The sequence below is a fragment of the Clostridium estertheticum subsp. estertheticum genome, assembly GCF_001877035.1.
GTDB lineage: Bacteria > Bacillota > Clostridia > Clostridiales > Clostridiaceae > Clostridium_AD > Clostridium_AD estertheticum.
Map to the genome: position 1 here is coordinate 4,093,863 of NZ_CP015756.1, position 461,373 is coordinate 4,555,235.

Genomic DNA, 461,373 nt, shown 5'->3' on the forward strand with positions numbered 1-461,373 from the left:
TGATATCTTTATTATCTAATACTGTGAATGTTTGTGATTGAGAATCTACTGGTGAAGCTATATCTGCTGCAGTTCTCAAAGTAATACCATCAGATTTATATCTATCAGTGTTATACAACTCGAATGTAATTGTTGCTGATCCTGCTGCTCCTGCTTTAAGTGCAAGATATTTATTTCCTGTAGCTAATGAAGTAGCTGTTGTATCATTTTTGTCCTTATCTTGATAAGAAACGCCAACAACTGTTGGTGCAGAAGAAACTGCTTTAACATAGTATTGACTTATTGTATTACTACTATCAGCACCTGTAGTCATATCAATTACTCTATCATATTGATCTTTAACAGAAAGTCCTTCCTTATCCCATCCAAAATCAACACGTTGAATTGCTGCATCAGTACCTTGTACAGCTTGCATAATAGTCTGATATTTTGAAGTATCTAAAGATAATGTATCAGCCATAACTTTTTTCTGAACATTTACAGTTATAGTGCTATATTTACCTGTTGATGATGCTACTGAAGCTGTTATAGTTCTTTGTCCATCATTTGGATATCCAATGCCTCTACCTGTATCTCCAACTTGATCTCCAATTCTTAATACAGCATCTCCATTAGCATCTTTAGACCAGAATGCACCTGAAATTGAAACATCTTTTGTAACTACATCTGCATATTTTGTTAATACTTTTCCATTTTGATCTAATGCTACAAATGGAATTATTTTGTCTTCTCCAGTAGCTATATTATAAGAAGGAACTTGTAACTGTATTGAATCTACTTTTGCTTCTCTTTTCATTATTACGTTAAGTATTGATGATTTTCCTGTATAAGTCATAGCATTAATTACTATTGGCATATCTATAGAATTAGTATCTGTTGCACTCTTAACTTGAACTTGAATAGCTGCTTTCTTTGAATCAGTTGGATCATGTACAACTTTAGTTGTTATATAAGCATTAGTTCCAGTTAATTCATCAGTACCGTCAATTAATATTAGACCATTTTTTACTATATTATAATCCGTTGTAGGATTACCACTTACATCAGTTGCAGTATAAGTAAGATAGAATAAGCTTGAAGTATCTTGCGCAGTTAAAACTTTACCATCTTTATTTGTTATTGCTGAAATATTTATGTCACTTAATGTACCAACTTGTGAAGTTACAGCTAATGTAGCACTTTTGTTAACTCCAGTTGTTGTATCATAAGCACTTATTACAACTGTACTAAGCTGTAAAATATTCATATTTGCAGATGGTGTTACTGTAATTACGCCATCTTTTCCTGTTGCAGAACCTACTCCAGATTGGAATGTTAAACCGTTAGCAAGAGAAGTAGTTGTAATATCATTTCCATATTGATCTAATACTTTATAAGTTGCATATCCAACTCTATCAGCACTAGTACCACCCTTAGGTATGTTACCAAGTCCTAATTTAGTTGAAGTTATATCGATTTTAGCAATTTTTTGTGAAGAGATATTTATAGTTGATGTTCCGAAATCTTTTCCGTCGTTAACTACGTTAACTGTATAATCACCTGCTGGTAAATTTGATGCATTAGTTAATGTAGCTTCTGTTTTAGCAGTATTCCAGCCAGCTGTTATAGTTGAAACTACAGCTGATCCTTGTTTAACTACAAATACAACTTTTGATGTATCAGCTACTGTACCATTAAATGTTGCTTTGAAGCTTTTAGCGTTAACAGCTGCTGTTGTTACTGATGTAGCTGTTGTAACAGTTGCATCTCCAGCACCAATTTGAGTTGATCCTTTAGAATTTGTATAAGTTACTGCTGGTATAACGCTTGCATTTACTGATGCGCCTGTAACATTGTCTACCCAATTACCATTGAAGTCTTTAAAATAAACTGTTCCACCTGCAAGTATTGCAGCTGATATTTCTGTTGCATTAGTTGGGTCATTAGCATAATCTATGTCATAAGCTTTAGTTCCTATTACCACTGTACCGCTTGACATTGCTGCGAATGCTGAGAAAGATGTTGATCCTGCTATCATTAAGGCAGCAAGAGCTGTGCTTGTAATTTTCTTGTTCATATAAATATACCTCCGATTAAATTTAGTTTATTTTTTTATTGGTAACCCTTAATTAGTTTTAATTAAGGGTTAATTCCTTTTAAAAGTTATTATTTTGCTGCTGTTAAAACTACATCACTAGATCCAACTGCTGTTCCATTTGCATCAAATAATTTAATTGTAACAGTTTTTCCAACTTCTCTACCTGGGAATAATGTTGTAGCTGTTCCTAATGCTGCCATTTTTGTTAACATGTTTGCTCCATCAGATACTTGATATTGAGTTGCTCCTGCTTGACTTGAATTAGCAGTTACCACTGATCCAAAGTTTGCTGGTTTAACTGTAGCTGAAATTGTTGCTGTTCCTGGTGTTACTACTGGTGCAACATCAATTGTTCCAGATTGTCCTAATTTTACATCAATTGATTTAAGTAGATTATTACTTGAATCAAATAATTTAACTGTTACTGCATCTCCTGCAACTTTACCTGGGAAGATTGTAGTAGCTGTTCCTAATGCTGATACTTTTGTTAAGTTGCTTGTACCAGTAACTACTTGATATTGAGTAGCTTTTGGGAAAGCTTTAAGACCATCAGCTGTCATTGTTACGTTTCCAACTGCTCCAAAGTTTGCTGCTTTAATTGTAGTATCAAATATTGTTGTTGATGAATTTGTTACTTTTATCATTACAGTTTTGTATCCTTCAAATCCTTTTTTTGCCCAAGTTGTTGATTTTTGTGTATTAACATGTGCAATAAGCATATAAGTTCCTGGTGTTGCAAATGTCATTGAAGGTGTTGCAGAATAACCTGCTGGTCCGTTTGACCATACTCCTGTTGCTGTATTCATTGCGAATAATTGATAAAGGTATGGTCCAGTGATTCCACCTATTTGGTCTATTCCGTTGAATTTAGCTGTTAAGCCAGTAACTGCAACGTCTGCTTTTCCATTTGTATATACTCTGTTGTTATCATCTTTGCTTACGCAGTTAAGTGCTCCAACATAGAAACTATCAAAGTTACCAGTTGCATTTGATTTAACTCCTGTTTTTCCTGCTGCTTTAACCCATATTGAAACTTTATATTTTCCTAATGTTAATGCCTTTGATGCTGGTAACACATAAGGTGTTTTAGAACTTACTGCAGCTGTGTATCCAGTTGTTAGTTCAGTCCATTTACCAGCTTCGTTTCCAATAAATGCTCTGTATTGAACATCTCCTGAATATTTTGCAGAAGTTACTGTAAATGTTTCAGTATCCCCAACCACTAGTGGTGAATGTTCTATACCTGTATAGTTAATTACTGGTGTTGCTGCTGCTGTTGTTGTTGCTGCGTTTGCTGTAACATTTGTTAAAGATCCAACTGTTACAAATAATGCTACTAAAGACATACTTAGTATTTTTTTAATCTTTATCATGAATTTTGTCCCCTCCCATATTGTTATCTGTTTTTATATTTTTGAAAATAAAAACCTAATTATTATTGTAGTCTTTTTATAAAGAATACAATTTGTTCTTCTTTAACTACACCCCCTAGAGAGCTATTTTTTTTGTTACTATAAAACGAACTAAATTTGTTTTAAAGTAACATAGTAATTAAAGACTTTAATTTGTATGTAATCAGTTTCTTGAATTTTTAATTTCTTATCAAAACATTGAATATAGTACAATATTCTGATAATTTTAAACTATTCACACAAAATTTACGATATTTATATTATATAACACTTTTGGTTAAATCTCAATATGTTAATGAAATTTAACATTTTTACTTTAATCTTCACACATTTCATAAATTTTCATTAAATTTATTTTTTTTAATTTAATTCATGTATTTTCATTAGTTACACTTATATAACGTTTATGGTTATATTTTAGTTGCAATTTTTAAAAATTAATTATATTTAAATCTTATAACTAAATTAATCGTGAATAAACTTTTTATAAATAACTCACTTATAATTTACAATGTTTGATAACCTTTCATACTTTACATTCTTTTCACTTATATAACGCTTGTCCCTATACTTTAGTTGCACTTTTTAAAATTTTTTTTAATATTATATAAAACTTAAACATATAAACCTGAACATATATTCCATTTTAGTTTTTATTTACCTTTTCAAAATTAATTACCATATCATCATTCTTGTAGACTACAGCTGGTATAACACTCACATCGATAATTTCTCCTGTAACATTTTCTATCCAATTTCCATCATAATCTTTAACATAAACTTCTCCGCCTGCAACTATTGATTTTGAAATCTCTTCTTCATTGTTTACGTCACTTGCATAAGCTAAATCAAAAGCCTTGTTTCCTATTACAACTGTACCATTTGGCAATTTATCAACCGCCTCTAATGTTGTATCTTTCGCCATCATTAAATCAGTGTCAACTGAATTTGTAATTTTATTATTCATATAATTACCTCCATCCCTCTTAAACTTACTCACTCGTAAGTTTATTTACTCGTAAGTTTATACTTTGTCTCTGCCGTATTTTTAATCTTTCTACATTGTATAACGGTTGTCCCTGTAATATAGTTGCACTTTCTTAATTTTTTTTGTTAAAACATAAAGTAATGCTCACATATTATAGAACCAAATGAAATATTTCAGCTCCCAAGGAGATGATTTGACAATTTAGTAACCTTATATGATATTGCTTCATATATTAGTATAGTAAAAATGTTTGAAAGGAGCCGTTTATGTTTTATTGTCCAAAAAATTATAATGATCCGTATTCTTTATATAGGGATAACTCTATTTATAGGGTTGCTACCATGAATTCGTATATCAGAGTTCTTCATGCTTCCCCTAAATCCCCCGCTGTTGATGTATATATTAATGATATGTTAAAGTTCAAAAATCTTACGTATGGTACCTTTACAGATTATGTTGAGGTTATTAGCGGTGACTACAATATAAAATTGTATCCTGCTGGTACTAAACTCACGCCTGTACTTAATAAAAATATTTTTGTTCCGAAAGAAAAGATTTATACAGCCGCTGCAATTGGAATTTTGCCAAACATTGATTTGCTCTTAGTTTTAGAACCCAAAGTTAATAATCCTTCTAATAATGCTTATGTTAAATTTACTCACTTATCACCCAATGCAGGCGCTGTTGATATAACCCTCCCAGACGGTAAAATTCTTTTTAAGAACGTTAAATACAAAGAATCTACTGATTATATAGAAGTTGCACCTGGAACCTATACATTAGAAGCTAGACCTACAGGTACCAAAACTACTGCTTTATATGTGCCAAACGTAAGATTAAAATCTCAACGTTTTTATACCGTATATGCTATAGGTCTCGCAGAAGGCAACCCAGGCCTTCAAGCATTAATTCCACTAGACGGTAGTTCTTATTTAGATTTTAGAGAAGACTAATTAAAAATACCAAGCGAATAGTCGCTTGGTATTTTTTTTAACTATTTTATTATGATGCTAAAGATTTTACTCTTATTAAATCTGAATAAGGGCTATTTACTTTAACTCCTTTTACCATCTTATATGATCTTATACTATAGTAATAATTTTTATTTGAAGTAAGACCAGTACTATTAAACTTTGTAATCTTTGGTGCTGATATTAAGACGTATGGACCGGCACTTGATGTTGCTTTGTAAACCCCATACCCATTTGCCCCATTTACTTTACTCCAGCTAATACTAACACTATTTTTTGATGGTACTAGTTTTATTGCTGTTGGTACAGAACTAATATCAGTTGAAGCATCTTGCTTAACATTAGTCCTTGATATTTTCCAATTATTTGATAACGTAGGTGTTATCGTTCCTTTATCTTGAACATATTTGAACATAATGTTTCTGATTTGTCCATCATCTCCTAGAGCTTTTGCTGAATCATAAAAAGTCGCGTCTATTGTAGCTTTACTTCCAGGTGTAAATCCAGCAGCTGCCATAAAACCACCGCCACCATTATATCTATAATTGTTAACCGCTACTTTTAATACCTGAGTGTCATTAACTAGTATTCCATTAATTTTTAGATTCTTTATTCTACTTCCACTGATTACTTTTCCTTTTGAATCTACGGTGCAAGCTGGCTGCGTTAAGTCAATATCATACGTTGCACCATATAATTGGTCAAGATTATAATCTGCTATATTAAGTATTGTGTCTTTTACTATTGGATCAGTGGATTTTGTCACCTGGGCATAGTATCTTGCTGACCATTCAAGCCAATCTTTAAGCTGAGCTCCAGTCATTTTTAATCCAAATAAGTAGTTTTCAAAAACATATACTCCCATGATATCTTGCCTTTTAACATCTCCCTTTGGTACTTTTGCAGATAAACTTAATGGAGCTGCTATTGAAAGCGATGTACCTGCTGCATTTGCTTGCACTTTATTTACAAATTCCATTATTGTTGAAGGCTGGGTTAATTGTTTTTCTCCTTCATATAATTCTGTTGATTTTCCTATTACTGTATTTGTATATTTAAGTGTAGCATCTTGGTATGGCTTTGCGATTGCAAGTATTTTAGGATCAGCTACAGTAGCCTCCGGCATTGTAATATTCTTTGCATCTACCCCTACATAATTACCACTCGCGTCAATATTGAGATCTATCTGACTAAAGATTCCATCACCATTCTTTGGTTCAACTATAGGTATTACTTTTCCTTTTGGATTTGTATAAGAATAAGTTTTACCTGTATGTGTATGCCCACAAAGAATAGCATCAATTCCCGGAACCTTCGTTGCTACTTCATCTGTTTGATTCTCTGGAATTGTATCGCTAGCTCCCTTTATACCACTGTGAATTGATGCTATTACAACATCTGCCCCAGCTGCTTTTATTATTGGAACCCATTTTTGTGCTTCAAGTACTAAGTCATTAAAATGAAGACCTGCATAATGAGTTGGATCTTCCCAGTTTGCTATAGTTTTAGTAGTAAGTCCTAGTACTGCTACCTTTGTTGTTTTACCATTTATAGTGAATGACTTTATTATATAAGGTTTAACATAATTTGAATCATCTGATTTATAAGTGTTAGCTGATAATACTGCTATCTTTTCTTTACTGGCATCACCTATAATTCTGTTAAGAGTTGTTAATCCATAGTTAAATTCATGGTTACCAAGTGTCCATGTGTCATATCCCATAGCTCCCATTACCTTCATCATTGGATACTCAGATGTAGTATCTATCATGTCATAATAATATGATAGAGGTGTTCCTTGAATTGTATCTCCAGCATCTATTAACATTGTATTAGGGTTAGATGCCCGAACACTTTTAACATATGTTGAAACCTTTGCAAGTCCTACATTTGCCGCAAGTCCTGTATTATAATCTAGTGGGTATATTGCTCCATGTACATCTGATGTTCCTATTATTGATATTTTACCAATTACATTATCTATTCTATTGTTCATTACGGCTGTAATTTTGCCATTAGCACGAACATCATCATTTAAAGCATCTCGAACTGTGTAATGAGAATCTACTAAACTAGCTTTTATAGTAGGTTCTAAGAATCCAGTAAAGCTGTCTCCACCTGTTGCTACGAAATCAGGTGCATTCACTTTAATTATATCTGTATCTTTTACAATACTGCCGTCACTTTCCTTCACTATATTTTGCACCCTTTTTCCTAATACTTCTGGTGTAACTGTTCCATCAAGAGCCACTTTAGCTGGTACGTATGATTGTTTTGAAGAATCATAGGTGAATTTAACTCCAGAAATTTGTATACCTACTCCATCAGTTTTAACCGCTTGCTCAAATATATATTTAAGCTGTGCTCCGGTCATTGCCACCGTGCAAATAGTGTTATCAAAAGGCATAATATTAAATATTGTTCCAACAGTTACATTCCCCTGTGCAATTGGACTTAATCTTATACCTCCGTTATTTACTATTCCCACTTCTGCTTTCGATTTTGAGTAGTTTTTCACAACGTCTGCCATCCAATTCCCAAGTTGTGACTCGCCGCACGGTGAATCAACTTGATTTTTAGTTAAAGCAGTATCATCTTTTCCAATCACTTCATTAAATGTTGGTAATAATGCCGCACTTGCATCATCAACAATTTTCTTAGCTGTAGGATCTATTGCGGAAGTTTCCGTTACCGTAATTGGATTCCAATTTGTACCTTTTGGTGAGAAAGCTATGATTTTTTTATCATTCCCTACAGTGATTTTCAAATCAATATAACCTTTACCCACTGATGATGCTGTTAATGTAGGAACATCCTTATTATCAGCATCCTTGTTTACAACATCGCCAATAGTATGTGTATGTCCACCAAATACTGCATCTACTCCATGTAATTTATTAACTGTAGTGTTAAGTGATTCACCACCATCATGGACATCTAATAACACAACATCTGCCAAACCATTATCTTTTATATTTTTAGCTTCTTTATTTGTTTCTGTAGCTACATCCTTAAAATCATAAGGTGCTACTAACGATGGCATAATTATATTTGGAGCATCCTTAAGTATTGCTCCTATTACTGCTATTTTGACTCCATCTTTAGTAATTATCTTGTATGGTGCATAAGGTCTCTCACTTGTGCCTTTTTTGTACATATTAGCACAAACAATACTGTAACTTGCGCCAATCATTGTTTTATCTATAGCATCAAGTCCCCAATCAAATTCGTGGTTACCAAGGGCCGTAACTTCCATTCCCATGTTCGTTAACACCTTTTGAACAGGAAGTCCACGAAGCACATTAGATACTGGAGTTCCTTGGTACAAATCTCCTCCTCCAATGATGAGTGTTCTATCAGGATTCGTAGCTTTTACGTCTTTAACTATCTTTGATAGTGCTGCGCCTACTGGTTTTTTATTAGTTGAATCTAAAAGTTGTCCATGAAAATCTGAAATGTCTACTATATCAAATGTTTTATTTGTAGTTGCTGTTACAGTTGTTGATTTTGCTCCTGTTGTTGTTACCGTCTCAGCCGTTGATGTTATTATGGGATCTGCCTTTACATTTTGGGCTCCCAAAAGCCCATTAAAATTAAATAGGACTAATGTTAATGTTATTACTAAACTAAGTAATTTTTGATGATTCTTTTTATGCATTTAATTTTACCCCCCATTAAATTTTTTGGTTTTATATTAACCTTCAAAAAATAATATTTTGGTTTTCTTAAACCCCCTTTAAGTAAATTTTTGACATTCCACCCTGTATAATATTATACCATATGATGTAATGATTTACAGTTAAGCTTTTAGCATTATATATTATTTTTATTTAACATAAGTGCTAGGTGCTAAAAATACCAAGCGAATATTCGCTACCTTAATGGGAATGGCTCTAACCCTTGTTTTCTCAGAAATCATGAGAAAGAAAGGGCTTATAAAATTCGGTGACATGAAACTTAAACTATAGTTCCACTGCCACATGGCATTTTTATATATTGAGTAAAGCCCCAACAATATTCAAATGTATTGTTGGGGCTTTCCTTATGTTAATTCAAACTTTAAGCTTTCTTATATATATGATACTTTATAAAATGTATTTTGCTGTAACCTGCCAAGCGGGTGGCTACTCATGGTCATTTAATAATGACATATAATCTCTCTTTCCATGCAAAATTCGTTGAATTGATACTAAACTCTGCTCATAAATATAAAAAATAATATATTGACCAGAAATAATATATCGATACTTACTCTTAAGTCTTATTTTGTACATTAACATAACTCCCATCTCTGGATAATCTGCTAAGGTTTCAATCTTATCAATAATTTCTTTAACAGTTTTTATTCCTGCTTCAATACTATCTTCAGATATATATTTTTTTATTTCCTTCAAATCAGTTGTGGCTAAAGGGTTAATTCTAATGTTAACTACCATTTTTAAACCCCCACGCTATTTTTCAAATCATTTAATGTCTGCCATTCGTTTCCTGTTTTAATAACTTCTTCAGCTTCATTTAATTTTGTAAGCAGCTTCAGAATTGTTTGTTGTCTCTCATACTCTTCTATATCAACAACAACATACTTACCTCTTCCATTTTTAGTAAGGAACACTGGTTCACCATTTTGGCAATCCTTTAAAACCTCATTATAATTTCTTAGATCTGATATTGGCTTTATATTTGGCATAGAATCCACCTCCGTATAATGTTGTTATTATTGTATGCTAATTTTACTTAAAATACAACAGCAAATTAACACTTAGCATTTTATCTGCTATTACATTTATATCACTCACTATCTTTTATTTTCTTTCTTAATCATATTTTTTGTACTAAAAAGGTTGCAGATGAATCTATTATAATTCACCTACAACCTTTTATGTTTTAATGTTTTAATTATACAAATCACTATAAATTATTTTAAATACTTCTAAAGCCTCTTCAATCCTATCACGCAGCAAGTATTTTTTATTTTCTAATTCTAATCTACCTTGCTCTGTGATTTGGTAAATTCTTTGTGCTTTTTTAGATTCGTTCCACTCTCCAACTACCAATTTTTCTTTTTCTAGCTTTTTTAAAAGAGGATATATTCCGCCTGTACTAGGAATCCAATGACCATTTGTTCTTTCGCCTATCTTATGAGATATATCATTTCCATTAGTTTCTCCGAGGCTTAGAGTATATAACACATACAAAGGCAGTAACCCCTTTGTGAATACTTGACCCACTGCTTCTTTTTCCTTTCGAACTCTTCGAAGTTCAGAAAGTTTTTTCTTGTATTCAATATATAATCTCTTTTCCTCATCCTTAATGTCTATCTCATTTTCTTTACTTACTTCGTTAGTAGGCTTTTTATCTAAGGTTCCTCTATGCAAACCATTCCTACCAAACCTGGTCCACTATGAACACCTGATACAGGACTTATATATCCTACAAATTCTGTGGAAATAGCATTTGGATGTTTTCCTATTTTCTCCATTACTTGTTTTGTCTCATCCATTGCATCACCATGCAACATATAAACCCTACATTTCTTCTCATCCAAAATCTTATTTGTAAGTTCTATAAGTTTGTTAAGAGACTGCTTTCTACCTCGTACCTTTTCGACGGTACAATACTTACCATCCTCATCAAGTGAAATTATAGGTTTGATATTTAAAAGTTCAGCTATTGTACCTGCAACTTTCCCTATTCTTCCACCCTTTTTCAAGTATTCCAGAGTACCTACTAAGAAGTATAAATGGATTCTTTTTTTAATAGATGGAATAGCTTTAACTACTTCCTCGAAACTCTTACCTTCTTGTATAAGCTTTCCACACTCTGTAACTATTAATCCTTCACCAAGTGCTATGGATTGTGAATCACATACGTGAGTGATAATACTTGGGTGATTATCACTTGTAAGTTTCATCGCATTATATATACCAGATAACCCAGTAGATAAAGTTATCGCTATCGCATGAGTGTAACCCTCTTCTTCTAATTTTAAAAATAGTTCCTCCATATCCTTCATTGATGGCAATGAGGATGTAGGTACTTCTGTCTTCATATTATCATAAACATCCTGTGGTGTTATATCCACATTATCCAAATACTCTCTATCAGAATAGATAATCCTAAAGGGCAATACATTAATACTGTATTTCTCTATTAAGTCACTTCTCAAATCGCTTGTAGTGTCTGTTATAAGCGCTATCTTGTCCAAACTAACCCCTCCTACATTAAATATTATCATCATTATATCACTATAATTTATGTGTATCAATACTGATACATATGTATTCATTTATAGATTAGTTTGTCCAATAAATATAAATATATACAATCAATAAAATGTGGGGGACGGTTAACAACTAATTCTTGTTTAAAACACTAAAGGTGAGGGACAGTTAATAACTATCCCTTGTTTTTAACCCTTAAACATAGGGATGGTTAACAACTAATGCTTGTCTTACTTATAAACTGGAATATCAAATGTTAACTTAGCCTCGGGACATAAGTCAAAATATTGTTTAATAATTTTTGTTTGACTATTTGCCCAGCTAACATCTGTTGCATATTGCTGATCAACGTCCAAATTATTCCATCTCATTTTATAAATCGTATTTTGACCTTTATTTATATATTTTTTTGAAATAAATGCTGCTCCTCCATATATCGCAGAGTCTATATCTGTCCAGCCATTTTCGAATGCTTTGCTTGTCCCAGCTCCATTCGCATTACTATCAATTGCACCAATTCCAAACAAATTATATACAGGCATACCATAAGTGTACTCGCCAGTAGCTTTTTTTGTACCACCATTTGCCAAAAGTGAAGTACCATGTCCTGTTTCTAGTATTGAATGACCTGCTAAATATAAGGGATTTACATTAGATTTTTGTGCTGCATCAATAAATACTTGACCTTTGCCACTTAATGCATTATTTTCTCCAAACATTTTGTTCAATACGTCAGCACTTACACAATCAGAATAATTAAGTTCTAAAAACTGATAAATTTTAACTGGATCGTTTTCTAAATTTATTGGGTTTATATTGCTTGTAAGTTGATTTTTAATGCTATTGTAATTTGTTGGAGAACTTACCCATGTCTTGTTACCTTCTGATGTATACCCGAGTTTTCCATCTTTTGTTGCCGCATAAAGCCACTTGCCGCCAATACTAGCTGCTGGAGTATTTGCCATTTCCTTGCTAATAAAATCATCTAAAGAAATATTATAAGGTGTTAATTTAAATGTATTATTTCCCTTTGATACTATTTCATCTAATATATTAATGTTAGATATTCGCTCACTAAATTCTGCCTGCTTTGTAGCATTCTTAACTGATTGTATAAGTCCATTTGCTTTAGTAACATCGACATTCATTTTTGATTTCTCAGCAATGCTTACTGCTGTTTCTACCGCAGATTCTGCTATTTTTTCATCTGCATTTGCTTGAAGATCCGCTATTTTACCTTCTGCTGCTACTAGTGTACTAAGTTTTGTAACTAAAAGTTTTTGTGCGCTAGTTATTGATGCATAAGCATTTCTCACTGCTACTACGCCTGTTTTATTTGCTAATGTTAAAGCGCTTAATGCTGGCAATGCTATTATTTTAGTATCTACTGCTTTTGCAGAAGCTATATCAGCTGCATTAGGTTTTACTCCAACTACAACATTAACTTTTACAGCTGGTTTTGTTCCAGTTACGCCACTTGGAAGTGCATAAACACCAGTAAATATGTATGTTGCTGTTTTAGTTCCATCATAAGTAGAGCTTGTCCAAGTAACGCTTACGTCTTTAGTTGTATTATCACTTAATTTAAGTGTTACTGTTGTTGGTAGTCCAACATTTGTAGCATTTGCCCCGTATATTGCATTTTTATTAGCAATAGGACTAACAGATTGAACTGTTATTATAGCCATATGGTCTTTATCTCCAGCATCAAAATTAGATGTCCCATCATCATTTTTGTAAGTTACAGCTGGTATAATATTTGCATTAATTATTGATTCTGAAATATTATTTTTCCAATTTCCTTCAAAATCTTTAATATAAACTTCTCCACCAGCTGTTATTGCACTAGAAATCTCATTAGCATTTGCCTGATTATTAGCGTACGTTAAGTCGAAAGCTTTGTTACCTATAACTACACTGCCACTTCCCATTGCTGCAAATGTAGTAATGGATGTTGAACCTGCTATCATTAAAGCAGCAATAATTGAACTCGTAATTCTCTTATTCATTAATATATACCCCCATCTTCTATGCTCTAATTTTGTTATTCTTTACTTAATACCCCAATAAAACTTTAATATCAAAATCTTCTACATAAGTTAAAAATGATAAACTTTTTCAATTGTTTACACTCATATAACGCTTGCAATGGTAATTTAGTTGCATTTTTATATTGTTTTACATAAAATATGTAAAATAATATAAGATATTTATTCGCATACTAGAATAAACCACTATTCTTATTATCGAGATTATATAAAACAACTTAACCTATAATTTCACTCATTTATCGTCCTATCCTGAATAAAGTATATAAAAAAAATACGTATAGATTAAATACTTTTTAAGAGTATCTAATCTATACGTATAAGTTTATGTTAATCATATTTTGCCTATAAAAAGACCAAATTTTATTCAGTTACTTCCATCAAACCAGAAATATATTTTACAACTTCTATCTCACTATAAAATACTTTTGAATACTCCATAGGTTTTCTTCCAATTATAAATGCCATTATATTATTATCTATAGCAGCTTTTATTTTATCGTAAGTCCCACCTTGAATTCCGCTATCCTTCATAAGTATTGCTTTAGCCCTGTATTCATTAATAAAGCCACAATTCAGTTCATATCCTACTGGCCCTTTCATTGCCACTATATCCTCAACCCCAACCCCTAGATCTAAAATCTCTACTAATACTTTAACTGATGGTAAAACCCTATGTATTACTCTATTCTTTAAATTAAAGTCTAAAATTTTAACTATATTTCTGCTACCTGTGGTATTAAGGATAGTTCCATCTATCGTTTTAAGCTGCTCATAAAGACTCTCATAATCCTCCACCACAACAACATTTTTATTATCCTTAAACTTATTAAGAACTGGTGGCCTCTCATATCTAACATACTGTACCCCATAAACTCTACAGGCTTCAATTGCATTTTCTGTAATTTCTAGCGCATATGGATGGGATGCATCAATTAAAATTTTTATATTATTTTCCTTTATAACTTGCATAAGTCCAACTAAATCTAATGGTTTTTCATTAAAAACTTTATATTTATAATCCTTCAAAAGCTCTGCACCATATGCTGTAGCTGTTGATATGAAAATATCCTCTGTAAATTTATTTAACCCTGAAAGAATATTTTTCCCTTCTGAAGTACCTACAATTAAACCTATCATCATCATTCACTCCTGTCACCCTTAATAGTGTTCGTGGGAAAACAGGGATAAAATAGTGGGGACGGTTAACAACTAAGTAGTGTTTACGATGCCTAAAATCACGAATAAAAGCGGTGGTTAAAAGCGAAAAAAGCAGACAAAAGCGGGGACAGTTAATAACTTTCCCCTATTTATTGTTATGCTAAAAACTCATTAGTTGTTAACCGTCCCTCTAATCCATCCCTCACCTTCCTCTGTTATTCTAAACGTTATATCCTCTTGGTGTTATAAATTTGCCATCTTTTACGTAACTTTGACTATTACCAATTATAACAATTGATAACATATCAGCTATGTTATCGTCAAAAGTATCTAGTGTTGAGATACTTACTTCTTGTCCATCTCGAAGTGCATTTTTAACTACAGCTATTGGAGTAGTTCCATCTCTGTGCATTTTTATTATATTTATACATTCTCTTAAATAATGAGGTCTCCCTTTACTTTTAGGATTGTACAGTGATATAACAAAATCACCTTCTGCGGCTAGATTTACTCTATTTTGAATCAGTTCGTATGGGGTCATTAAGTCACTTAAACTTATATTACAGTTATCATGCATTAATGGTGCACCAAGTACCGATGCTGCTGCAGATGAGGCCGTAACCCCTGGGATAACTTCAATTTCTTCATCCATTCTTAGCTGAAGAATTAGCCCTGCCATCCCATAAATTCCAGAATCACCAGTACTTACCACGCTCACAATCTTATCATGGCTAAGTTCTAACGCTTTTTTGCATCTCTCTTCCTCACCCTTCATACCTGTTGAGAATATTTCTTTGCCAGCAAGTAGAGGTTTTATCATATCTATATATTTGTTATAACCTACAATTATATCACTTTCTTTTATGGCGTCCATTGCTCTTATTGTCATATGTGGAAACCCACCTGGACCTATTCCAATTACATATAATTTTCCCAATTTATCGTCTCCTTCACTCCCTATTTTTTCCCTTCACGAAACATATGCGTAAATGTCTTATCATACAAAAGGCTTTTCTCATATTCACAATCTATGAAATCACCTACAAGAATTTGAGCACATTTAGTTATTTTAGCTTCTTTTACTTTCTCTGCTATATCATCTAAAGTTCCAATAATAGCTCTTTCATCTGCCCATGTAGCCCTCTCAATAACGGCTATTGGTACATTTCTTCCGTAACCTGCCTTAAGTTTTGCAACTACTTTATCTATCATACTTATAGATAAAAAAATGGCCATTGACGCCCCAATTGAAGCAAGCTTTTCTAAATCCTCAGTTTCTGGCACTGGAGTTCTGCCCTCAACCCTTGTAAGAATAAGGGTTTGAGTTACACTTGGAAGCGTAAATTCTTTTTTGATAACAGATGCTGCAGCCGAGAAGGAGCTTACCCCTGGCACAATTGAATAATCTATATTTAATTTATCTAACTCATCCATTTGCTCTTTTATTGCTCCATATATAGCCGGGTCTCCGGTGTGAAGTCTTACTACGCTTTTATTCTCGCTATCCGCTTTTTTCATAACCTCGATAACGTCCTCAAGAGTCATGGAAGCTGAATTGTGAACTACAACATCTTTTTTGCAAAATGTGATATGCTCTGCACTAACAAGCGATCCTGCATAAATAACCACATCGGCAGTCGATAATATATTTCTTCCCTTAACTGTAATTAAATCCACATCACCTGGGCCTGCACCAATAAAATAAACCATTAAATTCACCTCTCCTTTTAGAATAGTTATTACCTGTCCCCGCCTATTGTTTTGAGGATTAGTTCTTAACTGTCCCTACCTTTATTCTTTCTTCGCAATTATTAAACTCATATATTCTTTATTTTTTAATATATCTTCGCGACATCGAAGGACTTCTTGTCCTTCTCTACCAGCTCTTTTAACATATACATATTTATAACCCTTCGCTTCTAGGCAATCTAAAACTTCTTCTTCGATTTTATAAACCTTCATAATTACTAGGAATTTTTCATCCTTTATAGTATCGAGCCTTGATGCTGGAAGTATTAAAAGCGGTTCGTTCCCAATTACTAAATATTCATTAGCAATGCTTGCGCAAGCACAAAATGAGGTTATACCAGGAATTGTTTCAACTTCGTATCCACTTTCCTTAATGTAATTTAATAAATATATATATGTGCTATATACAAATGGATCTCCTATAGTTAAGAAAGCTACATCTTTTCCAGCTTTTAATTTTTCTTCAATAGACTTAAAAGCTTCATAAATCTTCGCTTCCTGCTCTGCTCCACCCATAGGAAAATGTTTAACCAAAACTTCTGAGTCCTTGTTAATATACTCCTCTGCTATTTCATGGGCTATGCTTTTTCCACCATTCATAGCACTCGGAACTACTATAACATCACATTTTCCAATAGTTTTAATTGCCTTTATCGTAAGCAGTTCCTTGTCGCCAGGTCCTACCCCTACCCCATATAATTTTGCCATTTTAAGCCCTCCATCTCTAGTAAAATAGTCTCTAGCCATATATTATCATGTAGCTAATTAATTTATATTTTCTATGACAACCACACTAAGATCATCAAAAACTTTATCTTTAATTTCTTCAACTGTACCTTTTATTATTTTTTCATCCGCATAAGATAATTCTAGACCAACATAAATAGTAGCTGCGATATTATTATCAAAAAGTTTTCTACATAAAGCTTGTGGTGAATTACTTTTATCAGTAAGCCACACAGATATCTCATGACTTTTCACAATCTCTATAAAATCTTCTTGCCTACCATGCATACTACCTAGATGAGCATTTTGCCATGGTTTTTTGAGCTTACACATTAAATATTGAAAAGAACTTATACCTGGAACTATCTCTGTTTTACCTTTAAAGTTATTATTTATATAGTTTACTATACCATAAAAACACGGATCACCCGATGCTATTATTGCGATATTTTTATCAATATTTTCTGTTATATAATCCATAATATTCTTTAATGTTTTAACTATTATCTTTTGAACATTAGTTTTAGGTATACTCGCTACAGCTCTCTCGAAACCTATGATCACATCAACCTTTTCCATAGTCTCTACTGCCAAAGGAATAATATATTTAGGGTTTCCGGGCCCAATACCCACTATATAAACCATATTTTCTGCAACCTTTCACTATTTATTCATGCATTAGTTATTAACTGTCCCCGCTTATTTGTCCAAACATTATGTTCATTAGTTGTTAACCGTCCCTACTTATTTTCCCTAGTGTCACACAAAATTCCTTTATTCATAGAAAACATAATAACTTCTGCGGGTATAGTATCATATGTATACTGAAATAATCTTTTCTTTACTTTATTTGCAATGCTTTCATATATTTCATTATAATCATCCTCTAATAACTTTATTGCTCCTTCTGTAGTTTTTTCTTTATAAACTTTAGTTACAATATCAGTAGGAGCGCCTATTAAAGCTAATTCTAGTGCTATTACTTCTAACCTCACGTCGCATACCCTACTATGAGTTTGAAAACATCCAGCTGCTATCTTGCATGCTTTTCCGATGTGCCCTATAAGAAGAATGCTTTCTATATGTTTTTCCATGCAGCTATTTAAAGCAAATCCTATATAGTTTGAAACCATTACTATATTATCAGATTTAAACCCTATCTTTGTTGCCATATCTTCCCCCATGTTACCAAAAACCAAGGTGAGATTTTTATGACCGGCGGCTACCTTTTGGGATATTTCTATATTAATAGATTCTGTAAGCGCTTCCTGTGACATTGGTGTTACAATGCCCGTTGTTCCTAGTATCGATATGCCACCTTCAATTCCAAGCCTTGGATTAAATGTTTTCTTGGCCACCTCTTCCCCCTCGGGTACGAATACAGTTATTGTAATCCCGGCGTCTTTTGGCAACACTTCCCTTACTTCTTTTTCTATCATTTTTCTAGGAACTGGGTTAATCGCCCAGTCACCCTTAGGTACATATAATCCTTCTCCCCTAACTATTCCAACGCCTATTCCGCCTTTTAATGTATATCCTGATTCTGATTTTTCAGCCCTTGACCAGATTTCCATGCCGTGAGTTGCATCAGGATCATCTCCACCATCTTTTATAATGCAGCACTCAACAAAGGTTTCTCCTTTTACTACCTTATATATTGGAAGCAATAGTTCTATACCCTTTGGGGTGTCTATCTTTATCTCATCAATATCCGTATCATAAAACAATATTTGCGTAGCCGCTTTTGCGGCCGCAGCAGCGCAAGATCCAGTTGTATATCCACACCTAAGTTTTTTACCATTAAAATTAACATATAAATCAAGCATTATCATGTACCCCCTGTTAAGGTTGTCATTTATTTTAGGTTATCAACATAATCTTTTGCTTCCTTTAATCCAAATCCAGTAATCTCTCTACATTTTTTTATAGCCTTAATTTTCCCCTCTTTGTCTATGATACTTTTTAACTCATCATCTAAAGGGTCTTTTGGAACTCCTACCTGCCTTGCGATCTTAATCAAATTTGAATTCATGCGAGTTATATGTTTTTGCAATGAATCAATCTTATTTGTAAGTATTGAAATATAAAGTACAATTACAAAGAGTATTAGGTAATCCATATTATATCTCCTCTCCCCCATTATGATTATTAAAAAAGTTCTTAATCTACGTGCTAACTTCTGTCCACTATCATATACATTAATGCATTTAATATAGATGCAGCCACAGTGCTTCCACCTTTTCTTCCCCTAACAACAATCATTGGGATGTCCAATTTTTCAATTTCTATTTTAGATTCTGCAGCTCCCACAAAGCCTATCGGTGTTGCTATTATAAATTTGGCATTACATTTTCCTTCCTCAATTAATTCCTTTAATCTAAATAAAGCTGTAGGTGCATTACCAAAAATAAAGAACTCAACACCATCTTCTACTGCCTTCTCCACGGCTGCCATAGAACGTGTTATGTGACGTGCCTTAGCAATTTCAGCCACCTTTTCATCACTAACAAAACATAAGGCATTACAATTCAAATCTTTAAGAGCTTTTTTATTTATACCTGCTAGCGCCATTTTTGTATCAGTATATATTGTTACTCCTTTTTTAAGTAACTCTACAGCCGCATCTATTGCTCCATCTCGAATATATAATATATTTTTATAATCAAAATCTGCCGTAGTATGTATTACTCTTTTAATTATTGAAAGTTCTCTAGGGGAATATTCATGCTCTCCCATTTCTTGTCCAATAATTTCAAAACTTCTCTTTTCTATGTCCATAGGAATTTTTATGTAATCCATATTTCAATCTCCTTTTGTTTTAGAATCAGATGGGGACGGTTAACAACTAATTGACTTAATCCATCTATTTAAAAATTTTTTTAAACCATAATAAATTTCCAAAAAAGTGAACATGTCCGTACACCGCTATAGTGTTTTTTTTAATATATCCACATAACCAATTTTTTCGGCTTCCATCATAAACGTCTTTAGAAAGTTTAAATATTTTTTCTTCTTGTAAATCAACAAATGATTTATGAAACTCATGGCAGTTTATGCTCATATCTTTTGGCAAAATAGTATTTTCTACCTCTACCTTAATTTTCGCATATCCAAAATTCTGAAGTCTTGTTGTTAAGGAATAATATCCATCAAAAAAGCCAACAGCTTTATGTGTTATTTGTTCTTCATCTAGACTCTTTTCCCCTAAAGTAAGGTACATTAATCCTCCACATTCAGCGTAACAGGGTAGTCCACTATCAAGAGCTTTTTTAATACTATAAATCATAGATGTATTTTCAGATAACTCTTTTATAAATACCTCAGGGTACCCCCCACCTAAATAAAGAAAATCAATATTGCTCGGTAGTTCATTATCAATAAGTGGACTAAAGTATATAACTTCTCCGAGTTCCTCTAGAAGCTCTAAATTTTCTTTATAATAAAAACTAAAAGCTTTATCGTAGGCTACAGCTATTCTTTTGCCCTTATTTTCAACATGAAAATTATCTACATATTTTTTACTTTCATTAAATTGTTCTAATAATAGATCCATATCCAAATGTTTTTCTAATAATTTGGCGCAAACTTCAATTTTTTCCTCAAGGTCCTCTATTTCACTACTTTGAATTAACCCTAAATGCCTACTTTTCAAAGATAATCTCTCATCTTTAGGAAGATAACCTAAAACTTTTATTTTACAATTTTTATCAATTGCCGATTTAAGCAAATTATAGTAACTCTCTGTTATGTTATTTAATATTATGCCACGTATATTCGCATCTTTAAAATTAACTATTCCATTTATTTCTGCACAAAAGGTTGCTACCTGAGCTTTTGGAGACAGTACAAGTATAATAGGTAAATCTAAAACCTTAGACACATGATATGTAGAATATGATGTATATATTCCTTTGCCATCATATAATCCCATTACACCTTCAACTACCCCTAAATCACCATGGCCTCTAGAAAAGCTAGCCTTAACTCCGGCCTCTCCCATAAGATATAAATCCAGATTTCTTGAATCTTGTCCCGTTATCTTTGAATGAAAAGCCGAGTCTATATAATCAGGCCCTACTTTATAACCCTGCACCTTGAAGCCCCTATTTTTTAAGGCTTTCATAATCCCAAGGGTTACTGTGGTTTTACCACCACCACTTGCATTTGAAGCTATAAATATACTCTGCATTTACACTCACATCCTTTTATGGACTGGCCCTTAAAGTCAATTAGTTGTTAACTGTCCCTCAAGTTTTGACTCTCACTTAAGTTCAATTAGTTGTTAACCGTCCCTCAAGTTTTGGCCTAAAGTTCTAATTTTTTTAAACACCGAATCAACTTTTCATTTCTGACATTATCCTTAATAGCCAGCCTTATAAACTTTTTGTCTAGTCCCCTAAAATTATCTGCTTTCCTTACAACAAATCCTTGCTCTAAACACAGTTTATAAAACTCATCTGCATCTATACCCTTTAATTTACATAACACAAAATTACCATAAGTTAAAAAGACTTTATCTATAAATGAAATACTATTTAACGCCTTTAAGAAAATAGGTCTTTCATCTCTTATCCATTGTTTGCTTTTTTCAATATACTCGACATCCCTTAGCACATTAATTGCTGCAACTTCTGCAAAACAGTTTATATTCCAAGGGTTTTGTTTATCTTTAATTTTTTTTATTAATTTAGCATCACTACTAACTCCATAGCCAAATCTTATGCCTGGCATTGCGAAAAATTTTGTTAAGGCCCTTATTATGAATAAGCATTTATAAGTTTTAACACTCTGCGCAAAACTGTGCAAATTATCTCCCGTAAATTCTATAAAAGCCTCATCTATTATTATGATTTTATTATTACCCTCACAATAATCAAGAATTTTTTTAAACTTAGCTTTATCAATGATATTACCATTAGGATTATTAGGATTAGCTAGGATTACCCCCTCTACATTTCGTAATCTATTAAGGATATCCTCATAATCATAAGAGAGCTGAGCATACTTATGCTTTAGCAAAACAGTCCCATTAAAATTTTCTTTTAAGTGAGAATATTCTATATTACAAGCCCACTTTTTAGCGTCAATTTCATACTCTACAAAGGAAGGTACTACAATTAGTACACTTCTAAGGCAAGATATAACTAAATCAATTATTTCAGCTGCCCCATTTCCTAAAACAAAATACTCCTCTGGGCAACTAATGTATTTGCCGAGTGCCTTTAATACATTCCTATATTGAATATCTGGATATCTAGTTAATGCATCTAAAGCAAAACTAATATTGTCAGTAAAACTTTTAGGAACGCCAAGTGGATTTATATTAGAACTATAATCTAATAGTTCTCGTCCCTCAAGTAATCCATTAGTATAAATATCTCCACCATGTATCATAAATACCTTCCTTTCTTTGGGCTCCACCTGTACTTATAATTTCATCTTCAAGTAGCCACGAATACTTCTAAATACCCTTATGTGTTTTTCCTACATTTTTAAATTTTTCATTAATTACATCATTAATATGTTGTATATAAATATCTTGTACAGCAATATTTTCTCCTAATCCATGTAGGTATATCCTTACTTTAAATCCCTCTGCTTCTAAAACATTTTTCCATGACTCTTCCTTTTCACCAACCATATCATTCTTAACATGATCGCCTGCAACTAAAAGTAGCGGCATTAGAATAACTTCTTTAGTCCCCTGAGCTATAACGTTTGGTATTACTCTATCCAAAGTTGGATACCCCTCTACTGTTGCTACATGAACGTTTTTAAACCCTCTGTCCCTTAGAACACTTTCGAAGCAACAATATACTGCATTCGCAATATGGCTTGTACCATGACCCATTAAAATTACTGTGTCATCTTTTGGTAATTGATTTGATAAAGCATCAACCATTATTGTGTAATCATCCGGCACGCCATCCTCTTCTCCCTTAAAACATATAAGTGGTCTTCCTACCAAAATATTGTCAAATGCATTGCATTCCTTATATTTATTAACTACATTGTTTACATAATCATATTCTGCTCCTGGAATAACATGTAAGGGCTGAACAATTACCTCATTATAACCTTCATTTTTGAGTTTTTCCAAAGCTTCCTCTGGTGTATCTATATAAATATTATCTCTATTTTTAAGAACCTTAAGAATAACATGCGAAGTAAACGCTCTTCTTATGTCATAATCTACAAAGGTATTTTTTATTTTATTTTCTATTACATCAATAGTTACCTTTCTTGTGTCTTCATATGTTGTTCCAAAACTTACAACTAAAATTGCTTTCTTCATTGTTTGCTTCCACCTTATCATGTATTTTTCGGAATTTTGAACTCTATTTGCTCCTAATATCTTTTCAAAAAAACAAAAAGTAGTTCACCTGAGATAGCGACTACTTTTTAATTAATTTGTAATAAAATTAACTGCATTAAAAAGTCCTTTCCCTCCGAAAGCTTTGTTAACATCATTTAGGCAGGTCTCCTGGCTTTTGATTTCTCAATTACAGTAGCGGGGGCTGCTGCGGACTTAAACCACATTCCCTTTTCACCTAATACTCTAGGCACCTAAAATTATATTCTATTGTACTATTAGTTTATTATAATTAAGTGGCGGTGTCAATGTCATTGTAAAACTTAAGGGTTGGAGGGTTATCTTTAGTCCTAAGGGAGAAAGGTAAGGGACGGTTAACAACTAATTGCTGTTTTAGATAATATTTAAGACGGGGACGGTTAACAACTAATGAACATTAACCTAAAAAAATGAATAGCATTATACTCCATAGGAAACAATTAAAATAGTACTTTATGAGGAGAGGTGATTTTTGTGCCAAGAACGGCAAGAGTAAAAACAGATGAGTCGATATTTCATATCATGTGCAAAAGTATAAGTGAAGTAACTTTATTCAAGGATGACGAAGATAAGAAACGGTATTTATTACTTATAAAGAAGTATAAAACTCTCCATAATTTTAAGCTTTATGGGTACTGCCTTATGGATAACCACGCACATTTAATGATTGATGCTAATGGCTGTGATATATCAAAAATAATGCATGGTATAAATTTTTCTTATGCAATGTACTTTAATAGAAAATATAAAAGGGAAGGACACCTTTTTAAAGATAGATTTAAGAGCAAAATAGTTTATAACGATAGATATTTAAGGACCTTATCTCTTTATGTGCACAATAATCCTACAGACATAATCGAATATAAAGATTCTCCTGAAAAATTCACTTTTTCTAGTCTATCAATATTTTTAGGAAAAACAACTGATTCTTTTAACTTAGTTGATTATGTATTTGTTATGAGTCTTTTTGGTGATAACCTTAAAAGTGCAAGGAAAAATTACTATAACCTTCTCTTTAGGTGTAATGAAGAAAAATTAGAACAGGAAATGGAGTTTGAAGATGAAAAAACAGATTATAATAGTGAAAGGAACATACTGATACGCGATTTTAAACCAGATGACATATTGGAATTTATATCATTTAAGATGAATATATCAAAAATCCATTTTTATACGAAGTACAGTAGAAAATGTGTTAAAGCGAAAGCTTTAGCTGTTGTTTTAATGAGAAGCTTATGCAATTTTAAATCAAAAGACATATCTAACACGCTTGGAAATATTACTCAAGCTAGAATATCTAGATTAAGCACTATTTGTATAGGTTTAATCGGGACAGAAGAAAAATATAGAAATATTATTGATGATTTTATTAAATGTTACTCTTAATAAATACTAATTTTCATATTAAAGAAATTTATAAAAATTTCAGAATAATAATTAACTATATTTATTTGAGTGAACATTGGACAAGCTTGGGAAATGCATTATCTATTATAACAAAAAATAAAATGCTAGATTAATTAGTTAATTTAGTCATAAAAAGGTGCAAATTCTAAAAAAATTTGCACCTAAATAAAAGCTAATTAGTTGTTAACCGTCCCCACCTGAGGCTTACCTAAATTATTGCTATAAACAAAATCATTGTTAAAATCTCAACTAATTCATTATTAGCTCCCAAACTGTCACCTGTGAGTCCTGTAATTTTGCTCTCACAGAACTTATTAAATAAGAAACTTAAAAATAAAGCTGGAACTATTAATACAACACTATTTTTGATTCCTATTAATAAAGCTCCAAGTATAATAGTTATTACCCCTGCAATTACTAGTCTTTTAACATCAATATTGGCAATAAATATATTACCTGAACCTGTCTCTTTAGCATTTTTACCTATAAAAGATATAAATACCACAGTAAATCTTGCAATTATTGGAGCCGCAATTAATATAAGTGGTAAATCAATTTGTATGATAGTAGTCACCGCGGCATAACGTACTAACATATCAAATACTATAGCGATAGTCGCGAAAGTACCTACTGAGCTATCTTTCATAACTTCTATGATTTTGTATTTATCACCTTTTAACGAAAAGAAGCCATCACATGTATCTCCAAGTCCATCAACATGCAATCCTCCAGTAATAATTATTGGTATTATAACTACAAATACTGCTGTAATGTTTACTGGTAACACTTTTATTAACAAATAATATACTATCCATTGAACAATTCCTATAAATAATCCCACTATAGGAAAAAATATAGATCCTCTCTTAAAGTTTTCTTTCTCACAATTTAAACTTTTATTTATAGGTATTCGTGTGAAAAACTGAAAAAACAGTAAAAAATCATTTAAATATTCTCTCATTTCATTGCTTGCAACGAGCTGTCATTGCAAAGCTCACCTCTTTCCTATATTGTAATAATTATTTTAATTTTAAAGGTAACCCACAAGAAACTAGATATACCTCATCGCTTTGACTTGCTATGTATTGATTTACAAATCCTGCTATATCCCTAAATACTCTACTAAGCTTATTCTCCGGTACAAGTCCAGAACCTACTTCATTAGTTACCATAACTAAATTAATATTTGCTACCCTAGCCTTTAATATTAACTTTTCAAACTGAGTTTTTATATCATCTAATAACTCGTCTATTTTTCCCATAGATATTTTATCAAAATCTATTTTTTCCTTAAACATTAAGTTAGTTATCATAATTGTAACGCAATCAAGCAATATATTGCTTATATCGTATTTCTCTATAGCCTTATCCAAGTCATAAAAACCCTCATAGGTTGTCCATCTTGAGTTTCTCGAGTCTATATGCTTTTTTATCCGATCACCCATTTCCTCATCTGTAACTATTGCCGTTGCAATATATAAGACATCATCAGTATTTTTAAAGATTTTTTCAGCAAAACTACTTTTCCCACTTCGACTTCCACCAGTTACTAAAATTATTTTGTTCATATACACTCACCTCCTAGTTATGTATAATGGCATCAATATATAAATTACCATATTCATATTTAATAATGCTTATATCTCCATTTTTACATCCAAATTTCCAAAATAAATCAATATTTTCATCCATAATATAACAATATATAGCCCTTATGACCCCTGAATGAGCACATATTAAAATATTATCAAAATCTAACTTTTTAATATTGTCCATAAAACTCTTAACTCTCATGCACAATTCAACATAACTTTCACCCTTAGGTGGTACGAATTCTTTCCAATTATCCGTCCAGCATAAACATTCCTTAGGATAAAGCATCTTAATTTCTTCGTAAGTTTTACCTTCAAAGTCTCCAAAATTAGTCTCATTTATTCTGCTATCTTGTATAATTTCCATTTCCTTTAACCCTAAAGCTAATTTTGCCATTTCCAAAGTTCTTCTTTTATCACTAACATATACTCTATCTAATTTTATATCACTAAAGAAATGTTTTGCCTTATTTCCTTGAGCTACACCTATTTCATTTAGACATATATCCAAATTACCATAATAAGAACCTTTTCTATTTTCTTCAGTTTGACCATGTCTTAACAGATATATATTCATATTTTATCACACCCTACAATATTTCTAAGGGATTCTCCCTTATATCTATATACTTTTTGCTGTCAAGCTTCGCATCTTCGAACGTTCCCATATTATCCATTGTGTACAAAGCCGCCTCAATAATATTAAAAGCCAGAGGACAACCTGAACCCTCTCCTAGTCTCATGTTCAAATTTAGCATTGGTTTTAAGCCAATTTCTTTCATTACAAAATCCGCTCCAGGTTCCGCAGACAAGTGGGATGCAAAAATATACCCTATTACTAAAGGGTTTAATTTATAAGCACAAAGTGCTGCCGCGGATGCTATAAACCCATCAATAACAATAGGCACCCTGTTTTTAGCCGCAGCTAAGAAGCAACCACATAACCCTGCAATATCAAATCCACCAACTTTTGAGATAACATCTATAACATCATTTTTATCTGGCTTATTTACCTCAATAGATTTTTTAATAACCCTTTTTTTATTAATGAATTGCTCCTCTGTTATTCCCGAGCCTTTGCCTACTGACTCTTCAACTTCAAGTCCAGAGAAAACACTTAAAATTGCTGCACTTGTGGCAGTATTACCTACACCCATTTCGCCAGTTCCAAGCAAATCATAACCATCGAGAACTAAATTATCAACTGTTTCAATTCCAACTTCTATAGCCTTAATTGTCTGCTCCCTAGTCATTGCGGGACCCTTCATCATATTCATAGTACCATATGCTATCTTTTTATTTATAACTTTAGGATTGTTTAAATCAGCATCAATGCCTACATCTACAACAGTAATATCACTTCCAGAAAATTTCGATAACACATAAACGCCTGTTATCTTTTTAGTGAAATTATTAGTTACTGTAGCAGTTACACTTTTAGGGCAGTTAGATACATTTTCTTCCACAACTCCATTATCACTACACATTATAACAACATTCTTTTTATTGATTTTATTATGTATGTTTCCAGTAATTCCTGCCATCTTAGCTATGATATTTTCCAATTCACCAAGACTTCCTATAGGTTTTGATAAACTATCCAGTCTATCCCAAGCCTTTTTCACTGCTTCCTTATTTAGCGGTTCTATAAATTGTAATGTTTCTTTTAAAAGTCCCATTTGTTTATCCCCCTGCTCGTCTAAGTTTATTACACTAATAGTATTCCAAAGGAAAAACTTTTTCAAGCAAAACAGCTAATTAACATCAAGAATGTTCATTAGTTGTTAACCGTCCCCCACCTCTTATCCATTTAAGCCCCAAAAAACAGGAACACCAAAATGTCCCTGTTCCTTCTTTTCATTATTTTTTCTAGTATATATCATTATCATCTATAATTGGTAAACTTTCTAAGTTATTTGCTTTATTTTGATCAGGTAGACTTCTTAAGAATTCTTCACCTTTTTTAGAAGTTGAGACAGAAACTCCACTTATATTTCCTTGCTTGGCAAGTGAGACGGCTTGTTCTTTAGAAATTATTTCTCCATTTTCAAGTTCATATGCTGTTATTTCTCCTTGATTGTCTTTCGCCACTTTACTAATTACATGAGTTGAGCCTTCGCTTTTATTCATAATAACACTACCTCCTATTATATTAAATGCATAACAAAATGCATTTTTATTGATAGATACTAAAGCAATATTAGCTATTTTATAAAATAAAGTATCTTCATATACAGTTTTACCAATTATATAAATTTTATGATATGTATTATTTAAATTTTTTGGCAATAATATATATAGAGTTCTTGCAAGTTATTCGCATTTAGGTGTATAATGTCTGTTGCTACTATTATTTTAATCATATAATTTTTGTATAATTGTATGGTTAATTTTGTTATAACTAATAAGGAGGAAATTGATGATTAACATAAAGAATTTATGTTTTACATATACAAATTCAAAGCAATACATACTAGATAACATCAATGTTAAAATCGAGAAGGGCAGTTACGTTTCAATTTTAGGTGAAAATGGTAGTGCTAAAAGTACCTTACTTAAATTGATATTAAATTTATTGAAACCAAATAGTGGTCAAATTATTATAGATACATCAAGAATAGCATACGTTGCACAAAAAGTTGAAAATTTTAATGCGCAGTTCCCTATAACAGTTTATGAAATGCTAAATTGCCATAGGAGGGTACTAAAACTTAAAGATAAAAGTCTAATTTCAAAAAGTCTTAAGGCAGTGGGAATGGAGGACCATACCCATACTCTTATTGGAAATCTATCTGGTGGTCAGCAACAAAAGATTTTTATAGCTAGGAGTTTAATAGGAAATCCTGAGCTATTGATTTTAGATGAACCTTCTACTGGAATAGACATTCAAAGCATGGAAGATATATATGGAATTATTAAGGGGTTAAATACTAACCTAGGAATTACAGTTGTCTCTGTAGAACATAATTTAAAAGCTGCATTAGATAACTCAACAGATATTTTCGAAATGAGTAATAGAAATGGAATACTTTATACTATTAATGATTATAAATATAAAATAACCCAGGAAAGGGGCTAACTCTACTTTATGTTTGAATATGGTTTTATGCAAAATGCTTTAATTGCCTCAGTTCTAATTTCTATACTTTTTCCAATTGTAGGTGTTTTTCTTGTGTTAAAAAGGTATTCCATGATGGGAGATACAATGGCACATGCCTCCTTGGCCGGTGTCGCTATAGGACTTGTTTTTGGTTTCAATCCTATACTTGGCGCTTTTGCTTTTACAGCCCTATGTGGTTTATCTATTGAATTTTTAAGAGATTATTACAAAAAATATGCAGAATTAATTCTAGCAATTATACTTACCTTTAGTGTAGGTATAGCAATAACCTTAATAAGTACAGGTAAAGCCGGTGCTAATGTTAATTCTTATCTATTCGGAAGCCTATTAACTGTTACACAAAATGACTTGTACATAATGCTTGTACTTAGCATTGTTTCGATAATAACATTGTTTTCATTATATAATCAATTACTATATATTACTTTCGATGAAGAAGGAGCTAAGGTTTCTGGCGCAAAAGTTAAAGTAATTAACTACATCTTCGCTCTACTTGTGGGTGCCACTATTTCAGTATCATTAAGAATACTTGGAATACTTGTCATGTCATCCATGATAGCCTTACCTGTAGCAACAGCATTGCAGCTAAATAAAGGTTTTAAGAAAACTTTATTTTGCTCTATAATGTTTGGCTTCATTGACATAATTTTAGGGCTTGTTATATCCTACTATGTAAATTGTGCCCCAGGAGGCAGTATTGCTTTGACTTCTGTTTTTGTATTAATTATTGTAATAAGTAGTAAAAAAATATTATCAAGGGGTTAGATGTGACTTCAAATACTATAATCTTCTGAAATTCAGGAAGGTCATTTAGAGACCATAGGCTTCATTTACGAAAAAATAGTTCTTAAGCTAACCCAACTTGTTGGTTAGGTAATGCTATTAATCAGAGTTAAAAAAACTATGAAATCACCTTATACTTTTCATAGTTTTTTTAATAATTATATAATTTTTTAAATTTCTTCTAAAAGCATATTCTCATCATATTTTTGGCCACCCATTAGCCTAAAAATAATATCATCTCTTTTATATCCTATATCATTTTGATTAGCAATAATATCAGCTTTTCTAACCCCTTTGACCTTGAGTTTATAATCCTTAAAGAGTCTTTTTATCATTCCCTTGTTTATTTTAAGCAAGACTTCTAATTCTTCAATTGGATAAATTTCTTTTATTAAAATATTTTCAAGTTTTCTCTGCATATCAATTTTATATTCTAAATCTAATCGCCTATTCTTATGAGGGCCTGTTTCGCCCCTATGATGCAATGTACAAAGATATCTAAAGTTAAGTGGAAATTCAATTCCGCCTTGGCTTTTATAAACTATATGATGTTTATCCGCTGGATTTCCACAGACTTCACACGTAAGCAATATATTACCCCCTTAAAGTATTAAAAGACAAAACAATTATTAGTTGTTTTGTCTCATAATATTTAATTTAGACCTTTATGATATGGAACTTTTACTAGAATTTATAGTTTTTAAGTTTATCTCCTAATATATCTCCTAGTGTTAATCCACTTTCTTCTTCTTGCTTATAATCTGAAAAATCTTCATTTCCTCTTGCTGCTTCTCTAATGCTTAGGCTTATTCTTCTATCTTTTTCGTTTATTTCACCGATTTTAACTTTTACAACTTCTCCAACTTTTAATACGTCAGAAACTTTTGCAATACGTTCTTCTGATATTTCTGATAAATGAACTAGTCCTTCAACTCCTGATTCAAGTTGTACAAAAGCACCGAAATCCATTAATTTAACAACAGTTCCTTCAACTATAGCACCAGGCTTGTAGTTGCTTGTTATGTTGTTCCATGGGTTTCCTTGTTCACTCTTAAGTCCTAAAGATATTCTTCCTTTTTCTTTATCAAAATCTAAAACTGTAACTTCTACTTCCTGTCCAACAGCTACTACTTCTGATGGTTCTTGAACTCTTTTCCATGATAATTGTGAAACGTGAATAAGACCATCAATGCCACCTAAATCTACAAATGCGCCAAATTTAGCAAGTCTAGTTACAACGCCTTTTCTCTTTTCACCTTTTTTAAGTTCATTCCAAATTTGATCTCTTTTAACTGCATTTTCTTCTTTTTCAATTACTCTTCTAGATAGAACAATATTTTTATTTTCTTTATCAAGTTCTATTATTTTAACTACTAAAGTTTTACCTTTATAGTCTTCTAAATTTTCTATATATGAATCTGATATTTGTGATGCTGGTATAAATGCTCTAACGCCTTCTATGTAAGCTGTAGCTCCACCTTTTACTATGTCACTAACTGTTACTTCTAAAGTTTTGTTTGCATCTAAAATTTCTTGGAATTCATCCCATATTTTAAGACCATCTGCTCTTTTCTTAGATAAAAGCACATTTCCTTCTCCGTTATTAACTTTCATTATATATACAGAGATTTGATCTCCAACTTTTACAAGATCTGTAATGTTTGCTTCTTTATCGTTTGATAATTCTTCTTTTGTTATAACACCATCAGTCATATAACCAATGTTTACTAGAACTTCTTCTTCACTTACAGAAAGTACAGTTCCAAGTACAACGTCTCCACTATTAATAACCATAGTTTCTGCAGTATTTTCCATAGCATCTTTCATCGTAACTTCTTCCTTAATATCTGTTGTCATATAAATACACTCCTCTAATTTCATAATTGTTGTTAAATCTATTCTTAAATTATTTATAGTCTACTATTATATATTCTATAAATATTCATTGAAATCCTTTTTATTTTTAAAACTCACTAGATTACTCAGCATTTATCTAAAAACACCTTCTCTATTATATCATACTTCCCCTATGCATAAGGTCATACCATCTAATTTCATTTTAATTGTCATGATTTTTGCCCCACTAAGTTCAACGCAAGGTTCACAAACAGCTCTAACACCAATAGTTTTCTCAACAAAATCACTTCCGCTGAATTTATGTTGTACTTTCTTTATATCTTCTGTCGTAAATATTTTAAGCTGACATTTAAAATAATCTGCCAATGCCTTTATTGCTAATTCATCTTTTTTAACATTAACTGTCGCAATAGACTTTATAGCCCTAATATCTATATTGTACTGCTTAAGCACCCTTATTACTGTATGATTCATTTTATCCATCGAAAAGTTTTTTCTACATCCTATTCCAAGTACAATATTTTTTCTTATTAATTTAAGCGTTGGTACATTATATTCCTTTAACTTAGCATTAATAATATCTTTACTAGAAATATACATCAATCCAGAAATATTCTCTAAACTACTACTATATCCAGTTGGTGTTTGTATTATTCCTTTTTCATCAAGAAATCCAATTTTTTTTCCTTCTACTAAAAGCGCCGCTATGTCTTTTGCTTTTTTCAAATCTTCAATAACAAATCCATTATCTTTTGCTATCATATCAGGGGCATAAATGCCTAAATTATCCGTTGCTGTAGTTATTATAGGTTTTGCATCTAAAAGTTTACTAACCTTTAATGCAAATTCGTTCGCGCCTCCTAAATGGCCACTTAAAAGACTTATAACATAATTACAAGAATTATCTATAACTAATACTGCCGGATCCAGATCCTTACTTTTTATGTATGGTGCTATTGATCTAACTGCAATACCTGTAGAACTTATAAAAATTATACCTCTATAGTTCTCCATTACTTTTTTACTAACCTTTGCAAAATCAAAATTACTATGTTTTTTCTTTGAATATAAATCAATATTAAGACTTGTTGCTAAAATTTCCGCTATTTGATCTCCCTTTTGGGTAAACGTAACAACTGCATATTTCATTTTGTCACCATTCCTACTATACATCATACTATAGTTGCGCGCAAATTACAAAGCAATTGCTAAAACAAATGAATAAATCAAAAAAAGCGAAAAAAAGTGGGGACGGTTAACAACTAATCATTAAAACGTCAATTAATTGCTAACCGTCCCCAAACATTAATCACTAAAACATCAATTAGTTGTTAACCGTCCCTAACATTAATCACTAAAACATCAATTAATTGTTAACCGTCCCCCGGTTACCTTGCTTGTCCTTCACTCCCCCCTTAAATCAGATCACCTTTCCTCTCTAAAATAAGGAACTGAAAGTCCAGCAGGTGGTGAGTTTTTACCCGATTTTCTCATTGATACTATTACTAGAATAACTATTGTAACTACATAAGGTAACAAATCAATAAGATATTGTGATATCTCAAAACCCGGTAATCCCTGAAGTCTAAATCCTAATATATCAAGTCCACCGAAAAGGTATGCTCCAATTATTGCTTTTTGAGGTTTCCATGTTGCAAAAATTACAAGGGCAACAGCAATCCACCCTCTGCCTGCTGTTACATTTTCCTGCCATGCTGGTACATAAACAAGGGATAAGTATGCTCCACCAAGGCCGCAAAGAGCTCCTCCGATTAATGTGTTAACATATTTATAAAGAGTAACATTTATACTAGCTGCATCTGCAGCTGCTGGATTTTCTCCAACTGCCATTGTATTTAGTCCCTTAGCTGTTTTATATAAATATATAAATAAAAGGATAGTCATAATATACCCAAAATATACAAACATATCATGATTAAAAAATATGTCTCCAATAAAAGGTATATGTCCTATTATCGGAATTCTTATAGGTACAAAGAAATTTTTAATTGTATTCGGCGTAACTTGCCCTATCAAATTTTTACCTACCATGCTTGAAAAACCTGTTCCAAATATAGTTAATGTAAGACCACATACAACTTGATTCGCCCTGAGTGATATGGTTAAAAATGCATAAACAAGTGCACCAAAGCCACCAGCAATTGCTGCAGCTACCATTGCTATTATTGGATTCCCTGTACTTACTCCTGCCATAAACCCAATAACAGATCCCATAAGCATCATGCCTTCTACCCCTAAATTAAGATTACCTACTTTTTCAGTTAATAATTCTCCAAGCGTTGCAAAAAGTAGAGGAGTACCAGCTACTACTGCAGCGGCTAAAAATGTTGTTATACTATTCATTTTTATTTACCCCCTTTAGTTTTCCCTTAGATTTAAAATTTATTTTATACTTAGTAAAAAATTCACTACCTAATACAAAGAATAAAATAATTGCTTGTATTAATTGTGCGGCAGCTTCTGGTATTCCAAACGCTGTTTGAATAAATGATGCACCTTGAACAAGTGCAGCAAATAGTATAGATACTATTACTATAATAGGTGCAGAAAGTGATGATAACCATGCTATAATTATAGCTGTAAATCCTACCCCACCTGCAACATCTGCAGAAAGCGTTCTGCTAACAGCTGAAACTTGAATTACACCTGCAATTCCACATAAAGCACCACTTAAAAATATAGCTATAAACATAGTTTTTCTAATTTTTATACCTGCGTATATAGCTGTTTTTTCACTTTCCCCAAGGACCGAAATTTCATAACCCTTCTTAGTATATTTTATGAAAATATATACTAAGATTGTTAATATAATTGCTATAATCCATCCCATATTTATACCAAAAACATCTGGAAGTGTTGCATTTGCAGCAAAACTAGGAATTTTGGGAAAACCCATTGCGTTTTTATCTCTCCAAGGTCCATATTGAAGATAAGTTATAAATTTTATTGCAATATAATTTAACATTAAGGTTACGATAGTCTCATTAGTATTCCATTTTCCTTTAAGCAATGCTGCAATTAATGCCCATAATCCCCCACCGAGTATTCCTGCGCAAAACATTATTAAAAGCAATTGAAACTTAGGCATATTTGGAAATTTTAAAGCAAAATAAGTAGCGGCAAATGCTCCCATAAGTATTTGTCCTTCTCCTCCAATATTCCAAAATTGCATTCTAAATGCTATGGCTATTCCAAGAGAACTTATAATAAGTGGTATAGACTTAATAAATGTCTGCTGGATGCTATAAGTTGAACCAAAACTACCCTGCACAATCGCCGCGTACACATCTATTGGATTAAGGTTAATGATTATCAGAAATATAGCAAGTACTACAAGTGATAGGAGTATTGCAATACACCTAATTTTAAAATTATCTGTTTTGCTTATTTTAGATCTTTTAACAATCTGAATCATCTATACCACCTCCGTATCGTCAGTATTTCCAACCATCATCATACCGATTTTTTCTCTAGAAGACTCTTTTGCATCAACTATTCCAGTAATCTTGCCATCACAAATCACCATAATCCTATCACATAAATGAATTAATACGTCGAGATCCTCTCCTATAAATAAAACTGCAGTTTCTTTTTTCTTTTCCTCACTTATAAGGTCATATATCGTATAACATGTATTAATATCAAGTCCACGAACGGCATATGCCATAATAAGTATTTTAGGATGCATGCTTAATTCTCTTCCAACTAATATCTTTTGAATATTACCACCTGATAAATATTTTATAGGATGATATATATCCGGGGTTTTTATTTCAAATTTTTTCATCATTTCTTTTGCTTTTTTAATGACTGGTTTTCTATTTATGAATATTCCTTTTTGAGTGTGGTAATCCTTTAGCAAAAGATTATCCACCATACCCATAGATGCAACAAGTCCCATTCCTAATCTATCCTCTGGTATAAAACTCATACTTATACCTTTATTAATAATATCTCTCGGAGATTTCCCTACAAGGTCTTCCCCCTCTAGAACTATTTTCCCACTCGAAACCTTCTCGATACCTGCAATAGCTTCACATAATTCTCTTTGTCCACTACCCGCAATTCCAGCAATACCAAGAATTTCACCTTTTCTAAGAGCGAAACTAATATTTTTAAGAATCTCTGCTTTTTCATCATTTACAACTACTAAATCTGATACCTCAAGCATTACCGCGCCCGCCTCTTTATCTACCTTTTTTATAGATAAATCTGCTTTGCGACCCATCATTAGCTCTGTTAATTCCTTAGGACTGGTTTCTTCTTTCTTAAGTGTCTTTATAGCCTCACCTTTTCTTAATACAGTAATTTTATCGCATATCTCCATTACTTCATTCATTTTATGACTTATGAATATAATTGCTTTGCCTTTCTCTTTCATACTTCTCATTATTTTAAATAACTTTTCTGTCTCACTTTCTGTAAACACAGTAGTAGGCTCATCTAATACTAAAATATCAGCACCCCTATAAAGCACTTTAAGTATTTCAAGATTTTGCCTTTCACCTACTGGCATCTCTGAAACATATTTATTTAAATCCATTTCCAAATGAAATTTTTCGCATAAATCATTAATTTTTTTAATTTCTATCTTATTATTAAAGAAAATCCCACTTGTTTGACCAAGTAATATATTTTGTTTTGCAGTCATTTCCTCAACTAATTTAAAATGTTGATAAATCATTCCTACACCAGCTTTAATTGCATCTTTTGGACCATTAAAGTTAGTATTTTTTCCATGAATAAAAATAGAACCGCTATCAGGAGTATAAACTCCTGATAACATGTTCATAAGGGTACTTTTACCTGCCCCATTTTCACCTAGTAGTGCATGGATTTCTCCGCCATGCAAAGTTAAATTCATATTATTATTAGCTATTACTTTCCCGAAGGTTTTACTAATATTTTCTATAGATACATAAGGGGTTTTATCCATATTTATTTCCTACTTTCTAGCGTATTTATTAGATCATATTGCCCGCAAATCATCTCCTGCGGAGCTGTACATTAACGACTTCAGAAGGAGATTTACCCTCCTACTTAAGTTTTATTTCTACTTAGGTAGTTTAGTTTCATTTATAGAAGTAGGAGACTTTCCTTCTGAACTGTCGTTAAATTTAATAAATATAGCAACCATAATATCATGTTTGCTATATTCCTTAATTTTTAAAAGCCAAATTTATTTTATTTTGCTATTTTCCCTTCTACACCTTTAACAAACCAATTAAATGATAATAGTTCCTTATCTGTCATAACTATACCTTTTGCAACTTTAACAGCTCCACTTTGATCTATTATTGGTCCTACAAATACTTTGTTTTTACCTGATAGAATATCAGCTTTTGCTTTAGCAACAGCTTCTGCTGCTCCTTTTGGTGCATTTTTTGTAAGTGGTGCAAGAGCGACTACTCCAGATTCTAGACCTTTCCAATAACTCTCTGATTTCCAAGTCCCAGCTTTAATAGCTTTTATTTGATCAACATAATAAGGCGTCCAATTCCAAACTGGAGCTGTCATATATGCCTTAGGTGCTTTAGCAGTCATGTCTGTATTGTATCCAATAGCAGATATTCCTGCTTCTTCTGCTGCTTGAAGTGGACCTGCAGTATCTTGATGTTGAGTAATAACATCCACACCTTCTGCAATTAATGCTTTTCCTGCTTCTTTTTCTTTAGCTGGGTCATACCAAGTATTAGTCCATTTTACTTTTACTATAGCTTTAGGGTTAACAGATTGTACTCCTAGAGTAAATGCATTAATTCCTCTTACTACTTCTGGTATTGAGTATGCAGCTACATATCCTATTTTATTAGTTTTGCTTTTCATGCCTGCAACTATACCTGAAAGATATCTTGCTTGATATATACGTCCAAAATATGTAGACATATTTGTCGATGTTGTGTACCCAGATGCATGAAGATATTTAACATCAGGATGTTTTTTAGCTGATGCTGCCATTCCATCCATAAATCCAAAACTTGTTCCTATAATAACAGTTGCTCCTTTATTAATCATTTCCTCGCATACTTGCTCTACATCTGCTAAGTTTTCTTTTACTGATTCTTTATACAAAGTCTTTACACCTAATTGTTTTTCAAGCCCTTTTCTTCCCATATCATGAGAATAAGTATAACCTCCGTCACCTACAGGTCCTACATATATAAATCCTACCGTCATGTCCTTTTCCTTCGTAGCTTTTGTATTAGTTTTTGCACCGCCACATCCTACAAGTGCTAAAGATGTGAGTAATGTAAATGCTAGTAATAAACTTCCTAATTTTTTCTTCATTATTAATGCCCCCTCTAATTCTTTTACATCAAATAATTATTATTTAAAAACTACCTTGTTATCTATTAAAGATTTTATTATTGCTAGTGACTCTACTTTAATGCCCTCATTTTCTATGCATTCCCTACCATTTTGGAATGCTTTTTCAATCACAATTCCAACTCCAACAATACTAGCCTCCGCTTGACGTGTTATTTTTATAAGACCAAGCGCCGCATTTCCATTTGCTAAAAAGTCATCAATTATTAGGATTTTGTCCTCTTTATTTATATATTTTTTACTAGTTCTAACTTTATATTTTTTGTTTTTTGTAAAAGAAAACACCTCAGCTTCATATGCATTATTATCCATTGTTGTGGAATCATGTTTTTTTGCAAATACTACAGGGATGTTATTAAAGTATTGTGCCACAATACATGCTATTCCTATACCTGATGCTTCAACTGTTAATATTTTCGTTATTTCATTTTTTGCAAATCTTTTTTTAAACTCTTGTCCTATTTCATTTAAGAGTTTTATATCAATTTGATGATTTAAAAAACTATCAACCTTTAAAATCTCACTACCTATTACTGTTCCTTCATTTAATATCTTATTCTTTAGTGCTTCCATACATTTTCTCCTTCGTTAATAAATTTTTGCGCATATTATGTAATATAAAACAATAACCCCTTAGATAACGCGATAATACGTTAACTAAGGGGTTTATAATAAAATCTTCAATAAAAATAATTCATACCAAAATTATTATTACTTTATTTATCAAAACACCCATAGTCAAGTCTTTTACGGTTACTTGGTAGAAACGCTTAGACCATATTTCTAAGCTTATATGAGTTTGCGAATATAATTTTTTTTTTTCATTTCATCGTTCGTGTTTATACTTGTTATTACAATATTACAACATTTGTTTTATTAAATCAATATCTATTTTTAAAATTGATATTGTTCGACTTTTTTTTCTATAACTACAGGGAAGTCATCTGAACCCTTAAGTACTGTATTCTCACCCATAATTACATTTCTATCAATAATTACATTAGTGAGCTTACATCCCTTTTTAATTTCACAGTTTTCAAATATTATACAATTGTCAATTTCGACTTCCTCATGTACGGTCACACTTCTTGAGATTATACTATTTTGTATTTTACCCTTCAAAATACATCCATTTGAGATTAAAGCATTATTAACTTTTGCTCCATTAAAATATTTAGTAGAAGCCTCATTTTTATTCTTTGTATAAATTAACCCATTGCTAAAAAATAATTCTTTGGTTACCTTAGTATTTAACAGATCCATATTAGCAGTATAATAATTTTTCAAAGAATCTATACGCTTAATATATCCTTTAAATTCAAATGCATTTACGTTGAGTTTCATAATATGTTCATAGATAACTTCTTTTATTGAATTATGATATCCTGTTTGTTTACTTTTTTTTACAATATCTATAAGAGTGCTCTTTTTCATTATAAACATTTCCATTGATATATTTATTTTATCCGATGACCCTATATTTTTCCCAACACTTAAAATTTTATTTTCTTCACTAATATATAATGTACTACAGCTTAAATAATCACTCTTCCCAGTCTCTGTTTTTTTATATAATACTGTTACATCACTACCCGATTGCTCATGATAAATAGCAGCTTCATTGTAATCCATATTACATAACATGTATGAAGAAGATATTATTACATAATCCTGCTTTGATTTATAAATATATTCCATATTATCATTTAATACATCTATATCCCTTAACTCCGATCTTTCTGATGTATGATTAAATACATATAGTCCATTTATTTTTCTATCTAAATCCCACGGTTTCCCTGAACCTAGATGATCAACTAGTGACCTAGATTTTGTATTAGTAAATATACCTACATTATGAATACCTGAATTAACCATATTTGAAAGTACAAAATCAATAATTCTGTATCTTCCACCTATAGGAATGGCTGCTATAGGTCTTGACTTTGTAAGGCTTTTAATATTATCTTCTCTCTCGTTTAGCATTAATATTCCCATATAATTTCCAAGCATTTCATCACCTCGTTTATTTTATAATCTAGTTAATATCTTTGAATTAGAACAATTGCTTAAATAAAATTCTATACTTTCCTCCAAATGGGACTGCAGGTTTTGCTATCATTTCTTTTTTCATGATAGTATTCTCCTTTCCACATTTTTTAGATCCTTTATCACAAAAAGCTTGTCAAATTTTATTTCATTTTATCAAAATCATAGATTAATATGTACAATTTGTCAACAGCGATTATAAAAAAAATGCTATACTAGATAATTTTCTAGTATAGCATTCTATTTTAACTACAACTTAATATTAACAGGTGGCGTATCCCAAATTTCTTTTGCATATTTTTTTATAGTATTATCACTAGAGAATATACCAGATTTCGCGATGTTTATAATTGACATTTGTTGCCAAATAGCTTTTTGCCTAAATAACCTATCAATCTCATTGTGAGCATTAACATACGCATCAAAATCTTTTAGTACAAAATACTCATCATTATTAGTTAGCAAACTCTCGTATAAACCAGCAAATTCTGTTTTAGGTGTTTCCAAAAATCCATTTACCAATTGATTTAATATAGTATTTATTCTCAAATCATTATTATACATATAATAAGAGTTATAAGTTTTATTCCTATAATACTCTATTACCTCTTGTGATGTAAGACCAAATAATACAATATTTTCTTTTCCAACTGCATCAAATATCTCTACGTTTGCTCCGTCTAAAGTAGCTATTGTTATAGCACCATTCATCATAAATTTCATATTACCAGTCCCTGAGGCTTCCTTTGATGCAGTAGATATTTGTTCACTTACATCTGCGCAAGGAATGATTTTCTCGGCAAGTGACACTCCATAATTTTCAAGAAATAATATTTTTATTTTTCCACGAACTATTGGATCATTATTTATCTTACTTGCCAAAGTATTGATAAGCTTAATAGTCTGTTTTGCTATATAATAACTAGGTGACGCTTTTGCCCCAAATATAAAAGTTCTTGGAACCATATCAATATTTGGATTTGCGAGTATCTGGTTATATAAATACATTATATGAAGTACATTTAAAGTTTGTCTTTTATATGAATGCATTCTTTTTACATGAACATCAAATATTGAACTCGGGTCAATTGAAGCTCCATATTTTGATAATACATGATTCGAAAAATTTATTTTATTATTTGTTTTTATAATTTGTGTTTTCTCTTGAAAAGCTGAATCCTTTGCATATTTAATTAATTTATTAAGATCATTTGGAGTTTTTATCCAACTATCACCAATAGTTTCTGTTATAAGTTTTGCAAGCTCAACGTTGGAATTTAGTAACCATCTTCTATGAGTTATTCCATTAGTTTGGTTATTAAATTTTTCAGGGAAAAATTCATAAAAATCGGAAAGTTCTTGATGTTTTAATAATTCTGTATGAAGTTTTGCTACTCCATTAACAGAGTGTCCCCCTACAATTGCAAGATATGCCATTCGCACATATCCATCATAAATAATAGACATATTATTTACTTTGCTCCAATCACCATTATACCTATGATAAACTTCATTACAAAAACGCCTATTTATTTCTTCAACAATCATATAAATTCGTGGAAGTAATTTTTTAAATATATCCACAGGCCATTTTTCTAATGCTTCTGCCATAATTGTATGATTAGTATAAGCCGTAGTTCTTGTTGTAACGTACCATGCATCATCCCAGGATAAGTTCTCCGTGTCCATTAGGATTCTCATTAGCTCGGCCACTGCTACTGCAGGATGAGTATCGTTTATTTGCACTGCAACATGTTTATGAAAGTCAAGCAGAGATATTTTCTTCTTTTTATAATTTTTTATAATACTTTGAAGCCCGGCACTTACAAAAAAATACTCTTGCTTTAGTCTTAATAATTTCCCTTTTTCATAACTATCATCCGGATATAAAATTTGTGAGATAGCTTCTGCTGAATATTTATTTTCTCCAGCTTTTACATAGTTACCTTGACTAAAGGATGAAAAATCAAAATCCTCTTCCATAGTTTCGGCGCTCCAAAGCCTTAAAGTGTTTACAGTATTATTTTTATACCCTTTTATCGGAGTATCATAAGGTACTGCACGTACACATTCATAATTTTCATGAATAACTTTTGTTATCCCTTTATCATCCTCTAAATGCACACTTCCTCCAAATCTTACTTCAACAGCCTTATTTTCCTTTCTTATTTCCCACGCATTACCATTTTTTAACCAATTATCAGGAACTTCTACTTGATAACCATTTTCTATTTTTTGTTTAAACAATCCATATTTATACCTTATCCCACAACCATGACCTGGTACCTGCGTCGACGCCATAGAGTCTAAAAAACATGCTGCTAGTCTTCCAAGTCCACCATTACCAAGCCCAGCATCTGCTTCTATATCCTCTACCTCAATCAAATTAATTCCTAGTTCGTGAAGTGCCTGCTCACATATATCCTTGAGCCCTAGATTAACTAGATTGCTATTTAGCAATCTACCAACCAGAAATTCCATTGAAAAATAATATACTTGTTTTCCTTTGTTTTTTGCATATTCCTTGTTACTTTCTATCCAAGGCTTTGCACAATAATCTTTTATGAGTGCACCTAACGCATAATATTGATGCAAAGGCGAAGCATCAACTGCTTCTTCTGCAAACATTGTTTGTAGTTTTTCTATATAATCCATTTTAAACATATTTTTATCGATTACCACAACATTCACCACCTAAAATTTTAGATTCACTTATATGCAAAACATATTGAAAAATGCCAACCATTATTTTTTTAGATCACTATATAATTTCATATAATTTTTTGCAGAATTTTCCCAACTATTATTTGAACTCATAGCATTCTGAACTAATTTGTTCCATGAATTTTTATCTTTGTACAAATCGAGAGCCCTATTTATAGTCTCGAGTAATTCTTTACCAGAATAATTATTAAAAGAGAATCCATTACCCTTCCCAGTATATTTATTATAAGGAATAATTGTGTCTTTAAGTCCTCCAGTTTCACGTGTGATTGGGATACTTCCGTATTTCAGTGCTATAAGTTGCCCTATACCACAAGGTTCAAATAATGATGGCATCAAAAACATATCTGAAGCAGCATATATTTGTTGTGCTAGGGCTTCATCAAAAATGATGTTTGTCGATATTCTACTTGGGTAAATAGAAGCATAATACTGAAATATATCCTCATAATATTCATCACCATTACCAAGTAATACTATTTGAATAGGAAGGCTAAGGAGTTCTTGTAATTTCTCAACAATTAGATCTAAACCCTTTTGTTTTACAAGTCTTGTAACAATTCCTATCATTGGTATACCCTCAGTTACTGGAAAACCTAGTTTTGCCTGAAGCTTTAATTTATTTTTTACCTTTTGTTTTATATTTTTAATATCATAATTATATAATATCTTTTTATCAACTTTAGGACTATAGATTTCATAATCTATGCCATTTACTATTCCATATAAGTTACTTGACCTTGAAGATAATAATCCATCTAGTCTTTCTCCATAAAAAGGAGTTTGGATCTCTTTCGCATATGTCTTGCTTACTGTAGTTACAGCATCTGCGAATACAATTCCACCTTTCATGAAAGATACAGCGTCATAAAATTTCATTTCATTCTCATTAAAATACTTCCAATCTAAATTTAGTAGATCACTTAATACTTCTTTCGGAAATATTCCTTGATATTGCAAATTGTGTATAGTAAATACACTTTTTATTTTATTATATAGATCGTCCTCACTATACTTGTCTTTAAGGAGTATTGGTACAGGACCACATTGCCAATCATTACAATGAATTATATCTGGTTTAAAATCTCCCATGTATCTTATAGCTTCAAGCACTGCTTTGGAAAAATAAGCAAACCTCTCACCGTCATCATAATCTCCATAAATGTTAGGTCTTTTAAAATAGTACTCATTATCTACAAAATAATAAGGAACTCCATCGTACATTAAATGTTCTAATCCACAATACTTACTTCTCCAACCAACCTCAACATTAAAATAAGCTATGTTTTCCATACAACTTCTAAATGATAAAGGAATGTTACTATATTTAGGTATAATTACTCTTGCATCTATTCCGATTTTTCTTAAAGCCTTAGGTAACGCATATACCACATCCCCAAGACCTCCAGTTTTTATAAAAGGATAAGCTTCCGATGCCACAAATAATACTTTCATATAAACCCCCCGCTTTACAAACAAATAACATATTATTGTAGTTATTTGTTTATCTTTTAAATTTAATATTTTTACGTTCTAATATTTTTACGTTCTAATTTTTTTCTCTATAACAACTGGGAACTCTTCATCACCCTCAAGTACTGTATTCTCACTTATAACAGTGTTTTTATCAATTATGACATTAGTGAGTTTACATCCTTTTTTAATTTCACAATTCTGAAATATTATGCAATTCTTAATCACAGCCCCTGCCTCAACAGTAACCCTTCTTGAGATTACACTCTTTTCTATTTTCCCTTTCAAAATACACCCATTTGAAATCAAACAATTATTAACTTCTGACCCATTAAAGTATTTAGTAGGAGCCTCATCTTTACTTTTTGTATATATTAACCCATTGTTAAAAAATAATTCTTTGGTTATTTTAGCATTTAACATATCCATACTGGCTTTGTAATAATTCTGAATCGAATTTACACACCGAAGGTAACCCTTAAACTCATATGCATTTACGTTATATTTTGATACTTCATTGTATATAGCCATCTTTATTGAATTGTAACTTCCTGTTTGAATACACTTGTTTACAATATCTATAAGAGTCGTCTTTTTCATTATAAACATTTCCATTGATATATTTAATTTTTCCTCGGAACCTATGTTTTTGCCAATGCTCAAAACTTTATTATCTTCATTAATATATAATGTACTGCAATTTACATAATGTTTTTTCCCATTATTTGTCTTTTTATATATTAGAGTTATATCACTCTCTGACTGCTCATGGTACTTAGCTGCCTCATTATAATCCATGTTACATATCATATATGAAGAAGATATTATTACATACTCTTGCTTAGTTCTATATATATATTCCATATTGTTACTTAATACGTCTATATCCCTTAATTGTGACCTTTCTGATGTAAGATTAAATAAAAATAATCCATTTAATTTTCTATCTAAATCCCAAGGTTTCCCTGAACCTACGTGGTCAACTAAAGACCTAGATTTTGTGTTTGTAAATATACCTATATTATGAATACCTGAATTGACCATATTTGAAAGTACAAAATCAATGATTCTATACCTTCCACCTATTGGTATAGATGCTATAGGTCTTGATTTTGTAAGGCTTTTAATATTATCCTCTTGTTCATTTAACATTAACATCCCTATATAGTTTTTAAGCATTTTAACACCTCCTTAATTTTATAGTTTACTTACTACCTTTAAGTCAGCTTTAATTTCACGGCCCTTTTCTATAACGATAATATCTCGACCATTTCCAATATATGAGTTACGTCTTATAATAACGTCACTTCCTATAATCGCTTTATCTATAACCACATTATTTCCTATTTTAGTATTAGGCAAAATAACTGAATTAGATATCTTAGATCCTTTTCCAACATGTACATCTTGAAAAAGAACACAATTATTTACTTCACCGAGTACTGTACAGCCCTCATTAAGCAATGCATTATTTATAATTGCATCAGGCCCTATATATTGTGGTGGAAGCATTGGATTCACTGTATATATTCTCCATTTATCATCATGTATGTCAAGTTTATTATCATCAGATAATAAATCCATATTAGCCGACCAAAAACTTTCAATAGTACCAACATCTCTCCAATATCCTTTGAAATGATATGCAAACAACTTCTGTTCATTGTTTAGCATCTTTGTTATTATATTTTTTCCAAAGTCATGACTTGATATTTCATCCTGGCTATCCTCTTTTAATAGTTGTCTAAGTGCCGACCAACTAAAAATATAAACCCCCATAGAAGCTAAATTACTTTTTGGTTGTTCTGGTTTTTCTTCAAACTCATAAATGCTATCATCTTCACTAGTATTCATTATTCCAAATCTACTACATTCATTATCTGGAACTTTTATTACTGCAATAGTAACATCTGCGCCTTTTTCTTTGTGATAATCTAACATTTTTGAATAATCCATTTTATAAATATGGTCTCCTGATAAAATAAGAACATATTCTGGGTCAAAGCTATCAATATAATTTGTATTTTGGAATATCGCATCAGCTGTCCCCTTGTACCAATTACCACCATCTTCACTTTGGTAAGGTGGAAGAAGACTAACACCTCCATTTCTTCTATCTAAATCCCAAGGAGCGCCTATTCCTATATGAGAGTTCAGTGCCAATGGTTGGTATTGAGTGAGAACCCCTACTGTGTCAATATCAGAATTAGAACAATTACTTAAAGAAAAATCTATAATTCTATATTTCCCTCCAAATGGTACTGCAGGTTTTGCCGTTATTTTCGTTAATTGCTTTAGTCTTGATCCCTGACCTCCTGCGAGTATCATAGCTATCATCTCTTTCTTAACCATTCTAATCTTCCCCCTTTTATACTTAAGCTATCGTGCCCTAATATATAGTTGCTTTTAATAAAACATCCTGCTTTTCTTTTTTTATAAGAATTATAGATAATGCTGGCAGAGTAATATTTATACAATAATATCTATTATTCTATTCTTTAAAAATAGGTAATATAATTCCATTGTTTAACTTATTATTACCACCAAACATAGTGTTATCACTTAAAATATTTCGGCTCATTTACTAATTAAGGAATATATTTCTTAATAATCTAATGGATGATCCATCACAGGGAGCAAATCTATATGAGTGTATCCCATGTATACTACATAACTAAGAAGCTTGTCTTCAATTTCCATATGGAACAGCCTTTAAAAGTACTTTCCCATCGTTTGTTATTATTTTATATTTATATAAATCACCATCTTTGATCTCTTCGATAAAAATATTAAAGAAACATGATTTTTTTATATTATTTATAAAGTATTACATCCTTCCCAATTATTAACATCTCCCTCCCCTCAACACCTAAACAAATTATAATTTATACAAATGTGATTTGATTCCTATAATATTAAACACATCAATAAAGTATAAACGTCCTGTTGTTAAATTATTATCAAACTAAAATGCACTTTGTCTGCTTTTATTTCCTTAAAATACTTTTAATAACATATTTACAATATATTTAAAATTATAGCATATAAATTGGTAAATGTGTGGTAAAAATTGGAATTATTTTTATAAATAATTAAAGAATTGTTTATTTTTACTAATGTAAAAATTGAAATCGTTTAGATAATTTGGTAATTTTTATATTTAAGCACATTTAAATACCTAACAAAATCAATTAATTGCCATTTACTTAAATATGCCCTTTTATGTGTTTTCTATATATTTTTATATATTATTCCTACATATCTTTAATATAACATTAATATAACACTAATCATTAGAAATATCCATACCATAAAATATTTCTTTCATTTCTTTATCAAGTTTTGCAACAATACTCGCTTTTTCATCCTCATTTAAATCCTCTTGTTTAATCTCGAACAAATAATTATCAAGTTCAAAGTCATTTAATATCATTTTTGTATGAAATATATTTGATTGATATATATTCATATCCATTAAGGTATATCTATCAATTGTTTCTTTAGCAATATAATTTTGTATAGAATTAATTTCGTGATCTATAAAATGTTTTTTACCATCCATATCGCGAGTAAACCCACGAACTTTATAGTCAATAGTAATAATATCTGAATCAAAACTATCTATTAAATAATTTAGAGCTTTTAATGGTGAAATTTCACCACAAGTGGCTACATCTATATCAACTCTAAAAGTACTTATATCATTTTGAGGATGACTTTCAGGATAAGTATGAACTGTTACATGACTTTTATCTAAATGCCCTACAATATTCTCCCTTATTGGAGTTAGAATTCCCCTATTACAAGAAGGGTCTACCACATATAATGGAATTTCTTCTTCTGAAATAAGCAATGTTACACTTGCTCCTTGTGGATCATAATCCTGCTTTGCAATGTTTAATACACTGGCACCTATCATTTGCGTAACATCAGTGAGAATTTTTGTTAACCTCTCGGCATTATATTGTTCATCAATATACTCTATGTATTTCTTTCGATCCTCAATTGTTTTTGTATAACAAACATCATAAATATTAAAACTTAATGATTTTGTTAGATTGTTAAATCCATATAGTTTTATTTTGTTTTTGTCATTTTTAGCCAACTTTATTCCCCATTTCTTTTAGTCTTTTTTTGAAAAATCATATGACCCATTACTTCATTAAAAAATCATATATTTGTCATCCATACCATTCTATATAATAAATTGCTTGAAGTATATACTTTTTAACATTATAATCATTTATAATAGTAACATATAATATTTTTATCTTTGTTATTACTATTCCCAATATAACATGAATAAAAGTATATTCATGTACAATATTTATAATTTTACACATTTATACATCATTAGAATCGGAGGTATTAATACATGAAAAAATTAAAAGTCGGATTATTAGGTGGAACTGGATTTGTTGGTCAACGTCTTGTTACACTACTTGAAAATCACCCTTATTTTGAAATAGCTGTTATTGCTGCTAGTGAGAACTCTGTGGGTAAAACTTATTTTGACGCAGTAAATAAAAGATGGAAATTGGATGTTCCAATGCCTGAAAACGTCAAGAATATAGTAATAAAAAACATAAACGAAGTAGATTTAATAAGCAGCGAGGTAGATTTTGTCTTTTGCGCTGTTAATATGCCAGCAAATGAAATAAGAGCAATTGAAGAAAGTTATGCTAAAGCAGAAACTCCTGTAATTTCAAATAACTCTGCACATCGAAGTACTCCAGATGTTCCAATGGTTATTCCAGAAATAAATGCAGACCATTTTAAATTAATCGATATACAACGGAGGAGACTTGGAACTAAAAGAGGTTTTATTGCTGTAAAACCAAACTGCTCAATCCAAAGTTATGTCCCTGCTATAAGTGCTCTTCTAGAATATAAACCTACAAAAATATTAGTTTGCACATATCAAGCTATATCTGGATCAGGTAAAATTTTCTCAGACTGGCCAGAAATTATTGATAATGTTATCCCATATATAGGTGGAGAAGAAGAAAAGAGTGAACAGGAACCTCTAAAAATTTGGGGTCATATAGAAAATGATAAAGTAGTTAATGCAGAGACACCTATAATTTCAACTCAATGCATACGTGTCCCTGTGGCTGATGGTCACTTAGCCGCTGTGTTTGTTTCCTTTGAAAAGAAGCCATCAAAAGAAACTATTTTAGAAAAATGGGCTAGCTACAAAGGAAAACCTCAAGATTTGAAGCTTCCAAACGCTCCTGAAAAGTTTTTAACATACTTCGAGGAAAATGATAGACCTCAAACAAAACTTGATAGAAATATTGAAAAAGGTATGGGAATATCACTTGGTAGACTACGGACAGACAAAATATTTGATTATAAATTTGTTTGTTTATCCCACAATACTCTACGTGGTGCAGCCGGTGGTGCAGTGTTATCTGCTGAGCTTCTAATGAATGAAGGATATCTAACTTCAAAATAAAAAAGTTTGATCCAATGAACTTCCTCTTGCGTAACATTAAATAAGAGTTTGAAACATTAAATTCCTTTAAGAAATTCTAATCTTTTGTAAGTAAAAATTCTCTGATGCTCACACTCGCCGTCCTGGCTCGAGTTCGCTAGCCTTCCTTCCTGGAATGCTCACGAGAATTTTTCATTTACAAAAGAAGAATTTCTAAATGGGATTTCAATTGTTTCTGCTCTTCTTATTTAATGTTACTTCCAGAGGAAGTTCATTCTATTATGTATTGCTATATTTAGAAGAATGAGCTGTTCCGTTCCTTTGGAACGGAAATCGTATTGTAAAAAAACATGAAAAAGAAAATACTCTTTTTCCATAATCTCCACAAAAAATCTTTTAGCCGATAGGCTGCAGATATGGTACATATCCTTCGAATTTAATTTTTCAAACCAGAAATTTTCATATAAAATTCAGCTTAACTCTCAACTATAAAAAAGTTCCATTCAATGAGCTCTTCATTCCTTTGGAACGGAACTCATATTATAGAAAAACATGGAAAAGAGCCCTATTTAGGCTCTTTCTTTAGTTTATTCTTTATTTTGTTTTTGATTTCAGGATCGCTATAAGTTTCAGCACCTGCTTCTATATCATACTTTCCAAGAGCGGCCATTTTCAATTTAGTTGCAGTTAATTTACTACTCATTTAACACTCTCCTTTCTATACTATACTTTTCAATAATAACTATTTAATACATGAAAACATAATCATATTTTGATATGAATAATTTATTAATCAATTTGCTCATATTGTTTTACTCATTAGATATACATTACCATTATGTCAAACATTAAGAATGCTCCTAATTACTTCAATAAAGCTTTGGAAATCTCTTGTGTAATATCACGACCATTCTTATTATAGAATTTAATTTTGTTAGGGTCAGAATATACAGATTGTGTTCCATTTGGAACTGCACAATAGGCCATATAAAATTCTTGCGAAGGAATACTAATTTTATATTCCTTGTTATCCACTGTTTCTTTTACATATGAAATTTTTATATCAGGGTTTTTACCTTTCATAATAAGGTACTTTCCTTTATTGGTTTTATATATTTCCTCATAAAAGCAGCTATTTCCACCACCTGTACTTTCAATTTTATATTTATTATTAAGACCTTTGGTTAGTTCAGCATTTCCTAAAGTATTATTATTATCTATAAATATAATATATTTTTTATTATCAATATTTAATTCTTGTTTAATATCAATTTTTTTTACCGTTATTATAGGTCGATTAATAAATTGTATTATCTTGCTTTCTAATTGTCCCCTATCTTCTGTGATTGTATATATTCGTGAGTATAATATTAATGATATACAAACTATTGCTACGATGCTTAATAAGAAAAAAGTCTTTTTTTTCATAAGTCCCCCCTTTAATAAGTTCTACTCTTTTGCCATAAACATTTGATTACAAAGTTTTCGTCCTGAAACAGTTTTGAAAATTTTGTTACAAGTATTTTGTATAGTCTCTTTATCATTTTTATTTTCATATAAATTCACAAGGAAATCAGCCTCTACTAAAATCTGATAATCAATTCCATCTATATTTGAATAAGTATGATGGTTGGCTACTAAATAACTTACCCTATCAATTACCTCCTTCTTAAATTCAAGTCTATTTAACAATTCTTCTGCATAAATAGGTCCTTCCTGTTCCTGAAGTTTACCATTACTTTTCCCATATTTTTTCATTGAAATTTTAATTCCTATGTCATGAACAATAGCTGCCACCTCTAAAATCTCCATATTATCAGATGAAATTTTCTCCATGCTACCAATTAGCTTAGCAAACTCATATACCTTTATAAAATGTTGAATTAACTCTGGCTCGCCTTCATCAAACTTAAACATTTCCAAAATTAAATTATTTATTTTATTCATATTAATCCCCCCTATCAATAGATTTGGATTCATAGCAAAACTTCTTCAATTCATTACTTTATATATTCAGTAACTAAATCAGTAAAAAGAATGCCTTCTAAATGGTCTATTTCATGGCAAAAACATTTTGCTAAATCTCCTGTACCGGTCAATATAATCTCATCACCATTTTCATTCAATGCTTTTACCGTTACCTTTGCAGGTCTTTTTAACTTTCCAAATGTATTTGGAATGCTTAAACAACCCTCTATAACTTCCTGAATACCTTCATGCTTAATTATCCTTGGATTAACTAGTTTTATAAGTCCTTCACCCATATCTATTACAACTAATCGTTTTAATATGCCTACTTGTGGTCCTGCTAAGCCTCCTCCATTTTCTGTATTATACATAGTTTCTGCCATATCATTTAGTATTTGTCTTATTTTATCATCTACCAATTCAACTATTCTGCTCTTTTTTCTTAATATTTCATCATCAAAAAATCTAATTTGTCTTAATGCCATTTAAACTACACCCCCTACTTTGTTGTGCTCTTGATTTTCTTACACTTTCTTTAAAGAGAAAAATTTCCTCTATAGGACTATGGAATGTCTTACAAATATCATATGCTAACCATATAGATGGCTCAAATTTTTCTGTTTCAATAGAGTTAATTGCTTGTCTTGATACACCTACAAGTTCTCCTAATTGTTCTTGAGTTAATCCAAGTGATTCACGAAATTCTTTTACTCTATTTTTCATTAATCAACGCCTCCATAATGTTAACATTATATTGTAAAATATAACATTATTTTATTTTTATGTCAAGTTAACCTTACACAATATAGAATATCTTCGAATTTATCTACAATGATATATGCATCGCTCTTTTATGCTTTAGATAACCTTATACAAATAAAAACAACATGCTAATTAATTTTATAATTAGCATGTTATTTTTTATTGCTTCACTCTTATATTTTACAACATTTATGAATTTTTTATACGCCCCAAATGAGGGTTCCTACATACATAAGAATCATTGGCCAAAATAATAATATAACATTAATTGCTATTAAAAATACCCCTAATTTTGTTTTATGTTTAATTAATCCAATTATTGAAAGGATTCCACCAATAATTGCAAATATAGATGGTCCGAAATATAATAATAGTCCTTCTAAACGAGTAGAATGGGTCGGTATTAGTTGGATAAACTCATTTACTAATACTAAAATGGATACTATTAAAATGCCTAATGAACATTTTGTAAATATACTTTCTTTTTTCATAGGCTGTCTCCTTAAATTAAAAATATTTTCACTTTTTTGCAATTTAGTTTATCACTTTCTTTATATGGCATAACTCTTAGATTCATATTAGAATAAATACATAATAATAATACTTTCTCCAGAAGTGACTCCAATAAGAAGAGCAGAAACAATTGAAATTCTATTTAAAATTCTTCTCTTGCAAATATAAAATTCTCGTGAGACTGCTACAAGCAGTCTAGCGAACCGGCTGAAAGCCGAATGTGAGCACGTAACAATTAATAATTATTACGTGCCCCAGAGAGCGACCCAGAGGAAAGAGAATTTTCTATTTGCAAGAGATTAGAATTTCTTAAATGAATTTCATGTTTCAATCTCTTATTGGAGTCACGCATGTGAAAGTAATATGGATACACTTTTTAATGTTTTCTTCCGGTCACAATGAATATAGGATTATTAGCCATTAACATATAACTCTTTCCTTTTGTTTTACTTACCTGAATTTGTACACATTCCACTTCATAATTTAACTCTTTTAAAGCTTCCATAGCTTTGTATACATTGTTTATAGTTATAAAGTTTAAAACAATATTTTTGCCTTTTTTTAATTTATCTCCATACTTCTCAATAATATCAGCTATATTTCCACCACTTCCACCTACAAATATAGCGTCAAATTCTCCTATTATGTTTGCCTCTATCTCCATAGCCTCTAAATTTATTATCTCAAGGTTACTTGTCTTAAATTTTTCTTTGTTTTGTTTCAAAACCTCTAATGCCTCATTATCTTTTTCTATAGCTATAACTTCACCATTTTTACATATCTGCGCTATCTGAATACTTACAGACCCTGTTCCAGCTCCAATATCTATAACTCTATAATCATCTTCAAGTTCTAGCTTTACTACACTTAATATTCTTACCTCTTCCTTCGTCATTGGGCAATTGCCCCGTATAAATTCATCATCTTTAATAAACCTCATGTTTTTGGACCTCCTGATTTATTCCATTACAGTATATATTTCATTATACAACAGAAGCGTATACTTCAGAAATTTTCTTTTAACTTATACTGAAATTAATTTTTTACTTTTCACTATGATTTATAAACGCCGCTTCCTTAGCCTGTTTATCAGTAACTTGCTTTATTTCCCTAGATAATCTCCCACCACAGTTTCTACAAAAATTATCAGTTATATTGTTCACTTCACCACAGTTCCAGCAATACGTAATTTCTTTAACGTTGTTTTCTTGATGTGGCTTTTTTCTTTGTTTGTTTTGAATTATCCTTTGTTTGTTAAACAACTTGACAACCCTATTTTTAAAATTAACGACATTTTCTGATTTAAAAAAATATTTTAATGCTATAAATGAAATAAATCCTGTAATTACTGTATCAATTAATACAATAGGTAAATTATTAAAAGAAGAAGGTATCATTATTATCCTTATTATCATTACTAATTTCGAGATTGTAACAAATGAAAAAGCTATAGCAATGGCATTATATTTTTTCTTTGCAAAACATAAGATGCCTATAACTAGTAATAATGAAATATTACCATCTATTAGCCCACTTGCCATAAATAAAGGATATATAATTACTATGAAGCATGCAAAGTATAAAATATATTCAACAAATGGCATTATATATTTTAGAGTTTTAATGGAATATAATGCTCCCTCCATATCCTCCGATACTTCATCCAAGGTTAGTCCACTTGCTTTTTCCATAATAATTAAATTTTCTATTTCAATTTTATTTTTTTCCTTTGTAAAAAAATTGCAACTTGATTTCATTGATGAAACAATTAGCGTGTTATTTTGTGAGTTATCTTCATTTACATTACTAATTTTCTTATTTGTTGCAAATTGAACTACCATTCCAAATCCAGCAAACAAAATACCTATAATTATACTAGTTGCAAAGCTGCTTATGTCTAATACTTTAGCTAAACTTATTCCCGCAATTAATCCACCTGATAAACTTGTGGAAACAATTATTACTGGTCTTACAAAAAAAATACTTAATACTCCTAAAACCAATGCCATAATAATTCCTAATGTAACCACTTGTGTAAGTACATAACCTAATAAAAATCCCATAAACCCACAAAGTATAAAAATACCTACTTTATACAATTTAAATGTTATAAATGCACCTAGAAGTGCCGATAGTAAAACAATGAACATCGCCATCCCTGCATTGTCCGAACTAGTATTACTAACAACTCCACCCATTATTCCAAATGTAAAAAAGCCACAAACAGTAACCCAAAACTTAAACAGCTTATACCCTAAGAAACATTGTAGGAATGTCAATAAAAACGTTACGATTGCAATAATCCTTATACACTCGCTAGCAAAACCACTGATTCCAGTGGGATTTTCTACCATAAAGTTAAGCTGTTGTAAAACAGCCAAAAATCCAGATATTCGCATAAAACCACTCCTCTTATAATAATTTTGCATATGGTATATGAGATTATTTTTATACCACAATTTGTTTTCTCTTAATAGAGTATTCAACTTAATAAACATATATTTATAACTTTTGTGAAAATCAATAATTAAATAATCTTCTGGGTCACTGCAATATTAAATAACCTATGTTTATTAAAAAAGTGCTCAAGTGATTTAAAATTAATCACTTGAGCACTTTTTTTTAAAAAATAAATAGGGTTATTCTTAACTTCTTATAATTCAAAACTCCTAAATGCCTCTAAGAATGATTCAATATCCTCATCCGTATGTTTAGTACATAAGAATATTGCTTCAAATTGAGAAGGTGCAATATTTATCCCACTTTTTATCATATGTTCAAAATATTTTGCAAATAATTTTGCATCACAAGTTTTAGCATCCTCAAAATTTCTAACTTCCCTCTTCTTTGTAAAGAAAGCTGTAATCATTGAGCCACATCTGTTGACTACCATAGGTATACCTTTTTCTTTTGCAATTTCTAGTAATCCCTTTTGAAGTTTTTGTGATAGCTTTTCCATGTTTTCATAAACACTTGGATTATTATAAAGCTTAGTTAAGCTTGCATAACCTGCTGCCATTACAACTGGATTTCCAGACATTGTACCAGCTTGATATACAGGTCCCATAGGTGATAACATCTCCATTATTTCTTTTTTACCACCATAAGCACCACAAGGAAGTCCACCTCCCATGATTTTTGCATAAGTAATTAAATCAGGATAGATTCCATATATGCTTTGTGCACCTTTGTATGCTACTCTAAATCCACTCATTACTTCGTCAAAAATAAGTAGACTATTATATTTATCACATATTTTTCTAAGTTCTAATAAAAACTCTTTCTCTGCTGGAATAACTCCCATATTACCTGCTACTGGTTCAATAATTACGCAAGCGATATCATCGCTATATTTCTCAAACAAAACTTTTACACTTTGTATATCATTGTAATTTGCTATTAATGTATTTACAATGCTTTCTTTAGGAACCCCTGCGGAACCTGGTATTCCTTCAGTAAGCACTCCTGAACCTGCTTCGACTAAAAATCCACCAGCATGCCCGTGATAACATCCTGCAAATTTAATCATTTTATTCTTTTTTGTATAACCTCTTGCAAGTTTTACAACACTCATAGTAGCTTCTGTACCTGAATTAACCATTCGAATCATCTCTACACTGTCTACAGTTGAGCAAATATGTTTTGCAAGTTTTAATTCTATCTCTGTAGATGCACCAAAAGCAATCGACTCTGCTGCAGTATTTTGTATAGCTTTTACTACATCGTCATCACAATGTCCAAGTATCATAGGACCCCAAGCACATACAAAATCTATGTATTTGTTACCCTCTTCATCATAAATGTAAGCACCCTTACCTTTCTTAATAATCGGAGGAGTTACATCTACATCTTTATATGCTCTTACTGGGCTATTAACACCACCAGGCATATACTTCTTTGATTCATTAAATATATCTAAATTTCTCATAGTAATTTCCTCTTTTCTAAATATTTGATTTTAGTCCTTTGCCCTCAATAGATATTTAAGACTCTATTATCTATAATAAATTGTAAACCTTAAGTTCACGATTACTCCTTAAGCCACTTACATAAATCAATTGCATAATAAGTAATTATCATGTCTGCTCCTGCTCTTTTCATAGATAAATGCATTTCCATAGCTATAGCTTTTTCATCAATAAAGCCCATCTTTGCAGCAGCTTTTACCATAGCAAACTCCCCACTAACACTATAAGCGGCTACTGGCACATCATGTTTATCCCTAGCCCATCTCACTACATCTAAATATGATAACGCTGGTTTTACCATTATTATATCTGCGCCCTCGCAAATATCAGCATCTATTTCTCTCATGGCTTCTCTTATATTTGCTGGATCCATTTGATATGCTTTTCTATCTCCAAATTGTGGCGTTGAATTAGCCGCTTCTCTAAAGGGGCCATAAAACGCTGATGAATATTTTGCACTATAAGCCATTATTAATACATCTTTATATCCATTACTATCTAAAAGCTCTCTTATTGCAGCAACATGTCCATCCATCATATCAGATGGCGCTACCATATCAGCTCCAGCCTCAGCATGAGATAATGCTATTTCTGCTATATATTTTAAACTCTTATCATTATCAACCTTTGTTCCCTCTAGTATTCCACAATGTCCATGACTTGTATATTCACACATACATACATCTGTTATTATAACTAAATCTTTCGATACTTCTCGAACTTTTTTAACTCCCCTTTGAATTATTCCATTTTTATCGTAAGCGCCACACCCTACTTCATCTTTATGATCTGGTAATCCGAATAAAATTACTCCGCGCACACCTACTTCGATAACCTCTTCAATAATCTCATGGAGTCTATCTAAAGAAAAATGATAATTTCCTGGCATTGAAGATATCTCTTCTTTAATGTTTTCACCTTCCACTATAAATATAGGAAATATAAAGTCTGATGAAGTTAATACTGTTTCACGCACTAAGTCTCTTATGTTTTTTGTTTCTCTTAATCTTCTATTTCTTTTAAACAAAGTTATCCACTCCTAATTAAATATATTTTAATGTTATCCACAATTTATTATCATTTCGTGCAAATAAATCATTATTTCATTTCTAAAAGTTTATTTATAACACCTTCTACGCTATAAACATCACATATAGTTGGGTTCACTCCTACGTCCATTAGCGCTTTTGCAGTTATTGGTCCTATAGCAATTGCTTTTTTAGATTGTATAGTTTCAATCCCTACCATATTAATCATATTTTTAACTGTTGATGGTGAAGTAAAGACTATTACATCTACATCTTTAATTTCATTATCCGATTTTAATTTGCCACAAATCGTTTCATAAGTGAAAACTTCCTCAACAATGCATCCTGCATTTCTTAATGCTTCAACTAAATAAGGCCTTGCATCTTTTGACCTAGGTACTAACACCTTGTCATATTCTTTTACATAACCCCTCATTTTATCAAACAAACTTTCAGCAACAAAATGATCTGCCACAATATCTGGTATAATGCCTCTGTTTTCAATGGCCTTTGCAGTAGCTGGTCCTATTGCTGCAACTTTAGCTTTAAGTTTTCTAACATCAAATTTAATATCTCTTAAGTAATCAAAAAAGTAATTCACTCCATTTACACTTGTTAATGTTATGAAATCATAACCCGTAAGCCTTCCCTTGCATTTATCTAAGTTGATTGAAGTATCTTTAAATTCAATAGAATTTATCTCAAGCACCTCTGCTCCTAAATCTATCAATTCTTCCCTTAATTCTTTTGCTTGGGCTTTTGACCTAGTTATACAAATATTCTTACCAAATAGCGGTTTCTTCTCATACCAATTAAATTGATCATTAAATTTAATTACTTCTCCTACTACAATAATGCAAGGAGAAGATATTTCTGCTTCTTGAACCTTGCCTATAATGTCAATTAAAGTTCCTACTACCTTTTTTTGCTTAGATGTAGTTCCTCTCATTATTACTGCGCAAGGTGTGCTTTTATTTTTTCCATTGAATATAAGACTTTGTGCTATCTTTTCTAAGTTTTTAAATCCCATCATAAACACTAAAGTTCCACCAAGGCTTACAACTGCCTTCCAATCAATCTCTAGTTTTTCTGCACTCATCGCAGTGAATACATGAAAACTTTGAGCTATTCCTCTATGAGTTATAGGTATTCCAGCATAATTTAAGACTGCTATTGGTGAGGTTATTCCTGGTATAACTTCAAACTCAATATTTTCGTGAAGAAGAGCTAAGGCTTCCTCTCCACCTCTTCCAAATACAAATGGATCTCCGCCCTTAATTCTTCCAACAATGTTACCTTCTTTAGCTAGAGTTACTAACATGTCATTTATTTCATCCTGAGTTTTATAATGACACCCTGGCTCTTTTCCACAATAATATATTAAGCAATCCGATTTTAAATATTTAAGTATACTAGTGCTCGCTAGCCTATCATACATAACTGCTGTGCACTTTGAAAGCATTCTTATAGCTTTAAGAGTTATTAACTCCTCATCTCCTGGACCGACACCCATTAGATAAACCTTTCCCATTGTATCCACTCCTTATTTTTTCATAAGCTTATTTGTTTTCAAGTATCTTCTTAGCTAAATTCTCACCTAATTTTATATAACCATTTTTATCTCCTGATAATTGTTTTTTAACTATTTTCCCATTTACTCTATACACTCCAGTCATGTGCATAAGGTCATTATCAAGGTAAGCATATGCACCTATACAATCGTGACAATCTCCATTAAGCGTTGCCATAAAACTTCGCTCAGCATCTACACATATTCTAGCATCGTAAAAATCTAATTTTTTAATCATATTTATTTGCGGATGGTTTTTAACCATTTCTATTCCTAGTGCGCCTTGAGCTATTGCCGGTACTATCTCATCTATGCTAAAATAATTAGTAATTATATTTTCCATGCCTAGCCTTTTTAGACCTGCCGCTGCCAGTATTATTCCATCTAGATTTTCCTTTTCTATCTTCGCTATTCTAGTCTGCACATTACCCCTTATAGGTACAATTTCTATATCTGGTCTTAGAATTTTAATTTGTGTACCCCGTCTTATACTGCTGGTACCTATTCTTGCACCCTCGTGTAAATCATAGAAGCTGATATTGTCAAATGCAACAAATGCATCTCTAACATCTTCCCTTACTGGGATTGCAACTATTTCAAACTCTTTTGGCACATCATATGGAACATCTTTCATGCTATGTACTGCCATATCAGCTTTTTGCTCTAGCATTGCAAACTCTATTTCCTTTACAAAAAGTCCTTTACCGCCTATTTTATCCAAAGTAACATTTAGAATTTTATCTCCCTTTGTTTCAATTAGAACCTTCTTCGAATCAATATCGAACTTTTCCTTAATCATAGCCATAATTGTATTTGCTTGGACTTGTGCAAGTTCACTTCTTCTAGTCCCTATATTAATTTTCAAAATCTCGACCTCCTCAAATCCTTACCTACGCTCGTTAATTTTAAATATCAATTCCATAAAACATTTCTAAGATAATACTCTGGACATCCTTGGTATAGAAAAAAAAGAAATCCTCACTACATACAAAATTCATTATTTCTTTTTTTTGGGGTCTCATCTTAACTATATTTCTAATACTACAAGTATAATCTATAAAATTCGAATACTCATAAATTTTATCTTCTATAATTTTCGACATAAAAAGTGATGTTTTCGGACTACCGCCTTTAGTATGTAATGCAAACTTCATATTAGGTGTATCCCTTTGAACTGGTTTTACTACTAACCCCTGAGTAAAATCTTCACAATTTAAGTATAACTTATATTTTTCATCACAATAATTTTTTATAGATTCATTTACAATATTACTATTTGTTGCAATAATTACAATATGATTAATATCAACATAAGACTCTTTATATTCATCTTTTATTAATTTTATATTAGAAACACCTTTTAACTTATAAAAGTTCTTGTTAAATTCTTTTGAAACCACAGTAACATTACAGCCTTCCTTTGAAAACGTTATACATTTTATAAAAGCAGCCTCTCCACCACCAACGATAAGTATGTTAACCTTACTAGATAAGAGTGAAATCATGGTATAATTTATTGCTGAAATATCCTGCTTATTATATCCACGCATTCCTTAGACCTCCCCTTCAGATGTTCCTCCTTTAAAACCTGTATAGCCTTATTTACAAAGGCGTTTGAAGTGCTCTTTAATAAAATCTCTGCTAATTTTTCATTATCTTTTGTCTCTTTTTTATGCTTAAAAGTTGCAAGTCTTTCCTTATATATATCCTCACCATTGTGTTTTATCATTTTAATAAAAGGCGATAACTCTTCTATAGTTTTCCACTCTACAAATTCCCTTATGGCTTTATCCACAATATATCTATTATTTTTCATTGAATCCTTCCGTATTTTAAAGTTTGCATCATGAATATCCTTTATTTTATCTATATCATAAACTTCATATAAAGGATTCCCACTTACTATTTCCTCAATATCTCTTGGCACAGCTAAATCAAACAATAACAAGTGCTTGCTTGGTAACTCATTTAAACGAACTACCGTATGAGGAGCTGTGGTACAAGATATAACACAATCTACCTTTTCATAATGTTTTTGTATATCATTAAAGGGTATTATTTTCACTCGTGGGTCCTCTATATCAACATTTTGAGAATCTCTAACCGCAATATATAATGAATCTATTTTTGCTTCTAGTATATATTTTGTAGTTAATTGTCCAACCGTACCATAACCTAATATCATAAAATTTTTGTATCCCATATCTATTGCTTTTTTAACTACCATCGATGACGAAGAAACTGGTATTTCACCTGTTTTAGATTTAGTTCTAAAATTCTTACCACAAGCAATAGCATTTTCGAAAAGCCTCTGAAATTCCTTTTTAGTCGCCCCAGAATCTTTTGCTACCTCATACGCATCCCTAACTTGACCTAGTATTTGGTCTTCCCCAAGCAATAGTGAATCAAACCCACAAACTACCTCCATTAAGTGCTGTACTGCTTTTTCTTCCTTATAATTAAACACGCACTTTATTAAAGACTCATCCCAATTTAGTGCATTAAATATCTTCTTAACAATGTCTTCATCTTTTGACTTAAAATATATTTCTATCCGATTACAAGTACTTAAAATAACCGCCTCATCGCAAATATTAACAAGAGCCGCAAGGGACCTTTCTTGACGTTTGGGTATAATTGAAAGTTTTTCTCTAATTTCTATTTTAACATCATGTTTTACCCCTATAAGTTGTATCATTATATCATCTCCAAAAATACTTAACTATTGATAATGCGTCATATTTATTATTTATATATATCGGCATATTTCGTATATTACACATATTAATGTTATATAAAATAGTGACCCATACATTAATTTTATTGTATCCACGATATGTTCCCTACCTAAATCTTTTATTCTATTTCCTATAGTTGGTTTATACATCTTCTCTCCAAAATATACATTTGTTCCACCTAATTGGACTCTCATAGCCCCTGCCACTGCACCTTCAGGATAAGCACAATTAGGGCTTTTATGATTTTTTCTATCCCTTATCATAACTTTTATGCTATCTAAAATATTGCCCCTAACAATTGGAGCTGCAAGGCAGATCAAAAATCCAGTTAATCTTGCAGGCACATAGTTAAATACATCATCTGTCTTTGCTGGAAAGAATCCAATATATTTATATTTTTCATTCATATATCCAAGCATTGAGTCCATAGTATTTATACCCTTATACATCATAGCTAGTGGCGCTCCCCCTAGTATTGCATACAATATTGGAGCTATAACACCATCTGCCGTATTCTCCGCAATAGTCTCCACATCTGCCCTAATTATTTCATCAACGCAAAGATCTTTAGTATCTCTTCCTACAATATACGATAATTTAATTCTTGCGTCATCGATATCATCTTTAACCAAAGCATCATAAACCTTAATGCCCTCCGTGTGGAGACATCTTGTTGCTATTGTAGTCCAAAGCAAAATGATATTAAGAATATTATATACCCAAAATAACTCTTTGGATATTTTTAAAATTATAAATGGGACTAAAAAACTAGAAAATGCTACTATAACTACAATTACTCCTCCAAATATTTTAATTTGCTTATGAGTTTTACATAACTTTCTACCTAATTTATCTAAGACCCTAATAAGTTTGCCTATATAAATCACCGGATGCTTAAACCAATACGGATCTCCAATTAATAAATCTAACAAAATTGCTGCTATTAAATCCATTATATTCATTTGAAATAGTATTCCCATTATAATTCCTCACTATCTTATTTTTCTTAAACATTAATTAGTTCTTACCTGTCCCCGCCTTTTAGAAACATTAAACACTAATTAGTTGTTAACCGTCCCCACCTCGAAAGGCTTTTCTCTTTTTTCTATCCCAATGATCTTATAAATCATATCCATATCTATATTTTTTCTTACTATATCTGCAAGCTTGTCTATTTCTTTTTCTCTTAGACTCTCATAAGTCTTAGATCTTTTAGGTTTTATAGATTTTTTAACTCTTAATGAATTAATAATAAACTCTCTAAATTCCGTTCCATCAAATACCCCATGAATATACGTACCCATAACATTTCCATCTTCATTGACTGCTCCATCAAAGGATAAAGTATTGTCGCCATTTCTATCATATATTTCAAACAGAGGTTTTGCCTTTTGACCATAAATACATTTACCCATATGTATTTCATAACCATAAGTCTTAACATTACTAGTTTTCACGTTAATGCTACGAGCCTTTACTCTTGTAGTTATTTTCTCATCTTCAAATAATGTACCTATATCTAAAAGCCTCATTCCTTCTACTTTATCACAACTTCCTTCTACACCATTTGGATCAATTAAACTATTACCTAGCATTTGATATCCTCCACAAATGCCTAATATTGTTCCTTTGTCACTGTACTTCTTAACAGCATCCATAAGTCCTGAATCCCTTATAGTAATTAAATCGTCGATAGTATTTTTAGTTCCAGGGATTATAAGTAAGTCTGGATTTCCGAGTTCCGCTTTAGTTGTAATAAATCTAACTGATACATCTTCCTCTGACTTCAATGCATCTAAATCTGTAAAATTTGATATATGTGGAAGTTTTATTACCACTATGTCAATGGGTGCAGTGATTTTCTTATTAAACTCTACTGCGCCATCCTCATCTTCAAGATCTAATCTAAAGTAAGGAACTACCCCTGCACAAGGAATATGTATAATATCCTCAAGCATTGTAAGTCCTGGCTTTAAAATTTCTAAATCTCCTCTAAATTTATTTATAATAGTTGCTTTAACTCTTTTTTTCTCATCTGCCTTTAGTAAAAGCATAGTTCCTGCAAGTGATGCAAAAACACCACCCTTATCTATATCTCCAGCAAGTATTACGGGGGCATCTATAAGTTCTGCCATTCCCATATTTACTATATCTCTTTCCCTTAAATTGATTTCTGCAGGGCTACCTGCTCCCTCCATTACTATAATATCAAACTTCTTTTCTAGTTCTTCAAACTGCGATTTTAACATGTCTTTGAATCTTAGTTTCATATTATGATACTCCATAGCTGTACTATTCCCATAAACTTTTCCCTTAACTATAATTTGACATTTTTTATCTGAGGTAGGTTTTAATAATATTGGGTTCATAAATACTTCTGGCTCAAGACCTGCTGCATATGCTTGAAGCACCTGTGCACGTCCCATTTCTTTTCCATCCAATGTGATATAAGAATTTAATGACATGTTTTGTGACTTGAAAGGACATACGGAAAACCCATCTTGTTTTAAAATTCTACATAACGCTGTAACTAGTATGCTTTTCCCTACAGATGAAGCTGTTCCTTGAACCATTATTTTAGCCATTACTTTTTCTCCCTTCCCTCGTGTTTTTCTTTGCCTTGTATTTTAATCTATTAAAAAAAACAGCAAGCTATCACACCTGCTGTGGACTTACACCACCTGAAAATATTATATCATATAATAACAGCTGTATTTACCAATTCTTTATACAAATTAATGTCTTTAATGTATATGTTTAACCATTATTAATTTTATCCTTGGAATAAAAAAAGCCCTTTAACTGGAGCGTTAAAAGGAAACGATTTAAAATTATGTTTAACCATATAAATCAGTAAACAACTTTCTATTATAAAGCCCTCCCTATCACTCGTAGAGTTTATGGTGCAAAACATAGGCAGATATTCTGACTCAAGAATCATTATTTAAGTACGCCTTCCCCGTTTCCGAGTGGCATATTGTACTTAAATTCATCTATTACAGCTACGAGATAGTTCAGGATTTTAACCTGATTCCCTTTTAATTAATCAATTTTAATTAAACCTATATTTTATTATTTAATTTTAATAATAATTTAATATGAGTACTTACAACACAATAATAGCATTGTTAGTACAAGAAATCAACTACTGAAATGTCGTTAAATTGTCCACATTAATCCATAATTTTATGGAACTAATGTGGACAACTTTGTTAATAACTTTATTTATCTTTTATTAATACTTATTAATTCTCTTTATTTAATTTAGCTCGTAAAAACATAGCTTTCTTACCTATACTTGCAAATTTAGCTTCATATTCCGTAATTACATTTTCTTCAAAACCACTCTTATGAAGATCATATGTTAAAAATAATATTTCAAAACCACATTGTTTAAAATATTCTATAGAGTCTTCAAACAAGCCTGTATCATCTGTTTTGAACCAAACTTCAGATCCAACTTTTAAAAATTTCTTGTAATTAGTTAAGAATTTAGTATGAGTTAATCTTCTTTTATTATGTCGTTCCTTTGGCCAAGGGTTACAGAAATTTATATAAATTCTACTTATCTCATCTTTTGCAAATACATCATCAATAAACATAATGTTTAAAGGCATAAGACGTACATTTATATTTTGCTCTGCCTTAACCGCACGTACTTCTATAACTTTTCTAAGTGCAAACACTAGCACCTCATCTTTTAAATCTATTCCTACAAAATTAATGTTATCATTTTGCCTAGATTTTTCTGCAATAAAACTACCCTTTCCACATCCAAGCTCCAGATGTATATCATTTTTATTTTTAAATTCTTCACTCCAATTTCCTTTATGATCATATTGATCTGTTCTTACAATATGGCTAGCTTCTAGCTCCGGCCTAGCCCAATATTTTTTTCTTAAGCGCATATATTTTCTCCTTACGTTTATAATAATAACAATTTTTAACTTTACTTTTTTATTAGGTCATGACTCCTTATTGAAGCATTGTAGCGATGTTCATAAAAATATTATATACCCAATCAGCTGGCACTTGCACAATATAAGTGAAAACTGATTGATTACCAGGTAATATAGGTAATATTAAAACCAAAAATATCAAAAATTGATATCTAGTAAAAGTATCTGACATATTGTAAAAAAACTTTGGAAATAAATCCCTAACTATATGATATCCATCGAATCCTGGCACTGGAACTAAATTAAGAAAAAACAACATACAATTTATAGATACTGTCATCTTTAATATTTCTATAATAATGGTAAATACTGTACCCTGAACGGGTGATAATTTCCAGAATAGCACCGTGAAAATTGCAAATACAAACCCTATAATCAGATTTGCAAATGGACCCGCAAATGAAATTTTCAAATCATCCCTATAATAATTTTTATAGGAACTAGGATTTGTTTCAACGGGTTTCGCCCATCCGAATCCCGTTAGTAAAATCAGAATAAATCCTATTGGATCTATGTGCGCAATTGGGTTCAGTGTAAGTCTCCCTTGAAATCTAGGTGTTTTATCTCCTAACCTATCCGCTACAATAGCGTGTGCATACTCATGGAATGTAAATGCTATTAAAATTGCTGGTATCATTAAAATTTTATACAATATTTGCTGTGTATCCAAATTTACTCCCCCTCACATTCATTTTTTATTAAATCACTTAATATCTAGTATAAACTTTTAATTACAAATTTCCTAGTAAACAAAAGACTATGCCAAAGGCATAGTCTGGATCCACTTATTACTTAAAAAGCACAAAAGACATTTTGTTATTTTCAAGAGATACTACTCCCTTATTATATAATTGGACGAATTTACCTTTATAGCTAGTTTCAGTTCCAGAATTTATATCTTTTATGATCTTTTTTAGCGGATCATTTTGATATATTTTACCACTAGTTGATATAATTAAATTTTCTTTAGCACAAGGTGTTTGTAAATTAATGGTTTTCCATGTACTAGTATCTTGCGACGTTTTACCATAATAAACTTTGCTTATCAAATTATCTTTTAATTGTGCAAGATATATATTATCATCATTATCAGACCCAATTAATGTAAGTTTATCAACATCGCTCACACTTATAGCACTACTTTTACCAGTAACATATATTTTATTATAAACTGCGCCTTCATAGACCAATTTATCTTCATGGCGAATCAATGTAATATTGCCCACGAGCTTAGGTATTGTATCGACTTCTGACATTGTTCTATCTCTATCGATTCTATAAATGCTGCTTTTATTGGCATTGTTTGATACCTTCACGTAAGTAACGCCTGTTAATGGCGCTGTTTGAATATCTTCTACTTTAGTGTTAGTCCCACTCCACTCTAATTTTTTTGTTTTTACTTTTTCACCTTTTACTACATCGTAAGAATATAATATTAAATCACTAGATTCATCATCACTTTCTTTTTCTACGAAAACCATTCTATTTCTACCTGGAATCCATGAAGCAAAAGAAACATTACATCCATCTTCTGACTTTATATTTTTAGTTTTACCAGTCAAACAATTAACAATCACCAATTTTTTATCATCGTAATAAGATATATATTTGGCATCATAAGATACTAATATATTTTCTGCATTTGTTGGTATAGTAATATCAATATCTTTGGCTTTTGTACTTACCTCTTCGACAACTTTTTTCGATACTGCCTTCGAATCATTAGCTAAAAAATAATGATCAATGTAAAAGAGACCTAAACATTGCAAAGATAAAGATACTACTATCCATATGCTTATTCTTTTCGTCCAACTCATATTTTTTCTCCTTTAACTTCAAAATATCATATACTTATTTCCTACTCTCTATATACATAATTGAAGGTACTGTCCTTTCTCCCAAACTATCTGACGGGCTATTTATAACTTCATCATCATAAAATAATGTTGAAGAAGAACCTCCATCTAAATTACTAGCGTTAACAGCTCCATAATCATATAATACATCTTGTGCTTCCCTTAAAGTAGCGCCTACACTTCCTAACTGCCTTCCGTCAATCACTAAAAATATTATCGCTCCATCTTTTCTTTGAGCTACACATGTTCTAGGTGCAATACCCCAACCACCATCACCACTTTTTATAGTTTTTTCACCACCAACTATAAGTGCTGGTCCAAAAGATACTGCATCGGTTACTCCCTCCTTTCTCATCTCAGAAAGGCTATGAGGTCCAACTAATAAATTTCCTGAATTAGTCATTGCTACAACCTCTGTTTTTTTATCTACATCTGTTATATCATTACGTTCAATTTTTCCCCTGCCCATTATAATTCCAGTTGGATTTGCTCCTGTTCCTATTCCTGTGTTTTTTGTTCCACTATCTCCATCGTTAAATCCACCACCATTGATTGCCGCAATCGCATTGTTATCCTTTGCAATATCACTAGTTAGTTGCCCTTCCTTACCAAGCATACTACTACTACCAACTTTTAACCTAGTTGGGTCATTAATTATTAATATGTAACCTTTAAATTTATTTCCTTTTACATCATATCTTTCTATACTATTATCATTTTTATTTTCTACCTTTACACCATCCAAATTTTTTTGGACTAATGTATCCACTGTTTGATCGCTCATAATTTTTGCTATTGCTTCTTTAGACAAAAAAGTTGTTGCAAGCCATTGTAATGAATAAGTAGTCATTGCCGCACCTACCACTGTACTCTTCACATTTTTAAAGGGACCATAATAAAGCATAAATGGGCCAGTAACTGTTGTGAAAATCAATTCGAATACTACAAATAACAAAACAAGTGTACTTGTACGCTTTTTGGTTTTTCTACGTTTTTTTATTTTTCTCATACTTCCCATCCTTTTCTTTATTATGCACTTTCATTATTTACTTTCATTATGTACTTTTATTATGTACTTTTATATTGTACAGTATAATCAAATAATTTAATACACTATTTTTATGTTATTTATGTAAATTTAATTAATATATGATAATTTAATACAAAAGAGAATATAAAGAGAGTATAAATTTTTATACTCTCTTCTATAAATACACTTATTATAGTTTTTTCGATCCTTCAAATGCTAGAGGAGACCTCTCACATTCATCATATTTTAAAGTTACCTGATAACATAAGTCACTGCCCTTCATTTTTTCAGATGCATAACATAATCCATTTGATCTTTTATCTAGAAAAGGATGATCTATTTGTTCCGGATCCCCTATAAGAACTAATTTAGTTCCCTCTCCAGCCCTGGTTATTATTGCTTTTACTTGTTTTGGTGATAAGTTTTGAGCCTCATCTATTATTACCCAATTTTTAACTATTGACCTTCCTCTAAGGTAAGCAACCGCCTCTGTAGTTATAATTCTCCTATCAAACAAGTCTTTTATCTTATCTGACAATTGTTTTTCATTTTTATAACGCTCTTTTTCATCAGATTCCACAAGTATTTCTAAATTATCAAATATTGGCCTCATAAATGGTGAAATTTTTTCTTGCTCTGTACCAGGTAAAAAACCTATTTCTTCATCCATAGTAACATTTGGCCTGCAAATTAAAATTCTTCTGTATTCTTCACCACCAAGGTGTTGTTCACCACCATGGTGATGCTCACTGCTTTCTTGTAATATTTTCTGAAGCCCTACCGCTAATGAAAATAGTGTTTTAGCAGTTCCAGCTGGCCCTTTAATAATTACAAGTGGTGCTTTTATTGAATCAATGCTTAAAGCTTCTAACATAAATCTCTGCCCAACATTTCTTGGTATAACTCCTAAGGGTTTACTATCTTTATAATAAAGTGGTACTATATTTTTTCCATCATATCTAGCTAATGCAGTTTGTTTTGGGTTTTCCATTGAATGCATTATTAAAAATTGATTTGTATATAAAAATGGAGTAGTATACTCTTCTAAATCTTCATTATATTCAAGTAATACAGTAGCCTCTATACTTTTTTTACTGAAAAATTCCTGAAGCTTTTCTGGAGACACAAATACCTCTATCCTCCCTGTATACTGATTGTCATACTCTGGCACAAATTTTTCATAATAATCTTCTACATTAATATCTGCAGCATCCGCCTTTATACGCAAAAATATATCCTTTGTTATGAGCCAAACATCTTCCCCTTGCTCCTTAATACCTTTACATACTTGCAATATTCTATTATCAGCTTTCCCTTTACCCCAAGAAGCAGGAATTTCGGTATCATATTGATTCATTTCAACCCGCAATCTTCCCCCACTTTCTAAATCAATGCCCTCATTTAATTTTCCCTGTTTCCTGAGCTCATCAATAAGCCTTGCTGAATATCTAGCATTAGCTCCTAAATCACTTTTATCTTTCTTAAAACTATCTAATTCTTCCAATACTACTTCCGGTATTATTACATCATTATCTCCAAAGGACAATATAGCACTTGGTGAATACAAAACAACATTGGTATCTAGTACATATGTTTTTTTCAAAGTATTAGTTCCCCCTCTCTCTATTACTAATATATGTAATTAATTCTATAAATGAATTAAAAATAAAATAAAATTTTATTTTTTATTGATTTTTTATATAATAGTTTTGACAAGTAATAGTTTTTATTATATAATAAGTTTTATATTATATATAATAATATTATAGGATGGTGTATATGGAGAACATTACAACAGTTTTTAAAGAAAAAAAATTAAAGCTTACACCCCAGCGCATTGCTGTCTACAAATATTTGCAATCTACAAAAGAACATCCTTCAGCTGAATTAATTTACAAAGCTCTACAACCAACATATCCTACTATGAGTTTGGCTACAGTTTATAAAGCCTTAAAAACTCTTATAAGCGTTGAACTGATTATAGAACTTAATGTTGGTGAAGGTAATTTTAGATATGATTGTAATATGAAACCTCACCCTCACATACAATGCGTAAACTGTGGTAAAGTTGATGACATAGAAGGTATAAGTTTTTCAAATGTACTTGAAGATGTAAAACAATATACTAATTACGACGTAATAGCAACTAGACTTTACTTTTATGGTTTATGTGAAAATTGCAAAAAATAATTTATTAAATAAAGGGAAGTATGAATTAAAATTCATACTTCCCTTTATTTAATAATGTACTTTGAAACATATTTCTTTGTATATTAATATTATTTATAACTTTCCTTTAATATTTCTTCCCACTCTTTAGAACTATAATTTCCATCTATGATCCTTTTCAAGGTCAAAAGTACATTGGTTTTTATCTTTTTAGGTAAATTATATAATATAGGTATGTTATTGTCATTAGCCTTATACATATGTTGAACCATTGGTTTACCAATACCTGCTATTTTCTTATTTGCAACTTTATTTCCAGTTATAATTCCTTTTTGCACAAGCCTTGCTTGAGTTTCATCACTATATATATATTGAATAAAAGCATCGGCACTGTCCCTATTTTTTGCATTTACGGGGATACTTAATATAGAGTTAATTATAATAGGCATATTTGCCCCAAACTTTGAATCATTATCATAGTCTTTAATTACACCTATATTATTTCCATTAAGTTTAGGATTATAATATGAAGTACACATGAGTAGTGGTGAATCACCATTATTAAAATTACTAACACTTTGCTCATTACCTAATTCAAAAGAATCTTTTGTAATTCCATTATTTTTAATAAGCAAGTTAAATTCATCAAATACCCCTTGCATATTTTTAAGTTTCTTATAACCTTGCTCACCACCATCATAACTTTCCTCAACCTCATGAATATTTATGCCTGTGCTAGCTATTAATGAAAACAAAATACCACTCGCATCTATATCTTCGTTTAATACGACAGGTGTCTTCAATCCTTTACCATTAATTTGCTTTAACACATTTAACCACTCTTTTAAATTATTAGGATTAGCTATTTTTAGCTTTTCTAAATTTGCTTTATTATAAAATAACTCAATAGAATATGGCACAACCCCTATCCCATAATGTTTATCACCTATCCTTCCATAAGAACCTATAATATTAAAATATCTACCATTAATATCATTCTCCTCATATGTTCCATCTATATCACTTAGAACTCCATTTTTGCTAAGTTCAATAAAGTCATTTCTACTCGTGAACATCACATCTATTTCTGTACCCAAATTAATTGTATCCATGATATTACTTTTATCACCTATTATATCATTTAATTTTATTACAACATCTGGATTATTCTTTTTGTAATCATCAATTAAAGACTTATTTACTTTATAAGAATGTTCATCTGTTGTATCTAGAAATATATTTAATTTTTTTTGATCCTCACTCTTTTTATCACTGCCCCATTTGCAAGATGACAAACTAAATACCGTAATTAGAATTAAAAGAACTACACATATGTTTTTTAAAAATATATTTGATTTTCTCACAAGTTCACCTCATTATGTCATTAATGTTATTTTTTAAGATTTATTAAATATAAATTAATTAAATATACAGTTGTTACATATAATTTAATGGGGGGTGGAATAAATGAAGTTCCAGATAATATTTTTAAAAAAGAAATATGTTTATTATGTTTTGGCTATTATCATTTTTACCATAACACTTACGTTTTTATTTCTTTTCATAACAAATGCAATAAGTACATTTAATATCGTAAATGAATCAAAAATGATGCAAGCTGATTTAACAGGTGATGGTACTAAGGATATACTCTACATAAAAACAGATGTTGATAAATACTATATTCAAATAAATTCTGGAGACAAATGCTATTATTTAGAGCCTTCTAAAAAAATTAATACCGTTGGCAACTATTATTTGCAGTGGCCGATGAGACTAACATTAATGGACATATCCAGAAACAAGGTACCTGAAATATTTACTCAAGCATCTGTAAATAATAAGGCAGTGCAGCATGTTTTCTTTTGGACTGGCGAAAAATATGAAGATATATTTAGCAGCACAAACAATATTTTAGGTTTTGTAGACAGTAAAAATAATAAAACACCTAAAATGTTATCTGGGAATATCAATGATGGAAAATTAAATCTTATTAGTTATATTTTTATTCAAGGTAGTTTAAAATCTTTTGACTACAACTATGTTGATAATTATATGGGAAAAAGCACAGTACTAGGTTTCATAAATCTTATGGCAACCTTTCCATCTTCTGAATTAACTATACCAAAAGATCTTTTTACATCCGATTTAAATGGTAATGATATTTCACTCTTAAGTGATTTATCTGACAGAAAAGTAAATTTAACCTTTCAAGATGCTGTTTTTAAAGATTTTAATTGGGACAAAGATGGCAATACTAGCGATGTTTTATGGACATTAAATTTTAAAGGAACTAATACAAATGATCTATTAGACCCTAAGGTAAGCAATTTAAAAGAAACAAAAAATTATACTATAGAATTAATTTTAAAGCTTATCCCAAATACTAATAAAGCTCCTTCTTTTAAAATTAGCTCTATAAATATCAAATAAAAACATAAAACTATTACATTACGTATAAAATATTAATATCATTATAAACTTACAAAAGGGACCGTATTACCGGTCCCAAGGGGGGATGGGGGGTTATGCATAAAATGTTTTATTTTATGCAAATGGAGATTTAAACTCCGATTACATTTATAATATTAACCTTTTTGCTTAGTTTTATTCATTATAAATGATAAATTAAAATATTTTTATATAAAGATGCTTAACTACAAACTTATTATGTATATAGTTAATTTAAAATACAATATAAATTGGGGGAATCGTATATGTTTAATAATAAAGAAAAGGACGTAAATAGAATTGAAACTTTAATTGGCCAGCAATGTTCTATAATTGGTTCTTTGAATGGAAATGGTCTTATAAAAATAGATGGTTCTATTGATGGAAACATAATTTGTGAAGATGATGTAGCATTAGCTGAAACAGGAAGAATAAAAGGCGATATTACCTGTAATAATGCATATATAAACGGAATAGTAAATGGAAATGTTTCTTGCACAAGCACCTTAACTATAGAAAGCTGTGGTAAAGTCAGCGGTGATATTTCGGTGAAAAAATTAATGATCTCCGAGGGTGGAATTCTTGATGGCAAATGTACCATGACAAATTATGAACAATCTGATGACAACAGTGATAATTTATAAGAGTTTCAAACAAAAGTAACACATAAGTTTTAAATTTATGTGTTGCTCTTATCAATTTTTATCTATATAATCTTAATGTCTTAAATTGGAATTTTCCTCTACGATTCTATTGAGCATTCCAAGCTTTTGCTCATCTACTAAATGAGCTAATATATATATAAGTTGCCCCTTATCTTCATCTTCTAGGTCATCTAAAATACTATGTGTACTTTCTATAGGACTTGTATGTTTAAATTCAACATCGTTATTCTCAAAAGAATCATCATTTACAAAAGATTCATCATTTACAAAAGAATCATTATTTGATATGGAATTCACCATATCATTAAAATTAGAACTATTTAAATCTAAATTGTTTAAATCTATTCCAGATAACATATTTGAAATTTCACTTAAATCTATATTTCCCATACCTGAAAATATATTTGTAAATACATTGTCTTGATTATTTTTATCTGAACTTACTATATCATTATTTTCAGTATCATTATTTATATTAACATTATTGTTATTACTACTATTGTTTTTATTATTTTTTGCTACATTTGGTGTAGATTTTACATTACCTGAATTAGAACCATTATTTGAGTTTCCATTCATATTATTACTTTGACCACCTAAACTATCCATAAGGTTACCTAAAATATTATCTTGACCACCTAAACTACCAAGTAAATTACCTAAGAGGTTACCGTCCTGCCCACCTAACCCTTCTAGCAAATTACCTAACATGTTATTATTGTTACCTCCTAACCCAGAAAGTAAACTCTCAATCATATTTTCACCATTACCATTTCCAGTACCATTTCCTGAAAGAAAGCTAGATATTAATCCAACTAAAGGGTTTGCACCATTTCCATTAAGCATTTGTGCTAGTGGATTATTATTAACATTGTTATTCTGATTATTGTTATTATTGCTGCTACCATTATTACCATTTCCACTATTATTATTGTTACTTCCATTATTATACATGCTATTGTTATTATACATGTTATTGTTATTATCAATATTATTTCTGTCACGCTTATGATGTTTTGACATATTCATCACCTCATTTATAAGTGGGGGAGCATTTTAAGCTCCCCCTGATTTTTTAAATTAACATCCACAGCTTTTCACTGCATTTCCACCATATCCACCTCTACAGAAACAAAAACCTAGGAATAACAATATTAATAAGAAAGCATTTTTGTTTTCAAGTAGACATGTTCTTTGAAGTATAATCAATAATATTACTGCACAAATCGGATTTGTACATAAATTTGCAGCTGAATTTCCACCGCATCCTACTACTGGTCTACCTCCACAACATTTATTTTCACGACATCTTCTTTTTGACATTTAAAACTCCCCTTTCTGGGCCAAATTTTAATGTGTTACATTTTTCAGCTAAAGTTAAGAACATATAATTAATCTATTTATTTACTTAAAATCTATTTCTTCACTTGTTATTAATTTATTTAATTATTCATCGTCACAGCTGTCTAGGTTGATAATATTGTTTGTGCATCCTTTGTTTTGTCTTCCATTGCCACCACATGCGAATATAAGGATTAAGATTATTATCCAAATGCCACTACCGCCACCGCATCCGCCACCGAAGCCACCGAAGCCATTGAAACCACCAAATCCGCCATATCCATCATCTCCGCCGCCACATCTGCAATATTCTCTACAGTGTTTTGGTTTGCATCCGCATACAGTTCCACTTTGTCCTTGACCACCACAACCGCAGAATAAAATCAATAAAATGATTATCCAAACTATTGAGTTTCCGCCGCCGAATCCATTGCCATTGTTACATCCACCGCCATTGTTATTACAATTACAGCTTTTGTTGTTAGATCCATTCTTTTGGGATTCAGCTAATCCACTTAATAAGCCATTCATGTCCATATACTTATCCTCCTTTTTATTGCTTTTCTTAATTTACTTTTAAAATCTTTTTCTTTTGTTTCTAATATATACTATTCTCACAGAAATAAATTGATACAAAATGTTTATATAAATACATACTAAAAAGTATATATCACTATTAATGCATTATACGTAATATATACTTTTTTCTTCGCGAAAGACAATTATACTTATTCGATTATATCCAAAAAAAATAGACCTCATCACGATGTGCATTAGCTATTCGCTAACACACCGTAATGCAGGTCTATTTTATTTTTATTATAGTATTGGATTTCCATTAGAAGTTAGTGGTTCATCTTCTGAACCGTCGTCAAATCATCTCCTTCGGAGCTGAAAACATTAACGACTTCAGAAGTGGATTTATATATCTTCTAAATTTTTTTCTTATTATAGTATTGGATTTCCATTAGAAGTTAGTGGTTCATCTTCTGAACCGTCGTTAAACATATTTCCTAAAAGTTCTTTTACACCTATTTTTTTAAGTGATGAGATATTTATAATCGCCTCACTTGGCTCTAGTTGTAAAGTTTCCCTTATTAACTTATTATTCTTTACTAGTTCTGCTCTGTTTAGTTTATCTTTTTTGGTTGCAACTATTACAACTTCATATCCAAAATGTTTAATCCATCCGTACATTAGAAGGTCATCTTTAGTTGGCTTACGTCTACAGTCCACTAGTAATGCTACCTTTTGTAGTTGAGGCCTACGAACTAAATAGTCCTCCATCATTTTTCCCCATTTAGCTTGTTCAGTTTTGGATACTTTTGCATATCCGTAACCTGGCAAATCTACAAAATAAAAGCTATCATTTATTAAAAAGAAATTTATAAGTCTAGTTTTTCCAGGGGTTCCACTAACTTTTACTAATTTCCTTCTATTTGTTATAGTATTTATCAAAGATGACTTCCCTACATTTGATCTTCCAACAAAAGCATATTCTACTCTATTATCTGTTGGGTACTGAGCAGGTTTTACTGCTGATATTATAAATTCAGATTGTTTTATCTCCATTATTTATCTCTCCATTTAATGTATTTTCAAGTAATGCATGTTCAAGTACATTTTCTACTTTACTTGCAAATATAAATTTTAGTTTGTCCTTAATACTTTTAGGTATTTTTTCTGTATCTTTTTCATTCTCACAAGGAATTATAATTGTATCAACACCCGCTCTATATGCAGCTAATGATTTCTCTTTAAGCCCTCCAATAGGTAGAACTCTTCCTGTAAGCGTAATCTCACCAGTCATGGCTACATTATGTCTTACTTTTCTATTAGTCAATGCAGACACCATCGCAGTTATCATAGTTACACCAGCTGATGGCCCATCCTTAGGTACTGACCCCTCTGGAACATGAATATGAATATCCTTATTTTTATAAAAGTCTTTATCTATATTATACTTAAAAGCATTAGCTCTAACATAACTATATCCAGCTTTAGCGGATTCTTTCATAACATCCCCCAGTTGACCTGTAAGTTCTAGCTTACCTGTTCCCTCCATAGCACTCGCCTCAACTGGTAATGTAACCCCACCAACTTCAGTCCATGCTAGTCCAGTTACTACACCAACCTTATCTTCAGTTTCAGCTTTGTCATAAGTAAACATAACTGCACCTAAATATCTCTTAACATGAGATGCTGTAACATTAACACTCTTTTTGTTTTTCTCTACCATTTCTGTTATTGCCTTTCGAATTACAGACGCAATTTGTCTTTCAAGACTTCTAACCCCTGATTCTCTTGTATAGTTTTCAATTATACAAGTTATTGAATTGTCCGAAAAGGTTATTTTACTATCATCCATATTATGTTCTTTTAACATCTTTGGAATAATATGATTTTTAGCAATATGAAATTTTTCCTCTGATGTATATCCTGATACCTCAATGACTTCCATTCTATCTAATAAAGCTCTTGGAATAGTGTCCAATTTATTTGCAGTAGTTATGAATAGGACTTTCGATAAATCAAAATCTAATTCTAGGTAATGATCCCTAAAGCTCGCATTTTGCTCACTATCCAATACTTCTAAAAGAGCATCTGCAGGATCGCCTTTAATATCGCCACTCATCTTATCAATTTCATCTAATAAGAATAATGGATTCTTTGATCCAGCTTGTTTCATTGCATATATAATCCTACCAGGAATTGCTCCAACGTAAGTTTTTCTATGCCCCCTTATTTCAGCCTCATCTTTTACTCCACCAAGTGACATTCTAACGAAATTTCTATTTAATGCATTTGCAACAGACTTCGCTATAGATGTTTTACCAACTCCTGGTGGCCCTACCAAACAAAGTATAGGTCCCTTAAGCGTCTTGCTAATTTTTTTAACTGCTAAATATTCTATTATTCTTTCTTTAACATCCTCGAGTCCGTAATGCTCTTTATCAAAAACTTCTCTAGCCTTACTTATGTCAATGTTATCTTTAGTCGATTTATTCCAAGGTAAAGCTAATATCCAATCTAAATAGGACTTTGATACTCCACTCTCAGCAGAATAATTCCCTGAACTTTTTAATCTATTTAACTCATAATTTGCTTTTTCTTTTGGCTCTTTAGGCAGTTTTGCCTTTTTTATTTTAATTTCATACTCAATTATTTCTTTTTTATTTTCGTCATCTTCCCCTAGTTCCTCTTGTATAGCTTTCACTTGTTCTCTTAGATAATATTCCTTTTGAATTTTATCTATTTTGTCTTTAACCTTAGTTCCAATCTTTTTTTCTATTTTTAAAACTTCAAGCTCATTCTTTAATATAAGTAACAGTTTTTCAAGTCTCTTAGTAACATCTAATATTTCAAGCAATTCTTGCTTCGTTTGTGGCTTTAATATTAAATAGGAACTTACAATGTCACAATATCTTCCAGGCTCCTCTGTTTCTTCTAAACTGAATAACGCATCAGGAAAACTGTTAACCGATAAATTTATGTATTCTTCAAAAGCTTTATCTATAAGTCTAATATACGCCTTACATTTTTTGTCATCCGTGCTTTGTTCATCGTAAATAAGCTCTACTTCCACACTTACAAAAGGTTCCTTATCTTTATACTCTGAAATTTTACCTCGTTGCATTCCCTCAACCAGTACTCTAATTGAATCTCCCGGTAACTTTAATATTTGTTTAACGTTACAAATAGTACCAATTTCATATATATCCTTTTCTTCTGGCTCTTCGATTTTCGATACTTTCTGTGAAACCAGAAAAATTTCTTGATTATTTAGCATAGCATTTTCTAAGGCAAGTATAGATTTTTCTCTACCAACATCAAAGTGCAATACCATATATGGAAATATATTCATACCTCTTAACGGAATTAACGGAAGAAGTTTTGTTGTTTTATCCATTTTTCTCCCTCTTTTCTATATTATATTAATCGTCGTCTATAAATATAAAATCATTATTTTAATTTTATATAACCTCGATATCATAAACTATAAATACTTATTTATTTTATTTTTATAGTTACATAGCAACACTATATTTATATAGTGACACTACTATAGTATACCTATAATATAATTATTTTTCAATACTACAATCTTTAAAATAAAAAAGGTAATCCATTATATTTAAAAATGGAATACCTTTTTAAAGAAAATGACAGACTAAATTTTTAATGACTCTGCTGCTATAACATCTACCTCTGGCTCAAATGTAGTTTTAATATTTTTAGGTATCTCTAGAAGCAACGCCTCTTTTATTACCTCACTAATATTACTAACTGGTATGATTTTAATATTTTCTATGGTATTAAAACTATCTTGAAAGTTATCCCTTGGAATAATTACTTTTGTGGCTCCTGCTTTTTTAGCAGCTGCAATTTTAGCATTTACACCCCCTATTGGCAATACATTACCATGTATTGATATCTCTCCTGTCATAGCAACCATATTATCCACGGGTATTCCTTTTATCGCACTGTACATTGCAGTTGTTATACTTACTCCAGCAGATGGACCATCCACTGGTGATCCACCTGGGAAGTTAACATGAATATCATAATCGCCACAATCTATATTAAAATATTTTTCAAGTACTGTAACTACATTTTCTACTGATGATCTTGCTGTGCTTTTTCGTCGAAGTTTTTTATTGCTACTACTTATTTCCTCTTCTTCAATAATTCCTGTAATTTTAAGAATGCCTTTTCTAAGCTTTACCCTTTTGGCACTAGCTTCAATTTCCATTACAGCTCCTATATTAGCTCCATAAACCGCAAGTCCATTTACATAACCAATTTGTGGTTTATCAGATATCCTCGACTCAAGCCTAGGTGAATATTGACCATTCTCTATAACCCACTCAATATCTTCAATACTTACTTCATCTCTTTCATCGTTAATTGCCATTCCACAAGCTAGTTGAATTAAATTAACGGTATCACGTCCATTACTTGAGTATTTACCCACAAGTTCTAGTGCCTTATCGGAAATTTTAAGGTTCATTTTACTTGTTGAATTTTTGGCAATTTGTTGTAATTCTTCAGGTAATAATGCTCTAAAAAAGATCTCTATACACCTTGATCTTATAGCCGGCATTATTTCTTCTGGATTACGTGTAGTTGCACCAATTAACCTAAAATCAGCTGGCAGTCCTTCATCAAACACTTCCTTAATATAAAGAGGCATATTAGGATCCTCTTCATTATAATAAGCACTATCTAAAAAGACTTTTCTATCCTCTAATACTTTAAGAAGTTTATTCATTTCTATAGGATGCAGTTCCCCAATTTCATCAATAAATAGAATTCCACCATGTGCTTTTGTAACGGCGCCAGGCTTAGGTTGAGGTACTCCTGCTACTCCGAGTGGCCCTGCTCCTTGGTAGATGGGATCATGAACTGATCCTATAAGTGGGTCTGCTATACCCCTTTCATCAAACCTAACAGTAGTACCATCTATTTCAACAAACTTCGAACCTTCCTTAAACGGAGATCTTGCTCTTTTTTTAGCATCTGCAAGCACTAATCTAGCTGCTGCTGTTTTCCCTATTCCAGGCGGGCCATAAATTATGACATGTTGAGGATTAGGGCCACATATTGCTGCCTGTAATGCCTTTATACCCTCTTCTTGGCCTATAACCTCTTCAAATTTTGTCGGTCTGCTTTTTTCCGTAAGTGGCTCCGTAAGGCTTATGTTTTTCATTTTTCTTAGGTTTTCCATTTCTTTTCTATTTTCCTTACCAACAACCGACTTACCACTTTTTTGAGCCTTTAATGCATTAAAAAAATATAACCCAATAACTACTGTAAAAAAGAATTGTACTACCATGAGAATTTTAGTTGTCATATTAATTAAAGTTTAATGATGAAACTATTAAACTAATCCTCCCTTCGCATATTAAATTTGCATATTTTAGTAAATATTGCATTAGTTGATATTATGCTCAAGTAGGATTAAATGTATTCATTTTTTTCCATATAATATTATTAATCATATAACTTTTTGTCGTTAATATTATATTTTAATTCAACAAAACACAAAAGACGGATACAATATCCGTCTTTTGTGTTTTGCAAAGATTCATTTATGCTGATTCTGGTCCTTTTTTACTTTTAATCTGTTTTGTAATCTTTATTTTTTCTCTTTTTCCACCTTCAGCTAAAACTAGTTCTGGATTTCTAGTTTGAATAGTATCCGCATTAATTATAACTTTAGATACTTCTTCATTTGATGGAATATCAAACATAACTTCCTTCATCGTATCTTCTATAATAGATCTAAGTCCACGAGCCCCAGTTTCTCTTTTAATAGCCTCTTTTGCAATAGCTTTTAAGGCTTCTTCTTTAAACTCTAATTCCACATTATCCATCTCAAACAATTTTTTATATTGTTTAACTAATGCATTTTTAGGTTCACTAAGAATTTTAACTAATGCCTCTTCATCCAATGCTTCAAGTGTAACAACTATTGGAAGTCTACCTACAAATTCTGGAATTAGCCCAAACTTCAATAAATCTCCAGGCATTATAGACTTAAGTAACTCTCCTACATTTGCTTCATGTTTAGATCTTATTTCAGCTCCAAACCCAACTGACGTAGTTCTAGTCCTTTTTTCTATAATTTTATCAAGTCCATCAAATGCTCCTCCACAGATAAATAATATATTAGCAGTATTTATCTGAATAAACTCTTGGTGAGGATGTTTTCTTCCACCTTGTGGTGGAACTGATGCTGTAGTTCCTTCTAATATTTTAAGCAACGCCTGTTGAACTCCTTCTCCAGACACATCACGAGTAATAGACGGATTCTCAGATTTTCTTGCTATCTTATCTATTTCATCTATATAGATAATACCTTTTTCTGCTTTTTCTACATCATAATCAGCATTTTGTATTAATTTTAGAAGAATATTTTCAACATCTTCTCCTACATACCCTGCTTCAGTAAGTGTAGTTGCATCTGCTATAGCAAACGGTACATTTAAGAATTTTGCTAATGTTTGAGCTAGCAAAGTTTTACCACAGCCTGTAGGTCCAAGTAATAAAATATTACTTTTCTGAAGTTCAACATCACCCTCATTAACATTTGAATTTATTCTTTTATAATGATTATAAACGGCTACTGCCAATGATTTTTTAGCTGTATTTTGTCCAATTACGTAATCATCTATATAATTTTTTATTTCTGCTGGTTTTGGAAGTGCTCCTAAATCTAATTCAACATCACCCTGGAATTCGTCTACAATTATTTCAGAACACAATTCTATACATTCATCACAAATATATACTCCTGGTCCCGCAATTAATCTTCTAACTTGTTCTTGGGTTTTACCACAAAAAGAACATTTAAGTTGTTTTTTTTCATCAAACTTTGTCATATCTTCACCTCAACTAAGCTTATTTCTTTTTAGCTATAACTTCATCTATCAGACCATAATCCATAGCTTCTTGTGCACTCATAAAATAATCTCTTTCAACATCATGTTGAATTTTTTCTATTGGTTGTCCGGTTCTTTCACTGTATATTCTATTTAATGTATCTTTAGTTTTCATGATTCGTTTTGCATGAATATCAATATCAGTTGCCTGACCTTGAAATCCGCCTAAAGGCTGATGTATTAAAATCTCACTATTAGGCAATGCAAATCTTTTCCCTTTTTCTCCAGCATTTAATAAAAAAGATCCCATAGATGCTGCCATACCTATACAAATAGTTGAAACTTGTGGTTTGATATATTGCATCGTGTCATATATAGCCATTCCAGATGTAATTGATCCACCTGGACTATTTATATATAAATAAATATCCTTATCAGGGTCTTCAGATTCTAAGAACAATAACTGAGCAACAATTAAACTAGCAGTTACATCATTTACCTCTTCTCCTAGAAAAATTATTCTATCTTTTAATAATCTTGAATAGATATCATAAGATCTTTCTCCTCTATTCGTTTGTTCAACAACCATTGGTACTAAACTCATATAACTCGCCCCTTTGCTCTAATAATATTACTGCCTCAACAGGTAACCTTTTCCTTAATTATATCCTAAATATTAGCTTTTTAATCATTTAGTTTTATCCTATATTTAAAATTAATTGCCAGAGAAATATCTGGCAATTAATTTTAATCTATATTATGCTATCACTTTAGCATTTTCAACTAACATTTTTATTACTTTTTCATTCAAAACATCAATTTTTAGATATTGTTTTTGTGCTTTCATAATTAAATCTGCAGTTTTGTCTATATCTTTGTCTCCGTATTGTTTTGCAACTTCTTTAGCTTTTGCAAGCATTTCTTCATCACTTGCTTCAACTTTTTCTTTTTTCGCTATTTCGGTTATAACTAAATCAGTCTTAACTCTCTTTTCAGCTGATTCTTTCATAAACGCTCTAACTTTTTCTTCAGTATTGTTTGTATACTGATAATATGATTCAAGGTCTAATCCTTGTTGTTTTAATTTCATTTCTAAATCTTTAAGCATTACATCAGTTTCTCTTTTTACCATAATTTCTGGAATGTCCATTTCGACATTCGCGCAAGCTGCATCTATTACTGCTTCTTCAAATTCTTTCTTTTCTCTATCTTTACCTGATTTTTCAAGTGCATTTTTAATGTCATTTCTTAATTCTTCTAAAGTATCAAACTCAGATACATCTTTAGCAAATTCATCATCAATAGCTGGTAATTCTTTTGCTTTCATGCTTTTAACAGTTACATTAAAAGTTGCTTGTTTACCATTTAAATCTTCTCTTCCATATGCTTCTGGGAAGTTAACTTTAACTTCTTTAGTATCGCCAGCTTTTAAACCAACTAATTGTTCTTCAAAAGTGTCAATAAACGATCCTGAACCAATTTCTAGTTCAAAGTCTTTTCCTTCTCCACCTTCAAAAGCTGTTTCTTCAATAAATCCTTTGAAATCTATAATTGCTATATCGCCCATTGCAACTGTGCCATCTATCTTATCTTCTATTCTAGCATTTTTTTCTTGCATGCCTTTTAGTTGACTTTCAATTTCATCATCTGATACATTATATTCAACTTTTTTAGCCTCTAGTCCTTTATATTCTCCAAGTTTAACCTCAGGTGCTACTTCGACTGATGCTGTGTATATAAACTCTTTTCCTTCACCTATTTGAATAATATCAATTTTAGGATAATCCAACGGATTTATATCATGTTCTTTTAAAGCCTCTGGATATGTATCATCACAGCAAAAATTTATAGCATCTTCAAAGAAAACATTTTCGCCATACATTTTCTTTATTATATTCATTGGAGCTTTACCTTTTCTGAATCCTGGTATATTCATCGATTTTGAATTTTTCGCACTAGATTTCTTTAAAGATTTATTAAATCTTTCTGCTTCTACCGTTATTTCTAATTTAATAATATTTTTTTCTAATTTTTCCATTTTAATGTTCATTATATTACTCCTCCTAATCACTCACAAATGCTTATTTCTATATATATTATAACATAACTTTTAACGTATTTACAAATACTATTAAGCATATTTGCTCAAATAGTCTAATATTATGATTATACCCAAATTTTAAATAATTTACAAGATAATTTTATTTAATAATTGCTTTAAATGATATAAAACATTTATCATTTAAAGGTCTCCTGGGTCGCTGCAACATTGTTAAATCATCTCCTGGGTCGCTGCAATATTAACGACTTCAGAAGGAGATTTATATTCTCACCTGAATTTTCCATTTATTTGGGCATGTCATTCCTACTTATAAACATAGGAGACTTTCCTTCTGAAATGTCGTTAAACTTTCCCGAAACGAACTCCTTCACCTTTGTAAGTTCCTCGTAACTTGAAAAATTGTTACTATACACTTCTATAATTCCTTTTCCACTATAATTAACATCTTTAAGATTTCTCGCAATATTATCATAATCTAAATTTCCTTTTCCAGGCAAAAGACAAGGTGAATTATCATCTCGATCGTTAATATGAAGATTCACAATGTTACTTCCCATAACTTCAATATACTTTTCTATAGGAATATTAGCTTTGCATGCTTGTTTCAAATCTAAAGTAAAATATATTGGATATTTACTTTTCTGCGACAAAAGAGTTAGGAATTTTAAATCCGATGACATGCACCATGAGACATTTTCCTGTGCCAATTTAATTCCTGCCTCTAGAGATATATACGAAAGTTCATTATATATGTCTACAATAAATTCAGTATCAAGCCCACTCAAATCAGCATACCTCATACCATGAAATGTATAACAGTTTGCGCCTAAAGCCTTTGCTGCCTTAACAACTTCTTTAAATTGTTTTAACACATCTTTGCGTCTTCTGTCATATTTATCAAAAAGGTATGGTTCAAAAGAAGCTGAAAATGCATGAACTGAATTTACATTGAATTCATATAGTTCTTTTTTTGCCAGTAGTACCCTTATAAATTCCTCTTTATACTCACAATGCGTATTTAAAAATATTTCGCCAAAATTAAATCCTAACTCTTTCATCGTTTGTATACTATCTTCTGTATTCAATTTAGGATAAAAACATGCTGAAGATAATCCTATATCCATATTTAGCCTCTTTTCGCTATTTTGTTACTTCACCTAATGCAGTTACATAGACTACATCTCCATCGATATTCGCCTCTAGCCCCTTAGCTGTTGAATTTCCAAAAGTAATCTTCATGCCTGACGCTGGTTGTACCTGCATATGAACATTATCTTTTAAATTCAGCTTCCATATATACTGTACTTTTTTTTCATTCATCCAAGGTAACTCACTAACATATGCAATATTATCTTCATCAATAAATTTTGGTGTAATTGACCATATATAATTGGGACTATTTTTAAGTTGCTCTTCTTTTGAATAATCTTGATTATTACTAGATGTATATATTTTTCTTGTTATATCTTTACTAGTTTTATTTATATCAACATATATTATATCTTGATTTTTTGTACTTTGTATAACAATTAATTTCTTACTTGGACTTATATCATATGATACGTCCTTAGCATTTAATATTCCTTTTATAGTTTTATTTGCCGCTGCTCCACTATATTCAACAGTGACCTTTTGACCATTTGGCATTGTAGCTATAAAAGATGTCTTATCTGCACTTGCTTTTGCTTTTGCGGCAATTGCTGCTTGCGCTATCTTAGCCTTCTGAGCATTTGTCTGCTTTTGCGAAACTTCTTCTGATTTTTTCTGCACTTTATCACCTTTTGATAATGTACTTGTTGTACCTTTATTCACTAAACCTTTAAAATCTATTTTTAAAAATATGATTAGCCCTATTATAGGTATAATAATTAGTGATAATATTACCTTTTTTCGTTTTTTTATTTTTCTATCATAATCCTTACTAAATATACTAGGTTTCTTCATATGATTTACCTCCATTATAATTGATACGCTGTTATCACTCATATATTCTGCGTACATAGTTTTTAATCAATGACTATACACTTTTTATTATACCTCATTACAAATGAAAATAACATAATTTATTATTTTTTAAATAATTCAATATTTTTTCTGGGATAAAATCTCAATTTGCAGTTGTTTCACTTTAAAATATTCCTGTTACTATTTTTTTATTAATTATTTATAGCCATAAATCCTTTATATATCAATGCTTTTAAGATTGTTTGAATATTTTTAATATTAAAATATTTAAAAAACCACTTGAACTGTTTCACTTTTAATATTACAATATGTATATCAACAAGATTCATTTACACAAATAAATATTAAATGTTAAATTTATTATTTATCTTATGACTAAGTATTAACAAACATAACAAAGTATTGTATAATATATTCATCAACACTTATTGTTAAACAATATTAATTATTAATTGCATGATCATTTAATTACATAATAAAATGATCATTTATAGTAGCATTTTAAAAACAGTATATTATAGGGAGGAAAAACAATGACTAAACAATGGAATGGTTTCAAAGGAGATTCATGGAAAAATAAAATAGATGTGAAAGACTTTATTCAAAAAAACTATACCTTATATGAAGGTGATGATAGTTTTTTAGTAGGAAAAACTGATAAAACCAATAAAGTTTGGGACAAAGCTAATTCCCTTATATTAGAAGAAATCAAAAAAGGTATTATAGATGTTGAAACTAATGAAATTTCAGGTATAGATAACTTTAAACCTGGATATATTGATAAAGAAAATGAAGTAATTGTTGGATTACAAACAGATGCTCCATTAAAAAGAATAGTAAATCCATTTGGTGGCTTTAGAATGGTAGAACAATCACTTGAGGAATACGGCTACAAATTAAACAAGGATATAAAAGAATTTTTTCCAAAATACAGAAAAACTCATAATGAAGGGGTTTTTGATGCCTACACTGATGCTACTAAAGTTGCAAGGAATGTAGGGTTATTAACTGGACTTCCAGATGCATATGGCCGTGGAAGGGTAATTGGAGATTATAGAAGAATTGCTCTTTACGGATTGGATTTTCTAGTTTCGCTGAAGAAAAAGGACTTAAAAGAACTTACAGGTCATGCATCAGATGATTTAATAAGACATAGAGAAGAAGTAAGTATGCAAATAAGAGCACTTGGTCAAATAAAAAGCATGGCCCTAAAATACGGCGTTGATCTATCGGCACCATCTACTACAGCTCAAGACGCTGTTCAAGCAGTTTACCTTGGATATCTTGCAGGAATAAAAGAAAATAATGGTGCTGCAATGTCACTAGGAAGAACTACTACTTTCTTAGATATTTATTTTGAAAGAGATCTAAAAGCTGGATTAATAACAGAAGATGAGGCTCAAGAAATTATCGATCAATTTGTAATTAAACTTAGAATGGCAAGACATCTAAGAACTCCTGAGTATAATGATTTATTTGGTGGAGATCCTAATTGGGTAACCGAATCTATTGGCGGTGTTGCACTTAACGGCACTCCCATGGTAACAAAAAATTCTTTTAGATTCCTTCATACATTAACAAATCTAGGATCAGCACCAGAACCTAATATGACAGTACTTTGGTCAGAAAAATTACCAGAAACTTTCAAAAAATATTGTGCTAAAATGTCTATTGAAACTGATGCACTACAATATGAAAATGATGATGTAATGAGACCTATTTATGGAGATGATTACGGCATTGCTTGCTGCGTTTCTGCTATGGAAATAGGAAAGAGAATGCAGTTCTTTGGAGCAAGAGCTAACCTTGCAAAATCATTATTACTATCACTTAATGGTGGAGTTGATGAATTAAAAGGCAAACTTGTAGTACCTGGAATCGAAAAGACTACTGATGTAGTTCTTGATTACGAAAAAGTTAGAAAAATGTATTCAAAGGTTTTAGAATATGTTGCTAACATGTATGTAGATACAATGAACACAATACATTATATGCATGATAAATATGCTTATGAAGCTGGACAACTTGCTCTTCATGATACCGATCTTAAATACTTCATGGCATTTGGAGTAGCAGGACTTTCAATTGCAGCCGATTCATTAAGCGCTATAAAGTTTGCTAAGGTATCTCCAATAAGAAATGCTGATGGCATAACAATTGATTTTAAAACTGAAGGAGATTTCCCTAAATACGGTAATGATGATGATAGAGTTGATGATTTAGCTGTTGAACTTATCAAGGAATTCAGCAACGCTCTAAAAAAACATCCTGCATATAAGGGAGCAGAACATACCTTGTCAGCACTTACTATTACATCAAATGTAGTTTATGGTAAAAAGACAGGTACAACTCCTGATGGAAGAAAACAAGGTGTACCACTCGCTCCCGGAGCAAACCCAACACAAGGCAACGATGAAAACGGAGCACTTGCATCATTAAATTCAGTTGCTAAGATTCCTTATAGAACCTATTGCCAAGATGGAGTTTCAAATACATTTTCAATAGTACCAGCTGCACTTGGGATAGACGAATCTACAAGAATAAATAATCTAGTTTTCCTTTTAGATGGTTATTTCGCACAAGCTGCACATCATTTGAATGTAAATGTGTTGAATAGAGAAGTTTTAATAGATGCTATGGAGAATCCAGACAAATATCCAACATTAACAATAAGAGTTTCAGGATATGCTGTTCATTTCAACAGATTATCTAAAGAACAACAACTAGAAGTTATAAGCAGAACTTTCCATAAAAAAATCTAGTTAATTTTAAAACATTGTATAATTGAGAGGTACTTATTATAAGTACTTCTCAATTTATATAAAAAATAATTTCATTTTATATTAAAGCAAAAAGGCTTTCGGTCTTTGTTTTAATATGAAATGAATATAAAATTATTCATTCGAAGCTAAGGAGGAGTATATATGGTAAAAGGTAAAATTCATTCTATCGAAACTATGGGACTAGTTGATGGTCCAGGAATAAGAGTTGTAGTTTTCTTTCAAGGTTGTAAATTAAGATGTGCCTATTGCCATAATCCTGACACTTGGCAGTTGAGTGGTGGTACAGAAATGACTCCTGATGAAATTGTTAAAAAAATAATTCGTTTCAAACCATACTTTAACAGATCTGGTGGCGGAGTTACTTTCTCTGGTGGCGATCCACTGCTTCAAAGCGAATTTCTACTTGAATGTTTAAAATTATGTAAACAAAACGGAATTCACACCGCCCTAGATACAGCTGGTTTTGGTGATGGTAATTACGATGAAATTTTAAAATATACTGATTTAGTGCTACTCGATATAAAGCAAACAACTGGTAAAGGGTATGTCACTTTAACCGGAAAAGATACTACAGATGTTAATATATTTTTAGAATCACTTCGAAAATCAAAATCAAGGGTTTGGGTAAGACATGTTGTTGTACCCGGTATTACAGATTCAGAAGAACATATAACAAAACTTGCTAAGATTATTAATGAAGAAGTACCTAATTTAGATAAAGTAGAACTTCTTTCATATCATGTTTTAGGAGTTAGTAAATATGAAGAGTTATCTATACCTTATAAACTTAAAGGTGTGGAAGCAATGGATAAAGATAAAACTAAAAAACTCCAAACATTAATAGATAGTTTGCTTAATATCAAATAATAGGGTGCATCCATATGAAACTTCTCCTACGTGTCTTTCAAAAGAGCTCGAAACTGGAAATTCAATTAACAGATTCTAATCTTTCGCTCATATAAAATTCTCTAGCAGCTCACACTCGACGTCCTGTCTCGGTTTCGCTTAGCCTGACTTCCTGTCAGGCTCACGAGAATTTTATATTTGCGAAAGAAGAATCTTTAAATCAAATTTCAATTGTTTCATCGCCTCTTGTTGCAAGCCACTTTCGGAGAAACTTCATATTATATCATATTTACACTGATATATTTTTAAGATGAATCCCCTAAAAAGAAGAATTTCTAAATGAATTTTCAATTGTTTCTGCTCTTCTTATTTCAGGTCACTAACGGTTAAATTCCATACTTTATTACATTTACATTAAAATGTTTCTAAGATGAACGTCTTACAAAAGAAGAATATATATTAGGACAGGCCCTTTTTAGGTTTTAACTATACCCTTAATTACGGTGTACATTTTTATTCAAATTAACATTTCTACTTGTTTATCCAAATTTAAGTAATAAATAGTATTATTAAAAATACTTTGTACCATGCCCTTTTCATAGTTAACCTTTATTATTTTAGCCAATATGTTGGGTGAGTTAGTAATCTTGGTAACTTTGTATCTGAATCTCCCTTAGCTGTATTGATTTGGGATTGAGTTAGAAAAATACTGTCTGTAAGATTAGCTCCCCTGATATCGGTATCTCTTAAATCAGCCCCTATAAGGTCAGCTCCACTCAGATCAACCTCTCTAAGATTTGCTGCAATAAGGCATGCTCCTCTTAAGTTAGCACCTCTTAGATTAGTTTTTCTAAGGTCTGCAGCAATAAGATCTGCCCCTCGAGCCTTTGTTTTCTGATGCTTTGAAGGGTTCTTTTGTCCCCTACATACTTTAGCACGAACAAGTTCGCTAGTTTTAAGGAGTAGAACATTAACATTGTCCCTGTGTGATTCTACATCTAATTCTATAAGAGAATCTGGACTTAGATGAGTAAGACGTATAGTCTCATTTATTATAGAATTAAGCTTCTCTTTTTCAGAATGAGCCACTTGTAATGTGCTTGCCTCTGTCAGATACCATAACATTTCATGAAGTTGCCTCATTATTAGAAACACCTCAAACATTTGTTTTGCAGATTCTGGGACCAGCCTCCAATCGCGTCCACTATATGTAACTTGAGCTACCTTTTGACCTGCGCCAAAACAATCATACGCAGTGCAACCTTTAAGACCCTTATCCCTTAAATCTTTGTGAACAGAGCAATTAAAGTCCGATTGTAGGTTTATGCAAGGCCTACCAGCATCTTTGTCGATTGGAAAACCCTCAGACGCCGAAAAGTACAATGCAACGCAGCACAATCCAAAACAATTTTTACAGTCAACTCTCAGATTATCGATACACGTTTCAATAGAAGATACAAACTCTCTATTATTTTCAGATAATTCTTTATCATACTTATTTCCATGTGGATATATCATATTCATTCACCTCATATTTTCAAAACATAAATAATTTTTACTTATTAAGTATATCATAATAACTATAAAATTCACCCTTTTACCCAATTTAAGTCAAATATGTTATAATTAAAAATACTCTGCATCGCAATCTCTGTCAATCCAGTATTGATACTTATAAAAATTATGCACTATTATACTGTGGAGGTGATTAGATAAAAACATTACCAAATTGTGTATCGTTTAGCAGAATAATTTTTTCTCTAATTTTGATTTTTGTTAAGCCAACGCTAATAAATCCCTACATAATCCAATCATTAAATTGTGACATATAAATTAAAAGGAGTGATATACATGAATGAAAAAAGGCCTATATTAGTAACGTATATTACAGATTTGAATTTTTTAAATGTTTTTTTGTTGATAATGTCCTTATTTCCAAGATTTACTAAACAATTTGGAATTGTTACGGCAACACCTACTTTTTCTAATGTTACAATTAAAGCCTTCTTCCTTTTAATTCTATTAACAATTTTAATAAGGTAAGCCTCCACTTGAAGCTTACCTTCACATATTTTCTGAAAGATACTCTCCGCCTTTCAGTGAACTAATCACTTATTATTCGAAAGATGCTTTCTGCCCTTCCCAGGACTAATCATCTTTTTCTTAGCTATTGCTAACAAAAGTATATATTGCGCAAAATGCATTTGAGCAAGCTTAGTAATTCTTAATTTAATTTATTTCTAGCTGCATAAAGAAAAATGCATGTTTGAGCAAAGCGAGTTTGCATGTTTTAGCAGATATTAATAAATCAAATTTTAGAATTACTTAGCAAAGCGAAAGCATTTAAGCAATATATACTTCTCGTTATAGCATTAGCTAAGAAAATGGATCCCTTATTTTATGTTTCTACTTCCAGGTTTTATGTATGGTGATCCACTTTTACAAAGTGGGCATTCTGTTGGATCGTAACTTTCAATATCAAGTTTTATAGCGCTGTATATAGGATAATCAATAGTGCTACTTCCTCTATCTACTATACAACATATACCAACTACTTCTGCTCCAAGTCCTTTTAAGACTTCTATAGTTTCTAAAGAAGATTTACCAGTAGTCACTACATCTTCTGTAATTAAAACTTTCTGACCTTTAGTAATTTCAAATCCACGGCGTAATTCCATCTTTCCATCTACTCTTTCAGTAAATATAGCAGGTTTTCCAGTTTGTCTACCTACTTCATAAGCTACTATTATTCCACCCATCGCAGGTCCTACTACTATATCAAAAGGTATGTCTTTAATCTTTTGAGTTACTATGCTAAGTACTTTTGCAGATTTGTCTGGATATTGAAGAAGTTTTGCACATTGGCAATATCTATTACTGTGTCTTCCTGATGATAACAGAAAATGTCCCTCGAGTAGTGCTCCTGATTCTTTTAATATATCTAAAACATTTATATTCATATAATCTCCTCCTATTTTAAGTACATGGCTTCTAAGTTTTTCTAAATAATTCCTCTAATTTCACTTAAATCTTTAATACCTTCTTTTATCATGTACTTTTCAATTCCCTCTATTATATCTAAACAGATATCAGGTTTTATGAAGTTCGCAGTTCCAACTCCAACTGCCTGTGCCCCAACCATTATAAATTCTATAGCATCTTCGAATGTGGATATACCACCCATTCCTACAACTGGCACGTTTACGGCTTTGCATACTTCATGTACCATTCTAAGCGCCATAGGTTTTATTGATGGTCCCGATACCCCTGCATATATATTATTAAATATTGCTTTTCGACTATGTATATCTACTGCCATACCTTTAAAAGTATTCACTAAAGATAATGCATCTGCTCCAGCTTCGCAGCATTTATATGCCATATCTACTATATCCTCAGCATTTGGTGATAACTTAACCATAAGAGGTTTTTTGCATACACTTTTTACCTGGCGTACCACATCATATGCTACCTTTGATTTAATTCCAAAAGCCATACCTCCACATAATACATTAGGACAAGATATATTTAACTCAATTATGTCTACGGCCTCATTATTTAATCTTTCTATTGCAGCCATATATTCCTCAACGCTACTACCACCAACATTTGCAATTATAGCTGTATTATATTTTAGCATCAATGGAAGTTCTTTAATTATAAACTTTTCGATGCCTGGGTTTTGAAGCCCTACACTATTTAACATTCCACCACGTGATTCATAAATTCTTGTTCCATCATTACCTTGTTTACTATGTAGCGTAAGACCCTTGCCGGATATGCCACCAAGTCTTCCTACATCGTAATAATCTTTATATTCCTCACCAAATCCAAAAGTTCCAGATGCAGCTATAACAGGATTTTTTAAAGATACTCCACATAATTCTACTTTAGTCATTAAAAATCAAATCCTCTCCGTTAAATACTGGGCCATCCTTGCAAGTTCTCTTATTGCCACCCTTGGTTTTACAAGTGCAAACAAGACATGCACCTATTCCACAGGCCATATGATTTTCCATAGACACATATACTGGTACTTCTGAATCATTACACATAGTTATAACTTTTCTCATCATGATTTCTGGTCCACAACAAATAACCGTTCTATAATCTTTTGGATTTAGTATATCTGTTATGTAACCTTTATGACCAATTTTACCGCTTTCTGTGGATAAGTTTATTTTATTTACATATTTTTCCACAGAATCCACAGAATAGTCCACAGTTTTAAACCCGGAATACAAATCTATTTCACAATCAGTAAGCTTTTTGATCAAATAAACAAGTGGTGCTATACCAATTCCACCAGATACAACAGCAATTTTTCCTTTAATCTTATCTACCTCAAATCCATTTCCTAGTGGTCCCATTATCTGAAGTCCATCATTTTCTTTAAGGTTACTAAAATGTTTTGTTCCTTGCCCTACTATTTGATATAAAAAACTTATTTTTTCATCATCTACATCATATACACTTATAGGCCTTGGTAATAGTGGCTCAAGTTGACCCGTCTTTAACATAAAAAATTGTCCTGGTTTTACGTTAAATTTACCTTTTATAGAAAGCTTATACACACCCTCACTTATTAAAACATTCTCATATGTCTTCTCGACTGAGTATTTCAAATAAACCCCTCCAGTGCTTAATAAAAATTATATATTATTTATTAGCTGCTTTTCGTATTGCATCTCTCATTTTTATAGCTTCTGCCCTAGCACACTGCTCAAAATGACTTCCACCATTTTCAACTTTCTTATATGCAAGCAATATACTTCTAGAAGCATTCACAACTCCACCATTTCCATTTTTCAAATAAATAGCTACGTCATTTGCGGCTCCACCTTGTGCTCCATAACCAGGTATTAAGAAAAACATTTTTCCAAGATCTTTTCTCATCTTTAGTCCTTCATCTATATGAGTACATCCAACAACCCCGCCTACAGAGCTATAACCACATTCCCCCATAAATTCACTGCCGATCTTTAATAATTTTTCTCCAACTATATCATAAACTTTTTTATTTTCTTTATTCTCTATATATTCTATATCTTCTGCACCTTTATTTGATGTTCTTACTAGAGAAAATAATCCCTTTTCATTGTTTTTTACATAAGGGAGATATGGCTCAATGCTGTCCATTCCCATATATGGATTAACGGTTATAAAATCACTTTCAAAATCTCCTTCAAAATGGGCCTTAGCATACATTTGAGCAGTTTTAGCAATGTCTCCTCTTTTAATATCTGCAATTGCTAAACATCCTTTACTTTTTATGTAAGTTAAAGTGTCCTTATATACTTTTAGACCATTTAAGCCAAGTGCTTCATAATATGCTATTTGTACCTTATAACACGCGGCGATGTCATATGTAGCATCAATTATCATTTGATTAAATCTATATAATGCGTGTTCATCATGCATAAATTTATTTCTAAACTCTACTGGTAAATACTCCAAATCAGTGTCAAGACCTACACACACATTACCTTTTTTTTCTACGCTTTCAAATAATCTATCTATAATCAATCATTATTCCACCTTTGCTATCTTATTTGCTTATCCATTCTTCATTCTTGTCTGTTTTAGCTTTGTAAATTATTCTTCCTGCTTTAATAGTACACATAACTTTGCCTACTACACTTTTACCATCAAAAGGAGAATTATGGCCTTTTGATAAAAATTGTGAGCAATCTAAATTGTACTTAGATTTAATGTCTAAGAGAACCAAGTCTCCATCGAATCCAATTTTAATTTCACCCTTATTGAGCTTCATAATTTTAGCTGGGTTTTTGGACATCAACTCAGAAAGTTTATTTATAGTAATATGACCTTCTTCTACCAGTTTAGTGTAACATACCGGAAAGGAGGTTTCTAGCCCTGATATACCAGGTGCTCCATTTATTTTATCTTGGACACTGTGCGGTGCGTGATCCGTTGCTATAACATCCACAAAGTTATCTTGCATCGCCTTAATTATAAAGTTTACATCCTCCATTTTTCTCATAGGTGGATTTACCCTATAATTTGTTTCCTCTATTAATGCTATATGATGTGGTGTAACCTCGCAGGTAACTCGTGCCCCCTGCTTTTTACCATCTATAACATCCTTCATAGCTTCTTTCGTACTAACATGAGCTAAGTGAAGCTTGCAACCTGTGAATTTTGAAAGAGCAATATCTCTCCAAGTCATCATATTTTCTGCAAGTCTCGTATCAATATCTACTAACTCTTCATTTTCAGCATGAGATATTATTGTTAAATCCTTCTCTTTAGCGAAAACCATCGCCTCAAGCATTATACGACTATTAGAAACGCCCTTACCATCATCGGAAATAAATCTCACTTTCGGTGTTAGCTGATATAAATGATCTATAGATTTTCCAAGTAAATCCTCTGTAATTGATGCACATTGATGAATATCAACAAGATCGATTTCCCTCGCTTTTTCAAGCACCTTATCTATTACGTCCATTGAGCTACATACTGGTTTTGTATTTGCCATTAAATTTATTGCAGTATAACCACCACGAACTGCTGCCCTACTTCCTGATAACAAGTCTTCTTTATACGTATATCCAGGTTCTCTAAAATGACTGTGAAGATCTATAAAAGAGGGTGATAAAACATATCCCTCTCCATCTAGTACCTCACAGCCTTTTTGCAAATCTTTTCCTATTTCATATATTATCCCTTTATTTATATACACATCGAAAATAGAATCTTGTGATGAATCAACTACTCTTGCATTTTTTATTAATAATTCCATTAGTTTATCACCCTTTCACGCTTTATTAAAATTCAGCATACCTTTTAATTCAAATTACGTGTTTATTATGATATATTATTTGGGTTATTAATCTCATCGCAGTACATACATCTATATTCGCCTTTTTCTCTATTTGATAGATAAAAACTATGTTGAATTTCTTGCTCTGTAGATGTAATACATCTTGGGTTAATGCATTTTATTATATTTTCAACATTGTCAGGTAATTTTAATTTAATTTTACTTTCAATTTTTTCTCCAGTTATTATATCTATTGTTATGTTAGGATCTATAAATCCTAAAACAGTATAATCTATGTCAATCTCATTTTCTATTTTAATTATATCTTTTCTCCCAAGTTTACCACTAGGTGCATTCATAATGAGTGCCACAGTAAATTCGGCTTTATCTAAACCTAAGTAGTTGAATATCTTAAGTCCTACACCAGCTTTAATATGATCTATTACTATTCCTCTTTTTATACTATTTATACTTACCATTATTTATCATCCCCCAAAAGTTTAGCAATAAGTGCCATTCTTACATACATACCATACTTTGCTTGTCTAAAGTAACATGCCCTTGGATCAGTATCTAATTCCACAGCTATTTCATTAACTCTAGGAAGTGGGTGAAGTATTATCATATCTTTCTTAGCTTTTACCATTTTTTCTTTGTTTAATATATAAGTATCTTTAAGCCTTATATAATCTTCCTCATTAAAGAATCTTTCTTTTTGAACTCTAGTCATATACAATATATCAAGATCTCCGATTACCTCTTCTAATTTTTCAACCTCTTCAAATTCTATGTTATTTTTCTCAAGTACTTCTTCTTTAATATATTTAGGAATTTTTAATTCATTTGGAGCTATCAGTATAAACTTAACATTTTCGTATCTTGACATGGCTTTTATTAATGAATGAACTGTTCTACCAAACTTTAAATCACCACAAACTCCTATTGTTAAGTTTGATAATGTTCCTTTAATATTTCTTATGGTTAAAAGATCTGTTAATGTTTGAGTTGGATGTTGATGACCACCATCACCTGCATTTATTACTGGCATTTGAGAATTCATAGCTGCAACCTTAGCTGCTCCTTCTTTAGGATGTCTCATTGCTGCGATATCAGCATAACATTCTACAGTTCGTATAGTATCAGCTACACTTTCTCCCTTTGATGCTGAACTAGATTGTGCCTCCGAAAAGCCTAACACCTCGCCTCCAAGTCTTAACATTGCTGCTTCAAAACTTAGTCTTGTACGTGTGCTTGGTTCATAAAATAATGTTGCCAAAATCTTTCCATCACATATGTGAGCATAATCCTTAGGATTTTTAATTATTTCATCTGCATAATCAAAAATCTCCTCTAGTTCTAGTAACGATAAATCCATTGGGTCAATCAAATTTCTTCCTTTTAACATATTATATCCTCTCCTTCTCAGTCTCTCGGACTAAATTTAAAGGTACAGTAGCACTCTTAATATTGTGTTCATTTTATGATTTTTTTATAAACAAAAAACGCCATCTCTGTTATGAGAAGGCGTAGTAATAACACTTTAAATATCTACTTCCTTCTCGATCTCTCGGACCAAATTAAAGGTAATTTTTTATCTATGCTTTTGTCTTATATTACTATATAATTTAGTCTTTGTCAACATAATTTGCAATGAGGCTGTATTAACTTTTGTGTCTAGCATATAATTTATATTATTACATCTAGTCCCCAACTATTTAAACATAATGTTCTAAACCATACCATTCAAACATACAATCTAATTAAGAACAATTCAGATATAGACGAGCCAAAATAAATAAGCATAATTAAAAATATACTTTAACCGATTGAGCATGTTTTGAAACATTTATACAGTATAAATAATCTATAAATAGGGGGATATGACTATGGATACTGGGATCACTCAATCTATTGCAGAATTACAACAAGCTGAACAAAACTTTAAATATGCAGATCCTGAGTTTGTTGCCATTGCAATAATGCAGCTATTAGCTGCTAGAATGAAAGTTGATATCTTATTAAGACTAAAGAAACAAGACGGAGCCACTTCAATGGATCCATGAATCTAATCTATTTAGTGATAATGTCTTCATTATATAACTGCTTATCTTATAATATTTATGACATTTTATGAAGACATAATTTCTTAACTGCTTCTTCAATCTTGTGTAAACCTTTACCAGTATTGCTGTCTACAGCTATGGTAATTGCTCCTTCAACTAGTGCAACGTCTAAAACCTTCACATTTTTCTGCATTTCATCTGTTAATGATTCTCCAAAAATAGTATTTAATATTAAATTACTTGAAGTTGCACCTGCATCTTGATGACCAATACTTCTTTCGTAAAGATAACACTCCTGCTCCTCCATTAACTACTTTTATATAAATGAGTGAGCATTCCTCCAAATATTCAGGCTATTTATTCTCATTAATAATATTTTTTTACTATTTAATGTATTAAGTGATTAGAATCTGATAAATTGACCATAATCTAAATAGACCAACCTATTATTTGATTAAAAAACTTAATAAACTGATTAAAACAATACTGCATTGGGTTCCCCCTAAATGCAGTATTGTTTTTTTATTTTATGTAAATTGCAATCAATTTTATTTCTATATCCAATTTACAGAAAAACAGGTATTGCTCATTATTTGAAATATATATATTACTTAAAATTTGTTTTTACTATTGCATTACTTAGCCAATTTAGTTAACATATTTGCCAAGTCAATAAATTTATTTTGAAGGTATTTATGGTATCTAGGTTCAGATTGTTTCACTACTTCAACATGATCTATATTATTAATCTCACCCATGTAGTTCCAAACCCCTCTTTCAGTGGTAGCATTAGAGTCATAGCTAACTATTTTATCCTGAGAGCCTTCATGAGGGCCAATAGCAGATATTACACTTACTATACCATCATTTCTCCACCACTTCTTATCAACTTGTACTTCGCCATAGTTCGAGTTGGTATATTGTCCCATGAAAATGGAGGATTTTAAAAGTAGTGGGTTCATATTAATATTAGGTATTTGATACTGTGTAAGTAACCCCTTATGTGTATCTACACAGGCTATAGAGAAATAGTAAATGTCCTTTTGAACTTTAACCCAACTATTTAATTCCTTAGAACCCTCTTGGGATAAGTCCCAAATACTTAAATCTTTAGTTTCTTTCCAAATGTTACTATTAAAAACTCTTTTATAATAACTTTCATAGGATTCATCAGATTGTTTCTTTAGTCCCCATTGATCCATTTTGAAATCAAAGCAAGGATTATCTGAATTTAATATTCCGGCATTACTAGCCATTGCAGAAAAAAGGTCATGGGTAAAAGGCCCAAGGTTACTTTGTTTACTATCTTCTTGGCTTCCATCATGAGGTGTTGCTACAGTAAGAATACTGTCAATCCAATGTTTATTTCCTATAAATAAGGGGCTAGTACTATCTTTATTGCAATTTATTTCATCTTTATCTCCATTTTCTAACAATTGAGCTAAAACTCTAATAGTTTGACCACCCATGCTATGACCAATTAAATGAATCTTTTTAATATCACCTGCATCAGTAGTACCCCATTCAGGATAAACACCAGGATAAGTTCTACCAAACCGTTCGTGACCAGCTTTAATAGAATGAGCATAGCCATAATCTACAGTGCCGCCCTTTAAATAAGCATACAATTCACAAGCTCTATCCCAATTGCTAGATATAGAACCTATAGTTGGAGTGTAAACAGTATAACCTTTCTTAGTTAAAAGGTCTTTTAAACTTTCTTTTCCACCCCAATAGTTTACTCCAAAGAGTTCATCATTTCCCCAACCAAATAGACCGTGTACCATTACTATAGGATAGTTGTTACTTATTTTTGATAAAGAACTAGCTTGTACCATTGCTGATGTAGAATTGGTTGTAGCAAAAGTATTGCCAGAAAACGTAAAAGCCATTACTACAAATAATAATATACATGAAAGGATTTTTTTTAGTGATTTTTTCATTTTTCCACTCCTTATTTTTATTCATAATTCTAACTAATTATAGCATAAATAAAGAATAAAAGTAAATTAATGTAAATTCACTGCAGCTAATAAAATACTGGTTTTCTATAACTTTCATACTATCTCCTTTAAATCATACGTTCCCTTTATTATACATGGTTTTACTGAAATTTAGGGACTACTATAATCCAATGAATTTATTTTATTGCATATTATCAATATCAACCTTATATAGGTATTTAATCAATTTGTACCTCAATAATTTTAATATAACATTAGTGTAATCAAGAACCTTAATAAATTAACTAAATATTTTCTTAATTATGCAGTTGATGAAGGCTATTTAATTATAAATCCATGTAATGGTAACCAGGTGATTCTGTAACTGAGGAAATAGAAGTATTAACATTAAATGATGATGAAATTAAATCATTTAAGGTAGTATTAGATTCTCACAGGTTAAAAGCATTATTTCTATTAGACTTAGGCACCGGTTTAAGACAAGGTGAATTATTGGATCTTAAATGGTCAGATATAGATATGATTAACAGCGAACTACATGTAAAAAGAAGTTTAAAACAAGTAAGTATACTATCCGCGGATGGAACTAGAAAACGTAAAACTATTGATCAAATACCAAAAACAAAAGGATCATTAAGAACAGTTCCAATTCCTAACAAGTTAATAAATATATTAAAAGTCCATAGATCTATTCAAAAACAAGAAAGACTAAAGTTAAAGCCTTACAAACATAGTGTTTGTAAGGCTTTGATAATGCGCCCAGAGGGAGTCGAACCCACGACCTTCAGATTCGAAGTCTGCAACTCTATCCATCTGAGCTATGGGCGCATAATAAATTAATTTTTAAAAAGTCCTTAGTATAAATACTAAAGACTTTTTTTGGAGCGGGTAGAGGGAATCGAACCCTCATAATTAGCTTGGAAGGCTAACACTCTACCACTGAGTTATACCCGCATATTTTGGAGCGGAAGACGAGATTCGAACTCGCGACGTCCACCTTGGCAAGGTGGCACTCTACCACTGAGCTACTTCCGCATGTATAATTTCTAAATAATGACTTGCCTTATAAATAGTAATGGTGCAGGTGAAGGGAGTTGAACCCATACACCCGAAGGCGCTAGATCCTAAGTCTAGTGCGTCTGCCAATTCCGCCACACCTGCATATTATTACTATTTTGGTGGCTTACCGGAGAATCGAACTCCGGACACCATGATTAAAAGTCATGTGCTCTACCAACTGAGCTAGTAAACCATATTAATTTATAGCAAACATAAATTTGAAAATGGGGTGGACGATGGGACTCGAACCCACGACAACCAGTACCACAAACTGGCGCTCTACCAACTGAACTACGTCCACCATATGGTGCGTCTTAAGGGATTCGAACCCCCGGCCCACGCCTTAGAAGGGCGTTGCTCTATCCAACTGAGCTAAAGACGCATATTAAGTAAAAATGGAGCGGGTAGAGGGAATCGAACCCTCGTAATTAGCTTGGAAGGCTAACACTCTACCATTGAGTTATACCCGCTTGTTAATTTAAATGGTCGGGGTGACAGGGATTGAACCTGCGACCTCATGGTCCCAAACCACGCGCGCTCCCAGCTGCGCTACACCCCGTAAAAATTTAAATGGTGCGCCATCGGGGTCTTGAACCCCGGACACCCTGATTAAGAGTCAGGTGCTCTACCAACTGAGCTAATGACACATATTTTGGTGAACCTTAAAAAGTTTAATCCTTTATGCCTTAAAAGAACATTACTCTATCAAATATATCTGGAACTTTAATATATAATAACATACTTGGAGCGGGAGACGAGATTCGAACTCGCGACGTTCACCTTGGCAAGGTGACGCTCTACCACTGAGCCACCCCCGCTTGTATGATTTAAATATTAATTTAATTGAAATAGTAATGGTGCAGGTGAAGGGAGTTGAACCCATACACCCGAAGGCGCTAGATCCTAAGTCTAGTGCGTCTGCCAATTCCGCCACACCTGCATATTATTACTATTTTGGTGGCTTACCGGAGAATCGAACTCCGGACACCATGATTAAAAGTCATGTGCTCTACCAACTGAGCTAGTAAACCATAATGGCTGGGATAGCAGGATTTGAACCTACGAATGCCACAGTCAAAGTGTGGTGCCTTACCGCTTGGCGATATCCCAATTGTAAATGGGGTGGACGATGGGACTCGAACCCACGACAACCAGTACCACAAACTGGCGCTCTACCAACTGAACTACGTCCACCATATGGTGCGTCTTAAGGGATTCGAACCCCCGGCCCACGCCTTAGAAGGGCGTTGCTCTATCCAACTGAGCTAAAGACGCATATTAAGTAAAAATGGAGCGGGTAGAGGGAATCGAACCCTCGTAATTAGCTTGGAAGGCTAACACTCTACCATTGAGTTATACCCGCTTATTAATTTAAATGGTCGGGGTGACAGGGATTGAACCTGCGACCTCATGGTCCCAAACCACGCGCGCTCCCAGCTGCGCTACACCCCGATATTCATTAAATGTCCATAAAATCATTTAATGTTCTAAATTAACTTTCTCGTCTTATACATTTTATTTAATGAATTTTTCCGACGACATGGATTATTTTACACCATATATATTAATACGTCAATACCTTTTTTATATCTTTTATATATTTAAATAAGAAAGCAGTCTTATTATGCAAATAAATGTTACATTTCATACTAAGTTCACATGTAAATGCCCTTCTAAATTGTTAAATTAAAATCTTATCACCTTTGGTTCTATAGTTCCCTTACTAATACTTATAATAGCGTAACTCTTATCCCCATCTCTTGGAAGCGATGCACTACCAGGATTTATATACCATATTCCTTCTTCAAAATCTATTTTTGCAATATGTGTGTGTCCATATAAGACTATGTCGGCCCCTGTTTCTAAAGCTTTATATCTAAGTCCAGATAAATTTTCTTTTACACCATATCTATGTCCATGTGTTAAAAATATCTTTTTTCCAGCAATTTCTAAAAACCTATCACTTGGTACACTTGCAGAAAAATCACAATTTCCTTTTACATTTATTATTTCACCCTTATAATACTTTTTTATAGCAGCTATGTCATCTACATTATCGCCTAAGTGAATTAACACGTCTACTCCCTTTATCTCCTTCTCTAGCCTCTCTATGCTGCTAATAACCATATGCGTATCACTTATAACACCTATGTGCATTTTGAATCACCTCTTCACTAATAAATCGTAATTTTTACATATATTTTTTAGGTTGTCAATAATTATATTTACTATACTAAATCTTTAAGTTCAGTTTTTAATTTATTTAATGCTCTTCCCCTATGACTAATAGCATTTTTGACCTCAGCATTCATCTGAGCAAATGTTTTTTTGTATTCTTCCACATAAAATAATGGGTCGTACCCAAACCCTTCATCACCTATAAATTCAGATGTGATTACTCCATCCACTTCACCCTGCACTTTTATTATTTTATCTACATTAACTATAAGTACCATTGCGCAAATAAATTTAGCCTTCCGCTCATGCTCACTTGCACCCTCTAAAAGATATAATAATTTTTCATTATTTGCTTTGGTATCTCCATGAACACCTGCAAACCTGGCCGAAAAAACTCCTGGTGCTCCATTTAAAGATTCCACAGCTAAACCTGAATCATCCGCTAGAACCATATTTCCATCAGCTATCTTGTAAATTTCGCTAGCCTTTATGTATGCATTATCAATAAATGTACTTCCTGTTTCTTCTACATCGATATTAATATTAACTTCTTTTAGAGATAATATTTCAAAATCAAACTCTGATAAAATTTCCTTTATCTCTCCAATTTTATGATCATTATTACTGGCAATTATTATTTTCTTCATACTTATCCCCTTTATCTATATTACCTATAGTTCTCTTTTATTATTATCTATTATTTGTTCTAAATTATCCCAATTTAATTTTGAAGCCTTCATTCAAATTTCCCTTACTAATTTGATAAAACTAGCACATTTTTCTAAACGTAATCATATTATCTATATAAGGACTAATATATGGTGGTGATATAATGAATTTTCTAGGACCTTTTTTAAGAGTCAATACATTGAACAAAAATAACATAAGAAATCAATTTTTCTACTTATCGAAAGAATCATTAAAAGATATAGTTTTTGACTCCAAATGTGGGATATATATTCCAACGCGAGATTTAAGATCTAAATCTTTTTCTAAGATTGATATTAACACAATTAATTTAAATTCTCCACTTTTATGTGTTTACAAAAAAGCAGATGCTAAATTAAAAATGAAAGAAGGAACATTAAATTGGAATGAAAGCAAGGTTAAAAAAGAAATAACTATTAACAGCAATGCATTCATGACTTTATCATTATTAGAACTCGTAGAATATTATCGTAGCTTTAAGAAAATAGATGATACAAAATATGCATTAAGCTCACTTTACCTTAAGCTATGCAAAGAACAACTAGAATTCTATGCTTCTTATTTTCGAAATAAAGATGGTCTTTTTGTAGATAAAAAAGATATAACAGATCCTATGCAAGAAGAATTTACTTTTGAAGATAAAAACGCCAAATTCAAGTTTTCTGATCAAGCTTTTATGATGGCTTCTTACTACAAATACTATTCTTTTGTCAATGATGAACAAGAATATGAAAAATTTGCTTTAGACATCCTTGATATGTTCACTTTGTATAAAGAAGAAATTTACAATGTTTCATTTGAAGAACTCAACAAGATATGCTTAGCCCTAAACATTTTTTACAAGTACTCCGGCATTGAAAAATGCGAAAATTTACTAATAGATTTTCTTGATTTACTTATCGATCAATATAATACTAAACCCGCTTTAATTATTAATGCTAAATTAGATTACTCCTGTATGCTTTTTATAAATTGTACACTTATGTATAATAGTACTTACATTCATAAATTTAAAGCTACTAGTGATGATTTATATGAAAAGCTCACAAAATTATATGATAGTGAAAAGGGTCTATTACTAAAAGAAAGCTCCGAAAAAGAAGTAACTTTTACCTCCGATGAAATAATGCTCTACATTTATAGCTTAATGTTATATTCTGATTCTAATACTATAGATGATAACTCAAACATGCTTCAAGATATTTTTAAACACCAAATTTTGGACTCTGGCATAGTTTTAAGTTGGCCTGATTCTCCATCACTTGATGATTCAGAACATTACAGAAATTTCTCTCTTAAGTCTGAAGATCTGATTCAAGACGATAATTTCAGATCACCAGAGGCTCCAACACCTGAAAATAATGAATTAGCATCAATATTTATCAAAAATATAGTATACAACAGACGTAAAGAAAACTTTAAACAAAGTAAATCATCTTTTGATAGTAGCAAAAATATGTTTATATTTTTCCTAACCATATTCTTTCATAATCAATGATACTATAAGTAATTCTTCTTATATTGTGCTATAACAAAAGTATATATTGCTCGAATTGCTTTCTCTTCACCATGTAATTCTAAAATTTAATTTATTAATAGCTGCTAAAAACACAAACTACGCTCAGACATGTGTTTTCTTTACGCAACTACAAATAATTTAAATTAAGAATTACTAAGGTTTGTTCAAATGCATTCTACGCAATATATACTTTTATTAGCATAATATATAAAGAGAAAGTATAAAAGACTTCTAAAAACTCATTATTACATTTTATTTTGTTACAACATTGTCCTTATAAGCATAATCGAATTTTAGATTTCCACCTTTAGTTGTGTAGATATCTTTAATATTTGCTTTTTTACATATCACTGTATTTGCTATATATATAGGTACACATGGTAAATCTTTTGCGAGTATCTTTTGTGCCTGATTATAAATTGTTATTTTTTTATTATTATTGTTTTCCATCAATGCTTTGTCTATAATTTTATCATAATTTGCATTCTTATATCCATATATATTATCTTTTGAATTAGCTGTCCACTTAGAAAAGAACTTATAACTGTCTCCGTATTCTTCATCATTTCCTGTAAATACTATGTTGTAATTCCCAGAATTTATAACTTTTTTAAGATCATCTTTTTTATAACCAGTACAAACCACATCTATATTTAAATATTTTTTGATACTTTTAGCTATTTCACCACTTATTTTGGTATCAAAATTTTTATTCTCATACACCATAACTAATTTTTGTTCTTTATCATAAGTACTATTTTTCAAAAATTCTTGACCTTTACTTTTATTTCGAGATTCATCAAAAATTAATTTATCACTATTATCATTAATACTAGTATAGGTGGTATAATTCATTGTCGGAACCGCCAAGTCTCCTGATAAAGTTTCTATTATTAATTTTCTATTTATTATTTCATTTATTGCATTTCTAAAGTTTTGGTCTACTAGTCCTTTATTTTTTAAATTAAAATTTAGATAATACCTGCTTTGTGTAGGTTTAACTTCAGTTTTCTTTTCATCACTGAGAGTACTTATTTCACTTATTGGTGGGCTTACAAAGACATCAATTTTTGAGTTTGCACTATCTCCATTAGTTTCAAAGTCAGCAAGTGCTTTCTCATCTCCAATTACTGACGTAAACAACATTTCACTGCTAACAATTTCATTTGCCCTCCAATACTTTTGATTTTTTAGTAATGTTATTTCACCATCTTTATTTATGTTTTTTATAATAAATGGACCACTATACTCAATTTGCTTATAATTGTCTTTCCAATTTTTCATATTCGTACTATCATCTCTTAACGTAAAAATTGGATTACTAAGGATATTAATAAAGTTATCCTTTGGGCTATTTAACCTTATCTCTAGACTTAAATTATCCTTTGATGCTACTATCCCCACTCTATCAAACGCTACTTTCCCCATACTAAAATCTTTAGCTCCAAATATACAATATAGTTGCTCTGAAAAATTGTTTCCTTTTTCCAACAAAATATCATGAAAAAATCTTACAAAATCCGTAGCTTTTATATCTGTCCCATCACTGTAATGGAGATCCTTTCTTAATTTAAATGTATAACCTATTTTGTCTTTTGAAATATCATATTTTTCTGCCATTCCAGGCACTATTTTGCCATCTTTGTCTTCTCTTACTAGTCCTTCAAATAAAACTAATAACAAGTCTTTTTCCCGAATATTATCATTATCTACCATTAACAAATCTGATGGTAATTCTCCTAAGTTGTAAACTATATATTTCCTAGATATAGAAGTTGTCACTTTTTTTTGAACACATCCACTAGTAAACATTATCATAAAAATTAAAATTACACATAACATTTTTTTCATACTTACCCCCACCTTAGGTGCATCTAAACAAATAGCAAATCCATATCCTCGACTATTTTTATGCACCTTATTTAGAAGTATTAACTTTTAATATATGAATTATTCAAGTTTACTTATTTCTTTTATTTACAAAATAGTCATCATACACCATAAATTTCTTGTTAATACACTTAAAATCATTCGGGATTGCTTTTGTTGGAATAGATTCGACCTTACAAATTAGAATTTGCTTTATTCTTCTAAAACAACAAAAAATAACACCGACATTAAGCCGATGTTATTTTGAATATTTATCAGAAGATAAATAAAAGTTAATTATAATTTTATTTAGAAGTTACTATAATGAAATTTCAGTATCTAAATTAATTTCATTACTTTCTATTCTTTTCTTTAAGTCCTTAATTTTTTCTTCAATTTTCTTAGCTATTTTTATAAATTCGTCGTCAGATTTACCAGTAGGGTCGTCTAGTCCCCAATCTTCCTCATGTCTGTGTGCTACAATTGGACAAACTACATTACAACCCATTTTTATTACAATATCGGCCTCTGGTATATCATCAATTAATTTTGATGTATGAGTCTCATTCATATCTAAATTATATAAATTCTTTATTATTCTAACTGCATCTTGGTTAATTTGAGGTTTAGTCTCAGTTCCTGCAGAATACGATTCAAACACAGATGACCCAAACTTTTTTCCAAGAGCCTCTGCCATTTGAGATCTACAAGAATTGTGAACACAGATAAATGCTATCTTTGGTTTCATACCATCATTCTCCTTTATATAAATATATAGTAAATTATAATTTCCCTCACAGCTGTTACAGCGACCCAGGAGATAATTTAACTAGCCTAAGGGAATATAAATTCATTTGATTAATATACTAAAATTAAGCTTTCTCTTTTGGAAAATACTTCTTTTTCCAATGTAATGCTACATTAACTAGACCTATCATTACCGGCACCTCAACAAGTGGTCCAATAACTGCTGCAAAAGCTTCCTTGGATTGTATTCCAAATACGGCTACTGCAACTGCGATAGCAAGCTCAAAATTATTACTTGCAGCAGTAAATGCTAGTGTTACTGTTCTCTTATAATCCACTCCAGACTTATAACTAATATAGAATGATACTGAAAACATAATAACAAAGTAAATTAGGAGTGGAACCGCTACTTTAATAACGTCTAAAGGAAGTTGTACAATATATTGTCCTTTATAAATAAACATAACTATTATCGTAAATAATAATGCAATTAAAGCGAGTGGGCTAATCTTTGGTATAAACTTCTTTGTATACCACTCAGTTCCCATTTTAGGTTCTAGAACTGCTCTTGTGAGAAATCCCAGTGCAAATGGAATTCCTAAATAAATTGCAACTGATGAGGCTACTGCCCCCATTGAAATATTGACTTTATACCCAGTAAGTCCAAATAATGGTGGTAATACTGTTACAAAAACATATGCAAATACTGAATAGAATATTATTTGAAATATTGAATTAAAAGCTACTAATGCAGCAGCGTATTCACTATCTCCACCTGCTAAATGGTTCCAAACTATTACCATAGCAATACACCTTGCAACACCTATTAATATAAGTCCTGTCATCAAACCAGGATCTGACCTTAAGAAAACTATTGCAAGTATAAACATTAATATTGGTCCTATAATCCAGTTTTGAACTAATGACAAAGTTAAAATTTTTGGACTTTTAAATACCTTTCCGAGTTGTTTGTAATTAACCTTTGCAAGTGGTGGATATAACATTACTATTAGTCCAATTGCAATAGGTATTGATGTATTACCCACTGATAGTTTTGATAAAACACCTGCTGCTCCCGGCACTGCCCACCCTAATAAAATACCCACTGCCATTGCAAGGAATATCCATAAGGTTAAGAACCTATCAAGTAATGCTAGTCTTGGTTTTGTATCCATATTAATTCCCCCCTTTATTCTAACAATTCAGCTCCTTAGGAGATGATTTAACTTATCACCCTTAATCTCATCAGGGCTCCAAGGAATAACTGCAAATTTACCCTCTGCATGTGCATCAACTTTGTTAATCCATTCAATTTCATTACTTGCTTTTGCAGCTAGTAACTTATTGGTTGTACCTGTCTTGTATAAGGATGAATTAATAACCCACCATTTAGCCATAATCTTTGCACGTATTAAATCTTCTTCTAAACGTTTTGCTTCATATACTGGTGTAGCTTCAGCAAGTGTCACTATTATAACTTCAGTTTCATCTGCATTTCGAAGTCTTGGTAATAATTTTTTAACAGATCCAGGGATATCACCTTGTGAACGCTTAATTTCTTGGTTATAACTTTGAGTTGAATCAAGTAACAATAAAGTATGACCCGTTGGAGCCGTATCAATGACAACAATTTGATCCTCTGCTTTATCAACTATTTCGGCAAAAGCTCTAAACACTGCAATTTCCTGAGTACATGGAGATCTAAGATCCTCTTCAACATAGGCGATGTCTTCCTCAGCCATGGTTTCTCTAGCTTTTGAAAGTACTTCCTCTTGATATTTTTTTAGTTCAGCATGCTCATCAATGTGACTCATAGTAATGTTACTGTTTTCTTTAATAACATATTTAAGATGAGCTGCAGGATCAGTTGTAGTAAGGTGTACTTTTTTCCCTTTTGCTGATAATCCGAGTGCAATAGCTGCTGCAATTGTAGTTTTACCTACACCACCTTTACCCATAGTAAATATTACTTTTTTATTGCCTTTGCATAAATCTTCAATAACATCTTTTAGCGTTGGAATAGTTTTTGCATTTATTTTCTCACTACATGCAGTATAATTATCCTTGGTAAGAAGTGCCCTCACATTATCCATGCCTGTTATATTGTAAGCTCTTAGTTGTACCATATAGGTCTTAATTTTTTTTAGACCATCTGGCATTCCGAGGAGTGATTTTTGTTGTTTTTGATATAGACTTTCTGATACATTATCATCGAAAGAGCTCATTACACCATTTATTATCATGGTTTGATTATTAACGCCAATTTCAGATAATTCTTTCGATGCTCTTTCTGCTTCTTTAAGTGGTGTAATCTCCGGCCTTGAAATAAGCACAAGAGTTGTTAATTCTCCATTTGCTAAGGTTTCTACTGCCTTTTTATATACTTCTTTTTTACTCTCAAGTCCTGAAAGTTGCCCTAAACATGAGGCACCATGTGTACTTTCACTAATAAAGCTACTCCAAGCTGATGGTAATTGAAGCATTCTAAGTGTATGACCCGTTGGTGCAGTATCAAATATAATATGGTCATAATCCTTTTGGAGTTTTTCATCTGTTATAAATTTTGAAAATTCATTGAACGCTGCAATTTCAACAGTACATGAACCAGAAAGCTGTTCTTCCATATTTTTAAGAACAGCCTCGGGTAATTTGCCACGATAAGGTGCAATTACACTTTCCCTGTGCTCAGCAGCAGCTTTAATTGGATCAAGGTTAGCAACAATAAGATTTGGTACTTCCTTAATTGGAACACCCTTATTTGTAAGTTCTGTATTAAAAACATCCTGCAAATTTGATGCAGGGTCGGTACTTATAAGCAGCACTTTTTTCCCTCTATCAGCAAGGTTAACCGCAGTAGCACAAGCTGTTGAGGTTTTTCCTACACCACCTTTACCTGTATAAAATAAATATTTTGTAAGATTAATATTTTCTGGATTAAAAATTTCCATGTTATTAAACACCTCCCGTTTTATTTTTATTCTATTTCTGTATTTTATTTTGTAATGCGTTTTCTTTAAATGTAAGTATTAGCAACATCCACCATCACAACCACAGCCTTTTGATGTCTTTTTTATAGATGGTTTTTTTATAACTGATTTTAGTGAACTTACTGGCACATCTAATAAACTTGAAAACTCCTCGTCCGTTGGATATATCTTTGTTTTTACAACAACATCGTCCACCATTGTAACTGGAAGTATATCTACTCCGGATTCATTTAACATTTTATTTATTGTTTTATTATCAACGAACATCTGTGGGTTACTAGACAAGTTATATCTTTCAACTAAAATACCATTGTTTTTCAAATTATTTATTATCGAAGAAACCCTTAATAGTTGTCTATCAACTCCTGGTCCACAAACTCCTGTTGAGCAACACATAGCTGGTTCAAATATTATCATTTTTTTCATATAAAACACTCCTCTTAATATTTAGTGTAGCGTACGCTACACCTACTTATTTATTATTTGCATTCACACTTAGTCTTATCATTACATATACATTCATCTTTATCTGTAACAAGATTCATAAGAAATAATATAAGTTTGTTACAGTTATTATTGTTTAGTGAGTAGTAACTCCATAGTTTCTCTTTTCTGCATTTTACAATTTCATTGTCAACTAATACCTTCATATGATGAGATAGCGTTGGCTGTGTAAATTCAAAATGCTCCAGTATATCACAAGCACACTTTTCGCCACATGACAAAATATCAATTATTTTAAGTCTACTAGGATCTGAAAGTGCTTTAATAATTTTTGCATTATCATCATAATTGTTTTTCACTTCATCACTCCTTACATTCACGTTCATCTATATATAATATACATCTTTGTCTATATTGTGTCAATATACTAGTATATAATTAACTATATATTTGTTGTTATATTTACATTCTTCTATATACATTCTATTCATTCTCTCATTAAGTGTTCCCATATTTTTTTAAAATAACCTAGACATTCAAAAAAATTTAATACTATAATTATAAAAGGCAAATCATATTAGATAATATGGTTTGCCTTTTACCTCAGGTTATAAACAATTATTATGATTAGATTAATCTATTCCAATTACTGTACTTCTACGTTCCATAAAAACTACATCATGCCATTCACCATTTTTCATTTTAGCAACTTTTTCTCTTCTTCCAATTTCCCTAAACCCACATTTTTCATGCAATTTTATACTTGAAATGTTTTCTCTTATAATTCCGGACTGCAATGTCCAAAACCCATTTTCTTCTGATAATTCAATCAAACTTTTTAAAAGATTTCTCCCTATTTCTTTCCTCTATGATTTTGTCCAATATATATACTAACTTCTACTACTCTTTTACTTTTCTCAAATAAACCAAGATCCTTTTATTGCAGTAAAACAGAAAAAAGGAGCACATTATGCTCCTTTTTTCTGTTATTTATTGGTGATGATGTTCACCATGATGATTACAAACTACATCTTTATTTTCCAAAGTTCCATTAATGTATTCTTCAATTACCTTTGAATATTCTCCAGATGCTCCTTTTATTACCTCAAGACCATTTTGCTCTAATCCACTTATTGCTCCTCCACCAATTCCACCAGTAATAACCACTGTTGCTCCTTGATTTTTGAGTAAATCCGCTAATCCTTGATGCTCATGTTGAAGCTCAGCTGATGATATTTCTTGGGTACTTATAACTTTTTTATCTTCTATAGTAACAATAACAAAACTTTTGCTCATTCCAAAATGTTGATTCACCATACTACCATTATTAGGTATTGCTATTTTCATAAAATATTACCTCCACTTTTTATTTTTTTGTCTTTTTAATAATTTTATTAATAATATTTTCAGCTATTTCTGTTAATTCATCATTTAACTTGTATTCACCTTTGTTAGAAATATTAACTATTTCCCTACACATTGGAATTTCGCCAAGTAAATCTAAGTCATTTTTATTTAAGAATTCGTCTATGTTATCTGAATCAAACATTTTTATTTTCTCCGTGCATCCTGGACAAATAATATAACTCATGTTCTCTATTAATCCTATTATATCGATGTCTAGCTTGCGTGCCATATTTACTGCTTTCCCAACAATCATAGATACTAAGTCCTGTGGTGTTGAAATCATTACTATTCCTGTAACTGGTATTGATTGCATTACTGTTAGAGCAACATCACCTGTGCCAGGAGGCATATCTATAATTAAATAATCAAGCTCTCCCCATATTACCTCAGTCCAAAACTGCTTAACAACACCAGAAACTGCTGGTCCTCGCCAAATAACTGGGTCATCTTCATTTTCCACTAAAAAATTCATTGAAATAACATCAATACCCTCAGTAGTTTTAACCGGTATAATACCCGATTCATTCATAAAAGGTTTAACATCTTTAATACCTAATAGCCTTGGTATACTTGGGCCAGTAATATCTGAGTCCATAAGACCAACCTTATATCCTTTTTTATTAAGTTCCTGTGCAATAAGAACGGATATTGTTGATTTACCTACCCCACCTTTTCCACTCATAACACCGATAATATTTTTAACTTTATTTAATGGATTATTTTCTATACCACATGTTTCTTTATTATCACATTCACCATTTGACGGACAACTTTCACACTCAGCCATACATAATCGCCTCTTTCTTTTATTTGTCATATGCCATTTATATTGTAATACTATTATTCATTATTGTCAAATGCCAATAATGTTTTTAATAAAATCTCTTATAAAACTATTTATCAGATAATATTGTGTTTGTTACATTGCCTCTGACAAAAGCTACTTCGTTTATTGCAAGTCACTTGCTCAGATCCACATGCTGGGCAAATCTTCCTATCTTCTTCATATTTTATTTCGTAAGTATTCTCGCAAGATAAACATTTAAAATTGCATACATTTCTTGTGTAATTTCCACCACTTATATTTATTGCTTTACCCTCTATTAGAGCTATGGCAATCTTCTTCCTTGCACTATCAATTATATTCTGAAAAGTTTGTCTTGAAACGAGCATTTTCTTTGCACATTCTTCCTGATTTAAATCTTCAACGTCCTTAAGCCTCATGGCTTCAAACTCTTCAACCTTTATGAGTATTTCTTCAATTTCACATTTTCTTCTTCCTGCTGGTACAAAGTATGTATACTCGGGTAAATTCTCTACACGTCTATTTTTCACTGGTCTTGACATAAATATTATCCTCACTTTTCATATACTCTTTAGAATTCTTAAATGCTGTTTTCAGTGGCATATGCTATATAAAATTCTACAATTGATTAACATCAATGTCAAATAACAATATTTAAATCAAAATAATTTCTATGGAAAATCTTTTTTAATTACTCTGATCAAAATTTCGGTAATTACACCGGCTCCAATTCCTAGGCTGTATGCTAATAAGTCACTCCACAAAAATCCATATCCTAGTACCAATCCTCCAATTGTTGTATTTCTAATAGTATCTATCCAATTAGCATGATACAACTGGCTTGATTCAATAATGCAACAAAATAATATCCCAATTATTGCAACTGACTTTGTTTTCATCTCTCTAAAAATATATCCCAAAGCAAGAAAAATCATTAATGCCCACAGAGCATCCCCCAAATATGTATTCAATAAATCCGGAATAAATTTAGCCATCTTTCTTGAACCTAATCCTAAAATAATTACAACCATTGTCATCGCAGCATACAATAATCTATTACGTTTATATATCATAATTTATTTATTCCCTCTCATTGTAAATATGATATCAATAATTTAAAAAGGATAAACATATTCAATTTTTGATTTTTCTGTATTTTTTATACTTTCAACTATGATTATAGGTGTTTTTTCACCGTTATAGTTTAAAATTTTTATTTTTCCAGTAACCTTTATCCATGTATCTTGTTTTAGATCCTTAGCTTTATCATAATTAGCTAAAAGTCCGACAGGTACCAAATCTGCTGCGCAGCAAGTCATCATAAGCCTAGCCGGAACAAACTCATTATTTTTGAATCCATCAGCTTTAAACACGAACCCAATTAGTTCAATCTTCTTACCTTCATATTTCAGCATATTATTAGAAATCTCTTCTGTCCATTTTTCGAAATTATTATCACTTATGACTATAGTATTATCATGCATTTCCAGTTTTTCATCTACTTTACTAGAATTTGTTTTTGTAGTTGTGTTTCCTGTGATTTTATCCTTATTTATTATGCCCTTATCCATTATATTTTTCTGTTTTATATTATCGATTTGCGATACGCTTTTTGCACCTACAAGTGACATTGATTTTGAACTCGATGCTTCTGGCATCATGAAAGCCATAAGCAAAGGAATAATAAAAAATAAGTACGGTTTTATATTTACTTTTCTTTTGGGTTTAAATATATCACGTATTATGAATAATGAAAGTGAAATCATTGCAACAATGCCAAACTTTATATAAGGAATAATCCTAGGTGCAACATAAAGCAGCACTTTTTTACTTTTTATTATGTCATAAAAGAAAAATGCAAATCCAGTTAATATTACTAGTTTTAATAATACTTCTATATTTATTTTCTTGATTTTTATTAACCCCATAATCTACCCCTCCATTAGAATAGTGTTGCGAACACAATTAATATTTCAAATGAGATTAATAGCATTAAAAACACAAGTTTAATAACAAATCTTTTTTTAAAGTTTCCGAGTAGCATCAGTAAATTCTTTATATCAAGCATTGGCCCAAGCACTAAAAATCCCATTATTGAACCTATAGGAAATTGATTAACAAAAGTTCTTGCTATAAATGCATCGGAAGTAGCGCACACTGAAAGAATAAATGCAAATAACATCATTATTAAAAGTGAAATTATAGTTCCTCCACCTATGTTTCCAAACATTTCTTTTGGAATCAGAGTCTGCATTATGCTAGAAAGAAATGCTCCAATTATTATAAATTTTCCTATTTGAAAAAATTCTGCACCTGCATGATTAAATATTGCATCTACATTTCCTAAAATACCTTTTTTATTATTATAATTGTTGTTACAAAACCCACAATTACAATTTATTACATCAACACTTTCCAAAGGTAGAATATCTTTTTCAGGAACAAGCATAAATACCACCCCAACTAAAAATGCTACAGTAATGCCTAACCCTACCCTATATATCGCTATAGAAGGTTGACTAGGAAATGCAAACAATGTAGATGCAATAACAATAGGATTTACTATTGGTGCAGCAATCATAAATGTTACAGCTGCAGGCAGTGGGACCCCCTTTTTAATAAGTCTTGCGCCTACTGGTATAATGGCACAATCACATACAGGAAAGAAAAGTCCTGCAAATATAGCAACAATAAATTGTAAAGCCCTATTTTCAGGAAAAATATTTGTTATTTTTTCACTTGATACATTTACTTGTATTATAGCTGAAACAAATACACCGAATAACACAAATGGAAAAGCCTGAATTAAAATACTCAGAAATACTATATTAAATCTTTCTAGCCAAGGTAAAAATATTTTAGTAATGTCAAATCCCGTGGGTTTAAAAATAGAATACACTAAATATGCTATAACGAACCCTAATATAGCTATTAGAAGCAATATTTCATTATTGAATGCCTTTGGTTTAGCTAAAATAAAAATCCCTTTACTTATTTTAGCAGACTTATTTATTCTTTTTAAAGTTCGTTTAATTTTATTCAATTTTTCACCATGGAAATTACCTGTATTATTTAGAATAATAAAATCACTGTTTAAAATCTGATTAATAAGTATACTACCCATGTTATTCATAAAAATATCAAAGGTTGAAACATCAATGGTATGGACTATTTCATTTATGAAACATTTTCTGCTGATACTAAGATAATCAAATATTTCTATTAAATTATTAATTTTTTTCATACCATTAGCTTCTATAATAATTTTAGTTGGATGATATTTTTTAATAACATAGTTTATATATTCTTTATCTAAATCATTTTCCTTGTAAGCATCCTCAATGAATAGGTTTTTATTTTTAATAACGGGTTCTATATTTGTTTGTCCCTTTTCACATTGTATTATAACTGTAATATCTCTTTTAGAAACCTCATTTTCAAGTTTATTATTTATAAGTTTAGTCTTACCCGATCCTAAAAATCCAGTTACTATGTCTACTTTTATCTTCATAAATTATAACCTCATCTATACTGTTATATTAAACAAATTACAAAGTTTATTTTTATTTAAGTCCTTTCCTATTAAACATACCCTCCCTGTATAGTCAGGGGCTATGCTCTTAACCTCAATCTCTCCATGAACATAATCAAATTGCAACCATTTTTGGTTATCACTCTGAACAATCCCCTTGCCTCTTAGAATAAACCCATAAACCTTATCATTTTCAATCTTCTTCATAATTTTCTTTAATTCTTCTGCCTTATATGAATTAAGAGTTTCAACTCCCCAAACTTCAAAAATTTCATCAGCATTATGGTTATGAGTATTATTCTCTCCAGCTTTACTCACTTTTCCATAGGTTATTCCATTTATTAAGAAGTTCTTAGCACTTTTTATCTGTCTTTCTATTGATACTGAGTCACTTTGCTCTGCAACACCTATTATAGTATTAGCATTCATACTAACCAGCGGTGTTGTTACTATATTACATTTACTATTTAATTTACGTATTGATTTAACAACAGCCTCTATCTTATTCCTATCAGATTTTTCTGTTCTACTTAAAATAATGGTCTTTGCATGTTCTATCTGATTTTTATAAAACTCACCAAAGTTAGTTATGTATGTTTCATACTTTGATATGTCTACAATCGTTATAATCATATTAATCACTATTAGATTTTTCAATTTTGCTGCATCACATGCTTTAATAACATCTGAGAGTTTCCCAACTCCAGACGGTTCTATAATTATTCTGTCTGGTTTGTATTTTGTTATAACCTCTTCAATAGCTTTTCCAAATTCACCTTTAAGAGTACAACATATACATCCTGAATTAATTTCTTTTACTTTGGCATTTGATTTTTTAAACAAACTTCCATCAATACCAATCTCACCAAACTCATTTTCTATTATAACTAGATTTTCGCTATACAATTTCTCCTCAAGCAGCTTTTTTATTAAAGTTGTTTTACCAGCTCCTAAAAATCCTGAAATTATATCAACCTTTGTTTTCATTTTTTTATTCCTCCTAAAAGTAAAATCTTACTTATTATCTTAATAGATTAGAATGTGCTACAAAAATAGATGTATTTATTAAACATATCTATTTTTGCCATTCAATATAAATGCAAGCCATTTGCATTTATATTGTATTATATGTTAAAAAAATTCAATTTATTATCAATTTTATTTAAAAATATCTCTTGGCAATTTATTTTACAACGCTTTTTGATAATAATAAACCTACCTTTTTTATTAATATAACTAATGCAAGTAATGCAACTGAAATCAACGCAGTTATGCCTCCAGGCGCACAATTCATATAATAAGAAATAAATAGTGACAAGAGTATGTCTATAACACTAAAGAGTACTGAGTATAAAAGAGTCGATTTAAACCCTTTCCCTAGTTGCATTGCTGTAGCAACAGGCAAAGCAATCATTGAGCTTAAAACCAGTACCCCAACAATTCTCATAGAAACAGATATTGTCGCAGCAACTAATATAGCAAAAATGTAATTGATTAATTTAACATTTATTCTCCCAACTTTTGCTGCTTCTTCATCAAAAGCTATAATAACAAGTTTATTATATAATATTATTAAGGTTAGAATTGATACAAGACTTAATGCTAATACGGCATATAAATCATCTCTTGTTACAGTTAATACACTTCCAAATAGAAATGAATTTACATTTGCATGTAATTCCCCAGAACTCATGATAGTAATAGCTATTCCAACACTTAAAGACAGAACTACAACAAGTATTAGCTCAGCATATTTTTTAAAATAATCTCTTAAAAATTCAATTAAAAGTCCACAAAATGATGTAAATACGAATGAACTTATTATAGGATTTTTGTTAAATAGAAGCCCAATTGCAACCCCAGCAAGAGAAGCATGAGCTAAAGTATCACCAATCATTGAGTATCTTCTCAGTACTAAGAAAAACCCAATGCATGGACAAAGTATAGAAATTAATATAGAAATCATAAAAGCATTTTGCATAAAGCTATACTGAAACATTAAATTCCTCCTCTTTGTTTGCTTTTAAAAATTCTTTAATATAAATATCAGGCGTGCATAAATGACCCTTTCCTTTTGATAGATGATAAATAAGGGAAGAATTACTCATAGCAGCATTAAGATTATGCTCAATGGCGATAACGGTTATCTTATTATTTTTATTTAAGTCTCTAATTAAGCTATAAATCTCTTTTTGGCTAGTTACATCAATTCCTGTTGATGGCTCATCTAAAATTAATAAATCAGGATTTCCTAGCAATGCACGTACTATAAAAATCTTTTGACATTGACCCCCTGATAGTGTTCCTATTAGTGAATCCTTAAAATCGAGCATATTAATAGCCTCTAACCTCCTAGTTACTAAAGTCTTATCTTTTATTTTCAATACCTTTCTGTAGCAATTAAGCATCTCATATACAGTAATAGGAAACTGTGAGTTTAGAAAATCAGACTTTTGAGGAACATAACCAATATTCTTATCAGAATTTACTATAGAACCCTTAGTAGGAGACAAAAAATTTAATATTAATTTTACAAGGGTACTTTTACCTGAGCCGTTATCACCTAATATCGATAGGTACTCTCCGTTATTTATAGTTAAACTAATGTCATTAAGAATATAGGGCGCCCCGCTTGTATAAGAAAAAAATAAATTATTAATTTGAATCATAATTGTCCTCCAGTTTATATAGTTTTGTCACCTTATCAAAGCATTAATATACTAATTTGGAAAGAATTAAAGTTATTACTATTGACAAAGGTGCCATTTATACTTATATTATAAGTGATAATGCAAATGGTTTGCAAGCAGAAAATTTAAGGAGCGATAAAAATGTTTAAAAAAATGTCAATATTCATTTTACTTATTTGTACAATAGTAACCTTCACAGCTTGTGGTAGTAAGAAAACAGAAACTACTACTGTAAAGACTCAAAACAAAGTAAAAGTTGTAGTTTCATTTAATGCAATGAGAGAAATTGCTACTGCCATAGGAAAAAATAAGGTTGATATAGTAACCATGATCCCTAACGGTACCGAACCACATGATTTTGAGCCTAAGGCAAAGGATCTTGAAAGCTTAAGTACTGCTAAAATATTTGTGTATAATGGGTTTGGTATGGAATCTTGGGTGGATAAGGTTTTAAAATCTGTAGACAATAAAAATTTAATAACGGTTGAAGCATCAAAGGGTTCAACACCAATTGAAAATACAGACTCAGCTGAAAAAGAAGAACACGGTCAATATGACCCCCATGTATGGATTAGTTTGAAAGGCGCAGAAAATCAAGCTAAAAATGTAAGGGATGCTTTAATAAAAACAGATTCATCTAATAAAGCTTATTATGAAAAAAATTATAATGATTTCGCTCTAAAGCTTGATACTCTTTACAATGAATACAACAAAAAATTTAAAACCGTTAGTAACAAAAACTTTGTAACTGGCCATGCCGCTTTTGCATACCTTTGCAGAGACTTCGGACTAAAGCAAAACAGCGTAGAAAGCGTTTTTGCAGAAGGTGAACCCAGTGCTAAAAAGTTAAAAGAACTAACAGATTATTGTAAAAAGAATAAAATTAAGACTATATTTGTTGAGGATATGGTAAGCACGAAGGTTTCAGATGCTCTAGCTAAAGAAGTAGGTGCTAAAGTTGAAAAAATACACACCATAGAGAGTAAAGAAGATAATAAAGATTATCTAACGTGCATGAAAGAAAACTTAGATATGATATATAACAGTTTGAAATAAATAGGTGCCACCCATGTGTCAAGTGGCACCCAAATGTTTATTAATAGCCTATTGGATAAAACCTGTGGGCTATTTTTTATATTGATCATAGAATTTTTATACTAAAAAAGCATAATAAAAGTCTTTGCAGTTCTAGGATTCTTAGTTATATACACCTCTAATCCATAAACCTGCTTAAGTATATCTTTTGTTAATACTTCCTCTGGAATTCCCTCTTTGTAAACTCCACAATCATACATTAGTATCATATGATCGCAATATGCAGCCGCTATATTCAAATCATGTAATACTGCGATGATTGTAATTTTTTTATTTAAATTTAATTGTTTTAATTGATCCATTATTTCAATCTGGTGATGAATATCTAGGTGTGAAATGGGCTCATCTAAAAGTATTATCCCCGTTTCTTGCGCAATCGCTCTTGCAACTACCACTCGTTGTCGTTCTCCCCCACTTAATGTATTTATACTTTTATCTCTAAGTTCCCAGGTGTTTGTCGCTTTCATAGCCTTCATGGCAATTTCCATGTCTTTTTCGCTTTCTGAGGAAAATCTAGAAATATGAGGCATTCTTCCCATAAGAACTATATCTTGTACTGAGAAATCAAATTCTATCTCTGTACTTTGTAAAACCACAGCCATTTCCTTTGCTAACATCCTTGGTTTTATTTGAGTTAATTCCTTTTCATTAATAATAATCTTCCCTTTATCACTATGGAGTGATTTAGCTAGTAATCTCAAAAGTGTAGTCTTACCAGATCCATTTGGTCCTAGAATCGTATAAAATTTACCACTTTCAAATTTTATATTAATGTTCCTTAATACTTCTTGTTCAAAAGAAAAACTCATATTATTTATTTCTATCATCTAAATCGCCTTCTTCTTGGTTTTATATAATAAATACACAAAAAATGGGACTCCAAAAATTGAAGTAATAATTCCAACCGGTATTTCTGAAGGTGGCACTACAACCCTTGCGAGAGTATCACACATTATCAAAAATATAGCTCCACCAAGTGCAGAAAATGGTATGACTATCCTATTGTCAGATCCAAATATCATTCTAATAGCATGAGGCACTATAAGCCCTACAAAGCCAATTATCCCACTTACAGCTACAACTGCCGCCACCATTAATGTACTTATCACAAATATATATTTTTTAAACCCGTTTACATCTATACCAAGGCTTCTTGCACTATCTTCTCCAAGCATCATAACATTTAAATCTCTTGAAAATATTGATATAAATAGGATTGATGGGACTACTATAACAAATAGTAGAATCACCTCATCCCAATTAGCTGTAGAGAAGCTCCCCATAGTCCACATAACTATCTCTTCAATGTTTTCTCTGTTAAATGTCATCATTAATGAAATAACCGAGGATAATAAATAATTTAGAGCAACACCCGCAAGTAGCAGAGTGGTAACTGGGACCTTTGTACCAACTCTAGCAATATTGTATACCAAAAATGTAGTTATTATAGCACCAATAAACGCACTAAATGCTATCATGCTCATTCCAAAAATATGAATATTCTTAAGGAAAACCATAGTTATAGTGGCTCCAAGTGCCGCCCCAGATGAAACTCCGAGAACAAATGGGTCTGCCATTGGGTTTTTAAAAATGCCCTGAAAAGAAGTACCAACTACTGAAAGTGATGCTCCTACAAGGCATGATAAAAGTATTCTAGGAAGTCTTAAATTTAACATTATGATCACAGATGTAGACTTAATTCCATCTAACGCCACAAAATTTTTTAATATGGGAATTTTGCTTATTACAATAAATACTGCCTGCTTAAAAGAAATATCCGCCACTCCAACATTTGCCGAAGCAATTATTACAATTAGGAGCAAAAACAATCCCATTATAAAAACTCTTCTATAAAAATTCTTCTTTTCTATAAACGTCATGGCAAAGCAACTCCTTTTATTTGAAAAGTTCAGGATGAATTAATTTAGCAATTGCTTCTAGACCATCTGCAAGTCTTGGTCCCTGCCTAGTAATAATATTCTCATCAACCTCTAATAGTTTTCCACTTTTTACTGCTTTTAAATCTTTGTACCCATTTGTAGCTTCTATGCCTTTTTTCGAACCATACAACTTTGAGCATATTAGTACATCAGGATTTTTTTCTACCAGCTTTTCTACACTGTATTTCCAACCCACTACATCCTTCGCAGCATTTTCTCCACCAGCCATATCAATCATATTACCTATAAATGTATCTTTACCTGCTGTGAAATCACCACTTTTACCGAAACCCGCTACATAGTAAACTGTAGGTTTTTTAGCACCTTTTACCTTCTTAGTTACATCTGCAACCTTCTTTTGCATAGCTGATATTATTGACAACGCTTTATCACTTGCATTTACAATTTGGCCAAGTTTTGACATGGTATCATATACACCAGTAAAATTTTCTTCACCATAAAGCACTATAACCTTTATATTAAGCTCCTCTAATTTTTTAATAACATTCTTATCAAAATGAGTCGATGCTATTACTACATCAGGTTTTAACTCTACAATCTTTTCTATATTTGGTTTTAATAAATCACCAACAGATGTAACCTTATTGGCCTTAGCTGGATAATTATCATAATCACTTCTACCAACTAGACTTGTACCTTTACCAAGGGCGTATATTCCCTCTGTTATATTTGGCGCAATTGCAATAATCCTTTTAGGTTCTTTTTCAATAGTAATTGTTCTATTATATGAATCAACCACCTTTAGTGGATAAGTTACAGCACTTGTTGCTTTTTTAGTAGTATTTTGTCCATTATTAATAACTCCACTGTTGCCACATGCACTTAGAACAAAACAAAAAACAGCTAAAACTATAGTTATTATATTTTTTCTTTTAAACATAAAAAACCTCCATAATAATTAATTTTCTATAAAAATAAGCCACCTAATCATTTTAAATATAAAATTTAATACTCTTTTTTCATTTTAGGATTAGATTATGTTTTTTCATTTTATATTGAAGATCTTGTCTTGAAATGCCCAAGTTCCTTGAAGTTTTGCTAACATTATTTTCGTTTTTTTTAAGTGTTTTTTCAATGATTTGCTTCTCAATATTAGATATATAACTATTTAACTCAAACTTTTCATCTAAATTTATAACCATATATTATAAAACCTCCCCTATCTCTCGTAGAGTTAATTGTATATAATTACGGTAAGGTATTCTGACTTAAGATTCATTGCCCATGCTACCTTCCCAGTTTCCCAGTGGTTTTTGTGCATAGGCTCTTCTTTTACAGCGGCGGGACCGTGCAGGACTTTCACCTATCTTCCCTTTTTAAACGTAATTATATTTTAAATCATTCTTATAAACATAACTAATTATATGAATATCCGAAAAAAATTACTTAGTTTTATTATCCCGATTTTCTTTTTTAGTTCTCTCTACAAATCTTCCTAGAAAAAAGAAAAGAACACCAACTCCAATACCGGTCTGTAGACAAAAGAGTAAACTCTCAATTTCGCCTGGTAACTCTCCGCCAATCAAAGTTTCCATAATAGGCGTAGCCCAGGGCTTATAATCGGTACCTGTAATCTGCGAAACTACTTTGCTGCCTGCATCATCTGATCCACCGAACTCAGCACCCTTTAACATAAATAATGGTATAAGGGCAATTAATGCAGCAATAACTAATAAAATAATAACTTTTTTCTTCGTCTTTGTCATTAATTATCACTTCCTTTTAGGAATTCAAGAACTGTCAATTCCGATTTTGCATATGTTTCAAGACCTATAATAATAACAACGGTTAGAATACCTTCGATAATTGCAAGTGGTAGCTGTGTTGGTGCAAATACTGCAAGGAATTTGACTACTGATGAAGCAACGCCACCGTTTGCAGAAGGATATGCAAGTCCAAGCTCGACACTTGTTACACAATAGGTAAATATGTCACCAAATGATGCCGCAAGAAAAATGCCTACATGTTTATTGACTTTCAGTCTCTGGCATAATTTGTAGATTCCATAAGAAAGGATTGGACCTGCAATAGCCATAGAGAATGTATTAGCACCAAGAGTTGTTAGTCCTCCATGAGCAAGTAGAGTTGCCTGGAAAACCAATACAATAATCCCTAGAATACTGACTGCAGTAGGTCCAAATAAGATTGCTCCAAGTCCGGTACCAGTCATATGTGAACAACTTCCTGTTACTGACGGAATTTTTAAAGATGAAAGCACAAAAATGAACGCTCCTGCCATAGCAAGAATAGTGATAGATTTACGGTTTTTGGACAATGTTCTCTTAATTGAAAAGTATCCTGCTACTAAGAATGGCATGCATATAACTCCCCACAAAATACAGAATTTTGGTGGCAGATACCCTTCCATGATGTGCATTGCATTAGCTGCCGGAACTATTCCAAAAGTTACTCCAAAGAATGCAACAATAGCGACAATTTTCTTTTCCTTTTGATTCATTTTATTTTTCCCCCTTATTTGTTTCTAATTTATATTAATTCGGTAAAACACCTAGAATAAACAACTACTTTTTAAGCATTTCTTTAAATTCTTGTGTGCTTTTAGGATAAGCTTTTATATCCGCAAGCATGTGTTTCTCTACTAGTGATTCATAAACCTCTAGCATAATTGGCTGTTTTAGATTCGCCTGTTTTAAAACTTCAGTGTTTAGGAAAATTTCGAGTGGTGTCCCATCTGCGATAATTTTCCCCTGGCAGAATACAAGCACTCTTTGCGCCCATCTGTATGCAAAATCTACATCATGGGTGGAAATCAGCATCGTCTTACCCTCAGAACTAAGTTTGGCCAAAACCTCTTCTAACATCATTGTATTTAAAGGATCAAGTGATGCTGTCGGTTCATCATATATAATAATCTCAGATTTCATAGCAATAATTCCTGCAATAGTCACGCGTTTCTTTTCACCACCACTCAAATAGTGCGGTGGACGATCCTTAAAATCTGATATATTCATGTATGAAAGGGACTCCTCAACCCGCTTGATTACTTCCTCTTTTGGAAGCTTTAAATTCATCGGCCCGAATCCAACTTCTGCCCTAACTGTAGATGCAATTATTTGATTGTCTGCATCCTGAAATACAATTCCGATATTCTTTCGAAGATCTTTTAAATTTTTTTTATTTACGACATTACCCCGATAAATGATTTTTCCCTGCTGCGGTGTAAATACACCGTTTATATTCAAGAAAAATGTGGATTTGCCTGATCCATTAGAGCCAATGACAGCGATCTTCTCGCCTTCATAGATATCCACGCTTACACCGTCTAATGCGGCCTTTCCATTTCCGTAGACGTAATATAGATTTTCTACATTTAATATTGGTTTCCTCATAATATCTCCTTTCTATCTTGTAAAGCCCCAGATAATAAACAAAAAAACTACGAATACTACTGCATATGCGATCTGTATTGTCTCTACTTTTTTATCCTCCTCCAAAAATAGAAGATCTCCATCATAACATCTGGCCTCCATTGCATCATAATAAGTGTTTGCTTTTTTAAGCGAAACAACCAACATATTACTTGCAATGCTTCCAAAAGTATAACAGGAAGTTTTAAAATCACAGTAGCCCTGACGGGATTCTGCAGAATTTTTCATTTTAGTATAAGTATCCATTAAAATGAAAATATAACGGTAAATAAGGTTCATCAATTCTACAATAAGCTTTGGGACATGTGCCTTTCGAAGAACATATATTATCTCAGAGGACGGAGTAGACAGTGTCATCATTTGTAGCGAACTGATAGCTGCAAAAACCTTGAGAATTAAAAACAATACTTCCCTAATCTTTGCCTGAGAGGTAAACACATAACAGAAACCAAGATACAGATTATACTGACCAATTGGCTGCTTTGAAAAATCAATAGCAATTGTAACTGTGCCAAGTAGGATAAATATAATTGGAATCGCAAGTATTGATAAATACTCAAATACTGGAAGCCCTCCTTTTACAATGGTCAGATATGCCATAGCAATAATTACCACAACCGAAACATATGGGTTATCCAATACAATACAAAGAATAAGTATTAAAACAGAAAGAGATACTTTAAAAGTAGAATTCCAGTGTCTTATTTGGGAAATATAAGCGTAAAAATCTATTGAAAATCCTTCGCCATGTTTATGTCCGATTCTATGATGATGAGGTTTCCCATCCTTATTCATGTGCCACCTCCTTTTATTTTTTACCCAATGTCAATATGTAAAATAATTTACAACCAAAAAAAACCTTCTAACTAAAGCGTTAGAAGGAAACAATCAAAAATATGTTTAATAATATAAAATCAACAAATCTTCATATAAAGCTCCCTCTATCACTCGTAGAGTTACGGTGCAAAAATATAGGCAGATATTCTGACTTAAGAATCATTATCTAAGTACGCCTTCCCCATTTCAGAGTGACATATTGTACTTAAATTCATCTATTACAGCTACGAGATAGTTCAGGATTTTAACCTGATTCCCTTTTAATTAATTAAATTTAATTAAACCTATATTCTATTATTTAATTTGATTTTAGTTTACACCATGTTAACAATTTAATCAATGTTTTCTACTGAAATAACTTAATTTTTACTAACTGATATTATTAGTAGTATCTTTTCTTTTCTAAAGCAAACTTATAACACCAGTTATAAGCAATATTATTATACATTATATAAATAGATTTACATTTGAATCTTCAGTTTGACCTAGGTAATAACCAACTCCACCAATCTTCACACCATCGATAAGTTCTTCCTTTGTAATTCCCATAACATCCATGGACATTGAGCAAGCGACCACCTCCACTCCGCTATCAATTGCCGATTTTATTAAATCTTCAAGAGAACTTATATTTTTATTTTTCATTACTGATCGGATCATTTTAGCCCCGATACCCATCATATTCATTTGAGAAAGTTTAAGCTTTCTGCTGCCTCTTGGCATCATAAATCCAAACATTGAATCTATAAGCCCTTTCTTTACTGATACTTTTTCAGGTTTTCTTATAATGTTAAGACCCCAGAAGGTAAATAATATGGTAACTTTACTACCCATTGCAACTGCTCCATTTGCTATAATAAATGCCGCAATGGCTTTATCTAAATCACCGCTAAAAACTACCATAGTTTTATTGTTTTTTTCTCGTGTTTCTGATGGCAAAGATTTATTTACCTTAGTATCGTTATTGCCTTTTTTTTTAATAAAGGCATATACCATACCTTTTTCTTTTCTTAAATCTAATAATTCATTATTTGTTTTAGTACACCAAGCTCTAATATCCTCATAAAACCCAGGATCACTTGCTGTTACTTTTAATATTTGGTTTTCATTTAATTCATCAATACTAGCTTTAACTTGAATTAACGGACCTGGGCAACATAATCCACATGCATCGAGAAGTTTATCATACTTATCATCTTCTATAGCTACTTCATCCCTTATAACTTGAGTATCAGGGTCTATTTTCTGTCTTTTTATTTTATCACTCTCTCCAGTCTTATTGGGCTCAAATTCTGAACTTAAAACTGATTTATATCCTCCAGTTAAGTTTTTAACCTTAAAGTCTTTTTGAGCTAAAATTCTAGCTGCTACATATCCTCTGAGACCTACTTGACAATATTCAATAATTTCTTTGTTTTTGTCAAGTTCGCCAATTCTTCCCCTGAGATTATCTACTGGAATATTTATAGCTCCCTCAATATGTCCATTATCAAATTCTATTTCAGTACGAACATCTAATACTACAGCATTTTCTTTATCATAAGCACTAAACTCATCAGTTGTGAGTACTTCCATTCTTCCAGCTAGCACATTTTGTGCAACAAATCCTGCCAGATTTACAGGGTCTTTAGCAGATGAAAATGGTGGTGCATATGAAAGTTCTAATTCTGTTAAATCGTCAACTGTTCCACCGAGGCGTATAACAGTAGCAAGTACATCTATCCGCTTATCAACTCCATCATAACCAACACCTTGAGCTCCAAGTATTTTACCTTCACTATTAAAAATAAGTTTTAATGTCATAGGAAGTGCACCTGGATAGTAAGAAGCATGGCTAACTGGATGAACTAGTATAACTTTATAAGGAATATTAAGTCTAGTTAAAGTTCTTTCATTATTGCCAGTACTTGCTGCTGTAAGTCCAAAAACCTTTAAAATTGCAGTGCCTTGAGTTCCTTTATAGCTGGAATTTAGACCCGCTATATTATCAGCTGCAATTCTTCCTTGCTTATTTGCAGGTCCAGCTAGTGGAATCGCAGTATTAGTCTTATTTACAAAATCTACAACTTCTATAGCGTCACCTACTGCAAATACTCCCTCTGCACTAGTTTCCATTTTATCATTTACCATAATATGACCCTTGGCGCCTAATTTAATACCAGCTTCTTTTGCAAATTTAGTATCAGGAAATACACCTATTGCGAGTATTATCATATCAGCACTTAATTTTGCACCACTATCTAATGTTATTTCAACACCATTTTCAGTATCTTTAAATGCTTTCACTCCATCATTTAAAATTATTTCCACACCGTTATCCGAAATTTCTTTTTCAACATTTAAAACAATATCAGTATCAAAAGGAGCCAATATGTGAGGTGCTGCTTCTACTAAAGTAACCTTTAATCCTCTTTCTTTTAAGTTTTCAGCCATTTCAACCCCAACATATCCTCCACCAATAACTACAGCACTTTTAATCGTCAATGTGTCTACATATTTTTTTATATTATCAGTGTCTGGTATATTTCTTAATGTAAATATTCTTTTACTATTTATACCCTCTATATTAGGTTTAATTGCTTTTGCGCCTGGTGATAACACTAAATAATCATAACTTTCCTCGTAGGTACCAAGGATTTTACTATTAACTGTTACAACCTTTTTACTGGTGTCAATTGCAACTACTTCACTGTTATTTCTAACATCTACATTAAACCTTGCATTCATACTCTCAGGTGTTTGTACTAAAAGCTTATCTCTATCCTTTATTACTTCACCGATGTAATAAGGCAGTCCGCAATTTGCAAAAGAAATGTATTCATCTCTTTCAAACATAATTATTTCTGCACTTTCATCAAGCCGTCTAAGTCTGGCCGCTGTTGAAGCTCCACCAGCGACGCCACCTACGATTAATATCTTTTTCATCACAATTATTCCTCCTTATATTTTCTAGACTTTACCTAGCTAAACTGTATCTCCAAGAACTTATTTCTCTTTAGTTCTTACATCTATTATAATAAATTCTTTATCACCATTTATAAGTTTATATACCTCTTCTGCGCTTACATTTTTAACCTTTGAAGAATTAAACATAATTTATACCTCCGTCGAAACTTTAATTTATATTTATATTATTTTTTCCATTTACATTCTTATATCTCAATATTACGATATAATAATATAATAACACATATTAACTAAAAATCAATAGAAATTTAATTTATTTTAACTATTAAATAAAAAGTGATACACGATAGTTATTCGTGTACCACTATATTTATAGTGTTTAATTAATATTAAGAACTAATTGATATACTTATTAAACCTTATTTTTAAAAAGGAATTCAATTAGTTCACGAACTTCTTCATTACAAATACTATAATTGATCTCTAGCCCATTTCTTTTTCCTACAATTATTTTTGCCATTCTTAATTTTTGTAAATGTTGAGATAAAGTAGATTGTGGAATACCTAAACAATCTTGCATGTGACTTACATTACATGTCCCTTTTCCCAGTAATCCATTAATAATACAAAGCCTTACCGGATGAGCTAATATCTTAAGCATTTCTGCAATTTCATTATATTCCATATAATCCTTTTCCATAAGATTTACCTCTTTCTAATATATTTTCATACTAATATTGTTATATTCATATATTATGATACAAATAACAAATAATATCAACACTAATAAAAATAGCATGATAATTATATTATTAATTATCATGTTATTTCTTATGTTTTAAAAGCTCCATTTTTTAGTTAATTTATTCACTATTTTAACATATTTACCAATTCTTCTTCAGATATAACTTCAATTCCTAACTCTTGCGCTTTCGTAAGTTTACTTCCAGCATTCTCTCCTGCTAACACATAACTTGTTTTCTTAGAAACGGAGCCCGATACCTTTCCGCCATGACTCTCTATCATTTCCGTGGCCTCATTTCGGCCTATAGTAGTTAATGTTCCAGTTACAACGAAAGTTAATCCATCAAACTTATTATCCTCGCTTGTGACATCCCCTACAGCCATATTAACTCCATAATCTTTTAATCTACTTATTACTTCTCTATTTTTATTATCTTCAAAAAATTTCAATATACACAAGCCACTTATTTCACCTATATCCGAGACATCTTGCAATTCTTCTAAAGACGTATTTTGCAAGTCTTCAATAGATTTATAATGTTTCATTATACTTTTCGCTGCCACTTTTCCAATGTTCGGAATACCAAGGCCTGTAAGCAACATTTGTGCTTCATTTCCCTTTGACTTTTCTATAGCATCTAATAACTTATCTGTATTTTTTTCTTTTCCAATTATACCCTGATCGACAAGTTCCTCGCGATAATTAAATAAAGAATACACATCCGCAATATCTTTTATGTATTTCAAACGAATAAGTTCCTTAACATATGCGCTGCCAAAACCTTTTATGTCCATAGCAGTCCTGCCTACAAAATTAATTATACGTCTTTCTAATTGTGCCAAACAATTAGGGTTTATACATTTGATGTCAGCAGTATCTTTTTCCCGCACTGTTGGTGCTCCACAAACTGGGCAAATCTCTGGAATTTTAAATTCCTTTGATCCCTCAATACGTTTTTCTTTCACTACAGACTTGATTTTTGGGATTATCTCTCCTGACTTATAAACAACAATTATGTCCCCAATCCTTATATCTAAATCATCGATAAAATCTTGGTTATGAAGGATTGCTCTTGATACTGATGTTCCACATAAACGAATCGGCTCAAATATTGCTGTAGGAGTAATTCTACCGGTTCTCCCTACTGATACTTCAATATCAAGTAATTTCGTTTCTTTTTCTTCTGGAGGAAATTTATAGGCTATAGCCCATTTAGGAACTTTCGATGTGTTTCCAAGTTCTTTCCTATCTTCCAAATTATCAATTTTTATAACAACTCCGTCAATATCATATGCTAGGGTTCCTCTTTTCTCTCCAATATCTTGAATAACACTCCACACTTCATCAGCTGTTTTACATTTCACATAATTTTCAATGACCTTTATTCCCTGCTTTTTTAACCATTCATAACCCTCTGTATGTGTTTTAAATTCAATTCCTTTGATATCTTGGATATTAAAAATGAATAGAGATATTCCTCTTTCTTTTGTTATCTTACTATCTAACTGCCTTAATGTACCGGCAGCACAATTTCTTGGATTTGCAAATATCTTTTTACCTAATAACTCTTGTTGTTCATTAATTTTATCAAATGATGCATTTGACATATATACTTCTCCACGAATTTCAAGGTAGGGAACTTTATCTTTCAGTTTCTTTACAACATCCTTAATTACTTTAGCATTTTCAGTGACATCCTCGCCTTGAATGATTCCATCACCCCTGGTCACAGCCACTGTTAAGTTACCATCTACATAACGCAGAGACATTGACAAACCATCAATTTTAAATTCTACAACAAATGTTGGATCATCCAGTTCCTCAATCATTTTATTTACATAAGCATATACCTCTTCTTTTGCAAATACATCTTGCAAGCTAAGCATTGGAACATTATGTTTTACCAGGACCCCACCTTTCCTTTTAGCACTTCCACCTACTCTTTGAGTTGGAGAATCTAAGGTAATAAGTTCTGGGTGCTCTTTTTCTAGCTCTTTAAGTTCTAACATCATTTGATCATATTCATAATCTGATATTTCTGGATTATCCTGATTATAATATCTATCACTATGATAATTAATTATATTTTTAATTTCATTAATTCTATCTTCATCATTCATCATATTATTCTTCACCTATCCCTCTAGAAGCTGCTTTAATCAAATTTCACTCATATTCATAAAATACAACCTTTACGCAAAATAGCACACAACTTTTAGGCCTTTTGAATAAAATGACTAGCATTCTTACTAGCTATTTTGTCCAAAATGCCTCAGTTGCATACACTATGCACAAATTACATTTATGATGCGCAAGTTACATTCAAATAAATAACAATCAAAATACTAGTCTTATTTTAACAAACCTTATAACATTTCTAGTGGTGCCTTACCTAACATTAGCTTTTTTATTCCCATGTTATCAAAAGCTATTGAAATCAAAGTATCACCATCAGAACTCGACCTTGACACTATTGTTCCTATACCAAATTTAGTATGTCTAACTTTTCTACCTACTGTAGCTTCGCTACTTATGTTATTTAATCCGTTATTAATAACATTCTCACTATTAATACTTTGCTGACCTGAATTATCTCCATGTGCCGTAGCTGATACATAATCTTGTGGCGCAGTTTTACTTAACAGACCATGTGGATTATATCTTTGTGACTCCTTGGCATTTTTTCTCTTTAACACCTGCGTAGTCCTATTTTTAGCTCCACCTATAATTTCTTTTAAATCTGGAGAAATCTCACTAATAAAATCTGATGGTTGATATGAAACATTTCTACCAAATACCATTCTACTTTCTGCAGAAGTTATATATAATTTTTCTTCCGCCCTTGTTATTGCAACATAACATAGACGCCTTGATTCTTCCATTTCAGTAGGGTTATTAATGGAGGACATGCCTGGAAATATTCCATTTTCCATTCCTACCATAAATACTACTGGAAATTCTAACCCTTTAGCACTATGAACTGTCATCATTGCTGATGTGTCAATGGTTTCATCAGGATCATCAGTGGTTGAACCTAAACTTACCCCCTCTAAAAATGTTAAGAGTGATTTATCTTCTGAAGTTCTTTCGAATTCTACAGCATCTGATACTAATTCCTTTATATTTTCAACTCTACTCTCATCATCTGGTTCCTTAGAGTTTTCGAGTTGCTTTAAATATCCTGTATCTTCTATAATAGTCTTAATAAGCTTAGATACTGATACCTCTTCATTTTTAGCCATAAAATTATTCATAAGACTCACAAATTTACTTATAGATGATTTATTTCTAGTTGTAAGTGTAGGTATATACTCTACATCTAGAATAGCACTATATAAACATTGCTCTATTCCATTTGCAAATTCTTGAATCTTTTGAATAGTTGCATCCCCTATATTTCTTTTAGGTACATTTATAATTCTCTTTAAGGCAATATCGTCAAGCGGATTATTGATAAGCTTTAAATATGCCATTATATCCTTTATTTCTTTTCTGTCATAAAACTTTAATCCTCCCACTATCTTATATGGGATTAAATGTTTTCGAAAACTTTCCTCAAAAATACGTGATTGAGAATTCATCCTATATAAAATTGCAAAATCTTTATAACTTCTATTTCCCTCTGCCATAATTGTCTTGATTTGGTTAGATACAAAATTTGCTTCATCTCTATCTGTAAATGCTCTATACAGATTAATTTTCTCGCCACTTTCCTTTTCAGTTCTAAGAGCCTTATCTTTTCTTTGAGAATTATTTTTTATGACTTCATTAGCCGCCATAAGTATATTACCTTTTGATCTATAATTTTGCTCAAGTTTAACAACTTTCGCCTTTGGATAATCTTTTTCGAAGTCTAGGATATTGGTTACATCCGCACCTCTCCAAGCATAAATACATTGGTCATCATCTCCAACTACACATATATTCTCTGTCTTATCTACTAAAAGTTTTATAAGCTCATACTGTGCTTTATTTGTGTCCTGATACTCATCCACCATAATATACTTGAATTTTGAATGATAAAAGTCCAAAACATCCTTATTATTCTTTAAGAGTTCAACAGCTTTAAATATTAAATCATCAAAATCTAACGCATTATTACCCTTTAGCTTCTTTTGATAAAGAAGATATACATCAGCTACTTTATTTTTTCTAAAATCGCCCTCATTTTCTTTTTTAAATTTAGCAGCAGAAATAAGTTCATTTTTAGCACTTGATATTTTGTTTAAAATTTCTGAATCTGTTAGGTCTTTATCATTTATATCAATTTCCTTCATGCACTGTTTAATTAAACTTTTTTGATCATAGCTATCATATATAGTAAAATTTTTATTATATCCTATTTTATCTATTTCTCGTCTTAGAATTCTAACACAACTAGAATGAAATGTAGAAATCCACATATTATCTGCTATATTACCTACAAGTGATCTTACCCTATCCTTCATTTCACCAGCAGCTTTATTAGTAAATGTTATAGATAAGATTTGTGATGGATATATGTTTAAATCTTGAATCATATGTGCAATTCTATAAGTCAAAACTCTAGTTTTTCCAGAGCCTGCACCAGCAAGTATTAGCAATGGTCCGTCAACCGTTATTGCAGCCTCACATTGCTCTTTGTTTAACAAACTTTTCAAATCCATGAAACCACTCCTTATATTATATTAATACTAGTTACGTCTAGTGTTATTTTAGATCTATCTAATTTTTTTACCACTCCACTTTAAGGCATAAATGTACCTATAATTATATCACATTGCGCAAGAACTTAAACACAATAAAAAATATAGACGGTTAATTTATATCACTCTTTTGTCATTAGCTAAACCGAGTAAATATATATTAACCGTCACTTTTTATATGTAAATGCATATTTTTAAATTAGTTATACCTATTTTTTTAATTTCAAACGTTCTAATATAAGTTTATATCCATCGCTACCATAATTTAGTGATCTGTTGATTCTACTAATTGTGGCAGTACTTGCGCCTATAGCACCTGTGATATCTATATATGTTCTTTTATCTACAAGCATTGTTGCTATTTGAAATCTTTGTTCAAATGCCTTTATTTCATTTATAGTGCATATATCCTCAAAAAATCTATAACACTCTTCCTTTGTTTGAAGGCTTAAAATACCTTCAAAAAGAAAATCCATATCCTTACTTTCTAATTTTGAACTATATTCGCTCATCATCCTTCACCTCTAATAATCATAGACTGCTTTAACTAATGTTCATTCATATTACTTATATACTAGATATTTTTTTAATATAATACTTTTTTAAAATATAAAAAAATGCAGTTTATTAAAATTATTTAAATAAACTGCTCTAAAATATTTATTAATGTACCTAAACTATGATTAATTATTTTACTATATTTAGCATTGCTATACAAAAAGTAAAACAAAGTGCAGAAACTACTGTAACTCGCGCTAGCATTGATTCAGCTGTTTTGGTTTTGTTTTTTGCAAAAAAAGTTTCCGAAGTCCCTCCTATAAGGCCACTTAATCCATCTGTTTTACTAGGTTGCATCATAACTGAAACAATTATAGCAATTGACGATATAACCAATAAAACAATTATTAAACTACGCATATATACACCCCCTGTTTATTAAATTCTTGACTATTTTAATATATTATAAGGTATCTTACAATAAAATGTAATTTATCTGCTTACTACACTATTATTGTAAAAAAACATAAAAATATATTTTTATCATTATAATTTTATGTTAATTCTAACACAATTTCATTTAAAAATCCACCTTAGACTTAATAAAAAATAAGAGCATAGCCGTAAAGACTATACTCCTATTTTATTACTAACTATCTTTTTATATTATAGAATGCTTTTATTCCTCTATATTCAGCTGCTTCTTCTAATTCTTCTTCTATTCTTAGAAGCTGATTGTATTTAGAAACTCTTTCACTTCTAGCTGGAGCACCAGTTTTAATTTGTCCTGCATTCATAGCTACAACTAAATCAGCTATTGAAGTATCTTCAGTTTCTCCTGACCTATGAGAAACTACTGCAGTATATCCTGCACGCTCTGCCATTTCTATAGCATTTAAAGTTTCAGTTAGTGTTCCTATTTGATTTAATTTTATAAGAATTGAATTTGCAACTTTTTTATCAATTCCCATTTTCAATCTATCTGTATTAGTTACAAATAAGTCGTCACCAACTAATTGAGTTTTATCCCCTATTTTATCTGTTAAGTATTTCCAACCATCCCAATCTTCTTCAGCCATTCCATCTTCAATAGAGATTATTGGATACTTGTTAACAAGTTCTACATAATAATCAGCCATTTGTTCTGGCGTAAGTACTCTTCCCTCTGATGCTAAGTTGTACTTACCATCTTCAAAGAATTCAGATGCTGCTGGGTCAAGTGCTATAAATATATCTTTTCCTGGAACAAATCCAGCTTTTTCTATAGCTTCTATTATGATTTTTATAGCTTCCTCATTTGATGATAAATCTGGAGCAAATCCACCTTCATCACCAACACCAGTAGCGAGTCCCTTACTCTTTAATAATGCTTTTAGTGCATGATAGACTTCTGCACTCATTCTTAAAGCTTCTTTAAATGATGTTGCTCCTACTGGCATAACCATAAACTCTTGAAGGTCTACATTATTATCAGCATGGCTTCCACCATTTATAATATTCATCATTGGAACTGGTAAAACTTTAGCGTTTACTCCACCAATATATTGATATAATCCAAGTCCTAATGACTCAGCAGCAGCTCTTGCACATGCAAGTGATACTCCTAGAATCGCATTAGCACCAAGTTTTGCCTTATTAGGTGTTCCGTCAAGTGCTATCATTGCCTTATCAATAGCTACTTGATCATATACATTCATTCCAACTAGTTCGTCAGCTATTATATTATTTACATTGTTAACAGCTTTTAAAACTCCTTTACCATTATATAAATCTTTATCTCCATCTCTTAATTCTACTGCTTCAAATATACCAGTAGAAGCACCTGATGGTACTGACGCTCTTGCTATTGTTCCATCTTCGAGTGTTACCTCAACTTCAACTGTTGGAAATGCTCTTGAATCTAAAATTTGTCTTGCAAAAATATCAATGATCTCAATAAAGTTTTTCATATTATCTTACCTCCAAATTTTTTATCTATGTTATTATTACCTAAGTTTAATCAATATAATCCTAAGTTTAATAGAATTTAAACTAAACTCAGATAATATAATAGTTTGATTCAATTTTCATTTAAAATTTAATGATATTTCAGCGATCCAGTAGATTACTTAATTAAAGATTGCCCTGTCATTTCGCTAGGTACATCGAGCCCCATAACTTGTAGCATAGTAGGTGCAATGTCTGCAAGTATTCCACTCTCTCTTAAATCTTTAATGTGATTTGACACATATGTGAATGGAACTAAGTTTGTAGTATGTGCAGTCATTGGCTTACCAGACGCGTAATCAATCATTTGCTCAGAGTTTCCATGATCTGCAGTTATAAATACAGTTCCGTCTTTACCGAGTACTGACTCAACAACTTTTCCAAGACATTCATCAACTGTTTCTATAGCCTTTTTAGCAGCTTCAAAAACTCCTGTATGACCTACCATGTCCGGATTAGCATAATTTAATATTATCATGTCATATTCATCCGTATCTAATCTTTTAAGTAACTCTGCAGTAACCGCGCGGGCACTCATTTCTGGTTGCAAGTCATAAGTTGCGACTTTTGGAGATGGTATTAATGCTCTATCTTCATTATCATTTGGAGCCTCAACACCACCATTAAAGAAAAACGTAATATGAGCATATTTTTCAGTTTCAGCAATTCGGAGCTGTTTCTTACCCATTTTACTAACATATTCTCCAAGTGTATTAGTGTAACTTTCTGGTGTATATGCAACATCAACATTTTCTATAGATAGATCGTATTGAGTAGTACATACATAATTAAGATTTAATGACTCTCTTTTAAAACCATCAAATACCTTATCATTTATTGCTCGAGTTAATTCGCGAGCTCTGTCTGGTCTAAAGTTAAAGCATATTACAGTATCGTTATTACTAATAGCTGCAACTGGTTTATTATTTTCCATTATAACAGTTGGAAGAACAAATTCATCTGTCTTGTTATCATGCATAGCTTTTTTAACTGCCTCTATTGCTGATGTATCTTTCTCACCTTTAGATAGGACCATAGCATTATATGCAAGTTCCACTCTTTCCCATCTCTTATCTCTATCCATAGCATAATATCTACCACAAATAGTAGCCATTTTACCAAGACCTATTTCATTCATATATTCTTCTATTTCTGTTATGTATTTAAGTGCTGAACCTGGTTGCACATCTCTACCGTCTAAGAACGCATGAACATAAACTTTTTTAGCGCCTTTATCTTTAGCTAGCTTTATTAAAGCTTTCAAATGATCAATATGAGAGTGAACTCCTCCATCAGAAAGTAATCCTAAAAGATGAATTGAAGAATCTGCTTTTATTGCTTTATCTATTGCTTTGTTAAAAGCAACATTCTGAAAGAAGTCTCCTTCTTTGATTTCTTTTGTTATTTTTGTTAGTGCTTGATATATAATTCTACCAGCACCTATATTTAAATGACCAACTTCTGAATTTCCCATTTGGCCTTCTGGAAGTCCTACTTCTAGTCCACTTGCAACTAATTTTGTACTTGGGTATTTCTTTATTAACCTATCATAATTCGGTTTACTTGCTGCAGCTACTGCATTTCCATCTACGGTACTTGATAATCCAAATCCATCTAAAATCATTAACATTACCGGTTTTTTCGACATTTATTTCCCCCCACTAATTGTTTCTAAAAGCAATACACATTTCTATGTATTGCTATTTTTGTAATTTATTATAATTATAATTAACCAACCAATATGGCCATTTACTTTAGTAAATGAATCTACTTTAGTAGATGAATCTACTTTAGTAGTTTACTATTCCGGCGAAGTCTTGTGCCTTAAGGCTAGCTCCTCCGATTAAACCACCATCTATATCTGATTTAGCCATTTGTTCTTTTATAGTTGATGGTTTAACAGAACCACCATATTGAATTCTAACTTTTTCAGCTACTTCACTACCAAACATAGCTCCAACAGTTGCCCTTATAAATGCAATTGTCTCATTAGCTTGATCAGCAGTTGCAGTTTTACCTGTTCCTATAGCCCAAATTGGTTCATAAGCAATAACTAATTTTTCCACTTGCTCTTTTATAAGTCCTTCTAAATCTAATTTTACTTGACTTGCTAAAACTTTTTCTGTAATATTTCCTTCTCTATCACTAAGAGTTTCTCCTACGCAAAGTATAGGAATAATATTATGGCTATAAGCAGCTTTAAGCTTTTTGTTTACAGCTTCATCTGTCTCATTGAAATATTGTCTTCTTTCACTATGTCCAATTATAACATAATCAACGCCAATATCTTCTAACATTCCTGGAGAAATTTCGCCTGTAAAAGCACCACTTTCTTCATAAAACATATTTTGAGCTCCAACTTTTATATTTGTACCCTTAGTTGCTTTTATTACTGCATCTAAACATAAAAATGTAGGGCAAACAACAACATCACATTTTGCATCTTTAACTAATGGCTTCATTTCCTCAATTAAAGTTACAGCCTGTGCTACAGTTTTATTCATTTTCCAATTTCCTGCAATTATACCTTTTCTCATAAAAAAAACCTCCTAATATCTCTTTGTAATCGGTAAAACATATATATTTAAAACTTAAAAGTACCATAGTTTTATTTAACTATTTGTCTGTAAGAGCTTCAATTCCTGGTAATAATTTACCTTCTAAAAATTCAAGAGATGCTCCGCCGCCTGTAGATATATGAGTCATTTTATCTCCAAATCCTAATTGATTAACAGCTGCTGCACTATCTCCACCACCTATTACAGTAGTTCCATCAACTTTTGACATAGCCTCAGCTACAGCAATTGTTCCTTTTGCGAAGTTTTTAAATTCGAATACACCCATTGGTCCATTCCAAACAATAGTCTTAGCTGTGCTTATAGCACCTTTATATATTTCACAAGTCTTAGGTCCAATATCAAGTCCCATGTAACCATCTTTAATGTTTTGATCCAGTGTAACTACTGGCTCTGCATCAGCTGAAAATTTATCTGCAACTATATGATCAACTGGTATTAAGAATTTAATTCCTTTTGACTCAGCTTTTTGCATCATATCTTTAGCATATTCTACCTTATCTTCCTCAACTAGAGAACTTCCTACAGAATAACCACCGGCTTTTAAGAATGTATATGCCATTCCCCCACCAATTATTAGTGTATCTACTTTATCAAGTAAATTAGCAATAACAGCTATTTTATCAGATACTTTAGCTCCACCGAGTATTGCAACGAATGGTCTAACAGGACTATTTACTGCATCACCTAAGAACTTTAATTCTTTTTGAATTAAATATCCGCATACTGATGTCTTAACAAACTCAGTTACACCAACTGTAGAACAATGAGCTCTATGAGCTGTTCCAAATGCATCATTTACAAAAATATCTGCAAGAGATGCTAATTCTTTTGAAAAGTTTTCTTTGTTTTTAGTTTCTTCTTTTCTATATCTTGTATTTTCTAGTAATATAACGTCTCCATCTTTCATTTTAGATACGACAGATTTCACATTATCACTAACAACATTTGGATCTGCTGCAAAAATCACTTCTTTATTTAACATTTCGCTTAATCTTTTAGCTACTGGTGCTAAAGAAAGTTCTGGTTTTGCCTCGCCGTTTGGCTTGCCAAGATGTGAGCATAAAATTAATCTTGCTCCATTTTTAATTAAATATTCTATTGTTGGCATTGCACCTACTAATCTATTTACATCTGTAATTTCTCCATCTTTTAATGGCACATTGAAATCACATCTTACTAAAACCTTTTTGCCCTTAACCTCAATATCCTCAATTGTTTTCTTATTAAATTTCATACACATTCTCCTCTCACACTGTTTATATTATAAACTTTTTAACTATCAAATGTAGTATGTTCTGTGAACCATACTCATATACTGAAATAAGCAATAAAAAGGCCTGGTTCCATAGACTACCTATAAAACCAGACCCTAATACTATACTTACAGTTTTATAGTAAACTAAATTTTATAGTTTATCTGCAACAAATTTAGTTAAATCAGCTAATCTATTAGAATAACCTGCTTCATTATCATACCATGAAACTACTTTAACCATGTTTCCTTCAATAACCATTGTTGACATTGCATCAACGATAGAAGATCTTTCGTCTCCTTTGTAATCTATTGAAACTAATGGTTCTTCACAGTATCCAAGAATACCCTTCATTTCATTTTCAGAAGCTTTCTTAAATGCTGCATTTACTTCTTCTACAGTAACATCTCTTGAAACTTCACATACTAAATCTGTACATGAAACTGTTGGAGTTGGAACTCTTAATGAGAATCCGTTTAATTTTCCTTTTAATTGTGGTAAAACTAATGCTACTGCTTTAGCTGCACCTGTTGTAGTTGGAATCATTGATAATGTAGCAGCTCTTGCACGTCTCATATCATTATGAGGAGCGTCTAATAATCTTTGATCTCCAGTATATGAATGAATTGTAGTCATTAAACCTTTAACTATTGTAAATTCTTTGTCTAATATTTTAGCAAATGGTGCTAAACAATTAGTAGTACATGATGCATTAGATATTATGTTATGTTTTGATGAATCATATTTTTCTTCATTAACACCCATAACTATTGTTATATCTTCATTTTTAGCTGGTGCAGATATAAGAACTTTTTTAACACTAACTCCTAAATGAGCATTTGCTTTAGTAGCATCTGTAAAGAATCCAGTTGATTCAAGTACGATTTCTACTCCAAGTGAACTCCAATCAATGTTTTTAGGTTCTCTTTCAGCGAATATTTTAATTTCTTTTCCGTTAACAACTATAGAATTTTCTTTAGCTTCTACAGTTCCGTCAAATTTTCCGTAAAGTGAATCATATTTTAAAAGATGTGCTAGTGTAGCAGCATCTGTTAAATCATTGATTCCTACTACTTCTAACTCTGTTGAATAATTTTTTACTAATGCGTTAAATACGTTTCTTCCTATTCTTCCAAATCCATTAATTCCTACTTTTACCATTTTGGCAAAACCTCCTAAAATTTTAATTAAATAATTATATGTAAATATATAATTCTCTCTTTAATAAAATCATTATATAGTTTACTCTCTTTTTTCTAAAATATTTATAATTTTTTGTGCAGCCGCTTCATCAATTATCAAAACAGTACTAGAACGGTTGATTTCAGTGGCAATAATTGCTCTAGCTTTATTCTTTCCTGCTGCTACTGCAATTAGTATTTTTCCATGTTTAACATCTTCATTTTTTACCATAATAGTAGGTGTGGAATAAAGTATCTCACCTAATTCATTATAATATTGACCAAATGCTTCACCTACTGCACCCAATTCTTCAAGTTCTCTAATTTTTTTTTGTGGTATTCCCCTTTTAAGAGCCATATCTTTTGCGATACCTATACCATAAAGAAGAATATCAGCACTTCGAATTTTATCAATTATATTTTTTATTTCTTTTTCATTTAATATGGTTTCTAGTGCCGCGTTGCTTAAATTGTCAGGTACATGTAGTAATTCGTAATTTCCACCAATTCTATCTGCTAGCCTTGCAACCAAAGTATTAGCTTGCATTTCTACATTTCTCGCCATACCACCTCTAGCTGGAAGCACCAAGATGTTTTTGTATTTATTGTTTTTAGGAAAACTATCTACAACTTCTTTCACAGTAGTTCCACCGGTCAATGCAATTATACTATTATCTTCAATGACATCCATAGCATAATTTGCTGCTGCCTTCCCTAGTTCTTTAAGAACACTTTTATCTATTTCTACATCTCCAGGAACAATTATAACTTGCTTAAGCTTCAAGTGTTTTTCAATAGATTTCTCAATTTTAGATAATCCTTTGATTTCATGAATAAATTCCTTTAACTGATGTATAATTTCTTCTCCATCAGATGTTATAAACATACCCAATGCATTAACTTCAATTAAGTTCTGAGACTTCAGAAAATTTATTTCATTTCTTACTATTCTCTCGCTAATACACATATGATCTGATAAAATTCTACGTCCTATAGGTTGATTATAACATATCGTTCTTAATATATCATGCCGTTTTTCAAGAAGTTCTATCAATTCAGGCACTATTTTCTGTTCTAACTTTAAAATATTCTCCACTTGAACACCTTTCTGGACTGTTTAAGTCCCAGCATATATTTTCTGCTCCCACTTACATTATAGTTGAAATGCTAACATTTTTAAATTAGTATTTCCAAAAAAAATGTTAACATTCTGTTAACAGAGCTATTAAATAAACAAATTTTTAAAATCTTTTACGTTTATTTGAGCTTTTAATTTCAAGTTCTTCGCGATATTTTGCTACTGTTCTTCTAGAGATATTTACCCCTTCAGCATTTAACCGATTACAAATACTTTGATCAGACATTGGTTTTTTTGTATCCTCGCTCTCTACCAGTTCCTTAATGTTCTTTTTAATATTAATTGTAGATATATCCTCTCCGCCTATACCTGATGTTATTCCATTAGTAAAAAAATCTTTTATTTTAACGACTTTACCATCATTTATACTTACATATTTTTCTCTAATTGCACGGCTTATGGTAGATTCATGCATCTCTAAATTGTTAGCTATTATTTTAAGCGTCATTGGTTTTAGATATTCAACGCCTCTATCAAAATATTCCCTTTGAACTTCTAATATTTCTTCTAAAACTCTATACACAGTGTTTTTCCTTTGTTCAATACTTTTTATAAGAAACATCGCGCTATTAAGCTTATCTTTTACATATTCTACGGCTTCTGTATCTTTTTCATCTTTAATTATTTCTTTATACAAATTATTTATATTTAATTTAGGAAGTACATCTTCATTCATAGAAATAACATATTGATCATCAATTTTATTAATATAAGCATCCGGTACAACATATTTAACAGTCTCGCCCGTATAAAACCCTCTTGATGGTTTAGGTTCTAAATTTTTTATTATATCTCCATATTTTTGGACGTCACTTATGTTAATTTTTAATTTTTTTGCTATCTCACTATACTTATTTTCTGCGAGTAGTTCCAAATAATCATTTATTATTTTACAGATGTTTTCATCATCCATCCCTAGATTATACAATTGAATTATTAAACACTCTCTTAGATTTCTAGCTCCTATACCTTCAGGATCTAAAGATTGAAAAATTGAAAGAGCTATTTCTGCCTTTTTATTTGATATTCCAAGTTCTTTACATATGTCAGGTAGACTTGCTGATAAATAACCCTTATCATCTAAGTTTTCTGCCATGTATTTACATATACTTAAAATATCGCTTTTCTGGGTAAGTTCACCTATTTGCTGCTTAATATAATCTTTAAGAGATTTTTCCTCTGCAATATAGTAAAATGGAGAAACTTCATCACCATCATTCCTTGTTGCATTATTTTTTACTTTATATCCATCTTTATCAAGGTATTTAATTATTTCTTTATAATCATTAACATCATAGTCATTACTTTTGCTGTTTTGCAAATCTTTTTCCTCTAGCACTGGATTCTCTTGCATTTCCTTATTAACATACTGACCAAGCTCTTGTGCTGACATTTGAAGAAGTTTCACAGACATTTGCATTTCTTGCGTCATTATTAATTTTTGTTCTTGGACCAGGTTTAAGCCAAAATTAATATTCATTTTATCCATCACCTCATGTAAATCATCTTATAAATATTATAACATAGAGCGAATAGATTATACCTTAAGCTAGGTCTAAAAATAAAAAAATTCAGCATATTTTCCTATCACCATAATAAATGACAGGGCAAATATGCTGAGTTTCTTTTTTATGATTTGTTTTCAATGTAATGTTCAGCATGGGTAGCCGCTATTGCACCATCTGCGGAGGCTGTAATTACTTGTCTTAATAACTTCACTCTTATGTCACCTGCTGCATATACTCCCGGTATATTAGTTCTCATATTCTCATCAGTGATAACATCACCACGCTCATTCATAGTAATTTTCCCTTTATACAATTCAGATATTGGAAGATATCCTACGAACACAAAACATCCATCTGCTTTTAATTCACTAAGTTCACCAGTTTTAACATTTTTAAGTACTAAACTTTCTAACATTTCTTTACCTTTGGCTTCCTCAACTACGGTATCCCAAACAAACTTTATTTTCGGGTTTTTGAAAGCTTTTTCTTGAAGTGACTTAGCAGCCCTGAGCTCACTTCTTCTATGTATTACGGTAACAGTTTTCCCAAACTTAGAAAGGTATATAGCTTCAGATATAGCTGAATCTCCTCCTCCTAACACCGCAATGTCTAAATCTTCAAAAAAATCAGCATCACAAGTTGCACAATAAGAAACGCCCTTACCTCTCAGTTCTGTTTCATTCTTAAACCCACTAAGTCTAGGGAACGCTCCTGATGCTATTATAATAGTCTTAGTTTTATAAGTTTTATCCTTGCATTTGATTACTTTAATATCACCTTCAAGTTCAACTTCCAATACCTCTTCCATTGCAAATTGTGTTCCAAACTCTTCTGCTTGCTCTTTCATGCGTTTGCTGAGTGTTGCTCCTGTACAATTTTCAATGGATCCTGGGTAGTTATCAATTTCATTAGTTGTAGCTACCTGTCCACCAAACTCTGCTCTTTCTATTATTAAAGTATCCATTCTTGATCTTGATGCATATAGCCCAGCAGATAATCCTGCAGGTCCCCCACCAATAATTATAGTATCATAAATATGTTCCATGACTTAATCCTCCTATATTTTCACTTTATTTAAATCCATTTTGTGTTATGTAATATATACTTACAATATAAAAATAGTTTATCTTTTTACCTCATGCCTTTAAACCCTATCTGTCTAAGTGCCTCATATGCAACAATAGCTACTGTGTTTGAAAGATTAAGCGACCTAGTTGTACTGCTTATCATAGGTACTTTTATACATCTCTTAGGGTCGCTACCACGAACACTATCTGGAAGTCCTGACGACTCTCTTCCAAACACTATAAAATCTCCATCTTTATATTCTACGTCTGTGTAGAAATTCGATGCCTTTGTTGTAGAAAAATAAAAAGTTGAATTCTTATATTTTACGCGTAATTCTTCGTATGAATCGTGCAACTCTAAATCTAAATAAGGCCAATAATCTAATCCTGCTCTTTTAAGTTGTTTCTCCTCTAAACTAAATCCCAAAGGTTTTACAAGATGAAGTTTGCAATCTGTTAACACGCATGTCCTTCCTATATTACCAGTGTTTTGTGGAATTTCAGGTTGAAATAATACTATATTTAAATTCATAATTAATCCTCCTATTTTTCTATTGTCTCAGCTCTTTTATATGCTGCATCTGTTATTGCTTTTGGATAATGCATATATTCTAAAAGTTTAATTGCATTTCTTGTTTGTGAAACTCCCTTTTTAATCTTATAATCAAAGCTTAAACCCTTGTGGTTATCAACCTTTTCACTAAAGTAGTAAAACTCATAATTTTCTTTTAAAATATCAACTAATTCTCTATCATGTGTAGCTACAATTGAAATACTTTTTCCATTGTTTATATATGTTAATATGGCTGCTGACATAGAAATTTTTTCAATTGGGTTTGTACCCCTAAATATCTCATCAATAGGACAAAATACAGGTGCATCCTTTTCTAGAGCTTTAATTATACGTTGTATAGATTCTACCTCTGCCATAAAGAAACTCTTTCCCTTTGTTAAATCATCATTGGGGCTAATTGATGAAACTATGTTAAAGAAAGGTGCTTCATAATCTTTAGCCAATGCAAAATTAAAACTTTGAGCTAAAATTATATTTACTCCCATCATTCTTAAAAATGTGGATTTTCCAGCCATATTTGTACCTGTAAGCACAATTCCGCCTTTTTTTATGTTAATTGAGTTAGGAACAGCATTCTCTATAAGAGGATGTACCCCATCCTTTATATTCAAACTAATAGTCTTTGTAAACTTAGGTTTTGTGCATTGCTCCTTCAGATTATGTTCGTAACCTGAAATTGATATTAATGCTTCTAATTCCCCAACAATGTAGTAAAGATCCATTAACCTTTCTTTTTCTCTTTTTATTTTATGAGATATAGAATAATAGGTTGTTTCCTCTAAAAGAAAAATAACAGAAATGAATTCAAAAACACCCCCCCACATATTTATAATTCCTATTGTTTTTGTACTCAAATCTATGTCTTTCATACCTTTAAGAAGCGTTTTTATCTTATCTTTGTAATAAACAATTTCTTTATCATTTATACTTGCTATTTTTTTAGCTGCCTTAATATTCTTTTGCAAATAGAATATACCATTAGACTTAATTGCCCTTACTTCTGTAGAATTTATAATCATATTAATTGAACCTATAGCAAATAATAATATCATATATTTAGGACTTGCAAATATTGCAAGTAAAATCGCTATTGCTGGTATTACCTTACCTAGAATGCTGTACACATAATATTTAGTTTTATTTATGATAAGGTCAGTTTCAATCATATCTAAAAAACTATTTTTAGTATCACTATTTAATTCAAAAAAAATACACTGAAGAGTTTCTCGAAGCTTCGTGTTTTCTTTAATAGACTGAATCAATTTTCCTCTTTCTTTTAGCTTATCTTCCTTCATTAGCGGATTTCTAAGCATTGAGTATAAAGACGCTTCTCCAGGACTGCTATATGATCTATCCAGCTTTTCATACACCTTATTCATATCTAAATCATCCCAGGTCTGATCGTCTAATGTGTATTCACTCCTTTCACGCATGGTAAAAAACTTCTTAGCCTTATCAATGTTTCTTGTCTTATCCGCATCTTTATTATAATCTTTTCTTATTGATCCTAAATATTTGTTAATCATAGTACAATGCTCCTTTAGATTTTTTAATGTTCGCTTTAGTTTAATCAAACTGCTATTATCTCTTAGTTCCAACTTTCTTAACTTCATTTATAACGTGAAACGTATCTTGATTTATAATTTCAGTATTAACTAACTTTCCATTTTCATAAGTTTTTCTAGTCACTTTAACCTTAAAACCTGCATAACCTGTCTTTACAATCTCACTTTGACCTCGATACATTGTTGGGTCTTTTATAGTTTCTGTTTTAGGGTCAGTAGGTTCTGACACCTCATTTACTATTTCATAAGTTCTTTTAGTTAATGTAGAGTTAGAATATATATTGAAATGTATGTTTCCATTTGACAAAAGGCCTTCAATATATATTGGATACTCGAATGTATTTTTAAACTTATAATCAAGGTTTCCATAATCAACTGTAGCATCTTGTCCCTTCGGAATATAACCCGATGATATTGTATGATGAATTCTTTCTGCAGAAACAATCGAAGTTGAGAGCATTGCATTATACAAAGTAGATGAGACTTGACATATACCTCCGCCTAACCCCTGTTCCAATTTATCACCAATGATTACACCGGCTGCCTTGTACCCTCTTAAAGCAGTTCTCTCTCCTACAACATCATTAAAACTAAAAACATCTCCCGGCATAAGTAGTTTCCCATTTATACTCCCAGTTGCTAATGCTATATTTGTCGCTCTACCCTCTGATGAGCTACTAAAGTTAGTAGTATACCTTGATATCCTTGTATTTACTGTCTTTAATGCTGCCTCTGAAATTTTAGGTTTTATGTCCTTAACCGCAGCCTTTATATAATCATCATCCTTGGATACGCCAGCATCAATTTTGCTTTTAATATCGTTTTTTAATTTATCTACTTCTAACTGCTTTCCAATGACATCATTTGTAACAACAAATTGTTCACCCCTATCCTTAGTTATAGTTGCATTCTTTGCCTTTTTATCTATATCTTTAGCTATTCCCTTTAATATTTTGTCAACGGCCTTATCGTTATATTCAAAGGTTAGTTTTATTTGTTTACTCACAGGATGTGTTATGGCTTTGTATTTTTGAAACATATTCCTATCTTTCCCATAAGTCAATGCTTGTTCTACTGTTTGGTCAACATTGTACTTTGCCTCTAACATTTTATAGTCAATTATATATTTTTTTTCATCAGTTACTATAGTAATTTTTTTCTTCATGACCTCACTAGCATATTTGTCATTAATTATTGTTTGCGCTTCTTTCCTAGTTTTACCTGTTAAATCTTCATTTTCAATTTTAACTCCAGGTAAAATCAAAGAATCCCAATATTTCACTCTAATATAAGAGTAGCCACTAAATGTAAATGTACTAAATAAGATTAATACTCCTATTATTATAATTACTTTTTTTTTCATTATAATCTCCTTTTATACTCATAAATAGTATACTACAAAGAAGTCGATATTCCTATATGCTACTAACATGATGAAAAGTAAGTTTTTCTTTTTCTTATTTATCGCCTTTAAATCTATAATCTTGTATTAATTCATCATCTTCTATGGTAAAATTATACTTATGTTGATCTTATTTTGAAGGAGTGATAATTTGAATTATAATGAAGACAAAATTAAATATTATTTAAAGAATATCCTTTCAATTTCTAGTCCCTCAGGGTTTACAGAGAACATTATGAAGTACATAAAAAAAGAGCTAGACATCTTAAATGTTCCATATTTTGTTACTAATAAAGGTGCAGTTGTAGCAACACTAAAAGGTGAAAATAACGATTTCCAAAGAACACTTTCTGCACATGTTGATACACTTGGAGCAATGGTTAAAAAAATCAATCCAAGCGGTTCACTATCACTAGACCCTATTGGCGGATATATGATGAATTCTATAGAAGGTGAAAATTGTACTATAGAAACTATTGATGGCAAATCCTTCACAGGCACTATCCAAAGCATAAAGCCTTCAGTCCATATTAGTGGAGATGATGCTCGGGGACTTAAAAGAACTCCTGAGAATATGGAAATAATTATTGATGAAAAAATATCTACAAAAAAAGAAGTAGAAGATTTAGGAATAAGTGTTGGTGACTTTATTTGTTTTGATGCAAGAACCATTTTTACTGAAAAAGGATTTGTGAAATCTAGGCATCTAGATGATAAAGCTAGCGTTGCAATACTACTTTATGTTATCAAATATATAATGGATAACAACATAAAACTTCCATATACAACAAATATATTTATTAGCAATTATGAAGAAGTTGGACATGGTGCCTCTGCATCCATACCAGAAAAAACTAAAGAATTTGTTTCTGTAGATATGGGTTGCCCAGGCCTTGATCAAAATTCTTCTGAATACAGTGTATGTATTTGTGCTAAAGATTCATCAGGACCCTATGATCTAGAACTTAGAAAAAAATTAACGCAAATATGCAAAAAAGAGAAAATTGATTACAAGATTGATGTTTATCCACACTATGGTTCTGATGCCTCTGCAGCTTTAAGAGCTGGGTGGGACATAAAAACAGCTTTAATCGGTGCTGGGATCTTTGCTTCACATGGCTATGAAAGAACTCATATGGATTCAATATTAAACACACTAAATTTAATAATAAAATATTGTATTCAAGAATAAAGCATTTTTAAAAGGCTAGACAATTACAATTGTCTAGCCTTCTAAAATCACTTTATTTTATCTAATTTAAAATTACTAACAACCCTATCCCCTGTTTCATTATCAACTTTAATAACGTGCACTTCTTTATTATCTAAACTCCAAATACTCTCACAATAACTGTATTGACTAGTTGCATCTAATCCACTAGTATCCTCTATATTTCGTATAGCTCCTGACCAAGACTCAGTACTGCTATCTGCAATTGATCCATTATCTGTTATACCATAAGATTTATCTGCTAATATGTTATAAACGCATAAAGTAGAAATTGTTTTTTCGGTAGATGTTACCTTCGCAAAGCTCATCATTCTTGAAAAAGTAGCCATTTTTGCAAAACCTGCTGTTTTTACAGTACTTATATCTGGACTCGTTTCTATTCCTTCTTTTACATAACTAATTAAATTGTCATCATTAGAAAAAGCAGGATATTTACCATTAGCAACATAACTACTAGTATTATCTTTTAAATTTTGAATGAATATTTGACCTTTAGACTCGTACAGTAATTTTTTGCCATTTTTAGACACCATAGGATTTTTCCCATCCGCAATCTTAGTAGATACCTTTCCATTTTCACTAGATAAATAGATAGCACCATTTTCTAAAGCTACTTTATTTGCTTTGTAATAAATTATTTGGCCACTAGGTGTAAAATTGGGCTTATTAACTATTTGAGTCTTATCGCTATATGCTATTAACATCTTCTCATTTGAAGATTTTAAATCTTTTATATATATGCCGTCATCTTTAACACTAGCTAACTTCGTTGCGTCGATAGAATACCTTGGATCATATGTTGTTAATGCAACAAGAGGTACACTTGGCGCATCTGTCGTTGGTTTTATAACTGTTGCTGGTATAACTGTTTCCGGGATAATAGGTTTAACTTCAGTCCCTTGTCCTTGGTTTATTTTTGGATCACTATTATCATGATTTACAACTGCCGTGATAGCGTTATTAGAAATAACATTCTCTGCCAAAAGATTATTTATAGCCTTCTTAACGTTATTACCACTTAGGATATCACTCACGCTACCTGCGTTTCCTTTTATTACTGCTAATTGTTTATTTTTATAATTATTATTTATCATATCGTCTAAAATCTTTAATCCAGATGCTTGCTTACTACTATCTTCAAGCGATCCTTTTGGGCTTATAGCTGGAATAGCTGAATTAGTTATTCCTTTGGACCTTGTAAATATATTTTTATTTTGAATATCAATAGCCTTAAATATTGATCCACTAACAAACACGCAAATTACAAAACCTGAAGCTATTTTAAAATATCTATTTTTCATAAAGTTACTTTTATGTTTAGGCTGCTTTGTAATATTGTTATACTTATCTGCAAACATTATTTTATTTTTTAAATCTGATTTAAATTCCTCATCAATAACGATCTTTGCTGCATCATTACACAATGATTTCTCAATATTGTTTTCATTTATTTCCAATTACATCACCTCCTAAACTATGTTCATAACTCTTCTTAATTTTCTTTATAGCTCTAGAAATGGTTGATTTAACAGTACTTTCTGTTATATCTACTGTTTCCGCAATTTCCCTGAATTTTAGACCACCATAAAATCTCAAATAAAGCATTTTTTTTGTTTCTTCTGGTAATATATCAATTATTTTCTTTACACCTTCAAATTCATCTCTAATAGCTATATTTTCATATCCAAAATCCTCGTCGCCTCTATCCAAAAAGCTTTCTATAGGAATTACTTTACTGTTTTTTCTATAAAAATCTATAATAGTATTATGAGCTATTTTAAATATCCAATTCTTGCTTGCTTCTACCTCAGTAATTTTATCCTTGTTCTCATATATTTTAGTAAACACAGTAGCAATTATATCTTCCGCATTCCATTTGTTTTTTACAGAAACAAAAATGTATCTATAAACGCAATTGTAGTACATGTCATACAGCTGTTCGAACTTACTTGGCATTAAGCAGTACCCCCATCATAATTTGTTTTCATATAAATACAACTGGTTTAAAAAAACATTTCACATAATATACGTGAGACCTTATATTTAGTTGCATGCTTTACCAGTTTTTATGTAAAATATGTATGAAATATGTGTTAAATGTTTACACATACTTATTAATATTATACCATAATATTAATAATTCTATTGTATATGGAAATATAATTATATACTCCCATATTAACAATAACTTATAATAAAACATAAAGTTTTACAACCATTTATAAAAAAGCCACTTGGTAAACTTTATTTACCAGGTAACTTCTGTGAAATTTATGATGATGATTAATCATCTCCTTGGGAGCTGCAGTGCCAACGACTTCAGAAGGAGATTTAGAGATCCACTTAAGTTTTCATTTTGTTACAGTATATATCCTCACTTATAAAGGTAGGAGACTTTCCTTCTGAAATGTCGTTAAGTTAGCTGCAAAATCTATGTTTACCAATTACTTTTATAAGTGTACGTGACCATATCCACTTATTCGTACTTGTCGCAGGATTAAAATAGAATACAGCACCTCCAGAAGGATCCCACCCATTTAATGCATCTCTTGCGGCCCTTATAGAACTTTCTTCAATTTTTGCATTTATTTGTCCATCCACAATCGCCGTGAATGCACCTGGTTGATAAATTACTCCTGCTATTGTAGATGGAAATCTTGCATCCCTTGTTCTATTTAAAATTGTTGCTCCAACAGCCACCTGTCCCTCATAGGGTTCTCCTCTAGCCTCTCCATTTATAAGTTTAGCTACTAAATCCACATCCTTGTTATTCGTTACATTTTTGTTAGAAGGCGATCCAGAGGCCTGCGTACTAGACGGAAGACCTATAGCTGCGAGTGTTGTATTTCCTGCCATTCCGTCTACTTTTAATCCATTGCTTTCTTGAAAAGACTTAACGGAAAGATATGTATTGTAGCCATATATTCCATCAACACTTTCCTTATAATATCCCCACTTTTTTAATTTAGTTTGAATTTGTTTAACTTGTTCACCACGGGCGCCATATTTATAAACCTGTGCTATAGCTTGCGTGCTTTGAATATTAAAATAAACTTCACTTGAAAAATATGCTATTAAGATAATCATAACCACAGCGCTACATCTTTTGAGTAAATGTTTTTTAAGCCTCAAACCTATTCCTCCTTAAATAACAATATATAAATGTCATTAATGGTATTAGTTTGTGCTTAATTCCAAAAAAAATACACTGTGCTAATATAAGCCACAGTGTATTTTTTATATAATTTTTTTAAGTTTTCTTTTCCATCTTGGAGACAATAGTTCTTCAATAATATCGTTCATAATTACTATTCCACATAACTTTTCATCAATATCAACTACTGGTAAAGAAATCAAATCATATTTAAGTGCCAGTTCAACAGCTTCCTCGATATCTTGACTATCTTTTATTCTAATAACTTTATCGTCCATGATCTCTTTAAGTTTCCTCGCAGGAGCTGAAAGAACTAAATTTCTTAAAGAAATGACTCCTTGAAGTTTTTTATCTTCATCTACGATATATATATAATGTATTACCTCATCTTCAGGTTGAAGTTCCCTTAAAATTTCAATAGTTGCACTAGCAGTAATATTTACATTAAAAGATATAAAATCCTTATTCATTATGCTACCAACAACTTCTTCTTCATAATTCATAAGATTTCTAATTTCTTCTTCATCATCTTTATTAAAATTCAACAGAATCTTTTCTGCGTCGTCTTCCTTCATTTCATCTAAAATATCCGCAATCTCATCATTAGGCATTTCATCTAAGATTTCTTGTGCAAGCATATTATTAATAGTACTTAAAATATCTGCTTGAACCTCTGGCTGTAATTCTTCTAGAGTATGTGCTGCCAAATCCTTATCTAGACTTTCAAAAATTTTATTTCTAGCGGATGTATCGAGTCCCTCTAAAATATCTGCAAGATCTGCTGGATGAAGTTTAGTGAGTTTTGAATATGGCTGTGTTAGCTTTAAACTGTGATCTACCATCTCGAGCGATTGAACACTTTCCCAAGTTATACTATTATCTTGAGGTTTTCTTCCTAAAATATTATAAAAAAATTTTATTATGCCATCTAATTTATATTTTCTAGCCGCTGCAATAATACCTGATTCTACAGCTATAACTCTTATTTCTCCGCCAACTTTCGTCATGGTTAAATCATTAACTTTAACTACTTTTTTCCCATTAACATCTACTATTTGTTTGTTTAATAAATGCTTAGATAAAAGATATGAAAATTTTCTAGGAATTATCTCTTTAACCCCTCTTACCTGTACGGTTATTTTTTTGTCTTCTTTTCCTACTTCAATATTTCTAAATTCATAATTAAAAATTTCACTTTCCTTTTTAATTTTATATCCTATAACTCTTGGATATCCTTGCTCGGTAGTAACATAAATATCAAACAGCTTCCCAATATTATCCTCAAACTCATCATACACATTTTTATTTAAGATTGAACTTAAAAAAAACGCAGAAATTATTTCCATAGATATCCCTCCTCTTATGCAGAGAAACATCAAAATGGGATTTTAACTCATTGACTTATATTCCTACCTTATCTATGTCAACTTATACTTTAAGAAATTCTCTGCATAATATATTAAATTTTAAAATTAATTTTGACCTTCTACTTCGAGGGCCATTTTCCATTTTTTTTCACCACCTATAATTTTTTTCTTCTATATTAGTAGATTATATTATCTTTTCTTAATTGTAAAAAATATTCTCACTATATAATTATATTATATATACTTCAAAATGCAACTAAAAAAGTTAAATTCAATTATATTTATAAACTTTTCTAGTTCATATTTTTCTATAGATATGTTAATATTATTATATACAGTAAACACAAGAAAACGAACTTTACTTTAATTAATAATAATTAAACGAGCTAAAGATTCGACTAATCTCTCAGGAGGATTATATGATAGTAAACAAACAATTTTTACCCATTTGCATGAATGATTTAAAAGAAAGAAATATATCTCAATTAGATTTTATAATAATTACAGGGGATGCATATATAGATCATCCATCCTTTGGTAGCGCTATAATTGGAAGAACTCTAGAGCGAGAAGGCTTTACTGTAGGCATTATAGCCCAACCCGATTGGGAGGGTATTGAAGATTTTAGAAGCCTTGGTAAACCTAAATTCGCATTCATTATAAACTCTGGAAATATAGATTCTATGGTTAATCACTATACAGCAGCAAAGAAAAAGAGACATGATGATCTTTATTCTCCAGGTGGTGAATCAGGTCACAGACCAGATAGAGCTGTAATTGTATATTGTAACAGGGCCAGAGAAGCCTTTAAAAATGTTCCAATTGTAATTGGTGGTATAGAGGCAAGTCTTAGACGATTTGCCCACTATGATTACTGGTCCAATAAAGTAAGGCGAAGTTTATTAATCGATGCTAAAGCCGACTTGCTACTTTATGGTATGGGTGAAAAAACTGTAGTTGAAATGGCTAATCTTTTTAAATATGGTATGAGTATAGAAAAAATGACTTCTATTAGAGGCACCGTATATGCTACAAAAGATATTAGTGACCTTGAGGATTATGTAGAAGTTCCTTCTTTCGAAATTGTCTCTACTGATAAACTTGCTTATGCCGAGAGTTACAAATTACAATCATTAGAACAAGATGATATAAGAGGAAAGACTATTGTACAAAAGCATAATGACCGATATGTAGTTCAAAATGCTCCGCAGACATCTTTAACCCAAGCTGAAATGGATATAACTTATGGTCTGCCATACACCAGAACCTACCATCCTATATATGAAGCTAAAGGTGGTATTCCCGCAATAAAAGAAGTTGAATTTTCTATAACAAGCCATAGGGGCTGTTTTGGTAGTTGTTCATTTTGTGCATTAACGTTTCATCAAGGTCGAGTTATACAAAATAGAAGTCAGAAATCTATAATAGACGAAGCTACTCTTTTAACTACCTTAAAGAATTTCAAAGGATACATTCACGATATTGGTGGTCCTACTGCAAATTTTAGACACAGAGCTTGCAAGATTCAAGAAAAAGTAGGTGTATGTCGTGATAAACAATGCATGTTCCCAACTCCATGCAAAAATCTTATTATTGATCACACTGAATACTTAGATTTATTAAGAAAAGTTAGAGTAATCCCGAACATTAAAAAAGTTTTTATTCGTTCTGGAATAAGATACGATTATTTAATATATGATAAAAACACTAAATTTTTTGAAGAATTATGTGAACATCATATTAGCGGACAATTAAAAGTAGCCCCAGAACACATTAGTGACAAAGTACTAGACCAAATGGGAAAATCAAAACAAGAAGTGTTTGATAGGTTTGTCAAAAAATATAACGAAACTAATAAAGAACTAGATAAAGATCAATTTTTGGTTCCATACTTTATGTCAAGCCACCCAGGGTGTGACCTCACAGAATCAATTAAATTATCAGAATATATAAACGAAATGGGTTACACTCCAGAACAAGTTCAAGACTTTTACCCAACACCTGGCAGTTTATCTACTACTATATTTTATACTGGAGTAAATCCTTTCAGTGGCGCAAAAGTTTATGTTCCAACCGAACAAAAAGAAAAAAACATGCAAAGAGCTCTTATGCAATTTAAGAATCCAGAAAACTACAGCATTGTAAGAGATGCTTTAGTAAAAGCTCACAGAGAAGATTTGATTGGTTCTGATAAAAAATCATTAATACCATCAAGACCTACCAAAGCAAATAATCATCCAAAGTATCAAGGGAAGAAACATTCTAAGTTTAGGACACCAAATACAGAACCTGGACATGTTTCTGAGCCTGCTCCTAGAACCTTTACAAAACCTTCTTTAAAAACAACATCAAAACCAAATTTAAAGACTGCTCCGAAGCCGTCTAAAAAACGTACATCAAACCTTAGTCCTAGAAAACGACAAGGCTAAAAAACAAAAGACATATATAGCTGTAATTTTTATAGCTATATATGTCTTTTAACTTTATTCAAAGCATAATCCATTGTTAGAATCCAAGAAATATCTCCTAGCAATAGGAAATTGAAACTTGTATTTATCGTAGTTAGAAGGACTGATATTAATGTAATACTCGCTGATATAACTATTAATAATGATCCCAGTTTATTTGAATAGCGTGTATTAAATAGATTTATGCCCATAATTATAAGGATTGAATTTATTATAAGTGACGTATAATAAAAATAATTCTCTAATTGTAATTTTATAGTATATCCATAAAGATTTGATATAGCAGTATTTGCACTAGAATTATATATGACAATACAATAACCTAAACACAAAACTCCAGATATCAATATAATTTTTCTTAATTTAATCGTATTTTTTCTAACAAATATAAAAACTGAGATTATGCCGCATATTGGTATACACAAAAAGTTTGTGTATACTAAAGGTTTTAACATATATAAATGATTTTGATCCTTTACAATTAAAAGTATTATTAAGGTTATGTATCTAATTGTCATTAAAATTAAAGCTACAAAACTTATTATTTTGATTTTCCTAGGAACATAATATAGACTACAAATTATACCTTCATATAATAATAAAATCATTATAACCAGCAGTAAAAAATATATTTTCATTCTTACTCTCCCTAAAATTGCTACTGTTAATATTTATTAATTATCATATGAAATTATGCATAATTTATTGTATTTTAGATCCTATTATAGATATTCCGCCCTTTTCACAAGTAATAAGTAGAGGAAAATCTGGTCCTCTCTCACCATCTATGTCTGTAACGATATCCTCATGACATTCTATTTCAAGCTTACTAGTCTTAAAATAAACAATTCCCTCAACATTCTCAAGGTGCTCATTTCTTAACATTTTGATGAAAATATTTAAAATATTTTTCATATTTCCAGCCTTTATTATTATTACATCTAAAAGTCCATCGTCCACTTTAGCCTTGTATGCAAACCTCATACTTCCTGCGGTTTGTCCATTAAATACTAACATTAAGTACATATCACCATCAAATAAAACTTCATCTGAGGTGACTTTTATTTTTAGTTTTCTAAAATTGGGCAATTGTTCTATTCCCTTTACATAATATGCTAATTTGCCTATAGTATTTTTAAGATTCATATCCATTTTCTGAGATATATCTGTGAATAACCCCGTACTCGCTACGTTTACAAAATATTTATCATTTATCTTTCCTAAATCTATCTTTTTTACATCACTATTTAATATCTGATAACATGCATCATATACATCATGAGGCATTCCTATATAATTTGCAAAATCATTTGCAGTACCTACGGGAAGGATTGCTATAGGCAAATCTGTTTCCCTTTTTTTCATCTCATTTACTACACTATCTATTGTTCCATCTCCACCTGCTATTAAGACATATTTATAACCTTCATCTATGTCAAAAAAAGCATCCGATATAGGATATTCATTACATATTCTATATGGTACTATTGTATAATTATATTTTTGATGAATCATTATTATTTGGTCTAAATCTGATGCTATAGTGCTTTCTCCAGAATATGGGTTGTAAATAAACTTCACCTTATTCATTCCATTCTCTCCTATTTCCGCCTAATTTAACGATTTATTTATAAACATTATACCTCTTTAAAATTAAATCCACAAGATTCCATTTTCTTGTGGATGTTCATTAAATAATATTAGACTTAATTACAATTGGCTTTAAAAACAATGCGAACAAGGAATTGAAATTTCACCCAAGACGTCTGTAGTTTCCTGTTTTAAATTTGGTTCTAATGCTAAATCTCCGAGGGTTACGATCCCAATTAATTCATTATCTGAAGTAATTGGCAATCTTCTTATTTGCCTCTCACCCATAATCCTAGTAGCATCATTAACATTTATATTTTCATCTCCTACTACTGGGTTTGAAGTCATAATTTCTCTTATCTTTTGTACTTTGATGTCTTTACCTTCTGCTACACATCTTAAAATTATATCTCTATCAGTTATAATACCAACTAATCCTCTACCCTGCGTATTTACAGGAATTGATCCTATATTATACTCTTTCATAATTTGAGCTGCACGTTCAACTGTATCATCTACTGATAAACTTATAACCTCTTTAGTCATTATTTCCGAAATTTTCATTTTATAATCCTCCTCATTTCTCCTTACGTTAGATAACGATTATTATATTTTAACCATAATGAAAAATTTATATTAATGTTTTTTATTCTACTTATATTTTTTTTATAAAACATAAAATCATCTCCTGGATCGTTAAAACAAGATATAACCCTTGTATATTTTATTTTTATTATAAAATAATGTATAATTAAAAATATCTTTTATACAAATTATATGCTAACCTAGTGTTAAGTTTATAATGCAATTTTATTATTTAGGGAGTGGTGTTTAGTGGAAAAATCTTTTATACCAAATATTCTTACCTTTGGAAATTTAGTTTTTGGTTTGTTATCTTTGTTAATGACATTTCAAGCTAATTACAAGTTATCTGTAATTTTTATATTATTAGCTGCTCTAATGGACAGATATGACGGACAAGTAGCACGACTTTTAAAAGTATCTAGTGAACTTGGTAAAGAACTAGATTCATTAGCAGATCTAGTCTCTTTTGGAGTTGCACCTGCTGTATTAATATTTATTTTATATGATTTCATCTCACTTGGAAATTTAGGTTATATTTGTTTTTTAGTATACCCTGTAGCTGGTGCATATAGACTAGCAAGATATAATAACTCTACATTTAATAATGTTTATACAGGTATCCCCATTACTTTAGCCGGAATACTCGTAGCACTTTATGCTCTAGTTACTTTAAACTCACCGCATAACTTCCCGCTTACTATTATTATAATGTTTATACTCTCTTACCTTATGGTAAGTAAATTTCAAATAAAAAAAAGGTGACAAAGATTTGAATTATAATATAATATAAAAATCATTTTATGTCTCTGTTATTAATTCAATCATACAAAAAATACCTATTAGTTAAATGCATTTTTCATGCCTTTAACCAATAGGTACCAATTAATATTTCTAATATTTTTCTGATTCTAGTAAAATCAAATAAATGCTTTAATCTTTTAATTTTAAATCCTCATCAATTTCTGTTTCTATATACTCTATTTGAAGCTTGCTTTTCATAATTTCGGTTTTCATTTTGCAATAAGACATATAACTATAACTTGCATCATCTAACACCTTTATTGTCTCGTCTATAATATTTCCTACCCCATCCGCTCTTTTAAGTGCATCCTTAACGTCGCTTTTTTTAGATAATGCAATTCCATTTAATTCATTTGCTCCGCCTATTAACAAACGATATGAATTAACTAGTTTAGTTAAGACATCTGCCAGATTATTTATATCATTGTAATAATTCTGAACTACTCTTCTATGTGCCAAATAATCACCTTTTAGTTTAATTATATTATAAAATAAATTAAATTATGTTATATATTTTTTATTTTGATAAAATTTCTTTTGCAAGTTTTAGCCCTGTAGGTGTAGTTGCAAGCCCACCCATAGCAGTCTCTCTTAATTCGCAAGGCAATTGCTTGCCTACCTTATACATTGCAATTACTGTATCATCAAAAGGTATTCGACTTGTAACTCCACTCATAACAAGATCTGCAGTAGTCAAAGCACTTACTGCCCCAGCTATATTTCGTTTAGCGCAAGGTACCTCAACCAAACCTGCAACAGGGTCACATACTAGCCCTAGTATGTTTTTTATAACAATAGCAGCTGCATCCATTGCCATAGCAGGTGTTCCGCCCATCATTTCAACTACCGCAGCCGCGCACATTGCGGCAGCCGAACCGCATTCAGCCTGACATCCACCCTCAGCTCCTGATAGTGTAGCATTTTTAGCAATTATTATACCTATCCCAGCTGATGTAAATAGTGCATTAATTAGGTCATCTTCAGTTTTATTTAACTTTTCGCCCGCAGTAATAACTACAGCTGGAATAATCCCACAAGATCCCGCTGTAGGTGCTGCAACTATTTTACCCATAGTTGCATTTACTTCTGAGCAAGAAACAGCTCTTGCCATTGCTTTTATCATAAACTCACCTGTTAATGTGTTTTTAGCCTGTGCATACCTGTTTAGTTTAATTGCATCGCCTCCTATTAACCCACTTATTGACCTAGTTTCGTTTGTGAGCCCATATTCTGCTGCTTCTCTCATAGTATCTAAATTTTTTCTCATTTTTTCAACAATTTGGCTTCGCGAAAGCCCACTCTCATCAATCTCACACATTATAGTATATTCCCAAATTGGTATATTCTTTTCCTTACATATATTTAGAAGCTCTATCCCTTTGTTTACGAACACAATTTTTCCCCCTTGTAATATCTTTAGTTAATAATCTTACTCTTAATTATTCTCTAATATCTCTACTTTTATTACGACTCTACCAATGGTGCAATTTCTCTTATATTATATATATTGCCCATGCTCTTAATTCTGTTTAGAACATCTCTACCAACTATACTATCTGTTTCAAAAACCATAGTGGCATTTAATCCTCTACTATTTCTATATACATTCATAAATGCTATATTAACATTTTCCTCATACAATATAGTACTTACTTTTGAAATCATCCCTGGAATATCTTTATGCCTAACTATAATTGTTGGATAATTACCTGTAAACTTAACAGCTTCTCCATCAACACTAAATATTAAAATATTTCCCCCTCCAACAGAGGAGCCAATAATTTCTATTACTCTACCACTTTTTTTCGTTATAACAAACTTTACAGTATTCGGATGAACATCACCCAAATCTGCGAAAGCAAACTCAACGTTTAGTCCTTCCTCTTTAGCTATATTCATTGAGTCCTTAAGTCTATCATCCCAAGGATCCATCCCTAAGATCCCTGCAATTAATGCTTTGTCTGTCCCATGTCCTTTATATGTTTTAGCAAAAGACCCATGAAGCACAAATTGGACCGACATTATGTCCTTACCCGCAATAATAGAAGCAACCTTAGCAAGCCTCGCCGCACCAGCTGTATGAGAACTTGATGGTCCAATCATAATTGGACCTAATATATCAAAAGCACTATAATTTTTCATTTTGTCCTCCTTATCGTCCCTAAACATTTCTATTTCTTAAAATAATAACTAAGTCATGTATCAAAATTTCTCCTACGTGATTAGCAACCGAATTCAAAACAAGAAATTCAATTAAAAGCTTCTAATCTTTTGCATATATAAAATTCTCTATCGCTCACATTCGGCATCATGCCTCAGGTTCGCTAGCCTGCCTTCCTGGCAGTCTTACGAGAATTTTATATCAGCAAAAGAAGAATCTTTAAATTAAATTTCAATAGTTTTTTCATTTCTTGTTGCTAATCACTTCGGAGAAATATCATACTTTTCAACTTTAAATCTATTGTGTAAAATAAAATTTATAACTATGCTGATGAAAGCATGTAAAAGTATTACAAATAGTATATAGTAAGTTTTACAAATTCTTGGTTTACGAATAAATATTTGGCCTAATCATCCTAGGAAGCATAACAATTATTAATTGTTACTAACATATACTCCTCCCGGTTGTGCTAGCACTTCTTAATCATTCTACCTTATAGATACCGTTGAAACATTACTTAGAGTCTGCTAACGAACATTCGATGGGCATTTAAAATATACCATTGACAACAAGTATGAAGTTTCTCCAAGGTGACTTGAAATACGAAACGAAAAAACAATTGAAATTTCATTTAGTAATTCTTGTTTTGCGAATGTTAAATTTTCGTAGGCCTGACAGGAAGTCAGGCTAACGAACCCGAGACAGGACGTCGAGTGTGAGTGGTAGAAAATTTCACATAAGCAAAATATTAGAATTTCTTAATGTAATTTCACGTTTCGAGTTCGTTTGCAAGGTGCGTAGGAGAAATTCATACTTCATTCCATTAGTATTGATAAAAACAACTTCCACCAGTGAACTCTCTTATTATTGAATTATCTGGAACCAAGTCTTTGTCTACATCTTTAAAGAAGTTTAAAAAACTTCTTAATTTACTTGCTTCATAATATACTGGGCTATCTTCCCCCAATTTATTAAGCTCTTCTAATGCAAATTTTTTAAGTACACAAAGCTCATAAACTGAACTAGAGTTAAACATTACATCTGCCTGCTCTTGAAATACAAAAATATTTTTTTCTTCTCCACGTTTTATAGAAGGCCACATTTTAAGGGTATCTTCGGCGCCATATCCCCTAGATAAATAATCTCTAACTATTCTCCTAATCATTCTTACCTCTGTTGTGGAAATTCTATTGTGATCATCTACATTTAGTTGCGTTAAAGGACTTATATATATTTTAAACTTACTCTCTTTCGGTATCGATGAGGTCAATATTTCGTTTAATCCATGTATTCCTTCTACAATAACAATCCCATTTTTAGGCATTTTAATTTTATTATTAACCCATTCTCTCTTTCCTGTTTTAAAATTAAAACTTGGTATTTCGATTTCCGCACCAGAAAGTAGTAATTCTAAATCCTTGTTAAAAAGTTTCAAATCCAAAGCATATATAGATTCAAAATCATAATCGCCATTTTCATCTCTCGGGGTAATCTCCCTATCAAAAAAATAATCATCTAACGAAATAAATATTGGTATTAATCCATTTACAGTTAATTGAACACCTAGCCTCTTTGAAAAAGTGGTTTTCCCTGAAGACGATGGTCCTGCTATAAGCACTAGTTTAGCTAATCTCTTCTTATGAATCATATCCGCAATATATGCGATTTTCTTTTCATGAAGCGCCTCAGCCACCCTAATCAAATTAACAATGTCACCATTTACCACTTCATCATTTAGTGCACCGACACTTCCAACCCCTAGTATTTCTCCCCATTGCGCTGCTTCATAAAACACTTTAGCTAATTTTTCTTGTTTGTTAAACTTAGGAAGTCTGTCTGGGTCATCAATAGTCGGATATCTTAGTATAAAACCTGGCTCATAATACATCAAATCAAATATTTTCAATATCCCTGTTGAATAGGCCATAGGTCCATAAAAATAATCATATCTTCCATTTAATTCATAAAGTTTTATTTCCTTTGAGTTAACATATTTTAAAAGCTTTACTTTATCTTGCATATTATACTGCGTAAATATCTCCACTGCCCTCTCTTTAGAAAACGTTATTTTCCTTATAGGAGTATCTGCTTTTATTATTTCACTCATTCTATTTTTTATGTCATATATATCATCAATATCAAGTGCTTGCGTCTTATCGATTTCTCCGAACAATCCTTTACTTAGAGAATGTTCGATAGAAATATTAGCTCTTGGAAATAATTCTGAAATTGCTTTTATCAATACAAATTGAAGAGTCCTAACGTAGGTTGTCATTCCCATTCTGCTAGCAATATCAACAGTTTCAAAATTACCCCCATTCATAATAGTTCTTCCTAGCTCATAAATTTTATTATTAATTTTACCTAAAACTACTGGTAAATCATTTTTTAAATTATTTTCTTTAATAATATCATTTAACGTAGTTCCCTCTTTGGCTACTACGTTTCTACCATCCTTAAGCACTATATCGAAACTGCCCATTTGTCCATCCCCTATTTTTAGTTATTAGTACTATTATACTGTAATTTTAAAAAAATGTATCATTTACCCCTTATAATTTTCGTGATTTAACAAACCATATACATTATATAGTAAAGAGGTGATATTGTGCTTGTTTTAGTAATCAGAACTTTTTTCTTATACTTTTCAATAATATTTATTATGAGGATGATGGGTAAAAAACAAATAGGTCAGCTTGAACCCTTTGAACTAGTAATTGCTTTAATGATTTCCGATCTTGCAACCTTTCCAATGGAAGATATAAGAATACCACTTTTACATGCTATTATACCAATAATTACTTTGCTATTTCTACAAGTAGCCTCATCTTACATTGAGCTAAAAAGTGAAAAGGCTAGGAAACTTTTAACAGGTACCCCTAGCATATTAATAAGAGATGGGAAAATAGATATCAAAGAACTAAGATATCAAAGATTTAATATTAATGATTTGCTAGAAGAACTTAGATTAAAAGGATATTTTAATTTATCCGATATCCAATATGCTATTTTGGAGACTAGTGGTGCATTGTCTATATTACCAAAAACTGGTCAATCTACTGCTACAAAAGATGATTTAAATATAACCATAACTCAAGAGTCTTTACCTATACCTTTGATTATGGATGGCATCATTAATTATAAGAATTTAAAACTTATAGAAAAAGATGAAACTTGGCTAAAAAATATATTAAAAAGAAATAAAATTTCCTATGCCAGTGATCTCTTCATAGGCATACTTGACTCTAAAAATAAGTTTTATTATCAACTTAAAGAAGGGAAAGGTAATAAAAAATGAAAAATGTTTTGATAGCTTTTAGCTTGTTCGTTATAATGATGGTAGGAATATTTTTATCTGTAAATATTATAAACGTCAAATGTAGCAAGCTACAAGATTTAAATTGTACTCTTGAGAGCTATATAATTAAAGAAAAGTATCAAGATGCATACGAATTATCACTAACCTACATAGCTGAGTGGAGGAAAACTTCTAAACTTTTAACTATATATACACACCATGAAGACTTAGATAATATAGATAGCGAGATTTTAAAATTAACTCAATATATAAAAATTAAAGATAAATCAGAAGGATTAGCCACTGTTCATGTTATGAAATATCTTGTTGATCATATAATGTCCCATGAAAAGGTATCTATAAGCAATATTTTTTAATTTGTAGATATCATTTATAGTAAAAGGGTAGAAAATAGTCCATTTATAGCTTATAATTATAAGGAATTATAAAAAGTCCCGCAGGGACAATAAATGTCCCTACAAAATTTGAAAGGTGGAATTAATATGGCTTTAGTTACTACTACTAAAATGTTTGAAAAGGCAATAGAAGGAAATTACGCAATTGGTGCTTTTAACATCAATAACATGGAAATAATTCAAGGAGTTATCGACGCTTGTGCAATTCACAAGTCAGCTGTTATACTTCAAGTATCAGGTGGCGCTATGAAATATGCAAGACCAACTTACCTTAGAAAAATGGTAGAGGCTGCTATAGAAGACACTGGTCTTGATATAGCTCTTCACTTAGATCACGGTTCAGATTTGGCACAATGTAAACTTGCAATAGCTTCTGGATTTACTTCAGTAATGTATGATGGTTCTCATTTTGATTATGAAGAAAATGTAAGGACAACTAAAGAAGTAGTTGATTTTGCTCATTCTAAAGGTGTTGTAGTTGAAGCTGAGCTTGGTAAACTTGCTGGAGTTGAAGATGCTGTTAGTGTTTCAGCAGCAGATGCAACATATACTGATCCAGAACAAGCAGTAGATTATGTAACAAGAACTGGTATAGATTCTTTAGCTATTGCTATAGGAACAAGCCATGGTGCATATAAATTTAAAGGTGAACCTAAACTTGATTTTGAAAGATTAACTTTAATCACAAAAAAATTAGAAGAAGCTGGTCTTCATAATTTCCCAATAGTTCTTCATGGTGCATCTGCTGTAGATCAAGAATATGTTACTATGATCAATGAATTTGGTGGAGAAATGAAGGGTGCAAAAGGAATCCCACTAGAAATGCTTAGAAAAGCAGCTTCTATGTCTGTTTGTAAAATAAACATGGATACTGATTTAAGACTTGCAATGACTGGTTCAATAAGAAAAGTACTTACAAAAAACCTTGGCGAAATAGATCCTAGAAAATATTTAGGAGAAGCAAGAACTAACATAACTAAATTAGTTGAAGGTAAAATTACTAATGTTTTAGGATCTACTAACTCATCTAAGTAATTTAAATCAATATAAGACCCACAGTAGATTTCTACTGTGGGTCTTATTGTTTTTTATTTTTCAACGTAATTACTTACATGTTTGATAACCATATTAATTGTTCCATCACCATTTCTTTGTATTTCAAAGCGACTATCATCATGATATGTTTCTTCATTTACATATAAATCTATATCCTTATCAATCTTGAGCCTTACTCTTTTTAATTTTTTATCGATCCATTCTTTATCAAGACTAATATTTTCGCAAATTCCTTGCTGTGCTATAAACTCAACAAATTTTTCCTTATTTTCATTATTTTCAGGAAATATCTGCTGCGACAATTCTTTAACATCAATATTATCTTCTTCCCGAAGTTTTCTTTTTATAGCACTTCTAACAACTTCTGCTTCATCTGCATTTTCTGCGAAAGTATTTTGGGTAAATTTCTCAACTGCCTTTACAAAACTTTTAGTGATATCTCTTTCATTGTCAACAATCGTGCAGCCTAAATAATTATTAATAAAATAGTTTGAGTCATTCTCCTCATTTTCCTTGGTTTTGCTCCTTTTATCAATAACCATTAAATCAAAACTATTTTCAGCTCTAATTGGTTTTATAAAAGCGCATTTTTGTATTCTTTGAGAACTACCAGGTAGACCCGTAAACTGTGGCACTATATCAATCCCTAATTTTTCATCAACAAACTCAATAGTGTGAACATAGTTTTTTATATAATCCATTTTAAATATACCAAGTACTGGACCAAACTCTGTAGTAAAAGATACTACTATTAAATCGCAAGAAGAAATACTCCCCTTTGTTCTCATTAAAATAAACATTTGTTTTGCTAGTTCCTTTGAAACAGCGAGTATATTATTCTCACCATTTAAATATTCTTGAGATAAATCTTTTACTATATTTGACTCAGGAGAAAATACCCCATATTTTAAATCTTCATCTTTTAAGCATTTTTGAATATGTTTAAGTATAAAATTATATTTTTCTTCATCTAAATCTAATGCATATTCATTCAAGATAGGTTCATCTGCATTGTTATCTAAAACATGAATAATAGCCTCATTTATATTAACTTCTTTTATATACTCCAAAAAAACACCACCTTAATAATTATATAAGGCACATGAAAATAATTCGCAAGTTAAAACAGCTCTGCAAGAGATGAGTTAGCAGCTCTGAAAGAGATGAGTTTACTTATTTGAATGTGCTTAACTATTATACTATGTATTTATGATTATAACAAAGTCATATATTGCTATCAAAATTGATAATTTTAATGAATTATTAATGTTACTTTATTTAACTTATGATATAATCACAATTAATGGTTAATTAATTTATTGATCATTATATACCCTAAAGTATCAAGGAGGATTATTTTGAAAGAAATAGAGCTTAGAATTATAGACATCGATGTTAAGGAAATTCGCGAAAAATTATTAAGTCTAAATTGTTTAAAAGTAAAACAAGAGGATCAAATAAATAATATTTATGATTTCTCGGATAAAAGACTACTAATTGGTAAAGGCTATGCAAGAATACGTACAGTTAAAGATAATTTAAAAAATTCAACTATTCACTATATCACCACAAAAAAACTTATAAGCCAAGAAAAATATAAAATTATGAATGAGCATGAATCTGAAATTAAAGATGAAATTGCAGCGAAGGGAATATTTGAAGCCTTAGGCCTCAAGCTTATTCAGTCTATTAAAAAATATAGAGAAAGCTATAAATATAAAAATACTCTTATAGAAATCGACATAAATGAGAAGGATTTTTGTCCTTTTCCTTATATAGAAATTGAAAGTGCATCGGAAGCTGAGATTGAAGAAGTTGTAAGATTACTTGGTTACAGTTTAGCAGATACTACCTCTAAAAGTATTTATGAAATATTAGAATCAAAAAAATCAATGGAAAAGATATAATGTTTGGTTATGTAACTCCATGCAAAATGGAAATGAAGATAAAAGACTACGAGATATTCAAAGCTTATTATTGCGGTCTATGTAATTCCATAAAAAATGATTTTGGTAATCTTCCAAGACTAACTCTAAATTTTGACATGACATTTTTAGCAGTACTTTTGGATTCCTTATCAGAAAGTAAATATAATTTTGTTAAATTTAAATGTTTAATACACCCATTAAAAAAAAGACTTATGATAAATAATAATAAAGCTTTAGATTATGCTGCTTTTTGCAATGTTACATTAGCTTATTATAAGCTAATGGATGATGTCCAAGATAATAAAACAATGAAGAGCAAAATTTATTCAATATTTTTAAAAACCTATTTACCAAAGGCAGAATTATCATATACTGATGTAATGGAGTATACAAAAGACAAACTATTACTTCTAAACACTCTAGAGGCAAATCATAATGATGATATGGGTACTTATGAGCATCTATCAATAGATGAACAGCTATCTATAGATGGGTTATCACATGTCTTTGCTGATCTTACAGGTTTTATAATATCCTTTTATTATAAAGACTCCTCTTTTAAAGATGATTTATACTGGCTTGGGTATAATTTAGGCAAATGGATATATATTATAGATGCCTATGACGATTTAGAAAAGGATATAAAAAGTAATTCTTTTAATGCTATAAATTCATTACTTAATACAGATAATCTGGATTTCAAAAGTTTTTCTATATTGATTAAACCAAGAATTGATTTTATATTGGCCACTTGTGCCTCTTCGTGTTTAAAATATTTGAATAATTTACCTTTAATTAAAAATGAAGATATATTAAGTAATATACTAGAATTAGGACTCATGGAAAAGATGGATAAAGTATTTAATAAAGAAACTATTGATAATTTAAAAGGAGTGGAAGATAAAAATGGCAAATCCCTATGAAGTACTTGGTGTAAAAGAAGGAACATCTAAAGAAGATATTAAAAAAGCCTATAGAGAACTAGCAAAAAAATATCATCCTGATCAATATGGTGATAATCCATTAAAAGATCTGGCCGAAGTTAAAATGAGAGAATTAAATGAAGCTTATGATACACTTATGAAAGGCAATGGATCTTCTAATAATAACAGTTCATCAAACAATTATAGTTCTTCTAATAATGGTTCAAGTTCAAATAATGACTACAATAATAACAATATATATCAATCTATAAGAATGGATATAAATAGTGGTAACCTCCCCTCTGCTGAGCAAAAATTAGGCTCCATGAACACAAAAACCGCTGAATGGAATTTTTTAATGGGAACAGTTCACCTAAAAAAAGGTTGGCATGATAGTGCTTATACTTTTATTAATCGTGCCTGCACCCAAGAACCTAATAATGTTGAATACAGACAAAGTTTTAATCAACTAAATAATCAATCTTCAAATTATAGAAATAACTATTATGGTAGGACAAATAACAATTCCGGCGGTATGGGTAACATGTGCCTTAACCTCTGGTGTGCAGATACCATTTGTGAATGTTTCGGCGGAGATCTTATTTCGTGTTGCTAAGTCTATTAATTTAGGAGATGATTTTATGAAATCTAACCATATTGCTAAAGGTGGAATATTCGCAGCACTTAGTTTGATATTACTATATATATCTTCCGTTATACCTACAAACAGATTATCTGTACTATGTATAGCTTCTTGCATAATTCCTCTTTCCATTATGCTTACCGGAGTAAAGAATACTGTTGTAGTCTACGGTGCGGTTTCCTTACTTAGTTTATTTATTATACCATCAAAGCTTATAGGCTTAAGTTATATATTGATTTTTGGCTCCTATGGTTTTGTAAAATATTATGTAGAAAAGCTAAGAAATATTCCTATAGAAATTGTACTAAAGTTATTGTATTTTAATATAACCTCCGGTATAATCGTATTTATATATAAAATGTTGTTCCTAAAAATCCCAAATATAAATATAAATCTTTATTTGCTCCTTATTATTGTAGAAGTTGGCTTTGTAATCTATGATTATGCACTTACTGCCTTTATATCTTATGCTAATAAAAACCTTTTAAAGAAATTTAAATAAAAATACCATAAATCCTCATGAGCTTATTGTATTGACACAAAATTTTATTTAAATTATAATGGATAACAATCCAGTAATAAACAAACACTAATATAATAAATAGCTTTGATTAGGAGTATTAGTATTTATATCATTTTTTAGAGAGCTGCTGTTAGCTGCAAAGCAGTAATGATAAAATATGAACTTACCTATAGACTTACATCGTAAGTAAAAGCCTACTTGTAAAAACAAGTACGGTTAAAACCGTTATATTTGCAAGTGAGGTTTAAAACCTAACTAGAGTGGTACCGCGGAATATTACTTTCGTCTCTTTTTTGAGATGGAAGTTTTTTTATTTTTAGTCATACATATTTTTACATTTAATCACAAAAAATCTATATAGAAAAAATAATTAATCAAGCTTAAGATTAAAACATAACAAGGAGGAATATTAATGGCAAAATATAATACAGGCATCGATGAAAAATGGCAACAAAAATGGGAAGACACAGATCTATACAAATTTGATGAGAATAATACTGAAAGAAAATTATATGTACTTGAAATGTTCTCTTATCCATCTGGAAGCCAATTACATGCTGGACATTGGTTTAACTACGGCCCCGTAGATACTTGGGCTAGAATGAAAAGAATGCAAGGATATAATGTATTTCAACCAATGGGTTTTGACGCTTTTGGGCTACCTGCCGAAAACTACGCAATAAAAACAGGTGTTCATCCAAAAGATTCTACTGAGCAAAACATTATTAATATGAAAAAACAATTAAAGGCTATGGGAGCTATGTTTAATTGGGATCATGAAGTTGTAACTTGTAGACCTGATTATTATAAATGGACTCAATGGTTATTCTTAAAATTATTTGAAAAAGGTCTTGCTTATAGAAAAAAAGCCCCAGTAAATTGGTGCCCTAGTTGTAATACAGTTCTTGCGAATGAACAAGTACTTACAGATGGTTCTTGCGAGAGATGTGGCACTGAAGTTACTAAAAAGAATTTAACTCAGTGGTTTTTAAAAATTACTGACTACGCTGAGGAACTACTAGAAATGCTTGACACTTTAGATTGGCCAGAAAAAACTAAAGCAATGCAAAGACATTGGATAGGTAAATCTACTGGTGCTGATGTTACTTTTAAGGTATCGGATTCCGATGTAGACTTTAGTGTATTTACAACAAGGGTAGACACTCTATATGGCGTTTCATATGTAGTTATAGCCCCTGAAAATGATCTTGTTGACATTCTTACTAAGGATGAATACAAGGATGCTGTTGAATCTTATAAATATGATGCCAGGAAACAAACCGATATAGAAAGGCAGTCTATTACAAGAGATAAAACTGGTGTATTTACAGGTTCTTATGCTATAAATCCTATAAACGGACGCAAAGTTCCTATTTGGATTGCAGACTACGTTCTAAACACTTATGGAACTGGTTGCGTTATGGCTGTTCCAGCTCATGATGATAGAGATTTTGCTTTCGCAACTAAATACAATTTACCTATTGAAAGAGTAATCGTTGGTTTTAAAAGCAAGAATGAAGACGATGAAAAACTTCCTTATACTGAACATGGTAAAATTATAAATAGTGAAGAATTTAATGGTTTATCTACAAATGACGCAAAAGAAGCAATAGTTAAAAAATTAGAAACCATGAATTTAGGTTCTGGCAAGGTAAACTTTAGACTTCGTGATTGGTTAGTTTCAAGGCAAAGATATTGGGGCGCACCTATTCCAATAATTCACTGTGATAAATGTGGAACTGTTCCTGTTCCTGAGACTCAGCTACCAGTAGAGTTACCTTATGATGTGGAATTTACACCAAACGGCGAATCACCCTTAGCTAAATGTGAGGAGTTTATTAATGTCACTTGTCCTAAATGCGGAGGCCCGGCTCATAGAGAAGCCGATACCTTAGATACATTCGTTTGTTCTTCTTTCTACTATTTAAGATATGCAGATAATAAAAATAGTGAAAAGGCTTTTGATACAGACTTAATAAACAAAATGTTACCTGTAGACAAGTACGTAGGCGGTCCTGAGCATGCATGCATGCACCTACTTTATGCAAGATTTATCACAAAAGCTCTTCGAGATATGGGATATTTAAACTTTGATGAACCATTCTTATCTCTTACTCACCAAGGTTTAATACTCGGAGAAGATGGATTAAAGATGAGTAAATCCAAAGGGAATACAATCTCACCAGACAAGTATATAAAAGAGTTTGGAGCAGATGTATTTAGAATGTACCTAATGTTTGGTTTTGGCTATACTGAGGGTGGTGCTTGGAGTGATGATGGTATAAAAGCTATATCAAGGTTTGTTGATAGAATTGAAAGGGCTGTAGACACCGGAAGTGACGAAATTTTAAAAAACACTAATAATGTAACTTCTATCGGTGCTAATGAAAAAGAATTGAACTATTGGAGAAATTTTGCAATAAAAGGTATTACCGAAGATACTGAGAAACTTCAATTTAATACTTCAATTGCAAGACTTATGGAACTTACAAATGCTGTATCAAAATATGTTAATTATGAAAGTATAAACAGTAAATTATTAAAAGAAGTGCTTATAGATTATCTTAAACTTTTAGCTCCCTTCGCTCCTCACTTTTCAGAAGAGAAATGGGAGACATTAGGTATGGGTTATTCTATATTTAACCAAAGCTGGCCTACCTTTGATGAGAGTGCTCTTATTAAAGATGAAGTAGAGATTGCCATTCAAATAAATGGTAAGATTAAATCTAGAATAACTATAGCTCAAGGTTTAGATGAAGAAAGTATAAAACAAGCCGCTTTAAATGATGAAACATTCATTGCCGCTCTTGAAGGTAAAACTGTGCGCAAGGTTATTGTAATCAAAGGACGACTAGTTAATATAGTAGTTTCTTAAAAAAAGGGAGTAGAACATTTTATTTAAAATGTTCTACTCCCCTTTTGATTATGCCTTATACATGTCTAATGTTTTTTGAGTTGCACGAAGTAAACTACTAAGTTCAAAAACTTCTCCTTCTTCTAATAACTTGTTTATTTGTTCTCTATACCTAGTTGCATCCATTAATTTTCCAAGAGATGATAACATAAGTATATTATTCATTATATCTGATACTAAATTAGATTTCACCTCAAATAGTTTTTGTGCATCTTTAATTTCATCTTTAATTTCTAGCATTTGTTCATCTAGTTGAAAAGCAGCATCTGCAGCATTTTTAAGTTTTTTTCTTATATACTCTGGAATATCATGCTTATATTTATAATTTAGAGAATGCTCAACCGTAGCCCAAAAATTCATTGCAAGTGTTCTGATTTGAAATTCTGCGAGTATTTCAGTTTGACCACCAGCTAAGTTCACAGGATACTTTATAATCATATGATAACTTCTATATCCACTCCCTTTTACATTTGCAACATAATCTTTTTCATAAACTATCTGCATATCACGTCGCTCTCGAATTAAATTTACCACCTTATCAATATCATCAACAAATTGGCACATTATCCTTATTCCAGCTATATCCTCCATCTCAAATTCAATTCTGTCCAAAGGAATAGAGAATTTATTAGCTTTCTCAAGGATACTAGATATCTCTTTAACTCTCCCTGTAACAAATTCTATAGGTGAATAGTCATTTTTACGTCTATATTCTCTTCTTATACTTCTGAACTTTACTTTTAACTCCTCCACACCCTGTTCATAAGGGATTAGAAATCTTTTCCACTCTCTTATTGCCATATTCTCAGTCCTTTACATAATATTTCATATTCATTCTTTTAAGGTTTATAATTAACATATCAGATTTTTATGGTTACGTTTTACATTAATATTATATTTATATTAATTTTCTGTTATAATTAATTTACTACTAAATTACTATAATAGCAATTTATTAAGTAAAATATAGTAAATTATATAACTAATCATACCACATTAAATCTAACTTTGAGGTGATTAAATGGATAAAAATATATTTTCCGGTCTAGAGAATATGGGATTTGATAATATTGACCATATTAACATATATAACAAAGAAACTGAAGCCGTAAAAGAAAGCAAGGAAAGATCTTTTCTATATAATAAAGAGGTCACCTGCCCTGTTTGTAACCACGTATTCAAGGCTGCAACAGTAAAATCCTCTGCTTATAGAATGATAAAAAAAGACAGTGATTTTTTTATTAGGTACTCATTAATTAATCCTTATTTCTATGATGTATGGCTTTGTAATTCTTGTGGATATGCAGCTATGAAAACAGATTTCTATACTATACGAAGTATAGAAATAGAGCAAGTACAAAAATCTATATCAAGCAAGTGGCATGGACGAATGTACCCAGAAGTTTATGATGTTCATGTTGCTATTGAAAGATATAAATTATCTCTTTTAAATTATGTTATAACAAATGCGAAATCTAGTAAGAAAGCAATAAATTGCATGAAACTTGCCTGGATGTACAGACTAATAGATACGCAGGCCTCTAAAGAAATAGAGCTAGTATTTTTAAAACAAGCTCTAGAAGGCCTTAGTGATGCATACTACGCCGAAGCATTCCCCATATATGGCATGGATAAATACAGTGCTATGTATCTTATCGGAGAATTAAATAGACGCCTTGGACATACAGACGATTCTTTAGTTTGGTTTAGCAATGTGATAACAACCCCTAATGTTAAACAAAATTTAAAAGAACTTGCACGAGATATGAAAGACCTAATCAAAGAAGAAGCTGCTGCGTTACTCGCTGATACTGATAACTCAAACATATCTTCTACAGAAAACTTTGAGCCATTAGAAAACACCAAAAAATCTAGTTTTTTTTCCAAATTATTTAAATAATAAAAATAAGGCACATAAAAGTAAACAAGAAGTCAATATACTCACATTTTAAAACGTGCTTATTTGACTTGTTATTTATCTTTATGTGCCTTTGACTATTTAATAAGTTATCCACATAAACAAATTTATCGCTATTAATTATACACATTTCATTAACTTATATTTTATTCTAATATTTTTAAAGGATCAAAATTTAAGTAGTCACAAGACGTTACTATATAATCAACGCCCTCTATATTTCCTTCATATAACCTATTTAAAGATGGCCCATGCAAGTGACCATAAATTACTTTTGAAACATTATATTCTTTTACTATACTGATAAGTTCAGTTTCCTCAAACTTATCAGTAGTAGGTGGATAGTGAAGCATTACAATAAATTTCTTATATCCGCTCTTAACTGCTGCATCTAATGAAATTCGCAGTCTTATTAATTCCCTATTATATATTTTTTCATCATGAATAGAAAATTTTGTTGACCCTGGGCAATTCCAGCCCCGCGTTCCACATATAGCAACATCATTATAGTTGAAAAAATTATTTTGAATAAAATTCATATCTTCATAGAGAGCATTAAGCTTCGTTATACCACTCCACCAATAATCATGATTTCCTTTGATAAGTATTTTTCTTCCTGGTAGTTTATGAATCCAATCTAAATCATCCATACCCTCAGACATATGCATAGACCACGAAATATCTCCCGCAATTAGTACCGTATCCTCTGGAGATATCTTGTTAATCCAATTTTTTTTTATTTTCACATGATGATTACTCCATTTATCTCCAAATATATCCATAGGTTTATCTGAATTGATAGCTAAATGAAGATCTGATATTGCCCACAACGCCATAATACACCTCCTAATTAACTACACTATATTCTTTTTTAAGTTCTAATTTTTTTTCATTAATGCATCTATATCCATAACATAAGCAATGACCTTTGCTATTGCATCGTATAATTCTACGGGTATTTCCGATCCTATATCAACATTTGAGAGCAAATTCGCTAATTCTTCATTTTGTACTATTGCAACCTTACTCTCCTGTGCAGTTCTAACAATTTCATCTGCAATATAACCTATTCCAGCTGCCGTTACTATAGGAGCATCATATCCATTTTCATATTTTATTGCAGTAGCTTTTTTTATCTTTTTCATTTTAACACACCTCATATGCTAATCGTCTTAAACACCTAATTATATTATACCTTTATATTGATTGCATTAAAACTTCTATCATTAAAAAATTCCCCACATTCCGCTAACGTAAACTCGTTAACCTTATTATTTACATTAATACTAACTCTATAACTTAAACTTGATAAATCCTTAATTAACTTTTCCTTGCTAATATCCAAAACTTCAACAAAAAATTCATCGCAATTAATATCTATATTCATACTACTATTACTAATTTTAATATATGCATCAACTGTTCCCATATTTATTGTTTTTATACTTGTAGCAATCTTTACATTTGTACTATCAATTTTTTTGCCTTTATTTCTATCATCTTTAATTATTAATTTAAGTTGATACTCATCATTTTTAACATTTATAGGCAAATCTAAATAATAATACTGCTGAGAAATAGAATTAAATATTTTTATATCGTTAAGTTTTTGATTAAACATATCTATAACCTTCTCATAAGTCTCTGGTTTAAGATTAAGTTTATTTTGAATAATATCCTTAACTATATCTTTAATTTCACCTGTCTTTAATTTTATTTGATCCTTAATAATAATATCTGTAGCTGTTTTTGATATCTCTTTTTCCACATTATCTATAACTTTTTTATCTATGTCTGAAAAATTCAATTCTTTTTTTATCATATTTATAATTTCATTAAGTGAATTGTTTTTGCCATAACCATTAACCTTAGTATTTGTAAAATTTTTATTTTCTATTTTGCTTTCACTAACAGTAGCTTTATCCAACTTATTCAAAGGAATTTCTTTATTCTTATTTATATTATCTAAATTTTTACTGCTAGGCTCAATTTCTTTTGTATTCAATTTTTCCTCTAGATTATCTATAATTTTAGTACTACTATCTGAACTTATTTCTATATTTTCCATTTTTAAAATTTTGTCCACTAAAGTTTTAATTTCTCCTTTATTAAAACTTCCAATTTGTAATTTCAAACTTTTGCTTGGTTCCAAATTTTTATTTTGTTGTAAATTTTCAACTTGTTCAAAATTTTCACCTATTTCTAAATTTTCACGCTGTCCTAAGCTTTCACCCTGTCCTAAACTTTTAATAGTAGAACTGGATAATATATGATTTAGACCTAAATTTTTAAGTTCTTTATTTATTAGACTAACTACTTCTTTAAAATTATTATTATTATCAAACTTACTATCTATAAATGATCCCTCTGTACTAGTTTTTTCATTGTTTTTAACCATTGTAATACCATTCTGATTTTGACTTACTGCTAAAGGCTTTATCGACTCTTGCATATCTTTATTTTCTCCACTGCTAAATAGATAGTTTTTAATTTCTTTTAAATTGTTATATATAGCTGAATCGCCCTTAAATAACTTTATAAAGCTTTCAAGATTTTCTTTAGTAAATCCAATATTATTTTCTTTAAATAATAATATCTCATCAACATTTAGATTCTTTAAAACTGCAAAAAAATCTTTTAAAACTTTTGTTATATCATTAGCTTTAGCACTATTTGGGTCAATGTTTCTACTTTCAATATATTTAGTTATAAAAGCATCCTCTTTTTCCCCATTCAAAGATATTTTCCCTTTAAAATCAACTAAGTTTTTTATATCAGTTATATTATCTTTAGTTAGAGGCATATCATGTTTTATCATTTTTTCAAAAAGTAAAGCGTCTGTTTTGTCAGTGCTTAATAATTTTCCACTATGATTGTCTTTTAAAATGTCATTTTCTACGTTTTTACTATCCTCATGTACTAGCTTTATTTTAAGCTTTCCCTCTTCGAATCCTTCTACTTCAAAATTCAGAACGCTACCGCTAGTCCCTTGTTCTAGTGGCTTATCTAGCTTCGCCACAAATTGCCATCCATCTAATAATTTTAAATTAACTTCTCCTTTTTGCTGGTCTACACTTACAATTCTTGCATTGAATTTCTCTCCAGCTTCAAATGATATTTTACTAAAAGCTTTTTTAGCTAAAGGATTTTGCAAAATTGGATTATTACTAATTATCGCCATAAGCCACCTCCAATTTGTTTAAGTTACTAATATTTAAAAAATCATCAATATTTTATTATCGTATATAAACCATTTTTTTGAAGGGGATATCAATAATTTTCTATAAATATTAAATTGCCCTTTTAAATCAAAAGACAAAGCTAAAATATAAATTTTAACTTTGCCTTTTAGAATGTTTTATTCAATGATCAATGAGTAATATTTTTTCTTTCCTTTTTTAATAAGTACTTTACCATCTTTGAAATCAGTATCTACTAGAGTTTCATTTTTATCTTCGATCCTCTTATCATTGATAGTTAATCCGCCTTGTTCTATTAGCCTTCTAGCTTCTGCTTTTGAAGGTAATACTTTAGTGTAGACTAATATATCCATCAATCCAGCACCTAACATGCTTCCTGGGATAGATACAGTCGGCACGCTACTCATATCAGCTCCAGCACCAAACAATGCTTGTGCTGCGCTTTGAGCCTTCATAGCTTCTTCTTCTCCATGAATAAGTTTTGTAACCTCAAAAGCTAAAACTTTTTTAGCCTCATTAATTTTTTCACCCTCTAAAGCGCAGAGCCTCCTGATTTCGTCCATTGGTACAAAGGTAAGTAAAGATAAACATTTCTCTACAACTGAGTCCTCTACATTTCTCCAGTATTGGTAAAAATCATGTGGAGATGTTTTATCTGCGTCAAGCCATAAAGCGCCATTTTCCGTTTTCCCCATTTTCTTGCCTTCACTATTTGTTAATAATGCACAAGTTATTCCATAAGAAGCTTTACTTTCTTTTTTTCTTATCAGTTCCATGCCAGCAATAATGTTTGACCATTGATCATCTCCACCTAATTGCATAGTGCATCCATATTTCTGATTTAACATTAAAAAATCATATCCTTGCATAAGCATATAGTTAAATTCAAGGAAAGATAAACCCTTTTCTAATCTCTGTTTATAACACTCAGCAGCTAACATCCTGTTTACTGTAAAATGTACTCCTATATCCCTTATAAATTCTACATAATTTAAGTTTAATAACCAGTTTGCATTGTTTTCAAGTATTGCTTTGTCATCCTTAAAATCTATAAGTCTTGAAAGCTGAGTTTTTATGCAACTTATGTTATGATCAATTTCTTCCTTTGAAAGCATTTTTCTCATATCTGTTTTACCAGATGGATCACCTATCATCGCAGTTCCTCCACCAACTAATGCTATAGGTCTATGCCCTGCCCTTTGCATATGTGCCATAAACATCATAGTAACAAAATGACCAACATGTAGGCTATCCGCTGTTGGATCAAATCCTATATAAAATGTAACCTTCTCCTTTCCTAATATTTTCTTGATATCATCCTCGTGAGTAAGTTGCTTTAAATATCCTCGTTCTAAAAGTGTATCATATACATTTTCCATGATTTGTTCCTCCCTATTTTAATACTACTTATTTTTGGGGATAAAAAAAACGCCCCCTATGAAAGGGACGAAATATTTTCCGTGGTACCACCCAAATTGATTTAACAATCCGCTTTTTCCTTATAACGTAAGGTCAACCCGTCTCAGCTTAATTTAATCGTCACCTATGGTGACGCATAACTTTATTTCAGCTTAAAGCTCCAGAATGTAATTCACCATATTCCTTAACTAGTTCACACCTACCACTAGCTCTCTTAATAATTCCTATAGTTACTTTTTTCTTTCATAGCTTTATATATTTTTTTAACTTATATCTATTTAACCATTTATTACGTTTATTTTCAACTATTTTCCCCGTATATATTAAATATATATTTAATATATAGACATTATTAAATATAGGCTCAAATAAAATGCTTAACTCCTGGGAAAATAGACTTAAAGGTATTATCATCTTTTGAATCCACAAATATTACTTTACCATACTTAATAAAATCCTTTTTCATTCGTGCAAATCCTTTCCCCGATTTTATAAATCTTTTTTTGTCATCCAAAACTATTAGCTTATCATATATCCACATGTTTCTTTTTAAATAATTATGAGTATTAACTTCAGTTGAAAATAATAGATTACCAGGGCTAATTACACTTACACTGTTGTAATTTACTACTATTTCAATTTCCTTGTTAAATATAGTATAATCCCTATAAAGTATTGCATTCTTTACGGCTTCATGAACTGCACTTATAGGATAATTTGATGGAAATATCTTTTTTAAAATTTCTTCTACTCTATCTAACATATCTAATAAATTACCTTGCACAAGTATTACCTCATCGAATTTATCGTTTACCTTATTTATAATCTTTATCATATTATGAGGTAAATAAATACTATTTATTGAGGAAAATACTAATAATCCACCCAGGGTAACTACCCTTTTATTATAATCTCTTTCTATAAAAGTTATTCCTGCATTGTCCATAAATTCTAACCTATTATCGTTATTTACTAAGATTCCTTTATTTTCAAAATACTTATTGATTATATTGAAATTCAAACTATTAACATCACTATTCATAATAGGCATAGTCTCAATATTAAGATTAAAATTTTCTTGTAAACAGGAAATTAATTCCTCTTTCCTCATTGTATCTGTTGTGGACCCTCGTCTTATGTAAAACGCCCCATTTTCCCTTAATTGATAAGGTTTCTGACCACCATCATATATAGTTATAATTGCCAGGTTTTTGCTTTGATATAATATAAAATCTATGGATATTGGAATAGGTGGTTCACATCTTGAACTAATTATTTGTTGAATTTGTTCTTCTTTAAATTCATTGGCATCAATACCTATAATTCTTTTTGTTTTATCCTCTACCCCAATTATGATATATCCACGTCCTCCACGAGAATTTGCTATAGCAGATACATCTTTAGCTAATTCTTTTTTACCACTTTCTATTAATATATCAATTTTTTGCTTGTAATCTAGTTTTGTACCCTCATCCCTTTTGAGCAAGATGCTAATTCTTTTTAAATCCATGTATTTCACCCCAACCCCGCTATAATAATATATTATTATTATAGTATAACAATGTTTCAAATGTAATTATATTTTACAACAAAAGAGGATTAAATACCATTACATAAATAATGCTAAATTAATGAAAATTTTTATCATCTCCGGAGGTCATTATTTCTACATCTACTTCGACTTTCAACTCAGTTTTCTTAATAATATTTGGGATTTTTACATTTGGATATTTCCTATAAAATTCATCACTTATTTCAAAAATATCTATCCCCTTATCCTTGTATTTAGAAAATAAGATATTGCAAGCCTTCTTGATGTTATCTTCTGCCGTCTCTTCCATTTTCGCAACATTTTTTTTAGTAAGTATAATACTTTCTTGAGCCTCACCAAAATCTACCTTAACTTTAATTTTCTTTTTAAAGTGAACAATGTTATCTGAATAATTTACTTCTGTTTTAGTTTTACTTTTTACTATTTCTAGAGTAACAAATTTATTAATATCACAAGGATTAGTTACTTCTAAAATACCACTTGATAAAGTATTCTTTAAAAAGTTATATCCTAGCCCCTCAGTACTTTCTAAAATGCTTACCATTTTATCATCTTTGATTACCGCTCCACCATTTATTTGTAATTTCGGCTCCAAACTATCCTTTGGCATATCTATTATTGTTAATACAGATGTTTTCTCTCCAGCAACTCTTTTATTTAGATAATCATTTAAAGTTAATATTACAGCTCTTGGGGATGATCCAATGTTTTGTATAAGTTCTGTTATAAAGAACCCAATGTACTTTTCCTGAGTAATTTTCAACCCCATAAGTTTTTGTGCATCCCCTGGATATACTGCTATATAGGGTCTTACAAGTAATTCCTGGTCACGAGATAGCAAGTCTACGAAATTATCAAGTCCGTGCTCTGCAGCCCTTTGAGTAAATATTATGACTTTATTTTGTGTATAATTTAATTTGTAACTTGAGGTTGAGTTCATATCTCTAATGGCCTCAAATAATGTTTTTCCTTTACCATTAAATAATATTCTCTCATCCACACCTTCAGTAGACGCCCCCTTTATTCCCTTAAACGCTTCAATGTATGTTACAGGGTTACCACTTTGATCCACATCTATGACTAATGCAGTAACAAATAAAACCCTATTTATATCCCTGTAACTAAAGCATGCTGACATATTAAAACAATTTATTATTAAACATATTATAAGCAATATTTTTTTATATTTTCTCATTGTAATTATCCTTATCGAAAATATTATTAGATATATTGTTAAGATCTTTCCTATATAATATATCCTTAGATTTAAAACTTTCTAATGTGCCAAACGGAAACAAATATGGATATCCACAACTTTCCAGACCCGACATATGTGCGATTAAAATGAAGAATCCAATATAAAAACCTGGAAGCCCTAGCACTGCTGAAAACATAATAATAACTATATTCCATATAGATAAAGCACCATAAAGTTTAGGAACTAAAAAAGAAGATATAGACGATAGTGCAACTATTACCACAGTACTTTGGGAGGCTATTCCTACTCCAACTACAGCATCGCCTAATATTAAAGCTCCAACAATACTCATTGCTTGACCTATTGACTGTGGCAATCTTATACCCGCCTCCCTAAGTAGCTGGAAGAAAAATGTCATTAAAAGTAGTTCTAGAACTGTAGGAAGAGGCACCCCTGCCCTAGACACTGCGAACCTTATTGCAAGAACAGATGGAATAAGAGAGAAATGGTAGGTCGCAAGAGCCAAGTATACACCTGACAATAAACAAGCTGCAAAAAAGCTAATTACTCTTGTAATTCTAGATAAATTTCCAAAATACTTATTAGAATAATAATCGTCTGGCGATTGAAAATTATCTATAAAAAAATATGGTGCAGTAATTACAAACGGCGTTCCATCTACAACTATTGCTATCTTTCCCTCTAAAAGTTTTGATGCAACCACATCTGGTTTTTCAGTAGAGCCGATTGTATCAAAAGTAGTGTTCTTATTTTTAAGAGCTTCCTCAATATAATTCGTATCTAAAATAAACTCCAATTTTATATTGGACACTTTTTTTCTTATATAATCAACAAGTTTTTTAGGAGCAACACCTTCAATATAACATAATACAACTACTGTATTTGATTTAGATCCTAAAGTCATGGATTCAAATTTTAAATTGAGATTTTTTATTTTCCGCCTAATCAACGATACGTTATCTACAAAAGCCTCTGTAAATCCTTCTCTTGGTCCCTTAATAACGTTTTCTGTAACAGGAATACCTACACTCCTCCTTACATACCCTTTCGCTTCACAAAAAATTGATTTATTTGCAAAAGAAAAAATAAGCACTAGGTCACCAGACAAAATGTGCGATATCGCCTCATCATTGGTATTAATGTCACCAATATTATTAGCTGGTAATATTTCTTTTTTTATATACTCTATATCTACATTTGTAATATCATGTTGTATAAGCGGGTTAAATATATATTCACTAATAAATTTAGAATCACATAAATCATCAATGAATACGCCAAATATTATCCCCATTTCACATTTTATTTCTCTATATTTAACATCATAGCTGTTTTTTAATTTCTCCTTAATATACTCTATATTTACTTTTTCCATTTTAATCACCCGCTTTATTGTTTGTAATGTTAAAGTTTAATATTCTAAAATTATATAATATTTAAGTTTAATATTTTTAATTTGGTAAATAATACTAACATAGGCGTAATTTTATTACGTCTATGTTAGTATAAAAATACTGAAATGATGAGGAGATAAAATGGATAAGCTTAATACAAAACATTTGATGTTCATAATTTGGGGTACATCTATTGTAGCAATGAAAACTTACCCCAATGTATTTATTATAAATGGAGGACGTGATTCCTGGATTTCTGTTATAATTGCCTCTATATTAATATTCCTTTATTTTATTTATATACTTTACATCTGCAAAAAAAACAGTTGCTATAATATGGACGAAATATATCATAAAGCTATCGGTAAAACTATGGGTGATATTTTTTTAATTTTATTTATCCTAAGTCTAATTGTAAGTTTAATGGAAAGTGCTTCAGTTGAATCAAATGCAATACATGTAAATCTGCTACAGGAAACTCCAACTTGGTTTTTTCTATTGTTTATATTAATGCCAGCAATTTATGTAACAAAGAAAGGTACTAGAGCAATAACTATAGTTGTTATAATTGGTATTTCACTTATAATGGTGGCAGGAATAATTTTAGCGGTTCTTACAGCTCCATATAAAAAATACAATTACTTACTTCCTATAATGGCAAATGGCGTAACTCAATCTTTTATTTTATCAGTAATAAAAGCACTGGGATGTTATAGTGGTATAGCTGCTTGTATTCCATTTTTATCAAATGTTTGTCATAAACCCAAAATCATAAAACATTCCATTATTGCAATACTGATTGTAATACAAATGGAGATCTTCGCAAATATTGGTCTCTTAACTACCTTCTCATTAGTTAGAGTCCTCGGAATTAACTACCCTAAACTTATACAAACTCAGTTAGTTAGTTATTTTAGTTTTATAGAGGGTGGTGAATTCTTTGTAATGCTTCAAATGGTTGGCGGATGGTTTATAAAATATGTATTAGTACTAAATGCTATACTAATCCTAATAAAAAGGCTTTCCTTCTTTAACAAATACACAATATATATTATTACATTATTAGTATTCATATTTTCCTATTTCCTTTCTGCAAAAGTAGTATTATTATATAAATTTTTAAACATTTACGTTTATTTTTCTGTGATAAGCCTTATATTAATACCAACAATAATTTTCAGTATATTCTACTTTAAAACAAAAATAAATAGTAGGACATTTACTCTAAAATAAGCATTTATAAGGTTTAGTCACTTTTTAAATATACGTAAAAAAGGCTCAGAATTTATTATATTATGAGCCTTTTTTACTAATTTATAAATCCATGATTTTTATTATATTTAACAAGCGTTAATGATAATGGCAATGCAAGAGCAATACCAACTATAACTTGACCAATATTTGGAGGTATATCCACAAATGCAAGTAGTACGTTATTAGTTGTTAGCTTATATACTACAAGGCCTGAAAGAAAATACCCAAAAACCATCCATACACCCGCTACTATAAATGCAAATAGATTATTCCACAAATTATCTGCTTTATATCCCTTCCTATATGCAATCATAGCTGTTATGTATGCCATTCCTCCTTTTATAATCAATGTAAAAGGCGCCCAATAAAACCACGGTGTTGATAAATCAAATAAAGTCATACCAAGTGCAGCCGCTATAACACCTTTTTTCTTTCCTAGTAACAAGGCAGATAAATATACCATGCTATCCCCTATATGAAATACAGCCTTATTCCCCACTGGTACTTTTATTAAATATGTAGCAATATATATAATAGCTGCCATAAGGCTAATTTGTACTATATCAATAGTTTTAATAGACGTGTTACTACTTTCCATCATTCTCCCCCTAAAGTTTTCGCTTAAATATTTTTTTAAGATTCTCTCTAATACCATTATATACAATACTTTTTTATTTTCAAATGTATCCATACGCTTTTTAAAATAATAATTTAATATATTGTATATACATTGTCGAAATACTAAATACTATATAATATTTAGTTATTTTGATAAATGGAGGTATTCATATGACTTTCTTGCGATGGCTTGGTGGATTTGTGGTTTTATTTTGGTTAATGGGAGTACTTTTTAGTAAAGGTGGAAGTTTAATTAATATATTACTAATAGTTGCTGCAGTTGTATTTATAATTGACATTCTATTTAGTAAAAGAAAAAATTTATAAAATTGAATGCAAAAAAGTCTCTTGAAATATTTTCAAGAGACTTTTCATTTTATTTATTTTTAATTAAGTTACCTAAAATACCCTGACATATACTTAATCATTATTTTTACTAACATCCGATAAGATTAAACCTTTATTATGCTCTAATGCCCAACTAATACCCCAATCATTTTGGAATAATAATAGATCCCTGTCCTTAAAATCTTTAACTAATCTAGCATCACTAGTTAAGTTAAGTTTTTCTTTATCTATTTCACTCTTTTCAATCCATCTTATATTTTTAAATGCTAACCTATCAATTTTAATATCTACACTATATTCGTTTTTAAGTCTAAATTCTAATACCTCAAACTGAAGCACTCCTACAACTCCAACTACAATTTGTTCAATTCCTATATGTAGTTCCTTAAATACTTGGATTGCTCCCTCTTGAGCTATTTGTGTTACTCCCTTTATAAATTGCTTTCTCTTCATAGTATCAACAGTTCTCACCCTTGCAAAATGTTCTGGCGCAAAAGTTGGTATTCCTTCAAACTCAAATTTATTTGAGGACGAACATATAGTGTCCCCTATACTGAATATACCTGGATCAAAAACTCCAATAATATCTCCTGCATAAGCTGTATCTACTATTTCTCTCTCTTGTGCTAAAAATTGTTGAGGTTGTGCAAGTTTTATTTTATTACCGCCTTGCATATGATAAACATCCATGCCTTTTTCAAATTCTCCAGAACAAATCCTCATAAAAGCAATTCTATCCCTATGAGCCTTATTCATATTCGCTTGAATTTTAAAAACAAACGCAGAAAAGTATTTACTATAAACATCAATTTTCCCTATACTCGAATTTCTTGGTAATGGAGGTGATGTTAATTCTAAAAAGCTTTCTAAAAATGGTTCAACACCAAAGTTAGTTGAGGCACTACCAAAAAATACTGGAGTAAGCTCACCATTAGCTACTTTCTCTAAATCAAAATCATCACCAGCTACATCTAGAAGTTCCATATCTTCCATAAGCTTATTATATAAATCGTCGCCAATAAGCTCAATTGCCTTTTCATCAAAAGCATTAATCTTTGTTTCCTTAACTTCTATTTGCCCATGCTTTCCATCATCAAAAACAATAATTTCCTTTGTACGCCTATCGTAAACGCCTTTAAAATCTACCCCGCAACCTATAGGCCAATTCATTGGATAAGATCTAATACCAAATTCATTTTCTATTTCTTCCATAAGCTCAAATATATCTCTAGTTTCTCTATCCATCTTATTAATAAAAGTAAAGATAGGAATCTCTCTTATGCTACATACATGGAATAGTTTTCTTGTTTGTGCCTCTACTCCTTTTGCACCATCTATAATCATTACTGCGCTGTCTGCTGCCATAAGCGTTCTATATGTATCTTCACTAAAATCTTGATGCCCTGGGGTATCAAGTATGTTTATACAAAAATCTTTATAATTAAATTGCATAACTGAAGACGTAACAGAAATACCTCTTTGTTTTTCTATTTCCATCCAATCAGAAACTGCATGTTTAGAAGCTTTTCTAGCCTTAACTGAACCTGCAAGCCTTATAGCACCACCATATAATAATAACTTTTCCGTCAGTGTAGTTTTACCCGCATCTGGATGAGAAATTATAGCAAACGTTCTTCTCTTTTTAATCTGTTTTATGTAATCCTCCAAGGTATCCTCTCCTTTTTTATACTTCAAATTATGTAAACGCATATATATATTCCTACAATCACTAGCTTAACTCCTAGTGATTCTAAAATTTCACCTATCAAATCTCTACCTATCAATTTTAGCTTTTATACACATATCTGTCAACTAAGGTTGTACTTATAATGGTAGCAGGATAAAATTCTTTTAAGTGAAATTTATTTAAATATTACTAATATTATCGGAGGTAAAAAAATAAATTGACTTACCTAATTTATTATGTTTATATTAATATATGAGTTAAAACTTATATAAAACTTAATATTTATTTAGTTTTCTAGGGTTCCGCAGTTTATAACTGGCTGGTCCAAGAGAAAACGCACAGTTATCTGTGTTCACGGAAGGACAAAAGCCTGGGAGATATTATAATAATATTTCTTAAGGCTTTTTTATTTTTCTCACTTTAAATGATGCTATGAAATATTCTTATAATTTATTCTAAATTTAGTTTAGGAGGAGGTAACTATGGAATGGATTTATTTAGTGGTAGCTGGATTTTTTGAAGTAGCATGGGCAATCGAGTTAAAATATTCGCTAGGATTCACGAAAACATTACCCAGTTTATTAACCATTATAGGAATGATTACAAGTTTTTACTTTTTATCATTATCTCTAAAAAGTCTACCACTTGGAACTGCATATGCAGTTTGGACTGGCATAGGAACTGTTGGCACAGTGGTCTTAGGCGTTATTTTATTTAAAGAGCCAATTGATATTATGCGTGTTATTTGCGTTGTATTAATTGTAATTGGAATCATTGGTTTAAAACTGATAACGATAAAATAACAATTTATATTAGCTTAATGTTATTCAAATCAAATGCTATTTATACCAGTAAATGATTTAGATGAAACCCAGAATAATACCTATTAATAAGGAGGAATTTTAGTGAAAAATTTTATAATTGAAGATGGTTTTTGGGGTTTATTCCCTAATGCAAAGATTGGAGTTGTTATTTGTCATGGAATAGATAACACCATAAGAAATCAAGAAGGATACCTTGATATGATTTTAAGGGCTGAAAAAGAAGCTTTAAAATATTTGCAAAATGAAGAATTTAGCAATAACGAAGTAATAAAAATATGGAGAGAATCATTTCAAAAATTCAAAAGCAAAAAAGGTGCTAGGTCATCTATAGAAGCATTATTAAAGCGAGTTGATAAAGGAAATCATATTGGAAATATTAATCCATTGGTTGACATATACAATTCAATTTCATTAAGATACGCGCTGCCTTGCGGTGGTGAGGATATAGACAAATTTAACGGCGATATAAGATTAACAAAAGCAATTGGAGATGAAGACTTTGTTCCACTTGGAACAGATAAAAATTCACCCCCTTATGAAGGGGAAGTTGTATATAAAGACAATGCTGGAGCGATTTGCAGATGCTGGAACTGGCGAGAATCATTAAGAACCATATTAACTGAAAAAACAAATAACGCTTTTTTATGTATTGAATTGACTGATGAAAAAAGACAAGTGGAATTTGAAAATGCTTTAAAAGAATTAGAAACATTAGTAAAAAATAATTTAGGAGGAGAAACTCAGATATCAATTTTAGATACAAATAATAAGAATGTGCAAATTGATTAAATTAATTTAGGAGGTTTATAAATGAGTAATTTTAGTTATAAGGATATTTATATTGAGGATGGTAAGCGGGTTCTTGAGATGAATATATTACCAGAAAAGTATTGCAACTTTGATTGCATATTTTGCCCTATTGGAAGGTCACACAACAAAATAGACACACAACAAACATTTTCGGATATTTCTGAATCCTTAAATGAACTGGAACATAAATTAATGAATAATGAAGTGGATTTAGTATTTATAAACTCTAAAGGAGAAGCTCTGGTTAATGATAAAATTGAAAATGTTATTAACCTAGTGAAAAGTAAAGGATTGGCAGTGAGATTACTTTCAAACGGTTATATATTGGGTAGAGTTGAATACATGAAAATAGCCAATAAATGTGATGAAGTAATTGGAGAAATAAAAGTTATTACGGATAAGGATTTTCAAAAGATTCAACGCCCTATTGATGGTTATAGCTTCCATGAGCATATATCAAGTATGATCTCTTTCAATAAACAATACAAGGGTAAGTTTATATTAGAGATAACAATTCTCAAGGGATACAATGACAGCGAAGAGGCCGTTTCCAAGTTAAGAAATATTATTGATGAATTATCACCAGACAAGATAATTATTGAAAGAATGGACGATGACAGATTTAAAGAGAAACTCGGAATAAGTGATGAAAAATTTCATGCCATTTCAAAGGCATTACTTAATAAGTAGCATGACATTATAATATAAAATAAAAAAAACCGACTCTTCTTAAATAGATAAGTCGGTTTTTATATGCCTATACCTATATCCTTAATATTAGGCTACTTTCACTATATATACAGAGTGCACTATCCGCAAGGATCAATTAATAATAGTGTGTAATATTTTTAAAGTAGCTTGCAAAACGAAGTAAAGTAACATTGAATTTTCATCTAAGAATTATTCTCTTGCACTTCCCACAATATGCTTTAGATAATTGAATAAGTTTTCTCCAAAGTGACTTGCAAAAGAGGCGTAGAAACTATTGAAATACCATTTATAAATTCTTCTTTTACCAATATAAAGTTCTCGTAAGCCTGACAGCCTAACGGCTAACACATTTGAGTAAAATAGCTTAAGTGTTTAGATCTGAATATATACGTTATAATCATAAAGATGAAAGCATGTAGGAGTATGATAGATAGTATATAATAAGTTTTACATACGCTTGTTTATGTAATGAAAAAGTTTCGTAAGCAGTCCAGGACGGACTGCTAGCACTTCTGAGACAGGACGTCGAATAAGTGCGTTAGGAACTTTTCCATGGAGTAAACTTAGAGTATGTTAACGAATTATCTACTATCAGAATATCCTGCATGATGAATCGTTAGAAGAAACTGTTTTTCACCTTATCTAGGAATAAATCCTATTTTCTTTTGCATTTTTCTTAATGTCTTATTTGCAACATAATTAGCCTTTTCTGCTCCTTTTTTGTAAATTTCTTCTAGATATGCTTTTTTACCTATGTATTCCTTAATTTTAATCTGTATAGGTTCAAGCTCTGAAACTACTGCTTCTGCTACATCTTTTTTAAACTGAGCATAACCTTGCCCTTCATATTTAGCTTCTATCTCTTCAATAGACATCCCAGTTATAGTCATCAATATTGTCATTAAGTTCCTAACACCTAGTTGCTCATCATTAAACTTAACTACCCCTAGACTATCTGTAACTGCTCTATTTACTTTTTTTCTTATAACTTCTGGTGGGTCCATTATTAAAATAAATCCATTAACATTTTCTCCTGATTTAGACATCTTCTTAGCTGGTTCTTGTAAATCCATTACCTTAGCTCCTGCTTTACCTATATATGGTTCAGGTATTACAAATGTATCGCTATATGTTTTATTAAATCTCTCAGCTATGTCCCTAGCAATTTCAAGATGTTGAAGTTGATCTTTTCCTACAGGTACTAAATTACTTTGATATAATAAAATATCTGAAGCCATTAACACAGGATAAATAAGTAACCCTGCTCCTATACTTCCTGCACTATTTTGTGATTTAACTTTATATTGTGTCATTCTGCTTAATTCTCCCATGTAAGTAGAGCAAGTTAAAAGCCAAGCTGCTTCACTATGAGCAGGAACATGTGATTGAATAAACATGGTATTCTTCTCAGGGTCAATACCTGCTGCTAAGTAAATAGCTAATAATTCTAAAGTTCTTCTTCTCAAATCTTTTGGTTCTTGCTTTACTGTTATCGCATGTAAATCCACCACACAAAAATAGCATTCATATTCATCTTGTAATTTAACCCAATTTTTTATTGCTCCCAAATAATTTCCAAGTGTTAAGTCACCTGAAGGTTGAATTCCACTAAATATTACTTTCTTATTATCTTCCAATATAACCATCTCCTAAAATGTAAATAATGAACGAAAATCATATATTGATTCGAATGCAATTCACATCGTTAAGTAATTCTAAAATTAATTACTAAAACTTGCTCATATGCTTTCTACTCAACATCTAATTTTTTCATTATTTAAAGTGTGCTAAATGAAAAAAGCCCTATGGATAAATCCATAGGGCGAATATACACGGTACCACCTAATACTTAGAAACTATGTTAAAGCTTCTTCTCAAACAGATACACTACGATATCCTACCTCTATAACGTAAGGCTTACGTCAAGGACTACTATACTTCATCCTGAGTCTTAGAGACCCATTCAATTTAAACATAATTATCGTAATCACACCTTCTACGACTCTCTAAAAATCTGTTTTTAAATTTACTTGCTTCTCATCATAGACTATAACATTATAAAACTTAAAATGTCTTATAAATATAGTATACCTATTTACTTAAATTGTCTACAATAAAAGAAATCTAGGCTTTCCAAAGACCATGTAAATTGCAATATTCTCTTACGAATAATACTTCTTCTTCTAATTTAAATTCAGCTTCTGGTGTCTCACCTGGTTTTAAAAATTTTCTGTAAATTTTATTTTCTGTGTGTACTTCTATGAATTCAATATGGTGATCTTCTGTTGCTGGATGCTGAACTGCTCCAACTTTAACTTTAATTCCACCTTCAATTTTTTCAGCTACAGGAACATGTTTTTCAACTGCTGCATCCGTAGTATTTTCTTCTTTAAGAGTCATATTTTGTCCACAACAGACTAAAACTCCTCCTGAAGCATGAAGAACTTCAACTATATTACCACATATATCACATTTATAAATTTGTCTTGATTGAGTCATTTTTATTCCTCCTTTAAATTTAGAAACCAATAAATACTAATTATATTTATTTATACATAACAGTTATTTATTGATAGTAATTATATATATTCTACACCTCCTTTAGAATATCCTTTATTTATATACAATTTTATTTGCATTTTTATTTTATGCTAAGCTACTATGTAATATTCGATTATACTATATATAATCTACCTAATATTACCTTCATTTTATTTCTATTCTGTGGAACACTATATAACATCAATATAAAGGGAGGTACTAATATGTCAAAAGATCAAGTAAAAACATATGCACCATATGAAAGAGATTTCTATGATCAGGAACCATCTGATATAAGATCTTATTCCGAAACTGATTCTACTATGCTCCCAGACCCAGTAACTGACCCCATAGTTGCTATGAATATATCTAATGTTGAATTTGACTATACCTACTATGGTGGAGTAGAGTTTGTTGATGAAGAAGACTAACTTCTTTCTCAAGAATACTAATTTCTTTTGTAAAAAAGACTATCCTCTTTATAAAGACATTTAATTTTTTAAAGCTATAAAGTGTTAAAAACAGATGACTTCGTTTTAGAAGTCATCTGTTTTTTTAAATTATAACCTCAACCTTATGAACCCCATCAGTAAATGGTACTAACCCATCAATACATAACTTACCATCAAGCCATATTCCTTTGTCTCCAATACGTTTAACCTCAATTCTATATTCATAATTATCCTTTTTATAAATAATCTCATAATTCGGCCATTCCTCTGGGACGCAAGGCTTAATAGTAAATCCTTTTCCCTCCTTTAATTTAAGACCTAAAATAGCTTCTATTCCGGTTCTATACATCCATCCTGAAGTTCCAGTATACCAACTCCAGCCTCCTCTTCCTACATGAGGTTCTTTTCCGTATACATCAGCAGTCATTACATATGGCTCTGTTTTAAATCTCTCACATTCAGGCAGAGTTTTTGTATGATTTATAGGATTTATCATGTTATAGAGCTTTGTCGCTGTATCACCTTTATAGAGTTTAGCAAAAGCAAGTATTACCCAAGTCGCTGCATGTGTATATTGCCCACCATTTTCCCTAACTCCAGGAACATAACCTTTAATATAACCGGGCTCCAGAGAAGATTTACTAAAGGGTGGAGTTAATAGTAATATCATGCCATTATCTTCTTTTATTAAATAACGTTCTAATGACTTCATAGCCTCTGTCGATCTTTCTTTATTTGCAGCACCAGATATTACTGCCCAAGATTGAGATAGAGAATCTATCTTACATTCCTCATTTTGCGATGAACCAAGTGGCGTACCATCATCAAAATATGCTCTTCTATACCAATTACCATCCCATGCATTATCCTCTAGATTTATTCTTATATACTCTTTCATATCCTTATATTTCTTAAGTTTTTCATCATCATTTTCGTATGTGCAAGCCTTTGAGAAATCTTCTAATATATCATATAAGAACCATCCTAGCCATACACTTTCACCTTTACCCTTATTACCCACGGTACTCATTCCATCGTTCCAATCTCCACTTCCCATAAGAGGAATATTGTGAGGTCCAAATTTAAGGGCTTTTTCTATAGCTTTTATACAGTGTTCATATATACTACCTGTAAAATCTGTCTTTCCTGAAATGTTATATCTTTCATCTTCACCTTCTGCAAGTGGTGTATCCATTAAATATTCCGCTTGTTCATTAAGGATATCAAAATCGCCTGTATTTTTTATATAATCCATAGTGACATATGGTAGCCATAATAAATCATCAGAAAATCTTGTTCTTATTCCACTATCTACAACGGGGTGCCACCAATGTTGTACATCCCCTTCAACAAATTGCCTCGAAGCACTATACAAAATTTGTTTTCTTGTCATACTAGGCTCAATCATGCTTAGTGACATAACATCCTGGAGTTGATCTCTAAATCCATATGCTCCGCCAGATTGATAAAAAGCAGTTCTCGCCCATAGTCTACATACTATAGTTTGGTACATTAACCATCCATTAAGCATTAAATCCATACTCTTATCTGGTGTCTTAACCTGAATCGTATGAAGTATCCTATTCCAATATTTTTTAACATTTTCTAATTCAGTATCCACTATCTTAAAATCTTCAAATTCCTTTACGACCTTTGAAATATTATCTAAATTCTCATTTTCACCAAGCATTGCTATTAATTCTATTTCCATGTTAGGATCTAAATGAATTTTAGAAGTAACTGCAAGGCATGGATCTAGTCCCGCTCCAACATTGTTTGATAGTTTTATTCTCTTTAGAACTTCCGGATTCTCAACACTTCCTCCTCTTCCTAAAAACTCACTCCTATCACCAGTGAAGCTTTGCTGATGACCTCCAAATAGTTTCAAATAAGACTTTAATTCTCCAAAATGCTGGTTATAACAATTTGTTGCATATATATATTCTTGTTCCTCATTAAAATAAGTAACTATGTGCTGAGCAGTATGCTGAGGTACTACACCCATTACGAGTTCTGCATAATAGGTTATACTTATATCTCTTGCTATATCACTATTATTCTTTAGTTTTATCTTGCATAACTTAACATTATGCGACCTTGGCACAAACATAGTTACTTCACCCATAATACCAAAAACCTCATGTTTGAAGTTTGAATATCCAAAACCATGTTCTATTAAGTATTCTCCACTATCCCTTATAGGTTTAGGTGTAATACTCCATATATCTCCATTATTATCATCCCTCAAATATATAGCCTCTGAGCATTCATCACTTATCCAATCATTGGACCAAGTCGTAATTTTATTTTCCCGACTATTGCTGTTCCATGTATATGCTGATCCACATTCTGACACATGAAATCCAAAATTACCATTTGAAATTACATTTATCCATGGTGCTGGGGTATTATTAAAATCTTTAAGTAGAATAGTATAATTTTCACCTTCTACATCAAAACCACCGAGTCCATTAAAATACTCTAATGGCTTTATATTAAACTTGTGCTCCTTAAACATGAATTCTTTTTTTAAAGTTTGAAGCAACGGTATTTTCTGTAATCTCTTGTTCTTATTTTGAATTTGAGATACCAACATTCCCTTACATGAATCTATAACCAACCTAGCTATAGCTATTAATAGATCTATATCTTCATCTTTAATATTAGCCTTATTAAGTATAAATAGTCCACCAGGTTTGTTTTCTTTATCTCTTAAGTGACTTCCACCTACTAAATCCCTAATATCAGCTTGTAGTGGCTGATCATATGAGGTCATTTGAAGGTTTATTATCACCAAATCAACTCTTAATCCTTTAAGGCTTAAGTATTCATGAGCATTTATAAGTTGACGAACTAAATCTTTATCTTTACTCTCACGCACTATTAGAAGAATTATAGGTAAATCTCCTGAAATGCCATATCCCCAAAGGGTAAATTGTCCTTTTTTTACATTTTTTATATACTTTTCTCTTTGTCTAAAAGTAGAATTTAAAAATAAAATTTTGGAAGCTATAACTTGATATAAATTTGCCTGAGTAGATTTTATGCCTAAGTATTTCATATCTACCTGAGTTTGACTCCACGCTAGTTCAAATACCCTATTTATGTTATGAAATTCACTATATTTTTTAGCTAAACTTATCACTTCTTCTTTTGTATTAGCTATTGACGTAGTGAATGCTATAATGCATGTTTCACCAGGTTTAATTTTAACTCTTCTTCTTATACTTATTATAGGGTCAAGTACAGCTCCAACAGTATTAGATAATAAATCTACCTTCATTGCTATAGGATGCATTGTGTTCTCACCACGACCTATGAAATTAGCCCTGCTAGTCTCATATTGAATAGTTCCAATAGTATTTCCCTCAGTTGCGACGGTTTGCATAAGCCAAGGCTGTTTCTCACCCTTAGACCTCGGCCTTCTCGTTGCAATGATACAACTAGGATTATCAACATACTCCGTTTTCACAAACAAATTGCCGAATGCTGGATGTACTATATCTGCATCGTAATGAGCTAGAGTTATCTCAAAATAGCTTGTTATCTCTAAATTTTTACTTATAGTACTTTTATTTGTAATTGATAATCTCCTTACCTCTGAATTATCCTCTGTAGCCACAGTAATTTCCATACGAGTGGCAATATTTTTATCACTCCTTGCAAACTCAGCCTTGTCTAATGCGAAGGTCACCTCATAACTATCACTTGGCCTTTTACAGGGCTCATAAGCCGCACTAAAAAATTCATTTTTGTCAGTATCTTTGATATAAACAAACATACCGGTATTATCTTTTGTAACATCTTCCTTCCATCTATAAATCATAGTTTTATCATGCAAAGCATATCCTGCTCCACTATTAGAAATCATTAGTGAATAATTTCCATTTGAAATTAAATGTGTTTCCGGAGTTTCTGTTTTTGCTGTAGTATACTTTCTAACAATAATCTTTTGTTTTCCTACAGGAGTGCCTAACACCTTAAATTTACGTTCCCTATCATATACTACCCTCTTAGAAATTTTCTCTTGGAGTAATAACTCTGTAGCTTTTACTTTCGGTAATGCATGAAATCTTTTTTGTAAAATATTATTTAATAATACATTATCTAAAGCCATCAAACTCATACCTTCGTGATGAATCATAAAACACTTGATTATAGCCTTATGATCATCTTTAGACATTCTGTTTTTAGTATAATCTACAGCTTCATAAAATCCGTAATTCCCCTCGAGGCCTTCACACGTAAGTCTTTTAAGATTGTCGTAAGCTCCTCTAAAGTCAGTTTGAAGTGCCATGACAGTTGAATATGGTGAAATAACCAATTCATTTTCAAGTCCTGACTTTAATCCTACTCCAGCCACTCCAAATGCTTTATATTGATAATTTAAATTTAAATCAAATTTATAAAATGCGGATTCAGATATACCAAAAGGTACCCTTCTTTCACTACAATATTGCTTTTGTGCACCGATTACAGCATTATAAGTTTCATCTAGCATTGTTCCTGGATAATTTTTCATTATAAGCAGTGGCATCATGTACTCAAACATTGTTCCGCTCCAAGAAACTAAGCCCTTACTTTTCCCCATATTTGTCATAGATCTTCCAAGTTTAAACCAATGTTTTTTAGGAATATCTCCCTTTGCAATAGCGACAAAACTAGCTTGCCTTGACTCAGAAGCCAATAGATCATAATAACTCTTACCTAGATTATCATTCTCCACATCATAACCAATTCTTAACAGTTCCCTATCCTCATCATATAACATCTTAAAATCAGTGGCTTCTGCCATAGCATTTAATTTTTCCTTTAAGCTCTCTATTTTGTTAATAAGAAATTGAGTTTTTTCTTTTGTCTGTTGTAACAAACTTTTTAATTTTGATAACGGTCTATCATTTTTCAATTTGTCATCTAACATATTTAATATATTTGTTGTTTTTTCTGGGATACTAATTATTGTTGCCCCCTCAAGCAAATACCTCATAGATTTAGTAAGTTCTAAATCAGAGTCTTTGTCAAAGGCATAATCAAACCAAGGAAATAGTTCACTTATTTCCTCTAGATACCCACCTACATCATTTTTTAGTTTTTTATTCCAATATGATTCCATGCAATATTCATTTCTTCCCACTTCTACAAGCTTACTAGATAAATCTCTAAGTATAGTTTTCCAACAATTAAATTCTATTGTATCACTCTCTATTCTATTTAATATGCCATGATATAAATCCTTAACTTTTTGCGATACTCCTACCTCTTCAGAGGCAAGTCTCATCGTGTCTTCCAATCCATTAATTTGAGCATGATTAAACAATGGAGCCCTCAAATATTCATCTAACGCCTGCGCAACTACCCAAAGGTACCCAACTAAATTACCACTATCAACAGTAGAAATATATCTAGGAAAAAGTGGCGTCTTAGTTTTAGTATCATACCAATTATAAAAGTGGCCTTTGTACATATCCAGATCTTCCATCGACATCATAATTTTATCTATTCTACTTGTTACATTAATAATTCCAATATACCCTAAATCATATGCAACTAAATTTGAGGTTAATTCCATTCCCATATTGGTTGGTGAAGTTCTATGAGCCACTCCATTAGGTGGCTCTTCTTGGTAATTATCTGGCCCAAGCCAATTGTTTTCATCATTTACAAAATCCTCAAAGTAAGCCCAAGTTTTTCTACTTAATTTTCTTAAGTAATTTTTTTCTTTACTGGTAATTTCAAAAGATTCAAACTCCCTATCACGGCTTATAGCATATGCAATTACGGGGCTTAAAAACCAAATGACACAAGAAGGTATGCTAAGAAATCCAACACTCATACTTGCATTAAATGATATAATTAAAATTAAAACTGAAATTGCACTGCCCACCCACATAGCCTCTATAAAATTTTTAAGTTTTCTCCCTACTTTCACTTCAACATCTGCTGCTGACTGCCACTCTAATAAGTTTTTTTTACTTATTAGTACCCTGTATAATGTTCTAATTATAGCATCCGTCATCATATACGCTTGATAAGGTATAAAACAAAAAATCAAAAACACCTGTTCAATAGCCATCTTGCTATTTGCGATTTTGCCCGATAAACTTACCCCTAAAGCAGGAGAAACTACAGCTTCACTTACGTCAAAAAGTATAGGAGCTAAAATAGCTACAAAAGCTGCAATAACCCATTTATCCGTACTATCTGGCAATATTCCACCTAAAGCTAGTATAAGCAAAATTGTAACGGAAGGTGCAAGCAAACTTCTTCTTAAATTATCAAATATCTTCCATTTAGATATTTTGTTTAATGGTGAAGATTTTTTAAGCCAACGTAATAATTGCCAATCCCCTCTAGTCCACCTATGTAACCTCATAGAACTAGCATTATAATATGATGGGTATCCATCTATAAACTCCACATCGGTAACTAATGCTGTTCTAACATATGAACCCTCGAGCAGGTCATGACTTAACACAGTATTTTCAGGTATTTCATCCCTTAACATATAGTTAAAGACATCCACATTATAAATACCTTTACCAGTAAAAATGCCCTCCCCAAATAAATCTTGATATACATCAGACACCGCGGTAGTATAAATATCTATACCTGTTTCGCCAGAAAAAATCTTTGAAAATATAGTTTTATTTGCACTAAGAATAGATACTCCTATTCTTGGTTGCATTAGTCCATATCCTCTGCTTACTCGCTTTTTATCACTGTCTATAACAGCATTATTAAGTGGATGTGCCATTGCCCCTATTAATTTTCTAGCAGAGTCCCTTGGAAGTTTTGTATCTGAATCTAAAGTAATAACATATTTAACCATTCTGAGATTCTCTGCATTATTACTTATTACATTGTAACTAGTATTCTGCTTACCTCTTAAAAATTCATTAAACTCCATAAGTTTTCCACGTTTTCTCTCAAATCCTATCCACTTATTTTCTTTTTCATTATATTGTCTCCTTCTATTTAAGAAGAAAAATATATTTTTCCCTGGTATACAATATTTTTTATTCAATTTCTCTATTTCTAAAAGTCCAACATCAACTATCCCTTTATCGGACACTTCATCCTTAGTATCACTATCCTTAAAGTCACCAAGAAGTGCAAAGAATAGATTACTTTGCGGATTAGCTAAATAGTATATTTCTAAGTCCTTTATTAATTCTGTTACCCTAGAAGTATTATTTAGTAAAGTAGGAATTACTACAACTGTACTAAATTTTTCTGGTATCTCCTCTTCGAAATCTATTTTGGGAATAAACGATGTCGTACATAAAAGACTTATGCTCCAATTTAAAATTGAGATTGTTATTTCACTACATGGTACTAATATAACAATTACAGCCAATATATATCTCCATAAATCTTTATCATTATCATTTAATAAGCTACTTACAATAATTAAACCCACTATTAGTAAAGTAACTATACCAATAGTCCTTATATAGAAATTAACTATATTTTTATTTTCGCTGTTTATCAATTTTTCCATGCCAGTACTTTTATATCCTATTTTTTTCTTTAATTCATCTAGTCCATCATCTATTAGATAATAACCTACATGGTTTTTATAAGTATTATTTTCTGGTATTTTACTATCATAACAACATTCGATTGCTTTTTTTGCTATATAAGATTCTGCAAGTTTTGTGTGTTTAGATAATTTTTCTATTTCATGTCTATATTTATCCCTTGACTTAAAATCCATTTTTCTATAAATGCTTGCAGGATCCTCCCTTAAAATAACCTCTACCGGACTTAACTTTTCAAAATATTTTTTCCAATTTAAACCTTCAATAACTCTTATACTATTAATAGAATTTGCCATAGAAATTTCAAAATTAGCCTCTATTTGATGTTCTAGTGCTATGATTTTTTCTGAGCTTGTGTCCTGAGCTCCAAGTCTTTCATCTATAAAATCATAAACCTCCTTAGAATCAATACCATTGTCCCTTAACAGTTTGAGTAATCTTTCTGTAAAGTGCAAAGTGAATATATTTTTTTGATTATTTAAAAGCGATAATTCTAGATTTATTTTATCTTCGTTAAAAGCATTAATTAACCTCTCTGCAACTAATTCTGCCTCTTTTTTATCTTCCTCTGCTTTAACAATTTTCTCAGTTATCTTACTAATATTTTGGATTAAGGCTATTCGGAGCATTATAGGTATAGCCCAAAGTTCACCAGACGTCAACACGGCATTCTTTTGATATGCACGAATAAACTCTTCAATTACATGTTCATCCATTCTACCATCAGTGTGAGATACTATTTCAATGGCAATATGATAAACTCTTGGGTATCCCTTAATAACTCCCTTATATATTACTGGTAAATCTTTATAATATGTTTGTGGCATATTATACTTTATGCTTTTGTATTCTTTTTCTATTAAATAAAGATTATCCAAAAGCCATTCTGCAGCAGGTAACACCTCTTTTTTATTTTTACCTTCTTTGTCTATCTTCTCGTAGCCTTCTAAAATTTTTGCGTAGCTTCCATCTAAATTACTAATAAGCTTTTTTTTGCAATTAGTATTCTTTACATCAGAGTAATGACGTGCTATTTCGAAAGCATGTTTTTCCAAATCTTCTCTATTCACATTTATAGTTGGTACATCTTTCAGTAAATTTTCTTCTTCATAATGATTTAAATTTTTTCTTACAACTATATAAGCTAAAATACTTATTGCAACTATTGCCCCTAATATAACATATGGCATTATAAACACCCCTTTAATACTTTTTGTTAATAAACTTTGTAAAGTTTTAGAACTAGTTGAAATTATTATCCCCAACTAATTGTTCAATTATTAGTAAAAACAACAAAAAAACTCACAATTAAATATTGTGAGTTTTTTATATGGATGTTAATTAGCTAATTAATCTTAGATTTTATAAAATTCTTCAAAAGATTTTGTTACATAAAAATGATCTAATACTCCACCTAATTCTCTTATTGAATGCATAGCCAAAGTTGGACTTCCCATATCTACTGACCTTATATTTAAATGAGTTGAAGATATTGGCCCTATAGTTGAACCTCCCCTAGCATCAGAACGATTAACAAATTTTTGAATTGGCACACCTGCCTTTTCGCAAATTAATTCATAAACTGCATCTGAGTTACTATCAGTTGTATAACTTTGACTTGCACTAATTTTTATAACTGGACCTTTATTAATATATGGTTTGTTTGTTGGGTCATTTTTTTCCGGACTATTAGGATGAACAGCATGTGCATTATCTGCAGATATTATAAATGATTTAGATATAGCTCTAAAAAACTCTTCACGATTTTTATGGAGAGAAATTGTAATACGCTCTAAAATATCAACTAGCATATTTGAATCAGCTCCCTGCTTTGTTGAACTTCCCACCTCTTCATTATCAAAACAAACTATTACATTTGTCGCCTGGACAGACGAGCCCCTAGATATTGCACTTATCCCAGCATGTACCATAGCTAAATCATCCAACCTTGAGCTTGATATAAATTCATTATTAAGTCCAATAATTGATCCCTTTTCATACTCATAAAGGAATAAATCAAAATCTATAATTTCCTTAAGATCCACGGCTAACTCTTTTGCAATAGCACTAATGAGATAATTGTTTTTTTCTAGATTTTCATTAACCATTGAAAGTAATGGTAATAGATCCTTTTGTTTATTTAACTCAATACCAGCATTAACATTTCTATTCATATGAATAGCTAAATTAGGAATTATCATAATTGGTCTTTTAATATTTACTAGCCTAGTTTCAGGATGCAAAATATCCTCACTTCTTAAAGTTACCCTACCAGCTATTGCGAGTGGCCTATCCATCCATGTATTTAATATAGGTCCACCATAAACTTCCGTATTTAATCTTACATACACATTATCTACTACCATTTCTGGGCTCGGTTTTATTCTAAAGCTTGGTGAATCTGTGTGTGCTCCAATAATTTTAAAGCCACTTTCCTCAATTTCTCCCTTTCCAACTACAAACGCAGTTAGTGCAGAATCATTTTTAGTCACAAAATATTTTCCGCCTTTTTTAAGTTCCCATTTATCTTCTTCTTTAATTTCCACAAAACCTGCTTTGCATAAATCTCCTTTAGCCTTTGCTACAGCATGGTATGCTGTTGGGCTATCATAAATATAATCAATAAGATTTTGGGCAAATTCTAATTTTTTAGACATATATATTCCTCCAATTAATGCTAAGACATATAAGCACCTTGCTTATCTCTCTTACTAGTATAACAAATTTATTACATATTATTTCTATAAAAACTAAATAAATGCTATAATTAATTATGAAAAATGTGTTTAAATTTAATTTTTTAAATTATACTATATAATTAGAGGTGTAAATATGTTATCAAAATTTTTAATTTCAAAATTTATAAAAAATTATCAAGATATCAATAATAAAGAAGTGAGAGATTCCTATGGTTATCTAGGTGGCTCAGTTGGAATTGTACTAAATTTAGTGCTTTTTACTACAAAGCTAATTATAGGAATAATATCAAACAGTATAGCAATTACAGCAGATGCCTTTAATAATTTATCGGATGTTGCTTCGTCAGTTATTACAATTCTAGGTTTTAAATTAGCTAGTAAACCAGCAGACAGAGAACATCCCTTTGGTCATGGGAGACTTGAATATATTTCTGGTCTTATAGTGTCGTTTATAGTAATTCTAGTAGGTTTTGAATTTATTAAAACCTCTTTTGATAAAATAATTCATCCATCAAAAGTAATTTTTAAGCTTATACCCTTTATACTAATATTAGCCTCAATAGGTGCTAAACTTTGGATTAGTAGGTTTAATAAGATTATGGGAAAAGCTATAAAATCCTCAGCCCTAGAAGCCTCTTCAACTGATGCATTAAGTGATGTGGTAAGTTCAAGCTGCGTTGCACTATCACTTCTTTTATCTATTTGGATTGATTTTCCACTAGATGGGTACATAGGTATCCTCGTATCCCTTATAATAATATATGCTGGATACTCGCTTATAAAAAAAACCATGAACCCGCTTCTTGGTGAAGCACCTGATATAGAACTAGTAAACGGAATTCGATCAAAATTACTATCCTTTGATCATATTACAGGTTGCCATGATTTAGTTATACATAACTATGGCCCCGGCCGATGTATGGGATCTATTCATGCCGAAGTCCCTTGTGATATGTCTATAGTGAAAATCCATGAAATTATAGACGAAGCTGAAAAAGAAATCTCTGATGAATTTAGTCTATATTTAGTTATTCACATGGATCCTATAAATAAAACGGACAAGGAAGTTAACGCATCGCGATTAGAGCTTTTAAATATATTAAAATCCTTTTCTATAATAAAATCAATTCATGACTTTAGAATTGTAGGCGAAGGTAATCATAAAAATTTAATCTTTGATGTCGTAATTGATTTCGATCCTAAATTTTCAGAAAGTGATGAGCTTAAACTTCAAGATGATATTAATATAGCTCTTAAAAAATCTTACCCTTATTATAATGCTATTATGACAATTGATAGGGATTATATAGGAGTATAAAATTAAAAGTATATTTTACTAGAAATGCATTCACTTCGCTAAGAACTACTAATTTTATTTTTACTAAATATGCTAAAACCATAAACTCGCTATCTCTCAAAAACTATATAGACTATTATAATAATAGCCGTTATCATAAAAAAGCGCCTACCAAATGATAGACGCCTTACTTGAAATCTTTAATTATTTTCACTGTCTACTTGACAGGGGGCAGTTCATTAAATCTTTCACTCTTTTCTTATTCATTATTTTTTGCAGATACGCTTTAGTACAAATAAATGATAGTATAAGTTTCTCCGGAGTGACTTACAACAAGAAGCGAAGAAACTATTAAAATTGAATTTAAAAATTCTTCTTTTGCGGAAATAAAATTCTCGTGAGCTTGCCAGGAGACATAACAATTAATAATTGTTATGTACCCCAGAAGACTACCCAGAGGTCCAAGCTAGCGAACCTGAGCCAGGAGGTTGAATGTGAGCGATAGAGAATTTTATTGTAGCAAAATATTAGAATTCCTTAATACAATTTCACGTTTCAAGCCCATGTTGCAAGATACTCTGGAGAATTTGATACTTTGTTACCTATAAACACACTTCGTTACTAATCATGTCTTTGTATGTTTGTCTTTTGCATATTATTTTGTGATTACCCTCATTAACTAAAACTACTGGAGCCTTAGGTATTTTATTATAATTACTACTCATTGAATAACCATAAGCACCAGTTGATAATACAGCCATGAGGTCCCCACTATTCACCTTTGGTAACTTAACACCCTCAAGGAGTATATCCCCACTTTCACAGCACTTACCTGCAATAGTAACTACTTCCATACATGGTCCACTTATTTTATTTGCAAGTACACATTGATACTGTGCATTATACAAAGCTGGTCTTATATTATCAGTCATTCCACCATCTACTGCCACATACTTTCTAACATCTGGAATATCCTTTATTGCGCCTACAGTATATAGTGTTATACCTGCATTAGCTACAATTGATCTACCCGGTTCTATAACAAGAATGGGCTGTTTTATTCCATATTCTTTGCAACGAACTTTAGTCTCCTCGAGTATAACTGAGCAAAATTCTTCTATTTTCTTAGGCTCATCACCTTCATCATAATAAACGCCAAATCCCCCACCTAAATCTAATTCTTCTATATCATAATTAAACTTTTCTTTTATATGTTTAACTACAGTTATCATTATATTTACTGCTTCCCTATAAGGTTCTACTTCGAAAATTTGTGACCCTATATGACAATGAAGTCCTGCAAGTTTTATACTGGCTAAACTTAAAGCAGTCCTTATAACTTCTTCAAGTTCATTATTTAATATAGTGAATCCAAACTTTGAGTCAATCTGTCCAGTTTTTATGTAATCATGAGTATGAGCTTCTATACCAGGAGTTACTCTAAGAATAACCCGTTGTATAATACCTTTTTCCTTTGCATTTTCATTGATAATTTCCATTTCATGAAGATTATCTACCACAAAAGTTCCTACTCCAAGTTCTATTGCCATTTTAATTTCATCAATTGTTTTATTATTACCATGAAAATATATGTTTTCCATTGGAAATTCAGCCTTATAAGCAGTATACAATTCTCCTCCAGAAACTACATCTAAATATAAACCTTCACCTTTTATAATTTGACACATTGCAATAGTTAAAAATGCTTTCCCTGCATAAGCTACCTTATTATGTTCGCTCTTAGCTTTAAAAGATTTATAGAACCTTCTACAATTATCTCGTATAAGCTGTTCATCCATTATGTAAAGTGGAGTACCATATTCCTTTGCTAGAACCTGAGCACTTACACCTGCAATACTTAGCGTATTATTCTCATCTTTTACGTTACCGAAAAATCTCACATAAATCCCTCCTTATATCGCTATATTATTTATAAATTAAATTCATTTGCAACAATCTTTATAGCCTTTAGTTTATCACTAGTTTTAATTGCACAAGTAATTCTTATTTCTGATGTAGTAATCATTTTAATCTCGATATCATTTGCACTAAAAACCTTAAACATTCTAGCAGCTACTCCAGAGGTTGTCTTCATACCCAGACCCACCATAGAAAATTTAGTTATATCCTCATCAACTATAACTTTATTATCACCTGTTAATTTTTCTATAATTTTCAAACTATCCTTTAAGCTTTCTTTAGGAATTGTGAATGACACACTCACCATTCCATCTACAGGTGATGATTGACTTATCATATCTATATTAACCCTTTTACTTCCTATAGCTTCAAATATCGTGGACAATATATTTACATCTTTAGGTATATTCTTAAGAGTTACCGCAACATCATCATCATTTGTTGCAATACCAGTTACTGGTTTACTTTCCATATTCACGTTTTTTACCTCCTTAATTACAGTTCCTTTAATATCACTATCACTTAATCCTACGTATATAGGTATACCATATTTTTGAGCAAGCTCGATTGACCTTGAATGCATTATCTGAGCTCCTAAACTTGCAAGTTCAAGCATCTCTTCATATTCTATTTCATCTAATTTTTTAGCCTCGCTATAAGCTCTGGGATCTACACTATATATACCAGAAACATCCGTATATATTTCACATCTTCCATCAAGCTTTACAGCTAATGCAACCGCAGTAGTATCAGAACCACCTCTACCAAGTGTAGTAATATCACCTTCTCCATTTATTCCTTGAAAGCCAGCAACTATTACAATTTTACCTTCTTTTAAACTTTTTTTAATTTTGTTACCATGTATATCCTCAATTAATGCCTTACCATATTGTCCACTAGTCTTAATTCCAATTTGGTATGCGGTATAACTTATTGCATCATATCCAAGTCCCTTAATTGCCATAGCAAGTAATGCACTTGAAATTATTTCTCCCGTTGAGAGTAATGCATCTAATTCCCTTTTATCTGGCTCTTCTCCTATCCCTTTTGATAAGGATAATAAATCATCTGTAGTATCTCCCATAGCTGATACTACTATTACTAAATCCGTATCCTTATCTTTTCTTTTTATTATACTTTGTGCGATCTTTTTAATTTTTTCTGTAGTACCTACAGATGAACCCCCATACTTTTGGACAACTACTGACATTATTAAATCATCTCCTGGGTCGCTGCCTATTAACAGCTAATAATTTTACAACTTTTTCGAATCCTTATTATGTAATTAATATTATTAAATTTTCTTCTATACTGTTAATACATGTTTCCAAAAAAAAATAATGCAGCAAAGGAACACCCTTGCTGCATAAAATATGTATTTTTACACAAACTTCGTGTACCTTGTAGCTCTCCACTAATAAATTAGTGACAACCCTACACATATTATGTGTAAAACCAGAAAATAATTTTACCAAATATATTTTCTTCGGCCATAACTCCTTTTCTTATTTATCCTCGCTTGCATGCTCCAAATAAGTACTAATAGACACAGCACCTCTACCCTAGGTAGTTTATTATTTAATTAGTCTCTAGTTTATCATAATATGTTTAGAAGTACAAGTGTCAATTATCTGAGTTTTTACTGAATTCTAAATTAACCTATACTATTTATATACACCTTTCAAAATAAATAACATAACATATATATGACAATGTTATTTAAATTTAGGAGATGATAAAATGTGCGGTATTGCAGGATGGATTAATTTGTACGCTAATATTGAAAAAGATAATAGAATTCTTTTTAAAATGACCGATACATTAAAACAAAGAGGACCTGATGCCGGTGGTTTTCATTTTTCAAAGCATGCGCTTTTAGGTCATAGGCGTCTTGTGGTTGTTGATCCAGAAGGCGGCTCACAACCTATGACAAGAAAAATAGGCAATAATACCTATACTATCGTTTATAATGGTGAGCTATATAATACAGAAGACGTACGGAAGATATTAAAAGAAAATGGTTTTAGTTTTACCTCATATTCTGATACTGAAGTGCTTCTAGTAGCTTTTATTTTCTGGGGAGCCGAATGTGTTAAACATATAAACGGCATTTATGCCTTTGGAGTTTGGAATGAAACACATCAAACATTATTTTTAGCGAGAGATCCACTAGGGGTTAAGCCACTATTTTATACACTCAAGGATAATTCATTAATTTTCGGTTCAGAGATAAAGACACTTTTAGCTCATCCGTTGGTAGACCCAATCCTTGATAAACAAGGTCTTACTGAGCTATTCGGCTTTGGACCTGCAAGACCTCTTGGTAGTGGCATCTTTCAAAATATAAAAGAATTACCACCATCGCATAACTTAATTTATAATAAGGAGGGTATTAAAACAAAAGAATATTGGAAACTTACTGCTAAAACACATGATGAGAATTTATCTACAACTACAGATCACATACGTTCATTGCTTGTAGATTCAATAGAAAGGCAACTAGTTGCGGATGTTCCAGTGTGCACATTTTTATCTGGCGGTCTTGACTCAAGTATAATTTCGGCAGTAGCCTCTACCTATTTCAAGAAAAATAATATGCCTAACTTGAACACCTATTCTATAGATTATGTTGATAATAGAAAGTTTTTTAAACCTACAGAATTTCAACCAAATACGGATGCAGACTGGATTTATAAAATGGTAGACTATATTGGATCTGATCATCACGATATATTAATTGATACACCCGAGCTTTCCTCATATCTTAAAGATGCTGTTATGGCTACCGATTTACCAGGTATGGCTGACGTAGACTCATCATTATATCTCTTTTGCAAAGAGGTAAGAAAAAATTCTACAGTTGCTCTTTCTGGCGAATGCGCTGATGAACTCTTTGGTGGTTATCCATGGTTTAGACGCGAGGAAGATATTAATGCGACTACATTCCCATGGTCAAAATTCGTAAATGATAGAAAAAGTATACTCTCTGGTGATCTTCAGAGTCTTCCACTAGAAGAGTATGTTCAAGATAAATATGATGAAAGTTTAAGACAGGTTCCAGGTGTTCCTGGTGAAAGTCAAAGAGAGCATAGAATGAGAGAATTATTCTATTTAAATATAAAATGGTTTATGATAACCTTGCTTACAAGGAAAGATAGAATGAGTATGGCGAGTGGCCTTGAAGTAAGAGTTCCTTTTGCAGACCAAAGACTTGTAGAATATGCCTATAATATTCCTATGGATATGAAATATTATAAAGGACGTGAAAAAGGAATTCTACGTGAAGCTCTCACGGGCCTTCTTCCAGATGATGTACTTTGGAGGAAAAAGAGTCCTTATCCAAAAACTCATAATCCAGGTTATACAATGGCTGTTCAAAAGCTTATGAATAATATACTAAAGGATAAATCATCACCAATACTACAACTAATAGACCAAAAGCATGTTCAAGAAATAGTTGATTCAGGTGGTAATGCATATAAAAATCCTTGGTATGGTCAACTTATGACAGGGCCTCAACTTATAGCATATTTAATTCAAGTAAATACTTGGCTTAAAGAGTATAACGTTATATTAAAGTGAGCAAAAAAAGTATATATTACGCGTATTGCAATACGCGTAATATATACTTTTTCAGTTTTATGTAACTGGCTCCCCATAAATTGGGACTACTCTTGTCCAGCCTTTCATTTTCCCATACTTAAGATATTTGTCATAATAACTGAGCTCATCATCAAGGATATCAGTCCATAACTTACGCAAGGATTCATTCCTAATAGTCTCAATAATTGCTCTGAGATGAGCATCTAATGAAGCTAATTGCCAGCTTAGAATGATTCGGTACATAAACTTATCTGTAATCATTTCAGGGTCTATTGGAGTTGCTACCGGTAGTGATGATCTATTAGGCAACAGTATATTAAGCTTTAATGCTAACTTTTCAAGCTTGTTAACCTGCTTGTTGTAAATATATAACCCATGTTCAAGTATCACTTTAAACTCAGTATCATGAGCAAAACCTGAGAATATACCAATGAGTTCAATTTGTTCATATCTCATAACAATATGATCCCAAATATGAAAGGCTTCTGAAGTTGAAAGCTGTTCTTTATCCTGAATAACAGCAGTTTTATAAGTAGGATATGTTTCCTCCCAGCCCTTCAATTTACCAAACTTATAAAGGGTATCAAAATCCTGAAAATGTACCTTTAAATCTTCTATGATAATATTTCTTAAATTATCATTCGTACTAGTTGATCGAACCGCATGGCTTAGAGACATCAGCTGAGCTACAAGATCATGGTATATCTTTTTATATATATAATCATCTGTTATATCATTAAGTCGAGTTGCAAATTTCACGTCCACCGGAGGTCTGTTTGGCATTATTATACGAAACTTTTCACCTAATTTTTCTAAATTATTTATTTGATTTTCAAAATTTTTCTGAAATCCACTTAGGATTGCTTCCCAATCTACGTCATGAACAAAGTTCTTAAATAATTGAACTGTTTGAGTGCTGACATATCTTGCTCTTAAAAGACTATATATATTAAATGCCTCCTGGATATCTACAACATCTTCTCTCTTATGAACTTTCTTAATTAACGAAATTATATCCAATACCTTCACCCCTCAGTTTTAAATATTATTATTACTATGTGTAAAACAACTTATATATATACCTTGAGAGATGAAATTTCTATAACTTACTGTTCATGATCAATAGACGCAGCGACTTCTCTATGACCTCGTTCTTCTTGATCCATCAACCTATTATTTGCAATTAACAGCTCGCCATCTTGATCCTCAATACGCTTTTGTAAAGCCAATTTTGATTTACTGAGCTCCGCCTCTATCGTTTTTAATTTAGTGATATTTACAAAAGTGATTACTACACCATCACTTTTACCATTCAATGTGCGATAAGGCAAGATGGACGCATTGAACCAATTACCATCGCGAGACAATATCTGTTTTTCAACTGAAATCAGCGTGCTTTGCACCTGCCTAACATCATCTGTTAGTTCAGTATAAATAAGATCTGACACGATGTCAGTAACTGGTCTTCCTACGTCGCTTGGTATAAGCCTTGAGACTACAGTCATTTGATTGGTAAAGCGTTTAACAAGCAAATCATTATCCAAAAACAAGGTGGCAATCTTAGTGCTATCCATTAGATTTTTCATATCATTTGTGACAAGTGACAGGCCGTCTAACTTATCCTGTAATTCAAAATTGATTGTCTTGAGCTCTTCATTTGAGGACTGTACTTCTTCCTTGGTTGTGGTAAGTTCCTCGTTCGTCGACTGAAGTTCTTCATTGCATGACTGTAGTTCCTCGTTGCTTGATTTGAATTCTTCTTGAGATATCTGCATTTCTACACTAGTAGCTTGCCACATTTGTCGAGCTTGTAGTAGCTCTCGCTCTAGTTCCCCATTCCGCTTATTACTGATAGGTGTTTGTCCAGTTACGCTTGTTTTTTCGCATACAGTAGGAGTTGCTACGTCGGTAAAAACAATCATTACCATCCCTCGCAGCGTCTCTGGCTCTTTAAGCGGATTTACTGTAATATCTACCCTCAGCTCTCCACCTTCATTTAGCACAATAGCACCCTTGGAAGTAACCACTTCTTTTCCACGAACAGCCTTGTAGAAAGCGTCATTCAGTTTATAGTTTAACCCTTCACGGGCCATGACAAAAATATTCCAATTAACCTTACCGGCGGCAGGTTCCAGGTACTTACCCGTTCTCCCAGTAATGTTGAGAATATCACCTTTACCATTAACAAGAACTGCAGCCGGTGAATAATATTGCAATACCAGCTTATCAGCTAGAGACTGCATGTTTTGAACCTCTTCCGACGGCTGGTTCGCTTCTGGTTGATACGGTGCAAAGGAGTTAGGAAATTCTATAGGCTCCTTCTGAATTAAAGGCCTAAGCCTCTGATAAATTCGCGATTTGAGATCAAGTGGGTTAAAAAGATCAGTAAAGTTCCCTACTGATTCCGCACTTCCTAAAAATAAAAATCCACCACTATTAAGACTGTAATGAAAAAGAGGAATTAACTTTTTCTGAATCTCTGGTGTCAAGTAGATAAGTAAGTTCCTGCAAATCATTATATCAACCTTTGTAAATGGAGGATCCTTAATCATGTTTTGCTGAGCAAATATGACCATATCCCGAATTTCCTTAACAACCTGATAGCCACGGTCCACCTTGCTAAAATACTTACTTAAACGTTCGCTGGAAATATCTTTTGTGATATTTTCAGAGAAAACCCCTTCCCGTGCTTTATCAATGGCTTCGGAGTCTAGATCAGTAGCAAAAATCTGAATAGAAAAGTCTTTGAAAGGCTTTAATTTATTTATCACCTCTTTAAAGACAATTGCTAAAGAGTAAGCCTCTTCGCCAGTAGAACAGCCAGAGATCCAAACTCGAACCGTATCAGTTGGCGACCTCTGTGCTAAGAGTGCAGGTATAACTTTGTCTTTTAGCAATTCCCACTCCACCTGTTCACGAAAGAAATTGGTAACCCCAATTAAGAATTCTTTAAATAACACTTCCAATTCTTGAGGATTCTTCTTTAAAAAGCCCACATATGTAGCTATATCATCAAATTGGTGAATACCCATGCATCGTTCAATCCTACGTTGTATAGTGTTTCTTTTATATGAAGAAAAATCATGCCCTGTGTATGATCGTAACATAGCTATAATATTGTCGAAGTAACCATTTAGTTTTTCTATCTGGTCCTGACCTTCCGCAACCATATTTGTCTTTTGTTCTATATAAGAAATAATTTTTGAAGGCATTATCTCTACAGTCGATATAACATCTGCTACTTCTGTCTTAATAGCGCTACGAGGCATGCCATCATACTTAGCAGAGGAAGGTTCTTGAATAAATACACCTCCGCCTTTCTCCTTAATTTTTCTAATTCCCGCCGTACCGTCACTGCCCATACCCGATAGTATTACACCAACACTCCTCTCCCGCTTATCATTCGCAAGTGAGCAAAAAAAGAAATCTATAGGCAGATGCAGAGCGCTGGGCTGCCTATAATCAGAAATATGTATCACGTTATGTTTAATAGTCATATCCTTATTTGGTGGAATTATGTAGACTTTGTCCGGCTCCACAAATATGTTTTCATAGGCCTGTACCACTTCCATACTTGTATCGCCCTGAAGTAACTCTACCAAAATATCCTTACTATCATTCTCCATGTGCTGAACTATAACATAAGCCAAGCCGCTATTTTTAGGCACATTAAGAAGAAAATCTGACAGAGCTTCCAATCCCCCTGCAGAGGCACCTATGCCAACAATTGAAAAGTCTGTTTTTGTTGTATCTATTTTAATATCATCACTACCATAATTTTTAGTCCCTACTTTTGTATCACTGTTCTTATTCTTTTTCATAGTAGCCCTCCATTAACAGATTTATGTACATATTATTATAACAAATTGTTTGTAACCAAAGTATAATAGTATTTAAACTTCTATATTTTTAAAATAATCTATTTTAATGATACATACACAAGTCGATCTAATTTAAAGAGTAAATATCGGAAAACTCAATATCTATTCTCTCAATCCTTTCTTGCGATTCAGATTCAAACTCAAACACCTCAAATATATCATTATCTTTAGGAAGCACTATTATTGGAAGTACAATAATAAACTCTGTTCCTTTGCCGTATTCGCTCCTTACTGAAATTGTACCCCCATGTAACTCGACAAGTGATTTCACTATGGAAAGTCCTATACCACTACCTTCCTGTTTTCGTGTAAGTGACCTATCTACCTGTCTAAACCTATCAAAAATTATATTTAACTTATCAGGCGGAATTCCTATTCCTGTATCTTTTATGGATATTATAATGTTTTTCCCTTTATCATACATATTCACTTTCATACTCCCACCTGATCTTGTGAACTTTATCGAATTGGAAAGTAGATTTAGTATCACCCTTTCAATCTTTTCTGGATCGCAAGACATTATACACTCCTCTATATCAGTATCAAAAATTAATTTAATAGATTTAGTTTTAATATACTCGGCTACTGACATAGTAACACTCTCCACAACATTTACAATATTACAATTCTGTAAATGTAGATTAAAAAAACCTGCATCAAGTTTTGTAATATCAATCATATTATTAACGAGTCTTAATTGCCTATAACAATTCTGCTTCATTATGCCAATATATTGTTTAAATTTTCTCTCTTTCTCATTAACTTCACTACCAGTTGTATATTTATCCAAAAGCTGCAAAGTACATAAAATTATATTTAAGGGCGTTCTCAGTTCATGAGAAAGATTACTGAAAAACTCCGTCTTTAAAGTTTCCGATAAAATTGTTTCATCTAATAGTTTTTTGTTTGTTATATCCACAAGAGATAAAACAACCCCTTTAATTAAATTGTCAAATGTACAGTATGGTGCGCATTTCAATAAATACCAACTACCATTTTTACTTTCAATTTCCTTCTCATATAACATATGACTACTCAATACTTCAATTGCACCTATATTTAAATCATCATTGATGAGATTATTTGATATATCATGCATTGGACGCCCAATATCTTGTACCTTAAGGTTTATCTCTTTAGTAATACTAGGTGTAAACTTTCTTATACAAAGTTTGTCATCTAGAAAAATAGTTCCAATATCTGTACTATTTAAATAGTTTGTCACATCACTATTTAGATCAGACAATTCTTGATTTTTATGTTGATACTGGGTATTGATTTTTAACAATTCATCATTTACTGCTTTAAATTCTTCGTTTGCACTCAGTAGTTCTTCGTTATAAACAAGATGCTCCTCATTCGATGATTGAAGACATTCCTTAGTATGCTGCAATTCATCTTCAAGTCTCATAATCTTTTCAGTTAATATTTTTTCTATTTCATATTTGTTTATAACATTTTTATCTACATTGTGATCCCTACAATCTAGACTTATACTTGGATTTCTATTTTTCATAATGCGCACCTCCTTTTGTTTTATTATTTAAATAATCATATTATTAATCATAACATCAGTCTATTTATTCTTTAATACATATTATATTTCTACAAATATACATACCTTCCTTTAATTATAGTGTTTTTACCACTATAATTCATTCGCAACTTTCGTCAAACTCTGCGCATATAAAAACATGATATATACCTTTTTTAAATTTAAAAGGCCACGTTGAAATTAATTTCAACGTGGCCTTCAATGCATAAATCTTATATTAAATCATCTCCTGCGGAGCTGAAATTAACGACTTCAGAAGGAGATTTATATTCCCACTGAAGTTTTCTATTTATTAGAGTATACAACTCCCACTTATAAAAGTAGGAGACTTTCCTTCTAAAATGTCGTTAAACTTTTTCCATTTGTTCTTATTACTTCTTTATACCAATTAAAGCTTTTTTTCTTGTATCTTTCTAAAGTACCTGTACCATCATTATTACGGTCTACATATATGAAACCATAACGTTTCTTAAATTCTGCAGTTGATGCACTAACAAGATCAATACAGCCCCATGAGGTGTACCCCATTACATCTACCCCATCTTCTATTGCCTTGGCTACCTGAACCAAATGATCATTTAGATATTTAATTCTATAATCATCATCAACCGTTTTATTTCCATCTTTACCAATTACTAATTCGTCAACAGCACCTAACCCATTTTCAACAATAAATAGTGGTTTTTGATATCGATCATAGTAAAGATTAAGAATATATCGCAATCCCTTTGGATCTATTTGCCATCCCCACTGCGAAGATTCTAAATATGGATTTGGGACTCCTGAAATTATGTTTCCGCTTACTCCTTTTGCCTTTGTTAAATCTGAGGTTGCACAAGAGCTCATATAGTAACTAAATGAAATAAAGTCTACTGTATTTTTGAGAACCTCAACATCTCCCGGTTCCATAATAATTTTTATATTATTATCTTTAAAATATTTATCCATATATTTAGGATATACTCCCCTTACATGAACGTCTGCAAAATATAAGTTTTCCCTATCTTGTTTCATTGCTTCAATTACATCACTAGGATCAGGAGTTAATGGATAATTGGGCACTCCAAGAATCATACACCCGATTTTTGCACCAGGCATCATTTCATGTCCAATTTTAACTGCCATTGCACTTGCTACTAATTCATGATGAATTGCTTGATATAAATCCTGTTTTGTTAACTTTTCTTTATCTGTAAATATACCACCGCTCATATACGGTTGGTGCAATACTGAATTAATTTCATTAAATGTAAGCCAATATTTCACCTTATTCTTGTACCTATCAAAGATTGTTTTGCAATAGTTTTCAAAAAATCCTATAAGCTTTCTGTTTACCCAACCATCATAATTCTTAGATAAGGCAAGAGGCGTCTCATAATGAGAAATTGTAACCAGTGGCTCCATCCCATATTTTAAACATTCATCAAATAAATCATCATAAAATTGTAACCCTTTCTCATTAGGCATGGCATCATCACCATTCGGAAATATTCTAGACCATGCAATAGATGTCCTAAATGTCTTAAATCCCATCTCAGCAAATAATTTGATATCCTCTTTATATCTATGATAGAAATCAATACCTATTAATTTCAAGTTATCTTCTGTTGGTTCTTTTGTGATTTTCCCAATGATGCCTCTTGGTGCTATATCTTGCGTTGATAGACCCTTACCATCTTCATTATATGCCCCTTCACATTGATTAGCAGCAACTGCTCCACCCCATAAGAATCCTTTTGGAAATCTTTCTGTATTACTTTGCATTTTTAGTTCCTCCTATTATTCATTACTTTTTACTTACTCATTTTTTATATTCCAAATTATTTTTTAACTATATAATAGTTAATAGTGTTTCGCCCTTTTTAATTTGTTTTATGTTACTTGCCAAAACATCTGAATAATTGTCAGTATTTGTTATAATGATAGGTGTTATAACTTCATATCCTGCTTCTTTTATTTTGTCTATATCAAATTTAACTAATAGGTCACCTTTTTTCACTCTATCTTCTTGTTTAGCTATTTGGGTAAAATATTTCCCTTCTAATTGAACCGTATTTAATCCAATATGAATCAATATTTCAGCGCCTCCATCAGACATAATTCCAACAGCATGTTTTGTTGGAAATATTGCTTTGATAGTTCCATTTACTGGCGATACAACCTCACCAATTGTTGGCTCTATAGCAATTCCTTTTCCCATTGTTCCTGCTGAAAAAACAGGATCGTTTACGAATGATAACGATTTTACTTCTCCAGTTAATGGACTAACAATAATCTCTTTTTTTAATAATAATGATTTATCTCCATCATTCAACTCATCATTAGCTTTTATTCTTTTATCTTTACTTTCATATCCAAATATTATAATAAGAAGTGCTACCATAATAAAGGGAACTGCCATAGCAATTACATACATAGGCATAGGCGAAAATGCTGGAGTTGATAATACACTAGGGAACGCAAAAACTTTTTCTTGTACTCCTAATACTCCACTAACTGCTCCACCGATAGCTCCAGCAATAGCAACATATGGAATAGTACGCTTAAAACGTAATAGCAACCCATAAATTATAGGTTCTGTTACTCCTGAGAGTAACGCTGGTAACAATGCAGCTCCTGAGAGTGTTTTTAATTCTTTATCTTTTGTTTTTACAAAAATACCAAAAGCCAAACCCATTTGAGCAAAAACAGCGGCTGCGGCCATTGCATAAATCGGATCACCACCAGATGCAATATTTGATAAAATAATAGGCACTAACCCCCAATGAAGCCCAAGTACAGTTAAAAATGTCCAAGCAGTACCCATAACAGCCCCTGTTAATATGCCACTTTTACCACTTAAAAATGTAACCCCTGCTCCAATAGCATTTCCAGCATAAACACCAAAAGGTCCAAAGGCTATTACAGTTAAAGGCACCATAACCATCATAGATATCATAGGTACTAAAAACATTTGTACATCTTTGTATATAACTTTCTTAAGTAGTCTTTCAAATACTGCAAAAATACTAACAGCTATAAAAATTGGAAACACAGTAGATGAATAATTCATTAATACAACAGGTATTCCAATAAACGAAGTAGTTTTGCCTACAAGAAGCAGCGCTGTAATATTCGGTTCTAAAAGAGCCGCTCCAATGATACCTCCCACATATGGATTAGCCTCTAATTTAATAGCACAAGTAATACCCAGGAATATTGGTAAAAAATAGAAAATAGCGTTTGCTGCTGCAGACAAAATGCTATACGTTCCACTATGAACAGATAACAAACCTGTCATTGTAAGAACTGTAAGTAATGCCTTCAACATACCTGAACCAGCAAGCGCTGGAATTAGCGGTGAAAAACTTCCTGAAATAACTCCAAAAATCTTTGAAGAGACTGATTCTTTTTCTGTTACTTCATCTTCTGAATCAGACTTCACACCAAAACTTGCAATTTTCATTATTTCTTTATAAACATCAGAAACATCACTTCCAATAACTACTTGAAATTGTCCTCCACTTTCAACTACACTTAAAACACCATTTGTTTTCTCGAGTTCAATCTTATTTGCTTTTTTCTTATCTCTTAATTTAAATCGTAATCTAGTAGCACAATGAACAACACTTAATACATTCTTTTCTCCCCCAACCAACTTAAGAATTTGACTTGCTAAATTATTATAGTCCATTTAATTCACCCCTTAATTTAATTTTTCTAAAATTTATAAAAAAAAGACCTAAACTGTAAACTAAACATTCCAAGTAATTATCATGCTTTTAGATTTCTAAAAGCTAATAATATTAAATGGATTATTTAGTAAACATTTTAGGTCTTGCCTGAATCTCAGTCACAATCCTCATTTATTTACTTTATTTAATTGTATCCCGATTAACAACTCTTTGAATATGAATAGTAAGGTATACCATTTCTTCTTTTGACAATGTTGTGTTATACGCTTTTTTTAAATGAGTCTTTATTTTATTTACACATTTATACACATCGCTATACTTCTCTATTACAATGTCATATAAATATTCATCATCACTTTTAGCTGTAGTTTCATTCATCATTCGTTGAGCAAAAAACTTTAAATGAGTTACTAATCTGTGGTAGCTTAAGGACTCTTCATCAAAATCCATTTTAAAGTTATATCTAATTATATTAAGTATTTCCTGAATAACCTTTGTCATAGCTACAACTTTTGGCATATCTTGATTTAGTTCTGCATTCACAATATGAAGAGCGATCGAGGCTGCCTCATCCTCTAGTAACGTTACCTCAAGGTTTTCTTTTATAATATTAAGTGCAGTAAGTCCAATTGCATATTCTTGTTTATAAAATCTTTTTATATCCCAAAGCATAGGATTTTTTATGTTTAATCCTTGTTTGTGTCTAGTCATTGCAAAACTAATATGGTCTGTTAAAGTTAAATATATATTTTCATTTAGTTTTTTTTCTAAATTTGCTTCTGCATATTTTATTATTTCTTCTGAAATTTCTACATACTTTGCAGGAATTTCACTAATGAGATTTTTTAATCTTTCAGATACCTCTTTATTCTCTAGTGTAAATACCCTCTCAATTCTATCCTCTTCAAGTTCATCTCCAGCTCTTTTTTTAAAAGCTAATCCCAGCCCCATAACAACTATTTCCCTATTATCATTATTCATTACAGTAACAGCATTATTATTCAATACTTTTTTTATTTTCATTATTAACACCACTTTATATAATTATATTTTATATAATTTCGAATAATATTAATTGTTTTTTTAATATTACAGTTTTAAAAGTAAAAAACCCAAATTAAAATCAAACACTTATAAACTCGCTATAAGTATGTTTCACATTAACCTAGGTCTTGCCTGAATTATCAGTCACAATCCTGTTAGACATTATTTAGTTTATAAAATTATATTATCACTTAATGTAAAGGTTGTCAACATAAAAGAATACACTGTAGAATTTTTTCTACAGTGCATTTTTTTTACATTACTTCATTATCTAAATTTGCACCCGCAAACTGACTATTATAAAGATCTGCATAAAATCCATTTTTAGCAAGAAGTTCATTATGATTACCCATCTCAATAATACTTCCTTTATCCATAACTAAAATTAACTCTGCATCTTTAATTGTAGAAAGTCTATGTGCAATTACAAAACTTGTTCTATTTTGCATAAGTTCTGTCATAGCCCTTTGTATATAAACTTCTGTTCTAGAGTCGACACTACTTGTAGCCTCATCCAGTATCATAATAGTTGGATTAGCAAGTATTGCTCGAGCTATAGTTAGAAGCTGTTTTTGACCTTGTGATATATTAGAAGCTTCTTCATTTAGTATTGTATTATATCCATCCGGAAGAGTCTTAATAAAGTGATGTGCATGAGCAGCTCTTGCTGCCTGCATAGCTTCTTCATCCGTTGCTCCCTCTCTACCATAGGCAATATTCTCCATTATAGTCCCATTAAATAACCAAGTATCCTGAAGTACCATCCCGAACATGCTACGTAACTCGCCACGTTTTATATCTCTTATGTCAACTCCATCAATTGAGATTTTACCAGCATCTATCTCATAGAACCTCATAAGCAAGTTAACAAGTGTAGTTTTACCAGCACCAGTTGGTCCAACAATTGCAATTGTATGGCCCCTCTTTACATCAATATTCATATCTTTAATAAGTGATTCTTCTTTTTTGTAACTAAAATCAACATGTTCAAACTTAACTTCGCCTTTTGGAAGTTCAATTACCTTAGACTCCGAAGTTTCTTCAATCTCTTCAACTTCATCTAATAATTCAAAAATACGTTCAGCGGATGCTACTGTTGATTGAATGATATTAGCAATATTTGCAGTTTGAACTATTGGCTGAGTAAATTGATTAGAGTATTGAATAAAGGCTTGAATATTACCTATTGTAATTTTTCCTTGTGTTGCTAAATATCCACCGACAACACAGACTACTACATAACCTATATTACTAACAAATCTCATCATAGGCATTATTACCCCCGATATAAATTGAGCTTTCCAGCCTGCATTGTATAACCTGTCATTAATATTTCTAAACTCCTGTACTGAGTCCTTCTCATGTCCAAAAGATTTAACAATCTTGTGACCAGTATACATCTCTTCAACATGACCATTAAGTTCTCCAATTTCCTTTTGTTGTGCTGCAAAATATTTTTGTGATCGTTTTGCTACAAATGCTGTCACAACAATATATAATGGTAATGTTAAAATTACAACTAAAGTCATAAGTGGGCTTATTGTGAGCATCATAACTACAATACCAATGATTGTGACAATAGATGTAATAAGCTGAGTAAGACTTTGTTGAAGAGTTGTTGATATATTATCAACATCGTTTGTTACACGGCTTAATATCTCACCATGAGTTTTTGAATCAAAGAATTTAAGTGGTAATCTAGATAACTTATCTTCAACTTCCTTACGTAAATTATATACAGTTTTTTGTGCAACTTCAGCCATTATATATTGTTGAAGAAATCCAAAAATCGTACTTATTACATATAACCCAAGTAATAAAAGAATAATGTTTCTTATATATGTGAAATCTATCATTCCACCATTTATATCCATTATTTTAGATACTTCTGCCTTAATTTTATCAAGGCCTCCAATTACCTTTGGACTGTTTGCAGCTGCAGGATTAGCTTTTATTACAGCCGATATTTTATCTTGCTGTGCATGTAATTGTAATAACCCATATTTATTCATCATACCATCAACTAATTTAGTTATAGCTTTTCCTGAAATCTTAGGTCCTACTATTGTAAAAACGGTACTGAAGATTGCAAATATAAAAACTAAGATAAAGTTGGTTCTTTGTGGTTTTAAGTAACTTAAAAGCCTTTTTAATGTACCTTTGAAGTCTTTGGCTTTTACTTTAGGACCTGCAAAAGATCCCATTGGTCCACCACCCATACCCCCGCTTGGTTTATTGTTCTTATTTTTTTCACTCATGATAATTCCTCCTCTGAAAGCTGTGAAGATACAATTTCATGGTATATCTTACAACTGGTTAAAAGTTCCTTGTGAGTTCCTATTCCTGCTATTAAGCCGTCATCTATTACTATAATTCTATCTGCATCCATAACTGTTGCAACCCTTTGTGCAATAATTATTACAGTAGATTTTGATGTTTCTTTTTTAAGTGCTGCTCGTAGTTTTGCATCAGTTTTAAAATCAAGTGCTGAAAAACTATCATCAAATATATATATTTCAGGTTGTCTAACTAAGGCACGTGCTATAGATAAACGTTGTTTTTGTCCACCAGAAACATTTGTACCTCCCTGGGCAATAGGATGATCATACCCTTCTTTCATTCCATTGATAAAGTCAGTAGCTTGTGCTACTGTGGCTGCATGCTTAATTTCCGCAGTGGTAGCATTATCTTTACCATATTTAATATTCTCTGCAATTGTTCCAGTAAAGAGAACAGTATTTTGAGGAACAAAACCTATTTTAGATCTTAGGCTTTCCTGACTCATTTCGCGAACATCTACCCCATCAACTAATATTGCACCACTAGTGACATCATAGAAACGCGGTATTAAGTTTATAAGAGTTGACTTACCAGAACCAGTACCACCAATAATAGCTGTTGTTTCACCTGGTCTTGCACTAAATGTTATATTACTAATGGCTGGTTGATCTGCACCTGGGTAGCTAAATGTAACATCCTTAAAATCAACATATCCACTTTGTTTATCAGCTAATTTAGTATTCTTTGAATCAATTATTTCTGGGTCCATATCTAATACTTCATTTATTCTTATTGCAGATGCTTGCGCTCTTGGTATCATTATAAATACCATAGCAAGCATTAAGAATCCGAATAAAATTTGCATTCCATATTGTATAAATGCTATTAATGAACCGACTTCCATGCCTCCAGTATCTATTCTTTTAGCACCAAACCAAATAATAGCAACTGTTGTAACATTCATAATAAACATCATTATTGGCAATAAAAAAGCCATGATTTTATTTACTTTTACAGCATTATTCATAAGATCAGTGTTAGCATCATCGAATCTAGCCTTTTCAGTCCTTATACGATTGAATGCACGTACAACTCTAATACCAGTAAGTGATTCACGTAATACAAGATTTAATTTATCTATTTTAACTTGCATTAATTTAAATAACGGCATAGCGAATTTAAGAGTTATTCCAATGATAATTCCAAGAAGCGGAATTACAACTGCAAAAATCCAAGTTAAAGTTGCATCCTCTCTTAAAGCCATAACAATACCACCTATGGCAGTTAAAGGTGCAAAAAGCATAATAGAAAAAATCATTACTGTTGCTGTTTGAACCTGAGTAACATCATTTGTAGTCCTTGTTATAAGTGTTGCAGTACCAACCTTATCAAACTCGTGTAGCGAAAATCCTTCAACTTTTTCAAATAATTTGTTACGAACGATTTTGCCAAGCCCAACAGCTGTCTTAGACGATAGAAATGCAGCTATAATTGAACATATAACACCACCTGCTGAGATTATCAGCATAATAGCACCTATTCTCATAATATAATCTATCCCTTTATAAGCTCCACTATATCCTAGGAATGAAATACTTTGAACTACATTTTTTTGAACTATACCTTTATCTATTATATCCGCCATTAATGTTGGCAAATAAAGATTCGCAAGTACCTGAATAAAAATTAATATAACTATTGCAATTATGTGTACTGTATATTGTTTAAGAAATCTAAATAATTTAATCAAAAGTGTCATCTCCATTCATTGTTATTGTTTTATTTTTCTTGATCTTTTAGAAGTTTTTTTAGTACGTCTAAGCCCTCAAATATTTTATGAATCTCCTGTGCATTTCCTTTACTCATTACGTCTGCAATGTTTTTTTCAAACTGTTTATGGAAAGTTTTATGCATGTCTTCAAAATTTGGCGCTATACTTACATAAACTACTCTCTTGTCCTTCTCACTTCTTTCGCGTACTACCATTTTCTGCTTCTCAAGCCTGTCTATAATTCCAGATACTGTACTATTTGATAAACAAAGCTCATTGCTAAGTTCAGTTATCTTCATCTTCTTTTTTTTACTTAAAAGTCCTAAAACCATCCCTTGAGGTGCAGACATACCTGTATCACATAATACTTTTGACATGCTATGTTTAAATAACTGCATAACCTCTTGAAAAAGTCTTGCAACTTCTATACTTTCATTCAATGTTTCCACTTAATCACCACCTTGAATATATTTCGTATACAAATGTTTCGTGTACGTATATTTAGCTTGCGAATTATATTATAATCCCATAAATATCTTATGTCAATACATTTCAAAAAAATAAATGGACACACGCTAACATCTGCCCATCAAACGGTTTACAGCTATACACTGTAAACATTTTCAAATATTTCATTGAGATTTTTTAATCATATATAGTCATTTTAAACTTCCCTTTTAATCCTCTAAAACCATATTATGTAATAATTTTCAATTATGTTCGATGTTATTAATATATCTAACAGAAAAAAGATAACACCTTGGGGGTAAGCCCTTAGTATTATCTTTTTTTCTATTTACTTATAATGATGCCAGTGTAGCACACCGTATTTTTAGTTCTTATGAAAGTCACTCCAGTGGTTTCTTGCTTCATTATCTTAGTATTCAACGCCTCTTAAAGCTAATCCTTTAGATTTAGCCATTGGTATATATGCAGATGCTTCTGTATCAATTAATAAATTTTCAATATTAATTGGTTTTATATTTCCTTTACCTACTTCTAGAAGGCTACCCACGATAATTCTTACCATATTCCAGAGGAATTCATCAGCATTAATTTCTATTTCAATAATATCTTCTTCTAATTCTATTATATTAATATAATTAATAGTTCTTATAGTAGACTTAATGTTTGTAGGTGCTGTTGCTAAATACTGAAAGTCATGAGTACCAACTAAATATCCTGCTGTATTTCTCATTTCTTCTAAATTAAGTAGCCTCTCAGAGTTATAAACATATTTTCTATTAAACACATTTCTTAATTCACTATTACTTATTTTATACACATAAGTAATTGATTTTATATTATATCCTGAATTAAATTTTTCACTTGCACGATCCATAGACTTTACTACTATATCATCTGGTAAATCTCCATTAAGATAATCCATAATAGCCTCTATACTTAAATCACAGTCGGTATGGAAATTGGCCACATAGTTCTCAGCATGCACACCTATATCTGTTCTCTCGCAACCTGTAACCTCTACAGGTTCCCCTACCATTTTAGATAATGCACTTTCAATTTTACCTTCAACTGTTAAATCGTTATCTGGTTGTTTCTGCCATCCTTTATATCTACTTCCATCAAATTCTAATATCATTTTTAAATTTCTCATATATATCCGCCTTTACCTTATTTATTAACCAACTCTCCTATTTTTATTGCAAGTCACATAGAAGAAATTCAGGGGGTTATCATGCTAATGTATTGGTTCTTGACTTTGCATAGAAAACCCATCAACCATTATATCTAATCTTTCCTGTGTATCCTCTATTATCTCTACAGGTTTTAGTTTTTTTATTATTCCAAAAGGTTCCTTTAATGATAGTTTATCACCACGTCCTGATATAACCCACAATGTTTTATAACCCTTTGGTAATACATCCAGCTTTTCTTCGCCTTTTCCATCTGTAAAATATATTAGTATATTAGTATCTGTACCATTTACATACTTAAACACAGGTGTAAATTTCGTACCACCACGACTAGTACATCGTTCTCTTATACTATTAATAGATTTAACCTTGTATACCTGCCGTATTTGCGTATCACATTCAATCAAAGTTATTTCATGTTTATAAGTTTTTACTATATTAAAGACTTCCTTTATTGCACCCTTAAACTCCTCATCGCTTATACTACCGCTTACATCTATAGCCAAGGTAATTCTAGCAGTATGCCCCCTAAGTTCTCCTCTCAGATCCAATCTGTTAGGTTGACGCCTACTTCTTCTTGCAACAGTCTTCTTTTTATCACTTTCTAATGTTCCCATAATCTTTTTCAAATACAAATTCCAAGGAATATCACCTTTTTCGTTCCTTAGTCCCTTCAAAATTCCCTCTAAATAAAGAGGTACTTTGCCTTTTTCTGATAACATCGCATATTTCTGCGTAAAATTTTCGAGAGTTTCTTCGTCTACTTCTATAGATTCTTCCCATAAATCATGAGTTTTACTAGCATCATATTCTTTTTTTATATGCTTATCCTTAGAGTCATCCTCTCCACTTTCATCATCTTCCTCTAATAGATCCAAGGCTTTCTGGATTTCTTTTGCATAATATTCCATGCCCATATATTGTTGAAGACTTAATCTATACTTTGAATTTATACTGTCTATCGTTATAGAAAATGGTGGAAGATAATCTAAATATTGATTTACTACTATATCCATAGCCATATTAATAGCCAAGGTGCTATATTTTGTTTTAAGGCCTCTTGCACGTTTTAAATGAAAGGATAATATGTGATAAATCTCATGTTTTATACTGCTTTTCATCTGCTCTGCTGTAAGGTTTAAAAAGATATAGGGATTAAAGTAAATAACATACCTAGATAATTTAAAATTCACAGCTGTTGGAGAGCTTATATCATATTTTATATCTCTAGACATTTGAAGCAAAAAATAGCCATAGAAATTGTCCTTATCCTCTATTAACATAAAATTAACCATTGTAATGAGTTTCAAGAAGTCCTTCGAAAAATTGCTTGGCATATCCCTTATGCTTTTCACATTAGAAATTTCATCATAAAGCTCACTTTTAAGGATTTCAAATTTTTTTCCCATAATTTCACCTAGCCTTTTATCTGATTATAGGCCTTAAAATACATTTCAACGAAGGCTTCATTTTCTAAACACAGCTTATAAACATTATTACTACTTTCTTTAATATCCTGCATAATTCCTACACCTAAATCCACAGGATAAATACCCAATAATTCTATAAACCTCTTTATATCGCTGTCTAGAATCGCTTTATTATCCAATGTATAAATTATATTTTTTGCTGTTAAATATAACCTAGTGTGGGTTTCATTTTTCATCTTAGTTATTATTTCTTGTGATAATACCTCACCTGCAAACACATCATCAAAAGAAATTAACGTCTCATTGTCTTCCTGCGTAAATGACATAAACTCATTCGCTATCCTATTGCCTATATTTCCCTTTATTATATTAAGAAATATTCTTTTAGGAATAGTGTTTTTATTTTCCTTGTATATTTTATATACTTTAGAAACCCGCTCGTAACTTCTAGGTGTCGCTCTTATTTGCTCATCCTTTTGATTATTTAGTAGATATTCCGGAAATGTAGATATGAATTCTATAACTTTTTGCTCTAGGTTATTTTCTATAGCCCATGAAATCCAAGCTTTAGAGTCACATTCCATATGTAATAAAACAAATCTATTTTCTTGCGCTGCATCCATATCAACTACTTGATAATCGAAATCTTCACCATATTTGCTAGAAGGATTCATTGCTGCTAATATTTTTACTCTATTGTCCAACTTATATCCATTTATCTCTCTATTTAATATTAGATTCATAAGTTCCTGTTGCACTGTGTGCTCACAACGATTTATTTCATCAATAAATAAAAACACTTCTTTACCATCATTTATTAATTTATCTATCTCCTGTAGTTTTGTGTGAACCGCATAAACAGTGCTTTTTGATTGAACCTCCTTGCCATTTATATCTTTAAAACTATAATCCTCAACTGTTGGAAGTCCCCCTATTTCACCTTCTTTTAATAGGTTACCATCTATAATAACTAAGCTCCAACCTTTATTTTTTGAAAGTGTTTTCGCAAGTGCTGTTTTTCCAATACCACTCTCACCTACAATTAAAGGCACTTCATTCGTTTCTATAACAAGTTCTACACTTAACATAGTATCTTTTAAATTCATTAGTTCATCCCTTCTTACATCATATTCAGTTTTTCATCAACTGCTATTTTTTTGCATGTTTTGCTACCATATTTATAAATAAAGATTATTTTATCCATAGATATGTTACCGTATTTCTCATTTATACTGTCGCAATTTATGAAATCTCTCACATAATTGTCCCTTACAGTTTCTTTAGATAACACCTCTTTAAAAGCCATCTCTACACTATCCATTGAGAGATCATTAATAATGTATTTCATTACCAATGCATTGCTTTTTAAAAACAATATCTTTTTATTGTCATCTATATTTTCTATAAACCTTATAGCTGATTCATTTTCGCGTATTGCCAATACCTCAGCGTTTAATGTTGCATTTTTTATATACCTTAAAGCAACATAATTTATTCTTATAGCAAAAAATTGTATTTCTTCACTTGGTTTTTCTATATATTTTATAGAATCATAATCTTTTTCTATAGCTATTTTTTGAAGTTTTTCACTTGGATTTTTAGCGTATTTTATTGCATATCCCTTTTGCTTCATACCAATTATTATCAATTCTTCTGAAGGGTTATCAATAAATTCTAAAGTATTCCATATTTTTGACACAACATATTTTTTCATATCATAAGTTGGTTCCTTTATAAACTCAATTACCCGTGGATTGCTTTGTATTGCTAAATCCTCCATTTCACTTGTAGGATTTTTTATATAGCGTATCATTATACCATCTTTTTTTATCGCCATAAGCTTCATCTCATCACTAGGATTTTCAATATTTTTTATAACAATTGGGTTAGTCTTTATCATCTCAAGAACTTTGTCTTCTCTCATATTATTGCACCTCTTTGCAAGACATTGTGTGCTTGCTACTTTTTTTTAAATGTCTTATTAATTTATGTTAATTATAACATAAAAAAATTAAATTATAATTTAAGACACAATAAAAAAAGAGATATTTCTATCTCTTTATAAATTAATCAAAATTTTAAAATTATTAATCCAAAATACCGTTGCCCCAATTTTTACACCTATCTTTATGATAGGTGGGTGTCCTCAGAGATGTATAACAGTCCTTGCCAATTAAAAATTGGTCTTATAAGCCAAATGCACATCTAGATCTCGAACTCCCGTATAAATATTGTAGGTTGAAAATAAGAGCTTGACGAATACCCCAGAAATATAATTTTTAAAATATTTGAATACGTTTAATTTGTTTTGTTAATTTTATTATATCAGAATTAAATTAAAATTCAATAGTATTTTATGATTTTTTTAAAATAAATATACTTAAATTTACTTAATAATATTTTATTTATCAATCATCTCTTTAAATTTGCATCACAATAATAATTATTATAATTTCTACATAAATACAAATTATAAATATGGAGATACTATTATTAAAGAAGGTGTTATTATGAATGAAGGTCTAATGGTTCTTGTAAGAGGAGTCATCGGCTTTTTTACGTTATTGATATTTACTCGTGTTCTCGGGAAACAACAAGTTAGTCAGCTAACTTTTTTTGATTATGTAGTTGGTATAACTATAGGTTCCACAGCCTCTACTTTAACTACAGACTTAACTAGTAGAGCTTGGCCTCACTGGGTAGGTTTAATTACCTGGACTGTCTTATGCCTTATCCTTCAATTGATAACCATCAAATCAAAAACTGCTGAAGAAATTCTAGATGGTCAGCCTACCATTATTATAACAAATGGTAAAATCCTCGAAAAATCCATGAAAAAATACCGTTATACCATAGGTGACCTTCTAGCACAGTTAAGAGATAAAGGTATTTTTGACATAAACGATGTTGCTTATGCAGTACTCGAGAAAGATGGTCAATTATCCATTTTAAAAAAGACTGAAAGTGATCCAGTTACGCCAAAAGATCTAAATATTAAAACTTCTACTGCTTGTATTGATTATGACGTTATATATGACGGCCGCATTGTACAAAACAACTTAATAATTATTAATAGGAATGAAAGATGGTTAATGAACAAACTAAAAAAACAAAATATTACTGATGTCTCTGAAGTATTTTTAGCTATATATAATCAAACAAGTGGTTTACATGTAGATCTTTATAACGATCATATAAAGCAGACAAAAAAATAAAATATAAAGGAGTAACTTAAACTATGAAAAAATTTATAACTTACTTTATACCTATAGTTACTTTAACAGTTTTTGTATTAATAATGCTTGGGGGTAACTATTTAAAAAAGCCTCAGAGCCCTTCAGAAGATGTTATCTCTTTTGTAAATCTATCCATAAAACATGCAAAAGTTGAAAATTGGGGTAAACTTGAACAAGATATCGCTAGTATTGATATTGCATGGAAAAAAGTTATACCCAGAATACAATTTAGTGTTGAAAGAGATGAAATGTATAATATAAGTTTAAACCTTGCTAGTCTCCGTGGATCAATATCTAGTAAAGATAAAGCTAGTACATTGATTGAATTAAATGAAATGGTTGAAAATTGGGATGAACTTACAAAATAATTCATTATGATATCTTTTTTTCTTAGAGGATGCCACGACCAAAGGATATATCACTATAACTGCTTTCACATCGCTAAGAAATTAAAAAAAGAATTTCTAAATCTTGTTCAAACGCATTTTATGTGATATATCCTTTGGTTAGCATCCTCTAAGAAAAAAATTAAAAGTTTTTCTTAATCACTTGAAGTTCATGTAATGCTCTAGTCGCCATTACGTACCTAAGTTTATCTTCTTGTTTATATTCACTTGAAGCATTATCTGCTTTATGATCACTGACATCTTTAGGCTCATCTAAGACCATAATTACTGCATCAAATTCGAGTCCTTTAGCAAAATATGATGGTAACACTACAATTCCACTATGATATACGTCATTTTCATTATCTATAATTTTAATGCTTGCATTTCCATTAACTAGCCCAAATATATCTTCAGATTCTTTTATATCTTTACATATAATCGCAATGTTTTCATAAGTTTTATTTTTAAAATCATCAATTTTACCTAGTACAAACTTCCTAAATTCATCCCTATTTGAAATTAACATTTCTCTTACGGGTTCACCACTTCTTACTATTGGAACAATTGGGTCATCATCTAAATATTTATTAGCATACTCCATAATTTCTTTTGTAGATCTATAACTAGTATTTAGTCTAAAATCCTGAACATTACAATTTGGAAGTATATTTTTCATATCATGCATAGGTAATTCACCGTCATATGGTATTAATCTTTGATTGCTATCCCCAACTATAGTTAAAGAACTACACCCGGTTAATTCCTTTATGACTAAAAACTGAAGTTCATTATAATCCTGAGCTTCATCTATTACTACATGTTTTATTTGTTCAGATGTTTTTGTACCTTCAAGCTTAATCTTGAAATATAAGATACCACCTAAATCATTTTCAGTTAGTCTTTTATACCCATTAATCTTGTTATATAAATCAACACAGTTTCCATTATTGAGCCAAGTAAGGCTTCTTTTTAGCAGAAGTACTGCTCTTATAACTTCTCTTATATTAAGTCTTCTATTAAAATCTAAATCATTTATTTTTAATTCCTTTTCTTCCTCAGATAAAGAAACAACAGTCTTTTCATATTCCTTTTGTATAACCCTAACTTTTTCATCTCTCGCATCAGTAATTTTAGAAAATATAATTCTTCTAATCTTCTTACTTCTTCTAAATAAAGGCATGGTTTTATAATAATTATGGAACAGTTCTTTTATTTCTTCTTTAGATATTATTAACTCATCCATAAAGAATAAATCTTCAATCTTAAAATATTCAATATCCAATTTTTCTACAGCTTCATCAATAAAATTTTTATATTCTATAGAATTTTTATATGTTATGTCTTTTGCAAATTCTTTTTCTCCACTAAGCACTTTTTCCATGTATTCTTTTAGACTCATTACTTCTTTAAGTTCTAAAATATCAAAAGCAAAGTCTCTAAAGGTTGTTTGCTTAACCCCTGACTCACCAAGACTTGGGAGTACTGTTGATATATATTCTATAAATACATTATTAGGTCCTAATATTAAGACCTTATCCTCAAGTATTTTCCTATAATTATAAAGTAAATATGCAACTCTATGAAGTGCTATAGTTGTTTTTCCACTACCAGCAACACCATCAACTACAATAGTTTTTGTTCTTGGTTGTCTTATTAAATCATCCTGTTCCTTTTGAATTGTCATTATTATATCTTTGAGCTTTTCACCCGTATTCCCACTAAGCACCATTTGTAGTATTTCATCCTTTATATCTAGTGCTGAGTCAAACATGCCTTTAAGCTTTTCTTTCTTTATTATATATTGCCTTTTAGCTAAAATATTCACTGCTACTTTTTCTTTTGGTGCGTCATAAAATGCCTCTCCTAGAGAGCCAGTGTAAAATAGAGATGCAACAGGAGCTCTCCAATCTACTACTAAAGGTTCATAAGTATTGTCTGGCGTAACCCCAAATCTTCCTACATACATTTCATTTATACCATAATCTTCTTCAGAAAAATCTATTCTTCCAAAATAAGGAGAGCTTTTAAGTGCAGTTAATTCCTTAAGTCTTCTATCAATAGTTTTAAACGCCTCTTCTTTCACATATATCTCATGATCAAAATACTCTATTACCATATCTTCATCATCTCTATAGTCTTCAATTACTTTTTTTCTATATTCTAAAATATACTTTGTAATTTCCTTTCTCTTCTCAATATATTTTAGAATTTCCTCACTAATGATATCAACAACAGATTTTAATTTATCTTCTTCTATACTAAACTCTAGCTGCTTCTTTAATTCGACTTCCACCGAACTGACCTCTATATCATATTCATTATTATTCAAAACTATCACCTCATTTGTTTGTTATTTTTGATCTATTAACTCTAAAATAAATATACATATCTCTAAGAAATTTCATTCCATCCAATGATATCTGAAATACCAAGACCCGGGGAATCATTAATAGTTATAGTATTTCCTTCTACAGCTGCACCACCAACTATTGCACACTTATCAAAGTACAACATAGTGTCTAAATCCGCTTTAACCAAGTTAGACTTTGATGCTGCAAAACTAGCTGCCGCTGTTATGCCTATTCTATTTTCTAACATACATCCCATCATGCATCTTATACCCATATTTTCTGCCATGTTATATATCTTTATTGCATTATTAATGCCTCCACATTTCATAAGTTTTATACTTATCAGGTCTGCTGCTCTTTTTTCAATTATCTTAAAAGCATCTGATGGTCCAAAAACTGCTTCGTCTGCAAGAATCTTTGTTGAAACATTGTCTGTAACATATTTAAGTCCATCTATATCCCAGGCATTAACCGGCTGCTCAACAAACTCAATATCAAGCCCTAGATCTTCGAATTTTCTAATTATACTTACAGCTTCCTTAGGTCTCCAGCCTTGATTAGCATCTACCCTTATCTTTATTCCACGTCTTACCGCTTTTCTTACTGATTTAACTTTCTCTATATCAAAATCCACATGATTCCCAACTTTGACCTTTAAACAAGTATAACCATCCATTACAGCTTTTAAAGATTTCCCTACCATTTGCTCTACTGTATCATTTACTATAGTAAGATCTGTAGTTAGTGAAGTCTTATAACCACCCAAAAATTTATAAAGTGGGATTCCATATTTTTTACAAAGCAAATCATATATAGCTATATCAATAGCAGCTTTTGCGCTGTTATTACCGTGAATAGAATTATGAAGTACCTTCATAATTTCTTCAATATTTTCAATATCTAAGCCTATAATTTCAGGTTTAATATAATTTATAGCTCCAATTATTGAGTTATCTGTTTCCCCAGTTATAAGCGGTGTTGGTGCGGCGCTACCATAACCTACTTCCCCTGTATCTGTAATCATTTTTATAACTATTTCATCGGAAAATGTAAGTATTCTCTTGCCTACTTTATATCCGTGTTTCAGCGGAGTACTAATTCTACCCATCTTAATATCTTGTATTTTCATAATTATCCCTCGCTAAAGAACTATATTTTTTATAGTTTTTATGTTATTTAATTTATTTATACAATGTTATGAAAGTTATTTATAGTATAATATTCTATTATACCTCTATGTCCAGTTTAATTCTACGGCTTTACACAAATTCACAATTAATTTGTTTTATAAAATTCAACCTCATAAGAATACTAAAACCTATATCTTATTTTATAAGACATAGGTCTAAATGTTATTTATTATTTACTAAGATATATATCTTGTGAAATAATGTATATATTTATTTTGCTAGTTCATACAATGCATGGGCATATATTTTAGCATTTTTAATTAAATTATCTATTGTAATATATTCATTTTGTTTATGAATAGTATCTGGTTCTCCTGGAAACATTGGTCCAAAAGCTACAATATTAGGCATTTCTTTAGCATAAGTTCCTCCGCCTATAGATACCAGTGTAGCTTCTTCACCAGTTTGCTCAGTATAAACCTTTTGGAGTGATTTTATAATTGGGCTATCTGGTGGGAAGTATAATGGCTCTTGATGTACAAATTTTTCCACTCTTAATCCAGTCCCTTTTATTTTTTCATTAAATGGAGTCATCATATCCTCTAATTTGTTTGTTACAGGATACCTTAAATTCAATGTTACCGTAGCAGAATTCTTATCCATATTTATAACTCCAACATTAAATGATAACTTTCCCGAAATCTTATCTTCAAGGCAAACACCAAAAGACTCACCATGCGTCTGCATTCCTATATTTTTATTTAAAAACTCTACCAATTCTGTCGCATCATTTGAATCAAGATTTATGGTCCCTAGAAATTGTAATAATTGCATTATTGCATTCTTACCGAACTCTGGTGTACTTCCATGAGCTGCTTCACCTATAGATTTAATTATTATCAAATTTGTGTTAACTACTGCGGATAGTTTATACCCAGTATCTTTTATAAAAGACCTTAATAATTTAACTATAACATTAGCATTAGTAGAAATAATTCCTGCTTCACAATAATCGGGTACCATGTTAGAAACTTGACCACCTTTGATATATTTTATAATGTTTTCACCTTTATTTATGTTATTAAAATCTTTTACAATATCAAAAATAGTTATACCTTTTTCTCCATTAATTATTGGATAGTCAGCATCTGGTGTAAACCCAGCAACTGGTGGTTTTTCTTTTTCTAAGTAATGATCAAGTTCCTTGCTTCCTGTTTCTTCATTAGTGCCAAATAAAACTCTAATTCTCTTAGATACAGGAAATTTTGCATCTTTTATTGCTTTTAAACCAAACAGTGTTGCCATTATTGGTCCTTTATCATCCGTAGTTCCACGTCCATACATTTTTCCATCATGAATCTCTGCGCCATAAGGAGGGTAAATCCATCCATCACCTTCTGGAACTATATCTAAATGACCTAGTGCTAAAACATAATCGTCACCCGTTCCATACTCTGCATACCCTACATATCCATCTACATTAACTGTATGAAGCCCCAATCTCTTTGCAACGCCCAAAGCACATTCTAGTGATTTAGCTACACCTTCACCAAACGGCATCCCATGTTTAGGTTCACTTTCTACGCTTTTAATTTTTATAATTTCTTGTGTAGATTTAATAATGTCCTCTTTCATGTCATCAATTAATTTGTTTAATTCCATATTCTTTCTCCTCCCTTAATAATCTACTAAAGTAGATTATAGTCTGCTTTATTATTAATATTATTATTTTTCAAAAGATATTCATCCTTGACTTGATAAATATCTCCTAAAAAACAGTTAAGAGCCATAACGGCCCTTAACTTATGTTTTTATATTTATTATTTAATCTAATGTTTTATTCCGTAGTTAAATTATAACATTAAATAGTTTTTGTGTCTATTTTGGTAGCATACAAGTCTTTTATTCTAGCTTAAATTTTTTAGACCGTCTTTTGTATTATAAATTTGTTTTTTCTATATAGTGGCAATTAACATCGATATGGTTTAAGAACAACAATAATCTTTCATAAAGTGGGTGAGCTTTATCACCATACTTTGCTTCTAGATTTTTTCCAATATCTTTTACAGTTTTCTTGCCATCTATTTGTAAAAACACACAACTTCCATACTCATCTAAAGAAGTCTTTTTATAATCTGGAATTTTGAAATTAAGTTTTCTAAAGACCCTTTGAAGCTTATGATCTTGTTTTTCAAGTACAGTCACAATATTATCTTTGTCCAATTCATACTCTAAATCATCAAAAATTTTAAATATTATATTTAAAACATCTTCATTATTTTCTAGCATCTTTTACCTTACTTTTCATTATAGGTATTATAGTGGCTATTACTAGAACTGCTAATATTATGAATGCCATTCCATTAGAAGCAGCAAATCCACTTGGTCCATTTCCTTTTATAACTTTCAATACTTGAAGTACAATACCTATAAGTCCAATTATTGAACCACCAGCAACAAGACCAGACGATAATCCTATACCATTTTCAATTTTAACTTCTTTTTCTTCTTTAGATTTAGAAGTTTTCTCTATAAATAAACGAACTAACGCGCCTACTAATATTATAGAATTCGTAGCTATCGGCAAGTAGAATCCTATAGCAATTGTCATTACAGGAAGCTTTAATATATATAAAACAATTCCCATAACAATACCAGCAATTACCATAACCCAAGGTAATTTACCTGACATTATGCCAGCAGTTAACGTTGCCATTAAGTTAGCTTGAGGTAGTGCAAATGGAACGTTATCTCCAGTAATTGCAAGTTTACTCGAAAGTAATAATATAGTACCAATAACTACTACAACACCTACTATACCAGCTATAGCATAATATTTTTGCATTTCATTTTTGTCGCCACCTACTATGTAAGTAACTTTTTGAGATTGACAATAACCAGCCGCTACAGATATAACAGTAACTATAAATGTACCAAATAAAAGTAGTGATTTGTTGTTTGCAGGATTTTTCCATCCCATTACAACAAACAATAATGTTACAACAACAATAGAAGCTATTGTCATTCCAGATACAGGAAGATTTGAAGTTCCTATTGTACCTGTTAAACGACCAGAAACTATAGCAAATAAGAGTGATAAGAATAATGATAATGCAGAAGCAGTTATTGCCATTAATATATTACCACCAGATATCATGAATCCTCCTATGAAAGATATTACTATACCACTAAGCAATATCATGTTTCCAGCAGATGAACTACCATTACCATTTGAAGACTTAGCACTCATAGTCTCCTTAATAGAAGCTACTATTGTAGGTATAAGCTTTATAGCACCTATAAAACCACCAGAAAGCATCATACCAGCACCAATATATTTCACATAACTACCAGCTATATCTTTAACTTGCATAGCATTTATAGCAACACTAGGATCATTCCATACAGTTGCTCCATCTCTTCCAAGATTAATGAAATATCCTATTAAAGGCATAATACCGAAGTTAGATAATATAGAACCAGCAAACATAGTTAAAGAAACATCTATGCCAACTATAAATCCTATACCTAATAACAGAGGATTAACTTCCACTTCAAATTTCCACTTGTAGAAAGATTCATTTACATAACTTATAACATTGTTAGCTACATTCATAAAAGAACTAGTTACAACAGTTATAATTCCTCCTATTCCAAACCCTATTCCCATGTACTTCATTGTTTCTCCGGCTCCTTCTGAAGCAACGAGTGTTTCAGATATAGCCATTGATTCAGGGTACATTAATTTACCATGTTCTTCTACCATTAAGTAGTTGTGAACAAGAGAAGCTATTCCTATACCGAATAAAACTCCACCAACACCAACAACTAAACCTTCGAGAAAAGTAACTTTAGCACCTATTAAAAGAATTGCAGGTAAAACAAATATTATACCACTAGCGACAGATTCTCCACCACTTGACATACCTTGTAATAAATTTTTTCCAAGTATACCCTTTTTCTTAGCAAATGCAGCTATAAATGCTGAACCTATTATAGAACCTGGTATACCAGCCGCAACTGTAAGCCCTGATTTCATACCTGAATAGGCAGTTGATGCTGCGAACAAAGCAGCTAAAAAAATACCAATTATTAATACGGCAACGTTTCCACCAGATTTAGAACCAGTTGAAACATAAGGAACGTAGTCTTTACCCGCTATTCCACCGTATGCACCTTTTGACAATTTTTTATCCATAAGATGTACCTCCTTTTATATTTATTGACCATAATCATACCTAGAATTATTGATATTGCTATTATTTTTGGCATTACTTGACTAGCTGGTACAAACGGTAAATAATCTTCACGTTTGATTCCACCATAAGCTGTATGAGAAACTTTTTAGATTTCTCGATAATATGTCCCCCCTTATAATTAATAAATTTAATTAATAATTCATAATACCATATGTTATAACGTGATTCAATACCATTGTTGTGTAGTAAATTTAGTACTATATTTTGACTTTTGAAAGTACAATTATATTCTTATGCGTTTTTGTGATTTTACCATATATATATATATATATATATTATTCTTAATCCTAAAAAAATATTAATAGTTTTTTTGCAAATATACCATAAGTTTATGTTAGCCTTACAGTTGCTTTTGCAATTGTAATTTTATATAAAATTATAATTTAACAACAGTTAAATTATAGCATAAATCTATCAGTACTGAATTTTCAAAAAATTAAAATAGCAGATATATAAACTTGCATTTGCACTCCGCTATTTTATCATTTTATTATTTTAATTTTCCAAATTTGCTAAAAGGACTAATTCTAATTCTTGCCTTACCCATTATATCTTTCCCAGGTATATAAGGTTTATCCCAGTATCTTGCATCTAAAGAATTAATTCTATTGTCTCCCATAAAGAAGTAACTATCCGCAGGCACTTTATATTTACCTGTTTTACCACCTGGATATACAACATAACTTTGATCTATTTTTTTATTGTTTATGTACACAGATCCATCTTCTTTAACTTCCACCAAATCATTTGGCAATCCAATAAGTCTCTTTATTAGATCTTCGCCTAGTTCATCGGAGTGAAATACTACTATATCTCCATGATTAAGATTATTTAGGTTATGAACTCTTGTCACTAAAATCTTATCATTTAGGTTTATTGTTGGCAGCATTGACCCAGTAGGAACAGTTACATTAAAGAAAATGACCTTATTTATAATAAAAGCTATTATAACTGCTGCTAATATCGGTAATATCCAATCTTGAAATATTTTTTTTACTAAATCCATGTTTATCCCCTCTCAAATATTATACATTAATATTTTATCACACTATATATATATAGTCTCTATTAAAAGTTTATTATATGTTAACATTTGATAAACTTTGAATGATTTAATTTAGGAATATGCACAAATGAAATTGTAGAAACTCCCAACATTTTATCATGTCAGGAGCTTTTTAAATTTTATATATGTTAAGTTTATGCCCACATTATCATATACGTTTTGCAAAGTGTGCCATAATCTTCGCCCAAATACATTGTGTTTCAAGAAATTCGCCGTAATGTTTTTCTACATTTTTGTTGTATTTCTCAAGTTCTGACAATATGTTTATAAATTCAGGTTTTCCGAAAAATTCACAAATTTTAGGCAACGTAACTTCCAATTCTTCTCTCATTTCTTTAATCTTTTCCTCATAACGATCTGGATGTGTTATATATAGCAATAATGGTTTATAACGGATCCACCCTATACACGCATTGTAAAACCGTGTAGTAATCTTCTCATTATCAGCCCTAATAAACTTAAGTCTTATTGGAAGAACACCCTCTAAAAGATTATTATATGTAGAAAATCCATCATGAAATGTGTAACATGGCACGCGTAGAACTTTTCTATCACTTAGACATGTAGCTAGGAAAGTATCTTCTCCTCTAGCTCCCGGTGGATTGTAAAATGGGAAAACGCGCTCAGGTTTAGTAAGATTAATGCACAAATTAGCCCCTGATATAAATTTAGAATGATCCTTTTCCACAACCTCTACAGCATCACAGCTAGTAAGTATACTTGTATTGGCATAAGTTATTCCTCCATTTATCATAACTGCTTTTAAACTATCCCACTTAACAATATCATTACTTATTGCCTCAATAAATGATCTAAAATCTCCTTCAGTCATAATATCATTAAACTCCATATATGGTATAGGAGATATATACCCGCAGTGATGTCCATGGGTAATGTCCGCATTCTTAATATTTTTAAGATGCTCTGACAAAACAAATTGTCCTCCCCAAATTGCAGTATCACGAGTATTAGTTACTGCCATTGGATACTCATCATCATCTAGAAACACCAAATAGTCCATATTCTTTTTGATAGCATTATATAGTACAGCATTACGTTTAGCTGCATACCCCCTACCAAAGATCTTTTTAGTTTCTTCAAGAGTAAGAATATTTTCTCTAATTAAATAGTCAATTTCTTGTTGCGTTGATACACTTCCAATAAAAGTGCTACTATCAATTTTCTTAACTAAATCAGGATGTATGTTCGTGTAATCAGTTACTTTAGTTTTATTATAATGAAGATCATATGCCACAAAAACATTTAAACTTATCCTTTTGTTTTCCACCAAACCAGATTCTTCCCAATTGTTTATGTTAGTTCTAAGTACCTTTTGGAAGCTTTTTCTTCCAGTTGCAAATCCTATTCCAACTTTAACCTCATTAATCTTTTGCACTTAATCGCTCCCTTTCTATGCAAAATCTAAATATTCATATTATTCTATTATAACATATTAAATACATATATTAATTATTATGGTTATTAATAAAGCATTTCTACTAGTAAACATTTTTTTAGATAACTACCCTTAGATTAAAAAGTTCCCCCAAACTAATGTCTGAGGGAATATAAAAGGCACTTTAATTTTGCTTAAAATCTTTCACATGCCACTTGCCACGTGGGTGGCACCTATCTTTTCTCTATCCTGGCAACGCATTCTATGTGCGCTGTCTGTGGGAACATATCTACGGGCTGGATTTCTTTAGTAATATATCCAAGTTCATTTAAAATTCCTAAATCACGAGCTAATGTACCTGGATCACAAGAAACATAAACTATACATTTAGGTCCCATATGACTTATTGCTTCTAGTAGAGTTTTATCGCAACCTTTTCTTGGTGGATCAACTACAACTAAATCAGCAATTACTCCATCATTTATAAGTTTCGGAATAATTATCTCTGCTTCCCCTACTAAAAACTCTGCATTTTCTACATTGTTTACTTTAGCATTTATTTTAGCATTTTCAATAGCCTGTGGTACTATTTCAACACCATAAACTTTTTTAGCGGTCTTAGATAAAAACAATGAGATAGTACCTGTACCACAATAAGCGTCAAGTACAACTTCGCCTCCGCCTAAATTTGCATACTCTAGTACCTTATCGTAGAGCACCTCTGTTTGAACTGAATTAACTTGAAAAAATGATAGTGGAGAAACTTCAAATTTAAATTCTCCTATGTAATCAGTTATTGTATCTTTCCCCCATAACGTCAAGCAAGTTTCTCCCAGTATTACATTAGTTTTTTCACTATTAATATTTTGTATTACACTCACAATACCCTTGATCTTTTTAGTAATTATTGCTATAAATTCTTCTTTATAAGGAAGGCTTTTACCATTTGTAACTAACACAACCATAACCTGTCCTGTTTTAGATCCTTTTCTAATCATAACGTGACGTAAAATCCCCTGATGATTTTCTTCGTTATAACATTGTATATTAAACTCTTTTATCCACTTTCTTGTAAGTTTTACTACAATATCTGCTACACTGTCTTGAATATAGCAATTTTCCATGTTAATTATGTCGTGACTTCTTGCCGCATAAAACCCAATTTTTACTTCCCCATTTTTATTGCTTGCAGGTAATTGAACCTTATTTCTATAATTATAAGGAGACTCCATCCCGAGTGTTGGATGCACAATTACTTTCTCTAATTTTCCTATTCTATTTATAACTTGATTTACTCTATTAGTTTTAAAATCTAATTGGGCCGCATAATCTATATGCTGCAAGTTGCACCCTCCACAGCTTTTATATATGTCACATACTGGTTCTATTCTGCTTATTGATTTCTCAATTATCTCGAGCAACTTTCCAAAACCAAAATTTTTAGATATCTTAACAATTTTTATTAACACCTTTTCTCCTACTATTGCACCCGCAACGAAAACGGTAAATCCATCAATCTTACCTACACCTTCACCCTCATACCCCATATTATCTATAGTTATTATATAATCTTCATTTTTTTTAACAGGAATAACATAATTCTCTAGTTTTCTTTTCATGAATTCTCCTCCAACCTTCTATCTACTACTATTTTTTCCATGCTAAAGGCATCTAGATTTCTTTCTAGATGCCTTTATAACAAATGCAAAGAAAAAATGCTTATTTCACAATATTAAATTTTACTTATTCTTTAAACGTCTGACATTCTGTTTTTTCACTGCTTAAAGCCTCTCTACCATTTACCATAATATTATGAGCAACACATTCTTCATCCCTATTATGCACACAATTTATAACTTCGCATTCAATTTTTGGACTCATCTCTATTTTGTCATTATTAAATGCTTGTTTAATTTCTCCAATAACATTCATATTAAGTACGTTATTAAATGAATTTTTTAGTCCCTTTTCAGCAAATGTTTCACACTGCGTCTCCTCTTTACTATGAACATTCGACCCTAAAATGTTGATAGTACTAGCTGAGCATATCCCCGACATATTATTAACACAATTTGTGGCAGTACAACTTAGAGTCCCTCTCATATCTACCCCTCCAACTATTTAATTTTACTATTATATTTAATTATAATTCCTTGCTTTACTTTTTATTATACTACAGATAAAAAAAAAGCACCATATAGGTGCTTTAAAAGAAATCAGTTGCCATGTTGTTTGCTTGTACTTATAATTGTAACCAAGTTTTTTTTATTTATACATAATTATTTAAAATATATTATATTCTTATAAAAAAAAGGATTGCCAATTATATGACAATCCTTAATTCATCTCTTTGATCGCTTAAATATCAGCGACTTCAGAAAGTTTTTTTAGTTCTTTACATTAGCCCTACCACTATATACAAGGCCTCTAGCTGCATCCATTGTTATAAAAGAACCAGTTTTAATAATATCAACTGCTCCTTTTGCATTGTATATAATTGGAACTGCTTTTGCAGTACCTTCAACAACAACATCTGATCTTGTTGCATCTTCTTCAACAATAATTCCTGAAACTCTATCTAATAAATCAGTATATTCTTTAGTTAATGTTTTTACTACTAAAATATCACCATCACGCATAGTTTCATTTGCTTCTTTTGCATTTTGCGCAAAGCAAGCTGTACCACAAGCTGATGCACTTATATTTCCTTTACCTTGAAGTAATATATCACCAACAATATGAACCTTCATCATGTTTGTACTACCTACAAAATTGGCAGGAATTCCAGCAGCAATAACTACTAAATCTCCCTTTTGTACATATCCTGCCTTTAATGCAATAGCTACAGAATTATCTATAAGTTTATCTGTAGATTCTATTTTATCAGCACATACTGAAACAACGCCCCAATTTAATGCTAAACTTCTAGCTACTACTTCATAAGGAGTAACAGCAATAACTGAACATTCTGGTCTATAAGCTGAAACTTTTCTTGCTGTATTACCACTTTGAGTTGCAGTAATAATAGCTGAAGCGTTTAATTCCATAGCAGTAGTACAAGTAGCTAAACTAATAGCATTTGGTACATTAGGAATATGAACTGCTCCCTTATTCTTTAAATTCTCTTTGTAGTTAAGAGCATTCTCAGCAGTTTGTGCTATTTTAGCCATTATAGTAGCTGCTTCAACTGGGTATTTACCATTAGCAGTTTCACCACTTAACATTATAGCATCTGTACCATCAAATATTGCATTTGCAACATCTGAAGACTCTGCTCTAGTTGGTCTTGGGTTTCTGATCATAGAATCTAACATTTGAGTAGCTGTTATAACTGCTTTACCAGCAGCATTACATTTAGCTATCATCATTTTTTGAACTATTGGAACTTCCTCTGTTGGAATTTCAACTCCTAAATCTCCTCTGGCAACCATGACAGCATCAGATAACTTAATAATATCATCAATGTTATCAACACCTTCTTGATTCTCAACTTTAGAAATTATTTGTACTTTTTCTCCACCATTTTCATTAAGAACACGTCTTATATGAAGTACATCTGATGCTTTTCTTACAAATGATGCTGCAATAAAATCAACACCTATTTCACATCCAAATTTCAAATCATCAATATCTCTTGCTGTAAGTGCAGGAAGATTTATTGCAACTCCAGGAACATTAACACCTTTGTGATTTCCTACCATACCAGTATTTGCAACTACACAATGTACTTTTTTACCTTCAACGCTTTCTACTGTGAGTCCAACTAAACCGTCATCTATTAATATAGTATCGCCAGCAACAACATCTTTATATAATTCTTCATAAGTTACAGAGCATATAGTTTCATCTCCAATAACTTCTTCACCACAAACAACAGTGAATTTAGATCCTTCTTGTAATTCAACTTTACCAGCTGAAAAATTTCCTGTTCTTATTTCTGGTCCTTTAGTATCAAGTATTATAGCAATATGTCTATTCATTTCTTTTCTAACTAGTTTTACTCTATCAATTCTTTCTAAATGTTCTTGATGATCACCATGTGAAAAATTATGTCTTGAAGCATCCATTCCTGCATTTATTAAATCTTTTATAGTTTCCATACTTCCACTAGCTGGTCCTACTGTACAAATCATTTTAGTTTTTTTCATTAATTATTCTCCTCTTATTGTATATTATTTTATATTTAGCTTTTATATATAAGCCTTCTTATTAAATCACTTTAGTAAGAAAGAATTTTAGATATTTCATAAAGTTCTTCATTAAATTTTCTTGGTATTTCTAGCGCTTCATTGATATCTTCATCAACTATTTTGCCATTTTTCATACCAATAACTCTGCCTGATCTACCTTCTATAAGTACTTGCACTGCAGCTACTCCCATTTTAGATGCAAGCATTCTATCAAATGCACTTGGACTTCCACCTCTTTGAATATGGCCGAGTATTGTAGCTCTTGATTCAATTCCGGTTATTTCTTCAACCTGCTTTGCAAGTTCATTGGCACCGCCCACACCTTCAGCAAGGAGTATTAGATTATGCATTTTACCTCTTAGTTTGCCTTCAAATATAGTTTTGCACAAAGAATCTATTTCATACCCTTTTTCAGGTATAATTACTTCTTCAGCTCCTCCACCAATACCAGCATATAATGCTATATCTCCACAGTTTCTTCCCATTACTTCAACTACACTAATTCTCTCATGAGAACTTGAAGTATCTCTTATTTTATTTATAGCATCAAGCACTGTATTTAGTGCTGTATCAAATCCTATCGAATATTCACTATATGGAAGGTCATTATCTATAGTTCCTGGTATACCTACAGTTGCAATACCGAGGTCTGATAAAAGTTGTGCTCCTGCAAAAGAACCATCCCCACCAATTACTACTAGTCCATCAATACCAAAAACTCTTAGTACATTAACTGCCTTTTTTCTTCCAGCCTCAGTTTTAAATTCTTCACAGCGTGCAGTTCTAAGAATAGTTCCGCCTCTATGAATTATATCTGAAACCGAATGTCTATCCATATCAAATATTTCACCATTTATAAGTCCACTATACCCTCTTTGTACACCCATAACTCTTATACCTTTGAATATAGCCATCCTAACTACTGCTCTAATGGCTGCGTTCATTCCTGGTGCGTCGCCTCCACTTGTCAATACCGCTATTGTTTTCATAACTATTCCTCCTTATAACTCTCTATAGAATAAACAATTATTAATTTTTTCCCCTTTATAATTCTTTGAGGTATAAAACAATTATTAATTGTTTTCCATTTCTGTACCATCGGGATAAATCTACCCCACCGTGGTCATAATATGTCCATGTTAACAACAAAAATATAACTATTATTAAAAAATACCCTTTATACTCTAATATTATACAAAATTCTCGAAACATTCAACGGTTTATAGAAATAAATATTTATTTTTTAATAAACGACCTATTACTAGTGTAATGTAATCCTTTCAATGGTTATATTTAAGTTAAAGATATATATATTACCATTTAACAAGTTAAAATTACTACTTTAACTAAGATTGTTATTAAAGATAACAATTTTACCTTTAATAACCACCTCTACAATTATACAAAAATATTTTATTGTATTTTTATATTATCTTGGCCAAACATTTTTCTTAAAACTTCCATAACATCAATTTCTTCGCTAAGCCATAAAGCTTTATCCACAGCATACATTTTTCTCGGCTCTTTTGTACACAGATATACAGGGGTACTTCCCCTATATATAGCTAAGTTTTGCTTTATTTTCTTTAATGCATCTTTCATCATAACATCATTTTCGACTAAGATATAAATTTTTTCGCTGTTAATTTTTACAAGTGGCTTAATATCTTCGCATAATATCTTTGGTTGTTCCTCTTCGCGAATACTAACCCTGCCTTTAATTATTACTATTTCATCTTCTTCAACAAGTGACTTATATTTTTCAAATGTCTTTGGAAAAACTATTACTTCAACACTAGCATATAAATCCTCTAAATTAATAAATGCCATCATATCATTATTTTTAGTAACTTTTTTACTAACCGATGATATTATACCACCAATTATAACTTTATCACCATCTTGAAGTTTAAAACTTTCACTAAGCATTTCATTATCTTCTTCAAGACTCTCATCTAGCACAATATCAGATATTCTAGTATTGGTCTGTATATTAAGTGTCTCTTCGTATTCATCTAGAGGATGACCAGACAAATATATTCCAGTCATTTCCTTTTCCATAGCTAAAATATGTTTCTTTTTAAATTCTTTGATCTTCGGATACTCTATTTCAAAATTATTATAATCATTATCAAAATCTAAAAACAGATTTATTTGTCCTGAAATATTTCTCTTTCTATCATTGTTTACTCCATCTAATACCTTCTCGTAAACCGCTAACAGTTGCGATCTATGAATTTTAAAATCATCAAATGCTCCTGCCTTAATAAGACTTTCTACTGCTCGTTTACTTACACAAGATGTGTCTATTTTATTGCAAAAATCCATAAAACCTGAAAATTCGCCTTTCTCTTCCCGATTACGTACAATGCTCTCTATTACATTTACCCCTACATTCTTAAGTGCTGATAGGCCAAACCTTATAGTATCGCCTTTTACAGTAAACTCAGCAAAACTTTCATTTATACTAGGAGGCAACACCCCTATATCAATTTGAACTGCATACCTAGTATAAAAGGCTATTTTCTCAGCATTTCCTTTTACACTATTGAGCATTGCAGCTATAAATTCTGTAGGATAATAACACATTAAATATGCAGTCTCATAACCTACAACAGCATATGCTGCAGCATGCGATTTATTAAATGCATATGATGCAAAATCCATCATTTGATCAAATATCTTATTTGCTGCCACCTCAGTTATTCCATTTCGAAGACAACCTTGTACTTCTATGTTTCCAGTCTCGTCCACTATTCCATGAATAAAGTTATAACGTTCTTCTTCCATAACCTTGTGCTTTTTCTTAGACATAGCACGACGGACTAGATCAGATCTTCCCATTGAGTACCCAGCAAGTTTTCTAACTATTTCCATAACCTGCTCTTGATACACCATTACCCCATAAGTAACACCAAGGATTTCCTCAAGCTGCGGAGTAACATATTCCACCTTATCCATACTGTTTTTATTTCTTATATAACGTGGAATTTCAGCCATTGGGCCTGGTCTATATAAACTTATACCGGCAATAATATCCTCAAATTTATCAGGTTTTAGTTCCTTCATAAAGCTAGTCATTCCTGCAGATTCTAGTTGAAATATACCTACTGTTTTTCCTTCTCCGATCATTTTATAGACTTTATGATCTTCAATATCCAAATCATCTATATCTATAGATACATTCCTATTTTGTTTTACAAAGTCTATACAATCCCTAATAACTGTAAGTGTACGGAGTCCAAGGAAATCCATCTTCAAAAGTCCAAGTTCCTCCAAGGTTCCCATAGGAAATTGTGTTACTATCATTTCATCATTTTTCTGAAGAGGTACATAGTTTACTAATGGCTGTGATGCAATAACTACTCCCGCCGCATGGGTAGAGCTATGCCTTGGAAGTCCCTCTAATGCCTTTGCAATATCTATAAGCGCTTCAACACGTGAATCATCTTCATACAAGGAATTAAGCTCTGAATTCATTTCAAGAGCCTTATTTATAGTTATATTAAGCACAGATGGTATCATCTTAGCGATTCTATCCACCTCTGCATACGAATAATTCATAGCACGTCCAACATCTCTTATACAAGCTCTAGGGGCCATTGTTCCAAATGTTATAATTTGTGATACATTAGTAGATCCATACTTTTCAACAACATAATCAATTACATCTTGACGCCTTTCATAACAAAAATCTGAATCTATATCTGGCATAGATACTCTTTCTGGATTTAAGAAACGCTCAAAAATAAGGCTATATTTAATAGGATCAATCTTCGTTATATCTAAAGTATAAGCAACTATTGAACCTGCCGCAGACCCACGCCCGGGGCCTGTTGGAATATCGTGATCTACTGCAAATTTGATAAAATCCCATACTATAAGAAAATAATCAACATATCCCATTTGTTTTATTATATTCAGCTCATATTCAAGTCTATCCACATACATCTTAGCAATTGGACTAACCTTCGCTATTTCATTTATGTATTCTATAGAGAAGCCTCTGGTAAGTACATCACTAAATGCCTCATACCTAGGTGCCAACCCCTCATAACAATGTTCTCTTAGAAATTCATACGGATCTACCCCGCCAGGCAGCGGAAACTTTGGAAGTTTCGATACATGAAATTCATAATCAAAATTGCACATCTCTGCTATTTTGACTGTATTACTAAGTGCTTCTGGGACATATGCAAAAGTCTTTTGCATCTCCTCTGGGGACTTTAAATAAAACTGATCTGATGGATACCTCATTCTATTTTCATCATCAACAGTTTTTGCTGTCTGAATACATAAAAGAATATCATGAGCCTTTGAATCCTCTTGCATTATGTAATGAGTATCATTTGTGCAAATTAGTGGAATTCCCGTATCCTTAGATAATTTTACTAAGAGTTCATTAACTTTAAACTGGTCTTGCATACCGTGATATTGTAGCTCCAAATAATAGCCGTCCTTGAATATATCTCTATATTTCAATGCTATTTCTTTTGCTTTTTCATAATTACCTCGCAAGAGAAGGCTTTGAACCTCTCCACCAAGACAAGCACTACTAGCAATTATTCCTTCACTGTACTTTGATAGAAATTCATAATCAACCCTTGGTTTATAATAAAAACCTTTAATAGACGCTGCCGATACTATGTGCATCAAATTTTGATAACCCTTAGCATTCTTAACTAAAAGTATTAAGTGATGGGTAGCGTTGTCTCTATCAGTTTCCTTTATATTCATAGATTTAGCAGCTACATATATTTCACAACCAATAATAGGTTTAATTCCCTGTTCTTTCGCTTGTTTATAAAATTCCACGCATCCATACATTACTCCATGATCTGTTATAGCAATACTTTTCATGCCTAGCTCTTTGGTCTTAGCTATAAGCTCTTTAATCTTTCCCGAGCCATCAAGAAGGCTGTACTCTGTATGCACATGAAGATGTACAAAACTCCCTAAATCTTCCCGCTTTTTTATCTTTAGTTTCTCCGTCATTTTTTCACTTCCCCTCAAAACATAATTTAATTATATATATTATTTACCAAATATTTTCGCAGAAATCATAGACTTTGCAATAGGCTCATTATTCTTATTGTACATATTTATTTCTACCTTAGAAAAACTCCTACCTTTATCAACAATTTTTGCATATATATCTATATCACTACCCATTTGCACAGGTTTCATAAAGTACGACATAATACTATCCACGGAAATATTAATATTATTATTTTGCCTTAATGACATTATCCCCATAGTTGATAGGAGCATATTTAGTGAACTCCAAGAGGCCGTTCCAAAAGGATCTAACATCTGAGGAATGATTTGGCCATTAAAATGTAAGCTATTATCCTCGTGTACACATGTAAAATTCATTAAAATAAGATCTTCTAAAGTTTCAGCTACTTGTGGTTGCCTTAGTGCAAACTCCATTGCTTTTATAACATGCTCTATAGTTAAAACCCCTACAAGCTTCTTCTTATCAACTACAGGACAAATTTTAATTCCATCCCAACCCATAATATGGGCAGCATAAGCGATAGTTGTTTTAGGTGTTACACATACAGGATTCTTATTCATAATTTTATTAATTAGTTCATCATCATCGTTGCATCCTTGTAAATCTCTTAATGTAACTATCCCAACAATTTTCATATTCTCATCTAGTACTGGGTATCTCTCATGGTTAGTTTCTAGCATTAGTTGCCTCCAGGTAGCAACAGTGTCCGTACCCATAAGACAAGTAGTATTAATATCCATCACATCTTCAACTAAAATAATTTCCTTTTTAATCATAGTTTCATAAAGAGCCTTGTTTATCATACTAGCTACTGTAAAGCTATCATAGGTTGACGATAATACAGGAATTCCTTTTTCATCCGCAAGTATCTTTACCTTTTCGCTACAATCAAAACCTCCAGTAATCAATACTGCAGCATCATTTTCAAGGGCAAGCAGTTGTGCTTCTTCCCTATTTCCAACAATAAGAAGGTATCCTGGCTTTAGATATCTAATTATTGATTCAACAGCCATTGCACCTATAATAAATTTGTTTAAGCTTTTATTTATGCCTTCTTTACCACCCAGAATAGTAGCATCAAGGATTCTTATAACTTCAGCATATGTAAGACTATCAATATTTTTTTTATATACCTTCTCAACCCTTACTGTCCCCACCCTAGGAACGGTATTAACAATACCCATATTTTCTGCTTCTTTTATCGCTCTATAAGATGTACCATCACTAATGCCGAGTTCAGAACTGATACCTCTTACAGATATCTTAGTTCCAATTTGCAGGGCAAGGATATGATTAACTATCTCCTCATGTTTTGACATTCTCTCCTTACCTTCCTTCTTTCCTTAATTCTTCAGCAATTTTTTCTATTCTTCTTAATCTATGGTTAATACCAGATTTTCCTACTGGTGGTTCAAGTATTGCTCCAAGTTCTTTTAACGATTCATCAGGATACTCAAGCCTTAGCTCAGCGATCTCTCTCAAATTCTTAGGCAATCTCTTAAACCCTATTTCTTTTTGTATTAATTTTATACTTTCTACTTGTCTTACTGATGCATTTACTGTTTTACTAAGATTAGCCGTTTCACAGTTCACAAGTCTGTTTACATTATTTCTCATTTCTTTCATTATCCTTACATTTTCTAAGAATAGTAATGAATTGTGTGCTCCAATTATGTTAAGAAGATCAACAATTTGTTCACCCTCTTTAATATAAATAACAAAACTGCTTTTTCTTTGTATTATTTTTGAAAACAATCCATAGCTATTAATAAGTGTGCTTAATTCCTGTGCATAATCACTATCATGAGTCACAAACTCTACATGATAATTTTTTTCAGGGTTACTAATACTTCCACCACCTAAAAAAGCCCCTCTTATATATTTGCGTTTGCATTCCTCAGCATCAATTAACCTACTTGGTATAGTATAATCTATTGAAAAAAAGTTTTCATCCTCAAGGACCGCCACTTGCTTTAATAAGTCTTTAACACCCATTTCTTCCGTAATTATAACAACATATACATTTTTTTTCTTTAGGGAGTTACTTCTCTTAACTAATAATCTAGCGTGAATACCAAAATGCTCCTTTAACAATTTAAAGATAAGTCTTGCTATTGCAGGATTTTCAGTTGTTATTTGGAAATTTATTTGTTTGTTTGATCCAAGCCCAATAGTCCCACTAACCTTCATTATAGCCGCCATTTCAGCCATGGCCTCTTTCTTACTCATATCTGTAAATCTACAAATTTCATTCTTAACCTTAGACGAAAATGACATTATTCTACTCCTTATTGCATTTATTTTCTAAAATAACATAAAATTAATTATTTTTTTTGTTTTCTTTAAGCCTCTGTGATAAATAGAAGTACTCACCTATTTTCTTTTTATCGTTAAATAGCTTTTTCTCCATAATTGTTTCTACTAAAATGGTTGCAAGCTTTTCTGTATCATGTCTTATATGCCCTTTTCCTATTTTTACAAAATCACTCCTTATTATCCCTATGCCTTGCTTTTTAATTTCCTCTTCATTTATAATAACCATATTAGAATTATCATTACGATATCTTAGTTCTAGCTCACTACTTATTTTCCCTGTATTTACTAAAACATAATCAACAACTTTTCCTTTAGCATGCCGATTTATAGCCTTTATATGATCATTAACAGTATAATTATCACTCTCACCTGGTTGTGTCATTATATTTGACACATAAATCCTTATAGACTTTGTCTTATACAATGCATTTCTTATTTCCTTTACTAATATATTAGGGATAATACTAGTATAAAGGCTTCCAGGTCCTAGGATTACTGCATCTGCTTCATTTATAGCAACTAATGCTTCCTTAAGTGCCCTAGCATCTGTAGGTTCTATAAAGACTTCATCAATAGGGCTCTTATTGTCTATTACACCTTTAGGAATATTTGATTCACCATCAATTATATTTCCATTTTTAAGTTTTGCCTTTAATGTCATATTGTCTAAAGTAACCGGTATAACCCGACCCGTTACAGCTAGTACTGAACTCATTTTTTGTACAGCTTCTTCAAAATTATTTGAGATTCCATCCATCGCTGCTAAAAATAAATTACCGAAGCTTTGGTCCTTTAGTCTTCCGTCTTTAAATCTATACTGCAATAATTCGTCCATTAGTGGTTCCGTATCTGCTAACGCCAAAATGCAATTTCTAATATCCCCCGGTGGAAGTATTCCTAAATCTTCCCTTAAAACACCTGATCCCCCACCATCATCCGCTACTGTAACTATTGCTGTTATATTATTAGTATATTTTTTTAGCCCCCTAAGCATAGTAGATAAACCGGTGCCTCCTCCAATTACTACAATCTTAGGTCCCTTTATAAGTACTCTCTTTTCATATATTAAATCTTCAAATTTTTTCGAACTTATAGCTACATCAATACTGCCTGTATTAACTAATATAATAAAAAATTTTATAATTTGTATTATAGCAACATATATTATCAAAGCTCCAAGCACTATAATCAGCGCTGATAAAACTATCTTTGGCAGAGAGTGATATTCTTTATTTATTAGTTCAAAAATCCCAAATACTAAAATAGAAACACCTACAATACCTAGAAGAATCCACCTTTTTATATTAATTCCAGGCTTCAGCAAATTCCTTAGCATCATAGCTTACCATCACCTCTATTTACATCTTCATTTATGTCCCTATGATCTATATTAACATCATATCCATTACGCCCAAGTATTTCATAAATTCTATTTGCTATAGCAACTGACCTATGTCTTCCCCCTGTACACCCTATAGAAACTATAAGTTGTCTTTTTCCTTCTTTTTTATAATTTGGGATAAGAAACTGTAGCATATCTTGAAGTTTTTCTACAAATACTTTAGTCCCTTCAAATTCTAATACATAATCGCGAACCGGTTGGTCATTACCTGAATACTTCTTAAGCTCTGGAATATAAAAAGGATTCGGCAAAAATCTCACATCAAATACCAAATCTGAATCCACAGGTATTCCATATTTAAATCCAAAAGAAAGCACAGTTATAACAAGCTTAGTTTCTATCTGACCTTCCTCACCATAGATATTATTTATTTCTTCTGTAAGTTCTCTTGCTGAAAGCTTAGATGTATTAATTATATGGTCAGCACGCTCACGTACATCTCTAAGTTTGCGTCTCTCAGTTTCAATTCCATTTACAACCCTTCCTTCTGGCGCTAGAGGATGTTTTCGCCTTGACTCTTTATATCTTTTAATAAGCACTTTATCTGAGGCCTCTAGAAATAATATTTCATACTCATACCCTTCATCTTTTAGGTATGTTAAACTTTCAAATAAATCATCAAAAAACTTTCCACCACGAATATCTATAACTAAAGCAATTCTGTCAATACTACCATTAGATTTATAACATGCCTCAGCAAATTTAGGAATTAAAGTAGGTGGCAAATTATCCACACAAAAAAAACCTAAATCCTCAAGATTTCTTACCGTTTGTGTTTTTCCAGCTCCCGATAACCCCGTCAATATAACAAATCTCATCAAAAAAAACCCCCTCTACAAAAATCAAGAATTTCTATTATACCAAATATTTTATTATTGCTACTAATATTTTAATATTATCAATTATTCACTTTAAATGTTTGTCTACTTAGTTGTACTAATACAGTTTCATTTTTAATTATAACACAAATAATCATAATTATAGATATGTAAGTATAAAAAAAAAACGCACAAAGATTTATCCTATTGTGCGTTTTAAAATCCAATTTATTTTATAATTTTTTTAAAATATTTATAAAAAGCTCACTGATTTACCGAAATTTCAGAAGATTCTTTGTCCTCTCCCCAAATCTTTACCTCAGTATCAAGCTTTACACCAAATTTTTTTTGAACTTCATCCTGTACAAGCTTGATTAAATCCAAAATATCTGTTGCACTTGCGCTCTTTTTATTGATAATAAACCCAGAATGTTTAACAGACACCTCTGCATCACCAACATGAGTTCCTTTCAGATTTGAATCTTGTATAAGTACACTTGCATAATGCCCTTCAGGTCTTTTAAACGTACTGCCTGCCGATGCATATTCCAAAGGTTGTTTATCACTTCTTTTTTTTGCAAGATCATCCATTCTAGCTTTTATAACTTCCTTGTCACCGGCCTGCAGTTTAAGAGTAACACTTATAACTGTATATCCATATTTAAGAACAGCACTACTTCTGTAAGACAATTCCATATCGTCTTTGTCTATTGTTAATAATTCTCCATTACCGTCTATTGCGAGTATACTATCTAGAACCATAGACATTTCGCCGTTATATGCTCCTGCATTCATAGCTGCTGCACCACCAATGCTACCTGGAATTCCGTTAGCAAACTCAATACCTTTAAGCCCTTTGTCTAACGCCGCCATTGTAACATCATATAAACTAGATCCACTTTGAGCTGTTATTTTATTTCCTTCAACCTCAATTTTATTAAGGTTACATAGTTTTATAACAACACCGCGAATTCCTCCATCCTTAACTAGTAAATTAGATCCATTTCCTATTAAATAATATTTAATTTTATATTTTTTACAAATTTTTATTAAAGCTTGAACTTCTAAAACATCACTTGGTGTCACTAAAATATCGGCTGGTCCACCCACTCTAAAAGAAGTATGGTTTTCCATTGGTTCATCAACCTTTATATTAGAATTGTCTGTTACTTTATTTATTTGTTTAAATAATTCCGCATATAATTTCATATTCTACTCCTTGAAAATATTAATATATTTATATACTTGCATAACATAAATAATATTATTTATTATACAAGATATAGTTCTTTTAGTTTACCCTTTTTACTACAATATTTCAACAGTTTAAATTTATGATGTATATAAATATTCCTAATAAGGTTATTTATTATTCTTAAAATATAATATAACGCACTCTGCAGACTTGCTATCCATAGACGGTGTATCCATTAGCTCTTTTTCGTCAGCACCTTTTATATTATCTATACTGCCAAACTTTTTTAATAGCTCTCTTCTTCTCTTTTCACCTATGTTGGGTATGTTATCCAATATAGAATATAATGTTCTTTTATCCCTAAGCGTCCTGTGATAAGTAATTGCAAATCTATGGACTTCATCTTGCACTCTAGTAATTAGGTGCATACTTTGGGAATTACTTTTCATAAATAGCTCTATATTATTATATATCAAACCTCTAGTTTTGTGCCTATCATCCTTAACCATTCCGCATACCGGTATATCAATATTAAGATTATTTAAAACCTCAAGGGCCACATTAACCTGACCTTTTCCACCATCCATAAGAATTAAATCCGGAAACACACAAAACTTGCCCTTACTAAGTTCTAAATTTCTCTCTTTTATTCTCTCCACTTCATCCAGTCCTCGACGAAACCTCCGTTCTAAGATTTCCCTCATACTATCATAATCATTTGCTCCTATTACTGACTTTATCTTAAACCTTCTATAATCACTGTTTTTAGGCTTTCCTCCTTCAAAAACCACCATGCTCCCTACAGAATCTACACCCATTATATTTGATATATCATATGATTCAATTCTATCAGGTATTTCATCAAGTTTTAATAATTCTGTAATCTCCCTCATTGCGATTTTATGGATTTCCTTATCTTGCATATCCTTTAATTTAAAATTTTCGAGAGTTATCTTTGCATTATTTGCAACCATTTCTAAAGTTTTTTTCTTTTCACCCTTTTGAGGAATCTTAATAGTTACCTTTGAATCTTTTTTAGCGCTAAGCCATTGTTCTAAGATTTCTACCTCACTTATAAAAGGTACATATATTGTTTTAGGGATAAATGCTGTCCCGCCATAAAACCTCTTTATAAATTCTTCTATAAGTTCATTTTCTACATTCTCTGCTTCATCATTTAAAATAAAGTGTTCTCTACCTACTATCTTACCATCGCGAAGAAAAAACACCTGAATACAAACATCTTTTTCATCAACATACACATTAATGAAATCTTCATTCTCACAATTTCCTATTATAATCTTTTGTTTCTCATTTATTTTTTCTATAGCCATAATCTTATCCCGAAGCATTGCTGCTTTTTCAAATTCCAAAACTTCCGATGCAGTTTCCATTTTGTTTCTTAAATCTTCCTTTATACTTTTATCTCTTCCCGTAAGTAGATCCAAAGCGCCTTTTATAATTTTACCATAATCTTCTTTACTGATATACCCTGTACATGGTGCTTTACATAACCCTATATGATAGTTTAAACATGGTCTATCATATAGGACACCTTCTTTAATATTTCTTCTGCATGTTCTAAGAGGAAATATTTGTTTTATAAGTTCAATGGTACTATATACAGCCGCGGAATCTGTATATGGTCCAAAATATTTTCCTCCATCATTTGCAATATTTCTAGTTACAAATACCCTTGGGAACTCTTCATTTATAGTTATCTTTATAAATGGATAATGCTTATCATCTTTAAGCAAAATATTATATCTTGGGCTATATTTCTTAATAAGATTGCACTCAAGTATCAACGCCTCCATCTCAGAATCAGCCACTATATATTCAAATTCAGCTATATTTTTCACCATAGCCATAACTTTTACAGAATGATTTTTTGATGATTTAAAATACTGTCTTACTCTATTTTTTAAGATTTTAGCCTTTCCAACGTATATTATTTCACCAAGATTATTTTTCATAAGATATACTCCTGGTGCATCTGGAAGAGTCTTTAGCTGATAATCAAAGTCAAACATAATACAACCCCCTCCCCTTTAAGATTATAATTATTTTCATTTAAACATATATATTCAAAATTATACCAATACGTTTAAATTTCCCGGGCAATTTATTACAAGTTACTACATATATTATTTTTTCTATGCCAGCATTCATTTTATACGTCATTATCTCTAATTATACTACTAAATAAATCATGTTATATAAAATATAAAGTCAAATATTATTGTAATATTTGACTTTATATTTTCACTATTATGCTCATGCTTTCGCATGTTTTTTAGAATTAACAAAGTTAGAATTTTATTGCAAATAATTTCTAACAAGTTCTCTAGTTATCTCAGCAGCTTTAGCGCCACCTTGTCCGCCTTCCTCTACAATTACTGATATAGCAATTTGAGGATCATCATAAGGTGCAAATCCAGTAAACCAAGCATGCGGAGCTTCTTGTTTACTTGGGTCATCATGATCTGCAGTACCCGTCTTGCCACTAACTACAATGCCCGAAAGAGCTGCACTAGTGCCTGTTCCTTGAGACACTACCTCCTTCATTAAACCCTTCATAACATCAGAATTATTTTTTGTCATCACTTGTCCAAGCTGCTTTGGCTGTAATTTCTCTATAGATTTACCCTTGCTACTTAATATTTCTTTAACAAGCATCGGTTCCATCATTGTACCACCATTAGCAACTGCACTCACAACTAATGCCATTTGCATAGGCGTAACTAAAACCCCGGCCTGACCTATAGCACTCTGTGCAATATTACCTTTTTCATTATTTTTATAATCTGGAAATACACTATTTTCTACAGTTAAACCTATAGTTGGAATATTCTTATTAAAATAAAATTTTTCTGAGGTATCTTTTAATGCCTTATTTCCTAAATCAAGACCTAACGATCCAAAAAATACATTGCTAGAATGCATATAGGCAGATTTAAAATCTATATTTCCAAAAGATTCACCATTATAATCTTCCAATAGTTTTGTTCCATTAACAATTAAACTACCATTATCATTTAAGCTGCTATTGTAAACATTGGCTATATTTTCTAAAGCACTTGCTGCCGTAACAGTCTTAAATGTAGATCCTGGTGGATATAGTCCAGATACTGCTCTATTAAGAAGAGGCATTTCCTTATTTGCAACTATGCTCTTCCAATCTTTCTCTAAATTATTAGGATCATAAGAGGGTTTAGAAACCATAGCTAAAATTTCTCCAGTTTTAGGGTTCATTGCTACTATGGAACCTCGATGATCACCTAAAAGTTCATAAGCCTTTTTTTGAAGTTTGGAGTCAAGCGTAGTTCTTAAACCATTACCAACTTTTTGCTCAGTGTCTCTATTAAAAAAGACAAATTTTGAAAGCGTTGTATCGTTATTGCCCATAAGTTGTGCATCATATTTTTTTTCAAGGCCACTAAGTCCATAAACAGGATCCATATATCCTATAGCATGTGCAAAAACTGCACCTTGCAAATAATTCTGTTTTTGAGATGTTTCACTTGTCTTCGTACTTTTTGTTAAAGCCGTCATATCCTTGTCATAAATTGTTCCCCTTAATACCTTATTTCTCTCTGCCCAAAGCCTTCGATTAAAGGTGCTAGCTACAGCTTTCTGGCTATTAAACATATATACATAAGTAATATATGTAATCAAAGCAATAAAGAGTATTAAAAATACCAACAGGACTTTTTTTATATTACTTACAAAATCATTCATAACTTTGACCGTCCTCCGAAATTTTTTGAAGTATACCCAGCGAGAAGAAAGTTATTAACATAGAACTCCCTCCAGCACTAACTAATGGTAGCGTTATACCCGTTAATGGAATAGCTCCAACTACTCCTCCTACTATAACTAATACTTGAGCGGCTAGCATTGTACTATATCCCACCGCGAGTAACCTCGTAAAGTTATCCTTGCTATAAATAGGTACCCTCATACACCTATAAAACAATAAAAAATATAAAATAATAATAGCAAATCCAGTAACAACTCCCATTTCCTCACAAATAGCAGCAAAGATAAAATCTGTAGTAACTACGGGAACCATTCCAGGGTGTCCAAGGCCAAGCCCCGTTCCGAAAAGACCACCCGAGGCTATAGAAATTAAAGATTGTACTATCTGTAGTCCTTGATCGGTAGCATATTTCCAGGGGTTTCCCCAAATCATAACCCTCAATCGAACATGTCCAAACATTTTATAACTTATAAATCCACCTATCATAAATAGTACTAAACATATTAAAATATATTTAAAATTCGAAGTAGCAATATATAACATAGTTATTGATATAGCAAAAAATAGAAGAGCTGAACCCAAGTCCTTTTGAACTACCATAAGTCCAAGTGATATCATAACTACTATTCCAGGTTCAATTAAAGCCTTAAATTTAGAAATTTCTGAATTACCATCGGTTTTTATTCCGTAATACTGCAGCGACGATGCTAAATACGCCACCAAAGACAATTTACCAAATTCTGTTGGCTGAAAAGTGAACCCAGCTATTTTCACCCAATTTTTAGCCCCATAAGTTTTAGCTCCCATTATACTTCCCAAAGACATAAGAATAAGAGTACATATCATATAAGCATATTTGTACTTTCCAAACTTACTTAAACTTGGGAAAAGAACTACCACCAGAATAAATATAGCAATTCCAACTGCATAAAAAATAAGTTGTTTAATTGCAACGGGCGAGTCCAGCCTATATAACATTCCTATACCTATAACCGCCAATACATTTGAAAAAAGTAGAATATACTTATCTCCATCCGGGAAAAATCTTCTTATAACGAAATGTGAGGCTGCAAAAACAAAGCATATTATCCCACCCATTATTAAAGCATTTTTGTCGAACTCATTTTTTCCAATAAGATACATATTCAAAAATAAAACTATACATAAAAGATAGGTATACCGTAGCAGCTTTCTCTCTTGTTTTATACTATCCATAATATCACCCCGCTTGCACTCATAATTTACCCTATAACCTTAAAGGTTGAAGTTCCTATTTTAATTATGTCACCTTTTTTTATATACACTGTATCCTTAACCGCTTTGTTGTTCATTATAGTACCATTAGTACTTCTCAAATCCTGCAAAATATAATTTGTATTTTTCATGTATATTTTTGCATGCTGAGAAGACACATATTTGTCTCCCAGAATTAAAAGATTATCTGCCTTTCTCCCTATTGAAAGTTGATCATTTAAAGGTATAACTGCACCCACCCTTAAATTAAGATTATCTCCTCTTTCAATTACCTCAAGACCCATAGTTTTCTTTATAACTGGTTTCTTTTTTGCACCACCTTTTATGTCCTTATACATTATTCTCAATGCAAATATTATTATAATGTAAATAATCGCTATAATAGCATATTTCATAATCTTGCTTATCTCAGCCATAATGCACTTTCTCCTCTTTAAAAAATAATCAAAGACTAGCATTCACTTTATGCTAGCCTTATATAAATTATAACATTTTTTTTAGATAATGTCCTGTATATGAATTTACATTTAAAGATATTTCTTTTGGTGTACCAGTGCACAAAATATTGCCACCCTTGTCTCCGCCCTCTGGTCCTAGGTCTATAACATGGTCTGAACACTTTATAACATCTAAATTATGCTCAATTACAACTACTGTATTCCCTGAATCTACTAGTCTTTGAAGTATTATAATAAGTTTACTAACATCATCAATATGAAGTCCTGTAGTTGGCTCATCCAAAATGTAAAACGTTTTTCCAGTACTTCTCTTAGATAATTCTGAAGCAAGTTTAATTCTCTGAGCCTCACCACCTGATAGTTGCGTCGAAGGTTGCCCTAGTCTTATATAACCAAGACCAACATCCATTAGTGTTTTAAGTTTACTGTAAATTCTCGGAATATTCTCAAAAAACTTTACAGATTCTTCAACAGTCATATTCAAAACATCATCAATATTTTTCCCTTTATACTTAACCTCTAAAGTTTCTCTATTATATCTTTTACCTGTGCAAACTTCACAAGGAACATAAACATCAGATAAAAATTGCATTTCTATTTTGATTATCCCATCACCGTGGCAGGCTTCACATCTTCCACCCTTCACATTAAAACTAAATCTTCCTGGTTTATACCCCCTGATTTTCGACTCAGAACTCATGGAGAAAACATCACGAATTACATCAAAAACGCCAGTATATGTAGCTGGATTTGACCTTGGAGTACGCCCTATAGGACCTTGATCAATATTTATAATTTTATCTATATTCTCTGCTCCTATTATATCTTTATGAAGTCCAGGATTCTTTTTAGAGTGATTCAATTTTTTATTAAGACCTTTAAATAGAATTTCATTTACTAAAGTGCTCTTTCCAGAACCTGAAACACCAGTAACAGAAGTAAACACACCTAATGGAAAATCTACACTAACATTCTTTAGATTATTTTGTCTTGCATTAAGTATTTTTATAGAATTCCCATTAGATTTTCTGGTTTTGCTTGGAACCTCAATCTTCTTATTACCACTTAGATATTGACCTGTAATTGATCTTTCACAATTTTTCACATCTTCAATTGTTCCGGCAGCAACAATTTCTCCACCATGTTCTCCAGCTTCTGGCCCAACATCTACAATGAAATCTGCTGCCTTCATAGTATCTTCATCATGCTCTACAACAATTACCGTATTTCCTATATCTCTTAAATGTTTTAATGTCTTTATAAGCTTATCATTATCCCTTTGATGAAGACCAATACTAGGCTCATCTAAGATGTATAAAACCCCCATTAAACTAGACCCTATCTGAGTCGCAAGTCTTATTCTCTGAGCTTCACCACCAGATAATGTAGCTGCTGATCTTGCTAAATTTAGATAATCAAGGCCTACGTCCTTTAGAAAATTAAGTCTATCATTTATTTCTTTAAATATTTGATTAGATATAATTTTATTTTTCTCTGATAATTTTATATCATTTAAAAATATAACTTCATCTACAATAGACAATTGACAAAATTCACTTATATTCTTACCACCAACTGTTACAGCAAGTACCTCTGGGCTTAACCTTGCACCCTTACACTTAGGACATGTATTATCACCCATATATTGTTCTACATCTCTTTTTATATAGTCAGAAGATGTCTCAAAATATCTTCTTCTCAAGTTGTTTATAATACCCTCATATGCATGATTAAAAGTACCCGATCTATACTCCTTAACATAATTAACCTTAACTTTTTCTCCATTTGTTCCATACAATAGTATTTTAAGAATTTCTGGCTCATAATCCTCTATTGGTGTATCTAGACTAAATTTGTACTTTTCACTTAGAGCTCTTAGCACTGAAAAAGTCCAGGAATCCTCCTTAAGACTACCTTCCCCAAAAGACATAACAGCTCCACCTTTAATACTCTTACTTTTATCCGGTATTATAAGGTCCTCATCAATTTCCATAAGTGTACCAAGTCCATCACAATTGTCGCACTTACCATAAGGAGCGTTAAAAGAAAACATCCTAGGGGCCAATTCTCCAAGGCTAATACCACAATCTATACAAGCAAAATGCTCACTAAAGAGTATATCATCACCATCAACAACACTAGCAATGGCAGTACCCTCTGCTAGTTTTAATGCACTCTCTAAGGATTCAGTAAGTCTACTACGCACTTCATCTTTTACTGAAATTCTATCTATTACTATCTCTATATTATGTTTTTTAGTTTTCGCAAGTTTTATATCCTCTTCCATAAGCTCTACAGTAGTGCCATCTATTCTAGCGCGAACAAAACCATTTTTTTTAATATTCTCTATAATTTTGATATGTTCGCCCTTTTTCCCCCTTATGATTGGAGCTAAAATCGAAATTTTAGTTTTTAGTGGCATGTCCATTATCCTATCCACCATTTGATCCACGGTCTGCTGGGTAATTTCCTTGCCACATTTAGGACAATGAGGTGTTCCCACTTTAGCATAAAGCAGTCTCAAATAGTCATAAATTTCAGTTACAGTACCCACTGTAGAACGTGGATTCCTATTAGTAGTTTTCTGATCTATAGAAATAGCAGGTGATAACCCCTCTATATATTCAACATCTGGTTTATCCATATTGCCTAGAAACTGCCTTGCATAAGCCGACAATGACTCTACATACCTTCTTTGTCCCTCTGCATATAATGTATCGAAAGCAAGCGACGACTTACCAGATCCTGAAAGTCCAGTAAACACTATTAATTTATCTCTTGGTATCTCCAAATCAACATTCTTTAAATTATGAACCTTAGCGCCCTTTATAAATATCTTATCTCTCATGGTCTCCTCCTCAGTTACAAAACGATCAAATCATATTCTTTCCATTAAATTTAAATATCTTTAATCTGCTTTTTAAGTTTATAAATTATATCTCTAAGCTGTGCTGCCTTTTCAAAGTGTAAATCCTTAGCTGCTTGTTTCATCTCATTTTCATACTTATCCATTAATTTTTTAGTTTCATCATAATTTGCTTCTTTAGCCGCTTCGAGAGTCTCATATACCTCTTCATCCTCAGCGACTGTTATAGATCCTATTACATCTCTAATATCTTTGACAATAGTAGTTGGCACTATATCATGATTTTCATTATACTCCATCTGAAGTTTGCGCCTTCTTGTGGTTTCATCCATAGCCTTTTTCATAGACTTTGTTATTCTGTCTGCATACATTATTACTTTACTCTCTGAATTTCTTGCAGCTCTTCCTATTGTTTGAATTAATGAAGTTTCAGAACGCAAAAAACCTTCCTTATCTGCATCAAGTATCGCAACAAGAGCTACCTCTGGAATATCTAATCCTTCTCTTAAAAGATTTATACCTACTAACACATCAAACGTTCCCAGCCTAAGGTCCTGAATAATTTTCATTCTTTCTATTGTATCAATATCCGAATGCAAATAAGTTATCTTCATGTCCATTTCTCTAAAGTATTTAGTTAAATCCTCCGACATTTTTTTAGTTAGTGTTGTTACTAAAACTCTAAAACCTTTTTTTATTGTGTCCTGAATGATAGCATATAAATCATCTATTTGTCCTTTAACCGGTCTTATAACAATCTCAGGGTCTAATAATCCCGTAGGTCTAATTACTTGTTCTGCGATGTTTTCACTATGCTCTTCCTCATAAGCACTTGGCGTTGCGCTTACAAATACTGTTTGGTTCATGCTCTTCTCAAACTCTGGAAAGGTTAAGGGTCTATTATCATAAGCTGATTTAAGCCTAAACCCATAATCAATTAAATTAGTTTTTCTTGATTTATCTCCTCCAAACATAGCCTTAACCTGTGGAAGAGTTACATGGCTCTCATCTATAAACATCAAGAAATCATTTGGAAAATATTGCATCAATGTTTGTGGCGCTGTTCCTGCAGGCCTACCATCTAAAATTCTAGAATAATTCTCTATACCAGTGCAGTAACCAACTTCTCTCATCATTTCAATATCATAATTAGTTCTTTGTTTAAGTCTTTGCGCCTCCAGTGCTTTATCTTCCGAAATAAGTTCCTTTAATCTCTCTTCAAGTTCCTGTTCTATTTGAGCTATACCAATCTCTAATTTATCCTTTGATGTCGCGAAATGAGAAGCCGGGAAAATTGATACATGTTTACGAATACCTATAGTTTCTCCTGTAAGCGCATCAAATGATCTAATTTTCTCTATTTCATCTCCAAAAAATTCTACCCTAATCCCCTCACTAGACGACGATGCAGGGAATATATCAATAGTGTCGCCACGTACTCTAAAAGTTCCACGAATAAAATTCATATCATTTCTTTCATACTGTATGTCTACTAGATTTCTTATTACTTCATTTCTATCCTTTTCCATGCCTTCCCTAAGTGACACTGTAAGTTTTTTATACTCTTCTGGATTACCAAGTCCATATATACACGAAACTGAAGCAACCACAATAACATCGTTACGCTCAAGTAATGCAGATGTAGCTGAATGTCTTAATTTATCAATATCATCATTAACTGATGAATCTTTTTCTATAAATGTATCTGTCTGTGCAATATAAGCTTCGGGCTGATAATAATCATAATATGACACAAAATACTCAACGCAATTGTCAGGAAAAAACTCCCTAAACTCTGAGCAAAGTTGTGCTGCTAGGATTTTATTATGAGCTAGCACCAAGGTAGGTTTTTGAACTTTCTCAATAATATTAGCCATAGTAAAAGTTTTACCTGAACCAGTTACCCCTTTAAGTGTCTGGAACTTTTCACCTTTTTCAATTCCTTTAACAAGGCTATCAATAGCCTGTGGTTGATCACCTGTTGGCTTAAACTTTGAATGTAACTTAAACTCATACATAAAATCACCGCCTTGTTTATCATTATATGAACGTTTGTTCGTTACTTTATATTTTAACTATAAGTTTTTAATATGTCAATATGGTATATTAATTTAACGTTCAAAATCTTTGTATAATAAGCTTGGTTGAACACCATCATTATTTTGATATTTTCCACTCGTATATTCATCATAATCACCTTCAATACAATGATAATATATCTGACATATTTGAACTCCCGAATAAATTCTTATTGGTTGAACACAAAATATTTCTAGAGTCCAAAACCCTTGAAAACCAACGTCACCGAATCCGGCTGTTATATGAATGAACAACCCCAATCTCCCAATAGAAGACCTACCTTCGAGCATAGGTACATAATTATTTGTTCCTGTATACTCAACTGTTCTTCCAAGATATAATTTTCCTGGTTCCAAAACTAGTCCCTCCTCTGGTATAAAAAGCTCTTTAACCTTATTTTCTTTTTTCATATCCAAAGTTGGTTCATCATAAACAAGTAATTCATTATGTAATCTCAGATTATAACTATTAGGATTAAGTTGTTCTTCATTAAAAGGTTCAATTATAATTTCTTTACCTAGCTTTTTCTTTATTTCTATTCCAGAAAGTATCACGTCTTATTCCTCCTCGCTTAATTTTTACAAAAATCTAAATCACACTTTTCAGTTTTAAATTGATTTAGCTATAAATGATATTACCTGTGCTGCCGGAATTAATAAAAACTGAGCTAAGATTGTTCCCACTATTAATCCCCCGACAATAAAAATTATACATCTATCAAACTGCAATTGACTACATTCTCCATTTATTACATCATCCGTTAAAATTGATATAAATGGATCTATAAATATAACCATAAGTATTGTTGCACTGCCATTTATAACAGCTGATAATGTGCTACATGTGGTTCTTAATTCTGGATTTAAACATCCTGCATACAATGATGCCAAAACACCAACAGTCGATATAGAAAAAGCTATAGTATTAAGCAATATTATTTTTTTAGGCATCATTTTGAAACTCTTAAAATGTGCAAAATTCTCTTTTCTAGGTTTTGTAACACTACTCTTGAACTGCTCTATTCCTGATTTTGAGAAAGCATGCATTAATAATTTAGGTATAGAACGATTAATACTAAATGATTCTACTACTTTTTCAAAAACCTTTATAAATGTTGGCATAAGTGCTGACCCAATAATTGTTGCAATTGTTGTGGAAAATAGTATCCACCTAAAGGTAGATAATAAACTCTGAGGATTTCCTGCTTTTATAGTACTTTCAATTGTTTTAGCAAGTAGCGGTGCTTGAACACTGTTTGCAGTTCTAGAAACCAATGCAAAAATATTAAATACCGCAAAAGATACTGCTATTCTCCCTGTCCTTACTCCAACGATTCTAACAGAATAAGCTAGCGTTGAAATTATAGTAATTATAATTGTAAGAATTAAAACTATTATTACTTGTGTAGACATTTATATTCCTCCATCACCTTTAGAATACAATTATGTATTTGGTTATCGTTATTTATAAACTTTATAATAACACACCTAGCAATTATATATTGCTAATTATCCCTTCTAACACAAATAAAATCTACAAAAAGAATAGGGTACTAAGTCCCTATTCTATCATTTAGTATTGCTTTTATAATTGATTCAATATTGATACTGCGATAAAAGAAATTTAATTAACTTTTCAATTTAAAATCTAAGATTTTTGACAAAGTGCTTACATTGCCTTTGAAAGGGAAACAAAGTAGTTTATTATCATCTTCAAATATCATAAAAAATGGTGCATCATGCTGTGGAATTATTATAAAAACATTATCTACAAGTGCGTTTAAACATTTACCTTGTACCTTAACTGCAGGGTAAATTGGAACTCTAATTGCATACCCATCATCCGTAAGTGGTTTACTTTTGGGATATAAACTATCCACATCTTTAATCGAGCTTACAACCATATTATGAATTTCATCATTTAACTGAACTACCTTTACTACTTTATCTTGTTTTGGATCAAAAATTTCAACATATTTAAATCCTATAGCAGAAGCCACTGTTGAATGCAATAACATAATAAATAATGACATAACTATTAATATTTTTTTACTCATAAACATCACCCATTATTAATATCCCCATAATAAATATAGTTATGTTATAATAATAATATTTTTATATTATCACATGTATTTTATTTTAATTTACTAATCTAAATTTTTAATATCCTTTAATTCTTTTATAAGGTCTTTATATTTTAAATCTAACAGTTCCACATTGTCTTTTTTACTTGGCATCGAAATCTTTCCTAAAACTTCTGAAATTTTGTTTTCAATAATTAGCCTTCGATCTTTTTTATTAAAACCTTGTGATTCTTCATTTTGCTTTCGTAAATATTCATTATATCCGCCGCTAAAAGCTTCAATTTTATTGTTGTTTATTATCATTAAATGGTCCGCCACCTCACTTATAAATTTTCTATCGTGGGAGACAAATAATATTGTACCATTAAATTCTTTTAAAGCAGTTTCAATTGCTTCTGATGAATAAATATCAAGATAATTTGTAGGTTCATCTAAAATCAGCATATTTATATCGCTAGTGAATATTTTTGCAAAAGATACCTTTACTCTTTCTCCACCACTTAGAAAATTGATTTTTTTATGAATGTCTTCACCTCTAATCAAAAGCCTAGCCAACAGTATTCGTACAAACGTCTCGTCATATACACTTTCCCTAATAACATTTTCAAGTATACTTTTTTCTTCATCAAGCATACTCAAATCTTGATTAAAGTAACCTATCTTTAAAGTACTAGAACTACTAATATTAGAATCTTTATCCATTATCATTCGTATAAGTGTACTTTTACCGCAACCATTATTTCCAATTAAAGCGATCTTCCACCCATTACCTATTTGAAAGTTTGCATTTTCAAATATTTTTCTACTTCCAAAACTTTTGCTAAGCCTACTTCCTTTAATCAAAATTTTGCTGTGTAATTTTTCAGTTTTCTGTATATCAACTTTTGTCATATATATATCTAATGGTTTATCCTTTATTTCTAATTTATCAAGCCTAGACTTAAGAGACTTTGCCGCATTGTCTACATTCTTTTCAGCCTTTTGATTTCCTAATCTATGAAGTCTTGCTTCAGAATTGCCCATACGCTTAGGCGTTTTTCTCATAGTATCCTTACGATGTTTCCTATCTACAATAGATTCCTCAAGTCCTCTTTTATCTCGTATAAACTGAACATACTCAATGCTTTGTCTTTCTATTTCTAGTTGCTTGTGCTTTTTATAAAAACTGTAGTTTCCATTATATATTTTAATTTTTCCATTTTCCAATTCAATTATTTTATTACACAACTTATCTAAAAAAAATCTATCATGAGAAATCAGAACCAAAGCACCTTTATATGCCAATAACTTTTCCTCTAAAAGTTTAATACCTTCAATATCTAAATTAGATGTAGGTTCATCAGCAAAAATTATATTTGTTTTTCCACTTAAGCTATTAGCAATTTTAAGTCTTGTCTTTTCCCCACCACTCATAAAATTGCTATGATTTATTGGTACTTTAAACAATCTAGCCACTTGAGCAAAAGGCTTTTCATTAAAACTATAATCCAGCTGAGTTATATAAGAATAACTACCATATATGTCCACGTAACCTTCATCTGGAACTAACGTTTTTGATAGAATATCCATTAAAGTTGTTTTACCAGTTCCATTAAGTCCTACTATTCCTATTTTCTCCTCAGAATCAATCTTTAAATTCTTTATGTCAAAAAGTAATCTATCACCAAAACTTTTTTTAATATCTCTTATTTGTAAAATCAACATAAAAAGCCCCTCCTTTTTTAATATGGAGAGGATAAAATTCGCACTAAAAAAACATATCAAAATAGTATTTCTAAAGAATCCTTTATTAATACCAAAAAATATAAACCTAGTGTACCTCTATCCCATCCAAAACTATAAATTTCAACATTAAAAACAAACCCTTCAAAGGGTTTAAATTATCATGCAAACAAATTAGTTCATATAGATAAGATTAGATTCTCATTTCAGTCCACCATTTTCCTTTATTTAATATTGTATATCATCTATAATTTTATACATAAAGTTACATTACGTCAATACATAATATCCTCTTAGCCTTGTAACGTATGAAAATTCACTATACCAATATACGCTCCGCCATTCATGGCAGCGATAGAATGTTGAAATTATATCTTTTTCATAGAGCATGCTAACAAAAGTATATAATATACTCTATGAAAAATTTAAAACTCATCTTTACTTCTTATCTTGTTCTTGTTCCTGCTTTTGATCTTCCTCTTGTTTTATGTTTTTGTCTTCATCTTTGTCTTTATCTTCATCTTTGTATTCATCTTTGTCTTTATTTTTTATTTTTTCAATTACCTCTTTAAAGGACTCATCATTCATATTAACTATAGCAGTATCCTTGGGTATCTCCCTAGGTACAATTACTATTCCTAGCCTTTTATTCGAAGCCATATTACTATAATTTACATTTTTAAGATCTCCAAAGGGTTTCTTAATTTTTAAAGATAGCGAACTAAAATTTCCTTTAATTATATTAAAGATTTCTTCTTCAACCTCTATCGCTTTACCATTAAGCTCAACTATCAAGTCGCCACTTTCAATTCCCATTTGAAAGGCAGGAGATTTAGGGGCTACCGCAAGTACCATAATTCCCTCATCACTACTACTAAATTTAGGTTTCATCGTGAACTCCATATGCTTTTCTAGTCTAAGCATTGCCTCGTGTACTACTGCCGCAAATATTAGAATAAAAAATTGATACGCTGTGCCTAGTACCGCGAGTTGCGCTACGGCTGTTAACAATACTCCATAAACCATAATTAAAGCACCTGAAGTGAGCGTCTTCGCCCTCTTACTCTTAGTAAAAGTAATGCCACTATAACCTATGACTCCATACAAAGCAATCGAGGCTATAACAGAATTTTTGACAATTCGATCTATTATATTCCCTTTTATTAAATGTCTCCATTCAGGTATCATTACGCTCTGTCCAACCACTAAGTTCGATGAAGTTGCACTTAAAAGTATAAGTAGCGCAATCGGTAACGCCCAGTATCTTTTTAATGCAAACCCACCAATAATTTTGTTATCTCTGTTGGTAAATACCGGGATAGCTCCTCTTGAACCATCTATCATAACTAGACTTCCCTCTACAATATGTAATATTCCAACAAGTGTCATTAAAGTCAAAATATCAATATTTATAACATCTAATTGTGGCATATTTAATGTATTTGCTGCATATTTAAACAATAAGCTGGCTATACCTAGTACTGCACCAGAATAAGAAAAGCAAATAAATCTAGGCTTAAATGCCATAAAAAATAACGAAACCATAAACAATAAATAAATGTTTGAGTTTTCATCAAAAACTAATCCTGCGTACGTAAATATTAGACTAGCTGCAGCCCCAGCAAAAATACCTATTACAATTTGAGAAATAGTTAATTCAAATGCTGAGTCTAAACTTTCTCCCATTATCATCTTCTGCATAGCAGCAATTTTCTTGTTTTTATTATAAAAAATCAATGCAATCATCATTAAAATAAACGCATTTGAAGGGTCTGCAATTGCATAAGCAACTGCTCTTAAAGTATGTATTGCAATCTCCATTGGATAAAATTCTCCTCCCATATTAATGAAGTTTATTAAGGTAATAGCATCATTAATAAAAATGTTCTTAAAAACCAAATATCTACCATGTTACTGGTAGATATTTGTTAATTATTACTTAATTTTATCCGTAGCTATCTCCAAGGCTTTTTTAAATTGTGGATCTAAAGCTCTATTATATACTTTCTCTTTAAGTGCTTGTGGATACACTACAGCAACTCCTGGTTTAATTCCAATATGCTGTATATTTTCACCATTTGGAGTATAATATTTTGATATAGTTACCTTTAATGCAGTACCATCATCAAAACCACTATTACTTCCAGAAAGCATAGTTTGAACTATACCCTTACCAAAGGTTTTTTCTCCAACCAGTGTACCAACCTTATAGTCTCTTATAGCACCTGCAAAAATTTCTGAAGCACTTGCTGATCCCGAATCCGTTAGTACAGTTAATGGCATGCCTATTGCTATACCACCCTTTGACTTATACTCAATCTTTTTCTTGTTTTTGTCTATTGTGTATACTATATTTTTCCCCTTAGGTACGAAATTAGATGTTAAATCTACAACCTGATCTAAAAGTCCGCCTGGATTACCTCTTTCATCAACTATTAAGCTCTTCATTCCCTTACTTTGTAATTCCTCTAATTTTTTATTAAAATTAGCGGCAGTATGTTCATCAAACATTGTAAGTTGAATATATCCAATTTTATTTGCTAACATTTCGCCCTTAACTGTTACTAAATCGATAGCAGCACGTTTCATACTAACATTAAAATTCGCTTTTCCTTTTCTACTAAGTGTTAATGTAACGGCCCCGCCTTCTTTACCTTTCATCATAGCAACTGCCTTTTCTAATTCTTTCCCAGTCACTTCAGTTGAATTAACCTTTTTTATGATATCCCCAGAAATTATTCCTGCCTTTTTAGCTGGTGAATCATCAAATGTTGAAATTACAACTATTTTATCATCTTTAACTCCCACTTGTAGGCCAAGACCAGTGTAAGCACCTTCTGTTTGAGTATTAAAATCTGTGTACTCTTTTTTGTTCATAAAAACTGTATAAGGATCATTTAAGGAATTAGTCATACCTTTTATAGCTCCCTCTACTAAAACATCATCACTAATTTTACCATCATAATACTGATATAATTTATTCCTGACTAAAAATAGTTTTTGAAACTTTAATACTTGTTCATAATCATCTCTTGCAATTATTACTTTACCGTTTGGGCTCCCTAAAGAAATCTGATTTGAAACAAACAAAGTTATACAATTAGTAATAATAAGTAACACTACAACCCATATAATTAGTTTCTTTTTTCTCGCTTTAAATCCTTCACTATCATTTCCAACAATTTTGAAACTATTAAACTTATTTTCATCACTCATTTTATACACCTCTTTGTGATTCTATATATATTATTATGTAATTATATATAATTTATAACACTAATATTAAATAAACATATTTAACGACATTTTAGAAGGGAACTAATTCCCTTCTAAAATCGTTAGTTTTAAAGCTTCTACAAGCTAAACAACTTAGCATAGTTAAAAACCTTACAAAAAAGCTTTAGTATTATACAATCAAGAACTTTCTTATTGATATAGAGCTTCCTAATGCTCCAATAATTAAGCCACCTAACATAAACTGCCATAATGTCGTACTTAATATAATATAAGGATTAATTAATGTAATTCCAAGTACCCCACTAGTAACCTTCTCAAAAACCAGTTTATAAGCATAATACAGTACCCCAGTAGAAATAATTGCTCCTGATATGCCAAGAAGCATTCCTTCAATAATAAACGGCCATCTTATGAACCAATCAGTTGCACCAACAAACTTCATAATTCCGATTTCTTTTTTTCTAGAGTATACTGTAAGTTTAATTGTGTTTCCAATTAGAAATAAAGATACACTTACTAGGATTGCAAATAATACAATTCCTACAATCTTAAGAGTATTCGTTATTTTTATAATTTTATCAACGGTTTCCCGTCCATCATTAATTTTCTCTATACCTTTTAATCCAGTAACAGCTTTTACGACACTACTTACCATCTCAGGCTTTTCTACCTTTACAACATATGAAGTTGGAAAGATCTTTTCCAATCCTTTTGTTAAGGATTCGTTTTCCTTACCAAATTGTTTCTTTGCATTGTTTAGTGCATCATTCTTATCTTCAAACGTAATACTTGAAACTCCCGCTACTCCATTCAAAGTTCTTTCTATAGCTGACTTGTCTGCTATCGTTATATTATCTTTAAGATAAACTGTTGCTTGAAGTTTAGCCCCTAGTTCTTTAACTCCTGCATTAACATTAAAAACAATTAGCAAAAATACGCCTAAAATAAATAAAGTAGCTGCCACTGTAGCCACCGAAGCTATACTAACCGTTTTATTTCTTTTTAAACTCTTTAAAGCATCCATGATAAAATATTTAATTGTACTAATCTTCATAACCGTATCTTCCCCTCTGCTCGTCTCTAACTAGAACACCTTTTTCTATAGCGAGCACTCTCTTCTTCATAGCATCCACTATATTTTTAGCATGTGTTGCCATAACCACAGTGGTACCTGCTTTGTTAATATCATTTAAAACATCCATAATTCCTAATGCAGTTTCTGGATCTAAATTCCCTGTTGGCTCATCTGCTATTAGCAAAGTGGGATTATTTACTATAGCCCTTGCAAGGGAAACTCTTTGTTTTTCTCCACCTGAAATTTCATTAGGAAAAGCCATATGTTTTTTCGACAATCCAACTAAATCTAAAACATAAGGTACCCTTTTTTTAATATCCTTTGCAGAACATTCTGTAGCCCTGAGTGCAAATGCCACATTTTCATAAACATTTAGGGTATCAATCAATCTAAAGTCTTGGAAAACCACTCCAATTTTCCGCCTATAGTATGGTATATTCTTTCTAAGTATGCTTGTTATATCTACATCATTTATGGTAACACTACCTGTAGTTGGTTCTACCTCTTTTAAAAGTATTTTAACAAAAGTCGATTTACCCGCTCCACTAGGTCCTACAAGGAATACAAATTCCCCCTTTTCAATAGTAATATCAATATTCGACAAAGCTATTACATTATTATCATAGATCTTAGTTACTTTTTTCACTTGTATCATATTAAAATCTCCTTACAACGTTTATATATTCATTTCAGTAAAATCACTAATAACATTATAACATAATGACAATGCCTTAATAAATTTTAATATAAAAATTTCGTGAATATTCTTTAAAATTATTATGTATTCTCGTACAAATCTCACCTTTATGATAAGAAGTTTCTATATTATCTCATTATTGCTCTATTTTAACAAACTTTGTATAATTCAATAAAATAGATAAGGGTATTAAATACCCTTATCTATTTTATAAACCTACACTTATTAAAAGTGCTGTATCTACTTTTTTCATATCACCATCAGTCATGTGACCAATTTTTTCTTTTAATCTTTTTTTATCCAATGTTCTTATTTGTTCCAGCAAAACCACAGAATCTTTGTTTAGACCATACTCTTCTGAAGAAATTTCAACATGAGTAGGGAGTTTCGCTTTATTTATCTGAGAAGTAATAGCTGCAATAATAATAGTGGGACTGTACTTGTTGCCAATATCATTTTGAAGTATAATTACTGGTCTAATCCCGCCTTGCTCTGAGCCTACAACCGGGCTCAAATCAGCATAAAATATATCTCCTCTTTTTACTATTGTTGTCATTTGACAAATCACTCTCCGAAAGCTTAACTTCGTATTCTTTAAACTCTTTAATATCTTTTTCAAAACCCATATTAGCTATTTTTAAATTTAATTCAGCCATTTCCAAATATCCTTGTTTCATTGTATCTATATAATTAAGTCTTTTCTTTTCCTCAATATATAGTATTATAGCTTCCCTAATAAATACACTTCTTTTTTTACAATCTTTTTTGAGTGCCTTATTAAATTTAATGTAAAGTTCCTCCGAGAGGTTTATTACTAATTTCTTTGAAGTCGACATAGAGAATTTAATACCTCCTATTTTGTAAAACAACAATATGTATAAAATTATTATAATTCAATCTATGTCAATCTGTCAAAGAAATTATTCGTTTTTTCGCCTTTTTTCAACAAGTTATTTTACATAAAATAGACTATTTTACATGTAAAATAGTATTATTATACATACTCTTTTATCTTTACAACTTCGCCTTCCTTAATGTATACTCTCGGAACTCTTTTGCCAATCATACAAACTATCTCGTAACTAATAGTACCTATTAGTCCACCGACAACGTCTGCATTAAATTTATTATTTTCATCTTCGCCTATTAGTATAACCTCGTCCCCAACTTTTACTCCATTGATCCTTGTAATATCAATCATACACTGATCCATACAAATTTTCCCTATAACTGGAGCAAATTTACCTTTTATAATAACCTTTGCCTTTTGAAATAAAAGCCGTGTATACCCATCAGCATAACCAATTGGAAGTGTTGCTATAACACTTTCTTTATCTGTTTTATATTCTCTTCCGTAACCAACACATTCTCCAGGTGGCAACGTTTTTATATGTACAACATTTGTTTTTAAAGTCATGGCCGGTAATAAATCTAGTTTTTCCTTATTTACCTCATCCGACGGATAATAACCATAAATTATTATTCCTGGTCGTACTGCCTCATAATGGATTTTTGGTAAATCTATGATAGCCGCACTATTGGCAATATGTCTTGTGTTTATGTAAACTTTTTTTGCTTCTAATTTTTGATAAAACTCATCAAATTTTTTCACTTGAATATTAGTATATGTCTTATCTTTTTCATCTGCAGTTGAGAAGTGACAAAAAATCCCTTCTATGATTACGTTAGGTAATAAACTTATCTTATATACTTCTTGTACACTTTCATCACTTGGTAAAAAACCTATTCTACCCATCCCTGTGTCTAAAGCTATGTGTATTCTTGCTATTTTATTTTCATCTTGGGCCATCTTTGATAATTGTTTTGCAAATTCATATGAAAATACAGTTTGTTCAATATTATACTTCAACAAATTATCTATAAGTTCCGGTGGTGTAAACCCTAATATCATTATTGGACATTCTATGCCCGATCGCCTGAGTTCCATTGCTTCACTTAACATTGCAACGGCTAAACTATCTGCACCATTTTCAAGTAGTACTGGAGCTACATCTACAGCTCCATGCCCATAAGCATCTGCCTTTACAACTGCCATAATTTTTTTACTTTTCGTTACTCGTCTAATCTCACGCATATTATGTGCTAGTTTATCTAAATCAACCTCAGCCCATGCAGGTCTTAAATGTTTAAACATTACCTTCACCTCGCTTGTTACTAAAATTTAATATATATTATGGAACATTAAACTCTTTAGGTTCAATCTTTAAATTGGCAATAAAATTAGTATATGTTATATTAATTTTTTCTTTACCACTATTATCGTAAATAATCATTTTTTCTGGCAACATGCTTTTATTATTAACATATAAAAGTGCATTATTAATATTTTTATTATTACCAGGTATAAATAAATTAATTACTGTGTATTCAATATTATTAACATTCTTAGTAACATATTTTATTTCCTCATTAGTATACAATAATCCTATGTATTCACCTATAAAACTTAGTTTAAGTACTTCATCAAAGCTTTTGCTTTGTACATATGACCTTCCATTATTTTTATCTTTAATATAAATTTTATCATCTGATTTATATATGAACACTCTGTTTTTGTTTAACTCTAGTTTATATCCGCCTCCCTTTAAATATGATTGTTTTGCCTTATAGTTAATTGTCTGTTTATCATTCTTTATGTCCATGTTCATATTTGTAGTATAGCTATCCATGTTTTTTAAAAAGGTTGTAATATCATTAGTATCCTTTGGGGTTTTATCACAAGAAGTAAATATCACCGAACTTAAAATGAACAAAAGACTTAAAAATAATAACGATACTTTTTTCATTGTAATCCTCCTAGCATTTCTCTAGAGATACAACAATTATTATTGTTGCAAGCCTTATTAGCTTACTCTACTACTTATACTATTACTAATGATTACATACTATTACTAAAACAATCAATTATAATGGATCAGATAGCTTTGCTATTTCCACAACTTCTTCATTTTTCTTTTCAACTTCTAATATAGCATAAGCAATTGCACTTTCTTCCCCATGAGATATGCTAAGATGAATAATATATTGACCTTCTTTTTTAGCTATTAACTTTGCTTTTCCTTTTAAAATTACTACTGGCTTTCCAAGGGTTGTTCGATCAACTTCAATGTCTTTAAAATCAAACCCCATAAAGCCTGTCCCTAAAGCTTTTGCTACAGCTTCTTTTGCAGCAAATCTCCCAGCTACATATTCAGCCCTTAAATTTCTACTTTTAAGATATTCTAGTTCCGTACTTGTAAAAATTTTTTCTAAAAACTTATTGTTGCTTTCCATTGCATGTTTTATTCGTCTGATTTCAACTATATCCGTACCTACACCTAGAATCATTCTTATCAACTCCCATTTGTTAATCTATGTTTACAAATTTAAAGCTTTAGTAAGCTATTGTATTATATAGGAATGGTATAATGTTATATTATAACTATGACTATTTATAGTATTATACTCTATATTTTTGTAATTTTCCATTATACAAAAAAGAGAATAATCATCCTCTGAAGGTGGAATATTCTCATCAATATGTTAGGTCAAAATAAATTATTAACAAGAAGCTATACTTGCTAACACTTCATCAAAATCACTAGTATACTCATCAATATACTCACCCAATATGTCAATCATATGAATAGGTGATACTGTATTATCATATAATATTTTCAAAAGATCTTTAACTTTATACCTTTGTGGACTTATATTTTGTACACAATCTCTTTGTATTCTTACAACTGTACCATTGATAATATCTTGCCTTTCTATTTCAATACCATAAGCTTGTATTTCAGTAAGCTTACCATACATTGATACAGACATGTGACTTTTTACCAATCTGTAAGCATAATTATAATTCACTTCACCATCTGTTATTTCTATATACAAATTCTCTATAATTACCATATGTGTTTGCCTCCCATACTTTCTTATGAGAATACAGTAACATTACTTTCAAAAAAAATATGTCATTTTGTGAAATACGTTTACATTATATTATCTCTTTTTAATGACAACTTCAACCCAATACACCCATAATGTCACGATTAAGAAAGAATAGCAATAGGTTACAATTTATATGCAGTGGTTTATTTGTCGAAATTATAATAAATATAACTAAAAGTTTTTTATATTAAATTGAATATTTTTAAACAAAATATAATCGTTATTTAAAAAGCCCTTAATTCAATGCTAAATATTGTTATTTTGTAAATATTTAGCATATTGTTTAAAAATTTAACATGTTATTTTGTTTATTTTTTAATTTAACTTTATTATTTGTAAATTTTATTTTTTAATTCATTCACCATTTTATGTCTATCAACACCAATATATCTACATAAATCTTCTAGTATTAATAGTGTAGCAATGACCATAGCACAATCCTCTTTGCTGTAATCCTCTAAAGCATACCGATTTATATATATAATCTTATTCACTTGCTTACAGCTAATAGTTTTATATAATTCATTCAGCGTATCATATAGTATTGAATATGAAATTAAAATAAAATCTACTTTCGACTTTTCGGACCCATTAACCACTCCCCTAATAATCTTATTTAAAAAAGTATTCTTATAATACTCCAGCATTTTCAAATTATAATTATTCTCTATAAATTTGCCTACTACCCCCGCATCAATAAGTGTTATTTCACCCTTTGTATTAAAAAAAACACCAGCATCTAAAATCTCACTTTTTTCATTAATCTCTGAGAGTATTTGTTTCATCCTGTAATTGAAGAAACTAGTAAATTCACCCTTAGTAATAAAAGACTCAAGCTCAGTTGTAGCAACAACACAAACTAAATCAGAAAAATTTTTATAAATCTTTTTTAAATGTTTTTTATCATTATTATCCATATCACTCATACTCCCATCTCTCTCTTCACTAAAATAAATTAATAAACAACTCTCAATTGTATTACATTTAGTGTGGCATAATAGAAATAAACTATACCAAATAACATGAAAATAAATACTAATAATTTTTACACCAACTTTCCTACTCTATATACTCTAAGAAACATATCACTCTAACCCACAAATTAGTATAACCCTAGCTCACTCGAGTAAGACGACGAGTGTCAATACACAAAATTGCCGAGAATATGTACTAGTATAAAATTTCTCTGGAGTGACTTGCAACAAGAAGTGAAAAAACAATTAAAATTCCATTTAAAATTCTTCTTTTGCGAATTCAAAATGCTCGTAAGCCTGACAGGAAGTCAGGCTAGCGAACCCACAGGACAACCAGGGTGAGCCGTTAGAGGATTTTACATTCGCAAAAGATTAGAATTCTTAATGGAATTTCATGTTTTGAGCTCTGTTGCAATGCATGTAAGCGAATTGGATACCATTACTTTAACGCCGCATCAATACCCTCTGCCAAACCCTTCGCTAACTTATCTTGGTAAGCTTCAGTTATAAGAAGCCTTTCTTCACTAGTATTCGATAAGAAACCCATCTCCACTAAAATAACAGGAACCTTAGACCAATTAAATCCTGTCATATCATCTCTTTCAACAACGCCTCTATCATTCATGCCTACATTATTAATAAGATTTCTAAAAACTACTTGTCCATATTGTTTACTCACCTTATATATTGGATCTGTATTTTCAGTATCTGTAGGTACAAGCATTGACGCTCCACTAACAGATGAATTATCATTTGAATCTGCATGAATTCGTATAACTAAATTTGCCTTAGAATCGTTTCCGACCTGAGCCCTTGCAATATTCCCAAGCATTTGTTTATTCTCTGTCTTTGTCATTATTACAGTATATCCTTTTTTAATAAGCAAAACTTTTAGTCTAACTGCTACCGCCATATTAACCACATACTCAGGCGTTTTTGTATTAATTCCTTGAGCTCCACCTGGCTCCTTTATTTTCATTATAGTTGAACCTGGAGCTTGCTTTTCTTGCTCGAGGCTAGTAATGCTTGCATGTCCTGGGTCTATAACAACTACCTTCGCCAAATCTTTATGCTTTTTTAAAAATTCTTTATCTTTGTTAATTTTAAGCAGTGCCTTTGCATCTTTCACTGCCTCTGCTTCTTTTACTCCTTTTGTTTTCGCTAGTAACTTTTCATTAGCAATCTTATTCAACTTTTTATCTTGCTCATTTGTCTTTATGGCTTGTACCGATTTTTCATGTTCCTTTTTTACATAATTTACTTTATATAATACTCCACCTATAATAACAAGACACATAAAAGCTAATAATATTTTTTTAATTTTAATCATTTTACCCTCCTGGATTCTTTCTATAAAAATAATGTATGTTTATTGTACCATTTCTTTATTAACACATATGATTTTTGCAGATCATTTTTAAATCTTATAAAAATATTTACCACTAAGCACTAATTAATACAATTTATTGTCTTAATTATGTTTTATATATTAAATACCAAGTATCTCATAGTATTAAAGAAAATAAAAAGTCTAAAATAATAAAAGTAAATATATAAAAAAAGGAGGGCTTTTAATGGCTCACAATAACAATATGTACTATAATTACGATCGTTATAAAGTTGAAAAAGCTAATGAATTAGAAATGCTTCAAAAGCATTCATATATAACTTCCTTTGAAAAATCAAATGAGGTTATAGTCAAACATCCAAACAACAGTGAGAAAACAAACGACTTTGTTTAACGACCCAGGAGATAATTTAACTATCATTTTATTTTTGTTATTAAAATTTACTATAAAAATAAAGCAAGCAAATTCCTAAGGAATTTGCTTGCTTTATTTTTATAGTATTATACCGCAAACTCTTCTGGTGGATTCAAAATGAATTTGTTAATAATAAATGCTACACCATCTTGATCATTAGTCTTAGTAATAAAATTAGCAACTCTTTTAACCTCTGGATATGCATTTCCCATAGCAACTCCAAGTCCAGCATATTTAATCATATGGATATCATTTCCTGCGTCCCCTATGCATATAACTTCTTCTTGTTTAATATTTAATTTTTCAGCAAGTGCTGCTACTCCTGCACCTTTATTAACTGATTTAGGGAGAAATTCTAAGTAGAAAGCTGCACTTCTAACTACTGTATATTTATCACTTACTTCTTCTGGAATTTTTCCCATTACCTCTTCTATAACTTCTGGCTTGTCTACAAACATAACCTTAACTATAGTAGTACTTGCAGGTACATCGTCTACAGCAATTATATCATTAGGAATATGATTCATTTCTGCTTCGTGCCTAGTGAATGTCGTATCTTTGGGAGAAATTACTGAATCTTCCGTTAATGCATGTATATTAACATTTAGCTTTTTGCTTAAACTATATATATATTTATAATCCTCAAGAGTTAATGTTGTTTTAGATATTATCTCATTACCTTCACAGTTCTGGACAAGTGCTCCATTAAATGCTACTGCATAATTATCCTCTGAAACTAAATTAAGTTCTTCTAGATATCTTTTAAACCCAATTAGAGGCCTTCCTGATGCCAGTACAACCTTAACTCCAATATCTTTTGCTTGTTGTATTGCATTAAAATTAGCTGGTGAAATTTTCTTTTCGCTATTTAATAAGGTTCCATCCATGTCTATTGCTATTAATTTATACATTTTTTACCCCCACGTAACAACTTTTCTTAAACTAAACATAGTATATCATAAAATTTTATAAGTAATGGATTACATATTTTATAAACTTTAAAAAGGCTGAAATAGTTTGAGAAAATTTGAGACATGCAATAGAAAACAATCCTTTAATTATTAGAAAATCAGATACAATACCAATTACCTCAAGCCTCAGAGTTGCATAATACAAAAAAGTATAAAAACATCCGTAATGATTTTCAAACAGAGCTCTAAATTAGAAATTTAATTAAGAAATTCTAATCTTTTCTTCATTTCTGTTTGCAAATAATTACGGACAAATCCTATACTTTCTTACTATGCTAAATGCCTGTGGAACAAATTATTGACTAATTTTAGTCGCTATCTTATAAAATTCATAAATACCTTGTCTTCAACTTTAGGTTCTTCTACTTTGTCTTTACCAGCATCTACAAGTTTTAAAAGCCATGACATATTTTTTCCGAGGACTCTCATAATCTGCATTCCCTCTTCATCTTGAGTTGCGTCGCCTGGTGCAGTACCAAAAACTACATTCCAATAATTTGATGTAGGCATTGCCATTTCTGAGTAATTAATATAATTATTTAATTGATCAAATGTTGGAATACCACCTGCACGCCTTACTGCGACAACACTAGCTCCTACTTTATGTCTAAGCATGCCTCCATTTGTAGATGTTACAAGAAATGCACGATCTAAAAATGATTTCATAGTTCCAGCTATTGCGCTGTAATGTACAGGTGAGCCTAAAATAATTCCGTCAGCCTCTTTCATTTTTTGAATCCATTCATTAACCTCATCATTCTTAATAACACACTTTTCATTCATGTTTCTACTACATCCGCCACAGGCTAAACATCCACGTATCTCTTTATTTCCTACATGAATAATTTCTACCTCTATATTCTCTTTTTTAAGTTCTGTAGCTACAGCTTTTATAGCCTCATATGTATTTCCATTTTTATTAGGACTCCCGTTAAAAGCAAGTACTTTCATAATATACCTCCATATAATCTTCATTTATTTAAAACCTGTGTTCATTATAATGCTTCCCTATTTAACTTGCTAGTACGCACTATTTAGTTAGTTACCTTACCTTTAGGTAAGATTCTTACACTTTAGGTAAGATTCTTACACTTTAGGTAAGATTCTTATAAATATCTATACCTATTTAACATTATGTATAAGTTTGCTTATATTAATTTGCTCCTATATAATTAAAGCTAATATGTTATGGGTTTACCAAAAGCCCCTAAATATATAAATAATTAAAGGTAGGTACCCTAATGATATACTGTAAAGGTAAAGAATATATATGTTTATTAGATTATGCAATGGATTTTATCCGAGGCAAGTGGAAGTCAGTTTTGTTATGTCATTTATATGATGAACCTAAAAGATTTTTAGAACTTCAAAGAATAACTATAGGTATAAGTCAAAAGGTATTAAATGAAAACCTTAAGGAATTAATAAATGATGAATTAGTTGGTAAGAAAATCTATGCAGAAATTCCACCCAAAGTTGAATATTACCTTACCGATAGAGGAAACGCGCTAACTAAAATTATTAAAGAAATTGAAAATTGGTCTATTAGCCATTATTCGCACTTGTTGAAGTAATTCTTAATATTAAAATAGCCCCTCCCTACATAAACTGTAGAAACGGACCATTTTAATTATGCATTCCATAAACTAAAACTACTTAATCAACTTATTTTCTCTAAGGAAGTCTTCTGCAACTTTTGCTGGAGCTTGTGCTTGTTTATCAACCTTATAATTTAATTCTATCATTTTTTCCTCAGTAATTTTTCCACTTAATTTGTTAATTAAAGGCTTAATTTGTGGATATTTCTGAAGGGTTTTACTATTAACTATTGGTACACAATCATAATTCGGGAAGAAATGTTTATCATCTTTTAAAACCTTAAGTTTATATGACTTTAATAATCCTTCTGTCGTAAAAGCATCTATAACATCTACTTTTTTATTCCCTATAGCTGTATACCTTAGTCCTCCATCAATTGAATTAAATTCCTTAAATTTAAAATTATATACTTTACTTATTCCTGAATACCCATCTGCTCTATTACAAAATTCTAATGTAGCACCTAGTTTAAGCTCGTCTCCCACCTTTGCAATGTCTGAAATAGTCTCTAATTTATATTTCTTTGCTGTGTCTTGTCTTACTGATAATGTATAAGTATCGTTAAATCCAAAAGGTTTGAGCCAAATTATACCATAGTTTTTAAGATAATAATCACTTACCACTTTATATGCTTTAGCCGGATCATTAATTGGTGCTTTCTTCATAATACCAACCAAACTCATTCCAGTATATTCAGGATACATATCTATTTTACCAGTTTTTAACGCTGTATATGCCAACCCCGAACCGCCTAAATTTAACTTTTTTTCTACTTTAATTTTTGTGTTTTTTTCTATTAGCGTTGCTAATATATTACCTAATATAATTTGTTCTGAACTGTTGTAACACCCTACAACAATTGTGTCGGTTTTTCTTGTGGCCATAAATATGCCACTACCTACTAACACAACTACTAAACAACTAGCTATAATTTTTTGTATTTTGTTAAATTTATATCTTTTTTTCCTAGACAGTTTAATTGTACCATCTGCTTTTCTAATTCCTGGAGGTGTAACCCCTTCTTCGATTTTCGCTACAATAGCATCCATTAACAGTGCGAGTAAACATGCAGGAATCGCTCCGGCTAGAATCATATTGTTATCTACAGTTTGTACACCTGAGAATACCATGTATCCAAGTCCACCTGCACCTACAAATGCTGCAATCGTCATAAGCCCAACAGCTGTAACTGCTGATATTCTTATTCCTGTCATAATTATAGGAAATGCAAGTGGTAATTGAACTAGCTTAAGTATTTGTTTACTCGTCATTCCCATACCCTTAGATGACTCAATTACATCTGGATTTATATTCATAAGTCCAGTATATGTGTTTTTTATAATAGGAAGTAATGAATATAAAAACACCATTAGTATCGCCGGTGCACTACCTATTCCCATTACTGGTATTAGAAACCCGAGTAATGCTAAACTAGGTACTGCTTGTATTAGATTAGCAAAACCTATAACTGGTCCCGCTAACTTCTTAACTCTAGATATTAATATACCTAAAGGAATTCCAATAATTATAGCTATAAGCACAGCAAATACTGTTAATTCGATATGCTGAAGTGTTAAATCTATTATCTGCCCATGTGTTTGAAATATAAAATCTTTAAAACCAACTATTGAATGTATTATTCCCATTACTCCTCATCCTCCTGGTTAATATACTGATTGCTTAAAACAATTAACAAACTACTCTCAGTAATTAGCCCAACTAATTTTGAACCATCATCTACAACTGGCACATATCCGATTTTAAGTTCATTCATTAGATTTAATATATCTACTAAAGAGTCCTCTAGATTAACAGTTTTAATTTCTGTGCCCATAATAGTATTTACCCTTAGAGAACCTGTGTAATTTCTTATAATATCTTTTATTGTAACAATTCCTTCTAGCTTATCTTGTTTATTAATAATTAACAAACTGTCTACTTTGTTTGCCTTCATAATTTCTAAAGCTTGTACTACTGTTCTATTTCCACTAGTTGTAATTGGCTCCGTAATCATAATATCTTTAGCTCTTATAAATCCTGGTTGCTGCCATATTCTATTTTTCCCTATAAATTCTTTAACAAAATCATTAGCAGGATTATTTAGAATTTCTTCTGGAGTATCATACTGAACAATATTTCCATCCTTCATAATACATATTCTATCACCAAGCTTAAGTGCTTCATCCATATCATGAGTTACAAAAACTATTGTTTTTTTAGATTCCTGTTGAAGATTAAACAACTCATCTTGAAGCTGATTTCTGGTAATTGGGTCTAGTGCGCTAAAAGGCTCATCCATAAGAATTACATCCGGATTTGTTGCCCAAGCTCTTGCAACTCCGATTCTTTGTTGCTGACCTCCACTTAACTCACATGGATATCTGTTTATATACTCTTCTGGCTTCATTCCAACCATTTCTAAGAGTTCATTTGTCCTTGCAAGTATCTTTTCTTCTGGCCATTTCTCAAGCATTGGTATTATTCCAATATTTTCACCTACAGTCATATGTGGCAAAAGTCCTGTTTGTTGTATGACATATCCCATATTCCGTCTAAGCTTAATGGTATCCTCCTTAAATATATTTTTACCATCTAAGTTTATACTTCCTGATGTCGGTAAAATTAATTTATTAATCATTTTTAAGGTTGTGGTTTTACCGCAACCACTCTGTCCTACTATAACTACAAATTCTCCCTTATTTACAGTAAAACTAATGTCGTTAATTACGGTTTTATTCTTAAAAACCTTCCTTAAATTCCTAAACTCTAACATATAACCTCTCCTCAATATAATAATGCATCATTAGCTAATTTACACCAATTAGAACTAACAACTTATATGATATCATAGGCGTGTCTGTTTGGAAAACTCCATAAACTGTGAATAGATGTGGCAGTTCTATCAATATTAGGGTACAGTCGATATATACATAAAAACGGTTCATATGCTACGTATTAGTGCGTTTATTGGCTATATGGCATTTTCATGGTCGGTTTGTGTTTTGGAAAACCTTCTTTCATTTAAAAAAATATTATAGAATTAATATAGCAGAAAATGAATAGTATATTATGAATGTTTAATTTATCTTAATATTGAAATAAATATATTTCAGGAGATGATTTCTTTGAATCCAACTATTATTTTATTGTTGATTCTTGCCGCTGCCATATTTGGCAAAGCAAATTCGGTCGCCATTGCAACATGTATTTTACTTATGGCAAAACTTTTAGGATTGGACAAATATGTGTATCCACCTCTTCAAAAGAGCGGAATGACATGGGGACTAATACTTCTTATAGCTGCCATTATGATACCTATAGCTAACGGTACCATAACATTCGTAAACATAAAAAGTGTATTTACATCCTGGATAGGCATAACAGCTTTAGTTCTTTCTTTTTTAACAACATATTTAAGCGGACAAGGTTTAAACTATCTTACTGTTCAGGGTCATAGTGATATAATGCCTGCCATGATAGTCGGAGCAGTTGCAGCTGCATCATTTTTAGGTGGAGTACCCGTAGGTCCACTTATTACATCTGGAATACTTGCGGTATTTTTGAAAACTATTCATAAATGAATAAAAAGCAATACGTGTATTTATTTAAATACGCGTATTACTTTTTATCACTACATTCTCGTAACTTCTCTATAGTTTTTTCAATTACGGCTTTCATAGTCATGTGAGAAGTATCAATAACTAAATCATAGTTACTATCATTATCTATATCAATGTTATATATTTCATTAAACCTTGTTACCTCGAGTCTTCTTCTTCCAATTATCCTCTCTTTGGCCTCTTGCACACAAGTATAATTTTCACACTCTCCTCGATTGCTTTCCATAGCACGTTCTACTGCAATATCTATATCCACTTTGAAATAAATCTTAAAAGAGTTTGGTATGAAATACCAAGCAAGTCTGGCATCAAAAATAAAGTTTTCATTCTCTATGCCAATTGCCATGGTCCTATTGTCAACCTCATGATCTAAATTGTTTTGGAACACATAATCATTGTATTCCATAATAGACATACCTTTTTCTACCGCAAGCCTTCTTTGTAATTCACCCACACTAAAATAGGTATAATCCATTACCTCACATACACCCTTAGCAACACTGCTCTTTCCCGAATATAAATCCCCTGTTATAGTTATTTTCAATTTCACATCATCTCCTATACTTAAGAAATATTAAAAACTTTACATCACCAGAGGAACTAGCTCTATCCCTCTCCTTGTTCTCATTCTTATATATTACCACAATTACTATATTTTTAAGAACAAATCAGAAAATTCATTTTCTTTTACAATATTATGATAATATAGGAAATTGCGGACTGAGCCTTTAATATGGTATTATGTATTTAATAAAATAATCATCTAGGAGGTTATTATGGAAGGACAAAAATCATCTTACGCAAATCGAAAAAAACATTATGAAGATTTATTAAAAAAACAAACCCAAACCATAAGTTTTATAAGCTTATTGAGATTAATAATCTTTGTAGCCGGAATAAGCTTTTCAATTTTCTTCTATATGCGAGATACTTATTACTTAAGTGTTTTTGTATTAACTACAACACTTATCACATTCATAACATTTGCAATAAAACATAAAAAAATAAAGTATAATAAAATCCGCTGTACTATTTTATGTGAAATTAATGAAAATTCCCTAAAACGTCTCGATAATAATTGGAAGGGTTTTTCTGATAGTGGTCAGGACTTTGTTGATGAAACCCACAGCTACTCAAGAGACCTAGATATATTTGGTGATAACTCTCTTTTCCAATGGATAAACACCTGTGTAACTTACCTAGGACGTCAAAAACTTAAGGAAACGCTCCAAAAACCTAAGTATAATATCGAAGAAATATACAAAAGGCAGAAAGCCGTAAAAGAGCTCGCTAAAAATATTGGATGGACACAAAGATTTGAAGCAGAAGCAATCCTTAGTGAAAATAAAAATCATGATCCAAAGGAATTATTTAAGTGGGTAGAGGACAAAAATGAATTTTTCCTAAAACCGGTAACTATAGCCGTAATAAGAATATTGCCAATAATAACTTTATCTCTTCTAGTATCCTCTTTTATTTTATCCGTAATATCATATAGAATATTTATGTTAGCAATCGTCCTCCACATAATACTTCTTTTAATTGGATATAAAGAAGTAAGTAGAAATTTGGACACCGTGTATCAATATAAAGATTCTATTCTTATATATAATAGATTACTTAAGCACATAGAAAAGAAAAAGTTCGACTCAGAATACTTAATAAAATTAAAAGAAAAGCTTATAAATAAAGCTGGAATGAAAGCTTCCACTCAGATTAAAAAATTGGCAAATCTAGTAACTGTAATATCTGACAGAAAAAACATTTACTATTTCCCTATAAATATACTTACTCTATGGGATTATCAGTGTTTAATTAATCTACAACGCTTTAAAAAAGCTAGTTCATCCTCTTTAAAAACATGGCTTGAAGTTATAGGTGAAATGGAAGCACTAAATAGTTTATCAACCATAGCCTTCGAACACAGTGATTGGGCTATGCCAAAATTCCACGATAGTCCACCTATATTCGATGCTAAAAAGCTCGGTCATCCATTACTTGGAGATAAGAGAATATACAATGATATTCATATAGACAAGTCGCAAAATGTTATTTTAATAACAGGATCCAACATGTCAGGTAAAAGCACACTACTTCGTACAACAGGTATTAATTTGGTTTTAGCCTATACAGGCGCTCCTGTGTGCTGTGAAAGTTTTACCTGCTCTATAATGGATATTTATACTTGCATGAGGACAAGTGATAATTTAGAAAAAAATATTTCCTCCTTCTACGCAGAACTTTTAAGAATAAAAAAACTTGTAACTGCAACCGAAGATAAGACCCCCATTTTTTTCTTATTAGATGAAATTTTTAAAGGAACTAACTCTATTGATAGACATACCGGTGCTAAAGTTTTAGTTGCAAAACTAAGTAATGAAAATGCTTTAGGTTTTGTATCTACACATGACCTAGAACTTGGTGACATAGAAAAAACAAATAGAAAAGTTAGAAATTATCACCTTCGTGAATATTATAAAGATGATAAACTATACTTTGACTATAAATTACGAACTGGTGTTTCTACCACTAGAAATGCACTATACTTAATGAAAATGGCTGGACTTGAAATTCCTAGCGATATTGATCTTCCTAAATAAACTCAATTTTTTTTAATATTTATTATTTTTTTAAACTAAAACTATCAAAATGCATGTAATGTATTTTGATAGTTTTTTTTATTTTTTATAATCAAAAGATTTTCTCAACTGTATTATACTATCTCCATCAATATTGTAAAGTATTGCATTCTTGATGTCAGTCTTACTATGGGAATCAAGCTTGTTATAAGTAGATTTAATTCTAGCTTGATCTGTCTTAAACTCATAAGAAGGATTAGTTTCAAGTTTGCCTACAGTTGAAATCATTATTGATATCACCTGTTTCTCCTTTTGTGACTGAACTTGCGAATATGCATTATTTAGCTCGCCATGTACCTTTATTAACAAAAGGCGCTTATTTGCAGCTTTCACTAGGACATCTTTGGTGTTTCTTTCCTTTTTTCGAGTAACATATTTAGACTTTTCAACCTCACCTCTTATAATTTCTAATTCTTTTTTTTTATCAATACCTGAAGTTTTATTTTCTGCTTTTTTACTCTCATCTACATCCCTTTGAGTTATCTTAAGAACACCACCTTTTAACATGGTATTTTTACTTTTATTTAAACCCTCAGTTGAATTCGTTTTTCTAAGATTTACCTTACTATTAGTTGATATTATAAATAAAAAGACGACAAATACTCCCAATAAAATAATCAATGACAATGATAGCATTTTTTTCTTTTTTTGATTACATTTTTTTATTCTTTTGTTTTTCGTCATATTTCCCCTTTTTCTGCTTGATATCAATATGTTATCATATTCATAATCATTTTACACTTTGATACAGATTGTTAACAAAAAATTTATCCATGTTTTAGTGTAACTTTTTAAATAATAAAATTACCACACCATTTTTGATTAACAATTTAACCATGTATATATTTTAGCAATTTCCCTATGTTTCAATAGGTTTTTAATATTATTTTAGAGCAAAATAGTAACATAGTAATGGAGAGAAAGGAGAAATATAATCCTATGAAAATTAATTTAAAGTTAAAAAATTTTATTATAATAATTTCCATAATTGCTCTTTTAAAAGGTTACTTTTTATCCAATTATGCCAGCAAAACTAAAGACTATAAAGATAAATATGGTGTTTATCTAGTCTTAGCTGAATGATTCAATAAAATACAAAAAAAATAAAAAAATTGTATATGCTAACCTAAGGATATAATTGCCCTTAAGGAAAGTTTATACAATTTTTTTAAAATATATAAATTATTTATTACCTTTAAATCCTTGTCTTTCAAGTGATTCTTTCACTTTTGGATAATAAAAATATTTATATGTTCCTGATATATCCTGGCTCCATGAATTGCTAAGTCTACCATTTGTTACTTTTATCATATGATCTTTAACTACTTTATCATATTTTTTAATTTTTGATTTCAACTCTAAAGAATCTTTATTGTAAACTTCTTTATTATAAATCACATCTTTAGGAAATCTTGGTTTAACTTCTGACTTATCAGCCGGATGACCAATGACAAGTCCTACCATCGGATATACAAGTTCAGGTAATTCTAAAAGTTCAGCTACTGCCTCCGCCTCTTTTCTGATACCTCCTATTGGTACAATTCCAAGACCTAATGACTCTGCTGCAGCTATCGCATTACTAAGTGCCAATCCTACATCTACTGCACCTACTAATTTTGCTTCTTCACTTTCAGTAATTACAAACTCTTCGCCATTAATTTCAGACGCAAGCTTAGCTCTATAAAAATCTGCACAAAACACTAAGAAAACAGGTGCTTTATCAACATAAACTTGATTTCCCACAAGTTTTGATAACTTATTTTTCTTCTCAATATTTTGCACACTAATTATAGTAACTTGTTGCCCATTTATAGAAGAAGGAGCAGCTTGACTAGCTCTTATTATTAGGTCTAAATCTTCCTCACTTACAGCATCAGATTTATAATCTCTAACTGATCTATGATCATTTAATAATTTAATTACTTCATTCATATTGTCGTCTCCAGTCATTTATTATTTGTTAATAATTCTTATTATTTATATAATACTCTCTATCATTTCCTTTGTCAATATTTAGTCTATGTTTGTTAATGTCTTTTAAGTCCACTTTGGTTTTTAATGAGTTGCAGATAAAATCTTCTAACTTCTTTTATTATTTACCCTTGTTTCTTAAAAATCTCCAAAACCTATATATTCACCATTAAATCTACTTTCTAAATACTGTGATGCATCTTTAACGGTTTTAAAGAAACTAACCTCATAATTATTTTTTTCAAGTGCTAAAATAGTTTTTTCAATATTCATGATTTTACTATACCTCCAATGTTTTTTAATTATATCTGTTTATATAAATGTTTTAATAATAGTATTTTCTTTCTATAATCATCTTCATCCTTTAAAATAATATTCTTTTGAGGTAAATTAAATAAAACTTTAACACTTTCATCGTACTTACTAAGATTTTCATTGGTCTCATCAACTAAATTAAGGTTGCATAATGATTTCTCATATTCATCATCAGTAAGTATTTTATTGCTCTTTAAATCATTAAGTGTTGAGAGTATGTCAACATCAAATTTAATTTTATTGCTATGTTTATTATCAGTATATATTTTATTCAATTGATAAAATGCAGGACTGAAAAACCCAATTAACCCAAATAAAATAATACCAAATTCTCCAGCTTGACCATCTATATTTAAAATTACCGATCCCAATATTAGACCTAAAAATCCACAAATTATTGAGTATATAATTAACTTCATAGCCACCACCCCTTCTTCACAATAAAAAAGATAAAAACCAAAGATAATATTATAAAATATCTCCCAGCTTTTATCCTTCAATTAGCACAATTAAACTCTGTCAAATTAAATCATCTTTTATACCCTGTCCCCCCCTAGACCCATCCTAGTATGAATTTCCTCCGGAAGTGACTTGAAATAAGAAGTGCAGAAACAATTGAAATCCCATTTAGAAATTCTTGTTTTGCGAAAGCAAAACATTAGAATTTCTTAATGAGATTTCACGTTTCAAACTCTTATTTCAAGTCACCTAGGAGAACTTTCAAAGGATAACTCTTATTTACTGTATCCTTCTGGATGACCTTTATGCCAATTCCATGCAGTTTCTATAATAGTTTCAAGAGAAGCATATTTAGGTTCCCATCCGAGAACTTTTTTAGCCTTATCACTAGAAGCTATAAGTACCGCTGGATCTCCTGCACGTCTAGGCGCCATTTCAGCCTTTATGTTAATTCCAGTAACTTTTCTTGTTGCTTCAATAACCTCTGCAACAGAAAATCCTTTTCCATTTCCAAGATTACAAGTTATACTGTCCTCTCCTCGTCTAAGCCTCTTCACCGCAAGTAAATGAGCACTAGCAAGGTCAGTTACATGAACATAATCTCTAACACAAGTACCATCCTCTGTTTTGTAATCATCACCAAATATCATTATCTTCTCTCTTTGTCCAAGTGCTACCTGAAGAATAATAGGTATCAAATGAGATTCTGGTCTATGATCTTCTCCTATTTTTGAGCTTATATGTGCACCTGCTGCATTAAAATATCTTAAAGCAGTATATTTTATGCCATAAGCATTATCACACCATTTTAATATTTTTTCAACACATAGCTTTGACTCTCCATAAGGATTAGTAGGAAAAGTCTTATCATCTTCAAGTATAGGAATATTATCTGGCTCACCATAAGTCGCTGCAGTCGATGAGAACACTATATATTTAACCTTATGATCTCTCATAGCCTTTAATAAATTTACTGTAGAACCAATATTATTTTCAAAATATTTTAAAGGTTCTACAACACTCTCACCAACTAATGAATCTGCTGCAAAATCTATAACTGCATCTATAGTATTCTCCGTAAAAACTTTGTTAAGTATAACATCATCTCTTAAATCTCCACAATATAGCTTTCCACCTATTAATGCATCATGATGTCCCTTTTGAAAATTATCTAAAACAACTACCTCTTCACCTTTTTCTAAAAGTTCAGCTACCATATGACTTCCAATATACCCTGCTCCACCACATACCAAAATTGCCATTAACTAAATTCTCCTCTCATAAAGCTCTTTATTTAATCTATAATCATTTTAACACATTTTTTCTATTAGTCATAAATTTGTTATTCGGTTACATTATTTCTATACAGTTGACACTACAGTGCCTCGTGGAATATAATAAATTATCTTAATTACTTAAGCTTTTTAGTACTGTGCTAAAAGGCTATTTTTATGGGAGGTGGTATAAATGGATTCCGGACCTGGTCAGAATACATATTGTGTAAAGTTTAATATTATTATAGAGAGAGAATTCATATATACTAATGCGCAAGTACCACTATTTTGAAACTTTTCCCTATAGCCACAATTAGGAGGTACAACATGTCACATAAATTAAACGAAATAGAACTAACTGAATTTTTATTAACTGAGTCTATAGATGAAGTAAATAAACTTATTCAATTTATTCATCCTGCTGATATTTTAATAGCTATTAGGCAATACGAAGGATTTAAGCTGGATTTATTTAAAAAACTATCCCCAAATATTATTGCAGATATTATTGATGATGCGGATGATGATGAAAAATACGCTCTCCTATCAATTCATGAAGGTATCATGCAAAAGAAAATCATACATGAAATGTCCTCAGATGAATTAGTTGATTTACTAGAAGCTGTAACAGACGACGAAGCTAAAAACATTATGATAAATATGGATAAAGAAGATGTTGATGAAGTAACAGAATTATTAACCTACCCTCCAGATAGTGCAGGTGGAATTATGGCAACGGAGTTTGTCAGTATAAAAGAAAATATGACTATCGGCGAGACTCTGCATTACCTTCAGAAGGAAACACCTGACGTAGATAATGCCTATTATATATATGTTGTTGATGATAATGCTCTTTTAAAGGGAGTTATATCCCTTCGAGATATCGTAATTAACAGCTTTAATGTAAAAATATCTGATATTATGAATGATAATGCCATGAGTATACCTGTTGATATGGATAAAGAAGAGGTCGGTCACATATTTGAAAAATATGGTTATTTAACTATGCCCGTAGTAAATGAATTTATGCAGATTTTAGGGATAGTAACTTCAGATGATGTAATGGAAATTCTTAGCGATGAACATACTGAAGATTTATATCGTCTTGCAGGTATAAAAGAAGATGAAAAGGTTACTGGGTCACTTAAGTCTGCTGTGAGAAGTAGATTACCTTGGCTATTTGTAAATTTATTAACTGCAATCCTTGCAGCCGCAACCGTTAGCCTTTTTGAAGGAACCATACAAAAAGTCGTAGCCTTAGCCACCTTCATGCCAATAGTTGCAGGTATGGGAGGTAATGCAGGCACCCAAACCCTAACTATTATTATTCGTAGCATAGCCCTTGGGGAAATAGACGCTAAAAATTCCCTTAAAATATTATTAAAGGAATTCGGTGTAGGTCTACTTACAGGTATCGCAATGGGGGTTGCTGTAGCAATTTTAGGTTACTTATGGGAAAAGAATATTGTTTTTGGAGTAGTTATTGGTCTTTCTATGGTTTTAAACATGGTAGCTGCAACCATATCAGGTTTTACAGTCCCAGTTATACTAAAGAAACTCAATATTGATCCAGCACTTGCCTCTGCTGTATTTGTTACTACAGTAACCGACGTTTTGGGTTTCTTTTTCTTCCTAGGTCTTGCAACACTATTTTTACCTTACTTAATATAAAAAATAAAAAAGTATATATTACGCTTATTGCAATACTATTAATGCATTCACTTCGCTAAGAACTATACGTAATATATACTTTTTTTACGTGTTATAGTTTTATATATTAACTTCAGGGTGGGTGATTAGATATATTAAGCATAAGTTCTCTTAAGAATAACATTGCACAGATATTAAGTATATTTAGAAAAGATCTAGTTTTTTCGCTAGCTTTAGCACTTTCTATTATAACATCATTCTTTTCCACTCCTAAAATAGAATACATTGATTTTAAAGTTTTATTTACATTATTTAATCTTATGCTCATTGTCAGTGCCTTTAAACATATGAAAGTGCTCGACAAACTAGCTGTAACTTTGCTTATAAAATACGATAGTTCTAAAAAGATCTCTTTTATTTTAATATACTTAACTTTTTTTAGCTCTATGCTCATAACCAATGATGTGGCTTTAATAACCTTTGTACCTTTAGCCCTTATAATAAGTAAACGCGCGAGTATTAGTCCTATGAAATTAGTTATATTTCAAACCTTAGCTGCTAATATTGGTAGTGGTCTTACCCCTATGGGGAATCCACAGAATTTATTTCTTTTTTCCTATTATAGACTAACAGGTTTTGAATTCTTGAAAACAATGATTCCATTTACACTTTTAGGTATTGTATGGCTTTTTGTTCTAAACAATTTAGAAAAAAATAAAAAACTTAAATTTGATTTAGATAACATAATTATTGAAAGCAAAGTAAAAGTGATGGTCTTTTGTCTTCTATTTATATTTATTATATTATCTGTGTTTAATATAATAAATTACAAATTAGCATTTATCATTACACTGCTTACAGTGCTACTATTAAATAAGAAACTACTATTAAAAGTAGATTATATTTTATTACTTACGTTTGTATGTTTCTTTATATTTATTGGTAATTTATCAAGTTTACCTTTTATAAAATCACTAGCAAGAAGTTTTTTGCAAAATAAAACAACAACTTATTTCTCATCTATTATATTAAGTCAAATTGTTAGTAACGTGCCATGTTCAATACTACTCGCAAATTTCACTTCGAACTGGCGGGAACTTTTGCTTGGAGTAAATATAGGTGGACTTGGGACACTAGTCGCTTCCTTAGCTAGTGTTATCTCATATAAACTGTACATAAAAAAACGAACTGCAAATGCTCAAAGTAGATATCTCACCTTATTTACATTATATAATTTAATTAGCTTACTAGTATTCACCTTTGTACTTTACTTTATTTTTATATTTTAAAATACCTACTGTAGACAATATTAAAATAGTAATTTATACTTACTCTTATAAAAGCAATAATATTTATATAAAGTATTTACTAAACCCTACATTATATGGGAGGAGGATTTGTCAAAAGTTTAAATATTCCTTTTGATAAAATAAAATAAATGACAACTAACACTATTTTAAAACCTATTTATAAAAAAATAGCTATAGATATTACTAATAGAATATTATCAGGAGATTTTTGTATAGGGGATAAACTATATGGTCGCTCTTCTCTTGCGAGCGAATATAACGTATCACCAGAAACTATAAGAAGATCTGTAACTCTTTTAAGTGACATGGATATAGTTACCGTTACTAAAGGGAGTGGAATAGTCATAACCTCCGTGGATAATTGCCTAAAATTTATTGATAAATTTAAAGATATAGATTCAATAAGTTCTATTAAACAAAATATTTTTAACTTACTCGAAAAGAAAAAAGAGTTAGATAAAAGTATAAATTGTTCTATTGATGAACTAATAGATTATTCTAGTAGATTTAAAAATAGCAATCCATTTATTCCATATGAATTTGAAATACAGCCTGAAATGGTTATTATAGGTAAAACAGTATCTGAATCTAAATTTTGGCAAAGTACAGGTGCAACTATAATCGGTATCAGGCGTGATGATAAATTAATGCTTTCGCCGGGTCCACATTCTACCTTCAAAATCAAAGATATCTTCATAGTAATTTGTGACGAGTGTAGTTACAATAGAATTAAAACTTTTCTTTATGGAAATCAATAAGTAAAAAGGCGATATATTTTAAAATATATCGCTTTTTTCTGTTCAAATCAAACCAGAAAACAACTTAAAAAAGTTTGCATAAATGTGCCTTAATAGATAAATAATAATCTAGTAATAATTGTATACAAACTCATATGGATTTACACAATCTTTACAAAGTAACAACCCAATGTTATAATATGAGTTGTTACTTTATAAAATTAGGAGGTTTTAACTTGATCGAGTTTAAAAATGTAAGCAAAAGCTTTAATGGTAGAAAAATATTAAAAGATATAAATATTACTATACAAGATGAAGAATTAGTAGTTTTTATAGGACCTAGTGGTTGCGGTAAAACTACAACACTAAAAATGATTAATAAATTAATAACTCCCACTTCTGGTGAAGTTTTGATTAATGGTAAAAAAATTGGAGACCAAAACACTATAAAATTAAGACGTAACATGGGTTATGTTATACAACAAGCAGGTCTACTTCCACATTTAACTATAGGTGATAATATAGCATTAATACCATCTATAGAAAAAATGGAAAAAGAAAAGTTACACACTAAAGTAATTGAGTTATTAACACTGGTAGGACTAGATCCTGATATATATATAGATAAATATCCCAATCAGTTAAGTGGAGGTGAGCAACAAAGAGTAGGTGTTGCAAGAGCTTTCGTAATGGATCCTGATGTTATTCTTATGGATGAACCCTTTAGTGCACTGGACCCTATAACAAAAACTCAACTTCAAGATGAGGTATTTAATATCCAACAAAACTACAAAAAAACTATTATATTTGTAACTCACGATATGGATGAAGCATTAAAACTCGGCGATAGAATTTGTATTATGGATGGTGGATATGTGGTTCAATTTGATACGCCATCAGAAATTTTAAAGAATCCTGTTAATGATTTTGTACGTGACTTCGTAGGTAAAAATAGAATATGGAATCAACCTGAGTTAATTATGGCAAAAGATATTATGATAGATAAACCTGTAAAATCAGTTGGAGAACGAACAATACTCCAAGCACTTGAAATAATGAAATCTAACAATGTAGATAGTTTACTTGTTGTAGATAAAGGTAATACGCTAACTGGACTTGTTACGTTAAAGCAAATTAGAACAACTCTAAGAAAAGATCCAGATAAAACTAAAAGAATAAAAGACTTAATGGAAACCAAGCTTATAACCGTAAACCAAGAAGATTCAATAATAAATATATTAGAGGTTATAAAAAAGGAAGATATAAATTTTGTTCCAGTAGTTGATGATAACCATAAGCTAGTAGGCCTTCTTACAAAGAGTAGCCTTTTATCTATATTAAGTAATCAATTCATAGATATGGAGGTAGATGTTAATGAATAATTTCACTTCTTTTTTTAATTTTGTAGTAGAAAGAAAATCTCAAATAATGGATTTGTTTATACAACATATTCAACTAACTTTATTCTCAATTATTATTGCTATCATAATTGCTATACCACTTGGTATACTTATAGTTAGATATAGAAAACTTTCAGTTCCTATAATTGGTGTTACAAATGTAATACAATCTATACCTAGTCTTGCATTACTTGGATTTTTAATACCAGCACTTGGTATTGGAAGTAAACCCGCAATTATAATGGTAGTTATGTATTCGCTTCTGCCAATTGTAAAAAATACATTTACAGGACTCACGAACGTCAGCCCTGCACTTATTGAAGCTGCCGATGGTATGGGACTTACCAATACCCAGGTACTTCTAAAAGTTCGTTTTCCCTTGGCTATGCCAATTATCATGTCAGGTATTAGGATATCTTCAGTTACAGCTGTTGGCCTTATGACTATAGCTGCTTTCATAGGAGCTGGTGGTCTTGGATACTTAGTCTTCTCCGGAGTTCAAACTGTGGATAATAACATGATTCTTGCTGGAGCTATACCTGCTTGTATCCTTGCTATTGTGTTAGATTTTGTACTAGGTAAGATAGAAAACATAGTAGTTCCTGAGGGAATAAAAGTTACTCATAGTAAAAATTCTAAACGCAAAGGTTTCTTTGGAAGTAAAAAATTCAAACTTATAACTTCAGGAATTGTACTTTTAGTTATATTATCAACAGTAGCTACAAGTTTTATTAATGATAAAAACAAGATAGTAGTAGGCTCTAAAAACTTTAATGAGCAATTAGTACTTGGAGATATGGTCTCGTCATTAATTGAAGCTAAAACAAAATACAAAGTTGAAAGAAAATTGAATTTAGGTGGAACTAATGTAGTATTTAGTGCTTTAAAATCAAAAGACGTAGACCTGTATGTAGAATATACTGGTACAGTTCTTGTAAATATGCTAAAACAACCTACTATGAGCGATCCAAAAAAAGTTTACGATACTGGGAAAGCAACCTTGGCTGAAAAGTATGGCATAGAAATGTTAAAACCAATAGGATTTAACAATACTTACGTACTTGCAGTAAAAAAAGATTTTGCAAAAAAGAATAACTTAGAAACTATATCTGATTTAGCGAAAATTAGTCCAACAGTAACTGCTGGAGTTACTATGGATTTTGCTAATAGACAAGATGGTTATCTTGGGCTTCAGAAAAAATATAATTTAAAATTCAAAAGTCAAAAAGGTATAGATGGTGGACTTAGATATACTGCACTTAAAAATAATGAAACCCAGGTTTTAGATGCATTCTCCACTGATGGGTTAATTAAAAAGTTTGATTTAAAACTTTTAAAAGATGATAAAGCTTTCTTCCCACCATATTATGCAGTTTCACTCGTAAACGCAGATACATTAAAAAAATATCCTGAGCTAAAGGGTGTTTTATCCACCTTAGATGGAAAAATTAACGATGATGAAATGCGAGCTATGAACTTAAAAGTAGATAACGGCGCACAATCTAAAACAGTTGCCGAAGACTTTCTAAGATCAAAACACTTAATTGATTAATTATCTTCTTCGAAGCTATTAAATTATCTCCTACGGAGCTATTAAATTATCCAAAATAAGCTATTACAATAAAAAAGACGTGATATATTTTTAAAATATATCACGTCTTTTTTATTGTAATTATAAACTATTAATTAAAGTCATCTTTAATATTAAAAACATATTTACCTAAAGATGTTTTTATTAAAATCTTATAAAAATAAATACTAAGTATAATGGAACCTACTGCTATAAATGGTATCATGACCTTAGAACTATATAAACCATGACTAACTAATAATCTTGATGTTTTGCTTTCAAAAACTGGTTCATGGAACAAATATATTGCGAAAGAATATTTGCCTAAAATCAATAGTATTTTACTGTTTTTTAAATATACTGCTATATAATACATTGCAACCACTGCAATGGGAGTGAAAATTAAATATGTGCTTAAATTACTTATAAGTGGATCTTTTATAAGTGATACTACTGGTAATAAAACTAAATAACATATAATAGTTATTGCTCTATACTTTTTTTTAATTTTTTTACAATACAATTGAACTCCTAACTCGTATAAGTAAAAGTAATATATAAAATTAATAGGCTGCATATATGAGCTAGCAAGTAGTTTTGTTTTAATTTGAATAACAGTTATTATAATTGCTATAACGTATAAAATAATCATTCTTATTCTAGAATTTTTTAAAAATTTAATTATGATAGGATAACTGAATACAATAAGCGTGTACATAGGAATATACCATAATTGATATGCATAATTATCACCAAAAAATGTATTAAATAGATCCTTTAGGCAATTAATTAACACATAATAAACATTAACCCGATCATGCAATATTATATTATCTAAACAACGATTACCCCACTCAAATAATATCCAACATATACTAACAATAAGAAATGGTTTAATAATCTTAGTAAATTTTTTATACATAAGTTTAGTATATTTTTCATTTTTATCCTGCATTTCGTATTTATACCCTGAAATAAATATAAACATCGGCACTGCTACGTGGACAACTTTGTCTACAAGAGTAAATACAAACCCCACTTCAACATAAGTTTTTAAGTGTAATATACTGAGTAAAAAAAATGCATTGCTATGTATAAGTGTCACAAATAAAATCGCTATCCCACTATATACTTGTAGTTCGCTTAAATGTTTCTTCATAAATACACCCCTTAAAGAATTCCATAAGCTTTTACTAGCATATGAAAAAGAAAGTTACATACGCATTATACTATCAGTTACGACATCTTTCAACTTTTTTCTCAAATCAAATTATTTTATCTAAAGATAATACGTCTATATTCGTAGATTAAAAAAAAGTGCCTATAGACACTTTTTCAAAATTATTATATATTTTATTTTGATATCGTTATCATCTAAGAGATTTTGCCTTTCCGAGTGTACCATTAAGACCATCCCATAAGTAATTGTGCTCCTCAACCCCATTCTTAAAATCTTTATTTCTCCAACGAGTAAGAAACTCTAAAAGCACTACCTTATCAGGATATCCACTTTTTGAAACATCGTTAATTAGTTGGTCACACTTGTCATCCGTTATTTCTATTTCTCCCCATATCTTTCCATCCTCTGCCACAATCTTAGTATTTATCATTTTATGCATTGTATTATACAGTACTAGTTCCTTATCACTTATATTTTGTGTGTTATGGTTTTGTTTTATTACAACCTTCTTAGCCTCTAACTGCTGCTTAATCTGAACTGCTTGTACAACTTTAGGACTATCCTGTTTATTTAGTTTATGTTGTGAAATATAAAAGCCTCCTGTACCTATTATAATAATCACCAATAATATACTACCTACGACACTCCACCTACCATGATTGGCAAATAGTTTTTCACATGCATCAAAGAATTTACCTCCTATTTTATCTAGTTTCATTAAGAAAACCTCCCTTAAATAATACGTATGGCAATAACATAATATTATATGTAGTTCTTTAGTTCATTTGTAAATTTTAAGTATATTTCTATTGTATCATAATTGTAATATTTTTCCAACAGTCATTTTCTAAACTAATATATAATTATAAAAATTATATAAATTTAACATATAATATAGTAATAAATTGTAATATATGGTAACATGTATACGTATAGAATTAATGGGTGGGGGTTATTTTATGATAAATACTTTTAGTGAAACAATAATAGTACCATACTTGTATTCGTGTACTAACATTGTAACAGAGGTTAATAAGGAATTTCTTGATTTAACAGAATACACTTGGAGTGAATTGGTTGGCAAATCAATTAAAGAAGTTGGAAACATGTTAAAGTTTAATTTGTATCCTTTAGAATATAAACTAAATAACAAGTACTCTGGCTATATATTTACAAAATTCCTTAATGCACTTGAAGTGGACATATCAATATCCATCGGCTCTGAGACAAATAGTAAACTATATACTTTTGTTGAGAAACCAAATTCCAGGCTTAATGACAAACTCATTTTCGTTGAACAAATGTTTATTGATAACATATCAGGTGTTGCTATTTACAGTGTTCCCGATTTAATATTACTTAAAGCAAATCAAAAATACCTTAATTTCGCATACTCTAATTACAATAAAGAAGAAAATAGTATTGGCAAACCTATAAGTGAAGTAATAACTGGCTTTGCTGGAACTCCAGCTGAAGTTATTTTCAATTCTGTTCTTATTTCTCAAAAGGCAAATTATATCAAAGAATTTGAATTTAATAATATATCAAAAGGTAAAACTTATTGGGATTCTACTCAAACACCTATATTTGATAATGGAAGGATGAAATACATATTTCACACTGCTGTTGAAGTTACTCAAAGGGTTCTCAAAAACCAAAATATAAAAATACAAAATAAAATAATCAGCCATCAAAATGAATGCCTAGAACATGAGGAAGCTATTAAAAGACGTTTTGAGATTTTAAGAAGAGTGATAAATACCTTTGATTTACCTGTTGTTAGATTATCCTGTCCTGATTTAAAAATTATCGCTATTAATAAGAAGGCTCTTAATACTATTAACTTGATTAAGCCTGAATTTATACCCAACACGAATATAAAAAACAATACGATGAAATTTTTATTAGGATTGCTCCGAACAACCGAATATGATCGCCGCATCAGCGGAGTCTTAAAGGAAAAGAAAACTAAATATTTAAATAAACAACACTATATTATAGATGGGAATGAATTATATTTTAATATTATCTTCGAACCTGTGCTTGAAGTAAACGGTGAAATACAAGAAATTCTAATTTTAGTAATAGATGTTACTCCTGAAATTAAATCTAATATAAATATGAAAGAATTATTGAAATCACAAGGAGAATTTCTCGTTAACATATCCCACGAACTTAAGACACCACTAAATGTTATATTTGCAACAGCTCAGTTATTTAATGTTTATTGCGAAAGTGGCTCCCTTGATGATAATAAAAACTCAATCATTAAATATATAGATTCGATTAAACAAAACTCCTATAGATTATCTAAAATGATTAATAATATAGTTGATTTGTCAAAAATCGAAGCCGGTTTTTTTAAACTTAACCTATCAAATAACGATATAGTTAAATTCGTAGAAGATATAGTGCTATCTGTAACTAATTTCACTGACAGCAAAGGATTAAATATTATTTTTGATACTAATACAGAAGAAAAAATAATTGCTTACGACCCAGAAAAAATAGAAAGAGTAGTATTAAATCTTATATCAAATGCTATCAAATTTTCAGATGCAGGTAATGAAATATTAGTAAATGTTAATGACAAAAATGAATTTATTGAAATATCAGTAAAGGACACTGGCATTGGAATTGAAAAAAAATGCTTGGATATGATATTTGATAGATTTAAGCAAGTAGATAAATCTTTATCAAGAAATGCAGAAGGTACAGGCATCGGCCTAAGTCTAGTTAAATCTATTGTTGAATTGCACGATGGTACTATAAAGGTCGAGAGTCAGTATGGTACAGGGAGTAAGTTTACCGTTAGTATTCCTTCTAGAAATATTTCTAATGAAAATAGAATATACAATAGTGAAGTACGTGGTAAAGATCAAAGCATAAGAGTTGAACTTTCTGATGTTTATTCATAATAAAAAAAATTAAAAAAGAAAAAAACAAGCATAATATTAGCTTGTTTTTTTTCCTTTTTAGTGTGCAACTCTTAATGCAGCTTCCTTACCTTTGCTAGTAATCCTCCACATTATTATATCGGTTTTTGAACTACAACAGCTTGCCTTTTTAGATCCATTTCCGCAATTACATCCACCAGAGCAAGACGTCATATCTTCCTTTTCAATATATTTCATCTGCGCAAGTTGTATTAACATCTGCTCAACCATTCCTTCATCTATTCCAAGTTCCTTCGCCATTAGCTTATTCGAATACCGATCACCCGCGGCTAATCTTTTAAGTACCCTCATTAACATTCTACATTCCTCCATTCTATATAAATCCTTAAATTTAATGTTTTTATATTATATTTAAATAATAGTTTTCGGCTGACACCCAAGTTCCTTCGCACATTCCTGTATTTTCTTTTCCATGTGTATCCATGAACGTTTAGAATATACCACTTTAACATTAGATCTTCTTGATTCTTCTTTAACAATCTTTGTTAACTGGTGCCCTACAAAATCTACCAAAACCATTACTAAATCTATGTTACCTGCTAATTTAAAATTTTTGGCGTCTTTTTTTCTACCGGTTATATGCTCTATGTCATTAAATCCATTTTGTATTAGTTTTTGCGTAATATTGCCAAGTTTATCTCCACCTATGAGTAATATGCACATAGTTTCACCTCCCCTTTGTATATTATAATCACGATATTGATTTTCATTGTCAATTAATTGTTATTTTTTTAATGACATTTCAGAAGGAAAGTCTCCCACCTCTATAAGTGGGAATTACATACCCTAACAAATAGAAAACTTCAACGGAAGTATAAATCGCCTTCTGAAGTCATTAATATTGCAGCGACCCAGGAGATGATTTAATGTGCCTTTATACTAATTGAATCCTAAAAGTCTTCCTATTTGGTAAACTAAAACTCCGCCCACCCATCCGATAACGCATGTATATATTACTGCAATAAGAGCCCATTTTCTAGAATTTGTTTCTCTCCTAATTGCCCCTATAGTTGCTGCGCAAGGACAATATAATAAAGTCATTACCATAAATGCTAGTGACGTGAGTGGTGTAAATGCCTGTTGAATAGCAGCTGTTAGCGAGGCATCAGTTGATGCTGCATAGACAATTCCGAGCGTACTAACTACCGCTTCTTTAGCAGCAAGACCTGTTATAAGTGACACTCCCGCCTGCCAAGTTCCAAAACCTGCAAGATTAAATATTGGTGCGATAAACGAACCTACTGACCCTATTAAACTATCTTTAGTTCCTGGAGTAACTCCCATTGGTAAGTTTGAGAGTATCCAAACGATTATAACTACGCCTAATATAATCGTACCCATCTTTTTTAAGAAATGGGACGATTTTTCCCACATATGAATAAATACACTTTTTATTGTTGGTATACGATAAGGTGGAAGTTCCATTACAAAATAAGATTCTTCGCCTTTGAATACCTCAGCACTCAAAAATTTACCCATTAATATTGCAACTGCAATACCTAGAACATATAAACCAAAGACAATAACTCCACCTGCATCAAAAAACCAAATCTTTCTACCGGTAAAAAAAGCACCAGCAAATAATGCATAGACTGGAAGTCTTGCACTACAAGATACGAAAGGGTTTATAAGTATAGCTATCATTCTATCTTTTCTACTATCTAGTGTCCTTGTAGACATAATTCCTGCTACATTACAACCACTAGAAATTATAAGGGATACTGCTGTTTTACCATGTAGCCCTATTGAATTCATAAATTTATCCATTATATAAGCTGCTCTTGCCATGTATCCACTATCTTCAAGGATAGCTATTAGGAAATACATAGTAAAAATCATAGGTGTGAATACGAAAACTGCCCCAAGTCCACCTATTATTCCATCAGTTATAAAAGATTGCAACAATACCGGCGCTCCCATACTAGCTAAAATGCCACCTACAAATTCCCCTATAGCAATAAATCCTTTATCCACAAGCCCATTTAAGAAGTCATTTCCAAATGTCATTGTTATTTGATACATAAGGAACATTACCACAGCAAATATTGGTATTCCTAAGTATTTGTGAGTGGTCCATTTATCTATTTTATCAGAAGTACTCTCAACATTTGATTCTTCTTTTTTTACACTGTCGAAAACTATTTTAGTTATAAGTTCATATCTTTTATCTATTATAAACGCGTCTGGTTCGTAACCTATTTTTCCGATTAAACCTTCTATACTTTTATTAAGTGTATCATTTATCATTTCTGAATTCTCGTTCTCATTCACATATTTTTTTATATACTCATCGCCCTCTAAAAGCTTTAACGACGACCACTGCGTTGGATATTCTTTAGTTACCGCAGTCTGTTCGAAAGTTTCTGTAAGTGTTCTAATTTCTTTTTCTATGTCTTTGCCATAATTAATTTTAAATACATTATGTTGCTTAGAATCTCCTATTTTCATGGCCTGCTTTATAAGTTCTTTCATGCCTTCATTTTTAGTAGCAACTGTTGCAACCACCGGTACATTTAAGGCTTTCGATATTTTATCAATATTTATTTGTATATTTTTGTTTCTTGCTTCATCCATCATATTAAAAGCTAAAACCATTTTTGCACCGGTTTCTAGAATCTGCATCGTTAAATATAAATTTCTTTCTATATTAGTGGAATCAATTACATTAATTACAACATCCGGCTTACTTTTTAATATAAAATCACGAGCTACTACTTCATCCTCCGAATATGCCCCAAGGCTATACGTTCCCGGTAAATCCACCACAATCACGTTTCTACCTTCAAACTTGAACCTACCCTCTTTTTTTTCAACTGTAACTCCTGGCCAATTTCCAACGTGTTGTTTTGAACCAGTTAATGCATTAAATAAACTAGTTTTTCCACAGTTAGGATTACCAGCTAAAGCTATTACTAAATCTTTCCCCTCATTATTCATGTTACTCATATACGCCCCCATATTTTCTTATTACTCTTATACTTCACTTGCCATAATCTTTTGTGCCATACTTCGTCCTAGCACTAATCGTGTCTCTCCAACCTTAACAATTAACGGACCGCTATCATTTTTCATGATTTTTATTATAGCACCTGTGCTCATGCCCATCTCCATAATCTTCTTGCACATATTCTCCCCGCCATGTACACTATTTATTTTTGCAAATCTTCCCATTTCAATAAAATTAAGTGGCATACTCATCACTAAGCCTCCCTTATTTTTTATACTACTTCTACCATAATATCTTTGGCTTCGCTTTTTCTAAGGCTTAATGTATATCCTCTAACCAAAAGCTCTATAGGGTCTCCCATTGGGGCTTTCCCCGTTACTACAAGCTGTGTATTTTTAACTATTCCCATGTCCATTATTCTTCTGCGTACTTTACTCTCTAATGCTATTTCAACTACCTTAACTCTAGTTTTCATCTCTACGTCAATTAATGATATTTGCTTTGTCATATAATCACTCCTTATGAATGTTGTTGTTAATACTGAAATTCATTATCAATATTTACTTAAAAAAATATATTCTATTTTCATATAATACATATAGTCACTTGAGAACTATTATCATTTTACTGCATTATGGTGTATCTGTAAACATATAATTTCTTAAAATTAATCAATATATACAAAAAAAGTGAATATCTTCAAGATATTCACTCCACTTTAAACTACTCTATCGCTACAAATTATATTATCTAAGGATTCTTTTGATGTTGCTACAGCATATTCTTTGCATAACAATGCTCTAATATATCCACACTCATCATTTGTTGACTCTATATAGAAACATCTTCCATAATAGAATCTAATAAGCGAAAACATTCTAGATGCAGTATGGAGATATAAACTGGTAACTCCTTGCTCCATCATTGAAATATCAACTGCATTCATTAATATTTTACCAATACCATTATTTTGATGTAACGATGAAACCCCAAATCTACTTAAATAAGCACTATGATCAGGTTTTACCTCTATTCGTACGCTACCTATAACTTTCTCATTCGATAGAGCTACAAAAACATTAGTAGTTTCTATCGCTTTTAATACATCATCATATGATTCCTCAAAAGGTGCTACTAGTTCCGTAATTCCTGCATTCTCGGCATACAACTTAAACGATTTTTTTGCTAGTAACCTTATTTCTTCAATGTCGCTAGTAACTGCTTTTCTAACTTCAAAGAACATTTTTTCCATGTATCTACCCCCATATCATATTATTTCTACAAGTAACTATATAGATTAGTATATATAAAACAATTTGCAAACTTTAAGGTGCCATAGCAATAATTTCAAGGCCTGTGGTTTCAGGTAACCCAAACATAATATTCATATTTTGTACAGCTTGACCTGCAGAACCTTTAACTAAATTATCTATAGCAGATATTATTATTGCTCTATTTGTGCGTTTATCCACTCTGATTCCAATATGACATATATTAGAACCTCTTACCCATCTTGTTTCAGGTAATCCATCAATAATTTTTACAAAAAATTCATCTTTATAAAAATTTCTATATAAAGATATAATATCTTGCTCAGTTATATCTTTCGTGAGTTTTGCATAGCAGGTTGATAATATTCCACGGTTCATTGGCACTAAATGAGGAGTAAAACATATCGTTACATCATTTCCAGATGCCTTGCTAAGTTCTTGCTCAATCTCTGGAGTATGTCTATGAGTAGTAACTGCATAAGCTTTAATTGATTCATTACATTCTGTATAAAGTGAGGCAACATTTGCAGCTCTACCTGCACCAGATACTCCTGATTTAGCATCAACTATGATCGAGCTTGTGTCTATCATGTCGCTATTTAGCATAGGTGTGAGTGCTAATATAGTGGCAGTTGGATAACAACCTGGGTTAGCTAATAAATTACACTTTTTTATAGCTTCTCTATTTAATTCGCAAAGTCCATAAACTGCATCTTTTAGTAGACCTTCACTTTCATGTTTAACTTTATACCACTTCTCATAAATATCTTTTGATTTTAATCTATAGTCCGCACCTAAATCTATTACTTTTACGCCAAGAGCTAGTGCTTTCTGTGTTATTTTAAATGATTTGCCATGTGGCATAGCAATAAAGAGAACATTTATATCTGATAACTTGCTTATGGCTGTCTCCATATCAACACATATATCATCTATATAACTATAGAAGTTACTATATATTTCACTATAAGTCATGTCTGCATATTTATGTGAAGAATAAAACTCTACGTCGACATTGGGATGCTTGTATAAAAACCACGCTAACTGTTCACCTGCGTAGCCAGTTGACCCTATTATACCTGCTTTTATCATATTGAATCGCCTCGCCTCTAAAATTTATTAATAAAGATTATTATACAATAGAGTTATAAAAAAATCAACAATATCGTGAATATTTATTCATTATATTGTATATTTATTCAGTTTTATATTACAAATTGAAATAAAAAATGGCCCCTTAGCTATTAACTACATAACCAAAAGGGCTTCTTGCTATTTTTCAATTATTTTTTCAATTGACTTTTCAACTAACTTCTTAATTTTAACTTTGCTAATTCTTTTACTATCACATTCTAATATAATAAATTCAAAATTTTCATAAATAATTTTATCATTCACTTGTGGGTATGAGCTTAGTTGTGAATAAACCCATCCACCAATTGTATCAATGTTTTCTTCCTCTATATCTATACTTAACAGTTCGACAATATCCTCAATAAGAACTTTCCCATCTACACTGTAGCCACCATCTTCTGTTTTAATAATCTCATTAACCTCTTCATCAAACTCATCTTGAATCTCTCCAACTATTTCTTCTAAAATATCTTCAATAGTTAAAAGTCCAGATGTTCCTCCATATTCATCAATAATTATAGCCATTTGTACCTTATCTTTTTTAAATACTTTTAATAATTCACTTATTGATAATGATTCTGGAACAAATTTAATTTCACGGATAACATCCTCTATCTTTTGGCTATTCCCCTCAATTTTCTGTTTATACAAATCCTTAATATGTACAAACCCAACAACATTATCCTTACTATCCCTACATACTGGATATCTTGTTAGCTGTTCATCTAAAGTAAATGCTATAATATCCTCAAAAGAATCTTCGAGGTAAATACATTCCATATCAGTTCTAGGTATCATTATTTCTTTTACTGTTTTCTCTGAAAAATCAAATATATTATCTATAAAGGTTAATTCAGTTTTATCTATTAATCCATGATTATAACTTTCCTCAACTAATAACTTTATTTCCTCATCAGTATGCGCTATGTCCTGTTCATCAACTAGTGATACACCAAACATCTTTAAAACTAAACTAGTACTATGGTTAAAAGCCCACATTATTGGAAATGTTATATTATAAAACCAAACCAGTGGTAGCGCTGTATACATTGCTATCTTCTCTGTATTTATAATTGCGAGTGACTTTGGTACTAACTCCCCAAGTACTATATGAAATCCAGTTATAAGTGAAAATCCTAAGATAAACGAAATTGAGTGCACAGCGGCTTCTGGCAGATCCATTAAGTTAAATAACGGCGTGAGCATTGCAGCTACTGCAGGTTCTCCTATCCATCCAAGCCCTAGGGATGCTAGCGTTATTCCTAGCTGACATGCAGATAGATACGAGTTCAAATCTTTTACAACCTTTAAAGTGTATTTTACATTTTGAGCTCCATCAAGTACTAATGTTTCTATCCTAGATTTTCTAACCTTTACCATTGCAAATTCTGTGGCAACGAAAAAAGCATTCATAAATACCAGTAAAAATACGATAACAATGTTTATAAAAATAGTCACTTTGATAACTCCTTCCAAGTCAACACATATACTTAGTATTATCCATACTTAGTATATTATAATCATAACATACTTTCCTAATTATATAATACCATATTTATATACGAATTCAAATTTTCTTCATATAAAAAGTGTTATAATTTACTCCACTTTAAATTACCCTACTTTACTAAAAGTAGGGTAATTCTTATATACATATTTTAATTTTTTCTATTCTTCGTTCGCGAACTTCCTCTATTCTAAATATTACATCTCCATATTCAACAGTTCTCTCCTCATTTATCTTTGGAATACATCCCATAAGATTAATTAAAAAGCCTCCAATTGTGTTATAATCTTTGGAAACTAAATTTAAATCTAAATGCTCATTTAAATCATCTAAAGAAAGTAACCCACTTACTATATAAGTATTATTATCAACTTTCTTTATTTCTGGTTCCTCGTGATCATATTCATCTTCAATATTACCCATGATTTCTTCTGTAATGTCTTCAGTTGTAACTACCCCTGAAAATCCTCCATACTCATCTATAAGCATCGCAATATGATTTTTAGAACTTTTCAATTCTTTAAATAATTCATCTATATTTTTATTTTCCTGAACAAAATAAGGTGAATGTAATATATTCTTAATATTTACATTTTCAAAGCCATTTTCTCTTGCCTCTATCATAAAATCCTTCATATGAAGTATTCCTACGATATTATCAACATCACCCTCAAATACTGGCACTCTTGAATGACGCTCGATTAATAACTCATCTAAATATTCTGTAATAGGGTCATTTATATCAATCATATATACGTCAGTTCTTGGAGTCATAACTTCTCTTGCCAATTTGTCATCAAACTCAATGATGTTATTTATCATTTCTTTTTCTGTTTCATTAATAATGCCGTGTTCCTGACCTACTTCTATAAGTGATTTTATCTCTTCCTTTGATAGCTTTTCCTCTTTGCTATCATGGCCAAGACCAGTGATTTTCACTAAAATATTGGTAGATACTGTTAGTAAGTTCACAAATGGTGTAACTAATTTAGATATATACATAATAGGTACTACCGAAAACATAGCAATAGCCTGAGAGTTCTGAAGCGCAATACGTTTTGGAAACAATTCTCCAAATACAAGTGTTATATAAGCAAGTCCAATTGTTATAACAACTAGAGCAACTCCTTCGCTATAAGGTACACTTATATTACTCAAAACGAGTGTTAGTTTACCTGCAATCGCTGTTGCCACATAAGCACTTGAAAAAAATCCTGCAAACGTAATACCCACCTGAATAGTCGATAAAAATTTTGTTGGCTTTTCTATAAGTCTTGATAATAGTATCGCCTTTTTATTACCTTCCTCTGCTAAATGTTTAATTTTGTTCTTGTTCAAAGATACTATTGCCATCTCTGCAGATGCAAAAAACGCATTTATCAGTGTTAAAATAACAATTAATATTAATTGCACCACTATATTGCTGTTAGGCATGGGCGCGGGTTCTGATTCCATTAAAAATTCCTCCTCTAAAATAAAAGCTTTCCATACTATCATGATAACACAAAATTTAATACTTTGATTAATATTATAAAAATAATTTTATATTTCCACATGATTAAATAGGAACCAGCTTACAGCTAGTTCCTATTTAATTATGTATTTAATTTTAAATACTTATAATATATTATTTTATTAAATTTATCTTTTCCCAGAAATTTTATCAACAAGAAACACTATTACAGCGATTACTAGCAACATATGTATCAATCCGCCACCAATTTTAAGTATAAACCCTACAACCCAAAAGAATACTACTATTCCGCCTATCCAACGTAAAAGCCCCATATAACACACCACCCTTCATATATACCTATTTACTAGTCATCCTTAAATATTTGATAATTATATCAAGAAACTAGTATATTTGCAATACTATCTCTACCTTTTTTCCCTATTTTTCGACTCTTAAACAATTATTAATTTGTTACAAGTCCTAAAATTTTTACAGAACCTTTCTTAATTACGTAGGAAATCTCAATCCTTATCTTATGGTTTTCCCTAAAATTATAAGCTATTAAATCAGAATAGCTAACCTGGAATGTTGAATTAGTGTTAATTTCTTTTATAAAGTTATCATCTATAAATACTTTGAACTTTCCACCATTAGGTTTTCGGAGGAAATGTATAATTGCTACACTCTTAGTTGTATTAAAAGTTAAATTTTCTGAAACCTCATTTCCAATAAATCCATTTTCTATAGTAAACCCATTATTTAAATCCGGCGAATTATTAAAAACAAAATCAGTTAATTTTTTAGTGTTATTGTATAATACACTACAATCAATATCTGTTTTTTTATTAGATAAGTAATTATCGTTTATAACCTTTTCAATTGTTTTAGCATAATAAACATATCCTTTGCCATTAGGGTGTACCAAATCATTAGATAAATAAGAATAGAGCTTTCCTGAATTATTAAATGCCCCCACTGTATCAGCGTACTGAAGATTATAATGCTCCGCTAAATCCTCTATAACCTTTGAATAATCATTATACTGTCTAAATGAGCTTTCTATAATTGGTATTATTTCTATATTAGGATTTAATTTTTTAAGTTTAATTATAATACTCTCATAAAACATTCTAAATTGTTTTGGTTTTATATTAAATTGGTCATTTTGTCCTAAACATATAAATACCACATCATATTGTTTTGTAAGTTTAGCATTGTTTAGCTCAACCCAAGCACGTATTCCCGTTGTACTTCCTCCCGTAATAGGATCAGTTGTTATGGTTGATCTATACTTTTTCTGCACATCTTTTATTACTACATTAATCCACTTTTCATGAAAATTAGATGTACCTGTACTTTGAGCTATGCTGTCTCCGACTACCAAAGCATTTATATCCTTCTTTTGATGAAGTTTCTGATAAAAATTCAAATCTGAAATTCTACCTACCTCACCTCGATTTATTACATTTTGCTGCTCAACTAAATTCAAATTTCCTTTTATTTTTGTCTTGTTATGAATAATCACCACAATAAAAATTAAGCTCACTAACACGACTAAAAACATATACGAAATTCCTATATTCTTTTTCATGTAAAATCACTCCTTAAGTTCTAATTAGTCATAAATTAATTAGTTCATAATAAAAAAGAACCACCCAAACGCAAATATGCATTTGGGTGGTTCTTCTAACTTAACTTAGCCATTGAAAAGTGGTCTAAAAGCTAGACAGCTTGATCATCCTCACCACCGGTTTTTTTATAAGTAGGAACAATGTCTTTAATTTTATTAGTTAATGCATCAACATCATTTGCCTCAATAATTACCGCAAGCTCCTTCATTCTTTCTTTCATTACTCCTAAATCACTAAAAGTAGGTTTGCCAATAAAAATCTTCGCATGTTCAGTATTAGTAAGTCCTTCTTCACTCATTAACAGTTCTTCATAAAGTTTTTCGCCCGGACGTAGCCCCGTAACTTCAATTTTAATATCTTTATTTGGCTCAAACCCCGAAAGTTTTATTAAATCCCAAGCTAAATCATATATTTTAACAGGCTTTCCCATGTCTAAAACAAAGATTTCTCCCCCTTGGGCATAAGCACCTGATTGAAGCACTAATTGTGCAGCTTCTGGAATAGTCATAAAGAATCTTGTTATATATTTGTTAGTAAGTGTCACTGGGCCACCATGAGCTATTTGGTTTTTAAATAATGGTATAACCGATCCATTGCTTCCCAGAACATTTCCAAATCTCACTGCTACAAAATGTGTCTTACTTATCTTATCCATAGATTGTATAATCATCTCACACATTCTCTTAGTAGCACCCATAACGTTAGTTGGATTTACTGCTTTATCTGTTGATATCATCACAAATCTTTCAACATTAAACCTATGAGCACACTCTGCTACATTATAAGTACCAAACACATTGTTTTTTATTGCTTCCATAGGACTTTCTTCCATTAGTGGAACATGTTTGTGCGCCGCCGCATGGAAAACTATATCCGGTGAATACTTTGTAAAAACATCTTCAAGTCTTTTTTTATCTCGAACAGATCCTATAAGTACCTTTAAATCTAATTTTGGGTATTTATACTTAAGTTCAATTTGCAAATCATAAGCATTGTTTTCATATATATCAAAAACAATTAATTGTTTAGGTGCAAATTTTATAATTTGACGACATAATTCAGATCCAATAGACCCTCCGCCACCTGTTACTAAGATTGTTTTGTTTTGAATATAACCTGCAATACCCTCTGTATCAAGCACTACTGCTTTACGTCCAAGTAAATCCTCAATGTCTACTTTTCTAATTTGACTTAATGAAACTTTTCCATTTATTATTTCATACATACCAGGAATAATTTCTATTTTACACTTTGTTTTTTTACATATTTCTAGTATTTGTTGTTTATCCTCATCCTCTATAGTTGGAATGGCTATAAGAATAGTTTCTATATCTTTTGCTTTTGCAATAGACAAAATATCTTTCCTATTTCCTAAAACCTTTACTCCCAAAATGTTTTTCCCTTTTTTATAAGGTTCATCATCAATTACAGCTATAGGCGTATAATTAGCTTGACTGCTGCTTTTCATTTCTTTTATAACCATAGCTGCAGCTGCCCCAGCACCAATTATCATTACTCTATTTCTATCATTCTTACTGACATTGCAATTAATAATACCCGTAAATCTTTCATAGACTCTAAATGACATCCTAAACCCAAGTATAAAAAGAATACTAAAAGCACAAGCGAGTATACTTACTCCATATGTAAATGGATGTCCGATAATTCTAACAAATGCAATTGTTATAATATCTGCAGCAATACACCCGCCAATAGCTAACATAAACTCATCTACACTTGCATAACTCCAAAGACTTTCATAAAGTTTGAATAGATAAAAACACGCTATGTAAATAACTGTTACTATTATCGCTATCTCTTTATAATCATTTGAATAAAATTTGAAATTTCTATAGTTATACCTAAAATAGAAAGCTAATATATATGCTAAGTTTATTAAAACTGCATCGCTTAGTATTAGTATCGGCTTTTTCCATTTTCCTAAAGCTTTCACAATATACACCTCTTCTTTATGTTTCTCAAAATTTGTTCTCTTAATATTATATCATCATTTTTGCTATTAAACATCTTTTCAATAAAAAACCACAAAAATTCCTATTTTCATAATTAATTTTATAAAATCCACAAAATAATATTAAGGTAATGGAGGTGTTGATCCATGTATTATGGGTTAATTATCCACTCTAAAATTTAATAACACCATCTTCTATTTCAATTATTCTATCTGTTTTTTTTGCTATTCTCTCATCGTGGGTTATTATTATGAAAGTAGTTCCAAGTTCTTTATTTATATCTCTAAATATATTATATATAACTTCAGAAGTTTTAGAATCCAAATTTCCCGTTGGTTCATCTGCAAGTATTATCTTAGGGCTGTTCATAAGAGCCCTTGCAATTGCGACCCTTTGCTGCTCTCCACCTGACAAATCATAAACTTTATTTTTCTTAACCTTTGGAAGTCCCACAAGTTCCAAAAGTTCTTTTGCTTTTTCAGAAGTTTTTCTACCGCAAAATATGTCTCTTATAGATCTAGGCATAATGACATTCTCGATAGCGTTAAACTCTGGTAATAAATGATGAAATTGAAATACAAATCCTACTTCACGGTTTCGAATATCAGCTAAAACCCTTCTACTCATCTTATCTATTCTTCTGCCTTCCAATTCAACTTGTCCACTTGTAGGCCTATCAAGCATTCCTATTATATTTAATAAGGTCGTTTTACCACTACCTGATGCCCCTATAATAGAATTAAAAGAACCTTTATCAATAGATAAATTTATATTGTTTAATACCTGTGTTTTCACTCTTTTTCCATAAATTTTATTAATATCTTTAAGTTCTATAATGCTATCCATTTTTTATAACCTCCACAGGAGTTAATTTAAAAGATTTTAAAGCTGGAAAAAATGCCGCTGAAGTTGATGCTATTATATCAATAATACATATTTTGATTATAAAATTATAATTAACAATTATATTAACTATAGGTTTTCCATCAACTGATGACACTATATATCTATTAAACCCTTTTACATACAAATAGGTTAACCCCACACCAATACATGTGCCAACTACACCTAAAATAAAAGCTTGAATTAAAAATATAAGGGCAGCAGAACCATCTTTTATTCCCATAGCCTTTAAAATACCTATTTGCTTGTATTTTTGAACCACACTTATACTCATTATACTTATTATACTTAAAACAGCAGCAATCATTACACTAAGTTGAATTATTAGGCTACATACTTTTTCACCCATTATAGCGCTTACTAATAACTTGTTCTGATCTTTCCAATTTTCTATTACTAAATTTTTATCATTTAACCCTTTTTTTAAATTACTTGCAATAATGTCTGCATTATAAGGATCACTCGTAGTTAATTCCATAGATGTTGCAGCATTACCAATCCCCGCCAAGTTCTGAGCAGTTTTAAAATTCGTAATAACTAAAATTTTATTAATTTTTATTGTATCAAAATCATAAAATCCTACGGCTTTTAGGACCGTCTTTCGATTATCAGCCGTTATTATATTAATGTTATCATTTATTTTTAACCCTAATTTTTCACTAAGTTCCTTACCAATCAATACTTCTCCAGAATTTTTGACAGTTCTTCCTTTATAAATTTTATCTTTAATATTATATAATGACTCTAAATCTTTAGAAACAAATCCACTAATTTGTATAGGCTCCGTCATATTTCTACTGTTAAGAGATGCATTATATCCAACTACTGGCGCCACCGATGTTATCCTACCATCCAGCTTTTTAATTTTGTCTGCCTTGACCTGATAATCCTTTATTATATTGTTTTTAGGATTGATCGTTATATGAGTTGAATTCCCCACGACTTTATCAATTAAAGAGGTTTCTAGACCTGCACTTAGTATACCAACAAATACTTGTACCGAAATTCCTATGGCAATTCCTAAAACTATTACCAATGTTTGAATTTTACTGTTTATTAAGAATCTCCAGGCTATTTTTATTGCTGTAAACATACCCTCTAGCCTCCGCTTATTTTTTATTATAAAGTTTTATCATAATTTAACAGTTTTCAATAAATATAAACTTATACCATTTATTCTATCACACAATGTCATATTTCTCTATAAATATACAATTAACCCACCAAACTATGAATTCCTATTGTTTATTCTTATAAATACATAGAAAGTAATTAATTAGAATATATAAAACCAAAAATAATTAGCATCATTTCGCTAGTTATCCTTGGTTTTTTGCAATTATTTTAGATTATTCAAACTGGAATTTAGTGAAATGTTTTTTTACGGTATAATTGCAAAAATGAAACTATATTGATAAGGTAACCGTTATATAAGTATAATCATTAAAAGGTTATACAGTTTCACTCATTTTAATAGAAGAGGACGTGTTCTTTATGAAATATATAGTTTTAGTAATAATATTAACTATTGCGTATGTTTTATTATGTAGCTTAATGAAAGCAGCTAGTAAAACAACCCCCTCACTGCAAGGTAACAAACATAATAAAGGTAGAAATAATTAAACAATATTAGAGTATTTTTATATAATTCATCGATTACAAATCACACATTTTTCGCCATTACCACACTCCGTACATGTTTTCACTCCTGAACCAATAGTTTTAACTTTAGGACATATTTCGAAATAATCATGTGCTGTGAATATAATTTTTATATCCATTTTATTCGCAGCGGATATAAACTCTTCATCTAAGTTCACCAATGTATGAATATGTATGATATTAACCTCGATAGTTTTTAAGAAATCAGTATATATATTAAAACCCATATGTTTAAGCGATACTTTAGGATCATGTTCTCCGCTGAGTAATGTAGCGGAAATCGGATTATTTATTTCATATACTTTTATATTGTTAAAGGATTTATTCTTTATGATTTTTAATTCTCTATCTATTGAAATATTTCCTGGATATACTAATGAAACTTCATTACCATTAGCTACTTGGCGTACCATAATATTTTCTGGCTGTTTCGCTAATCCCCCTGTGTTAACCGGAGGCAATCCAAGTGCATAATGCAAAATTTTAATCACACTCACCTCCTATATTAATAAAAAAGCAGATCATCATTTTGCGTTATTATGACAAATCGTGGGATAAAATGCCACCTTCCTTACGTATCTCTTCTGATTCTCCTTTAATTATAACATTAATTGCTATGGATGTCGTAATACTAAAAAAAGCTAACAAAATCTACTTTTTTCATTCATTTTAAATATTCATGAATTGCTTCTTGCCAAGTTCTAGTTATATCTCCTGTTGTAAGCTCCAACATATAATTTCTAAGCACTGAGTATTCTGGTCTTTTTGCCGGACGTGGGAATTCATCGGTTGTACACGGTAAAACCGTCGTCGTTATGCCCTTAAATCTAAAAATTTCTTTGGTGAACTCATACCATGTACATTCACCTTTGCAGGTACAATGAAATAGTCCATAATTTTTTTGCTCTACAAGTGTAATTATAGTTCTAGCTAAATCAACTGTACTTGTAGGTGTTCCTTTTTGGTCATTAACAACTTTTAATGTGGTATTAGTTTTACTTAAATTTATCATAGTCTTTACAAAATTATTTCCATCTCCATAAAGCCATGCTGTTCTAACTATGTAGTGTTTAGGATTATGATTTTTAACTAATATTTCTCCCTCGAGCTTAGTTTTCCCATAAATAGTCAAAGGCTCTATTTTGTCAAATTCCGTTAGTGGCTTATCTATATTGCCACTAAAAACATAGTCTGTTGAAACTTGGACAATTTCTGCGCCAATTTCATTTGCAGCTATTGCTAAGTTTTTAGGTCCTATTGCATTTATCTTATATGCCATATCTATTTCAGTCTCACACTTGTCCACAGCTGTAAGTGCAGCACAATTTATAATCACATCTGGTTTATTTTCATTTACGAAACTATATACTTCATTAATATTCGATATATCTAGATCTGACCTTCCTTTAAGTATTAAATCAATGGTCTTTTTCTCTTTGTATTGATTAGCTAATTCTCGACCAAGTTGCCCATTAGCCCCCGTGATTAATATCTTCATATTTAATTCTCCTCTTAAAGCTTATTCTTATATAAATTATACCTTACTTTAATAATTAATTGAGGAAATTCTAAAGAATAAAAGATTATTAACGATAAGTTAATATATTATTTCAAATATACTCTTGTTAATAATATTTTATACAGTACAAAATTCATTTTTAATACCTTAAGATAAAACTTTTTACGGAAAATAGCAAACTTATTGAAAAGTAAGGACGCAAAGCCATAGGGCCTTACGAGAGTATGGTAGCCTAGCCACCAAATTAAAAGGAGTGATTTATTATGTTTAAAAACAATATGAAAAAAAGTATTACACTATTAATAATGTTAATTTCCTTATCAACTGTTAGTCCATTCCTAAATACTACAAATGCCGTAGGTCTTACAACTTCTGCTGGTATATCTGAGTCAACAAGTAATCCTACTATAATAGATGTTAAAACTTATAAATTGGATATAACAGGAATAACTGATACCTCAATCCAGTTTCAACAAATGATAGATTCATTACCAAGTGGAAGTACAATACAATTACCATCAGGTACGTATAAATTGTCGAATGTTGTTAAGTTAAAGGATAATTTACATATTATCGCCTCTAATGATGTTATAATTAAAGGGACTGGTTATAACACTTTATTTTCCACAGGTAATGCTAATAGTTTCGAGGGTATAGAATTTCAAAATTGTGCAACTGCTTTAAGTGTTTTTCAGAAAACTGGATTTAATATTACAAACTGCAGATTTACAAATAACATTAATTATGCTGCAATTAATTTCTATGGAAGTCATGATTCATCGATTTCAAATTCATATTTCTACAACATCCACAAATATGGAATTTTAATTGATAACGATAGTTCTGATATTAAAATCGATAACAATAATTTTGATAACCCTTTAGTTTTTGATGGCTATAATGTAGAACAGATAAGTGGACATATTTATTGTCTAAATGGAACTAGAATTTTCGCGACAAACAATATTATAAAAAATAGCGGTGGGCAAGGTATTATATTTGGTTATAATTCAACAACTGGAAAAGGTACAACAAGTTCCGTCGCATTTAATAATCGCTGCATAGGTAATGGTCAAGAAGGCGTTACTACATACGGCGGAAGCAAGAAGGTTTCTAATGGAAACTCTATTGTTAGTAATACATCTATAAATAACAGATTTAATCAAATTGAAGTATGGCAATCTGATAATAATATTGTTCAAGGCAATACCGTAGAAGAATCAATATTTGGTCGTGGAAGTTTAGGATCTATTTGCCTTTTTGGTACGACAGGAACAACTGTTACGGATAACAATATATTATCGTCTCAAAGTAATGGAATAGCAATAATTGCGGGTAGCTTAAATTGCAGCGTATCAAACAATTTTATAGCTGATACAAATAGGCAAAATTTTGTTAAAACCCCTGAGAAAGGTAACGGAATATTACTTGATTGGAACGGAGTAGCTGATCCACAATATATAACAATCGCTAATAATAAAATTAGCTCAAGTAATGGAATTATTGCTAAAAGTGGTATTTACTCAACTTCCAATACTAATCATCATAACAAAATAAATAGCAACATAATAACAGGTTATCAATATGGAGTTCACTGGTATGCCCTAGCAACATGTGAAAAATAGATTAACATTATAACCTCCCCACCGACATAAGAGGAGTGAATTGATATCTTAAATAATAACATAAGAAAAAGTATAGCTGTTACCCTAATATTAACTGCTTTATTAAATGGTACTTCTTTTGTAACTACTACAAAAGCTGCCACTGTGACAGCTAATTCAACTAATGGTCCTGCAACAATAGATGCTCAAAAATATAATTTGGATAAAACGGGAATATCAGATACCTCTGCTTCATTTCAAAAAATGATAGATTCATATCCAAAAGGTAGTACTATTAATTTACCAAAGGGTATATATAAGATATCTGACACTGTTAATTTGAAAGATGGGATGAGTTTGATTGCAGGTAGTGACGTTGTAATAGAGGGCACTGGTAAAAACACTTTATTCGCTACAGGTAATGATAACACTTTTAAGGGTATAGAGTTTCAAAATTGCTCTATTGCTTTAAGGGTGTTATATGTAAAAGGAGTTAATATAACAAACTGCAGATTCACAAATAATATTAATTATGCAGCAATCGATATTTATGGAAGTAGTGATTGCACTATTACTAATTCATATTTCTATAATATAAACAAATATGGAATTAAAATAGATAAGAATAGTTCTAATATTACTATATATAAAAATTATTTTGATAACCCTAAGGTTTTTGGTGGATATAAGAATTCGCAGATAGGTGGACATGTTTACTGCTTAAGTGGCACCAAAATCAATGTGACAAACAATATTTTGAAAAATAGCGGTGGCCAAGGCATAATATTCGGTTACAGTTCAACCTTAGGTAAGGGTACAACTAACTGCATAGCACGTAATAATACCTGTATCGGAAATGGTCAAGAAGGTATCACAATTTATGGAGGTGTTAAGAAACTATCAAGTGGAAATTCTATTATAGGCAATACTTCTAAAAATAACAGATACAATCAAATAGAAGTATGGCAATCTGATAATAACACTGTAAGTGGCAATACAGTTGAAGAATCAACAGCTGGGCGTGGTAATCTAGGCGCAATATGTCTGTTTACTACAACTGGGACAACTGTTACTGGAAATACAGTACTATCTGCTCAAAATAATGGTATAGATATAACTGCTGGAAGTTTATATAACACTATAACAAATAATAGTATAGCAAATACAAACTTAAACAATAATATTACTGCTCCGCAAAAGGGTAATGCAATATTGCTTGACTCAGCTGGGATATCACAGCCACAATATACCACAATTAGAAATAATAAAATTAGTTCAAGTAATGGCATTATTCCTAAGAGTGGTATCTATTCAACTTCTAATAGTAATAAGTATAACAAAATAGATAGTAACTCTATAACAGGCTACAAATCTGGATTTCATTCTTATGCAAAAATGACTTGTGGAATGTAACAACCTCTCCTTAGGATCTACTAAACAAAGGATAAAAGCTATAATATTTGTAGACTTTATCCTTTGTTTTTATTTACAATTTGCTTAAGAGTATTGGATTGAATTACTCCTGGGCGACTGGGTATACTAAAGTAATATACATATACTTACTAAAGTAGGCTTAAGATTATAGCAATTTTACTAATATGAAAATAAAGGGTGGATATATGAAATTTTTTAAAAATAAAACAGTCATAATTATTATGGTAGTCTTTTTTGCATTTCTCATAGGTACATTTGTAGTAATTAACAAAACAAAAGATCTTTCACTTCATAACATCAATAAGAATGATATAAAAAAATACTCATTAGACATAACCGGAGCCACGGACACCACAGCCGCATTTCAAAAAATGATAAATTCATATCCAAGCGGAAGTACAATAAAGTTACCCGAGGGCAAATATAGTCTTCACGGTAGTGTAAAACTTCCAGATGGAATAAAATTAGTTTCAAAAAATAAAGCAGTATTCATTGGTACTGGCAAAAACACTTTATTTCTTGCAGGAAATGACAACAGTTTTCAGGGTATAGAGTTCCAAAATTGCTCTACTGCAATAAACATTGATATGAAAAAAGGACTAAATGTAACTGAGTGTAAATTTACGAATAAGATTGATTATGTTGCATTAAATATATCTGCAAGCAGTAACTGTATTATTACAAATTCTCATTTCGATGATATTCGTAAATATGGGATTAAAATAGATAACGATAGTTCTAATATTACAATCGATAAGAATAATTTTGATAATGACAAAGTTTTTGGTGGTTATCAAAAAGAACAAATAAGCGGCCATATTTACTGCTTAAATGGGAACAAAATCTCCGTGACAAACAATGTGTTAAAAAACAGTGGCGGGCAAGGAGTGATATTTGGTTTTAATTCAACAACTGGGAAAGGTACAACAAACTCTGTAGCAAGTGGTAATACATGCATCGGTAATGGTCAGGAAGGCCTCACTATTTATGGCGGAGACAAGAAAGTTACAAGTGGAAATTCTCTTATAGGCAATATTTCCAAAAACAATAGATTTAATCAAATAGAAGTATGGCAAACTAAAGATAACATTGTTAAAAACAATACAGTAGAAGAGTCCATCAAAGGTGTTGGTAATCTAGGAGCAATATGTATGTATGAAACATCAAATACAACTGCTACTGGAAACAAAGTGTTATCTGCACAAAAGAATGGTATCGATATAACTGCTGGAAGCTCTAATAACATTGTATCTAATAATATTATAAATAATACAAATGGCGAAAATGATAATAAAGCTCCAGAGAAAGGTAACGGGATATTACTTGACTCAAATGGAAAAGATCAGCCTCACCATATAACAATTAAGGATAATAAGATTAGCTCAAGTAATGGAATAATATCTAAGAGTGGTATTTATTCAACTTCCAATACAGATCAGCACAACACCATAGATAACAATACAATAAAAGGTTACAAAACCGGACTTCATGAGTATGCTAAAATGACTGTTGGAAAATAAAAGAGTTCTCCTATGTGACTTGCAATATGAGCTTGAAACGTGAAATTTCATTAAGAAATTCTAATCTTTTGCGAATATAAAATTCTCTAACTCTCACACTCGACGTCCTGTCTCGGATTCGCTAGACTGGACCTCTGGGTAGTTCTCTGGGGCACATAACAATTATTAATTGTTATGCAACCTGGCAGTCTTACGAGAATTTTATATTAACAAAAGAAGAATTTTAAATGAGATTTCAATTGTGTCTGCGCTTCATATTGCAAGTCACTTCCGGAGAAATTCCTTTTATTCTATATTTACGACAAAGATACATCTAACAAAGATGATTGATAAAAAAGAATAAATCTAAATACTCCTTACAAAGATTTCTTTAGCCAATAGGCTAAAGGGGCGGTAACTGTAATTACTCAATTCATTTTTAAAAAATTAATGCATAAGAAAAGAGATAATCTATGAGATTATCTCTTTTCTTATGTCCAAATTACCTTCTAATTCTATCTTATCAGGTGTCCAACTGCTTAGTATTAATCCGTATACAATCCAATTTAATGGATTTGTAAAATAACCGCCGTAAATCTGATATAGGAAACTAAATAACAGAAGGTTTGCGAGTAACATATTTTTTTTGATACCTACATTAATCGCGAGTAGTGTGAGTAATAAAACTAAATATGATACTGCAAATATACCTCCCTCTGCAATAAAATACGGATATGAAGCCGCTACTACTGCTGTCATTCCAGTAGATTTAAAGATTTTCCTTGTATTATCGGTATTAAGATTTCCAAAGCCTACTCCGATGCCTTCTGTCTTAGTTATTGCTGTAGATGTGAATTCCTGAGTAACATTTACTCTGTAACTGTTGGAAGAATCTTTTCCATTTAAAGTATCTACTGTTCTCATGTACATTGATGATTTCGTTACTATGAACAATATTGTTATTATGGTAAAGACCATTATTAATCCATATCCAACTAAAATATTTTTAAAATTAACTTTTGTTATAATTATAATAAATGATATGAATATTATGGTGGAAAATAACATTACTGATGATCCGTAAGCTCCAGCTAATGCCAATAGACCTAAACAATCTATCATATAGATTATATATTTAGCTTGTACCTTATGAGTTTTTTCTTTAATAATTAAATACATTAATATAATAATTATTATAGATAAGTGAAAACCTAGTTCACTAGGTTCTATGTAAAATAAATTTAGTCTTACAAGATTATATTTATTTATAGTATCATGAAGCCTCCATAAATAATCATTTTGTTTTAGAACAATCGCTATAGGTGTGAGTATTAAGTAGATTCTACAAATATAATCAATAAACTTTTTAATCTTAAAGTCATGAATTTTTCTTGATACCAAAATCATTAAAGAAATGCATATAGTAATTTTAGAAATATTAACCAAAAGTTTTTGCATTTCTACATTTTGTATTACCATTCCTTGAATGATCCCATAAATTACAATCGGTAAAGCACATATTATTAAGAGTGAAATATCTCTCTTTTTTTTAAATATAACAAAGACAATCCCGAGCGTCCCCAATGCATAAAACAAATCTAAATTACCAGTTAATGTTTTACTAACAAAAGGTAAATTGGCAAACATCTGATGAAAGCAATACAATAATGCCATTAATATTTCCATTTATTTCTCCTATTCTTTAATCAGACCTGAGTACAATTCCATTATATCCAAAGCATGTTTTTCCATTGTATAAATACTTGCTAGATTTAGTATATTATTATTAATATAAGATAGTTTTTCTCTATCCTCTACTATAGATCCTAAACTTTTATATAATTCATCCTCATCGGCTTTTATTACTATACCAGTAGTTCCGGATTTCACCATATCTTTAAACCCTACAAGATCAGTTAAAATTACAGGTACTGCATATGAGAATGCCTCAAGTGCAATATATCCAAATGTCTCATACCAGATGCTTGGAACTATAAGTATATCTGTATTTTTAAATAATTCCTCCAGATCAGAATAAACATAGGTACCCTTTATCTTTACTTTCCCCATAAACTCATCTATATTTATATTTACATTTTTTCCATAAACATTCAAATTCCATTTACTAATATTGTTTTTCAGTAGTTGTCTAAGCACATCTAATAGAAAATATAATCCTTTATACTTTTCTATGGATCCAATATAAGTTATTTTTAATGGTTCTTTGATATTACTATGTTTTTTTATTCTATTATCTTTTATATTTGAATGAGAAATATTAAGAACTCTACTATTTACATTATTTATATATCTCTCATATGTATTCTTTGCCACACTGCTATTATAATGGATAAAATCCATATTATTAAGTATATCAATAGAATTTTTTCTAAACCTAACATATCCACTAGCCGAAGGATTATTTTTATTGTTTTTTTCTTCATTTATAAGTTCAGTTTCAGTTAATTCATGATTTTTTTTAATAATTAATTTCTGCTTATAAGCTCTTAGCTTTTTTATAATACTACTATTTTTTAAATATCTATAAGGTCTTGACTGCATAAAAAATACCAATGAACTACTGTATCCATTTCTATTACATGTTATGCAGTTCTCTCCATTATTATATTCCTCGCATATTTCTCCTTGCAAATCTATAAGGTTAACTTTAGGGCATATTCCAAAATAATCATGAGATGTAAATATAGTTTTTATATTTAATTCCTTAGCAGCTGCTACAAGCTCTTTATCTAAGCCCATCAATGTATGAATATGTAAAATTTTTACCTTTGACTCTTTTAAGAAATCTCTATATACATTTATATCTCTATTTTTAAAATATGTCTCTGGACTTGGTATTCCGCTAAGTAGTGGGATACCAATCGGGTTTAGTATTTCATATACTTTAACACCCTTAAATGACTTATTCTCATCAATTCGTAATTTTTTATCAATGGTGAAATGACCAGGATATAGTATTGTAACGTTATTGCCACCTGCAACTTGTTTTAACATAAGATCTACAGAATATTTAGTTAATCCTCCAGTCCGTAGTGGAGGTAATCCAAGAGAATAATGCAATATTTTAATAAGTCGACGCCTCCTTAAACTTATAAAAAAAGCTCTTCGTAATCATGAACAATCTTGTCCCAAGAGTAAGAATCTTTTATTCTATTTGTAGCCCTTGTAGACATCGCTAAAATTTCATTTTCTGTTAATTTTTCTGCTTTGCTTATTAAAGAAGCTAAATTGCCATCTTCATCACTAAAATACATAGCTCCATTTTTCCCAACTTCTTTATTAAAATTAACATCTAAAAGCAGATTAATATCCGTACTCGATAAAGCTTCAAGAAGTGAAGGATTAGTTCCTCCCACTGAATGTCCATGAATATATGCAAACGCTTCTTCTCTTATCTTTTTTAGAAGTTCATTATCATAAACAGTTCCTACAAATTTTATTCGTGTGTCGCAAGTAAAGTTCGTAGCCTTTAGTAATCTTTCATAAAATTTATTTTTCTCGACGTTTGTAATTATAACAAGATCCTTATCAACATCCGATTTCATAAACTCTCTTATCATAGTCTCATAACTGTTCTCGGGTACAAATCTACCAACAATTAAGTAATATTCTTTCCTTTTTATTAAGAAATCGTCAAAAAAGTTTGTTATAACATCATCCTTCTCCATTAGCTTAGATCTTCCGATTTCCGCTCCATAAGCTATAAATGTAGTATTAGGCTTGTACATATCATAATCTGTATTTATGTAATCCTCTATACCTTTTGAATCACATATTAGTAAATCTGCATGTTTTACCATCAGTTTCTCAGAAAATTTCCAATAATTCCTTACAGGAATACTCCATTTACTACGTTTCCATTCATGCCCATCAGGATTTATATAAAGCTTTATTCCCAAATCCTTGAGTTGTTTCTTGTAAAATGATATAAATGGACCAATACGACAAGCAAGAATAAGAACAATTGAATTAGATAATTTCTTTTCCTTAATATATTTTATTGATGTGCTTAAAGCTTGCAAATCATAAAGTACTGCTTTTGCACTACCTATGTCTTTTACATTAACATTAAAACATCTTGCTTTATTATAATAAAACTCTTCTTCCTTAACATTTAGGCAAGCCACATGATACATGATATCCTGACTTTTTTTATAAAGAGTTAATTTATCTACGAAAGTCTCGAATCCACCATAATTAGATGGTATTCCTTTAGAACCTATAATGAATACATCTGTCATTTGTTTACACCTCTATTTTTGTTTTATAAAATTATATTTAGTCCGTTTCATTTAGGAATACACCTATAATATTAGCATGCACTTTTTGAAGAATTTCTTTAGCCTTATGCGCAGATTTTCTTTCTGTTTTTCCTGATTTAACAACAAGAACACATCCATCAGTATATCTTGATAAAACCTCAGCATCAGCACCTATTGTAATCGGAGGTGTATCAATAATGATATAATCATAATCTTTCTTTAATGAAATTATAAATTCATTAAATCTTGATGATACAAAAAGTTCCGCATAATTTAATGTTACTGTACCAGACGTCAGTATAGATAAATTCTTTATCTTCGTAGTCTTAACTACTTTTTCAAACAATTCATCTCCGGATAAATAATTAACAAGTCCTTTATCATTTGTTAAATCAAACATGTTGTGTATATTCGGCTTTTTCAGATCACAATCAACAATTATAGTTTTTTTACCACTTTTTGCAAGTAATAGTGAAAGATATGATGTTGTAGTTGATCTACCTTCACTACTGCCAGCACTAGTTATCATAATAACCTTTTTTTCACTGTCCGCGTTTAAGAGTTGAATATTTGATATTAATCCGTTAAATGCTTTTAAATTAATTGAGTCTAAATTAAGATATTCTGTATATTTTGTTTTTCCCATTAAATCCATCTCCCTTCTAATTTATATTAAATGTGCGATTTATTTCTTTTTGGTAAATTCCCTAGAACATGTAGACCTAAATATTTCTCTACATCATCTTTGGTCCTGATCTTATCATCAAAGAACCCTATAAATGTTACAATAAATACTGAAAGGAACAATCCAAGTAAAAATGCTAATATTACGTTCATAGATTTAAATTTATTGTTTATAAGATCGCTCTGTCCCGAATTCTCCATTATTTTCATGATCTGCGAAGGATATATTCTCTTTACTTCTTTTGAATAAGATGTTATAACAGCGTTTGCTATAGCTATAGACTGCTTTTGAGATTCTCCACTAGCTGTAATTGTAAGTATCGGAGCATCAGCTGATACAGTAACCTCATAACTCTTTTGCAACTTTAAAGCTGGTACAGAACCTTTTAATAATAAGCTAGCGTTCCTTGGTATAGTACTAGAGTTTGCGATTTGCTCAAATGTAGGACTTAAACTTTTCGCATTAACTATATCTTCTTTATTTCCTATTACAACGCTAGTTATTGTTTGATACATTGGTTTAGAACTTTTCATAGAATAATAGCTAAGTAAAGTCGCTGTTAATGTTGCTAATATTGTTATAAGCAATATAATCCATTTCCCTCTTTTTAGAACATTTATAAATTCTTTATATCCTTTTGTAGTTTCGTTATTCATTTTAATACCTCCATGGTAATTGTTCTTTTTACTATATTGTTTTATTAATTTTAGATCTATACACCTTTTATATTGTTATATACCAATTTGATCTTTACTAAAAACAATATCAATTCAACATTTCTTGATTTCATAGACTTAACAAGTAATTTATGGAATTTACCAATCACCTTGGAATCATCCAAATTCTTTCTAACTTCTTCATTATCTAATAAGTTTAATATTTCTTGGCTTTTACTTTTTAAAGTTGATTTTTGCTCTATTTTACTTCCCAAATTTAAAAAACTTTTAGAGGAAGTTATCTTATAAAAATACTCAATTATACGATAAGTAAAATGAGTTGCTTGGTATTCCCTAGCATCCTTGCTATATTTACCCCATTCTTTAAGTTTACCTACGATAGTATCATTTTCGCTCCTTACAATATCCAAATAATTATCACAGTATTTAAGCCATACTGGATTTGCATTTTCAATTCTATAATTATATAAAGCCTCTGAAATGACTATGCATTTGTCTATGTGCTGATAATAATTAGCATTAAAAATTGTGTCTTCACCACGTTTATAATCCTCAAATTTCAAATTGTATTTTTTTATGATCTCAGCTTTGTAAATTTTATTCCACAGAGTATCTCCAATTTCTTCTTCTCTAAGAAAAATATAATTTGACAAAATTTCATCTTTTGTCTTAAAATTATGTTTCTTTGGTAATACAGTGGTCTTTTTTATAATTTGTCCATTTTTATCTACAAAAACATTGCTTTGCCCTGATATAACTAGATCCACATCATTGTTTTTTATATTTTCATACATTTTTTCAAATAAATTGTTCTCATACCAATCGTCACAATCTAAGAATATAATATATTTACCAATGGATTCATCTATTCCTCTATTTCTAGCGGCCCAGGTTCCTCCATTTTCTTTGCTAATTAATTTAATTCTAGAATCAATCTTTGCATATTCTTTGCACATTTCCTTACTGTTATCAGTAGATCCATCATCTATTATTATTAATTCAAAATCTTTAAATGTTTGCTCCATTATCATCTCTAAACACTCTTTGATATACTTTGCTCCATTATAAATTGGAACTATAATACTTATTTTCACCATACTAACACTCCTTAATAATGACCTTGGGCGCTTTTAATCATAACCTTTAATTATACAAAATTCTATTGGTAATAATAGCAATGTTTTTTACTTCATAACATTTTTAATCTTGTACAATAGAGGGAAAATAAGGCCATACGTTTTTGTTTTTATAAGCAATATATTAACTTTATCTTTAAATGTTAGCTTACTATTCCTTATTATTTCTGAAATTTGTAAATTATCTACCTCTTTTGATACTATATCTTTAAACTCCGAGTAATATTTCTTATCTCCAGTTTCAGAGCTTTGTATAAAGTATTTATTATGTATAGCCCATAGGGTCTTTATCAAATAAACCCTATAATAATCTATTAACTCACCATAAATAAGCGGGTTTTTTGTTATAAAATCTCTCATTATATAACATCCATATATCATATCTTTCATTGATTTAATTGAAAATGTTCTTGTAAGTGATAACTCTCTTTGCCTATAATAATAAAGTGGCTCTATCATTGAATAAATCTTATTTGCGTTTGCAAGTAATAAAAATCCAACTGGAGTATCCTCACATACTACAAAATCTGGAAATGAAATTTTGTTATCAAAAAAAAGTTTTCTTTTATGCAGCTTATTCCAAACATAACCCTTGATATCATTTAATAAAAACATCTTAAGGGCCTCACCTTTATCTAAAAAACCTTCTTTATCAATTCCTTCTATTTTCTTATAATTAGAATCCTGAACGCCTTGGCCTTCTTTATACAATATGTAATTACAAATAACTATGTCAATATTTCCATTAGTAGCTATTTTATACATTTTCTCAAACATATCAAGCTCTACAAAATCATCACTATCAACAAATGCTATGTATTCACCCCTTGCTGCTTTGAGCCCAGCATTTCGAGTTTCACTAATCCCACTATTCTTTTGATTTATAATAACTAATTCAGGAAATTTCTTTTTATATTCTTTAATTATTTCATAACAATTATCTGTAGAGCCATCATTTATTACAATAATCTCTTTATTATCAATAGTTTGATTAATAACGCTATCTAAACATTTTGGCAAAAATTCCTCTACATTGTAAACAGGTATTATAATACTGACATCAACTCTATCCAAAAAACATTCCCCCTAGTTAGCCTTCTTTATATACATTACTTTTTTAACTTTATGAAAAATGATATCCGTAAGTAAAATTCGTAAATATTTTGAGCGCATACAGCTTGTTAATATTAAATAAATTCTATAAATTTGATTTTTCTTCTTATATAGTTTTGATTTAGTAAGCCCATCTAATGCTAGACTATATTTTTTTTCTTCATGCATATTAATTTTTATGTTTTTTAAATCTTCTACTGTCTCATTTTCATGCCCATATTTAACCCTATCTTTATACATCTTAACAACGTGTTTTGAGTATAAAAGCTGTTGAAGGGAATTACTTTTGGATATTCCACTCTTGCGAATCCTATATCTAACTAAAAACTCATTAGTATTCCCAAGCTTACATCCATTAGTTATAAGTCTTAATAGGAAGTCATAATCCTCTGCGCATGTAATTTCTCTATAACCTTCATTTTTATCTATACATTCTTTTCTAAAAAACCAGGTTGGATGATTAATAAAATCTACATTTAAAAGGCAACTCTTTATTAATTTCATATCCACTGGCATAATTTCATCTCTATATAATTCTTTTCCATCCTCATCTATATTGATACACCTAGCACCCATAAAATCCACATCCAAATGACTGCCTAAATATTCAATTTGTTTATCAATTCTGCTTACTAGTGATATATCATCTGCATCCATCCTTGCTATAAAATCACCTTTAACATAAGTTAAAGCTTTATTTAAGCTCCTAACTAATCCAATGTTTTTTTCATTTTTAAAGAATCGTATTCTAGCGTCTTTTTTGTTATAAAATTTAATTATATTCTCTAACTTCTTATTATCCGGATTGTCTAAAATAATAATAAATTCTAAACTTCTATAACTTTGATTTAAGATTGATTCTATTGCTTCCATTAACCATTTTTCTTTTTCATTATATACACTCATAATTACAGACACTAATTGTTGTTTATTAACTTCCATTAAATCATCTCCTTCGGAGCTGCAATATTTATTGTTTAATCCGACCTTTGCTTACGGCTGATATGAAGATTTTCTTCTCATATTTATTAAATCCCATAATCCAAAAAACTATGAAATATATTATTGTGAATAGAATACCAAACATCAGAATTGAAATATACGATGTCAAACTAAAGAGGGACAAAGCTAAGAATCCTAAACCAAATGTTATACTAGTTGGAATTACTAATTTTAATATGTTCATCCAAAAATATTTTATATCTAGCTTTATAACAAATTTATAATATATATTGTTTGCTACTGCATTTATGATCATACCTATCGCTGTACCAATTGCACATCCAAGTCCTTGATATTTTTGAACTAGTACTATTGATAAAAGTATATTTATGATAGCAATAGATAAGTATATGTATGCCTTCACTCTATGTTTATTCATCGCTTCTAGCATTGTCGCAAAAAGTGATTGAATAATTGAAAATATTTGAGGAAACATTAGTATTATTGCAATGACATAACAGAATGAATACCCCTGGCCAACCCAACGCACAATAAATTGTTTCCCTACTAAAACAAAACCTACAAAAATATAACTACATATGTAATATTGAATTCTACCTATTTTTGTTAATAATCTCATTAAATCATTTCTGTTTTCCTCGACTGTTACCATCTTTGTAAGTTTTGGCAAAAACATACTTGATAAAACATTAGATAATGATAAAAAATATGTATTAAATTGTGATGAAACTGCGTATATAGCAATTGGTGCTGCTCCAACAAAAATTGCCAGTATTAGCTGATCTGAGTTCCAATATATTTGATACGCTATTGCACTAAGGAACACGAAAAATGAGTAATTAAATATCTCGGCAAATAGTGCTTTATCAAATCCTGCAAATTTTATTTTTAATTTTAATATCTTAAAACAATATATAACATTAACTAGTCCCAGCAGAATATTAAAAACCGTTGATCCTACAACCATTCCAAACGCTCTAGACCCAAATAACAATACAGTTATCATAATGGCAGGGTTCAAAATTGTTCTTAATAGATTGATTATTTTTATATACACAAATTTTTCATGTGCCGTTATTATTGAATTAAATATACTTAAAGGAAATGATAATGATATGTTAACTATAGCAACCATAAACATTTGCTTTGTTCTATTGATTTCATCAAGACTTAAACTCTTACTCATGATTTTTCCTAAGTTGAAATAAATTATTACTCCGACTATCATGGATATCAAACCCAAAATCAGATACAATGATAAAAACATTCCGTTTACTTTTTTTCGTCCATCCTCATTTTTCTCTACCATATATTTAGAATTATATCTAATAACGGCATTTCCAAATCCTAAATCTAGAAGATAAATATAAGCTACTATTGAATTTACTAAAGAAAATAACCCATATTCAGCTTTTCCAAGTTTGCTTAACATAAACGGTGTATACATCAATGAAATTACATTTCCAATTATTATAGTTATATATGTTATAATTACAGCTTTTTTCATACCGTTTTTCAAATTTCACCTTCACCTCTGTTTCATTACTTCTAATATTTTCTCATAATTCTTCATAGCAAATGTTTTATCATACTCTTTAATTTCTATCCCTTTAAGTTCCTTTATTAAACCAGGAATCTCCTCTATATCATTTACAAATTTGATATAATTCAAATCTTTAAGCCAAGCGTAAGTATCTTTAACTTTGTGATTGTAATTTGCGATAACAATACAAGGTGTAGATGTAATTGCACAAAACACCATTCCATGTAACCTATCAGTGATAACTACTTGCACTTTTTTAAATTGATCCCATTTTTTATTTAATTCTTTTTCTCTTTGATTAACATTAATCATATATTCTAAGACTTCATGTTCTTTTGTAATATATTCAGCTACGGTGTCTGTAATAATTATATTATCAAAGTTTTTCTCAGCCATATTCTTAATTTCATCTTTTTGTGTTTGAGTTAAAACCCCTTCTCTATCTTTCCTAAGGCTTAGCAATGCACCATTTCGCTCCTGTATTGGGTTTGTTTTATTTAAATACATAACAATATCTGGTGTTAAGATTACATTATTATTTGGAAAAGCTTCTTTCATAACACTATACGATGTGTCTTCTCTTGCAATTAATGTTAATTTTTTATGTGCATTATAAATCATTTTAGTTTTATCAAACTCTAATTTCCCATTTTCAGTGTCTTTGAAATATATTGATTGAGGAAATAAAATAATCTTATTATCTTTAAATTCAGAAATGATCTTTCGTCTTCCTTCTTCTTCCCAGAAATACTCATTTCCTAAGTTTCCACCACCATGTAACATAAAAATATCATCTTTTTTAACATTCTTTTTTAAATTTTTTATATGCTTAATTAGATCCACTGTAGTAATCTCTATCATCTTAAAATCCTTAAAATTATCCTCTAACATCTTATTTTCCGCATATACTATAGCTTGATCTCCCAAATTACCATGGTTAGGTGTTCCTATAAGGAAAATATGATTTTGTTCGGGCTTTGTTTCATATAAATATTTTGTTTCTTTGGATCCTTTGCCTTTTAACTTAATATATTTCATTTTATTTAGAACTTTTTTAGAAATAATTGGTTTTAATAAATTTATTATTTTTGTCTTATTTTTCTTATACCCTGGGTAAATGGTAGTGTATAAATTAGAATAATTAGCTATAAACATTAAGGACAATTTCTGTTTTAATCCCATTTCATCACTATTTCTTAGGATAGAATAATTTTGTTTTAATTTACCTATAATTTCGTTTATTTCAATAACATAATCATCCGTGCCGTAATCAAGTAACAACATATCATTTAAGCAAAAATGTAATCTATTAAATAACTGCTTGTCACACATGTCGCCAAGTAATGGTTCTAGGCTTTTAATATATTCTAAACACTTGATATTCGCTAGGCAATAATCGTATCTTTTACTGGCAGTGTTGCTACCACAGATACTGTCGCCCCTTAACAAATAATAATATTTCGGACTTTTTATATCTACAATTTTATTTGATTTTGAAAACAATTTATATGTAGTAAATATATCCTCATAATACTTTCCTTCTGGATATCTAATATCATTAAATAATTCTTTCTTATAAAGCTTGTCCCATGCAAAGTTCTTCATGCCGCTATATTCATCAAGAACTAGTTCTGATAATGCTTCACTTCTTGTAAATACCTCGGCTTTTTCACTATCTGAGATTGTTGTTATTCTACTACCATCTACAATATATCTACCACAAACTGAAATATCAGCCTTATGAGAAGTCAAAGCATTATATAATGATTCATACATATCGCTTTCTATCCAATCATCACTATCGATAAATCCTAGGTATTCACCACTTGCAATATCTATTCCAGCATTTCTTGCAGAACTTAATCCGCCATTTTTTTTATGTATTACTTTTATCCTTTTATCTTTTGATCTATACTCATCGCAAATATCTCCACATTTATCGGGAGATCCATCATCAACAAGTATAATTTCAAGATTTTCATATGATTGCCCTAATATACTATCAACACAGTTTCTTATATAAACCTCCACATTGTAAATTGGTACTATAATTGAAATCAAGGGGTTGTTCATTAAATCATCTCCTATCTCTTTAAGTTATTCATCACTTTCAGTGCTGTATTCATCACCTATGTTGCTGTTAAATTGAAATACTAACGACATAAAATGTCGTTAGAATTTCACATTTGTAGCTTTTAATCCTTGTGCTTTTTTATCTTTCTCTGAAAGTAGTACTTCCCCTATACCGTCTAGTGGCCACTCCACTGCTATGTCCGAATCATTCCAGGTTATTGAACCTTCAAATTCAGGATGATATAAATTAGTACATTTATATACAAAAGTTGCTTCATCTGATGTTACAAGGAATCCATGAGCAAACCCTTCTGGTACATAAAACTGCCTTCTATTCTCTCCGCTAAGCATTACACCAAACCATTTACCATACGTTTGGGAGTTTTTCCTTAAATCCACAGCTACATCAAACACTTCACCGCTTAGAACTCTTACAAGTTTTCCTTGAGAATACTCCCTTTGAAAATGTAATCCCCTAAGTACTCCCTTTTTAGATTTAGATTCATTATCTTGAACAAATACCATATCGAGTCCTGCTTCTTTAAACTCATCATAGTTATATGTCTCCATAAAATATCCTCTGTTATCTCCAAAAACTGTAGGTTCTATTATATATAAATCTTTTATTTCAGTCCTTATAAACTTAAATTTTCCCATTATATTTCTTATACTCCTTTATACATCTTTTTGTAGTATTTTTGATATTCCCCAGTCGTAACATTTTCCATCCATTTTTTATTATCAAGATACCACTGAATTGTCTTTTTTATTCCTACTTCAAAGGTAGTTTCAGGATACCATCCTAGTTCATCTTTTATTTTTGTGGGATCTATTCCATATCTTCTATCATGACCTAATCTATCCTCAACATGTTTAATCAAATCCTGTGTTACTGCCTTATCCACATTTTTATTTAAATAATAAATAATACTATTAACTATTAATATGTTTGTTTTCTCATTATGTCCACCAATATTATAAACTTCTCCAAGGCGTCCACTCTCTATTACCATATCTATTGCTTTGCAATGATCTTCTACATATAACCAGTCCCTAATATTTAAGCCATCTCCATATACCGGCAAATCTTCGTGGTTTAAACAATTGTTTATTAAGAGAGGTATAAGTTTCTCTGGAAATTGGTATGCTCCATAATTATTTGAACATCTAGTTATGTTAACTGGCATTTTATAAGTATCTGAATATGCCTTTACCATTAAGTCACTAGCAGCTTTTGATGAAGCGTATGGACTATGTGAATCTATAGGAGTTGTTTCTACAAAATACCCAGTTTCACCAAGCGAACCATATACCTCATCTGTTGAAACCTGAAGGAATTTTGCACCACTCTTAAAACCATTTTGGGTTTCCCATGCAATTTTTGCATTGTTTAAAAGATTTACTGTTCCAAGTACATTTGTTTGAACAAATATCTCAGGGTCTTTTATACTTCTATCTACATGTGATTCTGCTGCAAAGTTAACAACATAATCAAAATCATACCTCTTAAATAACTTCCCTACTAATTCCTTATCACATACATCACCTTGAACAAAGGTATAATTTGTTCTACCTTCGATTTCTTTAAGATTTTCTAAATTTCCTGCATAAGTTAGTTTGTCTAAATTTACTATTTTAATATCCTTTGAATATTTTTTTAACATATAATGAACGAAATTTGACCCTATAAATCCTGCTCCACCTGTTACTAAGTAAGTTTTCATATTATTTTCCTCCAAATTTTATCCTGTTATATATTATTTATTTTATTTGATCAATATTAGCTAATTCTTTTAACGCTGCTATATTTGCTTTTTTATATTCCATAGCTATATCCATCAAATAATTTCCATATCCGGTTTTTAAAAGCGGTTTTGCTAGCTCTTTTAGTTTTTTCATAGTTATCCAACCTTTTCTATAAGAAATTTCTTCTAGGCAAGATATATATGTTCCTTGAGTACTCTGAACTGCTTCTACAAAATTTGAAGCCTTAAGCATTGAGGCATGTGTTCCTGTATCAAGCCAAGCAAGGCCTCGCCCAAGTAAGTTTACCTTAAGCTTTTGTTCCTCCATATACATTCTATTTAAATCGGTAATTTCAAGTTCTCCTCGTACCGATGGTTTTAATCTTTTAACTTTTTCTACAACCGTATTATCATAAAAATATAGTCCCGGAATAGCATATTTAGATTTAGGATTTTCAGGTTTCTCTTCAAGTGAAAGTACATTTCCAGCTTCATCAAACTCAACAACTCCAAATGAAGTTGGATCATTAACATAATATCCAAAAATGATAGCACCCTCATCAAGAGTCGCAGCCTTATTAAGACTTTGAGAAAAACTCTGTCCCCAAAATATATTATCCCCGAGAATCATAGCTACTTTATCATCACCAATGAAGTCTTCTCCGATTATAAATGCTTCGGCTAGTCCATTAGGCTCTTCTTGAACTGCATACTCTATTTTAAGACCCAATTTACTGCCATCATTAAATAACTCCTTAAACCCAGGTAAATCCCTTGGCGTCGAAATTATAAGTATTTCTCTTATCCCAGCAAGCATTAAAACGGATAAGGGATAATAAATCATTGGTTTATCATATATTGGGACCATTTGTTTTGATACTGCTTGTGTAACAGGGTAAAGCCTTGTACCCGATCCCCCAGCTAATATAATACCTTTCATAATTATATTCCCTCCTCTTTTAGTTTATTAAGTTCAAAAACACTCCTTAATTTTAAAAACTCTAAACTTATAATTTAGAGTTAACCTTACCTTGCACCCTCATCTCCAAACAAAACTCCTACTGTCTTAAATATAAGGATTATATCTACCCATGTATTTCTCTCTTCTATGTATTCAACATCCATTTCCATCCACTCTTCAAAACTAATATCACTTCTACCTCTAACCTGCCAATAACAAGTTAAGCCTGGTTTTGCAATTAACCTTCGTTTTTGAAAAGATGTAAACTGCACTACTTCTTTGGGCAAACTTGGTCTTGGTCCAACCAATGACATTTCCCCTTTTAATATATTAAAAAGTTGTGGAAGTTCATCTATACTTGTTCTACGTACAAACTTACCAACCTTGGTTATTCTAGGATCATCTTTCATCTTAAACATAGGTCCTGACATCTCGTTTTCATTTTTAAGTTTCCCCAAAAGACATTCCGCATCAGAACACATAGACCTAAATTTATACATCATAAATTTTTTCCCATCTCGTCCAACTCTGCTTTGAGCAAAAAATACAGGCCCCTTTGAATCAATCTTAATCCATATAGCAACAATAATCATCACAGGACTTATTAATATAACTCCGCTTAAAGATCCAATAACGTCAATTATTCTTTTTATTATAAAATATCCTAGGCTTTTCTTGTATTCACAAGTTTCCTCTACCTCTGTAACTTCTGAACTTCTTTGTGGTCGTTGCATCTATACATCCCCCTTTTTAAAGAATATTAAACTTTCCACAACATATCATATGTACCATTGCTATTTTTTACTTATGACTTTCACTCATTACTTCTTCATATAAATCATTAAATTTATCATTGCTTTTTAAACTCTGAAGATATCTCATAAATGGAACTTTTAAAGCATCTCGTTTTAAAGCGAATTCAACCGTAGCTTCTAGAAAACCTAATTTGTCTCCTACATCATATCTACGTCCTTCAAATACGTATGCATACATATCTTGTTTAGATATTAATGTCTTTAGAGCATCAGTTAACTGAATTTCTCCGCCCTTGCCAGGTAATGTATTATCTAATATATCAAATATTTCAGGGGTTATTATGTATCTACCAAGTATAGCTACATTTGATGGGGAAGCTTCTACTCCAGGCTTTTCAACAAGGTCATTTACTTTGTACACCCTATCAGTAACTTGAACTCCATCAACTATTCCATATTTATCCACATTTTTCTTTTCTACCTTTTGTACCCCTAAAATCGATCTGTTTTTTTCTTCAAAACAATCCATAAGTTGTTTTAAACATGGTGTTTTAGCATCGACTATATCATCACCAAGCATTACAGCAAAAGGTTCATTACCTACAAATGCTCTTGCACAATTTATAGCATGTCCAAGTCCTTTTGGTTCTTTTTGTCTTATAAAATGTATATCCACCAAATTTGATATCTCTCTAACCTGTTTAAGAAGACCATCTTTATGTTTATTTTCAAGTTCAAGCTCTAGTTCTACCGATTTATCAAAGTGATCCTCAATAGACTTTTTGTTTCTTCCTGTAATAATCAATATTTCTTCTATTCCTGACGCAACCGCTTCCTCAATAATATATTGCATTGTAGGCTTATCAACTATAGGTAACATTTCTTTAGGTAATGCCTTCGTTGCTGGCAAAAACCTTGTTCCAAGTCCTGCTGCTGGTATAATAGCTTTTCTTACTTTCATTTAAATTTCTCCTTTGTTTTGTAAATTATTTTGTAATCATACTTATATTTTCCTTTAATTATTTACATTTTTAAAACTATTTTGTATTTTTATACTTAATTTAATTAAATGTAATTTTATCTCAATTTGTTTTTGAAAATAAAAATCCCTCCAAAATATAAACATGACCAATTTACCCTTATACGCTTATCAAATTAATGTTATATTACATTATATTTTCTATATCTTATACGTGATAATCAATGGTAATCATACATATTTACCTCTGTAATTAATAATTCAATCAAATAAAAAATTGTCTTAATCACTGAATTGATTATACCATAATACTACAAAATGTGTGTTAATTTTTTATTAAGTTTGTGAACATTCGACATAAATCCTTCTTTTTATTCAGTCTCAAATGTGTATTTTTCCATATATATCAACTTAAATTAAATTAATACAATAAATCATGCCAATATTACTTATACCTTAAGACCACACTTGCATATTCTAAATATTATATTCCCATAATGAACAGCTTTATTTTCACAAAAAAGATCAGAAGCATTTCTACTTCTGATCTTGATTATTTCTCTTTACAGTTCATATAATAAGTATTAAATTTCTGGTTGATATTGCAAACAAACTAATTTAATACTTCTTACACTTAGGTTTTTGTTTACCCTCTTTTTCAAATGCTAACATCGCATTAACTTCTCCACCCAATAATATTATTATAGAAGTTATATAAAGCCATAACATAAGCACTATAACTGCCCCTATTCCACCATATAGGATAGAGTAATTATTAAAATTATTTACATAATATGCGAAACCCAAAGAAGCCACAAGCCAACACAAAGTACTAATAACAGCTCCAGGAATTACCTCTTTCCAGGTTAATCTTCTACAAGGAGTAAAATGATATAACGCTGCAAAGGTAATTCCCATTCCACCTACAGATACTAGATATCTTATGATATCCCAATTTAATATAAAATCACTTGATAGATTTAAACTATGTGCAATAGTTCTTCCTATCATTTGTCCAAATACCACCAATGCTACTGACGCAACAATTGCAAAAGCAAGGCTTACCATAAATAATACAGATATAGCTATAGTCTTCCAATAAGGTCTTGTTTCTTCCTCATCATAAGCTTTATTTAGCCCCTTAATTATGGCCCTAAAGCCACTAGAGCCTGACCAAACTATACCCACTATACTTAGTGACACTAAATGACTAGTAGTTGAACTCGACGCATTTTTAATAGTAGTGTAAATTAAATTAACAGTACTCTCTGGCATTATTTGTTGTACATATATAAGAATATCTGTACTTTTTAAATCACTATAACTAATCATTGTAAGAAGCAACAATAAAAAAGGGAAAAATGATAAAAGTAAGTCATAAGCAAGCTGACCTGCCAAAGCAGTAATATCATCATCTATAATTCTACAGAAAAGTTCTTTTAATTTTTTAAACATATAGCACCCCTTCCTATTCATCTCACGAGAATTTTACACTGCATAAACTAAGATTATGTAAAACTCATTATATACTATCTCTCACTATCCTACATGCTTTCACATTCAATGTTTGTAAATTAAATATAATAGTATAAATTTTTCTGTTTCAAGTTCGTTTGCAAGACACGCTAGCGATTTAGATACCTGTGCGCATTTTATCCTTACTCTGATATAATATGTATTATAGGGATATATTATTAATAAAGATGTTTTAACAAATAAAAAGGAGGTATAATATGAAATTAGCACTAGCTCAATTAGATATTGCCTTTGAAGATAAGTCTACCAATAAAGAAACGACAAAGCAATTTATAAAACAGGCAGTTTCTGAAAATGTGGATATAATTTTCTTCCCAGAAATGACTTTAACAGGTTTTTCTATGAATCCTTCTTATATAGGAGAAGATAATAATGAAACTATTGAATTTTTTAAGGAAATGAGTACTAAATACAACATCTCTATAGGTTTTGGATATGTAGAAGGCACATCACACTCCAAAAATAAATACAAAGTAGTGTCACCTCAAGGCAATGAGCTTGTGGATTACGCTAAAATCCATCCCTTCTCTTATGGAAATGAAACTGAATTTTATGAAAGTGGAAATGAAATAAAGCATTTTAATGCTTTTAATTTCAATATAACTCCTTTCATCTGCTACGATTTAAGATTTCCAGAAATATTTCAGCTAGCATCAAAAACAGCTACATTAATTACTATTGCAGCTAACTGGCCTAACGAACGTCGAGAACATTGGATTACTTTGCTAAAAGCAAGAGCCATAGAAAATCAATGTTATATTGCTGGGATAAACCGAGTTGGTGAAAGCAATGGATTAACCTACAGTGGTGATTCTATGATTGTACATCCACTAGGAAACATAATAGGTAGCTTATATACTGAGGAGGGTTTAGTTATAGCTGATATTAATCAAGATGATGTAATCGCAGTCCGAGAAAAATTTAGATTTAAAGATGATAGAAAAGAAATACTATATTATAAACTATATAATAAGTAACTTGTGAAGGTTCACCACGTAGGTCGTTTAGATAGTAAAGCATTTCTTAAGAGAATCTAAGTTTATTCCATGTAAAACACGAAGTAGACCTATTCATAGCAAGTATACATTTTCTCCGAAGTGAATTACAATATGAAACGCAGAAACAACTGAATTTCACGTTTCAAGTTCATTTGCAATGCACATAGGAGAATAGTAATACTTTTCAGCATAAGAAACTTGTCATAAATTAACACTTCGAATTGGAATTAATGAAACCTCGTAGCTACGTCAAAGCTTGAATTTTCAGAATTTTATATGAGCGAAATAGTAGAATTTCTTAATGAAATTTGTTATTTTTAGTTTTAATCTAGTACACAGCGTAAAAGTTTTTCTGTTACTATTTTAATATATTTTCAGATAATTAAATATTTATCCACAAAATCAAGAAAGTTATCCTCTTTTAGTGGATAACTTTATATGTTTCTTCAATAAATAAACCATATTATGATAATAATACAATATTTATGAAATTATATTCAATTTTATAGAAAAGTTATCCACAGGCTTAAATTTATTTTACTAAACCTAGTTCTGTAATATTTTTCTTATTTTCATTCATTATTACATTAAGACTTACTTTTGTTTTGTAATATATAATAATTCAAATAATCCTATATTACGATGTCGCAATTCATTATAACCTCAAAACATTAAAAGTTCAAGGCAAAATTGTAAAAAATTTAACATACTTATAACACTATAGTTTTCTGTAAATTTTTGTCTTTTTTTACACTAATACCGTCATAAAAAATTAATTAAATTACAATAATTATTAAAAACTATCTATTTATGAAATAGTTCAAAAATATAACTTATATGAAGATTAATTTTCAGATAATTAAAAATTTATCCACAATTCAAACAAAGTTATCCACCAAATGAGGATAACTTTGTCTAATAACATGTTCATAAACCCATTAACTGCCATAATAAATAATTTACTTATATTTAGTTTAATTATAATGGTTAGTTATCCACATACTTAAATTTACGTTTTAAAAAAATTAATATTGACAACAAAAAAAGTTATATAATAATCTCAATAATTCAATTGTTACTAGGTAAAAAACAATAATATAACCCCTATAATTGTCATAATTATTAATATATATTCTATTATAGTTACTGTTTTTGATTTTAATTTCTTGTAGAATATTGAAAGTAAAATACACCCAATTAACGAAATTGCGATTGTATATACTGATGCAAGTTCCATATCAAATCCCTTCTTTCTAATTTATAATTAGGACACACAAACCTTTTGATAAACTTATGGTTTCTTCAATTATTTTCGTATAAGGTAAATTAGTAATTGTTTAAATAACTATTATGTCCATAAAAATAAATTATCTTTAATTGTTTTTGATTTTGAAAAATAATATGTGTTTACCCTCATATAAAACAATAGAAACAAAGGTACTATCCATATGAATAGTACCTTTGTTTCTGTATACTTATAAATGGGTTTTCTAATGATGAAATAATCTTATCTTTGAACAAGCCATTGCTATATTATATTCATTACATGCTTTTACTACTATGTCGTCTCTTATTGAACCCCCAGGTTGTATAATATATTCTACCCCACTTTGAAATGCTCTATCAATATTGTCTCTAAATGGAAAGAACGCATCTGAGCCTAAAGATACCCCTGATAAATTAGATATCCATGAGGTTTTTTCTTTATTTGTTAACCTTTTAGGTATTTCATTAAGCACTTCGCCCCATTCCCTCATCTCTATAGGAGTAGTGTCGTCCCTAAGGTATTGATCTATGACATTATCTTTATTAGGTCTCGATATGCCATCTTTGAATGATAAATTAAGAACACTCGGATGCTGCCTTAAATACCATATATCAGCTTTTGACGCAGCCAGTCTTGTGCAATGTATTCTGGATTGCTGTCCTGCACCCATCCCAATTACTTGACCATCTAAAACAAAACAAACAGAATTTGACTGAGTATATTTTAATGTGATCATTGCAATAAGTAAGTCTCGTTTTGCATCATCTGTAATATTTTTATTATTAGTTACTACATTATTAAGCATTTTGCGTTCTAATTTAATATTATTTCTTTTCTGCTCAAATGTTATACCATATATTTCTCTCTTTTCAATATCTTCAGGTTCATAATTTGGATCCATTTTAATAATGTTAAAATTCCCTTTTTTCTTTTTCATCAAAAGTTTCAGAGCTTCCTCTGTGTAGCTAGGAGCAATTACTCCATCTGATACAGATTGTTTTAAAATCATTGCTGTAGGTAAATCAACAACATCACTTATAGCCGCCCAATCACCAAATGATGACATCCTATCTGCACCTCTGGCTCTTGCATATGCAGAGGCAACAGGCGATAATTCTATGTTTTCAACAAAATATGCTTTTTTTAACACATCACTTAAAGGAATCCCCACTGCGGCACCTGCCGGACTTATATGTTTAAAAGATGCCGCTGCCGGTAATCCTATTGCTTGTTTTAATTCTTTCACCAATTGCCATGAATTAAATGCATCCATAAAATTAATATAACCGGGGTTTCCATTAAGAATTTCAAATGGTAGTGCCTTGTTTTTCATGTAGATTTTAGCTGAGCCTTGATGTGGATTACATCCATATTTAAGTATAACCTCTGAATTTGTCATAAACAAAACCTCCTATATAATTGAATAATAAAAACCGCCTGGATAAAATTTTATTTTACCCAGACGGTCGATATCTTTCTTTAGTCATGCTCCCTATGGTAAACACCATTTCCGCCAGTTACATGATTAATTATTCATTTTTATTAAATTATACATTATATACATATTTATGTCAAATCTAAAATTAATAATGTATATTAAAAGCCCTTAGAATAAGAACCTCATAAAACATATAAAAAAAGCGAGGCACATACTGAATATTAATTTCAGTATGTGCCTCGTTTTAAAGTACTCTATAAATATATTTAAAAAATATAAATATTTGAACTATAAGTATAGCTGGTATTCCTATTACAAACTTATTATGTTTAGTTTTATGTCTAAATAATCGCATACCTAGAAATATGCCCAAAGCACCATAAGCAATAGCTATAGTGAAAAGTGTCTTCTCTGGGGTTCTCCATTTTCCCTTTCTTGATTTGTTCTTATCCGAATACATTACAAAAATTCCGTACAAATTAATAGCCAAAACATAATATAAAAATATCTTCATTTGTTTCCCTCCATTTTAATAATAATTAAAATTATTCATCTTATCGTGACAATTCTTTTTCTTTATTGGTTATCATTAAGTCATTACATATAAATATAACGGCAATAACGCATCCTAATATAGCTGCTCCATTACTCAAGACTCTATTATCTATAAAACTCTCTAAAAAGGGCATTCCTACAAAAAAATAAATCATAATTAAAGGATAAACTACTTTTCTCAGTTTCCGAGTTGATATAACTTCGGACATACTAACAATAAATAAAAGTATTATCGCTATTCTTATCATTACTGTTGGTATTTCAAATTTCATAAATATCATTATAAATCCAGCTATACCAATAATAAATGAAAGTTTTGTTAATAGCATTGTTATTGATTTCAATTTCATAAATATCATCCCCAACATAAAGTATTATTAAATATATATGTTCGGATAACTAATGTATTCCTAAATTTCAACAACATTCCTAACCATACCATCACTGAAAAGAGATTAAATATGCCGAATTTCTTCGATAAAATTCCATTAAATCCCTTAGCCATAGGCCGCTGTACTTACCTATTTAAAATCAGAAACTCCCCCGACGACTTCGTTCCACCGGAACGCAGAGGCACAACCACTGATATATGCGTCGTAATCATAGGGAATTTCTCCATAGGGACTTGCAAGAAGAAGCGCAGAAACATTGAAATTGAATTTAGAAATTCTTTTTTTGCTAATATAAAATTCTCGTAAGCCTGCCAGGATGCATAACAATTAATAATTGTTATGTGCCCCAGAGAACTTCCCAGAGGTCCAGGCTAGCGAACCCGAGACAGGACGTCGAGTGTGAGCACGTAACAATTGATAATTGTTACGCCCCCCAGAGAGCTACCCAGAGGATAGAGAATTTTATATTCACAAAAAATTAGAATTTCTTAATAAAATTTCACGTTCCAAGCTCTAATTGCAAGGTCCGAAGGAGAAATGGTATTTCCTTTTACGTATACTCTAGTTTTACTTTGCTGCCACCCTGCCCTTGCTCTGCGGGAGTAACTATTAGTTTTATTGGAACTCTATTACGAAGCTCCTCCACGTGACTTATTATTCCCACAGACAATGTGCTTGAATGAAGTTTTTCAAGTGAATTCATTACTACGTCTAATAGGTCCGTATCTAATGTTCCAAACCCTTCATCTAAGAAGAAGAATTCTAATGGAGCACTCCCTTTTAATTGAATTTGTGAGGAAAGTGCTAGTGCAAGACATAATGAGGTTAAGAAAGTTTCTCCTCCTGATAATGTGTTAGTTTCACGTCTTATGCCTCCATTAAAATCATCTCTCATTACAAATGCTCCATTAGCATCAAGCTCCAATGCATAACGTCCCCTTGTTATCTCTTTTAACCGTTTTGAAGCTTCCATAGATATATATTTCAGCTGCTTCATGGCTACGTATTCAACAAATTTATTTCCTTGAATAAGAGTGTCAAGTTCTCTTAAAAGACCCAATTTACGCTCTACTGATTTTTTCTTTATTAGGAGTGTTTTAATCTCTTCCATCTTTCTCTCCATGTCCACAAGTGCCCTAAATTGAGCACCTATTGATTTGGTCTTTTCCTCTAGAACTGTTCCAATAACTTCTCTTTTTTCTTTTAATTCTTCAAATAAAATAACATCTACTTCTTTCCCTTGAAGCAAGATTTCAAGTCGTTTTAAATTATCTATAAGGTTACGTTTAAGTTCCTCATACTGTTTTATTTCTTTCTCGAAGATTACCAATACTTCTCTTGAAACGGAGTGGAGTAAAACTGTTTTAGTATCTTCAAAGGAATTCTCGTTTAGTGATATGTTTAATTTTTCTTGTCCCTCCATTAACATCTTAGACAACATTTCTTTTTTGTTTTCCTCGCTAGTTTTTTGAGTTAAAACATTTTGTTTTTCTATATTTTCTCTTTCAAAGACTGCTTTTAGACTTGATTCTTTTAAAGTGATCTCTTTAATTTGGGCTCTTACTTTTTCTACTTCAATTTTAGGGGTATGCTCTATCGTAGGAGCAAATCCACAAAGCTCCACTATTTGAAGCGTCAAGCGTTCTATTTCCGCCCTTTTCTCCTTGCCACTTGTTTCTATTTCTGTTTTCAAGTTGGTAAGTTCCCTTAAAGTCTTATCTATATCTACTCTTTCCTTTTCTAAGGTTACGATCTCTGTTCTATTTTTTCTAATCTTCGATGTAAGTTTTATCACTTCATTATCTATCCTTTTAATTTGTAAAATCTTTTCTTTTATGGACATTGATTCTTCATTACCATTTTGTTCCTGCTTAAATGAATCCTCTTCACGTAATAAGTCTTCATTTAAAATCTTGTGACTTTGAGAAAGTAACTCTAACCTCTCTCCCGAAATAGAGATATCATTTTGTAAAACTAATAACGCTTCGCTTTCTTTTCTTAAACCTTCTCCAATTTTTGCCTCCTCCATTGCTACTTTACTTTTTTCTTCTCGAGCCTGCGCAAGTATAACTTCTAGATTTGTCTTTTGTTTATTATATAATTCGATCCTTTCTTTAAACTGAAGTAATGATAATTCACTCCTCTTTTTCTCCTCCTCAAGCTCTTTTATGTTTATATCCTTTAGCTTTTTTGTTACTTCTAATAATTGACTATTTATATACTGCACATCTCTTGAAAATCCCGCAAGTTTAATTAACTCATTTTGATAATCCTTTGATAGATTTTCTAGGTTTATCACTACACCTTCTTTTAAACTCTTTAACGCTTTTAAATTTGTATCAACTTTTAACTCTGCTACTTTGGGATGATGCTCCGCACCACATACCGGACATAGGTCACCTTCTTGCAGATTAGAAGCTAAAACTACTGCCATATTTCCTATTTCTATTTCTTTTATCTCTCCTTCTAACTTTTCACCCTTATCTTTCATAGTTTCTATGGACTTTTCTACATTTTCTATATTTAACCTAACTTTTTCATTTTCTGTATTTATAATTTCATATTTACCCTTAAGTTCATCATTTATTTTATAATTTTCTACAGCCTTTTCAAGAGTTACCTTAAGCGTGTTATAAACTTCTTGCTTCTCTAAAAGCAAATTATTATCTCCCGGGAAATCATTCGCTAGTTCCACACTTTTTTCTTCTAAAAGTACTAATTTATTTTCTTTATCTTTCAAGTTAAGTTTAGCCTTATTATGAAGCAACTCCGTGCTAGACAAAGTTTTTTTCAAGATTTCGCCTTTATTTTTAAGTTCTAAGACATTTTCAGCAGCTGAATTTACTTCTAGTTCACTGTTATATGTTTTGTACAGTTTTTCCCTATACTCTGGCAATATTTCTATTTTATTTAACTTTGTTTCACATGATTGTAACTCTTCTTCTAATTTTCCTTTATTAATAAGAATGATTGATGTTTTTGTATCTTTATCAGCTATAGTATGAGTAAGTTCTTTATGTTTTTTTAATAAAACATCTTTCTCATTAGCTAAATAAGTTATTTTCTCTTCAATATTGGATGCTTGTTTTAAACTTACTTCCTTTTCAATCAACCTTGGTAATTTATCATTTTTAGATTGAAAAGCTTCCTCATAAGATATTTTTGTACTCTCTAGTTTTTGAGATATAAGTTCATAATCTTTGATTAATTTTTGAAGTTTCTCTCCGTTTATAGTTAAGCTTTTTTGAGTTTCTGAAACATTTTCAATATAAGGCTTTACATTTAATGCTAAATTTCCTTTTGTAAATTTTACTTTTTTATTTTCTATGTCTTCCTCTTGGAGTTTTAACAAATCTTCTTTTTTTACATATTGGCTCTTTTCCTTTTGTAATTCAAAAATGTTTTTATATACTTCATACTCTTTATCTAGAGTACTTTTCTGGAGTTTAATCCCCTTTTCTTCTTCTTTTAAAATCACCAGCATTTCCTTTATTTGATTATGTGATTCTTCATCTACATTCTCATAACCCTTCATTTCTCCCTCAAGTAAAGTTTTAGTGTTTAAATTTTCATTTCTAACTTTCTTTATCTTTTCATAAAGTTTAGAGCCATATTTCTCAAGAGCAAATATTCTCTCTAACATATCTCTCCTTTGCTTTCCAGTTAGCTTTAAAAATTCATTAAATTTACCTTGAGGTAATACTACTGACCTTGTAAAATCCTCAACCTTTAGCCCTACAATACTTATAATATTTTCCTCTAAATCTTTTGGTCCTTCTGCGATAACTTTGTTCTCCTCAGGTTTCTCTTTATTTATCTCAATTAGCCTTGCATAGGCAGTTTTAAAGTTTCCAGTTTTTAATCTCTTTATACATCTTTCTGCTCTATATGACGTGCGACCTTTGCCTAGTCCTATTTCGAAATCAAAACTTATTTCTACTACATTTGTTTCTGTATTTACAAACTCTTTAGTATCCCTTGATACTTTTCCGTATAGGGCTATAGTTATCCCATCTAATATAGTTGATTTACCACTAGCTGTTGGCCCAAATATTCCGAAGAGTCCTTTTTCTGTAAGCTTTGAGAATTCTATAGTTTGCTGCTCTACAAAAGAATTTAACCCTTTTATCTTAAGACTTACTGGTTTCATCTTTGGTTTCCTCCTCATCTAATGCTATACTTAAGAACAAGTCCATTAACTCACTTGTTGGCTCAAGACCACCCTTCGCAAGCACAAAATATTCTTTGAACATTTCCTCCATGGATTTTTCCCTCAAGCTTTCCTTTAATTCTTTAGAATCTTCAATTTCATCTATTATTGGCTGTATAGAAACTATATCTGGTCTTAATCTTTTCATTTCCTTTATGTTCTCCGTACTTATTATTTCCTTAGTCTTTATTTCAAGATACACCCAGATTTTTTTTTCGCCCTCGAGCTTACATTTCTCTAATGCAACCTCTGTGCTATCACATTTCCATATTTCTATTGGTTTATAGTTTCTAAACAATATATTTGATATTTCAGCCTCTAATCCAGCTTTAACATCTACAATATACGCTCCCTTACTATAGTTTATTTCACTTTTGCTATATTGTATTGGAGAACCGGAATATCTTATTTTGCCCTTAGTTCCAGGGACCTTTTGTGGTCTATGAAGATGTCCTAGAGCGCAATACTGTGCTTTCTTTGGAAACTTAGATGGCGATACTGAGAGGCTTCCCCCTAGTTGTATACTTCTTTCAGATCCACTCTCCTCTCCCCCCATAACATATAGATGAGATATTACTAGATTTATAGTGTCATCTCTATATTTAAGGGATAGATCATCAAACAACTCTCCTATTCTATCCGAATAACTTTTCTGCCTATCCTCATCATTTAATTCTGTGGTCAGTACTTCGTTCAGCCTTTTTTCGCTTGGATAAGGAAGTGTTATTATAACTGCCTTTTCCCCTCTTATGCTAAGTTCTACATACCCTTCTCCACTTTCTATTATTTCAAAATCATAATTATCATCAGTATTATATTCTCCAAAAACACCCTGCCTAGCTATACTTTTAGGTTCCCCAAGGAGTATTACTCCATGCTCATATGCAAGGGAGCTTGCAGCTACTAATCTTTCCGGATTATCATGGTTACCTGCAATGACAAGCACCGCAGTCTTACCACTACTTGTAATATCGCTAATAGTACTATAGAACATTTTTTCTGCCTTTGCTGGCGGGTTACCATTATCATATATATCTCCAGCTATAAGGACTAAATCTATATCATTATCTTTAACTATTTCTCTGAATTCTTTTAGGAATTCTTCCTGTTCCTCCAGCCTACTATACTGCTCTAATGTCTTCCCCAAATGCCAATCTGATGTGTGAAGTATTCGCATATTTATGGCTCCTTTCTTTAGAATTCTTTCTTGGTATTCTCCTGTCCTCCAGTGTTAATGTGGGGATGGTTAACGACTATCCCATATTTTCTATTGTTTTACTTCCACTGCTTCATCTGAGCTAAAAGAGTATATGTATCTCTCTTTAACATCTACTTTCAGTGTAACTTCAAGTGCTTTTGCATAATAATCAAGCTGAGACTTATATTTGTCAATTAGTAAGTTTACCTCTCCATTTTTCACGAAGTCTGTTTTATAATCCACAAGTATTATCTGCCCATTTTCCTCAAAATAACAATCAATTATCCCTTGAAGTATTATTTGCTCATCTCCATATATTTCTACAGGAAGACTTTTATCTATATCAGTACTACTAATTTCCATATGGAACGGAACCTCTCTTTTCAATTGGTTTAGAGCATATGCTTTTATCATTCTTTGCCCAAGTAAAGTTTTAAATAACTTTCCTAACTTATCTATACGGACAGCCTTGCCCTCTTCTTTGGATAATAACGATTTTTCTACAAGGATTTGAACTTGTGCTTCTATTTCAGTGGATGTTGTCACTTTAGTTAGGTCTAATCTTTGAAGTACTGAATGCATTGCAGTTCCTTTTTCAGCTGGCGATAAGCCCTTTACTTCTTCTAGGAATTTTGGTTTGTTTATAAGTCTTGGTGCATACATATTGCCAGAACCGATCTCCGTTAGCTCAACGTTGAACTTCCTTTTAAGCTCTGTTACTGTAAGTACTGTAGGCATTTTTGTAGACTTCTCGTATTTATAAACAAAGCCTAACCTCTTTTCTATCTCTGACATCAATTTTTCTTCAGATGATTTTTGATATAATAATTCTTCCTGCGATAATTTATCATCTAATAATTTATCATATATAGATTTTTCCTTAAGAATACTAAGCCTTTCCTCTGCACTAACAAGAGTTTCCTCCTCCAGTTGCTCATCTTTCTTTATATGTTCTCTATTCCAAAAACGCACAATGAAATTTGAAGGATCACTTAGGAGATGTAAATTTTCATCCCCTATTTGTATACGCTCCCTTAGAGGTTTTCCATCAACATGCCTAATTACTGCAGGTATTATCCAATCTAAATAGCTTTTTCCTTTTAATATTTCATATTCCCCTAGCTTTTCACTGCTCTCGTCTAAGCTTGAACTCATTCTAGATAGATTTTTATCTATATTTCTAATTGAGCCAGTTATTATTAGTTTTTCCTTTGCCCTTGTTAAAGCTACATATAATACTCTCATTTCCTCAGCTAAACTTTCTATTTTTATTGTCTTTTTTAGTGCTTGCTTTAGTACTGTAGGATACGAAATTCTTCTAATTGGATCCACATAATCTGGCCCATACCCTAATTCATAATGAAATAATATACTCTTATTTATATCCATCAAATTAAAGTTTTTCCCCATTCCACTTAGAAATACTACAGGGAATTCTAGTCCCTTACTTTTATGAATGCTCATTATTCTGACTACGTTCTCATTCTCACCTAAGGTTTTAGCGCTACCCATGTCACCACTGCTTACTTTTAGCTTATTTATAAAGTTTATAAAATTAAACAATCCCTTATAACTTGTCTCTTCATATTGCCTTGCCCTTTGAAAAAGCACTCTTAAATTTGCTTGTCTTTGAGTGCCTCCTGGCATGGCTCCTATATAACCGTAATAACCAGTGTCCGTGTATAAATACCAGATGAACTCATCGATAGGCATATATGTGCATATGTCTCTAAAGTAATCCAATTTCTTTAGGAATCTTTTAAGTTTTTTATCCAAAGAATCTAGCTGTTTATCTTCTAAGTCGCAATTTTTATCCCCAATCTCTAATTTTTTATCCCCAGATTGATCTTCTTTATCCTCAGACCGTGTATCTTTAAAATCAACGAAATTTACCATTGCCTCATAAAAACTTACTTCCCTTTGCCCTATTCTTATATCACCTAGTTCCTCTGAGGTAAACCCTCCTATTGGGGAACGTAGTACTGAGAGCATTGGTATATCCTGCCTTGGGTTATCTATAATTTGAAGAAGACTCATAATTACTTGAATTTCTACGGTGCTAAAATAGCCTGTCCCTGTATCTGCATAAACTGGTATATTCTCAAGCTTTAATTGCGCGAGGAAAGAGGGTGCCCAAGCTGAGGTTGCACGAAGTAATATTACAATATCTTTATAGTCAACATCCCTATATTCTTTAATGTTTTTGTCATAAACTTTAAAAGCTTCGGTTTTACTCCCTTGATAATCCCTATGCGCCATTAATTCTTTTATTCTTTTTGCCACAATTCTTGCTTCAAGTTCAATGTTCGTTGGAGTTTCATCCTCATTTATGTTTACTTGGCCCCCACTTTCCTCTTCATTTTCGTCATTTTCTGAGTCCTTAATCTCTTTTTCAATAAGATGTAGTTCCACGGGGCCACCCACTATTCCTTGCCCAACTAATTCATCAAAATGCGCTCCTAAATTTAATGCTTCTTCATCTGTATAATCAAGATCTCCAATATTTTTGCACATTATTTGTTTGAAGATATAATTCACAGCATTTATAACTGTCTCTCGACTTCTAAAGTTTTTGTATAAGGTTATTTTTCTTGTTTTCGCACCTTCATCTTTAGAATAGCTATTATACTTGCCTAAAAAAAGCTCTGGCCTTGCTTGACGAAATCTATATATACTTTGTTTTACGTCTCCCACCATAAATACATTTGGAGATCCAATTTTTTCTCTTGAAATTATATTTAGTAAAGTTTCCTGCACCATGTTGCTATCTTGATATTCATCTATCAAAATTTCTTCATATTTATTCCTTAGCCCTATTGCTACTGAGGAAGGTTCTGGTTTTCCATCATCGCCTAAAACCACCTCCCCCTCCTCATCTTTTTTCATTAATATGTCGAGGCAGTAATGCTCAAAGTCATTAAAATCAATAATTGATCGTTCCTTTTTCTTTTCTCTGTACTTTTGTTGTAAATCTATAACAAGTTGAGATAATTCCATCATAAGTGGATATAATTCTCTTATATCTTCTAAAGAATCTTCTGAATTTGCATTCATTACTTGCTTTTGTAGTTCTTGTAATTGTTTTTTCACCTTATTTCTTATCTCTTGAACGACCTTTTGTTTTTCCTTGTCCTTGCATGCCTTTATACTAGGAAGTTTTGCAAAACTTAGCTCTTCAAAAGTTGTTGCCAAATTTTCAAAACAGTTATTCGCTGCACTTAAAAGATCCGCAATTAGAGCTAAATCCGACTTGAATACCTCATTATATAAAATTATAGCCTCATTGTCTTCTACATTTTTTAATGCTTTAACCATTACTTTTTCTATTCCTAGTAATTCTATTTTAGTATCATCCATTAAAACTTTTGCCCAAGGGGTATCGCTAAAGCTTACCCCATCTTTAATGTTAAAATTCTCAGCTGAATCTATTAGCCATTTATCTGGATCCGTTGAACTCATAGCAAAATTATAAAGGCTTAGAACTATTCCTTGAAGACCTAAATCCTCTTTATTGTTGCTATAAGCTTCAACCAGCTTTAAGAAAGTATTGGATTCTAGATTAGGAAATTTAGGGGTTAAAGGTATATCCGAAGAACTATTTTCTACTTCGCTCTTATTTTCGTCTTCAATTGCTATATACCTATCTTCAAATAATTCCTCTAAAGCTTCTTGCTTAAGAAGCACTGCTTCTGTTCCATCTGCTATTCTAAAATTAGGATCTAAATCTACCACATGAAAATTATTACGAATAACCTCAAGGCAAAATGAGTGAATAGTTGTAATGCTAGATTTATTTAACAATGTTAATTGTCTTTGTAGTAACTTGCTTTGTGGCTTATTATGAAGTTCCTTCGAGATCGCAGCAGCTATTCTCTCCCTCATTTCAGATGCAGCAGCATTGGTAAATGTAACTACTAGAAGCTTATCTATATCTGTAGGTCTGTCCTCATCTGTTACTATTTTTATTATTCTCTCAACTAGTACTGCAGTTTTACCTGAACCTGCAGCTGCAGCTACTAGGATATTGCAATCCCTTGTTAAAATAGCTTTTTGTTGATCATCCGTCCAAGTAACATCTGATTTCACTTCATTAATTTCATTATCATTTTTTATCATTATAACTCTCCACCCCACCTTCTTTTATATCTTCGCTTGCTTCATTTGATAAGAGCTCCCATATTTCCTTGTCCTTCCTATTCTTTATTATCTTATAAGTATTTTCTTTTAATGTAGGGTCAAATTGGCAAATAGCCGTATACTCACAATAACTACATGGTGTAATATCCTTTTTCTTATATGGTTTTATGTCTATTTCTCCAGAAAGCATTCCTTCACAAGTTTTTATAAGATTCTCCTTTACATGATTAAGCAGCATATCAAACTGCTCCTTAGTTGCAACTGATGATCTTGATCCTAATTCTCCATTTTTCTTAATGGATGCTGGCACAACTAGGGATGCACCTTCTATCTTTCTATCCATCTCCCTAATTATCTTAGTATCTGCTAGTAGCAACCCCTTCATTTTTAATGCTTTCATTATAGCTTTTTCTAATTCTTCCTCATCTAAATTATTTTTAGCCTTTATAACTGGGTCGTCTATTTTAAAATATAGTATACCGGCTGGAAAAATTGGCTCATCCACGCTTTTATTTGGTATAGCACTTTCTTTAGATAAAGCTTTCTCATTTCTAAGCATAGCATCCAAGTAAGTAAGTAACTGTATTTGAAGACCATAATATACATCAGATAATTTAAAATCCTTATTTCCAGATTTATAGTCTATTATCCTATAAAATTCTTCTCCCTCATTTATTAGCTTATCCACCCTATCAATTCTACCAACTAAATTTACGGTTTCACCTGTTGATAAATCTACTTGTATCGGCGGATAATCTCCCTCATTATTGCCAAAGGACACTTCATAACCAAAAGGTTCAAAGCCACTATTTTTCATCTGCTCAACTATTACGTAGATAGTTTTCTTTAAAACTCTTTTAAGTCTCTCCGTAAAGTACTTGTACCTAGGGGTACTGTTTAATATATACCCACTTGTACCCGTTTCCGCTTCTTTTTCTACAATATTTCCTATATTTTCCTCACACCAATCCCTATCAAGATCTGCCCACTTTATTTCACTTTTATCCACAAGTTTTGAAAAATCATCAAGCACGCTGTGCATAAAACTACCTAAATCCGGGGATGAAAATGTAAAAGTTTTTCTCTCTTTTGCTTTTAATCCATATTGAACAAAATATGCAAAAGGACATTCTTCATATTTTTCTATTCTAGATACACTAAAGTAATTTTTTTCTCCATAAAGTTGTTTTACTTTTTCTTTTTCAAGCATTTTCACTTCATTTTTATAGTCAAATCCTTGAAAAATGGTATTACTTTTTTCTCTCCATAATGGATCCTTTTGATACCATTTATAAACCGCGATCCAAAGTGGTGATATACAACCTTGCTCTAAATATCTTCTAAGCGCAAATATTAAATCATTAAATGTTGGTACTTTAGCACACACCTGATAAAAATCGCGTAACACATGTCTATCAAGTGCTTCATGTGCATTTCTTAATTTTTCCTTATTATGAGAGCCATCATTACTAAGAGTTATATTACTTTCCTCTATTAGATTTTTAAATAAGGCTTTAAACCTTGTTATTATAATAGAGGCCCTTAAAGTTTTACCTTCATAATCTGCTATAGGATAAGTTATATTTAAATATTTACTTGGAATGCTTATCGTTGCGTAGATTAAATACTGCTCATTAAACACCTCAGTTTTTGTGTCATTTGCAAGCTCCACACCCTTTTCTTTTAAAATCATTCTGTCGCTATCTGTAAATATCCCCTCTTCCTTACTTGCCTTTGGGAATACTCCATCATTTACCCCTATAATGTATAACGCTTTTATATCATGACTTTTTACACGCTCAACACTACTAATTGTTACTCCATCAAGCGCCGGTGGAATAAGCCCCATTTGATGTTTGCTAAATCCCATGGAAAGTACTTTTACGAAATCTTCAAGAGATAGGGTTTCTTTGCCAATAACCTCTACCATCTGATCCAGTAATTCCATAACTAGATTCCATATTTTACTGTACTCAGTGACAAGCTCCTGATCACCTTCTGCTTTAAAACCTTCTATCCATTCCTCTAAGGTTTTATATACATTTATAGACTCTAGGAATTCAAATAGAGTTGTACATATCTTTGTGACGGTCCCGCCCCCTTTTAATTTCTCCTTAAATTGTAATAATGGTATAATTATTTTGTCCCTGGTTTCATTTAATATTTTAATTGTAGACTCTACTTTTTCAGTTTCATCCTCACTTGCCTTATCATTGTTATAATAATTTCTAAAATAGTAATTTATTTTTTCCTGCCATAAATCGATTTCTGTCCATTTTCTTTTACCCTTTATTCCAGTTGCGATAATAAAGTTTTCTAATATATCTATATGCTGCTTTTTTATATCTAAAAGCCCTGTTTTAAGATACCTAAACATTGCTTCATAACTAAAGTTTTTAGTGAAAATCTCAATAGCTCCAGTTATTAAAACTATTAAAGGGTTACTTGTTATATCTTTTTTCTTGTCTATAAATAAAGGAATATTGTATTCCGTAAATACTGCTTTAACTAATTTCTCATAGGTTGGCAGATCTCTAGTAATCACTGCTATTTTGTTAAATCTTATATTCTCATCTCTACATATTCTTAAGATATCCCTAGCTACATATTCTACTTCACTGTAACCATTAAGAGCTTTAAATATCTTTATATTTTCACATTTCTTAACTAATGGTGTATACGGAAATGTAAAATAATTATTCTCAAGAAATGAAAGCTCGACATTATCTTTAAATTTACATTCTTTATTTCCTTGTAATTCTATAGGCGCTTCTATGCTTGTCCCACTATCCTGGGCTAAACTTAAAAGCTTATCTTCCGTAAACTTTATAGAATAAAATGCATCAGAGGGCTCCATAAATTTTGAATGTTCTGAGCTTTTTAATGGCAATGTTATATTTATTCTTTTAGCCTTTTTATATAATTTTTCTAGTACTTCATACTGCTGTGGTGTAAATCCTGTAAATTCATCAAGCCAGAACTCTGCTCCATCAAAAATGTTACATTCATCAAGTCGACTACATAAACGAGTCAAATCATCGTCAGGATCCACATAGTTTATGTTTAAAATATTATCAAACTCCCCATATATAAGAGATAAATCTATTATCTTATCTATAAGTAATGGGTTCGAACCTAGATCTTCTTTTACCTTATTTATGTCACCAATCGAAATACCATATTTCTTAAACTCAGTGATAACACTAGCTACATTATCTACAAAGCCCTTTTGCCTTGCTGCTCCTTTAAATACCTTGAATTCTTCTCCATTTTTTTGAAGTATACTATGAATAAGCATTGCCTTTCCTGAGGTATCCATAGGTTTAAGGGTTATGCCTCCAACTTCACTAAATACTTTGTATGCTAATCTATTAAAACTGAGTACTTGGACATTTTTTATTCCTGTTGATCCAACTACTTTTATAAGATTCTTTTCAGCTTGAAAAGAGAATTGTTCTGGGACCAAAAGTACTAGTGGTTTTTCAATTTCTTCCTTTTGCTTGCGTCTTATATCATCTAAGCAGAAAGTACTTTTCCCTCTCCCAGCTCCTCCATAGATAAATCTCAAACTCACAAAAACACGTCCCTTCCTTTTATATTTTATACGTTATTTATTTTAGTATATCTCTTATATATTATACCATGTATGATTTCTCTTAATGACTAACATCAACTTTTGTTCACAACATGTTAAACACCTCTCGATGCAATAATTACATTAAAATTCATTTATATACGATTATTGCATACAATGTATTAAGCGGCTAAGATGAATACATAAAACTTCATTTAAAGTATTATTATGCATACTATAATTGCTGTACTATATTGTTTATAAAAGGACTAAAAGGAGGTATACAGTGTATCATTTAAAAAATTTTTCTGAAGTTGAAGTAAACAACCTATTAGAAAAGATATTAGAAAAATATGATGATATTTGCAAATGCGAAAAGTGCAAATTAGATATTAAGGCCATAGCACTAAACTCTTTAACTACAAAATATACCGTTTCCGAAAAGGGAGAACTATACACGAGTGCCTTAGCTGAAATTAACAAACAGGAAACAATCGATGTTACTACTGCAATTACAAAAGCTATAGAGATAGTATCTACTAATCCAAAACATCTAGTTGACTTTTAGTATCGCCTTTGTAATCATTTACTCATTTTGTGATGGATTACGTGGGATAATTACAATACATTCTAGATAAATTTATATATATAAAAGGATTCATGTAGTGCGTTAAAATATATTAAGCATTACATGAATCCTTTTATTAAATTATTTTATCTATATTTATTTTTGTTTCTACTTTGTGCTTTGAAGTTTAGCTATTATAACCTCTTCCATCTCTACTAGTTTATCTTCTGCAGCTTTTAGAGTTTTTCCTTTAGAGTACATATATATTTTAATTTTTGGTTCTGTACCTGAAGGTCTTACTGCATACCAGCTATCATCATCAAAATAGAATTTTAGTACATTAGATTTTTCTATTCCACTAGGTTCTTCCGAGTTATTCAAGATGTCATAGGATTTCTCAACCTCATAATCTATAAACTTTGTAAGCTTTGAACTACCTATTGTTAATAAATAATCTTTTCTGTACTCCACCATCATTCTAGAAATTCTTTCTTGTCCTTCTATACCTTCTAAAACTAAAGATATTAAGTTTTCTCTATAATATCCAAACTCAACATAAATCTCATTTAATATATCTAATAAAGTTTTACCTTTTGATTTATAATAGGCTGCTGCTTCACATAAAAGCATTGATGCTATAACTGCATCTTTATCACGAACAAAGGTTCCAGCAACATAACCGATACTTTCCTCATATCCAAATATAAATTCAAAGCTATTGTCCTTTTTAAAATCATTGACTTTACCACAAATGTTTTTGAACCCTGTGAGTACTTCGAAAGTTTCTACACCATATTTGGTAGCTATTGCCCTGCCTAGATCCCCTGTTACTAAGGATTTAACTATAGCAGCATTTTTGGGAAGGGTGCCATTTTCTTTCATTCCTTCTATAACATACTTTATGAGTATAGCACCGGTTTGATTACCATTAAAGGCAACATATTCTCCAAGCGTATCTCTAACCATTATAGCAAGTCTATCACAATCTGGATCAGTAGCTATTAACAATTCTGCCCCTTCTTTTTTCCCAAGCTCCCTTGCATATTTGAAGGCTTTTACATCCTCTGGGTTAGGATACCCAACGGTTGTAAAATCTGGATCTGGCTTTTCTTGCTCTGGTACTACTATTATGTTAGTAAATCCTCTCTCCTTAAGGACCCTTCTTACAGGAACATTTCCAGTACCATTTAGAGGAGTGTATACAATTTTTATATCTTTATCTATATTGTCTCTTATAGCTAGCCCCTTTACTTTCTCCATGTACTCATCATCCATAGTTTTTCCAAGGATTACTATTAATCCTTTTTTCTTTGCTTCCTCAATATCCATAACTTTTATAGTGCTAAAGTCTGTAATACTCTTAATTTTTTCTGTTATTCCCTTTGCAGTAGATGATAAAATTTGTGCACCATCTTCCCAATATACCTTGTATCCATTATATTCTTTAGGATTATGACTAGCAGTCACAACAATTCCAGCAGCTGTATGTAACGTTCTTACTGCATAAGATAGTTCTGGCGTAGGTCTTAATTCTTCAAATAAATATGCTTTTATTCCATTTGCTGCTAATACTTGTGCTGCTGTAGCTGCAAATTTAACAGAATAATGCCTGCAATCATATGCTATTGCTACCCCTCTATCCATATACTCTTTTCCATATTCCTTAATATAATCTGCAAGCCCTTGCGTTGCTCTTGAAATAATATATATATTCATTCTGTTAAGTCCAGCACCTAACTTCCCTCTTAGTCCTGCAGTTCCAAACTCTAAATCCATGTAAAATCTGTCTTCAATCTCTTTGTTATCATTTTTTATGGACTTTAATTCTTCTCGTGTCTCTTCATCAAAGTACTTATTATTTACCCATTCTTCGTATCTTTTTATATAAGTCATCCTAAATCACACCTTTCCAAATAATTACCATTTGATTATATTATACAGTATATCCTCCACATTTAAAATATCTAAAAATATATTAGAGTAAAATTTTTACAAATTTTTATTAGAAAGGGTGATTCTTTATGTCCAGAACATTTAGATTAAAAAGCGATGAGTCAATATATCATGTTATGTATGAAAGTATAACTGAGATAAATTTATTCAAGGATACTGAGGATAAGAAAAAATATCTGTCTCTTATAAAAAAATATAATTCTTGTAGACATCCACAATTTTTCGTCGCAATTCGTAAATCTTTATTTATTTTCTAATTATTATTTAATTATTAACCATCCCATGCCATCTTTTTCTAACAATTAATACAGTTAGTACTTAAAAACTTTTCTTCAATTTCACATGCCGATAGGGGTCTACTAAAATAATAACCCTGTATTTGATTACATCCCATTCCTTTTAATAGTTCAATTTGATTCTTTGTTTCTGCCCCTTCTGCAATTACGTCGAGTCCGATTTTTTGTGCAAGTAATATTATCCCATCTACAATAACCTTTTCTCGCTCATTTGTATCGATATTATCTATAAAGGACTTGTCTATCTTCAGCGTATTTATAGGTAGGCGTTTCAAATAACTAAGCGATGAATATCCCGTCCCAAAATCATCTAAAGCAATAGTTATGCCTAATTCCCTTATTGCAGTTAGCAATTTAATGCTGCGCTCAAAGTCCTTCATGAAGATACTTTCTGTAATTTCAAGTTCCACAAACTTTGGGTTAATCTTAGTTTCATTTATAATGTTTTTTAGATTTTCTTCAAAATCATCATTCTGTAATTGAATTCCAGATAGATTTATTGCAATAGTATCATATAAATATCCTTTGCTTTTCCATAAACTATTTTGGAGGCACACCATTTTTATAATCCACTCACCAATAGAAACTATTAGTCCACTTTGCTCTGCAATAGGTATAAACTCCGCAGGTGATACTTTTCCAAGCTTTGCGCTATTCCACCTTAAAAGCGCTTCAAACCCTTTTAATTTATTATTTATAATATCTATTTGCGGTTGATAATACATTTCAAACTCATTATTTTCTAGAGCATTCCTTAATCCCTTTTCTATTTCGGCACGTCTTACAATTATAGAACTCATACTTTCATTAAAAAAAGAATACCTTGCTTTACCATTATTTTTAGCACTATACATCGCGGTATCTGCATTTTTCAATAATATATTAGTATCATAGCCATCATTTGGGAAGATTGCAATACCAATACTTGCCGAAGTATATACATGTTTATTATCTATTCTTATCGCACAATTTAGCAAGCTTTGAAGTTTTACACATAATCTGCTTACTTTAGAATAATCTTTAATACTTTTCATTAAAATAAAAAATTCATCTCCACCTACTCTTGAAACAAGATCTCCCTCTGCCATAGTAGCTTTAATCAAATTTGCAACATTTATTAACAATTCATCCCCATAGGTATGCCCTAAAGTATCATTAACTTCTTTAAAATTATCTAAATCAATAAACAATATAGCAAGTTTAATTTGCTTGTACGTACCCTTTGATTTAATAATCTCATTTTCTAATGTGCTAATAAATAATTTTCTATTAGGTGTATCTGTTAATATGTCATAATATTTTAATTTATTAATCTCTTCTTCAAAATTTCTTTGAATAGCTATTCCTAAAATGGAGCCTACAATTTTAATCGCAACACCTCTTGTATCTCTAAGGCACATACTTCTAATCAAAAACCATCTATTGTCTATGCCATTAAAATTAAGTTTTAATCTACACTGATAGTATAAGATTCCGCCATTAATGAGATCAATAAAATCATTTATTACAATTTCCCTATCTTCCTCTAAGACAAGCTTAATTATATTTTCAATAGGATTTGCTACTTCTTTGTCATATCCAGTAATGTTATTAAATCTATTAGATGAGGAAAACATTTTAGTTGTTAAATCAATTTCCCACATAGCATCATTGGTAGAATCTAATGATAATTTGTATCTTTCCTGGCTTTTTTCAATTATTGCTAATTTTTCATGAATTTCATCATATTGCACCCTCAATTTCTCTTTTACTGCTACCGCTCGTCCACAAGTAACATAGAATTTTTTGTACCTTTTTCCGAATTTACAAAACCGCTCTCTACCTTTTTTAGTTAATATATTTGAAAAAATTATATATGTTCTTTTAATAAATTTACTTATTTTGATTTTGGCTGTTTTTTTTACGTTCACTTATACCCCTCCAGTTATCATGTATGAAACAATTGGTTATATCTTTTATACCTTAAAGTCCATTAATAAGTTTACTACTATATCTATCGTGGAATTTATGTTTTTATTAATGGTCTTTTATAATATAACCTTAATTATCGAATGTAAACGTTTATTATATGTATTAAATAATTTTAGCATAAATTACACATATTTAATAAAACAGTAAATTAATTATACCAATATTTTTACATAATGCACATTAAAGTTATTTGAAAACGAATAAAAATTATTATATTATAAGTACCATAAAACTAGAATAAATTACATATTAATCTTTTTACCTATCTTGACATATATACCGCAAGTGATATAATTAATATAAGCAAATAAATCAATACTACGATGAGGAAAGTAAGCCATGGTACATTTACAGAGAAAGAATACATTAGCTGGAAGTATTCTTAAATGAAATTAGCTGAAGACTACCTCTGAGCGGCTTCAACAAAGCCCGGTAATTCCGTTATAATTATTAAGTGGTTTATTATATAAACAATTTGGGTGGAACCGCGGGAAATTATAATCTCGTCCCAATTCTATAATTAGAATTGAGACGGGGTTTTTTTATTTTTCAAAAATATAAGTTTACAAACTTGTTGATAACATTTTTTATTTTTTCATTTCTATATGAAAAAATTTAAACAAGTATATAAAAGAAAGGAGCAATGTACATGATAAATCTTAAACTAAAAGATGGTTCAATAAAATCTTATGAATCTGAAATAACTGTAATTGAAGTTGCTAGGGATATTAGCGAGGGACTTGCAAGAGTTGCTTGTGCCGGCATGGTAGATGGTGAAACTGTAGATTTACGTTATAAACTCACTAAGGACTGCGAACTTAGTATATTAACTTTTGATAGTGAGGAAGGTAAAAAAGCCTTTAGACATACTGCAACTCATATTATGGCTCAAGCAGTTAAAAGATTATTCCCAAATACTAAACTTGCCATAGGACCTGCTATAGATGGCGGTTTCTACTACGATTTTGATAAACAAGACTCTTTTTCTGCTGAAGATATTAAATTAATTGAAGCAGAAATGAAAAAAATTGTTAAAGAAGACCTGCCTATAGAAAGGTTTGAGCTTCCAAGAGCTGAAGCTATAGCTTTTATGGGTCAATTAGATGAGAATTTTAAAGTTCAGTTAATTGAAGACCTACCAATAGATGCCAGCTTATCTTTCTACAGACATGGCGAATTTACAGATCTTTGTGCAGGTCCTCATTTAATGTCTACAAAATATATAAAAGCCTTTAAACTTACTCAAGTTGCAGGTGCTTACTGGAGAGGCAATGAAAAAAACAAAATGCTTAGCCGTATATACGGAACTGCATTTACAAAGAAATCTGATTTAGATGCTCATATAGAGAAAATGGAAGATGCTAAGAAAAGAGATCATAACAAACTTGGACGTGAACTCAAACTCTTTACTACATCAGAAATGATAGGTCAAGGATTACCTCTACTTATGCCTAATGGCGCAAGGGTAATTCAACTATTACAACGTTTTGTTGAAGATGAGGAAGAAAAAAGAGGTTATGTTCTAACTAAAACACCCTTAATGGCTAAAAGCGAATTATATAAAGTATCTGGTCATTGGGATCATTATAAAGATGGAATGTTTGTTCTTGGTGATGAATCCAAGGGTGAAGACGTTATGGCATTACGCCCTATGACATGTCCATTCCAATTTACAGTTTATAATGCAGATCAGAAAAGTTATCGTGACCTTCCAATTAGATATGCAGAAACCTCAACATTATTTAGGAATGAATCCTCAGGTGAAATGCATGGTCTTACAAGAGTACGTCAGTTCACTATTTCAGAGGGTCATTTAGTTGTTAGACCAGATCAATTAGAAGATGAATTTAAAGGTGTTGTAGATTTAATTCACTTTATGCTCAAGACTCTTGGAATTGAAGATGATATTACTTATAGATTCTCAAAATGGGATCCTAATAATAAAGAAAAATATATTGATAACCCAGAGGCTTGGGCACTAACTGAATCTAAGATGAAAGTCATTTTAGATGATCTTAAAATAGACTATAAAACAGCTATTGGTGAAGCTGCTTTCTACGGCCCTAAACTTGATTTACAGATCAAAAATGTTTTTGGTAAAGAAGATACTATAATTACAGTTCAAATTGATTTTCAACTACCAGATAGATTTAACATGACTTATATTGATAAGGATGGAATTAAAAAACTTCCATATGTTATTCATAGGACTTCTATTGGTTGTTACGAAAGAACACTTGCAACGCTTATTGAAAAATATGCTGGCGCTTTCCCAACTTGGCTTGCACCACTTCAAGTTAAAGTATTACCTATTTCTGAGAAATATCATGATTATGCAGAAACAGTAGTAGCAAAACTTAAAAAATCTAAAATTAGAGTAGAAGCTGACTTTAGAGCAGAGAAAATTGGGTATAAAATTCGAGAAGCTCGTAATGAAAGAGTTCCTTTCCTACTAATAGTTGGAGAGAAAGAAGCAGAACTAAACGAAGTTTCTGTTAGAAGTCGTAAAAATGCTGATGAGGGTGCAATCGCACTAGACTCATTTATTACAAGAATTAAAGACGAAATCGATACTAAATTATTATAGTAGGTAAATTATTATAACAAAATAAGGCAGTACAAGATAAAATCTTGTGCTGCCTTATTAATAAATTGTTATAATAGAAAACTTCTCCAGTGTGACTTGCAATATGAGCTTGAAACGTGAAATTTCATTAAGACATTCTAATCTTTTACGAATATAAAATTCTAAATGGAATTCCAATGTTACTGCACTTCTTATTGCAACTCAATCTGGAGAAAATTATACTATGATATATCTAGTGGGCTAGCGAATATATCCTGCCCATAATGAAAGAGGCCAGTACAAGATATAATCTTGTACTGGCTCTCTTTCATTACAAAAATCTATTTTTGAATTTTGAAAGAACTTTTTAAAGACACTATTCTATTAAACACTAATTTTTCTGCTGTTGTGTATTTATTATCCACATTAAAATATCCATGTCTAAAGAATTGGAATTTGTCATTTGGTTTTGAATCTTTCATATTTGGTTCTATAAATCCTTGTAAAATTTCTATAGAATTTGGATTTATTTGATCTAAGAATGTTTTTCCGTCTTCTTGCTCATCATCTAAAATTAAGGGTTCATATAATCTAAATTCTGCTGGAAGTGCATTTATTGCATCTACCCAGTGGATTGTTCCTTTAACTTTTCTTCCTGTAAATCCACTACCACTCTTAGTCTCCACATCATAAGTACAATGTAGTTCGGATACATTTCCCTCTGCATCCTTAACCATTTCATTGCACTTAATAAAATATGCTCCTTTTAGTCTTACTTCATTACCCACAAATAATCTGAAGTATTTCTTTATTGGATTTTCCATGAAATCTTCTCTTTCTATATATATTTCTCTTGAGAATGACACCTGACGAGTTCCCATTGATGGATCATCTTGATTGTTCTCAATTTGAAGCATTTCAACCTGAGATTCTGGGTAATTTGTTATAACTACTTTTAAAGGTCTTAAAACAGCCATTGTTCTAGGTGTTTTAGGGCTTAAATCTTCTCTTATAAAGTGCTCAAGCAATTGACCATCTACTTTACTATTAGCTTTTGCAACTCCGATTTCCCTACAAAAATTACGTATAGATTCTGGTGTATAACCCCTACGTCTAAGTCCAGCTATAGTTGGCATACGTGGATCATCCCATGAATCTACTACCTGTTCATCTACTAATTGCTTAAGGTTTCTTTTACTCATTACTGTATTTGTTATATTTAATCTTGCAAACTCAATCTGCCTTGGAATACTTTCCATTTCACAATTATTTACAACCCAATCATATAGAGGCCTGTGATCTTCAAATTCTAAAGTGCAAATTGAATGTGTAACTCCCTCAATTGCATCTTCTATTGGATGTGCATAATCATACATAGGATAAATACACCATTTATCCCCCGTATTATGATGAATTGCATGCGATATACGATAAATTACTGGATCTCTCATATTTATATTAGGAGATGTCATATCAATTCTAGCTCTTAAAACCTTTGCTCCATCAGGGAATTCACCTTTTCTCATACGATCAAATAAGTCTAGATTTTCTTCGATTGTTCTATTTACGTATGGGCTAACTTTGCCAGGTTCTCTTAAAGTACCTCTGTACTCTTTCATTTCATCAGCTGTTAAATCACAGACATAAGCTTTACTTTTTTTTATTAATAACACGGCACGCTTATACATCTCATCAAAATAATTAGATGCAAAAAACAAATTATCCCACTGAAATCCGAGCCATTTAACGTCTTCTTCTATAGATTTAACGTACTCTTTATCCTCTTTCGCTGGATTAGTATCATCAAAACGTAAGTTAGTCGTACCGCTAAATTCATCTGCTAACTGAAAATTTATAATAATTGATTTTGCATGCCCTATATGCAAATATCCGTTTGGCTCAGGTGGAAAACGAGTAATTATTTTTTTATGTTTTCCTGTTTCTATATCTTCCATAACAATGTTTCTTATAAAATTTGATGAACTGGTCTTAGTTTCCATGTTTGACACCTTCCTTTTAATCTAGCAAACTTTTAATATCCCCTACCGTAATCCAGATTACTCGAGAAAAGACTTCCACATAACAATCTTACTCGTAAATCTGATTGCGAGTAAGGTTGGATGCAAGTAAGCCAAATCACATGTAAGTTCAGTCGCTTGTAAGTTTTATGTATATCTACTAAATATATCACAAAAACAGATTTTTTCCTAGGATTTAAACGTTCCATGGCATTAAATATTAAGTTTTTCAAATTATATTTATAGTCTTGCCATATTAACCAAATTCTAGTTTATTAATACCAATCTTAATTAAATTTTCATTTAAATTTATTTTTTGGAGCCATATACGAGAATTTTCATACCTATCTCCCATACACCATATCAATTACTCTTTGACATTTTAATGCATCATCAAAATCAGCAGCTATGCTTTCATATGAATTATCATAAATCTTATTTGCGAAGTTTATAAGTGACGCTGTATGACAATTTTGGAAATATCCCAAAGAATTTCTTTTATCCGCATAGAATTTTAATAAGTTATCCCCTGCTGCTACATTTTTTATCTCCGTTGAATTACTTTCATAACTATATACTTCAATTTCATAAGGATTATTAAAACTAATCTTTATGCTACCAAGGCTTCCATAAACTACGTAATCATCTGTTTGTTCTCTTTCAGTAAATACCCTTGAAACCTCAAGGCTTCCAATTACACCATTTCTCAATGTAAATTCACAATTTGTAATTTCATCCACTTCTGATCTTTCTTTAAAGAAAATTCTAGATTTTGCATCTACTCCTTTTATATCACCCATAGTAAATTGTATCATGTCAATTAAGTGGACACCTAAGTCGAGTAATGCACCCCCACCAGAATTTTTTCCAGTTCTCCATGTATCCTTTTTCTTTTCATTTAAATAACTATCATGATAAGTTCTCACTTTAAAATCTATAACCTTGCCTATTGTCTCTTTTTCAAGCTCTATTTTTAGCAATGACAAAGCTGGCATAAATCTATAAACCAGAGCTACAGAATTTTTTATATTATTTTCCTTAACAAGTCTTTCCATTTCTATTGCATCTTTAAGATTTGTGGCTAGTGGTTTTTCACAGTAAATAGCTTTGCCGTATTTTACTGCCTTTACCACATTGTCAAAATGGACATTATTTGGTGTACATATATCAATAAAATCAACCTCTTCATCCTTAAGTACTTCTTCAATGTCTGTAACATTTATAACTCCACTAATAGGAAGAATCATAGGGTCCCTAGTTACAATATATTTTAAATTTAGCTCATAAGGAAGTGAAAACCTTAAATTAGCATCATAAACTGCTAATGAATGTGTTTTTGCTATCCCACCAAATCCTATCATTGCAAAATTTATTTTTTTCATAAATTTATACCTCGCTCTCATATTAATATCATTTTAAAAAAATACCACTAAAAATATTTATTTACTATAATTTTAGATTAGCTCTACATTCATCTTTTCTAATTCGGTGCGGATTTTTTTATCCGGAACTTCATCTACAATAATAACATTTACATCAGAAATTTCTGCAAATTTATAAGTTGCATCATAATAAAACTTCTTGTTTTCTATCACTAAATACACTTTTTTCGCTGAACTAATAATAGCTTTTTTTGTGTTTCCATCTTCAATATCATAGGTTGTAATACTTTTATCAAACATATTAACTCCACAACTACCTATAAACGCTCTATTTACCTTGTGCTTTGATATACACTCAATAGCTGACGATCCTACAAAACCATTTACTTCTTTATTAAAAACTCCACCAGTGCCTATTACGTCCACATGATCACATTTTGAAAATGTTCTAATAATATCAATCATGTTAGTTATAACTAGGAGCTTTTTATTTCCTTTTGCAATTTTCTCTGCAATTAATATATTTATGGATGATATATCTAAAAAAATTGTTTCTCCGGGCTTTATAAGTTCAAAAGCCTTTTCTGCAATTTTTATTTTACCTTCTAAATTAATATTTACTCGTCTCAAAATATCATCATGTGGTGCAAACTGCCTATTTAGTACCCCTCCACCGTATGTTCTTTTAATGATTCCTTGTTTTTCCAAAGTTTTTAAATCTTTTCTTATACAATCCTCTGTTACATCAAACCTTTTACTTAGTTCCTTTACAACTACCTTTTGATTTTCATTTAACAACTGGATGATTTTCTCGGCCCTCTCCTGTGCAAACATAGTATCCCACCTTACCCCATTAATCATTCATTAATTATTTAGTGAAAACTTTTTACGTTAATTATTATTTTAGCACCTAAAATAGCAATAATTTATTTGTAATTACATATTGAAATTCTATTAATTTCATTATACAATAGGAATAAACAATAAACAATAATAACAAACAATAAATTGTTAACAAAATAATTGATACTATTTGCGGAATTTTTAAGAATACAATTTTGAATATAGTTTAAAATATAAAATGAGGTGCTAAAATGAAAAAGATATTATTAACCGGTGGGAATGGTTTCTTTTGTACAAGATTTGCTACCAAATATATAAACACTTATGAAATACTCTCAGCAAGTTCGTCTATGCTTGATGTCACTGATGAATCTAATGTTACTGAAACCATTAAAAAATTTAAACCAGACTATGTTATTCATGCAGCTGCTATCGCAAACACGGAATTTTGCGATAAAAATCCTGAGTTAGCCTATAAAATTAATGTTACAGGGTCAATTAATGTTGCAAAAGCCTGCAAAGAATTCAAAGCAAAAATGATATTTCTTAGCTCTGAGCAAGTTTTTAATGGGAATGTTGAACCTGGTCCATATTCAGAAGAGGTTACCCCGCGCCCAAGCACCGTGTATGGTGAAAATAAACTAGAAGCTGAAGGAATACTTAAACAAACATTAGATGAACTTTGGATTTTAAGATTTACTTGGCTCTTCGGTCTTCCAGAACGAAATTGTAGTTTATCACCCAACATACTTTTGGATACCTTGTCTAGTATTTTAAAAGGTAAAAAAATAAAGGCTACCCCAAATGAATATAGAGGGTTAACTTATGTTTATGAAGTAATTGATCAATTTCCACAAATATTTAATCTTCCTTATGATACCTATCACGTTGGAAGCCAGAACAGTTTAAACCGTTATGATATATGTTCTTTAATATTAAAAGAAGTTGGGTTAGAACATAGAATAGATGAATTATTAGAAAAAGACTACGATAAATATAAAAACCATTCGCGTGATATAAGGTTATGTACAGATAAAATTAATAATTATAATATAAATTTTTCAGAATCAAGCGATGGAATTAAAAAATGCTTAAAAGAATTCAGCTTAAAATTATAATAAATCACAGATAAATATGTTATACTATTTACATACTGCATTTCATGGTGTATAGAAAACATTTACAAATTTTGCATTATAGATACAGTTACTATGACTTTAACGATCGATTCTTATAAAATCAGAATCTTCCTTATATTTTTATGATATCAGGAAAGTTATAAGTGATGAATAAGTATTTAAATTTTAGGAGGCTATATTAATGGAAAAAACGGTTAAAATATTAAATGAACAAGGGTTACACGCAAGACCAGCTTCTATCTTTGTAAAAACTGCAAGTAAATTTAAGTCTACTGTTAGTATCGTACATGGTACTGGCGTTGCAAATGCAAAATCTATAATAAACATAATGAGTTTAGGACTTAAAAAAGATGAAGAAATTAAAATCGTTACAGAAGGCGCAGATGAAAAAGAAGCTATGGCTGCTTTAGTAAGCCTTGTAGAAACTAAATTTGGCGAAGAATAGTCAAAATTATAATTTAAGATGCTACAGTAAATAAGAATTGATTATCTATTACTGCTCAGATATTTTATGAATTAATATCTGAGTAGTAATATTTTTTTAAGTTACATTGATTTTTATTTGATAATAAAAACTAAAAGGAAATTGACATGCGCTAAGTGCGTGATAATTATTCATTAGCATAAAAAATTGCCTCATAGTATGCATCTGGCAACCACCTTTCATCCAATTCTAGTTGTTTAGAAATTTTTGATACCTCATCCCACTTACCTTCTTCATAATTTATGATTAAATCAAGTAATTTTCTACAATCATTATTACTACACCCTTCTAAAGCACCCTTAACTTCAATTGGTAACAATAATTCCTCAAGTATTTGCTCTAGTGGTACATCCAAAAGTAAATCCACCATAGAAAATAGACCTATCATATAAGCATTAAATGAATTAGCACCTTTTCTAACTTTACATGATATTAGTTCTGAAAACCTTGCCCTTGTTAAGGATTCTATTACTATAATTTCTGGTTTATCCTCACCCATAGTTTTGAAAACTATTAAATATAACCACTTTTTTATTTCTTTTTCTCCAAGGAGTGTCAACGCTTGTTTAATAGACTTTATTTTACTTCTAAAAACATAATTTGCTGAATTTATAAGTTTTAAAAGTTTAAATGATAATGATACATCTTTTTTTATTAACTCTTCTATTTTATCTATATCAAAACTACAACTATTAATTTCCTGTAATAACTTCATATAAACAATCTTATTTTCTGATATTCTTTTTCCTGAAACCATTAGTGGTCTACTAAAATAATAACCTTGGAAGTATGAATACCCAAACGAAACAGCTTCATTGAATTCTTCCATAGTTTCAACTTTTTCTGCTATAAAGTTTATATGGGTGGAGTTCACCTGTTCAATTACTTTTCTTCTCTCATACCCTTTAGTTATTTTAAAATCCACTTTAATTATATCTGCTACCTCTATAAGTTTTATGTACTTGCTTGAATAAACAAAATCATCTAAGGCTATAAGATAACCTTGTTTTTTCAAATTCTTACATAACTCTACTATTTCCTCTGTAGGTTCTATATCCTCTAATATTTCAATTATTACCGTTTTTGGTGGTAAAACCATAAAAATATCTGATTTTAAAATATTTTCAGTAAAATTAATAAACGCTTTTTTACCTCCAGTTACTTCCTGAATTCCTATATTTACAAAACAGTTTTTTATAACTTCAACAGTTGCCTTATCTCCATCTTCTGCTTGGTATATGTTTTTTCCGCTATCTCTAAATAACAATTCATATCCAAGTAATTTGTTAAATTTATCAAGAATTGGTTGCCTTGCTAAAAAAACATCCATACTATCCCTCCATTAAAATACATTTAAGATGTATTATGTTTATTATACATAATATTACACGAATTTACAATATCGCATATAAAATGCAATGTATTTTGTTTACACTATTAATAAAATAAGCAAATTTTAACCTAATATAAATGTTTTAAAATAATAATTAACCCCCGCCTTAATCAAGACGAGGGTTAATTATTATTTTAAGCTTTCATATATCTCAGATAAATTCGCTTCCATACTCTCAAGGTAACCTTTATTATCTTCACTGCTTTCTATTGTATATATCTTTTGTACTTTAGCCCCTACCTCTTTTGCAAGAGTTTCAGAAACTCTAGGACTTGCAAGTTCCTCCATGAAGATCACTTTCACTCCATACTTTTTCGATAACTCGACTATTTTTTTTAGTTTTTGAGGGGTAGGCTCTCCCCCTGCAAATACATCCTCTACACTATTTTGTGTTAACCCAAACTCTCTGCACAAATAACCAAAGGCCGCATGACCGGTAACAAAATTCTTATTTTTTATTCCTGCGAATTTTAAATTATATTCACTATAAAGTTTATCAAGTTTTTTTGAAAATTCCTCATAATTTTTGTCATAATACCCTTTATTCTTTTTATCTGCTTTAACCATTGCATCTTTTATGTTTTTAGTTTGAATTTTAGCGTCTTTTAAGCTAAGCCATATATGTGGATCAAATTGACCATGTTCCTGAACTTCATCACCCTGACTTTTTATTGGATTTATTCCAAGTGACGAATCAACAACAACTAAATTCTTATTATCTATAGCACTTAGAGTTTTAGCGGCCCAGGTTTCCATTCCGAATCCAGAATATACAAACAAATCAGCATCACTTATACTTTTCATATCCTTTATTTTTGGTTCAAAATCATGTGGCTCAACGCCTTCTGGCACTACTGTTTTCACTTGTACTTTATCTTTACCCACAGCCTCTGCAAACTCTTTCAATGGATTAAAAGACACAACTACCTGTAGCTTTGACTTATCACTTTTAACAGTCCCTATAGCTTCTTCTTTGGTATTAAGCGTAGACTTTGAGCATCCAGCTAATGTAAATATAACACATATTAAAAGCATCATACTAATAATTTTCTTCAACGTTTTTTCACTCCTTAAATCATTTCCTTCAATTTACTTATAAATATTAAAAGCCCCTAAAAGACTCTTTTAAGTTATTGCAAATCACTTGCATTTACCCTTATAATATACTCAAGTATTTGTACCTTGTCAATACTTTAATTATTTCCATTATTAATATTATAATTTATGCCTCATCATTCTTATGTAGCATACAAAAAGAGTACGTATTTTTACAATACATACCCTTTTCCATAAATAAACATAAATCATAAAACTTAGCCTTATTATATTTCCATTATTATTGGTATAATTATAGGTCTTCTCTTAGTTTTTATATATAAGAATTGGCCTAAAGCATTCCTAATACTAGATTTTATTACTGCCCATTCTTTAATTTTATTACCTAAGCACTGTTCTAATTCTTTTCGTACAATATCTCTAGCCTCATTAATAAGTTCATTGGATTCTTTCATGTATACGAATCCTCTAGTTATTATGTCTGGCCCTGCAACAATGCTATAAGACTCTCTTTCTATAGTAACTACCACAGTAAGGATACCCTCTTCAGCTAAGTGCTTTCTATCACGAAGCACAATATTCCCAACATCTCCAACGCCAAGCCCATCTACCATTATAGCTCCCGTTTGAATTCTTCCAGCTATTCTACATTCGCTTGGGGCAACTTCTAATATCTGCCCAGTTTCTGCTATAAAAATATTATCAGGACTCATTCCTAACTTTTCTGCAAGTAGCGCATGTTGTTTTAGATGTCTATATTCACCATGTACTGGCATAAAATATTTAGGTCTTACTAATGCGTGCATTAATTTTAATTCCTCTTGACACGCATGACCTGAAACATGAATCTCCTCTGTAGGATTGTATATTACATTAGCTCCCTTTTTAAAGAGTTCATTTATAACATTGTATATGAACTTTTCATTTCCTGGGATAGGAGATGCAGATAAAATAATCAAATCACCCTTTTGTATCTGAATACTTCTATGAGTAGATGCTGCCATCCTAGTTAAAGCAGCTAGTGGCTCACCTTGACTACCTGTAGTTACTATTGTTACCTTATCATCAGGATAGTTATGAAGATCTGCTACAGTAACTATAGCTTCAGCTGGTATATGCAAATATCCTAGATCCATAGCTATTTCAGATATTCTTTCCATACTTCTTCCGCTAAATGCTATTTTTCTTCCGTAGAAAATTGAAGCATTTGCAATTTGCTGTATTCTATGAATATTTGATGCGAATGACGCTACTATAATTCTACCTTCAGCTTTATAGAAAATTTTCTTTAAATTTTCTCCAATTACTTTCTCAGATATAGTAAAACCAGGACGCTCTACATTAGTACTATCAGCCATGAGTAATAAAACCCCTTGACCACCTAATTTTGCAAATCTCTCTAAATCTATAACTTCTCCATCTATTGGAGTATAATCTATTTTGAAATCTCCTGTGTGAATAATTCTTCCAATAGGAGTGTGTATACAAAGAGAGCATGCATCCGCTATACTATGGCTAACTCTTATGAACTCTACACTAATTTTATCAAGCTTAACTATATCCCCAGCTTTTACTACATTTAGTGTACAATCTGCGAGTATTCCATGTTCTTGTAACTTATTCTCTACAAGTCCTAGTGTTAGACATGTTCCATACACTGGTACATTCATCTGTTTTAAAACATAAGGTAATGCTCCTATATGATCTTCATGACCATGAGTTAGGAAAATTCCTTTTACTCTATCTTTATTTTCCAAAAGATATGTTATATCTGGAATAACCAAATCTACTCCATACATATCTACATCTGGAAATGAAATTCCACAATCTATAACAATAATTTCCTCTTTATATTCTATCGCAGTAATGTTTTTCCCAATTTCTCCAAGTCCACCTATTGGGATAACTCTGATTTTGTTTTTACCCTTACTTCTATAATTATTATTCACTATTTCCCCGATTTCTAAATATTAGGCATTCTATCCATCCAATATTTTCGTTCTGTTTACTAAACAAAATGGTAGTATCACAGAATATAATTACTTAGGTCAGTACCGCTTACTACAATTAACATTGATCCTTTAGCCGCGGAGCTGCTCATCTTCTAAAGATGCATTAACCACTTCACAAGGAGCTTTAGATTTCTACCCATAAAATGAGATACCTCCTTATGAAACTTCGTTAATTTACTATTCCAAGTGTTTTTTTCCTATTAACTAACCATAAATCAGGTTTTCACCTACCTTTTCTTTTATATTTTTATTACAACTACTTTATAATGATTTATTTTTGTGAGAGAATAGTTTGTATTTCCGATATCCAAATCTATTTCACATATTGTCATTGTTTCATCATCTTAATATTTTCGATAGTCTCAGCTTTCTCTAGCTTTTCACTATTTCCAATAATTACAGCTATTTTTTCCCTTTCTCCTTCCTTATAAAATTTTTGAATGTTTTTAATGAATTTATATTTTAAAGTGCTGTCTTTTTAAAACACCACTCTCTTTATACATATATTTTTATACTATTATTCATATTTTAAGACTACTCACTGTATGAGTTCTTTATAATTCCCTAATAACTACATTCTATACCAATGCATTATACTAATCCAACGTAATTATACCATATTATATTTGATTATAATATAAAAAAGGTTAAGAATAATTGCAATAGATTAAAATATCACATTATTCAAACTTAAATTACCGTTTTATTTCTCTATTTATACTATACAAGAATAGTAAACATATACAAACCTTACTTATCGTATAAAAAAATAACTAGCATATTCACTAGTTATTTTAGAAAATACTTTATGAAATTTAGCACTATTCTAAGTTAGCTACTTTCTTATTTAAAATAATTCTCTTTGTAAATAGTCCACCTTGCTTAAGATAATTCAAAACATATTCATTATCATAAACATTATGTATTTCTAATTTTATTATTCCTTTTGTTTTTAGGACTAATTTCACTTTATTAAATTCATCAATTTCAGCTTTTTCAGTTAGCATAGTATAGACAAGTTTTTGTGAATACATAGCCCAAATTTCTAATAATTCATCAAGTGGTGAGTTTACATCTATATTCATTTATTTCCTCCTTGTATAATATAAGTAATATTACTATATTTACTTCATATTTTTTCTTGTACATCCCTATTATATATAATTCATTATATATAATCAACTTACATTATAAATACGGCTGATATATTTTAATATATTTGCTTCTAAACACTACACATTATTATACTCACTTATGATTATTGCCACTTTTTAGAATATAAAACAATTATTATTTTTATTGTTTTATATAGATTATTTAATTTTATCATTTCCTAGCCCAAGTCAGTAAAATAAATTATTACCACCCTTTAGCTTGCATAATCAAAAAAATCAATCTATGATTTCAATTAAAATCATAGATTAATTTAAGTTTTATACCATTTATGCTATTTATTATAATGATGTATCAGTTGTTTTTCTTTCATTAAACCAAAGCAGTGACCATACAAGCACTGGTAAAAAAGAAAGGACTAAATACAACATACCAAACTTATTCCCTAGTATCCCAAATCCTGCTGATAGACCCAAAAATAACATAGTATAACTCATTTTATAGTCATGAAAATTGTGACTTACAATTCTTATTAATTTGTTTTTTCTCACTGATAACACCTCCAATTTATTTTATATATTAAAATCATTGTTATTATTTTTAAAAGTTTATTTATCTAAACTAAAGAGTCAATATCTATGACAGATGATTTAAAGCCCATGGAAATCTGATGTCGTTAAAATTCTTTATTATTATAAATGTGGATTGATACTGTTAGAGAAATCATAAATAAAATCAAGCCTGTTATTAAAACTACAGAATTTATAGTAAAACTAGATGTGTTGTTTATAAACAAATTAAACTTATGCACAAAAACATTACTAGGATTTTCAATAACATATCTCATAGCATTCATTGGTACGAAAAAAAATATCATAAATATTAACACTGTAAATATTTTCATTCTAGTAACTCCAAATTTAAAATAAACAGGATAATATATAGAACTAAATATGCATATAGACATTATAACTAAAACAACATTCCATAATGAAATTGAGCCAATAAACTTTAAACGTCCAGTGGCATTGCCTATAGTACCCACTAATGTAGAGCAGATAATCCCTATAAGTCCAAACACAAATGTTGATATATATTTTGATATAACAATATCAGATCTTTTAAGTGGTAAACTATTTAGTATAACTTCACTATTGTTTTTATCATCATATTGCACTGCAAGAGTTATATACAAATAGGTGATTACCATGGGTGACATTACATATAACCCAAATCCACTGGGAAAAATAGTAGAAAAAGAAGCGAACATAAATGCAGCGTAAAGAAGAGCATATATAATAGTCTTTTTCTGAATAAGAATATCTTTTATTATTAGATTCAACATTAAACATTCCCCCTAACTGTATATACCATAATGTCCTCAAGTGATGCCTTTTCAATAATTCCTCTGCCTTTAAATATCTCCCTTGCTTTAGTAATATCCTTTGTTAGAGCCTCAAATCCAAAACTATTTTCTTTTATGCTTACAAATTCTCTCCTAATATCATTGTCTAAAAGTTCTTTACTCCCTTTAACCATTCCATAATTTTCAATAATCTCATCCTTAGTCCTTGAGAAAACTAATTTTCCTTTATTAATAAAAGTAATATAATCAGCTATCTTTTCAAGGTCAGTAGTTATGTGAGTTGAAAAGAATATACTTACATTTTCATCTTGAATTACATTATACAAAATATCTATGAGTTCACTTCTGAATACTGGATCTAGTCCAGAAGTAGGTTCATCCATTATAATAAGCTCTGCATTATGGCAAAGAGCTACTGCTAGAGAAAATTTCATTTTCATTCCTTTTGATAAGTTTTTAATTTTATTCTTTTTAGGCAGTTCAAATTCTTTTATATACTTTTCAAACAAAGTATCATTCCAACTTTTATAGAAAGGTCGAAGAATGTTTTTCATTTCTATGATGTTTAATTCTTCATAAAAATAATTTTCGTCATAAACAAATCCGATTTTCTGCTTAATCTCTTTATTATGCTTTATATTATCTAATCCAAAAATATTTATATCTCCACTATTTTTTTTGATAAGATTCATTATAAGTTTTATAGTGGTACTCTTACCTGAACCATTTGGGCCTATAAACCCCATTATAGATCCTCTTTCAACATTAAAAGTTAAATTGTCTAGAGTGAAATCCTTATAAGACTTATTTAAATTTTTTATTTCCAAGATGTTATCCATTTTTATTCTCCTTTAATTAGTTCAAAACTAAAAATTTAATTATACATTAATTTTCTTCGGTATATATTATTGCCAACATACCTTGTAACTCTTCTAAACTTAAATTTAAAAACTTACTTTCAGATACAACACCAGCTAGGTTTTCTTCTATAGTTTTTAATCTTTTTTCTCTTATTAGATCTTTGTTTTGACATGATACATAGGAACCTTTTCCAGGAACAGTCTCTATAAAGCCTTCTTTTTCAAGCTCTTCATATGCTCTTTTAGTTGTTATAACACTTATAAGAAGCTCTTTTGCTAAACTTCTTATAGAAGGTAAGCCATCCCCCTGTGCTAGTTCTTCTTTCATAATAGCAGTTTTAATTTGTGTCACTATTTGTTCATAAATTGGATCCTGCGATGAATTTGAAATTATAATATTCATAATTTGCTCCTTTGTAGCTAGTGTATATATTCAGTATATACGCGATGCTATTTAATGTCAACATTATTTTAACCTTTAAATTAATATTATGTAAAAAATATACTTTTTAATGTTTACCAAAAATAAAAAAAGCCTCACATTTAGCCTATTATGACTTAATGTGAGGCTTGTCCCTATCTAGTTTAACCTAAGCTTTTCTATAAACATAGGAAACCAAGATGAGAGACTTTTTTATTAACATACAATAAAAAATTTATTTACTCATTGCTTCTTGTACTGCAACTGCAACTGCAACTGAAGCACCAACCATAGGGTTATTTCCCATACCGATAAGTCCCATCATTTCTACATGAGCTGGAACAGATGAAGAACCTGCGAATTGTGCATCTGAATGCATTCTTCCCATAGTATCAGTCATTCCGTATGAAGCTGGACCTGCTCCCATATTATCTGGGTGAAGTGTTCTTCCTGTACCACCACCTGATGCTACTGAGAAGTATTTCTTACCTTGCTCGATACATTCTTTCTTGTAAGTTCCAGCAACTGGATGTTGGAATCTTGTTGGATTTGTAGAATTTCCTGTAATTGATACATCAACATCCTCTGAATGCATTATTGAAACGCCTTCACGTACATCATCTGCACCGTAACATCTAACTTTAGCTTTTTCTCCATCAGAATAAGCTGTTTCTTTAACTACTTTTAATTCACTAGTATAGTAATCAAATTTTGTTTGAACATAAGTAAATCCATTAACTCTTGAAATTATATAAGCTGCATCTTTTCCAAGACCATTAAGTATTACTTTTAAAGGTTTAGTTCTTACTTTATTAGCAGCTCTTGCAAGACCAATTGCGCCTTCAGCAGCCGCAAATGATTCATGTCCAGCTAGGAATGCAAAACATTTAGTCTCTTCACGAAGTAGCATAGCTGCTAAGTTACCATGACCAATTCCAACTTTTCTATCATCTGCAACAGAACCTGGTATACAAAATGATTGAAGTCCTTCGCCTATATAAACTGCAGCATCTGCAGCCTTAGTACAACCATTTTTAATTGCAATAGCTGCTCCTACGGAGTATGCCCAACAAGCATTTTCAAATGCTATTGGTTGAATTCCTTTAACTATTCCAAAAACGTCGATACCTTTATCTTCACATATTTTTCTTGCTTCTTCTAGTGAATTTATTCCATGTTTTTTTAATACGGGTAATATCTGATCTATTCTTCTTTCATAACTCTCAAATAAAGCCATTATATTATTCCTCCTTTTTATATTATTTTTGTCTTGGGTCGATTACTGTTACTGCTTCATCAAATCTACCATAAGTTCCAGTAGCTTTTTCCATAGCTTCGTTAGCATCCATACCTTTTTTAACCATATCCATCATTTTTCCAAGTTGAATGAATTTATAACCAATTATTTCACTATTTTTATCAAGTGCAATATTAGATACATAACCTTCAGCCATTTCCAAGTATCTTGGTCCCTTAGCAAGTGTTCCATACATAGTACCAACTTGACTTCTAAGGCCTTTGCCTAAGTCTTCAAGTCCAGCACCGATAGGTAGTCCACCTTCTGAGAATGCAGTTTGAGTTCTTCCGTATACTATTTGAAGGAATAATTCTCTCATAGCTGTGTTTATTGCATCACATACTAAATCTGTATTTAATGCTTCTAAAATAGTTTTTCCTGGAAGTATTTCTGCAGCCATTGCAGCTGAGTGAGTACTACCTGAACATCCTATTACCTCAACTAATGCTTCTTGGATTATTCCATCTTTTACGTTTAATGTAAGCTTACAGGCACCTTGTTGAGGAGCACACCAGCCAATTCCGTGAGTTAAACCTGAGATATCTTTAATTTCTTTACTTTGTACCCATTTTCCTTCTTCAGGAATTGGTGCTGAACCATGATTAGGTCCTTTAGCAACACAAATCATTTCTGAAACTTCTGTTGAATAAATCATAATATTATCTCCTTCCTTATGTAGATGGTAATTTAATAAACTTTATAATTAGCGGGCACTAAAAAATCCCACTGGGTCAATATTTAAATATCTTAACAATTCTATTTTAGCAAAGATAATCTAATTTAACAATAGTATTATAGAAGTTGATAATTTAGTTACAAACTTATTTAATGTAATAACTCTCATTTTTAAAATAATTAATTGAATATTTCCTCTAAATTAATTATAATTATATAAAACAACCTCTTACCTTAATTAAATTAATTATATTGGGGGATATTAATATGGGAAATGAAAATGACAATTCAGATTCAGAAAAACTTGTACGTGAAATAATTGATCAAGGAGAAACTTTCAACGATATTGAAGAAGATCTATTGCATGAATTAATAGAGAATAGGATGTCTACAAACAGTAACGTTGCCCATGCACAAACAACAACTTTTGGTAATAAAATGGCTGATAAAATAGCAGCTTCAGTTGGAAGCTGGAGTTTTATAATTGTTGCACTTGCAATCATAGCAATATGGATAATTATAAATACTATTTTCAAAAAATTATTTGACCCATTTCCATTTATACTTCTTAATCTAGTTTTATCTTGCACTGCCGCTATTCAAGCTCCTGTAATAATGATGAGCCAGAATAGACAAGAAGACAAAGACAGGATAAAATCAAAAAATGATTATAAGATAAATCTTAAATCAGAATTAATTACTCAAGATCTACATAAAAAGATGGATTACCTAATTGATAATCAAAAAATATTAGCAAAGAATCAAGCAAAAATATTAGAGTTTATTGAAAAAAGTGCCACCCACGTGGCAAGTGACAAGTGACAAGTATAATTTAAGGGGACAAATATGAATAGTTACGAAGAAAACTCACTAAAGGAAATGTTTTTATGGCAAGAAAAGATGAAAAAGGAACCTTCTTTTTCAAGCGATTTTGCAAAAGGCATACAAAACAAAATGAATAACTTACTTCCTGATAAAATTCAGGACATTATTAATATTTCAATTGAAAATATGACAAAGCTTGTACTCACTGGTTCTGAATATACAGCAAAACCTCCACTTACTAATACTTCTCTTGAGGACCGTGAAATTTTGGCAAAAAACAGTATTGATTTTTATAGAAAAGCTGCAACTGTTAGTGGCGCTGGAACTGGTGGTGCCGGACTTTTAATTGGCCTTGCAGACTTCCCCATACTTCTAAGTTTAAAAATGAAATTTCTGTATGAAATAGCTAGTATTTATGGCTTTGATGTTCGAGATTATAAAGAAAGATTATATATTCTATATGTTTTTCAGCTTGCTTTTTCAAGTGACAAAAGAAGAATCAAAATTTACACTCAAATATCGAATTGGGATAATCACGTGAAAAATTTGCCTGAGGATGTAAACTCTTTTGATTGGAAAACTTTTCAACAAGAATATAGAGATTATATAGATTTGGCAAAAATGTTACAGCTTGTTCCCGGTATTGGATTAGTTGTTGGTGCATATGCCAATTATAAACTGATGAACAAATTATACGATACAGCAATTAACGCATATAGATTAAGGATTTTTAAAAAATAGTCTATATATAACTAAAAATAACCCTCAAATTAAGATGAGGGTTATTTTTTATTCTATATTTTTAAAATATAATTAGAATTTTTCTGATAATATTTCAAAATATCCTTGAGGATGTGCACATGCTGGACATAATTTAGGAGCGCTTTTTCCCTCGAAAATATAACCACAATTGCCACATTTCCACACAACTACTTCTTCTTTATCGAATACTGTATTATTTTCTACATTGCTTAATAATTCTCTATATCTCTCTTCATGATGTTTTTCAACCTCAGCAATTTTTCTATAAATTACAGCTATTTCTGGAAAACCTTCTTCATCAGCGACTTTTGCAAATGCTGGGTAAAGATCTGACCATTCTTCATTTTCTCCATTAGCTCCTGATAATAAATTTACCTTTGTATCTCCAAGCGCTACAGGATATGTTGCATTAATTTCTACAACTTCTCCACATAAATCTTTATTTAAAAACTTAAAGAATCTTTCAGCATGTTCTTTTTCATTTGCTGCCGTTTCTGTGAATATGTTAGATATTTGTATGTACCCTTCTTTTTTTGCTACTGATGAATAAAAAGTATATCTATTTCTAGCTTGTGATTCACCCGCAAATGATTTCATAAGATTTTGAGCAGTTTCCGTTCCTTTTAATGTTTTCATAAAAATCCCTCCTAATTTTTCCTCCGTAGAGAAAATAATTGTATATTAAGTTATTCTATAAATACTATAACTTTCCTCTTTTAAATTATTATAATTTACAAACAATTAATATTCTTTATGATATTATCCACAGCTTTTTCGACATACTTAGGATTAGTAGCCATGTTTAATCTAATAAATCCCTTGCAATTTTCCCCAAACCATTCACCATAATCAACAGCAAGTCTACATTTTTCCTGTATAAATGTTTTTGTTTCATTAGGCTCTATATATCCCCTTAAATCTACCCAAATAAGATAAGTTCCTTCTAACGGAGTAACAACTATTTTGGGTGCCTTATCACCTAGTCTTTCTTTAACATGGTTGTAGTTATGTTTTATTACCCCTAACAGAGATTTTAACCATTCTTCCCCATAATTATAAGCAGCCTCCGCTGCAGTTAATCCCATAATATTAACTTCTGTTTTATTAATAGTTTTCGAATACGCATCATATCTTGCCATTACCTTCTCATTAGATATAATTATGTTACAATTTAATAATCCGGCTAAGTTAAAAGTTTTTGATGGTGCTGTAACTGTTATTATATTGTCTGCATACTTTGCACCACTTACAATAGCTGCAGGTATTTGCACATTTTCTCCAATTATAATATCTTGATGTATTTCATCTGATACAACAAGCACATTATATCTTTTACATATAGATAAAATTTTATCCAATTCTTTTTCTGTCCAAACCCTACCAACTGGATTATGTGGAGAGCACTGGATAAACAATTTAACATCATTTTCCATGATATTTCTCTCGAAATCTTCAAAATCAATGGTATATACTCCATTTACATTTATTAATTCAGATGTAATTAATCTTCTTCCGGTATCTTTAACTGCATCGTGGAACGGGTAATACACAGGAGTAAGAATAATTACAGAGTCACCAAACTTTGTAAATGCATTAACAAACCAATATAAAGATACAACAACACCAGTTGAAAAACGTATCCACTTTTTATCTACTTCATAATTATGCTGATTCCTTTCCCAATTAATGAAAGAATTATAGTAGGAGTCAGGTACATAAGAATACCCAAATATCCCATGTTCAATTCTCTTCTTCATTGCATTTACCACTACTTCTGGCGCCCTAAATTCCATATCTGCCACCCACATAGGGATTAAATTTTTGTCACCATAACGCTTATCTAAAGCATCCCACTTTAATGAATTTGTCCCCACCCTATCCATTGAATACCGCGCACAGAATTGCTTGATCTCCATATTAAAATCTCCTCTTCTTATGTAATCGTATTGTAAAATCACCTTACTTTAAACTATTAAGCTCAAAGCAAAGTGATTTTATTTTGTTAAACTATTATAATTATTTAAACTAAATTTAAAATGCTGGAATTACAGCGCCCTTATATTTACTTAAAATAAATTTCTTAACTTCTGGAGAAGTTAATGCTTTTGAAAGTGCCTTTATATAAGGCTTATCTTTATCTTCTTTTCTAACAGCAAGTACATTTGCATAAGGTGAATCCTTTGCTTCAACTGCTAGTGCATCTGTTAATTTTAATTTAGCTGTCAATGCATAATTTGAATTTATAACCGCTGCATCTACATCTTTTAAAACTCTTGGAAGTTGTGGAGCTTCCAATTCTTTTATATTCAATTTCTTTTTATTTTCTGTAATATCAATTTTGGAAATAAGGTCTCCAGTTTTTAATTTTATTAACCCTGCTTTTTCAAGTACTCTAAGTGCTCTTGCGCCATTTGTAGGATCATTTGGAATAGCAATACTTGCTCCATTTTTTATATCACTAAGTTTTTTATATTTAGCAGAATACAAAGCCATAGGTTCAATATGGACCTTTACAGTCCAAGCCAGATCTAACCCTTTTGATTTACTAAATTCTGTTAAATAAGGTACGTGTTGAAAGAAATTTGCATCAAGTTGCTTCTCAGCAAGTGCCGTGTTTGGTGTTACAAAATCATTAAATTCCACTATTTGAAGAGTATACCCCTCTTTCGCAAGGATTGGTTTTACAACTTCTAATATTTCTTTATGAGGAATTGGTGAAGCACCTACTTTGATAATTTTTTTATCAGTTGTTACTGCCTCTTTCTTTGTCCCACAACCACCTAATGTAAAAATTACAACTACTAATAATAATATGCTTAATATTTTTTTCATTTTAAATCCCCCTCTTAATCTTTCTTTTTTTGTAATTTATAATTAATCATCATATTTGATGTTAAATATCACTAATATCTTATTTAATCATTTTTCTATACAATAAATTTCCTAATGCTTGTATGACTTGCACAATTATAATTAATATTATTACCGTATATATCATTATGTCCGTCTGAAATCTATAATACCCATATTTTTGTGCTACATCTCCAAGACCTCCACCTCCAACTGTTCCTGCCATAGCAGAATATCCTATAATATTTATAACAGTTAAAGTAATTCCAAGAACTATAGATGGCATTGCTTCTTTTAACATAACTTTAAATATAATTTGGTGAGTTTTTGCACCAAAGGATTTGGCTGCTTCAATAATTCCATAATCCACCTCAAGTAGTGCTGACTCTATTATTCTTGCAGCAAAAGGAGCTGCTCCAAGAGTTAGTGGAACTATAGCTGCATTAGTACCTATTGTAGTTCCAACGATTAACTTTGTTAAAGGGAATATAGATATCATGAGTATTATAAACGGGAAAGAACGAAGTATGTTAACTACTAAATTTAAGCTTTTATAAACTAAGCTGTTTGGCCTTAGCCCTTTAGGCCCAGTTATAATTAACCCAACCGCTGTAATAAATCCTAAAATCACTGTGAAAATCGTAGATATTACTACCATGTACATTGTGTCTAATAATGCAGGCAGTAAAATTTGTATTAAAATTTCTTGAAATGTCATTTATACTCCCTCCTTATTTAATTCATCTTGTTCTAATTCAAAATTAATTTCCCACTCTATAGATCTGTCATCTAAATATTTTAATATTTTTTCTTTATTTTCCTCATTCGTATTTATAATAAGGCTACCCATTACACTATCCCGAAATTTTTCAAGCCTTCCCCATACTATTGAAAAATCAATTTCAAGTTCTCTTGCTAGTGATGTTATTAAGCAACTTTGGGTAATTTCCTTTGTGAAAAATATTTTAATGTTGTAACCAATACTTGGTAATAATTCTTCCTCACCAATAAGTATTTTCATCTCTTTTGTTGGTTTAATAAATAATTCATCCGTAAATCCGTGACTTTTAATTTTACCACCTTCTAGAAGAATGAATTTATTACAAATTTCTTTTACCACTTCCATCTGATGGGTAACTACGACGATTGTTATATTAAATTTATTATTTATATCTCTTAAAAGCTGTAATATAGATTTTGTAGTTTTAGGATCTAATGCAGAAGTCGCCTCATCGCAAAGTAGTATTTTAGGATTCAGCGCTAATGCCCTTGCTATTCCAACTCTTTGCTTTTGACCTCCACTTAACTGCTTTACGTTTGTTTTCACTTTATCATTAAGACCTACTAAATCTATTAAGGCATCTACTCTTTCCTTAATATAGCTCTTATCATTCCCCCATACTTCAAGTGGAAATGCTATATTGTCAAAAACATTTTTACTATTAATAAGGTTAAAACTTTGAAATATAATTCCTACATCTTTTCTAAACTCACGAAGCTCGTTACGGCTTAGCTCATTAACCACCTTGCCCATTATGTTAATAGTTCCTGTATCATATGTCTCAAGCCCATTAAAACATCTAAGCAAAGTAGACTTTCCCGCGCCACTATGCCCAATAACACCATAAATGTCACCCTTATCTACTGTAAATGAAACATTACTTAACACTTTTACCTCTGAAAAACTTTTGCTTACACCACTAACTTTAATCATAATATCTCTGCTCCTCTTTATGCCTTACAATTCATTTTTATTTTATTGTAACCATTGTTATATATTTTCCTAAAAAATAGTGCCCAAGAATAAACTTGGGCACTACTTCCAAACTTATTCTTATCTTGCAGCCATGCTGCAGGATTTAACACCATGTATCTTGCGATACTGGTTGTCGGGTTTCATTGGGCCAGTCCCTCCACCTCTCTTGATAAGACATTATTAAATTTTAATTTATAAAAAATCAAAAAACCTCTTTCACCAATAACGATGAAAGAGGTATAAATATTCAACGACACCTCTCTCATCTTCCGCTAAGTTACTATTGACTTAACGCAGGAATTAGCACCTATTCAGGCAATTATCGCCTGATGGTTGCCGAGATATCATCGGGCCGGTCCCTCTATCTCTCTTGATGAGAATAACTAACTTATTAAATTATATCTATAGTATCACTATATGTTTAATATGTAAAGAAATAACCTTAATTCTTTTTTTGAAATTTTATTCTTCATCAAATTCTACCCTCTTGGAGCATACATAATAATAACAGCTCCAATTACTGCTATAGTGCCACCTATCAAATCAAATTTATCAGGAATTATATTATCTATCTTCCATCCCCATAATATTGATAATACAATAAAGATACCACCATATGTGGCATAGACTCTACCAAAATTAGCACTTGGAGGTTGCAACGTCGGAATTACACCATATACAATAAGTGCTATAGCTCCACAAATTCCGTACCAAATGCTTTTACCCTCCCGCAACCATATCCATACAAAGTAACCCCCGCCTATTTCAAATATCCCGGCTATAATAAAATAAAATACTGACTTAATTATTCCCATACATATATCTCCTTAATGGACAACTACTATATACTAATTCAATTTACTATACCATAAATGAGTATAAGTATCAATATCACTTGATATTTATACTCACACTTAGTCTCAAATAAAGCCATTTATTAATGCAAATTATTACTTCGCATTTCAAACCGCAGTTTCTTTTTATGAACTACAAAAAACCAGATATATTTAATCGTTTATTATTAAATATACCTGGCTTTTAAATTACATTATATTAATCGTATTTTGTTTTTATTCTACTTTTTCAAAATCTGATTTTGAAACTCCACATAGTGGACAAACCCAATCTTCTGGAATATCTGCAAACTTAGTACCTGGTGCTATTCCGCCGTCTGGATCTCCTACCTCTGGATCATATTCATACCCACATACCAAACAAACATACTTATCCATAAAAACATCTCCTCTGAATTAATTTTTTATTGATTTTTCTCGATTTATTTTCCCCATGTTCTTTTCATAATCTACTTATTTCTCTAATTCCATTTCATCATAATATATGTTATTTATAATGTCAATCTTCCTTATCTAATTTACTAGATTTTAATTGCTTCCTTAAATACATTTGCATATATAAATATTCGGTTTATTATTGAAAAACTTTATCATATTATATATTATTAGTATATAAATAATAATAATATATAATATTATGGTATATATTGTATAATTTAGCGCTTATTCTTATAATATTTCGCCTTGCTATATTTAATTATAATTAACAAATAATGAGTACCAATCAGTTTGTTACCATCTTATTGACAATAATGTAAAATAATTGTATTATATTTACATAACATTATACCTTTTTTAATAGTATAATAAGAACTTACAGTGTTTTCTTATATATAGTTTCTCAGATACAATTTTTTAATTTAAAATAGAACATTACTCGTGGCGACTACTTATACCTTACTACTCATCCAAATACACCTTACACAAAACGGCACCTCCATTGTGTATACAAAAATCATAATAGTCCAAGGACCCCACCTGGACAATTTCTTTTTTGTAGGATAAAAAAAAAGGAGGAATATTAATGAATGATAATGCAAAAATCATAGAACCAACAAAAGTCAAAAAGAAACTTTGGAAAAAGGTTGTTAAATGTTTATTGATATTTTTTGTTGTAATTTTCTTATCAGTTTCAGCAGCTTCAGGATATATTTATATTAAATATAATGCTAAAATAAAATCAACAATTGCAGCCGGTAACACCATAGCCAAAAATATAAATGACACTGCTTTTAATACCAGAAAGCCAACTCAAGTTTACGATAATAAAGGCGTATTATTAAAAGAATTTAAGACCAACTCATATTATTATACAAAAGATGCTGACTTGAATCCATATATAAGCCAAGCAGTCACTTCAATTGAAGATGAGAGGTTTTATGAACATAATGGTATAGACTATAAAGGTATACGAAGATCCATTTGGGTATATATAAAATCCAAAGGATCTGTGCTTCAAGGTGGTTCTACAATAACACAACAATTAGCAAGAAATGTATTTCTTACATTTGACGTAACTATATGGAGAAAATTAGAAGAGTCTGTTATATCACTAGATTTAGAAAAAAAATATTCCAAAGCACAAATATTAGAATATTATGTAAATAACATAAACTACGGTAATGGCTGTTATAGCATTGAAAGTGCTGCGCAATTTTACTTTCAAAAGAGTAACAGAGCCTTAGATGTTTCACAAATAGCTCTACTTGCGTCGATTCCTAACAATCCATCTTACTATAACCCTATTAAGCACATGGATAATGCACTAAATAGAAGAAATTTAGTTTTAGATAAGATGTTAAGTTTAGGGAAGATATCACAAATAGAATTTGATACCGCAAAAGCAGAAGTTATTAAATTAAATGTAAAGCCTTATACAAAAACAGCACCTATAGACTACAGTGTTGAATATGCCGTTCATAATGCGACACTGAAATTAATGGAGCAAGATGGTTTTGTTCCAAAATATTCTTTTAGTAGTGATAAAGATAGTGAAACTTATTTTGCTAAGTATAAAACTGAATATGCGGACAAGGAAAAAACTCTTCTTAGTGGGGGATATAGAATAGACACATCTATTGATACTGCAAAGCAAGAAAAATTACAAAGTGTAGTAGATAATAAACTAGCTAACTATTCACAAACATCTAACACCTCTGGTTTATATAAAAAACAAGGTGCAAGCGTCACAATAGATAATAACACAGGAGAAGTTGTAGCTATAGTTGGAGGCAGAAGTCAATATGGCAACACCTTTAACAGGGCCTCTTTAGGGGTAAGACAGCCCGGTTCCTCTATAAAGCCATTAATAGCATATACTCCTGCATTTGAAAGAGGATATATTCCAGCAAGTGCATATGTAGATGCACCAATAGATAAAGTAAATAATGATGACCATATATTCCGTGGTTCTGTATCTTTGAAATATGCACTTGATATATCTATAAACACCATTCCAGTTAGATTAGTAAAAGACAATGGTGTAAAGAAATCGCTGAAATATTTGCAAAATATGAGTTTCAAATATATAACCCCTGAGGAATACCCCGTAGTTGGAATTGGTGGTTTTACAAAGGGTGTCACCCCTGTTGAAATGGCTTCAGGTTATTCAACCCTTTCGAGAAACGGTAAATTTATAGAACCAACAAACGTAAGTAAAATAACTAATACAGTAATTAATCAAGTATTGTTTGAAAACAAATATAATCAAACTAAGGTTTATGATAGTGGTGCTTCTTACCTTATGACTGATACTTTAAAGAGTGTATTAACAGAAAGTTATTCAACAGGAAATCGTTTATCCCTTAATGACTATCCTTATGCTGCAGGCAAAACAGGAACTACTGACGAATCAAAAGATTGTTGGTTTATAGGGTATACTCCCTACTATACAACCTCTGTATGGGTAGGAGATGATACACCAACTGCTCAGGACATGTTTGGAGCTAGGGAACCTGGTCAAATATGGAAAGAGTATATGGAATATCTACATCAAGGTTTAGTTCAAAAGGACTTCACCCGACCTAATACGGTAATTGATAAAAACGGAGTATTAATGGATACGTTATACATCGCTCTAAACCCAAATGGTAGCAACTTAAAAAGCGACGATAACTATCAATCAAGTAATACAAGTAAAAACAAGCTAAATTATGATCAAAAAACTACCAATAAAAAATCTAATTTAGAAACACCTGCAAAAGAAAAGACACCTACGAAAACTGATGGTACTGGCACTGGGACTAATACCGGAACTGGCAATGGAACTGGAACCAGTACTGGGACTGGAACCGGAACCGGAACTGGGACCGGCACTGGAACTGGTACTGGTACTGGTACTGGTACTGGAACTGGAACCGGCACTGGCACCGCTACTGGAACAAATACTAATAACAGCAATGGCACTAACGTAAATACGCCTAAATCAAATAACACTCCTAAAACTAATACTAATACTCATAACTAGCAAAATTTAATTAAAAAGGGTAAATGTTAAAATAACATTTACCCTTTTTAATTAACATTATTAGTTGCATTTTTTCTTTTCTGCAAAAAACTTATAACTCCAGTTATAGCTAATATTATTATTAAAGCAACAATTGCACAAAATATATACCCTAAAGATGATTTAAAGAAATTATCACCAAATCCTGGTACAGAATAATCTGGCAGCATAACATTCCATTTATCTGAAAGTTTCGCCATTCCCTCTGGGATAAATCCAAGCTTTGATTTTAAATCATCACCAGACCATTCACCAAAAGCAGTCCCTTTAGCTAATAATCCAAGCGGCGCAAAAATAATTAAAGTTATTAAAACATACCAATACTTCTTTAAACTACCTATCATCTGAAATTTTCCAGGTAAAGATTTTTCAGGCGGATAAATCATAAGCATGTCAGTATTCGATTTTTGCATATATTTTACTACTAGTCCTGTTACTATTCCCTCAACAGGTCCTGCTATTACAAGATGTGCGAACATCATAGCAGGCAATGTTTGCATCAATGTATATGGTGCATATAATGGAGTACCATCAAGTTTATGAAATAATAATGGTTGAAGCCCAAGTTCGATTCCAGTACACAAAGCACCAATATTAATCGCTACATATCCCGCTATAATCGAACCAATAAATCTACGTTTTGATGAAATTTCAGAATTACCTGATATTAACTTGTATACATAATAGCTTACAAAAGGCATCACAAATGCCATGTTGAAAATGTTAGCCCCCAGTGTAAGGATTCCACCATCTCCAAAGAAAAACGCTTGGATTATAAGTGCAATACTCACTCCAACTACTGCAGCCCAAGGGCCTAAAATTATTGCAAGTAGTGAAGCTCCAACTGCATGAGCAGTAGTACCATCAGGTATCGGTACATTGTACATCATAATAGTAAACGAAAAAGCTGCTCCAATTGCAAGTAGTGGAACTTGTTTGTCCTTTAATGTCTTCTTTAACTTTATTGCTGCTATTCCTATTATTGGAATCGCTAGCGTTCCAAGTACGACGCATGTTTGAGGACTTAAATATCCATCAGGTATATGCATAATATCTCCTCCTTAAAATTAAGGACTATTCATGACAATGATAATGATCATGTTGCATGCTTTTATCAATTGAGTGAACATGTCTGTGATAATGCTCATCTATAAGATTTACAGAAAGTAATAATTCTTTATTTGATAATATATCCTTAGGTGAACCACTAGCAACTATCTTATGATCTTCATTAAAAACTATTACCCTATCAGCTATTTCTTCTACAATGTCTAAATTATGAGTACATGTAATTAAAGTTTTGCCTGCACTATTAAGTTTTACTAATAGATTAATTAGCCATCTTTGACTTCTTGGATCCAAGCCATTCGTAGGTTCATCCAATATCAAAACTTTTGGATTTATTGATAATACAGATGCAATAGCTACTTTCTTTTTCTCACCACCACTTAATCTATAAGGCGGCCTATCTTTCAATGATTCTAGTTCAAGCATTCGAATAACTCCATTAACCCTATCCTCTACTTCCTTAAAGCTAAGCTTCATCTGTAGTGGTCCAAAAGCTATTTCTTCCCATACATTTGTAGAAAACAATTGAGCATCAGAATTTTGAAATATAAACCCAATTCTTTGGCGAAAAGCCTGCGCAAATTGCTCATCATTTAATGTTTCTTCCGTAACAACTTGACCAAAAGCGTTATACTCACCTTTACTTGGGAATATCAAGCCATTAAGGATCTTTAAAAGTGAAGATTTACCTGACCCATTAGCCCCTAAAATAACTACCTTTTCACCACTATAAACATCTAAATTTATCTCTTTAAGTACTATTTCACTAGGCAAATATTCAAATGAAACATCGCGAAGCTCCATTACTTTTTCCCTATCCAAGAATAATTTCACCTCCAAAAGCTGCTAAAACACAAATTATAACACCTAATAGCCATTGGAAATCAAGTAAAGTAAAGCGAAACCTGTTCATAATAACAGGCTCACCTTTATACCCCCTTGATAGCATAGCTCCATAAACTTCTTCACTTAAAGCATAACTTTTACCAAAGAGACTTCCAATGGCATTAGAGACAAAATGACGGCCCTCTCTTGAGGAAGCTTTACTAAAGGTTCTGCTCTTTCTCGCAATGAACATATCTGTTGTTATATTTAATAATATAAAGATATAACGATAACACATTTCCAGAGTTGTAATAAATATTTTTGGTAAAAGCAAAACCCGTAATGCCTTTAACAAATTAGCCCACCTAGTAGTAGTTGTAAATAGAAAAGCTAAAGATACCGTAACGCCAACTCTAACTATTAACAAAACAGCTCCTGCTACCCCCTGCGATGTAATCGTAAGAACATCCGGAAATATTAGTGGGCCCAAATGCACCTTATGACCAAAGTTTATAAGAGTAACTAATGTAGTTCCAGGTCTTACAAAATTGAAAATCGATGGTAGTACAGCAATTCCCGTAAAAAGTGGCGTAATTAACCATATACGTTTAAAATATAATTTTAATGATACATATGACATCTTAGCTAAAATACATGATATTAAATAAAGAATAGTTAATATAAGTACATTATGAATCAAAGTAGATGTTAATATTAATATAATTAAAGATATTACCTTTATTCTTGGATCTAACTTTTGTAGAAAACCCTTTTGAAACGCTATATCCTCAAAAAAAATAACTTCCTTTAAAAGCTTAGCAATACTATTAATAGTCTTTTCTAAAAAACTGCCTTTCTTCCTTTTACCAATACACCCACATGGACACATTCCTAGTTCTCCACTATTTAACAACCAATCCGGCACTTGATTTTTCGAATCCATTTGGTTTCTCCTTCAAATTGACTTTCTTTAAAAACCCCCAAAAAATAAAAACACAAAAATTAATATCTGATATACAGAAATCAACCTTCGTGGTCTTTAATAAAATTATATATTTATTTGTTTTTTTAGAAATAGTATACTCTCGTAGCATACAAATTTTTAATTTATAATATTTGTAAAACTTAAATGCTAGTTCTATAGTTTAATAAAAATACTATGTACCACTATTCTATCGTATAGTGATACTAAAGTATACAAAAATAAAGCATAAAATCAATAATATGTTTTTCTATAATACTTAATTTTCACCTCAAATTATTATAATCTTCTAGTGTATTAATATTATAAAACTCTCTATATGGTAATCCTTCAACTGCTTTACATTCTAAACTTAATATAAGTTTTTGAATCTGATTATCATTTACTTTAAGACTTTTTTCAATGTCATTTATAATAGTTTTTTTATATATCGCACAAAGCGGTTGCAACCTATTATTAACTTTCGGCACTAACACTTCATAATCATCCTCAAAACTACCTAATATATCTAATATTTCTTCACTAATAAGAGGCATATCACAGGCTATACATAGGCAATATTCTGTAGATGAATTAGTTAATGCTGCGTGAATACCACCAAGCGGTCCATGTCCATTATAAATATCTCCTACAACTCTAAGATTAAATTCTTTATATATGTCTTCGTTATTTGCAATTATTATTATTTCTTTATAGCCACTACCTGCTCGTATTATTTGTTCTATAAAGGTTTTTTCTTTATATTTAAGTAAAGCTTTATTATTATAATTCATCCTACTACTTTGCCCGCCAGCTAATATTGCTAATGTTTTATTTATCATTAATTCTCCTCTATTAACTTACTCTCTATAAAATCACAAATCGAATTAACATCGTTTAAGTTTAATATGGGAATATTCACATTTACATCCTCGTCAGTGGCAATCGCTATAATTTTTGAAAACTCAAATTTTGGATTAGTGCAAAGCAGATTAGAATCTCCGTCTTTTCTGTGTACCTCTATTTTAGGGAAATTGTTATCTTTATATCCTTCTATTAAAACAATATCTATCTCTTTAAAGAGTAAAAGAATTTCATCTATAGGCACTTCTTTTTCCACCTTATGAATCATAGCTAGTTTTTCACAAGAAGATATTATTACGTTATCTGCACCAGCCGCACTAAACTTAAAACTATCCTTGCCTTCTTTATCTATGTCAAATTTATGAACATCATGTTTTAAAACACCAACGCTGTAGTTTCTAAGTTTTAAAGCTTTAATTAGTTTTTCTATTAATGTTGTTTTTCCAGTATTTGATTTTATAGCTACTATAGAAAGGACTAAAGTTTTTTTATTTTTATCTGAAAATGAATTTACCATTTATTACTTCACCTGCCCTTACACTTCCAATGTTTTTAGGAATAATTATAACTCCATTAGAATTACACATAGCACGCAAATGATTGGAACATTGTGACCCTGAATTATATGCATAATAAACTCCATCTTCTTTTTCAATTTTAACAAATATATATTTTTCTCTTCCCTCTTTAGCTTTAAAATCATTCTTTAAAACCACTTGAAATTCATCCGATTCATTTTTAAAAATACCACTCATAGACCTTATAGCAGGTTTTACGAATTCTTCAAAAGTATTTATTAATGCTGAAGGATTACCAGGCAGAGCAAAAAATAATTTGCTATTATACACTGCAAAAGATGTAGGTTTACCTGGTTTAATGGCCACACATGTGAATTTAATATCTGCTTCTATTTCCCGCAGAATATCTTTTACAAAATCATAATCCCCAACAGAAGCTCCTCCAGAAGTAATAACAATATCTGATTTTTCAAAAGCTAATAATATTTTTTCTTTTAGAGCGGTCCTATCGTCCTTAACTATCCCCACTGAAAACACTTCTGCATTTGAATTTTTTATCAAAGCTTTTAGCGAATATTCATTACTATTTCTTATTTTGCCTTTTTCAATTTCAGATTTTATGTCTATTAGTTCATCTCCAGTTATTACTATACCAACAGTAGGGGCTTTATAGACATTAATAAACTCATATCCTAAAGAAGCTAATAATCCAATCTCCGGAGGTCTAATCAAAGTGCCCTTTTTTAAAGGTACATCTCCTTTTAGAATCTCTTCTCCTAATTTTATAATATTATTATCTTTTTTAACCTCTTCGCAAATATATAAATTATCGCTTTCTACTTTAACCCTTTCGATCTGTATTACTGCATCTGCACCTCTTGGTAGCATTGCTCCTGTCATAATTTTATAAGCTTCATCCTCTTTTAAAGGTTCTTCACAAGAATCTCCCGCTTTTATTAGTGATTTAACTTTAAGTATTATATTTTCTTTGTTTTGTGTGTCTAGACTTCTTATAGCGTAACCATCCATTGCTGATTTATCAAAAGGTGGCAAATTATCTAGCGAGTAAATATCCTCCGCTAAAACTCTATTAAGTGAATCTAAAATATATACTTTCTCGTATTTATTTTCACGATTTAATAATTTCGATTCCTCGTTAATTATTTTCTTAGCTTGACCTGCTTCAATCATCATAAACTAACCTTCTTCTTCGTTCTTGAGTTCTTTGCCCCCATTTTAAATGAACATACAATTACAAGTGAAATTATTGTTAATACTATAAATATTATAAATCCATTTGAAAATCCGCTTAGATTTTTATCTGTTTTATTTATAAAAGATGCCATCAAAGGTGGTATAACGAAACCTCCAAAAGCTCCTAATCCTCCAACCCATCCTGCTGCTCCTCCAATTGCATGAGGGACCTCTTTGGGAAGTATTTTAAATACAGCAGCATTTGTTACGCCCATTCCAACCGCTAAAAGTAAAACTCCTACAACAGCTAAAGGAATTGAGCTAGTAATTGTCATACAGACTGCTCCTGAAAGCATTATAACAAGTGCTATAATTGATGTAGATTCTCCTCCAAACTTGTCCGCAATCTTTCCACCATAAATCCTAGTAATAGATGCAGAAATTGAATACATAGCAGTTAATGCACCTGCCATTTTTAAACTTAATTTAAAGAAACTCATCCAGTAAGTAGGAAGCCAACTTGTTAGTGCTAAAAATCCTCCAAATGTAGTAAAATAAACCATAACAAGGGCCCAAGTTTTCCATGTCTTTGCAGAAATCATCAAGCTTTCACTAATTTTATTATTAGGAAATAATTCCTGACCATATTTTGTTGAAGCTATTTTTTTTGCTTCATCTTTTTCTACGCCTGCATTAATTAATTGAAAATACCATGCATTTTTTCCTATAATACAATAAGCTATAGTTCCTAATATTAAAAATATTAACCAAGCTAAATAAGAACCAGATAACCCTAGTAATGGTAGCGCCACATTTGGCAGTAACAGTGTAAATATTCCTGGTGCCAAATTTCCAACGCCTCCATAGATGCCTAAAGCTACTCCCTGCTTACTTTGCGGGAACCAATAGGATGCTTGACTAACTCCAACAGAAAATGTAGCTATACCACAACCTGACAATGCTCCAAAAATTAATAATAAATAATAATAATTACTTAAATTTTGTCTAAAAAAAGCCATAACTACATACAAACCAGCCATACCAATTATTGAAAGAGAAAGCAAAATGATAAAAGGTTTTCTTCCTCCATTGATATCTACCCAAGCTGCAAATGGAATCCTAAGTAAAGAACCGGACAAATTTGGTATTGCAATAAGTAGCGCTAATAGAATAGGGCTAAGATTTGAAAAACTTTGTTTAAATACAGCGATTGTAGCTCCATAAAGAGCAACGGCCGCAAATCCTACAAAAAAACCAGTAGTTGCTCCCATTAGTCCTTGTTTTGAATTTCCTTTTACATTTACAATATTCATTATTTTCCCCCCGTTTTATTAATTACTTATAACTAAATTCAAAGTTTTTTTCTTCATTAAAGAAATCTGAATAGTCTATTTCAAATAGTGGTTTTTTAACTTTAGATATATCTATTTTTTCTCTAATAAGTTGTGTTAATATACCGGAATAAGATAGGTCTCCTTGAATTATACTTCCGTAAATCTTTCCATCTTTATGTATTATCTTTTTATAGTTTGATCCATTTATTTCCACTTCTTCAATATAAGTTTCATCAGCAGGTTCTATCATCCCAAGGGACATTGTAGCAATTCCTACAAAATTCATTGTATTCTTGCTTCCAAAGAAGTCTGTCATTATCATTTCATTCCCAAACATGTTATTTGCTGCTATTATGCCTTCTTTAACAGCTGTTGGCCATATAGGATTCCTTCCAGTTACATCTCCTCCGCCATAAACACCCTCTATATTAGTTTCACCTTTCTCATTTATAATTAAGCCAAATCTGTCAGTTTCTACCCTGCTATTTTCAAGAAAACCAACATTTGATCTAACTCCTGTAGCTACTATTACAAGTTCACATGGCACTTCTTCTCCAGTGTTTAATAATAATGATTTAGGATTTTTATTTTCATCTATTATTAATTTTTCAGCTTTAACATCTAACTTTAGATTTACACCATTTTCTTTAAATTTATCCTCATAAACTTTTGATGTATATTTATCTAATTGTAATGGGAGTATCTTCTTGCTCATTTCTATTAAAGAAATATTTACACCACTATCTATAAGACCACTTAATGCATCTATCCCTACAAGACCAGCTCCTAATACAACTACATTTTTAACTTTTTTTGCCTGTTCCCTTATAATTATTGCATCTTCAATATTTCTAAGTCCTACTACACTACTTGCTTTCCTTAAATTTTCAATGGGAGGAATAAATGCTGATGCCCCACTTGAAATTAAAAGTTTATCATATGTTAGAATATCTCCATTTGAAAGTGAAAGATTTTTTTTATCGTCATTAAGAGCTGTTACCTCAACCCCTTTAATCCACTTAATGTTATTTTTCTCAAAGAAATTTTTTTCAGCGAAATCTAACTCTTTTATAGTTCTATGTCCTGAAATATAATGATGAAGTATACATCTTGAATACACGTTTTCATCTTTTGATACTAATATTATTTCTGCATTATAATCTAACATTCTTAGCGTTTTAGCTCCGCTAATTCCTGCGGCCGATGCCCCAATAACTACATATTTCATTTATAATACCTCCTGCAGCGTAATTGCTGCCATAGGACATTTGGCAACACATTGAGGTGAACCCATACTTGTGCTACTACACATATCACATTTCATAATTTCTTTACTGGTCCTAGCATCTGCCTTTAAAACCCCATAAGGGCATGCCATTACGCACATATAACAACTAGCACATCTATTTTTGTCATAACTAACTAATCCAGTTTCGTTATCCTTGCTCATGGCACCACTCATGCATGTATACACACATTCTGGTTTGTCACAATGTCTACAAAATATTGGGGCATACACGCCCTTACTATCAACTGTTATTCTACTTTTTGTTTCCTCTGAATTATGCGCTACTATACATGAAGTAGTGCAAGTTAAGCAACCGATACACTTTTTTCTATCTATCTTGATTCTTTTCATATCCACCTGCTCCTTCCACATTAATTTTTTCTATATTTACAGATACCATTTTATATGATGGTTCCTTTGAATATGGATCAAATACTGATGGAGTCAATGAGTTCGTTTCAATATAATGAATTGGTGCATATAAATGCTCCTTCTTTACACTATCAGTTATTTTTGCTATAAATTCACTTTTGACACCATTACATGACGATAATCTAATTTTCTCATTTTGCTCTATATTTAAATCCTTAGCTAACTCAGGATTTATATTAACATAGGCTTCTTTTGATGTTATAGAGTTTACGACATCCATTTCTCTTGTTCTTGTTTGAGTATGCCATTGACCTACTGTTCCTCTACCTGAATTAAGTGTATAAGGGAAATCTATCGAAATCTCAATTGGATTTTTAATTGGATCGCCAAAGATAAAATTAGCCTTTTTAGAGGTCGTATAATATTTATTATCTTCATATAATCTTCTTTCATCTTCTTTTAATAATTGCCCTTCTTTAAATGGCCATTGTATGCCTTTTGAACCACTTAAAAGTTCATAAGTAGCACCTGTAATATCACATGGCATTCCCTTTGAACACTTTTTCATTAATTCAAAAGCGTCTTCAGGTGTTTTCCAATTATCAAGTAACCTTCCCATTCCTAACTCTTTACCAATTCCCAGAAGTATGTCGTAATCTGTTAGTTCGCCATCTTCTTTTTCAAGTATTGGTAAAATAGCTGACATCCGACGCTCAGTATTTATCATTACTCCTGTTTTTTTAATTGCAGGGACGGAAGGTAAAAATAAATCACAAATTTTAGCACTATCAGTATCCTCATATATATCTTGTACTACGAAAAACTCTAGTTTATCCACAGCTTTTTTAAATTCTTGATTGTTTACCCAAGAGTGTCTAGGATTCGTAGAGATTACCCATAACCCCTTTATTTCACCTTTGTTTATCTTATCTATGATTACGTTGTAAGGTAATGTCGGTTTTGATGGTAATAGACTTTCCTCAATTTTCAAAGCTTCTGCTACGGCTTTTCTGCGTTCTACATTATCATACTCTCCGCCACCATAAAGCCCTGAAGTGTTACTAAATATTCTTGAACCCATTGCATTACATTGACCTGTTAATGAATTTGCACCAGTTCCTTCTCTGCCAATATTACCAGTCATAAGTGCAATGTTAATTATTGCTTGCGCCGTTCTAACACCTTCATATCCTTGGTTAATACCCATTGTCCACCAGAAAGAAACCCTCTTGCCATTATGTATAATTCTTGCAAGTTCTAGTACTCTTTTTTCAGATATTCCTGTAATTTTTTCTACATCCTTTAAAGTGAACTTACTAACATGTGACTTAAACTCTTCAAACCCTTCTGTATAGTTTTCTATATAACTATTTTCTATCCACCCATTCTCAATTAATACATTAGCTAATGTATAGAAAAGTATTAAATCTCCCTTTGGCTTAATATCTACCCAAATATCTGAATTTCTTGCAGTTTCTGATCTTCTTGGATCAATTGTTATTACCTTGGCATTCTTATTATCCTTTACGCGTTCCCAGAAAATAGGATGCGCAACAACAGGGTTTGCTCCAATAAGTATTATCGTATCTGAAAGCTGGGCATCATTTAAGGTATATGGTGGAGCATCAAACCCAAAACTTTGCTTATGAGCAACAACCGAAGTTGACATACATAGCCTTGTGTTACCATCACCATTTATACCCATATAGTTTCTACCTACATGCCCTAAAAGTGCCATTTCTTCCGTAGTAATTTGTCCTGTACTTATAAATGCTACACTTTCAGACCCATGATGTTTTTGTATTGTAGTCATCCTTTTAACAAAAGTTTCAAAACCTTCCTTCCAAGAGATTTCCACCATCTCATTTTTGTCATTTCTTAAAAGAGGTGATCTTCTACCCTTAATTTTTGTACACTGTTTATCTAGATTTAATCCCTTTATACAACAGAATCCCTTATTTACAGGATAATTCTCCGTTGGTGACACCATCATTATTTCACCATTTTCTACATGGAAGTCTAAATTGCACCCAAGCCCACAATAATTACAAACTGATTGTATTTTTTTCATATTATAACATCTCCACTTTGTTAATTTTATAAAAACCCTCCTCTTATATTCATTTAAAAGGGAAAGTTCCACTGGTCAAATAATATATTCCAGGTGTCACTTGTGTCTATTTTTTAAGATTGTTTATTTATTGTATCTATACTGCTGTAAGCGCTTCCATTTCAATTTCAGTCTTTCCTATAGTTTTTGTCGTTGCAGTTATATCAATTTTAGAGTCTTCTAAGTTTATTTTAATAACCTCAGCCATGAAACTTTGTTATTTTTTTCACTATATACTTTAGTCTATCACTACAATAGAAAAAAATATGTGACTAATATCACGTTCCTTTAAAATTAAAAATAATAAAGCTTAAAACTGTTTTCACAATTCTAAGCTTTATTACTTCTAATTTAATATATTATTTTATCCTAATATTTGTTTTAAATCATCTTCTGGTGTACTTATTGGTTTAATATCAAAAGTATCAATTAAAAATTGTAATACATTAGGGCTTAAGAAAGCAGGGAGTGTTGGTCCTAAATAAATTCCTTTTACTCCAAGTGATAATAATGCTAATAAATCAGCAACAGCTTTCTGCTCATACCAAGTTATAATCAATGATAGTGGTAGATCATTAATAGTGCATTTAAAAGCATCAGCTAGAGCTAAAGCTATTTTAACCGCAGAATAGGCATCATTACATTGACCTATATCAAGTAATCTTGGTAATCCTGCAACCTCACCAAATTCTAATTTATTAAAACGGTATTTACCACAGGCCAAAGTAAGAATAATACAATCTTTTGGAACCTTTTGTGCAAATTCTGTGTAATAATTTCTTCCTGATCTTGCACCGTCACATCCTCCAATTAAGAAAAAGTGTCTAATCTTACCTTCTTTAACTGCATTAACTATTGTTTCAGCATGACTTAAAGTTGCTTTGTGACCAAATCCCACTAGAATTTCTTTAACTTCCTCATCTTTTTCAAAGCCACCAAGCTCTAGTGCCTTACTAATTATTTCAGAAAAATCCTTATGACCAGTCTTACCTGCCTCAATATGTTTTATACCATCCCAGCCAACAACACTTGTTGAGAAAATTCTATCTTTATAAGAATCTTTTGGTTTCATTAAACAATTTGTCGTCATTAAAATACAACCAGGTATACCATCAAATTCCTTTTGTTGATTCTGCCATGCTCCTCCAAAGTTACCTACTAAATGTTTGTATTTATTAAGCTTAGGATAGCCATGAGAAGGTAACATTTCACCATGAGTATAAATGTTTATTCCTTTGCCTTCTGTTTGCTCAAGTAACATTTCAAGGTCCCTTAACTCATGACCTGAAATCACAATAAATGGTCCTTTTTTAATATTTACATTAACCTTTGTAGGTGTAGGCGAGTTGTATTTCTCATTATTACCTTTATCTAATACTTCCATAACCTTAACGCTAGTCTCTCCAGTTTTAATTAAATACTTGATAAGATCCTGTAGATTTAAACTATCATCAGTAAGTACTGCTAAAGCTATAAAATAAAAATCATCAACATCATCGCTATTGTATTCAATAAACCTGGCTTGATGTGCATATGCTGCAATTCCTTTTAGTCCATATTTTATAGTTTCACGAACTGAGCGAATATCTGCATCTAATTTTTCATCATACATAACCCCTGCTTTTTTAGCATCTTCAAGAATTTGTTCTTTAGTATCACTTAAATTATATAAAGCTTCCTCGCTAGTTACATTTTCATCTATTGCTTTTTTTCGTGCCTCTTCTTTTATTACTTGAGATTTTTCAAGCATATCCATATGAGACTTTGGATCGAAGTTTACATTAGTTAGCGTCATAAACAATGAATTTTCAACAAATGAAACCCATGACTTATCAATTTTTTCACCTTTAGCTAAAAGCTTAGTAGCATAACAACTTATTCCTTTTAACTGATAAATAAGAAGATCCTGCATTGCTGCAATCTCTGGAGTTTTTCCACAGACCCCCATTTTAGTGCAACCGGTTCCACCGAAAGTTTGTTCGCATTGAAAACAAAACATTTTTCCTTGCATATGTAACCCTCCTAATTTTTAATATGATTCTAACATCATCTTACACTACTTTTGTCTAAATATACAAGATTATAAGTAATATTGGCATATTTTTTTAATAAGCACCTAATTTATGTTAAATAAAGATCCTCGAGTTGGAGTAAAAATGTTCAAAGAAAATATATAAATAAGAAACTTAAAAACACCATCATGGATTTCATCATGATGGTGTTTTTAAGTTTAACAGATTGATTAATTTATAGAGCAACCCTTTTTCTCTTGAAACATATTAAACAAAACACTATTTTCAAGATATATATGAATAAATAGATCTTTTTCAAGGTCATGAATTTTGGTGTATACAAGTTTGAAAGAAGTACAGGCTCCTTCTGGCGCATTAAAATCTCTAGTAATCTTCTCTAATTCTTTGATTATATTTCCAGCCGCATCATGCTCACTTTCTGTATCCTTTATAATTCGGTGTATTTTTGATAAGACATTCTCATCCTTTGTTATTTCAAAGTTTTCAATAAGGGGGAATAGATTTTCCTCTTCTTTTATAAGATGCTCCTCAAGTTCTATTTTCAAAGTTCCAAAGTTCCTATGAACTTTTAATAGTTCCTCACTATGATGCTTAAAATGAACCTTAAGTACTTTTAATAATAGAATATCTATTTCTCTAAGCTGTTTTTTTGTAAATTCATGATGTGTTTCTACTATGTGTTTAATTAATGCTGAAGGTTTTTCTTTTCTCCAATCTTTATACTCTGAATTGGTCCTTATAAACACATCATATGCATTATTAAGTTCTTCAATTACTTTTTCATTATCTATTTCTATGACATCCATTGCTCCTGCTAAAGTATCATGTCCACCACAGCAATAATCTATTTTATACCTGTTAAAAATCTCTGCAGCACCAGGGAAAATTGAAACTATCTCTCCAAGATTTTGGTTTCCATTTATAATTTTCTCCATAATTAATTCCTCCTCATATTTTTAAATTGCACTAAGTAATAAATCAGCTGTATAAATAATTGCACTTTCAATATTCTTTACATTGTTAAGACTTGGTGAAAACTTAATTCTTATTGGAAACTCTATATCAATCATACCAGTAGACTTAATTACATCAGATGTAGTTAAGACTTTAATATTGCTCCCCTTCAAATAATCCTGAACTACCTCTATAGCTTCTCCACTCCAACCATAAGAACCATACGCTGCCCCTATCTTATTTTCAAGGTTTAAATCATTAAGACTTTTAAGTATATCTTCCATATTTCCAATAATATCTGCATATTTTGTAGAGCTTCCAAAGAAAATGACGTCGGCTTCATTAATAGCCTTTATTATTTCTTCTTTTGGTATTTTATTTACATCCATAATTTCAGAGTGTATATTTTGATTTTCAAAATTTTCCTTAATAATAGTAGCAATCTTTTTTGTCCTACCTGTCATAGTAGAATAAAGAACTAATGCTTTTTTATCTATCTCTCCATTTTTACTCATATTATCATAAATATCTATAAAACTTTGAACCTTATCTCGAAGTATATATCCATGAGATGGCGCTATCATCTTTATATCTAAATTTCTGATTTTCTTTATCATATTTTGAACATATCTTCTATGAGGATGCATTATCAATTTATAATATCCAATATAATCATCATTTATGTCCTCTTTCGCCATATCATTAAAATACTCATAATTAGCTACATGGGTACTAAATATATCGCAAGGGAATAAAATTTTATCTTCGACGCAATAAGTTATCATTGTCTCCGCTGTATGAAGGTAAGGTGTTTCTATAAATTTCAGTATTTTACCTCCTATATCAAGCGTATCTCCATCCCCTACAACTAGAAACTCTCTGTTATGAAGTTTATACATTTCCTTAAGTTGATCTACAGCAAGACTTGTACATACAATTACAGCATTTTTTGCTTTAATAGCCAAACTTCCAAGTGCACCAGAATGGTCAGGTTCAGTATGATTAATTACAATATATTCAATCTTTTCAAGTTCAACTATACTTTTTAAATTTTCTACAAATTCACGTCCAAAGCTCATATCAACAGTATCTATTACTGTAGGTTTCTCAGTCATTAATAAATAACTATTATAAGTGGTTCCTTTAGTTAATGTTAATCTATGAAAAGGTACATCCCTATCATCCACCTTACCAACCCAGTATATATTGTCACTTAGCATAATTTTTTTACTCATAATGTATTCCTCCTAAATTAATTAATTCGATATTTTTATTAATTTTATGTTTTAATTTATTCTTACACGTTGCCTCTTTCCTATGACCCTATTCTATAATTGTTTCGATTTTAAAAATATGATTCAAATCACAAAACGAAAATAAAAAATTTTTATGATTTTGATTTAAATCACATTCTTATATATCCAAGTTAATTAGAATGATGTCATGGAAACAAAATTTCTAAAAATAGATTTATAAAGGAGATTTTAAATATGGATAACAAAAAAATAGAAAAATTAACTCAGGTTTTGCAAAAACTAAATCAAGAAGGTGTAACTGAGACTTTAAGAAAAGAAGCTTTAGACATCGTTTCTAATATAAGTCCTGTCGAACTTTCAATTGCAGAGCAAAATTTAATAGAAAAAGGAATGAAACCTCAAGATTTAAGACATCTTTGTGATATACACATGGAAGTTTTAAAAGGCGAACTTGATAAAATTAAGACAAAGATTGAACCAGGTCATGTTGTGTATACCCTTATTGCTGAACACGATAAAATCCTTGAATTCTTGACGCTGCTTGAAGAAGTTAATTCTAAAATCCAAAAGACTGAAACATATATTAACAGTTTAGAAGAAATTAAGGAATTAAAGACTATTGTGTTTAATATATTAGATGCAGAGAATCATCACCAAAGAGAGGAAAAGGTGTTGTTTACTGAGATGGAAAGCAGAGAAATTACTGGACCAACTCGAATTATGAGAATGGAACATGAGGATATAAAAGCTAAGAAAGAATTTTTAAAATTAACATTAGAGGAGGCCTCTGAATTAAACTTCAATGAATTCAAAGAAAAAGTAGATGAGAGTGCAAAATATATCATATTTAACATGAGAGATCATATATTTAAAGAAAACTATATTCTATATCCTACAGCAATAGAATCTATACAAGGAAAAGAAATATGGAATGATATGAAAAAAAGGTGTGATGAGATAGGTTATTGTGGATTTACACCTAAAGTTTAATTTTACAATTAGGTTAGTAACCTATGTTACCGACAAAAAAAATTGTAAAACAGTATAATAATCTCATAAAGCGGTCACGAACAGTGTTTACAAAAGAAAAAATGGAGGTTATTTATATGGCAATGTTTTGTTATCAATGTCAAGAAGCAGCTAACTGCACAGGTTGTACGGTAAAGGGAGTTTGTGGTAAGACTGAAAGCCTCGCAAAGGCTCAGGACTTACTAATTTATATAACTAAAGGAATATCTATATATGGAGTTCGCGCTAGAGAGAATGGTATAGTTAATAAAGAAGTAGATACTTTTATAATGGAAAGTTTATTTGCAACTATAACTAATGCAAATTTTGATAGGAATATATTTATTGAAAGAGTTAGAAAAGGTTTAAGTTTAAGGGAAGGTTTAAAGAATGAACTTCTTAATGCTGGTATTAAGTTAAATGATAAAGGCGAAAATGCTAGCTGGCTTAAAAAGATATTTAATCTATTTGGATTTGGCACGGAAGAGGAATTAAACTTACCTGATGCAGCTGTTTGGTTTTCTAATGACTTAAAAGCCTTTGATGAAAAAGCAGCAACGGTGGGCGTACTATCAACGCAAAATGAGGACATAAGATCTTTAAGAGAACTTCTAATTTATGGACTTAAGGGAATGGCTGCATATGCTAAGCATGCCAATAACCTTGGATATGATGATGAAGGACTCCATGCATTTACGCAAAAGGGATTAGCTTCTACTTTGGACGATACTCTAGGAGTGAATGAACTTGTAGCTCTAGTGCTTGAATGTGGTAAGTACGGTGTGGATGCCATGGCACTACTTGACAAGGCAAACACCACAAGTTACGGAAATCCTGAAATAACAAAAGTTAATATAGGAGTTAAAACTAATCCTGCTATATTAATTAGTGGACATGATTTAAAAGATATGGAAGAGTTATTAAAACAAACTGAAGGCACTGGAGTAGATATATATACTCATAGTGAAATGTTACCTGCTAACTATTATCCTGCATTTAAAAAGTACAAGCACTTGGTAGGTAATTACGGAAATGCATGGTGGAAGCAGAATCAAGAATTTGAAAGCTTCAACGGGCCAATACTTATGACTACAAACTGCATTGTGACTCCGAAAGCATCTTATAAAGATAGAATATACACCACTGGAGTAACAGGTTTTCCAGGAGTTAAGCATATAGCTGATGGAATAAATGGGAAAGCGAAAGATTTTTCTCAGATAATTAAACAAGCTAAAAAATGTGCGGCACCTGTCGAGATTGAGAAAGGTGAAATAGTAGGAGGCTTTGCTCATAATCAAGTAATAGCTCTTGCAGACAAAATTGTGGACGCTGTTAAAAGCGGATCAATAAAGAGATTCTTTGTAATGGCAGGTTGCGATGGACGAATGAAGAGTCGTGATTATTATACAGAATTTGCTCAAAAGCTACCAAAAGATGCAATTATACTTACAGCTGGTTGCGCAAAATATAAATATAACAAATTGAATTTAGGTGATATTGGTGGGATTCCAAGGGTACTAGATGCTGGTCAATGTAATGATTCATATTCATTAGTTGTAATAGCACTTAAACTTAAAGAAGTATTTGGACTGGATGATATAAACGAACTTCCGATTTCTTATAATATTGCATGGTACGAGCAAAAGGCAGTTATAGTATTACTTGCATTATTGCACCTAGGGGTTAAAAATATCCACTTAGGACCAACCCTTCCAGCCTTCCTATCACCAAACGTAGTAAAAGTATTGGTTGACAGCTTCGGTATTGGTGGAATAATCAATGTAGATGATGATATAGATATGTTCATGGGTGCTTAACACCAGACTTAAAGAATTAACATTAAAACAAAAAGTATGCAGAATTTTATCTGCATACTTTTTATTATTACCAATTAATAAATTCCTGGACCTCAGCTTTTTCTCCAAGAGTTACATCTTTCAAAACCCATTCCTTAAACACTGGATATCCTGTTCTATCAACAATGTACCCTATATGTTCTTTTCCTCCAGGAGCATCTATATCCATATACTTTTCAATGTATGAATAAGTGTTTTTTATAATTTTAACAATACTTTCTTCGTCAACCCACTTTATAAAATCTTGAGCAAGTCTAGGTTTCTTCTTTCCCGTTCTACCCATTATTACTAGTTTATAATATTTCTCTAAACTTCTGCTCCATGCAGATGTCGGACATTTCCCTATACATTCTCCGCATCCAATGCATTTGTCATGATCACGTACCACTTTAAAATTTTCCATTCTAAGTGCGCCAGTAACTCTTTTTTTACAGTTATTTACGCAGGATTTACAACTGATGCATCTATAAAATTCATATTGAGGCTCCGTCATTCCTATAATTCCGAAATCTTGCATTCTAGCTTTTATACAATCATTAGGACAACCTGTTAAAGCCACCTTTACATGGTAATCGTTAGGAAAAATTTCTTTTTCAATCCTTTTCGCAAAGTTTGTTGTATTATAATTTGCAAAAGGACAGACATTTGCTCCCACGCATGCTGAAACATTTCTAGTACCTGCAGCTGAATAACCAGTATTTGGAGAAATCTGATTTATTTCAAGGCCTTCAATTACTGATTGAACCATTTTGTTAACCTCTGGTATTTTATCCATATCAATATTAGGTATTTCAAAACCCTGCCTTGTAGTTATATGAAGAGTTCCATCTCCATAAATCTCTGCTACCTTTTGTAAAACTTCTAAATGTTTAGCCTCTATTTGCCCACCAGGCACCCTTATTCTTATAGCAGTTTTACCTCTTGTTTTGGTTATTCTAAACGCATTCTTTTTAAGCAATTTAGTGTTTATATCCATAATTTATCCCTCCTAATCTACTAAATGAACTGCATCCAAATAATTAAAAACAGGACCCTCTAAACATATATACGTATCGTCCATTTTACAGTGTCCACATTTTCCAACTCCACAACACATCTTTCGCTCATAAGATACCCATATATTTTTCTCTTTTACTCCTTTTTTTATAAACCCAGCCACTGTAAACTTGAGCATCATAGGAGGTCCTACTACAATTACTTGTACTTCATCCATATTGTCAACCGGAATACCATCAATATATTTTGTTATAAGTCCCACAGTTCCAGTATAATCATCATCTGCACTATCAACAGTTAAGGTAACATTAATACTTTTTTCCCACATTTTAAAATTATCCTTAAATAAGATATCGGCCGGGGACTTGAATCCTGCCATTACATTAAAGTCCTTACACTCTTTTGGATGTTTTGCAAAATAATCCACTATTCCTTTTACAGGCGCTAGTCCAGTTCCACCTGCAGCTACAATAATTTCTTTACCTTTATATATATTCACATCAAAACCATTCCCATATGGTCCCCTTAGATACAAAGTTCCCCCTACAAAGAAACTATGAATTACATCTGTAACCACTCCTACACGTCTTATTGTAAGGTCTACATAACCATCACCTATTTCGCTAACAGATATAGGTGACTCGCCAAATTTCGGTATAGACACTTCGAAAAATTGACCTGGCTTTACATCCCCTTCAAACTCCATTCTGAAAGTATAATCTGTTTCCGTATGCTTCTTTATATTAAGTATCCTAGACTTAAAAGGCATATATATATTTTTCATTTACTCCACCGCCTCCATAACTTTACTTAGTTTATTAACGCAACTAGAAAAAGATATATATTCAGGGCATATATCATCACATCTACCACAACCTACACACATATGATATCCGGCTCTCTTTTTAAAATCATAAACCTTGTGCATAACCTTAAATCTCATCCTATCTTTTTTATCTTTTCTAAAACCGTGCCCTCCTGCCATGTCACTAAACCCGTCTACATGACAAGATGCCCATATTCGCCTTCTCTCTCCTACATTCTTGTTATCTTTCGAGAAAACATCCTGCATAGTAAAACACGAACATGTTCCACAGACAAAATTACACCTTCCACAGGCAATACACCTTGAAGAATATTCATCCCACATTTTAGATTTAAAAACTCTTTGATCTAAGTTTTCAGGTATAGTAACCTTTATATCATTACTTGATACATATTCAGGTTCTACCACAATTGTGCCTTCTATATCTTTATAAAAATAATTCATTAGCTCCTCGGATTTACACTCCACAAAAACTTCATCATTTTTAATTTTAGTGTACATGTCATACTCTTCTGTCTTATTATACCCCATACTGGCACAAAAACAGTTTTCGAAACTATCACTACAACCCATAAGCACAAATTTAACTTTTTCTCTTAAGGTTTTGTAATAATAATCCTCGTTGCCATTTCTTAAATAAACTTCATCAAGCCTCTTCATTGCATGTATATCGCAACTTCTTAAAAAAATCAGTATTTTCTTTTCGCCTTCTTTTGGCTCTTTGCATTCATCTTCAGTAAAGTAAAATAATGTTTGAGTAATCGGAAGTATTATTTCCTTTGGCGAAAAAGTAGATTTGGTATTAAATTCTATTTCTTTTATACTTTCTATTTCCTTATACCTAATTGTATCTGTGTCCGCAAAAGTTCCCTTTCCCTTGAGCTTTACTGGTGCATATACCTTATATTTATCTCTTAATCTTTCAAGATGCTCATCAAACTTCTCTATTTTCAACCTAAATCCCATAAATATAATCGCCTCCATTGTAATAATTTTATTTAATTATCAAGCTTTGTTAATTAATTCACTATTTAAATTAAACTTAAAACTACTTATATCCATTGTATTTCAAAAAAAAATAAAAGTATGTGACTTCCATCACATTCAATCTCTTAATTCTTTATTTTTGTTCCCTATTTTTACAACAAAAAGTATATATTGACAATTATATATTACATGTGTAATATATAATATGAAGTTGTATATCACGAGCACTTCAAATAATACATTGGTTTAATCCAATCATATGGTATTACCTTAAGAAACTATTAAAAGGAGGGTTATAATGCCTAAAAATAAAGATAAAAAATTAAAACCGGTAATACTTTTCATATTGTATATGACATTATTCACCGCGATAACAGCACCATTTTATGTCTTTAGAGGACCATTCACTAACTTAAAGAAGGTTGTAGTCGCTACAATTATGGGAACTAGACATCAATATCTAGCCACTACCTTTTTATCTAAAGCCGAGATAGATAAAATAACTAATAAAAACAACATTAAAGAAGATACAAAGGTTAGTCTAGCTGATATTAATATTGCTAATAAATCAAGTAATGAGATAGTTAGATATAATTTGCATCCAGATTCAGGAAGATATGACGGATATCTGTTAGAGATCCCTAATCCCTTAAAAGTTAAAATAGCATATAGTAAAAATTTAAGGATAGAAGGCGAAAAAACAAGTGAAATGGCAAAGCGATATAATGCAGTAGCAGCAATAAATGGAGGATCTTTCACTGATAACAACAAAGGTAGCTTTGGAGGCACAGGTGCTTTTCCGGGAGGTTTTCTAATCATTAATGGAAAAGTACATTTTAATGATAGTAAGGATACTACTAAGCAAAGCGTTACAGCATTCACAGATAAAGGGAAACTTATAGTTGGTAATTACAGTGTTAATGAGCTTAAAAAATTGAATGTTAGAGACGCTTTATGCTTTAGACCTCCTGTTTTAATCATAAAAGGTAAAGGGCAAATTAATGATGAAAATGCTGCTGCTGATGGTTTCCAACCAAGAACTGCCATCGGTCAAACTGCTGACGGAACAATTTTGTTTCTTGTAATGGATGGGCGTGCAAATCTTAAAAAATCAGGTGCTACACTTAAGGACATCCAAGACGAGCTACTAAAGCACGGTGCTGTCAACGCATCTAACCTAGATGGTGGTTTTTCTAGCACAATGTATCAAGATGGCGCATTAGTAAATAGCCCTCATGGTTGGAATGGTGAAAGGTATGTTGCCACCTCAATTTATGTGGAACCTTAAAGGAGATTATTATTTATGAAAATATTTAAGAGAATAGTGAGTTGGAGCATCCTTGCACTAGTATTACAAAGTTGTATATTTTTTATATCTGATAAATACTATCAAAAAACATTACTCAATACTAAGGTAACTGAGGAAATAGTTAAAAATCACAAAGAAGTTGATCTACATCTTTCTATAAAAATACCAACTACCGCAAGTAAAATCCAGTCATCTTTTGATGGTAAATATATTTCCTATTATGATAATTCTAAACTAATAGTTATTAATTCATATACGGGTAAATCCAATATAGTTGGTGATATAGACAATTCACAAATAATTTATAGTAAGTGGCATCCAGACACAGACTCCATGTCCATATTGGAAAAAAAATCAAACATGAAAATCACTATTAACACTTTTAACTACAACGCTGATACCAATAAGGTACAAGCCCCTGGCGACACAAACAATAAGGACGTAAAATTTACCGTAGCTAATAAGAACGATACTATTAGCGATATACAGATGTCACCTAAAATGTATATATCTTATATAAAGGTGATGAGAAATAGCTTAACAAGTGATGTATTTTTTTATGATGTTAATGGAAATATTACTCGCATTTTTAACTCTAAACATATTGGAAGAATTAGAACGTTTGATCATAACCCAAATCTTATTTATGAAGATACCTCAACCAACTCAATAAAGGTTTCAAATATGGATTGGAGTCTAGACAATATACAAGCGTGCCTTTTAAATACAGATAACAATGATAATATATATATAGGTGCTCTTAAAAATGGGAAAGTTTATAAGATAATGTACGGGTCTACAGCTAAATCTGTAAAGAAATGGACCTCCATAGTACTTAATTCCCCTGTAGATAAAAAGCACATTAGTGTAACTAAAAGTGGTGCTATCTTTATAGATAGTAATTTAGAAGGTTATATTACTAATCAAATATCTAAGAAAAAGACTTCTTATGCCGGAACAATTTTAGAAATAACTGATACTAAAATAATTTCAATAGATAATGGAATTATAAAAAAAGTAAATTTACCTTAAATTTATATTATTGTATCTTGATATTAACATTTTAAATCCTCATCTAATGGTGGGGGTTTATATTCTAGTTAAGGCTATCAATTAGAATACGGAGCATCTTATCCCTATTATTAATAAAGTTTTTCGTTATCTGATAGTTTTCAGTTTCTTCATATCTAACAACTTCCATCTTATCTTTTATTTCATAAATAGTTGATTCTGGGTAAGCCATTATAATTGGAGAATGAGTTGAAATAATAAGTTGAGAACCCATATTAACTAACTCATGAATTCTTGTAATCATCGACATCTGCCTTGATGGAGATAATGCAGCCTCTGGCTCGTCTAATATATACAGTCCATTACTGCCAAACCTATTCATAAATACAGCAAAAAAAGACTCTCCATGGGATTGTTTATGTAGCGATTGACCTCCGTATGAAGACACAAGTTTTGGTCCTCCCTCTCTATCAAGTTCATCAATATTGCTCGCAAGGTTATAGAAACTCTCTGCTCTTAGAAAAAATCCATTCTTTGGTTTTTTTACTCCCTTAACTAACTTTATATATTTGTATAATTCTGAGTGTGTGTTCATGGATGAAAAGTTGAAATTGATTGTTCCACCTTCAGGATTAAACCCACAAGCAATTGCTATTGCCTCCAAAATTGTAGATTTACCCGAACCATTTTCCCCTACAATAAATGTTACTTTTGGATGAAAATCTAGACTTGATAAATTCTTTATGGTAGGTAAACAGAAAGGATAATTTGAAAAAGACTCAACACTTTCTCTTTTAAGTTCTAACCTTCTAAGATATTGATTACTCTCTAAAAATTCCATGTTTATTCTCCTATTAATTTGTCATCTTATATTTTCATTTAATACCATATATGTGCCCTGGATTCAAAACATTCTATACAGTATATAAGCAATTATATCATACTAGATTTATTGATTTTACATATTACTATAAGAAAAAATAAAAATTATCCTGACTTTTTGTTTGCATAAGTTGTTATACATAATGAAAAGCACTTTTTAATCTATCAAAAGGAGGTAAAGCAGTGAACAAGGACTTTTTTCTAATAAGAAGAATGAAGCGTGGCGATGAATCTGCAGTTAATGATTTTGTAAAGCAGTATAATAACGAAATATATAAGTACTGTTATTATAGACTTTCTGATAAATGGCAGGCTGAAGATGTTACACAAGATACTTTTATTAGCTTTTTTAAACATTTTAACAGCTATATTCACAAGGGTAAGGCAAAAAACTATCTTTATATTATTGCAGGAAACTTATGTAAAAATGAATATAAAAAGCATAAAGAAATATCCACCTGCCATGTGGAAGACAAAATAATGAATTTGAAAGAAGTGCAAGAAGAAATTGTGCTAAAAGTATCTTTGGAGCAGGAGATTTCTAGGTTACCAAAGGAGTTCAAGGAAGTAATTCTCTTATACTATTTTCAAAATCTAAAGATTCGAGAAATTGCAGAAATATTGAATATTAATATTTCACTAGTAAAATATCGTCTCTCAGAAAGTAAAAAGCTGCTACAAAAAAGTATAGATAAGGAGGATTTTTATGGATATTCATTCAAATCAGAAAATTCCAGTTTATGATGAAAAAAAGATGGTGCAGACAATTGTTGCTGCTAAAAAAGAATATCGAAGGCAAATGCTTTTACAACCTATGAACAGTTGGGAGTTTCTATTTCAACAAATGTTGTCTTTGAGTAAAAAGTATTGGATTACACAACTTGTTGTTTTTTTTGTAGCTGCTTTTGGTTTGGGTTTTATAAATATAAGTGAAAATAAAATGAGCTATTGTGCCATCTATGCACCACTATTGATTTTATTTTCAATACCAGAGCTATGGAAAAATATATCAACTAATACCTATGAAGTAGAAAATACAACATACTTTGATTTACGAAAACTCTATCTTTCAAGATTAGTGTTAGTAGGAATGATGGATTTGATATTATTGAGCTTATTAACTGTAATAACAGTACAGACAGGCGGATTTTCACTCTATGATGCAGTCATTTATTTCTTTGTACCCTTTAATTTTAGTTGCTGCATATGCTTTTCATTGCTATGTAGTAAAAGAAAAATATGTTCAGAACTTCTTGCTGTAGGCAGCTGTATAAGTGGAGCGGGTTTTTGGTACCTACTGGTGAAAGATTATAATGTATATGAATTACTGCAGATGAGAATATGGTATGCACTTTTGATTCTTTCTGTAGGGTATCTTATTTTTGCGGGAAAAAGAATTATGGAATCAAGTAGATGTTATTTGGAGGGGTGTTAATGCAATTACAAGTAAATAATTTATGTAAGAATTTTAAAGAAAATACAGCTGTTAATCATGTAAGTTTTACATTAGAAAAAGGAGTATATGGTCTACTCGGAGCTAATGGCGCAGGGAAAACAACTCTTATGAGAATGCTTTGCACACTAGTTACGCCTACTAATGGAACAGTACAGTATGATGGAGAAGATATCCAAGACATGGATGAAAGATATAGGAGAATTCTTGGTTATTTGCCACAAGAATTTGGATATTATCCGGAATTTTCAGCACAGGATTATATGTTATATATAGCTGCATTAAAGGGCTTAAAGCCAATAATTGCAAGAAAACGTGTAAATGAATTATTAGACATAGTTTCACTAACAAAAGTTAGAAAGAAGAAAATAAAAACTTTTTCTGGTGGAATGAAGAGAAGGCTTGGGATTGCCCAGGCAGTCCTTAATAATCCAGAAATTTTAATATTAGATGAGCCAACAGCAGGACTAGATCCAAAAGAAAGAATCCGGTTCCGTACGCTCATCAGCCACATTGCTGAGGAACGAATTGTTCTATTGTCTACTCATATTGTGTCAGATTTAGAATCCATGGCAAAAGAAATTTTAATTATGAAAGATGGAAGTATTATTGCTAAGGGAGATATTGAAAAGTTACTATCTGAAGTCAGAGGCAAGACATGGACTTGCCTAGTAGATTCAAAAGAAACAGAAGAATTATGTTCCACGTATTTATTCAGCAATGAAAGGAACTGTGGAGAGAAAGTTGAACTTAGGATTATTTCAGATACAAGTCCATTACCATCTGCTATACAGGTTGAGCCTACTTTGGAAGACTTGTTTATATACTATTTTGGCGAGGTGAATGAAAATGCAAATTTTGAAATATGAAATGAAAAAAATATTTTGTAAAAGAAGTGCAATTATAAGTTTAATAGTATTAGCAGTTTATTTAGGAAGCTCGATATTTTCCTGTGTCCAAGCAACATGGGCTGATGTTGCTGATGCTGCTGGAAATGGCATTAGCGGAATTAAAGCAATAAACTTAGTTAAGAATGAAAAAATGAAATGGAATGGTATTGTAACAGAAAAATTCATTGGAAATATAATAAAAGAAAATCATGAAATCAATTCAGATAGTAAATATGCTGGTATTTCCAAATCAGGTACTCACCTTTCAAAATCGGACACTCAGCTTTTAAATATGCAATTTTATCAAAAACAGGGATTTATGGATATACAGGACCTAATTACGGATTCTTATTGTAAAATCCATTTTTATGATAGTAACATTATTGACAGCTTAAGTGTTGATGATGCAGGTAGATTTTATTCGAATCGGGTTAATAATTTAAAAGAATTGCTGGCTAGTGATGAATCAAGCCGCCTTACAAAAAACGAGAAAGAATATTTGATAAATTCTGCCCAAAACTTAACTACACCACTTAAGTATTCCTATGCAGATGTTGGCTGAATGCATTGGAAAAGAGTGCAACAGTAATTTTTGCTTTGTCATTTGTAATTTGTATTTTAATGGCACCAATATTTTCTGTAGAATATCAAACAGGCAGCGATGTAATCTTACTTACTACTGAGCATGGAAAGAAAAAAGGGATTATATATAAGCTGTTTGCTGGATTTTTATCCACATCTTTGGTATATTGGATAACTGTATGTATAGTATTTGGTTTTATTTTTATGATATTTGGCTTTGAGGGCGGTAATTCTCAAATTCAGGCGTCTTCCTATGGTTGGAAAAGCTTTTATCATATCACAAACAGTGAGGCTCTTTTGATGGTATTACTTTTGGGTTATGTAGGCTGCCTATTTATTAGTAGTTTGGCTATGTTCCTTTCATCTAAAGTAAAAACATCATTTGCAACGATTATTTTGCTAGGTCTAATCATCATAATTCCTTCAACCATTGATCAGTTTTTAATTGTAGGAAGCTTCTGGGATAAAGTTTTAAACATGTTACCATCTCAGATGCTGCTGGGTTGGAGATTGCTGCAGACATTTACACTTTATTACTTTGGAGGAAAGGTATTTACACCTTATCAGATACTTCCTGTTTTATATGGTATATTTATAAGTTTATTATTACCTTTTGCTTATAGATCCTTTCGAAAACATCAGGTATCGTAATAGACTATTTCCTATTTTTAAGTAGCAAAACGTGATAAAAGGCCATTATACTTGTTGATGGTTTATCTGAAATAGGCGGCTTTTTAATGTTCTTTACAGCAATAGGACTAGGAACTTATTTTGTTATTAAGGGTAAGTTAACAGTGGGTGCAATGATTTCTACAGTTCAATTGATGGATAATATAGTTGGGCCGCTTGTTATAGTATCGACAAGATTAAAAAAGGTTAAAGCAGTTAAATTAATCGGTGAAAAGCTAGTTAAATTTGCGTATAAAAATCAAAATTGCGATAGTGGGATTGATAAGTTAAGTTTTGAAGGGGGAATAACTTTTTAAAATGTAAATTTCTGCTATAGTAAAGAACTAAAGACACTAGATAGTGTATCTTTGAATATTAAAAAAGGTAGTAAATATGAAAGCCCAGCAAAAAAATGCATTTAAGTAGATTAGCCATAAAACATTATACTCAATCCATTTTGAACTGCTTTCTGTAAACAGAAAGTGGAAACATAAAAATTACCAACCCTTAGAGGTTAGTAATTTTTTTGATTAAAGCATTGGGTTATATGTCTTCTTAATTTTATTTATTTAAACCTCTTTTTCTCATTTTTCCTATTAAAGTACTTTTAGACTTTAGATATACTTGTTATTTCTACAACTTCTTTGTAACTGTGATTGCTTTAATTCATTGTGCTACAGTTTGATTAGTATTTATATGTGAAGTTATAAACTGCTACTTCATTGTAAATAGATGAGGTTCCTGTAAATAATCTTGAACAATTCTAAGAGATTCACCAAACCTTTGATAATGAACAATTTCCCTTTCGCGTAGAAACTTTAATGGTTCTAATACATCAGGATCATCTGCCATATTTATTAGGTACTCATAAGTTGCCCTTGCTTTTTGCTCTGCAGCTAAGTTTTCAGTAAGGTCTACAATCGGGTCTCCTTTTGATTGAATGTAAGCTGCCGTAAAAGGTGAACCTGAAGCACTTACTGGGAATACTCCTCTACCATGATCTACATAGTAGTCAGCCATACCAGCTTTTTGAATTTCTTCGAGACTAGCGCCTTTCATTAATTGTCTAACTATAGCACCAACCATTTCCAAATGAGCCAACTCCTCTGTTCCGATATCATTACATGTTGCTATAGCTTGGGGCGTAATCATTGAAAATCGTTGAGTTAAATATCTTAAGGATGCAGCTAATTCACCATCTGGTCCGCCATATTGCGTAACAATTATTTTTGCCATTTTAGGATCTGCTTTTTTAATTTTTACTGGAAACTGTAAGAACTTATCGTATGTCCACATAAATTAATTATCCTCCCTTTCTAATTTATAATTAGCATCAGTTTCCCAAGGCCACGGATTATTTATCCACTGCCATGGATATGGACTTAAAGAGTCGTGCTCAGATAACATTCCGTAATTCATTTCATAATTTGCCTTTAATCTTTTTGATTCTTTCACATAAAAATTATAAGTTGCAATAGCCTCTTTATCCATTGGATGGGTATTAAGATATAAAGCTAAATCCTCTTTCATAAATTCTGAAGCAACAACCAGTTTTAAGACTTCCGTTCTATTCATCATAAGTTATCCCCCTTTTACTTGATTCTAATGGACGATATTTTTTATCCTGCCCCTCGTATGGACTAAAAAGTTCCGGGAATACAGTTCCTCTTTTAAGCGCTTCAATAGGTGAGAAAAGTGTGCAAAGCTTCTGGTAGGGAACATATGCTGCAGCTAATCTGATATTTTTTATTACAGTTTCTTGTGGAATACAATTATCCATTGTTATTACATTGTTATTTTGTTCCAATTTAACCCTCCATATTATTAGTATATAATATTATATTCATATTAGTTAAATGGTGATTATTTAATTCCAAATTTATGAGCGTTTTGATGAAAAGAAGCTAATTGTATTAAATTTTATTAAATGGCTTCTTATTTTTTATATACAAAAAGAGCGTTTCTTGATCCTAAACTGATTTAAAGAGAAAGACTGACATATTAAAAATTCATCTAAACATAACTAAATTAACAATTTGAGATTAATGTCTCTAATAATTGCACATAATAGAATGTAATAAAATTTTATAAATACGGAGGTATTACTATGAGACAGCTTTCAGAGGGTGAATTGTTATCCCTAACAACTTTATTAACTATGGAAAAGGACGGACTAGCAGTTGCAAAAACCATGAAAAATCTAATTAGTGATGAAGATTTAAAAAAACAAGCTGAAACTGGCGTTTTAGCAACAGAAGGAAGAATAAAGGGAGTTCAGCAATTTATCAATGAAAATCAGGTTACAGGAGGAGCAAAATAATATGGGAATGATAACAAATAATATTGTAAAAAATAACACAAATATTAATGATGAAGTAATCGCCGGAAATATGATTGGCTCCGCAACAAGTGCAGCAGATGCTTATCTAGCTGCAACTTTAACAAGCTCTACGCCTGAATTAAGAGCGTTATATTCATCTAATTTAAATGGTATAATAGGTGGGCATTCAGCATTAACAGACTTAGCTGTAAACCGTGGATGGGTATCACCTTATAATAAACCTTCACAGCAATTAGCTGATACTTTTGAAAAATCTCAAACTACAGTTGAGAATAAATAATTTATTTACTTTTTAAAAAAACCACCATTGTCATTTTAATTTTCAGGGGTGGTTCTTTATTTTCAACCTTAAAACAAACTTTGCATAACGTACTTTAGTTATCAACGCACAATAAAAAACCATCAGAATTAAAAATCTGATGGTTTTTTACCTTTAATAATAATGAAAGAATTTATTCATGAATACCATTATATATAAATCTTAACTTAAAGACCTTTCCAATATACACAAAACTAATTCCCTAACACTTTACCCTATTCCACAGTTACTGATTTTGCAAGATTTCTTGGCTTATCAACATCGCAACCCTTTTGAATTGCCATGTAATATGCTAATAATTGTAGTGGAATTACTGATATTACTGGTGCTAATATATCCAATACTTTTGGTACATAAGTTACAGCATGAACTGATTTTTCAATTTCAGTATGACCTTTTGGTGCGAAAGCATATACTTTTGCTCCCCTAGTCGATAGTTCACGCATATTACTTACCATTTTACCAAATAGCTCTTCTTGAGTAGCTAATGCTATAACTATAGTTCCTTCTTCCATAAGTGCTATTGCCCCATGTTTAAGCTCTCCTGCGGCATATGCATCTGAGTGGATATAAGATACTTCTTTTAGTTTTAATGAACCTTCTAGTGCAACTGCATAATCAAGCCCACGTCCTATGAAGAACATATCCTTATGCATATAAGTTTTTGCTGTAAACTTTTGTATAGTTTCTTTGTCTTTAAGCATTTCTTCTGCTTTTTCTGGAAGTTCTAGCATCGCTGCTTTAATTTCTTCAATTTTATCCATACTTAAAGTTTCTTTATTTTGAGCAAAGAATAGAGCAATTATATACATTGCTATAAGCTGAGTTGCATAAGCTTTAGTAGATGCAACAGCTATTTCTGGTCCTGCCCATGTGTATAGTACATCATCTGCTTCTCTTGAAGCCGCACTACCTACAACATTAGTTACAGCTATTACTCTTGCTCCTTTTTCCTTCGCAAGTCTTAATGCCGACATAGTATCTGCAGTTTCTCCTGATTGACTAATAACTATCATTAATGTGTTTTTATCAATTATTGGATCCCTGTATTTAAATTCTGACGCTATATCAAGTTCTACTGGTATTCTTGCAAGTTTTTCTATAACATATTTACCTACAGCCCCTGCATGGTATGCAGTTCCGCATGCTACAATATATATTTTATCTAATTTCTTAATTTGTTCTTTAGTTATATTTATATCATCTAAAGTTATCGGCTGTCCAAGAACTATTCTTGAAGTCATTGTATCTCTGATTGCCTTTGGCTGTTCATGGATTTCTTTAATCATAAAGTGTTCATATCCACCTTTTTCAGCTGCAGCTGCATCCCAAGTTACATGGAAAACTTCTTTATTTATAATGTCGCCTTCTATATCTTCAAGCTTTATGCCATCATTCGAGATAACAACAAATTCATTGTCTTCCAATAAATATACTTCTCTTGTATGATTGAGCACTGCTGGTATATCAGATGCTACATAAAATTCATTTTCTCCAAGTCCTACTATTAATGGACTATCTTTTCTTACTGCTATCAATTTATCTGGTTCATCACTGCATAATACTGCTATTGCATAGCTACCTTCCATTTTTGCAGTAGCCTTCTTTACAGCTTCAACAATGTTTCCTTTATAATAAAAATCTATAAGATGTGGTACGACTTCTGTATCAGTTTCAGATACAAATTTATATCCTTTTGCCATTAACCATTCTCTTAAATGGATATAGTTCTCGATAATTCCATTATGAACTACACTAATAGTTCCTTTTTCATTAGTGTGTGGATGAGAATTTTCATCTGATGGCTTACCGTGAGTAGCCCATCTTGTATGACCTATTCCAACAGTACCTTTAAGTGGGGTTTCTAATAATTCAGCTTCTAAATTTGCAAGTCTTCCTTTGCATTTAGTAACATTTAAAACTCCATTATCTATAATTGCGACTCCTGCTGAATCGTATCCTCTATATTCTAATTTTCTAAGCCCATCAATCAATATTGTTTGAGCCTCTTTTATTCCAAAATATCCAACTATTCCGCACATATTCATCTTCCTCTCAAATTTATAATTTTTCGCAAATCAATTAAGCACATTTATCATCCATTTTATTCACAATTATTGAAATAGTATTGCTAATGCCTACACATAAAATTATTATATGAAGCAATTCGCATTACATAATTATAATCATAGATGAATATCATACTTAATTAATTCATCACCAATAATCACTGTTCATCCTCCTTAGGTACTACTTGTCACCCAAAGACGATGCATATTGCCTATTGGCATCGTAATATTTATAAAGGTTTTAACACCAGATTGATCTTGTCACGAAAATCACTTTTCGCTTTTATCAATCATTAACGGTAGTGCGCTACCGCGGGGCATCCGCCGAAGATTCGATACTCCCCATCCTCGTCAACTCATAATTATTCTCATTATGAGTCCTGGCGCTTTTTAATAATTTATATCACCCTATCCTCCTATATCAAAATATTCAGCATTTCACTGTATTAAATAAATAATAGACTAAAAACTTATGAACCTTTTACATAAGCTTTCAGTCTATTATATTCGTTCTTTGGTCTAAACGTCAATACTTTTAATAACAAGTTAACTAAATTTTAATTATTTTCTATGCGTTTGCCTTCTCCCCAATAAGTTTCGCAAGAGAATGTGCCATTTTATCTAATTCACTTTGTACTTTACCCTCAAGCATTACTCTTACTAGAGGTTCTGTACCTGATGGCCTTATAAGTACTCTACCGCAACCGTCTAATTTTTCTTCTATTTTCTTTATTTCTTCAACTATTTCACTATCAGTTTCATGGATATCTTTCTTATCGTTAGGTACTGTTGCATTAACTAATACCTGTGGAAGTTCTACCATCATTGATGCAAGCTCTGATAATGGTTTCCCCGTTTCTTTAATAACAGTCGCTAGTTGAAGTCCTGATACAAGTCCATCCCCTGTAGTATTAAAGTCGAGGAAAATTACATGTCCAGATTGCTCTCCACCAAGGCTGTAACCTTCCTTTTGCATTAGCTCAAGGACATATCTATCTCCTACTTTTGTTTTAACTGTAGCTATGTTTTCCTGCTTCATTGCAATATCAAGACCTAAATTGCTCATAACTGTTACTACTACTGTGTCTTTAGTTAATTTCCCAATATTTTTTAGATGTTTTGCACAAATAGCGATTATGAAATCTCCATTTATAAGATTTCCTTTTTCATCAACTGCCAAACATCTATCTGCATCACCATCAAAAGCTAATCCCAAATCGCAATGATTTTCTTTAACAAATGCCATTAAATGTTCAGGATGAGTTGATCCACAGTCTTTATTTATATTTATACCATCTGGATCATTATTAATAACTAAAACCTCTGCTCCAAGTGACCTAATAGCCTTTACTGATGTTATATATGAAGCACCATTAGCACAATCTAATGCTATTTTAAGTCCCTTTAAGTCACCTGAAATAGTAGATTTAGCAAATTCCATATAATCGTCTACTGCATTCTCATTAACTGTTTTTTTACCCAAATCACCAGCTATTGGTGATGGTACTTCTTTAAAATCACTTTCTATAACTGCTTGTATTGTATCCTCTAATTCATCAGACAATTTGAATCCATTATTGTCAAAGAACTTTATTCCATTATATTCTACCGGATTGTGAGAAGCTGAAATAACAATACCTGCATCTGCTCCATATTTTCTTGTTAAATATGCTACGGCTGGAGTTGGAACCACTCCAAGGCATATAGCCTCTGCCCCTACAGATAAAATCCCTGCAACTAAAGCAGCTTCTAACATATCTCCTGAAACTCTTGTATCCATTCCAACTATGATTTTAGGCTTATGTGCTCCATCTGTTAGTACAAAAGCTCCTGCTCTTCCTAACTTGTATGCAATCTCTCCTGTTAATTCTGTATTTGCTATCCCTCGTACTCCATCTGTACCAAACATTCTACTCATATTTTATACCTCTTTCCAAATATTCTATAGGTTTACTATAGGGCATCTTAAATAAAAATACTAATCAGTATATTAGTATTTTATTCATAGAGCCCACCTTTGTCATTCTTTTATAAGAAAATTTAATTTCATAATTAGGCAAAACTGTTTTTGTAATATGTATAACATAGCTTGAATTATACTACATTACAAGACATTTGTAAAAACATCCTAAACTCTTACCTTATATTAATAAAAAAAGTATATATTACTTAAACTGTATTTAAACAGCCTCTAGTAATACATACTTTTTGTCATATCATCAATTTTATTGTTTATTTGTAAACTTTCGCCTGCTCTTTTCCACTTAAAACTCCTATAGCACCTTGAGCTAGTGCTAACAATTCATCTTCACCTGCGTAAACTACCACATCTGCTATGAATTTTACTCTTTTGGTTATATAATTAACAACAGCTTCTCCATAAGCTATCCCACCAGTTAAAATTATAGCATCTACTTTTCCTGATAAAACAGCTGCGCAGCCCCCAATTTCCTTAGCTACTTGATATCCCATAGCTTGAATAATCAATTTAGCTTTTTTGTCACCACCTTGTGACATTTTAAGCGCATCTCGTACATCATTAGTATTAAGGTAAGATACAAATCCACCTTTTCCATTTATCTTTTTCTTTATATCTTCTAAAGTGTATTTTCCACTAAAACACATCTTAGCTAAATCGCCTGATGGTAATCCTCCAGATCTTTCTGGTGAAAATGGACCATCTCCATCGAGTCCATTATTAACATCTATAACTTTACCATTCTCATGAGCTCCTACTGTAACTCCTCCGCCCATATGTGCAACTATTAAATTAATTTCCTCGTATTTCTTTCCGTTTTCTTTTGCATATCTTTTTGCCACTGCTTTTTGATTTAATGCATGGAAAATACTCTTTCTATCTATATCTGGTATTCCTGATAATTTAGCAACTGGTGCCATTTCATCCACTACTGTTGGGTCAACGATATATGCTGGTATATTTAAAGATTTTGCAATTTCATTTGCAATTATCCCGCCTAAATTAGAAGCATGTTGACCTTGTACTCCAATTTTTAAATCATTAAGCATTGCTGCATTTACAATATAAGTGCCGCCTTCAATTGGTTTTAGCATTCCACCTCGGCCTACTATGGCATCCAAAGTTTTAATATCAAAATTCTTTTCCTTAAGAATATTTAAGATAACGTCTTTTCTGAAATCAAGTTGTTCAAATATACTTTTAAAGTTATCTATCTCTTCTGACGGATGCCTTAATGTTTCTTCTAATATTTCCTTTTCATCCTCATATACACCTATTTTAGTAGATGTTGACCCCGGGTTAATTATTAATAATTTATATGACATATTGTTCCTCCTTTATGCTATAAAGTACATTAAATAAATAACAAATAGATATACTAGTATATTTCCATGTTCCTAAAGAATCGGCAATTTTATTTGTTATATTCTGCAACTAATGCTGCAAGAGCTATAGAATGTAATTTTGTTTCAGGAGTATCAGCTCTAGAAGTTAATATAACAGGAGCAGAAGTACCTACTAGTAATCCACCACTTTTAGATTTAGTAGTGTAATTTAAGCATTTATACATAGAATTTCCTGCTTCAATATTTGGCATTACAAGAATATCCGCTTTTCCTGCAACTGGACTTTGTATGTTTTTGTGATTTGCAGCTTCTTCAGATATTGCAATATCAAGAGATAAAGGTCCATCAACAATACAGCCTTTTATCTGACCTCTATCATTCATTTTCGATAACATTGCTGCATCTAGTGTTGCTGGCATTCCTGGATTTACTACTTCTACTGCGCAAACTACTGCGACTTTAGGAAGCTCAACTCCACACGCTTTTGCTACTGCTACTGAATTGTTTATTATGCTCTTTTTTTCTTTCAGTTCTGGATACATATTAAAAGCAACATCTGTTAAAAATATTAGTCTGTCATACTCTGGTATTTCAAATACAGCTACATGTGACATTAGTTTCCCAGTTCTAAGACCTACTTCCTTGTTCAAAACGGCTCTTAAGAATGTTGCTGTATCAATTAACCCTTTCATAAGCATATCAGCTTTTCCTGATGATACAATCTGAACTGCAGTTAATGCGGCTTTAGAAACATTCTTCTCATCAATAATTTCAAACTCTGATGCATCCATACCTATGTTTTTAGCAATAAATATTATTTTTTCTTTATCTCCTACTAGTATTGCATTTGCTATACCATTTTTCTTAGCATCACGAACTGCCTCAAGTACTGGTTCATCCTGTGCTACAGCTACTACTACGGTTTTCATTCCTTGTGCTTTTGCTGTGTCTAAAATTTTATCAAATGTTTTACTCATTCAATTACACTCCCTCGATTATATATTTTATATTATATATTTTGTATTATGTATTAACTTTAATATTTATCTGATGTGTATTATTGTTTCCTGTTTTGCATTTTTTATCTTCTGTACCATTTTAACAAACTTCATAAAGGAAAATCAAGAGTTTAGAGAAATTATTATACACATTTCCATTTTTTCATTATACTTTCAGCAATTTTTAATCCATCAACTGCCGCAGAAATTATTCCACCTGCATATCCAGCTCCTTCTCCTGCTGGGTATAACCCCTCTAAAGATATACTTTGAAACTCTTCATTTCTATCAATTCTTACTGGTGCAGACGTTCTTGTTTCTATACCAGTAAGTATTGCATCATTTCTTGAAAACCCATTTATCTTATGTTCAAAATTAGGTAAAGCCTCTTTTATAGTATCTGTTACATAAGTAGGTAAACAGTTAGTAAGATCTGCTAATTTATAACCAGGTGTATAACTTGGCTTTATACTCCCTATTTTATCACTAACATTGCCCTTAAGGAAATCACCAACTAATTGCACTGGTGCATTATAGTTCTCTCCGCCTATCTTATATGCTAGTCCCTCATAATACCTTTGAAATTCAATGCCAGCCAGTGGATTATCTGAGGCGAAGTCTTTAGGTCCTACTGATACAACTATCGCTGAGTTTGCATTTTTTTTATCTCTATTGTACTCACTCATACCATTTATTACAAGTTTTCCCTGTTCTGACGCTGCGGATACTACAGCTCCTCCTGGACACATACAAAAACTATATACTGCTCTGCCCAATTTGCTACTTTTATAAGTAAGCTTGTAATCTGCAGCTTTTAGTCTCGGGTGACTTGCATATTTTCCATATTGATTTTCATTAATCATATCTTGTGGATGCTCTATTCGAACCCCTACTGCAAATGGTTTACTAGACATAGATACGCCATTTTTATATAACATTTCGTAAGTGTCCCTTGAACTATGTCCCGGTGCTAAAATTAAATTATCACAGGGTATTTCTTCTCCATTTACTATTAAGCTCTGCAGTTTTCCATCTTTAATCTTAATATCTTCAAGTTTACTGTTAAATCTTACTTCTCCGCCTAACTTAATAATAGTTTCACGAATGTTCTTCACAACGTCTTTTAACACATCTGTACCTATATGAGGTTTTCCAATATATACTATTTCTTCTGGTGCACCCGCCTTTACAAATTCTTCTAATATATAATCACACCTAGTGTCCTTTATTCTTGTAGTTAGCTTTCCGTCTGAAAAAGTCCCTGCTCCACCTTCACCAAACTGCACATTAGATTCTGTATTTAATACTGCTCTTGTCCAAAATTTATTTATGGTCTTTGTTCTATTCTCTACCTTTTCTCCTCTTTCGATAATTAACGGTTTATATCCCTTTTGTGCCATAAGAATACCAGCAAACATTCCTGCTGGTCCCATTCCTACTATTACTGGTCTATGCTTCATTTTTTTAGTTCCAAATTCAAACTCAGCCTCGTATTTGTCTTCTTCAAGCTTAACATCTTTATTGTTCGCTCTCGTGACTACATTTATTTCATTATCCATTGTGATGTTAACGGCATAATTAAACTTAATATTATTTTTTTTCCTAGCATCTATAGATTCTTTAGCTATTTTAATTTTCTTTATTTCACTATCAGAAACTCTCATTAATTTTGCAGCTTTTATCATTAAATCGTCTATTGGTTCATCTATATCTAAAGTTATATTATTTACTCTTATTGTCATTGCTCACTGGTACCTCCGTTTGCTTTTTCGTAATAGTTACTCCTATTTTATCCGGGTTGTGTGATACTAAAGTTACTCCTTTTGGCATAGACACAATTACTTTCACGCTTTGTTTGCCCTCTGTTAAACCTGTTAAATCTACTTTCGCGGAAAAATTATTTAAATCCAGATTATTAATAACTGATTCTAATCCGGAAACCGATATTGATGTCTTACTACTATCTAACGTTGCTAAATAAGTCTCACCCAAATTATTGTACTTGATGTCTAAACTTAAATCCTTTTGAACTGTCTTGTCTACCTTTTCTGTCGTAGCTGCTCCACTTGATGCATTTGGACTACTTAAATTAACTTGAACCTTAACCATAGCATCCCCACCGACCAAATTTAATCCTTTTGGAATTATAACCTTTGCTTCAACGGTTGTACTCTTAGTTATTTTACTTAAATCAACCTCTTCTGTGTTTAAGTATTTCAGATTATCAAGTTCAGCTAAGCTCCCTGTTATATCTACTGTATCCGGTACAGCCTTTATGCTTCCTAACGTATACTTAGCATCTAAACTTCCTGCAGTTTTCACAGTAACCTCTACGGATTTTGTCTTTTTTACAAGAGTTTTAACATTGATATAGGCTGGACTTACAACAACATCTTTTATTTCTTTTCCCGATTCATCTACCGCTTTAAGCTTGTATTCTTTCGATGTATTTGATTCCAAACCTTGTATATTTTCGTCAATCACTATTTTTTTCACTTCACTTATAACCTTTGAACCGCCTGATACCGTAGCATAATCTGATGATAGCTCTGGCTTTGATGCGTAAAAACCTTCTTTAGGTTTTCCACTTACATTTACATTTATAGGCAACTTTTTCTTAGTAAGTTCATCTAACTGTATTGTTATAAAAAGACCATCGCTATTTACCACATTTATATTATCTGGACTTTTTTTTATTTCAATAGGTATCTTATATTCTCCACTTTTAAGCGCATATGCGCCTAAGTCTGCAACCACCGTAAAATCAGATGCTTTCATAGCCAGAAGTATGCTAGTATTGGCTCCTTTAATATTTAGGGATGTTGTTAAATCTTGTCCTGAAACTAAAACAAGATTTGACTTAGTTAATACGTCGCTATTTAACATTGTTACAGGTACATTTTTAATTTTGTAAGCAGTCAACGGATTTTCCGTTCCTGTTATGAAAAGCCATAGCGCAAAGGCAGCTATTACACAGCAAATTTTAATTATTAATTGTTCTTTCCGTTCTTTATCCATGCCTTTACTCTCTCCTTTAATGTTACTTTTTTAGTTTGTCTTCTCTTTATTATTTGAACAAGTACATTTTTAAGCTTATCCTTGTCATAGTTTCTCATTAATCTTCCATTCATTGCAAGAGAAATAGTGCCTGTTTCTTCTGATACTATTATTGTTAAAGCATCTGAAGTTTCTGTTACTCCTATTGCTGCTCTATGCCTTGTTCCAAGCTTTTTGCTTATTTTATCACTATTAGTTAAAGGCAGAAAACACCCTGCAGCTATTATTCTATCATTTCTTATTACTGTAGCTCCATCATGAAGGGGAGTGTTAACTACAAATATATTTTCTAATAAGGCTGCAGATATTACAGCATCTAGAGTATTTCCTGTTTTAATTATTTCCCCAATACCTGTTCTTTGTTCTATTACTATTAGTGCACCTGTTTTGCTTTTCGATAATATTTCAACAGCATTAACAATTTCAGTTATAACCTTCTCCATTACCTCTTCATCTTCAAATATGTGCTTATCAGCAAAAGCCGTTCTTCCAATATGCTCTAAGGCTCTTCTTATCTCTGGTTGAAAGATGATAACAATAGTTAAAACACCAATTGTTATTGTTTTGTTTAATATCCAGTTTAATACTGTTAAATTAAGAAACTGACTTATTGGAATAAGTACAAAAATAAAAATAATTCCTTTTAATAACTGTATAGCTCTTGTTTCCTTCATTAGCATGTAACTTTTGTAAAATATAAAAGCCACCACTAGTATATCTAGAATTGAATATACACTTATATTTTTGATCGTGTTCATAATCAACTTATATACTTCCATAAAGCTCACACCCCTCTACTAAAACTCTTACTTCCAATTATACACTATGCTTTGCTTTATTAGTACATATTATAAGTTAATTTTATTGTAACAATTAAGCCTATGTTAAAATTTATTATATTAAATGTATAATACTTTTAAATTTAAAATAGTATAATTCTGCAATTTAACTAGAATAATATATGTATCATATTAATATAAGAATATAATGAAATTATTGAAGGAGTGAATTATTTTGGGTATAAATAAAAATATTATAAATACTAGTAACAAGAGAAAAAACCTTAAACTAATAATTTTTTTATCAACTATTTTGCTCTCCATAGGTATTTTCTTGATTTGTCACTATTCATCTATAACTAATGTATATAGTTCCTATAAAACCACTTTAATAACCAACATTAACGGTATAAATGATGTCAATAAAAATGTATCCCAATTTAATAGCAATAAAACAATAGATGTTGACTATGCAAAAAAACAATTACCTAAAATTATTAATGATTTATCTGTCTTTAAAGCTAATTTATCAAATTCACAGCCTACTACTAAATATAAAAAAGATAACGATAATTTAAAATCTGGCCTAGATAAAAATTTATTAATATATAGACAGACTTTAGCAATTTTAAATAATCCTTCTGGAAATGATGTAGAAACGTCTATGGAGAATCTTAAAACTTTTAGAAATGACTGCATAAATTTTTATTCATTAATAGATGTTCATAATGCTTCAATATCACTGCCAAAAATCTCTTTAACTTTCATTGATAATATTCTTGATTACAGTGATACCGCTGTAATGATAAAAAAGGAAACAGTTCTTAAGTCACGTCAAAACCAAGAATTTATAAGTGATATTGATGGTCTATCCACTGATTTCTTAAATATTAAAAGTAATCTTTACTCATATACAATAAAAGTGAGAAAAAAAGAGATGTCCTATTATAATCTTTCAAAACTAGTTGATGATGATTTCTCAAAACTAAACAATCTTAAAAGTACATTTAAAATTTTAACTGTTCCTACCTCCGCAATTCCCACTTATGAATCCTTCAAAATTTTATTAGATAAATACGAAAGTTACTTAAGTGATTTCAAAATTGCTATGACAAATGAAAATTCTAAAACTTCAAATGCATCGATAACTCCGAAAGTATTGGAATCTTTATATACTTCGTCTAATAAACTATTTAAGGACGTAGAAACTTCATATGCTAATTATATTAAATCCTATACTGATCTAAAAAATCAATAAGTCTATATTATTCATTTTACACTGCTTTATGTTATATAATAAAATATTAATGTATTATTTTCACACTATAGGTAATACTATATTAGCCGAAGTAAAAAATACGCGGAGGAACCAAGCATCTGGGGTGAATCACTAATTGTGTAGGTTAAACCTTTCCCGAACCCGTCAGCTAACTCCGCAGGCAAAAGGAGAGAAAAAATATGAAAAAGCTTACTTTTTTATCATGTATGATGCTAACATTATTTTTAGCATTTCCTAGTTTAAGCGTAAGTGGTGAACATTTGTATTCATTTGGATCAGAAAGTAAAGATTTATATAATGAACAAGTAGAGGCAGTAGAAGTATTTAATAAGTCAAATAGCTCAATTTGTATTACCGATAATGATATTTATTTAATGTCTCAAGTTGTATATGCTGAGAGTTGTGGCGAGCCTGATAGTGGCAAACTTGCCGTAGCATCAGTTATATTAAATCGTGCTAGTGATAGTCATTTCCCAAAATCTATTTCCGGTGTTATTAATCAAAAGAATGCTTTCTCTTGTGTTAAAAATGGAAAGGTATATCACAATGGCAAATCAAATGTTATCCCTGATTCAGCCTGTTACACTGCAGTACTAGATGCATTAAAGGGTAAAGATCCTACTTATAATGCTGTTTTCTATTATAATCCCGAAATAGCTACTTCAGGATGGATGAAAAGTATAAACAAAACGAATATAAAGACAATAGGAAATCACGTTTTCTTTGTAGTTAAATAAAAAAATATAAATTCTAAAATTAAAACCAGACAGTTAACTTTCGCTAACTACCTGGTTTTATTAATTATATTGATAAATTAAAATTCATTTATATTTCTATTTATTTACATGTAACTTATCCACATAAGAAACAGCAGATAATGCTGCTACTAAACCTTCTCCTGCAGATTTCATATATTGATATGGTGTGCCAGTACAATCTCCTGCTGCATAACATCCATCTATACTTGTTTTCATATCTCTATCGACCTTTATATGACCATTCTCAATCTCAATACCTGGTACTAATTGACTCGGAGATACGCTGTCTCTTAACATAAAAATACCATCTGTAGCTATTTCACCTTGATCTAAAATCATCTTAGTAACCACATCATCTCCAACTATTTTTAAAGGCTTGTTATTTATAATTTCTACATTTTCATTTAAATTATATTCACCTTTATACATTGGTATATAATATGTTTTTCCACTTAACTCACTTACATAATTAGCTTCTTCGACGCTTTCTTTATTATAACCAACTATAACAACTGTTTTCCCCTTATATAATGGAGCATCACAGGTAGCACAATATCCTACTCCTTTTCCTAAGAATTCTTCTTCCCCTATTAATGGCTTAGTATATTCTATACCTGTAGCTAATATTATAGCTTTAGCCTCATATACTTTTTCATTTACCATCAGAGCAAAATAATCCCCCATAGCATAAACATTGTTTATTTTTTCATTTACAATCTTTACACCCATATCCTTGATATGATCTGCAAATTTGTTTTTAAGCTCAGTTCCCGTAAGGTTATAAAGGCCTAAATAATTATTTACCTTTGCCGCTTTTGTTAATTTAGGACTCAGATCTTTATTCCCAAAGATTACTATGTTTTTATTTCTTATTTTAGCATTAATTGCCGCCTCTAGCCCTGCTGGACCTGTTCCAATTATAGCTATATCATATCTCTCGCTCATACTTTCTCCTCCTCTTGTTTTTCTTTGATACACAATAATTAACAGTTTATCTTTATCATTAGTAAATATTCCAAACCTTTAAAAATGGAGATATTTATTTAAATTATAAAAATTTAAATTATCTATCTCCAAAATACTTTACTAACTATATATGTTATTTTATTGTTTTATTTTTTTCTAAGTACTATTATGCCTTGATGGTATTTAAAATTTTATAAATTTTTCTCTATTACTTTCTTAAGCTCAGCTTTTGGTCTAAATCCTACTAATGTTTCTTTAACAGAATCTTTATTAAATACCATAACTGTTGGAATACTTGAAATTTTGTATGTTGATGCAGTTATAGGACTTTCATCCACATTTATTTTAGCAAATTTAACATTTGTCCCCATTTCTTTTGCTAATTCTTCAATTACTGGACTTAACATTTTACAAGGTCCACACCAAGGTGCCCAAAAATCAACTACAACTATGTTATCTGAATTTCCTATTTCTTCATTAAAATTTATATCATTAACTTCTTTTATCATATTATTACCTCCATTTATTATACCCCGCTAGGGTATGTTTATATTGTTATTATTGTATACCTTATACTGTTACTAGTCAATAATATTGCAAATTGACTTCTTCTATATCGATATTTTTAAAATGTGTAACAGGGTTATGAAATTTGTGTTACATATTTTAAAATTAGTATACCCAAAGTAAATCTTAAAGATGTCTATTACACCTTTGTTATGTCATTTATTTTTATATACCCAATATTTTCTTTACTATCGAGTTTTTATATAACGAATCCGGAAATTGTTCTACTAATTTTTCAGCATAAAGTTTTGCTTTATTTGAATCTACATCTTTGTTTATTAAAACTAAATTATATAAGACTTCCTCGGTGTAACTTCCACTAGGAAATTGTTTTAAAACAAACTCATAGTATTTAACAGCATTTTGAAAGTCAGAACTAGCTTTATAACTTACTGCTAACATGTAAAGTATATGTTCTTGTAAATAATCCCCTTTAGAATATGGTAATGCGTATAAGAAATACTTTTGAGCTTTAGTATACTCTTTATCCTTTGTATAACCTACACCTTTATTATAAAAGTATAATACTCCCTCTTTTTTTATAATTTCTTCACCTTTTACCATAAGTAACTTATCATTCATACCTAAATCAGCTTTGTTCCATCTATTAACATATGAAACTATTTGCTCCATATTGTTATTCTCTATGCTTATCTTAAATTGTTCTCGTGGGAATTGTTCAAGTTTTTGCACTTTATTTCCTACCACTTTTGTACCCAATTTATCTAAATTAGTGTTCTTTTTAATTTCTACTAATTTGTCATTTCCCTTTATTAATAAGATTCCACTTTGTAGTTTTTGCGCACCCATTGTTGAAATATGTTTTATATTGTAAATGTTGTTTTTGCCTATAAATATCACAGTTATAATTAATAATATACTCGCGGTAACTGCACCTATTTTCACATAATTTATTTTTCTCTTTAAACTTCCATATTTTATTAATGTCTGCTTGTTAATACTCGCCTCGGCATTCTTCTTGTCTACTTTTATAACCTCATTTATATATTGTAATGCTTTATCATATTCACCTTGCTTTATATAACAAAGACTTATGTTGTTATTCACATTTATAAAATTAAAGTCACTATCTTGACACTGTTTTAAAGTTTCTAAAGCCTCACATATGTTTAATTGCTTTATTAACTCCAATGAATTTATATATAATTGTAATCTTTTCTTATCTCTCAAACTATCGGATAGGTACTTCTTCGATACTTTATCATTATTCCGTTTATAATTGATATCCCACATTTTCTTAGCATTTTCTAAATCACCTTTTAGATAATATAAAATACCCTTTAAATTTAAAGCAGCAGCATTTGTACTCTTTAAAGAAATACTTTTTTCACAAAGATCTAACGCCTTGTCTATATATCCATCATTGTACTTATTCATTGCTTTTACATATATTTTCCCTGATTTATCCATAATTTCACCTTTTATTTCATATATTTATAATTACACCAATTATATCATAGGATTTGTTTTTTTTAATATAATCATCCATAATAAAAAAATGTAATTTAAATTCATAACCTTGTAGCAAAATTTCTGATCCCTCATATTATGATAGGTATCAATAAAGAAAAGGAAGTTTTAAGATTAGTTAATCCATACCTAATGTTATTCAAAAAATACAAACTAAAAAGACATATTGTTTTAATAATATATCTCTTTAGTCTGCAATTAAAAGAATTCTAAAAACACCTCAATATAATTGTTTATTCCTGTAAATTGTTTTTATAAAATTCGCATATTGATTTACTTATTGATCCTGCTATTTTCCCTTGATACTCATCAGACTTTAATTTTTGTTCTTCCTCATAATTTGATAAGAATCCACATTCCACTATGACACTCGGCATAACATCATTCTCCCTTAATATCTTATAAGAACTTTTAGCAGCTTTAGGTACTCTCTTATTATTAGAATCTAAATCCACCTTAAAATTTTTCTGAATTGCACTCGCCAATATAGAACTATCTTTATAATTTGAATACCATACTTGTGCTCCATAATATTTGCTCTCGGTAAAATAATTCAAATGAATGCTAACAAACATATCACAGTTGCTGGACTTTTTTAAATCACACCTCTTTTTTAAATCTTCACGATACTTCTCTCTTATAGTCCCCTTATTTGAATAAAGCCCTTTATCATCCTCTCTTGTCATAACTACCTCATATCCTGCCTTTTGCAAACTAGCCTTAAGTTTTGTTGCTATAATTAAATTGATGTTTTTTTCTATCGTCCCCTCCTTAGAGCTAGTTCCACCATCCATTCCCCCATGACCAGAATCAATAAGTATTTTTTTATTACCTAGTTGATTAGAATTCATAGTTTCTTTTGCAATCCCTATATTTATACCTATAAAACTTACCATTCCTATAGCAATTACCATGACAATAGCTATCATTTTATTATTTCTGTACTTCAATTCACCCATCCTTTTATTTATTGCTATGTGTAATTTTATTCAACGGTTCATTGATTTATTATTGTTTAAGTACTCAAAAAAGAATAAATACACCACTCTAATTTTATAACATATTATATAACATAATATATTATTTAAAGAGGTGATTTAATGTATAATCTTAAACCTAAAACATTTGATTTTGAATCAGTCCAAGGAATTTCTAAAAAACAACTAGACGAACATTATAAATTGTATACAGGTTATGTAACCAAATTAAACGAAATTTGGAATACTCCATACACACCTGATAATTATAATGATAGTAACCCCACTTATTCTAAAATGCGTTCTTTAAAACGAGGCGAAACATACTCATTAAACGGCGTAAAACTCCATAATCTATACTTTGAAAATATGACCGGAGGCAATAACACACCTTATGGTCCAATATTTAATGCTATAATAAATCAATTTTTATCCTATGATAATTTTATTTCATACCTTACAAACGTAGGATTATCAATGAGGGGTTGGGCAGTACTTACCCTTGATCTACTTGATAACAGTTTGCACATAGTAGGAAGTGATTCACATGATAATGGTGCAGTATGGCTTTCTTGTCCAATACTCATAATGGATGTTTACGAGCATGCATACTTTATGGATTTTGGTACAAATAGAAAAAAATACATTTCTACATTTATTGAGAATATAAATTGGAATGTTTTAAATGAAAGATTCGAGAGATATATTTCTCCCCTTAAGTCTATGGATATGATGTCAAAGAATATTAAAAAAAACAGATATTATCCTTATTCTTATTAAAATAATCTCTAAATATCTACTAATTATTTGCTAATTACGTTTCAATTTTTTTATAAAAAAAAAAACCCTACAAACATAAATGTTTGAAGGGTTTTCAACTTTACTATTATTATCTCTTTGAGAATTGAGATGCTCTTCTTGCTTTTTTAAGACCGTATTTCTTTCTTTCTGTCATTCTAGGATCTCTTGTTAAGAATCCTGCTTTTTTAAGTTCTGGTCTTAAAGTTAGATCAGCTTTTAATAAAGATCTAGAGATACCATGTCTTATTGCTCCAGCTTGACCTGTATATCCACCACCATTAACATTAACTAAAACATCAAATTTATCTTTAGTTCCAGTTAATACTAACGGCTGGTTAACTATAAGAATTAAAGTTTCTAATCCAAAATAGTTTTCTATAGCTCTTTTATTTATAATAATTTTACCTTCTCCAGGTACAAGTCTTACTCTAGCAACTGATGTTTTTCTTCTTCCTGTTCCTATATATTGAACCTTTGCCATTATATATCCTCCCTTCGAATCTAATTAGTATTTAAGTACTAGTACTTCTGGGTTTTGTGCTTCATTCTTATGTTCTGGTCCTCTGTAAACGATCATTTTTTTAAGTGTTTGACGACCTAATGGTCCCGTTGGAAGCATTCTTCTAACTGCCTCTTCAAAAATGAACTCAGGCTTTTTAGCTAATGCTACTCTATATGGAACTTCTTTTAATCCACCTGGATAATGAGAGTGATGTCTTAACATTTTTTGGTCTAATTTCTTACCAGTTAAAACTATCTTATCTGCATTTATTACAATTACAAAGTCACCTGTATCTACATGTGGCGTAAATGTTGGTTTATGTTTTCCTCTTAGTATTGCAGCTATTTGACTTGCTGCCCTTCCTAAAACTTTTCCTTCTACATCTACAACGAACCATTTTCTTTCTACTTCTAGTGGTTTTGCTAAGTATGATTTCATTATTTTCCCTCCCTGAACTTTTAACAATTAAAACTCTATGCTAAAGATCCGGGGCTAGTGGATCTTATACACGATATTTTATACAAACATTAATAAGTATAATACATTCTACCGGGTGTGTCAATGCTTTTACATAAGCATGTTACAATTTTATTGCTTTTATTTTAATAAAAAACTTCTTCTAAACATAATCCATTCGCCGGAACAGATTTTCCAGCCTTTGATCTCTGTTTCGACTCAATTATATCTTTAATCTCGCTTGGTTTTATTTTCCCTTCCCCAACTCTAATTAATGCTCCAACTATTATTCTAACCATATTGTATAAAAATCCATCAGCTGCAATATATATTTTTATAATCTCTTCATTCTTTACAATATCTAGCCTAGAAATAGTTCTTACTGAAGTTTTCGCAGAACTACCTAAATTTTTGAAAGCAGAGAAATCATGAGTACCCATAAAATACTGGGCACCTATTTGCATAGCCTCTACATCTAATATTTGCTTATGATGGTATATGTAATCACGCCCTACTGCAACAGCTTGTCGTCTATTAATTATAGTATAACTATACATCTTACCCATACTGTTATACCTTGAATGAAACTCATATGGAACCTCAAAAGACTGTAAAATAACAATATCTCTTGGGAGCTTACTATTAATAGCTCCTGTAAATTTTTCTATGACTATTTTGCTATTAGTGTAAAAGTTACCTGTATAACCCTTTGCATGAACTCCAGCATCAGTTCTGCTAGAACCTGTAATTTGAGTTTTTTCACCCGTAAGTTCCTCGATAGCACTCTCAATTTTCTCTTGAATAGTCATAACATTATTTTGTCTTTGCCATCCTGAGTAGTTTGTTCCATCGTATTCTATAATAATCTTGATGTTTCTCACTGCATCATGCCCCTTTCTACTTATAGATAGAATTTAATAACCATTTGCATTATAGGAGAATGTTATGTTCTACTAACAATAGTAATGACAAACAGCAGTATAAAGGAACAACTTGCAATATAATCTCTTTTAGTTACTTTTAGTTGTTTCATTCTAGTTCTTCCTTCTCCGCCCTTATAGCATCTAGATTCCATAGCCATCGCTAATTCATCTGCCCGCCTAAAAGAACTTATAAATAAAGGTACTAGAATAGGGATTAAACTTTTAGCCCTACTTATTAAATTACCAGATTCGAAATCAGCACCTCTGGCCATTTGCGCTTTCATGATTTTATCGGTCTCATCCATTAACGTCGGAATAAACCTTAACGCTATAGTCATCATCATTGCCAACTCATGAGCCGGCAACCCTATTTTTTTAAATGGATTAAGGAGGCTCTCTATACCATCAGTTAATTCTATAGGTGATGTTGTAAGTGTTAGTATTGATGTTCCCATAATTAAAAACACTAGTCTAATAATCATAAATGCGGCAATAATTAAACCTTCTTTATAAATTTTTATAAAATGCCATTGAATAAGTGGAAGACTTCCATTCCCACCAGTCATAAAAATATTTAATACTGCCGTAATAAGTAATAAAATTAAGATTGGCTTTAATCCGCTATAAATGTACTTTAAAGATAGCTTTGCTATTAATATTGTGGCTAATATAAATATAAATACATATAAGTAGCCTTCAAAATTGTTTACCAGAAATAAGTCAATAATAAATAATATAGATATTAATATCTTAAATCTTGGGTCTAACTTATGTATAAAAGAATCTCCTGGTATATATTGTCCTATTGTAATATCTTTGATCATACAAATTCCTCCAAAACGCTATAAAAAGCACATATTACTGTTTTAAATATGATGTCTTAGTTAAGCAAAAGAGTCATACTAATCTTTTTTGAGTATCTTAAACAACTCTTGTTTTGCTTTTTCTATGGTGAATATATCTTGTGATAAATCAAATCCTTTATTACGAAGTTCCCTAATTAAATATGTTACCTGCGGTACTGCGAGGCCAACACTTTCTAAGGTATCTATCTCTCTAAAAACCTTCTCAGGTGTTCCATCTAAGATACATTTTCCTTTATCCATTACTAAAACTCTATTTGCAACTTTAGCTACATCTTCCATACTATGTGATACTAAAATTATAGTCATATTGTTTGCTTTATAAAGCTCAACAATTTTATTTAAGATGTCATCTCTTCCTTTTGGATCAAGTCCTGCAGTTGGTTCATCTAAGATCAACACTTTTGGTTCCATAGCCACTACTCCCGCAATAGCTACTCTTCTCTTTTGTCCACCACTTATCTCAAAAGGTGATTTATCTTTATATTCTTCATAACCAAGTCCAACAATTTTCATAGCCCTTTGAACTCTTCTATTTATTTCATCATTATCTAAACCTAAATTTCGAGGTCCAAATGAAATGTCTTTTTCAATAGTTTCTTCAAAAAGTTGATATTCAGGATATTGAAATACTAGCCCAACTTTTTTTCTTATATTTGTTAATTTCATTTTTTTCTTTGTTATATCAATATCATCTACTAAAATCGTACCTGAAGTTGGTTTTAGTAAACCATTTATATGTTGAATTAGTGTCGATTTACCTGAGCCGGTATGCCCAATGAGTGCCACAAATTCTCCTTGCTTTATTTCTATAGATACATCATCTATAGCTTTTTTTTCAAAAGGAGTTTTTGGCATATATATATATGTTAGATTTTCTATTTTAATTGACATAATGCATTCACCATCTCATTTATAGTTAGTATATCAGATCCTATATTAATACCCTTCTGTCTAAGTTCGTACGCAAGTTCTGTTACCTGCGGAACATCTAAGCCTATTTGTTTCATAATAGCTACATTCTTAAATATTTCTTTTGGTTTTCCATTCATTACAATTTTACCACTATCCATAACTACTATTCTATCCGCTTCTACCGCTTCTTCCATATTATGAGTTATTAGAATTATTGTTATCCCATAATTTTTGTTTATTTTTTTTATAGTGCTCATAACTTCTTTTCTTCCATATGGATCAAGCATTGCTGTTGGTTCATCGAAAACAATGCATTTGGGCATCATAGCAAGAATACCTGCAATAGCTACTCTTTGTTTTTGACCACCTGAAAGCAAATGCGGAGCATGTTTTCTATATTCATACATATGTACACTTTTTAACGCATCATCCACTCTTTTTCTAATTTCCTTAGGGTCTAATCCTAAGTTCTCTGGACCAAATGCTACATCTTCTTCTACTATAGTTGCAACAATTTGATTATCTGGATTTTGAAATACCATACCAGCTACATTTCTAATGTTCCATAGATTAGCTTCTACAGATGTTTGTAATCCATCCACATAAATTTCCCCGTCTGTTGGTATTAGTAGTGCATTTATATGTTTAGCAAAAGTTGATTTTCCTGAGCCATTATGGCCTAGTACCACTAAAAATTCGCCCCTATTAACCTCTAGATCTAATCCATCTATGGCAACTTTAGGTTCTTCACCTTCACTTTGCGGGTACTTATAAACAAGTTTATTACATATAACCATTTTTTCACCCATAAGTGTCACTCCCAACGTTTATAAATATGATAAAATTAAAAATCTACTAAATTATTTAATCACAACTTCAGTAGAAATCTTTTTCAAAATCAATTAAATATTAATAATAAAATGGGGATTAAGTTTGTTCCCACTTAATCCCCTTTGCTTAAACTATACTAATTCAATTATACTCATTTCTGCTGCGTCGCCTCTTCTTGGACCCATTTTCATAATTCTAGTATATCCGCCGTTTCTCTCAGCGTATTTGGGTGCAATATTATCAAATAAATCTTTAACTACGCTTTCTTCAGTAATGAATGCAAGTGCTTGTCTTCTAGCATGAAGATCTCCTCTTTTTCCAAGAGTTATCATTCTTTCAGCAAATTTTCTAGTTTCTTTTGCTCTAGTTACTGTAGTTTCAATTTTACCATACTTCAACAAATTAGTTGCAAGACTTCTAAACATTGCAATTCTTTGATCAGTGGAACGGCCTAATTTACGATACATTGCCATGTATTTCCCTCCTTACTCTTCAGTTAGTTTCAAATTCAAACTCAAAGCCTGAAGTTTCTGTTCAACTTCTTCAAGTGATTTCTTACCTAAATTTCTAACCTTCATCATATCATCCATTGATCTTTCTGTTAATTCTTGAACTGTATTAATTCCAGCTCTTTTCAAGCAATTATAGCTTCTAACTGAAAGGTCTAATTCTTCAATAGTCATTTCAAGAACTTTTTCTTTCTTATCTTCTTCTTTTTCAACCATTATTTCAACATTATCAGCATGATCTGTTAATGTCATAAATAATTTAAAGTGTTCGATAAGAATTTTAGCTGATAAACCAATAGCCTCATCTGGTCTAATTGTACCATTAGTCCAAATTTCAATTGTCAATTTATCATAATCAGTGATTTGGCCTACTCTTGTGTTTTCAACAGCAAAATTTACTCTTTTAACTGGAGTATAAATTGAATCTACTGGTATCGTAGCTATTGGCAATTCATCTGTCTTATTTTTAGCCATAGACACATATCCTCTACCTTTATTAACAGTTAGTTCCATATATAATTTAGCATCGTCATCCAATGTTGCTATATGCAAGTCACTATTAACTACCACTACATCTCCATCAGTGCTAATGTCTGCTCCAGTAACTACTCCGGGTCCTTTAGCATCAATATAAACTGTTCTAGGACCTTCACCTTCCATTGTAAGTGCTAAGCTTTTAATGTTTAGAATTAATTCTGTAACATCTTCTTTAACACCTTTAACTGTGGAAAATTCGTGAAGTACTGTATCAATCTTAACTGCTGTTGTAGCAACTCCAGGTAAAGAAGAAAGAAGAATTCTTCTTAATGCATTACCTAAAGTTATACCATAACCTCTTTCCAATGGTTCAATTATAAATTTACCATAAGAACCATCTTCAGCTGTTTCTACACATTCTATTTTTGGCTTTTCTATTTCCAACATATAAACCCTCCCTTTTTTAATTGGCAACCTATTATGAGGGCAACTGATTCTATATTGATGACTATTTACTGTATAATTCGACGATTAACGTTTCATTAACAGGAACATCTATATCTTCCCTAGTTGGTTGTGCTAAAACTTTTCCTTCAAATTTTTCTAAGTTAGCTTCTAACCAATTTGGTAAAGTTTTAGGGTTTTCAATGAAAACCTTAAACTTCTCAGTAGCTCTGCTTTTTTCACATGCAGACACTACTTCATTTGCTGTTAAACTGTAAGAAGGAATATCTACCTTTTTACCATTAACTAAGAAATGTCCGTGAGTAACTAGTTGCCTAGCTTCTTGTCTTGAATTACCATAACCCAATCTATAAACTACATTATCAAGTCTGACTTCTAAGAGTCTTAATAGGTTCTCACCTGTTATTCCTCTTAACTTGTCAGCCTTTTCATAGTATCTTCTAAATTGACTTTCAAGTACTCCGTATATTCTCTTAGCTTTTTGTTTTTCTCTTAACTGTAATCCGTAATTGGACATTTTTTTCTTGCTTTGTCCATGTTGTCCTGGTGCATAGCCTCTTCTGGCAAATGCACATTTATCTGTAAAGCATCTATCACCCTTAAGGTTGAGCTTCATACCTTCTCTTCTGCAAAGTCTACAAGTAGCTCCAGTATATCTTGCCATTCAAATTACACCTCCTGTTTTTATAAACTATAAATCAAACTCTTCTTCTCTTTGGTGGTCTACATCCATTATGAGGAATTGGAGTAACGTCTTTGATTAATGTAATTTCTAATCCAGCCGCTTGAAGTGACCTAATTGCCGCTTCTCTACCTGCTCCTGGTCCTTTAACAAATACGTCAACACTCTTTAGTCCGTGCTCCATAGCTGCTTTTGTAGCAGCTTCTGCTGCCATTTGAGCTGCGAATGGAGTACTCTTTCTAGATCCTCTAAAACCTAATCCACCTGCACTAGACCAAGATAAAGCATTACCAGCTGCATCTGTAAGTGTAACGATGGAATTATTGAAAGTAGACTTTATGTGTGCACAACCGTGCTCAACATTTTTTCTTTCTTTTTTTCTTCTACTTCTTTTAACTTTCTGAGCCATATTATTCCCTCCTTACTATTTCTTCTTGCCCGCCATTGTTTTCTTAGGGCCTTTTCTTGTTCTTGCATTAGTTTTAGTTTTTTGTCCTCTTACTGGAAGACCTTTTCTATGTCTTATGCCTCTATAACATCCAACTTCCATTAACCTTTTTATATCTAATGCAACTCTTCTTCTTAAGTCACCCTCAATTATAAAATTCTTTTGAATGTATGTTCTTAACTCATTAACTTCTTCTTCTGTTAAGTCCTTAACTCTTGTATCAGGATTTATCCCAACAGTTTTAATAATACCTTGTGACTTTGTTAAGCCTATACCAAATATATATGTTAAACCTATTTCAACTCTTTTTTCCCTTGGTAGGTCAATACCTGCTATTCTTGCCATTTACTGTTTACACCTCCCACGTAATTGTTGTTATAATTTTATCACATCTATATCTTTTAAACGATGTAATAACGATTTATTATTATTAATATTAACTTTGTATTACTATTTCTGTTAATATTTCTTATAAATAAAACCGATCAACCTTGTTTTTGTTTATGCTTAGGATTTTCACAGATAACCATTACTCTTCCTTTTCTCTTAATAACCTTACATTTTTCACACATAGGTTTAACTGATGGTCTTACTTTCATAGCTAACCCTCCTTATTACTTGTCTCTCCAAGTTATTCTCCCACGTGTCAAATCATATGGGGAAAGTTCTACTGTAACCTTGTCTCCTGGTAATATTCTTATGAAATTCATTCTTAACTTACCCGAGATATGAGCTAATATTTTATGCCCACTCTCCAATTCAACTTGAAATATTGCATTGGGCAAAGTTTCTACTACCACACCTTGCATTTCTATTATATCATCTTTTGACATAAGGTAATCAAACCTCCTTACCAATATCTGCAGACTGCAAAAATATTTTAATTTTAGAATTAGTAACCTCTTTTTCAGATAAAATTATATCCCTAATTTCTTCAGCTACAGTGCCTGTAAATTTTAGATGTTTAATCTTCTTCTTTTTAGGTTTCTCGATCCTTCTTAACTCTCCGTCAGAAATGTACACATATTCATTACTTAGTATACCTACAATAATAAATGTTTTGTGCATATCCCTGCCTGCTTTAGAATGTACCACCTTACCTATAAGGCTATTTTTCTCCAAATCATTCACCTCAATTAGTTCAATGTTAATATTTCAGGAATACAATCTATGCTAATTATGTCTCCTTCAAGTAAAACCCGGTTAGATGGAATTCCGTGAACCACTTCATCATTAACAGATGTAGATATGAACGCTGGAAATCCACAATAACCCTTAAAAGATGATCTAGCACCCTGTTTTATTATGAACTCTTCAGCTAATTTATTTAGTTCTGCAATGGTTATTTCAGGTTTTATTACCTCTTCAATTATTGCAAGAGTTTCTACAACCACTTTACCCGCATCTTTCATAAATTAAATTTCCACATCATTTTTAATGTTTATCATTTTTTATCTCAGCTAAGATACTACATATACTGTCAAATACACTATTAATTTCTTGTGTCCCGTCAACTTCTGATAATAAGTTTTTGTCACCGTAATACTTTATCAATGGTTGTGTTTGAGCTTCATATATGTCAATCCGTTCATTAACGGTTACTTCAGTGTCATCAGCTCTTTGAACAAGATCACTTCCACATAAATCACATTTACCATCTACTTTCGATGGATTAAATGCAATATGATAACTAGCACCACATGCAAGGCAAACTCTACGACCAGTCATTCTATCTAGAATGAATTCTCTAGGAACCTTTATTAATAATGCTGTATCAAGGTGAATATCTTTTTCATCCAATAAAGTTTTTAAAGCTTCACCTTGATTGACAGTTCTAGGATAGCCATCTAATAAAAATCCATTAACACAATCTTCATTATCTAACCTATCTTTTATTATATCTATAGTCAATTTATCAGGGACTAAATGCCCCTTATCAATATGTCTCTTAGCTTCAATTCCAAGAGGGGTTTTTTCTGAAATATTTTTTCTGAATATATCCCCTGTTGATATATGTGGTATTGAGAACTTATTACTAATTGATTTAGCTTGAGTTCCTTTTCCAGCTCCCGGAGGACCTAATAAGATTATTCTCATAGTATCATCTCCTGGTATTATTTTATTTAAGAAATCCCTTGTAATGACGCATTACTAATTGTGATTCAAGTTGTCTCAACGTTTCAAGGCCAACATTAACCATAATTAATAACATTGTACCTCCAAAGTATATTCCCTTGAATTGAGTAAATCCTTCTGTAATAATAGGAAACAATGCTATAACACCCGCAAATACTCCTCCAAGGATTGAAATCTTAGTAAGTACACTATCGATATATGTTGCCGTATTCTCGCCCGGTCTAATACCTGGTATGAAACCTGATGATTTATGCATATTTTCTGCCATTTCATCTGGTTTAAATGTTACCTGAGTATAAAACCATGTAAAGAATACTATTAATACAAAATACACCAATGCATATTTCCAAGTATTTGCTTCAAATACGCTCCAACGACTTCCCGTGATGAATTTTGCAATTGAAGATGTAGGTTTTACCTGTGCTATTGTTGCTGGAAACATCATTACTGACATTGCAAAGATTATACCGATAACTCCAGATGCATTTACTCCAATTGGAATATGTGTTGATTGTCCTTTAAAAACTTTATTTCCAACAGCTTTACCTGCATATTGAACTGGAATTCTTCTTTCACTTAAACTTGCTATTACTACTGCAATTAATAATGCCACAGCAATTACAACAAACAATATAACCTCAACAAAACTTACAGTGCCTGCCTTTTGAAGTCCAGCAATTTTATATGCAAGGTCAGGTAATCCAGATATAATATTAATAAATATTATCAATGAAATACCATTACCAATACCTTTACCTGTTATTTGTTCACCTATCCACACCAAAAATGTTGATGCAGTAGTCATCGTTAGTACCACCAAAAATATGGTTAAACTAGATGTATCCGAAAATGCTCCAGTCCCTGCAATAGCAGCATACAAGCCAAAGGCCTGCAAAACTCCAAGTACTATTGAAGCATATCTAGTATAATCTTGTATTTTCTTACGTCCTTCGAGTCCTTCTTTAGAAAGTTGCTCTAAAGAAGGAATTGCGATTACTAGTAATTGCATTATAATAGATGCATTTATGTATGGACCAACACCCATTGCGAAAATACTAAACTTACCAAATGCACCACCCGAAAGCATATTGTAAAAACTAAGTAATGTTCCTCCATTACTAGTTAAACTTGCTAACTTGCTAGCATCTACACCGGGAACAGGAATGAAAATACCTACCCGTATAATTACAACCATAAGTAGCGTAAATATCATACGTTTTTTTAAATCAGGAATTTTCCAGGCATTACGTATGGTTGATAGCATTTATATCACCTCAACTTTTCCTCCAGCTGCTGTAATTTTTTCAGCTGCTGCTTTCGAGAGTTTAGATACTTTTACAGTTAAATTCTTTTCTAAATTACCATTACCAAGTATTTTAACTCCGTCATGTATCTTTCTTACGATTCTTTTCTCTACTAACAATTCCTGTGTAACTTCAGTACCATCTTCGAATACATTAAGCCTATCTACATTTATACAAGAGTATTGTTTTGCAAAAATATTTGTAAAACCTCTTTTAGGTAATCTCCTATATAAAGGCATTTGGCCTCCTTCAAATCCTGGTCTTGTTCCACCACCAGATCTAGAGTTCTGTCCATCTTGACCTCTTCCCGCAGTTTTTCCCCAACCTGAAGCAGTACCTCTACCGATTCTCTTAGGAGATTTTTTTGAACCTTCCGCAGGTTTTAACTCATGAAGTTTCATGTCAACACCTCCTCGTTTTTATACTTGCTCTACATTTATTAAATATATTACTTTGTTAATCATGCCTTTGATCTGAGGAGTTTCCTCGTGCTCAACACTTTTTCGTATTTTTCTTAATCCTAAAGCATTAACAGTAGCGATATGTTCTTTCTTTCTACCAATTAAGCTTTTAACCAATGTTATTTTAACTTTAGCCAAGGTTTTCCCCTCCTATCTTAAAATTTCTTCTACAGTCTTACCTCTTAATTTAGCAACGTCTTCTGCTGTTCTCAATCTTGATAACCCATCAATAGTAGCATTAACTACATTTCTAGGATTACTAGAACCTAAAGATTTAGCTCTAACGTCCTTTAATCCTGATAATTCTAGAACCGCTCTAACTGGACCGCCAGCTAGAACTCCCGTACCTTCAGCACCGGGCATTATGTGTATAACAGAAGTACCAAACTTACCATCAATAGTATGTGGAATAGTTGTTCCAACCATAGCCACGTTTACTAGATTTTTCTTAGCATCTTCTATTCCTTTTCTAATTGCTTCAGGAATTTCTACAGATTTACCCATACCAACGCCAACGTGTCCGTTTTCGTCTCCAACAACAACTAATGCGCTGAATCTGAAGTTTCTTCCACCTTTAACAACCTTAGCAACTCTGTTTATGTTAACTACTTTTTCTTTAAGATCTAATGTGCTAGGATCAATTTTCATGTGTTTCCCTCCTTCTCTTAGAATTTAAGTCCAGCTTCTCTTGCTCCTTCAGCGAGGATTTGTACTCTACCGTGATATACATATCCGCCTCTGTCAAATACTACTTCATTTATTCCTTTTTCAAGTGCTCTTTCAGCAATCATTTTACCTACTAATTTTGCCGCATCTTTATTACTTCCTACTTTTGGTTCAAAAGCTTTATCTATGCTTGAAGCAGAAACTAATGTGATTTTTGCAACATCATCTATTACTTGAGCATATATGTTCTTTTCACTTCTATATACAGCTAATCTTGGTCTTTCTGCTGTACCAGAGATCTTTTTACGAACTCTAAGATGACGCTTAACTCTTGACTTTTGTCTATCGTCTTTCTTGAACACATCATTCACTCCTTCCTACTTATTTACCTGTTTTACCTTCCTTACGTCTAACAATTTCTCCAGAATATCTGATTCCTTTGCCTTTGTAAGGTTCTGGTTTTCTCCAAGTTCTTATTTCTGCTGCAACAGCTCCAACTAATTGTTTATCAATACCTTTTACTATTATTTTATTAGCATCTGGTAATATAAATTGGATTCCTGGAACTGCATCAATTATAACTGGATGTGAATATCCAAGGCTTAATGTTATTTTACCATCTTTAAGTTGAGCTCTATAACCAACGCCAACTAATTCAAGTGTTTTCTCATATCCTTCTACAACACCAATAACCATATTGTTTATTAATGATCTTGTCAATCCATGAAGAGCTCTATGCTCTTTTACATCACTCGGTCTTGTAACTACCACAGTATTGTCTTCCATAGCTATATTCATTTTAGTACTCATGTTTTGAGTTAGTTCACCTTTTGGTCCTTTTACATTAACAACATTCACTGGTGAAACTGTAACAGTTACTCCATTAGGTATAACTACTGGAAGTCTTCCGATTCTTGACATACTTACACCTCCTGTATTCTTTTCAGACATATAACCATTATTAATAATTATATCCCATATATCTCTTTTAATTGTTAACTAATTATCCATTATTACTATGTACATAACAAATTATAGTCGTTATGCCTTAGAATTATTAGACTACCAAATATAACAAATAACTTCTCCGCCTAGGCCTAATTTTCTAGCTTCTCTATCTGCTACTAATCCTTTAGAAGTTGATATTATAGCAACTCCTAATCCATTCAATACTTTTGGAATATCTTCATTTTTAGAATATACTCTTAAACCAGGTTTAGATATTCTCTTAAGTCCAGTGATAACTCTTTCCTTGTTTTGACCATATTTCATTGCAAGTCTCATCATAGGAACGACACCATCATTGTACTCTTCGATATTTTTAAGGTACCCTTCTTGAAGTAATATATTTGCTATTTCCTTCTTTATAGTTGATGAAGGTACTTCTACTATTTCATGTCTTACAACATTTGCATTTCTTATACGTGTTAGCAAATCTGCGATTGGGTCAGTCATAACCATTTTTCGTGCCTCCTTTCATTAGAATGTTCTAATTACCAACTTGCTTTTCTGCAACCAGGAATTTCTCCCTTGTGTGCAAGTTCTCTAAAACAGATACGGCATATACCAAATTTTTGTAATACTGAATGTGGTCTTCCGCAAAGTCTGCATCTTGTATAAGCTCTAGTTGAATATTTAGGTTCTTTTTTC

406 protein-coding genes, 18 tRNA genes, 1 other RNA gene, 5 pseudogenes, 12 riboswitches and 3 other annotated features (2 of these 445 running past the window's edge) are annotated in these 461,373 nt (G+C 31.1%); of the genes and pseudogenes, 76 read left to right on the top strand and 354 right to left on the bottom strand.

From position 1 onward, the window contains the following. The 3 genes from A7L45_RS19070 to A7L45_RS19080 all read right to left on the bottom strand — a co-directional run. Window positions 1–2,056: the 5' portion of a hypothetical protein gene (locus tag A7L45_RS19070; protein WP_071614252.1), read on the bottom strand. 1,322 nt of this gene lie to the left of the window's left edge; the window shows 2,056 of its 3,378 coding nt (coding positions 1–2,056); its start codon is at window positions 2,054–2,056; its stop codon lies beyond the left edge, outside the window. Window positions 2,057–2,145: 89 nt separating this feature from the next. Further along, window positions 2,146–3,450, bottom strand: a complete 1,305-nt coding sequence (locus tag A7L45_RS19075; protein WP_071614253.1) for a hypothetical protein — start codon at window positions 3,448–3,450, stop codon at window positions 2,146–2,148. A gap of 685 nt (window positions 3,451–4,135) precedes the next feature. Continuing rightward, window positions 4,136–4,456, bottom strand: coding sequence for a hypothetical protein (locus A7L45_RS19080; protein WP_071614254.1), 321 nt, complete (start codon window positions 4,454–4,456; stop codon window positions 4,136–4,138). Between the two features lie 362 nt (window positions 4,457–4,818). Between A7L45_RS19080 and A7L45_RS19085 the strand changes: the two genes are divergently transcribed. Continuing rightward, the gene (locus A7L45_RS19085) at window positions 4,819–5,430 is read left to right on the top strand and encodes a DUF4397 domain-containing protein (protein WP_151554011.1); all 612 of its coding nucleotides are present in this window, start codon (window positions 4,819–4,821) and stop codon (window positions 5,428–5,430) included. A 49-nt stretch (window positions 5,431–5,479) separates the two neighbouring features. Here the strand turns inward: A7L45_RS19085 and A7L45_RS19090 are convergent, their stop codons facing one another. The 17 genes from A7L45_RS19090 to A7L45_RS19170 all read right to left on the bottom strand — a co-directional run bounded on the left by A7L45_RS19090 (window position 5,480) and on the right by A7L45_RS19170 (window position 23,648). Continuing rightward, window positions 5,480–9,106 (bottom strand): 5'-nucleotidase C-terminal domain-containing protein, encoded by a 3,627-nt coding sequence (locus A7L45_RS19090; protein ID WP_071614256.1) that lies wholly within the window; start codon window positions 9,104–9,106, stop codon window positions 5,480–5,482. Between the two features lie 466 nt (window positions 9,107–9,572). Next, window positions 9,573–9,884 carry a type II toxin-antitoxin system RelE/ParE family toxin gene (locus A7L45_RS19095; RefSeq protein WP_071614257.1) on the bottom strand — a complete coding sequence of 104 codons (312 nt, stop codon included), beginning with the start codon at window positions 9,882–9,884 and terminating at the stop codon, window positions 9,573–9,575. Window positions 9,885–9,886: 2 nt separating this feature from the next. Beyond that, the gene (locus A7L45_RS19100) at window positions 9,887–10,135 is read right to left on the bottom strand and encodes a type II toxin-antitoxin system prevent-host-death family antitoxin (RefSeq protein ID WP_071614258.1); all 249 of its coding nucleotides are present in this window, start codon (window positions 10,133–10,135) and stop codon (window positions 9,887–9,889) included. A gap of 205 nt (window positions 10,136–10,340) precedes the next feature. Continuing rightward, window positions 10,341–10,823, bottom strand: a complete 483-nt coding sequence (locus A7L45_RS19105) for a PadR family transcriptional regulator (RefSeq protein WP_071614259.1) — start codon at window positions 10,821–10,823, stop codon at window positions 10,341–10,343. Further along, on the bottom strand, window positions 10,805–11,653 hold the full coding sequence (locus A7L45_RS19110) for a DegV family protein (RefSeq protein WP_071614260.1): 849 nt from the start codon (window positions 11,651–11,653) through the stop codon (window positions 10,805–10,807). The genes A7L45_RS19105 and A7L45_RS19110 overlap by 19 nt, the downstream gene beginning before the upstream one ends. A gap of 246 nt (window positions 11,654–11,899) precedes the next feature. Beyond that, window positions 11,900–13,678, bottom strand: coding sequence for a glucosaminidase domain-containing protein (locus A7L45_RS19115; RefSeq protein ID WP_071614261.1), 1,779 nt, complete (start codon window positions 13,676–13,678; stop codon window positions 11,900–11,902). Between the two features lie 402 nt (window positions 13,679–14,080). Next, window positions 14,081–14,863 carry a cobalt-precorrin-6A reductase gene (locus A7L45_RS19120; protein WP_338132991.1) on the bottom strand — a complete coding sequence of 261 codons (783 nt, stop codon included), beginning with the start codon at window positions 14,861–14,863 and terminating at the stop codon, window positions 14,081–14,083. A gap of 235 nt (window positions 14,864–15,098) precedes the next feature. After that, on the bottom strand, window positions 15,099–15,815 hold the full coding sequence (cobJ, locus tag A7L45_RS19125) for a precorrin-3B C(17)-methyltransferase (protein ID WP_071614263.1): 717 nt from the start codon (window positions 15,813–15,815) through the stop codon (window positions 15,099–15,101). A 20-nt stretch (window positions 15,816–15,835) separates the two neighbouring features. Further along, on the bottom strand, window positions 15,836–16,588 hold the full coding sequence (gene cobM, locus A7L45_RS19130) for a precorrin-4 C(11)-methyltransferase (protein ID WP_071614264.1): 753 nt from the start codon (window positions 16,586–16,588) through the stop codon (window positions 15,836–15,838). Window positions 16,589–16,669: 81 nt separating this feature from the next. Continuing rightward, entirely contained in the window at window positions 16,670–17,335 is a 666-nt protein-coding gene (locus A7L45_RS19135; protein WP_071614265.1) for a cobalt-factor II C(20)-methyltransferase, read from the bottom strand. A 57-nt stretch (window positions 17,336–17,392) separates the two neighbouring features. Then, window positions 17,393–17,998, bottom strand: a complete 606-nt coding sequence (gene cbiE, locus A7L45_RS19140; protein ID WP_071614266.1) for a precorrin-6y C5,15-methyltransferase (decarboxylating) subunit CbiE — start codon at window positions 17,996–17,998, stop codon at window positions 17,393–17,395. A gap of 95 nt (window positions 17,999–18,093) precedes the next feature. Next, window positions 18,094–19,179: a cobalt-precorrin-5B (C(1))-methyltransferase CbiD gene (cbiD, locus tag A7L45_RS19145; RefSeq protein ID WP_071614267.1), complete on the bottom strand. Its 1,086-nt coding sequence runs from the start codon at window positions 19,177–19,179 to the stop codon at window positions 18,094–18,096. Window positions 19,180–19,208: 29 nt separating this feature from the next. After that, window positions 19,209–19,472, bottom strand: coding sequence for a ribosomal protein L7/L12 (locus A7L45_RS19150; RefSeq protein WP_071614268.1), 264 nt, complete (start codon window positions 19,470–19,472; stop codon window positions 19,209–19,211). A 53-nt stretch (window positions 19,473–19,525) separates the two neighbouring features. Then, window positions 19,526–20,152 (bottom strand): precorrin-8X methylmutase, encoded by a 627-nt coding sequence (locus A7L45_RS19155; protein ID WP_071614269.1) that lies wholly within the window; start codon window positions 20,150–20,152, stop codon window positions 19,526–19,528. Between the two features lie 64 nt (window positions 20,153–20,216). Beyond that, complete coding sequence (locus tag A7L45_RS19160) at window positions 20,217–21,542, bottom strand: cobyrinic acid a,c-diamide synthase CobB (RefSeq protein WP_071614270.1); 1,326 nt, start codon at window positions 21,540–21,542, stop codon at window positions 20,217–20,219. A gap of 116 nt (window positions 21,543–21,658) precedes the next feature. After that, window positions 21,659–22,747, bottom strand: coding sequence for a pyridoxal phosphate-dependent aminotransferase (locus tag A7L45_RS19165; RefSeq protein WP_071614271.1), 1,089 nt, complete (start codon window positions 22,745–22,747; stop codon window positions 21,659–21,661). A gap of 67 nt (window positions 22,748–22,814) precedes the next feature. Continuing rightward, window positions 22,815–23,648, bottom strand: coding sequence for a sirohydrochlorin cobaltochelatase (locus A7L45_RS19170; protein ID WP_071614272.1), 834 nt, complete (start codon window positions 23,646–23,648; stop codon window positions 22,815–22,817). 162 nt (window positions 23,649–23,810) lie between these two features. Beyond that, a riboswitch (cobalamin riboswitch) is annotated at window positions 23,811–23,940 on the bottom strand. 239 nt (window positions 23,941–24,179) lie between these two features. On the opposite strand from A7L45_RS19170, the gene A7L45_RS19175 reads away from it, so the two are divergent. Continuing rightward, the gene (locus tag A7L45_RS19175) at window positions 24,180–25,091 is read left to right on the top strand and encodes a transposase (protein ID WP_071614273.1); all 912 of its coding nucleotides are present in this window, start codon (window positions 24,180–24,182) and stop codon (window positions 25,089–25,091) included. A 229-nt stretch (window positions 25,092–25,320) separates the two neighbouring features. Here A7L45_RS19175 and cobS read toward each other — a convergent pair whose 3' ends face one another. The 5 genes from cobS to A7L45_RS19200 form a co-directional block, all read right to left on the bottom strand. Continuing rightward, window positions 25,321–26,073 (bottom strand): adenosylcobinamide-GDP ribazoletransferase, encoded by a 753-nt coding sequence (gene cobS, locus A7L45_RS19180; protein WP_071614274.1) that lies wholly within the window; start codon window positions 26,071–26,073, stop codon window positions 25,321–25,323. A 58-nt stretch (window positions 26,074–26,131) separates the two neighbouring features. Next, window positions 26,132–26,680, bottom strand: coding sequence for a bifunctional adenosylcobinamide kinase/adenosylcobinamide-phosphate guanylyltransferase (gene cobU, locus A7L45_RS19185; protein ID WP_071614275.1), 549 nt, complete (start codon window positions 26,678–26,680; stop codon window positions 26,132–26,134). A gap of 13 nt (window positions 26,681–26,693) precedes the next feature. Then, entirely contained in the window at window positions 26,694–27,281 is a 588-nt protein-coding gene (cobC, locus tag A7L45_RS19190; protein WP_071614276.1) for an alpha-ribazole phosphatase, read from the bottom strand. A 13-nt stretch (window positions 27,282–27,294) separates the two neighbouring features. Further along, window positions 27,295–28,383, bottom strand: coding sequence for a nicotinate-nucleotide--dimethylbenzimidazole phosphoribosyltransferase (cobT, locus tag A7L45_RS19195; RefSeq protein ID WP_071614277.1), 1,089 nt, complete (start codon window positions 28,381–28,383; stop codon window positions 27,295–27,297). A 190-nt stretch (window positions 28,384–28,573) separates the two neighbouring features. Beyond that, window positions 28,574–28,834 carry a DUF3892 domain-containing protein gene (locus tag A7L45_RS19200; RefSeq protein WP_071615060.1) on the bottom strand — a complete coding sequence of 87 codons (261 nt, stop codon included), beginning with the start codon at window positions 28,832–28,834 and terminating at the stop codon, window positions 28,574–28,576. A gap of 289 nt (window positions 28,835–29,123) precedes the next feature. Between A7L45_RS19200 and A7L45_RS19205 the strand changes: the two genes are divergently transcribed. Then, window positions 29,124–29,783 carry a metal ABC transporter ATP-binding protein gene (locus A7L45_RS19205; protein ID WP_071614278.1) on the top strand — a complete coding sequence of 220 codons (660 nt, stop codon included), beginning with the start codon at window positions 29,124–29,126 and terminating at the stop codon, window positions 29,781–29,783. Between the two features lie 9 nt (window positions 29,784–29,792). Further along, window positions 29,793–30,590: a metal ABC transporter permease gene (locus A7L45_RS19210; protein WP_071614279.1), complete on the top strand. Its 798-nt coding sequence runs from the start codon at window positions 29,793–29,795 to the stop codon at window positions 30,588–30,590. 188 nt (window positions 30,591–30,778) lie between these two features. On the opposite strand, the gene A7L45_RS19215 is transcribed toward A7L45_RS19210, so the two are convergent. The 14 genes from A7L45_RS19215 to speD all read right to left on the bottom strand — a co-directional run bounded on the left by A7L45_RS19215 (window position 30,779) and on the right by speD (window position 49,164). Further along, window positions 30,779–31,198, bottom strand: a complete 420-nt coding sequence (locus A7L45_RS19215) for an HNH endonuclease (RefSeq protein WP_071614280.1) — start codon at window positions 31,196–31,198, stop codon at window positions 30,779–30,781. Between the two features lie 94 nt (window positions 31,199–31,292). Further along, entirely contained in the window at window positions 31,293–32,465 is a 1,173-nt protein-coding gene (gene rpsA / locus A7L45_RS19220; protein ID WP_071614281.1) for a 30S ribosomal protein S1, read from the bottom strand. A 159-nt stretch (window positions 32,466–32,624) separates the two neighbouring features. Continuing rightward, window positions 32,625–33,614 carry a cobalt-precorrin 5A hydrolase gene (gene cbiG, locus A7L45_RS19225; RefSeq protein ID WP_071614282.1) on the bottom strand — a complete coding sequence of 330 codons (990 nt, stop codon included), beginning with the start codon at window positions 33,612–33,614 and terminating at the stop codon, window positions 32,625–32,627. A 276-nt stretch (window positions 33,615–33,890) separates the two neighbouring features. Then, window positions 33,891–34,829 carry an ABC transporter permease gene (locus A7L45_RS19230; RefSeq protein ID WP_071614283.1) on the bottom strand — a complete coding sequence of 313 codons (939 nt, stop codon included), beginning with the start codon at window positions 34,827–34,829 and terminating at the stop codon, window positions 33,891–33,893. Further along, window positions 34,822–35,901: an ABC transporter permease gene (locus tag A7L45_RS19235; protein ID WP_071614284.1), complete on the bottom strand. Its 1,080-nt coding sequence runs from the start codon at window positions 35,899–35,901 to the stop codon at window positions 34,822–34,824. Before A7L45_RS19235 ends, A7L45_RS19230 begins: the two co-directional genes overlap by 8 nt. Beyond that, window positions 35,902–37,422, bottom strand: coding sequence for an ABC transporter ATP-binding protein (locus tag A7L45_RS19240; RefSeq protein WP_071614285.1), 1,521 nt, complete (start codon window positions 37,420–37,422; stop codon window positions 35,902–35,904). Between the two features lie 248 nt (window positions 37,423–37,670). Further along, a complete protein-coding gene (locus A7L45_RS19245) occupies window positions 37,671–38,774 on the bottom strand; it encodes a BMP family ABC transporter substrate-binding protein (RefSeq protein WP_071614286.1) in 1,104 nt (367 codons plus the stop codon). A 39-nt stretch (window positions 38,775–38,813) separates the two neighbouring features. Beyond that, window positions 38,814–39,386: a xanthine phosphoribosyltransferase gene (locus tag A7L45_RS19250; RefSeq protein WP_071614287.1), complete on the bottom strand. Its 573-nt coding sequence runs from the start codon at window positions 39,384–39,386 to the stop codon at window positions 38,814–38,816. Between the two features lie 142 nt (window positions 39,387–39,528). Beyond that, window positions 39,529–39,630, bottom strand: a riboswitch (purine riboswitch). 77 nt (window positions 39,631–39,707) lie between these two features. Beyond that, entirely contained in the window at window positions 39,708–40,826 is a 1,119-nt protein-coding gene (gene glgD, locus A7L45_RS19255; protein ID WP_071614288.1) for a glucose-1-phosphate adenylyltransferase subunit GlgD, read from the bottom strand. Window positions 40,827–41,111: 285 nt separating this feature from the next. Continuing rightward, window positions 41,112–43,544 (bottom strand): glycogen/starch/alpha-glucan phosphorylase, encoded by a 2,433-nt coding sequence (locus tag A7L45_RS19260; RefSeq protein WP_071614289.1) that lies wholly within the window; start codon window positions 43,542–43,544, stop codon window positions 41,112–41,114. 63 nt (window positions 43,545–43,607) lie between these two features. Further along, window positions 43,608–45,041 (bottom strand): glycogen synthase GlgA, encoded by a 1,434-nt coding sequence (gene glgA, locus A7L45_RS19265; RefSeq protein ID WP_071614290.1) that lies wholly within the window; start codon window positions 45,039–45,041, stop codon window positions 43,608–43,610. Window positions 45,042–45,128: 87 nt separating this feature from the next. Continuing rightward, a complete protein-coding gene (gene glgD, locus A7L45_RS19270) occupies window positions 45,129–46,238 on the bottom strand; it encodes a glucose-1-phosphate adenylyltransferase subunit GlgD (protein ID WP_071614291.1) in 1,110 nt (369 codons plus the stop codon). 18 nt (window positions 46,239–46,256) lie between these two features. Then, window positions 46,257–47,411 (bottom strand): glucose-1-phosphate adenylyltransferase, encoded by a 1,155-nt coding sequence (locus A7L45_RS19275; RefSeq protein WP_071614292.1) that lies wholly within the window; start codon window positions 47,409–47,411, stop codon window positions 46,257–46,259. A 934-nt stretch (window positions 47,412–48,345) separates the two neighbouring features. Next, on the bottom strand, window positions 48,346–49,164 hold the full coding sequence (speD, locus tag A7L45_RS19280) for an adenosylmethionine decarboxylase (RefSeq protein WP_071614293.1): 819 nt from the start codon (window positions 49,162–49,164) through the stop codon (window positions 48,346–48,348). 270 nt (window positions 49,165–49,434) lie between these two features. Between speD and asd the strand changes: the two genes are divergently transcribed. Beyond that, the gene (asd, locus tag A7L45_RS19285; RefSeq protein WP_071614294.1) at window positions 49,435–50,517 is read left to right on the top strand and encodes an aspartate-semialdehyde dehydrogenase; all 1,083 of its coding nucleotides are present in this window, start codon (window positions 49,435–49,437) and stop codon (window positions 50,515–50,517) included. 544 nt (window positions 50,518–51,061) lie between these two features. On the opposite strand, the gene A7L45_RS23385 is transcribed toward asd, so the two are convergent. The 21 genes from A7L45_RS23385 to A7L45_RS19385 all read right to left on the bottom strand — a co-directional run bounded on the left by A7L45_RS23385 (window position 51,062) and on the right by A7L45_RS19385 (window position 71,491). Beyond that, complete coding sequence (locus A7L45_RS23385; RefSeq protein ID WP_169829619.1) at window positions 51,062–51,199, bottom strand: hypothetical protein; 138 nt, start codon at window positions 51,197–51,199, stop codon at window positions 51,062–51,064. Between the two features lie 161 nt (window positions 51,200–51,360). Further along, window positions 51,361–51,924 (bottom strand): hypothetical protein, encoded by a 564-nt coding sequence (locus A7L45_RS19290; RefSeq protein ID WP_071614295.1) that lies wholly within the window; start codon window positions 51,922–51,924, stop codon window positions 51,361–51,363. Window positions 51,925–51,945: 21 nt separating this feature from the next. Next, the gene (locus A7L45_RS19295) at window positions 51,946–52,443 is read right to left on the bottom strand and encodes an HD domain-containing protein (RefSeq protein WP_071614296.1); all 498 of its coding nucleotides are present in this window, start codon (window positions 52,441–52,443) and stop codon (window positions 51,946–51,948) included. 53 nt (window positions 52,444–52,496) lie between these two features. Next, complete coding sequence (gene def, locus A7L45_RS19300; protein WP_071614297.1) at window positions 52,497–52,949, bottom strand: peptide deformylase; 453 nt, start codon at window positions 52,947–52,949, stop codon at window positions 52,497–52,499. Next, entirely contained in the window at window positions 52,930–53,187 is a 258-nt protein-coding gene (locus A7L45_RS19305; RefSeq protein ID WP_071614298.1) for a helix-turn-helix transcriptional regulator, read from the bottom strand. Before A7L45_RS19305 ends, def begins: the two co-directional genes overlap by 20 nt. Window positions 53,188–53,426: 239 nt before the next feature. Further along, window positions 53,427–53,717 carry a hypothetical protein gene (locus A7L45_RS19310; RefSeq protein WP_071614299.1) on the bottom strand — a complete coding sequence of 97 codons (291 nt, stop codon included), beginning with the start codon at window positions 53,715–53,717 and terminating at the stop codon, window positions 53,427–53,429. Window positions 53,718–54,115: 398 nt separating this feature from the next. Beyond that, window positions 54,116–54,679, bottom strand: coding sequence for a precorrin-6Y C5,15-methyltransferase (decarboxylating) subunit CbiT (gene cbiT, locus A7L45_RS19315; RefSeq protein ID WP_071614300.1), 564 nt, complete (start codon window positions 54,677–54,679; stop codon window positions 54,116–54,118). A gap of 103 nt (window positions 54,680–54,782) precedes the next feature. Then, window positions 54,783–56,138 carry a TM7S3/TM198-like domain-containing protein gene (locus tag A7L45_RS19320; protein WP_071614301.1) on the bottom strand — a complete coding sequence of 452 codons (1,356 nt, stop codon included), beginning with the start codon at window positions 56,136–56,138 and terminating at the stop codon, window positions 54,783–54,785. A gap of 254 nt (window positions 56,139–56,392) precedes the next feature. Beyond that, on the bottom strand, window positions 56,393–57,667 hold the full coding sequence (gene hemL, locus A7L45_RS19325; RefSeq protein ID WP_071614302.1) for a glutamate-1-semialdehyde 2,1-aminomutase: 1,275 nt from the start codon (window positions 57,665–57,667) through the stop codon (window positions 56,393–56,395). A gap of 101 nt (window positions 57,668–57,768) precedes the next feature. Continuing rightward, window positions 57,769–58,734, bottom strand: a complete 966-nt coding sequence (gene hemB / locus A7L45_RS19330; protein WP_071614303.1) for a porphobilinogen synthase — start codon at window positions 58,732–58,734, stop codon at window positions 57,769–57,771. 71 nt (window positions 58,735–58,805) lie between these two features. Further along, the gene (gene cobA / locus A7L45_RS19335; RefSeq protein ID WP_071614304.1) at window positions 58,806–60,266 is read right to left on the bottom strand and encodes a uroporphyrinogen-III C-methyltransferase; all 1,461 of its coding nucleotides are present in this window, start codon (window positions 60,264–60,266) and stop codon (window positions 58,806–58,808) included. Window positions 60,267–60,294: 28 nt separating this feature from the next. Then, the gene (gene hemC / locus A7L45_RS19340; protein WP_071614305.1) at window positions 60,295–61,170 is read right to left on the bottom strand and encodes a hydroxymethylbilane synthase; all 876 of its coding nucleotides are present in this window, start codon (window positions 61,168–61,170) and stop codon (window positions 60,295–60,297) included. A gap of 40 nt (window positions 61,171–61,210) precedes the next feature. Further along, window positions 61,211–61,855: an NAD(P)-dependent oxidoreductase gene (locus A7L45_RS19345; RefSeq protein ID WP_071614306.1), complete on the bottom strand. Its 645-nt coding sequence runs from the start codon at window positions 61,853–61,855 to the stop codon at window positions 61,211–61,213. Then, on the bottom strand, window positions 61,819–63,003 hold the full coding sequence (gene hemA, locus A7L45_RS19350) for a glutamyl-tRNA reductase (protein ID WP_071614307.1): 1,185 nt from the start codon (window positions 63,001–63,003) through the stop codon (window positions 61,819–61,821). The genes A7L45_RS19345 and hemA overlap by 37 nt, the downstream gene beginning before the upstream one ends. Before the next feature lie 51 nt (window positions 63,004–63,054). Beyond that, window positions 63,055–63,999, bottom strand: coding sequence for an adenosylcobinamide-phosphate synthase CbiB (gene cbiB, locus A7L45_RS19355; RefSeq protein ID WP_169829632.1), 945 nt, complete (start codon window positions 63,997–63,999; stop codon window positions 63,055–63,057). 105 nt (window positions 64,000–64,104) lie between these two features. Next, window positions 64,105–65,628, bottom strand: coding sequence for a cobyric acid synthase (locus A7L45_RS19360; protein WP_071614309.1), 1,524 nt, complete (start codon window positions 65,626–65,628; stop codon window positions 64,105–64,107). 313 nt (window positions 65,629–65,941) lie between these two features. Beyond that, window positions 65,942–66,124, bottom strand: a riboswitch (cobalamin riboswitch). A 164-nt stretch (window positions 66,125–66,288) separates the two neighbouring features. Next, window positions 66,289–66,951 carry a tRNA (guanosine(46)-N7)-methyltransferase TrmB gene (gene trmB, locus A7L45_RS19365; protein ID WP_071614310.1) on the bottom strand — a complete coding sequence of 221 codons (663 nt, stop codon included), beginning with the start codon at window positions 66,949–66,951 and terminating at the stop codon, window positions 66,289–66,291. Window positions 66,952–67,018: 67 nt separating this feature from the next. After that, a complete protein-coding gene (locus tag A7L45_RS19370) occupies window positions 67,019–67,639 on the bottom strand; it encodes a site-2 protease family protein (protein WP_152025102.1) in 621 nt (206 codons plus the stop codon). Window positions 67,640–67,790: 151 nt separating this feature from the next. After that, window positions 67,791–68,819: a hypothetical protein gene (locus A7L45_RS19375; protein ID WP_071614312.1), complete on the bottom strand. Its 1,029-nt coding sequence runs from the start codon at window positions 68,817–68,819 to the stop codon at window positions 67,791–67,793. Window positions 68,820–68,853: 34 nt separating this feature from the next. Then, on the bottom strand, window positions 68,854–69,867 hold the full coding sequence (locus tag A7L45_RS19380; protein WP_071614313.1) for a phosphodiester glycosidase family protein: 1,014 nt from the start codon (window positions 69,865–69,867) through the stop codon (window positions 68,854–68,856). A gap of 211 nt (window positions 69,868–70,078) precedes the next feature. Then, on the bottom strand, window positions 70,079–71,491 hold the full coding sequence (locus A7L45_RS19385) for a PhoH family protein (RefSeq protein WP_071614314.1): 1,413 nt from the start codon (window positions 71,489–71,491) through the stop codon (window positions 70,079–70,081). Between the two features lie 176 nt (window positions 71,492–71,667). On the opposite strand from A7L45_RS19385, the gene perR reads away from it, so the two are divergent. Next, window positions 71,668–72,078, top strand: coding sequence for a transcriptional regulator PerR (gene perR / locus A7L45_RS19390; RefSeq protein WP_071614315.1), 411 nt, complete (start codon window positions 71,668–71,670; stop codon window positions 72,076–72,078). An 89-nt stretch (window positions 72,079–72,167) separates the two neighbouring features. Here the strand turns inward: perR and A7L45_RS19395 are convergent, their stop codons facing one another. Continuing rightward, window positions 72,168–73,421 carry an ABC transporter substrate-binding protein gene (locus tag A7L45_RS19395; RefSeq protein ID WP_084647524.1) on the bottom strand — a complete coding sequence of 418 codons (1,254 nt, stop codon included), beginning with the start codon at window positions 73,419–73,421 and terminating at the stop codon, window positions 72,168–72,170. A 103-nt stretch (window positions 73,422–73,524) separates the two neighbouring features. Between A7L45_RS19395 and A7L45_RS19400 the strand changes: the two genes are divergently transcribed. Together A7L45_RS19400 and A7L45_RS19405 are read left to right on the top strand one after the other, a co-directional pair. After that, window positions 73,525–74,490 (top strand): hypothetical protein, encoded by a 966-nt coding sequence (locus tag A7L45_RS19400; protein ID WP_071614316.1) that lies wholly within the window; start codon window positions 73,525–73,527, stop codon window positions 74,488–74,490. Between the two features lie 284 nt (window positions 74,491–74,774). Beyond that, window positions 74,775–75,152 carry a bactofilin family protein gene (locus A7L45_RS19405; protein WP_071614317.1) on the top strand — a complete coding sequence of 126 codons (378 nt, stop codon included), beginning with the start codon at window positions 74,775–74,777 and terminating at the stop codon, window positions 75,150–75,152. Between the two features lie 72 nt (window positions 75,153–75,224). Here A7L45_RS19405 and A7L45_RS19410 read toward each other — a convergent pair whose 3' ends face one another. The 11 genes from A7L45_RS19410 to A7L45_RS19460 all read right to left on the bottom strand — a co-directional run bounded on the left by A7L45_RS19410 (window position 75,225) and on the right by A7L45_RS19460 (window position 87,905). Next, on the bottom strand, window positions 75,225–76,196 hold the full coding sequence (locus tag A7L45_RS19410) for a hypothetical protein (protein WP_169829620.1): 972 nt from the start codon (window positions 76,194–76,196) through the stop codon (window positions 75,225–75,227). Window positions 76,197–76,253: 57 nt separating this feature from the next. Further along, entirely contained in the window at window positions 76,254–76,496 is a 243-nt protein-coding gene (locus A7L45_RS19415; protein WP_071614319.1) for a hypothetical protein, read from the bottom strand. A 123-nt stretch (window positions 76,497–76,619) separates the two neighbouring features. Then, window positions 76,620–77,051, bottom strand: a complete 432-nt coding sequence (locus A7L45_RS23615; protein ID WP_187350201.1) for a hypothetical protein — start codon at window positions 77,049–77,051, stop codon at window positions 76,620–76,622. 411 nt (window positions 77,052–77,462) lie between these two features. Next, window positions 77,463–78,086, bottom strand: coding sequence for a ribosome biogenesis GTP-binding protein YihA/YsxC (yihA, locus tag A7L45_RS19425; protein WP_071614320.1), 624 nt, complete (start codon window positions 78,084–78,086; stop codon window positions 77,463–77,465). Further along, window positions 78,067–80,424 carry an endopeptidase La gene (gene lon / locus A7L45_RS19430; protein WP_071614321.1) on the bottom strand — a complete coding sequence of 786 codons (2,358 nt, stop codon included), beginning with the start codon at window positions 80,422–80,424 and terminating at the stop codon, window positions 78,067–78,069. The genes yihA and lon overlap by 20 nt, the downstream gene beginning before the upstream one ends. Before the next feature lie 261 nt (window positions 80,425–80,685). Further along, on the bottom strand, window positions 80,686–82,368 hold the full coding sequence (gene lonB, locus A7L45_RS19435; protein ID WP_071614322.1) for an ATP-dependent protease LonB: 1,683 nt from the start codon (window positions 82,366–82,368) through the stop codon (window positions 80,686–80,688). 238 nt (window positions 82,369–82,606) lie between these two features. Continuing rightward, on the bottom strand, window positions 82,607–83,899 hold the full coding sequence (clpX, locus tag A7L45_RS19440; RefSeq protein ID WP_071614323.1) for an ATP-dependent Clp protease ATP-binding subunit ClpX: 1,293 nt from the start codon (window positions 83,897–83,899) through the stop codon (window positions 82,607–82,609). Window positions 83,900–83,918: 19 nt separating this feature from the next. Further along, on the bottom strand, window positions 83,919–84,503 hold the full coding sequence (clpP, locus tag A7L45_RS19445; RefSeq protein WP_071614324.1) for an ATP-dependent Clp endopeptidase proteolytic subunit ClpP: 585 nt from the start codon (window positions 84,501–84,503) through the stop codon (window positions 83,919–83,921). A gap of 153 nt (window positions 84,504–84,656) precedes the next feature. Beyond that, on the bottom strand, window positions 84,657–85,949 hold the full coding sequence (tig, locus tag A7L45_RS19450; RefSeq protein ID WP_071614325.1) for a trigger factor: 1,293 nt from the start codon (window positions 85,947–85,949) through the stop codon (window positions 84,657–84,659). Window positions 85,950–86,245: 296 nt separating this feature from the next. Beyond that, the gene (locus tag A7L45_RS19455; protein ID WP_071614326.1) at window positions 86,246–87,085 is read right to left on the bottom strand and encodes a sugar phosphate isomerase/epimerase family protein; all 840 of its coding nucleotides are present in this window, start codon (window positions 87,083–87,085) and stop codon (window positions 86,246–86,248) included. Between the two features lie 16 nt (window positions 87,086–87,101). Beyond that, window positions 87,102–87,905, bottom strand: a complete 804-nt coding sequence (locus A7L45_RS19460) for a hypothetical protein (RefSeq protein WP_071614327.1) — start codon at window positions 87,903–87,905, stop codon at window positions 87,102–87,104. 554 nt (window positions 87,906–88,459) lie between these two features. Here A7L45_RS19460 and pflB point away from each other — a divergent pair. Together pflB and pflA are read left to right on the top strand one after the other, a co-directional pair. After that, the gene (pflB, locus tag A7L45_RS19465; RefSeq protein ID WP_071614328.1) at window positions 88,460–90,688 is read left to right on the top strand and encodes a formate C-acetyltransferase; all 2,229 of its coding nucleotides are present in this window, start codon (window positions 88,460–88,462) and stop codon (window positions 90,686–90,688) included. A gap of 162 nt (window positions 90,689–90,850) precedes the next feature. Further along, a complete protein-coding gene (pflA, locus tag A7L45_RS19470; RefSeq protein WP_071614329.1) occupies window positions 90,851–91,576 on the top strand; it encodes a pyruvate formate-lyase-activating protein in 726 nt (241 codons plus the stop codon). A gap of 591 nt (window positions 91,577–92,167) precedes the next feature. Here the strand turns inward: pflA and A7L45_RS19475 are convergent. Continuing rightward, a complete protein-coding gene (locus A7L45_RS19475) occupies window positions 92,168–93,073 on the bottom strand; it encodes a pentapeptide repeat-containing protein (protein ID WP_071614330.1) in 906 nt (301 codons plus the stop codon). 333 nt (window positions 93,074–93,406) lie between these two features. Between A7L45_RS19475 and A7L45_RS19480 the strand changes: the two genes are divergently transcribed. Further along, window positions 93,407–93,598 (top strand): hypothetical protein, encoded by a 192-nt coding sequence (locus A7L45_RS19480; RefSeq protein WP_071614331.1) that lies wholly within the window; start codon window positions 93,407–93,409, stop codon window positions 93,596–93,598. A 350-nt stretch (window positions 93,599–93,948) separates the two neighbouring features. On the opposite strand, the gene pyrE is transcribed toward A7L45_RS19480, so the two are convergent. From pyrE to pyrB, 7 genes are all read right to left on the bottom strand, one after another. Continuing rightward, on the bottom strand, window positions 93,949–94,515 hold the full coding sequence (pyrE, locus tag A7L45_RS19485) for an orotate phosphoribosyltransferase (RefSeq protein WP_071614332.1): 567 nt from the start codon (window positions 94,513–94,515) through the stop codon (window positions 93,949–93,951). 41 nt (window positions 94,516–94,556) lie between these two features. Then, on the bottom strand, window positions 94,557–95,453 hold the full coding sequence (locus A7L45_RS19490; RefSeq protein ID WP_071614333.1) for a dihydroorotate dehydrogenase: 897 nt from the start codon (window positions 95,451–95,453) through the stop codon (window positions 94,557–94,559). After that, a complete protein-coding gene (locus A7L45_RS19495; RefSeq protein WP_071614334.1) occupies window positions 95,446–96,180 on the bottom strand; it encodes a dihydroorotate dehydrogenase electron transfer subunit in 735 nt (244 codons plus the stop codon). Before A7L45_RS19495 ends, A7L45_RS19490 begins: the two co-directional genes overlap by 8 nt. Before the next feature lie 34 nt (window positions 96,181–96,214). Next, complete coding sequence (gene pyrF, locus A7L45_RS19500) at window positions 96,215–97,081, bottom strand: orotidine-5'-phosphate decarboxylase (RefSeq protein WP_071614335.1); 867 nt, start codon at window positions 97,079–97,081, stop codon at window positions 96,215–96,217. Between the two features lie 22 nt (window positions 97,082–97,103). Beyond that, window positions 97,104–98,321 carry a dihydroorotase gene (locus A7L45_RS19505; RefSeq protein ID WP_071614336.1) on the bottom strand — a complete coding sequence of 406 codons (1,218 nt, stop codon included), beginning with the start codon at window positions 98,319–98,321 and terminating at the stop codon, window positions 97,104–97,106. Between the two features lie 65 nt (window positions 98,322–98,386). Further along, complete coding sequence (locus tag A7L45_RS19510; RefSeq protein WP_071614337.1) at window positions 98,387–98,821, bottom strand: aspartate carbamoyltransferase regulatory subunit; 435 nt, start codon at window positions 98,819–98,821, stop codon at window positions 98,387–98,389. After that, window positions 98,821–99,747 (bottom strand): aspartate carbamoyltransferase, encoded by a 927-nt coding sequence (gene pyrB / locus A7L45_RS19515; protein WP_071614338.1) that lies wholly within the window; start codon window positions 99,745–99,747, stop codon window positions 98,821–98,823. Before pyrB ends, A7L45_RS19510 begins: the two co-directional genes overlap by 1 nt. Window positions 99,748–100,228: 481 nt before the next feature. Between pyrB and A7L45_RS23390 the strand changes: the two genes are divergently transcribed. Further along, the gene (locus A7L45_RS23390; RefSeq protein ID WP_169829621.1) at window positions 100,229–100,405 is read left to right on the top strand and encodes a hypothetical protein; all 177 of its coding nucleotides are present in this window, start codon (window positions 100,229–100,231) and stop codon (window positions 100,403–100,405) included. A gap of 199 nt (window positions 100,406–100,604) precedes the next feature. Here the strand turns inward: A7L45_RS23390 and A7L45_RS22990 are convergent. Both A7L45_RS22990 and A7L45_RS19525 read right to left on the bottom strand, forming a co-directional pair. Beyond that, window positions 100,605–100,694, bottom strand: a pseudogene (locus A7L45_RS22990) (dihydroxyacetone kinase); the annotation flags it as partial. 346 nt (window positions 100,695–101,040) lie between these two features. Beyond that, window positions 101,041–102,348, bottom strand: a complete 1,308-nt coding sequence (locus tag A7L45_RS19525; RefSeq protein WP_071614340.1) for an esterase/lipase family protein — start codon at window positions 102,346–102,348, stop codon at window positions 101,041–101,043. Between the two features lie 423 nt (window positions 102,349–102,771). Between A7L45_RS19525 and A7L45_RS24335 the strand changes: the two are divergent. Then, a pseudogene (locus A7L45_RS24335) lies at window positions 102,772–102,999 on the top strand (tyrosine-type recombinase/integrase); the annotation flags it as partial. Window positions 103,000–103,123: 124 nt separating this feature from the next. On the opposite strand, the gene A7L45_RS19535 reads toward A7L45_RS24335, so the two are convergent. The 20 genes from A7L45_RS19535 to A7L45_RS19630 all read right to left on the bottom strand — a co-directional run bounded on the left by A7L45_RS19535 (window position 103,124) and on the right by A7L45_RS19630 (window position 106,253). Continuing rightward, window positions 103,124–103,197: transfer RNA gene (locus A7L45_RS19535), tRNA-Arg, on the bottom strand. Between the two features lie 52 nt (window positions 103,198–103,249). Next, window positions 103,250–103,323 (bottom strand) — tRNA-Gly (locus tag A7L45_RS19540). 6 nt (window positions 103,324–103,329) lie between these two features. Next, a tRNA-Gly gene (locus A7L45_RS19545) sits at window positions 103,330–103,404 on the bottom strand. Between the two features lie 41 nt (window positions 103,405–103,445). After that, window positions 103,446–103,530: transfer RNA gene (locus tag A7L45_RS19550), tRNA-Leu, on the bottom strand. A gap of 15 nt (window positions 103,531–103,545) precedes the next feature. Next, window positions 103,546–103,621, bottom strand: a tRNA-Lys gene (locus A7L45_RS19555). A gap of 32 nt (window positions 103,622–103,653) precedes the next feature. Further along, window positions 103,654–103,729 (bottom strand) — tRNA-His (locus tag A7L45_RS19560). Between the two features lie 4 nt (window positions 103,730–103,733). Next, a tRNA-Arg gene (locus tag A7L45_RS19565) sits at window positions 103,734–103,810 on the bottom strand. A 14-nt stretch (window positions 103,811–103,824) separates the two neighbouring features. Then, window positions 103,825–103,898, bottom strand: a tRNA-Gly gene (locus A7L45_RS19570). A gap of 13 nt (window positions 103,899–103,911) precedes the next feature. Further along, a tRNA-Pro gene (locus A7L45_RS19575) sits at window positions 103,912–103,987 on the bottom strand. A gap of 12 nt (window positions 103,988–103,999) precedes the next feature. Next, window positions 104,000–104,075, bottom strand: a tRNA-Lys gene (locus A7L45_RS19580). A 96-nt stretch (window positions 104,076–104,171) separates the two neighbouring features. After that, window positions 104,172–104,246: transfer RNA gene (locus tag A7L45_RS19585), tRNA-Gly, on the bottom strand. Window positions 104,247–104,283: 37 nt separating this feature from the next. After that, a tRNA-Leu gene (locus A7L45_RS19590) sits at window positions 104,284–104,368 on the bottom strand. A 15-nt stretch (window positions 104,369–104,383) separates the two neighbouring features. Then, window positions 104,384–104,459: transfer RNA gene (locus A7L45_RS19595), tRNA-Lys, on the bottom strand. A gap of 4 nt (window positions 104,460–104,463) precedes the next feature. Then, window positions 104,464–104,538, bottom strand: a tRNA-Gln gene (locus A7L45_RS19600). An 8-nt stretch (window positions 104,539–104,546) separates the two neighbouring features. Next, window positions 104,547–104,622, bottom strand: a tRNA-His gene (locus A7L45_RS19605). A gap of 4 nt (window positions 104,623–104,626) precedes the next feature. Next, window positions 104,627–104,703: transfer RNA gene (locus A7L45_RS19610), tRNA-Arg, on the bottom strand. A gap of 14 nt (window positions 104,704–104,717) precedes the next feature. Continuing rightward, window positions 104,718–104,791, bottom strand: a tRNA-Gly gene (locus A7L45_RS19615). 13 nt (window positions 104,792–104,804) lie between these two features. Continuing rightward, window positions 104,805–104,880, bottom strand: a tRNA-Pro gene (locus A7L45_RS19620). 234 nt (window positions 104,881–105,114) lie between these two features. Next, window positions 105,115–105,585 (bottom strand): metallophosphoesterase, encoded by a 471-nt coding sequence (locus A7L45_RS19625; RefSeq protein WP_071614341.1) that lies wholly within the window; start codon window positions 105,583–105,585, stop codon window positions 105,115–105,117. Between the two features lie 71 nt (window positions 105,586–105,656). Further along, the gene (locus A7L45_RS19630) at window positions 105,657–106,253 is read right to left on the bottom strand and encodes an XTP/dITP diphosphatase (RefSeq protein WP_071614342.1); all 597 of its coding nucleotides are present in this window, start codon (window positions 106,251–106,253) and stop codon (window positions 105,657–105,659) included. 185 nt (window positions 106,254–106,438) lie between these two features. Here A7L45_RS19630 and A7L45_RS19635 point away from each other — a divergent pair, with 185 nt between their 5' ends. Next, window positions 106,439–107,812, top strand: a complete 1,374-nt coding sequence (locus tag A7L45_RS19635; RefSeq protein WP_071614343.1) for a hypothetical protein — start codon at window positions 106,439–106,441, stop codon at window positions 107,810–107,812. 273 nt (window positions 107,813–108,085) lie between these two features. Here the strand turns inward: A7L45_RS19635 and A7L45_RS19640 are convergent, their stop codons facing one another. The 16 genes and pseudogenes from A7L45_RS19640 to A7L45_RS19715 all read right to left on the bottom strand — a co-directional run bounded on the left by A7L45_RS19640 (window position 108,086) and on the right by A7L45_RS19715 (window position 122,293). Then, window positions 108,086–109,684 (bottom strand): peptide ABC transporter substrate-binding protein, encoded by a 1,599-nt coding sequence (locus tag A7L45_RS19640; protein ID WP_071614344.1) that lies wholly within the window; start codon window positions 109,682–109,684, stop codon window positions 108,086–108,088. Between the two features lie 337 nt (window positions 109,685–110,021). Then, window positions 110,022–110,450: an arsenate reductase ArsC gene (locus tag A7L45_RS19645; protein WP_071614345.1), complete on the bottom strand. Its 429-nt coding sequence runs from the start codon at window positions 110,448–110,450 to the stop codon at window positions 110,022–110,024. Between the two features lie 124 nt (window positions 110,451–110,574). After that, window positions 110,575–111,624: an ACR3 family arsenite efflux transporter gene (gene arsB, locus A7L45_RS19650; RefSeq protein ID WP_071614346.1), complete on the bottom strand. Its 1,050-nt coding sequence runs from the start codon at window positions 111,622–111,624 to the stop codon at window positions 110,575–110,577. Window positions 111,625–111,651: 27 nt separating this feature from the next. Continuing rightward, window positions 111,652–113,397, bottom strand: coding sequence for an arsenical pump-driving ATPase (gene arsA, locus A7L45_RS19655; RefSeq protein ID WP_071614347.1), 1,746 nt, complete (start codon window positions 113,395–113,397; stop codon window positions 111,652–111,654). Window positions 113,398–113,475: 78 nt separating this feature from the next. After that, window positions 113,476–113,862, bottom strand: a complete 387-nt coding sequence (arsD, locus tag A7L45_RS19660) for an arsenite efflux transporter metallochaperone ArsD (protein WP_071614348.1) — start codon at window positions 113,860–113,862, stop codon at window positions 113,476–113,478. A gap of 53 nt (window positions 113,863–113,915) precedes the next feature. Next, window positions 113,916–114,239 (bottom strand): ArsR/SmtB family transcription factor, encoded by a 324-nt coding sequence (locus A7L45_RS19665; RefSeq protein ID WP_071614349.1) that lies wholly within the window; start codon window positions 114,237–114,239, stop codon window positions 113,916–113,918. A gap of 273 nt (window positions 114,240–114,512) precedes the next feature. Continuing rightward, a pseudogene (locus tag A7L45_RS19670) lies at window positions 114,513–114,784 on the bottom strand (N-acetyltransferase family protein); the annotation flags it as partial. A gap of 86 nt (window positions 114,785–114,870) precedes the next feature. Continuing rightward, window positions 114,871–115,227: a NifB/NifX family molybdenum-iron cluster-binding protein gene (locus A7L45_RS19675; RefSeq protein WP_071614350.1), complete on the bottom strand. Its 357-nt coding sequence runs from the start codon at window positions 115,225–115,227 to the stop codon at window positions 114,871–114,873. Between the two features lie 19 nt (window positions 115,228–115,246). Next, the gene (locus A7L45_RS19680) at window positions 115,247–116,074 is read right to left on the bottom strand and encodes an Mrp/NBP35 family ATP-binding protein (RefSeq protein WP_071614351.1); all 828 of its coding nucleotides are present in this window, start codon (window positions 116,072–116,074) and stop codon (window positions 115,247–115,249) included. A 113-nt stretch (window positions 116,075–116,187) separates the two neighbouring features. Next, window positions 116,188–116,634, bottom strand: a complete 447-nt coding sequence (locus tag A7L45_RS19685) for a DUF134 domain-containing protein (protein ID WP_071614352.1) — start codon at window positions 116,632–116,634, stop codon at window positions 116,188–116,190. A 129-nt stretch (window positions 116,635–116,763) separates the two neighbouring features. Continuing rightward, window positions 116,764–117,165: a ribosomal maturation YjgA family protein gene (locus A7L45_RS19690; protein ID WP_071614353.1), complete on the bottom strand. Its 402-nt coding sequence runs from the start codon at window positions 117,163–117,165 to the stop codon at window positions 116,764–116,766. A 42-nt stretch (window positions 117,166–117,207) separates the two neighbouring features. Beyond that, window positions 117,208–118,020, bottom strand: a complete 813-nt coding sequence (locus A7L45_RS19695; RefSeq protein ID WP_071614354.1) for a TIGR03943 family putative permease subunit — start codon at window positions 118,018–118,020, stop codon at window positions 117,208–117,210. A 14-nt stretch (window positions 118,021–118,034) separates the two neighbouring features. Beyond that, on the bottom strand, window positions 118,035–119,603 hold the full coding sequence (locus A7L45_RS19700) for a permease (RefSeq protein WP_071614355.1): 1,569 nt from the start codon (window positions 119,601–119,603) through the stop codon (window positions 118,035–118,037). Window positions 119,604–119,618: 15 nt separating this feature from the next. Further along, on the bottom strand, window positions 119,619–120,611 hold the full coding sequence (locus tag A7L45_RS19705; RefSeq protein WP_071614356.1) for a CobW family GTP-binding protein: 993 nt from the start codon (window positions 120,609–120,611) through the stop codon (window positions 119,619–119,621). Window positions 120,612–120,807: 196 nt separating this feature from the next. After that, window positions 120,808–121,623 carry a metal ABC transporter permease gene (locus A7L45_RS19710; RefSeq protein WP_071614357.1) on the bottom strand — a complete coding sequence of 272 codons (816 nt, stop codon included), beginning with the start codon at window positions 121,621–121,623 and terminating at the stop codon, window positions 120,808–120,810. Beyond that, the gene (locus A7L45_RS19715) at window positions 121,610–122,293 is read right to left on the bottom strand and encodes a metal ABC transporter ATP-binding protein (RefSeq protein WP_071614358.1); all 684 of its coding nucleotides are present in this window, start codon (window positions 122,291–122,293) and stop codon (window positions 121,610–121,612) included. The genes A7L45_RS19710 and A7L45_RS19715 overlap by 14 nt, the downstream gene beginning before the upstream one ends. Window positions 122,294–122,455: 162 nt before the next feature. On the opposite strand from A7L45_RS19715, the gene A7L45_RS19720 reads away from it, so the two are divergent. Continuing rightward, window positions 122,456–123,370, top strand: a complete 915-nt coding sequence (locus A7L45_RS19720) for a metal ABC transporter substrate-binding protein (protein WP_071614359.1) — start codon at window positions 122,456–122,458, stop codon at window positions 123,368–123,370. Between the two features lie 101 nt (window positions 123,371–123,471). Here the strand turns inward: A7L45_RS19720 and A7L45_RS22995 are convergent, their stop codons facing one another. The 25 genes from A7L45_RS22995 to A7L45_RS19840 all read right to left on the bottom strand — a co-directional run bounded on the left by A7L45_RS22995 (window position 123,472) and on the right by A7L45_RS19840 (window position 152,645). Next, window positions 123,472–124,236, bottom strand: a complete 765-nt coding sequence (locus A7L45_RS22995) for a heme ABC transporter ATP-binding protein (protein ID WP_152025089.1) — start codon at window positions 124,234–124,236, stop codon at window positions 123,472–123,474. Then, window positions 124,237–125,289 carry a FecCD family ABC transporter permease gene (locus tag A7L45_RS23000; protein ID WP_152025090.1) on the bottom strand — a complete coding sequence of 351 codons (1,053 nt, stop codon included), beginning with the start codon at window positions 125,287–125,289 and terminating at the stop codon, window positions 124,237–124,239. Window positions 125,290–125,305: 16 nt separating this feature from the next. Further along, the gene (locus tag A7L45_RS19730) at window positions 125,306–126,250 is read right to left on the bottom strand and encodes an ABC transporter substrate-binding protein (RefSeq protein ID WP_071614360.1); all 945 of its coding nucleotides are present in this window, start codon (window positions 126,248–126,250) and stop codon (window positions 125,306–125,308) included. Window positions 126,251–126,329: 79 nt separating this feature from the next. Continuing rightward, the gene (locus A7L45_RS19735; RefSeq protein WP_071614361.1) at window positions 126,330–126,512 is read right to left on the bottom strand and encodes a helix-turn-helix domain-containing protein; all 183 of its coding nucleotides are present in this window, start codon (window positions 126,510–126,512) and stop codon (window positions 126,330–126,332) included. A gap of 33 nt (window positions 126,513–126,545) precedes the next feature. Beyond that, window positions 126,546–126,710: riboswitch (cobalamin riboswitch) on the bottom strand. A gap of 42 nt (window positions 126,711–126,752) precedes the next feature. Beyond that, window positions 126,753–127,076: an energy-coupling factor ABC transporter substrate-binding protein gene (locus A7L45_RS19740; protein ID WP_071614362.1), complete on the bottom strand. Its 324-nt coding sequence runs from the start codon at window positions 127,074–127,076 to the stop codon at window positions 126,753–126,755. Further along, window positions 127,076–127,828: an energy-coupling factor ABC transporter permease gene (locus A7L45_RS19745; RefSeq protein ID WP_071614363.1), complete on the bottom strand. Its 753-nt coding sequence runs from the start codon at window positions 127,826–127,828 to the stop codon at window positions 127,076–127,078. Before A7L45_RS19745 ends, A7L45_RS19740 begins: the two co-directional genes overlap by 1 nt. Before the next feature lie 64 nt (window positions 127,829–127,892). After that, the gene (locus A7L45_RS19750) at window positions 127,893–128,720 is read right to left on the bottom strand and encodes an energy-coupling factor ABC transporter ATP-binding protein (protein ID WP_071614364.1); all 828 of its coding nucleotides are present in this window, start codon (window positions 128,718–128,720) and stop codon (window positions 127,893–127,895) included. Between the two features lie 12 nt (window positions 128,721–128,732). Further along, window positions 128,733–129,554 (bottom strand): cobalt ECF transporter T component CbiQ, encoded by an 822-nt coding sequence (gene cbiQ, locus A7L45_RS19755; RefSeq protein WP_071614365.1) that lies wholly within the window; start codon window positions 129,552–129,554, stop codon window positions 128,733–128,735. Window positions 129,555–129,716: 162 nt separating this feature from the next. Further along, a riboswitch (cobalamin riboswitch) is annotated at window positions 129,717–129,899 on the bottom strand. A gap of 144 nt (window positions 129,900–130,043) precedes the next feature. Beyond that, window positions 130,044–132,524, bottom strand: coding sequence for a CoA-disulfide reductase (locus A7L45_RS19760; protein WP_071614366.1), 2,481 nt, complete (start codon window positions 132,522–132,524; stop codon window positions 130,044–130,046). A gap of 391 nt (window positions 132,525–132,915) precedes the next feature. Continuing rightward, window positions 132,916–133,203 carry an ArsR/SmtB family transcription factor gene (locus A7L45_RS19765; RefSeq protein WP_071614367.1) on the bottom strand — a complete coding sequence of 96 codons (288 nt, stop codon included), beginning with the start codon at window positions 133,201–133,203 and terminating at the stop codon, window positions 132,916–132,918. Window positions 133,204–133,373: 170 nt separating this feature from the next. Next, entirely contained in the window at window positions 133,374–135,368 is a 1,995-nt protein-coding gene (ligA, locus tag A7L45_RS19770; protein ID WP_071615063.1) for an NAD-dependent DNA ligase LigA, read from the bottom strand. A gap of 246 nt (window positions 135,369–135,614) precedes the next feature. Further along, window positions 135,615–137,894 (bottom strand): DNA helicase PcrA, encoded by a 2,280-nt coding sequence (pcrA, locus tag A7L45_RS19775; RefSeq protein WP_071614368.1) that lies wholly within the window; start codon window positions 137,892–137,894, stop codon window positions 135,615–135,617. A gap of 248 nt (window positions 137,895–138,142) precedes the next feature. Continuing rightward, entirely contained in the window at window positions 138,143–138,445 is a 303-nt protein-coding gene (locus A7L45_RS19780; RefSeq protein ID WP_071614369.1) for a YerC/YecD family TrpR-related protein, read from the bottom strand. A gap of 175 nt (window positions 138,446–138,620) precedes the next feature. Then, window positions 138,621–138,851 carry a preprotein translocase subunit SecG gene (gene secG, locus A7L45_RS19785; RefSeq protein WP_071614370.1) on the bottom strand — a complete coding sequence of 77 codons (231 nt, stop codon included), beginning with the start codon at window positions 138,849–138,851 and terminating at the stop codon, window positions 138,621–138,623. 233 nt (window positions 138,852–139,084) lie between these two features. Continuing rightward, window positions 139,085–140,380, bottom strand: coding sequence for a phosphopyruvate hydratase (gene eno, locus A7L45_RS19790; protein ID WP_071614371.1), 1,296 nt, complete (start codon window positions 140,378–140,380; stop codon window positions 139,085–139,087). 155 nt (window positions 140,381–140,535) lie between these two features. Next, entirely contained in the window at window positions 140,536–142,065 is a 1,530-nt protein-coding gene (gene gpmI / locus A7L45_RS19795) for a 2,3-bisphosphoglycerate-independent phosphoglycerate mutase (RefSeq protein WP_071614372.1), read from the bottom strand. A gap of 142 nt (window positions 142,066–142,207) precedes the next feature. Continuing rightward, window positions 142,208–142,954 (bottom strand): triose-phosphate isomerase, encoded by a 747-nt coding sequence (tpiA, locus tag A7L45_RS19800; protein WP_071614373.1) that lies wholly within the window; start codon window positions 142,952–142,954, stop codon window positions 142,208–142,210. A gap of 79 nt (window positions 142,955–143,033) precedes the next feature. After that, window positions 143,034–144,230 (bottom strand): phosphoglycerate kinase, encoded by a 1,197-nt coding sequence (locus A7L45_RS19805; RefSeq protein ID WP_071614374.1) that lies wholly within the window; start codon window positions 144,228–144,230, stop codon window positions 143,034–143,036. 172 nt (window positions 144,231–144,402) lie between these two features. Continuing rightward, entirely contained in the window at window positions 144,403–145,410 is a 1,008-nt protein-coding gene (gene gap, locus A7L45_RS19810) for a type I glyceraldehyde-3-phosphate dehydrogenase (RefSeq protein WP_071614375.1), read from the bottom strand. An 81-nt stretch (window positions 145,411–145,491) separates the two neighbouring features. Continuing rightward, window positions 145,492–146,526 (bottom strand): sugar-binding transcriptional regulator, encoded by a 1,035-nt coding sequence (locus A7L45_RS19815; RefSeq protein ID WP_071614376.1) that lies wholly within the window; start codon window positions 146,524–146,526, stop codon window positions 145,492–145,494. Between the two features lie 145 nt (window positions 146,527–146,671). Further along, the gene (gene rpoN, locus A7L45_RS19820; RefSeq protein WP_207647784.1) at window positions 146,672–148,042 is read right to left on the bottom strand and encodes an RNA polymerase factor sigma-54; all 1,371 of its coding nucleotides are present in this window, start codon (window positions 148,040–148,042) and stop codon (window positions 146,672–146,674) included. A gap of 155 nt (window positions 148,043–148,197) precedes the next feature. Beyond that, window positions 148,198–149,121, bottom strand: coding sequence for a thioredoxin-disulfide reductase (trxB, locus tag A7L45_RS19825; protein WP_071614378.1), 924 nt, complete (start codon window positions 149,119–149,121; stop codon window positions 148,198–148,200). Between the two features lie 86 nt (window positions 149,122–149,207). Further along, on the bottom strand, window positions 149,208–149,675 hold the full coding sequence (locus A7L45_RS19830; RefSeq protein WP_071614379.1) for a tRNA (cytidine(34)-2'-O)-methyltransferase: 468 nt from the start codon (window positions 149,673–149,675) through the stop codon (window positions 149,208–149,210). A gap of 11 nt (window positions 149,676–149,686) precedes the next feature. After that, window positions 149,687–151,243, bottom strand: a complete 1,557-nt coding sequence (locus tag A7L45_RS19835) for a MutS-related protein (RefSeq protein WP_071614380.1) — start codon at window positions 151,241–151,243, stop codon at window positions 149,687–149,689. A gap of 55 nt (window positions 151,244–151,298) precedes the next feature. Next, complete coding sequence (locus A7L45_RS19840) at window positions 151,299–152,645, bottom strand: VanW family protein (protein WP_071614381.1); 1,347 nt, start codon at window positions 152,643–152,645, stop codon at window positions 151,299–151,301. A 190-nt stretch (window positions 152,646–152,835) separates the two neighbouring features. On the opposite strand from A7L45_RS19840, the gene A7L45_RS19845 reads away from it, so the two are divergent. After that, a complete protein-coding gene (locus A7L45_RS19845) occupies window positions 152,836–153,876 on the top strand; it encodes a M42 family metallopeptidase (RefSeq protein WP_071614382.1) in 1,041 nt (346 codons plus the stop codon). Between the two features lie 47 nt (window positions 153,877–153,923). Here A7L45_RS19845 and A7L45_RS19850 read toward each other — a convergent pair whose 3' ends face one another. From A7L45_RS19850 to A7L45_RS19865, 4 genes are all read right to left on the bottom strand, one after another. Continuing rightward, window positions 153,924–155,372: a TolB family protein gene (locus tag A7L45_RS19850; protein WP_071614383.1), complete on the bottom strand. Its 1,449-nt coding sequence runs from the start codon at window positions 155,370–155,372 to the stop codon at window positions 153,924–153,926. Then, window positions 155,359–155,871 (bottom strand): RNA polymerase sigma factor, encoded by a 513-nt coding sequence (locus tag A7L45_RS19855; RefSeq protein WP_071614384.1) that lies wholly within the window; start codon window positions 155,869–155,871, stop codon window positions 155,359–155,361. The genes A7L45_RS19850 and A7L45_RS19855 overlap by 14 nt, the downstream gene beginning before the upstream one ends. A gap of 462 nt (window positions 155,872–156,333) precedes the next feature. Then, complete coding sequence (sleB, locus tag A7L45_RS19860; RefSeq protein ID WP_071615064.1) at window positions 156,334–157,002, bottom strand: spore cortex-lytic enzyme; 669 nt, start codon at window positions 157,000–157,002, stop codon at window positions 156,334–156,336. Window positions 157,003–157,152: 150 nt separating this feature from the next. Then, complete coding sequence (locus A7L45_RS19865) at window positions 157,153–158,415, bottom strand: magnesium transporter (RefSeq protein ID WP_071614385.1); 1,263 nt, start codon at window positions 158,413–158,415, stop codon at window positions 157,153–157,155. A 443-nt stretch (window positions 158,416–158,858) separates the two neighbouring features. Here A7L45_RS19865 and A7L45_RS19870 point away from each other — a divergent pair, with 443 nt between their 5' ends. Continuing rightward, a complete protein-coding gene (locus A7L45_RS19870) occupies window positions 158,859–160,865 on the top strand; it encodes a YgiQ family radical SAM protein (protein ID WP_207647785.1) in 2,007 nt (668 codons plus the stop codon). Window positions 160,866–160,900: 35 nt separating this feature from the next. Here A7L45_RS19870 and A7L45_RS19875 read toward each other — a convergent pair whose 3' ends face one another. The 3 genes from A7L45_RS19875 to A7L45_RS19885 form a co-directional block, all read right to left on the bottom strand. Further along, window positions 160,901–161,542, bottom strand: a complete 642-nt coding sequence (locus A7L45_RS19875) for a hypothetical protein (RefSeq protein ID WP_071614386.1) — start codon at window positions 161,540–161,542, stop codon at window positions 160,901–160,903. Window positions 161,543–161,606: 64 nt separating this feature from the next. Further along, a complete protein-coding gene (locus A7L45_RS19880) occupies window positions 161,607–162,494 on the bottom strand; it encodes a YegS/Rv2252/BmrU family lipid kinase (protein WP_071614387.1) in 888 nt (295 codons plus the stop codon). A 132-nt stretch (window positions 162,495–162,626) separates the two neighbouring features. Next, a complete protein-coding gene (locus tag A7L45_RS19885) occupies window positions 162,627–163,058 on the bottom strand; it encodes a CBS domain-containing protein (protein WP_071614388.1) in 432 nt (143 codons plus the stop codon). A gap of 270 nt (window positions 163,059–163,328) precedes the next feature. On the opposite strand from A7L45_RS19885, the gene pssA reads away from it, so the two are divergent. Continuing rightward, entirely contained in the window at window positions 163,329–163,841 is a 513-nt protein-coding gene (gene pssA, locus A7L45_RS19890; RefSeq protein ID WP_071614389.1) for a CDP-diacylglycerol--serine O-phosphatidyltransferase, read from the top strand. A 168-nt stretch (window positions 163,842–164,009) separates the two neighbouring features. On the opposite strand, the gene A7L45_RS19895 is transcribed toward pssA, so the two are convergent. The 4 genes from A7L45_RS19895 to A7L45_RS19910 all read right to left on the bottom strand — a co-directional run bounded on the left by A7L45_RS19895 (window position 164,010) and on the right by A7L45_RS19910 (window position 168,523). Next, on the bottom strand, window positions 164,010–164,339 hold the full coding sequence (locus A7L45_RS19895; RefSeq protein WP_071614390.1) for a hypothetical protein: 330 nt from the start codon (window positions 164,337–164,339) through the stop codon (window positions 164,010–164,012). A 58-nt stretch (window positions 164,340–164,397) separates the two neighbouring features. Then, a complete protein-coding gene (gene sdaAA, locus A7L45_RS19900; protein ID WP_071614391.1) occupies window positions 164,398–165,273 on the bottom strand; it encodes an L-serine ammonia-lyase, iron-sulfur-dependent, subunit alpha in 876 nt (291 codons plus the stop codon). Between the two features lie 71 nt (window positions 165,274–165,344). Next, a complete protein-coding gene (gene sdaAB / locus A7L45_RS19905) occupies window positions 165,345–166,022 on the bottom strand; it encodes an L-serine ammonia-lyase, iron-sulfur-dependent subunit beta (RefSeq protein ID WP_071614392.1) in 678 nt (225 codons plus the stop codon). 842 nt (window positions 166,023–166,864) lie between these two features. After that, entirely contained in the window at window positions 166,865–168,523 is a 1,659-nt protein-coding gene (locus A7L45_RS19910; RefSeq protein WP_071614393.1) for a nucleoside kinase, read from the bottom strand. A 126-nt stretch (window positions 168,524–168,649) separates the two neighbouring features. On the opposite strand from A7L45_RS19910, the gene A7L45_RS19915 reads away from it, so the two are divergent. The 3 genes from A7L45_RS19915 to A7L45_RS19925 all read left to right on the top strand — a co-directional run bounded on the left by A7L45_RS19915 (window position 168,650) and on the right by A7L45_RS19925 (window position 170,790). Beyond that, window positions 168,650–169,339 carry a DUF421 domain-containing protein gene (locus A7L45_RS19915; RefSeq protein WP_071614394.1) on the top strand — a complete coding sequence of 230 codons (690 nt, stop codon included), beginning with the start codon at window positions 168,650–168,652 and terminating at the stop codon, window positions 169,337–169,339. An 8-nt stretch (window positions 169,340–169,347) separates the two neighbouring features. Next, window positions 169,348–169,716: a DUF4363 family protein gene (locus A7L45_RS19920; protein WP_207647748.1), complete on the top strand. Its 369-nt coding sequence runs from the start codon at window positions 169,348–169,350 to the stop codon at window positions 169,714–169,716. 126 nt (window positions 169,717–169,842) lie between these two features. Beyond that, a complete protein-coding gene (locus tag A7L45_RS19925; RefSeq protein WP_071614396.1) occupies window positions 169,843–170,790 on the top strand; it encodes a ketose-bisphosphate aldolase in 948 nt (315 codons plus the stop codon). Window positions 170,791–170,843: 53 nt separating this feature from the next. Here A7L45_RS19925 and A7L45_RS19930 read toward each other — a convergent pair whose 3' ends face one another. Further along, on the bottom strand, window positions 170,844–171,881 hold the full coding sequence (locus A7L45_RS19930) for a nucleoid-associated protein (protein ID WP_071614397.1): 1,038 nt from the start codon (window positions 171,879–171,881) through the stop codon (window positions 170,844–170,846). Between the two features lie 288 nt (window positions 171,882–172,169). Between A7L45_RS19930 and A7L45_RS19935 the strand changes: the two genes are divergently transcribed. The 5 genes from A7L45_RS19935 (at window position 172,170) to leuS (ending at window position 177,703) form a co-directional block, all read left to right on the top strand. Beyond that, window positions 172,170–172,718, top strand: coding sequence for a class IV adenylate cyclase (locus A7L45_RS19935; protein WP_071614398.1), 549 nt, complete (start codon window positions 172,170–172,172; stop codon window positions 172,716–172,718). After that, a complete protein-coding gene (locus A7L45_RS19940; RefSeq protein WP_071614399.1) occupies window positions 172,718–173,662 on the top strand; it encodes a DUF5685 family protein in 945 nt (314 codons plus the stop codon). The genes A7L45_RS19935 and A7L45_RS19940 overlap by 1 nt, the downstream gene beginning before the upstream one ends. Next, window positions 173,646–174,278, top strand: coding sequence for a J domain-containing protein (locus tag A7L45_RS19945; protein WP_071614400.1), 633 nt, complete (start codon window positions 173,646–173,648; stop codon window positions 174,276–174,278). The genes A7L45_RS19940 and A7L45_RS19945 overlap by 17 nt, the downstream gene beginning before the upstream one ends. Before the next feature lie 25 nt (window positions 174,279–174,303). Next, window positions 174,304–174,807 (top strand): hypothetical protein, encoded by a 504-nt coding sequence (locus tag A7L45_RS19950; protein ID WP_071614401.1) that lies wholly within the window; start codon window positions 174,304–174,306, stop codon window positions 174,805–174,807. Window positions 174,808–174,903: 96 nt separating this feature from the next. Continuing rightward, window positions 174,904–175,121 (top strand) — a binding site (T-box leader). A 119-nt stretch (window positions 175,122–175,240) separates the two neighbouring features. Beyond that, a complete protein-coding gene (gene leuS, locus A7L45_RS19955; RefSeq protein WP_071614402.1) occupies window positions 175,241–177,703 on the top strand; it encodes a leucine--tRNA ligase in 2,463 nt (820 codons plus the stop codon). A 48-nt stretch (window positions 177,704–177,751) separates the two neighbouring features. Here leuS and yjbM read toward each other — a convergent pair whose 3' ends face one another. After that, window positions 177,752–178,543: a GTP diphosphokinase gene (yjbM, locus tag A7L45_RS19960; protein ID WP_071614403.1), complete on the bottom strand. Its 792-nt coding sequence runs from the start codon at window positions 178,541–178,543 to the stop codon at window positions 177,752–177,754. Window positions 178,544–178,763: 220 nt separating this feature from the next. On the opposite strand from yjbM, the gene A7L45_RS19965 reads away from it, so the two are divergent. Continuing rightward, a complete protein-coding gene (locus tag A7L45_RS19965; protein ID WP_152025091.1) occupies window positions 178,764–179,642 on the top strand; it encodes a DUF2225 domain-containing protein in 879 nt (292 codons plus the stop codon). Window positions 179,643–179,806: 164 nt separating this feature from the next. Here A7L45_RS19965 and A7L45_RS19970 read toward each other — a convergent pair whose 3' ends face one another. The 7 genes from A7L45_RS19970 to A7L45_RS20000 form a co-directional block, all read right to left on the bottom strand. Beyond that, window positions 179,807–180,496 carry a metallophosphoesterase gene (locus A7L45_RS19970; RefSeq protein ID WP_071614404.1) on the bottom strand — a complete coding sequence of 230 codons (690 nt, stop codon included), beginning with the start codon at window positions 180,494–180,496 and terminating at the stop codon, window positions 179,807–179,809. A gap of 42 nt (window positions 180,497–180,538) precedes the next feature. Further along, window positions 180,539–180,805, bottom strand: a complete 267-nt coding sequence (locus A7L45_RS19975) for an EscU/YscU/HrcU family type III secretion system export apparatus switch protein (RefSeq protein ID WP_071614405.1) — start codon at window positions 180,803–180,805, stop codon at window positions 180,539–180,541. 44 nt (window positions 180,806–180,849) lie between these two features. Further along, entirely contained in the window at window positions 180,850–182,841 is a 1,992-nt protein-coding gene (locus A7L45_RS19980) for a hypothetical protein (RefSeq protein ID WP_071614406.1), read from the bottom strand. A gap of 177 nt (window positions 182,842–183,018) precedes the next feature. After that, window positions 183,019–184,239 carry a tyrosine--tRNA ligase gene (gene tyrS / locus A7L45_RS19985; RefSeq protein ID WP_071614407.1) on the bottom strand — a complete coding sequence of 407 codons (1,221 nt, stop codon included), beginning with the start codon at window positions 184,237–184,239 and terminating at the stop codon, window positions 183,019–183,021. A 60-nt stretch (window positions 184,240–184,299) separates the two neighbouring features. Continuing rightward, window positions 184,300–184,535: a binding site (T-box leader), on the bottom strand. Window positions 184,536–184,643: 108 nt separating this feature from the next. Further along, window positions 184,644–185,789: an AlbA family DNA-binding domain-containing protein gene (locus A7L45_RS19990; RefSeq protein WP_071614408.1), complete on the bottom strand. Its 1,146-nt coding sequence runs from the start codon at window positions 185,787–185,789 to the stop codon at window positions 184,644–184,646. Between the two features lie 118 nt (window positions 185,790–185,907). Further along, window positions 185,908–187,026 carry a Ger(x)C family spore germination protein gene (locus A7L45_RS19995; RefSeq protein ID WP_071614409.1) on the bottom strand — a complete coding sequence of 373 codons (1,119 nt, stop codon included), beginning with the start codon at window positions 187,024–187,026 and terminating at the stop codon, window positions 185,908–185,910. Continuing rightward, window positions 187,013–188,425, bottom strand: a complete 1,413-nt coding sequence (locus A7L45_RS20000; RefSeq protein WP_071614410.1) for a spore germination protein — start codon at window positions 188,423–188,425, stop codon at window positions 187,013–187,015. The genes A7L45_RS19995 and A7L45_RS20000 overlap by 14 nt, the downstream gene beginning before the upstream one ends. Before the next feature lie 160 nt (window positions 188,426–188,585). On the opposite strand from A7L45_RS20000, the gene A7L45_RS20005 reads away from it, so the two are divergent. Then, window positions 188,586–189,677: a GerAB/ArcD/ProY family transporter gene (locus tag A7L45_RS20005; RefSeq protein WP_071614411.1), complete on the top strand. Its 1,092-nt coding sequence runs from the start codon at window positions 188,586–188,588 to the stop codon at window positions 189,675–189,677. Window positions 189,678–189,753: 76 nt separating this feature from the next. On the opposite strand, the gene A7L45_RS20010 is transcribed toward A7L45_RS20005, so the two are convergent. Further along, a complete protein-coding gene (locus tag A7L45_RS20010; protein ID WP_071614412.1) occupies window positions 189,754–190,296 on the bottom strand; it encodes an ECF transporter S component in 543 nt (180 codons plus the stop codon). Window positions 190,297–190,487: 191 nt separating this feature from the next. On the opposite strand from A7L45_RS20010, the gene A7L45_RS23395 reads away from it, so the two are divergent. Further along, the gene (locus A7L45_RS23395) at window positions 190,488–190,643 is read left to right on the top strand and encodes a DUF5670 family protein (protein ID WP_169829622.1); all 156 of its coding nucleotides are present in this window, start codon (window positions 190,488–190,490) and stop codon (window positions 190,641–190,643) included. A gap of 93 nt (window positions 190,644–190,736) precedes the next feature. Here the strand turns inward: A7L45_RS23395 and A7L45_RS20015 are convergent, their stop codons facing one another. Then, window positions 190,737–192,332, bottom strand: a complete 1,596-nt coding sequence (locus A7L45_RS20015; protein ID WP_071614413.1) for a peptide chain release factor 3 — start codon at window positions 192,330–192,332, stop codon at window positions 190,737–190,739. Window positions 192,333–192,634: 302 nt separating this feature from the next. Continuing rightward, window positions 192,635–192,730, top strand: a riboswitch (guanidine-I (ykkC/yxkD leader). Between the two features lie 103 nt (window positions 192,731–192,833). Here A7L45_RS20015 and A7L45_RS20020 point away from each other — a divergent pair. The 3 genes from A7L45_RS20020 (at window position 192,834) to A7L45_RS20030 (ending at window position 194,675) form a co-directional block, all read left to right on the top strand. Further along, entirely contained in the window at window positions 192,834–193,154 is a 321-nt protein-coding gene (locus A7L45_RS20020; RefSeq protein ID WP_071614414.1) for a DMT family transporter, read from the top strand. A gap of 102 nt (window positions 193,155–193,256) precedes the next feature. Next, complete coding sequence (locus tag A7L45_RS20025) at window positions 193,257–193,964, top strand: B3/B4 domain-containing protein (protein WP_071614415.1); 708 nt, start codon at window positions 193,257–193,259, stop codon at window positions 193,962–193,964. A gap of 21 nt (window positions 193,965–193,985) precedes the next feature. Then, window positions 193,986–194,675, top strand: coding sequence for a radical SAM protein (locus A7L45_RS20030; RefSeq protein ID WP_071614416.1), 690 nt, complete (start codon window positions 193,986–193,988; stop codon window positions 194,673–194,675). A gap of 659 nt (window positions 194,676–195,334) precedes the next feature. On the opposite strand, the gene trpS is transcribed toward A7L45_RS20030, so the two are convergent. Beyond that, complete coding sequence (trpS, locus tag A7L45_RS20035; protein WP_187350204.1) at window positions 195,335–196,333, bottom strand: tryptophan--tRNA ligase; 999 nt, start codon at window positions 196,331–196,333, stop codon at window positions 195,335–195,337. Between the two features lie 487 nt (window positions 196,334–196,820). Further along, entirely contained in the window at window positions 196,821–197,195 is a 375-nt protein-coding gene (locus A7L45_RS20040) for a desulfoferrodoxin (protein WP_071614418.1), read from the bottom strand. 266 nt (window positions 197,196–197,461) lie between these two features. Here A7L45_RS20040 and A7L45_RS20045 point away from each other — a divergent pair, with 266 nt between their 5' ends. After that, window positions 197,462–197,668, top strand: a complete 207-nt coding sequence (locus tag A7L45_RS20045; protein ID WP_071614419.1) for a hypothetical protein — start codon at window positions 197,462–197,464, stop codon at window positions 197,666–197,668. A gap of 124 nt (window positions 197,669–197,792) precedes the next feature. On the opposite strand, the gene A7L45_RS20050 is transcribed toward A7L45_RS20045, so the two are convergent. Further along, on the bottom strand, window positions 197,793–206,420 hold the full coding sequence (locus tag A7L45_RS20050) for a glycoside hydrolase family 94 protein (RefSeq protein WP_071614420.1): 8,628 nt from the start codon (window positions 206,418–206,420) through the stop codon (window positions 197,793–197,795). A gap of 165 nt (window positions 206,421–206,585) precedes the next feature. Further along, complete coding sequence (locus tag A7L45_RS20055; RefSeq protein WP_071614421.1) at window positions 206,586–207,887, bottom strand: M18 family aminopeptidase; 1,302 nt, start codon at window positions 207,885–207,887, stop codon at window positions 206,586–206,588. A gap of 175 nt (window positions 207,888–208,062) precedes the next feature. On the opposite strand from A7L45_RS20055, the gene A7L45_RS20060 reads away from it, so the two are divergent. Then, window positions 208,063–209,247, top strand: coding sequence for a cation diffusion facilitator family transporter (locus tag A7L45_RS20060; RefSeq protein WP_071614422.1), 1,185 nt, complete (start codon window positions 208,063–208,065; stop codon window positions 209,245–209,247). Between the two features lie 581 nt (window positions 209,248–209,828). On the opposite strand, the gene lysA is transcribed toward A7L45_RS20060, so the two are convergent. Together lysA and A7L45_RS20070 are read right to left on the bottom strand one after the other, a co-directional pair. After that, window positions 209,829–211,127: a diaminopimelate decarboxylase gene (gene lysA / locus A7L45_RS20065; protein ID WP_071614423.1), complete on the bottom strand. Its 1,299-nt coding sequence runs from the start codon at window positions 211,125–211,127 to the stop codon at window positions 209,829–209,831. A gap of 29 nt (window positions 211,128–211,156) precedes the next feature. Then, complete coding sequence (locus A7L45_RS20070) at window positions 211,157–212,356, bottom strand: aspartate kinase (RefSeq protein ID WP_071614424.1); 1,200 nt, start codon at window positions 212,354–212,356, stop codon at window positions 211,157–211,159. 186 nt (window positions 212,357–212,542) lie between these two features. Next, a riboswitch (Lysine riboswitch) is annotated at window positions 212,543–212,714 on the bottom strand. A 172-nt stretch (window positions 212,715–212,886) separates the two neighbouring features. Between A7L45_RS20070 and asnB the strand changes: the two genes are divergently transcribed. Next, a complete protein-coding gene (gene asnB, locus A7L45_RS20075) occupies window positions 212,887–214,728 on the top strand; it encodes an asparagine synthase (glutamine-hydrolyzing) (RefSeq protein WP_071614425.1) in 1,842 nt (613 codons plus the stop codon). Window positions 214,729–214,785: 57 nt separating this feature from the next. On the opposite strand, the gene A7L45_RS20080 is transcribed toward asnB, so the two are convergent. From A7L45_RS20080 to ssrS, 14 genes are all read right to left on the bottom strand, one after another. After that, window positions 214,786–215,769, bottom strand: a complete 984-nt coding sequence (locus A7L45_RS20080) for a DUF3231 family protein (RefSeq protein WP_084647527.1) — start codon at window positions 215,767–215,769, stop codon at window positions 214,786–214,788. A gap of 86 nt (window positions 215,770–215,855) precedes the next feature. Continuing rightward, on the bottom strand, window positions 215,856–218,570 hold the full coding sequence (locus tag A7L45_RS20085; RefSeq protein ID WP_071614427.1) for a CheR family methyltransferase: 2,715 nt from the start codon (window positions 218,568–218,570) through the stop codon (window positions 215,856–215,858). A 127-nt stretch (window positions 218,571–218,697) separates the two neighbouring features. Next, window positions 218,698–220,146 carry a sensor histidine kinase gene (locus tag A7L45_RS20090; protein WP_071614428.1) on the bottom strand — a complete coding sequence of 483 codons (1,449 nt, stop codon included), beginning with the start codon at window positions 220,144–220,146 and terminating at the stop codon, window positions 218,698–218,700. A 375-nt stretch (window positions 220,147–220,521) separates the two neighbouring features. Continuing rightward, window positions 220,522–221,949: a glycoside hydrolase family 1 protein gene (locus tag A7L45_RS20095; RefSeq protein WP_071614429.1), complete on the bottom strand. Its 1,428-nt coding sequence runs from the start codon at window positions 221,947–221,949 to the stop codon at window positions 220,522–220,524. Between the two features lie 67 nt (window positions 221,950–222,016). Continuing rightward, on the bottom strand, window positions 222,017–223,858 hold the full coding sequence (locus A7L45_RS20100; protein WP_071614430.1) for a beta-glucoside-specific PTS transporter subunit IIABC: 1,842 nt from the start codon (window positions 223,856–223,858) through the stop codon (window positions 222,017–222,019). Window positions 223,859–224,039: 181 nt separating this feature from the next. Further along, window positions 224,040–224,882 (bottom strand): BglG family transcription antiterminator LicT, encoded by an 843-nt coding sequence (gene licT, locus A7L45_RS20105; RefSeq protein ID WP_071614431.1) that lies wholly within the window; start codon window positions 224,880–224,882, stop codon window positions 224,040–224,042. Between the two features lie 275 nt (window positions 224,883–225,157). Then, complete coding sequence (locus A7L45_RS20110) at window positions 225,158–227,161, bottom strand: ABC transporter ATP-binding protein (RefSeq protein ID WP_071614432.1); 2,004 nt, start codon at window positions 227,159–227,161, stop codon at window positions 225,158–225,160. Continuing rightward, the gene (locus A7L45_RS20115; RefSeq protein ID WP_071614433.1) at window positions 227,158–228,933 is read right to left on the bottom strand and encodes an ABC transporter ATP-binding protein; all 1,776 of its coding nucleotides are present in this window, start codon (window positions 228,931–228,933) and stop codon (window positions 227,158–227,160) included. Before A7L45_RS20115 ends, A7L45_RS20110 begins: the two co-directional genes overlap by 4 nt. A gap of 29 nt (window positions 228,934–228,962) precedes the next feature. Next, window positions 228,963–229,403, bottom strand: a complete 441-nt coding sequence (locus tag A7L45_RS20120) for a MarR family winged helix-turn-helix transcriptional regulator (protein WP_071614434.1) — start codon at window positions 229,401–229,403, stop codon at window positions 228,963–228,965. Between the two features lie 428 nt (window positions 229,404–229,831). Continuing rightward, window positions 229,832–230,572, bottom strand: a complete 741-nt coding sequence (gene truA, locus A7L45_RS20125; RefSeq protein WP_071614435.1) for a tRNA pseudouridine(38-40) synthase TruA — start codon at window positions 230,570–230,572, stop codon at window positions 229,832–229,834. Window positions 230,573–230,656: 84 nt separating this feature from the next. Continuing rightward, on the bottom strand, window positions 230,657–232,021 hold the full coding sequence (locus A7L45_RS20130) for a vWA domain-containing protein (RefSeq protein ID WP_071614436.1): 1,365 nt from the start codon (window positions 232,019–232,021) through the stop codon (window positions 230,657–230,659). 8 nt (window positions 232,022–232,029) lie between these two features. Then, window positions 232,030–233,148 (bottom strand): ATP-binding protein, encoded by a 1,119-nt coding sequence (locus tag A7L45_RS20135; protein WP_071614437.1) that lies wholly within the window; start codon window positions 233,146–233,148, stop codon window positions 232,030–232,032. Window positions 233,149–233,162: 14 nt separating this feature from the next. Then, on the bottom strand, window positions 233,163–233,966 hold the full coding sequence (locus A7L45_RS20140; protein WP_071614438.1) for a hypothetical protein: 804 nt from the start codon (window positions 233,964–233,966) through the stop codon (window positions 233,163–233,165). Window positions 233,967–234,127: 161 nt separating this feature from the next. Then, window positions 234,128–234,316, bottom strand: a non-coding RNA gene (gene ssrS, locus A7L45_RS20145) — 6S RNA. Window positions 234,317–234,552: 236 nt separating this feature from the next. On the opposite strand from ssrS, the gene A7L45_RS20150 reads away from it, so the two are divergent. Beyond that, window positions 234,553–235,257, top strand: coding sequence for a DUF421 domain-containing protein (locus A7L45_RS20150; RefSeq protein WP_071614439.1), 705 nt, complete (start codon window positions 234,553–234,555; stop codon window positions 235,255–235,257). A gap of 23 nt (window positions 235,258–235,280) precedes the next feature. Beyond that, window positions 235,281–235,646: a DUF4363 family protein gene (locus A7L45_RS20155; protein ID WP_071614440.1), complete on the top strand. Its 366-nt coding sequence runs from the start codon at window positions 235,281–235,283 to the stop codon at window positions 235,644–235,646. Between the two features lie 160 nt (window positions 235,647–235,806). Here the strand turns inward: A7L45_RS20155 and A7L45_RS20160 are convergent, their stop codons facing one another. From A7L45_RS20160 to A7L45_RS20350, 39 genes are all read right to left on the bottom strand, one after another. Further along, on the bottom strand, window positions 235,807–237,996 hold the full coding sequence (locus A7L45_RS20160; RefSeq protein WP_236900462.1) for a HelD family protein: 2,190 nt from the start codon (window positions 237,994–237,996) through the stop codon (window positions 235,807–235,809). A 62-nt stretch (window positions 237,997–238,058) separates the two neighbouring features. Then, window positions 238,059–239,147 carry a dipeptide epimerase gene (locus A7L45_RS20165; protein WP_071614441.1) on the bottom strand — a complete coding sequence of 363 codons (1,089 nt, stop codon included), beginning with the start codon at window positions 239,145–239,147 and terminating at the stop codon, window positions 238,059–238,061. A gap of 271 nt (window positions 239,148–239,418) precedes the next feature. Then, window positions 239,419–240,810, bottom strand: coding sequence for a dipeptidase PepV (gene pepV / locus A7L45_RS20170; protein ID WP_071614442.1), 1,392 nt, complete (start codon window positions 240,808–240,810; stop codon window positions 239,419–239,421). A 276-nt stretch (window positions 240,811–241,086) separates the two neighbouring features. Continuing rightward, window positions 241,087–241,437, bottom strand: coding sequence for a PqqD family peptide modification chaperone (locus tag A7L45_RS20175; protein ID WP_071614443.1), 351 nt, complete (start codon window positions 241,435–241,437; stop codon window positions 241,087–241,089). Then, on the bottom strand, window positions 241,424–243,346 hold the full coding sequence (locus tag A7L45_RS20180) for an OPT family oligopeptide transporter (RefSeq protein ID WP_071614444.1): 1,923 nt from the start codon (window positions 243,344–243,346) through the stop codon (window positions 241,424–241,426). Before A7L45_RS20180 ends, A7L45_RS20175 begins: the two co-directional genes overlap by 14 nt. 551 nt (window positions 243,347–243,897) lie before the next feature. Further along, window positions 243,898–244,413, bottom strand: a complete 516-nt coding sequence (gene lepB / locus A7L45_RS20185; RefSeq protein WP_071614445.1) for a signal peptidase I — start codon at window positions 244,411–244,413, stop codon at window positions 243,898–243,900. 208 nt (window positions 244,414–244,621) lie between these two features. Then, entirely contained in the window at window positions 244,622–245,869 is a 1,248-nt protein-coding gene (locus tag A7L45_RS20190) for a hypothetical protein (RefSeq protein WP_207647749.1), read from the bottom strand. A 233-nt stretch (window positions 245,870–246,102) separates the two neighbouring features. Next, window positions 246,103–247,488 carry a 23S rRNA (uracil(1939)-C(5))-methyltransferase RlmD gene (gene rlmD, locus A7L45_RS20195; RefSeq protein ID WP_071614446.1) on the bottom strand — a complete coding sequence of 462 codons (1,386 nt, stop codon included), beginning with the start codon at window positions 247,486–247,488 and terminating at the stop codon, window positions 246,103–246,105. Window positions 247,489–247,612: 124 nt separating this feature from the next. Further along, window positions 247,613–247,972 carry a DUF1540 domain-containing protein gene (locus A7L45_RS20200; protein ID WP_071614447.1) on the bottom strand — a complete coding sequence of 120 codons (360 nt, stop codon included), beginning with the start codon at window positions 247,970–247,972 and terminating at the stop codon, window positions 247,613–247,615. 284 nt (window positions 247,973–248,256) lie between these two features. Beyond that, a complete protein-coding gene (gene pyk, locus A7L45_RS20205) occupies window positions 248,257–250,017 on the bottom strand; it encodes a pyruvate kinase (protein WP_071614448.1) in 1,761 nt (586 codons plus the stop codon). Window positions 250,018–250,088: 71 nt separating this feature from the next. Beyond that, window positions 250,089–251,048 (bottom strand): 6-phosphofructokinase, encoded by a 960-nt coding sequence (pfkA, locus tag A7L45_RS20210; RefSeq protein WP_071614449.1) that lies wholly within the window; start codon window positions 251,046–251,048, stop codon window positions 250,089–250,091. A gap of 424 nt (window positions 251,049–251,472) precedes the next feature. Continuing rightward, the gene (locus A7L45_RS20215; protein WP_071614450.1) at window positions 251,473–255,054 is read right to left on the bottom strand and encodes a DNA polymerase III subunit alpha; all 3,582 of its coding nucleotides are present in this window, start codon (window positions 255,052–255,054) and stop codon (window positions 251,473–251,475) included. 39 nt (window positions 255,055–255,093) lie between these two features. Beyond that, a complete protein-coding gene (locus A7L45_RS20220; RefSeq protein WP_071614451.1) occupies window positions 255,094–256,398 on the bottom strand; it encodes a DRTGG domain-containing protein in 1,305 nt (434 codons plus the stop codon). A 7-nt stretch (window positions 256,399–256,405) separates the two neighbouring features. Further along, window positions 256,406–257,356, bottom strand: a complete 951-nt coding sequence (whiA, locus tag A7L45_RS20225; RefSeq protein ID WP_071614452.1) for a DNA-binding protein WhiA — start codon at window positions 257,354–257,356, stop codon at window positions 256,406–256,408. 43 nt (window positions 257,357–257,399) lie between these two features. Next, window positions 257,400–258,734 (bottom strand): gluconeogenesis factor YvcK family protein, encoded by a 1,335-nt coding sequence (locus A7L45_RS20230; protein WP_071614453.1) that lies wholly within the window; start codon window positions 258,732–258,734, stop codon window positions 257,400–257,402. After that, window positions 258,731–259,615, bottom strand: a complete 885-nt coding sequence (gene rapZ / locus A7L45_RS20235; protein WP_071614454.1) for an RNase adapter RapZ — start codon at window positions 259,613–259,615, stop codon at window positions 258,731–258,733. The genes A7L45_RS20230 and rapZ overlap by 4 nt, the downstream gene beginning before the upstream one ends. 264 nt (window positions 259,616–259,879) lie before the next feature. Beyond that, a complete protein-coding gene (gene murB / locus A7L45_RS20240) occupies window positions 259,880–260,824 on the bottom strand; it encodes a UDP-N-acetylmuramate dehydrogenase (RefSeq protein WP_071614455.1) in 945 nt (314 codons plus the stop codon). Window positions 260,825–260,977: 153 nt separating this feature from the next. Continuing rightward, on the bottom strand, window positions 260,978–262,843 hold the full coding sequence (gene uvrC, locus A7L45_RS20245; RefSeq protein ID WP_071614456.1) for an excinuclease ABC subunit UvrC: 1,866 nt from the start codon (window positions 262,841–262,843) through the stop codon (window positions 260,978–260,980). A 286-nt stretch (window positions 262,844–263,129) separates the two neighbouring features. Next, window positions 263,130–264,551, bottom strand: coding sequence for a peptidoglycan D,D-transpeptidase FtsI family protein (locus tag A7L45_RS20250; RefSeq protein WP_071614457.1), 1,422 nt, complete (start codon window positions 264,549–264,551; stop codon window positions 263,130–263,132). Then, complete coding sequence (locus A7L45_RS20255; RefSeq protein WP_071614458.1) at window positions 264,544–265,788, bottom strand: FtsW/RodA/SpoVE family cell cycle protein; 1,245 nt, start codon at window positions 265,786–265,788, stop codon at window positions 264,544–264,546. The genes A7L45_RS20250 and A7L45_RS20255 overlap by 8 nt, the downstream gene beginning before the upstream one ends. Window positions 265,789–265,814: 26 nt before the next feature. Then, window positions 265,815–266,243, bottom strand: coding sequence for an FHA domain-containing protein (locus A7L45_RS20260; protein WP_071614459.1), 429 nt, complete (start codon window positions 266,241–266,243; stop codon window positions 265,815–265,817). A gap of 67 nt (window positions 266,244–266,310) precedes the next feature. After that, window positions 266,311–269,133, bottom strand: coding sequence for an excinuclease ABC subunit UvrA (uvrA, locus tag A7L45_RS20265; RefSeq protein WP_071614460.1), 2,823 nt, complete (start codon window positions 269,131–269,133; stop codon window positions 266,311–266,313). A 50-nt stretch (window positions 269,134–269,183) separates the two neighbouring features. Further along, entirely contained in the window at window positions 269,184–271,169 is a 1,986-nt protein-coding gene (gene uvrB, locus A7L45_RS20270) for an excinuclease ABC subunit UvrB (protein ID WP_071614461.1), read from the bottom strand. Between the two features lie 93 nt (window positions 271,170–271,262). Further along, window positions 271,263–271,784 carry a dCTP deaminase gene (gene dcd, locus A7L45_RS20275; protein WP_071614462.1) on the bottom strand — a complete coding sequence of 174 codons (522 nt, stop codon included), beginning with the start codon at window positions 271,782–271,784 and terminating at the stop codon, window positions 271,263–271,265. Window positions 271,785–271,838: 54 nt separating this feature from the next. Beyond that, window positions 271,839–272,642, bottom strand: a complete 804-nt coding sequence (locus tag A7L45_RS20280) for a lipid II flippase Amj family protein (RefSeq protein ID WP_071614463.1) — start codon at window positions 272,640–272,642, stop codon at window positions 271,839–271,841. Between the two features lie 215 nt (window positions 272,643–272,857). Beyond that, on the bottom strand, window positions 272,858–273,286 hold the full coding sequence (locus tag A7L45_RS20285) for a hypothetical protein (protein ID WP_071614464.1): 429 nt from the start codon (window positions 273,284–273,286) through the stop codon (window positions 272,858–272,860). 93 nt (window positions 273,287–273,379) lie between these two features. Next, window positions 273,380–275,020 carry a ribosomal protection-like ABC-F family protein gene (abc-f, locus tag A7L45_RS20290; protein ID WP_071614465.1) on the bottom strand — a complete coding sequence of 547 codons (1,641 nt, stop codon included), beginning with the start codon at window positions 275,018–275,020 and terminating at the stop codon, window positions 273,380–273,382. 456 nt (window positions 275,021–275,476) lie between these two features. Continuing rightward, window positions 275,477–276,859: a PDZ domain-containing protein gene (locus A7L45_RS20295; RefSeq protein WP_071614466.1), complete on the bottom strand. Its 1,383-nt coding sequence runs from the start codon at window positions 276,857–276,859 to the stop codon at window positions 275,477–275,479. A gap of 114 nt (window positions 276,860–276,973) precedes the next feature. Then, window positions 276,974–278,254, bottom strand: a complete 1,281-nt coding sequence (locus A7L45_RS20300; protein ID WP_084647528.1) for a S41 family peptidase — start codon at window positions 278,252–278,254, stop codon at window positions 276,974–276,976. 190 nt (window positions 278,255–278,444) lie between these two features. Next, window positions 278,445–279,329, bottom strand: coding sequence for a permease-like cell division protein FtsX (gene ftsX / locus A7L45_RS20305; RefSeq protein WP_071614467.1), 885 nt, complete (start codon window positions 279,327–279,329; stop codon window positions 278,445–278,447). Beyond that, entirely contained in the window at window positions 279,319–280,005 is a 687-nt protein-coding gene (ftsE, locus tag A7L45_RS20310; RefSeq protein WP_071614468.1) for a cell division ATP-binding protein FtsE, read from the bottom strand. The genes ftsX and ftsE overlap by 11 nt, the downstream gene beginning before the upstream one ends. A gap of 250 nt (window positions 280,006–280,255) precedes the next feature. Further along, entirely contained in the window at window positions 280,256–280,603 is a 348-nt protein-coding gene (locus A7L45_RS20315) for a type II toxin-antitoxin system PemK/MazF family toxin (RefSeq protein ID WP_071614469.1), read from the bottom strand. Next, complete coding sequence (locus A7L45_RS20320; RefSeq protein WP_071614470.1) at window positions 280,563–280,883, bottom strand: CopG family transcriptional regulator; 321 nt, start codon at window positions 280,881–280,883, stop codon at window positions 280,563–280,565. The genes A7L45_RS20315 and A7L45_RS20320 overlap by 41 nt, the downstream gene beginning before the upstream one ends. A gap of 158 nt (window positions 280,884–281,041) precedes the next feature. Further along, a complete protein-coding gene (alr, locus tag A7L45_RS20325) occupies window positions 281,042–282,202 on the bottom strand; it encodes an alanine racemase (protein WP_071614471.1) in 1,161 nt (386 codons plus the stop codon). A 37-nt stretch (window positions 282,203–282,239) separates the two neighbouring features. Continuing rightward, complete coding sequence (locus A7L45_RS20330) at window positions 282,240–282,854, bottom strand: germination lipoprotein GerS-related protein (protein ID WP_071614472.1); 615 nt, start codon at window positions 282,852–282,854, stop codon at window positions 282,240–282,242. Between the two features lie 118 nt (window positions 282,855–282,972). Continuing rightward, window positions 282,973–283,395, bottom strand: a complete 423-nt coding sequence (gene acpS / locus A7L45_RS20335; protein ID WP_071614473.1) for a holo-ACP synthase — start codon at window positions 283,393–283,395, stop codon at window positions 282,973–282,975. 213 nt (window positions 283,396–283,608) lie between these two features. Further along, entirely contained in the window at window positions 283,609–283,962 is a 354-nt protein-coding gene (locus A7L45_RS20340) for a DUF6514 family protein (protein WP_071614474.1), read from the bottom strand. A 368-nt stretch (window positions 283,963–284,330) separates the two neighbouring features. Further along, window positions 284,331–284,918 carry a hypothetical protein gene (locus A7L45_RS20345; protein ID WP_071614475.1) on the bottom strand — a complete coding sequence of 196 codons (588 nt, stop codon included), beginning with the start codon at window positions 284,916–284,918 and terminating at the stop codon, window positions 284,331–284,333. 496 nt (window positions 284,919–285,414) lie between these two features. Next, a complete protein-coding gene (locus A7L45_RS20350) occupies window positions 285,415–286,305 on the bottom strand; it encodes an N-acetylmuramoyl-L-alanine amidase family protein (protein ID WP_224616851.1) in 891 nt (296 codons plus the stop codon). A 244-nt stretch (window positions 286,306–286,549) separates the two neighbouring features. Between A7L45_RS20350 and A7L45_RS23400 the strand changes: the two genes are divergently transcribed. Then, the gene (locus A7L45_RS23400; protein ID WP_169829623.1) at window positions 286,550–286,717 is read left to right on the top strand and encodes a hypothetical protein; all 168 of its coding nucleotides are present in this window, start codon (window positions 286,550–286,552) and stop codon (window positions 286,715–286,717) included. A 107-nt stretch (window positions 286,718–286,824) separates the two neighbouring features. On the opposite strand, the gene yidA is transcribed toward A7L45_RS23400, so the two are convergent. Further along, window positions 286,825–287,649, bottom strand: coding sequence for a sugar-phosphatase (gene yidA / locus A7L45_RS20355; RefSeq protein WP_071614476.1), 825 nt, complete (start codon window positions 287,647–287,649; stop codon window positions 286,825–286,827). Between the two features lie 375 nt (window positions 287,650–288,024). After that, complete coding sequence (locus A7L45_RS20360) at window positions 288,025–288,660, bottom strand: flavodoxin family protein (RefSeq protein ID WP_071614477.1); 636 nt, start codon at window positions 288,658–288,660, stop codon at window positions 288,025–288,027. Window positions 288,661–288,950: 290 nt separating this feature from the next. Here A7L45_RS20360 and A7L45_RS20365 point away from each other — a divergent pair, with 290 nt between their 5' ends. After that, window positions 288,951–289,283, top strand: a complete 333-nt coding sequence (locus A7L45_RS20365) for a winged helix-turn-helix transcriptional regulator (RefSeq protein WP_071614478.1) — start codon at window positions 288,951–288,953, stop codon at window positions 289,281–289,283. Window positions 289,284–289,361: 78 nt separating this feature from the next. On the opposite strand, the gene A7L45_RS20370 is transcribed toward A7L45_RS20365, so the two are convergent. After that, window positions 289,362–290,954, bottom strand: coding sequence for an ABC transporter permease/substrate-binding protein (locus A7L45_RS20370; RefSeq protein ID WP_084647529.1), 1,593 nt, complete (start codon window positions 290,952–290,954; stop codon window positions 289,362–289,364). Then, window positions 290,954–292,081: an ABC transporter ATP-binding protein gene (locus A7L45_RS20375; protein WP_071614479.1), complete on the bottom strand. Its 1,128-nt coding sequence runs from the start codon at window positions 292,079–292,081 to the stop codon at window positions 290,954–290,956. Before A7L45_RS20375 ends, A7L45_RS20370 begins: the two co-directional genes overlap by 1 nt. A gap of 352 nt (window positions 292,082–292,433) precedes the next feature. On the opposite strand from A7L45_RS20375, the gene A7L45_RS20380 reads away from it, so the two are divergent. Beyond that, window positions 292,434–292,889 carry a DUF441 domain-containing protein gene (locus A7L45_RS20380; RefSeq protein ID WP_151553531.1) on the top strand — a complete coding sequence of 152 codons (456 nt, stop codon included), beginning with the start codon at window positions 292,434–292,436 and terminating at the stop codon, window positions 292,887–292,889. Between the two features lie 37 nt (window positions 292,890–292,926). On the opposite strand, the gene A7L45_RS20385 is transcribed toward A7L45_RS20380, so the two are convergent. Beyond that, window positions 292,927–293,478, bottom strand: a complete 552-nt coding sequence (locus tag A7L45_RS20385; RefSeq protein ID WP_207647750.1) for a cytidylate kinase family protein — start codon at window positions 293,476–293,478, stop codon at window positions 292,927–292,929. A gap of 226 nt (window positions 293,479–293,704) precedes the next feature. On the opposite strand from A7L45_RS20385, the gene A7L45_RS20390 reads away from it, so the two are divergent. Continuing rightward, window positions 293,705–295,528 carry a MutS-related protein gene (locus A7L45_RS20390; RefSeq protein WP_236900463.1) on the top strand — a complete coding sequence of 608 codons (1,824 nt, stop codon included), beginning with the start codon at window positions 293,705–293,707 and terminating at the stop codon, window positions 295,526–295,528. A 78-nt stretch (window positions 295,529–295,606) separates the two neighbouring features. On the opposite strand, the gene A7L45_RS20395 is transcribed toward A7L45_RS20390, so the two are convergent. Next, the gene (locus tag A7L45_RS20395) at window positions 295,607–296,251 is read right to left on the bottom strand and encodes a hypothetical protein (protein ID WP_071614483.1); all 645 of its coding nucleotides are present in this window, start codon (window positions 296,249–296,251) and stop codon (window positions 295,607–295,609) included. Between the two features lie 255 nt (window positions 296,252–296,506). On the opposite strand from A7L45_RS20395, the gene A7L45_RS23620 reads away from it, so the two are divergent. Continuing rightward, window positions 296,507–296,650: a hypothetical protein gene (locus A7L45_RS23620; protein WP_153882488.1), complete on the top strand. Its 144-nt coding sequence runs from the start codon at window positions 296,507–296,509 to the stop codon at window positions 296,648–296,650. 99 nt (window positions 296,651–296,749) lie between these two features. On the opposite strand, the gene A7L45_RS20400 is transcribed toward A7L45_RS23620, so the two are convergent. From A7L45_RS20400 to galE, 4 genes are all read right to left on the bottom strand, one after another. Further along, window positions 296,750–297,499, bottom strand: coding sequence for an NADPH-dependent oxidoreductase (locus tag A7L45_RS20400; RefSeq protein ID WP_071614484.1), 750 nt, complete (start codon window positions 297,497–297,499; stop codon window positions 296,750–296,752). Window positions 297,500–297,676: 177 nt separating this feature from the next. Then, window positions 297,677–297,811 (bottom strand): hypothetical protein, encoded by a 135-nt coding sequence (locus A7L45_RS24140; protein WP_257786557.1) that lies wholly within the window; start codon window positions 297,809–297,811, stop codon window positions 297,677–297,679. Between the two features lie 29 nt (window positions 297,812–297,840). Further along, a complete protein-coding gene (locus A7L45_RS20405; RefSeq protein WP_071614485.1) occupies window positions 297,841–298,272 on the bottom strand; it encodes a hypothetical protein in 432 nt (143 codons plus the stop codon). A 315-nt stretch (window positions 298,273–298,587) separates the two neighbouring features. Beyond that, a complete protein-coding gene (galE, locus tag A7L45_RS20410; protein WP_071614486.1) occupies window positions 298,588–299,574 on the bottom strand; it encodes a UDP-glucose 4-epimerase GalE in 987 nt (328 codons plus the stop codon). Between the two features lie 339 nt (window positions 299,575–299,913). Between galE and mgtE the strand changes: the two genes are divergently transcribed. The 5 genes from mgtE (at window position 299,914) to A7L45_RS20435 (ending at window position 306,235) form a co-directional block, all read left to right on the top strand. Continuing rightward, the gene (gene mgtE / locus A7L45_RS20415; protein ID WP_071614487.1) at window positions 299,914–301,257 is read left to right on the top strand and encodes a magnesium transporter; all 1,344 of its coding nucleotides are present in this window, start codon (window positions 299,914–299,916) and stop codon (window positions 301,255–301,257) included. A 227-nt stretch (window positions 301,258–301,484) separates the two neighbouring features. Further along, entirely contained in the window at window positions 301,485–302,525 is a 1,041-nt protein-coding gene (locus A7L45_RS20420) for an SLC13 family permease (RefSeq protein ID WP_236900495.1), read from the top strand. Window positions 302,526–302,674: 149 nt separating this feature from the next. Next, a complete protein-coding gene (locus A7L45_RS20425; RefSeq protein WP_071614489.1) occupies window positions 302,675–303,304 on the top strand; it encodes a GntR family transcriptional regulator in 630 nt (209 codons plus the stop codon). Between the two features lie 215 nt (window positions 303,305–303,519). Further along, on the top strand, window positions 303,520–304,665 hold the full coding sequence (locus tag A7L45_RS20430) for an ABC transporter ATP-binding protein (protein ID WP_071614490.1): 1,146 nt from the start codon (window positions 303,520–303,522) through the stop codon (window positions 304,663–304,665). Further along, window positions 304,658–306,235 carry an ABC transporter permease/substrate-binding protein gene (locus A7L45_RS20435; RefSeq protein ID WP_071614491.1) on the top strand — a complete coding sequence of 526 codons (1,578 nt, stop codon included), beginning with the start codon at window positions 304,658–304,660 and terminating at the stop codon, window positions 306,233–306,235. Before A7L45_RS20430 ends, A7L45_RS20435 begins: the two co-directional genes overlap by 8 nt. Before the next feature lie 130 nt (window positions 306,236–306,365). On the opposite strand, the gene A7L45_RS20440 is transcribed toward A7L45_RS20435, so the two are convergent. Both A7L45_RS20440 and A7L45_RS20445 read right to left on the bottom strand, forming a co-directional pair. Continuing rightward, the gene (locus tag A7L45_RS20440) at window positions 306,366–307,412 is read right to left on the bottom strand and encodes an acyltransferase family protein (protein WP_071614492.1); all 1,047 of its coding nucleotides are present in this window, start codon (window positions 307,410–307,412) and stop codon (window positions 306,366–306,368) included. Between the two features lie 211 nt (window positions 307,413–307,623). Further along, window positions 307,624–308,151, bottom strand: a complete 528-nt coding sequence (locus A7L45_RS20445; RefSeq protein WP_071614493.1) for a DUF6241 domain-containing protein — start codon at window positions 308,149–308,151, stop codon at window positions 307,624–307,626. 241 nt (window positions 308,152–308,392) lie between these two features. On the opposite strand from A7L45_RS20445, the gene A7L45_RS20450 reads away from it, so the two are divergent. Then, window positions 308,393–310,351: a sensor histidine kinase gene (locus A7L45_RS20450; protein WP_071614494.1), complete on the top strand. Its 1,959-nt coding sequence runs from the start codon at window positions 308,393–308,395 to the stop codon at window positions 310,349–310,351. A gap of 57 nt (window positions 310,352–310,408) precedes the next feature. Here A7L45_RS20450 and A7L45_RS20455 read toward each other — a convergent pair whose 3' ends face one another. The 14 genes from A7L45_RS20455 to A7L45_RS20515 all read right to left on the bottom strand — a co-directional run bounded on the left by A7L45_RS20455 (window position 310,409) and on the right by A7L45_RS20515 (window position 324,305). Continuing rightward, the gene (locus A7L45_RS20455; protein ID WP_071614495.1) at window positions 310,409–310,687 is read right to left on the bottom strand and encodes a FeoC-like transcriptional regulator; all 279 of its coding nucleotides are present in this window, start codon (window positions 310,685–310,687) and stop codon (window positions 310,409–310,411) included. 54 nt (window positions 310,688–310,741) lie between these two features. Next, complete coding sequence (locus tag A7L45_RS20460) at window positions 310,742–311,053, bottom strand: DUF2325 domain-containing protein (RefSeq protein ID WP_071614496.1); 312 nt, start codon at window positions 311,051–311,053, stop codon at window positions 310,742–310,744. Between the two features lie 216 nt (window positions 311,054–311,269). Next, the gene (gene feoB / locus A7L45_RS20465; RefSeq protein ID WP_224616849.1) at window positions 311,270–313,336 is read right to left on the bottom strand and encodes a ferrous iron transport protein B; all 2,067 of its coding nucleotides are present in this window, start codon (window positions 313,334–313,336) and stop codon (window positions 311,270–311,272) included. A gap of 27 nt (window positions 313,337–313,363) precedes the next feature. Beyond that, a complete protein-coding gene (locus A7L45_RS20470) occupies window positions 313,364–313,588 on the bottom strand; it encodes a FeoA family protein (protein WP_071614497.1) in 225 nt (74 codons plus the stop codon). Between the two features lie 20 nt (window positions 313,589–313,608). Then, entirely contained in the window at window positions 313,609–313,845 is a 237-nt protein-coding gene (locus A7L45_RS20475) for a FeoA family protein (RefSeq protein ID WP_071614498.1), read from the bottom strand. A gap of 210 nt (window positions 313,846–314,055) precedes the next feature. Then, window positions 314,056–314,589, bottom strand: coding sequence for a GNAT family N-acetyltransferase (locus tag A7L45_RS20480; protein ID WP_084647532.1), 534 nt, complete (start codon window positions 314,587–314,589; stop codon window positions 314,056–314,058). Window positions 314,590–314,662: 73 nt separating this feature from the next. Then, window positions 314,663–315,700 (bottom strand): N-acetyl-gamma-glutamyl-phosphate reductase, encoded by a 1,038-nt coding sequence (gene argC / locus A7L45_RS20485; protein ID WP_071614499.1) that lies wholly within the window; start codon window positions 315,698–315,700, stop codon window positions 314,663–314,665. Between the two features lie 180 nt (window positions 315,701–315,880). Beyond that, complete coding sequence (locus A7L45_RS20490) at window positions 315,881–317,200, bottom strand: hemolysin family protein (protein WP_071614500.1); 1,320 nt, start codon at window positions 317,198–317,200, stop codon at window positions 315,881–315,883. Between the two features lie 187 nt (window positions 317,201–317,387). Then, a complete protein-coding gene (locus tag A7L45_RS20495) occupies window positions 317,388–318,704 on the bottom strand; it encodes a hemolysin family protein (RefSeq protein ID WP_071614501.1) in 1,317 nt (438 codons plus the stop codon). 186 nt (window positions 318,705–318,890) lie between these two features. Continuing rightward, a complete protein-coding gene (locus A7L45_RS23005) occupies window positions 318,891–319,037 on the bottom strand; it encodes a lmo0937 family membrane protein (RefSeq protein ID WP_151553533.1) in 147 nt (48 codons plus the stop codon). Between the two features lie 131 nt (window positions 319,038–319,168). Further along, complete coding sequence (locus A7L45_RS20500) at window positions 319,169–320,296, bottom strand: SGNH/GDSL hydrolase family protein (RefSeq protein WP_071614502.1); 1,128 nt, start codon at window positions 320,294–320,296, stop codon at window positions 319,169–319,171. Window positions 320,297–320,427: 131 nt separating this feature from the next. Beyond that, entirely contained in the window at window positions 320,428–322,290 is a 1,863-nt protein-coding gene (locus A7L45_RS20505; protein ID WP_071614503.1) for a nucleoside-diphosphate sugar epimerase/dehydratase, read from the bottom strand. A 190-nt stretch (window positions 322,291–322,480) separates the two neighbouring features. Further along, on the bottom strand, window positions 322,481–323,155 hold the full coding sequence (locus A7L45_RS20510; RefSeq protein ID WP_071614504.1) for an ABC transporter ATP-binding protein: 675 nt from the start codon (window positions 323,153–323,155) through the stop codon (window positions 322,481–322,483). Next, on the bottom strand, window positions 323,148–324,305 hold the full coding sequence (locus A7L45_RS20515; RefSeq protein ID WP_071614505.1) for an ABC transporter permease: 1,158 nt from the start codon (window positions 324,303–324,305) through the stop codon (window positions 323,148–323,150). The genes A7L45_RS20510 and A7L45_RS20515 overlap by 8 nt, the downstream gene beginning before the upstream one ends. Window positions 324,306–324,706: 401 nt before the next feature. Here A7L45_RS20515 and A7L45_RS24145 point away from each other — a divergent pair, with 401 nt between their 5' ends. Further along, window positions 324,707–324,835 carry a hypothetical protein gene (locus A7L45_RS24145; protein WP_257786558.1) on the top strand — a complete coding sequence of 43 codons (129 nt, stop codon included), beginning with the start codon at window positions 324,707–324,709 and terminating at the stop codon, window positions 324,833–324,835. Window positions 324,836–324,861: 26 nt separating this feature from the next. On the opposite strand, the gene A7L45_RS20520 is transcribed toward A7L45_RS24145, so the two are convergent. Continuing rightward, on the bottom strand, window positions 324,862–325,365 hold the full coding sequence (locus A7L45_RS20520; RefSeq protein ID WP_071614506.1) for a glycosyltransferase family protein: 504 nt from the start codon (window positions 325,363–325,365) through the stop codon (window positions 324,862–324,864). Window positions 325,366–325,538: 173 nt separating this feature from the next. After that, window positions 325,539–326,372, bottom strand: coding sequence for a dTDP-4-dehydrorhamnose reductase (gene rfbD / locus A7L45_RS20525; RefSeq protein ID WP_071614507.1), 834 nt, complete (start codon window positions 326,370–326,372; stop codon window positions 325,539–325,541). Between the two features lie 184 nt (window positions 326,373–326,556). Next, window positions 326,557–326,637, top strand: a riboswitch (cyclic di-GMP riboswitch). Between the two features lie 19 nt (window positions 326,638–326,656). On the opposite strand from rfbD, the gene A7L45_RS20530 reads away from it, so the two are divergent. From A7L45_RS20530 to A7L45_RS20540, 3 genes are all read left to right on the top strand, one after another. Further along, window positions 326,657–328,018 carry a right-handed parallel beta-helix repeat-containing protein gene (locus tag A7L45_RS20530; protein ID WP_071614508.1) on the top strand — a complete coding sequence of 454 codons (1,362 nt, stop codon included), beginning with the start codon at window positions 326,657–326,659 and terminating at the stop codon, window positions 328,016–328,018. A gap of 144 nt (window positions 328,019–328,162) precedes the next feature. Further along, window positions 328,163–329,410, top strand: coding sequence for a right-handed parallel beta-helix repeat-containing protein (locus tag A7L45_RS20535; protein WP_071614509.1), 1,248 nt, complete (start codon window positions 328,163–328,165; stop codon window positions 329,408–329,410). A 206-nt stretch (window positions 329,411–329,616) separates the two neighbouring features. Next, window positions 329,617–330,951 (top strand): right-handed parallel beta-helix repeat-containing protein, encoded by a 1,335-nt coding sequence (locus A7L45_RS20540; protein WP_071614510.1) that lies wholly within the window; start codon window positions 329,617–329,619, stop codon window positions 330,949–330,951. Between the two features lie 450 nt (window positions 330,952–331,401). Here A7L45_RS20540 and A7L45_RS20545 read toward each other — a convergent pair whose 3' ends face one another. From A7L45_RS20545 to A7L45_RS20625, 16 genes are all read right to left on the bottom strand, one after another. Next, on the bottom strand, window positions 331,402–332,616 hold the full coding sequence (locus A7L45_RS20545) for a hypothetical protein (protein ID WP_071614511.1): 1,215 nt from the start codon (window positions 332,614–332,616) through the stop codon (window positions 331,402–331,404). Window positions 332,617–332,625: 9 nt separating this feature from the next. Beyond that, on the bottom strand, window positions 332,626–333,945 hold the full coding sequence (locus A7L45_RS20550; RefSeq protein WP_151553534.1) for a glycosyltransferase: 1,320 nt from the start codon (window positions 333,943–333,945) through the stop codon (window positions 332,626–332,628). Window positions 333,946–334,040: 95 nt separating this feature from the next. Next, the gene (cps2T, locus tag A7L45_RS20555) at window positions 334,041–335,192 is read right to left on the bottom strand and encodes a beta 1-4 rhamnosyltransferase Cps2T (RefSeq protein ID WP_071614513.1); all 1,152 of its coding nucleotides are present in this window, start codon (window positions 335,190–335,192) and stop codon (window positions 334,041–334,043) included. Window positions 335,193–335,229: 37 nt separating this feature from the next. Beyond that, entirely contained in the window at window positions 335,230–335,859 is a 630-nt protein-coding gene (locus tag A7L45_RS20560) for a CpsD/CapB family tyrosine-protein kinase (protein WP_071614514.1), read from the bottom strand. Between the two features lie 26 nt (window positions 335,860–335,885). Further along, window positions 335,886–336,554: a YveK family protein gene (locus tag A7L45_RS20565; protein ID WP_071614515.1), complete on the bottom strand. Its 669-nt coding sequence runs from the start codon at window positions 336,552–336,554 to the stop codon at window positions 335,886–335,888. 56 nt (window positions 336,555–336,610) lie between these two features. Then, a complete protein-coding gene (locus tag A7L45_RS20570; RefSeq protein WP_071614516.1) occupies window positions 336,611–337,672 on the bottom strand; it encodes a glycosyltransferase family 2 protein in 1,062 nt (353 codons plus the stop codon). 87 nt (window positions 337,673–337,759) lie between these two features. Further along, window positions 337,760–338,785 (bottom strand): glycosyltransferase, encoded by a 1,026-nt coding sequence (locus tag A7L45_RS20575; protein WP_071614517.1) that lies wholly within the window; start codon window positions 338,783–338,785, stop codon window positions 337,760–337,762. A 12-nt stretch (window positions 338,786–338,797) separates the two neighbouring features. Beyond that, window positions 338,798–339,766 carry a glycosyltransferase gene (locus A7L45_RS20580; protein WP_084647536.1) on the bottom strand — a complete coding sequence of 323 codons (969 nt, stop codon included), beginning with the start codon at window positions 339,764–339,766 and terminating at the stop codon, window positions 338,798–338,800. A gap of 28 nt (window positions 339,767–339,794) precedes the next feature. Continuing rightward, a complete protein-coding gene (locus A7L45_RS20585; protein WP_151553547.1) occupies window positions 339,795–341,294 on the bottom strand; it encodes an oligosaccharide flippase family protein in 1,500 nt (499 codons plus the stop codon). A 21-nt stretch (window positions 341,295–341,315) separates the two neighbouring features. Continuing rightward, window positions 341,316–343,403, bottom strand: a complete 2,088-nt coding sequence (locus A7L45_RS22660) for a glycosyltransferase (RefSeq protein ID WP_084647537.1) — start codon at window positions 343,401–343,403, stop codon at window positions 341,316–341,318. 99 nt (window positions 343,404–343,502) lie between these two features. Then, window positions 343,503–344,060 (bottom strand): dTDP-4-dehydrorhamnose 3,5-epimerase, encoded by a 558-nt coding sequence (gene rfbC, locus A7L45_RS20600; protein ID WP_071614519.1) that lies wholly within the window; start codon window positions 344,058–344,060, stop codon window positions 343,503–343,505. A gap of 8 nt (window positions 344,061–344,068) precedes the next feature. Continuing rightward, on the bottom strand, window positions 344,069–345,127 hold the full coding sequence (rfbB, locus tag A7L45_RS20605; protein ID WP_071614520.1) for a dTDP-glucose 4,6-dehydratase: 1,059 nt from the start codon (window positions 345,125–345,127) through the stop codon (window positions 344,069–344,071). A 37-nt stretch (window positions 345,128–345,164) separates the two neighbouring features. Beyond that, a complete protein-coding gene (rfbA, locus tag A7L45_RS20610; protein ID WP_071614521.1) occupies window positions 345,165–346,088 on the bottom strand; it encodes a glucose-1-phosphate thymidylyltransferase RfbA in 924 nt (307 codons plus the stop codon). 86 nt (window positions 346,089–346,174) lie between these two features. Next, window positions 346,175–346,843, bottom strand: coding sequence for a sugar transferase (locus A7L45_RS20615; RefSeq protein WP_071614522.1), 669 nt, complete (start codon window positions 346,841–346,843; stop codon window positions 346,175–346,177). Window positions 346,844–346,910: 67 nt separating this feature from the next. Further along, window positions 346,911–347,825 (bottom strand): UTP--glucose-1-phosphate uridylyltransferase GalU, encoded by a 915-nt coding sequence (galU, locus tag A7L45_RS20620; protein WP_071614523.1) that lies wholly within the window; start codon window positions 347,823–347,825, stop codon window positions 346,911–346,913. A 636-nt stretch (window positions 347,826–348,461) separates the two neighbouring features. Continuing rightward, window positions 348,462–349,298 (bottom strand): YihY/virulence factor BrkB family protein, encoded by an 837-nt coding sequence (locus A7L45_RS20625; RefSeq protein WP_162523289.1) that lies wholly within the window; start codon window positions 349,296–349,298, stop codon window positions 348,462–348,464. A gap of 278 nt (window positions 349,299–349,576) precedes the next feature. Between A7L45_RS20625 and A7L45_RS20630 the strand changes: the two genes are divergently transcribed. Beyond that, a complete protein-coding gene (locus A7L45_RS20630) occupies window positions 349,577–350,356 on the top strand; it encodes a nitrilase-related carbon-nitrogen hydrolase (RefSeq protein ID WP_071614525.1) in 780 nt (259 codons plus the stop codon). Between the two features lie 1,099 nt (window positions 350,357–351,455). Here A7L45_RS20630 and A7L45_RS23405 read toward each other — a convergent pair. The 8 genes from A7L45_RS23405 to addB form a co-directional block, all read right to left on the bottom strand. Next, on the bottom strand, window positions 351,456–351,614 hold the full coding sequence (locus A7L45_RS23405; protein ID WP_153882489.1) for a hypothetical protein: 159 nt from the start codon (window positions 351,612–351,614) through the stop codon (window positions 351,456–351,458). Between the two features lie 253 nt (window positions 351,615–351,867). Continuing rightward, window positions 351,868–353,043, bottom strand: a complete 1,176-nt coding sequence (locus tag A7L45_RS20635; protein ID WP_071614526.1) for a phosphoribosylaminoimidazolecarboxamide formyltransferase — start codon at window positions 353,041–353,043, stop codon at window positions 351,868–351,870. Window positions 353,044–353,093: 50 nt separating this feature from the next. Further along, window positions 353,094–353,175: riboswitch (ZMP/ZTP riboswitch) on the bottom strand. A 151-nt stretch (window positions 353,176–353,326) separates the two neighbouring features. Beyond that, window positions 353,327–353,596, bottom strand: a complete 270-nt coding sequence (locus A7L45_RS20640) for a DUF1294 domain-containing protein (RefSeq protein WP_071614527.1) — start codon at window positions 353,594–353,596, stop codon at window positions 353,327–353,329. A gap of 40 nt (window positions 353,597–353,636) precedes the next feature. Continuing rightward, on the bottom strand, window positions 353,637–353,987 hold the full coding sequence (locus A7L45_RS20645; protein WP_084647538.1) for a hypothetical protein: 351 nt from the start codon (window positions 353,985–353,987) through the stop codon (window positions 353,637–353,639). Between the two features lie 592 nt (window positions 353,988–354,579). After that, window positions 354,580–358,179 carry an AAA family ATPase gene (locus tag A7L45_RS20650; protein ID WP_071614529.1) on the bottom strand — a complete coding sequence of 1,200 codons (3,600 nt, stop codon included), beginning with the start codon at window positions 358,177–358,179 and terminating at the stop codon, window positions 354,580–354,582. Beyond that, on the bottom strand, window positions 358,160–359,416 hold the full coding sequence (locus A7L45_RS20655) for an exonuclease SbcCD subunit D (RefSeq protein ID WP_071614530.1): 1,257 nt from the start codon (window positions 359,414–359,416) through the stop codon (window positions 358,160–358,162). Before A7L45_RS20655 ends, A7L45_RS20650 begins: the two co-directional genes overlap by 20 nt. Before the next feature lie 90 nt (window positions 359,417–359,506). Then, window positions 359,507–363,553 carry a helicase-exonuclease AddAB subunit AddA gene (addA, locus tag A7L45_RS20660; RefSeq protein ID WP_071614531.1) on the bottom strand — a complete coding sequence of 1,349 codons (4,047 nt, stop codon included), beginning with the start codon at window positions 363,551–363,553 and terminating at the stop codon, window positions 359,507–359,509. Then, a complete protein-coding gene (gene addB, locus A7L45_RS20665; protein WP_071614532.1) occupies window positions 363,540–367,148 on the bottom strand; it encodes a helicase-exonuclease AddAB subunit AddB in 3,609 nt (1,202 codons plus the stop codon). The genes addA and addB overlap by 14 nt, the downstream gene beginning before the upstream one ends. 286 nt (window positions 367,149–367,434) lie before the next feature. Between addB and A7L45_RS20670 the strand changes: the two genes are divergently transcribed. Next, window positions 367,435–367,716: a late competence development ComFB family protein gene (locus tag A7L45_RS20670; protein ID WP_071614533.1), complete on the top strand. Its 282-nt coding sequence runs from the start codon at window positions 367,435–367,437 to the stop codon at window positions 367,714–367,716. A gap of 168 nt (window positions 367,717–367,884) precedes the next feature. Here the strand turns inward: A7L45_RS20670 and A7L45_RS20675 are convergent, their stop codons facing one another. Next, on the bottom strand, window positions 367,885–369,609 hold the full coding sequence (locus A7L45_RS20675; RefSeq protein WP_071614534.1) for a phospho-sugar mutase: 1,725 nt from the start codon (window positions 369,607–369,609) through the stop codon (window positions 367,885–367,887). Between the two features lie 128 nt (window positions 369,610–369,737). Here A7L45_RS20675 and A7L45_RS20680 point away from each other — a divergent pair, with 128 nt between their 5' ends. Then, window positions 369,738–369,926, top strand: a complete 189-nt coding sequence (locus A7L45_RS20680; protein ID WP_071614535.1) for a hypothetical protein — start codon at window positions 369,738–369,740, stop codon at window positions 369,924–369,926. A 38-nt stretch (window positions 369,927–369,964) separates the two neighbouring features. Here the strand turns inward: A7L45_RS20680 and A7L45_RS20685 are convergent, their stop codons facing one another. After that, entirely contained in the window at window positions 369,965–371,875 is a 1,911-nt protein-coding gene (locus A7L45_RS20685) for a putative bifunctional diguanylate cyclase/phosphodiesterase (protein WP_084647540.1), read from the bottom strand. Window positions 371,876–372,247: 372 nt separating this feature from the next. Then, window positions 372,248–372,450 (top strand) — a binding site (T-box leader). 135 nt (window positions 372,451–372,585) lie between these two features. Here A7L45_RS20685 and thrS point away from each other — a divergent pair. Continuing rightward, window positions 372,586–374,523: a threonine--tRNA ligase gene (gene thrS, locus A7L45_RS20690; RefSeq protein ID WP_071614536.1), complete on the top strand. Its 1,938-nt coding sequence runs from the start codon at window positions 372,586–372,588 to the stop codon at window positions 374,521–374,523. 320 nt (window positions 374,524–374,843) lie between these two features. Here thrS and A7L45_RS20695 read toward each other — a convergent pair whose 3' ends face one another. The 3 genes from A7L45_RS20695 to A7L45_RS20705 all read right to left on the bottom strand — a co-directional run bounded on the left by A7L45_RS20695 (window position 374,844) and on the right by A7L45_RS20705 (window position 378,736). Continuing rightward, window positions 374,844–376,502 carry a glutamine--tRNA ligase/YqeY domain fusion protein gene (locus A7L45_RS20695; RefSeq protein ID WP_071614537.1) on the bottom strand — a complete coding sequence of 553 codons (1,659 nt, stop codon included), beginning with the start codon at window positions 376,500–376,502 and terminating at the stop codon, window positions 374,844–374,846. A 362-nt stretch (window positions 376,503–376,864) separates the two neighbouring features. After that, window positions 376,865–377,902, bottom strand: coding sequence for a Gfo/Idh/MocA family protein (locus A7L45_RS20700; protein ID WP_071614538.1), 1,038 nt, complete (start codon window positions 377,900–377,902; stop codon window positions 376,865–376,867). 72 nt (window positions 377,903–377,974) lie between these two features. Next, window positions 377,975–378,736, bottom strand: a complete 762-nt coding sequence (locus A7L45_RS20705) for a DeoR/GlpR family DNA-binding transcription regulator (RefSeq protein WP_071614539.1) — start codon at window positions 378,734–378,736, stop codon at window positions 377,975–377,977. Between the two features lie 260 nt (window positions 378,737–378,996). Here A7L45_RS20705 and A7L45_RS20710 point away from each other — a divergent pair, with 260 nt between their 5' ends. Then, window positions 378,997–379,863 carry an SDR family oxidoreductase gene (locus A7L45_RS20710; RefSeq protein ID WP_071614540.1) on the top strand — a complete coding sequence of 289 codons (867 nt, stop codon included), beginning with the start codon at window positions 378,997–378,999 and terminating at the stop codon, window positions 379,861–379,863. A 202-nt stretch (window positions 379,864–380,065) separates the two neighbouring features. Then, a complete protein-coding gene (locus A7L45_RS20715; protein WP_071614541.1) occupies window positions 380,066–380,329 on the top strand; it encodes an HPr family phosphocarrier protein in 264 nt (87 codons plus the stop codon). Window positions 380,330–380,495: 166 nt separating this feature from the next. Here the strand turns inward: A7L45_RS20715 and A7L45_RS20720 are convergent, their stop codons facing one another. The 10 genes from A7L45_RS20720 to A7L45_RS20765 all read right to left on the bottom strand — a co-directional run bounded on the left by A7L45_RS20720 (window position 380,496) and on the right by A7L45_RS20765 (window position 390,541). Further along, a complete protein-coding gene (locus tag A7L45_RS20720) occupies window positions 380,496–381,698 on the bottom strand; it encodes an EAL and HDOD domain-containing protein (RefSeq protein ID WP_071614542.1) in 1,203 nt (400 codons plus the stop codon). Between the two features lie 192 nt (window positions 381,699–381,890). Then, the gene (locus A7L45_RS20725) at window positions 381,891–382,817 is read right to left on the bottom strand and encodes a metal ABC transporter substrate-binding protein (protein WP_224616847.1); all 927 of its coding nucleotides are present in this window, start codon (window positions 382,815–382,817) and stop codon (window positions 381,891–381,893) included. 266 nt (window positions 382,818–383,083) lie between these two features. Next, window positions 383,084–384,766: a ribonuclease J gene (locus tag A7L45_RS20730; RefSeq protein WP_369700367.1), complete on the bottom strand. Its 1,683-nt coding sequence runs from the start codon at window positions 384,764–384,766 to the stop codon at window positions 383,084–383,086. Between the two features lie 884 nt (window positions 384,767–385,650). Then, window positions 385,651–385,914 carry a hypothetical protein gene (locus A7L45_RS20735; RefSeq protein WP_071614544.1) on the bottom strand — a complete coding sequence of 88 codons (264 nt, stop codon included), beginning with the start codon at window positions 385,912–385,914 and terminating at the stop codon, window positions 385,651–385,653. Between the two features lie 369 nt (window positions 385,915–386,283). Continuing rightward, a complete protein-coding gene (locus A7L45_RS20740) occupies window positions 386,284–386,493 on the bottom strand; it encodes a hypothetical protein (RefSeq protein WP_071614545.1) in 210 nt (69 codons plus the stop codon). A gap of 125 nt (window positions 386,494–386,618) precedes the next feature. After that, complete coding sequence (locus tag A7L45_RS20745) at window positions 386,619–387,287, bottom strand: ABC-2 transporter permease (RefSeq protein ID WP_071614546.1); 669 nt, start codon at window positions 387,285–387,287, stop codon at window positions 386,619–386,621. Next, on the bottom strand, window positions 387,287–388,147 hold the full coding sequence (locus tag A7L45_RS20750) for an ABC transporter ATP-binding protein (RefSeq protein WP_071614547.1): 861 nt from the start codon (window positions 388,145–388,147) through the stop codon (window positions 387,287–387,289). The genes A7L45_RS20745 and A7L45_RS20750 overlap by 1 nt, the downstream gene beginning before the upstream one ends. Before the next feature lie 46 nt (window positions 388,148–388,193). Beyond that, a complete protein-coding gene (locus A7L45_RS20755) occupies window positions 388,194–388,571 on the bottom strand; it encodes a GntR family transcriptional regulator (RefSeq protein ID WP_071614548.1) in 378 nt (125 codons plus the stop codon). Window positions 388,572–388,824: 253 nt separating this feature from the next. Then, entirely contained in the window at window positions 388,825–389,826 is a 1,002-nt protein-coding gene (locus A7L45_RS20760; RefSeq protein ID WP_071614549.1) for a GGGtGRT protein, read from the bottom strand. A gap of 22 nt (window positions 389,827–389,848) precedes the next feature. Continuing rightward, complete coding sequence (locus tag A7L45_RS20765; protein ID WP_071614550.1) at window positions 389,849–390,541, bottom strand: iron-sulfur cluster assembly scaffold protein; 693 nt, start codon at window positions 390,539–390,541, stop codon at window positions 389,849–389,851. A 287-nt stretch (window positions 390,542–390,828) separates the two neighbouring features. Here A7L45_RS20765 and A7L45_RS20770 point away from each other — a divergent pair, with 287 nt between their 5' ends. Together A7L45_RS20770 and A7L45_RS20775 are read left to right on the top strand one after the other, a co-directional pair. After that, on the top strand, window positions 390,829–391,383 hold the full coding sequence (locus tag A7L45_RS20770; protein WP_071614551.1) for a DUF1003 domain-containing protein: 555 nt from the start codon (window positions 390,829–390,831) through the stop codon (window positions 391,381–391,383). Window positions 391,384–391,407: 24 nt separating this feature from the next. After that, a complete protein-coding gene (locus tag A7L45_RS20775; RefSeq protein WP_071614552.1) occupies window positions 391,408–392,127 on the top strand; it encodes an EcsC family protein in 720 nt (239 codons plus the stop codon). Window positions 392,128–392,199: 72 nt separating this feature from the next. Here A7L45_RS20775 and rbr read toward each other — a convergent pair whose 3' ends face one another. The 7 genes from rbr to rd form a co-directional block, all read right to left on the bottom strand. Beyond that, window positions 392,200–392,784 carry a rubrerythrin gene (gene rbr, locus A7L45_RS20780; RefSeq protein WP_071614553.1) on the bottom strand — a complete coding sequence of 195 codons (585 nt, stop codon included), beginning with the start codon at window positions 392,782–392,784 and terminating at the stop codon, window positions 392,200–392,202. 95 nt (window positions 392,785–392,879) lie between these two features. Further along, entirely contained in the window at window positions 392,880–394,064 is a 1,185-nt protein-coding gene (locus A7L45_RS20785) for a MalY/PatB family protein (protein WP_071614554.1), read from the bottom strand. Between the two features lie 115 nt (window positions 394,065–394,179). Beyond that, the gene (locus tag A7L45_RS20790; RefSeq protein ID WP_071614555.1) at window positions 394,180–394,980 is read right to left on the bottom strand and encodes a MetQ/NlpA family ABC transporter substrate-binding protein; all 801 of its coding nucleotides are present in this window, start codon (window positions 394,978–394,980) and stop codon (window positions 394,180–394,182) included. 79 nt (window positions 394,981–395,059) lie between these two features. Further along, on the bottom strand, window positions 395,060–395,716 hold the full coding sequence (locus A7L45_RS20795) for a methionine ABC transporter permease (RefSeq protein WP_071614556.1): 657 nt from the start codon (window positions 395,714–395,716) through the stop codon (window positions 395,060–395,062). Continuing rightward, window positions 395,717–396,712 carry a methionine ABC transporter ATP-binding protein gene (locus tag A7L45_RS20800; RefSeq protein WP_071614557.1) on the bottom strand — a complete coding sequence of 332 codons (996 nt, stop codon included), beginning with the start codon at window positions 396,710–396,712 and terminating at the stop codon, window positions 395,717–395,719. A 117-nt stretch (window positions 396,713–396,829) separates the two neighbouring features. Next, a riboswitch (SAM riboswitch) is annotated at window positions 396,830–396,930 on the bottom strand. An 83-nt stretch (window positions 396,931–397,013) separates the two neighbouring features. After that, window positions 397,014–397,134, bottom strand: a riboswitch (SAM riboswitch). 99 nt (window positions 397,135–397,233) lie between these two features. Then, a complete protein-coding gene (locus A7L45_RS20805; RefSeq protein ID WP_071614558.1) occupies window positions 397,234–397,569 on the bottom strand; it encodes a YnfA family protein in 336 nt (111 codons plus the stop codon). 255 nt (window positions 397,570–397,824) lie between these two features. After that, entirely contained in the window at window positions 397,825–397,986 is a 162-nt protein-coding gene (rd, locus tag A7L45_RS20810) for a rubredoxin (protein WP_071614559.1), read from the bottom strand. A 646-nt stretch (window positions 397,987–398,632) separates the two neighbouring features. On the opposite strand from rd, the gene A7L45_RS22665 reads away from it, so the two are divergent. After that, window positions 398,633–401,074 carry a transglycosylase domain-containing protein gene (locus tag A7L45_RS22665; RefSeq protein ID WP_084647542.1) on the top strand — a complete coding sequence of 814 codons (2,442 nt, stop codon included), beginning with the start codon at window positions 398,633–398,635 and terminating at the stop codon, window positions 401,072–401,074. Window positions 401,075–401,121: 47 nt separating this feature from the next. Here the strand turns inward: A7L45_RS22665 and cbiM are convergent, their stop codons facing one another. The 14 genes and pseudogenes from cbiM to A7L45_RS20895 form a co-directional block, all read right to left on the bottom strand. Further along, window positions 401,122–402,162 carry a cobalt transporter CbiM gene (gene cbiM / locus A7L45_RS20830; protein WP_071614560.1) on the bottom strand — a complete coding sequence of 347 codons (1,041 nt, stop codon included), beginning with the start codon at window positions 402,160–402,162 and terminating at the stop codon, window positions 401,122–401,124. Window positions 402,163–402,187: 25 nt separating this feature from the next. After that, window positions 402,188–403,003: an energy-coupling factor ABC transporter ATP-binding protein gene (locus A7L45_RS20835; protein ID WP_224616845.1), complete on the bottom strand. Its 816-nt coding sequence runs from the start codon at window positions 403,001–403,003 to the stop codon at window positions 402,188–402,190. Beyond that, window positions 402,996–403,949, bottom strand: a complete 954-nt coding sequence (cbiQ, locus tag A7L45_RS20840) for a cobalt ECF transporter T component CbiQ (protein WP_071614561.1) — start codon at window positions 403,947–403,949, stop codon at window positions 402,996–402,998. Before cbiQ (A7L45_RS20840) ends, A7L45_RS20835 begins: the two co-directional genes overlap by 8 nt. 305 nt (window positions 403,950–404,254) lie before the next feature. Beyond that, window positions 404,255–404,809: a molybdenum cofactor guanylyltransferase gene (locus tag A7L45_RS20845; RefSeq protein WP_071614562.1), complete on the bottom strand. Its 555-nt coding sequence runs from the start codon at window positions 404,807–404,809 to the stop codon at window positions 404,255–404,257. Then, window positions 404,809–405,348 carry a molybdopterin-guanine dinucleotide biosynthesis protein B gene (gene mobB / locus A7L45_RS20850; RefSeq protein ID WP_071614563.1) on the bottom strand — a complete coding sequence of 180 codons (540 nt, stop codon included), beginning with the start codon at window positions 405,346–405,348 and terminating at the stop codon, window positions 404,809–404,811. Before mobB ends, A7L45_RS20845 begins: the two co-directional genes overlap by 1 nt. Beyond that, a complete protein-coding gene (locus A7L45_RS20855) occupies window positions 405,326–406,543 on the bottom strand; it encodes a molybdopterin molybdotransferase MoeA (RefSeq protein WP_309249090.1) in 1,218 nt (405 codons plus the stop codon). The genes mobB and A7L45_RS20855 overlap by 23 nt, the downstream gene beginning before the upstream one ends. Beyond that, on the bottom strand, window positions 406,540–407,856 hold the full coding sequence (locus A7L45_RS20860; protein ID WP_071614564.1) for an MFS transporter: 1,317 nt from the start codon (window positions 407,854–407,856) through the stop codon (window positions 406,540–406,542). Before A7L45_RS20860 ends, A7L45_RS20855 begins: the two co-directional genes overlap by 4 nt. Before the next feature lie 22 nt (window positions 407,857–407,878). Continuing rightward, window positions 407,879–409,105 carry an NAD(P)/FAD-dependent oxidoreductase gene (locus A7L45_RS20865; RefSeq protein WP_071614565.1) on the bottom strand — a complete coding sequence of 409 codons (1,227 nt, stop codon included), beginning with the start codon at window positions 409,103–409,105 and terminating at the stop codon, window positions 407,879–407,881. After that, window positions 409,106–409,516, bottom strand: a complete 411-nt coding sequence (locus tag A7L45_RS20870) for a 4Fe-4S dicluster domain-containing protein (protein ID WP_071614566.1) — start codon at window positions 409,514–409,516, stop codon at window positions 409,106–409,108. It abuts the gene before it with no gap. Beyond that, the gene (locus A7L45_RS20875) at window positions 409,494–411,608 is read right to left on the bottom strand and encodes a nitrate reductase (RefSeq protein WP_071614567.1); all 2,115 of its coding nucleotides are present in this window, start codon (window positions 411,606–411,608) and stop codon (window positions 409,494–409,496) included. Before A7L45_RS20875 ends, A7L45_RS20870 begins: the two co-directional genes overlap by 23 nt. A 139-nt stretch (window positions 411,609–411,747) precedes the next feature. Next, window positions 411,748–411,840: pseudogene (gene moaC / locus A7L45_RS20880) on the bottom strand (cyclic pyranopterin monophosphate synthase MoaC); the annotation flags it as partial. A gap of 171 nt (window positions 411,841–412,011) precedes the next feature. After that, the gene (gene hcp, locus A7L45_RS20885; protein WP_084647543.1) at window positions 412,012–413,658 is read right to left on the bottom strand and encodes a hydroxylamine reductase; all 1,647 of its coding nucleotides are present in this window, start codon (window positions 413,656–413,658) and stop codon (window positions 412,012–412,014) included. A gap of 231 nt (window positions 413,659–413,889) precedes the next feature. Then, entirely contained in the window at window positions 413,890–414,615 is a 726-nt protein-coding gene (gene ric, locus A7L45_RS20890; RefSeq protein WP_071614569.1) for an iron-sulfur cluster repair di-iron protein, read from the bottom strand. Window positions 414,616–414,636: 21 nt separating this feature from the next. Then, complete coding sequence (locus A7L45_RS20895) at window positions 414,637–415,869, bottom strand: FprA family A-type flavoprotein (protein ID WP_071614570.1); 1,233 nt, start codon at window positions 415,867–415,869, stop codon at window positions 414,637–414,639. A gap of 255 nt (window positions 415,870–416,124) precedes the next feature. Here A7L45_RS20895 and A7L45_RS20900 point away from each other — a divergent pair, with 255 nt between their 5' ends. Together A7L45_RS20900 and hcp (A7L45_RS20905) are read left to right on the top strand one after the other, a co-directional pair. Continuing rightward, window positions 416,125–416,880 carry a DUF438 domain-containing protein gene (locus A7L45_RS20900; protein ID WP_071614571.1) on the top strand — a complete coding sequence of 252 codons (756 nt, stop codon included), beginning with the start codon at window positions 416,125–416,127 and terminating at the stop codon, window positions 416,878–416,880. Between the two features lie 116 nt (window positions 416,881–416,996). Beyond that, a complete protein-coding gene (hcp, locus tag A7L45_RS20905) occupies window positions 416,997–418,715 on the top strand; it encodes a hydroxylamine reductase (RefSeq protein ID WP_071614572.1) in 1,719 nt (572 codons plus the stop codon). Between the two features lie 67 nt (window positions 418,716–418,782). Here hcp (A7L45_RS20905) and asrC read toward each other — a convergent pair whose 3' ends face one another. Genes asrC through asrA form a run of 3 tightly spaced genes read right to left on the bottom strand, consistent with a single transcriptional unit; the run spans window position 418,783 to window position 421,542 of the window. Next, a complete protein-coding gene (asrC, locus tag A7L45_RS20910) occupies window positions 418,783–419,730 on the bottom strand; it encodes a sulfite reductase subunit C (protein WP_071614573.1) in 948 nt (315 codons plus the stop codon). Between the two features lie 12 nt (window positions 419,731–419,742). Continuing rightward, window positions 419,743–420,534 (bottom strand): anaerobic sulfite reductase subunit AsrB, encoded by a 792-nt coding sequence (gene asrB, locus A7L45_RS23010; protein WP_151553536.1) that lies wholly within the window; start codon window positions 420,532–420,534, stop codon window positions 419,743–419,745. Further along, entirely contained in the window at window positions 420,535–421,542 is a 1,008-nt protein-coding gene (gene asrA, locus A7L45_RS23015) for an anaerobic sulfite reductase subunit AsrA (RefSeq protein ID WP_151553537.1), read from the bottom strand. A 319-nt stretch (window positions 421,543–421,861) separates the two neighbouring features. On the opposite strand from asrA, the gene A7L45_RS20920 reads away from it, so the two are divergent. Then, complete coding sequence (locus tag A7L45_RS20920) at window positions 421,862–422,851, top strand: phosphodiester glycosidase family protein (protein WP_071614574.1); 990 nt, start codon at window positions 421,862–421,864, stop codon at window positions 422,849–422,851. A 15-nt stretch (window positions 422,852–422,866) separates the two neighbouring features. Further along, window positions 422,867–423,904, top strand: a complete 1,038-nt coding sequence (locus tag A7L45_RS20925; protein ID WP_071614575.1) for a hypothetical protein — start codon at window positions 422,867–422,869, stop codon at window positions 423,902–423,904. 64 nt (window positions 423,905–423,968) lie between these two features. Here A7L45_RS20925 and A7L45_RS20930 read toward each other — a convergent pair whose 3' ends face one another. Next, window positions 423,969–424,724 (bottom strand): AAA family ATPase, encoded by a 756-nt coding sequence (locus A7L45_RS20930; RefSeq protein WP_071614576.1) that lies wholly within the window; start codon window positions 424,722–424,724, stop codon window positions 423,969–423,971. Window positions 424,725–424,948: 224 nt separating this feature from the next. Between A7L45_RS20930 and A7L45_RS20935 the strand changes: the two genes are divergently transcribed. The 6 genes from A7L45_RS20935 to A7L45_RS20955 all read left to right on the top strand — a co-directional run bounded on the left by A7L45_RS20935 (window position 424,949) and on the right by A7L45_RS20955 (window position 428,676). Further along, window positions 424,949–425,509, top strand: coding sequence for an RNA polymerase sigma factor (locus A7L45_RS20935; protein ID WP_071614577.1), 561 nt, complete (start codon window positions 424,949–424,951; stop codon window positions 425,507–425,509). Continuing rightward, window positions 425,472–426,200 (top strand): hypothetical protein, encoded by a 729-nt coding sequence (locus A7L45_RS20940; protein ID WP_071614578.1) that lies wholly within the window; start codon window positions 425,472–425,474, stop codon window positions 426,198–426,200. Before A7L45_RS20935 ends, A7L45_RS20940 begins: the two co-directional genes overlap by 38 nt. After that, window positions 426,200–427,087, top strand: a complete 888-nt coding sequence (locus tag A7L45_RS20945) for an ABC transporter ATP-binding protein (RefSeq protein ID WP_071614579.1) — start codon at window positions 426,200–426,202, stop codon at window positions 427,085–427,087. The genes A7L45_RS20940 and A7L45_RS20945 overlap by 1 nt, the downstream gene beginning before the upstream one ends. Next, complete coding sequence (locus A7L45_RS23980) at window positions 427,068–427,670, top strand: hypothetical protein (RefSeq protein WP_224616843.1); 603 nt, start codon at window positions 427,068–427,070, stop codon at window positions 427,668–427,670. The genes A7L45_RS20945 and A7L45_RS23980 overlap by 20 nt, the downstream gene beginning before the upstream one ends. A gap of 35 nt (window positions 427,671–427,705) precedes the next feature. Then, window positions 427,706–428,341 (top strand): hypothetical protein, encoded by a 636-nt coding sequence (locus A7L45_RS23985; RefSeq protein ID WP_236900464.1) that lies wholly within the window; start codon window positions 427,706–427,708, stop codon window positions 428,339–428,341. A gap of 86 nt (window positions 428,342–428,427) precedes the next feature. Then, window positions 428,428–428,676, top strand: a complete 249-nt coding sequence (locus tag A7L45_RS20955; protein WP_071614580.1) for a hypothetical protein — start codon at window positions 428,428–428,430, stop codon at window positions 428,674–428,676. 397 nt (window positions 428,677–429,073) lie between these two features. On the opposite strand, the gene A7L45_RS20960 is transcribed toward A7L45_RS20955, so the two are convergent. The 3 genes from A7L45_RS20960 to A7L45_RS20970 are packed head-to-tail and all read right to left on the bottom strand — an operon-like array spanning window position 429,074 to window position 430,166. Further along, window positions 429,074–429,655, bottom strand: a complete 582-nt coding sequence (locus A7L45_RS20960; RefSeq protein WP_071614581.1) for a manganese catalase family protein — start codon at window positions 429,653–429,655, stop codon at window positions 429,074–429,076. Window positions 429,656–429,658: 3 nt separating this feature from the next. Further along, window positions 429,659–429,937, bottom strand: a complete 279-nt coding sequence (locus tag A7L45_RS20965; protein ID WP_071614582.1) for a spore coat protein CotJB — start codon at window positions 429,935–429,937, stop codon at window positions 429,659–429,661. Next, a complete protein-coding gene (locus A7L45_RS20970) occupies window positions 429,927–430,166 on the bottom strand; it encodes a spore coat associated protein CotJA (RefSeq protein ID WP_224616839.1) in 240 nt (79 codons plus the stop codon). Before A7L45_RS20970 ends, A7L45_RS20965 begins: the two co-directional genes overlap by 11 nt. Before the next feature lie 300 nt (window positions 430,167–430,466). On the opposite strand from A7L45_RS20970, the gene A7L45_RS20975 reads away from it, so the two are divergent. Then, on the top strand, window positions 430,467–430,679 hold the full coding sequence (locus tag A7L45_RS20975; protein WP_071614583.1) for a hypothetical protein: 213 nt from the start codon (window positions 430,467–430,469) through the stop codon (window positions 430,677–430,679). Between the two features lies 1 nt (window position 430,680). Further along, window positions 430,681–430,980: a spore coat protein gene (locus A7L45_RS20980; RefSeq protein WP_071614584.1), complete on the top strand. Its 300-nt coding sequence runs from the start codon at window positions 430,681–430,683 to the stop codon at window positions 430,978–430,980. 254 nt (window positions 430,981–431,234) lie between these two features. Here A7L45_RS20980 and glmS read toward each other — a convergent pair whose 3' ends face one another. The 7 genes from glmS to cdaA form a co-directional block, all read right to left on the bottom strand. Then, window positions 431,235–433,061, bottom strand: coding sequence for a glutamine--fructose-6-phosphate transaminase (isomerizing) (gene glmS / locus A7L45_RS20985; protein ID WP_071614585.1), 1,827 nt, complete (start codon window positions 433,059–433,061; stop codon window positions 431,235–431,237). Between the two features lie 595 nt (window positions 433,062–433,656). Next, window positions 433,657–435,006 (bottom strand): phosphoglucosamine mutase, encoded by a 1,350-nt coding sequence (gene glmM, locus A7L45_RS20990; RefSeq protein ID WP_071614586.1) that lies wholly within the window; start codon window positions 435,004–435,006, stop codon window positions 433,657–433,659. A gap of 314 nt (window positions 435,007–435,320) precedes the next feature. Next, a complete protein-coding gene (buk, locus tag A7L45_RS20995) occupies window positions 435,321–436,391 on the bottom strand; it encodes a butyrate kinase (RefSeq protein WP_071614587.1) in 1,071 nt (356 codons plus the stop codon). Between the two features lie 89 nt (window positions 436,392–436,480). After that, the gene (gene ptb, locus A7L45_RS21000) at window positions 436,481–437,389 is read right to left on the bottom strand and encodes a phosphate butyryltransferase (protein WP_071614588.1); all 909 of its coding nucleotides are present in this window, start codon (window positions 437,387–437,389) and stop codon (window positions 436,481–436,483) included. Between the two features lie 164 nt (window positions 437,390–437,553). Beyond that, window positions 437,554–439,152, bottom strand: a complete 1,599-nt coding sequence (locus tag A7L45_RS21005; RefSeq protein WP_071614589.1) for an NAD(P)/FAD-dependent oxidoreductase — start codon at window positions 439,150–439,152, stop codon at window positions 437,554–437,556. Beyond that, a complete protein-coding gene (locus tag A7L45_RS21010) occupies window positions 439,133–440,428 on the bottom strand; it encodes a CdaR family protein (RefSeq protein ID WP_071614590.1) in 1,296 nt (431 codons plus the stop codon). Before A7L45_RS21010 ends, A7L45_RS21005 begins: the two co-directional genes overlap by 20 nt. Then, entirely contained in the window at window positions 440,401–441,246 is an 846-nt protein-coding gene (gene cdaA, locus A7L45_RS21015) for a diadenylate cyclase CdaA (protein WP_071614591.1), read from the bottom strand. Before cdaA ends, A7L45_RS21010 begins: the two co-directional genes overlap by 28 nt. A gap of 235 nt (window positions 441,247–441,481) precedes the next feature. On the opposite strand from cdaA, the gene A7L45_RS21020 reads away from it, so the two are divergent. Both A7L45_RS21020 and A7L45_RS21025 read left to right on the top strand, forming a co-directional pair. Then, window positions 441,482–442,504, top strand: coding sequence for a hypothetical protein (locus tag A7L45_RS21020; protein WP_071614592.1), 1,023 nt, complete (start codon window positions 441,482–441,484; stop codon window positions 442,502–442,504). A 74-nt stretch (window positions 442,505–442,578) separates the two neighbouring features. After that, window positions 442,579–442,702: riboswitch (cyclic di-AMP (ydaO/yuaA leader) on the top strand. Between the two features lie 2 nt (window positions 442,703–442,704). After that, a complete protein-coding gene (locus tag A7L45_RS21025; RefSeq protein ID WP_071614593.1) occupies window positions 442,705–443,262 on the top strand; it encodes a cell wall hydrolase in 558 nt (185 codons plus the stop codon). A 96-nt stretch (window positions 443,263–443,358) separates the two neighbouring features. Here the strand turns inward: A7L45_RS21025 and A7L45_RS21030 are convergent, their stop codons facing one another. From A7L45_RS21030 to cwlD, 4 genes are all read right to left on the bottom strand, one after another. Continuing rightward, window positions 443,359–444,228 carry an NAD(P)/FAD-dependent oxidoreductase gene (locus A7L45_RS21030; protein ID WP_071614594.1) on the bottom strand — a complete coding sequence of 290 codons (870 nt, stop codon included), beginning with the start codon at window positions 444,226–444,228 and terminating at the stop codon, window positions 443,359–443,361. Between the two features lie 212 nt (window positions 444,229–444,440). Continuing rightward, window positions 444,441–444,758 carry a thioredoxin gene (gene trxA, locus A7L45_RS21035; RefSeq protein ID WP_071614595.1) on the bottom strand — a complete coding sequence of 106 codons (318 nt, stop codon included), beginning with the start codon at window positions 444,756–444,758 and terminating at the stop codon, window positions 444,441–444,443. Window positions 444,759–444,981: 223 nt separating this feature from the next. Next, a complete protein-coding gene (locus A7L45_RS21040; RefSeq protein WP_071614596.1) occupies window positions 444,982–446,247 on the bottom strand; it encodes a tetratricopeptide repeat protein in 1,266 nt (421 codons plus the stop codon). Between the two features lie 293 nt (window positions 446,248–446,540). After that, window positions 446,541–447,257, bottom strand: coding sequence for an N-acetylmuramoyl-L-alanine amidase CwlD (cwlD, locus tag A7L45_RS21045; RefSeq protein ID WP_071614597.1), 717 nt, complete (start codon window positions 447,255–447,257; stop codon window positions 446,541–446,543). Window positions 447,258–447,407: 150 nt separating this feature from the next. Between cwlD and A7L45_RS21050 the strand changes: the two genes are divergently transcribed. Next, a complete protein-coding gene (locus A7L45_RS21050; RefSeq protein WP_071614598.1) occupies window positions 447,408–448,064 on the top strand; it encodes a superoxide dismutase in 657 nt (218 codons plus the stop codon). A gap of 109 nt (window positions 448,065–448,173) precedes the next feature. Here the strand turns inward: A7L45_RS21050 and rpsI are convergent, their stop codons facing one another. From rpsI to A7L45_RS21165, 24 genes and pseudogenes are all read right to left on the bottom strand, one after another. Further along, the gene (gene rpsI, locus A7L45_RS21055; RefSeq protein WP_071614599.1) at window positions 448,174–448,566 is read right to left on the bottom strand and encodes a 30S ribosomal protein S9; all 393 of its coding nucleotides are present in this window, start codon (window positions 448,564–448,566) and stop codon (window positions 448,174–448,176) included. Between the two features lie 24 nt (window positions 448,567–448,590). After that, on the bottom strand, window positions 448,591–449,025 hold the full coding sequence (gene rplM, locus A7L45_RS21060) for a 50S ribosomal protein L13 (protein ID WP_071614600.1): 435 nt from the start codon (window positions 449,023–449,025) through the stop codon (window positions 448,591–448,593). A 164-nt stretch (window positions 449,026–449,189) separates the two neighbouring features. After that, window positions 449,190–449,924 carry a tRNA pseudouridine(38-40) synthase TruA gene (truA, locus tag A7L45_RS21065; RefSeq protein WP_071614601.1) on the bottom strand — a complete coding sequence of 245 codons (735 nt, stop codon included), beginning with the start codon at window positions 449,922–449,924 and terminating at the stop codon, window positions 449,190–449,192. Window positions 449,925–449,986: 62 nt separating this feature from the next. After that, the gene (locus tag A7L45_RS21070; RefSeq protein ID WP_071614602.1) at window positions 449,987–450,790 is read right to left on the bottom strand and encodes an energy-coupling factor transporter transmembrane component T family protein; all 804 of its coding nucleotides are present in this window, start codon (window positions 450,788–450,790) and stop codon (window positions 449,987–449,989) included. A gap of 78 nt (window positions 450,791–450,868) precedes the next feature. Next, a complete protein-coding gene (locus A7L45_RS21075; RefSeq protein WP_071614603.1) occupies window positions 450,869–451,723 on the bottom strand; it encodes an energy-coupling factor transporter ATPase in 855 nt (284 codons plus the stop codon). Further along, a complete protein-coding gene (locus A7L45_RS21080) occupies window positions 451,708–452,553 on the bottom strand; it encodes an energy-coupling factor transporter ATPase (RefSeq protein WP_071614604.1) in 846 nt (281 codons plus the stop codon). The genes A7L45_RS21075 and A7L45_RS21080 overlap by 16 nt, the downstream gene beginning before the upstream one ends. Window positions 452,554–452,706: 153 nt before the next feature. After that, window positions 452,707–453,048 (bottom strand): 50S ribosomal protein L17, encoded by a 342-nt coding sequence (gene rplQ, locus A7L45_RS21085; protein ID WP_071614605.1) that lies wholly within the window; start codon window positions 453,046–453,048, stop codon window positions 452,707–452,709. A gap of 12 nt (window positions 453,049–453,060) precedes the next feature. Continuing rightward, window positions 453,061–454,008: a DNA-directed RNA polymerase subunit alpha gene (locus A7L45_RS21090; protein ID WP_071614606.1), complete on the bottom strand. Its 948-nt coding sequence runs from the start codon at window positions 454,006–454,008 to the stop codon at window positions 453,061–453,063. A 61-nt stretch (window positions 454,009–454,069) separates the two neighbouring features. Continuing rightward, window positions 454,070–454,690, bottom strand: a complete 621-nt coding sequence (rpsD, locus tag A7L45_RS21095) for a 30S ribosomal protein S4 (protein WP_071614607.1) — start codon at window positions 454,688–454,690, stop codon at window positions 454,070–454,072. A gap of 34 nt (window positions 454,691–454,724) precedes the next feature. After that, the gene (gene rpsK / locus A7L45_RS22450; RefSeq protein ID WP_076605254.1) at window positions 454,725–455,117 is read right to left on the bottom strand and encodes a 30S ribosomal protein S11; all 393 of its coding nucleotides are present in this window, start codon (window positions 455,115–455,117) and stop codon (window positions 454,725–454,727) included. A 15-nt stretch (window positions 455,118–455,132) separates the two neighbouring features. Further along, window positions 455,133–455,501 carry a 30S ribosomal protein S13 gene (gene rpsM / locus A7L45_RS22455; protein ID WP_076605255.1) on the bottom strand — a complete coding sequence of 123 codons (369 nt, stop codon included), beginning with the start codon at window positions 455,499–455,501 and terminating at the stop codon, window positions 455,133–455,135. Between the two features lie 140 nt (window positions 455,502–455,641). Then, a complete protein-coding gene (gene rpmJ, locus A7L45_RS21105; protein WP_021122033.1) occupies window positions 455,642–455,755 on the bottom strand; it encodes a 50S ribosomal protein L36 in 114 nt (37 codons plus the stop codon). A gap of 15 nt (window positions 455,756–455,770) precedes the next feature. Next, window positions 455,771–455,989: a translation initiation factor IF-1 gene (gene infA, locus A7L45_RS21110; RefSeq protein ID WP_071614608.1), complete on the bottom strand. Its 219-nt coding sequence runs from the start codon at window positions 455,987–455,989 to the stop codon at window positions 455,771–455,773. Between the two features lie 7 nt (window positions 455,990–455,996). Beyond that, the gene (locus A7L45_RS21115) at window positions 455,997–456,278 is read right to left on the bottom strand and encodes a KOW domain-containing RNA-binding protein (RefSeq protein ID WP_071614609.1); all 282 of its coding nucleotides are present in this window, start codon (window positions 456,276–456,278) and stop codon (window positions 455,997–455,999) included. A 41-nt stretch (window positions 456,279–456,319) separates the two neighbouring features. Continuing rightward, window positions 456,320–456,568, bottom strand: a pseudogene (locus tag A7L45_RS21120) (M24 family metallopeptidase); the annotation flags it as partial. A gap of 22 nt (window positions 456,569–456,590) precedes the next feature. Further along, the gene (locus tag A7L45_RS21125; protein WP_071614611.1) at window positions 456,591–457,253 is read right to left on the bottom strand and encodes an adenylate kinase; all 663 of its coding nucleotides are present in this window, start codon (window positions 457,251–457,253) and stop codon (window positions 456,591–456,593) included. Between the two features lie 22 nt (window positions 457,254–457,275). Beyond that, entirely contained in the window at window positions 457,276–458,556 is a 1,281-nt protein-coding gene (gene secY, locus A7L45_RS21130) for a preprotein translocase subunit SecY (RefSeq protein ID WP_071614612.1), read from the bottom strand. After that, a complete protein-coding gene (gene rplO, locus A7L45_RS21135) occupies window positions 458,557–458,997 on the bottom strand; it encodes a 50S ribosomal protein L15 (RefSeq protein ID WP_071614613.1) in 441 nt (146 codons plus the stop codon). It abuts the gene before it with no gap. Between the two features lie 18 nt (window positions 458,998–459,015). Further along, complete coding sequence (gene rpmD, locus A7L45_RS21140) at window positions 459,016–459,195, bottom strand: 50S ribosomal protein L30 (RefSeq protein WP_071614614.1); 180 nt, start codon at window positions 459,193–459,195, stop codon at window positions 459,016–459,018. A gap of 12 nt (window positions 459,196–459,207) precedes the next feature. Continuing rightward, window positions 459,208–459,705 carry a 30S ribosomal protein S5 gene (rpsE, locus tag A7L45_RS21145; RefSeq protein WP_071614615.1) on the bottom strand — a complete coding sequence of 166 codons (498 nt, stop codon included), beginning with the start codon at window positions 459,703–459,705 and terminating at the stop codon, window positions 459,208–459,210. 17 nt (window positions 459,706–459,722) lie between these two features. Then, window positions 459,723–460,085, bottom strand: a complete 363-nt coding sequence (rplR, locus tag A7L45_RS21150) for a 50S ribosomal protein L18 (protein WP_071614616.1) — start codon at window positions 460,083–460,085, stop codon at window positions 459,723–459,725. Between the two features lie 19 nt (window positions 460,086–460,104). Next, complete coding sequence (gene rplF / locus A7L45_RS21155) at window positions 460,105–460,644, bottom strand: 50S ribosomal protein L6 (RefSeq protein WP_071614617.1); 540 nt, start codon at window positions 460,642–460,644, stop codon at window positions 460,105–460,107. Between the two features lie 141 nt (window positions 460,645–460,785). Beyond that, window positions 460,786–461,184 carry a 30S ribosomal protein S8 gene (rpsH, locus tag A7L45_RS21160; RefSeq protein WP_071614618.1) on the bottom strand — a complete coding sequence of 133 codons (399 nt, stop codon included), beginning with the start codon at window positions 461,182–461,184 and terminating at the stop codon, window positions 460,786–460,788. A gap of 32 nt (window positions 461,185–461,216) precedes the next feature. Further along, on the bottom strand, window positions 461,217–461,373 hold the 3' portion of the coding sequence (locus A7L45_RS21165; protein ID WP_071614619.1) for a type Z 30S ribosomal protein S14. 29 nt of this gene lie beyond the right edge of the window; the window shows 157 of its 186 coding nt (coding positions 30–186); its start codon lies beyond the right edge, outside the window — the gene reads right to left on this strand; the stop codon is at window positions 461,217–461,219.

What these genes read in the sequence shown, in the direction of transcription:
- trxB (WP_071614378.1), bottom strand. Translation starts at nt 149,121, where the DNA reads ATGGAACATATTTATGATACTATAATTATTGGTGGGGGACCTGCAGGA.
- ptb (WP_071614588.1), bottom strand. Translation starts at nt 437,389, where the DNA reads ATGAGTAAAACATTTGATAAAATTTTAGACACAGCAAAAGCACAAGGA.
- lon (WP_071614321.1), bottom strand. Translation starts at nt 80,424, where the DNA reads ATGGATAAAACAACAAAACTTCTTCCGTTAATTCCGTTAAGAGGTATG.
- ftsX (WP_071614467.1), bottom strand. Translation starts at nt 279,329, where the DNA reads ATGAAGATTAGTACAATTAAATATTTTATCATGGATGCTTTAAAGAGT.
- A7L45_RS19765 (WP_071614367.1), bottom strand. Translation starts at nt 133,203, where the DNA reads ATGGAAAAGGATTATATGGAATATAATGAAATTGCAGAAATGCTTAAG.
- pyrB (WP_071614338.1), bottom strand. Translation starts at nt 99,747, where the DNA reads ATGTTAAAAGGAAGAAATTTGATTGACCCAATGGATTTATCGTTACTA.
- A7L45_RS20020 (WP_071614414.1), top strand. Translation starts at nt 192,834, where the DNA reads ATGGAATGGATTTATTTAGTGGTAGCTGGATTTTTTGAAGTAGCATGG.
- rplM (WP_071614600.1), bottom strand. Translation starts at nt 449,025, where the DNA reads ATGAAATCATACTTAGCAAAACCACTAGAAGTAGAAAGAAAATGGTTC.
- glgA (WP_071614290.1), bottom strand. Translation starts at nt 45,041, where the DNA reads ATGAAAGTATTATTTGTGGCATCGGAAGCTTATCCTTTTATAAAAACT.
- truA (WP_071614435.1), bottom strand. Translation starts at nt 230,572, where the DNA reads ATGAGAAATTTAAAAATGATATTAGAATTTGATGGAAGTAGATATAAA.
- A7L45_RS21040 (WP_071614596.1), bottom strand. Translation starts at nt 446,247, where the DNA reads ATGGATAAATCAGGGAAAATATATGTAAAAGCAATGAATAAGTACAAT.
- A7L45_RS19415 (WP_071614319.1), bottom strand. Translation starts at nt 76,496, where the DNA reads ATGTCAAAAAGAAGATGTCGTGAAAATAAATGTTGTGGAGGTAGACCA.
- A7L45_RS20030 (WP_071614416.1), top strand. Translation starts at nt 193,986, where the DNA reads ATGAGTAATTTTAGTTATAAGGATATTTATATTGAGGATGGTAAGCGG.
- yidA (WP_071614476.1), bottom strand. Translation starts at nt 287,649, where the DNA reads ATGTATAAATTAATAGCAATAGACATGGATGGAACCTTATTAAATAGC.
- A7L45_RS19995 (WP_071614409.1), bottom strand. Translation starts at nt 187,026, where the DNA reads ATGAGAAAATATAAAAAAATATTGCTTATAATATGTTTAATAATAAAT.
- A7L45_RS20365 (WP_071614478.1), top strand. Translation starts at nt 288,951, where the DNA reads ATGATATACTGTAAAGGTAAAGAATATATATGTTTATTAGATTATGCA.
- rfbB (WP_071614520.1), bottom strand. Translation starts at nt 345,127, where the DNA reads ATGAAAACTTACTTAGTAACAGGTGGAGCAGGATTTATAGGGTCAAAT.
- A7L45_RS20350 (WP_224616851.1), bottom strand. Translation starts at nt 286,305, where the DNA reads ATGATTAAAATTAAAAAAATATTATTAGCTTTTATGTGTCTTGTTATT.
- A7L45_RS19275 (WP_071614292.1), bottom strand. Translation starts at nt 47,411, where the DNA reads ATGGTTAAGAAAGAGATGATAGCTATGATACTCGCAGGAGGTCAGGGA.
- A7L45_RS23385 (WP_169829619.1), bottom strand. Translation starts at nt 51,199, where the DNA reads ATGAGTAGTAAATTAACTGCAACTAAATTGAAAATGGCCGCTCTTGGA.
- A7L45_RS19640 (WP_071614344.1), bottom strand. Translation starts at nt 109,684, where the DNA reads ATGAAAAAAATGTTATGTGTAATTTTAATTTTTATGATAATGTTTACT.
- A7L45_RS19475 (WP_071614330.1), bottom strand. Translation starts at nt 93,073, where the DNA reads ATGATATATCCACATGGAAATAAGTATGATAAAGAATTATCTGAAAAT.
- A7L45_RS22995 (WP_152025089.1), bottom strand. Translation starts at nt 124,236, where the DNA reads ATGATAGAAATAAATAATATGAGTTTTTCTTTTGAACAAGAAGTATTA.
- A7L45_RS20855 (WP_309249090.1), bottom strand. Translation starts at nt 406,543, where the DNA reads ATGATGATTGAAGCAGGTCAAGCTAAGAAAATAATTAACGAGGAATCG.
- A7L45_RS20285 (WP_071614464.1), bottom strand. Translation starts at nt 273,286, where the DNA reads ATGAGTAAAAAAATATTAATAGTTATGTCATTATTTATTATGTTATTG.
- A7L45_RS19715 (WP_071614358.1), bottom strand. Translation starts at nt 122,293, where the DNA reads ATGATTCAAATTAATAATTTATTTTTTTCTTATACAAGCGGGGCGCCC.
- A7L45_RS19950 (WP_071614401.1), top strand. Translation starts at nt 174,304, where the DNA reads ATGAAATCTAACCATATTGCTAAAGGTGGAATATTCGCAGCACTTAGT.
- A7L45_RS19720 (WP_071614359.1), top strand. Translation starts at nt 122,456, where the DNA reads ATGTTTAAAAAAATGTCAATATTCATTTTACTTATTTGTACAATAGTA.
- tig (WP_071614325.1), bottom strand. Translation starts at nt 85,949, where the DNA reads ATGAACATTAAAATGGAAAAATTAGAAAAAAATATTATTAAATTAGAA.
- A7L45_RS19115 (WP_071614261.1), bottom strand. Translation starts at nt 13,678, where the DNA reads ATGAATAAGAGAATTACGAGTTCAATTATTGCTGCTTTAATGATAGCA.
- secG (WP_071614370.1), bottom strand. Translation starts at nt 138,851, where the DNA reads ATGCGTAGTTTAATAATTGTTTTATTGGTTATATCGTCAATTGCTATA.
- A7L45_RS19840 (WP_071614381.1), bottom strand. Translation starts at nt 152,645, where the DNA reads ATGAAAAAAAAAGTAATTATAATAATAGGAGTATTAATCTTATTTAGT.
- A7L45_RS19690 (WP_071614353.1), bottom strand. Translation starts at nt 117,165, where the DNA reads ATGATATATAAACGTAATAGATTATTGTATGCTGCGATGACAATGGTT.
- pflB (WP_071614328.1), top strand. Translation starts at nt 88,460, where the DNA reads ATGACTAAACAATGGAATGGTTTCAAAGGAGATTCATGGAAAAATAAA.
- A7L45_RS20735 (WP_071614544.1), bottom strand. Translation starts at nt 385,914, where the DNA reads ATGAATATAGATGTAAACTCACCACTTGATGAATTATTAGAAATTTGG.
- A7L45_RS19630 (WP_071614342.1), bottom strand. Translation starts at nt 106,253, where the DNA reads ATGAAGAAAATAATAATTGCCAGTAATAATGATCATAAAATTGGAGAG.
- A7L45_RS20960 (WP_071614581.1), bottom strand. Translation starts at nt 429,655, where the DNA reads ATGTGGACATACGATAAGTTCTTACAGTTTCCAGTAAAAATTAAAAAA.
- def (WP_071614297.1), bottom strand. Translation starts at nt 52,949, where the DNA reads ATGGCATTAAGACAAATTAGATTTTTTGATGATGAAATATTAAGAAAA.
- A7L45_RS20790 (WP_071614555.1), bottom strand. Translation starts at nt 394,980, where the DNA reads ATGAAAAAAATATTAAGCATATTATTATTAGTAGTTGTAATTTTTACA.
- A7L45_RS20140 (WP_071614438.1), bottom strand. Translation starts at nt 233,966, where the DNA reads ATGAGAGAAGACAAAGTTCTTGAGATGATAAAGACTAACCCAATTGTT.
- A7L45_RS20040 (WP_071614418.1), bottom strand. Translation starts at nt 197,195, where the DNA reads ATGACTCAATCAAGACAAATTTATAAATGTGATATATGTGGTAATATA.
- A7L45_RS20320 (WP_071614470.1), bottom strand. Translation starts at nt 280,883, where the DNA reads ATGTCGACTTCAAAGAAATTAGTAATAAACCTCTCGGAGGAACTTTAC.
- A7L45_RS19925 (WP_071614396.1), top strand. Translation starts at nt 169,843, where the DNA reads ATGGCTTTAGTTACTACTACTAAAATGTTTGAAAAGGCAATAGAAGGA.
- A7L45_RS19295 (WP_071614296.1), bottom strand. Translation starts at nt 52,443, where the DNA reads ATGAATAAAATAAATAATTTAATTTTGGAAATGTTTAAGTTTGATGAA.
- A7L45_RS20510 (WP_071614504.1), bottom strand. Translation starts at nt 323,155, where the DNA reads ATGGATAGCATTATAGAACTTAAAGATATTAATAAAATTTATGGAAAA.
- cobC (WP_071614276.1), bottom strand. Translation starts at nt 27,281, where the DNA reads ATGAATATATATCTGTTAAGACATGGTCAAACTGAAGAAAATAGAAAA.
- rfbD (WP_071614507.1), bottom strand. Translation starts at nt 326,372, where the DNA reads ATGAAGATATTAATCACGGGGGCTAATGGGCAACTTGGTCGAGAATTA.
- arsB (WP_071614346.1), bottom strand. Translation starts at nt 111,624, where the DNA reads ATGGATACAAAACCAAGACTAGCATTACTTGATAGGTTCTTAACCTTA.
- A7L45_RS19290 (WP_071614295.1), bottom strand. Translation starts at nt 51,924, where the DNA reads ATGAAAAAAAAGACTTTTTTCTTATTAAGCATCGTAGCAATAGTTTGT.
- thrS (WP_071614536.1), top strand. Translation starts at nt 372,586, where the DNA reads ATGATAAATCTTAAACTAAAAGATGGTTCAATAAAATCTTATGAATCT.
- gpmI (WP_071614372.1), bottom strand. Translation starts at nt 142,065, where the DNA reads ATGTCGAAAAAACCGGTAATGTTAATGATTTTAGATGGATTTGGATTA.
- A7L45_RS20770 (WP_071614551.1), top strand. Translation starts at nt 390,829, where the DNA reads ATGGGAAATGAAAATGACAATTCAGATTCAGAAAAACTTGTACGTGAA.
- mgtE (WP_071614487.1), top strand. Translation starts at nt 299,914, where the DNA reads ATGTCACATAAATTAAACGAAATAGAACTAACTGAATTTTTATTAACT.
- A7L45_RS19170 (WP_071614272.1), bottom strand. Translation starts at nt 23,648, where the DNA reads ATGAAGAAAGCAATTTTAGTTGTAAGTTTTGGAACAACATATGAAGAC.
- A7L45_RS19235 (WP_071614284.1), bottom strand. Translation starts at nt 35,901, where the DNA reads ATGATTCAGATTGTTAAAAGATCTAAAATAAGCAAAACAGATAATTTT.
- ftsE (WP_071614468.1), bottom strand. Translation starts at nt 280,005, where the DNA reads ATGATACAAGTGAAAAAAGTAACTAAGATCTATGATAATAATGTAATA.
- A7L45_RS20475 (WP_071614498.1), bottom strand. Translation starts at nt 313,845, where the DNA reads ATGACAAAGCAAATATCATTAATTGACGTAGAGATGAAAACTAGAGTT.
- A7L45_RS20745 (WP_071614546.1), bottom strand. Translation starts at nt 387,287, where the DNA reads ATGTTGAATCTAATAATAAAAGATATTCTTATTCAGAAAAAGACTATT.
- A7L45_RS20680 (WP_071614535.1), top strand. Translation starts at nt 369,738, where the DNA reads ATGTCCAGAACATTTAGATTAAAAAGCGATGAGTCAATATATCATGTT.
- A7L45_RS19635 (WP_071614343.1), top strand. Translation starts at nt 106,439, where the DNA reads ATGAATTTTCTAGGACCTTTTTTAAGAGTCAATACATTGAACAAAAAT.
- A7L45_RS23980 (WP_224616843.1), top strand. Translation starts at nt 427,068, where the DNA reads ATGCAAATTTTGAAATATGAAATGAAAAAAATATTTTGTAAAAGAAGT.
- A7L45_RS19865 (WP_071614385.1), bottom strand. Translation starts at nt 158,415, where the DNA reads ATGGAAATAATTTCTGCGTTTTTTTTAAGTTCAATCTTAAATAAAAAT.
- yihA (WP_071614320.1), bottom strand. Translation starts at nt 78,086, where the DNA reads ATGGAGATAAAACAATCTGAATTTATAATATCAGCAGTAAAACCTGCT.
- infA (WP_071614608.1), bottom strand. Translation starts at nt 455,989, where the DNA reads ATGTCAAAAGATGATATAATAGAAATGCAAGGTGTGGTAGTAGAAACT.
- rplO (WP_071614613.1), bottom strand. Translation starts at nt 458,997, where the DNA reads ATGAAACTTCATGAGTTAAAACCTGCGGAAGGTTCAAAAAAATCTCCT.
- gap (WP_071614375.1), bottom strand. Translation starts at nt 145,410, where the DNA reads ATGGTAAAAGTAGGAATTAATGGATTTGGAAGAATAGGAAGAAACGTA.
- A7L45_RS20405 (WP_071614485.1), bottom strand. Translation starts at nt 298,272, where the DNA reads ATGAAGTTAATTATATACTCAATAATTTGTGGATTTTTAGGTCTAATA.
- A7L45_RS20180 (WP_071614444.1), bottom strand. Translation starts at nt 243,346, where the DNA reads ATGGATAAAAAATTGTCAAAAGGTGCATACGGTGGAATAGCGGGTAAA.
- A7L45_RS20860 (WP_071614564.1), bottom strand. Translation starts at nt 407,856, where the DNA reads ATGAATATTGTAAATGTAAAAGGAAATTCAAAACAAGGACTAATGGGA.
- A7L45_RS20460 (WP_071614496.1), bottom strand. Translation starts at nt 311,053, where the DNA reads ATGTGCATATTACTCATAGGTGGAGATAAACTTGGCAATATTACGCAA.
- A7L45_RS21080 (WP_071614604.1), bottom strand. Translation starts at nt 452,553, where the DNA reads ATGGGTGAAAAAATGGTTATATGTAATAAACTTGTTTATAAGTACCCG.
- addA (WP_071614531.1), bottom strand. Translation starts at nt 363,553, where the DNA reads ATGATAAAAAATGATAATGAAATTAATGAAGTGAAATCAGATGTTACT.
- A7L45_RS20925 (WP_071614575.1), top strand. Translation starts at nt 422,867, where the DNA reads ATGAAAATATTTAAGAGAATAGTGAGTTGGAGCATCCTTGCACTAGTA.
- A7L45_RS20650 (WP_071614529.1), bottom strand. Translation starts at nt 358,179, where the DNA reads ATGAAACCAGTAAGTCTTAAGATAAAAGGGTTAAATTCTTTTGTAGAG.
- cbiQ (WP_071614561.1), bottom strand. Translation starts at nt 403,949, where the DNA reads ATGGATTCGAAAAATCAAGTGCCGGATTGGTTGTTAAATAGTGGAGAA.
- rplF (WP_071614617.1), bottom strand. Translation starts at nt 460,644, where the DNA reads ATGTCAAGAATCGGAAGACTTCCAGTAGTTATACCTAATGGAGTAACT.
- A7L45_RS19910 (WP_071614393.1), bottom strand. Translation starts at nt 168,523, where the DNA reads ATGGGCAGTTTCGATATAGTGCTTAAGGATGGTAGAAACGTAGTAGCC.
- A7L45_RS20705 (WP_071614539.1), bottom strand. Translation starts at nt 378,736, where the DNA reads ATGTTTGCACAGGAGAGGGCCGAGAAAATCATCCAGTTGTTAAATGAA.
- A7L45_RS19210 (WP_071614279.1), top strand. Translation starts at nt 29,793, where the DNA reads ATGTTTGAATATGGTTTTATGCAAAATGCTTTAATTGCCTCAGTTCTA.
- A7L45_RS20280 (WP_071614463.1), bottom strand. Translation starts at nt 272,642, where the DNA reads ATGTCTACACAAGTAATAATAGTTTTAATTCTTACAATTATAATTACT.
- A7L45_RS20050 (WP_071614420.1), bottom strand. Translation starts at nt 206,420, where the DNA reads ATGCCATATGTTATATTAGGGGCAATAGTTGCAATAAGTATTTTAGCT.
- abc-f (WP_071614465.1), bottom strand. Translation starts at nt 275,020, where the DNA reads ATGTTGATTTTACAAATAAGAGATATTAAAAAAAGTTTTGGTGATAGA.
- licT (WP_071614431.1), bottom strand. Translation starts at nt 224,882, where the DNA reads ATGAAAATAAAAAAAGTATTGAATAATAATGCTGTTACTGTAATGAAT.
- A7L45_RS20130 (WP_071614436.1), bottom strand. Translation starts at nt 232,021, where the DNA reads ATGGGAAAAAAATTTGAAATCCTTAAAAGTGAGCTTTATGATGAAATT.
- A7L45_RS20445 (WP_071614493.1), bottom strand. Translation starts at nt 308,151, where the DNA reads ATGAAACTAGATAAAATAGGAGGTAAATTCTTTGATGCATGTGAAAAA.
- A7L45_RS20470 (WP_071614497.1), bottom strand. Translation starts at nt 313,588, where the DNA reads ATGAGTATGCCACTTAATTTTATTGAAATGGGAAGATTTGCAAAAATA.
- A7L45_RS20750 (WP_071614547.1), bottom strand. Translation starts at nt 388,147, where the DNA reads ATGGATAACATCTTGGAAATAAAAAATTTAAATAAGTCTTATAAGGAT.
- A7L45_RS20000 (WP_071614410.1), bottom strand. Translation starts at nt 188,425, where the DNA reads ATGGAAAAAGTAAATATAGAGTATATTAAGGAGAAATTAAAAAACAGC.
- arsD (WP_071614348.1), bottom strand. Translation starts at nt 113,862, where the DNA reads ATGAAAAAAATGATAATATTTGAACCAGCTATGTGTTGCTCAACAGGA.
- A7L45_RS19240 (WP_071614285.1), bottom strand. Translation starts at nt 37,422, where the DNA reads ATGGATAAAACCCCTTATGTATCTATAGAAAATATTAGTAAAACCTTC.
- A7L45_RS19460 (WP_071614327.1), bottom strand. Translation starts at nt 87,905, where the DNA reads ATGAAGAAACCTAGTATATTTAGTAAGGATTATGATAGAAAAATAAAA.
- A7L45_RS19695 (WP_071614354.1), bottom strand. Translation starts at nt 118,020, where the DNA reads ATGGGGTTAATAAAAATCAAGAAAATAAATATAGAAGTATTATTAAAA.
- A7L45_RS21005 (WP_071614589.1), bottom strand. Translation starts at nt 439,152, where the DNA reads ATGACAATAAGAGTAAATAATATAACTTTAGATATAGATGAACCAATA.
- A7L45_RS20975 (WP_071614583.1), top strand. Translation starts at nt 430,467, where the DNA reads ATGAGACAGCTTTCAGAGGGTGAATTGTTATCCCTAACAACTTTATTA.
- A7L45_RS21070 (WP_071614602.1), bottom strand. Translation starts at nt 450,790, where the DNA reads ATGATCAAAGATATTACAATAGGACAATATATACCAGGAGATTCTTTT.
- A7L45_RS20085 (WP_071614427.1), bottom strand. Translation starts at nt 218,570, where the DNA reads ATGAAAAAGAATAAGAACAGTGATACAAAAGTAGGGACTAAAAATTAT.
- A7L45_RS19645 (WP_071614345.1), bottom strand. Translation starts at nt 110,450, where the DNA reads ATGAAACCAAAGATAGCATTTATCTGTGTTCACAATTCTTGTAGATCT.
- A7L45_RS20585 (WP_151553547.1), bottom strand. Translation starts at nt 341,294, where the DNA reads ATGAAAAAAGCTGTAATTATAACATATATAACTATAATAATTGGAAAT.
- A7L45_RS19150 (WP_071614268.1), bottom strand. Translation starts at nt 19,472, where the DNA reads ATGGATTACCTAATACTCTTTGTAATTGTACTTTATATTTCAATACTT.
- A7L45_RS20165 (WP_071614441.1), bottom strand. Translation starts at nt 239,147, where the DNA reads ATGAAAATACAAGATATTAAGATGGGTAGAATTAGTACTCCGCTGAAA.
- A7L45_RS19380 (WP_071614313.1), bottom strand. Translation starts at nt 69,867, where the DNA reads ATGAGAAAAATAAAAAAACGTAGAAAAACCAAAAAGCGTACAAGTACA.
- A7L45_RS20370 (WP_084647529.1), bottom strand. Translation starts at nt 290,954, where the DNA reads ATGGGAATAATACATTCAATAGTTGGTTTTAAAGATTTTATATTTCAA.
- A7L45_RS19875 (WP_071614386.1), bottom strand. Translation starts at nt 161,542, where the DNA reads ATGAAAATATATTTTTTACTGCTGGTTATAATGATTTTATTATTATAT.
- A7L45_RS20640 (WP_071614527.1), bottom strand. Translation starts at nt 353,596, where the DNA reads ATGAAGATATTTTTATATTATGTTTTGGCTATTAATTTGTACGGAATT.
- A7L45_RS20710 (WP_071614540.1), top strand. Translation starts at nt 378,997, where the DNA reads ATGAAAAAGATATTATTAACCGGTGGGAATGGTTTCTTTTGTACAAGA.
- rpsI (WP_071614599.1), bottom strand. Translation starts at nt 448,566, where the DNA reads ATGGCAAAGGTTCAATATATAGGAACAGGAAGAAGAAAAACATCAGTT.
- rplQ (WP_071614605.1), bottom strand. Translation starts at nt 453,048, where the DNA reads ATGGCAATGTATCGTAAATTAGGCCGTTCCACTGATCAAAGAATTGCA.
- A7L45_RS23395 (WP_169829622.1), top strand. Translation starts at nt 190,488, where the DNA reads ATGACTTTCTTGCGATGGCTTGGTGGATTTGTGGTTTTATTTTGGTTA.
- A7L45_RS19360 (WP_071614309.1), bottom strand. Translation starts at nt 65,628, where the DNA reads ATGGCTAAAATAATGGTTCAAGGAACAGCTTCATCTGTAGGGAAAAGC.
- A7L45_RS20720 (WP_071614542.1), bottom strand. Translation starts at nt 381,698, where the DNA reads ATGGATGTTTTTTTAGCAAGGCAACCAATTCTTGATAAATTTAACAAA.
- A7L45_RS19505 (WP_071614336.1), bottom strand. Translation starts at nt 98,321, where the DNA reads ATGGAATTATTAATAAAAAATGCAAGAGTAGTTGATTCATCACAAGAT.
- A7L45_RS20615 (WP_071614522.1), bottom strand. Translation starts at nt 346,843, where the DNA reads ATGCAACGACCACAAAGAAGTTCAGAAGTTACAGAGGTAGAGGAAACT.
- A7L45_RS20250 (WP_071614457.1), bottom strand. Translation starts at nt 264,551, where the DNA reads ATGAATGATTTTGTAAGTAATATAAAAAAAGTCCTGTTGGTATTTTTA.
- A7L45_RS20295 (WP_071614466.1), bottom strand. Translation starts at nt 276,859, where the DNA reads ATGGAGATTGCAATACATACTTTAAGAGCAGTTGCTTATGCAATTGCA.
- A7L45_RS24145 (WP_257786558.1), top strand. Translation starts at nt 324,707, where the DNA reads ATGAAATATATAGTTTTAGTAATAATATTAACTATTGCGTATGTTTTA.
- A7L45_RS23405 (WP_153882489.1), bottom strand. Translation starts at nt 351,614, where the DNA reads ATGGAACTTGCATCAGTATATACAATCGCAATTTCGTTAATTGGGTGT.
- A7L45_RS20215 (WP_071614450.1), bottom strand. Translation starts at nt 255,054, where the DNA reads ATGACGGAGAAACTAAAGATAAAAAAGCGGGAAGATTTAGGGAGTTTT.
- rpmJ (WP_021122033.1), bottom strand. Translation starts at nt 455,755, where the DNA reads ATGAAAGTAAGACCATCAGTTAAACCTATGTGTGAAAAATGTAAGGTT.
- A7L45_RS20795 (WP_071614556.1), bottom strand. Translation starts at nt 395,716, where the DNA reads ATGACATTTCAAGAAATTTTAATACAAATTTTACTGCCTGCATTATTA.
- A7L45_RS20055 (WP_071614421.1), bottom strand. Translation starts at nt 207,887, where the DNA reads ATGTCTAAAAAATTAGAATTTGCCCAAAATCTTATTGATTATATTTAT.
- A7L45_RS20695 (WP_071614537.1), bottom strand. Translation starts at nt 376,502, where the DNA reads ATGGAAACTAAGACCAGTTCATCAAATTTTATAAGAAACATTGTTATG.
- trmB (WP_071614310.1), bottom strand. Translation starts at nt 66,951, where the DNA reads ATGCGCTTAAGAAAAAAATATTGGGCTAGGCCGGAGCTAGAAGCTAGC.
- A7L45_RS20775 (WP_071614552.1), top strand. Translation starts at nt 391,408, where the DNA reads ATGAATAGTTACGAAGAAAACTCACTAAAGGAAATGTTTTTATGGCAA.
- A7L45_RS20760 (WP_071614549.1), bottom strand. Translation starts at nt 389,826, where the DNA reads ATGGCTTTATTTGAGAGTTATGAAAGAAGAATAGATCAGATATTACCC.
- A7L45_RS19685 (WP_071614352.1), bottom strand. Translation starts at nt 116,634, where the DNA reads ATGTCAAGACCAGTGAAAAATAGACGTGTAGAGAATTTACCCGAGTAT.
- A7L45_RS19885 (WP_071614388.1), bottom strand. Translation starts at nt 163,058, where the DNA reads ATGAAAATTTCGGAAATAATGACTAAAGAGGTTATAAGTTTATCAGTA.
- A7L45_RS20435 (WP_071614491.1), top strand. Translation starts at nt 304,658, where the DNA reads ATGAATAATTTCACTTCTTTTTTTAATTTTGTAGTAGAAAGAAAATCT.
- A7L45_RS19455 (WP_071614326.1), bottom strand. Translation starts at nt 87,085, where the DNA reads ATGGATATAGGATTATCTTCAGCATGTTTTTATCCTAAATTGAATACA.
- argC (WP_071614499.1), bottom strand. Translation starts at nt 315,700, where the DNA reads ATGATAAAAGCAGGTATAATAGGGTCAACTGGCTACGCAGGTGAACAG.
- leuS (WP_071614402.1), top strand. Translation starts at nt 175,241, where the DNA reads ATGGCAAAATATAATACAGGCATCGATGAAAAATGGCAACAAAAATGG.
- A7L45_RS19780 (WP_071614369.1), bottom strand. Translation starts at nt 138,445, where the DNA reads ATGAGCGAATATAGTTCAAAATTAGAAAGTAAGGATATGGATTTTCTT.
- A7L45_RS19945 (WP_071614400.1), top strand. Translation starts at nt 173,646, where the DNA reads ATGGCAAATCCCTATGAAGTACTTGGTGTAAAAGAAGGAACATCTAAA.
- A7L45_RS20540 (WP_071614510.1), top strand. Translation starts at nt 329,617, where the DNA reads ATGAAATTTTTTAAAAATAAAACAGTCATAATTATTATGGTAGTCTTT.
- asnB (WP_071614425.1), top strand. Translation starts at nt 212,887, where the DNA reads ATGTGCGGTATTGCAGGATGGATTAATTTGTACGCTAATATTGAAAAA.
- A7L45_RS20870 (WP_071614566.1), bottom strand. Translation starts at nt 409,516, where the DNA reads ATGAAAAGAATCAAGATAGATAGAAAAAAGTGTATCGGTTGCTTAACT.
- A7L45_RS19750 (WP_071614364.1), bottom strand. Translation starts at nt 128,720, where the DNA reads ATGAGGAAACCAATATTAAATGTAGAAAATCTATATTACGTCTACGGA.
- rpsH (WP_071614618.1), bottom strand. Translation starts at nt 461,184, where the DNA reads ATGGTTATGACTGACCCAATCGCAGATTTGCTAACACGTATAAGAAAT.
- A7L45_RS19250 (WP_071614287.1), bottom strand. Translation starts at nt 39,386, where the DNA reads ATGGAAGCACTAAAGAATAAGATATTAAATGAAGGAACAGTAATAGGT.
- A7L45_RS20635 (WP_071614526.1), bottom strand. Translation starts at nt 353,043, where the DNA reads ATGACAAATTCAGAGGTTATACTTAAATATGGATGTAATCCACATCAA.
- A7L45_RS19675 (WP_071614350.1), bottom strand. Translation starts at nt 115,227, where the DNA reads ATGAAAATAGCAATACCTAATAATGGTAGTATGGTGAATCAACATTTT.
- A7L45_RS20455 (WP_071614495.1), bottom strand. Translation starts at nt 310,687, where the DNA reads ATGTTAATGAGGGTACTTAAAAGATTAGCCGCGGGTGATCGGTATTCG.
- cbiT (WP_071614300.1), bottom strand. Translation starts at nt 54,679, where the DNA reads ATGAGGTTTATTAAAGATGATGAATTTATACGGGGCAATTGCCCAATG.
- cbiD (WP_071614267.1), bottom strand. Translation starts at nt 19,179, where the DNA reads ATGCTTGATTTATATGTTAATTTTAATGGTAAAAAACTTAGGTGTGGA.
- A7L45_RS20625 (WP_162523289.1), bottom strand. Translation starts at nt 349,298, where the DNA reads ATGTTTAAAAAATTAAAAGAACTTTTCTGTAGAATTATAGATGATGAT.
- A7L45_RS24140 (WP_257786557.1), bottom strand. Translation starts at nt 297,811, where the DNA reads ATGAATATTGAAAAAACTATTTTAGCACTTGAAAAAAATAATTATGAG.
- A7L45_RS20395 (WP_071614483.1), bottom strand. Translation starts at nt 296,251, where the DNA reads ATGACGAAAAACAAAAGAATAAAAAAATGTAATCAAAAAAAGAAAAAA.
- cbiG (WP_071614282.1), bottom strand. Translation starts at nt 33,614, where the DNA reads ATGAAATATGCAGTTGTTACGTTTACCCAAAAGGGAGATCAAATAGCG.
- glmS (WP_071614585.1), bottom strand. Translation starts at nt 433,061, where the DNA reads ATGTGCGGAATAGTTGGATATTTTGGAATAAAAGAGGCTCAAACAATA.
- A7L45_RS22660 (WP_084647537.1), bottom strand. Translation starts at nt 343,403, where the DNA reads ATGAACAACCCCTTGATTTCAATTATAGTACCAATTTACAATGTGGAG.
- feoB (WP_224616849.1), bottom strand. Translation starts at nt 313,336, where the DNA reads ATGAGTAACATGAATAATGAGGGGAAAGATTTAGTAATAGCTTTAGCT.
- A7L45_RS20100 (WP_071614430.1), bottom strand. Translation starts at nt 223,858, where the DNA reads ATGGACTATAATAATTTAGCAAGTCAAATTCTTAAGTTGGTTGGGGGA.
- rapZ (WP_071614454.1), bottom strand. Translation starts at nt 259,615, where the DNA reads ATGAGATTTGTTATATTGACGGGGTTATCGGGAGCTGGAAAAACACAA.
- clpX (WP_071614323.1), bottom strand. Translation starts at nt 83,899, where the DNA reads ATGACAAAGTTTGATGAAAAAAAACAACTTAAATGTTCTTTTTGTGGT.
- A7L45_RS20875 (WP_071614567.1), bottom strand. Translation starts at nt 411,608, where the DNA reads ATGAAAAAAATACAATCAGTTTGTAATTATTGTGGGCTTGGGTGCAAT.
- A7L45_RS20560 (WP_071614514.1), bottom strand. Translation starts at nt 335,859, where the DNA reads ATGGGAAAAACAAAATATACAGAATATCTTAATTTAGACTCAATTAAT.
- arsA (WP_071614347.1), bottom strand. Translation starts at nt 113,397, where the DNA reads ATGGAAATTTTTAATCCAGAAAATATTAATCTTACAAAATATTTATTT.
- A7L45_RS20440 (WP_071614492.1), bottom strand. Translation starts at nt 307,412, where the DNA reads ATGAAGAAACATTTAAGCGAACTACAAGTATATAGTGGGATAGCGATT.
- lepB (WP_071614445.1), bottom strand. Translation starts at nt 244,413, where the DNA reads ATGGATTTAGTAAAAAAAATATTTCAAGATTGGATATTACCGATATTA.
- A7L45_RS20345 (WP_071614475.1), bottom strand. Translation starts at nt 284,918, where the DNA reads ATGGATAATAATGATAAAAAACATTTAAAAAAGATTTATAAAAATTTT.
- A7L45_RS20940 (WP_071614578.1), top strand. Translation starts at nt 425,472, where the DNA reads ATGGATATTCATTCAAATCAGAAAATTCCAGTTTATGATGAAAAAAAG.
- cbiE (WP_071614266.1), bottom strand. Translation starts at nt 17,998, where the DNA reads ATGGTTTATATAGTGGGTATTGGGCCCGGAAACCCTAAATATATTATT.
- A7L45_RS23005 (WP_151553533.1), bottom strand. Translation starts at nt 319,037, where the DNA reads ATGGGGCTTTTACGTTGGATAGGCGGAATAGTAGTATTCTTTTGGGTT.
- A7L45_RS23390 (WP_169829621.1), top strand. Translation starts at nt 100,229, where the DNA reads ATGGATACTGGGATCACTCAATCTATTGCAGAATTACAACAAGCTGAA.
- hcp (WP_071614572.1), top strand. Translation starts at nt 416,997, where the DNA reads ATGGCAATGTTTTGTTATCAATGTCAAGAAGCAGCTAACTGCACAGGT.
- tyrS (WP_071614407.1), bottom strand. Translation starts at nt 184,239, where the DNA reads ATGGAAAATGTATATGATACACTTTTAGAACGAGGATATTTAAAGCAA.
- A7L45_RS20400 (WP_071614484.1), bottom strand. Translation starts at nt 297,499, where the DNA reads ATGAATGAAGTAATTAAATTATTAAATGATCATAGATCAGTTAGAGAT.
- alr (WP_071614471.1), bottom strand. Translation starts at nt 282,202, where the DNA reads ATGTTTAAACATTTAAGACCTGCATGGGCTGAGGTTGATTTAGATAAA.
- A7L45_RS20425 (WP_071614489.1), top strand. Translation starts at nt 302,675, where the DNA reads ATGACAACTAACACTATTTTAAAACCTATTTATAAAAAAATAGCTATA.
- A7L45_RS20135 (WP_071614437.1), bottom strand. Translation starts at nt 233,148, where the DNA reads ATGAATTTAAAAGATACTATGTTAAGTGTAGAACTTGTTATAGAAACG.
- A7L45_RS20700 (WP_071614538.1), bottom strand. Translation starts at nt 377,902, where the DNA reads ATGAAAAAAATAAATTTTGCAATGATAGGATTTGGTGGGATAGCAAAA.
- A7L45_RS20500 (WP_071614502.1), bottom strand. Translation starts at nt 320,296, where the DNA reads ATGAAAAAGAATATAGGAATTTCGTATATGTTTTTAGTCGTGTTAGTG.
- A7L45_RS19310 (WP_071614299.1), bottom strand. Translation starts at nt 53,717, where the DNA reads ATGAAAAAAGAAAGTATATTTACAAAATGTTCATTAGGCATTTTAATA.
- A7L45_RS20230 (WP_071614453.1), bottom strand. Translation starts at nt 258,734, where the DNA reads ATGATGCTAAGGAATTTGCTGAAGCCTGGAATTAATATAAAAAGGTGG.
- A7L45_RS20340 (WP_071614474.1), bottom strand. Translation starts at nt 283,962, where the DNA reads ATGGTAATTATAGAGAATTTGTATATAGAAATAACAGATGGTGAAGTG.
- A7L45_RS20260 (WP_071614459.1), bottom strand. Translation starts at nt 266,243, where the DNA reads ATGGCTGAGATAAGCAAGATTATGAAATATGCTATTATAGCGATTATT.
- A7L45_RS19710 (WP_071614357.1), bottom strand. Translation starts at nt 121,623, where the DNA reads ATGTTTCAGTATAGCTTTATGCAAAATGCTTTTATGATTTCTATATTA.
- A7L45_RS20550 (WP_151553534.1), bottom strand. Translation starts at nt 333,945, where the DNA reads ATGTTAAAACAAGTTGCAGGTGGCAATAACGTTACAATACTATATCCT.
- A7L45_RS19135 (WP_071614265.1), bottom strand. Translation starts at nt 17,335, where the DNA reads ATGGCAAAATTATATGGGGTAGGGGTAGGACCTGGCGACAAGGAACTG.
- glgD (WP_071614291.1), bottom strand. Translation starts at nt 46,238, where the DNA reads ATGCTTAAAAACTATATAGGGATGTTAATGTTAAATGAACAAGAGGAT.
- A7L45_RS20255 (WP_071614458.1), bottom strand. Translation starts at nt 265,788, where the DNA reads ATGGATAGTATAAAACAAGAGAGAAAGCTGCTACGGTATACCTATCTT.
- cbiM (WP_071614560.1), bottom strand. Translation starts at nt 402,162, where the DNA reads ATGCATATACCTGATGGATATTTAAGTCCTCAAACATGCGTCGTACTT.
- rpsA (WP_071614281.1), bottom strand. Translation starts at nt 32,465, where the DNA reads ATGACAACAGATATTAAGGAAGAAGTTACGATGAAAGATGCTATGGAA.
- A7L45_RS20450 (WP_071614494.1), top strand. Translation starts at nt 308,393, where the DNA reads ATGATAAATACTTTTAGTGAAACAATAATAGTACCATACTTGTATTCG.
- A7L45_RS19490 (WP_071614333.1), bottom strand. Translation starts at nt 95,453, where the DNA reads ATGACTAAAGTAGAATTATGTGGAGTATCTTTAAAAAATCCTGTTATA.
- A7L45_RS20980 (WP_071614584.1), top strand. Translation starts at nt 430,681, where the DNA reads ATGGGAATGATAACAAATAATATTGTAAAAAATAACACAAATATTAAT.
- eno (WP_071614371.1), bottom strand. Translation starts at nt 140,380, where the DNA reads ATGAAAAACTTTATTGAGATCATTGATATTTTTGCAAGACAAATTTTA.
- A7L45_RS20155 (WP_071614440.1), top strand. Translation starts at nt 235,281, where the DNA reads ATGAAAAAATTTATAACTTACTTTATACCTATAGTTACTTTAACAGTT.
- A7L45_RS19835 (WP_071614380.1), bottom strand. Translation starts at nt 151,243, where the DNA reads ATGATTAACAAATATTTAGGATCAATAAGAAAAGATTATAATAAAGAT.
- A7L45_RS20655 (WP_071614530.1), bottom strand. Translation starts at nt 359,416, where the DNA reads ATGCGAATACTTCACACATCAGATTGGCATTTGGGGAAGACATTAGAG.
- tpiA (WP_071614373.1), bottom strand. Translation starts at nt 142,954, where the DNA reads ATGAGAAAAGGTATAATTGCAGGAAATTGGAAAATGAATAAAACTGTA.
- A7L45_RS20375 (WP_071614479.1), bottom strand. Translation starts at nt 292,081, where the DNA reads ATGTTAGAGTTTAGGAATTTAAGGAAGGTTTTTAAGAATAAAACCGTA.
- A7L45_RS20865 (WP_071614565.1), bottom strand. Translation starts at nt 409,105, where the DNA reads ATGAAATATGTAGTTATTGGGGCATCGGCCGCAGGAATTAGCGGAGCT.
- rfbC (WP_071614519.1), bottom strand. Translation starts at nt 344,060, where the DNA reads ATGGGAAAATTTAAGTTTATAAGGACTGAAATAAAAGATTTATATATA.
- asrC (WP_071614573.1), bottom strand. Translation starts at nt 419,730, where the DNA reads ATGGATATAAACACTAAATTGCTTAAAAAGAATGCGTTTAGAATAACC.
- murB (WP_071614455.1), bottom strand. Translation starts at nt 260,824, where the DNA reads ATGAAATTATATGCGGAATTATTTAAACAAATAAATAAAGTAACAGAC.
- A7L45_RS19730 (WP_071614360.1), bottom strand. Translation starts at nt 126,250, where the DNA reads ATGTTTAAAAGAAAAAATATAATAACTATAGTTTTAGCTGTTTTTTGT.
- A7L45_RS19980 (WP_071614406.1), bottom strand. Translation starts at nt 182,841, where the DNA reads ATGGCGATAATTAGTAATAATCCAATTTTGCAAAATCCTTTAGCTAAA.
- A7L45_RS19400 (WP_071614316.1), top strand. Translation starts at nt 73,525, where the DNA reads ATGAAGTTCCAGATAATATTTTTAAAAAAGAAATATGTTTATTATGTT.
- A7L45_RS19080 (WP_071614254.1), bottom strand. Translation starts at nt 4,456, where the DNA reads ATGAATAATAAAATTACAAATTCAGTTGACACTGATTTAATGATGGCG.
- A7L45_RS20800 (WP_071614557.1), bottom strand. Translation starts at nt 396,712, where the DNA reads ATGATTAAAGTTAGTGGTGTAAGCAAAAGTTTTTCAGAGGTAAAAGTG.
- A7L45_RS21030 (WP_071614594.1), bottom strand. Translation starts at nt 444,228, where the DNA reads ATGAGCGAGAGATATGATATAGCTATAATTGGAACAGGTCCAGCAGGG.
- asrB (WP_151553536.1), bottom strand. Translation starts at nt 420,534, where the DNA reads ATGAAAAATATATATATGCCTTTTAAGTCTAGGATACTTAATATAAAG.
- A7L45_RS19230 (WP_071614283.1), bottom strand. Translation starts at nt 34,829, where the DNA reads ATGAATAGTATAACAACATTTTTAGCCGCTGCAGTAGTAGCTGGTACT.
- pflA (WP_071614329.1), top strand. Translation starts at nt 90,851, where the DNA reads ATGGTAAAAGGTAAAATTCATTCTATCGAAACTATGGGACTAGTTGAT.
- A7L45_RS19975 (WP_071614405.1), bottom strand. Translation starts at nt 180,805, where the DNA reads ATGAAAAAGATAAAAAAAGCTACTGCAATAAAATATGAAAATGGATAT.
- A7L45_RS20945 (WP_071614579.1), top strand. Translation starts at nt 426,200, where the DNA reads ATGCAATTACAAGTAAATAATTTATGTAAGAATTTTAAAGAAAATACA.
- A7L45_RS20675 (WP_071614534.1), bottom strand. Translation starts at nt 369,609, where the DNA reads ATGACTTATATAAAAAGATACGAAGAATGGGTAAATAATAAGTACTTT.
- A7L45_RS19090 (WP_071614256.1), bottom strand. Translation starts at nt 9,106, where the DNA reads ATGCATAAAAAGAATCATCAAAAATTACTTAGTTTAGTAATAACATTA.
- hemL (WP_071614302.1), bottom strand. Translation starts at nt 57,667, where the DNA reads ATGAGAAATTTAGATATATTTAATGAATCAAAGAAGTATATGCCTGGT.
- rpsM (WP_076605255.1), bottom strand. Translation starts at nt 455,501, where the DNA reads ATGGCAAGAATAGCAGGTATTGACCTACCAAGGGAAAAAAGAGTTGAA.
- A7L45_RS21025 (WP_071614593.1), top strand. Translation starts at nt 442,705, where the DNA reads ATGAAAAAGCTTACTTTTTTATCATGTATGATGCTAACATTATTTTTA.
- A7L45_RS20955 (WP_071614580.1), top strand. Translation starts at nt 428,428, where the DNA reads ATGTTCTTTACAGCAATAGGACTAGGAACTTATTTTGTTATTAAGGGT.
- A7L45_RS20090 (WP_071614428.1), bottom strand. Translation starts at nt 220,146, where the DNA reads ATGAAAAATAGAAATCCAAGTATAAGTCTAGATTGTAGGGATCACAAT.
- ligA (WP_071615063.1), bottom strand. Translation starts at nt 135,368, where the DNA reads ATGAATGATGAAGATAGAATTAATGAAATTAAAAATATAATTAATTAT.
- A7L45_RS23000 (WP_152025090.1), bottom strand. Translation starts at nt 125,289, where the DNA reads ATGACGTTTATAGAAAAGAAGAATTTTTATAGAAGAGTTTTTATAATG.
- hcp (WP_084647543.1), bottom strand. Translation starts at nt 413,658, where the DNA reads ATGCAAGGAAAAATGTTTTGTTTTCAATGCGAACAAACTTTCGGTGGA.
- cbiQ (WP_071614365.1), bottom strand. Translation starts at nt 129,554, where the DNA reads ATGAATAAGGATGGGAAACCTCATCATCATAGAATCGGACATAAACAT.
- cps2T (WP_071614513.1), bottom strand. Translation starts at nt 335,192, where the DNA reads ATGACAGATGTATTCATTATAGGTTCTAAAGGAATACCATCTAATTAT.
- A7L45_RS20530 (WP_071614508.1), top strand. Translation starts at nt 326,657, where the DNA reads ATGTTTAAAAACAATATGAAAAAAAGTATTACACTATTAATAATGTTA.
- A7L45_RS20330 (WP_071614472.1), bottom strand. Translation starts at nt 282,854, where the DNA reads ATGAAAAAAGTATCGTTATTATTTTTAAGTCTTTTGTTCATTTTAAGT.
- uvrA (WP_071614460.1), bottom strand. Translation starts at nt 269,133, where the DNA reads ATGAGAGATAAGATATTTATAAAGGGCGCTAAGGTTCATAATTTAAAG.
- A7L45_RS20150 (WP_071614439.1), top strand. Translation starts at nt 234,553, where the DNA reads ATGAATGAAGGTCTAATGGTTCTTGTAAGAGGAGTCATCGGCTTTTTT.
- A7L45_RS20755 (WP_071614548.1), bottom strand. Translation starts at nt 388,571, where the DNA reads ATGAATATTATAATTTCAAATTCATCGCAGGATCCAATTTATGAACAA.
- rpsE (WP_071614615.1), bottom strand. Translation starts at nt 459,705, where the DNA reads ATGAAAATTGATCCTAGCACATTAGATCTTAAAGAAAAAGTAGTTAAC.
- whiA (WP_071614452.1), bottom strand. Translation starts at nt 257,356, where the DNA reads ATGTCATTTTCGTCTAAGGTTAAGAATGAAATTTGTAGATTTACAGAT.
- A7L45_RS20480 (WP_084647532.1), bottom strand. Translation starts at nt 314,589, where the DNA reads ATGGAAAAAATGTTCTTTGAAGTTAGAAAAGCAGTTACTAGCGACATT.
- A7L45_RS20005 (WP_071614411.1), top strand. Translation starts at nt 188,586, where the DNA reads ATGGATAAGCTTAATACAAAACATTTGATGTTCATAATTTGGGGTACA.
- A7L45_RS19805 (WP_071614374.1), bottom strand. Translation starts at nt 144,230, where the DNA reads ATGAAATTTAATAAGAAAACAATTGAGGATATTGAGGTTAAGGGCAAA.
- asrA (WP_151553537.1), bottom strand. Translation starts at nt 421,542, where the DNA reads ATGGGATTTAGGTTGAAAATAGAGAAGTTTGATGAGCATCTTGAAAGA.
- clpP (WP_071614324.1), bottom strand. Translation starts at nt 84,503, where the DNA reads ATGAGTTTAGTACCAATGGTTGTTGAACAAACGAATAGAGGAGAAAGA.
- A7L45_RS20200 (WP_071614447.1), bottom strand. Translation starts at nt 247,972, where the DNA reads ATGAGAGGGACTCTAAGTTGTACTGCCACAAATTGTGTTAATAATATG.
- A7L45_RS20845 (WP_071614562.1), bottom strand. Translation starts at nt 404,809, where the DNA reads ATGATAAATAAAACATTAGCAATATTAGCTGGCGGGCAAAGTAGTAGG.
- A7L45_RS19405 (WP_071614317.1), top strand. Translation starts at nt 74,775, where the DNA reads ATGTTTAATAATAAAGAAAAGGACGTAAATAGAATTGAAACTTTAATT.
- sleB (WP_071615064.1), bottom strand. Translation starts at nt 157,002, where the DNA reads ATGATTATCTTAATAGCATATTTTTCAAGTGAAGTTTATTTTAATATT.
- rbr (WP_071614553.1), bottom strand. Translation starts at nt 392,784, where the DNA reads ATGAAAACATTAAAAGGAACGGAAACTGCTCAAAATCTTATGAAATCA.
- A7L45_RS20580 (WP_084647536.1), bottom strand. Translation starts at nt 339,766, where the DNA reads ATGGAAGTTAATAAACAACAATTAGTGTCTGTAATTATGAGTGTATAT.
- galU (WP_071614523.1), bottom strand. Translation starts at nt 347,825, where the DNA reads ATGAAAGTAAGAAAAGCTATTATACCAGCAGCAGGACTTGGAACAAGG.
- A7L45_RS19075 (WP_071614253.1), bottom strand. Translation starts at nt 3,450, where the DNA reads ATGATAAAGATTAAAAAAATACTAAGTATGTCTTTAGTAGCATTATTT.
- A7L45_RS19745 (WP_071614363.1), bottom strand. Translation starts at nt 127,828, where the DNA reads ATGAATCAAAAGGAAAAGAAAATTGTCGCTATTGTTGCATTCTTTGGA.
- A7L45_RS19965 (WP_152025091.1), top strand. Translation starts at nt 178,764, where the DNA reads ATGGATAAAAATATATTTTCCGGTCTAGAGAATATGGGATTTGATAAT.
- A7L45_RS20785 (WP_071614554.1), bottom strand. Translation starts at nt 394,064, where the DNA reads ATGGAGATCAAGCAATTCTGTGCGCGGTATTCAATGGATAGGGTGGGG.
- A7L45_RS19970 (WP_071614404.1), bottom strand. Translation starts at nt 180,496, where the DNA reads ATGGCGTTGTGGGCAATATCAGATCTTCATTTAGCTATCAATTCAGAT.
- A7L45_RS19200 (WP_071615060.1), bottom strand. Translation starts at nt 28,834, where the DNA reads ATGAATAAAAGCGAAGGCTCAACTCATGTAATTAGTAAAGTGGCGAAA.
- A7L45_RS19100 (WP_071614258.1), bottom strand. Translation starts at nt 10,135, where the DNA reads ATGCCAAATATAAAGCCAATATCAGATCTAAGAAATTATAATGAGGTT.
- rfbA (WP_071614521.1), bottom strand. Translation starts at nt 346,088, where the DNA reads ATGAAAGGTATTATATTAGCTGGGGGATCGGGTACAAGGCTTTACCCT.
- A7L45_RS20900 (WP_071614571.1), top strand. Translation starts at nt 416,125, where the DNA reads ATGGATAACAAAAAAATAGAAAAATTAACTCAGGTTTTGCAAAAACTA.
- buk (WP_071614587.1), bottom strand. Translation starts at nt 436,391, where the DNA reads ATGTCATATAAATTATTAATAATTAACCCGGGGTCAACATCTACTAAA.
- pyrE (WP_071614332.1), bottom strand. Translation starts at nt 94,515, where the DNA reads ATGAATATAAATGTTTTAGATATATTAAAAGAATCAGGAGCACTACTC.
- pfkA (WP_071614449.1), bottom strand. Translation starts at nt 251,048, where the DNA reads ATGAAAACAATAGCGGTATTGACAAGTGGAGGCGACGCACCAGGAATG.
- A7L45_RS20220 (WP_071614451.1), bottom strand. Translation starts at nt 256,398, where the DNA reads ATGTCAAAACATGAGGAGATAGTTAATCATATCCTTGCCCTGCAAATT.
- yjbM (WP_071614403.1), bottom strand. Translation starts at nt 178,543, where the DNA reads ATGGCAATAAGAGAGTGGAAAAGATTTCTAATCCCTTATGAACAGGGT.
- A7L45_RS20315 (WP_071614469.1), bottom strand. Translation starts at nt 280,603, where the DNA reads ATGACAACAATAGTAAAAAGAGGAGATATATTTTATGCTGATTTGAGC.
- A7L45_RS20715 (WP_071614541.1), top strand. Translation starts at nt 380,066, where the DNA reads ATGGAAAAAACGGTTAAAATATTAAATGAACAAGGGTTACACGCAAGA.
- A7L45_RS19320 (WP_071614301.1), bottom strand. Translation starts at nt 56,138, where the DNA reads ATGCGAATATCTGGATTTTTGGCTGTTTTACAACAGCTTAACTTTATG.
- A7L45_RS19880 (WP_071614387.1), bottom strand. Translation starts at nt 162,494, where the DNA reads ATGAATAAGGTGAAGTTTATTTACAACCCATATTCTGGAGAAAGCACT.
- A7L45_RS21010 (WP_071614590.1), bottom strand. Translation starts at nt 440,428, where the DNA reads ATGGATAAAGAACGGAAAGAACAATTAATAATTAAAATTTGCTGTGTA.
- A7L45_RS20070 (WP_071614424.1), bottom strand. Translation starts at nt 212,356, where the DNA reads ATGTCAGTAGTTGTCCAAAAGTATGGGGGTTCATCTGTAGGTACTACA.
- A7L45_RS20300 (WP_084647528.1), bottom strand. Translation starts at nt 278,254, where the DNA reads ATGAGTGATGAAAATAAGTTTAATAGTTTCAAAATTGTTGGAAATGAT.
- A7L45_RS19085 (WP_151554011.1), top strand. Translation starts at nt 4,819, where the DNA reads ATGAATTCGTATATCAGAGTTCTTCATGCTTCCCCTAAATCCCCCGCT.
- A7L45_RS20390 (WP_236900463.1), top strand. Translation starts at nt 293,705, where the DNA reads ATGGAAGGACAAAAATCATCTTACGCAAATCGAAAAAAACATTATGAA.
- A7L45_RS19305 (WP_071614298.1), bottom strand. Translation starts at nt 53,187, where the DNA reads ATGAAAAATAGAGTAAAAGAATTTCGTGAATCACTTGGATTAACTCAA.
- A7L45_RS23400 (WP_169829623.1), top strand. Translation starts at nt 286,550, where the DNA reads ATGGCTCACAATAACAATATGTACTATAATTACGATCGTTATAAAGTT.
- A7L45_RS20515 (WP_071614505.1), bottom strand. Translation starts at nt 324,305, where the DNA reads ATGTTTACAGCAATAAAAATAGCCTGGAGATTCTTAATAAACAGTAAA.
- A7L45_RS21050 (WP_071614598.1), top strand. Translation starts at nt 447,408, where the DNA reads ATGTATAATCTTAAACCTAAAACATTTGATTTTGAATCAGTCCAAGGA.
- A7L45_RS19855 (WP_071614384.1), bottom strand. Translation starts at nt 155,871, where the DNA reads ATGCCAAGTAAGTTCGAACAGCTGTATGACATGTACTACAATTGCGTT.
- trxA (WP_071614595.1), bottom strand. Translation starts at nt 444,758, where the DNA reads ATGATAAAAGAAGTTAATGATATAAATTTTAATGAAGAAATAGGAAAT.
- mobB (WP_071614563.1), bottom strand. Translation starts at nt 405,348, where the DNA reads ATGGTAAATTCATTTTCAGATAAAAATAAAAAAACTTTAGTCCTTTCT.
- asd (WP_071614294.1), top strand. Translation starts at nt 49,435, where the DNA reads ATGAAAAAATTAAAAGTCGGATTATTAGGTGGAACTGGATTTGTTGGT.
- A7L45_RS23620 (WP_153882488.1), top strand. Translation starts at nt 296,507, where the DNA reads ATGAAAATTAATTTAAAGTTAAAAAATTTTATTATAATAATTTCCATA.
- rpsK (WP_076605254.1), bottom strand. Translation starts at nt 455,117, where the DNA reads ATGGCTCAGAAAGTTAAAAGAAGTAGAAGAAAAAAAGAAAGAAAAAAT.
- A7L45_RS20175 (WP_071614443.1), bottom strand. Translation starts at nt 241,437, where the DNA reads ATGCTAGAAAATAATGAAGATGTTTTAAATATAATATTTAAAATTTTT.
- sdaAB (WP_071614392.1), bottom strand. Translation starts at nt 166,022, where the DNA reads ATGAAAAATTATAGTGCTTTTGATATATTAGGTCCAATTATGATTGGA.
- A7L45_RS19740 (WP_071614362.1), bottom strand. Translation starts at nt 127,076, where the DNA reads ATGACAAAGACGAAGAAAAAAGTTATTATTTTATTAGTTATTGCTGCA.
- A7L45_RS20645 (WP_084647538.1), bottom strand. Translation starts at nt 353,987, where the DNA reads ATGAAATTGAAATCAATAACAATGCTATTAACAAAACTTTCATTTATT.
- A7L45_RS19095 (WP_071614257.1), bottom strand. Translation starts at nt 9,884, where the DNA reads ATGGTAGTTAACATTAGAATTAACCCTTTAGCCACAACTGATTTGAAG.
- A7L45_RS19165 (WP_071614271.1), bottom strand. Translation starts at nt 22,747, where the DNA reads ATGATACATGGTGGAGATATTTATACTAATGGATTACTTGAGGGACGA.
- pepV (WP_071614442.1), bottom strand. Translation starts at nt 240,810, where the DNA reads ATGGAATTAAACAAATTAATTGATGACATGAAAGAGGACATTATTAAA.
- A7L45_RS20920 (WP_071614574.1), top strand. Translation starts at nt 421,862, where the DNA reads ATGCCTAAAAATAAAGATAAAAAATTAAAACCGGTAATACTTTTCATA.
- A7L45_RS20565 (WP_071614515.1), bottom strand. Translation starts at nt 336,554, where the DNA reads ATGAATAACGAAACTACAAAAGGATATAAAGAATTTATAAATGTTCTA.
- secY (WP_071614612.1), bottom strand. Translation starts at nt 458,556, where the DNA reads ATGCTATCAACCATACGTAATGCCTGGAAAATTCCTGATTTAAAAAAA.
- pcrA (WP_071614368.1), bottom strand. Translation starts at nt 137,894, where the DNA reads ATGGATTTGAAAAGTTTGTTAAACAAAGAGCAATGTGAGGCTGCAATA.
- A7L45_RS19525 (WP_071614340.1), bottom strand. Translation starts at nt 102,348, where the DNA reads ATGAAAAAATCACTAAAAAAAATCCTTTCATGTATATTATTATTTGTA.
- A7L45_RS20045 (WP_071614419.1), top strand. Translation starts at nt 197,462, where the DNA reads ATGTCAAAAGATCAAGTAAAAACATATGCACCATATGAAAGAGATTTC.
- A7L45_RS20095 (WP_071614429.1), bottom strand. Translation starts at nt 221,949, where the DNA reads ATGCAAAGTAATACAGAAAGATTTCCAAAAGGATTCTTATGGGGTGGA.
- uvrB (WP_071614461.1), bottom strand. Translation starts at nt 271,169, where the DNA reads ATGTATGAGTTTAAGTTACATTCAAAGTTTAAGCCAACAGGTGATCAA.
- A7L45_RS19625 (WP_071614341.1), bottom strand. Translation starts at nt 105,585, where the DNA reads ATGCACATAGGTGTTATAAGTGATACGCATATGGTTATTAGCAGCATA.
- A7L45_RS19245 (WP_071614286.1), bottom strand. Translation starts at nt 38,774, where the DNA reads ATGAAGAAAAAATTAGGAAGTTTATTACTAGCATTTACATTACTCACA.
- A7L45_RS20895 (WP_071614570.1), bottom strand. Translation starts at nt 415,869, where the DNA reads ATGAGTAAAAAAATTATGCTAAGTGACAATATATACTGGGTTGGTAAG.
- A7L45_RS21090 (WP_071614606.1), bottom strand. Translation starts at nt 454,008, where the DNA reads ATGTTGGAAATAGAAAAGCCAAAAATAGAATGTGTAGAAACAGCTGAA.
- A7L45_RS19205 (WP_071614278.1), top strand. Translation starts at nt 29,124, where the DNA reads ATGATTAACATAAAGAATTTATGTTTTACATATACAAATTCAAAGCAA.
- A7L45_RS20805 (WP_071614558.1), bottom strand. Translation starts at nt 397,569, where the DNA reads ATGGGAATAATTAAGTCAGTATTTTATTTTATTATAGCCGGGATATTT.
- perR (WP_071614315.1), top strand. Translation starts at nt 71,668, where the DNA reads ATGGAGAACATTACAACAGTTTTTAAAGAAAAAAAATTAAAGCTTACA.
- cobS (WP_071614274.1), bottom strand. Translation starts at nt 26,073, where the DNA reads ATGAGAGAATATTTAAATGATTTTTTACTGTTTTTTCAGTTTTTCACA.
- A7L45_RS20010 (WP_071614412.1), bottom strand. Translation starts at nt 190,296, where the DNA reads ATGGAAAGTAGTAACACGTCTATTAAAACTATTGATATAGTACAAATT.
- hemA (WP_071614307.1), bottom strand. Translation starts at nt 63,003, where the DNA reads ATGATACAACTTATAGGGGTAAAACATGATGTTAAAATAGAAATTAGA.
- A7L45_RS19160 (WP_071614270.1), bottom strand. Translation starts at nt 21,542, where the DNA reads ATGCAGAGTATATTTATAGCTTCAAATGCAAGTGGTGGTGGTAAAACC.
- A7L45_RS19155 (WP_071614269.1), bottom strand. Translation starts at nt 20,152, where the DNA reads ATGGATTACATAAAAATTCCTATGGACATAGAAAAGAGAAGTTTTGAA.
- A7L45_RS20110 (WP_071614432.1), bottom strand. Translation starts at nt 227,161, where the DNA reads ATGAGTGAAAAAAATAAGAACAATAAACCAAGCGGGGGTATGGGTGGT.
- A7L45_RS19510 (WP_071614337.1), bottom strand. Translation starts at nt 98,821, where the DNA reads ATGGTAAGTATAAATAGTATAAAAAGAGGAATAGTAATAGATCATATT.
- glmM (WP_071614586.1), bottom strand. Translation starts at nt 435,006, where the DNA reads ATGAGTAGAATGTTTGGTACAGATGGAGTACGAGGGATAGCAAATACA.
- cobT (WP_071614277.1), bottom strand. Translation starts at nt 28,383, where the DNA reads ATGGGACTTTTAAAAGAAACATTACAATTTATAGAACCGCTAAATAAG.
- A7L45_RS20630 (WP_071614525.1), top strand. Translation starts at nt 349,577, where the DNA reads ATGAAATTAGCACTAGCTCAATTAGATATTGCCTTTGAAGATAAGTCT.
- A7L45_RS19990 (WP_071614408.1), bottom strand. Translation starts at nt 185,789, where the DNA reads ATGGATTTAAAAAGAATTAGCATCTTGCTCAAAAGGGATGAGGGTACA.
- A7L45_RS19940 (WP_071614399.1), top strand. Translation starts at nt 172,718, where the DNA reads ATGTTTGGTTATGTAACTCCATGCAAAATGGAAATGAAGATAAAAGAC.
- A7L45_RS20060 (WP_071614422.1), top strand. Translation starts at nt 208,063, where the DNA reads ATGTTATCAAAATTTTTAATTTCAAAATTTATAAAAAATTATCAAGAT.
- A7L45_RS19705 (WP_071614356.1), bottom strand. Translation starts at nt 120,611, where the DNA reads ATGAAAACAAAGGTTGATATAATTTCAGGATTTTTAGGAGCTGGTAAA.
- A7L45_RS19370 (WP_152025102.1), bottom strand. Translation starts at nt 67,639, where the DNA reads ATGATACCAGCAATTTTAATAGCATTTACATTCCATGAGTATGCACAC.
- A7L45_RS19375 (WP_071614312.1), bottom strand. Translation starts at nt 68,819, where the DNA reads ATGAGTTGGACGAAAAGAATAAGCATATGGATAGTAGTATCTTTATCT.
- A7L45_RS19345 (WP_071614306.1), bottom strand. Translation starts at nt 61,855, where the DNA reads ATGCGTGGATATAATAAGCAGGATATTTCAGCAATAAATTATACCATG.
- A7L45_RS20765 (WP_071614550.1), bottom strand. Translation starts at nt 390,541, where the DNA reads ATGATTTATTCAACAGAAGTTTCAGAAATGATTTGTGTTGCTAAAGGA.
- rpsD (WP_071614607.1), bottom strand. Translation starts at nt 454,690, where the DNA reads ATGGCAAGATATACTGGAGCTACTTGTAGACTTTGCAGAAGAGAAGGT.
- lonB (WP_071614322.1), bottom strand. Translation starts at nt 82,368, where the DNA reads ATGACAACTAAAATTCTCATGGTAGTACAATTCTTTTTTACAGTAGTT.
- cobA (WP_071614304.1), bottom strand. Translation starts at nt 60,266, where the DNA reads ATGGGAAAGGTTTATCTAATGGGTGTCGGTCCAGGAGATGAGGAGTTA.
- A7L45_RS20495 (WP_071614501.1), bottom strand. Translation starts at nt 318,704, where the DNA reads ATGGAATCAGAACCCGCGCCCATGCCTAACAGCAATATAGTGGTGCAA.
- cobU (WP_071614275.1), bottom strand. Translation starts at nt 26,680, where the DNA reads ATGAACAAAATAATTTTAGTAACTGGTGGAAGTCGAAGTGGGAAAAGT.
- A7L45_RS19700 (WP_071614355.1), bottom strand. Translation starts at nt 119,603, where the DNA reads ATGAAGATAAAAGTAGACATAGTAACTGGATTTTTAGGATCGGGTAAG.
- A7L45_RS19830 (WP_071614379.1), bottom strand. Translation starts at nt 149,675, where the DNA reads ATGAATTTAAATATAGTATTATTTCAACCTGAAATTCCACAAAACACT.
- glgD (WP_071614288.1), bottom strand. Translation starts at nt 40,826, where the DNA reads ATGCTTGGAAATTATATGGGAATATTAATGCTAAACGAGAGAGAAGAT.
- cobM (WP_071614264.1), bottom strand. Translation starts at nt 16,588, where the DNA reads ATGGTTTATTTTATTGGTGCAGGCCCAGGTGATGTGGATTTAATTACA.
- galE (WP_071614486.1), bottom strand. Translation starts at nt 299,574, where the DNA reads ATGGCAATTTTGGTATGTGGTGGAGCAGGGTATATTGGAAGTCATATG.
- A7L45_RS23615 (WP_187350201.1), bottom strand. Translation starts at nt 77,051, where the DNA reads ATGGACATGAATGGCTTATTAAGTGGATTAGCTGAATCCCAAAAGAAT.
- A7L45_RS19480 (WP_071614331.1), top strand. Translation starts at nt 93,407, where the DNA reads ATGAATGAAAAAAGGCCTATATTAGTAACGTATATTACAGATTTGAAT.
- A7L45_RS20965 (WP_071614582.1), bottom strand. Translation starts at nt 429,937, where the DNA reads ATGATGAATAGAACGGAAGTCTTAAAACTGGTTGTTGCTTCAGAATTT.
- A7L45_RS19120 (WP_338132991.1), bottom strand. Translation starts at nt 14,863, where the DNA reads ATGATGATGATAGGTTTAATTGTAGGTACTTCAGAAGGGAAAAATATT.
- A7L45_RS21075 (WP_071614603.1), bottom strand. Translation starts at nt 451,723, where the DNA reads ATGTCAATTAAAATAGAAAATCTAACATATATATATATGCCAAAAACT.
- A7L45_RS20360 (WP_071614477.1), bottom strand. Translation starts at nt 288,660, where the DNA reads ATGAAAGTACTTGCTTTTAACGGGAGTCCTAATAAAAATGGAAATACA.
- cdaA (WP_071614591.1), bottom strand. Translation starts at nt 441,246, where the DNA reads ATGGAAGTATATAAGTTGATTATGAACACGATCAAAAATATAAGTGTA.
- pyk (WP_071614448.1), bottom strand. Translation starts at nt 250,017, where the DNA reads ATGAAAAAAACTAAAATGATTTGTACAGTAGGACCAGCTAGTGGAAGT.
- uvrC (WP_071614456.1), bottom strand. Translation starts at nt 262,843, where the DNA reads ATGTTTGACTTTGATTATCAGCTAAAGACTCTTCCAGATGCACCAGGA.
- A7L45_RS22665 (WP_084647542.1), top strand. Translation starts at nt 398,633, where the DNA reads ATGAATGATAATGCAAAAATCATAGAACCAACAAAAGTCAAAAAGAAA.
- rlmD (WP_071614446.1), bottom strand. Translation starts at nt 247,488, where the DNA reads ATGAAAAGAAAACTAGAGAATTATGTTATTCCTGTTAAAAAAAATGAA.
- A7L45_RS20930 (WP_071614576.1), bottom strand. Translation starts at nt 424,724, where the DNA reads ATGGAATTTTTAGAGAGTAATCAATATCTTAGAAGGTTAGAACTTAAA.
- acpS (WP_071614473.1), bottom strand. Translation starts at nt 283,395, where the DNA reads ATGATTCTAGGTGTAGGTACGGATATAGTTGAAATCAGACGAATAAAA.
- ric (WP_071614569.1), bottom strand. Translation starts at nt 414,615, where the DNA reads ATGGAGAAAATTATAAATGGAAACCAAAATCTTGGAGAGATAGTTTCA.
- A7L45_RS21125 (WP_071614611.1), bottom strand. Translation starts at nt 457,253, where the DNA reads ATGAGAATAATCTTATTAGGTCCTCCGGGAGCTGGAAAAGGAACTCAA.
- A7L45_RS19680 (WP_071614351.1), bottom strand. Translation starts at nt 116,074, where the DNA reads ATGGCTGAGTGTGAAAGTTGTCCGTCAAATGGTGAATGTGATAATAAA.
- A7L45_RS20570 (WP_071614516.1), bottom strand. Translation starts at nt 337,672, where the DNA reads ATGGTGAAAATAAGTATTATAGTTCCAATTTATAATGGAGCAAAGTAT.
- A7L45_RS19735 (WP_071614361.1), bottom strand. Translation starts at nt 126,512, where the DNA reads ATGGTTATAAATTTAGATGAAAAGTTTGAGTTAAATAGTTATATATCT.
- rd (WP_071614559.1), bottom strand. Translation starts at nt 397,986, where the DNA reads ATGGATAAGTATGTTTGTTTGGTATGTGGGTATGAATATGATCCAGAG.
- A7L45_RS19410 (WP_169829620.1), bottom strand. Translation starts at nt 76,196, where the DNA reads ATGTCAAAACATCATAAGCGTGACAGAAATAATATTGATAATAACAAT.
- A7L45_RS20545 (WP_071614511.1), bottom strand. Translation starts at nt 332,616, where the DNA reads ATGGAAATATTAATGGCATTATTGTATTGCTTTCATCAGATGTTTGCC.